General features: G+C 64.7%; 398 protein-coding genes and 1 pseudogene (2 of these 399 only partly in view). 158 read left to right on the top strand and 241 right to left on the bottom strand.

Features of this window, described 5'->3' with window-relative positions; genetic code table 11:
* Positions 1 to 293, top strand: partial view of a cob(I)yrinic acid a,c-diamide adenosyltransferase gene (gene cobO / locus CO675_RS04770; RefSeq protein ID WP_097670804.1) — the 3' end only. It extends 361 nt beyond the left edge of the window; only the last 293 of its 654 coding nucleotides appear in the window; its start codon lies beyond the left edge, outside the window; it ends in the stop codon at positions 291 to 293.
* 14 nt (positions 294 to 307) lie between these two features.
* On the top strand, positions 308 to 1756 hold the full coding sequence (locus CO675_RS04765) for a cobyric acid synthase (protein WP_097670803.1): 1449 nt from the start codon (positions 308 to 310) through the stop codon (positions 1754 to 1756).
* Between the two features lie 265 nt (positions 1757 to 2021).
* Here the strand turns inward: CO675_RS04765 and cobD are convergent, their stop codons facing one another.
* Positions 2022 to 2990 (bottom strand): threonine-phosphate decarboxylase CobD, encoded by a 969-nt coding sequence (gene cobD, locus CO675_RS04760; protein ID WP_198964474.1) that lies wholly within the window; start codon positions 2988 to 2990, stop codon positions 2022 to 2024.
* Positions 2991 to 3001: 11 nt separating this feature from the next.
* Positions 3002 to 3925, bottom strand: coding sequence for an adenosylcobinamide-phosphate synthase CbiB (cbiB, locus tag CO675_RS04755; RefSeq protein ID WP_097670801.1), 924 nt, complete (start codon positions 3923 to 3925; stop codon positions 3002 to 3004).
* Between the two features lie 167 nt (positions 3926 to 4092).
* On the opposite strand from cbiB, the gene cobU reads away from it, so the two are divergent.
* Genes cobU through CO675_RS04730 form a run of 5 tightly spaced genes read left to right on the top strand, consistent with a single transcriptional unit; the run spans position 4093 to position 6540 of the window.
* Positions 4093 to 4596 carry a bifunctional adenosylcobinamide kinase/adenosylcobinamide-phosphate guanylyltransferase gene (gene cobU, locus CO675_RS04750; RefSeq protein WP_097670800.1) on the top strand — a complete coding sequence of 168 codons (504 nt, stop codon included), beginning with the start codon at positions 4093 to 4095 and terminating at the stop codon, positions 4594 to 4596.
* On the top strand, positions 4593 to 5261 hold the full coding sequence (gene bluB, locus CO675_RS04745; protein WP_097670799.1) for a 5,6-dimethylbenzimidazole synthase: 669 nt from the start codon (positions 4593 to 4595) through the stop codon (positions 5259 to 5261). The genes cobU and bluB overlap by 4 nt, the downstream gene beginning before the upstream one ends.
* Entirely contained in the window at positions 5239 to 5583 is a 345-nt protein-coding gene (locus CO675_RS04740) for a hypothetical protein (protein ID WP_097670798.1), read from the top strand. The genes bluB and CO675_RS04740 overlap by 23 nt, the downstream gene beginning before the upstream one ends.
* Complete coding sequence (locus CO675_RS04735) at positions 5580 to 5792, top strand: CbtB domain-containing protein (protein WP_198964473.1); 213 nt, start codon at positions 5580 to 5582, stop codon at positions 5790 to 5792. Before CO675_RS04740 ends, CO675_RS04735 begins: the two co-directional genes overlap by 4 nt.
* A gap of 10 nt (positions 5793 to 5802) precedes the next feature.
* Positions 5803 to 6540: a CbtA family protein gene (locus tag CO675_RS04730; protein ID WP_097670796.1), complete on the top strand. Its 738-nt coding sequence runs from the start codon at positions 5803 to 5805 to the stop codon at positions 6538 to 6540.
* Positions 6541 to 6565: 25 nt separating this feature from the next.
* Here CO675_RS04730 and CO675_RS04725 read toward each other — a convergent pair whose 3' ends face one another.
* From CO675_RS04725 to CO675_RS04705, 5 genes are read right to left on the bottom strand one after another with little or no spacing between them, the layout of a single operon-like run.
* Positions 6566 to 7837 carry a CaiB/BaiF CoA transferase family protein gene (locus CO675_RS04725; RefSeq protein WP_097670795.1) on the bottom strand — a complete coding sequence of 424 codons (1272 nt, stop codon included), beginning with the start codon at positions 7835 to 7837 and terminating at the stop codon, positions 6566 to 6568.
* A 1-nt stretch (position 7838) separates the two neighbouring features.
* The gene (locus CO675_RS04720) at positions 7839 to 8573 is read right to left on the bottom strand and encodes a glutathione S-transferase N-terminal domain-containing protein (RefSeq protein WP_097670794.1); all 735 of its coding nucleotides are present in this window, start codon (positions 8571 to 8573) and stop codon (positions 7839 to 7841) included.
* Positions 8574 to 8591: 18 nt separating this feature from the next.
* On the bottom strand, positions 8592 to 9209 hold the full coding sequence (locus CO675_RS04715) for a DsbA family protein (RefSeq protein ID WP_158231186.1): 618 nt from the start codon (positions 9207 to 9209) through the stop codon (positions 8592 to 8594).
* Between the two features lie 20 nt (positions 9210 to 9229).
* The gene (locus CO675_RS04710) at positions 9230 to 10453 is read right to left on the bottom strand and encodes an ABC transporter substrate-binding protein (RefSeq protein ID WP_158231185.1); all 1224 of its coding nucleotides are present in this window, start codon (positions 10451 to 10453) and stop codon (positions 9230 to 9232) included.
* Positions 10454 to 10509: 56 nt separating this feature from the next.
* Positions 10510 to 11748 (bottom strand): CaiB/BaiF CoA transferase family protein, encoded by a 1239-nt coding sequence (locus CO675_RS04705; protein WP_158231184.1) that lies wholly within the window; start codon positions 11746 to 11748, stop codon positions 10510 to 10512.
* Between the two features lie 131 nt (positions 11749 to 11879).
* Here CO675_RS04705 and CO675_RS04700 point away from each other — a divergent pair, with 131 nt between their 5' ends.
* Both CO675_RS04700 and CO675_RS04695 read left to right on the top strand, forming a co-directional pair.
* Positions 11880 to 12806: a LysR family transcriptional regulator gene (locus tag CO675_RS04700; protein WP_158231183.1), complete on the top strand. Its 927-nt coding sequence runs from the start codon at positions 11880 to 11882 to the stop codon at positions 12804 to 12806.
* Positions 12807 to 12933: 127 nt separating this feature from the next.
* A complete protein-coding gene (locus CO675_RS04695; protein WP_158231182.1) occupies positions 12934 to 13980 on the top strand; it encodes a LacI family DNA-binding transcriptional regulator in 1047 nt (348 codons plus the stop codon).
* An 11-nt stretch (positions 13981 to 13991) separates the two neighbouring features.
* Here CO675_RS04695 and CO675_RS04690 read toward each other — a convergent pair whose 3' ends face one another.
* Positions 13992 to 14402, bottom strand: a complete 411-nt coding sequence (locus CO675_RS04690; RefSeq protein WP_097670788.1) for a (R)-mandelonitrile lyase — start codon at positions 14400 to 14402, stop codon at positions 13992 to 13994.
* Between the two features lie 104 nt (positions 14403 to 14506).
* Positions 14507 to 16138, bottom strand: a complete 1632-nt coding sequence (locus CO675_RS04685) for a flavin-containing monooxygenase (RefSeq protein WP_097670787.1) — start codon at positions 16136 to 16138, stop codon at positions 14507 to 14509.
* Positions 16139 to 16320: 182 nt separating this feature from the next.
* Between CO675_RS04685 and CO675_RS04680 the strand changes: the two genes are divergently transcribed.
* Positions 16321 to 17547 (top strand): ABC transporter substrate-binding protein, encoded by a 1227-nt coding sequence (locus CO675_RS04680; RefSeq protein WP_097670786.1) that lies wholly within the window; start codon positions 16321 to 16323, stop codon positions 17545 to 17547.
* A 269-nt stretch (positions 17548 to 17816) separates the two neighbouring features.
* Here CO675_RS04680 and CO675_RS04675 read toward each other — a convergent pair whose 3' ends face one another.
* The 12 genes from CO675_RS04675 to CO675_RS04620 all read right to left on the bottom strand — a co-directional run bounded on the left by CO675_RS04675 (position 17817) and on the right by CO675_RS04620 (position 31930).
* Positions 17817 to 18650, bottom strand: coding sequence for an inositol monophosphatase family protein (locus tag CO675_RS04675; RefSeq protein WP_245452628.1), 834 nt, complete (start codon positions 18648 to 18650; stop codon positions 17817 to 17819).
* Between the two features lie 57 nt (positions 18651 to 18707).
* Positions 18708 to 19898 carry a multiple monosaccharide ABC transporter permease gene (mmsB, locus tag CO675_RS04670; RefSeq protein WP_097670785.1) on the bottom strand — a complete coding sequence of 397 codons (1191 nt, stop codon included), beginning with the start codon at positions 19896 to 19898 and terminating at the stop codon, positions 18708 to 18710.
* Entirely contained in the window at positions 19895 to 21475 is a 1581-nt protein-coding gene (mmsA, locus tag CO675_RS04665; RefSeq protein ID WP_097670784.1) for a multiple monosaccharide ABC transporter ATP-binding protein, read from the bottom strand. The genes mmsB and mmsA overlap by 4 nt, the downstream gene beginning before the upstream one ends.
* A 57-nt stretch (positions 21476 to 21532) precedes the next feature.
* A complete protein-coding gene (gene chvE, locus CO675_RS04660) occupies positions 21533 to 22606 on the bottom strand; it encodes a multiple monosaccharide ABC transporter substrate-binding protein (RefSeq protein WP_097670783.1) in 1074 nt (357 codons plus the stop codon).
* A 611-nt stretch (positions 22607 to 23217) separates the two neighbouring features.
* Positions 23218 to 23898: an HAD family hydrolase gene (locus CO675_RS04655; RefSeq protein WP_502693357.1), complete on the bottom strand. Its 681-nt coding sequence runs from the start codon at positions 23896 to 23898 to the stop codon at positions 23218 to 23220.
* Between the two features lie 35 nt (positions 23899 to 23933).
* Positions 23934 to 24860 (bottom strand): CbbX protein, encoded by a 927-nt coding sequence (gene cbbX / locus CO675_RS04650; protein ID WP_097670933.1) that lies wholly within the window; start codon positions 24858 to 24860, stop codon positions 23934 to 23936.
* A gap of 110 nt (positions 24861 to 24970) precedes the next feature.
* Positions 24971 to 25396 (bottom strand): ribulose bisphosphate carboxylase small subunit, encoded by a 426-nt coding sequence (locus CO675_RS04645; protein ID WP_097670782.1) that lies wholly within the window; start codon positions 25394 to 25396, stop codon positions 24971 to 24973.
* Between the two features lie 12 nt (positions 25397 to 25408).
* Positions 25409 to 26872, bottom strand: coding sequence for a form I ribulose bisphosphate carboxylase large subunit (locus tag CO675_RS04640; RefSeq protein ID WP_097670781.1), 1464 nt, complete (start codon positions 26870 to 26872; stop codon positions 25409 to 25411).
* 36 nt (positions 26873 to 26908) lie between these two features.
* A complete protein-coding gene (fba, locus tag CO675_RS04635) occupies positions 26909 to 27991 on the bottom strand; it encodes a class II fructose-bisphosphate aldolase (protein ID WP_097670780.1) in 1083 nt (360 codons plus the stop codon).
* Between the two features lie 15 nt (positions 27992 to 28006).
* On the bottom strand, positions 28007 to 30028 hold the full coding sequence (tkt, locus tag CO675_RS04630) for a transketolase (protein WP_097670779.1): 2022 nt from the start codon (positions 30026 to 30028) through the stop codon (positions 28007 to 28009).
* Positions 30025 to 30900 (bottom strand): phosphoribulokinase, encoded by an 876-nt coding sequence (locus CO675_RS04625; RefSeq protein WP_097670778.1) that lies wholly within the window; start codon positions 30898 to 30900, stop codon positions 30025 to 30027. The genes tkt and CO675_RS04625 overlap by 4 nt, the downstream gene beginning before the upstream one ends.
* Before the next feature lie 10 nt (positions 30901 to 30910).
* Positions 30911 to 31930, bottom strand: a complete 1020-nt coding sequence (locus CO675_RS04620; RefSeq protein WP_097670777.1) for a class 1 fructose-bisphosphatase — start codon at positions 31928 to 31930, stop codon at positions 30911 to 30913.
* Between the two features lie 166 nt (positions 31931 to 32096).
* Here CO675_RS04620 and CO675_RS04615 point away from each other — a divergent pair, with 166 nt between their 5' ends.
* Positions 32097 to 33023 (top strand): LysR family transcriptional regulator, encoded by a 927-nt coding sequence (locus CO675_RS04615; protein WP_097670932.1) that lies wholly within the window; start codon positions 32097 to 32099, stop codon positions 33021 to 33023.
* Positions 33024 to 33166: 143 nt separating this feature from the next.
* On the top strand, positions 33167 to 34864 hold the full coding sequence (locus tag CO675_RS04610) for an ATP-binding protein (RefSeq protein WP_097670776.1): 1698 nt from the start codon (positions 33167 to 33169) through the stop codon (positions 34862 to 34864).
* A gap of 22 nt (positions 34865 to 34886) precedes the next feature.
* Here the strand turns inward: CO675_RS04610 and CO675_RS04605 are convergent, their stop codons facing one another.
* The gene (locus tag CO675_RS04605) at positions 34887 to 35309 is read right to left on the bottom strand and encodes a DUF6841 family protein (protein ID WP_097670775.1); all 423 of its coding nucleotides are present in this window, start codon (positions 35307 to 35309) and stop codon (positions 34887 to 34889) included.
* Positions 35309 to 36019: a TetR/AcrR family transcriptional regulator gene (locus CO675_RS04600; RefSeq protein WP_097670774.1), complete on the bottom strand. Its 711-nt coding sequence runs from the start codon at positions 36017 to 36019 to the stop codon at positions 35309 to 35311. The genes CO675_RS04605 and CO675_RS04600 overlap by 1 nt, the downstream gene beginning before the upstream one ends.
* Before the next feature lie 156 nt (positions 36020 to 36175).
* Between CO675_RS04600 and CO675_RS04595 the strand changes: the two genes are divergently transcribed.
* Entirely contained in the window at positions 36176 to 37363 is a 1188-nt protein-coding gene (locus tag CO675_RS04595; RefSeq protein WP_097670773.1) for an HlyD family secretion protein, read from the top strand.
* A gap of 86 nt (positions 37364 to 37449) precedes the next feature.
* A complete protein-coding gene (locus CO675_RS04590; RefSeq protein WP_198964488.1) occupies positions 37450 to 38985 on the top strand; it encodes a DHA2 family efflux MFS transporter permease subunit in 1536 nt (511 codons plus the stop codon).
* 35 nt (positions 38986 to 39020) lie between these two features.
* Here CO675_RS04590 and CO675_RS04585 read toward each other — a convergent pair whose 3' ends face one another.
* The 3 genes from CO675_RS04585 to CO675_RS04575 form a co-directional block, all read right to left on the bottom strand.
* Complete coding sequence (locus CO675_RS04585; RefSeq protein ID WP_097670772.1) at positions 39021 to 40664, bottom strand: benzoate-CoA ligase family protein; 1644 nt, start codon at positions 40662 to 40664, stop codon at positions 39021 to 39023.
* Between the two features lie 171 nt (positions 40665 to 40835).
* A complete protein-coding gene (locus CO675_RS04580; RefSeq protein ID WP_097670771.1) occupies positions 40836 to 41651 on the bottom strand; it encodes an alpha/beta hydrolase in 816 nt (271 codons plus the stop codon).
* A 3-nt stretch (positions 41652 to 41654) separates the two neighbouring features.
* Positions 41655 to 42149, bottom strand: a complete 495-nt coding sequence (locus CO675_RS04575; RefSeq protein ID WP_097670770.1) for a MarR family winged helix-turn-helix transcriptional regulator — start codon at positions 42147 to 42149, stop codon at positions 41655 to 41657.
* A 294-nt stretch (positions 42150 to 42443) separates the two neighbouring features.
* Here CO675_RS04575 and CO675_RS04570 point away from each other — a divergent pair, with 294 nt between their 5' ends.
* Together CO675_RS04570 and CO675_RS04565 are read left to right on the top strand one after the other, a co-directional pair.
* Entirely contained in the window at positions 42444 to 43610 is a 1167-nt protein-coding gene (locus tag CO675_RS04570) for an ABC transporter substrate-binding protein (RefSeq protein WP_097670769.1), read from the top strand.
* Positions 43611 to 43631: 21 nt separating this feature from the next.
* Positions 43632 to 44084 (top strand): cupin domain-containing protein, encoded by a 453-nt coding sequence (locus tag CO675_RS04565; protein ID WP_097670768.1) that lies wholly within the window; start codon positions 43632 to 43634, stop codon positions 44082 to 44084.
* Positions 44085 to 44397: 313 nt separating this feature from the next.
* Here the strand turns inward: CO675_RS04565 and CO675_RS04560 are convergent, their stop codons facing one another.
* The 10 genes from CO675_RS04560 to CO675_RS04515 all read right to left on the bottom strand — a co-directional run bounded on the left by CO675_RS04560 (position 44398) and on the right by CO675_RS04515 (position 57696).
* Positions 44398 to 45639 (bottom strand): flavin-dependent oxidoreductase, encoded by a 1242-nt coding sequence (locus CO675_RS04560; protein WP_097670767.1) that lies wholly within the window; start codon positions 45637 to 45639, stop codon positions 44398 to 44400.
* A 304-nt stretch (positions 45640 to 45943) separates the two neighbouring features.
* Positions 45944 to 46339 (bottom strand): RidA family protein, encoded by a 396-nt coding sequence (locus CO675_RS04555; RefSeq protein WP_097670766.1) that lies wholly within the window; start codon positions 46337 to 46339, stop codon positions 45944 to 45946.
* Position 46340: 1 nt separating this feature from the next.
* Positions 46341 to 47180, bottom strand: a complete 840-nt coding sequence (locus tag CO675_RS04550; RefSeq protein ID WP_097670765.1) for an enoyl-CoA hydratase family protein — start codon at positions 47178 to 47180, stop codon at positions 46341 to 46343.
* Between the two features lie 11 nt (positions 47181 to 47191).
* A complete protein-coding gene (locus CO675_RS04545; RefSeq protein ID WP_097670764.1) occupies positions 47192 to 47971 on the bottom strand; it encodes an SDR family NAD(P)-dependent oxidoreductase in 780 nt (259 codons plus the stop codon).
* On the bottom strand, positions 47968 to 50283 hold the full coding sequence (locus tag CO675_RS04540; protein ID WP_097670930.1) for a bifunctional salicylyl-CoA 5-hydroxylase/oxidoreductase: 2316 nt from the start codon (positions 50281 to 50283) through the stop codon (positions 47968 to 47970). The genes CO675_RS04545 and CO675_RS04540 overlap by 4 nt, the downstream gene beginning before the upstream one ends.
* Before the next feature lie 395 nt (positions 50284 to 50678).
* On the bottom strand, positions 50679 to 52217 hold the full coding sequence (locus tag CO675_RS04535; protein ID WP_097670763.1) for a sugar ABC transporter ATP-binding protein: 1539 nt from the start codon (positions 52215 to 52217) through the stop codon (positions 50679 to 50681).
* Entirely contained in the window at positions 52214 to 53335 is a 1122-nt protein-coding gene (locus CO675_RS04530; protein ID WP_097670762.1) for an SMP-30/gluconolactonase/LRE family protein, read from the bottom strand. The genes CO675_RS04535 and CO675_RS04530 overlap by 4 nt, the downstream gene beginning before the upstream one ends.
* Positions 53335 to 55473 (bottom strand): ABC transporter permease, encoded by a 2139-nt coding sequence (locus CO675_RS04525; protein WP_097670761.1) that lies wholly within the window; start codon positions 55471 to 55473, stop codon positions 53335 to 53337. Before CO675_RS04525 ends, CO675_RS04530 begins: the two co-directional genes overlap by 1 nt.
* 100 nt (positions 55474 to 55573) lie before the next feature.
* Complete coding sequence (locus tag CO675_RS04520) at positions 55574 to 56599, bottom strand: sugar ABC transporter substrate-binding protein (protein WP_097670760.1); 1026 nt, start codon at positions 56597 to 56599, stop codon at positions 55574 to 55576.
* Positions 56600 to 56670: 71 nt separating this feature from the next.
* Entirely contained in the window at positions 56671 to 57696 is a 1026-nt protein-coding gene (locus tag CO675_RS04515; RefSeq protein WP_245452627.1) for an ABC transporter permease, read from the bottom strand.
* A 91-nt stretch (positions 57697 to 57787) separates the two neighbouring features.
* Between CO675_RS04515 and CO675_RS04510 the strand changes: the two genes are divergently transcribed.
* Positions 57788 to 58783, top strand: coding sequence for a LysR family transcriptional regulator (locus CO675_RS04510; RefSeq protein ID WP_097670758.1), 996 nt, complete (start codon positions 57788 to 57790; stop codon positions 58781 to 58783).
* Between the two features lie 11 nt (positions 58784 to 58794).
* Here the strand turns inward: CO675_RS04510 and CO675_RS04505 are convergent, their stop codons facing one another.
* Entirely contained in the window at positions 58795 to 60018 is a 1224-nt protein-coding gene (locus tag CO675_RS04505; protein WP_349644014.1) for an ABC transporter substrate-binding protein, read from the bottom strand.
* Between the two features lie 59 nt (positions 60019 to 60077).
* On the bottom strand, positions 60078 to 62234 hold the full coding sequence (locus CO675_RS04500; protein WP_097670756.1) for an alpha/beta hydrolase fold domain-containing protein: 2157 nt from the start codon (positions 62232 to 62234) through the stop codon (positions 60078 to 60080).
* Between the two features lie 64 nt (positions 62235 to 62298).
* On the opposite strand from CO675_RS04500, the gene CO675_RS04495 reads away from it, so the two are divergent.
* Positions 62299 to 62982, top strand: coding sequence for a TetR/AcrR family transcriptional regulator (locus CO675_RS04495; RefSeq protein ID WP_097670755.1), 684 nt, complete (start codon positions 62299 to 62301; stop codon positions 62980 to 62982).
* Positions 62983 to 62992: 10 nt separating this feature from the next.
* On the opposite strand, the gene CO675_RS04490 is transcribed toward CO675_RS04495, so the two are convergent.
* From CO675_RS04490 to CO675_RS04480, 3 genes are read right to left on the bottom strand one after another with little or no spacing between them, the layout of a single operon-like run.
* Positions 62993 to 63856 (bottom strand): SDR family NAD(P)-dependent oxidoreductase, encoded by an 864-nt coding sequence (locus CO675_RS04490; protein WP_245452625.1) that lies wholly within the window; start codon positions 63854 to 63856, stop codon positions 62993 to 62995.
* Positions 63857 to 63860: 4 nt separating this feature from the next.
* Positions 63861 to 64418 carry a carboxymuconolactone decarboxylase family protein gene (locus CO675_RS04485; protein ID WP_097670753.1) on the bottom strand — a complete coding sequence of 186 codons (558 nt, stop codon included), beginning with the start codon at positions 64416 to 64418 and terminating at the stop codon, positions 63861 to 63863.
* Complete coding sequence (locus tag CO675_RS04480) at positions 64396 to 65097, bottom strand: TetR/AcrR family transcriptional regulator (protein ID WP_097670929.1); 702 nt, start codon at positions 65095 to 65097, stop codon at positions 64396 to 64398. Before CO675_RS04480 ends, CO675_RS04485 begins: the two co-directional genes overlap by 23 nt.
* Positions 65098 to 65258: 161 nt before the next feature.
* On the opposite strand from CO675_RS04480, the gene CO675_RS04475 reads away from it, so the two are divergent.
* The 3 genes from CO675_RS04475 (at position 65259) to ilvD (ending at position 69415) form a co-directional block, all read left to right on the top strand.
* On the top strand, positions 65259 to 66470 hold the full coding sequence (locus tag CO675_RS04475) for an ABC transporter substrate-binding protein (RefSeq protein WP_097670752.1): 1212 nt from the start codon (positions 65259 to 65261) through the stop codon (positions 66468 to 66470).
* A gap of 7 nt (positions 66471 to 66477) precedes the next feature.
* A complete protein-coding gene (locus CO675_RS04470; protein WP_097670751.1) occupies positions 66478 to 67377 on the top strand; it encodes an MBL fold metallo-hydrolase in 900 nt (299 codons plus the stop codon).
* A 193-nt stretch (positions 67378 to 67570) separates the two neighbouring features.
* Positions 67571 to 69415, top strand: a complete 1845-nt coding sequence (gene ilvD, locus CO675_RS04465; protein WP_097670750.1) for a dihydroxy-acid dehydratase — start codon at positions 67571 to 67573, stop codon at positions 69413 to 69415.
* 267 nt (positions 69416 to 69682) lie between these two features.
* On the opposite strand, the gene CO675_RS04460 is transcribed toward ilvD, so the two are convergent.
* The 5 genes from CO675_RS04460 to CO675_RS04440 form a co-directional block, all read right to left on the bottom strand.
* A complete protein-coding gene (locus tag CO675_RS04460) occupies positions 69683 to 69898 on the bottom strand; it encodes a hypothetical protein (RefSeq protein ID WP_097670749.1) in 216 nt (71 codons plus the stop codon).
* A 480-nt stretch (positions 69899 to 70378) separates the two neighbouring features.
* Positions 70379 to 73837, bottom strand: coding sequence for an autotransporter outer membrane beta-barrel domain-containing protein (locus CO675_RS04455; RefSeq protein ID WP_245452624.1), 3459 nt, complete (start codon positions 73835 to 73837; stop codon positions 70379 to 70381).
* A gap of 266 nt (positions 73838 to 74103) precedes the next feature.
* Complete coding sequence (locus CO675_RS04450; protein ID WP_097670748.1) at positions 74104 to 75153, bottom strand: hydroxyacid dehydrogenase; 1050 nt, start codon at positions 75151 to 75153, stop codon at positions 74104 to 74106.
* A gap of 15 nt (positions 75154 to 75168) precedes the next feature.
* On the bottom strand, positions 75169 to 76065 hold the full coding sequence (locus tag CO675_RS04445) for an amidohydrolase family protein (RefSeq protein ID WP_097670747.1): 897 nt from the start codon (positions 76063 to 76065) through the stop codon (positions 75169 to 75171).
* Positions 76066 to 76069: 4 nt separating this feature from the next.
* Positions 76070 to 77035 carry a Bug family tripartite tricarboxylate transporter substrate binding protein gene (locus tag CO675_RS04440; protein WP_097670746.1) on the bottom strand — a complete coding sequence of 322 codons (966 nt, stop codon included), beginning with the start codon at positions 77033 to 77035 and terminating at the stop codon, positions 76070 to 76072.
* Positions 77036 to 77222: 187 nt separating this feature from the next.
* On the opposite strand from CO675_RS04440, the gene CO675_RS04435 reads away from it, so the two are divergent.
* Together CO675_RS04435 and CO675_RS04430 are read left to right on the top strand one after the other, a co-directional pair.
* On the top strand, positions 77223 to 77774 hold the full coding sequence (locus tag CO675_RS04435) for a thiamine pyrophosphate-binding protein (RefSeq protein ID WP_097670927.1): 552 nt from the start codon (positions 77223 to 77225) through the stop codon (positions 77772 to 77774).
* Between the two features lie 8 nt (positions 77775 to 77782).
* Positions 77783 to 78385, top strand: coding sequence for a thiamine pyrophosphate-dependent enzyme (locus tag CO675_RS04430; protein WP_097670745.1), 603 nt, complete (start codon positions 77783 to 77785; stop codon positions 78383 to 78385).
* A gap of 167 nt (positions 78386 to 78552) precedes the next feature.
* Here the strand turns inward: CO675_RS04430 and CO675_RS04425 are convergent, their stop codons facing one another.
* From CO675_RS04425 to CO675_RS04410, 4 genes are all read right to left on the bottom strand, one after another.
* Positions 78553 to 79614, bottom strand: a complete 1062-nt coding sequence (locus CO675_RS04425) for a ketopantoate reductase family protein (RefSeq protein ID WP_097670744.1) — start codon at positions 79612 to 79614, stop codon at positions 78553 to 78555.
* A gap of 183 nt (positions 79615 to 79797) precedes the next feature.
* Positions 79798 to 80187, bottom strand: a complete 390-nt coding sequence (locus tag CO675_RS04420; protein ID WP_097670926.1) for a DUF1236 domain-containing protein — start codon at positions 80185 to 80187, stop codon at positions 79798 to 79800.
* Positions 80188 to 80404: 217 nt separating this feature from the next.
* Entirely contained in the window at positions 80405 to 81199 is a 795-nt protein-coding gene (locus CO675_RS04415; protein WP_097670743.1) for an NYN domain-containing protein, read from the bottom strand.
* A gap of 151 nt (positions 81200 to 81350) precedes the next feature.
* Entirely contained in the window at positions 81351 to 81758 is a 408-nt protein-coding gene (locus CO675_RS04410) for a hypothetical protein (protein WP_097670742.1), read from the bottom strand.
* Positions 81759 to 82123: 365 nt separating this feature from the next.
* Between CO675_RS04410 and CO675_RS04405 the strand changes: the two genes are divergently transcribed.
* Together CO675_RS04405 and CO675_RS04400 are read left to right on the top strand one after the other, a co-directional pair.
* On the top strand, positions 82124 to 83536 hold the full coding sequence (locus tag CO675_RS04405) for an MFS transporter (RefSeq protein WP_097670741.1): 1413 nt from the start codon (positions 82124 to 82126) through the stop codon (positions 83534 to 83536).
* Positions 83537 to 83651: 115 nt separating this feature from the next.
* Positions 83652 to 84410, top strand: coding sequence for a GntR family transcriptional regulator (locus CO675_RS04400; protein ID WP_097670740.1), 759 nt, complete (start codon positions 83652 to 83654; stop codon positions 84408 to 84410).
* Between the two features lie 6 nt (positions 84411 to 84416).
* On the opposite strand, the gene CO675_RS04395 is transcribed toward CO675_RS04400, so the two are convergent.
* The 6 genes from CO675_RS04395 to CO675_RS04370 all read right to left on the bottom strand — a co-directional run bounded on the left by CO675_RS04395 (position 84417) and on the right by CO675_RS04370 (position 89568).
* Positions 84417 to 85526, bottom strand: coding sequence for a Zn-dependent alcohol dehydrogenase (locus CO675_RS04395; RefSeq protein ID WP_097670739.1), 1110 nt, complete (start codon positions 85524 to 85526; stop codon positions 84417 to 84419).
* A 33-nt stretch (positions 85527 to 85559) separates the two neighbouring features.
* On the bottom strand, positions 85560 to 85868 hold the full coding sequence (locus tag CO675_RS04390; protein ID WP_198964487.1) for a DUF6166 domain-containing protein: 309 nt from the start codon (positions 85866 to 85868) through the stop codon (positions 85560 to 85562).
* A gap of 28 nt (positions 85869 to 85896) precedes the next feature.
* Complete coding sequence (locus tag CO675_RS04385) at positions 85897 to 86094, bottom strand: hypothetical protein (protein ID WP_097670737.1); 198 nt, start codon at positions 86092 to 86094, stop codon at positions 85897 to 85899.
* Positions 86095 to 86106: 12 nt separating this feature from the next.
* Positions 86107 to 86481, bottom strand: coding sequence for a hypothetical protein (locus CO675_RS04380; RefSeq protein ID WP_097670736.1), 375 nt, complete (start codon positions 86479 to 86481; stop codon positions 86107 to 86109).
* Positions 86468 to 87265 carry a sterol desaturase family protein gene (locus tag CO675_RS04375; protein WP_097670925.1) on the bottom strand — a complete coding sequence of 266 codons (798 nt, stop codon included), beginning with the start codon at positions 87263 to 87265 and terminating at the stop codon, positions 86468 to 86470. The genes CO675_RS04380 and CO675_RS04375 overlap by 14 nt, the downstream gene beginning before the upstream one ends.
* Before the next feature lie 173 nt (positions 87266 to 87438).
* Positions 87439 to 89568: an acetate--CoA ligase family protein gene (locus CO675_RS04370; RefSeq protein WP_097670735.1), complete on the bottom strand. Its 2130-nt coding sequence runs from the start codon at positions 89566 to 89568 to the stop codon at positions 87439 to 87441.
* Between the two features lie 217 nt (positions 89569 to 89785).
* On the opposite strand from CO675_RS04370, the gene CO675_RS04365 reads away from it, so the two are divergent.
* The 3 genes from CO675_RS04365 to frc all read left to right on the top strand — a co-directional run bounded on the left by CO675_RS04365 (position 89786) and on the right by frc (position 93643).
* Positions 89786 to 90481, top strand: coding sequence for a GntR family transcriptional regulator (locus CO675_RS04365; protein WP_097670734.1), 696 nt, complete (start codon positions 89786 to 89788; stop codon positions 90479 to 90481).
* A gap of 89 nt (positions 90482 to 90570) precedes the next feature.
* Positions 90571 to 92301 (top strand): oxalyl-CoA decarboxylase, encoded by a 1731-nt coding sequence (oxc, locus tag CO675_RS04360; RefSeq protein WP_097670924.1) that lies wholly within the window; start codon positions 90571 to 90573, stop codon positions 92299 to 92301.
* 64 nt (positions 92302 to 92365) lie between these two features.
* Positions 92366 to 93643, top strand: coding sequence for a formyl-CoA transferase (gene frc, locus CO675_RS04355; protein WP_097670733.1), 1278 nt, complete (start codon positions 92366 to 92368; stop codon positions 93641 to 93643).
* Positions 93644 to 93764: 121 nt separating this feature from the next.
* On the opposite strand, the gene CO675_RS04350 is transcribed toward frc, so the two are convergent.
* From CO675_RS04350 to CO675_RS04340, 3 genes are all read right to left on the bottom strand, one after another.
* The gene (locus CO675_RS04350; RefSeq protein WP_097670732.1) at positions 93765 to 96368 is read right to left on the bottom strand and encodes an MASE1 domain-containing protein; all 2604 of its coding nucleotides are present in this window, start codon (positions 96366 to 96368) and stop codon (positions 93765 to 93767) included.
* Between the two features lie 589 nt (positions 96369 to 96957).
* Positions 96958 to 97206 (bottom strand): helix-turn-helix domain-containing protein, encoded by a 249-nt coding sequence (locus CO675_RS04345; protein WP_097670731.1) that lies wholly within the window; start codon positions 97204 to 97206, stop codon positions 96958 to 96960.
* Between the two features lie 5 nt (positions 97207 to 97211).
* Positions 97212 to 97769, bottom strand: a complete 558-nt coding sequence (locus tag CO675_RS04340; RefSeq protein ID WP_158231181.1) for a DUF2975 domain-containing protein — start codon at positions 97767 to 97769, stop codon at positions 97212 to 97214.
* A gap of 134 nt (positions 97770 to 97903) precedes the next feature.
* On the opposite strand from CO675_RS04340, the gene CO675_RS04335 reads away from it, so the two are divergent.
* The 9 genes from CO675_RS04335 (at position 97904) to CO675_RS04300 (ending at position 109428) form a co-directional block, all read left to right on the top strand.
* Positions 97904 to 98410 carry a DUF2147 domain-containing protein gene (locus CO675_RS04335; protein ID WP_097670729.1) on the top strand — a complete coding sequence of 169 codons (507 nt, stop codon included), beginning with the start codon at positions 97904 to 97906 and terminating at the stop codon, positions 98408 to 98410.
* A complete protein-coding gene (locus tag CO675_RS04330) occupies positions 98383 to 98814 on the top strand; it encodes an autotransporter domain-containing protein (protein WP_143278874.1) in 432 nt (143 codons plus the stop codon). The genes CO675_RS04335 and CO675_RS04330 overlap by 28 nt, the downstream gene beginning before the upstream one ends.
* 323 nt (positions 98815 to 99137) lie before the next feature.
* Positions 99138 to 102854: an autotransporter domain-containing protein gene (locus tag CO675_RS04325; RefSeq protein ID WP_097670727.1), complete on the top strand. Its 3717-nt coding sequence runs from the start codon at positions 99138 to 99140 to the stop codon at positions 102852 to 102854.
* Positions 102855 to 103045: 191 nt separating this feature from the next.
* Positions 103046 to 103183, top strand: a complete 138-nt coding sequence (locus CO675_RS40870; RefSeq protein ID WP_198964472.1) for a hypothetical protein — start codon at positions 103046 to 103048, stop codon at positions 103181 to 103183.
* A gap of 256 nt (positions 103184 to 103439) precedes the next feature.
* The gene (gene oxlT / locus CO675_RS04320; protein ID WP_097670726.1) at positions 103440 to 104735 is read left to right on the top strand and encodes an oxalate/formate MFS antiporter; all 1296 of its coding nucleotides are present in this window, start codon (positions 103440 to 103442) and stop codon (positions 104733 to 104735) included.
* Positions 104736 to 104975: 240 nt separating this feature from the next.
* Entirely contained in the window at positions 104976 to 106295 is a 1320-nt protein-coding gene (gene oxlT / locus CO675_RS04315; protein WP_097670725.1) for an oxalate/formate MFS antiporter, read from the top strand.
* A gap of 307 nt (positions 106296 to 106602) precedes the next feature.
* On the top strand, positions 106603 to 107037 hold the full coding sequence (locus CO675_RS04310; RefSeq protein ID WP_097670724.1) for a CBS domain-containing protein: 435 nt from the start codon (positions 106603 to 106605) through the stop codon (positions 107035 to 107037).
* A gap of 248 nt (positions 107038 to 107285) precedes the next feature.
* A complete protein-coding gene (locus CO675_RS04305; protein ID WP_097670723.1) occupies positions 107286 to 108281 on the top strand; it encodes an NAD(P)H-dependent flavin oxidoreductase in 996 nt (331 codons plus the stop codon).
* Between the two features lie 178 nt (positions 108282 to 108459).
* Positions 108460 to 109428 (top strand): zinc-binding dehydrogenase, encoded by a 969-nt coding sequence (locus CO675_RS04300; protein ID WP_097670722.1) that lies wholly within the window; start codon positions 108460 to 108462, stop codon positions 109426 to 109428.
* Positions 109429 to 109604: 176 nt separating this feature from the next.
* Here the strand turns inward: CO675_RS04300 and CO675_RS04295 are convergent, their stop codons facing one another.
* From CO675_RS04295 to CO675_RS04285, 3 genes are all read right to left on the bottom strand, one after another.
* Positions 109605 to 110099 (bottom strand): septal ring lytic transglycosylase RlpA family protein, encoded by a 495-nt coding sequence (locus CO675_RS04295; RefSeq protein ID WP_198964471.1) that lies wholly within the window; start codon positions 110097 to 110099, stop codon positions 109605 to 109607.
* Between the two features lie 294 nt (positions 110100 to 110393).
* Positions 110394 to 111245 (bottom strand): DMT family transporter, encoded by an 852-nt coding sequence (locus tag CO675_RS04290; RefSeq protein ID WP_097670721.1) that lies wholly within the window; start codon positions 111243 to 111245, stop codon positions 110394 to 110396.
* 69 nt (positions 111246 to 111314) lie between these two features.
* Positions 111315 to 111911, bottom strand: a complete 597-nt coding sequence (locus CO675_RS04285) for a TetR/AcrR family transcriptional regulator (RefSeq protein WP_097670922.1) — start codon at positions 111909 to 111911, stop codon at positions 111315 to 111317.
* A gap of 453 nt (positions 111912 to 112364) precedes the next feature.
* Between CO675_RS04285 and CO675_RS04280 the strand changes: the two genes are divergently transcribed.
* On the top strand, positions 112365 to 113753 hold the full coding sequence (locus CO675_RS04280) for a cation-efflux pump (protein WP_097670720.1): 1389 nt from the start codon (positions 112365 to 112367) through the stop codon (positions 113751 to 113753).
* Positions 113754 to 113945: 192 nt separating this feature from the next.
* A complete protein-coding gene (locus CO675_RS04275) occupies positions 113946 to 116267 on the top strand; it encodes a sensor histidine kinase (RefSeq protein WP_097670719.1) in 2322 nt (773 codons plus the stop codon).
* 9 nt (positions 116268 to 116276) lie between these two features.
* Here the strand turns inward: CO675_RS04275 and mdoH are convergent, their stop codons facing one another.
* From mdoH to CO675_RS04260, 3 genes are all read right to left on the bottom strand, one after another.
* On the bottom strand, positions 116277 to 118397 hold the full coding sequence (mdoH, locus tag CO675_RS04270) for a glucans biosynthesis glucosyltransferase MdoH (RefSeq protein ID WP_097670718.1): 2121 nt from the start codon (positions 118395 to 118397) through the stop codon (positions 116277 to 116279).
* Positions 118385 to 119851 carry a glucan biosynthesis protein G gene (locus CO675_RS04265; RefSeq protein WP_097670921.1) on the bottom strand — a complete coding sequence of 489 codons (1467 nt, stop codon included), beginning with the start codon at positions 119849 to 119851 and terminating at the stop codon, positions 118385 to 118387. Before CO675_RS04265 ends, mdoH begins: the two co-directional genes overlap by 13 nt.
* A 205-nt stretch (positions 119852 to 120056) precedes the next feature.
* Positions 120057 to 120953, bottom strand: a complete 897-nt coding sequence (locus CO675_RS04260; RefSeq protein WP_097670717.1) for a LysR family transcriptional regulator — start codon at positions 120951 to 120953, stop codon at positions 120057 to 120059.
* Between the two features lie 255 nt (positions 120954 to 121208).
* Between CO675_RS04260 and CO675_RS04255 the strand changes: the two genes are divergently transcribed.
* Genes CO675_RS04255 through CO675_RS04235 form a run of 5 tightly spaced genes read left to right on the top strand, consistent with a single transcriptional unit; the run spans position 121209 to position 127184 of the window.
* Positions 121209 to 121685 (top strand): formate dehydrogenase subunit gamma, encoded by a 477-nt coding sequence (locus CO675_RS04255; RefSeq protein ID WP_097670716.1) that lies wholly within the window; start codon positions 121209 to 121211, stop codon positions 121683 to 121685.
* Positions 121682 to 123250 (top strand): NADH-ubiquinone oxidoreductase-F iron-sulfur binding region domain-containing protein, encoded by a 1569-nt coding sequence (locus CO675_RS04250; RefSeq protein WP_097670715.1) that lies wholly within the window; start codon positions 121682 to 121684, stop codon positions 123248 to 123250. Before CO675_RS04255 ends, CO675_RS04250 begins: the two co-directional genes overlap by 4 nt.
* A gap of 13 nt (positions 123251 to 123263) precedes the next feature.
* Positions 123264 to 126140, top strand: coding sequence for a formate dehydrogenase subunit alpha (gene fdhF, locus CO675_RS04245; RefSeq protein WP_097670714.1), 2877 nt, complete (start codon positions 123264 to 123266; stop codon positions 126138 to 126140).
* Positions 126141 to 126142: 2 nt separating this feature from the next.
* Positions 126143 to 126979, top strand: a complete 837-nt coding sequence (gene fdhD / locus CO675_RS04240; protein ID WP_097670713.1) for a formate dehydrogenase accessory sulfurtransferase FdhD — start codon at positions 126143 to 126145, stop codon at positions 126977 to 126979.
* Positions 126963 to 127184: a formate dehydrogenase subunit delta gene (locus tag CO675_RS04235; RefSeq protein ID WP_097670712.1), complete on the top strand. Its 222-nt coding sequence runs from the start codon at positions 126963 to 126965 to the stop codon at positions 127182 to 127184. The genes fdhD and CO675_RS04235 overlap by 17 nt, the downstream gene beginning before the upstream one ends.
* Positions 127185 to 127357: 173 nt before the next feature.
* Here CO675_RS04235 and CO675_RS04230 read toward each other — a convergent pair whose 3' ends face one another.
* The 9 genes from CO675_RS04230 to CO675_RS04190 all read right to left on the bottom strand — a co-directional run bounded on the left by CO675_RS04230 (position 127358) and on the right by CO675_RS04190 (position 140238).
* On the bottom strand, positions 127358 to 130321 hold the full coding sequence (locus CO675_RS04230; RefSeq protein ID WP_097670711.1) for a bifunctional [glutamine synthetase] adenylyltransferase/[glutamine synthetase]-adenylyl-L-tyrosine phosphorylase: 2964 nt from the start codon (positions 130319 to 130321) through the stop codon (positions 127358 to 127360).
* Entirely contained in the window at positions 130318 to 131772 is a 1455-nt protein-coding gene (locus CO675_RS04225; RefSeq protein WP_097670710.1) for a sensor histidine kinase, read from the bottom strand. Before CO675_RS04225 ends, CO675_RS04230 begins: the two co-directional genes overlap by 4 nt.
* Positions 131756 to 132436, bottom strand: a complete 681-nt coding sequence (locus CO675_RS04220; RefSeq protein ID WP_097670709.1) for a response regulator transcription factor — start codon at positions 132434 to 132436, stop codon at positions 131756 to 131758. The genes CO675_RS04225 and CO675_RS04220 overlap by 17 nt, the downstream gene beginning before the upstream one ends.
* Before the next feature lie 265 nt (positions 132437 to 132701).
* Positions 132702 to 134288 (bottom strand): Do family serine endopeptidase, encoded by a 1587-nt coding sequence (locus CO675_RS04215; RefSeq protein ID WP_097670708.1) that lies wholly within the window; start codon positions 134286 to 134288, stop codon positions 132702 to 132704.
* Positions 134289 to 134458: 170 nt separating this feature from the next.
* Entirely contained in the window at positions 134459 to 134965 is a 507-nt protein-coding gene (locus CO675_RS04210) for a cytochrome c-type biogenesis protein (RefSeq protein ID WP_097670707.1), read from the bottom strand.
* A complete protein-coding gene (locus CO675_RS04205) occupies positions 134965 to 136950 on the bottom strand; it encodes a heme lyase CcmF/NrfE family subunit (protein WP_097670706.1) in 1986 nt (661 codons plus the stop codon). The genes CO675_RS04210 and CO675_RS04205 overlap by 1 nt, the downstream gene beginning before the upstream one ends.
* On the bottom strand, positions 136947 to 137444 hold the full coding sequence (gene ccmE / locus CO675_RS04200) for a cytochrome c maturation protein CcmE (protein WP_097670705.1): 498 nt from the start codon (positions 137442 to 137444) through the stop codon (positions 136947 to 136949). The genes CO675_RS04205 and ccmE overlap by 4 nt, the downstream gene beginning before the upstream one ends.
* Positions 137445 to 137503: 59 nt before the next feature.
* Entirely contained in the window at positions 137504 to 138643 is a 1140-nt protein-coding gene (gene ccmI, locus CO675_RS04195) for a c-type cytochrome biogenesis protein CcmI (RefSeq protein WP_097670704.1), read from the bottom strand.
* Positions 138644 to 139257: 614 nt separating this feature from the next.
* Positions 139258 to 140238: a LysR family transcriptional regulator gene (locus tag CO675_RS04190; RefSeq protein ID WP_158231180.1), complete on the bottom strand. Its 981-nt coding sequence runs from the start codon at positions 140236 to 140238 to the stop codon at positions 139258 to 139260.
* Positions 140239 to 140395: 157 nt separating this feature from the next.
* Here CO675_RS04190 and CO675_RS39760 point away from each other — a divergent pair, with 157 nt between their 5' ends.
* Positions 140396 to 140872, top strand: coding sequence for an MOSC domain-containing protein (locus tag CO675_RS39760; protein WP_158231179.1), 477 nt, complete (start codon positions 140396 to 140398; stop codon positions 140870 to 140872).
* A gap of 185 nt (positions 140873 to 141057) precedes the next feature.
* Here the strand turns inward: CO675_RS39760 and CO675_RS04185 are convergent, their stop codons facing one another.
* Positions 141058 to 142452: a hypothetical protein gene (locus CO675_RS04185; RefSeq protein ID WP_097670702.1), complete on the bottom strand. Its 1395-nt coding sequence runs from the start codon at positions 142450 to 142452 to the stop codon at positions 141058 to 141060.
* Between the two features lie 1031 nt (positions 142453 to 143483).
* Positions 143484 to 143654, bottom strand: coding sequence for a hypothetical protein (locus CO675_RS40865; protein WP_198964470.1), 171 nt, complete (start codon positions 143652 to 143654; stop codon positions 143484 to 143486).
* Between the two features lie 615 nt (positions 143655 to 144269).
* On the opposite strand from CO675_RS40865, the gene CO675_RS40380 reads away from it, so the two are divergent.
* Positions 144270 to 144422 (top strand): zinc finger domain-containing protein, encoded by a 153-nt coding sequence (locus tag CO675_RS40380; protein WP_158231178.1) that lies wholly within the window; start codon positions 144270 to 144272, stop codon positions 144420 to 144422.
* Positions 144423 to 145399: 977 nt separating this feature from the next.
* Here CO675_RS40380 and CO675_RS39755 read toward each other — a convergent pair.
* The 3 genes from CO675_RS39755 to CO675_RS04160 form a co-directional block, all read right to left on the bottom strand.
* On the bottom strand, positions 145400 to 145582 hold the full coding sequence (locus CO675_RS39755; RefSeq protein ID WP_143278870.1) for a hypothetical protein: 183 nt from the start codon (positions 145580 to 145582) through the stop codon (positions 145400 to 145402).
* A gap of 897 nt (positions 145583 to 146479) precedes the next feature.
* Positions 146480 to 147856 carry an ATP-binding protein gene (locus CO675_RS04165; protein ID WP_097670698.1) on the bottom strand — a complete coding sequence of 459 codons (1377 nt, stop codon included), beginning with the start codon at positions 147854 to 147856 and terminating at the stop codon, positions 146480 to 146482.
* Positions 147857 to 148071: 215 nt separating this feature from the next.
* Positions 148072 to 148734, bottom strand: a complete 663-nt coding sequence (locus CO675_RS04160; protein WP_021082021.1) for a response regulator transcription factor — start codon at positions 148732 to 148734, stop codon at positions 148072 to 148074.
* A gap of 346 nt (positions 148735 to 149080) precedes the next feature.
* On the opposite strand from CO675_RS04160, the gene CO675_RS04155 reads away from it, so the two are divergent.
* Positions 149081 to 149464 (top strand): VanZ family protein, encoded by a 384-nt coding sequence (locus CO675_RS04155; RefSeq protein WP_245452622.1) that lies wholly within the window; start codon positions 149081 to 149083, stop codon positions 149462 to 149464.
* Between the two features lie 89 nt (positions 149465 to 149553).
* Here CO675_RS04155 and galE read toward each other — a convergent pair whose 3' ends face one another.
* The 3 genes from galE to CO675_RS04140 all read right to left on the bottom strand — a co-directional run bounded on the left by galE (position 149554) and on the right by CO675_RS04140 (position 152689).
* A complete protein-coding gene (galE, locus tag CO675_RS04150; RefSeq protein WP_097670697.1) occupies positions 149554 to 150549 on the bottom strand; it encodes a UDP-glucose 4-epimerase GalE in 996 nt (331 codons plus the stop codon).
* 226 nt (positions 150550 to 150775) lie between these two features.
* Positions 150776 to 151438: a nucleotide-binding protein gene (locus CO675_RS04145; RefSeq protein WP_097670696.1), complete on the bottom strand. Its 663-nt coding sequence runs from the start codon at positions 151436 to 151438 to the stop codon at positions 150776 to 150778.
* 15 nt (positions 151439 to 151453) lie between these two features.
* Positions 151454 to 152689, bottom strand: a complete 1236-nt coding sequence (locus CO675_RS04140; protein WP_097670919.1) for a glycosyltransferase family 4 protein — start codon at positions 152687 to 152689, stop codon at positions 151454 to 151456.
* Positions 152690 to 152886: 197 nt separating this feature from the next.
* Here CO675_RS04140 and CO675_RS04135 point away from each other — a divergent pair, with 197 nt between their 5' ends.
* Positions 152887 to 153822 carry a hypothetical protein gene (locus tag CO675_RS04135; protein WP_245452621.1) on the top strand — a complete coding sequence of 312 codons (936 nt, stop codon included), beginning with the start codon at positions 152887 to 152889 and terminating at the stop codon, positions 153820 to 153822.
* A gap of 25 nt (positions 153823 to 153847) precedes the next feature.
* On the top strand, positions 153848 to 156400 hold the full coding sequence (locus CO675_RS04130) for a glycosyltransferase (protein ID WP_143278869.1): 2553 nt from the start codon (positions 153848 to 153850) through the stop codon (positions 156398 to 156400).
* Here the strand turns inward: CO675_RS04130 and CO675_RS04125 are convergent.
* The gene (locus tag CO675_RS04125) at positions 156341 to 158512 is read right to left on the bottom strand and encodes a glycosyltransferase family 2 protein (RefSeq protein WP_245452620.1); all 2172 of its coding nucleotides are present in this window, start codon (positions 158510 to 158512) and stop codon (positions 156341 to 156343) included. The genes CO675_RS04130 and CO675_RS04125 overlap by 60 nt on opposite strands.
* Before the next feature lie 395 nt (positions 158513 to 158907).
* On the opposite strand from CO675_RS04125, the gene CO675_RS04120 reads away from it, so the two are divergent.
* Positions 158908 to 160215, top strand: coding sequence for a UDP-glucose dehydrogenase family protein (locus CO675_RS04120; protein ID WP_097670693.1), 1308 nt, complete (start codon positions 158908 to 158910; stop codon positions 160213 to 160215).
* Between the two features lie 137 nt (positions 160216 to 160352).
* Here the strand turns inward: CO675_RS04120 and rfbD are convergent, their stop codons facing one another.
* On the bottom strand, positions 160353 to 161264 hold the full coding sequence (rfbD, locus tag CO675_RS04115; RefSeq protein WP_097670692.1) for a dTDP-4-dehydrorhamnose reductase: 912 nt from the start codon (positions 161262 to 161264) through the stop codon (positions 160353 to 160355).
* On the bottom strand, positions 161264 to 161818 hold the full coding sequence (gene rfbC, locus CO675_RS04110; protein WP_097670691.1) for a dTDP-4-dehydrorhamnose 3,5-epimerase: 555 nt from the start codon (positions 161816 to 161818) through the stop codon (positions 161264 to 161266). The genes rfbD and rfbC overlap by 1 nt, the downstream gene beginning before the upstream one ends.
* 109 nt (positions 161819 to 161927) lie before the next feature.
* On the opposite strand from rfbC, the gene rfbA reads away from it, so the two are divergent.
* The 3 genes from rfbA to CO675_RS04095 all read left to right on the top strand — a co-directional run bounded on the left by rfbA (position 161928) and on the right by CO675_RS04095 (position 164629).
* Positions 161928 to 162839, top strand: a complete 912-nt coding sequence (gene rfbA / locus CO675_RS04105; protein ID WP_097670690.1) for a glucose-1-phosphate thymidylyltransferase RfbA — start codon at positions 161928 to 161930, stop codon at positions 162837 to 162839.
* The gene (gene rfbB / locus CO675_RS04100; RefSeq protein ID WP_097670689.1) at positions 162829 to 163896 is read left to right on the top strand and encodes a dTDP-glucose 4,6-dehydratase; all 1068 of its coding nucleotides are present in this window, start codon (positions 162829 to 162831) and stop codon (positions 163894 to 163896) included. Before rfbA ends, rfbB begins: the two co-directional genes overlap by 11 nt.
* Before the next feature lie 166 nt (positions 163897 to 164062).
* Positions 164063 to 164629, top strand: coding sequence for a hypothetical protein (locus tag CO675_RS04095; RefSeq protein WP_245452619.1), 567 nt, complete (start codon positions 164063 to 164065; stop codon positions 164627 to 164629).
* 116 nt (positions 164630 to 164745) lie between these two features.
* Here the strand turns inward: CO675_RS04095 and CO675_RS04090 are convergent, their stop codons facing one another.
* A complete protein-coding gene (locus CO675_RS04090; protein WP_097670688.1) occupies positions 164746 to 165990 on the bottom strand; it encodes a glycosyltransferase family 92 protein in 1245 nt (414 codons plus the stop codon).
* A gap of 226 nt (positions 165991 to 166216) precedes the next feature.
* Here CO675_RS04090 and CO675_RS04085 point away from each other — a divergent pair, with 226 nt between their 5' ends.
* Positions 166217 to 167413: a glycoside hydrolase family 71/99 protein gene (locus tag CO675_RS04085; RefSeq protein WP_097670687.1), complete on the top strand. Its 1197-nt coding sequence runs from the start codon at positions 166217 to 166219 to the stop codon at positions 167411 to 167413.
* Positions 167414 to 167518: 105 nt separating this feature from the next.
* Here the strand turns inward: CO675_RS04085 and CO675_RS04080 are convergent, their stop codons facing one another.
* The 12 genes from CO675_RS04080 to CO675_RS04025 form a co-directional block, all read right to left on the bottom strand.
* Positions 167519 to 168442, bottom strand: a complete 924-nt coding sequence (locus tag CO675_RS04080; RefSeq protein WP_097670686.1) for a glycosyltransferase family 2 protein — start codon at positions 168440 to 168442, stop codon at positions 167519 to 167521.
* A gap of 11 nt (positions 168443 to 168453) precedes the next feature.
* On the bottom strand, positions 168454 to 170661 hold the full coding sequence (locus tag CO675_RS04075; protein ID WP_097670685.1) for a glycosyltransferase WbsX family protein: 2208 nt from the start codon (positions 170659 to 170661) through the stop codon (positions 168454 to 168456).
* 333 nt (positions 170662 to 170994) lie between these two features.
* Positions 170995 to 173031, bottom strand: coding sequence for a tetratricopeptide repeat protein (locus CO675_RS04070; protein ID WP_097670684.1), 2037 nt, complete (start codon positions 173029 to 173031; stop codon positions 170995 to 170997).
* Complete coding sequence (locus tag CO675_RS04065) at positions 173028 to 174374, bottom strand: HlyD family type I secretion periplasmic adaptor subunit (protein ID WP_097670683.1); 1347 nt, start codon at positions 174372 to 174374, stop codon at positions 173028 to 173030. Before CO675_RS04065 ends, CO675_RS04070 begins: the two co-directional genes overlap by 4 nt.
* On the bottom strand, positions 174364 to 176598 hold the full coding sequence (locus CO675_RS04060; protein ID WP_097670682.1) for a peptidase domain-containing ABC transporter: 2235 nt from the start codon (positions 176596 to 176598) through the stop codon (positions 174364 to 174366). Before CO675_RS04060 ends, CO675_RS04065 begins: the two co-directional genes overlap by 11 nt.
* 196 nt (positions 176599 to 176794) lie before the next feature.
* Complete coding sequence (locus CO675_RS04055; protein ID WP_097670681.1) at positions 176795 to 177409, bottom strand: class I SAM-dependent methyltransferase; 615 nt, start codon at positions 177407 to 177409, stop codon at positions 176795 to 176797.
* Between the two features lie 334 nt (positions 177410 to 177743).
* Complete coding sequence (locus CO675_RS04050) at positions 177744 to 179459, bottom strand: calcium-binding protein (protein WP_097670680.1); 1716 nt, start codon at positions 179457 to 179459, stop codon at positions 177744 to 177746.
* A 214-nt stretch (positions 179460 to 179673) separates the two neighbouring features.
* A complete protein-coding gene (locus tag CO675_RS04045; protein ID WP_097670679.1) occupies positions 179674 to 181116 on the bottom strand; it encodes a calcium-binding protein in 1443 nt (480 codons plus the stop codon).
* 672 nt (positions 181117 to 181788) lie between these two features.
* Positions 181789 to 182943, bottom strand: coding sequence for a glycosyltransferase (locus CO675_RS04040; protein ID WP_097670678.1), 1155 nt, complete (start codon positions 182941 to 182943; stop codon positions 181789 to 181791).
* Positions 182940 to 184934, bottom strand: coding sequence for a heparinase II/III family protein (locus tag CO675_RS04035; protein WP_097670677.1), 1995 nt, complete (start codon positions 184932 to 184934; stop codon positions 182940 to 182942). The genes CO675_RS04040 and CO675_RS04035 overlap by 4 nt, the downstream gene beginning before the upstream one ends.
* Complete coding sequence (locus tag CO675_RS04030) at positions 184931 to 187117, bottom strand: bi-domain-containing oxidoreductase (RefSeq protein ID WP_097670676.1); 2187 nt, start codon at positions 187115 to 187117, stop codon at positions 184931 to 184933. Before CO675_RS04030 ends, CO675_RS04035 begins: the two co-directional genes overlap by 4 nt.
* Positions 187118 to 187230: 113 nt before the next feature.
* The gene (locus CO675_RS04025; RefSeq protein WP_245452618.1) at positions 187231 to 188472 is read right to left on the bottom strand and encodes a glycosyl hydrolase; all 1242 of its coding nucleotides are present in this window, start codon (positions 188470 to 188472) and stop codon (positions 187231 to 187233) included.
* A gap of 117 nt (positions 188473 to 188589) precedes the next feature.
* Here CO675_RS04025 and CO675_RS04020 point away from each other — a divergent pair, with 117 nt between their 5' ends.
* The 3 genes from CO675_RS04020 (at position 188590) to CO675_RS04010 (ending at position 192012) form a co-directional block, all read left to right on the top strand.
* Positions 188590 to 189900, top strand: coding sequence for a glycosyltransferase family 4 protein (locus tag CO675_RS04020; protein ID WP_097670675.1), 1311 nt, complete (start codon positions 188590 to 188592; stop codon positions 189898 to 189900).
* Positions 189901 to 189973: 73 nt separating this feature from the next.
* Positions 189974 to 191284 (top strand): nucleotide sugar dehydrogenase, encoded by a 1311-nt coding sequence (locus CO675_RS04015; protein WP_097670674.1) that lies wholly within the window; start codon positions 189974 to 189976, stop codon positions 191282 to 191284.
* Positions 191285 to 191292: 8 nt separating this feature from the next.
* Complete coding sequence (locus tag CO675_RS04010; RefSeq protein WP_097670673.1) at positions 191293 to 192012, top strand: class I SAM-dependent methyltransferase; 720 nt, start codon at positions 191293 to 191295, stop codon at positions 192010 to 192012.
* Here the strand turns inward: CO675_RS04010 and CO675_RS04005 are convergent, their stop codons facing one another.
* The 7 genes from CO675_RS04005 to CO675_RS03975 all read right to left on the bottom strand — a co-directional run bounded on the left by CO675_RS04005 (position 192013) and on the right by CO675_RS03975 (position 200221).
* Positions 192013 to 192684, bottom strand: coding sequence for a class I SAM-dependent methyltransferase (locus CO675_RS04005; RefSeq protein WP_097670672.1), 672 nt, complete (start codon positions 192682 to 192684; stop codon positions 192013 to 192015).
* Between the two features lie 85 nt (positions 192685 to 192769).
* Positions 192770 to 193396, bottom strand: a complete 627-nt coding sequence (locus CO675_RS04000; protein ID WP_097670671.1) for a class I SAM-dependent methyltransferase — start codon at positions 193394 to 193396, stop codon at positions 192770 to 192772.
* Entirely contained in the window at positions 193393 to 194682 is a 1290-nt protein-coding gene (locus CO675_RS03995; RefSeq protein ID WP_245452617.1) for an MATE family efflux transporter, read from the bottom strand. The genes CO675_RS04000 and CO675_RS03995 overlap by 4 nt, the downstream gene beginning before the upstream one ends.
* Before the next feature lie 26 nt (positions 194683 to 194708).
* Positions 194709 to 196001 carry an O-antigen ligase family protein gene (locus tag CO675_RS03990; RefSeq protein ID WP_097670669.1) on the bottom strand — a complete coding sequence of 431 codons (1293 nt, stop codon included), beginning with the start codon at positions 195999 to 196001 and terminating at the stop codon, positions 194709 to 194711.
* Positions 195998 to 197113 (bottom strand): glycosyltransferase family 4 protein, encoded by a 1116-nt coding sequence (locus CO675_RS03985; protein ID WP_097670668.1) that lies wholly within the window; start codon positions 197111 to 197113, stop codon positions 195998 to 196000. Before CO675_RS03985 ends, CO675_RS03990 begins: the two co-directional genes overlap by 4 nt.
* Before the next feature lie 3 nt (positions 197114 to 197116).
* A complete protein-coding gene (locus CO675_RS03980) occupies positions 197117 to 197875 on the bottom strand; it encodes a class I SAM-dependent methyltransferase (protein WP_097670667.1) in 759 nt (252 codons plus the stop codon).
* Positions 197876 to 197947: 72 nt separating this feature from the next.
* On the bottom strand, positions 197948 to 200221 hold the full coding sequence (locus tag CO675_RS03975; protein ID WP_097670666.1) for a polysaccharide biosynthesis tyrosine autokinase: 2274 nt from the start codon (positions 200219 to 200221) through the stop codon (positions 197948 to 197950).
* 337 nt (positions 200222 to 200558) lie between these two features.
* Between CO675_RS03975 and CO675_RS03970 the strand changes: the two genes are divergently transcribed.
* The 4 genes from CO675_RS03970 (at position 200559) to CO675_RS03955 (ending at position 203625) form a co-directional block, all read left to right on the top strand.
* Entirely contained in the window at positions 200559 to 200843 is a 285-nt protein-coding gene (locus CO675_RS03970) for a hypothetical protein (RefSeq protein WP_143278868.1), read from the top strand.
* A 179-nt stretch (positions 200844 to 201022) separates the two neighbouring features.
* Positions 201023 to 202264 carry a hypothetical protein gene (locus tag CO675_RS03965; RefSeq protein WP_143278867.1) on the top strand — a complete coding sequence of 414 codons (1242 nt, stop codon included), beginning with the start codon at positions 201023 to 201025 and terminating at the stop codon, positions 202262 to 202264.
* A 7-nt stretch (positions 202265 to 202271) separates the two neighbouring features.
* Complete coding sequence (locus CO675_RS03960; RefSeq protein ID WP_097670663.1) at positions 202272 to 203051, top strand: metallophosphoesterase family protein; 780 nt, start codon at positions 202272 to 202274, stop codon at positions 203049 to 203051.
* Positions 203044 to 203625, top strand: coding sequence for a hypothetical protein (locus CO675_RS03955; RefSeq protein WP_097670662.1), 582 nt, complete (start codon positions 203044 to 203046; stop codon positions 203623 to 203625). The genes CO675_RS03960 and CO675_RS03955 overlap by 8 nt, the downstream gene beginning before the upstream one ends.
* A 40-nt stretch (positions 203626 to 203665) precedes the next feature.
* Here CO675_RS03955 and CO675_RS03950 read toward each other — a convergent pair whose 3' ends face one another.
* Positions 203666 to 205108 (bottom strand): undecaprenyl-phosphate glucose phosphotransferase, encoded by a 1443-nt coding sequence (locus CO675_RS03950; protein WP_097670661.1) that lies wholly within the window; start codon positions 205106 to 205108, stop codon positions 203666 to 203668.
* Between the two features lie 95 nt (positions 205109 to 205203).
* On the opposite strand from CO675_RS03950, the gene CO675_RS03945 reads away from it, so the two are divergent.
* The gene (locus CO675_RS03945) at positions 205204 to 205509 is read left to right on the top strand and encodes a hypothetical protein (protein WP_097670660.1); all 306 of its coding nucleotides are present in this window, start codon (positions 205204 to 205206) and stop codon (positions 205507 to 205509) included.
* A gap of 13 nt (positions 205510 to 205522) precedes the next feature.
* On the opposite strand, the gene CO675_RS03940 is transcribed toward CO675_RS03945, so the two are convergent.
* Entirely contained in the window at positions 205523 to 205897 is a 375-nt protein-coding gene (locus tag CO675_RS03940; protein ID WP_097670659.1) for a helix-turn-helix domain-containing protein, read from the bottom strand.
* Between the two features lie 657 nt (positions 205898 to 206554).
* On the opposite strand from CO675_RS03940, the gene CO675_RS03935 reads away from it, so the two are divergent.
* Positions 206555 to 206740 (top strand): hypothetical protein, encoded by a 186-nt coding sequence (locus tag CO675_RS03935; RefSeq protein ID WP_097670658.1) that lies wholly within the window; start codon positions 206555 to 206557, stop codon positions 206738 to 206740.
* Positions 206741 to 206925: 185 nt separating this feature from the next.
* Here CO675_RS03935 and CO675_RS03930 read toward each other — a convergent pair whose 3' ends face one another.
* The 8 genes from CO675_RS03930 to CO675_RS40855 all read right to left on the bottom strand — a co-directional run bounded on the left by CO675_RS03930 (position 206926) and on the right by CO675_RS40855 (position 211342).
* On the bottom strand, positions 206926 to 207138 hold the full coding sequence (locus CO675_RS03930) for a hypothetical protein (RefSeq protein WP_097670657.1): 213 nt from the start codon (positions 207136 to 207138) through the stop codon (positions 206926 to 206928).
* Positions 207139 to 207563: 425 nt separating this feature from the next.
* On the bottom strand, positions 207564 to 207758 hold the full coding sequence (locus tag CO675_RS39750; RefSeq protein WP_143278866.1) for a hypothetical protein: 195 nt from the start codon (positions 207756 to 207758) through the stop codon (positions 207564 to 207566).
* A 525-nt stretch (positions 207759 to 208283) separates the two neighbouring features.
* Positions 208284 to 209312, bottom strand: coding sequence for an NAD-dependent epimerase (locus CO675_RS03925; RefSeq protein ID WP_502693356.1), 1029 nt, complete (start codon positions 209310 to 209312; stop codon positions 208284 to 208286).
* 97 nt (positions 209313 to 209409) lie between these two features.
* Positions 209410 to 209826: a hypothetical protein gene (locus CO675_RS03920; protein ID WP_050404969.1), complete on the bottom strand. Its 417-nt coding sequence runs from the start codon at positions 209824 to 209826 to the stop codon at positions 209410 to 209412.
* Between the two features lie 55 nt (positions 209827 to 209881).
* Positions 209882 to 210157 carry a hypothetical protein gene (locus CO675_RS03915; protein WP_097670656.1) on the bottom strand — a complete coding sequence of 92 codons (276 nt, stop codon included), beginning with the start codon at positions 210155 to 210157 and terminating at the stop codon, positions 209882 to 209884.
* 158 nt (positions 210158 to 210315) lie between these two features.
* The gene (locus CO675_RS03910) at positions 210316 to 210513 is read right to left on the bottom strand and encodes a hypothetical protein (RefSeq protein ID WP_143278865.1); all 198 of its coding nucleotides are present in this window, start codon (positions 210511 to 210513) and stop codon (positions 210316 to 210318) included.
* 163 nt (positions 210514 to 210676) lie between these two features.
* Complete coding sequence (locus CO675_RS40860) at positions 210677 to 210835, bottom strand: hypothetical protein (protein ID WP_198964469.1); 159 nt, start codon at positions 210833 to 210835, stop codon at positions 210677 to 210679.
* A 354-nt stretch (positions 210836 to 211189) separates the two neighbouring features.
* Positions 211190 to 211342 (bottom strand): hypothetical protein, encoded by a 153-nt coding sequence (locus CO675_RS40855; RefSeq protein WP_198964468.1) that lies wholly within the window; start codon positions 211340 to 211342, stop codon positions 211190 to 211192.
* Positions 211343 to 211593: 251 nt separating this feature from the next.
* Between CO675_RS40855 and ku the strand changes: the two genes are divergently transcribed.
* Complete coding sequence (gene ku, locus CO675_RS03905; protein WP_097670654.1) at positions 211594 to 212571, top strand: non-homologous end joining protein Ku; 978 nt, start codon at positions 211594 to 211596, stop codon at positions 212569 to 212571.
* Positions 212572 to 212731: 160 nt separating this feature from the next.
* Here the strand turns inward: ku and CO675_RS03900 are convergent, their stop codons facing one another.
* Positions 212732 to 212896: a Flp family type IVb pilin gene (locus CO675_RS03900; protein WP_097670914.1), complete on the bottom strand. Its 165-nt coding sequence runs from the start codon at positions 212894 to 212896 to the stop codon at positions 212732 to 212734.
* A 322-nt stretch (positions 212897 to 213218) separates the two neighbouring features.
* Here CO675_RS03900 and CO675_RS03895 point away from each other — a divergent pair, with 322 nt between their 5' ends.
* Positions 213219 to 214853: a thiamine pyrophosphate-requiring protein gene (locus CO675_RS03895; protein WP_097670653.1), complete on the top strand. Its 1635-nt coding sequence runs from the start codon at positions 213219 to 213221 to the stop codon at positions 214851 to 214853.
* Positions 214854 to 214935: 82 nt separating this feature from the next.
* Positions 214936 to 216150, top strand: coding sequence for an NAD(P)/FAD-dependent oxidoreductase (locus CO675_RS03890; protein WP_097670652.1), 1215 nt, complete (start codon positions 214936 to 214938; stop codon positions 216148 to 216150).
* Between the two features lie 57 nt (positions 216151 to 216207).
* Here CO675_RS03890 and CO675_RS03885 read toward each other — a convergent pair whose 3' ends face one another.
* The 7 genes from CO675_RS03885 to CO675_RS03855 form a co-directional block, all read right to left on the bottom strand.
* Positions 216208 to 217449, bottom strand: a complete 1242-nt coding sequence (locus CO675_RS03885; protein WP_097670651.1) for an ABC transporter substrate-binding protein — start codon at positions 217447 to 217449, stop codon at positions 216208 to 216210.
* 45 nt (positions 217450 to 217494) lie between these two features.
* A complete protein-coding gene (locus tag CO675_RS03880; RefSeq protein ID WP_097670650.1) occupies positions 217495 to 218976 on the bottom strand; it encodes an ATP-binding cassette domain-containing protein in 1482 nt (493 codons plus the stop codon).
* Complete coding sequence (locus CO675_RS03875; RefSeq protein WP_097670649.1) at positions 218977 to 219903, bottom strand: branched-chain amino acid ABC transporter permease; 927 nt, start codon at positions 219901 to 219903, stop codon at positions 218977 to 218979. It abuts the gene before it with no gap.
* 1 nt (position 219904) lies between these two features.
* Positions 219905 to 220780: a branched-chain amino acid ABC transporter permease gene (locus tag CO675_RS03870; protein ID WP_092125194.1), complete on the bottom strand. Its 876-nt coding sequence runs from the start codon at positions 220778 to 220780 to the stop codon at positions 219905 to 219907.
* Between the two features lie 94 nt (positions 220781 to 220874).
* On the bottom strand, positions 220875 to 222098 hold the full coding sequence (locus CO675_RS03865; protein WP_097670648.1) for an ABC transporter substrate-binding protein: 1224 nt from the start codon (positions 222096 to 222098) through the stop codon (positions 220875 to 220877).
* 481 nt (positions 222099 to 222579) lie between these two features.
* Complete coding sequence (locus CO675_RS03860; RefSeq protein ID WP_097670647.1) at positions 222580 to 224172, bottom strand: MDR family MFS transporter; 1593 nt, start codon at positions 224170 to 224172, stop codon at positions 222580 to 222582.
* A gap of 204 nt (positions 224173 to 224376) precedes the next feature.
* Positions 224377 to 224898 (bottom strand): YcgN family cysteine cluster protein, encoded by a 522-nt coding sequence (locus CO675_RS03855; RefSeq protein WP_097670646.1) that lies wholly within the window; start codon positions 224896 to 224898, stop codon positions 224377 to 224379.
* A gap of 287 nt (positions 224899 to 225185) precedes the next feature.
* On the opposite strand from CO675_RS03855, the gene CO675_RS03850 reads away from it, so the two are divergent.
* The 3 genes from CO675_RS03850 to CO675_RS03840 are packed head-to-tail and all read left to right on the top strand — an operon-like array spanning position 225186 to position 228659.
* Positions 225186 to 227459 (top strand): transglycosylase domain-containing protein, encoded by a 2274-nt coding sequence (locus tag CO675_RS03850; protein WP_097670913.1) that lies wholly within the window; start codon positions 225186 to 225188, stop codon positions 227457 to 227459.
* 1 nt (position 227460) lies between these two features.
* On the top strand, positions 227461 to 228039 hold the full coding sequence (locus CO675_RS03845; protein WP_050424324.1) for a DUF1214 domain-containing protein: 579 nt from the start codon (positions 227461 to 227463) through the stop codon (positions 228037 to 228039).
* Positions 228036 to 228659 (top strand): DUF1254 domain-containing protein, encoded by a 624-nt coding sequence (locus tag CO675_RS03840; protein WP_097670645.1) that lies wholly within the window; start codon positions 228036 to 228038, stop codon positions 228657 to 228659. Before CO675_RS03845 ends, CO675_RS03840 begins: the two co-directional genes overlap by 4 nt.
* Here the strand turns inward: CO675_RS03840 and CO675_RS03835 are convergent.
* The gene (locus CO675_RS03835) at positions 228656 to 229498 is read right to left on the bottom strand and encodes an MBL fold metallo-hydrolase (protein ID WP_097670644.1); all 843 of its coding nucleotides are present in this window, start codon (positions 229496 to 229498) and stop codon (positions 228656 to 228658) included. The genes CO675_RS03840 and CO675_RS03835 overlap by 4 nt on opposite strands.
* 91 nt (positions 229499 to 229589) lie before the next feature.
* Here CO675_RS03835 and CO675_RS03830 point away from each other — a divergent pair, with 91 nt between their 5' ends.
* Positions 229590 to 230450, top strand: a complete 861-nt coding sequence (locus tag CO675_RS03830; protein WP_097670643.1) for a LysR family transcriptional regulator — start codon at positions 229590 to 229592, stop codon at positions 230448 to 230450.
* Here CO675_RS03830 and CO675_RS03825 read toward each other — a convergent pair.
* A complete protein-coding gene (locus tag CO675_RS03825) occupies positions 230447 to 231214 on the bottom strand; it encodes a hypothetical protein (RefSeq protein ID WP_097670642.1) in 768 nt (255 codons plus the stop codon). The genes CO675_RS03830 and CO675_RS03825 overlap by 4 nt on opposite strands.
* A 4-nt stretch (positions 231215 to 231218) precedes the next feature.
* Complete coding sequence (locus tag CO675_RS03820; RefSeq protein ID WP_097670912.1) at positions 231219 to 231413, bottom strand: hypothetical protein; 195 nt, start codon at positions 231411 to 231413, stop codon at positions 231219 to 231221.
* Between the two features lie 295 nt (positions 231414 to 231708).
* On the opposite strand from CO675_RS03820, the gene CO675_RS03815 reads away from it, so the two are divergent.
* Positions 231709 to 232641, top strand: coding sequence for a DUF2336 domain-containing protein (locus CO675_RS03815; protein WP_097670641.1), 933 nt, complete (start codon positions 231709 to 231711; stop codon positions 232639 to 232641).
* Here the strand turns inward: CO675_RS03815 and CO675_RS03810 are convergent.
* Positions 232638 to 232982 (bottom strand): DUF1491 family protein, encoded by a 345-nt coding sequence (locus CO675_RS03810; protein ID WP_097670640.1) that lies wholly within the window; start codon positions 232980 to 232982, stop codon positions 232638 to 232640. The two genes, CO675_RS03815 and CO675_RS03810, sit on opposite strands and share 4 nt — an antisense overlap.
* A gap of 225 nt (positions 232983 to 233207) precedes the next feature.
* Here CO675_RS03810 and CO675_RS03805 point away from each other — a divergent pair, with 225 nt between their 5' ends.
* Positions 233208 to 234851 carry an ankyrin repeat domain-containing protein gene (locus CO675_RS03805; RefSeq protein WP_097670639.1) on the top strand — a complete coding sequence of 548 codons (1644 nt, stop codon included), beginning with the start codon at positions 233208 to 233210 and terminating at the stop codon, positions 234849 to 234851.
* Between the two features lie 59 nt (positions 234852 to 234910).
* Here CO675_RS03805 and CO675_RS03800 read toward each other — a convergent pair whose 3' ends face one another.
* Positions 234911 to 235672 (bottom strand): peptidoglycan-binding domain-containing protein, encoded by a 762-nt coding sequence (locus tag CO675_RS03800; RefSeq protein ID WP_245452616.1) that lies wholly within the window; start codon positions 235670 to 235672, stop codon positions 234911 to 234913.
* The gene (locus CO675_RS03795; protein WP_097670637.1) at positions 235665 to 237476 is read right to left on the bottom strand and encodes an ATP-binding protein; all 1812 of its coding nucleotides are present in this window, start codon (positions 237474 to 237476) and stop codon (positions 235665 to 235667) included. Before CO675_RS03795 ends, CO675_RS03800 begins: the two co-directional genes overlap by 8 nt.
* Positions 237477 to 237910: 434 nt before the next feature.
* Here CO675_RS03795 and CO675_RS03790 point away from each other — a divergent pair, with 434 nt between their 5' ends.
* Complete coding sequence (locus CO675_RS03790) at positions 237911 to 238288, top strand: DUF5330 domain-containing protein (RefSeq protein WP_097670911.1); 378 nt, start codon at positions 237911 to 237913, stop codon at positions 238286 to 238288.
* A gap of 146 nt (positions 238289 to 238434) precedes the next feature.
* Entirely contained in the window at positions 238435 to 238863 is a 429-nt protein-coding gene (locus CO675_RS03785) for a SufE family protein (protein ID WP_097670636.1), read from the top strand.
* A gap of 104 nt (positions 238864 to 238967) precedes the next feature.
* Here CO675_RS03785 and CO675_RS03780 read toward each other — a convergent pair whose 3' ends face one another.
* On the bottom strand, positions 238968 to 239381 hold the full coding sequence (locus CO675_RS03780) for a Ros/MucR family transcriptional regulator (protein WP_092125178.1): 414 nt from the start codon (positions 239379 to 239381) through the stop codon (positions 238968 to 238970).
* Between the two features lie 179 nt (positions 239382 to 239560).
* Positions 239561 to 240457 (bottom strand): hypothetical protein, encoded by an 897-nt coding sequence (locus CO675_RS03775; protein WP_097670635.1) that lies wholly within the window; start codon positions 240455 to 240457, stop codon positions 239561 to 239563.
* Positions 240458 to 240795: 338 nt separating this feature from the next.
* Here CO675_RS03775 and CO675_RS03770 point away from each other — a divergent pair, with 338 nt between their 5' ends.
* Positions 240796 to 242445, top strand: a complete 1650-nt coding sequence (locus CO675_RS03770) for a glycosyltransferase family 39 protein (RefSeq protein ID WP_097670634.1) — start codon at positions 240796 to 240798, stop codon at positions 242443 to 242445.
* A 226-nt stretch (positions 242446 to 242671) separates the two neighbouring features.
* A complete protein-coding gene (locus CO675_RS03765) occupies positions 242672 to 243451 on the top strand; it encodes a class II aldolase/adducin family protein (protein ID WP_097670633.1) in 780 nt (259 codons plus the stop codon).
* Positions 243452 to 243608: 157 nt separating this feature from the next.
* Here CO675_RS03765 and CO675_RS03760 read toward each other — a convergent pair whose 3' ends face one another.
* The 3 genes from CO675_RS03760 to CO675_RS03750 form a co-directional block, all read right to left on the bottom strand.
* Positions 243609 to 244145: an REP-associated tyrosine transposase gene (locus CO675_RS03760; RefSeq protein WP_097670632.1), complete on the bottom strand. Its 537-nt coding sequence runs from the start codon at positions 244143 to 244145 to the stop codon at positions 243609 to 243611.
* 109 nt (positions 244146 to 244254) lie between these two features.
* On the bottom strand, positions 244255 to 245655 hold the full coding sequence (locus CO675_RS03755; protein WP_097670631.1) for a M20/M25/M40 family metallo-hydrolase: 1401 nt from the start codon (positions 245653 to 245655) through the stop codon (positions 244255 to 244257).
* Between the two features lie 98 nt (positions 245656 to 245753).
* Entirely contained in the window at positions 245754 to 247373 is a 1620-nt protein-coding gene (locus CO675_RS03750; RefSeq protein ID WP_097670630.1) for a helicase HerA-like domain-containing protein, read from the bottom strand.
* Between the two features lie 356 nt (positions 247374 to 247729).
* Between CO675_RS03750 and CO675_RS03745 the strand changes: the two genes are divergently transcribed.
* From CO675_RS03745 to CO675_RS03705, 10 genes are all read left to right on the top strand, one after another.
* Positions 247730 to 248095, top strand: coding sequence for a hypothetical protein (locus CO675_RS03745; RefSeq protein ID WP_092127034.1), 366 nt, complete (start codon positions 247730 to 247732; stop codon positions 248093 to 248095).
* A gap of 62 nt (positions 248096 to 248157) precedes the next feature.
* Complete coding sequence (locus tag CO675_RS03740; RefSeq protein WP_097670629.1) at positions 248158 to 248565, top strand: DUF4332 domain-containing protein; 408 nt, start codon at positions 248158 to 248160, stop codon at positions 248563 to 248565.
* A gap of 88 nt (positions 248566 to 248653) precedes the next feature.
* Positions 248654 to 249514 (top strand): dihydropteroate synthase, encoded by an 861-nt coding sequence (gene folP, locus CO675_RS03735; RefSeq protein ID WP_143278864.1) that lies wholly within the window; start codon positions 248654 to 248656, stop codon positions 249512 to 249514.
* Positions 249511 to 249891: a dihydroneopterin aldolase gene (gene folB / locus CO675_RS03730; protein ID WP_097670628.1), complete on the top strand. Its 381-nt coding sequence runs from the start codon at positions 249511 to 249513 to the stop codon at positions 249889 to 249891. Before folP ends, folB begins: the two co-directional genes overlap by 4 nt.
* A gap of 4 nt (positions 249892 to 249895) precedes the next feature.
* Positions 249896 to 250387, top strand: coding sequence for a 2-amino-4-hydroxy-6-hydroxymethyldihydropteridine diphosphokinase (folK, locus tag CO675_RS03725; RefSeq protein WP_097670627.1), 492 nt, complete (start codon positions 249896 to 249898; stop codon positions 250385 to 250387).
* Positions 250388 to 250493: 106 nt separating this feature from the next.
* A complete protein-coding gene (locus CO675_RS03720; protein ID WP_097670626.1) occupies positions 250494 to 252368 on the top strand; it encodes a methylmalonyl-CoA mutase subunit beta in 1875 nt (624 codons plus the stop codon).
* Entirely contained in the window at positions 252365 to 252835 is a 471-nt protein-coding gene (locus tag CO675_RS03715) for a GFA family protein (protein ID WP_074131308.1), read from the top strand. The genes CO675_RS03720 and CO675_RS03715 overlap by 4 nt, the downstream gene beginning before the upstream one ends.
* 49 nt (positions 252836 to 252884) lie before the next feature.
* On the top strand, positions 252885 to 253034 hold the full coding sequence (locus CO675_RS40375) for a hypothetical protein (RefSeq protein WP_158231177.1): 150 nt from the start codon (positions 252885 to 252887) through the stop codon (positions 253032 to 253034).
* Positions 253031 to 255187, top strand: coding sequence for a methylmalonyl-CoA mutase (gene scpA, locus CO675_RS03710; protein WP_097670625.1), 2157 nt, complete (start codon positions 253031 to 253033; stop codon positions 255185 to 255187). Before CO675_RS40375 ends, scpA begins: the two co-directional genes overlap by 4 nt.
* Before the next feature lie 55 nt (positions 255188 to 255242).
* Positions 255243 to 256028: a DUF3298 and DUF4163 domain-containing protein gene (locus CO675_RS03705; RefSeq protein WP_502693363.1), complete on the top strand. Its 786-nt coding sequence runs from the start codon at positions 255243 to 255245 to the stop codon at positions 256026 to 256028.
* Positions 256029 to 256042: 14 nt separating this feature from the next.
* Here the strand turns inward: CO675_RS03705 and CO675_RS03700 are convergent, their stop codons facing one another.
* Positions 256043 to 256513 (bottom strand): SRPBCC family protein, encoded by a 471-nt coding sequence (locus CO675_RS03700; RefSeq protein WP_097670909.1) that lies wholly within the window; start codon positions 256511 to 256513, stop codon positions 256043 to 256045.
* Between the two features lie 158 nt (positions 256514 to 256671).
* On the opposite strand from CO675_RS03700, the gene meaB reads away from it, so the two are divergent.
* The 4 genes from meaB to CO675_RS03680 all read left to right on the top strand — a co-directional run bounded on the left by meaB (position 256672) and on the right by CO675_RS03680 (position 260007).
* Positions 256672 to 257664 (top strand): methylmalonyl Co-A mutase-associated GTPase MeaB, encoded by a 993-nt coding sequence (meaB, locus tag CO675_RS03695; RefSeq protein ID WP_097670623.1) that lies wholly within the window; start codon positions 256672 to 256674, stop codon positions 257662 to 257664.
* Positions 257661 to 258308 (top strand): pyroglutamyl-peptidase I, encoded by a 648-nt coding sequence (locus CO675_RS03690; protein ID WP_097670622.1) that lies wholly within the window; start codon positions 257661 to 257663, stop codon positions 258306 to 258308. Before meaB ends, CO675_RS03690 begins: the two co-directional genes overlap by 4 nt.
* A 143-nt stretch (positions 258309 to 258451) precedes the next feature.
* Entirely contained in the window at positions 258452 to 258778 is a 327-nt protein-coding gene (locus CO675_RS03685) for a hypothetical protein (RefSeq protein WP_245452615.1), read from the top strand.
* Between the two features lie 32 nt (positions 258779 to 258810).
* Entirely contained in the window at positions 258811 to 260007 is a 1197-nt protein-coding gene (locus CO675_RS03680; protein ID WP_097670621.1) for a tetratricopeptide repeat protein, read from the top strand.
* 108 nt (positions 260008 to 260115) lie between these two features.
* On the opposite strand, the gene CO675_RS03675 is transcribed toward CO675_RS03680, so the two are convergent.
* A complete protein-coding gene (locus CO675_RS03675) occupies positions 260116 to 260484 on the bottom strand; it encodes a hypothetical protein (protein ID WP_097670620.1) in 369 nt (122 codons plus the stop codon).
* Positions 260485 to 260975: 491 nt separating this feature from the next.
* Between CO675_RS03675 and CO675_RS03670 the strand changes: the two genes are divergently transcribed.
* Entirely contained in the window at positions 260976 to 262346 is a 1371-nt protein-coding gene (locus CO675_RS03670) for a TIGR03808 family TAT-translocated repetitive protein (RefSeq protein ID WP_097670619.1), read from the top strand.
* Positions 262347 to 262417: 71 nt separating this feature from the next.
* Here the strand turns inward: CO675_RS03670 and CO675_RS03665 are convergent, their stop codons facing one another.
* The 4 genes from CO675_RS03665 to CO675_RS03650 all read right to left on the bottom strand — a co-directional run bounded on the left by CO675_RS03665 (position 262418) and on the right by CO675_RS03650 (position 266468).
* Positions 262418 to 262912: a TIGR03809 family protein gene (locus tag CO675_RS03665; RefSeq protein WP_097670618.1), complete on the bottom strand. Its 495-nt coding sequence runs from the start codon at positions 262910 to 262912 to the stop codon at positions 262418 to 262420.
* 542 nt (positions 262913 to 263454) lie between these two features.
* Entirely contained in the window at positions 263455 to 265089 is a 1635-nt protein-coding gene (locus CO675_RS03660) for a S8 family serine peptidase (RefSeq protein ID WP_245452614.1), read from the bottom strand.
* Between the two features lie 63 nt (positions 265090 to 265152).
* Positions 265153 to 265899 (bottom strand): hypothetical protein, encoded by a 747-nt coding sequence (locus CO675_RS03655; RefSeq protein ID WP_097670616.1) that lies wholly within the window; start codon positions 265897 to 265899, stop codon positions 265153 to 265155.
* The gene (locus tag CO675_RS03650; RefSeq protein ID WP_035652535.1) at positions 265899 to 266468 is read right to left on the bottom strand and encodes a sigma-70 family RNA polymerase sigma factor; all 570 of its coding nucleotides are present in this window, start codon (positions 266466 to 266468) and stop codon (positions 265899 to 265901) included. Before CO675_RS03650 ends, CO675_RS03655 begins: the two co-directional genes overlap by 1 nt.
* A gap of 418 nt (positions 266469 to 266886) precedes the next feature.
* On the opposite strand from CO675_RS03650, the gene CO675_RS03645 reads away from it, so the two are divergent.
* Positions 266887 to 268035: a GGDEF domain-containing protein gene (locus CO675_RS03645; protein WP_097670615.1), complete on the top strand. Its 1149-nt coding sequence runs from the start codon at positions 266887 to 266889 to the stop codon at positions 268033 to 268035.
* 61 nt (positions 268036 to 268096) lie between these two features.
* A complete protein-coding gene (locus CO675_RS03640) occupies positions 268097 to 269203 on the top strand; it encodes a DUF2336 domain-containing protein (RefSeq protein WP_097670907.1) in 1107 nt (368 codons plus the stop codon).
* Here CO675_RS03640 and CO675_RS03635 read toward each other — a convergent pair.
* Both CO675_RS03635 and CO675_RS03630 read right to left on the bottom strand, forming a co-directional pair.
* Complete coding sequence (locus CO675_RS03635) at positions 269200 to 269838, bottom strand: NrsF family protein (protein WP_097670614.1); 639 nt, start codon at positions 269836 to 269838, stop codon at positions 269200 to 269202. The two genes, CO675_RS03640 and CO675_RS03635, sit on opposite strands and share 4 nt — an antisense overlap.
* 2 nt (positions 269839 to 269840) lie before the next feature.
* Complete coding sequence (locus CO675_RS03630; protein ID WP_097670613.1) at positions 269841 to 270386, bottom strand: sigma-70 family RNA polymerase sigma factor; 546 nt, start codon at positions 270384 to 270386, stop codon at positions 269841 to 269843.
* Between the two features lie 180 nt (positions 270387 to 270566).
* Between CO675_RS03630 and CO675_RS03625 the strand changes: the two genes are divergently transcribed.
* Positions 270567 to 271397: a hypothetical protein gene (locus CO675_RS03625; protein ID WP_245452613.1), complete on the top strand. Its 831-nt coding sequence runs from the start codon at positions 270567 to 270569 to the stop codon at positions 271395 to 271397.
* 126 nt (positions 271398 to 271523) lie between these two features.
* Positions 271524 to 272303 carry an enoyl-CoA hydratase gene (locus CO675_RS03620; protein ID WP_097670611.1) on the top strand — a complete coding sequence of 260 codons (780 nt, stop codon included), beginning with the start codon at positions 271524 to 271526 and terminating at the stop codon, positions 272301 to 272303.
* Here the strand turns inward: CO675_RS03620 and CO675_RS03615 are convergent.
* Positions 272300 to 274162, bottom strand: coding sequence for an acetyl-CoA hydrolase/transferase C-terminal domain-containing protein (locus CO675_RS03615; RefSeq protein ID WP_097670610.1), 1863 nt, complete (start codon positions 274160 to 274162; stop codon positions 272300 to 272302). The genes CO675_RS03620 and CO675_RS03615 overlap by 4 nt on opposite strands.
* A gap of 242 nt (positions 274163 to 274404) precedes the next feature.
* On the opposite strand from CO675_RS03615, the gene CO675_RS03610 reads away from it, so the two are divergent.
* A complete protein-coding gene (locus tag CO675_RS03610) occupies positions 274405 to 275823 on the top strand; it encodes a TolC family outer membrane protein (protein ID WP_245452612.1) in 1419 nt (472 codons plus the stop codon).
* Between the two features lie 138 nt (positions 275824 to 275961).
* Positions 275962 to 276930, top strand: coding sequence for an amidohydrolase family protein (locus CO675_RS03605; RefSeq protein ID WP_097670609.1), 969 nt, complete (start codon positions 275962 to 275964; stop codon positions 276928 to 276930).
* Here the strand turns inward: CO675_RS03605 and CO675_RS03600 are convergent.
* The 3 genes from CO675_RS03600 to CO675_RS03590 all read right to left on the bottom strand — a co-directional run bounded on the left by CO675_RS03600 (position 276923) and on the right by CO675_RS03590 (position 282952).
* Complete coding sequence (locus CO675_RS03600) at positions 276923 to 280057, bottom strand: efflux RND transporter permease subunit (protein WP_097670608.1); 3135 nt, start codon at positions 280055 to 280057, stop codon at positions 276923 to 276925. The two genes, CO675_RS03605 and CO675_RS03600, sit on opposite strands and share 8 nt — an antisense overlap.
* 89 nt (positions 280058 to 280146) lie before the next feature.
* Positions 280147 to 281394 (bottom strand): efflux RND transporter periplasmic adaptor subunit, encoded by a 1248-nt coding sequence (locus CO675_RS03595; protein WP_097670607.1) that lies wholly within the window; start codon positions 281392 to 281394, stop codon positions 280147 to 280149.
* A gap of 151 nt (positions 281395 to 281545) precedes the next feature.
* Positions 281546 to 282952: a CoA transferase gene (locus CO675_RS03590; protein ID WP_097670606.1), complete on the bottom strand. Its 1407-nt coding sequence runs from the start codon at positions 282950 to 282952 to the stop codon at positions 281546 to 281548.
* 207 nt (positions 282953 to 283159) lie between these two features.
* On the opposite strand from CO675_RS03590, the gene CO675_RS03585 reads away from it, so the two are divergent.
* A complete protein-coding gene (locus tag CO675_RS03585) occupies positions 283160 to 283447 on the top strand; it encodes a hypothetical protein (protein WP_050626238.1) in 288 nt (95 codons plus the stop codon).
* 776 nt (positions 283448 to 284223) lie between these two features.
* On the opposite strand, the gene CO675_RS03580 is transcribed toward CO675_RS03585, so the two are convergent.
* Positions 284224 to 284760 (bottom strand): GlcG/HbpS family heme-binding protein, encoded by a 537-nt coding sequence (locus CO675_RS03580; protein ID WP_097670605.1) that lies wholly within the window; start codon positions 284758 to 284760, stop codon positions 284224 to 284226.
* Positions 284761 to 284981: 221 nt separating this feature from the next.
* Between CO675_RS03580 and CO675_RS03575 the strand changes: the two genes are divergently transcribed.
* Positions 284982 to 285752 (top strand): SDR family NAD(P)-dependent oxidoreductase, encoded by a 771-nt coding sequence (locus tag CO675_RS03575; RefSeq protein ID WP_097670604.1) that lies wholly within the window; start codon positions 284982 to 284984, stop codon positions 285750 to 285752.
* Positions 285753 to 285952: 200 nt separating this feature from the next.
* Here CO675_RS03575 and CO675_RS03570 read toward each other — a convergent pair whose 3' ends face one another.
* Genes CO675_RS03570 through CO675_RS03560 form a run of 3 tightly spaced genes read right to left on the bottom strand, consistent with a single transcriptional unit; the run spans position 285953 to position 291913 of the window.
* The gene (locus CO675_RS03570) at positions 285953 to 289402 is read right to left on the bottom strand and encodes an error-prone DNA polymerase (RefSeq protein ID WP_097670603.1); all 3450 of its coding nucleotides are present in this window, start codon (positions 289400 to 289402) and stop codon (positions 285953 to 285955) included.
* Positions 289399 to 291228: a Y-family DNA polymerase gene (locus CO675_RS03565; protein WP_502693355.1), complete on the bottom strand. Its 1830-nt coding sequence runs from the start codon at positions 291226 to 291228 to the stop codon at positions 289399 to 289401. Before CO675_RS03565 ends, CO675_RS03570 begins: the two co-directional genes overlap by 4 nt.
* Positions 291119 to 291913, bottom strand: coding sequence for an ImuA family protein (locus tag CO675_RS03560; protein WP_097670601.1), 795 nt, complete (start codon positions 291911 to 291913; stop codon positions 291119 to 291121). The genes CO675_RS03565 and CO675_RS03560 overlap by 110 nt, the downstream gene beginning before the upstream one ends.
* A 256-nt stretch (positions 291914 to 292169) precedes the next feature.
* Between CO675_RS03560 and CO675_RS03555 the strand changes: the two genes are divergently transcribed.
* Both CO675_RS03555 and CO675_RS03550 read left to right on the top strand, forming a co-directional pair.
* A complete protein-coding gene (locus CO675_RS03555) occupies positions 292170 to 293603 on the top strand; it encodes a UdgX family uracil-DNA binding protein (protein ID WP_097670600.1) in 1434 nt (477 codons plus the stop codon).
* A gap of 607 nt (positions 293604 to 294210) precedes the next feature.
* Entirely contained in the window at positions 294211 to 295833 is a 1623-nt protein-coding gene (locus CO675_RS03550) for an inorganic phosphate transporter (protein ID WP_097670599.1), read from the top strand.
* Between the two features lie 78 nt (positions 295834 to 295911).
* Here the strand turns inward: CO675_RS03550 and CO675_RS03545 are convergent, their stop codons facing one another.
* On the bottom strand, positions 295912 to 296814 hold the full coding sequence (locus tag CO675_RS03545) for a LysR family transcriptional regulator (RefSeq protein WP_245452611.1): 903 nt from the start codon (positions 296812 to 296814) through the stop codon (positions 295912 to 295914).
* 139 nt (positions 296815 to 296953) lie between these two features.
* Between CO675_RS03545 and CO675_RS03540 the strand changes: the two genes are divergently transcribed.
* Complete coding sequence (locus CO675_RS03540; RefSeq protein ID WP_097670597.1) at positions 296954 to 298135, top strand: cytochrome P450; 1182 nt, start codon at positions 296954 to 296956, stop codon at positions 298133 to 298135.
* Between the two features lie 124 nt (positions 298136 to 298259).
* Here CO675_RS03540 and CO675_RS03535 read toward each other — a convergent pair whose 3' ends face one another.
* Positions 298260 to 299432: a M20 aminoacylase family protein gene (locus CO675_RS03535; protein WP_097670596.1), complete on the bottom strand. Its 1173-nt coding sequence runs from the start codon at positions 299430 to 299432 to the stop codon at positions 298260 to 298262.
* A gap of 278 nt (positions 299433 to 299710) precedes the next feature.
* On the opposite strand from CO675_RS03535, the gene CO675_RS03530 reads away from it, so the two are divergent.
* Positions 299711 to 300136 (top strand): hypothetical protein, encoded by a 426-nt coding sequence (locus CO675_RS03530; RefSeq protein WP_097670905.1) that lies wholly within the window; start codon positions 299711 to 299713, stop codon positions 300134 to 300136.
* 110 nt (positions 300137 to 300246) lie between these two features.
* On the opposite strand, the gene CO675_RS03525 is transcribed toward CO675_RS03530, so the two are convergent.
* From CO675_RS03525 to CO675_RS03515, 3 genes are all read right to left on the bottom strand, one after another.
* On the bottom strand, positions 300247 to 300873 hold the full coding sequence (locus tag CO675_RS03525; RefSeq protein ID WP_143278863.1) for a pyridoxamine 5'-phosphate oxidase family protein: 627 nt from the start codon (positions 300871 to 300873) through the stop codon (positions 300247 to 300249).
* A gap of 104 nt (positions 300874 to 300977) precedes the next feature.
* Positions 300978 to 302315, bottom strand: a complete 1338-nt coding sequence (locus CO675_RS03520; protein WP_097670594.1) for an amidohydrolase — start codon at positions 302313 to 302315, stop codon at positions 300978 to 300980.
* Positions 302316 to 302433: 118 nt separating this feature from the next.
* On the bottom strand, positions 302434 to 303204 hold the full coding sequence (locus tag CO675_RS03515) for an IclR family transcriptional regulator domain-containing protein (RefSeq protein WP_097670593.1): 771 nt from the start codon (positions 303202 to 303204) through the stop codon (positions 302434 to 302436).
* A gap of 170 nt (positions 303205 to 303374) precedes the next feature.
* Between CO675_RS03515 and CO675_RS03510 the strand changes: the two genes are divergently transcribed.
* From CO675_RS03510 to CO675_RS03490, 5 genes are all read left to right on the top strand, one after another.
* Positions 303375 to 303866, top strand: coding sequence for a MaoC family dehydratase (locus tag CO675_RS03510; RefSeq protein ID WP_097670592.1), 492 nt, complete (start codon positions 303375 to 303377; stop codon positions 303864 to 303866).
* A gap of 12 nt (positions 303867 to 303878) precedes the next feature.
* A complete protein-coding gene (locus CO675_RS03505; protein WP_097670591.1) occupies positions 303879 to 304328 on the top strand; it encodes a MaoC family dehydratase in 450 nt (149 codons plus the stop codon).
* Between the two features lie 246 nt (positions 304329 to 304574).
* Positions 304575 to 305882: an MFS transporter gene (locus CO675_RS03500; protein WP_097670590.1), complete on the top strand. Its 1308-nt coding sequence runs from the start codon at positions 304575 to 304577 to the stop codon at positions 305880 to 305882.
* A 99-nt stretch (positions 305883 to 305981) separates the two neighbouring features.
* Complete coding sequence (locus tag CO675_RS03495; RefSeq protein WP_097670589.1) at positions 305982 to 307601, top strand: GMC family oxidoreductase; 1620 nt, start codon at positions 305982 to 305984, stop codon at positions 307599 to 307601.
* A 7-nt stretch (positions 307602 to 307608) separates the two neighbouring features.
* Positions 307609 to 308511 (top strand): alpha/beta fold hydrolase, encoded by a 903-nt coding sequence (locus tag CO675_RS03490; protein ID WP_097670588.1) that lies wholly within the window; start codon positions 307609 to 307611, stop codon positions 308509 to 308511.
* Positions 308512 to 308553: 42 nt separating this feature from the next.
* On the opposite strand, the gene CO675_RS03485 is transcribed toward CO675_RS03490, so the two are convergent.
* On the bottom strand, positions 308554 to 308772 hold the full coding sequence (locus tag CO675_RS03485; RefSeq protein ID WP_097670587.1) for a hypothetical protein: 219 nt from the start codon (positions 308770 to 308772) through the stop codon (positions 308554 to 308556).
* Between the two features lie 501 nt (positions 308773 to 309273).
* Between CO675_RS03485 and CO675_RS03480 the strand changes: the two genes are divergently transcribed.
* Positions 309274 to 309750, top strand: a complete 477-nt coding sequence (locus CO675_RS03480) for a hypothetical protein (protein WP_097670586.1) — start codon at positions 309274 to 309276, stop codon at positions 309748 to 309750.
* 723 nt (positions 309751 to 310473) lie between these two features.
* Here CO675_RS03480 and cax read toward each other — a convergent pair.
* Entirely contained in the window at positions 310474 to 311577 is a 1104-nt protein-coding gene (gene cax, locus CO675_RS03470) for a calcium/proton exchanger (protein ID WP_097670585.1), read from the bottom strand.
* 216 nt (positions 311578 to 311793) lie between these two features.
* Between cax and CO675_RS03465 the strand changes: the two genes are divergently transcribed.
* The 3 genes from CO675_RS03465 (at position 311794) to CO675_RS40370 (ending at position 313341) form a co-directional block, all read left to right on the top strand.
* Positions 311794 to 312348: a Spy/CpxP family protein refolding chaperone gene (locus CO675_RS03465; RefSeq protein ID WP_245452610.1), complete on the top strand. Its 555-nt coding sequence runs from the start codon at positions 311794 to 311796 to the stop codon at positions 312346 to 312348.
* Between the two features lie 184 nt (positions 312349 to 312532).
* The gene (locus CO675_RS03460; protein WP_097670584.1) at positions 312533 to 312961 is read left to right on the top strand and encodes a universal stress protein; all 429 of its coding nucleotides are present in this window, start codon (positions 312533 to 312535) and stop codon (positions 312959 to 312961) included.
* Positions 312958 to 313341, top strand: a complete 384-nt coding sequence (locus CO675_RS40370) for a hypothetical protein (RefSeq protein ID WP_158231176.1) — start codon at positions 312958 to 312960, stop codon at positions 313339 to 313341. The genes CO675_RS03460 and CO675_RS40370 overlap by 4 nt, the downstream gene beginning before the upstream one ends.
* A 100-nt stretch (positions 313342 to 313441) precedes the next feature.
* Here CO675_RS40370 and CO675_RS03450 read toward each other — a convergent pair whose 3' ends face one another.
* On the bottom strand, positions 313442 to 313849 hold the full coding sequence (locus CO675_RS03450; RefSeq protein WP_097670582.1) for a GFA family protein: 408 nt from the start codon (positions 313847 to 313849) through the stop codon (positions 313442 to 313444).
* A gap of 250 nt (positions 313850 to 314099) precedes the next feature.
* Between CO675_RS03450 and CO675_RS03445 the strand changes: the two genes are divergently transcribed.
* The 4 genes from CO675_RS03445 (at position 314100) to CO675_RS03430 (ending at position 316802) form a co-directional block, all read left to right on the top strand.
* The gene (locus tag CO675_RS03445) at positions 314100 to 315053 is read left to right on the top strand and encodes a metallophosphoesterase family protein (protein WP_097670581.1); all 954 of its coding nucleotides are present in this window, start codon (positions 314100 to 314102) and stop codon (positions 315051 to 315053) included.
* Positions 315054 to 315065: 12 nt separating this feature from the next.
* A complete protein-coding gene (locus CO675_RS03440) occupies positions 315066 to 315389 on the top strand; it encodes a cupredoxin domain-containing protein (protein ID WP_097670580.1) in 324 nt (107 codons plus the stop codon).
* A gap of 94 nt (positions 315390 to 315483) precedes the next feature.
* Positions 315484 to 316041 (top strand): sigma-70 family RNA polymerase sigma factor, encoded by a 558-nt coding sequence (locus CO675_RS03435; protein ID WP_097670579.1) that lies wholly within the window; start codon positions 315484 to 315486, stop codon positions 316039 to 316041.
* Positions 316038 to 316802, top strand: coding sequence for an anti-sigma factor family protein (locus CO675_RS03430; protein ID WP_097670578.1), 765 nt, complete (start codon positions 316038 to 316040; stop codon positions 316800 to 316802). The genes CO675_RS03435 and CO675_RS03430 overlap by 4 nt, the downstream gene beginning before the upstream one ends.
* A 153-nt stretch (positions 316803 to 316955) precedes the next feature.
* On the opposite strand, the gene hpnO is transcribed toward CO675_RS03430, so the two are convergent.
* Positions 316956 to 318347 carry an aminobacteriohopanetriol synthase HpnO gene (hpnO, locus tag CO675_RS03425; RefSeq protein WP_097670577.1) on the bottom strand — a complete coding sequence of 464 codons (1392 nt, stop codon included), beginning with the start codon at positions 318345 to 318347 and terminating at the stop codon, positions 316956 to 316958.
* 102 nt (positions 318348 to 318449) lie between these two features.
* Between hpnO and CO675_RS03420 the strand changes: the two genes are divergently transcribed.
* Complete coding sequence (locus CO675_RS03420; protein WP_097670576.1) at positions 318450 to 319106, top strand: DUF2147 domain-containing protein; 657 nt, start codon at positions 318450 to 318452, stop codon at positions 319104 to 319106.
* A 126-nt stretch (positions 319107 to 319232) separates the two neighbouring features.
* Here CO675_RS03420 and hpnN read toward each other — a convergent pair whose 3' ends face one another.
* Positions 319233 to 321848 (bottom strand): hopanoid transporter HpnN, encoded by a 2616-nt coding sequence (hpnN, locus tag CO675_RS03415; protein WP_097670575.1) that lies wholly within the window; start codon positions 321846 to 321848, stop codon positions 319233 to 319235.
* Positions 321849 to 322300: 452 nt separating this feature from the next.
* On the opposite strand from hpnN, the gene ispH reads away from it, so the two are divergent.
* Both ispH and hpnH read left to right on the top strand, forming a co-directional pair.
* Positions 322301 to 323227: a 4-hydroxy-3-methylbut-2-enyl diphosphate reductase gene (ispH, locus tag CO675_RS03410; RefSeq protein WP_092125121.1), complete on the top strand. Its 927-nt coding sequence runs from the start codon at positions 322301 to 322303 to the stop codon at positions 323225 to 323227.
* A 46-nt stretch (positions 323228 to 323273) separates the two neighbouring features.
* Complete coding sequence (gene hpnH, locus CO675_RS03405; RefSeq protein ID WP_097670574.1) at positions 323274 to 324434, top strand: adenosyl-hopene transferase HpnH; 1161 nt, start codon at positions 323274 to 323276, stop codon at positions 324432 to 324434.
* Between the two features lie 71 nt (positions 324435 to 324505).
* Here hpnH and CO675_RS03400 read toward each other — a convergent pair whose 3' ends face one another.
* From CO675_RS03400 to CO675_RS03355, 10 genes are all read right to left on the bottom strand, one after another.
* Positions 324506 to 325456, bottom strand: coding sequence for a Rossmann-like and DUF2520 domain-containing protein (locus CO675_RS03400; RefSeq protein WP_245452609.1), 951 nt, complete (start codon positions 325454 to 325456; stop codon positions 324506 to 324508).
* Entirely contained in the window at positions 325402 to 326244 is an 843-nt protein-coding gene (locus CO675_RS03395; protein WP_097670572.1) for a class II aldolase/adducin family protein, read from the bottom strand. The genes CO675_RS03400 and CO675_RS03395 overlap by 55 nt, the downstream gene beginning before the upstream one ends.
* 13 nt (positions 326245 to 326257) lie before the next feature.
* On the bottom strand, positions 326258 to 327946 hold the full coding sequence (locus CO675_RS03390) for an acyl-CoA dehydrogenase family protein (RefSeq protein WP_097670571.1): 1689 nt from the start codon (positions 327944 to 327946) through the stop codon (positions 326258 to 326260).
* A complete protein-coding gene (locus tag CO675_RS03385; RefSeq protein ID WP_097670570.1) occupies positions 327943 to 328587 on the bottom strand; it encodes a TetR/AcrR family transcriptional regulator in 645 nt (214 codons plus the stop codon). The genes CO675_RS03390 and CO675_RS03385 overlap by 4 nt, the downstream gene beginning before the upstream one ends.
* A 359-nt stretch (positions 328588 to 328946) precedes the next feature.
* A complete protein-coding gene (locus CO675_RS03380; RefSeq protein ID WP_502693354.1) occupies positions 328947 to 329702 on the bottom strand; it encodes a phosphorylase in 756 nt (251 codons plus the stop codon).
* Positions 329699 to 331660: a squalene--hopene cyclase gene (shc, locus tag CO675_RS03375; RefSeq protein WP_097670569.1), complete on the bottom strand. Its 1962-nt coding sequence runs from the start codon at positions 331658 to 331660 to the stop codon at positions 329699 to 329701. The genes CO675_RS03380 and shc overlap by 4 nt, the downstream gene beginning before the upstream one ends.
* A 67-nt stretch (positions 331661 to 331727) precedes the next feature.
* On the bottom strand, positions 331728 to 332978 hold the full coding sequence (gene hpnE / locus CO675_RS03370; protein WP_097670568.1) for a hydroxysqualene dehydroxylase HpnE: 1251 nt from the start codon (positions 332976 to 332978) through the stop codon (positions 331728 to 331730).
* Positions 332978 to 333814: a presqualene diphosphate synthase HpnD gene (gene hpnD / locus CO675_RS03365; RefSeq protein WP_097670567.1), complete on the bottom strand. Its 837-nt coding sequence runs from the start codon at positions 333812 to 333814 to the stop codon at positions 332978 to 332980. The genes hpnE and hpnD overlap by 1 nt, the downstream gene beginning before the upstream one ends.
* Entirely contained in the window at positions 333811 to 334689 is an 879-nt protein-coding gene (hpnC, locus tag CO675_RS03360; RefSeq protein ID WP_097670566.1) for a squalene synthase HpnC, read from the bottom strand. Before hpnC ends, hpnD begins: the two co-directional genes overlap by 4 nt.
* Before the next feature lie 196 nt (positions 334690 to 334885).
* Positions 334886 to 335122: a hypothetical protein gene (locus CO675_RS03355; protein WP_097670565.1), complete on the bottom strand. Its 237-nt coding sequence runs from the start codon at positions 335120 to 335122 to the stop codon at positions 334886 to 334888.
* 405 nt (positions 335123 to 335527) lie between these two features.
* Here CO675_RS03355 and CO675_RS03350 point away from each other — a divergent pair, with 405 nt between their 5' ends.
* The gene (locus tag CO675_RS03350; RefSeq protein WP_097670902.1) at positions 335528 to 336031 is read left to right on the top strand and encodes a hypothetical protein; all 504 of its coding nucleotides are present in this window, start codon (positions 335528 to 335530) and stop codon (positions 336029 to 336031) included.
* Positions 336032 to 336109: 78 nt separating this feature from the next.
* Here the strand turns inward: CO675_RS03350 and CO675_RS03345 are convergent, their stop codons facing one another.
* The 4 genes from CO675_RS03345 to CO675_RS03330 all read right to left on the bottom strand — a co-directional run bounded on the left by CO675_RS03345 (position 336110) and on the right by CO675_RS03330 (position 342588).
* The gene (locus CO675_RS03345; RefSeq protein ID WP_097670564.1) at positions 336110 to 338494 is read right to left on the bottom strand and encodes an efflux RND transporter permease subunit; all 2385 of its coding nucleotides are present in this window, start codon (positions 338492 to 338494) and stop codon (positions 336110 to 336112) included.
* Between the two features lie 197 nt (positions 338495 to 338691).
* Positions 338692 to 339486 carry an ethanolamine ammonia-lyase subunit EutC gene (eutC, locus tag CO675_RS03340; RefSeq protein WP_097670563.1) on the bottom strand — a complete coding sequence of 265 codons (795 nt, stop codon included), beginning with the start codon at positions 339484 to 339486 and terminating at the stop codon, positions 338692 to 338694.
* 4 nt (positions 339487 to 339490) lie between these two features.
* Entirely contained in the window at positions 339491 to 341077 is a 1587-nt protein-coding gene (locus tag CO675_RS03335) for a B12-binding domain-containing radical SAM protein (RefSeq protein ID WP_097670562.1), read from the bottom strand.
* A 128-nt stretch (positions 341078 to 341205) separates the two neighbouring features.
* Complete coding sequence (locus CO675_RS03330) at positions 341206 to 342588, bottom strand: ethanolamine ammonia-lyase subunit EutB (RefSeq protein WP_097670561.1); 1383 nt, start codon at positions 342586 to 342588, stop codon at positions 341206 to 341208.
* A gap of 361 nt (positions 342589 to 342949) precedes the next feature.
* On the opposite strand from CO675_RS03330, the gene CO675_RS03325 reads away from it, so the two are divergent.
* Positions 342950 to 344656 carry a methyl-accepting chemotaxis protein gene (locus CO675_RS03325; RefSeq protein WP_097670560.1) on the top strand — a complete coding sequence of 569 codons (1707 nt, stop codon included), beginning with the start codon at positions 342950 to 342952 and terminating at the stop codon, positions 344654 to 344656.
* Between the two features lie 176 nt (positions 344657 to 344832).
* On the top strand, positions 344833 to 346335 hold the full coding sequence (locus CO675_RS03320) for a sensor domain-containing diguanylate cyclase (RefSeq protein WP_097670559.1): 1503 nt from the start codon (positions 344833 to 344835) through the stop codon (positions 346333 to 346335).
* A 45-nt stretch (positions 346336 to 346380) separates the two neighbouring features.
* On the opposite strand, the gene CO675_RS03315 is transcribed toward CO675_RS03320, so the two are convergent.
* The 11 genes from CO675_RS03315 to CO675_RS03260 form a co-directional block, all read right to left on the bottom strand.
* Complete coding sequence (locus CO675_RS03315) at positions 346381 to 347259, bottom strand: transglutaminase family protein (RefSeq protein WP_097670558.1); 879 nt, start codon at positions 347257 to 347259, stop codon at positions 346381 to 346383.
* Positions 347256 to 349724: a circularly permuted type 2 ATP-grasp protein gene (locus CO675_RS03310; RefSeq protein WP_245452608.1), complete on the bottom strand. Its 2469-nt coding sequence runs from the start codon at positions 349722 to 349724 to the stop codon at positions 347256 to 347258. The genes CO675_RS03315 and CO675_RS03310 overlap by 4 nt, the downstream gene beginning before the upstream one ends.
* A gap of 181 nt (positions 349725 to 349905) precedes the next feature.
* Positions 349906 to 353172, bottom strand: a complete 3267-nt coding sequence (locus CO675_RS03305) for a transglutaminase family protein (protein ID WP_097670556.1) — start codon at positions 353170 to 353172, stop codon at positions 349906 to 349908.
* 610 nt (positions 353173 to 353782) lie between these two features.
* Positions 353783 to 354280, bottom strand: a complete 498-nt coding sequence (locus tag CO675_RS03295; RefSeq protein ID WP_245452607.1) for a GDSL-type esterase/lipase family protein — start codon at positions 354278 to 354280, stop codon at positions 353783 to 353785.
* A 121-nt stretch (positions 354281 to 354401) separates the two neighbouring features.
* Positions 354402 to 355925, bottom strand: coding sequence for a UxaA family hydrolase (locus tag CO675_RS03290; protein ID WP_097670554.1), 1524 nt, complete (start codon positions 355923 to 355925; stop codon positions 354402 to 354404).
* A 204-nt stretch (positions 355926 to 356129) separates the two neighbouring features.
* Positions 356130 to 356906, bottom strand: a complete 777-nt coding sequence (locus tag CO675_RS03285; RefSeq protein WP_092125098.1) for an HpcH/HpaI aldolase family protein — start codon at positions 356904 to 356906, stop codon at positions 356130 to 356132.
* Positions 356907 to 356956: 50 nt separating this feature from the next.
* A complete protein-coding gene (locus CO675_RS03280) occupies positions 356957 to 358042 on the bottom strand; it encodes a malate/lactate/ureidoglycolate dehydrogenase (protein WP_097670553.1) in 1086 nt (361 codons plus the stop codon).
* 35 nt (positions 358043 to 358077) lie between these two features.
* The gene (locus CO675_RS03275; RefSeq protein ID WP_050406791.1) at positions 358078 to 358806 is read right to left on the bottom strand and encodes an ABC transporter ATP-binding protein; all 729 of its coding nucleotides are present in this window, start codon (positions 358804 to 358806) and stop codon (positions 358078 to 358080) included.
* Positions 358806 to 360578, bottom strand: a complete 1773-nt coding sequence (locus CO675_RS03270; protein ID WP_097670552.1) for a branched-chain amino acid ABC transporter ATP-binding protein/permease — start codon at positions 360576 to 360578, stop codon at positions 358806 to 358808. Before CO675_RS03270 ends, CO675_RS03275 begins: the two co-directional genes overlap by 1 nt.
* Positions 360575 to 361450 carry a branched-chain amino acid ABC transporter permease gene (locus CO675_RS03265; protein ID WP_097670551.1) on the bottom strand — a complete coding sequence of 292 codons (876 nt, stop codon included), beginning with the start codon at positions 361448 to 361450 and terminating at the stop codon, positions 360575 to 360577. Before CO675_RS03265 ends, CO675_RS03270 begins: the two co-directional genes overlap by 4 nt.
* 72 nt (positions 361451 to 361522) lie before the next feature.
* Entirely contained in the window at positions 361523 to 362668 is a 1146-nt protein-coding gene (locus CO675_RS03260; protein WP_097670550.1) for an ABC transporter substrate-binding protein, read from the bottom strand.
* 289 nt (positions 362669 to 362957) lie between these two features.
* Here CO675_RS03260 and CO675_RS03255 point away from each other — a divergent pair, with 289 nt between their 5' ends.
* On the top strand, positions 362958 to 363953 hold the full coding sequence (locus tag CO675_RS03255) for a GntR family transcriptional regulator (RefSeq protein WP_097670549.1): 996 nt from the start codon (positions 362958 to 362960) through the stop codon (positions 363951 to 363953).
* Positions 363954 to 363978: 25 nt separating this feature from the next.
* Here the strand turns inward: CO675_RS03255 and hpaR are convergent, their stop codons facing one another.
* Positions 363979 to 364515, bottom strand: a complete 537-nt coding sequence (hpaR, locus tag CO675_RS03250) for a homoprotocatechuate degradation operon regulator HpaR (RefSeq protein WP_198964465.1) — start codon at positions 364513 to 364515, stop codon at positions 363979 to 363981.
* Between the two features lie 109 nt (positions 364516 to 364624).
* Here hpaR and hpaH point away from each other — a divergent pair, with 109 nt between their 5' ends.
* The 6 genes from hpaH to CO675_RS03220 all read left to right on the top strand — a co-directional run bounded on the left by hpaH (position 364625) and on the right by CO675_RS03220 (position 371063).
* Positions 364625 to 365431 carry a 2-oxo-hept-4-ene-1,7-dioate hydratase gene (hpaH, locus tag CO675_RS03245; RefSeq protein ID WP_097670548.1) on the top strand — a complete coding sequence of 269 codons (807 nt, stop codon included), beginning with the start codon at positions 364625 to 364627 and terminating at the stop codon, positions 365429 to 365431.
* Between the two features lie 21 nt (positions 365432 to 365452).
* Positions 365453 to 365851: a 5-carboxymethyl-2-hydroxymuconate Delta-isomerase gene (locus tag CO675_RS03240; RefSeq protein ID WP_097670547.1), complete on the top strand. Its 399-nt coding sequence runs from the start codon at positions 365453 to 365455 to the stop codon at positions 365849 to 365851.
* A complete protein-coding gene (gene hpaE, locus CO675_RS03235; protein ID WP_097670546.1) occupies positions 365844 to 367388 on the top strand; it encodes a 5-carboxymethyl-2-hydroxymuconate semialdehyde dehydrogenase in 1545 nt (514 codons plus the stop codon). The genes CO675_RS03240 and hpaE overlap by 8 nt, the downstream gene beginning before the upstream one ends.
* 99 nt (positions 367389 to 367487) lie before the next feature.
* Complete coding sequence (gene hpaD / locus CO675_RS03230; RefSeq protein ID WP_097670545.1) at positions 367488 to 368471, top strand: 3,4-dihydroxyphenylacetate 2,3-dioxygenase; 984 nt, start codon at positions 367488 to 367490, stop codon at positions 368469 to 368471.
* A gap of 66 nt (positions 368472 to 368537) precedes the next feature.
* Positions 368538 to 369410 carry a fumarylacetoacetate hydrolase family protein gene (locus CO675_RS03225; protein WP_097670544.1) on the top strand — a complete coding sequence of 291 codons (873 nt, stop codon included), beginning with the start codon at positions 368538 to 368540 and terminating at the stop codon, positions 369408 to 369410.
* 24 nt (positions 369411 to 369434) lie between these two features.
* Positions 369435 to 371063 carry a thiamine pyrophosphate-dependent enzyme gene (locus CO675_RS03220; protein WP_097670543.1) on the top strand — a complete coding sequence of 543 codons (1629 nt, stop codon included), beginning with the start codon at positions 369435 to 369437 and terminating at the stop codon, positions 371061 to 371063.
* Here CO675_RS03220 and CO675_RS03215 read toward each other — a convergent pair.
* From CO675_RS03215 to CO675_RS03170, 10 genes are all read right to left on the bottom strand, one after another.
* A complete protein-coding gene (locus CO675_RS03215) occupies positions 371060 to 372274 on the bottom strand; it encodes an MFS transporter (RefSeq protein WP_097670542.1) in 1215 nt (404 codons plus the stop codon). The genes CO675_RS03220 and CO675_RS03215 overlap by 4 nt on opposite strands.
* A 26-nt stretch (positions 372275 to 372300) precedes the next feature.
* Complete coding sequence (gene alkB, locus CO675_RS03210; RefSeq protein ID WP_097670541.1) at positions 372301 to 372954, bottom strand: DNA oxidative demethylase AlkB; 654 nt, start codon at positions 372952 to 372954, stop codon at positions 372301 to 372303.
* 13 nt (positions 372955 to 372967) lie between these two features.
* Positions 372968 to 373714, bottom strand: a complete 747-nt coding sequence (locus CO675_RS03205; protein ID WP_097670540.1) for a 2OG-Fe(II) oxygenase — start codon at positions 373712 to 373714, stop codon at positions 372968 to 372970.
* A gap of 248 nt (positions 373715 to 373962) precedes the next feature.
* The gene (locus tag CO675_RS03200; protein WP_097670539.1) at positions 373963 to 374649 is read right to left on the bottom strand and encodes a DUF2848 domain-containing protein; all 687 of its coding nucleotides are present in this window, start codon (positions 374647 to 374649) and stop codon (positions 373963 to 373965) included.
* Positions 374642 to 375991 (bottom strand): amidase, encoded by a 1350-nt coding sequence (locus CO675_RS03195; RefSeq protein WP_097670899.1) that lies wholly within the window; start codon positions 375989 to 375991, stop codon positions 374642 to 374644. The genes CO675_RS03200 and CO675_RS03195 overlap by 8 nt, the downstream gene beginning before the upstream one ends.
* A gap of 111 nt (positions 375992 to 376102) precedes the next feature.
* The gene (locus CO675_RS03190; RefSeq protein ID WP_097670538.1) at positions 376103 to 376822 is read right to left on the bottom strand and encodes an ABC transporter ATP-binding protein; all 720 of its coding nucleotides are present in this window, start codon (positions 376820 to 376822) and stop codon (positions 376103 to 376105) included.
* Positions 376812 to 377543 carry an ABC transporter ATP-binding protein gene (locus CO675_RS03185; RefSeq protein WP_097670537.1) on the bottom strand — a complete coding sequence of 244 codons (732 nt, stop codon included), beginning with the start codon at positions 377541 to 377543 and terminating at the stop codon, positions 376812 to 376814. The genes CO675_RS03190 and CO675_RS03185 overlap by 11 nt, the downstream gene beginning before the upstream one ends.
* The gene (locus CO675_RS03180; RefSeq protein ID WP_097670536.1) at positions 377533 to 378453 is read right to left on the bottom strand and encodes a branched-chain amino acid ABC transporter permease; all 921 of its coding nucleotides are present in this window, start codon (positions 378451 to 378453) and stop codon (positions 377533 to 377535) included. Before CO675_RS03180 ends, CO675_RS03185 begins: the two co-directional genes overlap by 11 nt.
* Positions 378446 to 379369 carry a branched-chain amino acid ABC transporter permease gene (locus CO675_RS03175; protein WP_097670535.1) on the bottom strand — a complete coding sequence of 308 codons (924 nt, stop codon included), beginning with the start codon at positions 379367 to 379369 and terminating at the stop codon, positions 378446 to 378448. Before CO675_RS03175 ends, CO675_RS03180 begins: the two co-directional genes overlap by 8 nt.
* Positions 379370 to 379414: 45 nt before the next feature.
* Positions 379415 to 380662, bottom strand: coding sequence for an amino acid ABC transporter substrate-binding protein (locus tag CO675_RS03170; protein ID WP_097670534.1), 1248 nt, complete (start codon positions 380660 to 380662; stop codon positions 379415 to 379417).
* A 255-nt stretch (positions 380663 to 380917) separates the two neighbouring features.
* Here CO675_RS03170 and CO675_RS03165 point away from each other — a divergent pair, with 255 nt between their 5' ends.
* The 4 genes from CO675_RS03165 to CO675_RS03150 all read left to right on the top strand — a co-directional run bounded on the left by CO675_RS03165 (position 380918) and on the right by CO675_RS03150 (position 384774).
* Positions 380918 to 381331: a Zn-ribbon domain-containing OB-fold protein gene (locus CO675_RS03165; RefSeq protein WP_097670533.1), complete on the top strand. Its 414-nt coding sequence runs from the start codon at positions 380918 to 380920 to the stop codon at positions 381329 to 381331.
* 4 nt (positions 381332 to 381335) lie between these two features.
* Positions 381336 to 382475 (top strand): thiolase C-terminal domain-containing protein, encoded by a 1140-nt coding sequence (locus CO675_RS03160; protein ID WP_097670898.1) that lies wholly within the window; start codon positions 381336 to 381338, stop codon positions 382473 to 382475.
* A gap of 108 nt (positions 382476 to 382583) precedes the next feature.
* Positions 382584 to 383498, top strand: a complete 915-nt coding sequence (locus CO675_RS03155; protein ID WP_028338734.1) for an SDR family oxidoreductase — start codon at positions 382584 to 382586, stop codon at positions 383496 to 383498.
* 163 nt (positions 383499 to 383661) lie between these two features.
* Positions 383662 to 384774: an SMP-30/gluconolactonase/LRE family protein gene (locus CO675_RS03150; RefSeq protein WP_097670532.1), complete on the top strand. Its 1113-nt coding sequence runs from the start codon at positions 383662 to 383664 to the stop codon at positions 384772 to 384774.
* A gap of 129 nt (positions 384775 to 384903) precedes the next feature.
* Here CO675_RS03150 and ppc read toward each other — a convergent pair whose 3' ends face one another.
* The 3 genes from ppc to CO675_RS03135 form a co-directional block, all read right to left on the bottom strand.
* Positions 384904 to 387696: a phosphoenolpyruvate carboxylase gene (ppc, locus tag CO675_RS03145; protein ID WP_097670531.1), complete on the bottom strand. Its 2793-nt coding sequence runs from the start codon at positions 387694 to 387696 to the stop codon at positions 384904 to 384906.
* Between the two features lie 148 nt (positions 387697 to 387844).
* A complete protein-coding gene (locus CO675_RS03140; RefSeq protein WP_097670530.1) occupies positions 387845 to 389389 on the bottom strand; it encodes an acyl-CoA synthetase in 1545 nt (514 codons plus the stop codon).
* A gap of 141 nt (positions 389390 to 389530) precedes the next feature.
* The gene (locus CO675_RS03135) at positions 389531 to 390343 is read right to left on the bottom strand and encodes a crotonase/enoyl-CoA hydratase family protein (protein WP_097670897.1); all 813 of its coding nucleotides are present in this window, start codon (positions 390341 to 390343) and stop codon (positions 389531 to 389533) included.
* A 100-nt stretch (positions 390344 to 390443) separates the two neighbouring features.
* On the opposite strand from CO675_RS03135, the gene CO675_RS03130 reads away from it, so the two are divergent.
* Entirely contained in the window at positions 390444 to 391319 is an 876-nt protein-coding gene (locus CO675_RS03130) for an SDR family oxidoreductase (protein ID WP_097670529.1), read from the top strand.
* A 240-nt stretch (positions 391320 to 391559) separates the two neighbouring features.
* Positions 391560 to 393140, top strand: a complete 1581-nt coding sequence (locus tag CO675_RS03125) for a fatty acid--CoA ligase (RefSeq protein WP_097670528.1) — start codon at positions 391560 to 391562, stop codon at positions 393138 to 393140.
* Positions 393141 to 393281: 141 nt separating this feature from the next.
* Here CO675_RS03125 and CO675_RS03120 read toward each other — a convergent pair whose 3' ends face one another.
* On the bottom strand, positions 393282 to 393755 hold the full coding sequence (locus CO675_RS03120; protein WP_097670527.1) for a GFA family protein: 474 nt from the start codon (positions 393753 to 393755) through the stop codon (positions 393282 to 393284).
* 82 nt (positions 393756 to 393837) lie between these two features.
* Complete coding sequence (locus tag CO675_RS03115; RefSeq protein WP_097670896.1) at positions 393838 to 395112, bottom strand: acyl-CoA dehydrogenase family protein; 1275 nt, start codon at positions 395110 to 395112, stop codon at positions 393838 to 393840.
* 220 nt (positions 395113 to 395332) lie between these two features.
* Between CO675_RS03115 and CO675_RS03110 the strand changes: the two genes are divergently transcribed.
* Positions 395333 to 396112 carry an enoyl-CoA hydratase-related protein gene (locus CO675_RS03110; protein WP_097670526.1) on the top strand — a complete coding sequence of 260 codons (780 nt, stop codon included), beginning with the start codon at positions 395333 to 395335 and terminating at the stop codon, positions 396110 to 396112.
* 94 nt (positions 396113 to 396206) lie between these two features.
* Here the strand turns inward: CO675_RS03110 and CO675_RS03105 are convergent, their stop codons facing one another.
* From CO675_RS03105 to CO675_RS03095, 3 genes are read right to left on the bottom strand one after another with little or no spacing between them, the layout of a single operon-like run.
* The gene (locus CO675_RS03105) at positions 396207 to 396578 is read right to left on the bottom strand and encodes a DUF6285 domain-containing protein (RefSeq protein WP_097670525.1); all 372 of its coding nucleotides are present in this window, start codon (positions 396576 to 396578) and stop codon (positions 396207 to 396209) included.
* A gap of 1 nt (position 396579) precedes the next feature.
* Entirely contained in the window at positions 396580 to 397566 is a 987-nt protein-coding gene (locus CO675_RS03100) for a phosphotransferase family protein (protein ID WP_097670524.1), read from the bottom strand.
* Positions 397563 to 398357, bottom strand: a complete 795-nt coding sequence (locus tag CO675_RS03095; RefSeq protein WP_097670523.1) for an enoyl-CoA hydratase/isomerase — start codon at positions 398355 to 398357, stop codon at positions 397563 to 397565. Before CO675_RS03095 ends, CO675_RS03100 begins: the two co-directional genes overlap by 4 nt.
* A 163-nt stretch (positions 398358 to 398520) precedes the next feature.
* Between CO675_RS03095 and CO675_RS03090 the strand changes: the two genes are divergently transcribed.
* The 5 genes from CO675_RS03090 (at position 398521) to CO675_RS03070 (ending at position 402828) form a co-directional block, all read left to right on the top strand.
* Positions 398521 to 399303, top strand: coding sequence for an SDR family NAD(P)-dependent oxidoreductase (locus CO675_RS03090; RefSeq protein ID WP_050406764.1), 783 nt, complete (start codon positions 398521 to 398523; stop codon positions 399301 to 399303).
* Positions 399304 to 399657: 354 nt separating this feature from the next.
* Positions 399658 to 400035: a VOC family protein gene (locus tag CO675_RS03085; protein ID WP_097670522.1), complete on the top strand. Its 378-nt coding sequence runs from the start codon at positions 399658 to 399660 to the stop codon at positions 400033 to 400035.
* 174 nt (positions 400036 to 400209) lie between these two features.
* Positions 400210 to 401484 (top strand): acyl-CoA dehydrogenase family protein, encoded by a 1275-nt coding sequence (locus tag CO675_RS03080; RefSeq protein WP_097670521.1) that lies wholly within the window; start codon positions 400210 to 400212, stop codon positions 401482 to 401484.
* Positions 401485 to 401624: 140 nt separating this feature from the next.
* A complete protein-coding gene (locus tag CO675_RS03075; RefSeq protein ID WP_097670520.1) occupies positions 401625 to 402251 on the top strand; it encodes a flavin reductase family protein in 627 nt (208 codons plus the stop codon).
* Between the two features lie 301 nt (positions 402252 to 402552).
* Positions 402553 to 402828: a GNAT family N-acetyltransferase gene (locus tag CO675_RS03070; RefSeq protein ID WP_097670519.1), complete on the top strand. Its 276-nt coding sequence runs from the start codon at positions 402553 to 402555 to the stop codon at positions 402826 to 402828.
* Positions 402829 to 402923: 95 nt separating this feature from the next.
* On the opposite strand, the gene yghU is transcribed toward CO675_RS03070, so the two are convergent.
* The gene (yghU, locus tag CO675_RS03065) at positions 402924 to 403802 is read right to left on the bottom strand and encodes a glutathione-dependent disulfide-bond oxidoreductase (RefSeq protein WP_097670895.1); all 879 of its coding nucleotides are present in this window, start codon (positions 403800 to 403802) and stop codon (positions 402924 to 402926) included.
* A gap of 275 nt (positions 403803 to 404077) precedes the next feature.
* On the opposite strand from yghU, the gene CO675_RS03060 reads away from it, so the two are divergent.
* Both CO675_RS03060 and CO675_RS03055 read left to right on the top strand, forming a co-directional pair.
* Positions 404078 to 405211, top strand: a complete 1134-nt coding sequence (locus CO675_RS03060) for a nitronate monooxygenase (RefSeq protein WP_097670518.1) — start codon at positions 404078 to 404080, stop codon at positions 405209 to 405211.
* A gap of 146 nt (positions 405212 to 405357) precedes the next feature.
* The gene (locus CO675_RS03055; RefSeq protein WP_097670517.1) at positions 405358 to 406869 is read left to right on the top strand and encodes an acetyl-CoA acetyltransferase; all 1512 of its coding nucleotides are present in this window, start codon (positions 405358 to 405360) and stop codon (positions 406867 to 406869) included.
* Between the two features lie 131 nt (positions 406870 to 407000).
* Here CO675_RS03055 and CO675_RS03050 read toward each other — a convergent pair whose 3' ends face one another.
* The 7 genes from CO675_RS03050 to ltnD form a co-directional block, all read right to left on the bottom strand.
* Positions 407001 to 408203, bottom strand: coding sequence for an efflux RND transporter periplasmic adaptor subunit (locus CO675_RS03050; RefSeq protein WP_097670516.1), 1203 nt, complete (start codon positions 408201 to 408203; stop codon positions 407001 to 407003).
* A complete protein-coding gene (locus CO675_RS03045) occupies positions 408190 to 411369 on the bottom strand; it encodes an efflux RND transporter permease subunit (RefSeq protein ID WP_097670515.1) in 3180 nt (1059 codons plus the stop codon). The genes CO675_RS03050 and CO675_RS03045 overlap by 14 nt, the downstream gene beginning before the upstream one ends.
* Positions 411370 to 411755: 386 nt before the next feature.
* A complete protein-coding gene (locus tag CO675_RS03040) occupies positions 411756 to 413462 on the bottom strand; it encodes a methyl-accepting chemotaxis protein (RefSeq protein WP_097670514.1) in 1707 nt (568 codons plus the stop codon).
* 183 nt (positions 413463 to 413645) lie between these two features.
* Positions 413646 to 415337: a methyl-accepting chemotaxis protein gene (locus tag CO675_RS03035; RefSeq protein WP_097670513.1), complete on the bottom strand. Its 1692-nt coding sequence runs from the start codon at positions 415335 to 415337 to the stop codon at positions 413646 to 413648.
* A 178-nt stretch (positions 415338 to 415515) separates the two neighbouring features.
* The gene (gene otnK, locus CO675_RS03030) at positions 415516 to 416793 is read right to left on the bottom strand and encodes a 3-oxo-tetronate kinase (RefSeq protein ID WP_097670512.1); all 1278 of its coding nucleotides are present in this window, start codon (positions 416791 to 416793) and stop codon (positions 415516 to 415518) included.
* The gene (gene otnI / locus CO675_RS03025) at positions 416790 to 417572 is read right to left on the bottom strand and encodes a 2-oxo-tetronate isomerase (protein WP_097670511.1); all 783 of its coding nucleotides are present in this window, start codon (positions 417570 to 417572) and stop codon (positions 416790 to 416792) included. The genes otnK and otnI overlap by 4 nt, the downstream gene beginning before the upstream one ends.
* Positions 417573 to 417584: 12 nt before the next feature.
* Positions 417585 to 418496 carry an L-threonate dehydrogenase gene (ltnD, locus tag CO675_RS03020; protein ID WP_097670510.1) on the bottom strand — a complete coding sequence of 304 codons (912 nt, stop codon included), beginning with the start codon at positions 418494 to 418496 and terminating at the stop codon, positions 417585 to 417587.
* Between the two features lie 205 nt (positions 418497 to 418701).
* Between ltnD and otnC the strand changes: the two genes are divergently transcribed.
* From otnC to CO675_RS03005, 3 genes are read left to right on the top strand one after another with little or no spacing between them, the layout of a single operon-like run.
* Positions 418702 to 419358, top strand: a complete 657-nt coding sequence (otnC, locus tag CO675_RS03015) for a 3-oxo-tetronate 4-phosphate decarboxylase (RefSeq protein ID WP_097670509.1) — start codon at positions 418702 to 418704, stop codon at positions 419356 to 419358.
* Positions 419359 to 419391: 33 nt separating this feature from the next.
* Positions 419392 to 419667, top strand: coding sequence for a hypothetical protein (locus CO675_RS03010; protein WP_097670508.1), 276 nt, complete (start codon positions 419392 to 419394; stop codon positions 419665 to 419667).
* 5 nt (positions 419668 to 419672) lie between these two features.
* Positions 419673 to 420236 (top strand): hypothetical protein, encoded by a 564-nt coding sequence (locus tag CO675_RS03005; protein ID WP_097670507.1) that lies wholly within the window; start codon positions 419673 to 419675, stop codon positions 420234 to 420236.
* Positions 420237 to 420342: 106 nt separating this feature from the next.
* Here CO675_RS03005 and CO675_RS03000 read toward each other — a convergent pair whose 3' ends face one another.
* The 6 genes from CO675_RS03000 to CO675_RS02975 all read right to left on the bottom strand — a co-directional run bounded on the left by CO675_RS03000 (position 420343) and on the right by CO675_RS02975 (position 425952).
* Positions 420343 to 421047 carry an ABC transporter ATP-binding protein gene (locus tag CO675_RS03000; RefSeq protein ID WP_092125049.1) on the bottom strand — a complete coding sequence of 235 codons (705 nt, stop codon included), beginning with the start codon at positions 421045 to 421047 and terminating at the stop codon, positions 420343 to 420345.
* Positions 421031 to 421762: an ABC transporter ATP-binding protein gene (locus tag CO675_RS02995; protein WP_097670506.1), complete on the bottom strand. Its 732-nt coding sequence runs from the start codon at positions 421760 to 421762 to the stop codon at positions 421031 to 421033. The genes CO675_RS03000 and CO675_RS02995 overlap by 17 nt, the downstream gene beginning before the upstream one ends.
* Positions 421759 to 422745, bottom strand: coding sequence for a branched-chain amino acid ABC transporter permease (locus CO675_RS02990; RefSeq protein WP_097670505.1), 987 nt, complete (start codon positions 422743 to 422745; stop codon positions 421759 to 421761). The genes CO675_RS02995 and CO675_RS02990 overlap by 4 nt, the downstream gene beginning before the upstream one ends.
* Complete coding sequence (locus tag CO675_RS02985) at positions 422745 to 423623, bottom strand: branched-chain amino acid ABC transporter permease (protein ID WP_097670504.1); 879 nt, start codon at positions 423621 to 423623, stop codon at positions 422745 to 422747. The genes CO675_RS02990 and CO675_RS02985 overlap by 1 nt, the downstream gene beginning before the upstream one ends.
* A gap of 176 nt (positions 423624 to 423799) precedes the next feature.
* Entirely contained in the window at positions 423800 to 425047 is a 1248-nt protein-coding gene (locus CO675_RS02980; protein ID WP_097670503.1) for an ABC transporter substrate-binding protein, read from the bottom strand.
* An 86-nt stretch (positions 425048 to 425133) separates the two neighbouring features.
* A complete protein-coding gene (locus CO675_RS02975; protein ID WP_097670502.1) occupies positions 425134 to 425952 on the bottom strand; it encodes a putative hydro-lyase in 819 nt (272 codons plus the stop codon).
* A 120-nt stretch (positions 425953 to 426072) separates the two neighbouring features.
* On the opposite strand from CO675_RS02975, the gene CO675_RS02970 reads away from it, so the two are divergent.
* Genes CO675_RS02970 through CO675_RS02960 form a run of 3 tightly spaced genes read left to right on the top strand, consistent with a single transcriptional unit; the run spans position 426073 to position 429213 of the window.
* A complete protein-coding gene (locus CO675_RS02970) occupies positions 426073 to 427005 on the top strand; it encodes a LysR family transcriptional regulator (protein WP_097670501.1) in 933 nt (310 codons plus the stop codon).
* 14 nt (positions 427006 to 427019) lie between these two features.
* Positions 427020 to 428270 carry a Zn-dependent hydrolase gene (locus tag CO675_RS02965; protein WP_097670500.1) on the top strand — a complete coding sequence of 417 codons (1251 nt, stop codon included), beginning with the start codon at positions 427020 to 427022 and terminating at the stop codon, positions 428268 to 428270.
* Between the two features lie 31 nt (positions 428271 to 428301).
* A complete protein-coding gene (locus CO675_RS02960; protein WP_097670894.1) occupies positions 428302 to 429213 on the top strand; it encodes an NAD(P)-dependent oxidoreductase in 912 nt (303 codons plus the stop codon).
* A gap of 304 nt (positions 429214 to 429517) precedes the next feature.
* Here the strand turns inward: CO675_RS02960 and CO675_RS02955 are convergent, their stop codons facing one another.
* Positions 429518 to 430594 (bottom strand): tartrate dehydrogenase, encoded by a 1077-nt coding sequence (locus tag CO675_RS02955; protein ID WP_097670499.1) that lies wholly within the window; start codon positions 430592 to 430594, stop codon positions 429518 to 429520.
* Positions 430595 to 430764: 170 nt separating this feature from the next.
* On the opposite strand from CO675_RS02955, the gene CO675_RS02950 reads away from it, so the two are divergent.
* Positions 430765 to 431541: an SDR family oxidoreductase gene (locus tag CO675_RS02950; protein ID WP_097670498.1), complete on the top strand. Its 777-nt coding sequence runs from the start codon at positions 430765 to 430767 to the stop codon at positions 431539 to 431541.
* Between the two features lie 99 nt (positions 431542 to 431640).
* Here the strand turns inward: CO675_RS02950 and CO675_RS02945 are convergent, their stop codons facing one another.
* Positions 431641 to 432492: an alpha/beta hydrolase gene (locus CO675_RS02945; RefSeq protein ID WP_097670497.1), complete on the bottom strand. Its 852-nt coding sequence runs from the start codon at positions 432490 to 432492 to the stop codon at positions 431641 to 431643.
* Positions 432493 to 432580: 88 nt separating this feature from the next.
* On the opposite strand from CO675_RS02945, the gene CO675_RS02940 reads away from it, so the two are divergent.
* Positions 432581 to 434005, top strand: a complete 1425-nt coding sequence (locus tag CO675_RS02940) for an amidase (protein ID WP_097670496.1) — start codon at positions 432581 to 432583, stop codon at positions 434003 to 434005.
* 61 nt (positions 434006 to 434066) lie between these two features.
* On the opposite strand, the gene CO675_RS02935 is transcribed toward CO675_RS02940, so the two are convergent.
* Both CO675_RS02935 and CO675_RS02930 read right to left on the bottom strand, forming a co-directional pair.
* A complete protein-coding gene (locus CO675_RS02935; protein WP_097670893.1) occupies positions 434067 to 434699 on the bottom strand; it encodes a TetR/AcrR family transcriptional regulator in 633 nt (210 codons plus the stop codon).
* Between the two features lie 348 nt (positions 434700 to 435047).
* A complete protein-coding gene (locus CO675_RS02930; protein WP_097670495.1) occupies positions 435048 to 435794 on the bottom strand; it encodes an SDR family NAD(P)-dependent oxidoreductase in 747 nt (248 codons plus the stop codon).
* Here CO675_RS02930 and CO675_RS02925 point away from each other — a divergent pair.
* Positions 435793 to 436527 carry a TetR/AcrR family transcriptional regulator gene (locus CO675_RS02925; RefSeq protein WP_245452606.1) on the top strand — a complete coding sequence of 245 codons (735 nt, stop codon included), beginning with the start codon at positions 435793 to 435795 and terminating at the stop codon, positions 436525 to 436527. The two genes, CO675_RS02930 and CO675_RS02925, sit on opposite strands and share 2 nt — an antisense overlap.
* 45 nt (positions 436528 to 436572) lie before the next feature.
* On the opposite strand, the gene CO675_RS02920 is transcribed toward CO675_RS02925, so the two are convergent.
* A complete protein-coding gene (locus tag CO675_RS02920) occupies positions 436573 to 437274 on the bottom strand; it encodes a haloacid dehalogenase type II (protein WP_097670493.1) in 702 nt (233 codons plus the stop codon).
* Between the two features lie 265 nt (positions 437275 to 437539).
* Here CO675_RS02920 and CO675_RS02915 point away from each other — a divergent pair, with 265 nt between their 5' ends.
* From CO675_RS02915 to CO675_RS02895, 5 genes are all read left to right on the top strand, one after another.
* Positions 437540 to 437746: a ferredoxin gene (locus tag CO675_RS02915; protein ID WP_038387982.1), complete on the top strand. Its 207-nt coding sequence runs from the start codon at positions 437540 to 437542 to the stop codon at positions 437744 to 437746.
* A 74-nt stretch (positions 437747 to 437820) separates the two neighbouring features.
* The gene (locus tag CO675_RS02910) at positions 437821 to 439047 is read left to right on the top strand and encodes a cytochrome P450 (protein WP_097670492.1); all 1227 of its coding nucleotides are present in this window, start codon (positions 437821 to 437823) and stop codon (positions 439045 to 439047) included.
* A gap of 85 nt (positions 439048 to 439132) precedes the next feature.
* A complete protein-coding gene (locus tag CO675_RS02905; RefSeq protein WP_097670491.1) occupies positions 439133 to 440455 on the top strand; it encodes an MFS transporter in 1323 nt (440 codons plus the stop codon).
* Positions 440456 to 440468: 13 nt separating this feature from the next.
* Positions 440469 to 441131, top strand: coding sequence for a sulfite oxidase-like oxidoreductase (locus CO675_RS02900; RefSeq protein ID WP_097670490.1), 663 nt, complete (start codon positions 440469 to 440471; stop codon positions 441129 to 441131).
* A gap of 28 nt (positions 441132 to 441159) precedes the next feature.
* Positions 441160 to 442380 carry a bifunctional alpha/beta hydrolase/OsmC family protein gene (locus tag CO675_RS02895; protein ID WP_097670489.1) on the top strand — a complete coding sequence of 407 codons (1221 nt, stop codon included), beginning with the start codon at positions 441160 to 441162 and terminating at the stop codon, positions 442378 to 442380.
* Positions 442381 to 442536: 156 nt separating this feature from the next.
* Here CO675_RS02895 and pdxR read toward each other — a convergent pair whose 3' ends face one another.
* Entirely contained in the window at positions 442537 to 443994 is a 1458-nt protein-coding gene (gene pdxR / locus CO675_RS02890) for a MocR-like pyridoxine biosynthesis transcription factor PdxR (RefSeq protein ID WP_097670488.1), read from the bottom strand.
* 89 nt (positions 443995 to 444083) lie between these two features.
* Here pdxR and CO675_RS02885 point away from each other — a divergent pair, with 89 nt between their 5' ends.
* Positions 444084 to 444983 carry a DMT family transporter gene (locus CO675_RS02885; protein ID WP_097670487.1) on the top strand — a complete coding sequence of 300 codons (900 nt, stop codon included), beginning with the start codon at positions 444084 to 444086 and terminating at the stop codon, positions 444981 to 444983.
* A 33-nt stretch (positions 444984 to 445016) separates the two neighbouring features.
* Here CO675_RS02885 and CO675_RS02880 read toward each other — a convergent pair whose 3' ends face one another.
* The 17 genes and pseudogenes from CO675_RS02880 to CO675_RS02790 form a co-directional block, all read right to left on the bottom strand.
* Positions 445017 to 445529 (bottom strand): hypothetical protein, encoded by a 513-nt coding sequence (locus tag CO675_RS02880; RefSeq protein ID WP_097670486.1) that lies wholly within the window; start codon positions 445527 to 445529, stop codon positions 445017 to 445019.
* 319 nt (positions 445530 to 445848) lie between these two features.
* Positions 445849 to 445977 (bottom strand): annotated as a pseudogene (locus CO675_RS02875) (YeeE/YedE family protein); the annotation flags it as partial.
* A gap of 1690 nt (positions 445978 to 447667) precedes the next feature.
* Positions 447668 to 448723 carry a YeeE/YedE family protein gene (locus tag CO675_RS02860; protein ID WP_097670484.1) on the bottom strand — a complete coding sequence of 352 codons (1056 nt, stop codon included), beginning with the start codon at positions 448721 to 448723 and terminating at the stop codon, positions 447668 to 447670.
* 140 nt (positions 448724 to 448863) lie between these two features.
* Positions 448864 to 450294 carry an indoleacetamide hydrolase gene (gene iaaH, locus CO675_RS02855; protein WP_097670483.1) on the bottom strand — a complete coding sequence of 477 codons (1431 nt, stop codon included), beginning with the start codon at positions 450292 to 450294 and terminating at the stop codon, positions 448864 to 448866.
* A gap of 36 nt (positions 450295 to 450330) precedes the next feature.
* The gene (paaK, locus tag CO675_RS02850) at positions 450331 to 451656 is read right to left on the bottom strand and encodes a phenylacetate--CoA ligase PaaK (RefSeq protein WP_097670482.1); all 1326 of its coding nucleotides are present in this window, start codon (positions 451654 to 451656) and stop codon (positions 450331 to 450333) included.
* 18 nt (positions 451657 to 451674) lie between these two features.
* Positions 451675 to 452130 (bottom strand): hydroxyphenylacetyl-CoA thioesterase PaaI, encoded by a 456-nt coding sequence (paaI, locus tag CO675_RS02845; protein WP_097670481.1) that lies wholly within the window; start codon positions 452128 to 452130, stop codon positions 451675 to 451677.
* A gap of 90 nt (positions 452131 to 452220) precedes the next feature.
* Positions 452221 to 453297, bottom strand: a complete 1077-nt coding sequence (gene paaE / locus CO675_RS02840; RefSeq protein WP_097670480.1) for a 1,2-phenylacetyl-CoA epoxidase subunit PaaE — start codon at positions 453295 to 453297, stop codon at positions 452221 to 452223.
* Positions 453298 to 453299: 2 nt separating this feature from the next.
* The gene (gene paaD / locus CO675_RS02835) at positions 453300 to 453803 is read right to left on the bottom strand and encodes a 1,2-phenylacetyl-CoA epoxidase subunit PaaD (protein WP_097670479.1); all 504 of its coding nucleotides are present in this window, start codon (positions 453801 to 453803) and stop codon (positions 453300 to 453302) included.
* Positions 453797 to 454573, bottom strand: coding sequence for a 1,2-phenylacetyl-CoA epoxidase subunit PaaC (gene paaC / locus CO675_RS02830; protein WP_097670478.1), 777 nt, complete (start codon positions 454571 to 454573; stop codon positions 453797 to 453799). The genes paaD and paaC overlap by 7 nt, the downstream gene beginning before the upstream one ends.
* A 146-nt stretch (positions 454574 to 454719) precedes the next feature.
* Positions 454720 to 455007 (bottom strand): 1,2-phenylacetyl-CoA epoxidase subunit PaaB, encoded by a 288-nt coding sequence (paaB, locus tag CO675_RS02825; protein WP_097670477.1) that lies wholly within the window; start codon positions 455005 to 455007, stop codon positions 454720 to 454722.
* A gap of 11 nt (positions 455008 to 455018) precedes the next feature.
* Positions 455019 to 456011, bottom strand: coding sequence for a 1,2-phenylacetyl-CoA epoxidase subunit PaaA (gene paaA, locus CO675_RS02820; RefSeq protein WP_097670476.1), 993 nt, complete (start codon positions 456009 to 456011; stop codon positions 455019 to 455021).
* Between the two features lie 76 nt (positions 456012 to 456087).
* Positions 456088 to 456957, bottom strand: a complete 870-nt coding sequence (paaX, locus tag CO675_RS02815) for a phenylacetic acid degradation operon negative regulatory protein PaaX (protein WP_097670475.1) — start codon at positions 456955 to 456957, stop codon at positions 456088 to 456090.
* Between the two features lie 92 nt (positions 456958 to 457049).
* Complete coding sequence (locus CO675_RS02810; RefSeq protein ID WP_097670474.1) at positions 457050 to 457820, bottom strand: esterase/lipase family protein; 771 nt, start codon at positions 457818 to 457820, stop codon at positions 457050 to 457052.
* A gap of 196 nt (positions 457821 to 458016) precedes the next feature.
* The gene (locus CO675_RS02805; protein ID WP_097670473.1) at positions 458017 to 459300 is read right to left on the bottom strand and encodes a DUF445 domain-containing protein; all 1284 of its coding nucleotides are present in this window, start codon (positions 459298 to 459300) and stop codon (positions 458017 to 458019) included.
* 222 nt (positions 459301 to 459522) lie between these two features.
* Complete coding sequence (locus CO675_RS02800; RefSeq protein WP_050404030.1) at positions 459523 to 459999, bottom strand: phasin; 477 nt, start codon at positions 459997 to 459999, stop codon at positions 459523 to 459525.
* 181 nt (positions 460000 to 460180) lie between these two features.
* Positions 460181 to 460777: a GNAT family N-acetyltransferase gene (locus CO675_RS02795; protein ID WP_097670472.1), complete on the bottom strand. Its 597-nt coding sequence runs from the start codon at positions 460775 to 460777 to the stop codon at positions 460181 to 460183.
* Between the two features lie 26 nt (positions 460778 to 460803).
* Positions 460804 to 461373, bottom strand: the 3' portion of a protein-coding gene (locus CO675_RS02790) for a PHA/PHB synthase family protein (RefSeq protein WP_097670471.1). The gene runs 519 nt beyond the window's last position; 570 of the gene's 1089 nt are visible here — the last part of the coding sequence; its start codon lies off the right edge, out of view; its stop codon occupies positions 460804 to 460806.

Here is a 461373-nt window from a genome sequence, read left to right as displayed (position 1 = left end):
ACATCGCGGCAGCGCAGGCCGGCTGGGAAAAGGCCAAGCAGCTGATCGCGGATCCGAGCCTGCGCATGGTCGTGCTCGACGAGATCAACATCGCACTTCGCTACGACTATCTGGCGATCGCCGATGTCGTCGACTTCCTGACCAATTCGAAGCCGCCGATGACACATGTCGTGCTCACCGGGCGCAACGCCAAGGACGAATTGATCGAGATTGCCGACCTCGTCACCGAGATGACATTGGTGAAGCACCCCTTCCGCTCCGGCATCAAGGCCCAGCCGGGCGTTGAGTTTTGATGCGATAGTCGATCATGGCGCGCGCATTGATGATCCAGGGAGCCGGCTCGGACGTGGGCAAATCGCTCATCGTCGCCGGCCTCGCGCGTGCCGCGCGACGACGTGGGGTGCGCGTGCTGCCCTTCAAGCCGCAGAACATGTCCAATAATGCCGCCGTAACCATCGATGGCGGTGAGATCGGACGCGCGCAGGCCTTGCAGGCGCTCGCCGCCGGCGTCGAGCCGCACACCGACATGAACCCGGTGCTGCTGAAACCGGAAACCGATGTCGGCGCGCAGGTCATCGTGCACGGCAAGCGGATCGCGACCGCCCGCGCGCGCGAATATGCCACCATGAAACCATCGCTGATGGGCGCGGTGCTGGAGAGTTTTGGACGCCTGAAGCAGCGCGCCGACCTGGTGCTGGTCGAAGGCGCCGGCAGCCCGGCCGAGGTCAATCTGCGCAAGTCCGATATCGCCAATATGGGCTTTGCACGCAGGGCCGACGTGCCCGTGGTGTTGGTCGGCGACATCGACCGTGGCGGCGTGATCGCGCAGCTCGTCGGCATCAAGACAGTGATCGACCCCGAGGATGCCGCGATGATCCAGGGTTTTGTCATCAACAAGTTCCGCGGCGATCCGACGCTGTTCGACGACGGCTACCGCCTCATCGAAGCCCGGACCGCGTGGCGCGGTTTTGGCGTGCTGCCCTGGTTTGCTCGCGCCGGCGAGCTGCCGGCCGAAGACGCGCTCGGGCTCGGCGAGGCGCGCAAGCCCGGCCAGTGCAAGATCGCGTTTCTGGCGCTGTCGCGGATCGCCAATTTCGACGATCTCGATCCGCTGAAGCTCGAGCCTAGTGTCGATCTCGTGATGGTGCGGCCGGGCGAAGCCATTCCGGGCGACGCGCGCCTCGTCATCCTGCCCGGCTCGAAATCGACCCGCGGCGATCTCGCTTTCCTGCGCGCGCAAGGCTGGGACATCGACCTGCTGGCGCATCATCGCCGCGGCGGCCACATCCTCGGCCTGTGCGGCGGATACCAGATGCTTGGGCGAAGCGTCGCCGATCCCGACGGGATCGAAGGTCTCGCCGGCGAAACGCGCGGGCTCGGGCTGCTCGATGTCACGACCGTCATGACCGAACAGAAGACGCTGACCCGCGTCAGTGCGGTGCATGCTGCGACCCATCAGCCGATCAGCGCCTACGAAATCCACATCGGGCGCACCGACGGCCCGGATCGCGCGCGGCCTTTCTCAATGCTCGACGGCTCGCCGGAAGGCGCCATGTCGCGTGACGGGCGCGTTCACGGCAGCTATCTGCACGGCCTGTTCACCTCGGACGAATTTCGCAAGGCGTTCCTTGCGCAGCTCGATATCCCCGCGGCGGATCAGCCGTACGGCGCCAGGGTCGAGAGCGCGCTCGATGCGCTTGCCGAGCACATCGAGACCCATCTCGATGTCGGGGGCCTGCTCGCGCTGGCGCGCTAGCGCTGAATGAAATCAGCTCGAATAGCGACGGCGCTGTGCTCCCTCTCCCGTCTTCAGAGGGATCGAGACGAGCGAAGCTCGCTTTCGGGCAGGCGTACGTGCGCCTGATTTCGGAATCTTGGAAGAATATCCGTGAGTTGCCTCAAGTCGCCCGGTCGAATGCCGGCCTTTGCCGGCTACTGTGCATGGGGTTGTTTTCGATATTTTGGCGAGCGACTGCCCCGCAAGTGACCGTACGCGGGGTGAGGTGACGCCGCGTTCGCCGCTAGACCGAAGACAGCACGGCGGAAAGGCGCGACCATTCGGTCCCGTCGCCGGGCAAGCCGAGACGCAGCCATCCCGGCTTCTGGCGGAAGACCCGCGACCAGATCAGCCCACGCGCAAGTCTCTCCTGCGCAGCCAGCGCGTTGCCGGTCTCATAGAGACGGAACAACGGCGTGCCGCCGAGCAGCGTCCAGCCCAGCGAGTGCGCCGCCGTATCGAGCCTGGCACAGTCGTCCGCCAGCCGCCCGATCGTCGCAATTGCCCAGCCGCGATCGAGCAAGGCGCGCCGCCCGATCGCAATCGCCGGACCCGAGACCGCCCATGGTCCTGCCATTGCCGCAAGCACTGCGATATCCGGCTCGCTGCCGATGGCGAAGCCGAGCCGCAAGCCGGCAAGTCCGTAGAACTTTCCGAACGAGCGCAGGATCAGGAGGCCTGGCTGCCCTGCTTCTGGCGCAAGCGAGATGCCGGGTACGGCGTCCGCAAAACTCTCGTCAATCACGAGCCGGCCAACGCGTGGCAACAGCGCAAGCAATTCGTCCCGATCATGTTGTCGACCATCCGGATTGTTCGGATTGACCACGACGGCAAGATCAGCTCCCGCAAGCGCGCCGAGCTCGGACACCTCATCGACGTCCCAACCGGCGGCCGACAACATCCCGGCGTACTCATTGTAGGTCGGCGCGAGAATCCGCGCTCGCCCGCGCGGCACCAGATGCGGCAGCAACTGAATGGCGGCCTGCGCACCGCCCATCGCCACGATCGGCGCTTCGGTTCGGTAGGCCTGCCGTGCGGCGTTGTGCAGCGACTCGATCTCGGATCGCGACGGCAACGCGCGCCACTGCCGCGGCTCGACATCCGCGTCAGGATACGGCACCCGATTGATCCCGGTCGACAGATCGATCCAGTCGTCCGCGGCGCCGCCGAAGCGCTGCTGGGCGACATCGAGATTCCCGCCGTGCTCACGCATGCGCCGCTCCTTCACGCCAGCGCCAGGGCCACGAACGCCGCGGCCAGCAGCATCATGGCGTAACGATAGAGTTTCAGCCCGGTGAGGATATCAGCGGCAGCCGGATCGCGCGCGCCGTCGTTGAGCCAGGGCTCATCGGCAATGTGACCATGATAGATGCGGGGCCCGCTGAGCCGCACGCCGAGCGCGCCCGCCATCGCCGCTTCCGGCCATCCGGCGTTCGGCGAGCGATGGCGCCGCGCATCGCGCAGCATGCACGACCAGGCCTGCGAACGATGCGGGGCAAGCAGCACGAACAAGAGGCCGCTCAGCCGCGCCGGAATCAGATTGGCGAGATCGTCGATCCGGGCGGCGGCCCAGCCGAAGGCCTCGTGCCGCTCGGTGCGATGGCCGATCATCGAGTCCAGCGTATTGATCGCCTTGTAGCCGAGGATTCCCGGCAGGCCGAACAGCGCGCCCCAGAACACCGGCGCCACGATGCCGTCGGAGGCATTCTCGGCAAGGCTCTCGATGGTCGCACGCGCGATGCCGGCGTCGTCGAGCGTTGCCGGATCACGGCCGACGATCTGTGCGACCGCCGCACGCGCAGCCGCGATATCACAGGACGCAAGCGGATGAGCCACCGCCGCGACATGATCATGCAGTGAGCGCAAGGCAACCAGCGGCCAGGCCAGCACACCGACCAGGACGACGCGAACCCATCCGGATGGGAGCAGAGACTGCACGGCCCAACCGAGCGCCGTCGCCAGCGCGATCACCAGGATGGCGGCCGCGACACCTGCGATGCGCCGAAACGCCGGCGGATCGGCGGCCCGGTTCCAGGCAGTATCGACGAGATGGATCAGCCGGCCGAGCCAGGTCACGGGATGGCCGATGCGGGCAAACAGCCAAGTCGGCCAGCCGATCAAGGCGTCCACAGCCATCGCCACCGCCATCGCTCCCGCAAAACCCACGCACCTCTCCTCACCGCGATCCCCCTGATGCGCAAGACGCCGGCCGAGTGCAAGCCCTCCGCGGCGGATTTCGGCTTTGTGTTTTGCCGCGATTGGTGGTTAGAGCGTTTTCGAGGCGAAGCGGATACCGGTTCGCAACGGGAGACCATATGGCCGTCATTCTGATCACCGGCGGAGCCCGGTCCGGAAAAAGCCGCCGCGCCGAATTGCGCGCGCGCAGCTTTCCAGGTCAGCCGGTCTATGTCGCGACCGCCGAGGCGCTCGACGCGGAGATGGATGAGCGTATCGCCAAGCATCGCGCACGCCGCGGCAGCGACTGGATCGAACGCGAGGTGCCGCTCGACCTCGTCGACGCGCTGGCCGAGACCGACGGGGGCGGCGCAAGGCTGGTCGATTGCCTGACGTTGTGGCTGTCCAACCTGCTGCATGCGGAGCGCGACTGGTCGCGAGAAGTCGCGCGGCTGGCGGACGCGTTGTCGCGCCAGCGCAGCCCGGTCATCATGGTCACCAACGAGGTTGGCCTCGGCATCGTGCCCGATAACGCGCTGGCGCGGAGCTTCCGCGACGCCGCAGGTCTCATGAACCAGAGCATTGCCGGCGCGGCGGACGAGGTCGAGTTCGTCGTTGCGGGCCTGCCGATGAAGCTGAAATGAGCAACACGATCGATCCCGGCAAAGGCCCCGCGACGGTCGCATTCGACGATGCGTTTCGCCGCCAACTGCACGAACTGTTCGTGTGGCGGCGCGACGTGCGCCGTTTCCGGACCGATCCACTGCCTGACGGTACGATCGAGCGGCTGATCGAGATCGCCTGCCTGTCGCCTTCGGTCGGGTTGAGCCAGCCTTGGCGGTTCGTCATTGTCGACGATGCGGCGCGGCGCCGCGCTGTCATCGAGGACTTCAAGACCTGTAACGCCGACGCGCTGCGATCCTATTCCGGCGAGCGTGCAGCAAAATATGCCGCATTGAAACTATCCGGCCTCGAAGAGGCGCCCGGCCATCTCGCCGTGTTCGCCGAGAAGAGCGACCAGATCGGCTCGGGTCTCGGGCGCGCGACGATGCCGGAGACGACAGAATATTCGGTGGTCGCCGCGATCTGCGCGATGTGGCTCGCCGCGCGTGCGGAAGGCATCGGGCTCGGTTGGGTCTCGATCCTCAATCCAGGCCGCGTTCAAGAGATCCTCGAGATACCCGATACGTGGAAATTCATCGGCTACCTCTGCATCGGCTACCCCCAGGTGGAATGCGACCGCCCGGAGCTCGAGCAAGCCAAGTGGGAATCGCGGCGAGGTCCGGATGAATTCACCATCCGGCGCTGAGCAATCCCCGACCGGCAGCGACGCCGAGAACGGCGCTGCCCACTGGCGTGCCGACATCGCCTCGCTCGTTTTTCCGCTCCGGGAGCACAACGCCATCTGCGCAGTGCATCGGGGCGCGTTTCGGACGTTACTCGGCGCCGACCCGACGCCGGAAGGCTGCATCGGTTATTTCGTACGGTTCGAAGACGCGTTCAGGGCCGCAGCAAGTGCCAAGATCCTGCGCAAGCGCATCCCTGTTGGAACAAATCTGCATCTTACCAGTCGCGACATCGCTCGAAAGCTGCTAGAAGCCGACCAAATCGAATGTGGAGAACAACCATGAGCCAGTCCCAGTCCGCGCAAGCCCAGGTCGCGCAAGCTGAAGTGACGCATCTGCCGGTCGCCGCCCGGCAGGTCGGACGGCTTGCCCAGTCCCTGATGGCGATGACGCTCGGCCTGTTCATCGTTGGCGTGGTCGGCTTCTCGCACATCGACGTGATCCACAATGCCGCGCACGACGTGCGCCATTCCAACGCGTTCCCCTGCCACTGATCCCCTCGGCATGAGCACGTTTCGCTCGATCGTCTTCTCCTCGGTCATTGCCGGATTCATCGTTGGCCTGATCGTCACCGCAGTCCAGCAGTTCGGCACCGTCCCGCTGATCCTCAAGGCTGAGGTCTACGAGAAGGCGGCCGAGCACAAGCACGAAGCCGGCGCGCAACCGCAGGTCGTCCTCGTCCATGATCATGCGGATCATGACCATGGCGCCGGGGCGTGGGAGCCGCGTGACGGGCTGGAGCGCAACCTCTATACCGCGGGCGCGAACATCCTGACTGCGATCGGCTTTGCCCTCCTGCTGTGCGGCTTCTTCTCGATTCGCAGCGGCGCGACCGGCGAGCCGATCTCGTGGCACGAAGGCCTGATGTGGGGCCTCGCAGGGTTTGCCGTTTTCACCATTGCGCCGGGCCTTGGGCTACCGCCTGAACTGCCGGGCGTCCCCGCCGCACCACTGCTCTCGCGTCAGATCTGGTGGACCACAGCGGTGCTGGCAACATCGGCCGGACTCGGGCTGATCGTGTTCCGGCGCTCGATGCCGGCCGCGATCGCCGGCGTTGTCTTGATCATGCTGCCGCATCTGATCGGCGCGCCCGAGCTGGAGCATGTCGCGACCAATGTGCCCTCGTCATTGTCGCATCAGTTCGTCGTCGCGGTCACGCTGACGAGCCTGGTGTTCTGGTCGCTGCTGGGCGGCCTGACCAGCGCCGCGTTCGCCTATTTCGACCGGCCGGCATCCGCGTAACGCCGCTGCCTGACAGCGTGGCCGCTCAGCTCGCCTGCCTGAGCGGCTTGCCGGCCCGCAACTCCCTGTCCTGCACCAAGACCTTCTCCGCGTAGAGCTGGTCGATCTCCTGCCCGGACAGCCCGAGTTCGCCCAGGATCTCCTCATTGTGTTCGCCGAGCAGGTCGGCCCTCAGCCAGGTACGCTGCGGCCATTCCGAGAAGCGCATCGGCGCGCCTGGAATCGCAAACTCTCCGATCCGAGGATCGCTGACTTGGCGGACCGTGCCGCGCTCGATCAGATGCGGCTGGGCCATGGCGTCATTTAGGGTCAGCACCGGCGCGCAGGGAATCCGCTCCTGCTCCAACGCCGCGATCGCCGCATCGCGTGATGGAAAAGTCTTGAGCCAGGCTTCGACGATCTCCCCGACCAGCACCCTGTTGTCGGCCCGGGCGCGCGCGGACTCGAACCGCGGATCCTTCTCGAGCTCCGGCCGCCCCAGCGCACGGACCATTTGCGGCCATTGATGCGCCAGTGCGCAGATCACGAGAAACTCACCCCGGCCACAATCGAACACGCCGACCGGGCCGCCATTCGGGTGCAGCGAGCCTTCCCGCTGCGGCACGAAGCTGTCCCCGCGTAGCGAGACCTTCGGCACATTTGCCTCATGCATGTGAAAGTAGGTGTCCAGCAGCGTCGATTCGATGAACTGGCCCTCTCCGGTCCGCTCGCGGTGCAGCAGCGCAAAGCCGACGGCCATCGCTGCGGCAACGCCGGTCGAGGCGTCTCCGATCGCGACCGGCACCTGCGCCGGCTTCCCATCGGGTTCACCGATCACGCCCGTGATGCCGGCGAAGGCCTGGGCGATGTAGTCGAAGCCCGGCTTGTCGCTCAGGGGACCGGTCTGTCCCGCGAACGAGATCGAGCACATGATCAGCCGCGGATTGATTTTCCTGAGCGTCTCGTAACCAAGTCCGGCGCGCTCCATCACACCGGGCGTAAAGTTCTCCACCAGAACGTCAGCCTTGGCGGCGAGCCGGGTCAGGATCTGGCGGCTCTTCTCATGCTTGAAGTCGAGCGCCAGGCTGCGTTTCGAATGGTTCTGCTGGAAGAAATACGTGCTCTGCGACGTGTTCTTGTGCGTGGGATCGCGCGGTTTCAGGCCCTGGAAGCGCGATCGGTCCCCAAATGGCGCGAGCTCGATCTTGATGACGTCAGCGCCGGCTTCGGCCAGCAGACGCGTGCAGGTCGGGCCTGCGACGAACTGGGTGATATCGAGCACGCGATACCCGGTCAGCATTTTCGGAGGCAAGGTCATCTCAATTGTCCAGTTGTTGTGATTGAAGAGCACTGGCGGAGGCGTCTCCGCTCGCCCGCCTCGTTCCGAACAGATTGCTGCGGGCCTGCGCGTCGAGCGTCTTGCGCACCGCACGCCGGCCGACCGCGAGCCCCTTCTGGAGCTGCGGTCGCGCGCGCAGCTCAGTGAACCAGCGCTTGACATGCGGAAAGTCATCGAGCGTGAGGCCTTGCGCCTTGTGGGTCATCACCCAGGGAAAGCAGGCGATGTCCGCGATCGAATAGTTGTCGTCAGCGACACAGGTGCTTTCGCCGAACCGATCGTTGAGCACGCCGTAGAGACGGTGCGCCTCGTTGCCGTAGCGCTCAACCGCATAGGGAATCTTGTCCGGCGCATAGAGCGAGAAGTGCCCGTTCTGACCCAGCATCGGCCCGAGCGCGCTCATCTGCCACATCAGCCATTGCTGCACGCGGCTGCGGCCATGCAGATCGCGTGGAAAGAACCGGCCGGTCTTTTCCGCGAGGTACAGCAGGATCGCTCCGGACTCGAAGATCGTCAGCGGCCCGCCTCCGCCGGGCGGATCCCTGTCGACCATGACAGGGATGCGCCCATTGGGATTGAGCTTGCGGAATTCGGGCCTGAACTGGTCGCCGCGCGTGATGTTGACGGGCACGACGGTATACGGCAGCCCGCATTCCTCGAGCATGATCGAGATCTTCCAGCCATTCGGCGTCGGTGCGAAGTGAAGATCGATCATCGGAGCCTCCGGCACGGCTCAGGCCAGTTGCTTTTCGCGCGACAGCGACAGTCCGGCCTCCTGCAGCCGCCGCTCGAGCATCGGCACCCGGTCGTTGCCCCAGAACTGCTCGCCACGAAAGACGCAGATCGGCACGCCGAAGATGTGATCCCCCTGGCTCTCCTGCTGCGCCTCCTCATATTCGCGCCGGCCGTCGCCCTCGAAATAGCTGCGGAATTCAGCGCCGGACATGCCGAGCGACTCGATGAAGCGCTCCACCGCGTCGACCTCGTCGACCGCGAGCTCGCGGCGGAAGAACAGCTCGTAGACCAGCCGGCTGTACTCGATCAGACGTCCCTGCTTTTCCGCGAACAGCCCGCCGATCAGCGCCGGCGCGGTATCGAAGATTTTCAGCGGGCCGCGGATGATCTTCTTGTCGCCGCGCTCGTTCGCGCTCCGCCGCGCATCCATGTAGGAATACTTGACCTTGTATTCCGAATAGACGCTGCGCTGGCCGGAACCCTTGATCCGGAGCTGGAACGGCCGCCACTGCACCTTGATGTCGAACTTCTTCTCCAGCTCGAACACCGGATCGAATGCCAGCCAGGCATAGGGGCTCTTGTAGTCCGAATACATCTTGAGAACTTCGCGGGACATTGTCTCTCCTTTGTCGATTGTCATTGCGATTGAGCGACGAGCGGGCACTGGCTCTCCGACAGCGGCTGCGCCGCCTCGGAGGCCGGAATGACCTTCTCGATGGTGTAGTAATCCCAGGGCTTCCTGACCTCGCCGGAGGCCTTGATGCTCGCCATGTAGAACGGATGCATCAGCCAGCCATCGGCGCGCACAAAACCGTTCTCGACATACATGTCGTTGACCGGCAGTTTTCGGATCTCGTCGGCGACCTTCAGACCATCGAGCGTCCTGGCGGCAGCGACGGCCTGGAGATAATGCAGCGTTCCCGAGTAAACCGCGGCCTGGTCCATGGTCGGCATCGCGTGATGCTGCACGAAGAAGCGCTCCGACCAGGCGCGCGTCTTGTCGGTGCGGTCCCAGTAGAACGGGGTTGCGAAGGTCAGGCCCTGCACATTGGCAATGCCGAGTGCGTGCACATTGGTGATGTAGGTCAGCGGCACCACGATGTGCTGGCCGCCTTCGGCGACGCCGAACTCCTTGGCCTGCTTCAGGGCGTTGGTGGTGTCCTCGGCCGCGGAGATCAGCCAGATCACCTTGGCCTTTGACGCCACCGCCTGCAGCAGGAACGAGCTGAAGTCAGGATTGTTCTGCGGGAAGCGCACCGAGCCGAGCACCTTGCCCCCGGCCGCCTTGATCGCACCCGCCGCCGCATCCTCCATCGCCTTGCCGAAGGAATAGTCGGCCGAAAGAAAGAAGAACGTATCGAGCCCGCGCTCGATCAGCGGCTTCGGCAGCGGCGCCGAAATCGCGTAGGCGTTGAGCGACCATGAGAAAGCCGTCGCCGCGCAGGCCTGCTGCGTGATTGCCGGGCTTCCGGTCACGCCGTGGATGACGATCTTGTTGCGCGTCCGTGCCAGCTCCTGCACGGCGAGCGCCACGGCGGATTGCGCGACATCGACGACGACGTCGGCTCCGCCATTGTCGAACCAGTTGCGGGCGATCGCCGCGCCGACATCGGCTTTCGCCTGATGATCGCCGGAGATCACCTCGATCGGACGGTCCAGCACCCTGCCGCCGAAATCCTCGACCGCCATCCTGGCGGCGAGCACCGAGCCCGGCCCCATGATGTCGCGGTACATCCCCGACATGTCGGTCAGCACGCCGATCCTGACCGGCTGCACATCCGCCGCCCGGATCGGCGTCGGCATCGCGCCGGCGGCGAGCAACGCGATCGCCGCAGCTGTGATTGTTCGTTTCCTCGCCATGACTATCCTCGACGCTCCCGCTTGGGACGGCATGCATGTGCCGGCCTTCTTTGCTTTCAGATGATCCGCCTCGACGTCAGATCGTCGATCCGTTGCCCCGTGAGGCCGAGCAGACCGCCATAGATCTCCTGATTGTTCTGACCGAGCGTCGGCGCCGGCGCGGTATATCCCTTGTGCGTCCGTCCCATCTTGATCGGGAACCCGGCGCCGATGACGCGCTGCTCGAGCGGCTCGGTCGGATGCACGACCGGCTGCAGCATGTCGCGCGCGCGGAGATGCTCCCAGGCGAGGATGTCGTCGATGTCGCGGATCTGGCTCGCGGCGACATCGCCGCGATTGAGCGCCTCGATCGCCTCGAGCGTGGTGCGGCCCAGCGTCCATTCGCTGACGATCGCATCGACGATGGTGTTGTTGGCGACGCGCCAGCCGGTGTTCATGAACTTCGCGTCCGCGGCGAGGTCGAGCCGGTCCATCACTCCCAGCAGCGCCAGCCAGTCCTCATTCGTGGCGGCACCGAGCGCGATCGCGCCGTCGCGCGTGGCATAGGTGTTGAAGGGCGAGAACCGCATGATGCGATTGCCCTGCCGTGGCGCCATCCCCATCTGCTCGTAGCAATCCAAGGGCTCGTCGAGCACCAGCGACAGCAGGCAGTCGGCCATCGCGACGTCGACGAACTGGCCTCGTCCCGACATGCGCTGCTCGGTCAGCGCAGCGAGGATGCCGGAGACCGCGAAGGCGCCGGTGATGCCGTCGGCGAGCGCGGTGCCGGCCTTGCTTGGGTTGCCGTCAGGCGCACCGGTGATCGACATCAGACCGGACGCCGCCTGGATCATCAGATCGTAGGCCTTGAGACGCCGGTCCGCGCCGGTCGAGCCGTAGCCGGTCAACGCGCAATGCACGATCGCGGGGTTGACCTGGCGGTTTGCCTCGTAGTCGATCCCGAGCCGCTCGGCCGCGCCGGGACGCAGGTTCTCGACCAGGATGTCCGACTTGCGCAGCAGCGCATGGAACAGCTCCATGCCCTCAGGCGAACGCATGTTCAGTGTGATCGACTTCTTGTCGCGGCAGCGCTTCAGATAGGCGAGGCCAAGATCGCTGTCATGCTTGCGGTCGAGCGAGACGCCGTCTCTGCCGAGGAACGGCGGCCCGGTCATGCTGGGATCGCCCTGCTCCGGGGTATCGATGCGAATGACCTCGGCGCCGAAGCCCGCCAGCATCAAGGTCGCAAACGGACCTGAATAAAATCTCGTCAGATCGAGAACGCGGACACCGTGCAGCGCGCCTTGCCTCGTCATCGTCGGGCTCGCCGTCATCCGCAATTTCCCTTCCCGCTTGCTGCCCTGTCGTTGTCTTCATCGTTGACGCGGCGGGCATATAGGTCAAATATTTTCCGATCCGGATTATTGATGCGAAAATGGAATGAATGATGCGCGAGCGACGCCCACGCCGGTTCGAGGTCAGCCTCAAACATCTTCGCGCGGCCAACTCGGTCGCGGTGTATGGCAGCTTCACCGCGGCCGCCGCCGACCTCGGCATTACGCAGTCGGCGGTGAGCCGCCTGGTGCTTCAGCTCGAACGGCAGCTCGGCGTCTCGCTGTTCCTCAGATCGACGCGCAACGTCATCCTGACCGCACCGGGCCGCGAATTCACGGCATCGACGCAGCGCCTGCTCGCCGATCTCGGTGCCCAGGTCGACAATGCCCGCGCGCTCGGCGAGCAAATCAAGGGACGCCTGATCATCTCCTGCCTGTTGTCACTCACACATCACGTGGTGCCGGAGGCGGTGCTGAAATACAGGAAGGCGCATCCCGGTGTCGAAATCCACCTGCGCGAGGGCCTCGGCAGCGAGGTCTATGAGGATGTCCGCAGCGGCCTCGCCGACTTCGGCGTCGGCAACGTCACCGCGCTCGGCCGGGAGGTCGTCAGCGACGACGCGGTGCAGGAGTCCTGCTTCGCGATCCTGCCCTCGCGCCATCCGCTGCGAAACAAGGCGACGCTGAGCCTCCGCGAGCTGCGCAACGAAACCTTTGTCTCGCTTCCGACCGGCTCCGGCCTGCGCAAGCAGATCGACAGCGTCGCGACCGCGAGCGGCATCGTGCTCAATCACAGCACCATCGTCGAGCAGTTCGGCACGCTCTACGACTTCGTCGCAGCCAATGTCGGCATCTCGATCGTTCCCGCCTCGGCGGTGCCGCCGCGCGCCCCGCGCGGCGTGATCGTCAAGCGGCTGGTCTCGCCGCCGCTGGTTCGCAAGATCGGGATCCTGCGGTTGAAGAACCGCCCGCTGACGCCGGCCGCGACCGGATTTCTGGATATCTTCCGGCCGCTGTTCCTGAGTGCGTCACGGAGATAACCCAAGACTCCCAAGAATCGTTTGAGATTCACGGCGGAGCCTGATTAGGTTCGGCGATGCCGTCTGCTGCACGCCACATCTGGCGCGCTTGACGGCGGCAATGCCGAACCGACAGGGCCGACCACCGATGACCAAAGCGCGACGGACACGACCGACGATTCGTGACGTCGCGGCCGAGGCCGGTGTCTCCGTCTCTAGCGTCAGCCGAACGCTCAATGGCGGCATCTATACCAGCGCCGAGCTGCATGCCCGCATCATGCGCGCGGTGAAGCGCCTCGGGTTCGAGCCCGACCAGGCGGCACAGGCGCTGCGCTCGCGGGCGTCGAATACAATCGGCTGCATGGTGGCCGATTTCTCCAATCCGCACTACACCGGCATGGTGAGCGCGGCGGAGGAGGAGTTCCAGCGCGCCGGATTCCTGCTGATGCTGGCAGCGACCAAGCACGAGGAGGCGCGTGAGGCGGCGTTCCTGTCGGCGGTGCGGCGGCGCCAGATGGACGGATTGCTGCTGTTCGCCGGCGACAATTCGCACAAGGATTTCATGAAGGGACTGGCGACGCTCGACCTGCCGTGCGTCACCGTCGACCGCGAGGTGCCCGATAGCGTCATGGTTCGCGTCGATCACCGCGGCGGCGCGCTGGAGGCGACGCGCTACCTGATCGGCCTCGGCCATCGCCGGATCGCGTTGCTCACCGGCAGCGCCGCGGTGTTGCCGAGCACGGAGCGGCTTGCGGGCTACCGGCAGGCGCATCAGGAAGCCAAGATCGAGGTCGATCCCAGCCTGATCCGCCCGCACATGCAGGGCGCCAACACTGCCTTCAGCTCGGTGTGCCAGTTGCTGCAATCGACAAAACCGCCGACCGCGATCATCTCGCTCGGCACCAGCATGCTGGCCGAGGTGCTGGAGGCGATCACCAGCAACGGCCTGCGCTATCCGCAGGACGTATCGATCGTGTGCAGCGGCGACACCGACCTCGCCCGCCATGCGACGCCGGCGATCTCGGCCTTGAGCTGGGACATGAACGAGGTCGGCCGCACCGCTGCGCGGCTGTTGCTGGAACAGATCCGCGAGCCCGACAAGGCCGGCAGCGGCGCCCCCGTGTTCCTGCCGACGCGGCTCATCCTGCGCCATTCCTGCGCCGCACCGGCGACACCCGCGCGCGGACGGAAGTAGCGCCGCGCCGATCAGTCAGCCTGCGGCGCGGCCGCGTATTGCGCGTCGGAGACGTGCTCCATCCAGGTCGCGTAGTCGCCGTCGAGCGCTTCGTGAATCGCGATATGGCTCATCCCCGTGGTTGGCGCCGCGCCGTGCCAATGCTTCTCGCCCGGCGGAATCCACACCACATCGCCCGATCGGATCAGGCGGATCGGGCCGTCCCAGCTCTGCACATATCCGACCCCGGCGGTGACGTAGAGCGTCTGGCCGAGCGGATGGGTGTGCCACGCCGTACGCGCCCCCGGCTCGAACGTGACGCGTGCGGCCTGCACCCGGGCCGGCGCGGGCGCATTGACGATCGCGTCCGCCCATACCGTGCCGCTGAACCAGTCGGCGCTGCCGCGCCGGCTTGCGATCGATCCTGCGCGCTTGATGTCCATCTGCGATCCTCTCAATCCATCCGAACTGGAAACGGTTCCAGCAATTCGTCGTTGCGGGCTATCGCCCCTCTCGATGACGGAGCGAAACCGCAGTCGCACCACTCTCAGCGGAGTACAAACCCTTCATACCCGCGCTGCGCGATCTGCGCGATGCGGTGGCGGTAACCCTGGCCGACATAGGGCATGAACACCCGCGGCTTGCCCGCGATGTTGGCGCCCTGGTACCAGGAATTGGCCTTCGGATAGAGCGTGCGGCTGGCGGCGTCGGCGACATGCGCCATCCAGGCGCGCTCGGCGTCACGTTCCGGCTCGATCCGCGTCAATCCGTTGGCGCGCATGCTGCCGAGACAGGCAGCGATCCACTCGACATGATTCTCACAAGCATGGATCACATTGCCGATGACAGAGGGACTACCCGGCCCGGTCACGACGAACAGGTTCGGAAAGCCCGACACCATCAGGCCGAGATAGGCGCTGGGGCCGTCGGCCCAGGCCTCCTTCAACGTCGCGCCGTCCCGCCCCCGGATCTGCATCGCGGCAAGCGCCCCGGTCATCGCGTCATAGCCCGTTGCCAGCACCAGCGCGTCGAGCGCGAACGACCGCGTCGCGGTCTCGACGCCTGTCTCGGTGACGGACTCTAGCGGCTCCATGCGCAAATCGACCAGCTCGACATGCGGCAGATTGTAGGTCGCGAAGTAACCGGTATCGATGCAGATGCGCTTGACGCCGAGCGGATAATCCTTTGGCGACAGCGCCTCCGCCGTCGCCCGGTCATTCACGATGCTGCGGATCTTGTCGCGCACGAAATCGCAGGCGACGTCGTTGACGGCCTCGTCGGTCAGGATGTTCGGGAACGCGGTCAGGATGCCGCCGCCGCCCTGCTCCCAAAGCTGTTCATAGCGCGCCCACTGCACGTCCCGCTCGGGCACCGGTGCCTCGAAGGCATTGGCAGGGACCCGCCCGAACTCCGGCGTCTCGAGGCTTTCGCGATACTTCGCGATCACGGGCTCGGCGGCGGCGATGTCGGCATCGGACAGCGGCGCATTGCGCGCCGGCACCGAGTAGTTCGGCGTGCGCTGGAATACGGTCAGGCGGCTCGCAGCCTTTGCGACCATCGGGATCGTCTGCACACCCGAGGAGCCGGTGCCGATCACGGCAACGCGCAAGCCGGAAAAGTCGACCTCCTGATGCGGCCACTGCCCGGTGTGATAGATCGGTCCGCGAAAACGCTCGAGGCCCGCGAGCTTCGGCTTGTTGGGGACCGAGAGATTGCCGGTCGCCATCACGCAAGTCGATGCGACGATGCAATCGCCGCGATCGGTGCGCAGCGTCCAGCTCTCGCCGGCCTCGTCCCAGTCGGCGCTCGTCACGCGGGTGTCGAAGCGGATCAGCGAGCGCAGACCGAACCGGTCGGCGACGCGCTGCGCGTAGCGCAGGATCTCCGGCTGGGCGGCGTATTTCTCGCTCCAGCGCCATTCCTGCCGCAGCTCCTCCGACCAGCTATAGGAATAGAACAGGCTCGGTATGTCGCAGCGCGCGCCCGGATAGCGATTCCAGTACCAGGTGCCGCCGACGTCGGACGCCGCCTCGATGCCGATCACCTTGAGCCCGAGCTCGCGCAACCGGTAGATCGCATACAGCCCGCCGAAGCCGGCACCGACCACGACCGCATCGCATTCGGCGACCAGCGGCGGCCTCGCGCCATGGTCGGGGCTCGTCTGCTCCAGTCTGCTCATTTGTCACATCTCTCCGGCCGCAGGAATATTGCCATCGGTGGGAACGCGCGCTAGTCTGGAAACGTTTCCAGACAGGAAGCGCATACGATAATTGTCGCCGGGCGTCAACGCGCCGGCCCCGACAAGGGCAGCCGCGGGTACGTCACAAGGCGAGCAGCGGATCATCAGGGAGTAACTGAGGGATGTTGGACGGATTTTGTCTTCGCGCGTGCCTGGCGGCCGCGGTAACGATCGGCGCGCTGTCACCGGCGCTCGCGCAGAAAAATTACGGCCCCGGGGTCTCGGATACCGAGATCAAGATCGGCAACATCATGCCCTATAGCGGTCCTGCCTCCGCCTACGGCGCGATCGGCCGGACCGAAGCGGCCTATTTCAAGATGATCAACGACCAGGGTGGCATCAACGGACGCAAGATCAACTTCATCAGCTATGACGACGGCTTCTCGCCTCCGAAATCGGTCGAGCAGGCGCGCAAGCTGGTCGAAGGCGACGAGGTGCTGCTGGTGTTCCAGCCGCTCGGCACCGCGCCCAATGTCGCGATCCAGAAATATCTCAACGGCAAGAAGGTCCCTCACCTCTTCATCGCATCGGGCGCGACGCGCTTCGGCGATCCGCAAGGCTTTCCCTGGACGATGGGCTGGCAGCCGAACTACCAGAGCGAAGGACGGATCTACGCCAGGTACATTCTCGACAAATTCCCGAACGGCAAGATCGCGGTGCTCTGGCAGAACGACGATGCCGGCAAGGATGCGCTCAAGGGGCTGCGCGACGGCCTCGGCGACAAGGCGAGCAGCATGATCGTCGCCGACAAGTCCTACGAGCTGACTGATCCGACGCTGGATTCGCAGATCGTGGCGCTGCGCGCCTCGGGCGCCGACATCCTGTTCACCTGGGCGGCGCCGAAGGGCGCGGCGCAGACCATCAAGAAGGTCGCCGAGCTCGGCTGGAAGCCGACCTTCTTCCTGACCTCGACGGCGACGTCAGTCGCCTCTGTCATGCGCGCCGCCGGCATCGAGCATTCCCAGGGCATCATCTCGGTCGCCTACCTCAAGGATCCGACCGACACGATCTGGAACGACGATGCCGAAACCAGGGAATGGCGGGCGTTCATGGACAAGTACATGCCCGACGGCGACAAGACCAACGGCAATCACGTCTATGGCTACGCCGCCGCGCAAACGCTCGCGCAGGTGCTCAAGCAGTGCGGCGACGATCTCACACGCGAGAACGTGATGAAGCAGGCCGCCGGCCTGAAGGACTTCGCGCCGAAGATGATCCTGCCCGGGATCAAGATCAACACCGGCGCGAACGACTTCCGTCCGATCGAGCAGTCCCAGCTGATGCGGTTCGAGGGCGAGAGCTGGAAGCTGTTCGGCAACATCATCACCGGCGAGGTCGGCAGCGAATAGTGCCCTGCGCGCTCTGCTCAATGAGATGGTGGGACGAGGCGCAAAGCTGAGGCAATTCGCGTCGCGAGAGCGCGCAAGTATGACTCACAGGCCCTACAACAAATTCGGTGTCGTCCCGGCCTTGAGCCGGGACCCATAACCACGAATGCGGATTGGCTTGCAGGGCTGGAGCCACGGCTCATTTCAACAACATGGTCCTGTGGTTATGGGTCCCTGCTTTCGCAGGGACGACTCCGAAACAGTCGAATCAGAACTCGCACATCTCCGCCCTACCCGGCCGGCGTCAGGATCGCCTGCTGTGCCGCGTGCCAGCTCTCCTCGTCGGGCGCGCAGAGCAGGCCGCCGGTCAGATTGACCGGCTTGTAGGGCGATCCGTCGAAATGTGCGCTGTAGCCGCCGGCCTCGTGATGCAACAGCCAGCCCGCGGCATGGTCCCACGGCATCAGCTTGTTGTAGAACAAGAGGTGGCAATGGCCGGATGCCGCCATGCGGTATTCATGCGCGGCACATCTGAGCCAGGCGCTGGCGCCCAGCCTGGAGAGATTGCCGGCGACAGTTGTCCGCAACGGCTCGGGCAGGAAGTTGACGCCGACCACCGCGTCCATCTGCTTGACCGGCACGGCCGGGGCCACCTTCAGATCATGCCGCCTGCCATCGGGCATCTCGAGCCAGGCGCCCTCGCCGCGCAGCGCGAACGCGGTGTCGATGCTGACCGGATCATGGATCGCGCCGAATACGATCTCGCCGCGCATGGTAGCGGCCACCATGGAGCCGAACAGCGGCAGGCTCGAGGTGAAATTCCTCGTACCGTCGATCGGATCGATGATGAAGGCGAGCTCCGCTGTGCCGAGCAAATCGAGCGCGGCCGGATCGCGCGCTGTGCCCTCCTCGCCGATCACGACCGCGTTCGGAAACGCCCGGAGCAGCGCCGCCGAGATCGCCTGCTCGGCAAGTTCATCGGCCTCGGTCACCACGTCGAATGCCGACGTCTTGGTCCGGACCTCGATCTCCCGGACGCGGCGAAACCGCGGCATGATCTCGGTACGGCCGACTTCGGCGAGGATGTTTCCGATAATCTGCGCATCGGCATGGGACAGTTTCACGTGGCATTCTCCTGCGTTGCACCGCCATCCTATCGCAGGATCATGCCTGCGCGGCAATCACCGGCGCTGGTTGTAGACATCGATGCAGACGGCGCCGAGCAGGACGAGGCCCTTGATCACTTGCTGATAGTCGATGCCGATGCCGAGGATCGACATGCCGTTGTTCATCACGCCCATGATCATGGCGCCGACCACCGCGCCGCCGACCCGGCCGACGCCGCCATAGGCCGAGGCGCCGCCGATGAAGCAGGCGGCGATCACGTCGAGCTCGAAGCCGAGGCCGGCCTTCGGCGTCGCGGTGTTGAGCCGGGCAGCGAACACCAGCCCGGCAAGCGCCGCCAGCACACCCATGTTGACGAAGGTGAAGAAGGTCAGCCGCTCGGTCTTGACGCCCGACAGCTTCGCGGCCTTGGCGTTGCCGCCGACGGCATAGATCTGCCGGCCGATCACGGTCCGCCGCGTGACAAACCCGTACAGTGCGATCAGCACCGTCATGATGACGAGTACGTTGGGCAGGCCGCGATGCGAGGCGATCAGATAGGTGAAGTAAAGCACCGCGCCCGCCAGCGCGATGCTCTTGGCGATGAAGAACGCGTAGGGCTCGACCTCGATGCCGTGCGACTGCTCGCGCGCCCGGCTCCTGGCGCTCGCCAGCACCAGCGCGAACGCCAGCACGACGCCGATCAGGAGCGACGTCGGATACAGCGTGCCGGCGCTCGGAAACAGCTCGGGGATGAAGCCCGACGACAGCTTCTGGAAGGTCGGCGGAAACGGCCCGACCGAGCGGCCCTGCAGCACCGCGAGCGCAAGGCCCTTGAACACCAGCATGCCCGCCAGCGTTACGATGAAGGACGGGATCTTGAAATAGGCGACCCAGTAGCCCTGCGCCGCGCCGATCGCGGCACCGACCAGCAGACAGACGATGAAGGCGGTCGGGTAGTCGACATGGTAGGTCACCATCAGCACCGCCGCGACCGCGCCGACGAAGCCCGCGACCGAGCCGACCGAAAGGTCGATATGCCCGGTGACGATCACCAGCAGCATGCCGAGCGCCATGATCACGATGTAGCTGTTCTGCAGCACGAGGTTGGTGAGATTGACCGGCTGCAGCAGCGTGCCGTCGGTCACGATCTCGAAGAACAGCATGATCGCGAGCAGCGACAGCAGCATGCCGTAATTGCGCAGATTGTTCTTGATGAAGCCGGAATGCTTGGGGGTCTCGGGAAGTGACACTGTCTTGTCGGTCATTGTGCTCTGCCTCCCGCCCGCGCCTCACTGGCAGGGGCACCGCTTCCGGACATCCTGACATTGCGCATGATGGCGCGCATGATCTTCTCCTGCGTCGCCTCGCCCTTGGCGAACTCGCCGACGAAGGCGCCGTCATTCATCACACAGATCCGGTCACAGATGCCGAGCAGTTCCGGCATTTCCGACGAGATCACCACGACGCCCTTGCCGGCCTCCGCGAGCTCGTTGATGATACAATAAATCTCGTATTTTGCCCCGACGTCGATGCCGCGGGTCGGCTCGTCCAGCAGCAGCACCTGCGGATCAGTCATCAGCCATTTCGACAGCACCACCTTCTGCTGGTTGCCGCCGGAGAGTTGTCCGGCCTCCTGATAGACGTCGGAACAGCGGATCCGCATCCGGTTGCGATAATCGCTCGCGGCCTTCAGCTCGACGACATCGTCGATCACGCCGCGATCAGCTACCTGGCGCAGGCTCGCCAGCGTGACGTTCTTGCGGACGTCGTCGGCGAGGATCAATCCGAGCTGCTTGCGGTCCTCGGTGACATAAGCGAGGCCGGCATGGATCGCGGCCGGCACGCTGGCAAGGTTGGCCTCACGTCCGTCAAGGCTGATCGTGCCGGAGATATTGTAGCCCCAGGCCCGGCCGAACAGGCTCATTGCGAACTCGGTGCGGCCAGCGCCCATCAGGCCGGCGATGCCGACCACCTCGCCGCGGCGCACCCTGAAATCGACATTCTTGATCACCTGCCGGGCGGTGTGCAGCGGGTGATAGACCGACCAGTTCTCCACCGTCATCACGGGCTCGCCGATCGCAACGTTTCGCTCCGGGAAGCGATGCGCGAGATCGCGGTTGACCATGCTGCGGATGATGCGGTCCTCGTCGACCTGCTCGGTCCGGCAATCGATGCTGTCGACGGTGCGGCCGTCGCGCAGCACCGTGATCCGGTCGGCGACGCGCGCGACCTCGTTCAGCTTGTGCGAGATCAGGATCGAGGCGATGCCCTGCTCGCGGAATACCAGCAGCCGGTCCAGCAGCGCGGCACTGTCGGCCTCGTTGAGGCTCGCGGTCGGCTCGTCCAGGATCAGGAGGCGCACCTTCTTCGACAGCGCCTTGGCGATCTCGACCAGTTGCTGCTTGCCGACGCCGAGATCGGTGACCAGGGTGTCCGGCGATTCCCGCAGGCCGACCTGCGCCAGCAGCTCTGCCGTCCGCCGGTACACCGCATTGCGGTCGACCACGCCGAACCGCGACGGCGCGCGCGACAGAAAGATATTCTCGGCGATCGACATCAGCGGGATCAGCGCCAGCTCCTGGTGGATGATGATGATCCCGAGCGCCTCGGAGTCGTTGATGTCGCGGAACCGGCGCTCCTCGCCGTCGAACAGGATCGACCCTTCATAGCTGCCGGCGGGATAGACCCCGCTCAGCACCTTCATCAGGGTCGACTTGCCCGCGCCATTCTCGCCGACCAGCGCATGGATCTGCCCGGCCTCCACGGTGAAACTGACGTCGCGCAACGCCTGCACGCCGGCAAAGCTCTTGCTGACGTTACGCATCTCAAGCATCGCCGTCATCGGATCACATCCCGCAACGTCACTCGGCCTCGGCGCGATCAGCCCTACTCGCCTGCCCTAGTCGAATTGCGAGCGCTTGTAGTAGCCGCTGTCAATCAGGACTTTCTCCCAATTGGTCTTATCCACCACGACCGGCTTGAGCAGATAGGACGGAACCACCTTGACCCCGTTGTTGTAGGTCTTCGTGTCGTTGACGGTGACCTCCTTCTTGCTCAGCACTGCATCGACCATGTCCGCTGTGACCTTGGCGAGATCGCGGGTGTCCTTGAAGATGGTCGAGTATTGCTCGCCGCGCAGCATTGCCTTGATCGAGGGCACCTCGGCGTCCTGGCCGCTGATGAACGGCATCGGCTGGTCCTTGCTGCCGTAGCCGACACCCTTCAGCGAGGAGATGATGCCGATCGACAGGCCGTCATAGGGCGACAACACCGCATCGACGCGCTTCTTGCCGTAGAAGGCGCTGAGCAGATTGTCCATCCGCGCCTGCGCGGTGGCGCCGTCCCAGCGCAAGGTCGCAACCTTGCCCATGCCCGTCTGGCCGCTGGCGACGACGAGCTTGCCGCTGTCGATATAGGGCTTCAGCACCGACATCGCGCCGTCGTAGAAGAAATAAGCGTTGTTGTCGTCCGGCGAGCCGCCGAACAGCTCGATGTTGAAGGGCCCCTTGCCGTCCTTCAGCCCGAGCGCATTCACGAGCGACCCTGCCTGCAGCACGCCGACCTGGAAATTGTCGAAGGTCGCGTAATAGTCGACGTTCGGCGTGTCCCGGATCAGGCGGTCATAGGCGATCACCGTGATGCCCTGGGCCTTGGCCTGCTTCAACGCATCGGACAGCGTGGTGCCGTCGATCGCCGCGATGACCAGGACCTTGGCGCCCTTGGTCACCATGTTCTCGACCTGGGAGAGCTGGTTCGGGATGTCGTCGTCGGCATATTGCAGGTCGGTGCCGTAACCGCGTTCCTTCAGTACCTTGACGATGTTGTTGCCGTCGTCGATCCAGCGCGCCGAGGATTTGGTCGGCATCGCGATTCCAACGGTCGGCTTGGCCTGGGCCATCGCGTCGCGGTCGGACACCGTCGCAGCAACGCCGGCCAGCGCGAGCGCGAACAAGGCGGTCTTCAATTTGAACATGCTTCACTCCCTTGGTTTTTTGAGTTGGGGTACCGTTGCCGCGGACAGCGTCAATCGATGGCTATCATCCGTGGGCCGGCCGCAGATCCACGGCAATGTCGGATCGGCGCCGGGGCCGTCACGAACCGAAATTGCGGAATGTCGATTGAACCCGTCAACAGCGCCAATGCTCACTCCGCACGATCAGTCGATCCTGCAATGCCGGGTTCATCCGCGAGTGATGTGGGGCGACGAACGAGGCGCAGGAATGATGTGGAGGATCATGAAGCGCCTGTCTCTCGGAATCGTTGGCGAGCGCTGGCCTCCGCCAGGACTTCTGGCGGTGCGGCACTTTGCTTCCGGCAACCTTTGGTGGACCTTGTCCCCACCGTATGGATGCAAGCGCCAACTGGTCATTTATTTAAGTATCCGAATAAATTGACCGGAGAGCGGCGGATCATAGGACGTTATCTCCCGAAATTGTTGGCAAGCCCCATAGGCCGCTGGGATGCGGTAGGGCTTCCTGCAACCTTTGGTGAGATTGTGCCTCTACTGTGCGATGGACGCAAGTACCATTTATTTCACTGCATGAATAAATTAATCAAGCCGCCGCGCGACTACGGCAGCGGCCTTCAGGCGCCGATCTCGGAGAGATCGTCAACAACCAGCAGGGCTCCGGCGAAATCGTCGTCGCTGAAATAGGTGCTGCGGGTGATGACCACGGGGATGCCGGCCTGCCCGGCCGCGGCAAGGCCGTTGCCGGAATCCTCGACCGCGATGCAATCCGCCGGTCCGAGCCCGAGCCGCGCCAGGACCTCGAGATAGACGTCTGGGGCCGGCTTCTTCCGCGGCACGTCGTCGCCGGCAACGATCGCCTCGAACAGATCGGCCCACTCGAGCCCGAGCGCGACCGACAACAACGCCTCGATATTGCCATGCGACGTCGTCGTGGCGATCGCCAGGCGCTGGCCGCGGCTGCGGGCGCCGGCGAGCCAGGCCCTCACGCCCGGCCGCAACGGGCAGCCGCCTGCCGCGATCAGCGCGGCGTAGCGCGCGGTTTTGATCGCGTGCAGGTCGGCAATGTCAGCGAATGTCAGCGACGGAACCGCGTTGCGTTGGTCGAAGGCGCGGATGCGCTCCTTGCCGCCGGCGACCCGAAGTAGCCGCGTGTAGGTGACCTGGTCCCAGAACCAATCGAAGCCGGCCTCGGCGAACGCCTCATTGAAGGCGCGGCGATGTACCTCCTCGGTCTCGGCAAGCGTGCCGTCGATATCGAAGATCAAGGCGCGCGCGCCCGCAATGATGTCACGCATTCCTGCGGTCCGGATCGCTGCGAGCGCCTGGTTCATCATCCCTCGCCCGCCGCGCCAGTTCCCTTCGCGAACACGCGGCTGGCAAGCACGTCGCCGGCCTCGATCGCCATCACATCGTCGGCGGTGAGCGTGCGGTCGAGCTTGGCCACGATCCGGTTGGCCTGGCGCAGCCGGATGCGGTCGAGCGCGTTGCGGATCGAGCGCGCATTGGAAAACAGCGGCTGTTCCTTGCGGATGCCGATGTACCGGGTGAAGGCCTCGCGCGCTTCCGGCGAGAAACGATAATTCTGCTGCTGCAGCATCAGCTCGGCGATCCAGAGCAGCTCGCCGTCGGAATAGTCGGGGAAGTCGATGTGATGGGCGATGCGGGAGCGGAACCCCGGATTGCTCTGGAAGAACTTCTCCATGCGGTCGCCATAGCCGGCCAGGATCACCACCAGATCCTCGCGCTGCGCTTCCATGATCTGCAACAGGATCTCGATCGCCTCCTGGCCGTAGTCGCGCTCGTTCTCGGGGCGGTAGAGGTAGTAGGCCTCGTCGATGAACAGCACGCCGCCCATCGCCTTCTTCAGTATTTCCTTCGTCTTCGGCGCGGTGTGGCCGATGTATTGCCCAACCAGATCATCGCGCGTGACGCTGATGACATGGCCGCGGCGCACGAAGCCGAGCTTGTGCAGGATCCCGGCCATCCGCAGCGCGACCGTGGTCTTGCCGGTGCCGGGATTGCCGGTGAACGACATGTGCAGGGTCGGAAACGTCGTCGCCAGCGCCATCTTCTGCCTGATGCGTTCGACCAGCAGCAGCGAAGCGATCTCCCGGATACGGGTCTTCACGGGCTTGAGGCCGATCAGTTCGGAATCGAGTTGATCGAGCACGTCGCCGATGCCGAGATCGGCAAACTCGTGCCTGAGGTCGATGGTCTCGGGCGGCGTCTCGCGGATTTGTTCTTGCGCTTGGGTCATCATCCTCTCGCTTCGAGAAAAGCTCCGTCGCCGCGGCGGCGACGACGGAGAAGTGCATCCGGACCAGACGGTCGAGGGAGCAACCCGCCTGGCTTTTCAGCCGGACGCGGTCAACGATCGGTGTAGCGTTCGCCCTCGGGGCGGCTCGCCGCATAGGAATGCGTCGCGTAATGCAGGTTACGTCCGGCAGCCTCCTGGCGGTCGAGCCGGAAGCCGGGTTCCTCGCGCGGCCGGTTGACGATGAAGGACAGCCGCACCGACTCCCAGCCGTGGCCGGAATCGAAGCCGGAGATCCGGATGTAGCGGTCGCCATAGACCCGCCGGCAATCGGCGAGCTCCTTCATGATCCCTGCCGCATCGCGCAGGTCGAACATCGGCAGGCCCCACATGTCCCAATAGGTGTTGCGCGGATGCGGATCGTCGGTGAACTCGATGTTCACCGCCCAGCCCTTGTCGAGGCAGTATTGCACCTGCGCGGCGATCTGCTCATCGGTGAGATCGGGCAGGAATGAGAAACAACCTTGGGTCACGCGCATAAGAGACTCCTGTCAAACCGCCATGCTCGGCGTGGGAACGAAATCGGGGGCGTCAGTCGACTCGTAGTTGAAGGTGACGTCCTTCCAGACGTCGAGCGCCTCGCGCAGAGGCGTGCAGGTCTGCGCCGCCTTCGCCAGGATCTCCGGCCCTTCATGGACGTAGTCGCGCCCCTCGTTGCGGGCGAGGATCATCGCTTCCAGCGCGACGCGGTTGGCGGTGGCGCCGGCCTGGATGCCGCGGGGATGGCCGATCGTGCCGCCGCCGAACTGCAGCACGACGTCCTCGCCGAGCAGGTCGAGCAGCTGGTGCATCTGGCCGGCATGAATGCCGCCGGAGGCCACCGGCATCAGCTTGTTGAGGCTTGCCCAGTTCTGGTCGAAGAACACGCCGTGCTCGAGCTGCATCGGGTTGAAGTCCTCGCGGCAGATGTCGTAGTAGCCGCGCGTGGTGTTGGGATCGCCCTCGAGCTTGCCGACCACCGTGCCGGCATGGATGTGGTCGACACCGGCGAGCCGCATCCATTTCGCGATCACGCGGAACGAGACGCCATGGCTGCGCTGCCGGGTGTAGGTCGAATGGCCCGCCCGATGCAGATGCAGGATCATGTTGTTCCTGCGTGCCCACTTCGCCATCGACTGGATCGCGGTGTAGCCGATCACGAGGTCGATCATGACGATGTTGGAGCCGAGCTCGTGGGCGAACTCGGCGCGCTCGTACATGTCCTCCATGGTCGCCGCGGTGACGTTGAGATAGGTGCCCTTGATCTCGCCGGTCGCGGCCTGCGCGCGGTTGACCGCCTCCATGCAGTACAAGAAGCGCTCGCGCCAGTGCATGAAGGGCTGCGAGTTGATGTTCTCGTCGTCCTTGGTGAAGTCGAGCCCGCCTTTCAGCGCCTCATAGACAACGCGGCCATAGTTGCGGCCGGACAGGCCGAGCTTCGGCTTCACGGTGGCGCCGAGCAAGGGACGGCCGAACTTGTCGAGCCGCTCGCGCTCCACCACGATGCCGGTCGCCGGGCCCTGGAACGTCTTCACGTAGGCGGTTGGCAGCCGCATGTCCTCGAGGCGCAGCGCCTTCAGCGGCTTGAAGCCGAACACGTTGCCGATGATCGAGGCGGTCAGGTTCGAGATCGAGCCCGGCTCGAACAGGTCGAGATCATAGGCGATATAGGCGAAGTAGCTGCCCGGCGAATTTGGCACCGGATCGACGCGATAGCACTTTGCCCGGTATTTCTCCGCGGCGGTCAGCCGGTCGGTCCACACCACGGTCCAGGTCGCGGTCGAGGATTCGCCTGCCACCGCCGCGCAGGCTTCGGTCGGATCGACGCCGTCCTGCGGCGTGACGCGGAATAGGGCAATGACGTCGGTGTCCTTGGGCTCGTAGTTCGGCTCCCAATAGCCCATCCGCTTGTATTCCATCACGCCGGACTTGTAGCGATCCTTGCCGCGCACCGTGATCGACTGCTGTATGTTCATCTCAATCTCCTGTCGTCGTTCGTCGTCGCCGTCTGCTCAGGCGGCCTGGGTGATCTTTCCAATCTGCGGATCGAGCGCGCCGGCGCGGTAGCGTCGGGCCATCTCCGGCAGTGCAACCACCTTGATCCGGGCGGCATTGCCGGCCGTGCCGAACTGCTCGAAGCGGTCACGGCAGAGTTCGCGCAGCGCATCCATCGCCGGCTTGAGGAACTTGCGCGGATCGAACTCGCTCTTCGACTGTACCGCGACCTTGCGGAAGGCGGCCGCCATCGCCAGGCGACAGTCGGTGTCGATGTTGACCTTGCGCACGCCGTGCTTGATGCCGCGGACGATCTCTTCGACCGGCACGCCCCAGGTCTGCGGCATCTCGCCGCCGAACTGGTTGAACATGTCCTGCAGCGGCTGCGGCACCGAGGACGAGCCGTGCATCACCAGATGCGTGTTGGGCAGGCGCGCGTGGATCTCCTCAACCACGCGCATCGCCAGGATCTCGCCGTCGGGCCGCCGTGTGAACTTGTAGGCGCCGTGCGAGGTGCCCATCGCGATCGCGAGCGCATCGACCCTGGTGGCGCGGACGAAATCGACCGCCTGGTCCGGGTCGGTGAGCAGCTGGTCATGGCTGAGCTTGCCCTCGACGCCGTGACCGTCCTCCTGCTCGCCGCCGCCATGCTCGAGCGAGCCGAGCACGCCGAGCTCGCCTTCGACCGACGCGCCGACCCAGTGCGCCATGTCGACCACCCGCCGGGTGATATCGACATTGTAGTCGTAGTCGGCCGCGGTCTTGGCGTCGGCCTCGAGCGAACCGTCCATCATGACCGAGGTGAAGCCGTAGCGGATCGCGGTGGCGCAGGTCGCCTCCTCGTTGCCGTGATCGAGATGCAGGCAGAGCGGGATCTGCGGATACATCTCCTCCAACGCATCGATCATCTTCGCCAGCATGATGTCGTTAGCGTAGGACCGCGCGCCGCGCGAAGCCTGGATGATCACAGGCGCATCGCAGGAAGCCGCTGCCTCCATGATGGCGAGGCCCTGCTCCATATTGTTGATGTTGAAAGCCGGCACGCCGTAGCCGCGTTCGGCGGCGTGGTCCAGCAACTGCCTCAAGGTTATCCGCGCCATGGTGGCGTCCTCCTTTCAATCCGCTCGTTGCGTGAGCTGTTTTGCTGCGGCGGCGATGGCCGCCGGCGTAATGCCGAATTCGCGGTAGAGCACGTCGGCCGGCGCGGACGCGCCGAAGCCGGTCATGCCGACGAATACGCCGTCGCTGCCGAGCCAGCGGGCCCAATCGCCCTCGACGGCGGCTTCGACGCCGACGCGCGGCGCGCTGCCCAGCACCTGGGCGCGATAATCGCGCGGCTGCTGGCGGAACAGGTCGAAGCACGGGGCCGAGACCACCGCGGCCTTCACCCCTGCTTCCGCCAGCAGCTTTGCGGCTTCGAGCGCGATCGACACCTCCGAACCCGTTGCAATCAGGGTGACGTCACGCCCGAAGGCCGGCTCGACGAGAACGTAGGCGCCGAGCGCGACCTGGTTGTCCTTGCTGCCGTCGCGCACCGTCGGCAGCGCCTGCCGCGACAGGCAGAGGATTGACGGCGAGGTCTCGGCCTTCAGCGCACAGTCCCAGGCTTCCGCCGTCTCGACCGCATCGGCCGGACGGAACACCAGCAGGTTCGGGATCGCCCGCAGCGCCGCCAGATGCTCGACCGGCTGGTGCGTCGGCCCGTCCTCGCCGAGCCCGATCGAATCGTGGGTCATCACATGGATGACGCGGATCCCCATCAGCGCCGCCAGGCGGATCGCCGGCCGGCTGTAATCGGCGAAGCTGAGGAAGGTGCCGCCATAGGGAATGAACCCGCCATGCAGCGCGATTCCGTTCATCGCCGCCGCCATGCCGTGCTCGCGGATGCCGTAATGGATATAGCCGCCGTCGAGCGTTTCCGGCCGCACCGAAACCTGCGACTTCGCCAGCGTCAGATTGGAGTGCGTGAGGTCGGCCGAGCCACCCAGGAGATTCGGCAAAGCCTCGGCGATCACGTCGATGACCTGCTGCGATGCCTGCCGCGTGGCGAGCTTCGGCCGCTCGGTCGCGAACCGTTCCACGAGCTTCGCCATCGCCTCGGCATAGGCGCAGGGCAACTTCCGGTTCAGCGCGTCGTGGAATGCAGACCGCTCGCCCTTATCCGCCTTGCAGGCGCTGCGCGAGCGCTCTATCCAGGCCCGTCGTGCGTCGCGGCCGCGACCGCCGAGCTCGCGCCACTCGGCCAGCACGGCATCGGGGACATCGAAGGCCGGATACGGCCAGCCCAGTGCGGCGCGGGTCTTCGCCGTCTCGTCAGCACCGAGCGGCGCGCCATGCACCTTCTCGCTGCCCTGCCGGTTCGGCGCGCCGAACCCGATCACCGTCCGGCAGGCGATCAACGACGGACGGTCGCTCGCGCGTGCCTGCCTGATCGCGGCAGAGATTGCCTGCGGATCGTGGCCGTCGATGCGGCAGACGTTCCAGCCGCTGGCCGCAAACCGCGCCGTCTGGTCATCCGAACAGGACAGCGAGGTGGCGCCGTCGATCGAGATCCGGTTGTCGTCGAACAGCACGATCAGCCGGTTCAGCCGCAGATGGCCGGCGAGCGAGATCGCCTCGTGGCTGAGGCCTTCCATCAGGCAGCCATCGCCGGCGATCACATAGGTGTAGTGATCGACCAGGTCGTCACCGAAGCGGGCGTTCATCAAGCGCTCGGCGAGCGCCATGCCGACCGCGGTCGCGATCCCCTGCCCGAGCGGCCCGGTCGTGGTCTCGACACCCGGCGTATGCCCGTACTCCGGATGACCAGGGGTTTGCGATCCCCATTGCCTGAAGGCCTTGAGCTGATCGAGCGTCATGCGCTCGTAGCCCGTCAGATAGAGCAGCGCATAGAGCAGCATCGAGCCGTGGCCCGCCGACAGCACGAAGCGGTCGCGGTCGGGCCAGGCCGGATCGGCCGGATCGAACTTCAGGAAGTCGGTGAACAGCACGGTCGCGACATCGGCCATGCCCATCGGCATGCCGGGATGGCCGGACTTCGCCTGCTCCACCGCGTCGATGGCGAGGAAGCGGATGGCGTTGGCCATCTCGTCATGGCTGATTTCGGGCCGGCTGGCAACGGACGCAAGTGCGGTCATATCGTTCGCCTCTTTCGTTCGATCAGTTGCAGGATCAGCGGGGTCAGGATGAGCTGCATCGCGAGATCGAGCTTGGCGCCATGAATCACGATCGAATTGGCGCGCGACATGAAGCTGTTGGGGATCATCGAGAGCAGATAGGGAAAGTCGATGCCGCGCGGGTTCTTCAGCCGGATCACGACCATCGATTCATCCGGGGTCGGGATCCAGCGCGCGATGAACGGGTTCGACGTGTCGACCGTCGGCACGCGCTGGAAGTTGATGTCGGTCTCGCTGAATTGCGGGCAGATATAGTTCACATAGTCTGGCATGCGGCGCAGGATGGTGTCGGTCACCGCCTCGGTGGAGTAGCCGCGATGGCTGCGGTCGCGATGCAGCTTCTGGATCCATTCTAGGTTGATGACAGGCACGACGCCGATCTTGAGGTCGGCGTGTTGCGCGACGTTCACCTTGTCGGTCACCACGGCGCCGTGCAGGCCCTCGTAGAACAGCAGGTCGGAATTCTCCGGGAGCGCTTCCCAGGCGGTGAAGGTGCCGGGCTTGGCGCCGTAGAGCCGCGACTCCTCCTCGTCATGCACATAGTGCCGCGTCGCTCCGGTGCCGGTCTCGGCATAGTCGCTGAACAGCTTCTCCAGCTCCTCGAACAGATTGGTCTCGGGGCTGAAATGGCTGAAATGCTTGTCGCCGCGCTCGGCCTTTTCCAACATCTGGCTGCGCATCTCGGCGCGGTCGTAGCGATGGAACGCGTCGCCCTCGATGTAGGCCGCGACAACATTCTCGCGGCGGAAGATGTTCTCGAACGTCTTCTTTACCGAGGTGGTGCCGGCGCCGGACGAGCCGGTGATCGAGATGATGGGATGTCGACGGGACATGCGCTCCCCCTCAGCGGAACAGGCCGCGCCGCGCGAACAGCGGGGCATCGCTGCTCTCGAACAACGGCTCGACGGTCAGGTGGATCGCATCGACGTCGCGCACGGCGCGCGCCGATCCCATGATCAGCGGCACGCGCTGATGCGGCGTACGTGCCGAAAGCTCGAGAATGCGCGAACGGCCGCTGGACGCGGCGCCGCCCGCCCATTCCATGATCAGCGCGATCGGATGCGCCTCGTAGAGCAGGCGCAGCCGGCCTTCGCGGTAGCCCTGCCGCGCATCCGCCGGATACAGGAACACGCCGCCGCGCATCAGGATGCGGTAGGCCTCGGCCACCAGCGAGCCGATCCAGCGCATGTTGAAATCCTGGCCGCGCTCGCCGTTCACGCCGGCAAGGCACTCGTCGATGTAGTTGCGCACCGGGCCGCTCCAGTGCCGCCGGTTCGAGGCGTTGATCGCAAATTCCGTCGCGTTCTGCGGCACCCGCAGGTCGCGCGCGGTCAGGACGAACTCACCGGTTCGCGGGTCGAGCGTGAAACAGTCGACGCACCGGTCGAGCGCCAGCACCAGCACGGTCTGCGGACCGTAGATGAAGCAGCCTGCAGCACATTGCGCCGTTCCGGGCTCGAAGAAGGTCGAGAGGATGTCGTTTCCCTTCGGCCGGATCGAGAAGATCGTGCCGATCGAGATGTTGTTTTCGAGATTGGCCGATCCATCCAGCGGATCGATCGCGACACAGAGCGGGGCATCGGGATCGAGCGTCTCCGGCAGCTCGACTTCCTCCGAGAGCACCGCGGCAACCGGCGCGGCGCGCAACGCCTCGCGCATCAGGCTGTCGGCGACGATGTCGATGGTCTTCTGACGATCGCCGTCGGGATTGGTGCCGCCGCTCTCGCCGCCGATGCCGGCGAGCGGGCCGGCGGCGATGATGCGCGACAGCTCGATCGCGGCGCCGGCAAGGGCTTCGATCACCGCAACGGTCGCGGCGCGCAACGGGTTGTGCTGCGTCGGCCACTCCAGATGGGCATGCAATGCAGGACGAATCTCCACCGGCCTCTCCCGTTGATCGCGCCCTCTGTCCCGAGGGGTCGAGAGGCGACCGCAGGGAGTCGCCTTGGCTGTATCAACGCGCGATTTGCCGAATTAGGGAAATTTCATTATCTTTGGTCTGGGCAAAGTATTTCTTATGGAGCTTGTGATGGCCGGGAACTTCTCGCGGGACCTCACCATCCGCCAACTGCGCGCGCTGTCGGCGGTGCACGCGGCGCGCTCGATCACGTCGGCGGCGAACCAGCTGAACCTGACGCAGCCGGCGGTGACGCTGCAGGTCCGCAACCTGCAGGCGCTCGCGGGATTGCCGCTGATCCAGCGCACCGGCGACGGCATGGCGCTGACCGATGCCGGCGCGCATGTGCTGGCGCTCATCGAGCGGATCGAGGCGGCGCTGAAGGACTGCGAGCAGTCGCTCGACATGATCGCAGGCCGCAGCGGCGGCCGCGTCGCGATGGGCGCGGTCTCGACAGCGAAATACTTCGTGCCGTTCGCGATCGCGGCGTTCTCGCGCCGCTTTCCCAAGATCGAGGTCACGCTCAGGATCGGCAACCGTGAAGAGATCCGCGACGCGCTGCGCGGCTACGATCTCGACATCGCGGTGATGGGCCGGCCGCCGGCCGATGTCGAAGTCGAGATGAAGCCGCTCGGTCGGCATCCGCACTTCATCATCGCCGCCCCCGATCATCGGCTGGCACGGCGACGGCATGTCGCGACATCGGAGCTCGCCAATGAAACCTTCATCACCCGTGAGCAGGGATCAGGCACGCGGATGCTGATGCAGCAATATTTCGAGCGGGTCGGATTGGAGCCGAAGCTCGGCATGGCGATGGACAGCAATGAGACCATCAAGCAGGCGGTCATGGCCGGGCTCGGCATCGCCTTCATTTCCCAGCACACGGTATTTCACGAACTGGAGGATGGCCGGCTGGTGGTGCTCAAGGTGAAGGGCCTGCCGATCGTCCGGCAGTGGCACGCAATCAGGCGCACCGACAAGATCCTGCTGCCGCCCGCGCAGGCCATGCTGGACTTCCTCGGCAAGGAGGGCTGGCGCTACCTGCCGAATTCGCGCTAGCCGCGCTGTCTCGATCGAGAAAATCGAGTTAACGCCGTATGTTAACCATTGAAGTTCCTGCGAACGCGTGCCACATCTTGATCGCGGTCACAGGGGGACGTATCCCTGCGAGGGAGGATGAACTGCAAAACCAGTCCCCGCCGATGCCTGACTTCAAGGCGTTATTCGAGGCGGCGCCCGGCCTCTATCTGGTGCTGACGCAGCCTGACTTCCGCATCGTGGCCGTAAGCGACGCCTATCTGCGCGCCACCAAGACCGAGCGCGCCGCGATCCTTGGGCGTGGGCTGTTCGAGGTATTTCCCGATAATCCGGACGATCCGGCCGCCGACGGGGTGCGCAACCTGCGCGCCTCGCTGGAACGCGTGGTCCAGTTCCGCCGCCCCGACACCATGTCGGTGCAGAAATACGATATCCGAAAGCCCGAGTCGGAGGGCGGCGGATTCGAGGAGCGCTACTGGAGCCCGCGCAATACGCCGGTGTTCGGGCCGAGCGGACAATTCAGCTACATCATCCATCGGGTGGAAGACGTCACCGGCTTTATTCAGCTGAAGCAGCGCGGCGCCGAGCAGGACAAGCTGACCGACCTGCTGCGCGAGCGCACCGAGCAGATGGAAGCTGAAATCTTCATGCGCGCGCGCGAGGTCGAGGCTGCCCGCGAGCAGCTCGAAGCCGAGCAGAAGCTGCGCCAGGTGCAGAAGATGGAGGCCGTCGGGCACCTCACCGGCGGCATCGCCCATGACTTCAACAACATCCTGACCGTCATCACCGGCCTGATCGACATCCTCGCCGAGGCCGTGGAACACGACGCCGCGCTGTCGTCGGTGACAAAGATGATCAGCGACGCCGCCTTTCGCGGCGCCGAGGTCACCAAGCATCTGCTGGCCTTCTCGCGCCAGCAGCCGCTGCAACCGCGTGAAGCCGACCTCAACACGCTGGTGCAGGACACCGCGCGGCTGCTGCGCCCGTCGCTCGGCGAGCAGATCGAGATCGATACCGCGCTCGAAGCAGACGCCTGGCCGGCCTTCATCGACCCCAACCACATGTCGACGGCACTGCTCAATCTCGCCCTCAATGCCCGCGATGCGATGCCCGACGGCGGCAAGCTGATGCTGGAGACCAGCAACGTCATCCTCGACGAAGTTTATGCCGCCGCCAATCTCGACGTGCGGGCGGGTGAATATGTGATGGTCGCGGTCAGCGACACCGGCGGCGGAATCCCGGAGGGAATCCGCGAAAAGGTGTTCGAGCCGTTCTTCACCACCAAGGACACCGGCAAGGGCACCGGCCTCGGGCTCAGCATGGTGTACGGCTTCATCAAGCAGTCCGACGGGCATCTCAAGATCTATTCCGAAGAGGGCCACGGCACGTCGATCAAGCTCTATCTGCCGCGCAGCATGGGCGACATGGTCGACGTCGAGCCGCCTGCTCCGGTCGACACGCGCGGTGGCCACGAATCCATCCTGGTCGTCGAGGACGATCCGCTGGTCCGCAACTATGTCAGCGCCCAGCTCGAGCAGCTTGGCTACCACACCATGGTCACCGCCAACGGCCCGGAAGCATTGGCTGCGGTCGAGAACGGTTTCGTCTGCGACGTGCTGTTCACCGACGTCATAATGTCCGGCGGCATGAACGGCCGGCAGGTGGCTGATGCCGTGATCGCCAAGCTGCCCTCGGTGCGCGTGCTCTTCACCTCCGGCTATACCGAGGACGCCATCATTCATCACGGCCGTCTCGACCCGGACGTCACGCTCTTGCCAAAACCCTACCGCAAGGCCGATCTCGCCCGCATGATCCGCCAAGTGCTGACCCAGCCTCCCGCTTCAGTGGTGGCGGCCAAGTGACGCGACCTGTAACGCGGCTTGCTCAGGGACCAAAGCTCGAGCGGCTCTGGATTTTCCAGGCGCCGCCGAGCAGGCTCAGCACATAGAGGGAATCGTAGACGCCGATCACCGAACCGTCCTCGCGGTAGCGCGTATAGCGGACGGCGTAGTGCGCCTTGGCCGGTGAGGACTGCACGAGCATGGTCTCGTTCCAGGCGCTGTGATGCCAGCGGTCCTGTTTGCGCAGCCGCTCGAACAGTTCCATCGGATTGTTGCCGGGCTGCTGATAGACCGTGACCACGCCGCCGGCGATCCGCACATGCGGGAAGTGCATCAGTGCGTCCATGGCCGCGGCGTCATAGCGGTTGAGCGCGGTCATCCAGCGCGTCAGCACATCCTCGCATGTCGCCTGGTCGTCGCGCGCAATCTGCGCCTCGACGGTGTAGGTCGCGGCCGGCTCCGGCATCACGCGCCTCCACTTTGTTTGTTGATCTGGTCGGCCGGCACGGCGCATCCGGACAGGAACAGCTTAGCACAGGCCTTGGCGCGCGCTTCGATCTCGCTGCGCGTCAGCACCGGCTTGTGCCCAAACATCACGTCGCGCTGCGGCTTGAACACGAGCATGCCGAGCAGCATGCCGGCTGCGGCTTCGGTGTCATCGAGCACGATCCGCTCTCGCCGCTGCTGGACGCCCAGCCAATTCGCCAGCGCGGCGATCGAGCGCTGCATGGCCTTTTCGTAGAACGTCTCGGCGATATCAGGGAATTTGTCGCTCTCGGCCAGGATGATCCGTTGCAGCGCGATCACCTCGGCATCGAGAATGAGCTCGGCGCAAGTCAGCAGCGCCGCCTCCAGCGCCGCCGCAACATTGCGGCCATCGCAGGCGCCGAGGTTCACGATGGACACGAACCGCTCCACCCGGTCGGTCACCATACCCTCGAACAGCGCCAGCTTGGTCGGGATCAAACGATAGAGCGTCTTGGTGGAGACGCCGGCGCGGCAGGCCACATCGGCGATGCTGGCCGCGGCGAAGCCGCGCTCCGAGAACTCACGCCGCGCGGCGTCGTAGATCAGTGCGCGTGTTTCGTCGTCGGAGCGAAGCTGCGGCCGCCCGCGGCCGCGCCGTTCCGGCGCCGGTGCGCTTTGCCCTGTCTCGTCCTTGTCGCTTCGGTTCATCCGCGAGCCATGCTTTTAGATGATGACTGTCATTCTATTGACAGTCCAAATATGGGCCTTATTTTGGAAAACATCAAGTTTCCTAATTATCCAGGGACGCTGAAATCGAAATTCCTACGGTTTCCCAGCGAGATAGAAGGATCAGGAGCACCTGCCATGAGCCAGCACGAAACGTCCTTCAAGGCCGAGAGCCAGGTTCCGGCCGAGACCGCCAAGCAGTTGATCGCGAATCCGGAGGCGGCCAAACCGCCCGCAGCCAAGGGCAAGCTTCGGCGCCTGCTGATGACCGGCGCGGCCCTCGCCCTGCTCGCGGGCGGCGCCTGGTACGGCTGGGATTACTGGACGGTCGGCCGCTTTCAGGTCTCGACCGACGACGCCTATGTGAAGGCCGACAACACCACGATCGCACCGAAGGTGTCGGGCTATCTCAGCGCGGTGCTGGTGGGCGACAACGAACATGTGCGCGCCGGCCAGATCCTGGCGCGGATCGACGAGCGCGATTTCAAGGTCGCGCTGGATCAGTCGAAGGCTGACGTCGCCGCCGCTGAAGCTGCGATCACCAGCAAACGCGCCCAGCTCGACGTGCAGCACTCGGTGATCGAGGCGGCGCGCGCGACGCTCGCGGTGGACACCGCGACGCAGACCTTCGCCGAGCAGGAGAACAAGCGCTACACCGACCTCGCCGGAACCGGCTACGGCAGCGTACAGAACGCGCAGCAGGCGCAGTCGCGCTACGCCAGCGCGCAGGCCGCCATCGCCCGCGACACCGCAAACCTTGCCTCCGCAGAGCGCCAGGTGGAGCTGCTCAAGGCCGAGATCGCCCAGGCGGTTGCGGCGTTGGGACGAGCCACAGCCCTGCAAAATCAAGCCGAGCTCAATCTCGGCTACACCACGATCACCGCGCCGATCGATGGCGTCGTCGGCAACCGCACCCTGCGCACCGGCCAGTTCGTCCAGGCCGGCACGCAACTGATGTCGCTGGTGCCGGCCACCGGCGCCTATGTGATCGCGAACTACAAGGAAACGCAGCTCACCAATGTCCGCAAGGGCCAGCCGGTCCAGATCGAAGTCGACATGTTCCCGGGACAGGTGGTGCGCGGCCACGTCGACAGCCTCGCGCCCGCCAGCGGCCAGGAATTCGCGCTGCTGCCGCCGGACAACGCCACCGGCAACTTCACCAAGGTGGTGCAGCGCATCCCGGTGAAGATCGTGCTCGACGCAACCAATGTCGACCTGCGGCCGGGCATGTCGGTGATTCCGTCCATCGCGACGCTGTCGCATCCCGCCGGGGACAATCCGCGTTCCAGCGCCTCGCCCAAGCTCGCTGTCGCCTCTTTCAAATAGGTGATGTCATGTCCGACCTCGCGCTCTCCTCCCCGGCTGCTGCGCCCCGCGCGGCAGCCGCAGCGGTCGATCCCAACCGCGCCAGCATGGCCGTCTGGATTTCCATCGTCGCCGCGATGATCGGCGCCTTCATGGCGATCCTCAATATCCAGATCACCAACGCCTCGCTTCTCAACATCGAGGGCGGCATCGGCACCGGCGTCGACAACGGCTCCTGGATCTCGACGTCCTATCTGATCGGCGAGATCGTGGTGATCCCGCTGACCGACTTTCTCAGCCGGGTGTTCTCGTTCCGCAAGATCATCATTGGCTTCGCCACCCTGTTTGCGATCTTCTCGGTCGCCTGTGCCTTCACCAACGACCTCCCCTCGATGATCGCGATGCGCGGCCTGCAGGGCTTCTTCGGCGGCGTGCTGATCCCGATGGCCTTCACGCTTGTCTTCACCAAGCTGCCGAAGGTGCAGCAACCGATCGGCCTTGCGATGTTCGCGCTCGCCGTGACGTTTGCCCCGGCGATCGGCCCGACCATCGGCGGCTACCTGACCGAGAATTACGGCTGGCAGACCATCTTCTTCGTCAACGTGATTCCGACCGCGGTGATGGTCATTACCCTTTCTCTCACCCTGGAACGCCAGCCGATGCAGCTCAATCTGCTGCGCGAGGGCGACTGGCTCGGCATCGCCACGATGGCGATTGGCCTCGCATCGCTGCAGGCCGTGCTCGAGGAAGGCAACAAGGACGACTGGTTCGGCTCGCCCTTCATCGTCAAGCTTGCGGTGATCGCCGCCGTCAGCCTGACCTTGTTCGTCTGGATCGAGCTCGTGGTCGAGAAGCCGTTGCTCCGGCTGCGGCTGTTGACTCAGCGCAGCTTCGGCTTTGGCACCATCTCGGCCGTGTTCGTCGGCTTTGCGCTGTTCGGCTCGGTCTATCTGCTGCCGGCCTATCTCGGCCAGGTGCAGCGCTACAATGCCGAGCAGATCGGCCAGGTGCTGGCCTGGACCGGCCTGCCGCAGCTGATCCTGATCCCGCTGGTACCGAAGCTGATGCAGCGTTTCGACGCGCGCTTCATCGCCTTCACCGGCATGATCCTGTTCGCGGTCTCATCCTTCATGAACATACAGATGTCACTCGATTACTCCGGCGACCAGTTCTTCGTCCCGAATATCGTCCGTGCCGTCGGCCAGGCGATCATGCTGGCGCCGCTGTCGGCCGTCAGCCTCGGCAGCGTTGCGCCGCAGGATGCGCCGGCTGCCTCCGGCATCTCCAACATGATGCGGAACCTCGGCGGCGCAATCGGCACGGCGTTGCTCGGGACCATCGTCACCAAGCGCGAGCAGTTCCACTCCAACATCATCGGCCAGTCCGTGCATCTGGGCCGCGAGGAGGTGCGCACCCGGATCGCCGAGGTCACCAACTACTTCCTCAGCCACGGCATCTCGGACCCCGCCACCGCACACAACCAGGCGATCGTGGCGATCGGCAATATCGTGAAGCGCCAGGCGCTGGTGCTCGGCTTCAGCGACGCCTTCGCGGTGATCGGCGTCGTGCTGGTGCTCGCCGCGATCGCGATCGTGCTGACCGGCAAGCCGAAGAATGTCGCCGGCGGCGGCGCGGCGCATTGATATCTCGGGCGGCGGCCGCAGGCCGTCGCCCTCCCCTAACTTGCCTCGCGCAGCTTGAAGCGTTGGATCTTCCCGGTCTGGGTCTTCGGCAGCGCGTCGACAAAAGAGATCGCGCGGGGATATTTGTACGGCGCGATCGTTGCCTTGACGTGATCCTGCAACGCCTTGACCTCGGCATCGTCGCTGCGCGCGCCCTGCTTCAGCACGATGAAGGCCGAGACGATCTGTCCGCGCTCCTCGTCGGGTGCGCCGATGACAGCGCATTCCGCGACATCGGGATGTCCGAGCAGCGCCGCCTCGACCTCGGGACCGGCGATGTTGTAACCGGCCGAGATGATCATGTCGTCGGCGCGCGCCACGAACGACAGCCGGCCGTTCTCGTCGCTGACAAAGGCATCGCCGGTGATGTTCCAGCCATCGCGGACATATTTGGTTTGCCGGGAGTCGGCGAGATAACGGCAGCCGGTCGGGCCGCGCACCGCCAGCTTGCCGACCTGGCCCGGCGGCAATTCGTTCATGTCTTCGTCGACGATCTTCGCCTGGTAGCCGGCCACAGGCGTGCCCGTGGTGCCGGCGACGGCGCTGCCGGTGCGGTTGGTGATGAAGATGTGCAGCAGCTCCGTGCTGCCGATGCCGTCGAGGATCGGCTTGCCGGTCTTCCTGGTCCAGCTCTCGAACACCGGCGCCGGCAGCGTCTCGCCGGCCGAGACGGCGAGCCGGAGCGACGACAGATCGGCGCCCTTGTCCATCGCGGCCATCATCGCCCGATAGGCGGTCGGCGCGGTGAAGCAGATCGTGGCCTTGTAGGTCTCGATGATCCGGATCATCTCGCTCGGCGCCGCGTTCTCCAGCAATGTCGCGGTGGCGCCGAAGCGCAGCGGGAAGATCGCGAGCCCGCCAAGGCCAAATGTAAATGCAAGCGGCGGCGAGCCGACGAACACGTCGTCCGGCGTCACCTTGAGCACTTCCCTGGCATAGCCGTCCGCGACAATCAGGAGATCGCGATGGAAATGCATCGTCGCCTTGGGTTCGCCCGTGGTGCCCGACGTGAAGCCGAGCAGCGCGACATCGTCGCGGCCGGTCTTCACCGCATCGAACTTGACCGGCTTGTTCAGCGCGATCCGGTCGAGCTCGGCATCGTGGTTTTGCGTGCCGTCGAAATTGACGACCTGCTTGAGGAATTTGCTGGTCTTGGCGCAAGCCACCAGTTCGTCCGCGATGCGGCTGTCGGTCAGCGCCAGCGCAATCTCGGCCTTGTCGACGATCTTGGCGAGCTCACCGGCGCGCAGCATCGGCATCGTGTTGACGACGACGGCGCCAGCCTTGGTGGCGGCGAGCCACGCCGCGACCAGCGCCGGATTGTTGCCCGAGCGGATCAGGACGCGATTGCCGGGCTTGACGCCGTAGTTCTCCACCAACGCATGAGCCAGGCGGTTCGACCAGTCGGTCAATTCCTTGTAGGTGCGCTGGCGGCCGTTGCCGATCAGCGCGATGCGATCGCCCATCCCCTGCTCGACGATGCGGTCGGTCAGTTCGACCGCGGCGTTGAGATAATCGGGATATTGGAATTCGGGCCGGTCGAGCAGCAGCTGCGGCCACTGCGCTGATGGCGGCAGGTTGCGCCGCGCGAAATCGTCGACATGCCCGGATGGGCCGAGCCCGGGAAATTCACCTGACATTCGATTGCCCCTCGCTTTCCGTCCAGAAAGGCCAAGACCAACATCGAGATCAACATCGAGAAGACCAGTATCGAGGACGCCCGGCAGCGTCCCGATCGCCAATCATTTTATACTTAAAATAATTTGGCGCAAGGGTAGATATCGCGTGGAAACTGCGTCGCCCCGCAAACCTCAGATTTGTGTGAGCTGCTTCAGCCGCGCGACCATCTCCGACTCCGGGTCGGCGAGCGGTGCGATCGCGGTGAAATGATTGGCATTGGGCACGGTGCCGAACCGTGTCGCCACACCCGCGCTGCCCCAGACATCGGCGATGGTCCGGCTCTGCCGGTGATATTCGGCGCTCTCGGCGCCGCCAACCACCGCATCGAGCGTCGCACCGCTGGGCGCTTTCCAGAGCAGCGGGCTCACCGCCCTTGCTGCGTCGCGGTCGAGGCCAAGTGCCTTGTTGATGGAGGTGCCGACCAGCGGCTCGAGCTCGAACAGGCCGGAGATCGCGTAAGCAGCCCTGACCAGATCCGTCGGCAGCGACGCATCGTAGGCCTGCCAATCGGTGGCAAGCATGCATGCGGCAAGATGCCCGCCCGCGGAGTGCCCTGACATGACCAGCGGCCGGCCGAACTTGGCCAGCTCGCACGACGCCGCGCGCATCTCGCAGATGATGTCGGCAATCGTGACATTGGGACAAAGGTCGTAACTCGGCACCGCGACGCTGATGCCGTGGCCATTGAGGCCCCGCGCGCAGTGGCTCGACGACGAGCCGTCAAGCGCCTGCCAATAGCCGCCGTGGATGAACACGACGAGCGGCCCGTCGCTGCTCCCCTCAAAGAGATCGATGACGTTGCGGCCGCCCGGCCCATAGGTCAGGCGCCGCGGCGGATGTTGCTCGCGATAGGCCGCGGAGTCCCTCGCCCAACCGGCCATCAACGCGGGATTCTCCGGCACCCTTGCCCGGTTGTTGTATTCCACCTCGTAGTCGATCTCGCTCACGGCTTAAGCGGTCCTCGCCTTGGCGGAGCGCTGGGCCGACCCCTTGGCCTTGGCAAGCAGCCGCATCAGTTCGCGAATATCCTTCGGCGACAGGTCGCCGAAGATATCGGCGATCCATTTCTCGTGCTCGGCCGCCATCTTGCGGAACTCGGCGCGGCCGAGCTTGGTCAGCCGGATGAACTGCACGCGGCGATCGGTCTCCGAGGTGCGGCGATCGAGATGGCCGGACTCGACCAGTCGCTCGACCAGCCCGGTGACGTTGCCGTTCGACACCATCATCCGCTTCGACAGGTCCGACAGCGTCATGCCGTCAGACACCTTGTCGAGCTGGGCCATCAGGTCGAAGCGCGGCAGCGTGACATCGAACTTCTCACGCAATTGGCTGCGTACCTCGCCTTCGATCAGCGTGGTGCAGGTCAAGAGCCGCAGCCACAGCCTGAGCTCGGTGCCGTGATCGTCGGGGAGTTCGACGGCTTTGGTTTCGGAATCGAGGTTCATGCAGCGATCGTGCCTCCGCGCCGGGTTTCGGTCGGACCGATTGCTTTGAGCTTCAAGCAATTCGCGCCGCCCCGCAAGGACAAATGCGAATCCCGCCCGATACGCGCGCGGCCGATCCTGCAATTTCTTTAAACTTCAAGCAATTGGCGCGGTGCTTGCATGTGCAGCGCCTGCATGATGCGCGGCGATCGCCCTGACGCAATGCCACATCGCTTGCAGCGGTCGCGCGCGTCAGACTAAGCTGAGGTCAATGAGGCCGAGACAGGGCAACAAGCCGGTGGTTGGGGGAGAGACATGAAACGATTGACGAAGCTCGCGGGATTGGCGGCGCTGCTGGGTATCGCGGTGACCCCGGCGACCGCGCAGGAGAAGATCAAGATCGGCGTGCTGGTGACGACCTCGGGACCAGCCGCGGCGCTTGGCCAGCAGGTTCGCGACGGTTTTGCGCTCGCGGTCAAGGACCTCGGCGGCAAGATGGCCGGCCGCGAGGTCGAGATCGTCAACGCCGACGATGAGCTGAAGCCCGACGCTGCCGTGGTCAAGGTGCGCGGCCTGCTCGAGCGCGACAAGGTCGATTTCGTGGTCGGTCCGATCTTCTCCAACATCCTGCAGGCGATCCACCGCCCGGTCACCGACAGCAAGACCTTCCTGATCAGCCCGAATGCCGGCCCCTCCAGCTACGCCGGCAAGGAGTGCAACCCGTTCTTCTACGTGACGTCGTACCAGAACGACCAGGTGCACGAGGTCCTCGGCAAGGTGGCGCAGGACCGCAGCTACAAGCGCGTCTATCTGCTGGTGCCGAACTATCAGGCCGGCCGCGATTCCGTCGCCGGCTTCAAGCTCGACTACAAGGGCGAGATCGTCGAGGAATCCTACACGCCGATGAACACGCTGGATTTCCAGCCCGAACTCTCCAAGATCGCCTCGCTGAAGCCCGACGCGCTGTTCACCTTCATGCCAGGCGGCATGGGCGTGAACCTCGTGAAGCAGTACAAGCAGGCCGGCGCGACCGTGCCGGTGCTCTCCGCCTTCACCGTCGACGAATCCACCCTGCCCGCGCAGCAGGACGCCGCCGTCGGCATGTTCGGCGGCGCGAACTGGGCACCCGATCTCGACAATCCCCAGAGCAAGAAGTTCGTCACGGCCTATGAGGCGGCCTACAAGGGCGTGCCCGGCACTTACGCCATGCAGGCCTATGACGCAGCGCTGTTGATCGATAGCGCGGTCAAGGCCGTGAAGGGCGACCTCTCCAACAAGGACGCGGTTGCAGCGGCGCTGAAGAAGGCCGATTTCACCTCGCTGCGCGGTAACTTCAAGTTCAACAACAACGGCTATCCGATCCAGGATTTCTACCTCACCAAGGTCGCTAAGCGACCGGACGGCAAGTTCCAGACCGAGATCGTCGAGAAGGTGTTCTCGAACTATGGCGACCGCTACGCCAAGGACTGCGCGGCCAAGTAACTCAGAAGAGGACGTACAAACATGAAAGACGAGATCGCCGGCATCACCCGCGCCAACGAAGGCATGCAAGGGATTTCCTGGAGCATCCTCGGCCAGACCTATGTGCCGAAGAGCCGTACCGAGCATTCGTTCTCCTGGCACGCCACCTTCCCGCCCGGCACCTTCGTCCCGCCGCACATCCATCCCGACCAGGACGAGTATCTCTACATCCTCGAGGGCAAGCTCGACTTCATGCTCGACGGCGCCGATGAATCAGCCACGCCCGGCGACCTGGTGCGCCTGCCGGCGGGCAAGCCGCACGGCATCTTCAACAAGTCACAGCAGCCGGCGAAGACATTGTTCTGGGTATCGCCGACGCGCAGGCTCTACGACCTGTTCTGGGCGATCCACAACATGAAGGAGCAGAACCCGGACGACGTGGTGCGGCTCGCCGCCGAGCACAACATCCACTTCCTGCCGCCGCCTCCGGCGTAAGCTCGGCGGCGACCTCGCTCCCGTCATCCTGAGGAGCGGCCACTTGGCCTCGTCTCGAAGGATGAATCGGCCCGGCTGGTGGCCGTCGACCCATCGAGACGGCCGCGCTGCGACCTCCTCCAGCGACAACGGCGAAGCCGTTGCGCGGGGGTGACGGAGACGCAGCGCAATCTCTCCCCTCGTCGTCCCGGCTTTCGCCGGGACGACATCGAGTATGTTGCGTCATCGAGAGAGATACATTCACGGTCTCTCGGGGTGACGGATGGGACGTTATCCCCTAACCGTGAGGGGCCAAAGTCTCCCGGTGTGTCTTTTACTGCCGCGCCACCACACGCGCGGCGAAGCCGGCCTTCGCGGCATAGCCGCGCACGATCGCCTCGCGTGCCTCGTAGTTGAGAATGGTGTCGACGTCGGTAAAGCCCTGCGGCGCGAGCTGCTCGACGGCGTCGATCACGCCCTCCGGCCCGCCGCGGCGGTTGGAGGCGACGATGTCGGCGGTCATCGGCAACCGCTGCCGCTCATAGGCCGCCAGCGCCTGGCGCGGATGCTCGGCCCGCGCCAGCATGTCGGCGAGGCACCGCGCATCGAGAATGGCCTGCGACGCGCCGTTCGAGCCGACCGGATACATCGGATGCGCGGCATCGCCGAGCAGCGTGACGCGGCCGCTCGACCAATAGGGCAGCGGATCGCGGTCGCAGCACGGATACTCCCAGAATTCCGGCGTCGCGTTGATCAGGCCGGCGAAGTCGACCTGCGGGATGGTGAAACCAGTGACATAGGGCATCATCTCGTCGCGCCGGCCGAGATTGGACCAGCCCTCGCGCCGCGGCGGCGGCGAGGAGCCATCGCCGATCCGCACCAGCACCGCCCAATTGGTGAGGCGGCTTGCCGGGCTCGAGCCGGGCGCGATCGGATAGATCACGGCCTTGGCGTTCAGCCCACCGGCGATGATCATCGAGCGCCCCGTCAGGAAGGCCGGCCAATCGGTCGCGCCGCGCCACAGCATCAGCCCGTTCCAGCACGGGCCGCCTTCATCCGGAAACAGCGTCTGCCGCACCTTGGAATGGATGCCGTCGGCGCCGATCAGGATGTCGCCACGCGCGGTGTGCACATGGCTGCCGCTGCGATCGAAGAAGTAGGCGGACACGCCGCCCTCGTCCTGCGTGAAGGAACCGAGCCGGCAGCCGGTGCGGATCGCATCCGCGCCGAGCCGGTCGATCACCGCCTGATGGATCACGCCCTGCAGGCGGCCGCGATGAACAGAGAATTGCGGCACGTCGTGGCCGGCATCGAGCCCGCGCTTCTCGTGCCAGACCTGTTGGCCATGCCGCGTCAAATAGAACAGCTCAAAGGTGCGGATCGCGACCTCGTCGAGTCTGTCGAGCAGACCGAGCCCCGCCAGCTCGCGGATCGCATGCGGCAGTGTGTTGATGCCGACGCCGAGCTCACGGATCGTCTCCGATTGCTCGTACAGCTCGCAACTGATACCGCGCGAGCGCAGCATCAGCGCAGTGGTGAGGCCTCCGATTCCGCCTCCGACGATAATCGCCTTCATCGTCCCTTACTCCACTCACAACAGGACGCTTTTACGCTTTCGGCTAGGGTCGCACGCCCCGTTGTCCGGCCGCAAGCGGGTTTGTTGCCCGGGACTTGGGCCGGCCCGCGATGATTGGGCTTAGGCTTAACATTGCTTCAGCATATTCCCATCCATGCCCGTCACCCTGAGGAACGCGCGTCTCGAAGGGTCGACGGCCACCAGCCGGGCCGCGCATCCTTCGAGACGCCGCTTCGCGGCTCCTCCAGCGACAAAGGCGGAGCCTTTGCGCGGGGATGACGGGTTTGACACTCCGGCATCGTCGTTAATCCGGCACCACCGCGATGGCCTGGATTTCCACCTTGGCGCGGTCCTCGATCAGGCCGGCAACCTGGATCGCGGTCATTGCCGGAAAGCGGCGGCCGATCACGTCGCGATAGACCCCACCGATCTCCTTCAGCCGCGCGGAATATTCCTTGCGGTCGAGCAAGAACCAGGTCATCGACACGATGTGCTCTGGCCCGGCCCCGCCGGCTGCGGCAACCGCGACGATATTGCGCAGCGTCTGGCCAATTTGCGCCACGAGATCGTCGCTCTCGAACACGCATTGACCGTTCCAGCCGATCTGGCCGGCGATGAAGATCTGTTTGCCGCGCGCGGCCATGCCGTTGGCGTAGCCGATCGGCTTGGCCCATCCGTCCGGTTGCAGGATCTCGATCATCTCAATTGCCCTCGAAGGCGGGTTTCTGCTTGGCGGCGAAGGCATCGAAGGCGCGGCGGAAGTCGCCCGTCACCATGCAGATCGCCTGCGCCTGCGCTTCGGACTCGATCATCTCGTCGACGCCCATCGCCCATTCCTGATTGAACATCGTCTTCGTCACGCCATGCGCGAACCATGGTCCGTCCGCGAGCAAGCGCGCCAACTCTTGCGCGGCGGCGGCGAGCTCCGCCGGCGGCACCAGGCGGTTGTGGAAGCCCCACGCAAAGCCTTCGTCGGCGCTCATCGCGCGGCCGGTGTAGAGCAGATCGGCGGCACGGCCCTGCCCGATCACACGCGGCAACAAGCCGCACGCGCCCATGTCGGCGCCGGCAAGGCCGACGCGGGTAAACAGGAACGCGGTCTTGGCCTGCGGCGTCGCCAGCCGCAGGTCGGATGCCAGCGCCAGCATCGCGCCTGCACCGGCACAGATGCCGTCGATCGCAGCGACGATGATCTGCGGGCATTTGCGCATCGCGCGCACCACCTCGCCGGTCATCCGCGTGAAGGCGAGCAGGTCCGGCATCGCCATCCGCGTCAACGGCTCGATGATCTCGAACACGTCGCCGCCGGAGCAGAAATTGCCGTCGGCGCCGGTCAGCACGATGGCGCGGACATCGGAGGCGTATTTGAGGTTGGTGAAGAGATCACGCAGCTCCTCATAGGACTCGAAGGTCAGCGGGTTCTTCTTGTCCGGCCGGTTCAGCGTGATGGTCGCGACACGGCCGCTGGCATCGGTCTGCCACCGGAAGTGCTTTGCGGGATAATCCTTGAACGGACGGAGCTTTGCTTTCATGTCGGACATGAGTTGTTCCTTTACCCGGTAAAGACTTCGCCGCCGGCGACCGCGACGGCTTGTCCGTTGATTGACGATGCACCCTCGGACGCGAGCCAGAGGATGGTATCGGCGACCTCCTCCGGCGTGACCAGCCGCTGCATCGGATTGACCTTGGCGAGCGTGGCTCGCGCCTCCTGCTCGCTGCGCCCGGTTTTGGCGACGATGTTCGCAGCCGCATCCGCCACCAGCGGCGTGTCGGTGTAGCCGGGACACACCGCATTCACGGTGACGCCGCGCCGCGCGTATTCCAGCGCCAGCGAGCGCGTCAGGCCGACGACGCCGTGCTTTGCCGCGACATAGGCCGAGACATAGGCGTAGCCGGTAAGACCCGCGGTCGAGGCCACGTTGATCACGCGCCCCCGGGCACGCTGCGCCATCCCAGGCAGCACCGCCTTCGTCACCAGGAACACGCTGGAGAGATTGCTCGCCAGCATGTCCGCCCACAGCGCCACGCTCGTCTTGTCGAACGGCGCGCTGCCGGCTTTGCCCGCATTGTTGACGAGGATATCGATCGGGCCCGCCTCGGCCTCGATCTGCGCGATACCCTTGGCCACCGCAGCTTCATCGGTCACATCGATCGCGACAACAGCGCCAGCGCGCTCGCCGAGCAACGCCGTCGTCGTCTTCAGCGCGTCGATCCGGCGCCCGGCGACGCTGACGCGCACGCCGGCAGCCGCGAGTGCGATCGCCGTCGCAGCGCCGATGCCGGAGCCTGCACCAGTGACGAGCGCATGGGCGTTGGGCCAGAACCCTGTCATGCCTTCACTCCCGCGGCTACGCGTTCGAGATTGGCCTCGTATTGCGACTTGCTCGACAGATACTGCTTCGGCCAGGCGATCTGCTTGACGCCGATCTTCGCGGCCTCATGCAGCGTCCACGCGGGATCGGCAAGATGCGGCCGCGCGATGGCACAGAGATCGGCGCGTCCGGCGGCGATGATCGAATTGGCGTGGTCGGCCTCCGAGATCGCGCCGACCGCGATAGTGGCGATGCCGACCTCGTTGCGGATCTTGTCGGCGAACGGGGTCTGGTAAAGCCGGCCATAGATCGGATGATCGTCGGCCCAGACCTGGCCCGAGGAGCAATCGATCAGGTCGGCACCGGCCGCCTTGAACAGTTTTGCGAAGGCCAGCGCCTCCTCGGGTGTGTTGCCGCCCTCGGCCCAATCGTGACAGGACAGGCGGACCGACATCGGCTTGTCCTCCGGCCACACCGCGCGAACGGCGCGGAACACTTCCAGCGGATAACGCGCCCGGTTCTCGATCGATCCGCCATACTCGTCGGTGCGGCGGTTGGTCAGCGGCGAGAGGAAGCTCGACAGCAGATAGCCATGGGCGCAATGCAGCTCCAGAATATCGAAGCCGGCGCTAGCGGCGCGCCGGGCGGCGGCAACGAACTGGTCGCGCACATCGTCCATCTCGGCGCGGCTCATCGGCTCCGGGACCTGGCCGTCGGGCAGATAAGGCACCGCCGAGGCCGACACCAACGGCCAGTTATGGTCCGGCAGCGGTTCGTCCATGCCTTCCCAGGCGACGCGGGTCGAACCCTTGCGGCCGGCATGGCCGAGCTGGATGCCGATCCTGGCCTGCGAATTGCGATGCACGAACTCGACGATGCGCTTGTAGGCCGCGGCCTGTTCGTCGTTCCACAGGCCGCAGCAGCCGGGCGTGATCCGCGCCTCCGGCGAGACGCAGGTCATCTCGGTGAACAACAGGCCGGCGCCGCCGAGCGCGCGGGAGCCGAAATGCACCAGGTGGAAGTCGTTCGGCACTCCCTCCTCCGCCGAGTACGTCGCCATCGGCGAGACGATGATCCGGTTGTGCAGCGACAGGCCGCGGATGTGGAACGGCGTCAGCATCGGCGGGGTGACGCGGTCGTTGGTCGCCGGCACCCCGCTGCGCTCGGCGAACCAGCGCTCATAGCCTTCGAGCCAGGTCTTGTCGCGCAGCCGCAAATTCTCGTGGCTGATTCGCTGCGAGCGGGTCAGCAGCGAGTACATGAACTGCTCGGGCTCCAGCGTATCGGCATAGCGCGAGCCGACCACCTCGAACCACTCCATCGCATTGCGCGCGGCATTCTGGATCCGCGCCACATCGACCCGGCGCAGTTCCTCGTAAGCCTTGAGCACGGCGGGGATGCTGTCCTTGGTCGCGCCGTGGATCTTGAACTGGTTGGTCAGCTCGATCGCATCTTCCAGCGCGAGCTTGGTGCCCGAGCCGATCGCGAAATGCGCGGTGTGGGCGGCATCGCCCATCAACACGACATGGCTGTTGCCGTTGAACGCGGTCCACTTGCCGCAGATCAGCCGCGGAAACGACAGCCAGGCCGAGCCGCGCAGATGCCGCGCGTTGGAGACCAGATGATGCCCCTCGAGGATTTCCGCGAACACCTTCTCGCAGAACGCGATGGATTCTCCCTGCTCCATCTTGTCGAGGCCGTGGGCGAGATATGCTTCCTCGGTGGTCTCGACGATGAAGGTCGCCGCGCCCTCCTCGAACTTGTAGATGTGCGACTGGAACCAGCCGTGCTCGGTCTTGCGGAAGTCGAAGGTGAAGGCATCGAACGGCCGGTTGGTGCCGAGCCAGATATAGCGGTTCGGCCGCATCAGCATGTCGGGCTGGAAGGTCTCGGCATATTTGGCGCGGACCTTCGAGTTGACGCCGTCGCACGCCACGATCAGGTCGGCATCGGGGAACTCGATATCGGAATTGACCTCGCGCTCGAAGATCAATTCGACGCCGAGCTCCTCGGCGCGCGCCTGCAGGATGTTGAGCAGCCGCTTGCGGCCGATGCCGACGAAGCCGTGGCCGGTGGTGCGCATGCGGCGGCCCTTGATCAGGACCTCGATGTCATCCCAGTGGTTGAAGGCCTGCTCGATCGTGTCGGCGGTGACCGGGTCCCATTTGCGCATGTTGTCCATGGTCGCATCGGAGAACACCACGCCGAAGCCGAACGTATCATAGGGCCGATTGCGTTCGACCACGGAGATCCGGTGCGCGGGATCGAGCATCTTCATCAGGATGCCGAAGTAGAGCCCGGCCGGCCCGCCTCCAATGCAAACGATGCGCATGGCGTTCTCGCCTTTCCGTTTGAGCATGATCGCGTCGGAAAACCGGGTGCCACTTTTCCGAACCATGCTCTGGCTTCGGCCGGGGTCGGTTTTCCCGCCAGCCGATACCGCATATTATTTTATACTTAAAATAATTGTCAAGAGTAGTTGGCGCCCACCCACAACCGTCGTCCCGGCGCAGGCCGGGACCCATACGCCGCAGCAGATGTTGCCGGCGGGACTCGTCGTTCCGGCGACGCGCAACAATGACAAATTGTGGTTATGGGTCCCGGCCTGCGCCGGGACGACATCGAATATGAGGCGCTGCCGCAAGCCTGCATCGACATTCTTGCGACGCGCTTCGTCGCAAGCGTTCCCCGCAATGACGACAGCGGAGAGACGTCGCACCCGCGCCCTCAATGCACCGCGGCGTACAGGATCTTGTCCTGGGTCGCGTCCGCCGCGTCGAACTCGGCGACGATGCGGCCGGTGCGGGCGACCAGGATGCGGTCGGAGACGGCGAGGATCTCCGGCAGATAGGACGAAATCACCACCACCGCCTTGCCCTCGTCGGCGAGGCGGCGGATTTCGCCGTGGATGTGCGGGATGGTGCCGACGTCAACGCCGCGCGTCGGCTCGTCGAAGAAGATGATCGACGGCTCCTGCACCAACGTCTTGGCCAGCACCACCTTCTGCTGGTTGCCGCCGGACAGCTCAATGATCCTGGCCTTGCGCTGCAACGCGCTGATCTTGAGCCGGTCGACCCAGTAACTGGCGAGCTTGCTGCGCTTGGCGCGCGACAGTAGCAAGCTCCAGCCCTTCCGCGTCGCGAGGCTGCCGATGTAAACGTTGTCGTCGACCACCATGGTCTCGAAAAAGCCGTTGGCCTTGCGGTCCTCGGTGATGTAGGCGATGCCGTCATTGATCGCCTGCCGCGGCACGCGATAGCGGATCGGCTTTCCCCGCAACCGGATGGTGCCGCCATTGACCAGATTGCGCTTCAGCGCGCCGTAGACGATCTTGGCGATCTCGGTGCGGCCGGAGCCGATCAGGCCGGCGATGCCGACCACCTCGCCGGCATAGACCGAGAACGACATGTTCTTGACCGCCATGCCCATCGTGACGTTCTCGACCGTCAGCACCTTCTCACGACGCTGATGGGTCTTCGCCTTGCCGCCGTAGACCGCCTGCGCGACCTCGCGCCCGACCATGTGCTGCACCAGCGCGTCGCGGGTGAGCTGCTTGGCGGGCGCCGTGATCACCAGCTTGCCGTCGCGCAGCACGGTGATGCGGTCGGCGATCTGCAGCGATTCCTCCAGCGCATGGGAGATGTAGATGATCGAGACGCCGCGGGCGCGCAGGTCGCGTACCAGATGGAAGAAGTGGACGATCTCCTCCGGCGTCAGCGATGCGGTCGGCTCGTCGAAGATGATGATGCGCGCCTTGTTGTAGATCGCGCGCGCGATCTCCACCATCTGCTTCTTGGCGGTGCCGAGCAGCGCCACCGGCGTCGCCGGGTCGACATGGAAGTTCAGCGACTGCAACAGCTGCTGGGCCTGGATGTTCAGCGTGCGGAAGCGCGTCAGCAGCTTTTCGTTGCCGAGCTCGATGTTCTGCGCCGCGGTCATGGTCGGCACCAGGCTGGTCTCCTGATAGACCATGCAGATGCCGGCATCGAGCGCGTCGCGCGGCTGCTCGAAATTGGCAGGCTTGCCGTCCAGCAGATAGTCGCCGGAGGTGAGATTGATCGCGCCCGCGATCGCCTTGCACAGCGTCGACTTGCCGGCGCCGTTCTCGCCGACCAGTGCATGCACCTCGCCGGGATAGAGATCGAAATTGACCCCCTCGATGGCGTGGACACCGCCATAGATCTTGGAGCCGTTGCTGATCCGCAGCACCGGCTCGCGGGGTGCCGACTGAGTGGCGGGTGCCGCCTGCGTCACGCCGTCATTCATCGCAGCTCTCCCGTATAGCGCAGCAGCCGTCCGGCGCCGCGCGCCGCGATCACGATGCCCGAGGGCGTCGCACACGCGGCGGTAATGCCGTGGAAGCGGCCGCCGGCGCGGCTGTGCAGGCTGTCGCTGGCCTCGCCCTCGGCGTCGAGATGCACGAGCAGGCCATAGGAGCGCGGCGGCGCCCATGGCTTCTGGATACCGAGCGCCTTGACGCTGCCGATCTGCATCGGCTCCAGACAATCGCTGCCGCCGACCAGCGCCGGCGCGACCCAGTACTCGGGCGGCATCGTCGCCATCATCTCCTCGCGGAAATCGTCTTCCTTGAGCACGAACTCGATCAGATGGGTGCGGCGCGCGAACATGCCGAGCAGCAGCCCGCCATGGCCGTCCGGATGCAGCCGCGCCGGATAGCCCGGCATGTTGGCGGCGATGGTCTCGCGCGGACCAAGCGCGTTGCCGGCGAGCGCGAAGCGGCTGAGGCGATGCGCCCAGCTCTCGGTGAGCCACAGGCTGTTGCCGTCGGCGGAGACCATCACGCCATAGGGATATGGCAGATCGCGCAGCAACACCTGCGGATCGTCGAGGCCGGCGCCGCAGCTAATCAGGCGGCCGCCGGCGCGCTTTTCCATCAGATCGTGCCGCCACTCGCTCGGGCGGCGACCGGCGCTGCCCTCGACGGCATAAATGCGGCCATCGGGCGCCGCCGTAACCGATAACAACCCGGCGAGCGCGCCGCCGCCGGCGGCCTCCAGCCAGCGCGGCGCGGGCTTTGCAGGATCGATTGCGGCAAGTCCCCTGCCCGCGACACAGACCAAAAGGCGGCCGTCCGGATGCAGCGCGAGCCCGCCGGCATCATCCTCGAACTCGGTGACGACCGTACGGGTCGAGAAATCACCGCCGCTGAGTTTCAGCACCTGGCGACCGGCAGAGACATAGATCGCGCCGTCGCCCGCGGCGATCACATCGTCGACGCCCGGGAGCGGCTCGCCAATCGGCACGGCGGTGTCGAGCCGATCATTGGGGCTCATCGCACCATCGAGCGGCGGGATCGCGTTCTGGCCGCCATCGCGGTCGATGACGCTGCGGATATCCCGCAGCAGATGATCGAAAAATCCCATTACTTCGCCACCCTGCTTTTGGCGCCCCAATAGGCATCGTAGCCGGTCCAGCTGTCGTCGACGCCGTCGAGCTTGATGCGACCGATCCGGTTGTTCTCGAGCCCGCCGAGATAGAGATAGCCCTGGTGTTCGCGCATCGAGGTCAGCGTGGAGTGCGAGATGCCGGTCGGATCCCACCACGACTCCAGCGCCTCGCCCCGCTCGTTGAACTTCAGCACGCAGCCATGGTTCAGCGCGGGCGCCAGCCACTCGTCGGTCGGCACCTGCTTGACCATGCGCAGGCGGAAGCCGGGCTTTCGCGCGGCAAGGTCGAAGGTCGGCGTGCGGATGCCGACCAGCGCCAGCCAGTAGGTGCCGTCGGAAGCGCGGTTGATGTTGTCGGGGTTGCCCGGCAGCTCGTCCATCAGCACTTCGGTCTTGCCCTTGTTCGGGCCGTCGATCCAGTGGCGGAACACTTTGCACAGCGAGGTCGACGCGATCAGGATCGACTTGCCGTCGTGCGAGACGCAGATCCCATTCGGGAAATAGAAGTGGTTGATCACCGTGCGCGTGGTCTTGGTCGCCGGATCGTAGCAGACCACGCGGCCGTTCGGCCGGCCCTCGAGGATGTCGAGGGTGTTGGTGGTCATCTCGTAGCGCGTGGTGCAGTCGCTGAAATAGATCTTACCGTCGGGCGCGATGTCGAGGTCGTCGGCCATGCGCAGGCGGCTGTCGTCATTCAGCTTGTACCAGGTGCGGTTGGTCTCGTCGGTGACCTTGAAGATGCGGCCGTCGGGCGCGATGCCGTAGACGCCCATGCCGGCAACCGCGACGATCAGATTCTCGTCGCGATCGAACTGCATGCCGAGCGGCCGGCCGCCGATATGGGCGAACACCTCGCGGGTCTTGAAGTCCGGCCCGGAGAAGCGGATCACGTTGCCGTCACGGGTCGAGCCGTAGAGCCGCCCCTGACGATCGAGAATGACGTCTTCGGGGCCCTCGACCTGGTCGACGCCGATCGCCTGCGCGTTGATCAGGCGGTCGTTCTGCGCGTAGGGCGACGCCGCGCCCGGCTGCACTGCCGGCGCCGAGGCGAGCGGCACGAAGGCCGGATTGACATAGATCTTCTGGATCGCCTTGCCGCGGTTCTTCGACCATTTGACGTCGATGCCGACCGCGGCGAGCAGGATCATGCCTGTTACCGCCGAGGTGACGTAGCCCGGAATGCCCATGCGCACGAGGCCGTTGATCAACAGGAAGATGATCAGCGCGCCGATCATCGCCCGCCACACGGTGCCCTTGCCGCCGGCCAGCGACACGCCGCCGAGCACCACGGCGGTCAGCGCCTGGAATTCCCAGCCCACACCCGTGGTGGAATCCGTCGAGGCCTGGCGTGCCGCATAGAAGATGCCGCTCGCCGCACACAGCGTGCCCGACAGCACATAGGTCATGAACAGCATCAGGCGGACGCGGATGCCGGCGTGGCGCGCCGCCTTGCGGCTGGCGCCGATCGCGGTGAGATGCCAGCCATAGCGCGAGCGCGACAGGAAGATGTGGCAGATCAATAGCACCACGAACAGCGTCGCGGCATTGACGGGAATGCCGAGCACGCTGCCGCCGCCGATGAAGTCCCAGGCGTCGCTCTCGACCGAATTGGTCGCGAACACCTGGGCATAGCTGGTGTTGAGCAGATTGACCGAGGCGCGCAGGATGATCAGCGTCACCAGCGTGGTCAGGAACGGCCGCGTCTTCAGGAAGCCGATCAAAAAGCCGTTGATGCTGCCGAGCAGCGCGCCGACCAGAAGCGTCGCCGGCACCGCGAGGCCGACCGGCCATTCGCGCACCAAGAGGAAATAGAGCGCGGCGAAATTGCACAGCGCGAAGATCGCACCAACCGAAAGGTCGATGCCGCCGGTGACGAGGCAGAAGCCCATCGCGAGCGCGACGAAGCCGAATTCGGCGAACAGCCGCAGCAGCGACACCGAGTTCTGCACCGAGGCATAGTCGGGAATGGTGAGCGCGAAATACGCCCACAGCCCGATCATCACGGTGAAGGGAACGACCGGCTCGAACCACTGTTTCAGCAACAGCTCCGAGAGCAGGAGCCGGGGTGAGAACCGCCGCACCGATGCGGAAAAGGAATCAACTGCCATCGACATCGCCAAAGCACTCCTGATCCGGTTTCAGCGTTTTCCGGATTCTGACCCGTGATACAGCCGGCGCGGGGAATGCCCCCCGCGCCGGCTGTCTCGCGCCTTGTTAGTTTTTCTTGGGTAGCGCGAAGCAGGTGCCGCCGAGCGAGGCGTTCGACTTATCAATCCAGATCGGCCGCGTGTAATAGGACAGGTTCTTCGTGCCGGGCTTGTCGCCGGACATCAGCAGCGTCTCGGCTGCGAACATCAGGTCGTGCCCCTGCTCGGTCGCCTTGTAGCTGAGGAACTTGCTGAAATTGCCTGACGTGACCTGGTCGCAATCGAGCTGCGAGCCCTCGCCCGAGGCGAACACCTTCACATCGTCGATCTTGCCGGCATTGCGGATCGCCTGCGCGGCGCCCGATTCCATGATGCCCCAGAAGCCGATCGACGCGCAGAGATCGGGATGTTGCTGGATCACGGTGGCGGTGATGTTGAGCGCGGTGTTGGCATCCCAGTTCGCGGCCTGGTTCGACACCACCTTGATGTTGGGATCCTTGTTCAGGACATCCATGATGGCGCCGACCTGATCGACGCTGGCGGCTGCGGTCAATTCGCCCTGCACGATCTGCACCTTGCCCGATTTGCCGGAGCCGGTGCCGCAGGCTTTGACGGCTTCGTTCGCGAGCATCCTGCCGATCTCGCGCCAGTCGACGCCGACAAAGGCGCCGGACTTGTAGTTCGAGGCCATATTGACCTGGATCACATGGGTGCCCTGGGCCTCGGCGCGCTTCAGATCCTTCATCAGCAGCGTCACGCTCGGATTCTGCACGATCAGGACGTCGGGCTTCTGGTCGACCAGCGCAGTCAGCGCCTGCTGCATGGCCGACGGGTTGTTGTTGGGGTCGCGCACGATGTACTTCATGCCGCGCCACTCGGCCTCTTCCTGCACCACACGGCCCCATTCGTCGGACAGCGGCACGCCGAGCGCGATCGGCAGGTAGGCGACGGTCTTGCCCTGCAGCGACTTGTCGTAGGCGGCGCGCAGCTCGCGCCCGGCCTTGGTACCTTCCTCCTGCGCCGATGCCGCGAACGGCATCGCGGCGAGCGTCACCCCGGCGAGCAGGATCGTCCAGAACTTGGTCGTCTTCATCGTCTCCTCCACACAAAATTCTTTTGATTGATTGGATTTGTTTTTTGATTGGCGCGGCGCGTCGCCTTGTTTCAGTCTCCTTGCCGCGCGGTCTCCTCGTCGCGGGGATGCAGCCAGTTGTCGAGCACGATCGCGGCCAGCAGCACCACGCCCTTGATGATGTTCTGCACCTCGCTGTTGACGTCCATGATGGTGAAGGCGTTGAGCAGCGTGCCGATCAGGACGCAGCCGACCACCACGCTGAACACGCTGCCGCGGCCGCCGATCAGGCTGATGCCGCCGATCACGACGACCAGCACGACGTCGAAGATCATGGTGCCCTGGGTGATCGCCATCTGCATGCTGCCGGTGGTACCGACCCAGACCAGGCCAGCAATCCAGGCGAGCAGCGCAACCAACACGTGCTCCAGCACAATCAGCGGACGCAGCGGAATGCCGGTCAGCCGCGCGGCCTCCGGATTGTCGCCCTGCGAATAGATGAAGCGGCCGATCGAGGTCCGTGACAGGAACAGGTGCATGGCGATTGCGCAGACCGCGAACACCAGGATCGGAACCGGGATGCCGAACAGCCGTCCGGCGCCGAGATACATCAGGCCTGGCGCATCCTTCGGCGCGTAGACCACCCAGGCCGGCGCGATCCAGAACGCGAGGCCATAGATCACGAAGCCGGCAGCCAGCGTCACGAACAGCGCCGGCGCCTCGACGAAGGCGACCATGACGCCGTTGACGACGCCGATCAGCACCGCAATGGCCAGCGCCAGCAGCACTGCCGTGAAAACGGGCATGCCGTTCTGCATGTAGATCAGCGCGATCGCCCAGGAACCCGCCATGATCGCGACCTCGGAGAGGTCGATGCCGCGGCTGATCACGATCAGCCCCATGCCGAGGCCGAGCACGCCGAGGATGGAAATACTGCGCAGCAGATTCAGCAGATTGGAGACGGTGGCGAAGCCGTTCAGGGTCAGGCCAAACACGACAAGAAGCGCGATCGTGATCAGGAGCACGATCTGCTCCTGGCTCGGCTTTGCGAACATTGAGCCCGAGCGAGATGATGCCGCAGGGACAGCAACGCCGCGCGATGGCGACTGCACGCTCATCGTTTCCTCCAGGTATTATTTTGCTTGAGACTTTAAGAGTGCCAACTCATATTCGTCAAATGCATTCGACGGATACGGATTGATTATTTCCATGCATGTACGCGATATCGATCTGAACCTGTTCGTCGTGTTCGACGCGATTTACACCGAGGGCGGCGTCAGCCGCGCCTGCTTCCGCCTCAATCTGACCCAGCCCGCAGTGAGCCATGCGCTGAGCCGGCTGCGCGCAATGTTCAACGATCCGCTGTTCGTGCGCCGCCATCACGTGATGACGCCGACCCCGCTGGCGCGTCAGATCATCACCACGGTACGCCAGGCGCTCAATGGCCTGGAGACGACGCTGACCCACACCAATCGGTTCGATCCAGCCAAGACGCCGAAGCGGTTCGTGATCGGCCTGCGCAACAATCTGGAAGCGCCGATGCTGAGCGCGCTGATCAACCGGATCAGCACCGTCGCGCCGCTGGTCGAGATCGCGACCGTCCGCAGCGAGCGCAACAATCTGGAGCGCGAGCTTGCCGCCGGCACGCTGGACGTCGCGATCGATACGCTGCTGCCGCTCTCGACCGAGGTGCGGCGCGAGCAGATCCTGACCGAGCATATCGCGGTTTTCGCCCGGCGCGGCCATCCCGAGCTCGGCGCGCGGCTCGACAAGAAGGCGTACCTGCGCCTGGAACACGTCTGCGTGACGTCGCGGCGCAGCGGCCTGTCGTTCGAAGACTTCCAGTTCCAGCGGCTCGGCCTGACGCGCACCGTGCGCCTGACTTGCCAGAACTTCGCGACCGCCTGCCATGTCGTGAGCCGCAGCAACATGCTGCTCACGGCATCTGAGAGCGCCGCCTCCGTGCTGGAGGATCCCGGTCTGTTGCAGTGCTTCCCCTGCCCGTTCCCGATCAGCCCGCACGTCAATTATCTCTATTGGCACGCCACCGCCGAGGGCGACACCACCAACCAATGGCTGCGTGAGCAGCTGCGCGCCGCTGCGGCGCTGCTCGCCGGCAGTCGCTTCAGCAAGAAGAACCGCCGTACGGCCAGGACGCGCCCCAAGGTGGGCATCCCAGTCCCGACCAGCCTCGCCGCCGAATAGCAGCGGTATTCCTATTGATTCACCAGCCGGCACTTGGACGTGGACAATGGCTGAAAGGCTTCAGCCGCTGGGATGGTCTCCTTCACCGTATAATAGTCCCATTTCTGCTTGACGTCGGCCGGCGTCTTCACCTGGACGAGATACATGTCGTGGATCATGCGGCCGTCCGCGCGGATCCTGCCATTGCGCGCGAACATATCGTCGATCGGCATCGACTTGAGTCGCTGCATCACAGCCGCCGCGTCGTCGGTCTTAGCCGCCTGCACGGCCTTCAGGTAATTGGTCACGGCGGAATAGGCACCGGCCTGCACGAAGTTTGGCATCTTCCCGACCTTGGCAAAGAAGCGCCGGCTCCATTGCCTCGAGCGGTCGTCGAGGTCCCAGTAGAACGGTTCGACCAGAAGCATACCCTGCGTTGCCGCCGCGCCGAGCGCGTTGACCTCGGTGATCGTACCGACCAACGGCACGATGGTCTGACCCGGCGTGATGTTGAAATCCCTCGCAGCCGTGATGGAGTTCAGGAGATCGGCGCCGGCGTTGGCGAACCCGATCACCTTGGCCTTCGAGGCTTGTGCCTGCAGCAGGAAGGACGACAGGTCGGTGGTGCTGATCGGGTGATAGACCGTGCCGAGCACCGTGCCGCCGGAGCGCGCAATGGCTTCCGAAGCTTCCGCCACCAAGGATTTACCCAGTGCGTAGTCGACGGCGACGAAATACCAGGTCCCCAGGCCCAGCGACTTCACCAACCGGGCCTGACCGTTGGTGAACGAATAAGTGTCCCAGGTATAGCTGATCGTGTTGGGCGAGCACTGCTCATTGGTGAGCCGCATTGAGCCGGAGCCGGTGACGATCAGCATCCGTTTTTTGGTTTCCGCGACGCTCGACACCGCCAGCGCGACACCGGAATTGATGACATCGGTGATCAGGTCGACGCCGCCAGTATCGTACCATTGCCGCGCAATGCCGGTGGCGACATCCGGCTTGTTCTGGTGATCCGCGGAGATCAGCTCCACCTTGAACGGCGGCTTCTCCTGCTCGACGAAATCGTCGATCGCCATCTGCGCGGCCGCAACTGCACCCGCACCGGCAAGGTCGGAAAACACGCCGCCCATGTCGGTGAGAACGCCGATCTTGACGGTGTCGTCGGAAATCCCCGTCGTCTCCGCCAACGCACCCGTGGATCCCGCGGCCAGCATTGCGGCAACCAACCTTCCAATTAGATTCCGAATCCTCATGACAACCTCCCCGTTTTGACGCGGCTTCGGCGCGCCTTTCTTGTGTGTGGCGACGCGAACTATTCGGCGGCCGTCGGCTTCATGTCATTGCGACGCAGATTGCGCCGGGCCCAGACGGCGACCTCCTGCATCGTCGTCTGCGTTTCCGGGAGGAACGGGAAGATCGGATAGACGTGGACCGAATCCTCGACGATCCGCAACGTCACATCGACGCCGGCCTTCTCGGCGCGCTCGGCCAGCCGCGTGGCATCGCTGAGCAGCACCTCGCCATGGCTTGCGGTGACGAACAGCGGCGGCAGCCCAGTCAGATCGCCGAACAGCGGCGACACCAGCGGGTCGGTTGGCTCGTGTCCCTGGAAATACGACGCACCCATAAAGGTGAGCAGGTCGCGGTTGGCGGCGGGATCGTCGCCGTTGAAAGCACGAATCGTCGGGCCTGACAGGGTCAGGTCGGCGAATGGCGCCACCGAGAGGATCGCCGCCGGCAACGGATCGCCCGCGTTCCGGAGCGCCAGGACGAGCGCAACGGCCATGCCGCCGCCCGCGGATTCGCCGGAGACCAAAATCGAGCTTGCAATGACGCCACGCGCCAGCAATCCGCGATAGGCCGCCACCGCATCGTCGATCGCGGCGGGATACGGATGCTCTGGCGCGAGTCGGTAGTCCACCGTGTAACAGACACCATCTACCGCCGCGGCAAGGCGGCTTGCGTATTCCAGCGAGCCCTTGGCAGAACCGATCAAATAACCCCCGCCGTGGAAATGCAGCACGACATTGCCGCGTGGCGCATTCGGCGCCGCGACGCGCCAGGCCTTGACGTCGCCCAGTTCGTCCTCCACCGCGGTGGTGTCCGTGGGCAGCGGGAAGTTCGTGGTGAGGAAGCGGTCGTAGGCCTCGCGCAATCCGTCATGTCCGCGCGCCACATCTTCGGGCCGAAAGGCGAATTTCCAGAGATCGAAGGCGCGCTGTCCCTCGGGACGGCGCAAGCGCTTGCCTTCCCGCAAGCCCGTGACATTGAGCACCTCGCCGGGCGCTTCCTCCGTGGCTTTCACGACATCATAATCCCACGCGAGACCCCAACTGGTCTCGGCGAGCGGATCGATGCGCGCCATGCCCTTCCATCGGCCGTTGCGATCCCGTATGCGGTTGGCCTCGGTCTCATGCATCAGCTTGACCACGGCGCGCGCGCCGGCCTGGATGCGCGTGGTGCGCGGCAGCCGCCGCTGCTCGTATTCCTTCAGCGCGCCCGGCACATCGTCCTGCCGACGCGACAGCACGCGCGCAAGCGTCCAGGCGTCCTCGATGCTCTGGCCGGCGCCCGCTGCTAGAAACGGCACCATCGGATGGGCTGCATCGCCAAGCAGAGTGATACGGCCGGAGCTCCAGCTGTCGATCGGATCGCGATAATACATGCCGGTGATGAAGGCGCTCCGGCACTGCTCGAGCATCTTGCGTGCGCGCGGCTCGGCGTCCTCGAAGGAGCGCAGCATCTCGGAAGTGTCGCCGCTCTCGTCCCAGGATTCGCGCGTCACCTCTTGCGCGGGTACCGAGGCGAGGATGCTGTAGAGATTTTTCGGCCGCACCCAATAGGTGATCAAAGTCCGGCCGGGGCCGAACCAGTAATTGCCGCGCTCCTCCAGATCGAGCCCTTCGAGACGCTCTGCTGGAATCAGCGAACGCCACATCAGGATGTTGGCAAAGTGTTTCTGCTCCTGTCCCCGCAAATGCTGGCGTACCACCGAATGGATGCCGTCGCAGCCGACCAGCACGTCGCCGCGCACGGTCTCGCCATTAGCAAGCTTCGCCTCGACGCCGCCCGCGTCCTGTGACACCGCCACGCAGCGGGCGCCGAGCCGCTTGGACTCCGCCGGCACCGCATCGGACAGAATCTGCACCAAATCCGCGCGATGGATGTTGTACATCGGCGCCCCGTAGCGCCTGGCGGCCTCGTCGCCCAGCGGAGCCTGGTACATCATCTTGCCGGAGCGCAGGTCGCGATAGTCATAAGACTGCGGCTTCACGCCGACGCTGCGGATCGCGGTCTCGAGCCCAAGCTCGCGTAGCACGATCGCTGCGTTGGCAGCGATCTGGATGCCGGCCCCGATCTCGCTCAGCCCTTTGGCCTGCTCCAGCACAAGCGCGTCAACGCCTTGATGACGCAGCGCAATCGCAGTAGTCAATCCGCCGATACCGCCACCCGCAATGAGCACCCGCATGGTTTGTCTCCGCCCTATGGTCAAATTAAGTGATTTAGCTTAAATTAGGTCAGGATCAGTTCGCATGTCAAGCAGGCGAAGAACCACGCGCGCAAGTTCGGAAGAAACGCGGAACCAGATCAAGGTCGCGGCACAATTGCTGTTTGCCCGGTACGGCGTCGACGCGGTCACCGTGCAGCAGATCGTGGATGCCGGAGGGCAGCGCAACAACGCAGCCCTGCACTACCATTTCGGCTCCAAGGAGGAATTGATCCGCCAGATGGTGGTCGACGGCGCCACCGTGCTCGACGGGCGTCGACGCGAGATGCTGGACGAGATCGAGGCGCGCGGGGGCCCCAAGAGCATCCGGGAGGTGCTGCTGGTGCTGGTCATGCCCGTCATCGAACTCGGCGACGACGAACGTTGGCGCGGATATATCCGCTTCACCACGAACCTGCAGGCCTCGGATCCGAAGGCGCTGCGTGACGCGCTCAACGGCCGTTGGAATGCGAGCTATGTCGCGTGCTTCAACTACCTGAAGACGATGCTTCGTCTGCCCGCGCCGATCGTGGAACAGCGCCTTTCAATTTTCGCAATCTACGCCAACGCGATCCTGTCGGCGCACGAAGCCGCCGTCGAGTCGCGCAACACCAAGAGCAGCCGTCTTTGGGGGCAACCGTTCACGATCGAGAATATCCTCGATACGCTCGAGGCTACGCTCACCTGCCCGCTCTCGCAGATCACCTCGTCGAAGCTGCCGGCAGGTTAAGGCGCTTCACTCACATTCCGCTCAAGCCGCTATCCACCGCGAGCGTCTGCGCGGTGACGTAGACGCTTTCATCCGACATGAAGAACAGCACCGCATAGGCGATCTCCCACGCCGTCGCCTGGCGGCCGAACGGCACGTGGCCCTTGCCGCGCGACGGCCGGCCCGCACCGGCCTCGCGGCCGTTCGGGGTGTCGACCAGCCCGGGATAGACCAGGTTGGCGCGGATGCCGCGCCGCGCGCCGGTATGCGCGATGTTGCGCATCAGGCCACCGAGTGCGGCCTTGGAGGAATCATAAACCGCCATCTGCGATCCCGCCTTCAGCGCCGCGATCGAAGAGATGAAGACGATCGAACCGCCATCAGCGAACTTCGGCAAGGCGGCGCGGCAGCACAGCATCGGACCGCGGACGTTGACATCGTAGATCCTGTTCCATTGCTCGGCGCTGACATTGTCGAGCCCGGTCTTGCCGAAGGTACCGATGTTCAGCACCATGCCGTCGAGCCCGCCCATCGTGAGGTGCGCCTCGGCGATCATCCTGATGACGTCGGCCTCCTTGGTGACGTCGGCAGCGATCGCGAAGGCTCGGCCGCCGTCGGCCGCGATGCGCGCGACCGTGTCCTCGGCAGAGGCGCGGTTGAGGTCGGCGACCGCGACATGGGCGCCCTCGCGCGCGAACAGCAGGCTCATCGCGCGGCCGTTGCCGACCGGGTCGGTCGCGGCATCGAACACGCGCTGGCCGCCACCGACCACCAGGATGCGGCGGCCAGTGAGCCGCCCCCTGCCCGGCGCGGTACCCGACGATTCCGCACTCAGCGGGCGGACATAGCGCTCCGGCTTGGAGTCTTGCGAGCTCCCTTGCGAAGTCTCCGACATCCCATCAACCCCGCTTCTTGCCGCCCTCATACACGGCCATGCCGGCGGCCGGATCAAGATCGGTCTCGGTCGCCTCCGTCAGCCGTGCCATCATCATGTAGAAGCCGAGCGTGACGATCGCCTCGACGACCTCCTGATCGCTGAAATGCTTGCGCATGCCGGCGAAAGCCGCCTCGCCGACGCGGACCTTCTCGACCACCTCGCGGCCGAAGCCGAGCAGCGCCCGCTCGGCCGCATTGAGCGCGGCATCGGTGTAATTGGCGCGCTCAACGGCATCGATCTGCGCCTGGGTGACGCCGACGCCGAGCGCGATCGGCACATGCTGGCGCCACTCATAGGCGCCGCCCTCGAGTTGCGCGGCCTGCAGGATCAGCAGCTCGCGGTGGACCGCCGACAGCTTCTGCTTGTGCAGGATCGAATTGCCCAGCCGCATCAGTGGCATCGCATTGGCCTCGGCATGGGCCATCATGCGGAAGATGTTGAGCTTGACCGGCATGCGGTCGAACGCGGCGCGGATGTCGCCGCTCGCGGTGTCCGGATCAATCAAAGGCAGCCTTGCCACGCGTCTCTCCCTTTTTTCGTTGCTTCTTGTCCGATGTGCCTGCGTCCTTTGCCGCAATCAGCGACAGGAAAAACGCGAGATAGCGGTCGATCGCCTCGATCACCTTCGGTCGTGGCGAGGCCTGCGCGCCCATCACATAATGTTCGAGCCTGACATAGATCAGGCCCGCCGCGAACAGCCGCGCCGCCTCGCGCGGGTCCGTGGTCGAGATCAGTCCGGCGAGCGCGAAGCCGCGGAAATAGTCCGTCATCAGATTTTGTTCGCGCGCATAGAAATGGTCGGCGAACTTGGCGCGGATACCGGGCACACGGTTGCGCTCGGCGGTGATGACCTTCTGGAACTGATGCTCGCGCGGATCCGACCATTGTTCAACGAGGTCGAGCGCGAACTGGCGGCAGAACGCCGCCGGCTGCCGCGCGAGCTGCCGGTAGCGCGGCGCCTCGAGCCGGTCGGCCGAACTCGCCGGACCGTGCTCGCTGACGATCGCCTCGAGGATCGCGGCCTTGCCCGGAAAATGATTGTAGAGGCTGCTCTCGCGGATGCCGACGCGACGCGCAAGCTCGCGCATCGACGCGCCGCCATAGCCGCTTTGCGCGAACAGGCTGAGCGCCTCGCTGAGGATGCGCTCGCGGGTGGAGGTCACGACCGCCTCGGCCGCGCTGGATGTGGAAGCCGCCATGGCGCCTTGACTAGCGAACGATCGTTCGTTAGTCAACGTACGAACGATCGTTCGCCTGTACGGCGGCAGTCACGGCCCGTACGCCGCGCAGGCGGCGGGCGAAGTATTCGCGTTTCAACTCCGCTCCGAAGAGGCGGAGAGCAATCTGGGGAGATTCCGTCATGGCGCGCCTCGACCGCTCTCATTTGCGCGCGGCGTTTTTGCTGCTGCCGCTGATCGCCGCCGGCGCCGCACAGGCCGAGAGCCCGAAATACGATCCAGGCGCCGACGACAAGACGATCAAGATCGGTACCACCGCGCCGCTGTCCGGCCCCGTCTCGGCCTTTGCGCAGATCGCGAAATCGGCGGAGGCCTATTTCCGCAAGGTGAATGACGAGGGCGGCATCAACGGCCGGCGGATCCAGATGATGATCGCCGACGACGCCTATAGCCCGCCGAAAACGGTGGAGCAGACGCGTCGCCTGGTCGAAAGCGACGAGGTGCTGTTGATCTTCGGCGGCGTCGGTACGCCGACCAACAGCGCCGTGCACAAATATCTCAACGACAGGAAGGTGCCGCAGCTCTTCCTCGGCTCGGGCGCGGCGAAGTGGGACGATCCGAAGAACTTTCCGTGGACCGTCGGCTGGCAGCCGACCTATCGCGACGAGGCAATCGCCTACGCCAAATACATCAAGGCGAGCCACCCGAACGCCAAGGTCGGTGTGCTCTATCAGAATGACGACCTCGGCAAGGACTATCTGAAGGCGCTGGAGGAAGGCCTCGGCAGCACCGAGGCGATCGTGGCGCGCGCGGCTTACGAGACCACCGCCCCCACCGTCGATACGCAGATCCTGCTGCTCAAGAGCAGCGGCGCCGACGTCGTGCTGGTCGCGGCGACGCCGAAATTTGCAGCGCAGGCGATCCGCAAGATCGGCGAGATCGGGTGGAAGCCCACCACCATCATCTCCAACGTCTCGGCCTCGATCAGCGGCGTGCTCGAACCCGCCGGAAAGGACAATTCCGCCGGCGTGATCTCGAGCCAGTACCTGAAGGACTCCACCGACCCGGCGCTGAAGGACGACGCCGGCTACAAGGAATGGCTCGCCTTCATGGACAAATATCTGCCCGACGCCAACAAGAGCGACTGGCTCAATGTCTACGGCTACACCATCGCGCAGACGCTGGCGGCGGTGCTGAAAGCCGCCGGCAACGACCTTACCCGCGCCAATGTGATGAAGCAGGCGACCGGCATCAGGGATCTGCATCTGCCGATGCTGATCAACGGCACGGCAGTCAGCAATTCGCCGGAGCGGTATACGCCGATGACCAGCCTGCAACTGATCCGCTACGACGGCACGCGCTGGGTGCCGTTCGGCGACCTCATTAAGAACTGAGCACCGTATGCACCAGATCACGATCGGCAGCATGCGGATCGATCGGCTGGTCGAGATCCCATCGCTCGCCTTCGACAAGACATGGCTGTTCGCCAATGTCACCGACGAGGTAATCGCCGCGAACCGAAGCTGGCTCGATCACCGCTATATCGAGCCGGAGACCGGTCGCTTCATCCTGAGCCACCACTCCTATCTGGTGCGGACGCCGCGCTGGACCGCGGTCGTCGACACCTGCTGCGGCAATCACAAGCCGCGACCGCGCGTGCCGGCCTGGAATAATCTCAACCAGCCCTATCTGGAAAACCTGGCCGCGCTCGGCGTACGGCCTGAGCAGGTCGACTTCGTGATGTGTACGCATCTGCACGTCGACCACGTCGGCTGGAACACGCGGCTGATCAACGGGCGCTGGGTACCGACCTTTCCGAAGGCGCGCTATCTGATGGGGCGCGCCGAGTTCCGGCATTGGCAGGCCGCGCACCGGGCGACCCCGCCGACGCCGGTCAATCACGGCTCGTTCGAGGATTCGGTGCTGCCCGTTGTCGCGGCCGGTCAGGCCGAATTCGTCGAGACCGATCACCTGCTGTTCGACGACCGCGACGCGGGCCTGCGCTTTGCGCCGGCGCCGGGCCACACCGCCGGCAACATGCAGATCCATCTCGACGGCGGCGGCGATCATGCCGTGATGTCGGGCGATGTGATCCATCATCCGATCCAGTGCGCGGAGCCGTGGCTGTCGAATGCCGCCGATGTCGATCCCGCGGCAGCGCTCGCCACCCGCGTGACGCTGCTGGAGCAATTGGCGGATACGCCGAGCTACCTCTTGACTGGGCACTTCCCTGCCCCGACCGCGGGCCGCGTGGTCCGGCATGGCGAGGCCTTCAGGTTCAGGTTCAGGTTCGAGGATTGAGCGGATCAAGAAGGCGCCGCGAAACGAGCCGCGACCGGTCTACCGCGTGCCGTCGGCACGGGGCCGGGATCGAAGTCGGATAGCGGGGTTCAGCCATGCGGTTCCGCGCTTGAATCCGCCTCCACGGGCGGGCATAAGGGCTGCCATCTCCCTAAAAAATGGCCATAGCCCAAGGATTTGAGAAGGATTTACGATGCCCGCCTATCGCTCCCGCACAACCACCCACGGCCGCAACATGGCGGGTGCCCGCGGCCTCTGGCGCGCCACCGGCATGAAGAACGAGGATTTCGGCAAGCCGATCATCGCGGTGGTCAACTCCTTCACCCAGTTCGTGCCCGGACATGTGCATTTGCAGAATCTCGGCCAACTCGTGGCGCGGGAAATCGAGAAGGCCGGCGGCGTCGCCAAGGAATTCAACACCATTGCGGTCGATGACGGCATCGCGATGGGCCATGACGGCATGCTCTACAGCCTGCCCTCGCGCGAACTGATCGCCGACAGCGTCGAATACATGGTCAATGCGCATTGCGCCGACGCGATGGTCTGCATCTCCAACTGCGACAAGATCACCCCCGGCATGCTGATGGCGACGCTGCGCCTCAACATCCCGACCGTGTTCGTCTCGGGTGGCCCGATGGAATCCGGCAAGATCCTGCTCAAGGGCAAGAAGCGCGCGGTCGACCTGATCGACGCGATGGTTGCCGCGGCCGACTCCAACGTTTCGGACGAAGAGGTCGAGGTGATCGAGCGCTCGGCCTGCCCGACCTGCGGCTCCTGCTCCGGCATGTTCACCGCGAATTCGATGAACTGCCTGACCGAGGCGCTTGGCCTTGCGCTGCCCGGCAACGGCTCGGTGCTGGCGACGCATGCCGACCGCAAGAGCCTGTTCGTCGAGGCCGGCCATCTGATCGTCGATCTCGCCCGCCGCTATTACGAGCAGGACGACGCCAAGGTGCTGCCGCGCAACATCGCGAACTTCAAGTCGTTCGAGAATGCGATGACGCTCGACATCGCGATGGGCGGCTCGACCAACACCGTGCTGCATCTGCTCGCCGCAGCGCGCGAGGGCGAAGTGCCGTTCACGATGGCCGATATCGACCGGCTGTCGCGCAAGGTGCCGGTGCTGTGCAAGGTCGCGCCCTCGGTGCAGGACGTCCACATGGAGGACGTGCATCACGCCGGCGGCATCATGGCGATCCTCGGCGAGCTCGACCGCGCCAAACTGCTCGCGACCGACGGACCGACCGTGCACGCCGCGACGCTGGACGACGCGCTCAACCGCTGGGACGTGGTGCGGACCACGAGCGACAAGGTGCGCAACTTCTACCGCGCCGCGCCGGGCGGCGTGCCGACCCAGGAAGCCTTCAGCCAGGACTGCCGCTTCGACGACGTCGACGTCGATCGCGCCGGGGGCGTCATCCGCAACGCCGAGCACGCCTACTCCAAAGACGGCGGCCTCGCCGTGCTGTTCGGCAACCTCGCCGAGGACGGCTGCATCGTGAAGACCGCCGGCGTCGATCAGAGCATTTTGAAGTTCTCGGGCCCGGCCCGCATCTTCGAGAGCCAGGACGCCTCGGTCGACGCCATCCTCACCAACAAGGTGAAGGCCGGCGATGTCGTGCTGATCCGCTATGAAGGTCCGCGCGGCGGCCCGGGCATGCAGGAGATGCTCTATCCGACCAGTTATCTGAAGTCGAAGGGGCTCGGAAAGGCCTGCGCGCTGATCACCGACGGCCGCTTCTCCGGCGGATCATCCGGCCTGTCGATCGGCCACGTCTCGCCGGAAGCCGCCGAAGGCGGCCTGATCGGTCTCGTCGAAGAAGGCGACATCATCGAGTTCGACATCCCGAACCGCAAGGTCAACCTCAAGGTCGACGATGCCGAGCTCAAGCGCCGCCGCGCTGCGATGGAGGCCAAGGGCAATGCGGCGTGGAAGCCGGCGGCGCCGCGCAAGCGCGCCGTCTCGACCGCGCTGAAGGCCTATGCGGCGTTCGCAAGCAGCGCGGCAAAGGGTGCCGTGCGCATCCTGCCCGAGTAAAAAGCGACGAGCTTGGCCGCGTTTGGCTCCGGTCTTGCGGCAGACCAGCTGCACCTCTCCCGCTTGCGGGGGAGGTCGTCGCGGGGGTACGCTGCCAAAATATCGAAAACAACCCCATGCAAAGTAGCCGGCGGCCGCCGGTGGACACGGCAACTTGACACGTCGGGCAACTCAGGGGTATTCTTCGATTATCCAGAAATCGTGCAGACGCCCGTCGCCCCGCCCGCAAGCGGAGAAAGAGCGCATGCCGCTGCTCTCGACCTGGTGTCAGGTCACCTGCAAGTCGGCCGCCTCGATCCGAATGCGGTCGGCATGCAATGACCAGTCGCAGAGCGACTGTTCCTGACAGAATATGAGCTTGGCCATTTCGGTGGCCTGGCCTTCGCTCGAGGCGTCGACCTCGAGTTCGCCCTGGCAAACTTCGCGCTGGCGGCCGTTGCCGCCGAGCACGTCCTTCATGAATTGAACGACGAAACGCGACATGGAACCCTCCCTGCTGCGCCGGCAGAGCCCGGGGGTACCACGTTAGCACTAACACGAAATGGGGGTGAGTTAATTCGGCGCGCGCCGCTGCGGCGCTTCGCTGCGGTGGAAAACTACGCGCCTGCCTGGGGCAGACTGGCAGCGGCGATCGCGACGATCTGCGCAAGACGGCGGCCGATTTTCGCGGGCGCGTTGCGGAGCAATGACTGGACCTGTCGCATGATACTTCTTCCTTCCGTGCCCGGATTGGTCGGGCACAAAGGGAAAATGGCGATTTTGGGCTAAGCCGTCGATATCTCAGGGAAAATAGCAACGGACGCGTTGCCGGACGCCGTTTTGACAGTGGGTTTATTGCCTCGATCGAGGCTCCAGCGAAACAGATATTCTCCGGCGATCTGGGACGCACCACGGTTGACGAAGATAACCCCGTTTTCTTGGCGATGCCGCTCCGATGCCAGAGTCGGCCAGACACGCTGACATTCACCAAGTGTACCGCACCACACCCTTGCCGGCGTAAGACGAGGTGACGCCGGAGAATTCGCCCTCGAAAGTGGCCGCGGCCGACCAGCCGTTGCGCCATTTCATGTCGATCGACGCTGTGGTCAGCGCCGAGTCGGAGGCTTGCGCGGCGCCGTTGACCACGAAGCTCGCGCCGGGCAGCGCCTGGAAGGTCGCGGCGATCGACCGGTCCGGATCATAATCATGCGCCCAGGCGAACCGGGTGCGCAGCGTCAGCAAGCCATCGGCCATCGCAAAGGACTTGTCGGTGCGAAGGCCCAGTTCGCTACGGACATCGGTCACGCTCTTCGGGGCATAGGCGAGCGCGAAGGTGGAAGAACCGACGACGGCCTGCTCGGCATAGTCAGGCAGATCGAAGGTCGTGAACTGGCCCGCGGCATAGGGCGTGATGCCGATGCCGCCGGTCCATGGCGCAATGATGCGATAGCCGCCTTCAACCCTGCCGGAATATGTGTTGGCATTGAACTCGGCGCGGAGCTGGTCGAAGCCGGCCGCCGTGACGATGCGGTTGGTAGTGACCTCCTGCCAGCCATAGGCCAGCGCGGCGGTAATGTAGGCCGGTCCTTCGCTGTGGCGAACATAGGCGCCGGCCTGGAACAGATCCGACCGGCCGCTACCGCTGCCCGCGACGGAGAAGTTGGTGCCGCCGCCAGCCAATGCGAAGCCCGCGATGGTGTTCGGCGAGAACAGATAGTCGGCGCCGACAGCGGTGCCGTAAACGCTGCTGATGGTATCGTTCGATCCGACAATGGCGTTGCCGCTGGTCGATCGCGAGCCGCCATAGCCCGCCGCCCAGACGTTCCAGCGCTGCACGAACGGCACCGGCGCTGCCTTGGTGAACATCGCAAATGCGCTGGTCTTCGACACTGCGGCATGGGCGCTTGGATCGCCCTCCTCTGCATAGCTTGATGAGTCCGGCACCGAAGCCGCGCCGCCGTTCCGGTTCATGAAGGGATCGGTCAGCAGCCCCAGGAACAGGTTCATGGCATCGAACGTCGTCTGCTGCGAGCCGGTTGCCAGTTTACCCGAGGCCTGCGTCAGGCCCGCCGGCGTCAGCGTGCCGTAGACCATCGGAATGCCGCCTGTCGTGTTGAAATAGCTGACCAGCGTGTTCGCGATAGCCTGCTGATTGAGGTTCAGGCCACTGCCGAAGTTCGGCGCGGTCGGGCCTGGCTGTGGCGGCATGAAGTTCAGCGCCAGGTTGAGATAGGCGTGAGTCGCGTCGTAGCTCAGCGTGTCGGTGAAATTTGCCGGCAGATTGGTGTTGGTGAGCGCGCCGAAAGTGCCGCTGACGCTGCCCGCGCTCAGGATGGTATATTGCTTAGAGATATAACTGCCGTTGGCGAACGCCGCATTGACGGCGGCGCCGCCGAGCGTCGCGCTGCCCGTGACATTGGCCGAGGATGCGGTCGAAGGATTGACCGCCACGACATAGAGCGCGCCGGATTGGAACGCGAGATTGCCGTTCACCGTCATCGACGTGCCCGGCGTGCCGGAGCCTGGCGCGAAGGTGCCGCCGCTCTGGATCGTCGTGTCGCCGACCGAGCCGGTGCCGTTGAGCAGGCCGCCGGCCCCGATGATGGGATCGCTGAGCGAGCCGTTCACCGTCAGCGTCGCATTGCTCACCGTCGTGCCGCCGGTATAGGTGTTGGCACCGAGCACGAGGGTCGTGCCGGCGGTCGCGTTGAGGCTCGCGGCGCCGCCGAGGCCGTCGATCGTGCCGCCTGTCGAGGTGATGGCGCCGTTGAGCGAGCCGTTCTGCAAGGTGCCGCCGGCAAGCTTCAGCGCCGCCTGCGTCTGCGTGGTGCCGCCGAGATCGAGCGTATCGCCGCTATTGACGGTCGTCGTTCCGCTCGCCGCGCCCAGCGTGCCGGCGCCGAACAGCTGCAGCACGCCCGCATTGATGATGCTGCCGCCGCTGTAGGTGTTGTTCCCTGACAGCACCAGTGTGCCGTTGCCGGTCTTGGTGACGGCACCCGTTGCGCCGCCCAAGTCCGCGATCACGCCGGATAGTGTGAGCAAGCCGCCGTCGGCCTGCACCGTCCCGCCATTGCTCCCGATCTGGACCGCACGGGACGAGGTGAAACCGGCGCCGCTGACCTCCAGCGTGCCGCCATCGAAAATCAATCGTCCGAATCGATCCCCGAGATTGGCATCCGCCGAAACAGAGAGCGTGCCTGATGAAAAGGTCGTTCCGCCCGTATACGTGTTGATTCCGCTCAGCGTCAGCGTGCCGGTGCCGACCTTGATCAGCCCGCCGTTTCCGCTGAAGACGCCGGCAATCGGGGTGATAACGCCGGAAAATGTCGTCGAGAGGTCATTGCCGCCGACCGTCAGGGTATTCGCGCCGAGCTGGACGGTGCCGTCCCCTTCGATCGACCCGGCGGTGGTGCCGCCCGTCCTGAGGCCCGTAAGGTCGAGCGCACCGGTCCCGTTCAGGATGAAGCGCGCGGTGCCGCCGCTGGCGGTGTCCTGAATAACAGTCGTGCCACCGCTGTTGGTTGTGATGGTGGCGTTGCCGGCCGTGCTCGAATTCACGAAAGCCAAATCGAAATTGTTGATGATCGTCGCATTGCCGGCCGTGCTGCTATCCTGGAACCTCATTCCGCTGCCGCCAATATTGGTAATGGTGGCGTTGCCGGCCGTGCTGGTGTCGTGGAAGATCAGAAAACCGTTCTCGATAATTCTGGCGTTGCCCGCCGTGCTCGCGTTGAAAAAATCCATGAAGAAGTTGTTGCGGATGCCGGCATTGCCGGCCGTGCTGTTGTCTCCGAACTGGAGAATCCCATTATTGGTGATGGCGGCGTTGCCAGCCGTGCTCGTGTTGGCGAACCCTATTGTGCTGCCGGTAAAGCCGGCGTTGACGATGGTGGCGCTGCCGGCCGAGCTGCTGTCGGCGAACGACAGCATGCCGCTGTTGTTGATCGTGGCGCTGCCGGCCGTGCTCGCGTTGAGGAAATGAATTTCGGACGCCGCGTGGTCGGTAATGCTGTTGATGGTTGCACTGCCACCGTTGATGACGATGCCGGCGCCATTGAACGTAAGTACCTGACCGAAGAATACTGAGCCAAGGGTAAACGTATAGGCGGAAGCCCCGGCATTGAAAGTCCAGCCACCGACGCTGGTGGTGGCGCCCAGCAACGAGAATGACAGGCTCGAGTTGTTCGTCACTCCGAATGTGGCAGTGCCGGTCGGGACGATTGCCGGCGTCCAGTTGGCGACGTTACTGTAATCGGCCGTCCCAAGGATGGGTCCACTTTCCGTGGGGTTGAGATTCCAGGTCGCGTCCTGAGCCGCAGCCGGCAACGCGACCAGCAATAGCGCCACCATCGCGAGCAGCCCGGCACGCAAGCACGACAGCGTGCGTCGCGCGTACAATCCCGACACGCCGTGCTGGTCGGGCACCACAAAAGTTCCCACTGCATTCCCCTGGAGTCACCGCGAAGCGCCCCCGGCGCTCAAGGTGCAGGAGTCTGGGTCGTCGAGCAATGAAACTGCGCCGCCCCGTGCTGTTTGCTTTCGTGCGTTGCGAATAGATCACAGCTTGAGGTTTAGTCGGTTGCACGGCGCGCCGAACACACTTCAACTGTTCCAATTGTGGTTATGACCGGCACGTGACTTGATGGAACCGTCACAATGCCGATACGCCGACGTCCCAGGCACACGATGTTCCACACTGCCGTCTGCTATTGCGGCACAAACCCGAACGCCTTCTCGAACCGCTTCGCGTAGACCGGCCAGACCTCGGGGTTGATGATGCGCGGCGGGCGCTTGCCGTCGAGCGTATCGAGGATTTGTTCAGCGGCGATCCGGCCCATGTTGATGCGGGCCTCCCGCGTCACGCCGGCGGTGTGCGGGCTCGCCAGCACGTTGTCGAATTGCAGCAGCGGATGATCCGGCGGCGGCGGTTCCTTGGCCCAGACGTCGAGGCCCGCGCCGGCGATGCGCTTTTCGCGCAATGCGTCTTCCAATGCTTTCTCGTCATGGATGAAGCCGCGCGCGGTGGTGACGAAATAGGCATGCGGCTGCATCAGCGCGAACTGGCGCGCGCCGATCATGCCGCGGCTGTTGTTGTCCAGCGGGCACGAAATCGAGACGAAGTCGGCGCGGCGCAGGAGATCGTCGAGCTCGACCTTCTCCCCGCCCCGCTTGGCCATCTCGTCCGCAGTGAGATACGGATCGTAGGCGATCACCTTCATGTACAAGAGGCCCTTGCACAGCTCGGCGATGCGGCGGCCGACATTGCCGAGGCCGACGATGCCGACGGTCTTCTCGTTCAGCTCGTTGCCGATCAGGTCGTTGCGGTTGACGTTGGCCTCGCGCCGCAGCCTGCGGTCGGACTGGATGATCCGCTTCGACAGCGTCAGCATCATGCCGAGCGCGTGCTCGGCAACCGAATTGGCGTTGCCGCCGGACTGGTTGACGACCAGCACGCCGGCCGCGGTGCAGGCATCGACATCGACCGGATCGAACCCGGCGCCGTTCGAGGAAACGATCAACAGGTTCGGCGCGCGTTTCAGCAGCTCGGCATGGGCATGGAAATGCGGCGCCAGCTCGTCGCGGGCGGCGCCGATCTGATAGGCGTGCGCGTCGGCGAGGACAGGCGCGAAGGTCGCCTCCGGCGTCTCGTTCTCCAGACGGTCGAGCCGGACATCCGGCCGCTTCTTCAGGATGTCGACATAGATCTCATGGGCGAGGTATTTGACGTAGAACACGCGCTTGTTGTTGACGGTCATGTCGTGCAGCAGCTTTCAGTTTGGGAAGCCATAGAGTCGTGCGGGATTGTCGATGAGGATGCGGTGGCGTGTCGCGGCATCCGGCGTCCACGCCTGGAACAGCGTCAGCAGATGACCGGCGTCGGGCATCTCGCCCTCGACGCGCGGATGCGGCCAGTCGCCGCCCCACACCAGCCTTTCAGGGTTGGCTGATACCAGCGCCTCGTGGAACGGCCGCGCATCCGGATAATCCGGCGCGCGCTGGCTCAGGCGATGCGCGCCGGACAGCTTCGCCCAGCACCAGCCCTCCCCGATCGCGCGCAGCAGGCTCTGGAAACCCGTGGTGTTGATGCCGGCGGCCGCATCGGTGCGGCCCATATGGTCGACCACGACAGGCAGGCCCAGTGCTTTCAGCCTCGGAACCGTGTCGGGCAGATCCTTGACGTCGATCCAGAGCTGCAGATGCCAGCCGAGCTCGGCCATCACGGGTGCGTGCGTCTCGGCGACATCGAGGGGGATGCCGCCGCGATAGTGCAACTGGCCGCCGCGGAAGAAATGGTTGAAGCGCAAGCCGCGCACGCCGAGCACATGCCATTGCCGCAACGTGCCGGCCGCCACATCGGCATCGGCCACCGCGACGCCGCGCAGCCGCGCCGGCTCGCGCTGCAACGCGTCCAGCATCGCCGAATTGTCGCGGCCATGCGCGCTGCCCTGCACCAGCACGCCGCGGGTGAAACCGAGTGCATCGAGCATGCCGAGATAGGTCGCGAGCGGCGCGTCGGGCGGCGTGTAGCTGCGATCGGCAGCATAGGGAAAGCGGTCCACTGGGCCGAACACATGCGCATGGGTATCGCAGGCCTTTGGCGGCAACTTCTCTCTCGGCGGCGTCACCGGACGCGGCGGCAGGCAGGCGGGAATCTCTGATACAGCCATCTTCCTACTCCGCCTTCATGCCGGCGGCCTTGATGATCGGCCCCCATTTGTCGTAGTCGGCCTTGATCTTGGCGGCGAATTTGTCAGGCGTGGAGCCGATCGCAATCGCGCCGAGCTTGCCGAGACGCTCCTTCACGGCATCCGTATTCACCGCCGCGACGAAATCGTGCGAGATATTTGCCACCAGATCGGCGGGCATGTTGCCGGGTCCGAGCAGGCCCCACCACACTTCGGTGTCGTAACCTGGCACGGTCTCCGACATGCTGGGCACATCGGGCAGGAACGGCGCGCGCGAGCCCGTCGTCACCGCCAGCGCGCGGACCGTGCCGGCCTGCAACTGCCCGACCGATTCCGGCCCATTGTTGAACGACATCGGAATCTGTCCGCCAAGCAGATCGTTGATCGCGGGTGCGCCCCCTTTGTAGGGGATGGCGTTGAGATCGATCTTCGCAAGGCTGTTGAGCAGCTCGCCGGCCAGATGGGTCGAGGTGCCGTTGCCCGCATGGGCGAACGACAGGCTGCCCGGCTTGGCCTTCGCAGCAGCGATGACGTCGCCGACCGACTTGAACGGGGAGTCCACGCGGACCAGCAGGACGTTGGGCGACGATGCCAACAGCGAGATCGGCGAGAAATCCTTGAAGGTGTCGTAAGGCAGTTTTGGATAGAGGAACGGATTGGTGGCGTGGCCGCTCGCCACCATGATCAGATTGTAGCCATCGGGCGCGGAGCTCGCGATCGCCTGCGAGGCGATCACCCCACCGGCGCCCGGCCGGTTCTCGACCACGATCGACTGGGTCCAGGTCTTCGACACGGCTTCGGCGAGCGTCCGCGTCAGCACGTCGACGCCGCCGCCGGGCGGATATGGCACGAGGATGTGAACGGCCTTTGCCGGGTACGGCTGCGCGGACGCAAGGCCGGCCATCACCATGGCCGCTGCTGCGATGGCGGTCCGCCAGACCCATCCGGTCATCGACGCCTCCCGTCCCGTGATCGTTCCGTCCCTTGATCGTTACGGTCTGTATCGCACGCCGGTTCGGCGCTGCGATGACCGAATTCCGCAGATCGCGATGCGGTCGGGACATGTTGACAATCGCAGGCACCGCGTCAAGTTTTGGATCGCAAGCGAACATCAGCGTCGCGTGACAAGGGAGAACCGGATGGCGGCCGCGGAACAAGCCTCGTCCCAGAAGACGGCGATCACCTGGCACGGCATCGTGCTGCAGACGCTGAAGCGGAACGAGATCAAGCTGGTGCCTTATGTGCCCGACCGGGTGCTGACCACGCTGATCAAGGACCTGCACGCCGATCCCTATTTCACGACATTTCCGACCGCGCGCGAGGAAGAGGCCGTCGGCATTGTCTCCGGCGCCTGGATGGCCGGCACGCGCGGCGCCGTGCTGATGCAGACCTCGGGCTTCGCCACGCTCGCCAACGTACTGGCCTCGCTCGCGGTGCCCTACCAGATCCCGCTGATCATGTTCGTCTCCGAGCGCGGCACGCTCGGCGAGTTCAACTACGGCCAGGCTCTGGTCTGCCGCACCATGCGCCCGGTGCTGGATTCGCTGGCGATGGAACATCACACCGTCACCCGGCTCGACGAGCTCGAATTCATCGCCGACCGCTCGATCAAGCAGGCCGTCACCACCCAGGCGCCGGTGGCGCTGATCCTCTCGCCGCTGCTGACCGGCGGCAAGACCTTCGACAAGTGAGATCAGCCATGACCAGCACACCAGCGCGCAACACCAAGGTGATGAACCGCTTCGAGCTCACCCGGCGCCTCGTCGCCGGGTTGAAGGACGAGGCCGTGATCGGCGGCATCGGCAACACCAACTTCGACCTTTGGGCCGCCGGCCATCGGCCCGAGAATTTCTACATGCTGGGCAGCATGGGACTGGCGTTTCCGATCGCGCTTGGCGTTGCGCTGGCGCAGCCGAAGCGGCGCGTGTTCGCGCTCGAGGGCGACGGCTCGCTGTTGATGCAGCTCGGCTGCCTCTCGACCATTGCGACCCTCGCGCCGAAGAATCTCACCATGGTGGTGATGGACAACGGCATCTACCAGATCACGGGCGCGCAGCCGACGCCGGCGGCCGGCCATACCGACATCGTCGCGGTCGCGCTCGCCAGCGGGATTGCGAACAGCGCCTGGGCCGCCGACGAGGACGATTTCGAGCGGCTGATCGAACAGTCGAAGCAGGCCTCCGGCCCGTCCCTGATCGGCGTCCGCATCGACGACAAGCCCGGTACCGGCACCACCCGCCGCGACCCCGTGCAGATCCGCGAGCGCTTCATGCACGGGATGGGGGTCAGGCAGTTGCTGTGAGGCTAGGGTCCCGGCAATTCTTGTCCGTCATTGCGAGCGAAGCGAAGCAATCCATCTGTCCGCAGACGCGGAGCGATGGATTGCTTCGTCGCTTCAGCGCAAAATTGCCCTGCAATTTTGTCGCGAGCTCCTCGCAATGACGGCAATCAACCCTAAAGCGTTCGCCCTCAATTCAACCGCAACTCCGTGATGTGTCGCGGATCAGGCTTGAGCTCGCCGCGTTCGACGCGCTTGACGATATCGGTCAGCGCGGCATTTGCATTGCAGGCGGGGCCGAGCTTCTCCCCCTCGCGCACCACAAAGCCGTTGAGGAACTCGATCTCGGTGCGGCGGCCCTTCTGCATGTCCTGGCCCATCGAGGGGCGCTGCGCCGATGAGGTGCGCTTACCATCCTTGAAGCGCTGCTCGTCGCAGGCGCGCGTTGCGGCCTCGTCGCCCTCGCCCGCCCGTGCGATGGTCTCGGGCGGCAGATGCAGGATCTCTTCAAGCTGATAGCCCTGCGCCTGGCCGACCCGGATCGCCTCGCTGCCGAGCCGCATCGAGAAACGGCGCAGCGGATCGCTTTGCGGCACCTCGCCGCCCGCTAGACCTGTGCAGGCTGACAGCCCGTTGCCCATCACGTTGGCGACGAGCTTGGACCAGCGTTCGCCCCAGAGATTGGAGGTTACCTTGGCGCTGTCGGAGTACCCGACCAGCCGGCAAACTTCCTCCGCCCGCGCGGTGATGCGGCCATGCACCTCGCCGGCGCGAAACACTGTGTGCGCAGCGCCGCCCTTGCCGGCGCCGCGATGGATATGGCCGGGCTCGGGCAGGTTGACGGTGATGCTGCTCGCGATGCAGCCGAGCGTCTTGCCCCAGCCGACGACGCCGGCGATGGTTTCCTCGTTCATGCAGTTCTGCAGCGACACGACGTAACCGTCAGCGGCCAGATACTGCCGGATCAGCATGGTTGCCCAGGCGGTGTCGTAGGACTTCATGCAGACGAAGGCGACATCGATCGGCTTCTCCTTCGCCAGCTGCTGCGCGTCGGTAACGTGGAGCGCGCGCACTGGCACCGAGAACTCCGCAACGTCCATCGCATGCGTCACGCGCAGTCCGTGCTTGCGCATGTGTTCGACATGCTCGGGCCAGGGATCGATGAAAGAGACGTCCTCACCTGCCTGCACCATATGCGCACCGGCATAGCCGCCGACCGCACCCGCGCCGACGATCGCGATCTTCCGACCCATGTTTCCATCCCCTGTTCTTGATATGGGCGGCCGCTGGCTGCGTCCGCTGATTGCCGACCAGTCTAGGGGATCGGGCCGTCAGGCCAACCAGGCGCCTCATGAAAAACGCGGGCCTGTGCCATGCGAAAATCCCCGCGGGCGACAAGCCCACGAGGATCTTCGCAATCGGAAATATCGGCGCGATCAGTCGATGATCTTGACGATCCGACGGGTGCGCGACTCCACGATCACGCGGCGATTATTGACAACAGCGTAGCGATATTCGGTGTAGCGCGGCACCGGGTGCAGCACGACGGTGTCGGGCAGCGGCTCGCCGACCACAACGCGTTCGCGCACCACGACCGACGGCTCGTCGCGCGGGATCGACGTGATCACCGCATTCGGAATCTCGAGGCCGGCGCCGACCGCAGCACCAACCGTGCCGCCGACGATCTCGCCAACCGGGCCTGCGATCTCGCCGCCGGTCCGCGCACCGTTTGCAGCGCCCGCCGCAGTCGTGGACTGTGCAAACGCCGAGCCGGACGCGAGCAGCGACGCAGCAGCAACAAGGGACACAGCAAATCGCTTGTTCATCATTCTCCTCCTCCGAGCTATGAGACGCCCCTTCAACATCGCAGGGAATGAGACGTTCCAGTTCCAACGCGGCAAGTTGCGCGCAAATCCCAGTTCCGCAGCAACTCGCTTCGGTTCCAGCACATACGAAAATGCTGCGCCGGATATTGTCCGAAGCAGCATTCATCGTTGGTTCAGATTCAGAGAGGGTTCAGAGCAGAAGCGCGCTGCGCGCCGTTCATTCCGGCGGCTTTTGATCGGCTCGCCGTCTTGGCGTTCGCCGTCTTGGGGATGCTTTCGCAGGGGTGTCAGCTGAAGGCTTGATGCGGATTCGCGTCGTCCCGCCCTTGGGCTGCTCGATCTCGAAGGCATTAGTCCTGCGCACCAGTTCGCTCAGGGTGCGGAAGCCGTAAGTCCTTTGATCGAAATCCGACGCCAGATTGGCCAGCTGCCGTCCAACCTCGCCGAGCGTCACCCAGCCGTCCTCGCTGGCCATCTGGCCGATCACCTTCTTGAGGATGGGCGTGGCAGCGTCCGGCGGCTGCAATGGCTGGGCGCGCACCGCCGTATCCTGGTTGCTCGTGGCGCCGCCGCGCAAATTCTCGGTATAGACGAATCTGCGGCAGGCCTGCCGAAAACTCTCCGGCGTCTTCTGCTCGCCGAACCCGAACACGTCGATGCCGTGCTCGCGGATGCGGGCGGCAAGCCGGGTGAAATCGCTGTCCGACGACACCAGGCAGAAGCCATCGAACCGGCCGCTGTGCAGCAGATCCATCGCATCGATCACCAGGGTGATGTCGGATGCATTCTTGCCGGTCGTATAGGCGAATTGCTGCTGCGGGATGATGGCGTGCTTGGACAGGATGTCGGCCCAGCCCTTCGACCTCGGATTGGAGAAGTCGCCATAGATGCGGCGCACGCTGGCCTCGCCGATCTTGGCAATCTCCTCGAACAGTCCATCTGCGATCTTGGCAGATGCATTGTCGGCATCGATCAGGACGGCAAGACGGGGCGAGCGGAGTTCGGAAGGCATGGCGTCTCTCTGCTGGGATACGATGGATCAAGATGCGCGGACAGTTCCGGAACCGGCGCAGCCGCCGCATCGGAGCACATCGTGCGTCCCAAGCATAGGGTCGGTCGCATCGCCGGGACATTCACGGCGAATGCACCCTCGGGCGGTGTGGTCAGAGCACCTCGCCCATATCGATCGCCCGCCTGGCGAACTCGATGGCCTTCTCGGCGGTGATCGCATCCGCCGTCGTCGTCGCCTCGTCGCGCACCGACGGCGGAGACGCGATCCGGATCTTCTTGCCGTTCGAACGGCGGATCGTCGCGCGCCAGCGATCGACATCGCGCCGGTAGGCATCGATGACAAAATCCCGATAGGTGACGCCGCTCATGAGCGGCTGAAGGGACGCCGTTTCAAAACCGGCCGGCCGGCTTGCGACATCGCGCACCATCTCGACAATCATCTCGACCGCATGCTCGCGCGCGGCGCCGGTCGCGTCCCTGAGCAGGTAGCTCACCGCCGCGCCGATCTGCGCCCGTGCGCGATCGTCGCTCGCAAAATCCAGATCGACCTGAACTGACATGATGGGAAAACGCCTCCTCCGGACCCAACACCGGATACCCCCAAGGCGTCCGGCGCATTGCAACCACGAGACCTTTAGTCGGCTCCCCATTAAGGCCGGATTATCGGACAGCCCCCGATTTCTCGAATGCCGTTAACCGGGCTTTGATGCCGCTTCGGAAGATGTCCGAAGCGGCATTGAACGCCGGTCAGGTCACTGGAGGCTCGCCCCATGCGCCGATCTGTCCTCGCCTTCGTCTGGGGCCACGGGCCGGTTCGCGCCGCCAATTCGCGCGTGATCGCCAATTGACATATCACTGCTATCCGTGTGACATTTTATGCAGCGGGCCGACAAGAGCCCGGCAACGTCCACCCGGGGAGGACAGCATGACCGTTTCCGACGTCACCGCATCGGCCGGAAGCCGGGCTCCGGCCGCGGTCGCGCGCACCGCGCGGGCGCAGCAGGTCGCCGACATCGCGGCACGCCTCGAACGGCTGCCGCTGACCTCCTATCAGCGCTGGATCTTCGGCATCATCGCAACCGCATGGTTCTTCGACAGCATGGACCTGGCCGCGCTGACCTTCGTGCTCGGCTCGATCCGCCAGACCTTCGGCCTGTCGACGGCGGAAACCGGGCTGCTGTCCAGCATGAGCTTTCTCGGCATGTTCGCCGGCGCCGCGTCCGCCGGCCTGCTGGCCGACCGCTTCGGCCGCGCCCGCGTCTTCCAGGTCAGCATGATCTTCTGGGGCTTGGGCAGCCTGTGCTGCGGCCTCTCGACGACGGCGACCGCACTCGGCGCATCCCGCCTGCTGCTCGGCTTCGGCATGGGCATGGAGTTTCCGGTCGCGCAGTCAATGGTCTCGGAGATCATGCCGGCCCGCAACCGCGGCCGCTACATCGCATTCCTCGAAGGGTTTTGGCCGCTCGGCTTCATCGCATCCGGCCTGTTGACCTACTTCGTGCTGCAGGTCGCCGACTGGCGCTGGGTCTTCATCCTGCAGGCGATCCCGGCCGTCTTCGTGCTCGTGGTACGGCGCTACGTTCCGGAATCGCCGCGCTGGCTCGCGTCCCACGGCTATTCCGAGCGCGCCGAAGCGACGGTGCGCGACATCGAGAGCAGGGTTCGCGACCGTCTCGGCAGCAAGGAGCTGCCGCCGGTGGTGCGCCAGGCGACTGCACCCACCTCCGAAGTAACCGGCCTGAGGACGCTGTTTTCGGGCATCTACGCCAGGCGAACCACGATGTTGTGGACCTTGTGGTTCTTCGCGCTGCTCGGCTTCTACGGGCTGACCACGTGGCTCGGCGCGCTGCTGCAGGCCAAGGGATTCCCGATCACCAAATCGGTGTTCTACACCATCCTGATCTCGCTCGCGGGCATCCCCGGCTTCCTGGTCTCCGCCTGGCTCGTCGAGTCCTGGGGCCGCAAGGCGACGCTGGTGATGAACCTGCTCTGCGGTGCGATCGCCTGCCACTTCTACGGCTCGGCGGCGGACCAGACCCAGCTCATCATTGCCGGCCTCTGCATGCAGTTCTTCCTGTTCGGCATGTGGTCGGCGCTCTACGCCTATACGCCTGAACTGTACCCGACCCATGTCCGTGCCACCGGAACCGGTTTTGCCTCCGCGGTCGGCCGGATAGGTTCGCTGATCGGCCCCTATGTGATCGGCGTGATCCTGCCCGCGGCGGGACAGAGCGGCGTGTTCGCACTGGGCGCCGGCGCATTCGTGGTCGCGGCGCTGGCGGTGCTGTTGCTCGGCGAGGAAACCCGCGGCCGGACGCTGGAGAGCATTTCGCACTGATGACGCGCCGCTGCTGCTGCATGCGACTGGATTCGGTGTAGCGCCGGCCGAGCGGCCTTGTCAGTGCCGGCGGGGCGTGTGAGATATCTGCTGTTCAGCAGCGCCCAAGATTCCGATGGCAGATTCGAGCAAACGATCCAGCACGGTGCGCGCCCGCGCAGCAGGAAGCCGCCGGCCGGTGCGGCAATCGTCCGCTGCTGCCGGCAAGGCGCGCGCTGCCGCGCAGGCGCTTGTCCCGCAAGGCGATGTCACCCTCACCGATCGCGCCTATGCCGAGCTGGAAGAGCTGATCGTGACGCTGCAACTGCCGCCCGGTACCGCGCTCTCCGAGCTCGTGCTCGCCAAGCGGCTCGACATCGGCCGCACCCCGATCCGCGAGGCGTTGCAGCGGCTGTCGCGTGACGGCCTCGTCAACATCCTGGCCCGCCGCGGCGTGCTGGTGTCCGAGATCGACCTGCGCGCCCAGCTCCGCCTGCTCGAGGTGCGGCGCGAGCTGGAACGGCTGATGGCGCGCGGCGCCGCCGAGCGCGCCACCGCCGAGCAGCGCAAGCAATTCTCCGAGATCGCCGCCGGCATGCGCCGCGCGTCGGAAAAATCCGACGATCTGCTGTTCATGCGGCTGGATCACCAGTTCAACACGCTGATCTCGGCGGCGTCACGCAACGAGTTCGCCTCCCGCGCCATGGGCCTGATGCACGGCCTGTCGCGCCGCTTCTGGTATCAGCACTACAAGGAAGCGGCCGACCTGCCGCTTGCGGCGCGGCTGCATGCCGACGTCGCCGAAGCCGTCGCGGAGCGCCGCGTCGATGCCGCCGGCGCGGCCTCCGACAGCCTGATCGACTACATCGAGAGTTTTGCACGCTCGACGCTGTGAGAGCTTTCAGAGTTCCACGACCGTGCGGATCGAGCGGCCGCGCCGCAGCGCCTCAAAACCATCATTGATGCCGTCGAGGTTGCAGCGGCCGGTGATCAGTTCGTCGAGCTTGAGCCGGCCGTCGAGATAGGCCTGCGCCAGCCAGGGGAAGTCGCGCCGCGGCCGCGCGCCGCCGTAGCTCGAGCGGCGAAACCGCTTCTCGCCCATCAACGCCCCCCAGCGGAAACTCACGTCTTGCGTGACGTCGATCTTGCCGAGCCAGATCACCTGACCGCCCGGCCGCACCGCCTCCGCGGTCTGCCGGAACGCCTGTGGATGTCCCGCCGCCTCGAGAATGACGTCGGCCCCTCGCCCGTGCGTCGCCTCCTTGGCGAACTGCACCGGATCCTCGCGCGCTGCGTTGACGGCGTGCGTGGCGCCGAGCTGCCGCGCCAGCGCAAGCTTTGCATCATCGAGGTCGACCGCGATAACGGCACCGGCGCCGGCGAGCCGGGCGCCCTGCACCGCTGCCAGCCCGACCGCGCCGCAGCCGGCGACCATCACGGTATCGCCGTAGCCGATATCGGCGACGTTGAGCGCGGCGCCAACGCCGGTCATGACGCCGCAGCCGATCAGGCAGGCACGATCGAACGGGATGTCCTTGGGCACGACGATCGCCTGCTGCGCCGGCAGCACGACATATTCCGAGAAGGCGCCGAGGAACATCAGATGCGCCAGGCTGCCGCCGCCCGCAAGCTGCGCCTTCGACGCGCCGTCGAAATGCACGCCTTCCGCGCCCCTGGCGAGATAGGTCTCGCACAGGATCGGCTGCGCGCGGTCGCAGTGAAAGCAGTGCCCGCAATGCGGATTCCAGGACAGGATGACGTGATCGCCAACACGCACGCCGTGGACCGCGCTGCCGACCTCCTCGACCATGCCGGCGGCCTCGTGCCCGAGGATCATCGGCAAGGGATAGCGCAGCGATCCGTCGATCACCTCCAGATCGGTGTGACAGAGCCCCGCGGCACGCACCTTCACCACGACATCGGTCGGCGTGGGCGGTACAAGCGAAACGCGCTCGATGGAGAGCGGCGTTCCGCTTTGATGCAGCACCGCCGCGCGACAGGTCAGGGTCATCTCATATTCTTTCGCCCGGAAATCAGCGTAGGGTTACACCGTGCGTCCGGACCGCAGCGCCGCGACCGCCTCGTCGAGATCGGCCGAGGAGAGCTCCCATTCATTACCGAAATTGGCGACGACGCGCTGCATGAAGCTCTCATGCAGCGCCTTCGCCGCAGCCGCGTCGTGCAGATGGTCATAGAGCAGCGCGAAGGCCAGCTGTGCCGGCTCGGGCCCCTCGTAGCTCCATTCGAAGCCGTGTTCGGTGAGCCGAAGCTGGTCGTAGTGCGGTGACAGCGGCTCGCCGTCGACCAGCACGGCAATGCCGTCGATGGTACGGTCCCCGGCATAGCGCGCCATCGGCGTCTCCCTGTGCTGCAGCATCATGTCAGGATCCCGGCGGACGCATCTTGAGGTCCTTCTTGACGACCTCGGGGAAGATCCACATCGCGACCGTGGCGAATACGCCAAGGAAGGCGACCGCGTAGCTCGGTCCCTGCTGTCCCAGATGGACCATGAAGACGTATCCGCAGGCCGCCGTGGCAAGGCACGCCAGCGACAGCATGAGCTTGATGTGGCTTGGCATCGAGACCTCTCCTCAGGTCCACATGTGGAACGACGGTGCCGCCACGCCGGCGAGCAACGCAAGTGCCGCGATCATGGCGCAGCAGGACAGCCGCAGTCCCGCGCGTCCGTCACGCCACCATAGCGGCAGCGCCTGAAACAGGGCGGGCAGGAACAGGAACAGCACGCCGCCTACGACGACGATTGTGGTCCAGCGCAGTTCGACCAAAGCAAATGCCAGCGTGCCGGCGAGCAATATCGCCCACAACGCGGTCGCCATGGTCACCGGAAGGACGGTGCGTCCGCGCAGCGGATACATCCCGGCCAGCTGCAGGAAGCCGATGCAGCACACGCTCCAGAGCGGGCCGAACCAGGCAAGGCCGGCGAGATTGGGTTCAAGCTGCGGCATGGGGCACCGATTGCTCCTTCACCACGACCCGCGGCGTCCGCGCGGTGCGCCGCATGTCGGTCTTCACGTAGCGGGTGCTGTAGCCGTTGAAGACGTGGCCAAGCAGGCCGCGATTGAGATCGGAAGTGCCGAACACATAATCCATCACCGGGAAGGTCAGGTTCATGTTCCGCTCCATCATGATCGACTGGTTGTGATGGGCGGTATGATGCCGGCGGATGGTGTTGACGAATGGCATGTTGCGCACGAAGGCATTTTCCTCGACGTGGCAGCAGAAATGCATGAATTCGTAGATCAGGTACATCGACGTGGTGGTGGTGATCAGCAGCCAGCCGGTATTGGCCGAGATCACGAGACCTGCGACGATCGCCGGCGGGATCGACATCAGGGTGAATACCACGAGCGCATAGGGCGGGAAGAAGGTGACGCGCCAGTCGTGATGATCGGCGAACCGCATTTCCTCCTCGGTGAAGAACTGATGGTGCATCAGGGTGTGGCGGCTGTAGATCGCGCGCAGCAGCGGCACGTTCGAGGGCCTGTGCATGACGAAGCGATGCACCGCCCATTCGAAGAAGTTAGCAATCAGGAACACCGCCGGAATGGTGAGGTATTCCCACCATTTCACGTCGTGCACATTGGCCAGATAGACGTACAGCGCCGTGAACCCGATCGTGTAGATCAGCACGACATGCAGCCAGCCATTGTACCAGCCCACCACGCGCTCGCGGTAGGTCGCGCGATATTTGCGCTGGCGGTCGGTCATCCCTGTTGCAGCCAACTCCATCGCGGCGTCCTCCATCATTCTTATCTGACATATCAGTAGCACATCAGTCGTCAAAGGCAAGCCACCTTGCGCCCCTTCCCGCCCCTCGGCGGCAAGGCTCAGACGACGGCCCAATAAAAAAGCCGCCCCGGACGATGTCCGAGGCGGCCTCTGCTGTTCGACAGTTCAGATGATCAGAGCAGTCCCGCGCCGCGGGCCCACTTGTACTTGGCGCCCAGCACCTCGACCGGCAGCTCGGTCGAATAGGCGTAGGCCGGAATGCCGTTCTGGTAGAGATATTCGGCGGCTTCCTCGACCTCGACGTCGCCGGCGAGCGAGGCGACGATCGGCTTCACGAAGCCCTTGGCCTCCATCTCCTTCTTCACCTCGACCATGTTGCGCGCGAACACCATCGGCGGCGTCACGATGGTGTGCCAGTAGCCGAGGATCAGCGCGTGGATGCGCTCATCCGACAGACCGAGCTTCACGGTGTTGACATAGGTGATCGGCGGCTCGCCGCCGGTGATATCCACAGGATTTCCAGCCGCGCCGAACGGCGGGATGAACTTGCGGAATGCCGCATCGAGGTCCGGCGGCATCTGCATCAGCGACAGGCCGTTGTCGACGACGGAGTCGGAGAGCAGCACGCCGGAACCGCCCGCGCCGGTGATGATCAGGACGTTCTCGCCCTTCGGCGTCGGCAGCACCGGCACGCCGCGGGCGAATTCGAGCAGCTGCCGGAGCGAGCGTGCGCGGATCACGCCGGACTGCTTGAACACGTCCTCGTAGATCTTGTCGTTGCCGGCGAGCGCGCCGGTGTGCGACGACGCCGCCTTCGCACCTGCCGAGGTGCGGCCGGCTTTCAGCACGACCACCGGCTTCTTCTTGGAGACGCGCTTGGCGGCCTCCGCGAAGGCGCGACCGTCCTTCAGGTCTTCGCAGTGTTGCGCGATGAGATTGGTGTTGGGGTCCTGCTCGAAGAAGGCGAGCAGATCGTCCTCGTCGATGTCGGACTTGTTGCCGAGGCCGACGATCGCCGACACGCCCATCTTGGCCGAGCGCGAGAAGCCGATGATCGCCATGCCGATGCCGCCCGACTGCGACGACAGCGCGGCGTGCCCCTTGACGTCATAGGCGGTGCAGAACGTGGCGCAGAGATTGGCCGGCGTATAGTAGAAGCCGTAGATGTTCGGCCCCATCAGGCGGATGTTGTACTTCTTGCCGACCTCGACGATCTCGGCCTGCAATTCGGGCGCGCCAGCTTCGGCAAAGCCCGAGGGAATCAGCACCGCGCCGGGGATTTTCTTCTCGCCGCACTCGACGAGCGCGCCGGCGACGAATTTCGCGGGGATCGCGAACACCGCCGTGTCGATCACGCCGGGCACGTCCTTGACGCTCTTGTAGGCCTTGTAGCCGAGAATCTCCGCGGCCTTCGGGTGGATCGGATAGATCTCGCCCTTGTAGCCGCCGTTGATGAGATTCTTCATCACGGAGTTGCCGATCTTGCCGTCTTCGGCGGAGGCGCCGATCACGGCGACGCCCTTCGGCTGCATGATGCGGCTCATCGCCGCGACGATCTCCTCGGTCGGGCGCGGCGCCGGACGCGGCTTGTAGTCGAAGTCGACGACGATGCGCACGTCGGCGGCGATCGCGTTCTTGCTGGTGGCGAACACCGGATTGAGGTCGAGCTCGACGATCTCGGGGAAATCGCTGACCAGCTGCGACACCTTGACGATGACGTCGGCGAGCGCCTCGCGGTTGACCGGCTCGCCGCCGCGCACGCCCTTCAGCATCTCATGCGCCTGGATGCCGTCGAGCATCGACAGCGCATCGTCCTTGGTCGCGGGCGCGAGGCGGAAGGTGATGTCCTTGAGGATTTCGACCAGCACGCCGCCGAGGCCGAAGGCGACCAGCTTGCCGAACGAACCGTCGGTGATCGAGCCGACGATCACCTCGGTGCCGCCGCCCAGCATCTGCTGGACCTGAATGCCCTCGATCTTGGCATCGGCCTTGTATTTCTTGGCGTTGGCCAGAATCGTCTCGTAGCTCTTCTCGGCGTCCGCGGCGCTCTTGACGCCGACCACCACGCCGCCGGCCTCGGTCTTATGCAGGATGTCGGGCGAGACGATCTTCATCACGACAGGGAAGCCCATGTCGGAGGCGATCCGCGCAGCCTCGGCGGCAGACTTGGCGACGCCTTCCTTCGGCACCGGAATGCCGTAAGCGTCGCAGACCACCTTGCCTTCGGGCGCGGTGAGGCTCGTGCGCTTATCGGCCCTGACCGCATCGAGAATTTTGCGGACCGCATCCTTCGAATTTGACATTGGCTTCCTCCTGGGACAGATTTCGTGGCATTTGGTATGCCAAAAACGTAATTGTCAAGGTCGGTCGATGTCCAAAAATACCGAAAAATATGGGCAGCTTGACATTCTGGTATTTGGCATGCCAAAAATCTAAGGTAATTTCTTCTGCTAAGAAGACGTCTCCAAGAGGAGGAGACGAGTCGTGCCAGAACCGAAACAGACCAAGGCGTCGCCCACCATGGCTGACACAGATATCGCCATCGTCCGGATCGCCCCGGAGACGAGCTTCAAGAACAAGGCCTATGAGGCCTTGAAGGAAGCGATCCTGAAGATGGACATCTACGCGACGCCGGAGCCCGTGATGCTCGACGAGCGCGCACTGTCCGAGCGCCTCGGCGTCAGCCGCACGCCGATCCGCGAAGCGATCGCGATGCTCGAGCAGGACGGATTCGTGAAGACCGTGCCGCGCCGCGGCATCGTCGTGGTCCGCCGCACCAAGGCGGAGATCGTCGACATGATCCGCGCCTGGGCTGCGCTGGAAAGCATGGCGGCGCGCCTGATCACGACCACCGCGCGCAAGAAGGACATCACGGCGCTGCGCGACTTCTTCAAGGACTTCAGCGACGACCGCCTGCCGCAGGATCACGTCGAGGAATACTCCAAGGCCAACATCGCGTTCCACCAGGCACTGATCTCGCTGTCGGAATCGCCGGTTCTGGTCGACCTCACCAATGACCTGCTGCTGCATGTGCGCGGCTATCGCCAGCTCACGATCGGCCGCAAGGACCGCACCGCGACCTCGCTGCCGGAGCATCTCGGGATCATCGAGGCACTGGAAGCGCGCGACACCGAGCTCGCCGAAAAGCGCGCCCGCGATCACACGCTTGGCCTTGCCGCCTATGTCGAGGCGCATGGCCAAGAATTATTCACGTAGAGAACCGTTCACGTAAGTTTGAGAGTCCACACCCGCTTCAGACGACAATCAGATCGTCCGAACCAAGAACGATCAGGGAGACGATGCCGATGCTGAATACCGCTACGAAGTCCGAGGCACCGGGCACCGAGCAAGAATTGACCGATGGCTTTCATCTCGTCATCGATGCGCTCAAGCTCAACGGCATCGACACCGTCTATGGTGTGCCGGGTATCCCGATCACGGACCTGGGCCGCATGGCCCAGGCGGCGGGCATTCGCGTGCTCTCGTTCCGCCACGAGCAGAATGCCGGCTATGCGGCCTCGATCGCCGGCTTCCTGACCAAGCGTCCCGGCGTCTGCCTCACGGTGTCGGCGCCCGGCTTCCTCAACGGCCTCACGGCCCTTGCCCACGCCACCACCAACTGCTTCCCGATGATCCTGATCTCGGGCTCGTCCGAGCGCGAGATCGTCGACCTGCAGCAGGGCGACTATGAGGAGATGGACCAGCTCGCGATCGCCAAGCCGCTGTGCAAGGCGGCGTTCCGCGTGCTGCATGCCCAAGACATCGGCATCGGCCTTGCGCGCGCGATCCGCGCCGCGGTGTCGGGCCGTCCCGGCGGCGTCTATCTCGATCTGCCGGCAAAGCTGTTCGGCCAAGTCATGGACGCGGCGGCCGGCGAGAAGTCGCTGGTCAAGGTGATCGACGCAGCGCCAGCGCAGCTCCCTGCCCCGTCATCCGTCAAGCGCGCGCTCGACGTGCTGAAGAGCGCAAAGCGTCCGCTGATCATCCTCGGCAAGGGCGCGGCCTATGCGCAGGCCGACGAGGCGATCAAGAATTTCGTCGAGAAGAGCGGCGTGCCGTTCCTGCCGATGAGCATGGCCAAGGGCCTGCTGCCCGATCTGCATCCGCAATGCGCGGGTGCCGCGCGCTCGACCGTGCTGAAGGAAGCCGACGTCGTGATGCTGATCGGCGCCCGCCTCAACTGGCTGCTGTCGCACGGCAAGGGCAAGACCTGGGGCGAGGCCCCGAAGAAGTTCATCCAGGTCGACATCGAGCCGAAGGAAATGGATTCCAACGTCGAGATCGTCGCCCCCGTGGTCGGCGATATCGGCTCCTGCGTGTCCGCGTTCCTCGACGCCATGGGCGCCAACTGGTCGGCCGCACCGAGCGACTGGCTCGCCACGGTGGCGAAGAAGCGTGACGACAACGTCGCCAAGATGGCGCCGAAGCTGATGAGCAACGCCTCGCCGATGGACTATCACGGTGCGCTCGGCGCGCTGCGCACGATCATCGCGGAACGTCCCGACACCATCTTCGTCAACGAAGGCGCCAACACGCTCGACCTCGCCCGCGGCGTCGTCGACATGCACAAGCCGCGCAAGCGGCTCGACGTCGGCACCTGGGGCGTGATGGGCATCGGCATGGGCTATTCGATCGCGGCTGCGATCGAGACCGGCCTGCCCGTGCTCGCGGTCGAAGGCGACAGCGCGTTCGGCTTCTCCGGCATGGAGGTCGAGACCATCTGCCGCTACAAGCTGCCGATCTGCGTCGTGATCTTCAACAATGACGGCATCTATCGCGGCACCGACGTCAACAGCGCCGGCGACGATCCGGCGACCACCGTGTTCGTCAAGGGCTCGCGCTACGACAAGATGATGGAAGCCTTCGGCGGCGTCGGCGTCAACGCCACCTCGCCCGACGAGCTGAAGCGTGCGGTCAATGCGGCGCTGGACAGCGGCAAGCCGACCCTGATCAACGCGGTGATCGATCCGGCGGCGGGCTCGGAGAGCGGCCGCATCGGCAACCTCAATCCGCAGAGCGTTCTGAAGAAAAAGTAAGCAATCCCCTTCAACCCATTTTCCCTGCGGGTGCAGGGGCAGACCAGAGTACGGAGCATACGATATGACCAAGGCGCTCAAGGGCGTTCGCATTCTCGATTTCACCCACGTCCAGTCGGGTCCGACCTGCACGCAATTGCTGGCCTGGTTCGGCGCCGACGTGATCAAGGTCGAGCGTCCCGGCGTCGGCGACATCACCCGTGGCCAGTTGCAGGACATCCCGAACGTGGACAGCCTGTATTTCACCATGCTGAACCACAACAAGCGCTCGATCACGCTGGACACCAAGAACCCGAAGGGCAAGGAAGTGTTGACCGCGCTGATCAAGCAGTGCGACGTGCTGGTCGAGAATTTCGGCCCCGGCGTGCTCGATCGCATGGGTTTCCCCTGGGAGAAGATCCACAGCATCAACCCGAAGATGATCGTTGCCTCGATCAAGGGTTTCGGCCCCGGCCCGTATGAGGATTGCAAGGTCTACGAGAACGTCGCGCAGTGCACCGGCGGCGCTGCCTCAACCACCGGCTTCCGCGACGGCCTGCCGCTGGTCACCGGCGCGCAGATCGGCGACAGCGGCACCGGCTTGCACCTCGCGCTCGGCATCGTCACCGCGCTCTACCAGCGCACCCACTCGGGCAAGGGCCAGCGCGTCACCGCGGCGATGCAGGACGGCGTGCTCAACCTCGCCCGCGTCAAGCTGCGCGACCAGCAGCGCCTCGCCCACGGCCCGCTGAAGGAATACAGCCAGTTCGGCGAAGGCATCCCGTTCGGCGATGCCGTGCCGCGCGCCGGCAACGATTCCGGCGGCGGCCAGCCCGGCCGCATCCTGAAGTGCAAGGGCTGGGAGACCGACCCGAACGCCTACATCTACTTCATCACCCAGGCCCCGGTCTGGGAGAAGATCTGCGACGTGATCGGCGAGCCGACCTGGAAGACCGATCCGAACTACGCCAAGCCGCCGGCCCGCCTGCCGCGCCTCAACGAGATCTTCGCCCGCATCGAGCAGTGGACGATGACGAAGACCAAGTTCGAAGCGATGGAAATCCTCAACAAGGACGACATCCCCTGCGGCCCGATCCTGTCGATGAAGGAGATCGCCGAAGACCAGTCGCTGCGCGCGACCGGTACCGTGGTCGAGGTCGATCACCCGACCCGCGGCAAGTACGTCTCGGTCGGCAACCCGATCAAGCTGTCGGATTCGCCGAGCGAAGTCGCCCGCTCGCCGCTGCTCGGCGAGCACACCGACGAGATCCTGCGCGAGGTGCTCGGCTTCAGCGATCACCAGGTCGCCGAGATCCACGACTCCGGCGCGCTCGACCCGCCGCGCAAGCAGGCGGCCGAGTAACGGCTGCGCTCGATCAAGACACGAATGGCCGCGGGCAACCGCGGCCATTTTTGTTTGAGCCGGCCGTCTGCGCTCCGCAATCAATTGCGGAGATCAGGGCCCTCATCGATGGTGCGAGCGGTCAACTTCTGCGCGCCACGTCGCCAGTGCCTGACGCCAACGGCAGGCCGGATGCGCGGGTCGATCTCGGCGGCGCAAGGTCCTGGATAAAGTCTCTGAGCGCCTCGGTATCGAACGGCTTGCGGAGTATTTTCAGGCTTGGCGGGGCTGCCTTTGCGGCATCGCTGTATCCGGTTGTGAGGGCTATCGGCAAACCGGGATACCGCGACCGAACTTCTCTCGCGAGCCCGACGCCATCGATGGTCCCAGGCATGACGATATCGCTGAAGACGAGATCGATCCTCGTACCGCTATCGAGCAGCTTCAACGCCGCTTCGGCCGAGTCCCGGTAGATGGTTTCATAACCAAGATGCTCGAACAGCGATGATGTCACATCCGCTACTTCCGGGCTGTCGTCGACAACGAGAACCGTCTGCCGCGGCGGCTGCCTTGGCCTTGCCCGGGCAGCGGCGAGCTCCTTGCTGGCGATCTGCTCGTCCGCACAGGACGGCAGATAGATCGTGATCGTTGTTCCCTGTCCAACCTTGCTGTCTGCCGTCACCGTTCCGCCCGCCTGGTGCGCAAAACCATAAACCTGGGACAAACCGAGCCCGGTCCCCTTGCCGACCTCCTTGGTCGTGAAGAACGGATCGAACATCTTGGACAGAAGATGTGGCGGAATGCCGGTGCCGGTATCGCCAAGTGTGATCGCAAAGAAGGCCTTGCCACGGCGATCGCCGCCGGTGTCCTGATTAGCGGTGACCGCGTGGACGGACAACGTGAATGTGCCGCCGCTTGGCATCGCATCTCGCGCGTTGACGGCGATGTTGACGATCGCAAGTTCAAGTTCGGCGAGGTCGACCTTGACCGGCGAAACACTGTCGCCAACGTTCTCGTTGTACACGATGTTCCCACGCAGCGAGCTCTCGATCATGGTCCGCATGTTCTTGATGGACGCATTCAGATCAACGACCGTCGGGCTGAGGTGCTGGTGACGAGAGAATGTCAACAATTGGCGCGTGAGGCTCTCGCCGCGTTTGGCCGCGGTTTGTATGGCTTCGATGGCTTTCGGCAGTTTTGGATCGAGCAGGCGTTGGAATATCTGGGCACTGCCTCCGATGATCATCAACAGATTGTTGAAGTCGTGCGCGATGCCGCCGGTCAGCTTGCCGATTGCCTCCATCTTCTGGGACATCGCGAGCTGTTCGCGCGCCTGGACCAACTTCTCCTCGGCGTCGCGGCGCTCCGTCGCGTCGCGCAGGATACTGATGAAGCCGATCAGATTTCCTGCGTCATCATGGCTCGATGAGACCGAGCCCGTGATGAAAAACGGCGTACCATTCTTCCTGATACGCCACCCCTCTACGTCGTACTTGCCGCTTTCGATTGCCGACTCCAGCGCGTGTGTCGGCGAACCGGCGCGGCGTTCATCCGGCCGATAGAATATCCCGAAATGCTTGCCTATGATTTCTTCCGAGCTGTAGCCGATGATCTTTTGAGCGGTGCTATTCCAGCTCGTCACGTGTCCTTCTCGATCAAGCGCAAAAATCGCGTAGTCGACAACGCCCTCGATAAGGGTCTGGAAGTGCCGTCTGATGCTGTCGAGCGCCAAAGCTTTCCGTTCAAGCTGACCGTTCAGCTGGTCCTGGACCGAAAGCAAATGGGCTTCCCTGGCCTGGCGCGTCGCGCTTGCCGCGGCCAGGGCAAGAGGCGGCGCCGACGCGATGATCGAAAGCACGAACAGGGATAACAGCGCTCCGTTCGGATCGATTTTCGGAAAGGGATCATTCGCCACCGAGAACCCCCACACGGCAGTTCCGATGAAGATCAACGCGGCCGTCGCCACGGTGCAGCGATCGCCGCGCAGACCGGTCCAGATCAAGGGCAGCAGAACCAGAAAGCCCAGAAGGCTGCGATGCGGCAGCAACACGTCGAGGCCGCTGCTGACGAGGTCGCTGCCGATCAGCGGGCTGTAGGCAGCGAGCCCGATGATACCGGCGAGCGCAGCGGCTGCGATCGATTGCAGCAGCGTCCATCTGGAAGCAACGCGGAAGGGCATGGTCGCCCAGAGCACGATGACCGGAGCGATCGCCAGCGCCCCAGCAGCGTCCGCAAGCCACCAGGTCAACCCGGCGACGACGGAATCGGAAAAGTTCGATTCGTTGGCGAGCGTGAAGCCGGCCAAGGCGATGGCTGAACTGATCATCGTAGTCGGCGCAAAGCAAATGATTGCAAACTTTCCGACACCGGACGGTGTGGCAAACGTCTGGCGGCCGTTCGACCAGCGGCCGATCAGCCATGTCCCGGCACATGCGGCAAGGAGGCTGCCGATCCCGGCGGCGCCGATCTCGAGGAGCGGTCGGTCGGCCAAGAGGTACGGCGAGATGGCTCCCACCAGGATCGCGGGCCAGATCCGGTAGCCGCGCAGCAGGACCAGCGCAAGCGCGAGCCCGGTTGGTGGCCATAGCGGTGTCGCGGCTGGATTGAGTGCGGGAAGCAATCGCGCGGATTCGGCCAGGCCACCGTAGATCGCGGCAGCTACCAGGATTTCCGCCGCGTAGGTCGCAACACTCCGAGCGTCGCCAAAAGCGAAAATCCTGGCCTTGTCGAATCTTGCCCCTTCCATCGCAAGCCTTTGCAGTGGGCATCTCAAGGATGCGAATGCAGTTTTGACCAAAGCATGGCCGCACGATCGTGAGAAGAGAGGCGCCGGACAACTTCGGAACGGGCCATCGGGCAGCACCATTGACCTAACGGCGGCGATACGCAAGCCGCAGCGGCATCCGGACTACGAATCGGTCCGATCCCGCCACCTTTCGATGAGATCATGAGCAATCATTTTCCTTGCTGGCGCAAGAACTCTCGCTGTCCTTGGCGAAGGAGCTTCAGGCCGGTACGACCGCCCATGCGGCGCTGTCAAAGCAGATCACCGCGGTTCTCGATCTTTGAAGCGGATATTGATCCTTCATTTCCGGGGCAACGGTGGCCTATCAGCCCAGCCCTCGTCACGGATATGGTCAATCAAGTCGAAAAAGTCGCGCACGCAATCCATCAAGTCTCGAAACAGGATGAACACGCGCAAGTCGATTTAGCCGCCGGCGCGGTAGCGGCACGTCTCGCGCCCAAGCTCTTCCACTCCCATCGCACTGTGAAGCCTTGCGAGCTATCTGATGTTGCGCGAACCATCGCTGAGGCGCAGCCGATCACGAACCTGATCAACCGCCCGCACCGCTCTTCGCGTCGTCCCCCTCATCGCCCGGCACATATTCCAGAATGTCCCCGGGCCGGCAGTCCAGTTCGCGGCAGATCGCCGACAGCGTGGAGAAGCGCATCGCCTTGGCCTTGCCGGTCTTCAGGATCGACAGGTTCTGAATCGAGATGCCTATCGCGTCCGCGAGGTCTCCGAGGCGGCGCTTGCGCTTTGCGAGCATGACATCGAGGTTGACCACGATGGGCACGAACATCACCCTCAGATCGTCAGATCGTTTTCGGACTGCAGCAGGATGGCGTGCTCGAGCACGAACTTCAGCGCCATCAGGAACACACCGCCTGCGATGGTGCCGACATCGAGGTTGTAGTTCAGCAGCAGGAACTTGATGTCGCCGATCCGATACAAGACATAGATCACCGCGTTGGTCGTGATCGTATCGACGAACGGCCAGACCACCAGAAAGATCCCCATCCACCAGATACCCTGCAGTGTCTCGGACACAAAAATCCGGCCGTTCGCGAATCGATTCACCATCCGATGAAGCATGCCGATCAGCACGGCGTAAAACGATACCCCAAGCGCAAACAGCGACCAGAACAGCAGCCGGCCCATGGTCGACATGGTGAGCGGGTTGGCGACGATGCTGGCGCACTTCGCCTGCTCGCCGCTCAGGCTTTCCGCGATCGTGACCGGCGCGGTCGTGGTGCGGTAATAGGCCAGCCACAGCACCACCGGGAGGGCGGCCCAGATCGCCCAGAACGCCCAATCGAGCCGGCGAAACCAAAGCTGGCGCTGCTCGCGAACCGATTTCCTCATCACATCCATCCGAATAATTTTTTGCCCGTGCCGGCCATACGGCCTGAAAGCATCATGCTGCGGTAATGTTGTTGACTCAACCTTAAACGTGATTTATTTCATGTTTATCATGAAATTTTTCATGAAGAAGGTGGATGATGACGTTACCCCCAGATAATGACGGCCTCCGAAGGGCCCTGAAACAGCTGATTCACGCGCACCTGGCGCGCCGCCTGATCGTGGCAGCGTTCTACATTCCACTGCTCGGCAGCGCCGCCGATGCCGCCAAAGCCACCGACAAGGCCAACGATCCGGCCGGCGTCTGGCTGACCCAATCCGGTGACGCCAGGATCAAGGTCCAGCGCTGCGGCAGCGCGCTGTGCGGCCGCGTCGTCTGGCTGAAGGAGCCGACCGACAAGGCCACCGGCAAGCCGCAGCGCGACGACAAGAATGCCGATCCCGCGCAGCGGACCCGGCCGGTGATGGGCATCTCGCTCTTCATCAACATGCAGCCCGCAGGCCCGAACAAATGGGCCGGCAGGATCTACAACGCCGATGACGGCAAGACCTATGAGAGCTCGGTGACGCTGGTGTCGTCGGGCACGCTGAACGTTCGCGGCTGCATGGGAACGCTGTGCGCGGGCGAAGACTGGACGCGGTGAAGGGATCTGGCCCCGACCCTTCATCGGCCAAGAAGAAAAGCAAACCCAGTCACTCAAGGCCGCCGCATTCGGCGGCCTTTCTTTTTTGCAGCGATGTCGCCAGCGTCTCAGCCCTCGAGGCCGAGCTTCCACAGCGGCGGCAGCCGGCGGGCCGCGATCGTGATCGCGCACACCACGCCGCCGTTCGCCGACCTGTCTCGCCGACCGCGGCGCTCGCGTTCCAGAGCACCGGCGCAAGCTTCACGGTGAAAGGCGTGCCGCTCGCCCGCAATGCGGCACTGGTGGAAGGCGGGCTCGATCTGCGTATCACCGCGCAGGCAAGCTTCGGCATCCCCTATGTCGGACAGCTTGCCGATCGGGTGCAGGATCATTCGGTGAAGGGCAACTTCAGCCGGAAGTTCTGACGACGGTTTTGAGTTCGTCGTCGAGGCCGAGCAGCTGCAATCATCATGCTATTCCCGCTAGCGGGAAGAACGACAGCTTTGATTCGATTTTGCGCGCAATTCGCGGCGATTGCGGAACCGGTCTGTTGCAGCAAAGCCTCGCCCGCCGGCTGATCGTACGCGCGCACGTTGATGTACCCTTTTGGGTGGTGGCAAGATTGTGGTCCATTGCGGAATCTGTCGACGGTGTCGACTCCCGACACGTCGCGCGACATCATCAGGGCTCGGCAAGCGCTGGCCCGATGAAAGCCGCCACATCTACAGGCTGCCAGGGCTGAAATGCGGTGACTACACGGGAATACGCGGCGAAGGAATTCGCTGTAGGACAGTTCGGTGGCGCGCAGGCCGCCCGTCTCGATGCGAAGTCGCGCGCGAGATATTTTCGTACCCTTGCCACGGTCTCGCCGCTTGCGCTGATTCTCGGCACGACCGGCCTGACGTTGCCGGCTCACGCCCAGGCGGCCTGCACGGCTGACACCACGGCGTGCAGCGCTGCCGGTGGTCCCAACCCCGGTGGCGGGCTTGGGCGTGGCGGCAACGGCGGCAACGGCAATGGCGTCGGCGGCAACAGCACCATCCTGGTGGGCCCCGACACCGTGCAAGTGCCCGGCAGCCCCAGAAGCGGCGGCGCCGGAGGAATCGGCGGCGCGGGCGAGAACGCTGGAGGAAACGGCGGCGCGCCGGGCTCCGCACCATCCGGAACGGCTGTCGTGACAACACCAACCACCGGCGTGACCGGCGACACCGGACCGGACGGATTTCATTTTGGGTCCGGCGGCGGTGGTGGCGGCACCGGGGTGTATTTTTCGGGCACATCACTGACCGTCAATAGTGGAGTGACAGTCAACGCCGGTAACGGCGGTGCTGGCGGAAGTTCTAGCGGCGCCGGCGGCGGTGGCGGTGGCGGCGGCGGTGGCGCGGGCGTGATCTCCACCGCAGCTGGTGCCTTCATTTCGAATGCGGGGACGACTGCGGGAGGACAAGGCGGCGCCGGCGGCGGCGGCAACGGATTGGGCGGCGGCGGCGGTGGTGGCGGCGACGGTTTGCTGGTGCTCGGCGATGGAACGTCGATCAGCAACGCAGGCAGCATTACTGGAGGCGCCGGCGGCAGCGGCGGGATCGGCTCCCTTGGCGGAGCAGCCGGCGCCGGCGGCAGCGGCGCCGGCGTCAATCTGGTCAGCAGCAACAATACGCTGGGCAACACCGGCACCATCACGGGCGGTGCCGCGACCGGCACAGGTGCCGCCGGCGTCGGCATCATGACCAATGGAAATAGCACCATCAACAATACCGGCACGATCAGCGGCGGCCTCAACAGTGATGGCGTGACTCACACGGCCGCGATCCGCTTCGGTGGAATCGGCAACAGCCTGAACCTGTTCGGGGGCTCGACGATCGTTGGCGACATCCAGTTGATCGGCGGTGCCGGAGCAACGATTGCCGCACAAGACAACGGCCTGTCGCTCGGCAACAACGTTGCGCTCGGCTCCACCTCCAGTGTCACGTTCAATTCGGCCGCATCAGGTCTCTCCGTCACCGGCGTGGTATCCGGCGCGGGCAGCGTGGCGATCACGGGTACAGGCACAATCGTCCTCTCCGGCGCCAACACCTACACCGGCGGCACGATGCTCGCAGCCGGCACGCTGTCGGTGTCAGCCGAGACCAATCTCGGCGCCACCTCCGGCGCGCTCACCTTCAACGGCGGCACCCTGCAGGTGACCGGCACGAGTTTCACCGGAACGTCGCGGACCATCAACTGGAACGGCGGCGGCTTCGACATTGCTGCTGCAGGCAACAATTTCGTCGTCGGCAACGGATTTATGGGCAACGGTGCACTGACCAAGTCCGGCGCCGGCACCCTGACCTTTGCGGGCACCAACAGCTACACCGGCGGCACCACCATCGCCGCCGGCACGCTGCAGCTCGGTAACGGCGGCACCACCGGCTCCATCACCGGCGACGTGACCAACAACGGCATCCTCGCGGTGAACCGCGCCGGCAGCTATACGCTCAGCGGCAACATCTCGGGCAGCGGTGCGTTCGTTCAGCGCGGCCCCGGCGCGACGATCCTGACCGGCACCAACACCTACACCGGCGGCACCACGATCACCCAGGGGTTGCTGCAGCTCGGTGACGGCGGCACCACCGGTGCGATCACCGGCGACGTCGTCAACAATGGCACGCTCGCCTTCAATCGCGCGGACGCTGTCGGTTTCACCGGTGCGATCAGCGGTACGGGCACTGTCGTCAAGCTCGGCCTCGGCACGCTGACGCTGAACGGCCAGTCGACTTATACGGGCGCGACCAGCGTCGATGCCGGCAAGCTCGTGGTCGGCGATGACAGCCACGCCGGCGCGAGCCTCGCCAGCGCCGTGACCGTCTACAATGGCGGCACGCTCGGCGGCATCGGCACTGTTGGCGGTATCACGGCCTATACCGGCGGCATCGTCGCGCCGGGCAATTCGATCGGCACGCTGAATGTCGCCGGCAACGTTTCCTTCGCAACCGGCTCGATCTACCAGGTCGAAGCCAATGCGGCCGGCCAATCCGACAAGATCGCGGCCACCGGCACCGCGACGCTTGCCGGCGGCAATGTGCTGGCGCTGGCGCAGACCGGCACCTATGCGCCGCAGACCGTCTACACCATCCTCACCGCGAATGGCGGCGTGAACGGCACGTTCAGCGACGTCACGAGCAGCCTGATTTTCCTCACCCCGACGCTGAGCTATGACGCCAACGACGTTTTCCTGACGCTCGCCCGCAACACCACGTCGCTGACGAGCGTCGCGAACACGCCGAACCAGATCGCTGTCGCCGGCGCACTCGACGCGAGCGGACAGCAGCGCGATCCGCTGATGATCGCCGTGCTGAACCAGGGCGCCGCCGGTGCGCGGCAGGCGTTCGATGCGCTCTCCGGCGAAGTCCACGCCAGCGCGCAGACCGCGATGCTGGATGACTCGCGCTACCTGCGCGACGCTGTGCTCGGCCGGCTGCGGCAATCCTCGTTCGCCGACAGTGCGGGGCCGATGGCCGCGCTCGGCACCGGTGGTCCGCAACTCGCTGCGATGGACTCGATGGCGGCCTCCTCCGCGCTCGCCTATGCCAGCACCAGCCGTCCTGGCTTTCCGATCAAGGCGCCGCCGCTCGCCCGTCCTGCGCCGCTACCGGACACGACATTCTGGGCGCAGGGCGTAGGCGCCTGGGGCCGGCTGAACGGCGACGGCAATGCGGCGGGCATGACGCGCGACCTCGCCGGCTTCTTCAGCGGCGTCGATCGGCGCTTCGCGCCGAACTGGATCGCCGGCATCGCCGGCGGCTACACCAGCTCGTCCCTGCGCATCGGTGACCGCTCGAGTTCGGCCGATATCGAAACCGCGCACCTCGCCGGCTATGTCGGCGCGAGCTACGGTGCGCTCAATCTGCGCGGCGGTGCCGGCGCAAGCTTCAGCACGCTCGACACCAGCCGCTCGATCATCTTCCCGGGCTTCTTCGACGCGGCGCGTGCGCGCTACAACGCGACCACCGCACAGGCGTTCGGCGAGATCGGCTACGGCTTCAACCTCGGCAAGGTCGCGGTCGAGCCGTTCGCGGGCCTCGCCTGGGCTCATCTCGACACCGATGGTTTTGCCGAGACCGGCGGCAGCGGCGCTGCTGCGCTGCGCGGGGCCGGCAGCAACCAGGATGTCGGTTATTCCTCGCTCGGCGCCCGCATCGCCACGAGCTTCGCCCTGACGGGCGGCATGCAGCTGACGCCGCGGGCCTCGGTGGCCTGGCAATACGCCTTCGGTGACGTGACGCCGACCGCGGCGCTTGCGTTCCAGAATCTCGGAACCAGTTCCACGGTGGCCGGCGTGCCGCTGGCGCGCAACGCGGCGCTGGTCGAGGGCGGGCTCGACCTGCGGGTCACGCCCCAGGCCAGCGTCGGCATCGCCTATGTCGGCCAGCTCGCCGACCGGGTGCAGGATCACTCGGTAAAGGCCAGTTTTAGCTGGAAATTCTGACCCACAGGCCCTGTCGGTTCCGCCTGCCTCTTTGCACCGGTCTGGGATGCCAACCGGCCCATCTTGCTGCATTGCACCATCGTCCATGCTGCTATGCAAACAAACTCGTTGTCTCTGGCATCTGGTATACATAATTTGACTGCAGATGATGAGCCGGCCCGTTGCTGGCCCTGCAGCCAAAGGGGACACCAATGTCCAAGACCACCGCACTCACGCTCGCGCCCTCCTCCACCCTGTTCGGCCGCCTGATGGCCACGATCGACCGCCTGCTGATGAAGAGCGCGGAGATCTCCAACCGCAATGGCGACCTGCCGCGCTTCGGCCTCTGAGGCCTGCGATTCCTCGCGCGCTGCACCGAGACGTTCGGCGCCAGATGCGACCTGACATTGAACCTTCAACCAATGGCCCCGATTTTCGGGGCCATTTTTTTGCGCGCTGAATTACTCTCGCTGCGGTGACCGCCTTCAGTGCTCTGCGGCATATGCGCACGCGACCTCTGCGACAGCTTGAACCTTGGCATATCAAATACCAAGATGACTGAGCCGCGCCACAAGCAGAATGACAAAGCGCGCACTGGGAGGATCAATGTCGGACATGGTTCAGGCAACAGCGGCCCCCGCGGCCGCGCGTGTCAGCGATACCTATCGCTGGACGCAACTTGCGATCGGCGTCGCCGCGATGGTGATGATCGCAAACTATCAATACGGGTGGACGTTCTTCGTCCCCGACATCCAGAAGAAGTTTGGATGGGATCGCGCATCGATCCAGTGGGCCTTCACGCTGTTTGTGCTGTTCGAGACCTGGCTGGTGCCGGTCGAAGGCTGGTTCGTCGATAAATACGGTCCGCGCCTCGTCGTGCTGATCGGCGGCATCCTCTGCGCGATCGGGTGGGCGATCAACGCGCAGGCGACCTCGCTGAACGGCTACTATCTCGGCATGATCATCGCCGGCATCGGCGCCGGCGGCGTCTATGGCACCTGCGTCGGCAACGCGCTGAAATGGTTTCCCGACAAGCGCGGGCTTGCGGCGGGCATCACCGCAGCCGGCTTCGGCGCAGGCTCCGCACTCACGGTCGCGCCGATCCAGGCGATGATCAAGGACTCCGGCTTCCAGACCACCTTCCTGTATTTCGGTCTCGGCCAGGGCATCATCATCGTGCTGCTCGCCTTCTTCCTGCTCGCGCCGAAGGCTGGACAGGTGCCGGCCGTCGTGGCGAATGCCAACATCATCCAGACCCGGCGTAATTATCAGCCGACCGAAGTGCTGCGGCAGCCGATCTTCTGGCTGATGTACTTCATGTTCGTGATCGTCGGTGCCGGCGGCCTGATGGTGACGGCGAACCTGAAGCCGATCGCGGTCGACTGGAAGGTCGACAGCGTGCCGGTCACGCTGATGGCGGTGACGATGACGGCGGTGACCTTCGCGGCGACCATCGACCGCGTCCTCAACGGTCTGACGCGTCCGTTCTTCGGCTGGATCTCCGACATGATCGGCCGCGAGAACACGATGTTCATCGCCTTTGGCATGGAAGGCTTCGGCATCTGGATGCTCTACCTCTGGGGCCACGACCCGGTGTGGTTCGTGCTGCTCTCGGGCTTCGTGTTCTTTGCCTGGGGCGAGATCTATTCGCTGTTCCCCTCGACCTGCACCGACACCTTCGGCGCCAAATTCGCGACCACGAATGCCGGCCTGCTCTACACCGCGAAAGGCACCGCAGCGCTGCTGGTGCCGATCGCCAACTACATGCAGCAGTCGTCGGGCCATTGGGACAACGTGTTCATCATCGCAGCCGGCGCCAACATCCTTGCCTCGCTGCTCGCGATCGCCGTGCTGAAACCGTGGCGGAAAATCGTGGTCGAGAAATCGGCGGCGATGGCTTAAGCAACGCGCGGCTCATCTGCTGACGAACGCCCGGCCAACGCCGGGCGTTTTCATTTTCCGGCATCCCGTCGTGAGCCCCGATCAGCCCAAAGTATGCCAGTTTTGCTGCGTCGCAGCAGAAAGATAGGCTTGCTTTCTGGAATATAGTATACCAACCTCCGACCAAGCGCTTGCGACGATACGCCACAAGAATTGCGACACTGGGTCACAACAAAGACCAGGCGCGCTCGGGAGGATTTGATGGTTTCCAGCAATGCTGCCGTAACACAAGCACAACCTTCGTCCAGTGGCTTTCGCTGGCTTCAGCTCGTGATGGGCATCGTCTGCATGGCGATGATCGCGAACCTGCAATACGGCTGGACGCTGTTCGTCGATCCGATCGACGGCGCGCATCACTGGGGCCGCGCGGCGATCCAGTTCGCTTTCACGATCTTCGTGGTGACGGAGACCTGGCTGGTGCCGGTCGAAGCGTGGTTCGTCGACAAATACGGCCCGCGGATCGTCATCATGTTCGGCGGCGTCATGATCACGCTATCCTGGGTGCTGAACTCCTACGCTGATTCACTCACTTTGCTCTACGCCGCGGCTGTGATCGGCGGCATCGGCGCCGGCTCGGTGTACGGCACCTGCGTCGGCAATGCGCTGAAATGGTTTCCCGATCGCCGTGGCCTCGCCGCCGGCGCAACCGCCGCGGGCTTCGGCGCCGGCGCGGCGCTGACCGTGGTGCCGATCGCCAACATGATCGCCTCGAGCGGCTATCAGACTGCGTTCTTCGATTTCGGCATCGGACAAGGCCTGATCGTGTTCCTGCTCGCCTTCTTCATCCAGAAGCCCGCGGTGACGATCCCGCCGAAGAAGAAGCAGCTCAACCTGCCGCAGACCAAGATCGACTTCACGCCGCCGCAGGTGCTGCGCAGCCCGATCTTCTGGGTGATGTATCTGGTGTTCGTGATGGTCGCCTCCGGCGGCCTGATGGCGGCGGCGCAGATCGCGCCGATCGCGCACGACTACAAGATCGCCACCACGCCGGTCTCGCTCGCCGGCTTCCAGATGGCGGCGCTGACCTTTGCGATCTCGCTCGACCGCATCTTCGACGGCTTCGGTCGGCCGTTCTTCGGCTGGGTCTCCGACAATATCGGCCGCGAGCACACCATGTTCATCGCGTTCGGCACCGGCGCGCTGATGCTGCTGACGCTGTCGACCTGGGGCCACAACCCGCTGGTGTTCGTGCTGGCAACCGCGGTCTATTTCGGCGTGTTCGGCGAGATCTACTCGTTGTTCCCGGCGACCTCCGGCGACACGTTCGGCTCGAAGTTCGCGACCACCAACAACGGCATGCTCTACACCGCGAAGGGCACCGCTGCGCTGTTGGTGCCGGCCGCCAGCATCGTTGCCGCCAGCTACGGCTGGCAGGCGGTGTTCGTGATCGCGGTCGCGCTCAATGCCACCGCGGCGCTGATGGCGCTGTTCGTGATCAAGCCGATGCGCCGTGCCTTCATCAACGGCAACGAGGCTGCAGCCGCCGCAGCCGAGACCGCAACGAATGCCAAGACGGCTTGATATGTCGGCTTGATATGTCGGCTTGATATGTCGGCCTGAAATGACGGCCTGATTTCGGGACTTCCTGCCGAGCTGATGGAGGCGCACTTCGGTGCGCCTCTTTCGTTTGGCCCAACAGGGATGCCAGATGCCAGAGGCGCGCGGAGGGTGTGGTGGCCTACCCGCTCACACCAGGTCACAATCGTCTGAAACGTCAGCGACTCTGCCTATTTCGGCAGTTTCAGGGTGGTAGATTTCTCCAACGGCCACGTTGACAATTGGCATTTTGTATACCAGAATCCTGCCAACGATAACCAAGGAGGTTGCCATGCAAGTCGGAGATATCCTGCGCAAGAAGACCCCTCGCGTTGCCACGGTTCGCATGAACGAGACGGTGGCGATCGCCGCGCAATTGATGCGCGCCAGCAATATCAGCGCGCTGGTGGTCAAGGATGTCGTTCGCACCGAGGGCAACACCGCCGTCGGCATGTTCACCGAGCGCGACGTGGTGCGCGCGATTGCCGAGCACGGCGCGGCCGGCGCCAGCATGAAGGTGTCGCAGCTGGTCTCGGTGCAGCAGTTGGTGTCGTGCACCTCGAGCGACACGCTCGAGCACATCCGTCATCTCATGACCAAGCACCACATTCGCCACGTGCCCGTGATCGACAATTACAGCTTGATCGGCGTCGTCAGCATGCGCGACATCGCGGCCGCGTTCGACGAGGAAACCTCCGCGTTGAACAAGCAGGCCGTGCCGGCGTAACAAGTATCTCGATTGCCCTAGCTCTCCGCCAGGCGCCGTGTGTTTGGTTCAACGGCGCCTGAGCAATTGACGGAAGCTTTCGGCCCCACCCTCGCCTGACCTGCGCGCCCCGTCATTTCCGCATGGGCACGCCGCAGGTCGCCGGTAGACATTTGCCGGACAGGACTGCATCCTTCCCTCGACATCCAAAAACAACACCGTGCGCGGCCGTCCGCGTCGCGGAAAATTCTGACGGAAACGAGGGCAGAATGATCAAGACACGCTTCACCGAGATGTTCGGCGTCGACCACCCGATCGTGCAGGGCGGCATGCAATGGGTCGGGCGCGCCGAGCTGGTCGCCGCCGTCGCCAATGCCGGCGCGCTCGGCATGATCACCGCGCTGACGCAGCCGACGCCGGACGATCTGCGCAAGGAAATCGCGCGCTGCCGCGAGCTGACCGACAAGCCGTTCGGCGTCAACCTGACCATCCTGCCCGCGATCAAGCCGCCGCCTTACGCCGAGTATCGCCAGGCCATCATCGAGAGCGGCATCAAGATCGTCGAGACCGCCGGCAACAAGCCGCAGGAACATGTCGACGAGTTCAAGAAGCACGGCGTCAAGGTGCTGCACAAATGCACCAGCGTGCGCCACGCGCTGTCCGCCGAGCGGATGGGCGCCGACGCAATCTCGATCGACGGCTTTGAATGCGCCGGACACCCCGGCGAGGACGACACCCCCGGTCTGATCCTGATTCCGGCCGCCGCAGACAAGGTGAAGATCCCGATGATCGCCTCGGGCGGCTTCGGCGATGCCCGCGGCCTCGTCGCAGCACTGGCGCTCGGCGCCGAAGGCATCAACATGGGCACGCGCTTCATGTGCACCAAGGAGAGCCCGATCCATCAGCTGGTCAAGGAACGCATCGTCGCCAATGACGAGCGCGAGACCGAGCTGATCTTCCGCACCATGCGCAACACCTCGCGCGTCGCCAGGAATGCGATCTCGACCAAGGTCGTGCAGATGGAGAAGGAAGGTGCCAAGTTCGAGGACGTCCGCGAGCTCGTCGCCGGCGCCCGCGGCAAGATGGTCTACGCGACCGGCGATGCCGACGAAGGAATCTGGTCGGCCGGCCAGGTGCAGGGACTGATCCACGACATTCCGTCCTGCGCCGAACTGGTGTCGCGCATCGTCCACGAGGCGGAAGCGATCATCCGCGAGCGGCTGGACCGCATGACATCGGTGGGCAAGCGCCAGGCCGCGGAGTAAGGCCTGGGGCGGTGTGATCCGTCACCCTGAGGTGGCCGCTCCTTCAGCGGCCCTCGAAGGGTCGACGGCCACCGGCCGGGCCGCGCATCTTCGAGGCTCGCAAGAGCTCGCACCTCAGGATGATGGAAGATCTATTCGAGTTCATCTCGCATCAAAAAACACAAACGAGAAGAAGCCCATGAAAGCCTATGTCTACGGCGCCAATGGCCCTGAGATCACCGACGTCGCCAAGCCCGTGCCGAAGGGCACCCAGGTGCTGGTCAAGGTTCATGCCTGCGGGCTGAACCGCGCCGATCTCGGCATGACCAAGGGCCACGCCCACGGTGCCGCCGGCGGCGTCGGCACCGTGCTCGGCATGGAATGGGCCGGCGAGGTCGCCGAGCTCGGCCCCGACGCCAGGGGCGTCAAGGTCGGCGACAAGATCATGGGCTCCGGCGGCGCGGCGTTCGCCGAATACACGCTAGCCGATCACGGCAGGCTGTTCCGCAGCCCCTCGAACATGAACTTCGACGAGGCCGCCACCCTGCCCGTCGCGCTCGCCACCATGCACAATGCGGTCGTCACCAATGGCGCGCTGCGGGCGGGCCAAACCGTGCTGATCCAGGGCGCGAGCTCCGGTGTCGGGCTGATGGCGATGCAGATCGCGAAGCTCAAGGGCGCCAAGCTCGTGGCGGGATCCTCGACCGATGCGATGCGCCGCGGGCGCCTAAAGGAATTCGGCGCCGATCTCGCGGTGGATTCCAAGGATCCCGGCTGGGTCGATCAGGTGTTGCAGGCAACGGGTGGCGAAGGCGTCGATCTGATCGTCGATCAGGTCTCGGGACCGGTCGCGAACCAGAACCTCAAGGCGACCAAGGTCAAGGGCCGTATCGTCAATGTCGGCCGACTCGGCGGCACCCATGGCGACTTCAATTTCGACCTGCATGCGGCGCGCCGCATCCAGTATATCGGCGTCACCTTCCGCACCCGCTCGATCGAGGAGGTCAGAGAAATCTTCGACGAGGTACGCAAGGATATCTGGCCCGCGGTCGAGGCGCGCAAGCTGCAGCTGCCGATCGACCAGGTCTACAAATTCGCCGACATCGGCAAGGCGTTCGAACACATGGAAGCCAACAAGCACCTCGGCAAGATCGTGGTGACGCTGTAACTGTTGGGCACGAAACGTGGGGAGCGCGTAGGGCGAATGGCAGCTCACCTCTCCGTCGTCATTCCCGGCCTCGCGAAGCGAGCGCCCGGAATCCATTCGACCACTTGTACTGCAGCTCGATGGATTCCGGGCCCAGCCCTTCAGGCTGCCCTCAGGTGCGCAAGTGCGTGCGATATTCATCCGACCGGTCCTGGACTCCAATAATCCCCTGCAAGCGGGCTAACCTTTACATCGCGAATAACCCCGAGCTCCAGGCTTGGATCGAAATAGCGCATCGCCCGCTCGTTGAGGTCAATGATGCGGCCGGGCCGTAGTGGCCCCACGTCATTTATCTTGACGATGACCTTCTTGCCTACAGCCTCGACCAGGGCATATTTCGGCCTCGCGCCGAATTGGACCCCACCAAACTTCTGACGCAAGCTCGTTTTGATGGCGGCCGCCCAGGCCGAACGATCATAGCGCTCGCCGGAAGCTGTGCTCGGGCCGCCCTCCTCCCTACCGGGCTTGAACGGATCGTACATGGATGCAGCGCCCACGATCGCATCCTCACAAGCGGCATTGACGACGGCGCTTGAATGAACCGAATTGTTTTCACTTCGAGCAGCGGTGCCAGACATGGCGAGCGCAACCAGGGCGCCGCAAGTTGCGGCGCTCAAGCCGAACAGCATCATAACTCCTTGATTGAATTTTCTCGATTGTTCGGTTCCAGTTCCCGCAAGAGATGTCGAGCCAACGCGACGGCGTTCACTCGTGCCATTTCCCTGCGGATTCGCGCCAATTCCGGCGACGGAACCATTGTGGAAACTAGGCAGTCCCACACAGTGTTTTTAGTTCTCGCCGACTAAGACAGAGAATGCGTCAGCAGCATGACTGAATGGAACTTCTTCGACAGCGCGGGATGGCATCCTGGCGCTACTTGATGATGAGTTTCGCTGCGCTCTACCTATCCTACGCGCCCAACCGCCTTACGCGCTCGGTCTGACTTGCGTGATGGCAACGCCGGAGATTGCAAGCAATCCTCCGACAATCAGCTTCGGCGTCACGCTGTCGCCAAGGAACATCACGCTGAAGATCAAGGCGAACACCGGAAGCAGCAGCCCGAAGGGGGCAACACGCCCCATCGAGCAACGCGCGATCAGCCAGAACCAGAGGCCGAACCCGACAATGCCGCCGATAAAGACGGTGTAGGCCAGCGCCAGCCAGCCACGCTGATCCGCCGTGACAAGGCTCGCCGCTTGTCCATATTCCAGCAGCAGCGACATCAGCATCACCTGCGGCACCGTGAACAGCGACGACCACCCCATCAACATCAGGGGATCGAACGGGCCGTAGCGCTTGGTCAGGACGGTGGAGACCGCGAATGCGAACGCTGCCCCGACCACAAGCAGCAGCGGCAGCACATTTGCCGACAGTCCCGGCCCCGCCGCCAGCACGACCACGCCGACGAATGCCAGCACCACGCCGACGGATGTGACGAGGGACGGCCGCTCCGCGAGCAGCGGCCAGGCGAGCAGCACGGTGAAGGGCGGGGCGAGTTGATAGGCGACGGCCGACAGGCTTCCCGAGCCGAGCCCAAGGCCGACATAGAACAGCCCGAAGTTCAGTCCGCCGAGGAAAACCGAAATTGCCGCGACAGGGCCGAACTGTTGGCGCTTCGGCCTTCTGACGAACGGCACAAGCAGCAGCGCGATGGCCAGGAAGCGCAGTCCGAGGAAGAAGAGCGGCGGAAACTCGGTGACGCCGACCTTGATGACCACGAACTGATAACCCCAGAGCAAGGGAACGGCCACCGCGCAGACGATCTGGATGGCAGACATGGCATCTTCCTTTCAAGACCGATTGGTCCATATATCGGCACGCCAAGAGCGGAGGCGTGCACGGGTTCCTTACTTGAGGAAGCGATCGAGCAGCGCGTCAGCGGTGGCTTGCGACGTGGTGCGCGCCGGAGCCGTTTTGGCGACCACGCGCAGCCCCCACAGGAAACAGATCAGAATTCGGGCGGCACTCGAAGGCTCGACGCCGGCGGCCAGCTTGCCCGCGGTCTCCGCACGGGAAAATGCGTCCGCCACCCTGGCCTCCATGGTTCTGAAGAAGCTCGCGAAGCGACGGGCAACCTCGGGATCCTGGCCAGCCAGCTCCATCGCCGTCGCCACCAACAGGCAACCGCGCCGGCCATGGGCACCGCACGCGCGCTCGACGTACCCGGCAAGGTAGGCCCGCAGGCCATCGACCGGATCTCTGCGCGGATCGAGTTCGTCATCCATCCGGGTCAGGGCGTCGGCAATGTAGCGATCGAGTGCGCGCAGGAACAGCGTGTGCTTGTCGCCGAAAGCGGCGTAAAGGCTGCCGCGCGAGAGTTTTGTCGCACGCAGCAGGTCCGGCAGTGCCGTGGCGTGATAGCCGCGCGACCAGAACACATTCATCGCGCGTTCGACGGCGGCGTCGATGTCGAAGCTTCGCGGGCGGCCACGGGGCGCCTGCATGGTGGTCTGGCGGCTCATGGTCGATATATAAACCGATCGGTCCATATATCGCAAGTGATCGTTTCAGGTGATTTTCGACTGCCGCTTAGGATGGGACGCGCAGAGTGCGGCGGACCAGTTTCCTTTCGTCATTCCGGGGCTCGCTAGGCGGAGAGCCCGGAATCCATTCCACCACTTCTGCAAAATTCGGAGGAAACGCGCCGCGAGAACGAGGATGTATGGCTGACACGTCGCATAACAATTGCGCGCGAGACAGGACTACCCCGAATGCGGGTCATGACGCGATGCAGTTGCGCCAACTCGCTTCAACAACGCAACCTGTGGTTATGGGTCCTGGCATCCGCCAGGACGCGGCGTGATGTTGGGGGCGCAAAGATGCAATTGCAAGTGAGTGGCGATTGCGCGTGACGACTGACACTTGATGTTCACGGTTGGCCTGCTACACCGCCGCCCATGAGCTCTTCCAGCACCAGCGCACCCAACACCAAGACAACCGTCGCCGCGATCTCGATTCTTGCCAGCGGCAGCATGGCCGCGGCGAAGTTCGTCGTCGGCATCGCCATCGGATCGCTGGCGCTGATCTCCGAGGCGCTGCACTCTTCGATCGACCTCGTCGCCACCATCATCACCTGGGCGGTGGTGCGGGTATCGGACCAGCCCGCCGACGCCGAGCATCATTACGGCCACGGCAAGTTCGAGAGCGTCTCGGCGCTCTTCGTCATCGCCCTGCTCTATGTGCTGGCCGGCGGCATCCTGGTGCAGGCCTACAGCCATCTGCGCGAGGGCGCGCCGCCGCCGTCGATCTCGGCCATTCCGTTCATCGTTCTCGTCATCGATATCGGCGTCAATCTATGGCGTGCCCGCGCGCTGCACCGCGCGGCGCGCGACACCAAGAGCCAGGCGCTCGCCGCCGACGCGCTGCATTTCGCCTCCGACGTGATGGGATCCGCGGCGGTCATCGTCGGCCTGGTGCTGGCAGGCTTCGGCTTCTGGTGGGGCGATGCCGCAGCCGCCATCGCGGTTGCCGTGATGATCGCCCTGCTCGGCCTGCGCATGGCGCGGGAGACGGTCGAGACCCTGCTCGACCGCGCGCCCGAAGGCGCGCTGGAAAAGGCCACCGCGGCCATCAAGGCCGTGCCCGGCGTCGTCGATGTCGAGCGGCTGCGAGTCCGCATGGTCGGCGCCACGCATTTTATCGACGCCATCGCCGCCGTGCCGCGCACCTACCCGATCGACCGCGTCGAGGACATCAAGCGGCGGGCGCAAGAGGCGATGACCAAGGCGTTCGGCGACGCAGATCTCACTTTCACCGCGGTGCCGGTGGCGCGCGACAATGAGAGCGTGCGCGAGCGCATCATGGTGATCGCGCGCAATTCCGGCCTCGCCATCCACCACGTCACCGTGCACGACATCGGCGGCAAGCTGATCGTCGGCATCGACCTCGAGGTCGACAGCGGCATGGCGCTGGACGCCGCTCACGACATCGCCCACGAGCTCGAGCGCGCGATCCGCGAGGACTTCGGCGAGGACGTCGAGGTCGACACCCATATCGAGCCGCTCGAGCCGGAACTGCCGTGGGGAACCGACGCCGCGCCCGACCGCGTCGAAGCCATCAAGACCGCACTGACCGGATTTGCCGATGGCGGCGCGATCCATGACATCCATAATGTGCGGGTCCGCAACACCGACGCCGGCGAGATCGTCAACTTCCATTGCCGCGCCGAGCCCTCGATGAGTGTGATCAAGGTGCACGAAAACGTCGACGAGATCGAACGCAAGCTGCGTCGCACGTTCCCCACCGTGAAGCGTGTAATCAGTCACGCAGAACCGACGCGCGCGTAATTCTACGGAGCCGTTCCTGTTTCGGACTCACTTTGCGCCCGATGATTCTCTCTTGGACAAGAATTTTTTCGCATTAACGAATCGTTGACTCTCGACAGCCCGGGAAATCTGGATTCAAATCATCATGATTCGGATGCGACGTGGGGAGCATCCGATCCGGGTAAATCATCAGCTTAGATGGGGGTCTAAGGCATGGCGCGCGCGCATGCAGCGAACGCTTGTGTCCAATCCGATTCGATCAAGGGATTGGCGCAGTCGATCGCGAAACCGGCCTATCACAGGCTCTTGACGGCCGAGCCTGCACTGCGCCGCGCTGTCCCGACGCTGATCATCGCCTTCCTCATCACGATCTGCCTCGGCGCCTTCGTCCAGGTGATCGACCAGAACCGGCAGAAGCGCGGCGCAATGAAGCGCGACCTCGCCGCGCTCTCCGACATCCTCGCCGAGCGGCTCGACCGCCTGACCTCGGTGCGGCGCGACCGGCTCGCCAATATCGATCGGATGCAGGAGCTGCTGCCGGATCTCATTCCGTCCTGGGGCATCGCCAATGGCCGCCACGTCATCATCACCAGCGCCGACCATCGGGTGCTGGCGCGCGTGCCGATCGACGGCGCCGGCGAGAACGACCGCGTCCTCGACATCGTCTCCACTGCGCAGCTCCTGATCGCACCGGGCCAGCAGGGCGCGGTCAGCGACATGACGCTGCCGGGCGGCACCGGCGCGCTGGCGATCTCGCAGCTCGTCAAGTCGCTGCCCGGCCAGGTCGTCGTCATCCAGGAGATGAACGAACCGATCTGGGGATCGGACGCCGCGCTCTCGGTGACGCTGTCGGCGACCACGAGCTTCGTGGTGCTGATCCTCGGCTTCGCCTTCCACTGGCAATCGACCCGCGCCCGCGAGGGCGACCTGATCAACGACGCCGTGCGCGGCCGGATCGACACCGCGCTTAATCGCGGCCGCTGCGGATTGTGGGACTGGGACCTGTCGCGCGGCCGGATCTTCTGGTCGCAGTCGATGTTCACCCTGCTCGGCCTCGATAGCCGCAACGACCTCCTCACCTTCGGCGAGGTCAACGCGCTGGTGAACTCCGACGACATCAATCTGTTCGACATCGCCGAGCAGCTGATCTCGGGCAAGATCGATCACATCGACCAGAGCTTCCGCATGCGCCATGTCGGCGGCCACTGGATCTGGCTGCGCGTGCGCTGCGAGCTCAGCCACGCCGCGGCCGACAGCGGCCTGCACCTGATCGGCATCGCCGTCGACATCACCGAACAGAAGAGCCTCGCCGAGAAGTCGGTGGAAGCCGACCTCCGGCTGCGCGACGCCATCGAAACGATTCCGGAGGCCTTCGTGCTCTGGGATGCCGAGGACCGCCTGGTGCTCTGCAACTCGCACTTCCAGCGGCTGCACAAGCTGCCGGATAGCGCCGTCAGCCCCGGCACATCCTATGAGACGGTGATCGAGGTCGGCAGCATGCCCGAGGTGCGCACCCGCCTGCACGAGAGCGGCGTGCCGGCGCCCGGCGCCCGCACCTTCGAGGCGCAGCTCGACGACGGCAGCTGGCTGCACATCAGCGAGCGCCGCACCAAGGACGGCGGCTACGTCTCGGTCGGCACCGACATCACCCGCATCAAGGCGCACGAGCAGAAGCTGGTCGACAACGATCTGCGCCTGCGCGCCAGCGTGATCGACCTGCAACGCTCGCAATCCGAGCTGGAGCGGCAGGCCGTCGAGCTCGCCGACCTCGCCGAGAAGTACTCGCAGGAAAAGACCCGCGCCGAGGACGCCAACGCCGCGAAGTCGAAATTCCTCGCCAATATGAGCCACGAGCTGCGCACGCCGCTCAACGCCATCATCGGCTTCTCCGAGATCATGGGCTCTGGCCTGTTCGGAACGCTCGGCTCGGACAAATACGCGGAGTATTGCCACGACATCCTGACCTCGGGGAAATACCTGCTCGAGGTCATCAACGACATCCTCGACATGTCGAAGATCGAAGCCGGCCGGATGAAGTTCGACATGGAGCCGCTCGACCTCTCCGGCATCCTCGCGGAGTCGCTGCGGGTGGTCTCCGGCCGCGCCGAGCACAAGGGCCTGTCGCTGGAATCGGATATCGAAAGCACGATCTCGGTCGTCGCCGACCGCCGCGCGGTCAAGCAGATCATCGTCAACCTGCTCTCCAACGCCGTGAAGTTCACGCCCGACCACGGCCGCGTGCTGGTGCGCGGCGAGATGCTGGATGACTCGATCGTGCTGCTGATCGCCGACAGCGGCATCGGCATCGCGCCGGAATCGCTGCGGCGACTCGGCAAGCCGTTCGAGCAGGTCGAGAGCCAGCTCACCAAGAGCTACCAGGGCTCGGGCCTGGGCCTGGCGATCGCGCGCTCGCTCACCAACCTGCACGGCGGCTCGATGAAGCTGCGCTCCAAGCTCGGCGTCGGCACCGTCGTCCGCGTCACCCTACCGCGCGATCCGCGCTCCCTGCAGACCAGACTGCCCGAAGCGGCCTGAGCCCCCACGCTACTTCGCGAGTACCGCTTCCAGCAACGCCGGATCACCGAGAACGGCCAGCGTCTCTCGCGGCGTGAGATGGCGGGCCGCCTCGTCGAAGCTGTCGCTTGCCTCGATCCGCGCGCGGGCCACAGCGAGGTCAAGGTCGATGTCGCCCGGACCGCCACGTCGCGCCGCCGGAAGCGATGCGAGATGACGATGCAGCAGCCCGGAATCCTGCCGCAACGTCGCCAGCGCGGGCGCCGATGCGTGAGCCGGCGACGCCGCCAGTTCGTTGGCACGGACCAGCACGCTCGGCGGCCTCACCTCCTCCGGTGTCATGAACAGCGCACGCATCGCCGGCTTCGCCGTCCAGGCCCCGATCGGGATCGCGAACAGCAGGCCAATGATCACCGGCGACATCCACAACAGCAGCGGCATTGCCACCGCCCAGGCGCTGATCGCCATCGCGACACCGCAGGCGGTCGGGACGCCGTACTTCCGATAGAGCTCCCGCCGCTCGACCTCGCCATCGTCGCGCCGCTGCGTCTGCCAGCCGGCATCGCGGCCGAGCAGGATCTCGACCACGGCGATCGACTGGAACACCATCATGACCGGAGCGACCATCGCCGAGATCAGCACCTCGGCGAACACGCCCGCAAGCGCCCGGAAGCCGCCGCCGAATTGCCGGCGCGTGTCCGACCGCGTCAGCAACAGGATGAAGCCGAGCAGCTTCGGAACGATCAGAAGCGCCATCGTGAGGCCGAACACCCACGCGGCGAGCACGGGATCCTGCGCCGGCCAGTTCGGGAACAGCGAGAAGCCCTTCGGGAAATATTCGGGGCGAATGAAGCGCGCCTGCAACGAGATCAGGATTCCGAGCAGCAGGAACGCAAGCCAAAGCGGCGCGGTGATGTAAGAGCCGATCCCGGTCATGAAATGCAGCCGCGAGATCCAGTGCAGGCGGCGCGTGGTCAGCACCGCGAGATGCTGCAGATTGCCCTGGCACCAGCGCCGGTCGCGCGCGGCAAAATCCAGCAGCGACGGCGGCACCTCCTCGAAGCTGCCGCCGAGCATCGGGGCCATGTAGATGCCCCAGCCGGCGCGCCGCATCAGTGCCGCTTCGACGAAATCGTGGCTCAGGATATGCCCGCCGAACGGCTTGCGCCCGGAGAGTTCCGGCAGCCCCGCCTGCTCCGCAAATGCCTGGATCCTGATGATGGCGTTGTGCCCCCAGTAATTGCCCTCGGAGCCGTGCCACCATGCGACGCCGGCCGCGACCATCGGCCCGTAGAGCCGGCCGGCAAACTGCTGCAGGCGGCTGAACAGGCTGCGCGCGTTGACGATGACAGGCAGCGTCTGCAGCAGCGCCGCCTGCGGATTGGTCTCCATGGCATGGACCATCCGCACGATGGTGTCGCCCGACATCAGGCTGTCGGCGTCGAGCACGATCATGAACTGGTAGGCGCCGCCAAATCGCGTGATCCACTCGCCGACATTGCCGGACTTCCGCGCGGTGTTGTCGGCGCGATGCCGGTAATAGAGCCGCCCACCGCCGCAAGCATCGCTGAGCGCAATGAACGCCTGTTCTTCGGCGATCCAGATATCTGGATCGCGGGTATCGCTCAGCACGAACCAGTCGAAGCTGTCCGCTTGTCCAGTCGCTTCGATGGACTCGTAGATGGCCTGCAGGCGCGCCATCAATTGATACGGATTCTCGTTGTAGGTCGGGAGCAGCACTGCGGTCCGGCTCGCAAGCTGTGGCAACGGACCGTCGTCGCGGATCGGCAGGGCATTCCCGTTGCGCCGAAGCAGCGCGAAGAAGCCGGCCAGCGCCGAGGCGAACGAGAACGCGATCCAGGCGAGCAGCGCGACGAACAGCACCAGTACCATGCCTTCCATGATCGTCACGCCGCCGACCTGGACCACCATGTACATCTCGTAGGCGCCTGCGCCAGTCAGTGCGACGGTCAGCATCATCACGAACGCGCGGCGCATGAACATGCCCGCACCGACCGACACCGGCTTGCTCACCGCGCGCGGCGGCTGGCCGAGGTCGGCCGCCGCCATCGCAAGCGGGCTCTCTCGTGGCAGGAAGCCTCGGGCCGCTGCCGCGACCTCGGGACGAGGCGACGTGACTATGGCGCCCATCGATAGACCCAGATCTCCGAAAGCGGCTTGTCATCCTGCGCCAAATGGGCGCGCAGCTCGATCGGCTCCTTCTTGACGGCGCACTGGAAGCTGAGCCGCCATCCGCCCGTATTCGGGTTCGGCTGCGTGACGACGTTCGTGATCTCGGCCTTCTCGGCCGACACGACGCCCTTGATACTCTTGGGATCGACACCCTTCAGATTGTCGCCGAACAGATCGAGCACGAACAGCTTGCTGTTCTCGCCATGGGCGCCGATGCCGCTGCGCGTAAAGCGCGCGAGCGAGTGCGGTTTCGGCGCGTCAGGTCCCCAGTGCAGGCGATAGGTGAGATTGGTCTCGCTCTTGGCCTTGAGCGGCGCCTTCGGCCGCCAGAACGCGGCAATGTTGTCGTGGATCTCCTCCTTGGTCGGAATCTCGAACAGGATGACCGCGCCCTCGCCCCAATCGCCGATCGGCTCGACCCACAGGCTCGGGCGCTTCTCGAAGCTCGATTCGATGTCCTGATAGGCGAAGAAATTCTTCTCCCGCTGCATCAGCCCGAAGCCGTGCGGATTGATATCCTGGAACGTGCTGATCTGGAGGTCGCGCGGATTGCTCAGCGGGCGCCATAGGCTCTCGCCTCTGCCGTTGTAGATCGCAAGCCCGTCGGAATCGTGCACCGACGGCCTGAAGTCATCGACCTCGTTGCGGTCGTTCGGCCCGAAGAAGAACATGCTGGTCATCGGCGCAACGCCGGCATGCTCGAGATCGGCACGCGGGTACAGCGATGCCTCGACATCGAACACCGTGGTCTTCCCCGGCCTGATCGTGAAGCGATAGCTCGCGGCACAGCTCTTGCTGTCGAGCAACGCGTGAATCACAAGGGATGTCGCGTTGGGCACGGGCCGCTCGAGCCAGAAAGCCTTGAAGAACGGAAACTCCTCGCCCTTCGCCTCGCCGGTATCGATCGACAGGCCGCGCGCCGAAAGGCCATAGGTCTCGTCCTTCGCGACGGCGCGGAAATAGCTCGCGCCGAGGAAGACGCAGACCTCGTCGTAATAGTCCGGCTTGTTGATCGGCGCGTGGATACGAAATCCGGCGAAGCCGAGATCGGTCTCGGTGAACGCGGGCACGGTCTCGCCGAACGAGAACATGTCCTTGCCGTAGCTGACTTCGCTGACCTTGCCGTCCGCGACCTCGAAGATCTTGACCTTGTTCTTGTAGAAGAAGCCGCGGTGGAAGAACTGCGCCTCGAATGGCAGCCTCGCGCCGCGCCACAACGCGCGCTCCGGCACGAAACGGATCGAGCGGTACTGATCGTAGTTCAGGTCGGTCAGGCCATTCGGCAACTTCTCGTCCGGCGCCTCGAACGACTTGCTGGCGAGATTGCGGGCAAGCTCCCTCACCATCGACGGGTTGAAGGGTGCATCAGCCGTGTTCCCTGCCGCAGCGGCCTCCCGCTGCGGTAAGAGCATCAGTGCCGGCAACATGGCCGATCGGTGGAGTAACTGGCGACGATTCAAATCGGCTCCTGCTTGCTGACCGGGACGCCGCAATGAAACCGCTCAGCTGTCGCTGAGTTCCATTATTGCCGGGCGCGCAGGACGATTGCTTCGCCGCGCGCCGAGGCGCGGCGATCGTCTGAAGGGAACCGTCGTGGAAGCGCCTCGATTGCCGCGCTTACGCACTCTCCAGCTTCGGCGCGACCTCGCGCGCGACCTGGACCAGGGCCGCGATCAAGGGCGTCATCGGATCGCGCTGCGGGATCACGAGGCCGACGCTGTAGTCCACCACCGGATCGACGATCGGAATGCTGCGCACGGCATCGGCGAGGCCGAGCGTCTCGGCGAGCTTGGCGGGCATCACGCTGGCCCAGCGTCCGGTCTTCACGTGGGTGTAGAGCACGAGTAGCGAGTTCGACGTCAGCGACGGTGTCGCCTCCGCGCCGACCGAGGTCAGCGCGCGATCGATGATGCGACGGTTCTGCATGTCGGGCGTGAGCAGGCACAGCGGCACGGTGCCGACTTCCTTCCACGTCACCTGCTTGCGGTCGCCGAACATCGCATCCGGCGCCGTCAGCAGGCGATAGCTCTCGTTGTAGAGCGGGATGGTGCGGACCTTGCCGATCGGCTCGTTCTCGATGTAGGTCAGCCCGGCATCGACCTCGAGATTTTCAAGCAGGCCGAGCACGTCGGCGGACGTGCAGGACTGGATGCGAAACCGCACGTCCGGATGGCGCGCCCGGAACGGCGTCGTGAGCGAGGCCACCATGCCGAGCGCGGTCGGGATCGCGGCGATCCGGATCTCGCCCGACAGCTTGTCCTTGAGGCTGTTGATCTCCTGCTTCATCGCGCGCGTGTCGCCGACGATGCGCCGCGCCCAGTCCAGCGTCCGTTCGCCCTCCGGCGTGAAACCCTGGAAGCGGGATCCGCGCTGCACCAGCATGACGCCGAGGATTTCCTCGAGCTGCTTGAGGCTGGTCGACATCGTCGGCTGGGTGACCCCGCAGGCCTCCGCAGCCCGGCCGAAATGCCGTTCCTTGGCCAGCGCCAGCAGAAGTTCCAGCTTGTCGATCAAGGTTCAAACCCCTTCGGAAAATGGCGCCCCAGATGGCTGCCCGACGCGTCCATAGGTAGCACGATCGGGGTGCGATCCCGAAATCCAAAGCGCCCCGGAAGTGCGTGATTCCAGACCTTTATTGCAATCCCGGATCGGTCCATTCGGCAACGCTATTAATCGCGTTTCGCAATCGCCGCATGAGACAGCTTTATTGATGTTTCGAAGGATTCCAATTCTGATGTGCAGAGCAAAAATCGATCGTGAGAAGCGCTGATGACGGTGGGATACGAACCTTGGGACAAGGCGCGCGGCGCGGAAATCATCGCCGAGCATGCCGGGCTTGAAGGCGCCACGCTGGTGATCCTGCACGCGCTGCAGGAAGCCTTCGGCTACGTGCCGGAGCCCGCGATCCCGATCGTCGCCGAAGCGCTCAATCTGTCGCGCGCCGAAGTGCACGGCGTGTTCACCTTCTACCACGACTTCCGCAAGCAACCGGCCGGACGCCACGTCCTCAAGCTCTGCCGCGCCGAGGCCTGCCAGGCTGCCGGCGGCGATCGGCTTGCGGCACGGGCGGAGGCCAGGCTCGGCGTGTCGCTCGGGAATACCACGGCGGACGAGCGCGTGACGCTGGAGCCGATCTACTGCCTCGGGCTCTGCGCCACCGCACCCTCGGCGATGCTGGACGGCCGGCTGATTGGCCGGCTCGATGAAGCGCGCATCGACGCGCTGGTCGCGGAGGCACAGCGATGACGATGCGAGTCTACGTCCCCCGCGATGCCGCGGCGGTCGCCGTCGGCGCCGACGATGTCGCCCTCGCCTTCGCACAGGCCGCAGCCGCGCGTGGCGCGGCGATCGAGATCATCAGGAACGGCTCGCGCGGGCTGTGCTGGCTGGAGCCGATGGTCGAGCTTTCGACCGCGCAGGGCCGCATCGCGTTCGGCCCCGTGACGCCGGCGGACGTGCCGTCGCTGCTCGATGCGATGGCCGGCAACGGCCAGCACGCCCTGCGGCTTGGTGGCACGGACGAGATCCCCTGGCTGAAGCGCCAGACCAGACTGACCTTCGTACGCTGCGGCGTGGTCGATCCGCGTTCGGTCGACGACTACCGCGCCCATGGCGGCTACAAGGGCCTGGAGCGGGCGCTGACGCTGAGCTCCGACCAGATCCTTGCCGACGTCACCACGTCGGGCCTGCGCGGCCGCGGCGGCGCCGGCTTCCCGACCGGCATCAAGTGGAAGACGGTGGCGCAGGCCTGCGCCGACCGCAAATACATCGTCTGCAACGCCGACGAAGGCGACAGCGGCACCTTCGCCGACCGCATGATCATGGAAGGCGACCCCTTCGTCGTGATCGAGGGCATGACGATCGCGGGTATCACGGTAGGCGCCACCAAGGGCTACATCTACATTCGCTCGGAATATCCGCACGCGGTCGAGGCGATGAACGCGGCGATCATTGCCGCCCGCCGCGCCGGCTTCCTCGGCAAGCGCATCGGCGGCACCAAGCACGAGTTCGATCTCGAGGTCCGGGTCGGCGCCGGCGCCTATGTCTGCGGCGAAGAGACCTCACTGCTGGAAAGCCTCGAGGGCCGCCGCGGCATCGTGCGGGCCAAGCCGCCGCTGCCGGCGCACAAGGGCCTGTTCGGTCGCCCCAGCGTGATCAACAACGTGCTGTCGTTCGCGGCGATCCCCTTCATCCTCGACAACGGCGCCAAGGCCTATGCCGATTTCGGCATGGGCCGCTCGCGCGGCACGATGCCGATCCAGCTCGCCGGCAACATCAGATATGGCGGGCTCTTCGAGACTGCGTTCGGCGTCACGCTCGGCGAGCTCGTCGACGAGATCGGCGGCGGCACCTTCACCGGGCGAGAGGTGCGCGCGGTGCAGGTCGGCGGTCCGCTCGGAGCCTACTTCCCGCGCGCGCTGTTCGACACGCCGTTCGACTACGAGGCATTCGCCGCGCGCGACGGCCTGATCGGCCATGGCGGCATCGTGGTGTTCGACGACACCGTCGACATGGTCAAGCAAGCGCGCTTTGCGATGGAATTCTGCGCTGTCGAATCCTGCGGCAAGTGCACGCCGTGCCGGATCGGCTCGACCCGCGGGGTCGAGACCATCAACAAGATCATCAATGGCGAGCGCGTGGCGGAAAACCTCGCCGTGATCGAAGACCTCTGCAACACGATGAAGTTCGGCTCGCTCTGCGCGCTCGGCGGCTTCACGCCCTACCCGGTGATGAGCGCACTGAAACACTTCCGGGAAGATTTCGGCGGAGATCTAGGTCCCGCACTGGCCCGGCTGCAGGCCGCAGAATAGCAAGGAGATCACGATGTCGCTGATCCAGGAAATCGATTTCGGCACGCCCAAATCCAAATCCGAGGCGATGGTCACGCTGACCATCGACGGCAATCAGATCACCGTGCCCGAGGGCACCTCGATCATGCGCGCGGCAATGGAAGCCGGCACCCAGATTCCAAAGCTCTGCGCGACCGACATGGTCGACGCCTTCGGCTCCTGCCGGCTCTGCCTCGTCGAGATCGAAGGCCGCGCCGGCACGCCCGCCTCCTGTACCACGCCGGTGATGCCGGGCCTCGTCGTGCACACCCAGAGCGATCGGCTGAAGAAGCTGCGCAAGGGCGTGATGGAGCTCTACATCTCCGACCACCCGCTGGACTGCCTGACCTGCGCGGCGAACGGCGACTGCGAGTTGCAGGACATGGCGGGCGCCGTCGGCCTGCGCGACGTGCGCTACGGCTATGAGGGCGAGAACCACGTCTTCGCCAAATCGCACGGCTGCGAAAACGACAGCTGGATGCCGAAGGACGAATCCAATCCGTACTTCACCTACGATCCCTCGAAGTGCATCGTCTGCTCGCGCTGCGTCCGGGCCTGCGAGGAGGTGCAAGGCACCTTCGCGCTGACGATCTCCGGCCGCGGCTTCGAGAGCCGCGTCTCGCCCGGCATGAGCGAGAGCTTCCTCGGCTCCGAATGCGTGTCCTGCGGCGCCTGCGTGCAGGCCTGCCCGACCGCGACGCTGACCGAAAAATCCGTGATCGAGATCGGCCAGCCCGAACACTCGGTCGTCACCACCTGCGCCTATTGCGGCGTCGGCTGCGCCTTCAAGGCCGAGATGCGCGGCGAGGAAGTGGTGCGCATGGTGCCGTGGAAGGACGGCAAGGCCAATCGCGGCCATTCCTGCGTCAAGGGCCGCTTCGCCTGGGGCTACACCACCCACAAGGAGCGCATCCTGAAGCCGATGATCCGCGAGCGGATCGAGGACCCCTGGCAGGAAGTGTCGTGGGACGAGGCGCTGAATTTCGCCGCCGCGAAGTTCAAGGGCATCCAGCAGAAATACGGCCGCGACGCGGTCGGCGGCATCACCTCGTCACGCTGCACCAATGAAGAGACCTACCTGGTGCAGAAGCTGATCCGCGCCGGCTTCGGCAACAACAATGTCGACACCTGCGCCCGCGTCTGCCATTCGCCGACCGGCTACGGCCTGTCGCAGACCTTCGGCACCTCGGCCGGCACGCAGGATTTCGATTCGGTGGAGGACACCGACGTCGTGCTGATCATCGGCGCCAACCCTGCCTCGGCGCACCCGGTGTTCGCCTCGCGGCTGAAGAAGCGGCTGCGCCAGGGCGCCAAGCTGATCGTGATCGATCCGCGCCGCACCGAGATGGTGGAATCGCCACATGTGAAGGCGCTGCATCTGCCGCTGATGCCTGGCACCAACGTCGCCGTGCTCACCGCCCTCGCCCATGTCATCGTGACCGAAGGGCTGGTCGACGAGGCCTTCGTGCGCGAGCGCTGCGACTGGAGCGAGTTCGCGGATTGGGCCGCCTTCGTCGCGGAGCTGAAGCACAGCCCTGAAGCGACCGCGATCATGACCGGCGTCGATCCGCAGGCTCTGCGCGAGGCGGCGCGGATCTATGCCACCGGCGGCAACGGCGCGATCTATTACGGGCTCGGCGTCACCGAGCACAGCCAGGGCTCGACCACGGTGATCGCGATCGCCAACCTTGCGATGGTGACCGGCAATATCGGCCGGCCCGGCGTCGGCGTGAACCCGCTGCGCGGCCAGAACAACGTGCAGGGCTCCTGCGACATGGGCTCGTTCCCGCACGAGCTGCCCGGCTACCGCCATATCTCCGGCGATGCCGTGCGCGAGCAGTTCGAGGCGATGTGGAACGTCAAGCTCAACAACGAGCCGGGCCTGCGCATCCCCAACATGTTCGATGCCGCGATCGAGGGCACCTTCATGGGGCTCTACGTGCAGGGCGAGGATATCCTGCAGTCCGACCCGAACACCAAGCACGTGGTGGCGGCGCTGTCGGCGATGGAATGCGTCATCGTGCACGATCTCTTCCTGAACGAGACCGCGAACTACGCTCACGTCTTCCTTCCCGGCTCGACCTTCCTCGAGAAAGACGGTACCTTCACCAACGCCGAACGCCGCATCCAGCGTGTCCGCAAGGTGATGACGCCGCTCAACGGCTATGCCGACTGGGAAGTGACGATCCTGCTCGCCAAGGCGATGGGTTTCGAGATGAAATACAATCATCCGTCTGAGATCATGGACGAGATCGCGGCGCTGACGCCGACCTTCACCGGCGTCTCCTACGCCAGGCTCGACGAACTCGGCTCGGTGCAGTGGCCCTGCAACGAGAAGGCGCCGGAAGGAACGCCGGTGATGCATATCGACGGCTTCGTGCGCGGCAAGGGCAAGTTCATCATCACCGAATATATCGCGACCGACGAGCGCACCGGCCCGCGCTACCCGCTGCTGCTCACGACGGGGCGTATCCTCAGCCAGTACAATGTCGGCGCGCAGACCCGCCGCACCGAGAACGTGGTGTGGCACGCCGAGGACCGGCTGGAGATCCATCCGCACGACGCCGAGCAGCGCGGCGTGCGCGACGGCGACTGGGTACGATTGGCGAGCCGTGCCGGCGAGACGACGCTGCGCGCCGAGATCACCGACCGCGTGGCGCCGGGCGTGGTCTACACCACGTTCCACCACCCGGACACCCAGGCCAACGTCATCACGACCGATTTCTCGGACTGGGCGACCAACTGTCCGGAGTACAAGGTCACCGCCGTGCAGATCTCGCCGTCGAACGGTCCGTCCGACTGGCAGAAAGCCTATGACGAGCAGGCCCGCCACTCCCGCCGCATCGCGCCGGTGGTGGAAGCCGCGGAGTAGCGATGCGCGAACCGGTCCACAAGGCGATCCGGAAGGTCTGGCGCGACGGCGTCTTCAGCGACGGCGCGCGCCTGATCCCGGAAGAGACGCCGCTGGCGCTGACCTATAATGGCGGCACCTACGCCGTGATGATGGGTTCGCCCGAGGACCTCGGCGACTTCGCGGTCGGATTCAGCCTGAGCGAAGGCATCGTGCAATCGGCCGACGAGATCGAGACCCTCGACATCGTCGAGCTTGATGACGGCATCGAGCTTCGGATGTGGCTCAAGCCCGACAAGGCCGCGCGGATCGCCGAGCGGCGGCGCAACATCGCCGGCCCGACCGGCTGCGGCCTGTGCGGGTTAGATTCCATCAGCGAGGCGGTCCGGCCGGCCGCGGTAGTGCCCGCGGGCCGCGTCTTCGCACCACGCGAGATCATGGCCGCGGTGGCGGCGGTGCCGCCGCTGCAGGAGATCAACCACCAGACCCGCGCGGTGCACGCCGCCGCGTTCTGGACCGCGGCGCGCGGCATCGTCGCGCTGCGCGAGGATGTCGGCCGCCACAATGCGCTCGACAAGCTGGCCGGCGCGCTGGCCCGCGACAAGGTCGTCGCAAGCGACGGCATGGTGCTGGTGACCAGCCGCGTCTCGGTCGAAATGGTGCAGAAGACCGCCGCGATCGGCGCGCCGCTGATTGCTGCGGTGTCGGCGCCGACCGCGCTTGCGGTGCGGATGGCGGACGCAGCCGGCATCACGCTTGCAGCGATCGCGCGCGCCGATGGATTTGAGATCTTTACGCATCCGGAACGCGTCACAGGCGCGGTGGCCGGCAAGGAGTCCGCCTATGTCGTCGTCGCCTGACAAACTGGTCTATATGGCGAACCAGATCGGAAAGTTCTTCCACAGCCAAGGGCATGACCGCGCCGTGCAGGGCATATCCGAGCACATCTGGAAGTTCTGGGATCCGCGGATGCGCAAGCAGATCTTCGCCCATCTCGACACCGGCGGCGCCGGCCTCGATCCCGACGTGCTCGACGCGCTGCAGAAGCTGAAGCAGCAGGCGTAGCAAGGGGCTGCACCCAACTCTATCACCATCACCTCCGCGCAAAGGCTTCGCCTTGGTCGCTGGAGGAGCCGCGCAGCGGCGTCTCGAAGGGTCGACGGCCCGGCTGTGGCCGTGCATCCTTCGAGACGCGCTACGCGCTCCTCAGGATGACGGATCAAGTACGGTAGTGGGCGCTATCCCCCGCCCACAATCGCGTTGAAGACGCGGCGTACCTCGCTTTGGGTCTCGCGCAGGCGGGCTTCCAGCGCGGAGAAATCCGGCGCGTCGCCGGCCCGCGCCATCACGCGCCGCAGGTCTTCGCCCGCGGTCTCCGGATTGAACTTGCCGGTGACGCAGAGCCGCAGGATCTGCGTCAGGTCATGATAGAGCCGCGCCGCCGAGCGCAGGATTTCTGCCTCGGACTGGCCGAGCAGGCCGAGCTTGGCGGCATGGTCGAGCACCTGCAGCGTCGAGACGCTGAGGATCTCGGGCTTCACTGATGCGTGCGCGAGCTGGAGATATTGCGCGATGAAATCGATGTCGACGAGCCCGCCGGCGGCAAGCTTCAGATCCCAGACATCGTCCTCGCCCTTCTCCAGCGCGATCGCGCGCCGCATGTCGGCAACGTCGGCCGCGGTCGAGGCCGCATCGCGCGGCCGGGTCAGCACGCTGCGGATGATCGCCTCGATCTTCTCGCGGAATTCCGCTGACGACGAGATCACGCGGGCACGCGTCAGCGCCATGTGCTCCCAGGTCCAGGCCTCGCGCTCCTGGTAGTCGGAAAATGAGTCGATCCGCGAGGCGACCGGGCCGGCGCGGCCGGACGGCCGCAGCCGCATGTCGACCTCATAGAGCACGCCGTAATTGGTCCGGGTCGTGAACGCGCTGATCAGGCGCTGGGTGAACCGGGCAAAATACTGCGCGCCGTGCAGCGAGCGCTCGCCGTCGGAGTCCGGCGCCTCGCTGTCGAAATCGTAGAGCAAGATCAAATCGAGGTCGGAGGACGCCGTCATCTCGCGGCTGCCGAGCCGGCCCATCGCGACGATCGCGGTCTCCTGCCCCTTGATCCGGCCATACTGCGCAGCGAACTGATCGGTGACGAGGCCGTGCACGGTGTGCACGATGCCTTCGGCCACATCGGCAAACGCCGTGCTGGCGTGCTGCGCCGACACCGTGCCCGACAGGATCCGCGTGCCGATCAGGAACAGGCTCTCCTGGCCGAACAGCCTCAGACGATCGAGGAAATCCTCATAGGACGACGCATCCTGCAGCGTGGCGGCGAGCCGCTCCGACAGTTCCTTCTTGTCCGGCATCGCGCCGAAGAAGCGTGGATCGACCAGGCCGTCCATGATCTGCGGCTGCCGCGCCAGCATGTCGCCGAGCCGCGGCGCAGCACCAAGGATCAGCGCCACCAGCGCAACGAAATCGCGGTTCTGGCTGAGCAGCGAGATCAGCCGCCCGCCCCGCTGCAGCGCGCCCAGGAAACGGTCGAACGCCGCGACCGCATCGTCCGGCTCCTCGGCATCCGCGAGACCATCGATCAGGCCGGGAATGAACTCCAGGAACGCTGCCCGCGTCGCTTCCACGCGCAGCGCGCGATAATCGCCCTCGATCCATTGCTGCACGGTGCCGGCGACCATCACCGGCTTCTTGAAGCCGAGACTGGCCAGATGCTCGATCAGGCGGCCGTCTTCGGGGCCTGCCCCGTAGTCGACATCCGGCAGCTTCGCGCTCCCGGTTGGATCGTCGCCCTCGAACAGCTTGCCGTAATGGTTCTGCACGATCTTGAGCTGGCCGAGCAGATCGCTGGCGAAGGCCTCGCGGTTCTCGTAGCCGAAGAAGTGCGCGAAGCGCTCGACGTCCTCAGGTGCTTCGGGCAGCGAGTGGGTCTGCTCGTCGGCGATCATCTGCAGCCGGTGCTCGACCCGGCGCAGGAATTCGTAGGCCGTGGTCAGTTCGTCGCGCGCCTCAAAGGTGATCCAGTTGCTGTCGGCGAGCACGTTGAGCGCCTCGAGCGTCGGCCGCACCCGCAACTCCGGATGGCGGCCGCCGGCGATCAGCTGCTGGGTCTGGGCGAAGAACTCGATCTCGCGGATGCCGCCGCGGCCGACCTTGACGTTGTGGCCTTCGACCGAGATCTCGCTCTGGCCGCGGTAGGTCTGCATCTGCCGCTTCATGTCGTGGACGTCGGCAAGCGCGGCAAAATCCAGATGCTTGCGCCAGACGAACGGCGCGAGCTCGCCGATCAGCGCCTCGCCGGCCCTGGGATCGCCGGCGCAGGGCCGCGCCTTGATCATCGCGGCGCGCTCCCAGGTCCGTCCCTCGCGCTCGTAATAATGCAAGGCCGCGTCGGTCGAGATCGCGACCTGTGTCGAGGCCGGGTCCGGGCGCAGCCTGAGATCGACCCGGAACACATAGCCCTCGCCCGAGCGCTGCTGCAGCATCCGCGCCATCGCCTGGGTGACGCGGACGAAAAACGGCTGCGGCTCGATGTCCTCGGCGAGCGAGGTCGCCGTGCGATCGAAGAACACGATCAGGTCGATGTCGCTGGAATAGTTCAGCTCGCCCGCACCCATCTTGCCCATGGCAAGCACGATCAGGCCAGAGCCCACTTCCGGATGCTCGGGATCGACGGCAATCATGCGGTCGCGAGCGATTTCCTGCCGGAGCAGATATCGTAGCGCAGACTGCACCGAATTCACCGCGATGTCAGTCAGCGCCGCCGTCACCCGCATCACCGGCCAGACGCCGCCGATGTCGCACAGCGCAATCATCAGCGCGGCCTCCGCCTTCATGCGGCGAAGCAGCACCATCACGTCGGCCTCGCTGCCGGCGGCGAGCACGTCGCGCGAGGTGGTCTCGATCAGGTTGGCCAGATGCGACTCCGGGTCGCATGACAGTATCCGGATCAGCCGCGCGGCATCGGCCCGCGCGAGCTCGAACAGATAGGGCGAGAACTCGGCAATGCCGCGCAGGATGTCCCGTGCGAACGGGGGCTCCAGCAGGGCCGCGAGCGCAGCCGATTGCGCCGGTTCGAGCTCGGCGAACCAGTCGGTCAGGCGCTGATCGGCAGATACGGAAGCGGCGACACGCGGTCCGTCCGCGAACCGCGCGGCCAGATGGTGTCGACCCGCGTTTCCCGGCGCGGCGGCATTCATGCCGCCTTCTGTGGCACATCCTGCGTTTGAGCCGCAAGCCTGTCACTGCCGCCCGCCCGCGCCGGCAGCACCAGGGTGGCCACCAGTCCCGGATGGGCATCGCCGAGCCGCAGCTCGCCGCCATGGAGCGTGGCAACCGCCGAGGCGAGGCTGAGGCCGAGACCGGACCCGGGTAAGGTGCGGCTCGCCTCCAGCCGGACGAAGCGCTCCACCGCATGCTTGCGGTCGCCCTCGGGGATGCCTGGACCGTGGTCGGTGACGCTGAGCAGGACCTGATCACCCTCGCGCCGGGCCTCGATCAGGATCTCCCGCGCATCGGCCTTCATCGGCTCCACGCCCGGTTCGGGCTTGCCATATTTGATGGCGTTCTCGACCAGGTTGGCGACCGCCTGGCTGATCAATTCGCGGTTGCCGTGAATCGGCGCCGGCGCGGTCTTGACCTGCAGCGTCATGCCGTCGTCCTCGGCCAACGGCTCGTACAGTTCGTGGATGCCGTTGGCGACGTCGGCGCCGTCGAAATCGTCCATGTTGCCGCGCGCCTGGCCGGACTCGGCGCGCGCGATCATCAGCAGCGCGTTGAAGGTGCGGATCAAGCCGTCGGATTCCTCGATCGTCCGCTCCAGCGCCGCGCGATAATCGGCCTCGCCGCCCGATCGCGCCAGCGCCTCCTCGGCGCGGTTGCGCAGCCGCGTCAGCGGAGTCTTGAGGTCGTGGGCGATGTTGTCGGAGACCTCCTTCAACCCCGTCATCAGCGCCTCGATGCGCTCCAGCATGACATTGAGATTTTCCGCGAGGCGGTCGAGCTCGTCGCCGCTGCGGCCGACCGGCAGCCGGCCGGACAAATCACCCGCCATGATCCGCTTGGTGGTGCCGGTCATGGCGTCGATCCGGCGCAGCACGCGGCGCGCAACGAAGATGCCGCCACCGATGCCGAGCACGACGACGACGAGGATCGACCATTGCGCCGCCTTGGCGACGATGCCGAACAGCCGCCGCCGCTCCTCGAGGTCGCGCCCGACCAGCAGGCGGAAACCGTTGTCCATCTCGGTGACCCGCACCAGCGCGCGGTGATCGGTCTTGTCCTGGTCGTCGAACCGGCGATAGGCGGTCTCGCTCCAGCCCTGCACGCTCATCACGCCCGGCGCCAGCGAGCCGACATTGCCGGCCAGCGCCTGCCCGTTCGGTGCCGTCAAGAGATAGAGGTTGGCGCCCGGCCGCAGCGCACGATTGCCCATGGTGGTCAGCAGGCCGTGCAGGCCGCGCCGGTTATAGATGGAGGTGATCTCGCCGATCTCGACGTTGACGGTCGTCGTGATCTGCTCGGTGATCAGCCGCCGCGTGTTCCACGCGAAGTAAGCCAGCAGCGAGGCGGCAAACAGCGCGAACAGGAACAGGTAGACCAGCGTCAGCCGAAACGCCGTGGTCCGGATCAGTTTACCGAATGCCGTCACGGATCATATACCCCGCGCCGCGGATCGTATGCAGCAGCGGCCGCTCGAAGCCCTTGTCGATCTTGGAGCGCAGCCGCGAGATGTGGACGTCGATGACGTTGGTCTGCGGATCGAAATGATAATCCCAGACGTTCTCGAGCAGCATGGTGCGCGTCACCACCTGCCCTGCATGCTTCATCAGATATTCGAGCAGGCGGAATTCGCGCGGCTGCAAGGTCAGCTCATCCTTGCCGCGGGCGACGCGATGCGACAGCCGGTCGAGTTCGAGATCGCCGACCCGGTAGGTCGTCTCCTCGGCCGGCCCGACATTGCGCCGCGACAGCACCTCGACGCGTGCGAGCAGCTCGGCGAAGGAATAGGGCTTCGGCAGATAGTCGTCGCCGCCGGCGCGCAGGCCCTTGATGCGGTCATCGACCTGGCCGAGCGCCGAGAGGATCAGCACCGGCGTCCGGTTGCCCTTGTCGCGCAGAATGCCGATCAGCGACAGGCCGTCCCGCTTCGGCAGCATGCGATCCACCACCATCACGTCGTAATCGCCGGTCTCCGCCATCGACAGGCCTTCCTCGCCGTCGGAGGCGAGATCGGCGATATAGCCGACTTCACGGAATGCCTTGACCAGATAGTCGGCTGACTCGCGGTCGTCTTCGATGATCAGGATGCGCATTTGCGGAGCGGTTGCGGTCACGGGAATGGGCCCTCTGTCAGCATGACGCGGCCGGCCTGCACATGCAAGACGACCGCGAATATTCCAGATTGTTTGAAAAAAGTGGGCGGTGAAGCTGGGGGACCTCACCGCCCTGAGACCTTCCGACAGAGGGGGGCATATTCCATCGAAAGGCAACATAGGGAGCGAGCAAGGGGCCCGCCCCCCGGAACGCGCCGTCGGCGGGGGCGACGAATGCCGGCGACGCGTTCCAACTCATAGATAGTTATCCCTTGGCCAGCGGCACAGCCACAAAGCGCGACGAACCGCCGCTCTTCACGCGCATGAGAACGCTGTTCTTGTTGTCACTGCGCGCCGCGGTGATCGCATCACGCACCTCACCGGCGGTGCCGACGGACTTGCCGGCGACCTCGAGGATCACGTCGCCTTCCTTGAAGCCCCGCTCAGCGGCAGCACTCTTGGGATCGACTTCGGTCACGACCACGCCTTCCTTGCCGGCGCCGGCCACGCTGTTGGCAGGCGCCACAGTGAGGCCCAGTTTCGGCACGTCGGTGCCGCGGGAGGAGTTGCCCTTGTCGCTGTTGTCGGTGTCAGCCTTGGCCTCCAGGGTGTTCGGCAACTGGCCGAGCGTGAGGTTGACGGTCTTGTCCTGACCCTTGTGCAGCACGTTCAGCTTCACGGCATTGCCGGGCGCGAGGCCGCCGATGGTGCGGGCGAGTTCGCGCGCATCCTTCACCGGCTCGCCATTGACGGCGGTGATGACGTCACCGGACTCGATGCCGGCCTTGGCCGCGGGGCCGTTGGCCTGCGGTTCGGCAACCAGCGCGCCTTCGGCCTTCTTCATGCCGAGGCTGTCGGCGATGTCTGATGTCACCGGCTGGATCTGGACGCCGATCCAGCCGCGGCTGACCGAGCCCTTGTCCTTCAGCTGGGCAACGACGCTCTTGACGGTCTGGGCCGGGATCGAGAACGCGATGCCGACGCTGCCGCCGGACGGCGAGTAGATCGCGGTGTTGACGCCCATCACCTCACCGGACACGTCGAACGCCGGGCCACCCGAATTGCCCTTGTTCACGGGCGCATCGATCTGGATGAAATCGTCATACGGGCCGTTGCCGATGTCGCGGCCGGAGGCCGAGACGATGCCGGCGGTCACGGTGCCGCCGAGGCCGAACGGATTGCCGACCGCCAGCACCCAGTCGCCGATGCGCGGCTTGGTGTCGGAGAGCTTGGCGAACTGGAAGTTGGAGCCGCCCTCAACCTTGATCAGCGCAAGATCGGTGCGCGGATCGGTGCCGATCACCTTGGCGGAAAAGGTCTTGCCGTCGTCGGTCGTGACCTCGACCTTGTCGGCGCCGTCGACGACGTGATTGTTGGTCACGGCGTAGCCGTCAGCCGAGATGAAGAAGCCGGAGCCCTGGCCCGTCACCACGCCACCGCCACGCGGTCCGCCGCGCAGGCCCGGGGGCAAGCCATCCGGACCGCCGAAGCGGCGGAAGAAGCGCTCCATCGGCGAACCCGGCTGGAACGGCGAATCGTCATTATTGCCGCTGTCGTCCTTCGCGACCTTCTCGCGAATGTTGACCTTGACCGAGATCACCGACGGCTTCACCCGCTCGACGATGTCGGCAAACCCGACCGGCTGCTGAACCTTCTTGACCTCGTTATTGACCTGCGCGTGCGCAGGCGTCGTGAACAGGTCGGCCGGGTTGTGGGTGGGGCTGAAGCCGTAGGTGGCGGCACCGAGGCCGGCCACGACCGACGCCATCAGCGCGAGTTTGCGGGCAGAGAACAGCGAGCGCTTCGGCGCCTTGTAGGACGGAAGGGTCGAGAGGTCGGGACGGTCGGTCATGTCTTGAGATCTCCAGGGCCAGAATCATTCGGTGCGGGGCAAGCACCTGATGCGTCTGAACATGGGGTCATCAGCCTTACGGCGCGCTGGCTGCGGAATTAAACTTTGGTAATTGAGCAAATCTGCGCTGCGGCAGAATAGCGCATGCAAATTAAGGGCTTAGAAAGGAACTAAAGCGGCTTGTCCGGCGCGGATTCGGCGGCCAGCAGCCGCTCAAGGCGCGCTTGCTCGTCGGACGTCAATCCGGGAGCGGAATCGCCCCCACCGGCAGCCGGATTTGGCTTGCGCCGGCCAAGCCGCCAGAGCGCGAAACCGCCCAGCAGAAGCGCCAGCGGCGGGGTCAGCCACAGCACCAGCGTATGCTCGTTGAGGCGCGGCTTCAGCAGCACGAATTCGCCGTAGCGGGCCACCAGGAAATCGATCACCTGGCGGTCGCTGTCGCCGGCCGAGATCCTTTCACGCACCAGCAGGCGGAGGTCGCGCGCCAGCGGCGCCTCGGAATCGTCGATCGACTGGTTCTGACAAACCATGCAGCGCAGCTCTTTCGAAAGCTCGCGCGCCCTCGCCTCCTTCGCCGGGTCCGCCATGATCTCGTCGGGCAGCACCGCCCGCGCCGGCATCGCACCAAACATCAGGGTCGCGGCAAGCGCGGCGGCTGCGAGGGCGCGCGACCGCATCACTCGGCCGCCTGCAATGCGCGCGCCGCGGCTTTCGCCGGCTTCGGGGCCCCGACCCGCAGTCGGCGATCCGACAGCGACAGCAAGCCGCCGAACGCCATCAGCACCGGCCCCCACCAGATCATCAGCACCAGCGGCTTGTGATAGATCCGCACCGCGATCGCGCCGTCGGCCGAGGTATCGCCGAGCGAGATATAGAGCTGGCTGGCGCCACGCGTCAGCAGCGCGGCCTCCGTCGTCGAGGCGCCGCGGGTCGTGAAGTTGCGCTTCGACGGCGTCATGACGCTGACCTTCTCGCCATCACGGGTCACGGTGAATTGCGCGACCATCTCGCGGAAGTTCGGCCCCTGCCGCGGATTCAGGCCGTCGAGCCGCAGCTCGTAGCCGGCGACCCTGGCAACGTCGTCCGGCTTCATCGAGCCGATATATTCGCTGTTCCAGGTGGTCTCGCAGACGATCCCGATCAGTGCGACGCCGAGGCCGGCATGCGCGAAGGCCGTGCCCCAGGTCGCGCGCGGCAGGCCACGCGCGCGGCGCAGCGAGAGCGACAGCGGAATCCGGAACAGCGCGATGCGTTCGGCGAGATCGCACAGCGCGCCCATGATCACGAAGGCGGCAAGCCCGATCGCGAGCGGCGCCAAGGTCGCGCCGCCATAGGTCCACGCAAGCACCAGCGCGATCGCAACCAGCGCGACGATGCCGGCGACCAGCAGGCGCTGCGCCGCGCCGAGCAGGTCGCCGCGTTTCCAGGCCAGCAGCGGCCCGAACGGCACGGCGAGCAGCAGCGGCACGAACAGCGGCGCGAAGGTGAAATTGAAGAACGGCGCACCGACCGAGATCTTCTCGCCGGTCAGGACCTCGAGCGCCAGCGGGTACAGCGTGCCGATGAACACCGTCGCGCAGGCGGTGGTGAGCAGGAGGTTGTTGAGCACCAGCGCGCCTTCGCGCGAGATCGGCGCGAACAGTCCGCCCTGCTTCAGCGCCGGCGCGCGCCAGGCATAGAGCGACAGGCTGCCGCCGATGAAGACGAACAGGATCAGCAGGATGAACACGCCGCGGGTCGGATCGGTGGCGAAGGCGTGGACCGAGGTCAGTACGCCGGAGCGCACTAGGAAGGTGCCGAGCAGCGACAGCGAGAAGGTCAGGATCGACAGCAGCACGGTCCAGACCTTCAGCGCGTTGCGCTTCTCCATCACCAGCGCCGAATGCAGCAGCGCGGTGCCGGCAAGCCAGGGCATCAGCGACGCGTTCTCGACCGGGTCCCAGAACCACCAGCCGCCCCAGCCGAGCTCGTAATAGGCCCAGTAGGAGCCCATCGCGATGCCGAGCGTCAGGAAGATCCACGCCATCAGCGTCCACGGCCGCACCCAGCGCGCCCAGGCGGCGTCGATCCGCCCTTCCAGCAGCGCCGCCACCGCGAACGAGAACGAGATCGAGAAGCCGACATAGCCGAGATAGAGCATCGGCGGATGCACGGCGAGGCCGATATCCTGCAGCACCGGATTGAGGTCCCGTCCCTCGATCGGCGGGTTGGCGATGCGCAGAAACGGGTTCGAGGTGATCAGAATGAACAGATAGAAGGCGCTGGCGACCCAGGCCTGCACCGCCAGCACATGCGCGCGCAGCGACAGCGGCAGGTTGTTGCCGAAGGCCGCAACGAGGCCGCCGAACAGCGCCAGGATCGACACCCACAGCAGCATCGAGCCTTCATGGTTTCCCCACACGCCGGTGATCTTGTAGAGCAGCGGCTTCAGCGAATGCGAATTCTCGAAGACATTGGCGACCGAGAAATCCGAGGTGACGTGCAAGGTCACCAGCGCCGCGAACGATGCCGCGACGAACAGCAATTGGGCGAGCGCGGTCGAGCGCGCGACGTTCATCAGCGCCGCATCGCGCCAGCGCGCCCCGACGATCGGCACGATCGACTGGATCAACGCCAGCGCGAGCGCCAGCACCAGGGCATAATGTCCGCTTTCGGCGATCACCGCATCGCTCCCTGGGTCGGCGCCGCGGAGGCGCTCGGCATGCTGTTCGGCTTGGCGCCGTAGTCGTCCTTCCAGTGGCCCTGCTTCTTCAGGGCGTCGGCGACGTCCTTCGGCATGTAGGTCTCGTCATGCTTGGCGAGCACGGTGTCGGCGCGGAACACGCCGTTCGCATCGAGCGCGCCTTCGGCCACGACACCCTGCCCCTCGCGGAACAAATCCGGCAGGATGCCCTTGTAGGCGACCGGCAGCGTCGCGCCGCCGTCGCCGACGGTGAAGGTCACGGCGAGATTGTCGCCGCGCTTGAGCGAGCCCTGCTCCACCAGCCCGCCGAGGCGGAAACGCTTGCCGGGACCGAGATGCTTTTCGGCGACCATCGACGGCGTCGAGAAGAACACGATGGAATCGCGCAGCGCGTTCAGCACCAGGCCCGCGGCGATCGCGAGCACGACGAGCGCGCAGCCGATCAGTGTCAAACGCCGTTGCTTCCTGGTCATGGTGCTTCCTTGCGCATGACATCAGCCGAAAACCGCTGCACATGTTTCGGCATCATGCGTTATCCATCCAATCCGAGATTCTTCAGCCCCTCATTGAGCTGCCGCAACCGGTCCGCATCATTGGCCACCGCCTGACGGGCATCCGCAAGCGCGCTCATCGCCTTGTCGCGCTCGCCCATCACGAGATAGGCGCGGACCAGCCGGAGCCAGCCCTCGACATCGTCGCCATTGGTCTTCAGCCGCGTCGCCAACCGATCGACCATACCCTTGATCATGGTGCTGCGATCGGCCTCGCTCATGTCCTTGGCCGCCGCCATCGCACTGTCCGGCAGCGCCGGTGCGCTGGCGCCACCGGGTGCACTCCCACCGGCGGGCACAGTGCCGCCGACCCGGACCAGCGCGGCCTGCACCAGCGGCCGCCACGGTGCATCGGACGGCCCCTTCGCCAGCATCTTCTGCCAGAGCGCAGCGGCATCGGCCTTGCGGCCGTCCTGCTCGGCGGCGAGGCCGAGGAAATAGCTCGCCTTGGCGTCATCGCCGTTCAGCGCGACCGCGCGCTCGAACTCGGCCTTGGCATCCGCGGTGACGACGCCGCCGGCGCTCCCCATCAACGCCTCGCCGAGATCGGCGCGGCGGTCGGCGCTGTCGCCGGCATAGGTGATGGCATTGCGATAGGCGCGGACCGCGTCATCGTAGCGGCCGAGGCGCGACAGCACCGGCGCCAGCACCGTCCAGCCGCGGCCGTCGGTCGGGTTCTTCTCCAGATGGGCCTCGACCTGCGCGACCAGGTTGGCGAGCGGCTGGTTGGCATCGGCGACCCGGCTGCGCTCGGCGAGCGGAAAGTCGCCAAGGCGCGGCGAGCCGAGCGCGAGATAGAAGCTGGAGGCAATCACCGGCAGCCCGACCAGGGCAACGATCGCGGCGGCACGCCGCAGGCTGAGACTGCCGGTCACCGGAGCGTCACGTCCGTTCTGGTCGGCGGCGGCCAGCAGCCGGCGGCTGATCTCGATCCGCGCCGCATCAGCTTCGGCGGCGCCGATGATGCCTGAGGCCATGTCGCGGTCGATTTCGGCGAGCTGGTCCCGGTAGACCACGACCTCGCTGCCCCCGCTATCCGCCCGTCCGCGGCGGCTGAGCGGCCACAGCACGGCGAAGATCGCCGCGACCGTCATCAGCGCGAACACAAACCACAGCGTCATCAAGCGGTTCCCGGATGGAACGGCGGCTTCCGGCAAGCCGCCTTAGAATCGCTTTACACTACCGGCGGCGAGCCCGGCAATTGACAATTGCTGGATCGACCGAAGGTCGAAATCAGCCGGTTTCCGGTGCCGTTCCGGCGGTATTGCAATGGCGTTACCTGGCGAAGGCGCGCGCGACCAAAATATCGAAAACAACCCCATGCACAGTAGCTGGCGGCCGCTGCCGCCACTCAAATGACAGCTTGACACGTCGGGCAACTCAGCGCCACACTTCCATTATTCCGAAATTACGCAAATGCTGGTCGTCCCGCCTTGGCGGGGGCGACGGTTTGCCGCCGAACATGCTCAGAAATTACGTTGACCTATTAGATTGTCCGGCGGTGCTTCCCGTCAGGGCGCGACTTTGCAATTAAATGCACTCTCACCGTAATCCCCATTCATAATCGGCGAGTTCGTAGCGCATGATTCAAGCCCCCAGTTTGGGAGTTTGAAACACGGGGGTCTGGCCGAGCGCAACACTCCCGGCCCCGCTGCTGCGCTTACGGGCGGAAGCGGACATCAAGCAACCGACAATCCGCGCCGAAATCGTCGAAAATGACCCGAGCGGTCATGGGCTAAGACGACTTCCGCGAGCGCGGTCGGGCGTCCATCCCGTTGGCGACATCCTCGGCGCATCGGATGAAGCGTTGCACGATCGGACTCAGCGAGCGGTGCTTCAGCGTGATGATTGACACCGGCCACGGTCGAGCGGGCAAGTCTACCGGAAGCGCTTTCAGAGAGAACCGTTCGGCATAGAGGCGCAATACTGAGCGCGGCAATGTCGTAATGAAATCCCCTGTCGCGATCAGTTGGGTCCGCATATGCACCGAGAGTGTTCGCATGCTGACGTTCGGCATCTCAAGCCCATGTGCCGCGAAAGCCTCCGCGACCACTAAGTGATTCCATATCCCCGGCTCGGTCAGGATCCAGCGTTCGTGGACGATATCGGCAAGTTCGATTTTGCGTCGATTGAACCAGCGGCTGTTTGGCCCCGCAGCCACAACGAGTTCGTCCTCGAATAGCGTCCTGACATCGACTTCATCTGGAATCTCCTGCCCGCCGAAACCGCGGCCGCCTCGGGCGATGACCAGGTCGATTTTGCGGTCGAGGAGAGGCGACAGCTGACCTAGATTAACGTGGTCGACATCGAGAACGGCGCTCGGATGTTGCCGGAAGAATAAGTTGGCAATCGGCGGCAACACTGCGGACGAAATGGACTCGGGACAACCGACGCGCACCTGGCCGGTCGTTTGATCGCAGAGGAATGAAATCTCCTCCACTCCATGACGCAGTTCGTCGAGGGCGGCGCGGCCGCGTCGGAGGAGAACCTCCCCGAACACCGTGGATGCGGCCCCGCGGGCGCTGCGGTCGAGCAGTCGAACTCCCAGGGTGGCTTCGAGATCCGCAACCATCTGCGATATGGCCGATTGGGTGACGCCGAGCTTCACTGCCGCCTTGGAAATGCTTCCCGACTGTATCACGGTCGCGAACGCGTGCAGATCGTGCAGCCGTATGCGGCGCCCGATGCGAGTTTCCCAACTGGATGCCTTGGCCATCAGCATTCCTAATGCGGTCAGTAGCAAATTCCATCTTCTGCTTATAGCTGCCTTAAGGCAGTTTCAATGCTGAAAGCGCGGCATATGGCCAGCATGAGACCCCGATGGTCCGTGGTTGACATTGGCAATAATGGCAAAAGCGATAGGAGGATCAGCCATGGCGAGCGTTGTTAGTCTTTTTATCTCCCCTGGCGTTGGGCTGCCCATGCAGACGCGCACCTCGGTGCGGGCTCTTGCTGGTCTGGGATTGGAAGGAGATCGATACGAACGCGGTGAGGGATCTTACTCGAAATTGGCGCGCTTGGCAGCGCGGCATGTTTCCCTGATCGCCCGCGAAGCGATTGAGGCCTCCAATGAAGAATTAGTCCAGCGCGGGTTGATCCCCTTCGAGCCAAGTGAAACACGACGGAATATCGTCGTCGAAGGCGTCGACGTCTATGCATTGCTGGGTAAAGAATTTCGCATAGGCGCCGTGCGCCTACGCGGCTCCGAACCAACCAGGCCGTGCCACATCCCGTCCGCAGTCGCTGGCAAACCCGGATTTGCGGAAGCTTATCGCGATCGGGGCGGCGTGCGGGCCGAGATCCTTTCGGATGGAACTATTTCGATCAGCGATCTCGTTCAACCCAATTAGTGTCCTGTGAAATTAGCGGAGCAACAAAGCGCCCCACCGGCCTTTGGGCTGGCGGGGCGCTTTGGTGTGCGGAAGCTTCTTGGGTCGAAGTATGTCCCTTGTGATTCCTTTGGTATCCTGATTGCCTTCCGCGACTGTCCTAACCAGTGCAGCGCCGAAAATAGGCCGGTCTCGGCCCGGTCTCGCTACCCCGCGCGCGACGACTTCCTCTCGCCGGTCACCGCATTCTCCGCCGCCCGGTTCATCAGCGAGGCGTAGTCGTGGCCGAACAGCACTTCGCAGAAGCGGATCGCGGCCTTGACCTGTTGCTGGCGGAAGGCGCGGACGCGGGCGTCGCCGCCGCGCAGCGACTGCACCAGCCCCTCGGTCGACTGCTCGACATAATGCTGCAGGTCCGAGAAGGTCCGCAGCGTCACCTCGTTGATGGCGAGCTCGCTGGCATAGGTGCGGCACACCGCGACGAAATCGATCAGGGCGGCGGCATCCTCGACCTCGGATTGATCGATCTTGGCGCCGGCCGTGATGTCCTTGTCGGCGCGTTGGCGCAGGATGCGGCGGACCCGGCCCGGCACGCTGTCGATCTCCGATTGCAGCGCGTTGGAGGTGTCGGCGCGCACCGAGGTGAGCTGGCGGCCCCAGGTGGAATCGTTGCGCAGGTCGAGCTCGGTGCGCAGGCCGCGGACGCCATCATGCAGGGTCTTGAGCTGCTCGCCGACATAATCGAAATGCCCGCGCTTGATGTCGGTGCGCAGGCAGGCCGCGACGAAGGACAGGTCATGCAGCGCGATGGTGACGGCAATGCCGTACGGCGTTGCCGCGACCCGCAGCTCGTCGTCGGAAGCAGCCATTTTGACCGCGAGGCGGATGATCTGCCATGGCGCGGCGAGCCGCTGCGTAATCAATGACAGCGCGAACGGCAGCAGTTGCGGCGTCTGCAGCGACGGCAGCTTGAGCGCCTCCATCGCGGAGGCGATCTGGGAATCGGAAAACACCCTGATCTGGCTCGGCAGCCGGCTGCCCAGGGTTTCCAGGGCTTCACGGGCCTGCAACACGAGACCGATCGGCAGCAGGTCCTCGACGACGTTCGGCGGGCCCACGCGTGCCAGCGCGCGCTGACGGTCGTCCTGCGTCGGCCCCGCGACCTTGATGATGGCTTCAGCGGCCGCAAGCTGGAACTTGCGCGCGGCGATCTCGATCGGACCGCTCTCGGTCGCAGCCGCCAGCGTCGCCTCGAATTCGCGGGCGGCCTCGGGCGCGCCCTCGCGGGCCAGCCACTGCCAGATCGGCAGCAGTGAGGCACGCCGGAGCTGGCCGGGTCGGGTCGGGAAATTGGTCTCGGCAAGGAACGGCTCGAGCGGCCGGAACAGCAGCCGCGCCGGGTCGTCGCTGCGTGGCTGGATCTGTTCGGCCTCCTCGGCCCCACGCACGATCTTGCGGAGCTGCTCCAGCACCAGATTGGCGACCGCGACGTCATCGCCGCGTTCGACGGCGCGCTCCAGCTCGCGCATCAGCAGCGCCTGCGATTGCGGCGGAAGCTGCGCGAGATAATCCCTCAGCCGCTCGGTCGATTTCTGGCTCATGCCCGGTCGTGAAAGCTCAAGTGCCCGGCAAACGCCGCAGCCCGTCCGCCCGCGATGATAGAGGTCGGCGCGTTAAGAACGCGTTTAGGAATAATAACGGCGGCGGCGCACAAAAGGCTGCGCCGTGCCCGTGCGGCAAATCGGATACGATGTCTGCGAAGATTGTCCGCGAGCTCTCATCGCCTCCGAGGAACCAGGACACTTGTCAAACACCCGGGAAAAAGCGGAATTTATTTACCTTCGATTCACACAGGTGATTTCTGGAACAGCCCGCTGATTCGATCCTTTCGGGACTGGGCAGGGCGTTTTCATTAAGATCAAATTACAAGCCCAGAAGGGCCGTCAATTATCGACAACCGGCGGTTCGGCGTGAGAATGGGAATAAAGAACGGCTCCGGCATTACCTCCAAGGGTGCTGGGGCCGTTTCTTTGCGCGCCACAAGAACGAGGCGTGTCGGCTGGCGGTTGGTTTATGTCCGGCGTCCCCGCCGGCTACGTCGGATGACGTATGTAAACTCGGTCCCGGCTTGCGCCCCCTCGCTGGGGCTGCTTCTTTTTTCACGGTTAGGAACGGCCCCCGTCACGTTCCGTTGTCGCGTGGTCCCGGTGCTCAAGACGGACAGCACCTGGACACGGCCTCAGCGTTTCCCCGGCGCTGGGGCCGTTTCCGAAGCGCCTCATGCAGCCGGCAAAGATTGTAGCCACGTAAAGGCTGACAGCAGCGGCGTGGTGATTGATGGTGACGTCGGCAAAGAGCTTTCAGGTCGCGGATGATTGAAGCCCAGCGCGCAGCCATTCGGTCATGCCGGCGCCGGCCTCAGCTTGCCGGGCGAGCTTCAGGAGCGCTTCTCTCTCGATCCCCGGGGCGAGCGCTGCGGCCTGTTCGCGTAGCTCTCTGGCTCTCTCAACAAGGCGCGCTTCAAGTGAATTGGTGTGCCTGACCCGACGTCGAATTTGGCCCATGTGACCTTTTTCCTCGCTCAGTTCCTTACGGGAACGGGGCTGTAAATCCACACGGAAACGCAAAGTTCCTATCGGACTTCCTTCATGGTCCGCTCGACTTCATCGGCTAGCGTCCGATGATGTGCGGCCAACTTGGCGAACAGTTCTTTCTTGGCCTTATTGGTCGCCAGCCTGCTGATTAGTTCGCACTCTTCCGCCTCGACACGAAGCTTCTCCAAGTGCGCCTGCATGTCCTTCATGGGCAGTCTCCCGAAAATCGGGGGATGATTGCACGCAAAATACGACTTCTGGAACTCCGTTCACCCACGGAGAACCCCGGGTTGGATCTAGATCCTTTGATCTAGATCAGGGGTCCTGGCCGAAATAGGCCACTCGTCAAATCGAAACCGGCCACCGATTAGGAACGCTTGATGCCCGGGAAAATTAGGCAATTGGCGACGGCGCGATCCTGCCCCCAAAGTCTGCCGCCGCCATCAGTCCCAGCGCCAACCTTCCCCGGGGCGCTGGGACTTATTCTTTAGGCCATTCGTAGATGCGAAATAGGCCACTCTAAAGGTCCGCCGAGCAGTATCAAAAGCGACTTGCGTGTCTTGCCAGCATGATCTGACGAAGAGGCCGCCAATCACCCCGCGGAGAACTCCGGTGACACTTCTCCTCCGTGGATGGAGAACATGTTCCGATAGCGAAACACCGTAGTTTATCGGAATCCTAAAGGTCTGTTGAAAACTCTAACGTAAGTCTTGCCGAGCCTTAGATTTTCATCCCGAGCAGATTTCGAAACTTTCCCGGCGGGGGCCGCGCGCGGAGCGGCCCCTTTCGATTCGTCCAACTGAAGCGGCCAGAAGGGCTCAAACATGCAGCCGAAGATCAAAGAGCGTATCTGCCCGGCCTGCAATGGAACGGGCGTCCAGTCGATTGCGCAGGCGGCCCAACCAGGTCACAGAATCTATCCGGTCAAATGCGCGGCCTGCGAAGGTAAAGGCAAGGTCAGGGACAACGCCAACTGAGGCGGCTTCTATGCGAGAACGATCGCGATGATAGCCGCGACGCTGAGAGCTATCACAGCATAGCCTGTCAACTGATAGGTCCAGAATTGCCGGCTTGATGGATCCATTTTGCTGCAACCGTCAAAAAGACGGCCTCAGCACGGTGCATGCCGAGGCTGAAAAGTATCGATGTATCTAAACATTTCTAGCTGACAGCATCCTTACGCCGCGCTTGATTCACCCACGGAGAACCACGGAAGGCCGGGAGGCCTTGCGGCGAGAGAGGCCGCCAATCGAGGCGGCCTAAACAAAGCTATGCCGCCCGTTTGAAAATCTTACAGGCGGCATAGCCTTCCAGCCCGAGAGGGAACTAACAAAATCCCGGATACTGCACTTTTCGAACGCGATCACCTCTTTACTTACGGAGCCTGTCCTTCTGTATGGCTGCGGAGCTTCTGTCGGTTTGTCTGCTCCAGAAGTAATTCAGGACCGCTTTGATTGCCGTATCGCTCTTAATTGCCCACCGTCTACGAAAATTGACTATCCTGCGCGCGCCGCTTTGCACATGGGAATGGTATCGGCCCCTCATGTCGGCGCTCGTAACCCCGGCGACTGCAGCCATTCGCTTAACTGTGAGCCGGTTTCAGCCAGACGAGCCTTGCGGATTAGGATTTGACGCTCGATGCCTGGAGGAGTTCCTCGCGCCTCCTTGCGGAGCCGTTCTGCGTGGATGGCAAGACGTTGTTCAAGTGATTGAGTGTGTATGAGATGTCGCTTCATGGACATGACGCCATTCCGTTAGAGGAAGGCGGGAGCGCTATCGGGCGTTCTCGTCACCGATATAAGCCACGGGTTCGGGCGGTGATGGATTTACTGTGTGCCTATCTGAGGCGAATAGCGAGTTGTTTATTTCAGGCCTATTGTCGCAACTCGCGGAATTATTGGCGCCCCAGAGGAATTGAGGGGCCGGAACGGGGGCTGCTCAACCGAGGCGGGCCTCACTTATCCTCATACCAAGTCAGTTTCTCGCAGCTCAAGCACCTTCTGAGGCTGTAGGTCTTGCCCTCGCGGCTATCGAGGATCGACATCGCAAATGTCGCTCCGCCGCAGCTGTGGCAGGCATGAAAATTTATGGGCTGCGGCTTTTGCTCGCCAGCACCGGCATCCAGTAAATTGCTCATTGTCCACTTTCACGGAGGGTGGACTCATAAGTTACAAAGTGAACACTAGTTCCTAGAGCGACGGGCAGAATCCTCAAATGGCATGGAACGTTTTTCAGAAAACGACCTGGAACCAGCGTTCATCCGAGAAAGAGCCAAACCACGCTAGCGATCAGCGCCACAAACGATACAGCCGCTGTGCAAACAAAGGCGGTCTCGACGCCGTCGAATTCATATGGGCTTGTTGACACCGTCGTGCTCCTAAATTGGAGCGCGTGGCCCGGGAGACATTAGCCACTCGGCTAAATGAGCGGTGGTCTCGTTGTGCCGGGCCTTTCTCAGCAATGCTTCCCGCTCTCGACATGGGGGAAGTTTTTTAGCTCGCTGGCGCAGCTCTCGGGCTTCCAGGGTGAGGCGTTCTTCAAGGGGGGTAATCTGAACGGCCCGGCGGCGTCGTCGCTTCATGACACCTACCTCGTCTTACGGGTCCTAACCGTTGGGCGTGAGTTCCACGAATCTTAATATGCAGATGATCGGCGTTCAGTTCCAAAGGGACATCGGCGGGTTGCGATTCTTAGGAACTCTGTTCACCCACGGAGAAACCCCCGATAATCCATGTGTTCTGTGGATCAGGAACGGATGGAGGCATATCCAAATCTATGTGCTCAGAACAGTGAATAGCCCGCTCGGTCGTTCTACCGAGAACAACGGCTAGCCCATGGTTCCGACGGGGCTAATGGCAAACTAGGCCACTCCAAAAATCAAAGCAGGCCACTGGGGACGGAAACAGGCCAGCGTCAGATCATGGACAAGAACAGATGGCGTACCGCACGAGGGCTCAAATGCGGACAGCACGTGCAAGCGGGAGCGGGAGTGCACCGCCTTCGCGACCGCATGCAACCGAACTCCATCATGCCGCTACACCGCCGGCAGCGTAAGCTCGGCCCGCAGTCCGCCGATCGGCGCGTCATTGAGGGCGAGCTTGCCGCCATAGAGGCCGGCGAGATCGGTCACGATCGAGAGGCCGAGCCCCGAACCGGGTTTCGATTCGTCGAGCCGCTGGCCGCGCCGCGACACCTGGGCGCGCTCGGCCTCCGACAGGCCGCGCCCGTCGTCGTCGACCACGATGCGGAGCCTCGGACCCGCGCCCGACGCCTCCGGCGGGACCACGCTGACCTCGATGAACACCTGAGACGCCGCCCATTTGCAGGCGTTGTCGACGAGATTTCCGACCATCTCCTCGAGGTCCTGCCGTTCGCCGCGAAACCGCGCCGCCGGATCGGCCTTCGCCTCGATCGAAAGATCGCGATCGCGATGGATCTTCTCCATGGTCCGGCGCAGCGCCTCGATCACAGGGGCGACGTCGGTAATGGTGCTGACGATGGTGGCCCGGGCGGCGATCCGCGCGCGCTCGAGGTGGTGCGCGACCTGGTCACGCATCACGTCGGCCTGCTCCAGCACCTTGCTGGCGAAGGGATCGCCGGCATGCGCGCCGGCTTCGTTCACGATCACCGACAGCGGCGTCTTGATCGCATGGGCGAGATTGCCGACATGGGTGCGCGAGCGCTCGACGATCTCCCGGTTGGCATCGATCAGCGCGTTGGTCTCGCGCGCCAACGGGGCGATCTCGACCGGAAACCGGCCCTCCAGCCGCTCGGCGCGGCCGGAGCGGATATCGGCAATCGAATCCGAAATGCGCTTGAGCGGCGCGAGGCCGTAGCGCACCTGGAAGATCGTGGTCAGCAGCAGCACGATGCCGAGGGCGGCGAAGGTGCCGCCGAGGTAATAGTCGAAGCTGCGCGTCTCATCGAAGATCTCGGTGGCATCGCCGGCGACGCTGACCAGGAACTTGCCGTCGGCGCCGAGATCGACCGGCCGCTCGACGACGCGCAGGCTCTGGCCTTCCGGTCCATCGACATAACCGAGGCGGACGCCGGCGGCGGTCAGCTCGGCGCCGTGCTCCTCGAGCTTGGGCAGCTTCTTGTCCCACAGCGAGCGCGAGGCGCGGGTCTCGCCCTTCTCGGTGTCGGTGCGGGTGATCTGCCAGTACCAGCCCGACAGCGGCAGGTCGAACAGCGGCTCGCCGAGCGACTGGAACTGGCGGTCTGCCGGCTCATCCGGCGTCGCCACCTCGGCGATCAGGGTGCGCAGATAGAGATTGAGCCGCCGGTCAAAGGCGCGCTCGGTGGCGTCGCGATAGACCGACGACAGGATGACGCCGGTGATCGCCAGGATCACCACCACCCAGGCGGTCGCCGAGACGAACAGGCGGGTCGCAAGCGAGCTGCCGCCCATCAGAGCGGCTCGAACAGCGTGTCAGCGGCAGCAGACATCGGGGATTCAAACATCGGCGAATCCAGTTCTCCCGGCGCGGATCATGCCAATGCCCGTGTCCGCCGATCAAGCGCTTCAAGAGCATGATCCGATTGAACAGGATATGCTCGCATCCTTTTGTTTAGTCGCATTTTCTTCACGCGAGCGAACCGGCAGCCACTTCGCTCGAAAATGGTTTAGGTCGGCGCGGACAGCATGTAGCCGAGGCCCCGAACAGTCTGGATGATATCGACTTCCAGCTTCTTGCGGATGCGGCCGACGAACACCTCGATGGTGTTGGAGTCGCGGTCGAAGTCCTGGTCGTAGAGATGCTCGACCAGCTCGGTGCGCGAGACCACCCGCCCGGTATGGTGCATCAGATAATCGAGCAGATTGTACTCGTGCGAGGTCAGCTTGATCGGGTTGCCGTTGACGGTGACCCGCTTGGTGCGGGTGTTGAGCGCCACCGGCCCGCAGACCAGCTCGACCTGGGCATGCCCGGTCGCGCGGCGCAGCAGCGCGCGGATCCGCGCCAGCACCTCCTCCAGATGGAAGGGCTTTGCGACATAGTCGTCGGCACCGGCATCGAACCCCTGAACCTTGTCGCTCCAGCGGTCGCGCGCGGTGAGAATCAGCACCGGCATCACCCGCTTGTTCCGGCGCCAGGCCTCGAGCACCGAGATACCGTCCATCTTCGGCAGGCCGATATCCAGCACCACCGCGTCGTAGGGCTCGCTGTCGCCGAGGAAATGCCCCTCCTCGCCGTCGAACGCGCGATCGACCACATAGCCGGCGTCCGTGAGCGCGGTGGTGAGCTGGCGGTTCAGATCCGGGTCATCCTCAACGACGAGCAGACGCACTTTAGCCTCCGAGAGTGAGCATTGCGATATTCCGGCATCAAATGAGGCTTCCGGCCGTGAACGGCCTATGAATGGAGCCGCAGGCGAAACCTTATTTTTTCGTCAGGTGCACCATCCCGGGAACCCGCGCAAGCGCGATGGGTTCCCGCTGGGAGATGCGCACCAAGTGGAATTGAGTTTCAGCATTAGGTATTTTGATACCTATCATTTGGCAACAGGACGACGCGCCGGGTCTGTCACAGTCGGCGCTTAAGTTAACCTTCGGCGACCATTTCCATGTCGCTGACACCAGTGATGCGCTAATCCAGCCGGGGGTCGTCTGCGGTACAGGACCGGGAATACTTTGTTGCAAATTTCGAAGATACGGAGGTTCGGTGTGATTGCGGGCTGGCTTGCGCTTGCCTTTATCGCCTTCGTGACGCTGTCGCCGATCCAGGATCGTCCGTCGTTCTTCCATCCTCAGACCGAGCGCTTCGCCGCGTTTGCAGTGATGGCAATGGCCTTTGTGCTGGGTTACCCGCGGCGTACCGCGCTGATCATGCTCTTTGTCGTCTTCAGCTCGTTCACACTCGAAGCAATGCAATTGCTGACACCGGACCGTCACGGCCGACTGCTCGACGCGATGGTCAAGGTGGCGGGAGGTTTTGCCGGCATCGGCGCGGGTCACCTCATCCTGCTTATGCTGCGCAGCCAGTTCGGCCGGCTGGGGTCGGGCGCGGACGCGGCTTAGCCTTCCGGCATTTTGGGCACGATCTCCGCGCAAACGTGTTCCGCGTTTGCCGCGACGGACAACCGCCTCGCGCGCTTCCGGATCATGCCCTATCGCCGGCGCGGATGCGCCTTCTGGTGCCACGCCCAGGCCGAGCGGATGATGTGGCCGAGATCCGACCGGCTCGCCTTGAAGCCGAGGCCGCTCTCCGATTTCGAGGGATCGGCGACCAGGATCGGCGGATCGCCGGCCCTGCGTTCGCGCACCACGCTCGGCACCGCTTCACCGGTCTCGGCGCGGATCGCGTCGAGCACCTCGCGCACCGAATAGCCAGTGCCGGTGCCGAGGTTGAACACGCCGCCGGCGCTCCCCTTCAACAGCAATTCGAGCGCCGCGATATGGGCGGCGGCGAGATCGTCGACATGGATGTAGTCGCGCACCGCGGTGCCGTCGGGCGTCTCATAGTCTTCGCCGAAGATCGCGAAATCCGGCACGTGCCCCAGCAGCGCCATCAGCGCGCGCGGAATCAAATGCGTCTCGGGATCGCGAAGCTCGCCGATGGTGCCGGAGGCATCGGCGCCGCAGGCGTTGAAATAACGCAGGCAGACCGATTTGAACTGATAGGCGGCGCGATAGTCAGCGAGGATCTGCTCGATCATGAACTTGGAGCGGCCGTAGGGATTGACGGTCGGCCCTGCGGCGCTCTCGGGAATGGGATCGCGTCCGGCATTGCCGTAGACCGCGCCGGTGGAGGAAAACACCAGGCGGTCGCAGCCCGCCTCGCGCATGCCGCGCAGCAGGCCGAGCGTGCCGTCAACATTGTTGGTGTAGTATTTCTGCGGATCCGCGACGGACTCGCCGACCGCGCTGAACGCGGCGAAGTGCATCACGGCAAGCGCATTGTGCTCGCGGATGGTGGCGGCGATCCTGTCGTGATCGGCGACGTCGCCGGTCACGAGCGGTCCCCATTGCACGAAATTGCGATGGCCGGTGGACAGGTTGTCATAGACGACCGGAACAAACCCGGCCTCGGCGACCGCCTTGGCGCAATGGGATCCGATGTATCCCGCGCCGCCCGTGATGAGGATCGAACCCCTGCTCGCCATTGAAAATGCCGCCCCTGCGCGGACCGATCCCGCGCCTCAACGAACGCAATGATCGCATGGGTACGACATTCCGTCCGGCGCAGCAAAACGACGATGAGAACAGCGTTAAGACTGCGCGAGCACTCCGTTAACCAAGCGAGGTTCGCGCACCGGCAAGCCTTTCGGCTGGCGAGTGATAACGCACGTGCAGGTCGACGGATCGAAGCGGCCGGATCGCCTTGCCAATCTAGACCGTCACGCGCTGCCTCGGTGCGATCCCGCACCAGCTCATGACGAGATCGGCGAGCGTCTTGATCTCGAGATCGGCCGGCGTACCGCTGGCGAAATCGGCGACCGATTGTCCCAGCGCGACGGCGCGAACATAGGCCGAGCGGCTTCCGATCATCGGCCCGATCTCTTCGTCGAGCGTATCCAGCTCCTCGATCAGTTGCTGGCCTTCGAGTGTGCGCTGGTCGACGCGGTTCGGCACGATCATGGCGCGGAGCGCGGTTCGCCGCGCTGCACGCACTTCCCGGACGATGTCGATCGTCCGCGCGGTGGCCTCGATGTCGAGGCCCGACGGCGTACACGGCATCAGCACGATATTGGCGACCGCGAGCACGGCGCCCAGCACCCGGTCGTTGGGCGCGGAATCCACGACGATGATCTGATGCGGAATCTGGCGCATCAGCTTGGCCCATTCGGCCACGGGGCGGGTTTCCGGATCTAGCTGGTAGACGGGAAACGACAAATTGCCGGGCTCGGCCCAATGGCAGGCGGACGCCTGCGAGTCGGCGTCGACCAGTCCCACCAGGCCCGTACGCCGATCCAGTTCTGCAGCCAGCAGGACCGCGAGAGTCGTCTTTCCGACCCCGCCCTTGCGCTGGGCAACCGAGATGACAAGCGGCATCGCTAGCTCCTGGCGTTATCCGCCGTACGTGCGCGGGAGGACACCTTCATCGACGAGCGTCAGCATCCGGGGCAGACAGACCCGCTTTGCGTCGTAATTGTCTCGCACGAAGCTCCTCGCCTTCATCCGCATCTTCTTGAAGGCTTTCGGCCGTGACAGCACCGAGACGACCTGATCGGACAGCGCATCAATATCGAAGAACGGCGCCAGCAGGCCGTTGCCGTCCGAGATGATATCGCGAAGCGGGGCGGTGTCGGATGCCACCACCGCACATCCGGCACTCATGGCCTCGAGCAGCGACCATGACAGCACGAAGGGATAGGTCAGATAGACGTGCACCGAGGAGATCTGCAGCAGCGCGAGATACTGGTCCCGGGGAATCCGGCCGAGGATATGCACGCGGCGCAGGTCGATGTCCGACCTGATCTCGTCCAGGAACATCGACTTCCAGCTCGAGCCCTTGGGCGGATTGGCGCCGTAGGACGTTCCGCTGCCGCCGACGATCACCACCTGCGCATTCGGCCGCGCAGCCAATATCCTCGGCAGCGATCGCATGAAGACATGGAATCCGCGCACCGGCTCCAGATTGCGCGAGACGTAGGTGATCACCTCGTCGTCCGCCGACAGCGTCGCGCCGTTCGGCAGCTGAAACCTGGCGACCGGATTGGGCTTGACCTCGTCGGTGTCGACGCCCTCGTGGATGACGTCGATCTTGCCTTGAAACTCGCGGGGAAAGGTCGACCGCTGCCATGGCGTCGGCGAAACGCCGGAATCGCATTCGGTGAGCGCCAGCAGCGTCGTCGCGTTCTTCAGATGGAGCGCGACATTGCCGTCGAGGCCCGTCATTGGAAACTCGGGATCGAAGCCGACGTCCCGGCCTTCGGCGCCGTAGTAGAATTCGCAATAGAGGATGATCCGCGCTTTCGGAAACATCGTGCGCAGCGGCAGCGTCTCCCCCCAACCGGGATGCGCGAAGATCAGGTCGGGCACGAAGCCCTGCCCCGACAGCGACGACAGCGCGTACAGGACCTCCTCGGCACGCCGCGCCTCGACGTCGAAGCGGCGGGCAAAGGGATGCACCATCGCGGAGTCCGACTTGGTCGTCGAATATTTCAGCAGCCGGATATCCCGCGTCGTGCTCGCGGTCGATGAACCGACCGCAACGACCTTGTTTCCTGGCCGCTCCGCGAGCGCACGCGCAATGTGGCGGTACTGGGCTGGAAAGTTGTTGTGGACGAAGAGGACGTTCATTGGCGGGCGGGCGCGCCCCCCGGCCGCGCGGTCGTCGATTGGGGTCAGATTCGAGATCATGACCGGCAGGGTGTCTTCGATATGCACGTGCGAACTATCTCACCGGATTAACATTAAGCCCCCTTCTATCACACCAATTTTTGGGGCACACTGTGTGAGAGATATATCGATCCATTCCGTTAGGCTCGCAGGCGACCATGAACGAACAGATTCAGCAGAAAACCATTGACCTGGCACGGGGTCTTTTCCTGGTTCGCTACAATGGCGCGGAAGACAAGACATCACCTCCGGTGGTGCGCGTCTACGCCGATCGCGCCAGTCTTAACAATTGTAACATTATTACCGGACCCGATGCGGCCAATGGAACCCTGTTTGCGCCCGAGACCGCGCTGGTCGTGTCGGTGGCCCGGCCAAGCCGCCTGATCGTCGAGGTCACGGCGGGGCGCGCCGGCGGCTCGACCGCCGCCAACATCAAGATCGAACCGCTGACCCAGGGCCAACCGGCCGTGCAGCCGATCGGTCAGCCGGCCGGCCAGCCGTTCGACACCTACGAGCCCGAGACCGGCCCCGAGGAACTGAACGCCCTCAAGCTGCTCGCGCATGTCGCGGGTCTGGGTGACGTGACGGTCGGCCCGAATACATGGATCGCAGGGCCGGCCGCGCCGGCCCGTATCGAGGGAATTTCGCTCGAATGGCCGAACAAGCCGCGCGATCTCAACCTGCAATACGCGGTCAAGTTCGCCCGGCCGCAGCGCGGCGACAACCAGTTCGTTCCGCTGGGAACCTTTGCCGGAACCCGGGGGCGCGCGCTGGCCATCACGGGGTTCTCGCTGGAAGCCACCGGCCCCGGCGCGGATCGCTACGCCATCGCGGCCGAAACCATCTTCCTCGGGGCTCCCGCCTTGCGCGTCACCGGGAACCGGATCGAGGTGTCGGGCCCGTCAGGCCGGGAACCCCTGGTGGGCCTCAAGCTCAGTCTCGAAGAGCACCGGGTGCAGGCAGCGCCGCTCGCGCCCCGGCAGCCGACGCGCGCTGAGCCCACCCCAGTCATTCCGCGTCAGGAGGCACCGCGCCTCGATGGACGGGTACGCGTGTTCCGGAGCCGGCAGAACGCCGTCAAGACGGCGGGCTGACCATGCGGGCAGACAAGGGCGACATTTGACCGCCGACGCGCGCAGGATCGCCTTTACCTCCAGAACGCTCCACCACGTCGATCTCGAGCGGGCCGCTGTCGGGGCGCTTGAGGCTCGTGATTTTCGTCGCGCATTCGCGCTCGCCGATCGCCGTTGCCGGATCCTGCCGCATCCGGGCGCCCGCGCCTACCTGCTGCGCGCCGAAGCGCTGTTTCGCCTCGATCTCATGGATGCGGCGGTCGCCAGCGTCGCCAAAGCGCGCGAACTCGAACCGGACGATCTAGCCGCCGCGCGGCGAATGATGGCTTGGGGCGACGGCCTAGCGCAGATCGAAGCCGCACGAAGCGTCGCGCGGCGCGATGACGATCCGGATTCCGTCCGGAGCGCGCTCCTGCTGCTCGAGCAGAGCGGTCAGGACAACTGCGCCCGTATCGACTTCCTCGATGAGGAGGTGAAGGGATGGGTGACGTGGCGAGGCGCCGATGACCCGCGCCTTTCGCTGGCGCAGGCGGATCAATCCAGCACGGTCCAGCTTCCCGCCGATCCCCGTCACAGGTTTGCGCTCAATGGGCGACGCGCCGCGAGCTTCCGTCTGATGCGGCCGGCGTCCGCGACCTCGCAACGCCTCGAGATCGCGCAGGCGGGCCGCGTCGTCGCGAGCATCCAACTGCCGGCCAACCGCGCACCGGATCGCCGCGACGCGCCGCAGCGGCGACCTCCCGCCCGAAACGGCGAAACTCCCTCGCTTACCATCATCATCCCGGTCTACCGGGATCTGGACGCGACGCGTGCCTGCATCGAGAGCGCATTGACGGCCGTCGCCTGCACGCCGGGTGCGACCATCGTCGCCGTCGATGATGCCTCGCCCGAGCCCGACATCAAGCGCCTGCTCGGCGAGCTGGCGTCCGGGCAGCGCATCCGGCTGCTGACCAACGCGCACAATCTCGGCTTTGTCGGCGCGGTCAACCGGGCGCTCGCCGAGACCGATAGCGGCGACGTCGTGCTGCTGAACTCGGATGCGACGGTGCCGAAGCACGCGCTGCAACGCTTGCGGAGCGCCGTGCAAGCGACGCCGGGCGTGGGCACGGCGACCCCGCTCTCGAACAACGGCGAATATACCAGCTTTCCCATCCCGAACCGGTTGAATCCCCTGCCCTCGCCCAATGAGCTGGAATTGCTGGACGAGCTTGCCGGCGCGGCAAATTCCGGAATGGCGATCGACATTCCCAACGGCATCGGGTTCTGCCTCTACATCACCCGCGAATGCCTCGACGCCGTGCATGCGCTCTCCGACGACTTCTATCGCGGCTATCTTGAAGACGTCGACTTCTGCCTGCGCGCCGCGGAGGCCGGCTTCCGCAATGTGTGCATCCCGTCGGTCTTTGTCGGACACGAAGGTTCGCGCTCGTTTCTGGGCGAGAAGCGTTCGCTGGTGCTGCGCAATCTTCGCGTGCTCGAGCACCGTTACCGGCGCTATGCGACGGAGTGCGCGGCGTTCCTGCTTGCCGATCCGCTGCGCGATTGCCGCGCGGCGCTCGAGCTCAAGCTGCTGTGCAACGAACCGCGCGCCGCCGGCCCGCAAATCATCCTCTGCAGTTCCGCCGTTGGCCGCGAGATTGCGATCAGGCGGTGCCGGCAGCTCGCGGCGGACGACAGGCGCGGTCTGATCGTGCACTTCCGCGCCGAGGGACGACGCCAGCTCGCCGCGATCTTCGCGCCGGATGGCGGCGCCCCGCAATCGATCGCGCTCGACGTTGCGGCGCCCGAGGGTCGCGACGCCCTTCTGAAGCTTCTGGCCGATCTCCAGGTGCGCTCGCTCGAGATCGCGGAACCGAGCCGCATCCCCGGCGCATGTCTCGCGCAGCTCACGCAACACTTCGCCTACGAGCTGCTGATCACCGACACCAGCCTTGCCGCGCGCGCCGCGATTGGATCGGGCCTCCATCCGGACTGGACCAGTCTCGTCGAAGGCGCCCGAGGCGTGATTGCGATCGGCGACGGGGCAGCCTTTGCGGTGTCGGTTCTCGGCCTGGAAGTGGTCAGGCCGAGCACCCCGCCGGCGCGGCCGGCGCGGCATCCTGCCATGAGCGGCCCGGCGCGCCTCGGCGTGCTTGCCCTGCACGGCAGCGCGGCGGAATTCCGCTTCGTCAGAGCGCTCAGCGACCAAATCGCCGACGCCAACGCAGACGCCGAGATCATCGTGCTCGGCGCCACCCTCGACGATCTCAAGCTGATGCAGCGGGCCAATGTGATGGTCACCGGCGACATCGCCGTCGACGACGTCGCCACGCTCATCGAAGGTCACGGCATCACGAAACTGGTTCTCGACATCGGCGAACCGGCATTCGGGCATCCGCTGGTCGATGCGCTGCTGGCGAGCGGATTGCCGGCCGCTGCGACGGAATGGCTTCCGGCAACACCAGGACGTGGCCGCAAGACCGATCTAAAACTGCAGCCAGGTTTTGATGCCAATGATGTGGTTGCCGCCGTCCTCGACTGGGTGGTCGAGGACGTACAGCTACATCCCGATCGGAGGATCAGTCGGCACCGGCTTGAGGTTGGCGCGCGGCTTCCATGACCGCGGCGGCCATGCCAACGACGAGAACGGCGTCGAATCCAGCCCCAGCAGCGGGCTGTAATAGGGATCATCGAGCAGCACCTCGCCCCACTTCGCGCGCAGCATCGCCAGTTCGCGCCCGAAGCGGGCCTTGCGGTCCGGTGCGGAATCGCGGCCCCGGCTCGCCGATTCCAAATGAATGAGTTTCGCGTCCGGCGTGAATACGATCCGCTTTCCGAGCTGGCGCAGCTTCAGGCACAGATCGATATCGTTGAAACTGATCGGAAAGCGGATCTCGTCCATGCCGCCGACGGCGACGAAATCGCGCTTGCGCATCAAGAGGCACGCGGCCGTCACCGCCGAACATTCGTGCGCCACCTGGAGCAGATCGCCGTAGCCGGGATCACCATCCATCCGATCGTTGAAGGCGTGCGCGGCGGAGAAATTGGCCCCCAGCACCACCCCGCCATGCTGCACGACGCTGCTCGGCCAGAGCAGCTTTGCGCCGACGGCTCCGACATCGGGCGCGGACAGCCGCCACAGCATCTCCGCCAGCCAGCCGTCGTCGAGCGCCTGGATGTCGTTGTTGAGGAAGCAGATATTCTCCGTGTCGACGCAATCGACCGCGGCGTTGTTGATGGCTGCGAAGTTGAAGGGACCCTCGACCGAAATGACGTCGATCTCGTCCGCTGAGAGACCCTCGAGATAGTCCAGCGCTTCCGGCTCGCTCGAGCTGTTGTCGACGACGAGAATCCGGGCGTTGGTCTCATGTGCGGCAGGCAGGACCGTCTCGATGCAGCGCTTGAGCAGTTCGGCGCGGTTTCTGGTCGGAATGATGATGGTGGTCCGCTCGTTCCAATCGACCGCGCGCTTGATCCGCACGGCTGGAAGAAGCCCTGCTTTCCGCGGCTCGACATTCGCCTCGACGCCAGTCCTGGCGAAATACGCTTTGCTGGCGGCGACCAGCTCGCCAGTTGCGGCGGGCGCATCGATCCGCGGCAACGCCGCAACCGATCCCGGCAGATGATAGGTTCGCTCGCGCTCCACGCAGCCAATGAAGATGTCGTAGAGCGACGCCGCCGATCGCAGCGCTTCCACGGCACGCTCCCGGCGCACCGCAAAGCAATACGCGCCATAGCCCTGCTCGAACGCACGCTCGAGATCGAATGCCGAGAACAGCAGCGGCCAGACCGCGCCGGCGCCGGCCGTGACCTCGACATCGCCATAGACGAGATCGCAGCCGGGCTCGGACGCGAACACATCGGCGAAGCGCTGCAAGGCATCTTCCGCAAGGATCGTGCCGCTCAGGCAGAACACGAAGAACGCGCTGCTGGCGGCATCGCCGTCGACGAACTCGCGCGCAGCGCCGGGATCGAACTGACTGAACCCGCGCGCCGGCAGGCACACCGCCGACCACGCCGCGTGCCGCTGGGCCTCCAGGCTCTCGATGCTCTCGTCCACCCTGGCCTCGCCGATCAGAACGACTGCGGCCTCGGACAGAACATCGGACGGTGCTGTCGGCGAGAAGCGCTCCTTCCAGCTGCGGTAGGCGTGAAACGGCACCGAGGCCGGCAGGAGCTGATCGAACAATTGCCCGCGCAGCCGTTCGCTATCCCAGCGTCCGAGGTCCGCGATGGTCTGCTCCAGGCCGCGCTCGAAAGCGACGAATGCGACCGGCTCGGAGATCAGGCTCCGTCCCGAAATGGTCCGCGCGGACAGCCCGCGCACGCGACCGTCGGCAAAATGCTCGGGCAGATGAAAATCAATCCGGCGACCGACGCCGAACTCACTGCCCCGCGCGACATTGGTCCACCCGGTCGGCTTCACGGTCATCACCGGCCGTTGCGCGATCAGGATCTCGATGTCTTCGTCGATGTCCTGCGAGAGCCAGCCCTCGAAGCGCAAGCCTCCGGCCCATTTGATCTCGCCGATTCGGTGCCACTGCGCTTCCGGTGCAGCGACATCGCAGCGAATCGGAGCACCGACGGGACTGCCGATATTTGCCAGTCTTGCCTCGATGATCGCAGCGTTCGAGCTGACCTCGTCCTGCACGTTGAAGGTAAAACCAAATCGACCATCGCCGATTCCGGCATCGGCAAGCTCTGTTACAAACTCGTCACACAATGATGACATGTATGGCTCGCCGTCGACCAGCAGTTCGACGGCGTAGCGTCGGGTCGGATCGGCGCGGTCATAGACAAATCCAGAAAACGTTGTGCGATCGTATCTGGAGAATTGCGTTCGCAACGACGCGTATTCAGCTCCTGAGGGCCTCTGCTTGCCAATCGTCTTCGTGCTCATGTCCACCCCTCAAACGGCGGCTCGATTGTCGGTCGATTTCAAGTTGAGAATGTGTCCATGGCGCGCCCAAGGTGATTAGCGAGCACTCAACTGCACTGAGGCAATCACCGTTTGCACAAAAAGCCGCCGAGCTCCAACACAAACGATACATTATAAAACTTGGCGTTATCGGCGCCAATTGTGCTAGTGCTAACTCCTCCTCTCCACACTGATCGACGAGCGGATTCATGAAGATTGCAATGGTTGGAACGGGATATGTAGGTCTCGTGTCCGGAGCGTGTTTTGCCGATTTCGGCCATCAGGTCGTTTGTGTCGACAAGGACGCCGGCAAGATCGAAGCCCTGAAGCGCGGCAAGATCCCGATCTACGAAACCGACCTCGATAAGCTCGTCGAGACCAACGCCGCCGCCGGACGGCTGACCTTCACGACGGAGCTCGCGGGCGCCGTCGGCGACGCCGATGCCGTCTTCATCGCGGTGGGAACACCATCGCGGCGCGGCGATGGCCATGCGGATCTGAGCTACGTCTATGCTGCCGCCAAGGAGATCGGCGCAGCACTGAAGAAGTTCACCGTGGTGGTGACGAAGTCGACCGTGCCCGTCGGCACCGGCGACGAGGTCGAACGCCTGATCCGTGAGACCCGCCCCGACGCCGATTTCGCGGTTGCTTCGAACCCCGAATTCCTGCGCGAAGGCGCCGCGATCCAGGATTTTCGCCATCCCGACCGGATCGTCGTCGGCACCGAGGACGATCGGGCCAAGAGGGTGATGGGCGAAGTCTATCGCCCGCTCTATTTGAACCAGGCGCCGATCCTCTATACCGCACGACGCACGGCGGAATTGATCAAATACGCTGCAAATGCCTTCCTCGCCACCAAGATCACCTTCATCAACGAGATCGCCGATCTCTCCGAGAAGGTCGGAGCGAACGTGCAGGAGGTCGCGCGCGGCATCGGGCTCGACAACCGGATCGGAACCAAGTTCCTGCATGCCGGCGCAGGCTATGGCGGCTCGTGCTTCCCGAAGGATACCCGCGCCTTGTTCAAGACGGCGCTCGATCACGACGTCCAGCTGAAGATCGTCGAAGCCACGCTGACGGCGAACGACAACCGCAAGCGCGCGATGGCGCGCAAGGTCGCCAACGTGCTCGGCGGAGAGCTGCGCGGCAAGACGATCGGCGTGCTCGGCCTGACCTTCAAACCCGATACCGACGACATGCGCGAGGCACCGTCGATCCCGCTGATCAACGGCCTGATCGACTTCGGCGCCAAGGTACGCGCCTACGATCCGATCGGCATGGAGCAGGCCCGCAAGGAACTGCCCGAGATCGAGTACAGCAAGGACGCCTATGAATGCGCCCGTCAGGCGGATGCGCTTGTCATCGTGACCGAATGGCGCCAGTTCCGCGCACTCGATCTGAAGCGCATCAAGCAGGAAATGAAGCATCCGGTCGTCGTCGACCTGCGCAACATCTACCGTCCGGACGAGATGGCCGCGCACGGCTTCACCTACGACAGCATCGGCCGGCCGCGCTAAGCGGCCGCGCCGGCGGCGCCTAATCCCAAAGCGCGGTGAGGTTGAATCCTCATCGCGCTTTTTGCTTGTTGTCTTACGATCAACTCAGCGCAAACGCCTGGCATTTGCCGCAGGAAACCCGTTCCGCACTTTGAGCTCTAGGCGTGGGCGGGCGCGCCGAGTTGGACATAGGCGTCCAGCTCGCGTGCGAGCGCTTCCTGCCACGTCGGCATCGCGACCCCGAACTGCGTCTTGAGCCGCGTCAGATCCAGCCGTGAATTGCCCGGACGTACCGCCTTGGTGGGGAAATCGACTGTTGCGATCGGCACGATGTTGTCGACGGCGAGCGTGACGCCACGCGACCTCAGCCCGCCGACAATGGCGGTCGCAAAGCCGTGCCAGCTGGTTTCGCCGGCGCAAACGAGATTGACGACACCGCCCCTGCGCGCGAGCTGATCGTGCAGCGTGGTGATGTTCGGCAGGACGATGCCGGCGACCGCGCTCGCGATCGCCTGTGCCGTCGTCGGCGCGCCGATTTGATCGGCCACGATCCGCAGCTCCTTACGCTCGCCGGCGAGCCGCGCGATGGTTCGCAGGAAATTCGTGCCCGTCGCGCCATAGACCCAGGAGGTGCGCGCGATCAGATGCGCTCCGCCGGCCGCCTGGATAGCGAGATCGCCGGCAAGCTTGCTCGCGCCGTAGGCCGACAATGGTTCGGTCGGGCTGTCCTCGCGCCACGACCGGTCGCCTGAACCGTTGAAAACGTAGTCCGTGGAGAAATGCACCAGCGGCACACGGTTTGCCGCCGCCCATTTCGCCAGCACCTCGGGTCCCCTGGCGTTGACCAGGAACGCCAGGTCGCGCTCGTCCTCGGCACGATCGACGGCCGTATAGGCCGCGGGATTAATGATGAGATCGGGCTTCAGTCTCTCGAGCTCGCCCGTCAACATCTCCGGCTTCGCGAGATCGAACTCCGCGGTCGGCGGCGCGATGATGGTGCCGTGGCCTTCCAGCAGAGGCTTCAGCGCACTGCCGACCTGGCCGCGCGTTCCCGTCAAAAGAATCCGCATCAGATTTGTCCATAGGTCGGGAGATTGCTGGCGTCGGCGAGCAGCGGCGCATCCGTATCCTTGGCCGACAGCTGTGGCTTGTCGACGCCCCATTTGATCCCGATCGCCGGATCGTTCCACCGGATCGAGAGCTCGTCCTTGGGGCTGTAGAAGTCATCGCATTTGTAGAAGAAGTCGGCGGTTTCCGAGAGCACCACGAAGCCGTGGGCAAAGCCGCGCGGCACCCATAGCTGACGGCGGTTGTCCTCGCTCAATTCCACCGCGACATGCCTGCCGAAGTTCGGGCTGCCGACCCGCACGTCGACGGCAACGTCCAGCACCTTGCCGCGCAGCACGGTCACGAGCTTGCCCTGGGTGAGCGGGTTTTGCAGATGCAGCCCGCGCAGCACGCCGTAGGCCGAGCGGGACATGTTGTCCTGCACGAAGGGGCGCGTGATGCCGTGCTCCACATAACGGGGCGACTGGTAGGTCTCGAGGAAGAAGCCGCGCTGGTCGCCGAACAGCTTCGGCTCGACGATGAGAACTTCAGGAAGCTCGGTCTTGATGACGTTCATTTAACATTTGTTCCAGTTTGACGCGCCCGAAATGTTAATTTCCCCCTCATAACAAACTTGTGCAGCGCACGCTATATGTTATGTTCTGATAATCAAATTGTGAGGGACCATGAAAGGCATTATCCTTGCCGGTGGCACCGGCTCGCGCCTCTACCCCGTGACCACCGTCGTCTCCAAGCAGCTACTGCCCGTCTTCGACAAGCCGATGATCTACTATCCGCTGTCGACGCTGATGCTCGGCGGAATCCGCGATATCCTGATCATCTCCACGCCGCAGGACAAGCCGCTGTTCCAGCGCCTGCTCGGCGACGGCAGCGAGATGGGCGTCCGGTTCGCCTATGCCACGCAGGAGACCCCGCGGGGCCTCGCCGACGCCTTCATCGTCGGACGCGAGTTCATCGGTGATGACTCCGTCGCCCTTGTGTTAGGCGATAACATTTTCTACGGCCACGGCCTGCCCAGCATGCTGTCGGCCGCCTCGATCCGCAAGAAGGGCGCCACCGTGTTCGGCTACGTCGTCAACGCGCCCGAACAGTACGGCGTGATCGAGCTGGATGGCACCGGACGGGCGCTGTCGATCGAGGAGAAGCCGAAGCGGCCGAAGTCCAATGTCGCCGTCACCGGCCTCTACTTCTACGACAATGACGTGGTCGATATCGCTGCCCGCATCAAGCCGTCGCCGCGCGGCGAGATCGAGATCACCGACGTCAACAAGGCCTATCTCGAGCGCGGCGATCTCTATGTCGAGGTGCTCGGCCGCGGCTTCGCCTGGCTCGACACCGGCACCCATTCCTCGCTGGTCGAGGCCAGCCATTTCGTCCAGATCCTGGAGCAGCGCCAGGGCCTGCGCATCGCCTGCCCCGAGGAGATTGCGCTGCGCCAGGGCTACATCTCGCTCGAAGCCTTCGCGCGGGTGGCGCAGAAGACCGCCAAGAGCAGCTACGGCGAGTACCTGCTGTCGGTCTACCGCTCGTTCCAGGGTCAGCCCCGCCCAGCCGAGGTATTCAAACATGCGGTTTAAGGGATCGACGATTTTCGTCACCGGCGGCGCGGGTTTCATCGGCTCCGCCGTGGTCCGGCACCTGCTGCGAGATACTCACGCCCGCGTCGTCAACATCGACAAGCTGACCTATGCGGCGAACCTGGCCTCCCTGCCCGGCTCGACCGAGAGCCTGAATTACACCTTCGAAAAGGCCTGCATCTGCGAGGCACAAGTGCTGCGCCGGCTGTTCGAGAAGTATCAGCCCGATGCGGTGATGAATCTCGCGGCGGAAAGCCATGTCGACCGCTCGATCGACGGCCCCGGCGAATTCATCCAGACCAACATCGTCGGCACCTTCACGATCCTGCAGGAGACGCTGCGCCACTGGCGTACGCTCTCGCCCGAGAAGCGCGACCAGTTCCGCTTCCTGCACATCTCGACCGACGAGGTGTTCGGGTCGCTCGGCGACGAAGGCCTGTTCACCGAGACCACGGCCTATGCGCCGAACTCGCCCTATTCGGCCAGCAAGGCGTCGTCAGATCATCTGGTGCGCGCCTGGCGCGAGACCTATGAGTTGCCGACCCTGGTGACCAACTGCTCCAACAATTACGGCCCCTATCATTTCCCGGAAAAGCTGATCCCGCACATGATCATCAAGGGGCTCGCCGGCGAGCCCCTGCCGGTCTATGGCGACGGCCAGAACGTCCGCGACTGGCTGTTCGTCGAGGATCACGCCAAGGCACTGACCTTGGTGCTGGAGCGTGGCGAGGTCGGCGAGACCTACAATGTCGGCGGCCGCAACGAGCGCACCAACCTGCACGTCGTGGAAAGCATCTGCGACCTGCTCGACGAGGTGATGCCGGCTGCGGATGGGCCGCGGCGCCAGCTGATCAATTTCGTCGCCGACCGCCCCGGCCACGACCGCCGCTACGCCATCGACGCCACCAAGCTCGAAACCGAGCTCGGCTGGCGCGCCGAGGAGAATTTCGAGACCGGCATCGCCAAGACGGTGCGCTGGTATGTCGACGAGCAACCCTGGTGGCGCGCGATCCTGGAGCGCGGCTACAAGGTGGAGCGCGTCGGGCTGAACCAGTAATCGTCGCTCTCTCCAAGCCGTCGGCGTGGACAGCGAACATGAAGCCGGCAAGCGCGATGAGGCTTCAACCGGATCTCATCGCGGCTTGACGAGCCGCGACCGCCTTCCGACGGTGGATTGGCAACCGCCGGCCAGACAACCAATCGAGAAACCAAGGGATCCCGCCATGAATATCGCAATGGACGGTCAGGAACAGACGTTGTTCAAAAGCTTCGTGGATCTCTCGACCCGCTACCTGGAATTCGGGTCGGGCGGCAGCACCTGGCTCGCCTGCCAGAAAAAAAAGGACTGGGTCATCTCGATCGATTCCTCGTCGGAATGGCTCTCCAAGGTCGCCGACGCCACGCGCGATGCGAGCACCCAGCCGCTGCTGCTGCACGTCGATATCGGCAAGCTGCGCGAGTGGGGCTACCCGGTGGAGAAGGAGAAAGAGAGCTCCTGGCCCGATTATCACGAACGCATCTGGGAGCGTCCCGAAAGCAAGACGGCGGACTTGTATTTCGTCGACGGCCGGTTTCGCGTGGCTTGCTTCGTGCAGTGTGTGCTGCACGCAGCGCCAGGCGCTTTCATCGCAATTCACGACTTCGAGAACCGTCCCCACTACCATTCGGTGCGGACGGTCGCGCGGGAAATCGCACGGGCCAACAACATGTCCGTCTTCCAAAGGCCGCCAAGGATCGACGTCGATGCCGCACAGGCCCTGCTCGCGAAATACCGCCTGGAGCCGCTATAGCCGACCAGAGCCTCTGTAGCCGGCCGCTACGGTCGACGATCAGTTCAGCGCACGAAACAAAGGGCGCGCCAATTGGCGCGCCCTTCTTGTTTTTCCCCCGGATTCAGCCGTGGATTTTAGCCTTGGACCAGCTTCTTCAGGTCCGGCAGAAACCGCTGGATCGTCGCGTCTTCGATATCGTTGCGATCTCGCAACGTGAAGAACTCCATCGCGCGGATCTTCTCAGGATCTCCGTCGGCGAGCGGCCTGCCACGCTCACGCTTCTTCAGCAATTGCTGCCGCGACTTGGTGTAGTAGTGATTGATGACCAGCTTGTCCCGCTTGGGAGCCGTGCAGCGGCCGCCGATCGGGAAAACAGGCGTGCCGTCTTCGGCGACGTAGCAGCCCAGAACGAGCGATTGATGGGGATGCAGGTACGACACGATGGTGTCCGGCCGAATGATCGACTTCATGATGAAATGATCCGGAAAGTCGTCCGGCGCGCGGCGCGTGAAGGACTCGATGCACAGGCCGGCCGGCCTCGCGTCGTGGCCGTTCGATCCGAAGTTCAGCCAATGCACCGCCACCGCCGGCGCTGATCCGACCTCCGCCAGGACGTCCTTGATGTTGCCGGCCTTCGTTGGAAACAGGTACTCATCGGCATCGATGAAGGCGCACCATTCCGAGCAATTGCGATAGCTGTCGATCGCATGAGAGAACGCGCGCATCTGGCCGAATTCTCCCTCCACGAAATGATAGGTGATCATTTCGGGCCACGGGAAGGCTTCGATCACGTCGCGCGTGTTGTCGGTGCTGCCGTTGTCGTAGAGGTAGAAGTGGTCGACTCCGACCAGTCTGTGAAAGTGCAGCCATTCCAAGAGGTCGTCGCCCTCGTTCTTGATGGCGCACACGACGGCCAGGCCGTGCTTCTTCCGATCGACCCCGACATAGAGCTTCTTCGCCTCCATCACGCGCAGGAGGCCGGCAAACTCTCGCCGCAGGTTTTCGCTTTTCGGGGCCGCAGCGAGCGCGGAAAGATAAACATCCTGCGCTTCGTGGGCCGAGCCCATGTTGAGATCCGCGATCGCAAGGCGATGCAACACCCGCGAGTCGGATGGCAGCTGCTTGACGAGGTCGAGAAGGATTGCGCGCGCTCCAGCGAAATCACATGCCTGCACAAGCGCTGCCGCCTTTGCAAACTGGAATTCCTTGTAGTGGCCGTATTGCTGCTCCAACTGCTCGACCGATTGGATGAGGTCGTCGGGCTTCGGATTTGCGATCCGCCCGGAAAAGAAATCTCGAAGCCTCGTCTCGATCTCACTTGCTGGAAGCGCATCGAGATTCACGCCTGAGCTGAAACTAGACAATGCAGGAATTTCCATGTCCAACCTGAGCCGCTCCCCACGAGATCAACAAGCAATTACCATTGGTTCGCACCACGAATTCCCTATTAGCGCACTTATCCTACAAGAATAAGGCTATAACACGTAGCACTCACATTTAACTGTTGTAAGGTTATTTCGAGGAAAATCAATACAGTAGACGCAGAGGGCTCGCTGTCATTTGCACGAAACCGTCGCACGCGACGGGAACGATCGGAGGTCGCCAATGGACAATGGGAATGCAGCAGTCCGTAAGCCGTTCGCGCTTACAAGACGGATGTTCCTGACATCGTTATCCGCAAGCCTGCTGCCCGGCTCGCTCAGCTTGCTGGGTTCCGGCCATCCTGCGGCCGCCGCGGCGGCTTCCCGGCCGCTGGTCGGAGCGATCCGATGGGACGCCTGGTATTCGCCGGGCTCGCAGCCGACGGAGGCCATGAAACAATCGCTCGGCCCGGAAAAATATCGTTGGCGGACGCCCTTCTTCGGAACGCAGATGAACCGCGATCCCAACGCACTCGATTTCTCGGCTTCGATCGAGGCCGAGATGGACAAGGAGATCGATCAGGCCATCTTCGCAGGACTGGACTATTGGGCATTCGCCGCCTACGGCGCAAACCACCCGATGTCGAAGGCTCTGTACACGTTCAGAGCGCGGCCAAAGGCAGCCGAGCTGAGATATTGCATGTTCACCGAGCTCGGGCGATGGGGATCGGCAGCCAAGCTGTCCTCGCTGCCCCGGGAACATATCGGCCTGATGGCGGACAAGAATTATCTGAGGGTGGAAAACGACCGGCCGCTGTACTTCCTCGGCTTCATCAAGGGGGCGGACGTGCAGCGGAGCTGGGGCGGCGTGCAGGGTCTGCGCGCCCAGCTGAGCAAGTTCAAATCCGACGCCAACGGCGCCGGGCTTGGCGACCCCTACATCGTGCTGGCAGGAGACGCGAAATTCCTGAGCCAGGAGGCCGCCAATCTGGGCGCCGACGCGGTCGGGTCATATGCGATCACGACCGGCAACGGCCGCGGCAGCTTTGCTGACCTCGCAAAGTATGCGGAGAAGGGCTGGAACGATCTTTCCGCGAGCCAGGTCCCGGTCGTGCCCACGGTGATGACCGGATGGGACCGCCGCCCGCGCATCGAACGTCCGGTGCCCTGGGAAAAGTCGCAGCGTCCCGGCGATGGCGTCACCAATTTCTATACCGCGCCGACCAAGAAGGAATTGGCCGGCCATCTGGCGCAATCGATCAGCTGGGTGAACAGCCGTGCGCCCGATCGCCGGGCCCCCGCGGTGCTGATCTATGCCTGGAACGAAAATGACGAAGGTGGCTGGCTGGTCCCCACCGTGCCCTGCCAGACCGATCGCCTGGAAGCGCTGCGCGAAGTTCTCAAGACGACCGCAAAGACGGCGTCGAAAAACCTCTGCTAGGCCAGCTTCAGAGACGTGCGTCGCGGTTTGCGTGAAGCCGCGGCGCGCGCTCAATCAAGGCTCCGTTCCGACTGCATCGGAACGGACAAGGCAGGCCTTCCCCAATCAGCGCCAGCGAAGCGGCCTGGTCCGATCGTTCGATTCCACCGTCCGGTGCTCCGGATGATAGGGCGCGTAGATCTGCTTGACCCAGTAGTTGAAGTTCGGGTGCAGCTTGACGAAGTCATAGAACGAATCGCCGAAATTGGACGGACTGAGGCAGGTCTTGTTCTGCGGCCGCGACGAGATCGCATTCAGGCAATACGACTCCATGCAGGCCTTCGTCTCGCTCTCCGCCACCTTGCTCAGACTCCGGAAGCTGTTGGTGGAGTGAAGCCGATACAAATAGCGGTCGGTCTCGAGATAGGTCGGCTCGACCTTGGTGACGGCGCGCAGGGCGAAGTCCCAGTCGTGACAGTATTTGAGGTCGGCGAGCCAACCCACCTGCCGCAACAATTCACGGCTGAAGACGAAGTTTCCGGTCGACGCGGCGATCTGGGAATCCAGGAATGTCCATGACAGCGGCGCACCCGCAATCTGGGCCCGATCGATTGCATAGCGCAGGCGTGTCGGAAACTGGTAGTTGCTGATCGACCTGCCGTACTCGTCGATCGGCTCGACGGCCGAGAAGCCGAAAAACAGCCGCTGATCGGCATATTGATCCGCGAACAGCCGCACGCGCTCCTTCGAAAAGGCATCGTCCGAATTCAAAAGGAAGATCATGTCGCCGCTCGTCAGCGACAATGCCCTGTTCCAGGTGTAGTGGGCGCCGAGGTTTTGCGGGTTCTTGAGCAGCTTGCAGGACACAAAGCGCTTTCCGAACGACCGCTTCTTGATCACCTTCTGCGCGACTTCAAAACTCTTGTCCGGCGAATGGTCGTCGACGATGACGAGCTCGATGTCGGAAAACGTCTGCTGGTAGACAGTCTCGAGGCATTCCTCGAGATACTGCTCGTGCTTGTAACACGCGATGACGACACTTGCGAGCATCGGCTGTGACCTCAACGTCTCACGATGATCGAATGGCGGGACCGCACCAGCGCGCTGGCGCCGTCGCCGACCTCCAGCACCGCGAGCTGATATTCACCATCCGGCAAATCCCGGATCGAGAACGACAGCTGGAAGCCGAAATAGCATTCCTTGCTTTCGGCCTTCATATATTCCTTCACGTCGACGCGCTCGTGCCAATCGACGATCAGGCAGTACCCGCTGTTGGCCGCGCCATCCGGCCCAAGCCCCGACAGCACCAGGAATCCGGTTCGTTGCCGGCTTGCCTCGAACGTATTGCCCGCGCAGATCCATCCCCGCACCAAGATCTCGAAGCGCGGATCGACGATCACCCGCTCGCCGGTCTGAGAATTGATGTTCTCGATGACCAGCAACGATCCTGCCGGATTGTCGGACGCACTTTCCGCCTCGACCGGCGTGCCGCTTCTGACGCGCTGTATGCCCGAATGCGTGAGACCCGACCGGTGCAGGCTTGCCAGCACCTCGACGTGCGTCGACGCCTCCTTCACCGCCCACTCGAGCTCCTGCCGGCTCAGGCAATCCAGCAGATCCGGGCTGTTCCGGATCTGCGCCGAAATCGGCTCAGCCGAAGCCACCCTTCGCACCACGTCCAGGAATGCGCGTCCGTGGCGCGAATCCGGCTCGAGATGAGCGCCCTCCGCCCACTCGTTCCAGGAATTGATGAACACGAGCGACTCGGAGAAGCTGTTGCCCTTGGCGCGCAGGGTCGCGTCGCGCAGCCAGACCTCGAACGCCTCCGGACTGGACCGGGTGAAGACGTGACCGCGCGCGCCCTTGCGCGGCGTATTGTCCCAACGCGGCATCACGGCAGGAAAGAACGGGAAATCGTAGGTCTTGCCGATCGACGATCGCATCGCATCGACATAGTCGTACACCTTTCCGGCGAAGGTCGGCGGCGCATCGACGTCGGCCGGCGGCACCTCCCGCGTCGAGACCGTGTGCGGGGGAAACTCGATCGCCGCATCGCAGTTGACGTCACGCGGATCGAACTCCCCGAAGGTCATCGCATTGCAGATCAAAAGCTCGCCGATCCCGAGTTCCCTCGCCCGCTCGCGCCAGATCTCGAACAGACGCTGCTTGTCCGGCAGCAATGACGGCCTGTAGACGACGATGATCTTGCGACCATCGACGGTGATGTAGCGCTCATCGAGCAGCAGGTCGGCCATGTCGTCGATGAAGCGGACGTCGTCGTCGAGCGAGTGATTTTGTCCCAGCAGGAGCTCGGCATCCGAGCCGTCCCACCGGCGCGACCAGTTCTCGTTTGCCCAGCAGATGCAGAACGGCAGGTTCGGCTCGCCGTCCTCGAGCATGAGCTGAAGCGGCTTTTCCAGCAGCCGCCGCCCCTGAAACCAGTAGACGTAGTAGCAAAATCCATCGATGCCGTATTTGCGCGCGAGGTCGCCCTGCTGACGACGCGTCTCCGGCAGGCGGACGTCATAGAAGCCGAGATCGGCCGGCAACCACGGCGATTCGTGAGCCGGAAACTGCGCACGCATGCGCGCGACGTTGGTCCACTCGGTGAACCCTGGTCCCCACCACCTGTCATTTTCTTCAAATGAATGGAATTGCGGCAGGTAGAAGCAAATGTAGCGCACCTCTTTGGTGGCTGTGTCCGCGAGCCCGGCAACTGTCCTGCTATCGTTGTTCGGAAACAGCAGATCGTCGTAGTCTTCGATCGAGAAGCCCAGCGCAACGACCACTTCGCTCGGCGTAAAGTTCTCGAACAGCGGTATCTCGTAATATTCACCATCGCTCAGGCTGATGCGCAGATAGATCTGTGCATGCTTGGGCTCCACCAGCGTGTTTCGCAAGGCGCGCGCCAGCCGACGGCGCACACCCGGCGTGGACAGATCGATCCGAAATCCGGGACGTCCGATCACGCTCCGAGGGCCGATGCGGGCCGGCATCGATCGGCCGGTGCGTCCCTCTTCGACACAGTGGGACGAGACGAAGAGCGCCAGCGAAACGGTTGAAGCGGGCGACTGGGCATCGACGATCCATCCCGAGATTCCGCGCCCCGAATATTCGAGGATCGCGCCGCGCAACCGCGATCCCGACTGGAGATCGCTGATATCGGGATCCAGGAACAGGCTCTGCGGATGGTCTTCCTGCTGAACCGGACTGGCAACGGGCAACATATCCTTCGTATCCCTGACGCTCCGTTCGACCATCTTGTTCATTGCCACTCGATCTCCTGCCAACGTTTAACGCCGGCTCCGGTTTCTTTCCCGGTCACGCGGACGTTCGATCCCGGGATCACATTGCCTGACACGCTCCGGATCGTGACCGCTCGGTTCTTATCGATCATCTTCACACAACCAGAGGTGCAATGAGCATTTATTCCGCGAACCCACATTAACGCAATCTCTCTATCGTCGATATGAAAGCCATTGTTAGTTCTGCCCAGATTGTCACACGGAGGTGCACGCTTCCGTGCCTTCGCGCCCAAAAACAAAGCCGTTCACCGTCTCTGCCATTGCTTGCGCGCGACGTGATGTCCGCCTCCAGCAATCTCAGCTGACGCTCTCGCCCATCGCCTGCAGGCGACGTAGCGCACCTTCGTTGTTCTGTTGCGCCGCCTGTCGATACCAGCGCAGCGCCTGGTCGTGGTCCTGCGCGATGCCGTTGCCGGCGCGCAGTGCGTCACCGATGGCGAGCTGCGCTTCGGCCATGCCCTGCTCCGCCGCCGCCGCAAACCACTCGGCCGCCTTCGCCGGATCGGCGTCGCGCCCCTGACCGCGCCCGAGCATCACGGCAAGGTTGTATTGCGCTGTCGTGTGGCCCTGGCGCGCCGCGGCTTCGTACCATTTCACGCCCTGGGCAAGATTCTGCTCGATGCCCTGCCCGGTGCAATACATCACCGCGAGCTTGAACTGCGCTGCGGCGCTGCCGCCTTCGGCAGCCTTGACGATCCAGCCGGCGGCCGCCTGCGGATCCTTGAGGGCGCTCTTGGGATCGGAATACAGCAACGCCAATGTGTGCTGGGCCTCGACATGGCCGGCACTCGCCGCGCGCTTGAACCATTGCGCCGCGGCCGGAAGATCGACGGCGCCACCGGACCTTCCCATGTGAAGCCCGCCGAGTTGGAACGCCGCGGCGGAATGCCCCACCTCGGCGGCATCGGTGAGCAGCGTGCGTGCCTGCGCAAGACCCGCTTCGGACGGCTCCTGCTGGATGAGAAACAGGGCATAGGCCGTCTTTGCATCGGCGTCGCCGCCCTTGGCCGCCTTGCTGAGCCATTCGGCAGCGCGCACCTGGTCGCGCGGCACACCGTTGCCCGCCGCGTAGAGCCGGCCGAGTTGCACGCCGGCGGCGCTGATGCCTCCCTCGGACGCGCGCTCGAACCACTTGACCGCGGCCGCGACATCGCGCGTCACGCCGTTGCCGTTGAGATAGAACACCGCGATGTTGTGGGCCGACGTGGCATGGCCGCTCTCGGCGGCGCGTTCGAACCATTTCGCAGCCTGACGGATGCTGGGCGGAACGCCGGTACCGGTGGCGTAGAAGCGCCCGGTGAAGAACTGCGCCTGCGCGTCACCACGCTCGGCCGCCTTCTCGTACCAGTACGCCGCCTCGCGCAGATCCGGTTCGGCGGCGGTGCCGAGCGCATAGAACTCGGCCAGCGCCTGGATCGCCGGCAGGTAATCCTTCCGTGCCGCCTTGCGCAGCGCGGTCTCGGCCTTGTCGACGTCCTTGGCCACCCCTTTGCCGCTCAGCCGCAACAGCGCAATGTTGTAGAGCGCGATGGTATCGTCATGAGCGGCGGCACTCTGAAACAACCGCGCCGCCTCTTCGACATTTTCGGGCAGCCCGGTGCCCTTGAGGCACATGAAAGCGAGCGCCACCTGCGCGCGCACATGGCCCTGCTCCGCGGCCTTGTGGTACCAGATCGCGGCCTGCGCATAGTCGACGGCAACGCCGCGTCCCTGATAATGCACGTCGCCGAGCGCGAATTCGCCGGCCGCCGCCTTCTGCTCGGCTGCGGCCTCGTACCAGCGCAGGGCCACGGCGTGATCCTTGGTGCAGCCTTGCCCGTTGGCGTACATGTCGCCCAGGAGCGCTTGCGCGTCCGCCTTGCCGGCCTCCGCAGCCACCGACATCCACAGGAAGGCGGCGTCGAGATCCCTGGGCACGCCGATCCCGTTCGGGAACACCAGATCGTGGAGGTTGGTCGCCTTGTCACCCAGCCGCGCCGCCGTGGATTGCCGCCACATCTCGGGCCGGTTCGGTCCGAGCGCGGCCTGAAAGCCGTGGAAGTAGATCAAGCCGAGCTGGAATTGCGCCTCGACATGTCCATGCAGCGCGGCGCGCTCATACCACGCGACCGCGTCCGGAATATTGCCGATGACGCCCTCGTTCCGCGCATAGAGCAGCCCGATCCGGTAATCCGCCTCAGGGTTGCCCGCCCGCGACGCATGTCGCCACAGACGCAGCGCCTCGAGATATTGCCGGTTCTCGTAAGCCTCCAGCCCCCGTTCAAACTGCGATGAGTCTGAACGGGACGAACCGGGGCGGAGCAGGTCGAGAAGGGATCGCGCCGATACCGTCATGGCTCGCGCATTGCTTCTTTTGCACTGCGCAGCATGCCACCGAGCAGATACATCGCCACCGATCGGGTGCCGACATTGACATCACCCTGCAACGTCATGCCGGGGATGAGGCGGAAATTATTAGGAACATCCTTGAAGTTGGTCTCGTCGATCGAGCATCGCGCCTTGTAGTAGGCATCGACCGGCTTTCCGTCATCATCGGTGGTGAAGGCGCCTTCGCTGATCCAGCGAATCTTGCCCTGCGCCGTACCGTGCTCCGCTGCGTTGAAGGCATCGACCTTCATCGTGCAGGGATCGTTCGGCCGGACGAAGCCGACGTCGCGCGACAGGATCTGGATCTCGGCCTCGAGCCGGGTCTTGAGCGGCATCAGCGTGATAAAGGGATCGCCGGGCTTCAGCACCGATCCGACCGAGAGCTTGGCAAGGGTCAGGACGACCGACGGCTCGGCTGCCGTCCAGCGGACCAGGTCCTGATGCTTGATTGCCTTGTCATACTGCGAGCGTGCCGTATCCAGGCTGTTGCGCGTCGTCACCAGATCCTGGCTCAGCTGCGCGTTCCATTGCTCGGTGAAGGCGTTGCGATCCGCCTTCAGCGAATCCAGCTGATGCTGCGCCTCCAGCAGGGTGTTGTGCGTGTTGTCGATCTGACGCAACAGCTCCAGGCGATTATCCTGGGACAGATACAGGTTCAGCTTGGATCCGCTGCCGCTTTCGGCGAGCGTCGAGCGCATGTCCTCGATCTTGCCGGCGATCTCGGCACGCTGACTGTAGCGCTCGTCGTCCTTCTTCGACTTCTGGATCGTCGCCTCGGTCTGACTGATCTTGGAATCGTAACTGTTCACTTGCGCGTGGTACTGCGCAACCCGCTGGTCGTAGAGCGCCTTTTGCAGGGCGTTGTACCTGGTCGCGTCCTGATCGTTGGATTGGCCGAACGACAACGGCTTTCCGGACAATTCGGCCTCATCGCGAGCGACCTGCGCCTCGAGGCTCGCAATCTGCAGCTTGTACTGCGTGACGTCGGCCGCGGTGAAGGTGGAGTCGAGGGTCGCGAGCAGTTGCCCGGTCTCGACCTGCTGGCCTTCCCGAACATCGATCGTCTTGATGATCGACGCATCCAGGGCCTGCAACACGTTGATCTGGTCCACGGGAACGATCCGGCCGCCGACGCTGGTGATGACCCGATCGACGCGCGTGAGGCACATGATCGCCACGACACAGACCATGAATGCCGACAGCACGAACAGCGTCGCGCGGGCCAGCAACGGCTCGGCCGCCTCGCGGATGGCATCGGTTTCGGACTGGAACTGGCGAACGGTCGCGAGCGAAGCCTGATTAGGAGACAAGGGTCGGACTCCTGAAGTTCTTCTCGTTGCGGCCCGCCGGCACCAGATGCGTATTCTGCTGGTACCAGAGCGAGCTATAGATGTCGTTTCGTTCCAGAAGCTCGTCGTGGCGGCCGATATCGTTGACCACGCCGCGATTGAGCACGAGGATGGCGTCGGCCTTGGTCAGCGACGACAGGCGATGCGAGATGATGATCAGCGTGCGCCCCTGCGCGATCCGCGAAATGTTAGCGTTCACGATCGTCTCGCTCTCTGCGTCGAGCGCACTGGTCGCCTCGTCCAGGATCAGGATCGGCGGGTCGACGATCAGTGCGCGCGCGATCGCGAGGCGCTGACGCTGGCCGCCGGAGAGATTGGTGGATCCCTCGTAGATATAGGTCTCGTAGCCTCGCGGCAGCTTGTCGATGAACTCCTCGGCGCCGGCCAGTCGCGCCGCCCTGACGACATCGTCGAAGGTCGCATCGGGCTTGGCGGCAGCGATATTCTCGCGGATCGTGCCGCTGAACAGGAAGTTCTCCTGCAGCACCACGCCCACATTGCGTCGGAGATGATCGACATCGTATTCGCGAACATCGACACCGTCGACCTTGATCAGACCGCCGTAGTCGGAGTGCAGGCGCTGCAACAACCGCGTGATCGTGGTCTTGCCGGAGCCGCTCTTGCCCATCACGCCCAGCGTCGTGCCGAGCGGAATCTCGAAGGAGATATTGTTCAGCGCCGGCGACACCGCGCCCTTGTACTTGAAGGTGACGCCGGAGAATTCGATGTGCCCCTTCAGCGGGACCCGTACGCCATGGCCGGAACGTCCCTCCTCGGGCGGCTGATTGACCAGCCTGCCGACGATCGTGACCGCGGTGCGCGCTTCGTCATACTGGTTGATGAGCTGGGCCATCTGCATCAGCGGGCCGGCGACTCGTTGCGACAGCATCAGAAACGCAAACAGCGCGCCGACATAAACCGGATCGCCGCTCGACACGGCGAGGTAAACACCGAACGCATAGGGCGCACTCACCGCCAGCCGCTCCAGCGGCTTCACGACCGTCTGAATGGCGGTTCCGGTCAGGCCTTCCGCAAGGCGCGCCTTGGCGACGCGCGCCACAAGGACATCCCACATGTGGCGCTGCCGGGTGTCGAGCGCCAGCGACTTGATGGTCCGCATGCCGTTCAGGCTCTGGATCAGAAACGCGCCCTGCACGCCTTCAGCAGCCAGAGTCGCCGAGGATTTCTTCCGGTAGGCGGGCAGCATCAGGATCAGCCAGGTGACGATCATTCCGGCAAAGGCGAGCACCATCAGCGTCATGATCGGGCTGAAGAAAAACATGACGGGCAGGAAGAAGAACAGCGTCGTCGAATCGAGGATGGTCCCGAACAACTGTCCGGTCAGAAAGCCGCGAATTCGGAACACTTCGCGAATATCCCGGGAAATCAGGCCGACAGGGTTCTGCTCGAAGTAATCGATCGGCAGATTGAGCACCTTCTCGAACACGTAGGTCGACAGCTTGACGTCGAGTCGCGCCGTCAGGCGCTGCACCAGATACTGCCGCAGGAACGTGAACGCCGCCTCGAACAGGATCAGTACGAGCATGGCGATGCACAGCACGTAGAACGTGTTGTAAGCCTTGTAGAAGATGACCTTGTCCGAGAGCAGCCGCCAGAACATGATCGGTCCGAGGCCCATGAAGCCCAGGATCAGCGCCGCGATCGCGACATCGCGCAGGATCCGCCGCTCGCGGAACAGCAAGGCGGTGACAAAGCCGAAGCTGAACGGCTGGGTCTCGTCCGAGATTTCGTAGTCGCGCTTGGCCATGACGACGTCGCCCGACCAGATGTCCTCAAAGCGCGGTTGGTCGATGACGAGCAGCGCATCCTCGCTCGCGTTCGGATCCTGCAAGACCACCCGGGTGCTGTTTTCATCGCCTTCGAGGCGCAGCAAGACCATATGGCTGCCATCGCGCAGGCGAACGATGACCGGCAGCGCCCGCTTGAGATGGCTCAACCCGTTCCAGTCCAGCGAGACGGCCTTTGCCGTCATGCCCGAGGAATTGGCGCACTTCAAAAGCTCGGCAAGTGTGACTTCCTGGTCGCCGAGGAGATTGTCATGGATGAGCTGGGACGGGGTCAGATGCAGGCCATGCTGTCTTGCCACGATGACGAGACAGGCGAGCCCCGAGGGCGGCAGCGCCTCTACCGAAGGTGCGCCGACGAGCGAGAGGTGTTTGGTCATGGAAGCCTCGAGGTTTCGACTGCGCAAGATCCGGTCCCTAGCGAGATATAACTTATCACTGTTAGTTCGCTAACGCAGCATTTTCAGCGCACGGTTCCGAAAAGATATGTGTCGCAACAAGCACAGAAGCCAGTTCTGGCCATTGCTACCGGTGGTTTAACCACGGAACCCTTATAACATTATTTAACATCTGCAATCATGGGGCGGCGGTCTCCGTCTCCCGGAAGTCGAAGCCGCAAGCCTCGAGCTGCGGCCGGATCCGCCTCTCCTCGGCCTGCGGCATCAGCGCCAAGGCGCAGACCTCGAAGTTCCCGCTGCGAACAGACACCGTCGGAAACCCGGCGCTCAGCAGCAGGTTTCCCATCCGGTCGCACGAAAAGCCGGTCTTGTGCGCCATGTGGTGGCGCCCCTGCTCGATCGCACCGGAATGCCCGTAGATCATATCAAGTGGCCGGATCGGACCGGCCGGCGAGACATAGGCGACCGCACCGAGACCCTGGGTCAGCATGTGCTGAGCCACCGCCTCCAGGTCGGGCGACATGATCAGCGCGAATCCGTCCGGCTTGAGAACCTCGCGGAACTGGACGAATGTGGGGTGGATCTCATGGGCATAGAGATGCTCCATCAGATGGGAGCACCAGATCGCGTCGAACGACGCGGGCCGGCACAGTTTGGCGAGATCGGTAATCGAGCCGACGATATCCGGATTCACGCTGCCGTCGACATCGAGGCGAACCTCGTCCCACTCATGCGACGTCAGGAGCGGCTGGATCCGCTTGGCAACCGTCGATCCAGCGCCGGCGTTCAGCATTTTCTTCTTGGCCAATTCGAGAGCTCCGCGGTTCGCACATTAAGCGGCTGATTTCTGCAGCGATCGCTCGTCTCGACCGAAGTTGCCGGTGCCGCTGGAAAGCCATCGGCCGCGGCACCGTCCCGTCAAGCGAGCTACACGCCTTTACAAAAGCTACGTGGTCCGAATGTGACGAACTAACTTTCTAACGTCCGTTCACGCCTTGATGTGGGAACCTGAGACGGAACTGGTCGTATCCGACGGCGATCGACCGACAAGTTCCGATCACCGTGTTCAAGAAAAAGCCGCGCAACCGAGGTCGAGGCGGCACCTCGCTATGTGAAAATCTGGAACCTTACAGCCGGGTCGAGTGACCATCGTTGAAGATCAGGTATTCGATGTTGCTGATCTGGGTCACCTGGCCATTGCTGAAGTTGATGTCCAGAGAACCGCCCTTTCCGGTCGTGATGTCGGTCACGTCGGTCGAGGCGTGATCCAGGAAGGTCAGTGAGTCCTTGCTGCCGCCGCCACCGTCAATGGTGTCCTTGCTGGTCGCGTTGGACAGGTAGAAATAGTCCTGACCGGAGCCGCCGACCATCGAGGCCGTGCCGGTGTCGAAGCCGACGAACGACGAACCATCATCGCCACCGATCAACGTTTGCGTACCCGAGCCGGCAACCATCGTATCGTGGCCGGAGCCGCCATGCAGCGTGTCGTTGCCGGCACCGCCGTAGAGCGAATCATTGCCGTCACCGCCATAGAGCGAGGTCGCGTGCGCCGCATCGCTGCCCGAGTAGAGGATGTCGTTGCCGCTGCCGCCATACTCGGCGACGGTGCCGGTGCCGCCGACCAGCAGGTCATTGCCGCTGCCTCCTTTCAGCGTGTCGGCTCCCGCACCGCCATACAGCGAGTCGTTGCCTGCGCCGCCGTCGAGGATCGTGCCGTGCGATGTATCCGAGTGCGAGTAGATCGCGTCGTTGCCACTGCCACCATACTCCGCAACAGTCCCGGCAGCGCCGATCAGCAGGTCGTTGCCGGCACCGCCGTCCAGCGTGTCGGCACCGATATCCTTAGGGTTATACCCCGCACCGGCAACCAGCGTGTCGTCGCCTGCACCGCCGTCGAGCAGTGTCCCGAACGTCGCACCGGAGCCCGAATAAAGAATGTCGTTACCGCTGCCGCCGTACTCCGCAGCAGTCCTGACGCCGCCCTTCAGCAGGTCGTCACCGGCGCCGCCATCCAGCGTGTCGGCAACGCCACTGGCACCACCGTCCAGCGTGTCGTTGCCGTCACCGCCCGACAGAAACGAGCCGTACCACGCGAACAAATTCGCGTAGAGCAGGTCGTCGCCGGCGCCGCCGTAGAGCTGATCGCTGTATACGCCGGCGACTAGCGTGTCGTTGCCCGCGCCGCCGTCGAGAGTCTCGTTGTAGAAACCCCCGCTCAACCAGTCGTCACCGGCGCCACCATACAGGCGATCATTGCCCCAGCCACCGAACAGCACGTCGTTGCCGCTACCGCCGTCCAGCGTGTTGATCCGGTCCAGTGAGTCCAGCGAGCTACCGGACAGCAAGGTATCGTTACCGCTACCGCCATGCAGGTCCGACCAGTCACTGCCATAAAGCCAATCGTTGCCGGCGTCGCCGTAAATCTGGGTGTGGCCCACGCCGCCACCGTACACCGTGTCGTTGCCGGCCCCGGCAAGAACCGTCGTACCGCGGTTGTTGTTGATGGTGATATCGTCGTTGCCGGCGCTGGTCGCGACCACCACCGGGGCGGCGCCGTTCACGGTCAGCGTCACGTCGCTCTTGGTGGCTTCGATGATCGCCTTCAGCTTGGGATCAAGCTTGATGGTATTGTCGGCGTTGGTTTCGATCAGAACATTGGCGTTCGGATCCGGGTTGCTGATCCCGGCCCCCTCCTGCACCGGGATCGTCGCCCCGTCATCCGGGCTGGTGTAACCGATCCCCGCGCTGATCAGATAGTCGAGAATCTGTTGCCGGCTTGCGTGATCGATCGTGGAGCTGAGCGCTGCCTTGAGCTGCGTCTGGTTCAGGTCTTGCGTCACCATCGATCAAGCCCCTGCTTCGATGCGCTACATCATCGCTAGGCAAATACTCGAATGATCTCGGTGGTTCACAATTGGAGCAGGCATCAACACTGCGACATTATCAGACAGCGCTTCATGACACCACCTGTAATAGCAAAAAAGCGCCGCCTCAACTATCGTTGAGGCGGCGCCTTCACTTAGTGCAGACCTGAGATCTTAGTTCAGGCTTGGGATCTTACAGCTTGGTCGAGTGACCATCGTTGAAGATCAGGTATTCGATGTTGCTGATCTGCGTCACCTGGCCGTTGCTGAAGTTGACGTCCAGAGAACCGTCCTTGCCAGCGGTGATACCGGTCACATCGGTCGAGGCGTGATCCAGGAAGGTCAGCGAGTCCTTGTTGCCGGCACCGCCGTCAATGGTGTCGCTGCTGTGGAGGTTGGACAGGTAGAAGTAGTCCTGACCAGAGCCGCCGACCATCGAGGCGGTACCGGTGGCGGAACCAACGAACGAGTCGTTGCCGCCGCCGCCGAGCAGCGTCTGGTTGCCCGAGCCGGCGACCAACGTGTCGCTGCCGGAGCCACCATACAGCGTGTCGTTGCCGGCACCGCCGTAGAGCGAGTCGTTGCCGTCACCGCCGTAGAGCGAGGTCGCGTGCGACGCATCGCTGCCCGAGTAGAGCACGTCCTTGCCGGCGCCGCCGTACTCGGCAACGGTGCCCGTACCGCCGACCAGCAGGTCGTTGCCCGCGCCGCCATACAGCGTGTCGGCACCCGCACCGCCATACAGCGAGTCGTTGCCGGCACCGCCGTCCAGGATCGAGCCGTGCGACGCATCCGAGTTCGAGTAGAGCGCGTCGTTGCCTGCACCGCCGTAGAGCTGGTTGTTGCCTGCGCCGCCGATCAGGACGTCATTGCCCTTGCCGCCGTCGAGAACCTGGTTGCCCGAACCGCCGGTCAGCGTGTCGTTGCCGTCGCCGCCGAACAGGCGATCGTTGCCGGCACCGCCGTACAGCGCATCGTTGCCTTTGCCGCCATCCAGCGTGCTGGAATTGCCAGCGGTGCTGCCGGACACCAGCACGTCATTGCCGGTGCCGCCATTCAGCTCGGACGAGCTGCCGCCGTAGAGCGTGTCGTTGCCGGAGCCACCGTTCAAGGTGTCGGCACCGGTGCCGAACAGCAGATCGTTACCCTTGCCGCCATCGAGCGTGCTGTGACCGGAGACGTTGTCGATCAGGACGTCGTTGCCGTTGCCGCCGTCGATCGAGTCGTGACCCGCACCACCGAAGACCGTGTCGTTGCCGTTGCCGGCAAAAACCGTGGTGTCACCGGTGTTGTTGAGGAAGATCTGGTCGTTGCCGTTGCCGGTCGCGACCAGCACCGGGGTGCTGCCGTTCACCGTCAGCGTCACGTCCTTGTTGGTGGCCTCGATGATCGCCTTCAGGCTGGCGTCGGTGGTAACGGTGTTATTCGGGTTGGTTTCGATGAGAACGTTGGCGTTCGGGTCGGGGTTGCTGATGCCGGCGCCCACCTGCACCGGGATCGAGCTGCCGTCATCCGGGCTGGTGTACCCGATGCCTGCGTTGATCAGATAATCAAGGATCTGTTGTTGGGTCGCGTGATCGATCGTGCCGTTGATCGCATGTTTGAGGTCGGTTTGGTCTAGATTGTAAGTCGCCATCGATGTAGCCCCTGCTTGGGATACGAGGATTCAAGCCGCTCGCCCGCACGTAAGCTGTTGATCCACCACTGGTTTGTTGCGGCGCAGCTCAAATGTGGACACACGTTACGAACTTGTTAAGTCCATTGTTAAGTCCGCAATACCGGAGTGTCAATCGACAATGCGCCATTAACGTCCGGTTCCATGAGACTTATGTGAGACTTAGCGCGACTCCGGGCGCGAGCTAACATTCAGCGCAGGCCACTCACAAATGTTAGCCGCGGCGCAAAAAAGGGTAGTGATTATACGGGGTTTCATCCGGTACCCCGGTGGCGCCAGAGCGCAGAATTTCGCAGCCTTTGCGCGCGCTTCGATGCGATTTTCCGATCTGAAAAATATTTCCGCGTCGCGTGAGAGCTTTTTCAGAAAAGCGTCAAACTTCACAACCCGCCGGCAAGCTAGCGGCGTCACGCCGGGCTCCGATCGCAGGCTGCGCGCGCCAAGCGGGCCAAAACCTAGGGAATCGATCGCAGAATCGGGGCAATCGGAGCCGCCCGGCCAAGACCTGACGAGGCGAGATCGAGCGCGCGATATAACAAATTAACATCAGATTCGTCGCATCCCGTTAGGGACATGAGCGCGGCAAACAGCAAGACAGCGCCCGATCACGGGCGAAGCGACCGTCTGCGGCACTCATCCGGCGGCGGCGCGCGCGTAGATCGCCTCGAGCAGCCGCAGATTCTCGTCCGGCGCGTAGCGTTCGAGAAAGGCGGTCCGCGCCGCCTGCCCCCATGCCGTCGCGAGATCGGGAGCACCCAGAAGCTGAGCAATCCGCTGCCTGAGCGCGGCGGCATCGCCCGGCGGTACCAATGCGCCGGTCTTGCCGGCGCTCACCACCTCGGCAAGTCCGCCAATCTCGGACGCAATGACGGGCGTCTGCTGTGCGAAGGCCTCGACCACGACCATCGGAAATCCCTCGTACCAGAGCGACGGCACGACCAACGCCCGCGCACTCGCCATTTCCCGAAGCACCTCAGCGCGCGAGAGCGCGCCGAGGAACCTGACATTGGCGGACGCGCGAGCCTCTAGCGCAACGCGCTCCGGTCCCTCGCCCACGATCCGCAACGGTACGCTGGTCCCCGCAACAGCGTCGAGCAACACGCCGACGCCCTTCTCCCGGCTCAGCCGTCCAACATAGAGCAGCCCGGCGCGTGGCGTGGCCGGATCTGGCGCCCCCGGATCGGCCATGAAGTTCGGCTTCACGTCGATCCGGCCGACATCGAAGCCTGCCTGCGTGAACACCGTTCGGGCAAACTGCGTCAGCGCGATCAGGCGCAGGCCGGGTCGCGTCCAGGTGCCGCGGCGCTGATGCTGCGCAATCATGCAGGCCGAAGCCAGCGAGCCCGGCAGCGATCCGCGGTAGCAGCGATGCACCGCGCCCCAGAGATGGCCGCGGTCCAGGCATTTGTGGCAGATGCGGCCGTCGCGCAGCAGCATGCCGCCGGTGCAGATGCTGCGATAATTGTGCAGCGTCACCACCGCAGGCACCTGCTGTTGCCGGCAGACATCGAACACGGCGGGCGAGAGCAGCGGGAAGAAATTGTGGACATGGACGATGTCGGGGCGAAAGCGGTCGATCGCCTTCGCCATGGCGCGCTTTCCCTCTGCATTATCGGCGATCGACAGCGTCGTCGCGATCCGCGCGGCAAGCGAATTGATCGCCTCGTTGCAGACCGTGAGCGTCTCGACACTGTGTCCCGCGCCGCGCAACAGGTCGACTTCCGCTTCGAACACGACGTCTTCGCCGCCGCGTCCCTGATACCTGTTGTGAGCGACCAGGATCTTCATGATCGGCGTGCCGGGTCGGGAAACCAGCGCAGTTCCGTCGCCAGGCTTTGGCCGGCAGCCAACGTTCCGGAGCCGATCAGCGTCGTCGCCGGCACCTTGAGATCGAAGCACGGCGAGTACCAGCCGGCCGGCAAAGTCTCGTCACCGCGATATGCCGTCCAGCTGAGAGCGTCAGGCAGATCGAGTTCGCCGCGTCCGCCGGGCCATGCGAGCTGTGCGCTATGCCCTTCGAGCTTGCACTCGACGTCGGGACCAAGATGCCAGCTGAGGCTCGCCGGCACCGCAAGCCCTTCATCGGCAATGACAATATCCGTGACGACGAGCCGCGCCGACGGACGCTGCAACTGCACCGAGCGGCGATGCACGAGACGACCTGCTTCGTCCTGATATCCCGTGTGCTCCGCAACCCAGCTTGCGTCTGCATCACGATTGTCCAGCCCGCTCGATGCGATCAACCGGCTCTGCGCATGCCGCGTCCAGAGAAACGGTCCGCCCGACACCGACTGGTCGCGCCCGAACAGGCAGAGCGTGTTGTGCGCCAGGGTGGAACGGAAGTAGGCGCGCCATCGCGGATCGCCGTGATAGCAATAGGTGCCGGGGTCGGCGAGGATATCGACGCCGCCGATCCTGCATTCGAGCGACAGCGCATCCGCATGGGCATGCGCCGCGATGCGGCCGAAGCCATGCGGGCCGTGATCGCAGCGGCACCATACCGCCCGGTCGGCATCGACGAGAAAGGTCTGTCCGGCCTCGTCAAGCAAATGCGGGCGGCGCGCGGGGCGCGCGGGGATCGTACGCGACTTGATGCCGTCAATCAGGAAAAACGTGCGCAGATCGGGCTCCGGCAGCTTGGGCCACCACGGCTGCTCGCCGAACAGACGCGCGCCGGTGGCGAGCAGGCCGAGCCAGCGATTGCAGGCCGGATCGTCGAGCAACAGGCCGATGCCTTCGTCGCCATCGCCTTGACGTGGAGGATGACCGCGATCGTCGAGCATCGCGGCAATGACGTCGCTCATGCGGCACATCGTGGTCCAGACCACGTCGCCGAGCTGGTGCCCGCACGCTTCGCCCTGCACCGCCGCGGCCAGCAGCAATTCGAAGACAAAGCCGTGATAATCGGTCGCGAGCTCACGGTTACTGCCGCAAGCGAAGGTCTGCGCAACAGCTTCGCCGGCCAGCGTCCTGGCGGAATTCTGGCGCCACAGCGCGCTGTCGTGGAAGAAGGGAAACACGCAGGCCGCCACGAACTGCCCGGCTGCCTCCGCGATGACGTGGTTGTTGGCGGAGGAGCCCCGGCTTGGGAACTGCGACAACCAGTATTGATGCGCGTAGAGCTGCGTCACGAACAGGTGGTTGTCCTCGAACAATGCTGGCGCGCCTGGCCAGTTCTGCAGCAGCTGGCGCACCCAGGCCCACGAGACGAGCCGCACGCCGAGCTCGATGCCGCTGATCCAGTGCGGGCCGCGCGGAAACGGATTCTCTTGCCACCAGCTTGTGAGATGCGCGGCCACGCGCCTGGCGTAGCGTTCGTCCGAGGTCAGGTCATACGCGCCCGCGAGCACCGTGAGATGGTGGTGACGCGACGGCTCCCAGATGTATTTGATATCCCCGACCGCGGCTTCGTCGCGATAGGGCACCGCAAACGCATACATGTCAGCGGGCGCCCGCTTGCCGCTTCTGATATCGACGAACCAGTCCGGCCGCTCGCCCAAAGCATCATGATCTCTGGCAAAGACCCGCCAATGTCCGGCGAGAACCCGGTCGGCGCACCGGATCAGCCGCTCGGCGGCCTGCGGCGGCGCGTGCGCCGGCGAAGGCAACGGCTTCAGCCGCGGCTGCCGTGGGCCCGGGACCAGCCTGGCGCCGGCGTGTCGTGCGATATCGGGCGGCGTGATGCGCCAGAGCAGGCGCAATGCCTGATCGTTCACCCGTCCCGCAAGCTCGGACGGCTCCATGCGCTGCAGCCTGCGCAGATACCAGGCCGGATTCATCTCAGCGCAGTCGCGGCGCGTGCGACGCCCTGCTCGGCTGCGCCGATCGTCAGATCGACCGGTATCCCGGCGGCCGCGCTCTCCTGCACCGCGATCGTTGCGCGGGTGGTCGCAAACAGCGATTCGAGCCCGATCGGCATCGCGGCCCCCGATGCCACCACTGCGATGAAGGCATCCAGCATCGGCCGTTGCCCCTTGTCGAGCCGCGCTTTCTTCGCCGTCCGCTGTCCGGCGTGCCAGACCTCAAAGCCTGCGAAATTGTCGAAGGCGGCAAAGCCGGTGCTTGCCGATATTTCGAGCGCCTCCTTCGGCACGCGCGGATCGCCGCCGGTGAGATAGCTAAGGCTCGCGACCGAACCGTCGGCAAAGTCGAACGTAGCGATGAGATTGTCGACATCCTTGCCGGCAGCGCTCGCGGAGACGCGCACCGGCTCGGCGTCGAGCCACCAGGACAATACGTCGATGAAATGTCCGCCCTCGCCGACGAACCGGCTGCCTTCGCTCCCGGCCTGCAGATACCAGGATGATTTCTCCAGCGGGCCCGCGATGACGCGGTATTGCAGGGTTTGCGGCCCCGCCGACGCGAATGCCGCGCGCATGCCCTGCAGCAGCGGCGAGAAGCGGCGGTTGAAGCCGACCATCAGCCTGTCGTTGCCGGTCTCGCGGATCACCTGCGCCAATCGATCGAGCGATTCTGCATCGATCGCCAGGGGCTTCTCGACGAATACCGCCTTGCCGGCACGCAGCGCTTGGGCCGCGAGGTCGGCGTGGGAGGCATGGCGTGTTGCGATCAGCACGGCGTCGACGTCGTCGGCCTCGAGCACCGATGCCGCATCGGTCGAGGCACGCGCGAAGCCGAACTTGCGCACCGCGGTGGCGCCGCTCAGGCCGGTATTGGTGGCGACCTCGACAAGATCGACGCGCGTGTCGCTTGCAAGGTGCGGCAACAACATGCTGGAGGCATAATTGCCCGCGCCGATGACGCCGAGCCGCACCCGGCCGCTGCGCAACGCAACGGCCGGACGATAAATCATCTGCATGGCGCGCGAAGCGGCGTCTGGATAGGCGAACACCATGCCGAGGCCGACCTCACCCCGGCTCATGCGCTCGAATGCCGATGTCGCCTGCTCCAGCGGCACCGTTTCGGAAATCAGCGACGAAAAATCGAGCCGCCCGTCGGCGAGCAGCGCGACGATCGCCTCCATGTTGCGTTTCTCGGTCCAGCGCACATGGCCGATCGGATAGTCGATGCCGCCTTCCTCGTAGAGCGGATCGTAGCGGCCGGGGCCGTAGGAGCGCGAGAATCGAACGTCGAGCTCCTTGTCGTAGAATTCGTTCCACGGCAGGTTCAGGGTGCATTTGCCGATGTCGACGATGCGGCCGCGGTCGCGCAGCAACGCGGCGGAGCGCGACGCAAGATCGGGATCGTCGCTGCCCGCCGTGATGAACACGCAATCGACGCCGTTGCCTGCGGTCATCCGGTCGATCCGCGCGCGAAACCCGGCCGCGGCCTCATCCGATGCGACCGCACAGATCGCGGCACCCGCCGCCTCCGCCTGGCGGCAGCGCAGCTCCAGCCTGTCGAGCCCGACGACCGCGACACCGGCGCTGCGCAGCAGGCGCACCATGATCTGTCCGATCAGGCCAAGGCCGATCACGCAAGCGGTCTCACCGAAACCGATTTCCGACTGGCGCATCGCCTGCAGTGCGATCGAGGCGATCGTCGTGAACGCGGCCTGATCGAGCGCGGCGCCGTCAGGCAGCGGCACGCAGAGGTTCACCGGCACCCAATTGTATTCAGCATGGGTTGCATACTGATTGCCGCCGCAGCAGACCCGCTGTCCGATCGAGAAGCCGCCGACGCCCTCGCCGACCTCCACGACGGTGCCCGACAGCGAATAACCGAGCGGCGTGTAGGAATCGAGGCGGTTGATCACCTTCTGATAGGTCGCAACCAATCCCTGCTGGCGGACCGAGCGCACCACCTTGGCAACCTGGTCGGGGCGCGCACGCGCCTTGCCGAGCAGCGACAGGCGGCCCTCGGTGAACTTCATCATCTCGGTGCCGGTCGACACCGCCGAGAACGCCGTGCGCACCAGCACGCCGCCGGGGCGGCAGCGCGGCGCCGGCACATCGATCAGCCTGAGCTCGCCACTCTTATAGTTCTGCGCGATCTGCTTCACAGTCGGTCAATCGCCTCGAGTTAACAGTGCCCGTTGTATCGCGCCCGCCGCCCGCAATGAAGATAAGAACATCGTGATCGTTATCCCATGGCGCGGGGGGTTTAACATCGTTATCATTCCAGCAACAGGACCGGTTTGGGCGAGATCTCGACCTCACCGTTGGCGACAGCTCCTTCTCCGCCGTCCAGCCCCTGGTAGCGGCTATAACGCGGGTCGACCCGATAGATGGACCGCCCGCTGGTGGTCCAGAGGATCAGACCGCTGCTGCCATCCTTCATGCGGAGATCGACGCGCCAGGTCGACGGCGACGTCCTGGCCGCGGCCACGACGCTGGCGCCGACCAACCAAGACTGGACGGTGCGATAGGCGATTCCGCTCGGAAGCAGCCCGCGCGCCCGGTCCCATAATTTGCCGAAGTCGCTGCCGCCGCCGGCGAACTCGTACCAATAGAACCGGTCGACACCGCTGATCCATTTCAGGATATAGGCGCGCGCCAGACAGCCATCCGGATTGTCCTCGTGGGACGGCCAGCCGGCCTCGGTGTCCCAGATCGGCCGTGCGGACAGATCGTGCGCGGCGAGCATCTGCTTGAAGCGCGCGATGACCCCGAGCACCGCTTCGGGTTCGCTCGTATAGCCGTGGAAGGCGAACACATCGGCATATTGTCCGCCGCCTTGCGCCATGAAGGCCTGTTGCCAGCGATAGCCGTCCGGCGTGCCGTTGGACGACGGCGTCAGCACCGTCAGAGTGGAATCGCTGGCCTTGATGATCTCGTAGGCCCGTTTCTGCATCTGGACCATGGTCGCGATATCGCCCGAGTAATATTTGGGATCCTCGGGCTCGTTCCAGATTTCCCAGTATTTGATGCGGCCGGCGGCGCGCGCCACGGCCGCGCGCACCCATTCATCCCATGACGCCAGATCGGCGGGCGGCGAGCTGGCGCCGGGCGTGAACGCCGGCGGCGCATCCTTTACGGACGCGGCCCAGCGCGGCGTGAAGGCGAGATTGAGCACGATATCGACGTGCTCGCGCTCCGCCGCCGCTAGGATCGCGTCGAAGCGCGCCCAATTGTAGATGCCGGGCGCCGGGTTGACCTGCGCCCAGTAGATCGCGCCCCAGAGCCGAACGCCGTCAAACTTGAGCTCGGGCCATGGTTGCTGCGACTGCCCGATCGCATTGATCGTCATGCCGAAAAGCGTCGGCGGGATCACCACGTTCACACGGCTCACATTGAGTGCATCGTTTGCCGCCGCACCGGCCCACTGCAGCGGCCATTTGTGAGCCAGCGGCGCCAGCGCACTCAAAGCCAGTGCAATCAGCCCCGTTTGTGCCCAATCCCTCACCTTGCCTGCCATGTCCGTGTCTCGCCGCCGTCACATCCGCGCCGGGATTGCATAATGAAAGTCGCTCATGTTAATGCCGATGTTAGTCGGATTGTGATGTTGTTAGGTCAATGGTATAGATCATCGCAGATGTCGAGAGCTGAACCATCACCGCGGCGGATCCTGGTCATCGTCGAGAACCTTCCGGTTCCTTTCGATCGCAGGGTGTGGTGCGAGGCCACCTCACTGCGCAAGGCGGGCTATGAAGTTTCGGTGATCTGTCCGAAGGGCCGCGGCCATGACGAAGCTTACGAATGCCTCGACGGCATTCACATTTACCGTCATCCGATGCCGCTGGAAGCGCGCGGGATCGCCGCCTACCTCATCGAGTATCCGGTCGCGCTGTTCTGGGAGACGTGGCTTGCGATCAAGGTGGCGTGGAAGCACGGCTTCGACGTGATCCATGGCTGCAATCCGCCCGACCTGATCTTCCTGATCGGCCTGTTGTTCAAGCTCGGCGGCAAGCGCTTCGTGTTCGATCATCACGACGTCAATCCCGAGCTCTATGAAGCAAAATTCGGCCGCAGGGACTTTTTCTGGCATCTGCTGCGGCTGGTCGAATATCTCACCTTCAAGACCGCAAGCATCTCGATCGCGACCAACGAATCCTATCGCGAGATCGCGATTGCCCGCGGCAGGATGCCGGCCAACCGGGTCTTCGTGGTGCGCTCCGGCCCCAATCTGGAACGGGTGCGCTCCCGCCCCGCCGATCCAGCCTGGCGCCGTGGCCGGCGCTACAGCGTCGGCTATGTCGGCGTGATCGGCCAGTCGGAAGGCATCGATCTCCTGCTGCAGTCGATCGGCCACATCGTGCACGATCTCGGCCGCACCGACATCCAGTTCAACATCGCCGGCACCGGGCCGGAGTGGAATGCGGTGGTCAGGCTCTGTGCGGAGATGCAGCTCTCCGATTACGTGCATTTCACCGGCGCGATCGCCGATGAGGCGCTGTTCACGATGCTCTCGACCGCGGACGTCTGCGTCAATCCGGATCGCGTCACGCCGATGAACGACATCTCCACCATGAACAAGATCATGGAATACATGGCGCTCGGACGGCCGATCGTTCAGTTCGACGTCCGCGAAGGCCGCCGCTCGGCGCTCGACGCCTCGCTCTATGCGGCGAAAAACGATCCGCAGGATTTCGCCGGCAAGATCGTCACGCTGATCGACGATCCGTCGTTGCGGCAGACAATGGGGGCATTCGGCCGCAGCCGCGTCGAGCGAGAATTGTCCTGGACACACGAGGAGCCGAAGCTGCTCGCCGCCTATGAGGCGTTGTTCGCCAGGAAGCTTCCCTGGCAGAGCCGCGCCCGACGCGCGAACGCCCCCGCGGAGCGGCCGACCTCGCAGGCGTCTGGTGTCAACGCCAATGCAGCCGCCGGGCGGGCATCGCGTTGAACGCCCTGCCGCCTCCCTCACGCGAAACGCGACGCGGCCACCCGCACGTCGCTGGATTGTCGAAGGTCGAAGCATGAACGTCAGCATTTTCGGCCTCGGCTATGTCGGAACGGTCTGCGCCGCCTGCTTCACCGAGCTCGGCCACCAGATTATCGGCGTCGACAAGAGCGTCGAGAAGGTCGACCTGATCCGCAAGGGCCGATCGCCGGTCATCGAGCCGGGCATCTCGGACAAGGTGGCACACGCGGTTGCGACGGGTCAGTTGACTGCAACCACCGACGCCACCGAGGCGATCGTCAACAGCGATATATCGATGGTCTGCGTCGGCACGCCGTCGTCCAGCAACGGCAACCTCGACCTGACCGCGATCCGGCAGGTCGCCATCGAGATCGGTCTCGGTCTGCGGGCGAAGAACGCGCCGCATACTGTGACGATCCGCTCCACCGTGCTGCCCGGCACCACCCGCGGCGCCGTCGGACCGCTGATCGAGGAAGCCTCCGGCAACAAGATCGGACGCGATTTCGACCTCGCCTTCAATCCGGAGTTCCTGCGCGAAGGCAGCGCCATTGCCGATTTCAACGCGCCATCCAAGACGGTTGTCGGCGCCTTCAACCAGGAAACCGCCGACCGCGTCATGGCGCTCTACAAGGACCTGCCGGGCGCCAAGATCACCCCGCCGGTCGAGACCGCCGAGCTGGTCAAATATGTCGACAACAGCTGGCACGCGCTGAAGGTCAGCTTCGCCAACGAGATCGGCACCATCGCGAAGACGCTGGGCATTGACGGCCGCGACGTCATAAACATCTTCCTGCAGGACACAAGGCTCAACATCTCTCCGGCCTATCTGCGGCCGGGTTTTGCCTTCGGCGGCTCCTGCCTGCCCAAGGATGTCAAGGCGCTGAAACACCTCGCGCACAGCCGCGGCCTGTCGACGCCAGTGCTCGAAAGCATCCTGCCGAGCAACGACATGATCATGTCGCGCGGCGCCGACTGGATCCTGTCGCATGACGGCCGCCGCATTGCGTTTCTCGGCATCAGCTTCAAGGCCGGCACCGACGATGTCCGCGACAGCCCGTTCGTCGAGCTGGTGAAAAGCCTGCGCGGCGAGCAGCGCGACATCCGGATCTACGACCCCAACGTGCGGCTGTCTCAACTGATCGGCGCCAACCGGGACTTCTTGATGCGCAACCCGGAGCTGGTCGGTCTCCTGCATGACGATGTGACGGCGACAGTCGAATGGGCCGACATCATCGTGCTGACGACAGCCGATCCGCGCTTCGTTGCGGCGCTGAAGGCAACCCGGCCCGATCAGGTTGTGCTCGAACTGTCCGATATCGGATTGCCCGACGAGGTGCGCGCCAGAGTGAGCGGCTTCCACTGGTAGGAAACACCATGGCTGCCATGGCCCAGGCCCGTGACCGACCCGAAATCCGCTTTCACGACGAGATCTCGTCGGAGTGGGAGACGCTGCATCAAAGCCGCACCTTCAAGGCACGCACGGCCGCGATGTTCGATCTGCTCGGGAACGCGGACCTCGCCGGCCAGCGCTGGCTGGATGCAGGTTGCGGCACCGGAACGCTCTCCCGCCTGCTCGCTACGCGCGGCTGCGACGTCACCGGCGTCGACGCCTCGTCGGAGATGATTGCGGCAGCCCGCGGCCGCCCGGCCGACGGCCTGCCAGCCGAACGGCTCACATTCCGGCAGATTCCGACCATCGCAAACCTGCCGTTTGCGGATCGGTCCTTCGACGGCGTGCTCTGCGCGAGCGTGCTGGAATATGTCCCCGACGTGGCGCAGTGCCTCGCCCAGATCCATCGCGTGCTGAGGCCCGGCGGACTGTTGCTGGTCTCGATCCCCAATCGCGGATCGCTGCTGCGCCGGGGCTACAAGCTCGCGCATTCGGCTTCGTCGCGCGTGTCTTCGCGGCCGCTGTTCCGCTACCTCGCTTTTTCCAGGTTCGACACCACGCCCGCGATCATGCGGGGCCTGCTGCGGCAACATGGTCTCACGATGCTCGGTGCCAGCTTTGCCGGCTCCCCGCTCCCGCCGGCGCTCGATCGGCGGCCCGCGGTCGGCACACTGATCAATATCCTTGCCCAGCGCGACGACTGATCAGGCCTTGATCGCCATCAGCGACTTGGTCATGCCGAGATATCGTTCGCGATAGATCTTCGCGTCCGGAAACGTTTCGCTCATCTCCCGCCAGTCGAACAGATGCCAGTCGGGCGCGGTCCGCTTGAACCAGAAGCGGTTGAATCTTTCGATCAGTGAGATTTGCAGCCGCCTCGGCAACAGGACGATGATGCCGGGCAGCCAGGTATGGCTCTCGATCGGAAAGTACCGGTACGGCGTCTGCACGTAGAAGGATTTTGCGACCCGCGAGATCTCACCGGCAAAGCGGTTCTGGTGCTCGCGCGCGATGCTCCGGAATGCCGTGTCGTTCTCGATCGTCACGACGTCCTGCTTCGGCCCGGTGACATGCTCGATCACCGACGAGCAGAAGCAGAAGTCGAACACCTGGTTCTTGAACGGCAGGCGTTCGGTCTCCTGCAGCAGGACCGTCTTGAACCCGAAGCGCTCGCGCGCGACCTTCAAATCGTCGGCCGAGATATCGCAGATTGTGATGTCGGTATGGTGGGGCAGGATCGCGCGAATGTGCCGGCCGGTGCCGCCGCCGAGATCGAGGATCTTTGCGTCGAGCGGCAGGTTCACGGTGCGGACGAGGAACTCGCCGCGCCGCTTGCGCGCTGCACCGGAAAATCGGGCTTGAATTGCGCCCAGCAATGTCAGTCTCCTGCTACTCGTCGGTTCGATCTAGCACCGCACGCGCGATCCTTCGTGCAACCGCGCATCGATTTGCCGATCTCGCTCACTTGATCGCCTCGAAGAAAATCGACTCGTCCGGCCGGTTGTCGAGCCGGTCGATATCGGGACAAATGCCTTCACGATAGGCCCGGATGTGGGTCTCGGAACAGCCCGCGTCGCGGAACAGCGCCGCGAGGGAGGCGCGCGTAAAGCCCCAGTGATGCGCAAAGGCGGCGTCCCTGCGGCGCTCGATCTCGAACACACCCTTGAGGAAGGCCTGCGGCGCTGCCGGATCGTAGAGCGCGACGATCCGTTCCATGTCGGGGACGACGATGCGGCATACCCCGCCTGGCGCCAGCACCCGCGCAATCTCGCGCGCCAGCCGCTCGACCTCGTCAGGAAACAGATGCTCGAAGACATGCGCACTGAACACCGCCGAGAGGCTGCCATCCGCGAACGGCAGCGGCTTGGTGAGGTCCATGTAGCGGAGCCCGGCAAACTTGCCCTGGCGGTGCTCGGCATAGCGGACGTCGTTCAGCAGGCCGGCGAGACGCAACGCTTTCGCCGCGAGCGGCAGGCGCGCGATCCACAGATGCACCGTGATATCGGTGTTGATCCAGCCCGCGATGCCGCAATTGAAGGCGCCGATATGCAGCTTCGAGGGCGAGTGGCCTGAGGCGTCGTCGGTCATGTCTGTTCCCGCATCGAATTCGTCAGCACGACCACGATCACGGACGCCGCGCTGGAGGCCACCATCGCCGCGACCGCCCCCATCACCTGCCAGGCCTCCGCCGCAAACGGTAGAACGCAGCACAACGCAACGAGGCCGGCGATCCGGCTCAGCATGAACCGCTGCGGCCTGCCGGTCGCAAACAGCGGCAGCGCGAGGCCGAGCCACACGGCGTCGAGCGCCATCGCGGCCCCCATCAAGGCGATGCTGCCGGTGCCGACCTCGTAACTCTGGCCGTGGATGACAAGGGCAAGAATGCGCTGGCCGAACAACACCACCACCGCACCATAGGCGGCCGCGATCGAACCGAGCAGCACGGCATTTTCGCGCGCAGCAGCGGCGACCGCGCTGCGCCGGCCGGCGCGCAGCTCGGCGGCGATCTCCGGCAGGCGAACCGAGAACATCGTCGCGCAGACCTGGCTGAGCGGTGCGAACACCAGGAGCAGGATCCGCAGCGACGCGCTCGCGTCCAGCCCGATCAGGACGCCGCAAACCGGGATCAGCCCGATACTGCCGATCCAGTAGGTGAGCGAGGTCGCGACGAACCAGCGGCCGTTCCGGAACAGCCGCCGCAGCGAGCCGCGAAAGATCCTGGTCTGCGGCCAGGCCAGTTCGCTGGTGTGCGCGAGCAGCAGGCTGCCGGCGAGCGCCGCCGAGATCGCGATACACGCCATCGCCGCCGCCGCGCCGGTCAGCCTGAGCGCGATCATCAGCCCTGCCGTGGCGACGAGCGTCACGCAATAGGTCAGCGACGATCCCACCGCACGCGACAGCCGCCCATCGAGATAGCAGATGCGGCGGAACATGCTTTGCAGCCGAACCGCCGGGATCGCGAGCCCGGTTGCGATCATGAGCCCGCCCGCGGCACCGCCGACAGCACCAATCACGAGGCCGGCAATCACCAGCGAGAGGCCAAGCGCCGACGAGACCAGCAGCGACGACAGATAGAGGCCGAGCCGCAGCTGCGGCCACAGCGATTTCGGGATGCGGTGCGCGGTCGCCGGCAGCCCGTCGTCGAACACCCCGCGCAGAAACACCGCCTCGATCAGGATCGAGAACGACCAGGCGACGCTGAACCGGCCGAATGAATTGATATCGAGCACATTGGCCAGCACGATCGTCAGCACGAAGGCGGAGCCGCTGAGCAGCGCTTGATCGATCAGGCCGAGCGCGACATTGCCCCCGGCGCGACGCAGTCGGCCGAGCGCTCCGCGCGCAGCACCGGCGACCCGGGTCGGGGCCGCCATTCGATCCAGCCTTTCGCTCAATGCGCTCACGCCTCACTCACACGCAATCTGGTAAACGCCCGCCGCGGCGCCGCTTGCAGCCTGGCCTCCGGGCCGAAATAGCACCAGAACACCAGCACGCAGCCGAAATAATTATGCAGCAGCTGGCTGGAATCGTTGGCTGACGCGATCACGACGAACAACAGCATCGCGAACGGCGCCAGCCAGTACATCCCGCGCCGCTCGAAAGTGAAGACGATGGTGTTCCAGAGCGCCCGCGCCAGCAGCAGCATATATAACGTGCCGCCGAGCAGGCCGAACTGGAGGAAGGCATCGAGATAGGAATTCTCGAACGAGCCGAACTCGGTGTTCCATGGCGCCATGCTGGTCAGCTCGTTCACGGGCGAGTTCGGCAGTTCGTTGAAGAACCCGGAGAAGCCGTAGCCGAGCCAGGGATGTTGCCAGAAGAAGTGCGGCCAGACCGCCCAGAGGAACGAGCGGCCGGTCAGGTTTCCACTGCGGCCGACCAAGCCATACAACTCGTCGCTCGGCACGGTGAACATGACAAGCGCAACAAAGGCGAGGCCGAGCCAGTAGATCGAGGCCGCTCCCCTGTGCCCAAGCACCAGCAGCAGCAGCCCGAAAGTCACCGCGAGTGCCGTGAGCATGCTGATCAGCGGTCCTGCGGCGCCGGCCGCCGCGAGCGCAAGAAGATGACATCCCATCAGCAACAGCGACCAGCCGAATTGCCGCCGCGGCCCCGCGAGCACGCGCACGAAACAGATCAGCACCATGAGACCGAAGAAGGCGCCCGCGAGGTTCTTGTGGCCGAACACGCCGGCATAGGCCTGGGTCCCGAGCACGGTCGGACGATGCAGCGGGTCGTAGTCCCATTGCGAGCCGATCACAGGAAACAGCAGGACATGAACGATCAGCACCACGATCCCGATCCGGAACAGAGTGTCGACGAGCCGATCGACGGGGTAACTGATCACGACCCAGGCCGAGAACAGCGTGGTCAGGAGATACATCGCGAACTTGACCGACGCGCCCGCGGGGTCGGCGCTGAGCGTAAGCGACAGCAGCGCGAAGGCAACGAATGTCAGGTAGAGATGCGATTGCAGCATCAAGAGGCCGAAGCGCTTCCGATCGACTGCAATGTGCAGCATCAGCAGGATATAGAGCAGCAGCCACGCGCCGCGGAACAGCGTGGACTCCCCGGCCCGTTCCGCGAACGAGATGCCCTCGACGAAATTGAACAGGAAATAGATGCAGCCGAGCACCATCACCAGATAGGCGTGCAGAAAGACCTCGGTTCGAAACCACCATCTGCCGATCATTGCGCGGCTTCCTGCCGGGCCGGCGGCCTCAAGAGATGATCGACCGCGGCGGTGAAGCGCGCCGCGGCGTCCGCAAGCGCATCCTTTCGCACGCTCTGCCGGGCGCGCCGCGACATCGCCTCCCAGCGCGCGGGATGTTCGAGCAAGCCGCGCGCCGCGTCGACCCATGCCTGCTCGTCGAGCGCGCAGACATGACCATTGTCCTGGTCGCGCACCAACTCGCCGCCCGCTCCGACATGGGGCGACACCAGGCAGGGAACCCCGCACTGCAGAGCCTCGTTGCACACCAGGCCCCACGGTTCCAGCAGCGAGGGCAGCAGCAACAGCCGTGACTGCAGATAGACCTCCGATATCGTCTGCCACGGAACATAGCTGTCGTGCTTGACGTCGATGCCGGCGCCGCCGAGCCGCGCCAGCATGCGCTGCTCGGCGGCACCAGACCCGACCACGCGAACCCGTAAGCCCGGCAAGACTCGGCCGAGCGCGATGGCGACGTCCTCGAAGAAGATCGCGTTCTTGGCGCTGTCGTTGATGCGCGCGCACCACAGCAGGTGAAAGGGACGGTCGTGGAAACCCGGGACGGTGTCCGGCGGATCCCATGCCGGCACCAGCGGCACCACGAACAGATCGTCGTCGCCTACACCCTCGCCGCGGAAATAAGCCCTGCCCTTGTCGCTGCAGCACACGACTGCCCCGCACTGACGCAGCAGCCATGGCCGCGCCAGGCGATGATAGGCCGTGTTGGGCATCGTCTCGCGCCAGCCGTCGATCGTCAACGCAAGTGCCCTGCCGTTGGCGCGCGCCCATGCCGCGCCGGCCAGCATCGAGGGATAGAGGCCGTTGACGAACAGCAGGTCGGGCGCGAGCGCGTTCAACGCGCGCCCGATCCCGATATTGAGATGGGTGTGACGCGACCGCGACAGCGGGATCGAGACACCGGGCACCGTGCGCGTCGCATAACGCGGCGTGAACGATCCCGCCCAGGAGCGATCGGCCTCCTGCGCGGTACAGGACAGCACGGCGAGGTCCAGCCCACGGCCAACCAGCTCGTTGTAGAGCCGATTGGTGTAGGGTGTGATCATGTTGTTGAAGACGACCACGCGCGGCGCCATAGCTTAGCCGTCCCGCGGCGGCGCCGCGGCCCCGGCGCGCCGGCAGAGCGCCCCGCAATGATAGGTCGCAAGCCGAGTGGCGAACGCCGGGCTGACCGACAACAGCGACTTCCGCACGAGGCTCTTGGCAAGCCCCTTCAGGCGCGACGAATGAAAGGCGTGCACCGACAGGCTGTGATCATAGGTGCCGAAGCCGGCAACATGAAGCCCCGCGGTCTCCAGCACCAGGCGGAACGTGTCCGGCGTGTAGAAATTGATGTGGCCGATGTCGAGCGTCGATTGCAGCGCCCGGCGGTTGGTCCGGGCATGCAGCTCGCACGGCACTTCGAGATAGATGAAATTCCGCGCCACCCTGGCCAGCTCGTGCAGGAACGCGCGCGGTTCGGGCACGTGCTCGAGCACGTGGCTGGCATAGACGAGGTCGAACGATCCGTCGGCGAGCGGGATCGTTGCACCGTCATAGCTCGACCAGCGGAACGGGACTGAAGCGGCGCCGTCGGTCTCCAGATTGGTTGCGGGATCGATGACGTCGATGCCGGTGAAGTCGCGGCCGATCCCGATCGCGGACAGCCGTGCCAGCACGGCGCCGGTGCCGCAACCGACCTCGAGCACATTGCCGACACCGGCGGCGGACGCGCCCAGCAAGCCGGCGATATGATCGGCCTTGTCGACCGCGCAGACGCGGCGCCAGTCGCGCTCCTGCGCCGAATAGACGCCCTCATAATGCGCGTTGTGCTGTCCGATGCTGAATTCCATCGTCATGGTCTAGCCATCGCTCCGGGCGGCATGCGGGCAAGCCAGTCGGCGGCGCGCCGGGGCATCCCGCCTCGCGTCTCACTCGGTGTAGCCATATCGCCCATAGTGCGAGTTGTAATAGTAGTTCTTGCCGCCATAGCCGCTATAGCGGCTCATCGCGGCGATATCGGCTTTGTTGAGCACGACGCCGAGCAGGTTCTCATTGACTGCGCGCGCGCTGCGCAGCGCCCGCTCGACCACCTGCACCTGGGTCTTGCCCCATTCCACGATGAAGACGAAGGAATCGACGAAGTGCGCGGTGATGCGGACATCGACCACCGGCGTGAGTGGCGGGAAGTCGACGATCACGTAATCATAATGGCCGCGGACGGCGTCGATGAAATCCTTCATCTGGTCGGAGGCCAGCACCTCGTGCGAATGCGCGATGCGCGACCGTGTGGCGCCCGGCAGGAAGACAAGGCCGGTCTCGGGATCGCGCCACAGCGTGTCCTGCAGTGTCGCGTTGTTCGACAAGACGTCCAGAATGCCGCGCTCGGCGTTGGCGGCGATCTTGCGGCTCAGCGAGGGATTGCGCAAGTCGCAATCGACCAGGAGCACGCGCGCCCCGCTCTGCGCAACCAATTGCGCGAACACGAAGGCCAGCGTCGACTTACCCTCGTTGGGCAGCGCCGAGGTCAGGCCGAGGATCTTCGACGGCTTGGTGACATTGAGGTCCGCATTGACCTTGATCGAGCGGATCGCTTCCGAGAACCGCGAGAACGGCGAATCGATCGCGGCCCACAGCACCGGCTCATCGCCGCGCTGGATCATGCGCGCGCCGACCGGCAGGTTCGGACGACCCGCCACCGGCGCCTTGAACTGGCTTGGCGAGAGGCGGGGAACGATCGCGACGCAATCGGCGTCGAGGATGGTCTCGACCATTTCAGCGGTGCGGAACACCCGGTCATAGAGGTCGCGCAACACGCCGAGCGCGAGCCCGGCGATCAGGCCGCCGAGCGCCGAGAGCGCGAGCACGACGAAGGTCTGCGGGTGGCTGTTGCTGAGCGGACGCGAGGCACGGGTGATCACCCGCGCCTCGCTGGCCGGAAACGACTGCTGCTGCACATTCTCCATGTAGCGCTGCAGGAAATTATCATAGAGCGAGCGGTAGGTTTGGGCCGAGCTCTCGAGCTCGCGCAGCGTGACCTGCGCCTGGTTGGTGGACTGCGACTGCGACACCGAATCGTTGACGGCGCGCTCGATCTCGGTCTGGCGCTGCAGGGCGATCGCATAGTCGCTCTTGTAGCTCTCGGCGAGTCGCTTCAATTCGTCGATGATCGACGACTGGATCTCGCGCATCTGGTTGCGCAGATTGACGGCGGCCAGGTGATTGTAGCCATAGCGCGCCGACCAGTCGGCTTCGCGGTTGGACAGCTCGAGATACTGCGAGCGCAGCTTGGTGATGACCTGGTTGTTCAGGGTATCGGCAACCGTCGCATCGGGGACGCCGCCCTTCACCACCGCCTCGATGCGGTCGAGCTTGGCCTTGGCATCTGTGACCTGCGACTTCACCTGGAGCAGCTGGGTGTTGAGCTCGCCGAGTTGCTGTTCGTTGAGCAGCTTGCCGCTGGACGTGACGATGTTGTTGGTCTTCTTGTAGTCGAGCACCGCGCGCTCGGCATTGGATGCCTGGGTGCGCAGCTCCTGGATCCGGTCCTGCAGCCAGACGCTGGCGCGGCGGGTCGCCTGATACTTGGAATCGAGCTGCTCGACGATATAGGCGTCCGCGACGGCGTTGGCGATCTGCGCCGCACGCTCGGGATCGAGCGAGCGGAAGCTGACCTCGATCACATAGGTCATGCCGCGGCGGCGGACGTCGAGCTGCTTCTCGAAGGTGCGGACCGCGCGCCGCGTCCGGTAGAACTCGTTGGGCGGCGCGCTGCGGGTAAACAAGCCGGACACGAAGTCCAGCACCGCTCCCGCCGCGCCGGCCCTGGCGCCGATGAATTCCGGATCCTCGTTGAGCTTGAGGTCGCGGATCACCGCGAGCGCCACGTTCTCCGACTTCAGGATTTCGACCTGGCTCTCGACCGCGGAAGAATCGACCGGGACGTCATTCACCGGCGACTGCTGCTGGCCGCCCTGGAGCTTGCGCGTGTCGATGATCATCGTGGCAAGCGCGGTATAGCTCGGCGCTGCCGCCATCAGGTAGCAGATGCCGCCGAACAGGCAGAGCCCGGCGGTCCCGAGGATCACCCAGTACTGCCGCAGCAGATAGGTGACGAAGGCGTCGAAGGTTTCCGCCAGCGACGGCAGTTCGGCCGGACGATTTCGCAAGTCGACAGGCGTCGAAATCTGGTTGCGCTGAAGCATCTCGTCCTATCGCCGCAGGATGCATCCTGCCGGGCGCGCCAATACCGCCAGGCGCGCAGCCGAAAGACCGCCGGATCGCTCAAATGTGAACAATGCCATCTCCCTAACGAATGATAACAGTTCGTTAGCATAGCCAAGGTTATCGCGCCAATTAAAACCCCTGCCCGACCGCGCGCCCCGGCTGACCGCGCCGGCCTTAACATTCCGCCGCCACAGCCGCGGAATTGGGCGTTTCCACTGCACCGCCTTGCGTGCCGCTTGATGGCGCCTGTGGACCGCATCGCCGACAGATTTGCGACGACCGGATTAATCCCGGCTTAGGACCCTGCCCGGTAAGATGCAGGCACAGGGTTGTGTTATGTTATTTGTTTTGCTTGGCAATTTGATCGGCGGCGCCGTGCTTGGGCTGCGCCAGCACTGTCTGGTGCTGGTGCCGGTGATGCTTGTGGAACACATGCTGCTGGCCGCCATCGGCGTAGCGCGCCTCTCGTGGTCCGAGACTGCGCTGCTCATGATCATCGCCATGGTATCGCTGCAGGTCGGATATCTCGCGAGCACCTTCGCGCCGTTGCTCCGGTCCCGCGCCTCGACCCCACTCATCGCGCTGCGCCGTCCGCAGTAGCGCGCGCTACGCGGTTGCGCGATCCGGCCGCGCCTGATTTCCATTGACCTCGCGACGAGCCCGGGGCATCCCGCTGCCTTGCGTTCTCTTGGTCCGCAGGACCTGCTTCCCAAGGATTTGTCCCTCCCGTGTGGAACGTCACGGCTTTCATCCGCATCTTGGTCGGGGCGTCGATTCCGGTGGGTCTCATCGACGCGTCGCTCGCCATCGGCCTGGTCGGCGCCGCGACGTCGCTTGGGCTGCTGGCGAGCCTGACGGCGATTCGTCCAGGTGAATTGTCTTTCCTGAAGCGGGTCGCCGGGCCCGCCGTTGCGGCGGCGCTGGTGCCGATGCTCTGGATCATCCTGCAGATGCTTCCGCTGACGTTCTGGGCGCATCCGGTGTGGAAGTTCACCGGCGAAACACTGGGGGCGTCGCTCAGCGGCAGCATCACGATCGATACCGGTGCAAGCCTTGGCGCATTGCTGCTCTGGCTGTCGCTGCTCTCGGTCATGATATCAGCCGCGGCGGTCGCGATCGATGCCCGCCGCGCCGACATGGTGGCGCGCAGCATTGCAGCGACCGCGGCCGTCGCAGCGCTGATCCTGCTGTCGTATAGCGATCCGATCAAAGCCTGGCTTGGCGCGGCCGACACCGCGCGCGACGGGACGGCAAACGGATTCCTCGTCGTCGTTCTCATTGGCGTCCCGCTCAGCCTTGCGCGCGCGCTCGATGTCGGCGGACATATTGGCGGCCGCACGGCGGCCCAGTCGGCCCGATTGCGCCGGCTGCTCGCCGCCGGCGTGCTGTTTTGCGCCGCCAGCGCCTGCTGGTACGGACGACGCGGCGCCGCGATCGCGATCGCAGCGGGCGTCGCGCTCGTCCTGATGACCTTCGCCGCGCGAAAACTTCATCTGCCTCGCCGGAGCAGCGCCGCTGCTGCGGCTGCGATCGCGTTGATTGCGCTGGTAACGGCGATCGCCAACCGCCATCCCGATGTGGCGCTTGCCATCGCCTTCGCCCATGCGCCGGACGAGCTCGTGCAGTCGACCCAAAATCTGCTCGCCGACCTGCCCGCGCTCGGCAGCGGCGCCGGCACCACCGCTACGCTGGCATCGACCTACATGGACTGGCAAGGCGCGACCGCGAAGCCCGTGGCGGCAACCAGCGCCGCCGCCTTGATCGCGCAATTCGGTTCCGCCATGTTCTGGACTTCAATCGCAGTCACGATCGCGGGCATCGCGGCGTTCACGGCCGGTGCACGCAATCGCGGCCGTGACTGGTCCCATCCCGCGGCGGCGGCAGCCGCGTTGCTGACGCTGCTGCTCGCCGCCTTCACCTTGCCGGAATTGCCGGCGCTGCCCGGAGTGATCGTGTTGGGAGCCGTGATCGGAACAGGACTGGCACAGCGGATCAGCCGTCCGCGGCTGCAGGCGGGCTAGACCACAGATGCGCAGCCTCCTCCGGCGGATGGTCGGCCAGACCGGCGATCTCGAGCATGACGAGAGCGACGAGGCCTGCATCTATGCGGTCGGCGACATCCACGGACACGCCAACCTGCTGCACGAGATCTGCGCGCGGATCGATGCCGATATCCGCAAGTCCCGTCCGGCGCGGCCGATCCAGGTCTTCCTTGGCGACTACATCGATCGCGGACCGGATTCACGCGATGTGATCGCGATACTCGACCAGCGCCGCCGCACCCACAGCATGGTCTGCCTGCTCGGCAATCACGAGGCCTGCCTGCTGGAGTTTCTCGTCAATCCCGACATGCTGGCGCAATGGCGGCAGTTCGGCGGCCTGCAGACGCTGATGTCCTATGGCCTGACGCCCTCGCTCAATCCCGACGCCGCGGAACGGCGTGCGCTCGCGCAGGCATTGGTCCGCCAGATGCCGCCTGCCCATCTCGCCTTCCTGCGCTCGCTGCCGATCAGCTATTCCCGCGGCCGCTATTTCTTCGTGCATGCCGGCGTCAGGCCCGGCGTCGCGCTGAAGCAACAGCGCAAGGAGGACCTGCTCTGGATCCGCGACGACTTCCTGGTGTCGGAAGATGATTTCGGCAAGGTCGTGGTCCACGGCCACACGCCGATGCAGGAAGCCGAGCTGCTGCGCAACCGCATCAATGTCGACACCGGCGCCTATGCGACGGGCCGCCTGACCTGCGTCAAGCTGGAGGGCGCGCAGCGTACCCTGCTGATGACCGGCAACCGGGCAGCGCGCCATGGCTAGCGCGAAGGCAGACGCGCGGCGGCTGTCGCCGGCCTTCGTGCCGGCAGCAATCCTGATCGGCGCCGCGACGCTGGCCCTGTCGGCCTGGTGGCTCGCCGCCGATGCATTGCGCGGCAAGCCTTCGCTCGCGGCCGGCCTCGGCGTGGTCAGGAGCGAGCTGTGGCTCGCCGACGGCTGGAGCGAATTGCAGACCTCGCCCGAGGCGGCCGAAGCCGCCTTCACCCGCGCGCTTCGGCTCTCGCCGATGGACGCCGGCGGCTGGCTCGGCCTCGCCTCGGCGACCGGGCGGTTCGACTGGCTGAACCCGACCGCATCGAAGGCGCTGAAGATGTCCTACTACACCGGCTTCAACCGCAGCGACCTGATCGCGCCGCGCCTGATCCTGCTGGCGCAGGTCGATACCACGCGCGATGTGGAGCTGGTCGATCTGTTGCAGCGGCAAATCCGTCTGATCCTCACCCGCGCGCCGGAGCTGAAGGGTGCGATCGGCCAGGCCTATCGCGTGGCGAGCGATGCCAACCGGCGCATCATCGAGGCGGAATTCAAGGACGCCAACCAGAGCATCCCCGAGTAAGGCGCAATCGGCCCGCGAACGGCCATCGTGTACCCGACCATCAGACACCCTTGTGCCGCAGCACCGCGCCGACCGTGCGCAGCAGGATGCGCAGGTCGAGCACGAAGCTCCAGCTCTTGATGTAGATGAGGTCGTGCTGGACGCGCAGCTGCATATCCTCGATCGCCGGCGTCGCGCCGCGCAGTCCCTGTACTTGTGCGAGACCGGTGATGCCCGGCTTGACGTGCTGGCGCTGCGCATAGCTTGCGATCAGCTTCGAGTATTTGTCGTCATGCGCCAGCGCATGCGGCCGCGGCCCGACCAGCGACATGTCGCCGCGCAGCACGTTCACCAGCTGCGGCAGCTCGTCGATGCTGCGGCGGCGCAGCGTCGCGCCAATCCCGGTCAGCCGCGGATCGTTCGCGCGAGCCTGGGTGATGACATCGCCATCCTCGAGCACATGCATGGAACGGAATTTGAGGATGGTGAATTGCCTGCCGTCGAACCCGTTGCGGCGCTGCCTGAACAGGACCGGCCCCCTGGAGTCGAGCTTGATCGCAATCGCCGTCCCGATCAGAAGCGGCGCGAACAGCACCAGCAGGCCGCTCGATGCCACGATGTCGAACAGCCGCTTGCCGGCGCGCTCGACCGAGGTCAGCGGCGAGCGCTGCATTTCCAGTGTCGGAATCGGGCCAGACGCCACCATCCGGAGCGCGAGGAATCGCTCCGCCGTCCGATCCGGCAGCAGCCGCACCGGCAGCGGTGACGCCCGCAGCTGATCGCACACGAACTGGATGCGCGGTTCCTGCTGCCAGGGCATCGCCAGAATGATCTCGTCGGCACCGCACTCCCGTGCCGCGCGAATCGCCGACGCGACGGCGGCGCGATCGCTCGCGTCATCGGACAGGCCGGACAATTGGATCCGTCGCACCTCGCTGAGGCCGAAATCGCGCAGCAGGCTCGATTGCCGCACCCGGGACAATTCATCCGCCGTCCCGACCACGACCGCACGGCGCGTTGCCAGCATGCCGCGGTCGATCGCGCGTTGCAGCGGCGCCTGCAGCAGCGTCCGTCCCGTCACGAGCCCAAGACCGCCGATCAAGCCAAACGACATCACCGACCCACGCGAGACGCCGGAGCCGACCTTCAGAAGGAAGATGATCAGGGTCATCAGCAGGACAACCAGAAACCACCCGCCGAGCAGGCTGCTCCAGCGCCGGTCGAGACCGGCCAGCACCTGCGCATGGTAGAGGCCCTGCGACTTCGCCACGAACATGTGAAGGATGGCGGCGAGAACCCCGATCCCTAGAAAGCCCTCGAAGCTGTTGCTATAGATCGTGTGGTAGTAAAACAAATGATAGGCCGCGCCACCAATGATGCTGGACAACACGACAATGATCATCTCGGAGGCGACGGCGAACGCCTCGAGCGAGGCAAATGCGGACGAGAAGGCGCCGAAGTAGACCGGCACCTTCGCCAATCGAGCGTCCGAAAGGTCGGCCATCGGGAATTAACATTCGTGTTAACAATTCACATGTGTAATATCAGGCAGGTCGTGAGCTCGCAAGGCCTGCCGGCAATGTCAGGCAGGGAGCATCCATGAGTTCATCGGCTGGCGAAACCGAGGCCGCGCTGGTGGCGCTGCTTCACTTGATACGCCTGATGGGCGCCGAGCTCGTCGCGGGCCAGCACCGCGACGATGTCGAAGTGCTGGTCAAGGCGGTTGAAACCAAGCTGCGATCGGCCCGGTTTCCGGCTGAAATGCCGAATCAGGACATCGTCAAGGGTCTGGACCTCGCACAGGCCAGGCTGCGCCCGATCCTTGAAGATCTGCGCGCGAGATCAGAGAAGGCGCATCTGAGCGACCAGCTGCTGCTGGCGCCCCGGCCCCCACGTATCCACTAACGGATGAGCTTCGTCAGCTCTGGACTTCACCGCGGCGAGGCAACCCGCTCCCGCCGCTGGACCTGAGCGCAAGCTTCTCCTCGATCTTCATTTTCTCGAGTAGCAGGTCGGTCACGATGCGACGCAGCCGTTCATTTTCCAGCCGCAATTCATCAATACGACTGGGGGCAGGCGGGGTCCCATCTCGATCTTCGGTGTGAGCGGCGAACTCGGCGACAGTACCATTCGCCGGACGACCGCGTGCAGCCTCCTGCTTACGCCAGCGATGAAATGTCATCACGCTAACGCCCAGCACCTTGCACGCCTGGGCCTGTGACTGCCCGCGCGCCATGAGTTCCTCGGCCTGTTTGACCTTGGAAGTTATCTCGTCAGTGGAATGACGCCTCATTGGTCATCTCATTGCCCCCTAGATTGGCAAACATCGCATGGCCTATAAGCTATATAAATGCAACAGGAAATTCAAATTGAGGATTTCCGCGGGGGCGTTTCGGGAGCCTCGAACTTGCCGTCGGCAGCGCCACATTGCGCGAAGAAATGTCGAAGCTGCAAGCTAGTTACCGAAATATGTGAGCGTTTATTCCCGCGCAGAAGGCCCTGACAGAAAAAGTTATACGACTTTTTGCGTATGAGAAGTTAGTCCTCACAACTGGCGCACCCTTTGCATCGGCAAATGAGAACACCCAATCAGTTCTCCGACGGATTGCGAGTGCGCCATGACAGTCGACGACAACTACACCGCAAATCAAGCAAATATTTCGCAAAATTCGAGCGAATTAATCCCGCACCCCATGCAACCGGCGGCTTGCGGGCGCGGCTTTGCAGCGGTAGTTACACATACGTTAAACCTCGTAAGACCCCCCGCATACTCGAAGACCACCCCCGTTCCGCATAACGTTCATAGCTCGATCCTAAAGTTGTTAATTAAGCGCTTTGCTACCGGTAGTTATCAGGCGGAAGCACACCCGCCCGATCATCCACGAACTATCCAGCGCTGACGCCGTTCAGAGCCCACCTCTGATCAACACTTTTTGCGAGGATCGAAACTATGGCGCATCTCAAGGTCTTCGAGGGGAACCAGTCAGCGTGTAGCGAGGCGACCGATGCCCTGGAACGCCTTGTCGCCGAGAATTTCGAGCTGCGAAATACGGCCATCGAGCTCGTGTTGCAGACCTGGATCCTGCGCGAACGTCTTTCTGACGTCGTGACGCGCAGGGCCATGCGCCAACACTGACTGCTCGGCCGCGCCAGTGCCGAATTGTACGAAGGGCCGCGGACAATCTGATCGTGCCGGGACTCTTGCTCGATCAGATTTTCAATTTAAAATTGAATTGTCCGCAACGGCAAGCACCGCCCCCTCGCCAATTGGCTTGGATGTGGGCGGCAATTTCTGCTCGGTAAGAAACAGGCTGACGGACTTTAGCTGTGGTGAACCCGGCGCAATGCGACGCGTGCGCCGTTCTGCTCACGCGACACGCCGAACGAACGAGACGCGGCTGGACGCTCATGGATTTCACGCAACGCGGCGATATCAAGCATCAACGCCACGACTTCGTTGCGCAGTGATTGATTGGTCGCGAGCAACGCCTCTTCGATTGGCTGATGCGAATGTTGAACTTTATGCTGCTTCATGGCGCGCCCTCGCTCTGCGGTTAAGGGTATGAGCGATGTGATTGAAGTTTCGATGACAGAGTTAGATCGCGCATATGGAATGCGGCTAATGGGGCAGGTTTGCGACGAACGTGGCTCCGCGTTAAATTTTCTCGATCAGGTTCCACAACCTGATCGCGAAATGTTCGAACGATGGCCTTTTATGTGTCGTCACGATGGGATGTTCGCGGCAGCGACGAAGCTCGCGGCCTGAGAGCGCAGCTGGAACGGACCATGAGGCGCGAGCAAGAGCATGAAATCATTTGACGATCGTTGATCGCAGCGATCGCCGTCGAAGCCGGCGACAGACCTGCGGGCGATCACAATGTCGCCGCGTCAAAGGCTCGGGACCTGATGAATTGTTCCGGGTTCGAACCAGATATTCCACCAGACACAGCGTGCACACACTAAATCTGCTGCCATCGATCAATCGGCTTTTTCGCCATGCATGACAGGTTGAACCGAGCAGCATGGATCAGCGCGTCTTCTGCATTGATCGTCGAATGTTTCGATCCGTTTCGAACATCAAGGATGCGGACCTGAGCGCTCTGATCCGCCCCTGACGACACGGCGGAACGAATCAATGCCGTACACTCGATCATGCAAGATATTCACCTCGACCTCGGCCGAACGCGACAATGCTATTCTAATTCAAAATAGGCAGTGCTGACGCGTTTCGGCTTCGGCAGAAGCAGTGAACTGCCTCCGCGTTCTCACATGCACTTGCACGGTTGCCACGCGGACAGCAGCGGATTCGACCGACCGCCATAAGCATCACTAATTCGCAATGCGCCTCGCGCTCGCGCGCTATTTCGATTTTGGGAAGCGTGCTGTCGCCTATCTTGCCGCCATTGGCGACGCATGAGTTGAAATCGTTGCGCAGATCCTTCGGCGCGCCGCTCGTGCTGCCGGAAGCAAGGATTGCCCGGCCGTCACGGTGGAAACGCCCGCGCGACCAAAGCATTCAGGCGCATTCGACCTCAGCGTCCATTGCGTGCGCCCGAACGATTGCGCTGGACATGATGATCGCAGCTGACGCGAACGCAAAACCATTGATAACTCTCGTTGCCGCACTCCGTTCCGTCCCGAGCCAGGTTTTTCTCGAGCCGGAATTCGCAAGCAGCGCACTACGTCCGATCGACGTTGTGGTAAGCCCGATACCAGGCGACAAATTCGGCAATGCCGTCCTCGATCCGCGTCCGCGGCCGAAAGCCGATCTCACGCTCCAGATCGGAAACGTCGGCTGAGGTCTCCGGGACATCTCCAGGTTGCATTGGCAACAACTGCTTTTCGGCCTGCCGGCCGAAGCCCTGCTCGAGCAGCGCCACCACATGCATCAATTCTTCCGGCCTGGAGTTGCCGATGTTGTAGACGCGCCACGGCGCCTTGCTCGAACCCGGATCGGGATGCACGCCCGACCAGTTGACGTCGCCTTCGGGCGCGCGGCCGATCAGCCGCACCATCGCCTCGACCACGTCATCGACATAGGTGAAATCGCGCCGCATGTTGCCGTTGTTAAACAGCTGGATCGGTTTCCCGCTGGTGATCGCATCCGCGAACGCATAGAGCGCCATGTCCGGCCGATACCAGGTCCCGTACACGGTGAAGAACCGCAGCCCTGTCGTCGGGATGCGATAGAGGTGGCTATAGGAGTGAGCGAGCAGCTCGTTGGCCTTCTTCGTAGCGGCATACAGGCTGATCGGATGATCGACGTTGTCGTGGACCGAGAACGGCAGCTTGGTGTTGGCGCCGTAGACCGACGATGACGACGCAAACAGCAGATGCCGGCACGCGGTGTGCCGGCAGCCCTCGAGGACGTTGAGGAAGCCCTCCAGATTGGAATCCATGTAGGCGTGCGGATTCTGCAGGGAGTAGCGCACGCCGGCCTGGGCAGCGAGATGCACCACGACCTCGAAGCGATAGCGCTCGAACAGCGCTTTCATCCCGGCGCGGTCGGCGAGGTCGAGCTCCAGGAAGGTGAAGCCACGGTGCTGCTTGAGCAGATCGAGCCGCGCGCGCTTGAGCGCCGGATCATAATACTGGTTCAGGTTATCGATGCCGATGACCGGCTGCCCCGCCCGCAGCAAATGCTCCGCCAGATGGAAGCCGATAAAGCCGGCGCAGCCCGTGACGAGTAGATTGCCTGCGATCACCACGTTTCGCCTGTGCCTTTCGCCTTGCGCCGGACCGGGCCGCACACGCCGTCAGGCGCGGGCCGCAGCATCTGGCTTCGCGTTGCGGCCGCGGGGCGCGTCAGTTGCTGGCGGCCGGAGGTTTGTAGTCCGGAAAGCGGCTCAGGACCGCGGCCTTCATGAACTTGAAGTGCGCAATCTCGGTCGCCAATTCCTTCAGCCGACGCTGGCCGTTGGAGATCTCGGCGTCAAACAGGTCTTGATGATAGTTGTCAAGCGCCTCGCGTTCCAGATACTCGTCGGTGCCGTTGCCCAGTGTCACCGCGGCGCGGGCCAGAACATCGTCGACACGGCGGCCAAGACCGGATTGCTCGCTTTCGGCTGCCTGCAACGCGGCCTCGATCGCGGCCATGATCGATCCGATCCGGGCGCGATCGGTCTCGGCATCGCGCTCGGCGGAACGTGCCTTGAAACCTTCCTCGCCACGCCGCGACCTGATCAGGTCATGCGCGCGAGCCCGCAAAAACAGCTGAAACATCTGTCAGTATCCGGTTCGGGCCCACTCAGGCAGTATCGCTCAAAATCGCCCGGTCTTAGTTAAAAAACGGTGAATTGCCCGCCTGCCCGGCCCTCAGGTCGGCCTTCCACTGGATCCAGGCCTTGTCGTGCTTGTCATAGAGCTCGAGCCAGCGTCCCTCGACGGCTGACGGCACCAGTTCCGCACCCTGGGCTTCACCGCCCCGCACCGGTAGCGAGGTGTCCAGTCCTTCGAATTCCGAGGTCTCTTCAAGCGTGAGACCGACCAGCACGCGCCGTCCACTGACATCGACGACATACCGCCTTGGCGAATGCCCCCTGAGATCACTCATGCTGTGCAAGTTCCCTCACGATGTGCAGGCCAACGGAGACATCCCGCCGGCACGCAAACCCGGTCCGGCTGCTGCAATGAAGGCAAAATGACCGATTGCATGTCGCCCGCCAACCCCAACTCACGACACTGTCGCGCTACCTCGGTCGAGCTAGCCCGCTAGAACGCGCGCCGCATGTGGCCGAATGCAGTGACCGGCTGTTCCCGCCGCGGCGATTTGGCGGCCGGCGGCGCCACATACGGCGCGTAGATCCGATATTGCGCACGGCGCTTGCGCGATCGCCACGCGCGGGTGGCGAAACCGGAGCAGAAGCCGGCGACGAACGCCGCCGCAAGGATGAGCACAGGAGAAACCATCACATTCGTCCACGTTAGACCCGATGTTATTAACATTCGGAGTTGTGACGACATCATGATTGCGCGCGCCGAAAGAATGTTCAGCCGCTGGAATTTTTTGTGCAATCGAACGGCGCAACAATGGCCAGGCGCCCACATCGGTTGTCCTCGAGAGTAAGGCGCCTCAGGACAACCACCACAGCATGAATTTCAGGAACATCGAACTGAGCAGATAAATCCACCCGACCATCGCCAGCAGCGTCAGGCCGACGAACGCACCTGAAGCGCTTTTCTCCTTGAGGCGCGCCAACAGCGAGTTTTTCTCTTCTTGCGGATAGAACATCTCTAGCTCAAGACGCATCTGATTCAAATCAGCTAGCAGCCAATTTCGATGATCTCATGACGCGTCGCGGCAGCGATTCGTCTCGCGCATCACAGTTCTCCGCTGCAGGATCTCGTGAACGCGCGGGCCCTCGCTCAAGACAGAGTCGCGGCTCAAGAAAATTCCGCGCAACGTGGACAGGGATCGGCTCCCGCGAGCGCAGCGGCCCGTGCGCCGGAAGTTTCAGCCGGAGAATGCCATGCGACGGCCGTGGCGAGATGCCGGCGTGATCGACCGCAAGTGCATGGTGGCCGCTCTGCCTGCATCTCCGTCTAACAATCAAGACTTCACATGGGGGAGACCGTGATCGCAGCGTCACACCCGGAAAAAGGCGAACCAGACAATTCCGAGGATCAAGACTGTAAGCCCGGTCGAGGCCGTGAGCAGCGCGAGAACCGAAGGTCCGGGCTCGGCTTGGCGCGCCTCGGTCGGGGTTTCGATGATCTGGCCGTGTCGTTCCGTTGCCATGGCGACCTCTTTGCTTAAGTACCTGTAATTCCGGCGATTGCCGCTCCCCTTCGGAGGGCCAACGCGTGATCCGAAGTGATGTTCCGAGCTGCTTCACCGTGTTCCGGCGGCTGTCGCCGCCGCGTCAAACGGGCGCAGGCTTGGGCCACGGTTAACGCCGTTCCGAGATTCGGCGGGGCGCGTTGTTTCAAACTGGGGCCCCCGGTGTTATCCTTGACCGTTCCGTCGGTTGCGTAATCGGAGTTTTCCCTATGGCCCCCCGCGCCAACTGGAAGGGCTTTTTGCGCCTTTCGCTCGTGACTTGCCCGGTTGCCCTGTATCCGGCGACGTCGGATACCGAGAAGGTCTCGTTCAACCAGATCAACCGCAAGACCGGCCACCGGATCAAATACGCCAAGGTCGATGCGGAGACTGGCGAGGAAGTCGCCACCGACGACATCATGAAGGGCTACAAGGTCGACACCGACACCTATATCGAGGTCACCAAGGAAGAGCTCGACGACATCGCGCTGGATTCCACCCGCACCATCGAGATCGACGAATTCGTGCCGCGCAGCGAGATCGACAGCCGCTATTTGATCCGCCCCTATTATCTCGTCCCCGACGGCAAGGTGGGCCACGACGCCTTCGCGGTGATCCGCGAGACCATCCGCAGCATGGACAAGGTCGCGATCGGCCGCGTGGTGCTGACCAACCGCGAGCACATCATCGCGCTCGAGCCGCTCGACAACGGGCTGATGGGCACGCTGCTCCGCTACCCCTATGAGGTGCGCAGCGAGAAGGAATATTTCGACGACATCCAGGATGTGAAGATCACCAAGGATATGCTCGATCTCGCCAAGCACATCGTCGAGCAGAAATCCGGCGAGTTCGATCCGGAGGAGTTCGAGGATCGCTACGAGCAGGCGCTGATCGACCTGATCAACCAGAAGCGCAACGGCATCAAGATCGCCAAGCCCGCAGCCAAGGCCGGCGGCAACGTCATCAACCTGATGGACGCGCTGAAGAAGAGCCTCGCCAACGAGAAGCAGGCCGCTCCCGCCAAGGCCGAGGCAAAGGCGGCGAAGGGCAAGAAGCCGAAGAAGCGCATCGAGGGCCAGCGCGAGATGCTGCTGCCGATCTCGGGCAGCGGCAAGCGCGAGCCCAAGGAGGCCGTCAAGCCCGAGCCGAAGAAGGCCGAGAAGCCCGCGCGTGCACAGGGCACCGCGGCGCGGAAGAAGGCGGGCTGAGGTCGCGGCGCTGCCGCAGGCCGACGACTACATCATGAAGCTATCAGCGCGAGAGAAGACGGCGGCTGGCTGATGTTCGCGCGCATCGCGATGCTTCACGCGCTGAATGGAGACGGCGGGGGCGACTGAATCCGAACGTGTGGAGCGTATCCGGCAGCGACTACTTGAATGCCGAATTGACGGCAGTGAACTGTCCGCTCACGCTGGTGCCGATGCCTCTGACGCCGGCAACGATCACGATGCTGATGCCGCCGGCAATGATGGCGTATTCGATCGCCGTGGCGCCGACGTCATCACGCAGAAATCTTGCAAGCAACGCGCGCATGAAAAGCTCCTGTCCGACGCCCGCGGCTTTTTCTCCCGCGCCGTAGTAATATGCCAGCAAAACTAGGCCACATTGGTTGACGGCCCATTGATGGACACGATGAACGATCGCTTAAAGGTTGCAGAGAAAGTCGCTGCCAGTTCTGCCTGTCCCCTGACCTCGCCCCGCGAGGCGGCAAGCCGCGATTGGGCGTAAACGCATATCAGGACTACCTGATCCGGCCCCGGCCACGCTTTACCGCTCGGCGGAATCCTGTTCCTTTATCGGACAGGACGACAACGAGGCCGGAACGAACCGGCCGCATCCAAAGGGAGTGACCGTCATGAAGCTCGGCACCGCGATCGCGGAAATCATGAAGCGCGAGGGCATCGAGATCCTCACGGGCTACCCGGTCAACCATCTGATCGAATACGCCGCCAGCGCCGACATCCGCCCCGTGATGGTGCGCCAGGAGCGCATCGGCGTGCACATGGCGGACGCGATCTCCCGCGTCACCTCGGGCGAAAAGATCGGCGCGTTCTGCATGCAGCACGGACCCGGCGCCGAGAACGCGATGGGCGGCGTCGCGCAGTGCTATGGCGAGTCCGTACCCGTGCTGGTGCTGCCGATGGGTTACGCGCGCCGGCTTGCCAACATCGATCCGAACTTCAATTCCAGCCAGGCGATGAAGGCGTTCTCGAAATCCTCCGAGCCGATCAACATCGCCGCGGAAGTCTGCAACATCTTTCGCCGCGCCTTCACCAAATTGAAGAACGGCCGCGGCGGGCCTGTGATCGTCGAGATCCCCGCCGACATGTGGAACGAGGAGGTGCCGGAGCCGCTGAACTACACGCCGGTGCTGCGCACCCGCTACGGCGCCGACCCCGTTCATGTGAAGGAAGCCGCCGCCCTCCTCGTTGGCGCCAAGCGACCGGTGATCTATGCCGGCCAGGGCGTGCACTACGCAAAGGCCTGGCCGCAGCTGAAGCGGCTCGCCGAGCGGCTCGCGATCCCCGTCACCACGAGCCTCGGCGGCAAGTCGTCATTCCCCGAGACGCATCCGCTGTCGCTCGGCTCGGGCGGTCTTGCCGTGCCGCGCGCGGTGCCGAAATTCCTCGCTGAGGCCGACGTGATCTTCGGCATCGGCTGCTCCTTCACCGAAACCTCGTTCGGCATCGCGATGCCGAAGGGCAAGACCATCATCCATTCGACGCTCGACCCGAACCACATCAACAAGGATGTCGAGGCCAGGATCGGCCTGGTCGGCGACGCCGGCCTGGTGCTCGACGCGCTGCTGGAGGAGATCGGCAAGACCGTGACTTCGGACCGCAACGCCGGCGCGGTCGCGGAAGAGATCGCCGCCTCCCACAAGGAATGGCTCGCCAAGTGGATGCCGAAGCTGACCCACAACGATGCGCCGCTCAATCCCTACCGCGTGCTGTGGGATCTGCAGCACACCGTCGATATCCACAACACCATCATCACCCACGACGCCGGCAGCCCGCGCGACCAGCTGTCGCCGTTCTGGAAATCGGTCGAGCCGCTGTCCTATATCGGCTGGGGCAAGACCACGCAGCTCGGCTATGGTCTCGGCCTCGCGATGGGCGCCAAGCTGGCAAAGCCGGACAAGCTCTGCATCAATGTGTGGGGCGACGCTGCGATCGGCTTCACGGGGATGGATTTCGAGACCGCGGTGCGCGAGCGGATTCCGATCATGTCGATCCTGCTTAACAATTTCTCGATGGCGATCGAATTGAAGGTGATGCCGATCTCGACGGAGAAGTACCGTTCGACCGACATCTCCGGCGATTACGCCGCGATGGCCCGTGCCTTCGGCGGCTATGGCGAGCGGGTGACCAAGCCTGAGGACATCATCCCCGCGATCAAGCGCGGCATCCAGAAGACCAAGGAAGGCGTGCCGGTGCTGCTGGAATTCATCACCAGCAAGGAGACCGAGGTGTCGCGGCCGGGGACGTGAGGGCACCTCACACGCCCTCGCCCACTTGATTTGACGTCGCCTGCGCAGGCAAGCTCCCTCCGCGAGCGGATCGGAGGGAGAGATGAAGCGCATCCTGGTGCTGGGTGCCGGCTTTGCCGGTCTGTGGGCCGCGCTCGGTGCGGCTCGCAAGCGCGACGAGATCGGTGCGCGGGCTGCGGACACCGAGATTCTCGTCGTCGATCGCAACGCCTATCACAACATCCGGGTGCGCAATTACGAGGTCGATCTCGCCGACGTCGCGCTGCCGCTCAAGGACCTGCTCGATCCGGTCGGCGTCAGGCACAGGGTGGCTGACGTCGCGGCGATCGATCCGGCGAAGCGCGAGGTCGTCGTCAAGACAGGCTCCGGCGCGGAGACACTGAGCTATGACCGGCTGGTGCTGACGACTGGCAGCGAGTTGGTCCGCCCCGCGATATCGGGCCTTGCCGCACATGGCTTCGATGTCGACACCTTCGAAGCAGCCACGCGCCTCAACACGCACCTGGCGGAGCTCGGCAGGCAGCCGCCCTCGCCGGCCCGCGCGACGGTGGCGGTGGTCGGGGCAGGGTTCACCGGGATTGAGGTCGCGGCCGAGATGCCGGCCAAGCTCGCCCGCGCCGGCATCAGCGGCGATCACCGCGTCATCCTGATCGATCCCAATCCGGTGGTCGGCGCGACATTCGGCGCGCATGGCCGTCCGGTCATCAACGAAGCGCTGGCCGCGCTCGGGGTCGAGACGCGGCTCAAGGTCAGGGTCAGCGCCGTCGGCGCCGACAGCATCACGCTGGACAGCGGCGAGATCATTCCGGCCGCCACCGTGGTGTGGTGCGGCGGCATGCGCGCGAGCCCGCTCGCCGCGATGCTGCCGCTCAAGCGGGACGCGCTCGGCCGCATCGCCGTGGATCATTACATGCGCGCCGAGGGCCTCAATGGCGTGTTCGCCGCGGGCGACGTTGCGACCTGCCTGATCGATGGCGAGCATCCGACGGTGATGTCGTGCCAGTTCGCACGGCCGATGGGCCGCTTTGCCGGACACAATGTGGTCGCGGATCTGTTCGGCGAGCCGCTGCTGTCGCTCGATATCGATTGGTACGTGACGGTGCTCGATCTCGGCGCCTGGGGCGCGCTCTACACCACCGGCTGGGACCGACAGGTGCACACGTCAGGCGCCGCGGCCAAACTCACCAAGCAGACCATCAACCGGCAGCGCATCTATCCGCCGCAGAACGGTGATCGCACCGCACTGCTTGCGGCCGCCGCGCCGACGATCCAGACGGCGCCGCCGACGCGCAAATAGCAAGAGGGGCGGACACCGCGTGACCGCCCCTCGTCGCCCTTAACGCTCGCGCCGCAATTACTGCGACAGCTTCACGAAATCGGGAAACTTCAGCTTCCCTTCCGCGATCGCCTTCGGCCAGACCGTGATCTGCTTGCCGCCCTGCCACTGGAACACGAGGCCGGTGACGGCGCCCGGACCGGACTTGATGCCGTGGGTGAACTCGTCGTCCTTGCCGTAGAACTGGATCTTGCCGATCGTGCCGTCGAAATCGGTCTTCTCGAGCTCGGTGACCATCTTGTCCGGATCGGTCGAGCCGGCACGCTGGATCGCCTCGGCGATGATGTAGACCTCGTCATAGGCGGTGTATCCGGTATAGGCCGGCGGCGTGCCGAACTTGGCCTTGAACGCTGCGGCGAACGGTTTTGTCTTCGGCGTCACCGCGACATCGGGCGTCGCCACCGCGAGCGACGGCACGCCTTCGGCGGCGCCGTTGGTATCGCCCCAGAAGGTCGGGCTCAGTGCCTGCGCGCTGATGCCGAACATCGGGATCGGCACCTGCTGGTTCTTCCACTGCACCGTCGGCTGCACGCCGACATGGGAGATGCCGGTGACGATCACGTCGGGCTTGGCGGCTTCCATCTTGTTGAAGATCGGTGTGAAGTCGGTGGTGTCGGGCGAGAAGCGGATGTGCTCGACGACCTTCAAGCCGGCCTTGGGCAGGCAGGCCTCGTAGCCGATGTCGAGCGGCTTGGTCCAGGCCGCATCCTCGCTCATGATCGCCACCGACTTGAACTTGAGCTGATCGACCAAGAGCTCCTTGGCCGCATCGCAGACCAGCTGCGCCTGCGCGGCCGAGGTCAGGTAGCCGTGGAAGGTGTATTTGTTCTTCTCGTAGTCGTTGTGAACCGCCTTGGTGATCTCGTTCGAGGCGGCGCCTGGCGTGATCAGCGGCATCTTCAAACGCGAGGCCCAAGGCTCAAGCGCCAGCACGACCTCGCTGATGTAGCTCGCGATCACGGCGGAGACCTTGTCCTCGCTCACCGCGCGCTGGAACGCGCGCACGGAATCGGCCGACGAGCTCTTGTTGTCGTAGGTGACGATCTCGATCTTGCGGCCCATCACGCCGCCCTTGGCGTTGATCTCGTCGGCCGCGATCTGCGCGCCGCCCGGCGTCGCCGCACCCGCGATCGACTGCACCTCGGCGATGACGCCGATCTTGATCGGGTCCTTGGACTGCGCGTAGGCCGGCGCCGCGAGGCACAGCGCCAGCGCCGAGGCCAACAGGCTCACGCGGGTGGCGGTTGAATATGCTGACATCGTGATCTCCCTTGCTTTGTTTTGTTATTCTTCAAACTTCGAACGTCAGAGAAAGTCCTTGCCGGCCTCCGCGGCGAACCGGCCCGGGTCGCCCTCCCAGACGATCCGCGCGTGCTCCAGCACATAGACGCGGTCGGCATGCGGAAGCGCGAAGGTCACGTTCTGCTCGCCGAGCAGCACCGTGATCTTGGTGGTCTGGCGCAGCTTCTCCAGCGCCTTCGACAACAGTTCGAGGATGACCGGCGCAAGGCCCAGCGTCGGCTCGTCGAGGATCAGGATCTGCGGCTGCATCATCAGCGCGCGGCCGATCGCCAACATTTGCTGCTCGCCGCCAGACAGCGTCTGCGCCATCTGGCCCTGACGCTCCTTCAGGATCGGGAACAGTTCGAACAGCCAGGCGAGCTGTTTTGCTCGCGCCGCGTCGTCGAGATGCTGGCCGCCGAGGTCGAGGTTTTCCCGCACCGTCATCTCGCCGAACAATTCGCGCGATTCCGGACATTGCACGAGGCCGGAGCGCGCGATCTTGGCAGGTCCCGTTCCGCGCAGTGGCTGCCCGCCGCGCAGGATTTCGCCGGTATAGGGCAGGAAGCCCGAAATGGTGTTGAACAGCGTGGTCTTGCCGGCGCCGTTGAGGCCGACGATCGAAACGAACTCGCCCTCGTGGACGTGGATCGAGACGTTCTCCAGCGCCTGTGCCTTGCCGTAGTGCACACTGACATTCTCGACCTGCAGCAGCGGCACCTTGTCCTTGAATGAGGTCTCGGGCCGCGCATGGGTCTCGATCGCGCCGCCGAGATAGACCCGCCGCACGGTCTCGTTCTTCATCACGTCCTCGGCGCGGCCGGTCGTGATCTCCTCGCCGAGATACATCGCAAGCACGCGATCGACCAATGCGGCGACGCTCTTGACGTTGTGGTCGACCAGCATCACCGCGCGGCCCTCGTCGCGGAAGCTGCGGATCAATTGCGAGAACACGCCGACCTCGGTGCTGGTCAGCCCGGCAAAGGGCTCATCGACCAGCACCACTTTTGGATCACGCGCGATTGCCTTCGCCAGCTCCAGCCGGCGCAGGTCGGCGAATGGCAATGTCGGCGGACGGCGGTCCATCACCGCCCCCAGGCCGACGCGGTCGGCGATCCACTTGGCGCGTTCGGTCAGCGCCTTGTCGGGAAACAGCATGAACAGGCTGTCGGGCAGCAGCGCGACCATGATGTTCTCGAGCACGGTCTGCCGGTTGAGCGGCCGCGAGTGCTGGAACACCATGCCAAAGCCCTTGCGCGCGATCTTGTGCGCCGGCAGCCCGGCGACGTTCTCGCCGTCGAACAGCACCTCGCCCGCGGTCGGGCGCTCGATGCCCATCACACTCTTCATCGCGGTTGACTTTCCCGAGCCGTTCGGCCCGATCAGGCCAAGGATCTCACCGGGGCGCAGCTCGAAGCTCAGATTCTTCACCGCGGTCAGGCCGCCGAACCGCTTGGTCAGGCCGCGAACTGCAAGTGTCGGAGTAGTGGTCACAGTCTGATCCATTTAGGAGCGCGCCTCGCGTGACAAGGCCGCTCCGAGGAAACCGCCGGGGAAGAACAGCACGACGAGCAGCGCCACCGCCGAGACGATGAAGGTCGCAAGCTCGCCGGTCGGACGCAGGAATTCGCCGGCCACGATCAGGAAGATCGCGCCTAACGCTGCACCCAGCACCGTGCGCCGGCCGCCGAGCACGGCGGATACGATGACGTTCACGCCGACCGCGACGTCCACCACCGTGCCGACCGAGGCGGTGCCGAAGTAGAACACCAGCAGCGCCCCCGACAGTCCCGAGAAGAAGGCGCTAACGATGAAGGCCGCGAGCTTGTGCTTGACGATGTTGAAGCCGAGCGCGCCGGCCTGCACCGGGTCCTGCCCGCTCGCCTGAAGGACGAGTCCAACCGGCGATTGCGACAATCCGTACAGGATCGCGGCGCTCACGGTCATGAAGCCGAGCGCGATCCAGTAATTGGCGCCGGCATTGATGGTGATGACATCAGGGATGGTGAGCCCGATCTCGCCGCCGGTCAGGTCGGCGAACACCACGACGAAGTTCTGCAGCATCAGCACCGCGACCAGCGTGGTGAGGCCGAAATACGGTCCCCTCACCCGCAGCGCCGGCAGCGCCAGCACGAAGCCCGCGACCACCGAGGCCAGCGCGCCGAGCAGGATGCAGACATAGACCGACCAGCCGTACTGGTTGTTGAGGATGCCTGCGGTGTAGGCGCCGGTGCCGATCAGGAAGGTCGGTCCGAAATTGACCTCGCCGGCGAAGCCGAACAAGAGGTCCCAGGCCATCGCGAACACGCCGAAATAGAACGCGACGGTGAGCAGCCCGAGGATGTAGCCGGAGACATAGAGCGGCAGCGTCGCGGCAACCACGACGCAAACCAGCGAGATGAAGAACAGGCGCGAGGTGAAGAAGTTGGCCATCTCAGCGCCTCCCCAAGAGGCCTTGAGGCCGGATATACATCACGAACACCAAAAGCAGCAGCGCCGGAATGGTGCGGTAGGCCGGCGAGATCATGTAGGCGGTGATGGTCTCGAGATAGCCGACCACGAAGGCCGCGATCAGCGAGCCGGAGACGCTGCCGAGGCCGCCGAGCACCACGATCGAAAACGCGCTCGCGGTCAACGGCCCGACGCTGTAGGAGCTGACGCCGAGGAACATGCCGAGCAGCACGCCGGCGATGCCGGCCAGGATGCCGTAGATGCCCCACACCACGATGTAGATCTGGGTGAGTTCGAGCCCGAGCAAGGTGACGCCGCGCGGGTTCATCGAGGCCGCCAGCACGGCCTTGCCGGTCCTGGTGCGGTTCACCAGTAGCCACAGCAGGCCGATCACGAGGCAGCACACCAGCGCGGTGAAGATGTTGTTGCGCGGCGTGCGGTTGCCGAAGATATCGACGACGCCCTCGACGATCGGCAGCACCGTCTTGGCATTGTTGGTGAAGAAATAGGCGATCAGCTCCTGGATCATGATGCCCCACAGCAAAGTGCCGGTGAGCACGAAGATTTCCTTCTCCTCGTTGGGGATCCGCCGCGAGTTCTGGATCGGCTTCACGACCGCGAAATAGGTTGCGAACGCCATGATCAGCGCGACGCCGACACCGAACAGCGCGCCGGAGTAGATGTCGAGGTGCAGCACGCTGGCCGCGGCCCAGGCCGCGACCGCTGCGGCCACCATGATGGCACCGTGGGAGAGGTTGAGAACGCCGGAGACACCGAAAATCAGGGTGAAGCCGGTGGCGCCGAGCGCATAAAGCGCACTGATGGCGAAGCCATCGATCAGGATTTGTAAGGCAAGCATCTCAAATCGGCCGCGGCAGCAAGGCTGCCTGTTGTGGAGGACGCGGAACTGAATATTGATGCTCCCGGGACCGGCCCGGGAGCATGATCATCAGTCAGTTGGTGGTGAGCTTGATGAAGCTCGGGAACTTGAGATCGCTCTTGGCGACCTCCTTCGGCCACACCGCGACCTGCTTGCCGCCCTGCCACTGCAGCATCAGTCCGGTGATCAGGCCCTTGCCGTACTTGATCGAATGGGTGAAGGGATCGTCCTTGCCGTAGAACTGGACGCGTCCGATGGTGCCTTCCCAATCGGTCTTCTCCAGCGCATCGACCATCTTGTCGGCCTCGACCGAGCCGGCGCGCTTCACCGCATCCGCGATGTAATAGACCTCGTCATAGGCGGTGTAGCCCGCATAGGACGGATAGTTGCCGAAGCGCTTCTTGAAATCTTCCGCGAACGGCACCGACTTCGGCGTCACCGCGACGTTCGGGCCCGACACGCCCTGATACAGCACGCCTTCCGCCGCATCATTGGTGTCCTTGCCGAAGGTCTCGTTGGTCGCCTGCGAAGAAATGCCGAACATCGGGATCGGCACCTGCTGGTTCTTCCACTGCACCGTCGGCTGCACGCCGACATGCGAGATGCCGGTGATGATCACGTCGGGCTTGGCGGCTTCGACCTTGTTGAAGATCGGCGTGAAGTCGGTGGTGTCGGGCGAGAAGCGGATATGGTCGACGACCTTGAGCCCGATCTTCGGCAGGCACTCCTCGTAGCCGACGTCGAGCGGCTTGGTCCAGGCCGCATCCTCGCTCATGATGACCGCGGTCTTCATGTGCTTCTGATCGACCAGCAGCTCCTTGGCCGCGTCGCAAACCGATAGCGCCAGCGCCGCCGAGGTCAGATAGCCGTGGAAGGTGTACTTGTTCTTCTCGTAGTCAGCGTGAACGCTCTTGCTGATCTCGTTGGAGGCCGCACCGGGCGTGACGAACGGCGTCTTCAGGCGCGACGCCCAGGGCTCGAGCGCCAGCACCACTTCGCTGATGTAGCTCGAGATGACGACGTTGACCTTGTCTTCGTTGACCGCGCGCTGGAATGCCCGCACCGAGTCCGCCGAGGACGAGTGATTGTCGTAGGAGACGATTTCGATCTTGCGGCCGTCGATGCCGCCCTTGGCGTTGATCTCGTCGGCGGCGAGTTGCGCCGCCTGCGGGATCGACGCGCCGGCGATCGCCTGCGCTTCGGCAATCACGCCGATCTTGAGGGTGTCAGCCGCCAGCGCGCCGCTGGGGCTGGCTGCCAAAAGGCCCAACACGGCCGCTCCGGCAAGTTGCTGCATCGCATGAACAGGCAGTCGCGATGTTCTTTTCACCCTGTTTCTCTCCTCTTTTTGTTCGGCTGCTTCGAGCTCTTGGGGCCGGACTATAGCTGCGGCAAAACGCGCAGCAAGTGAAACTGCGCGCAGATCGCCATGCGTGGACGACAACTAAAGTAGTGGGTGGGCGCTTTGCGGCTGAATAAATATGAGGCAGCGCGGGAATAAAGTCGCGGGCCCGCGCCCCCTTCCACATCGGCGGGCGGACGAGACGCAAGACTCGGACAAATCATGTCGCGAGAACGCCGAAGCATGAATCACAAATGGTCCAACACATTCGGTGTCGTCCTGGCCTAGTGCGCGATTGCGCACGGGGAGCCAGGACCCATTACCCCAAATGAGAATTGTTGCGCGATGCCGGGGCCGCGATCCCATCTATCATCAAATGCGGTGGTTATGGGTCCCGGCCTTCGCCGGGACGACAGCGGTGAGCTTGGCCGCTGCCCTACTCCGCCATCTCAACCGGCTGCGCGGCGGGACCCGCGAGCGGGCGCTCTTCCATCGTGATCATGCAGATGGACGCCGTGGTCAGCAGCACAGCGGCGGCGCCGAACACGTAGCGGAACGCGGTGATCATGTCGGCCATCGGGATCGCGCCGACGGTGCCGGCGGACGCGGCATGATGCTCGCCGGCGAGCGAGATGTCGGTGCCGAGCGTCATAAGCAGGATGGTGGTGAAGGCGGCGACCGTGAAGGAGGCCATCATGGCGCGGAAGAAGTTCATCGCGCCGGTCACGGTGCCGACCTGCGGACGCGCCACCGCGTTCTGCAGCGACACCACGCTGATCGGGAACGTGGTGCCGAGCCCGAGCGCGAACACGCTCATCAACAGCAGCAATCCCCACAGCGGCAGCGTCGTCACGGCCATGCCGACGGCGCAGATCGCGGCGACCGAAGTGCCGACGATGGCGACACGCTTGTAGTGCTTGGCCTTCGCCATGGTCCGGCCGGCGATCGCCGCACCGAAGGTCGAGATCGCCGCGAGCGGGATCAGCGCCAGGCCGGCCTCGCTGGCGGTGAGGTGATAGACCACCTCGTAATAGAGCGGCAGGTGCACGGTGAGCCCGACCATGGCGCCGAGCGCGCAGCCGCCCGCGCCCATCGCGAACGGCACCACCGAACCGCCAAGCAGCGACAACGGCAGGAACGGCTCGTCGGCGCGGCGCGCGTGCCAGACGAAGGCGCCGGCGAGCGCGATCGAGGCGCCCACCATCGCGGTAATGGTCGGCGACAGCCACGACAGACGCGTGCCACCCCAGGTCAGCACCAGCATCAGCACGACGGCCGAGGCCATCAGCAGCACGCCGCCGAGCCAGTCGACCTTGCGCTTGCGGTGGAACACCGGGATCTTGCTCATCTTCGGCAGCAGCAGCGCCAGCGCCGCCGCCGCGAGCGGCAGGTTGATCCAGAAGATCATCGACCAGTGCAGGTGCTCGGCGAACACGCCGCCGACCACCGGGCCGAGAATGCCGCCGGCCATCCAGACGCTGGAGAAATAGGCCTGGTAGCGACCACGCTCGCGCGGGGTCACCACGTCGGAGATCACAGTCTGGACCACCGGCATGATGCCGCCGCCGCCGAGACCCTGCAGGCCGCGGGCAATGATCAGCATGGTCATGCTGGGCGCAATCGCGCACAGCACCGAGCCGACCACGAACAGGCTGAGCGAGGTGATGATCATGACGCGGCGGCCATAGATGTCGCTCAGCGTGCCGAACACCGGCGCCACCGCGGTGGAGGCGAGCAGATAGGCCGTGATCACCCAGGACAGGTTGGTGACGTCGTGAAACTGGCGCCCGATCGTCGGCAGCGCGGTCGCGACGATGGTCTGGTCGAGCGCGGCCAGGAACATCGTCAGCATCAGGCTGATCACGATGGTGCGGACTTCGTCCGGATTGAGCGGAGCCGGCGGCGCCAGCGGCGGCGCGTCGCTGAGTTCGATCACCTCACTCGGGAGGTGAGACAGCTCTGCTGCAATGTCGTCAGGCAATGTCTCTTGGTCGGCAGGAAAACGGCTCTGCCGTTCATACTTGTTCATTTGGGGCGTAATGCTGCTGCGCGGGCGCGGGCCGCGATGGAATCATTCTCTGATCTTCAATTTATGCAGCAATTCACTGCTGAGGCAGGCACCCCAGCGCATGGGTGCATCCCACCGCACTGTTCTCGCGATGACGTGATTGCAGAACAGCCGGCACCGGCTCGCGCGCCGTTAGCGTTACGTCTTGAAAATCTACTTGAAAACTTACTTGGAGACCTTGGGCCGCTTCTTCAATTGTGCCCGCTTCGGCAGCAGGGCCGGCCAGCGCACGATGTGATCCTCGAGATCGGCGTCGTTGACGTCGAGCTCGGTGCCTTCCACCCGCCCGCGTACCGAGACGCCGGCTTCATGCACCGTGTTGGGGTCGCCCGAGATCAGGGGATGCCACCAGTAAAGGTCCCGCCCCTCGGCCACCAGCCGGTACCCGCAGCTCGGCGGCAGCCAGTTCAGCGTCCGAACGTTTTCCGGCGTCAGGCGGACGCAATCCGGAACCTGGTCGGAGCGGTTCGCATAGTCCTTGCAGGTGCACAGGCCGGAATCGAGCAGCTTGCAGGAGATATGGGTGAAATAGATCTTGCCGGTGTCCTCGTCCTCGAGCTTCTCCAGGCAGCAACGTGCGCAGCCGTCACACAGGCTTTCCCATTCGGCGTTGGACATCTCTTCCAACGTCTTGGTTTTCCAGAAGAATCCTTCCTGGTCCGACGGGCGCTTGGGCGGTGCGGTCATGATATCCCTGACATGGCGGTGAAGCCCTTCTTGGGACGCCGGAGCTCCCTCCGCAAGGGGGTGATATTGCGGGGTCGAAAAAGCCGGTGGGCAGCGTTAGGGCTTTCATTAAATTCACCAGCCGCGCCATTGGTTTATGGCGGCCGCTCGGATAGAACAACGAACGAGTCCCCAACGACGCAAAAGCGCCTTGGGATTGCCGCAACATCGAAGCAAGACGCTGGCCTGTGCCCATTTCGGGCGCCCGCAGCGCTGTCGAACTGATCAAGGGTCCGGTCCTTCAGATCATGCCGTCGCATTGGAAACAGAAGGTCCGGAATTTCTTCCTGGACCTCGATGCGCGTATCGACTCGACGCTGTTCTCGTCGGGCAAGGGCCTGCGCGAACTCTACGAGCGCTATTCCACCTTCATGGACCGCTTCTACGTCGGCCGCTGGAAGCGCTGGGTGTTCATCGAGCCGCTGTCGGAGGCCGCGACGCTTGGGCTCGGCGGCATGATCCTGATGCTGACGCTCGCGATCCCCGCCTTCCGCGAGACCGCCGACGAGGATTGGCTGAAGAAATCCGACCTCGCAGTGACCTTCCTCGACCGTTACGGCAACCCGATCGGCAGCCGCGGCATCAAGCATAATGACTCGATCCCGCTGGAAGACTTTCCGGACAATCTGATCAAGGCGACACTCGCGACCGAAGACCGCCGCTTCTACGACCATTTCGGCATCGACGTTCCGGGCCTGGCCCGCGCCCTCGTCACCAACGCCCAGGCCGGCGGCGTCCGCCAGGGCGGCTCGTCGATCACCCAGCAGCTCGCCAAGAACCTGTTCCTGAACAACGAGCGCACCATCGAGCGCAAGGTGAAGGAAGCCTTCCTTGCGATCTGGCTGGAGACGCGGCTGACCAAGAACGAGATCCTGAAGCTCTATCTCGACCGCGCCTACATGGGCGGCGGCACTTTCGGCGTCGACGGCGCCGCGCACTTCTATTTCAACAAGTCGGTGCGCGACGTGAACCTCGCGGAAGCCGCGATGCTCGCCGGCCTGTTCAAGGCGCCGACCAAATACGCCCCGCACATCAACCTGCCTGCGGCGCGTGCCCGCGCCAACGTCGTGCTCGACAACCTGGTGGATGCCGGCTTCATGACCGAGGGCCAGGTGTTCGGCGCCCGCCGCAATCCGGCGGTCGCGGTCGACCGGCGCGACGAGAATTCGCCGAACTACTATCTCGACTACGCCTTCGACGAGATGCGCAAGCTGGTCGACACCTTCCCGAAATCCTACACCGAGCGCGTCTTCGTGGTCCGCACCGCGATCGACATGAACGTGCAGAAGGCAGCCGAGGAAGCGATCGAGAACCAGCTCCGCCAGTTCGGGCGCGATTATCACGCGACGCAGGCCGCGACCGTGGTGTCCGATCTCGACGGCGGAATCCGCGCCATGGTCGGCGGCCGCGACTACGGCGCGAGCCAGTTCAACCGCGCCACCGACGCCTACCGGCAGCCGGGCTCGTCGTTCAAGCCGTACGTCTACACCACGGCGCTGCTGAACGGCTTCACGCCGAACTCGAAGGTGGTCGACGGCCCGGTCTGCATCGGCAACTGGTGCCCGCAGAACTATGGCCATTCCTATTCGGGTCAGGTGACGCTGACCCAGGCGATCACCCGTTCGATCAACGTGGTGCCGGTCAAGCTCTCGATCATGCTGGGCGGCAAGGAAGGCCCGAAGGCCGGCCGCGCCAAGATCGTCGAGGTCGCGCGCCGCTTCGGCCTCAAGGCGCCGCTACCCGACACGCCGTCTCTGCCGATCGGCTCCGACGAGGTCACGGTGATCGAGCACGCAGTGGCGTATGCGACCTTCCCGAACCGCGGCAAGGCGGTGACGCCGCATTCGGTGCTCGAGGTGCGCACCGGCGCCGGCGACCTGGTTTGGCGCTGGGACCGCGACGGCCCGAAGCCGCGGCAAGCCATTCCGCCGAACATCGCCGCCGACATGGCCGGCATGATGAGCCACGTGGTCAGCGAAGGCACCGCGCGCCGCGCCGCGCTCGACGGCATTCCGACCGCGGGCAAGACCGGCACCACCAACGCCTATCGCGACGCCTGGTTCGTCGGCTACACCGGCAACTTCACCTGCGCGGTCTGGTACGGCAATGACGACTATTCGCCGACCAACCGCATGACCGGTGGCTCGCTGCCGGCGCAGACCTGGCACGACATCATGGTGACCGCGCACCAGGGAGTGGAAGTCAAAGAACTCGTCGGCGTCGGCATGGGCCAGAAGCTGCCGCCGCAGCCGGCGCAAGCCAATGCCCAGGCCAACGCGGCACCGCGCGTGCTGGAGACCAAGCCGGGTCCGCCGCCGGTTCTGACCAAGCGCGGCGCGGATATCCTGGTGCGGGTCGAGAAGCTGCTCGACGACGCCGCCAAGACGACCAACAAGACCACGCTCAACGAGCCCTCGAAGACCGGCAAGCCGGAATCATCGAGCGCGCTGGCGTTCCCCGAAAACTACGTTGCCGCGGCCGGACCGGACGGCACGACAGCCCCTGCGCCACGCAAGAACTGACGTGCGGCTCCTCCTCACCACCTTGCTGGCACTCGTCATCGCCACGGCCGTCGGCCTCGGCCTGACCTACGCGACGGCGACGCGCGGCACCGATCTCGGCACGCTGAAGATCGGCGCCTGGACCGCGCGGCCGAAAAACGGCACCTCCGACGTCGACCCCTATTCGCGCGCCACCATCGCGCGCAGCGGCGAGCTGCCGATCGGTACCGGCGACGGCATCGCGTTCTCGGCAACCACCGACGACAAGAACAAGCCGCTCGACGGCCGCTGCGACATCGTGGTCAGCGGCGTGACGCCGGCGGCGCGGTTCTGGACGCTGACGCTGTTCGACCGCAAGGGCCACCTCGTCGCCAACTCGTTGCAGCGCTATGGCTTCACCAGCCAGGAGATCATGCGCGCCTCCGACGGCACGTTCGAGATCCACATCGCCTCGCGCTCGCGCGCCGGCAACTGGCTGCCGACCGGCGGCATCGAGCGCTACGCGCTGATGCTGCGGCTCTACGACACGCCGGTCGGAGTCGCGACCCGAACCCAGCGCGACGCGCCGATGCCCTCGATCGCAACGACGGGCTGCCCATGATCCGCGTGCTGTTCACCATCCTCGCAGGCGTGCTGCTCGGCGGCGTGGTGCATCTCGTCAGCGTGCTGGCGCTGCCGCGGATCGCTTCGCAGGACGCCTATTCGCGGCTGACCCCGATGACCAAGCTCAACGAGGTGACGCAGCTGCCATTGGCCGACCCGAGCAACTCGCCGATGCCGCTGATGGATCCGGCCTTCGCGGTGGCGATCTGCCGCTACGATCTCTCGAGCGGGCCGCTCAAGCTCACCGTACCGGTCAGCCAGGCCTATACGTCGGTGTCGTTCTACACCCGCAACGAGGTCGCCTACTACGCGATCAACGATCGCTCCGCCGGCAAGAAGGTGATCGAGCTCGATCTGATGACGGAAGCGCAGCACAACGAGCTGCCCGAGGACGAGGAAGTCACCGCCGCCGACCGGCTGATCATCGACTCGCCAACCTCGACCGGCCTGATCCTGCTGAAGGCGCTGGCGCCGGAGCCCGGCCTGATGCCGCAGGCGCAGGCCTCGCTTGCGGCCTCCTCCTGCAAGCTACAGACCGAGCCGGTCGCGGCCAAGCAGGAAGCGCCGCCCCCGCTGCCGGCCCCTGCTCCGCCGCCTGCGGCACGCAACAAGCGCTAGCTCGCAGCCAGCGCGTGGCGGCCGCAACGGCAGGTCTCGTAATCGACGGGATCGTGGCTGTTGACGATCGTGACGCTGTCGTTATGCACCGCCTTCAACTGGCGCAGCCGCTCCTGGTTCTGGATGCGCGTCGCGCGATCCATGTCGGCCCGGCGCTGGAACATGCCGAGTACCAGCGGAATCCGCGGCCGGGCATCGAGCTGCGCATGGTGGAAATAGGCATCGCCGGCGTGCAGCAGCCATCTGTCCTTGTCGCGCACCGCAATCCCGCAATGGCCGAGCGTGTGGCCGGGCAGCGGGATCATCAGAATGTCCGGCTCGCGATCGCCGAGCGCGCGCACGCCCGTGAAGCCGAACCAGTCCTCGCCGCCGGCGCCGTAGAACGCCCAGTCCGGCCCGTGCTTCCACTGCGCCGTGATGTAGCGGCCTTGCGGCGGCGCGACCTGATGCGTCACCGCCATGTCGTACTCCTTGCGATGAAGGTGCACCTTGGCCTTCGGAAAGTCCGGCACGCCGCCGGCATGGTCGCGGTCGAGATGCGTCAGCAGCAGATGCCGCACATCATCGGGCGAGAAGCCGAGCGCCTTCACCTGACGGACGGCGGTCTCGGCCGGATCGAGCCTCGGCGTGGTCTGCCGCACCCATTTGCGCCCCAGCCGCGGCGGGTCGCCGATGTCGTCGAGCCCAATGCCGGTGTCGACCAGCACGAGGCCGTCATTGCTCTCGACCAGCAGGCAGTGACAGACCATCCGCGCGCGCTGGAAGAGGCTGCCGCTGCCGTTCACGAGCCGCTTGCCGATCGGGCACATGGTGCCGGTGTTGAGATGGTGGATGCGCATGACCAGTCCTCCGCTGAATTCAGCGCAGGCTTGCCACCAGCCTTTCCATAGGTAAAATATTGTCTCTCTATCTATGCGATAGGACAGGCCTATGGATATCCGCGAACTCCGCTATTTCGCCGCGGTCTACCGCGAGCGCAACCTGACCGCCGCGGCGAAACGCTGCTTCATCTCGCAGCCGTCGATCTCCGCGGCGATCACCCATCTTGAGGCCGAGCTCGGCACCACGCTGTTCATCCGGCACAAGAAGGGTATGGCGCCGACGGAGTCCGCCGCGCAGTTTCACGGCGTCGCCCGCAGGATCATCGACGAGGCAGATGCGGCACGAAACCTGTTTCGCAAACCCGCGACAAGGCAGCCGCTGACGCTCGGCCTGTTGCGTACGCTCGATCAGGCGCGGACGATCGCGCTGCTGAAGCCGCTGACGGCGAATGCCGATCTCGCGCTCCGACTGGTCGGCGCCAATGAGAAGGCCGACGCGCGGATCGTCGCAAAGACCATGATCGGCGCCGGCGAGCACTTCATCCCGCTGTGGAGCGAGCGCTACGTCGCGGCGCTGCCGCCGTCGCATCCACTCACCCTGAAGGAGACGCTGCGGACCACCGACTTCGCAGGCGTTCCGATGATCGATCGCTGCCATTGCGAGCAGCAGGAATTCTTCAAACGCACCGCGCCGCCGCGCAAGCCGGTTGCGATCGCGGAATCGGAGGAATGGGCGATGGCGCTGGTCGCGGCCGGGGTCGGCGTTGCGATCGTCCCCGAAGGCGTGGCGCGCGGCAATCCGGATGTGGCGGTGCGTACGATCGAGATCGACGTCACGCGCCAGGTCGGCCTCGCCTATCCCGTAGGCAACCCGCCTTCCGATGTGCTGAAGGAGTTCATTGCGAGCCTGCCCCGGCAGGCGAACAGCCGCCGCGTCAGACCCACAACAAGGAAGATGAAACGGGCCTAGCCCTTCGACACCACGGCCTGGCCCGAGACGGGTCCAGAGATCAGCGGTGCATTGGCAGTGAGCCGGGCGAGCTCGTTGATCTGGCGTTCGGCGTCGGCGGCCATGCCGTCGGGCGCCTGGATCACCAGCCGCTCCAGCGCCCAGCGATAGGACGAGATCCGCCGCTCCAGGCTCTGCTGGACCCATTGCACGATCAGCGTGTTCTCTTCCATCCGCGCCACCGCGTCGGCCTTCTCGCGCGGCGACACGTCAGCGATCATCTTCAGGCTGGCGCTGCGCTTGCGATCCAGCTCGATCACCTGGATCGCGGTGGCGAAGAATGGCTCGAAGCGCGTGATGTCGTCGCGGACCTGATCGATCAGCAGCGAATAGCGCGAGGCGAACGAGCGATGTGGCTCGTCGATCAGATTGCGGCCGTACGCAGTGCGATCGAACACGACCTTCTGCCGCCACGGCGAAGGCAGCGGCTGGTAGTCGCCGTACACGCTCTTCCACGCCGGGCGCGACAGCGGCGGCTCGATGAACTGATAGGCCAGATCGCGCAGCTGACGCTCGTGTTCGGTGAGCTGGAATTGCGAGGCGCTCTTGCCGACGCTGCCGGTGACTTCGGCGCCCATCCAGCGATGCATGTCGTCGTTGCGGAAATCGGCCCGGGTGCGGCCGAAATCGCCGCCGCTGCAGCCCGCGAGCGCCGAGCCCGCCAGCAGCAGGATCAGCGCCGGGAGTGACCGCCGAGCGGCGGTCTGCTGCGCAAGTTCCGGCATTGGATCAGGAGCGGCGTCGGCGACGACGGCCCTGCGCAGTGCCCTGCTCCGGTCCGCGACCTCCGCCGGTCTCCTCCGTCGTTCGTTCGATACGCACGACGGGAAGGATCAGCACGGTCCCCATGCCTTCGCCGGCAGCACCGACAGCGCTCGGCCGCCGTGCAGCCGCATCCGCCGGAAACTCAACGATGGTGCCCATGTTCCGTTCTCTCTGGCCCCGCACGGACATGATTTGCCCCGCGCCCGCCGAGTTAAGAACGCGCATGGTTAACGACATCTTAAGCTGCCGATACGGGCGGTTACGGATGTGGCGCTGTGCCTTAATAGACACGCGCAAATTCGAGCGTCCGCCTTCACGGCTTGTTTTCCTTAACTGCGTCTTAAAACAGCCTGCGTAGGCTCGCTCTCACAAGGTTTTCAAACCGAGTCTTATTGGCAAGTCGCGTACGCCCGAGATGAGCGCAGCTCCGCTATTTCCTGGTTTCGATGGGCTGATGACGCTCTCCCGCCGCGAGGGAGTCGACATCCGCCCCACCTTGCTGCGCGTCCTGACCGACCTGTATGTGCAGGCGAGCGCGCATTCCGCCGATGAAGAGCGCCAGTTCGTCGAGCTGACGTCGCGCCTGATCGACGAGGTCGACGACGCGACCCGCGCCGCCGTCCGCGCCCGGCTTGCGATCTATCCGGCAACGCCCGCCAGGATCATGGACAAGCTCGGGCTGCGCCGCACCGGTCCGGAGCAGCCGATGCCGGCTGCCGCGCCAATTTCCGCGCCCGCACCGTCCGCGCTGCCCGCCAAGGTCCCGACCGAGGCAGAGCTGCGGATGGCCGCAAGCCTTGCGATGCGGCCGAACGATGCCGCCGAAATCTCCGACATGTTCTTTGCCGCCAGCGCAAAGGAGCGCGCCCAGATCCTGCACAATCTGCAGGAGACGCCGCTGAAGGCTGCGGCGCGGATTCCGGCGGCTCGCGCCGCGCGCGCGATCCATATCCTGGAGATGGCGGCGTTTGCCGAGGACCTCGATAACTTCACGCTCGAACTCGGCGAGGCGCTGATCCTGCCGTCGCGGATCGCCGCCGACGTCGTCAACGATCCCGGCGGCGAGCCGCTTGCCTGCGCGATGCGGGCACTCGACGTCTCGAGCGCCGCGTTCCAGCGGATCCTGATGTTCCTCAATCCGGAAGCCGGCTCGTCGGTCAACTACGTCTATCGGCTGTCGCGGCTCTACGATCGCCTCAGCGAGCGCTCCGCGCTGGTGATGCTGGCGGCGTGGCGCGGCTCGACCATGGCGGTGGCGCGCGCCAAGTATCGCTCGTCGCTCTATGACGACGAGCGTCATCGCGTACGCGTAACATCCTCACAGACACGACCTGCGGTGCAGCCCGGCAGCGCGCCCGGCATCCGCAATCAGAAGTCGGGAAGCTAGCCCTTCGCCAGATCGAGAAAGTGCCGCCCGGCGCGATCTTCGGTCTCGACGATCCAGGCATCGGGATCGAAGCGGAGCTCCTTGGTCAATCGCTCCTCGACTGAAGGCTCGGACACCGGCTGTTGTGCGGTCGGCACGAACAGCCGCTCGGCCGGACGGCTGTCGTCATAGACCGTCTGCGGCGCCGGCGCATACAGCATCGCGTTGCCGTCCATCAGCGCTACCTTGACGAACACGGCGCCGGCTTCCTCCGCGCCCTTCTTGCGGATCGCGCCGAACACGCCTTCGGTCTGGCAGCGGCGCAGATATGCCGCGACCCATATGCTGGTTTTCAATCGCATGCGCCGACCTATAGGCCAGCGCCGCGGCCACGTCCAATCGTCACAGATGACATCACGCACCGGCGGGTTGACCGAGACAAGCCTCGCTCATATCCTTGCATTTGCGGTGCAAGCCGCACCCGGGTCCACGGGAAGGGTTGAACCCACTTGCACCTGATACGCGGCCAACCAAGCCTTTGTGCAGCCGGTTTTGTGGACCATCGGCGATGATGCACGGAGGTTTCCATGAACCGATCGCCCGCGCGATTGAATCTCGAACATCTGAAGAAGCAGGCCAAGGAGCTCATTCGCCTTTACCGGCGACAGGTCCCGGAGGCTTGCGCCCGTTTCCGGCAGGCGCTTCCGGCTGCGGCCGGGCGCAGCGACGCGCAGATCGCCGCACTCGGTCTGCGGCTCCACGACGCTCAGTCCTGCGTGGCGCGCGATCTCGGCTTCGCCTCTTGGCCGGACCTGCGGCGCTATGTCGAAGCCCAATCGCCGCCCGGCAAAAGCAAGGCCGACCGGGTGCGGCGATGGCTGCAGCTGGTCTATGCCGCTGATGTCGACGGCACAACCGATCGCGCTCATCCGCGCGTCGCGGTGCGGATGCTCACCGAGGATCCCGATCTTGTGGCCGGCGATCCCTATCTCGCCTGCGCCGTCGGCGACGAGGAGACGATACGGCGCACCGCAGCCAGCGATCCCGCATGGGTCGACCGTCCCGGCGGTCCGTTGAAACTCCCGCCGCTGATCGCGGTGACGCATTCCAGCCTGCTGCAGATTCCGGAATTTCAGGCGCGGCTGCATCGCTGCGCGCGCCTGCTGCTTGAGGCCGGCGCCGATCCCGACCAGCACATCAGCAGCCGCTGGCCACCCGGATCGCTCGACGCGCCCGATCACAGCAATCCGCTGTCGGCGCTGTATGGCGCCGCCGGGCGCAATCACGACCTCGCCCTGACCAAACTGTTGCTCGAGGCCGGCGCCAATCCGAACGACAATGAATCGCTGTACCATTCGCTCGAAGGCTCCGTGACGACAGGGCTGCTGCTCGAGCACGGCGCGCGGATCGCCGGCACCAACGCGATGTACAAGGTGCTGGACGACGAGAATGTGGTGGCGCTCGCATTGCTGCTGCGGCACGGCGGAGATCCAAATGAACCCGCCGGCAGCGCGCCGCTGACGGATTGCGGATCACCGCTGATGTGGGCGATCCGGCGGCGACGATCGCGAACCTGCATCGCGACCTTGCTCGACGCCGGCGCAGATCCACGCATCACGACACCGGACGGCCTTTCCGCCTACCGCTACGCACTGCAGTTCGGCTTGACCGAGGTTGCCGAGCTGCTGCGGCAGCGCACCGGCGACGAGACGCTGGCGGATGAGGAGCGGTTCGTCGCGGCGTGCAGCAGCGACGACGAGGACGAAGCACGGCGGATCCAGGCCGGTCGGCCCGATCTTCCGGGATCGCTTTCACCACAGCAGCTGCGGCTGCTTCCCGAGCTCGCCGCGGCCGGCGGCGACGATGCGGTGCGGCTGATGGTCAGGCTCGGCTGGCCCATCGCGGTGCGCGGCGGCGACTGGGACGCCTCGGCGCTCAATCACGCGGTGTTCCGCGGCAATGCCGGACTGACACGCTTCCTGCTCGAGCACGGTGCGGAATGGACCGAACAGCACGGCTTTGGCGACAACGCGTCCGGGACCTTGTCGTGGGCGTCCTGCAATGAACCGGTCAGCCGCGGCGATTGGGCCGGCTGCGCGCAAGCCCTGCTCGATCACGGCATGCCGCGCGGCACTTCGGATCGCGACGATCCAGAATCAGTGCTGGTGGCCGGTCGCAAGAAGCCGTTCTCCGACGAGGTCAGGGACGTCCTGCTCGGCGAAGCGGTCTGACGTCAGTCGGGAAGAACCGTCATGGCCGGATGACGCCCGGCCATGACGAGAGGACGAGCCTAGTCGATCGAATGTCCGATCATCGCGCTGAGCTCGTGCACGAGACGATCGGACATCTGCCCGGTCACCGGCAGCTTGCGCGCGCGCTCGAACTTCGCGATCGCGTGCTGGGTATCGGCGCCGATCGTACCGGTCGGCTTGAGCTGGCCGTAGCCATATTCGGTCAGCGTCCGCTGGACCGCTGCGATGCGCTTGCCGGCCGGGCTCAGATGCTGTGTCGGGATCGGCGCGGGCGGACGAATGACGCTGGACGGCGCGGCAGCCGCGGACGGTGCGGCGGCCGGCGGCGCGGCGGTCGATTTCAGCACCAGATTGGCCATCGGATCGACCGGCTTCGCCTCAGCCGGTTTGGACTCCACCGGCTTGGCTTCGACGGACCTGGTCTCGGCCGGCTTGGTCTCCACCGGCTTCACGTCGACCGGCCTGGTCGGCTCCGTGACGGCGGGCTCGACCGATCGGGCGGCGGCCTCGGCCGGACGCGGGCGCGGCAGCGGGCTGGTGGCCGCGGCAACCGGGGCCGGTAGCGTCACCACCGAACCGCCGAACATCGGCGACGGATGACGGCCAGCCTGCAGGAACAGCGCATTGATCAGGATCGCAACGATGGCAGACGTTGCCAGCACGCCCGCAACCAGGTCCTTCGGACTGTGCAGCAGCAGGCGCAGGACGAGGCCACGTTCCTCCTCGGCCGCGATGGCTACTGCCTTGGCGCCGCGGCGACGGCGCGGCGTTTCATCGTCATCCAAAGTCTGTCTAGGCACTCTTCTTCACCTGTTGGGTTTGCTCTTGCAGTCCGGACCGCAGCGCGGGCTTCAGGGTCGAGACATTGCTGGACGGCTCGACCGCGGCCGGCGGGATGAATGACAGCGGCAGCGCGACCGACACGACGGTGCCCTCGCCCACCTTGCTCTCGACGTTGATTTCGCCGTTGTGCAGGCCGACCAGCCCCTTGACGATGGACAGGCCGAGGCCGGTGCCTTCGTGGCGGCGCTGATAGGTCTTGCCGGCCTGGAAGAACGGATCGCCGATCCGCTTGAGATCGTCGGCGGCGATGCCGACGCCGGTGTCCGAGACCCGCAGCAACAGCCGCGATCCCTCGACGCCGGCCGACACGGTCACCTTGCCGCCGCGCTCGGTGAACTTGATCGCGTTGGAAACCAGATTGAGGACGATCTGCTTGAACGCGCGCGAGTCGCCGTTCACGATCGGCAGGTCGTCAGGCACCCGGGTGACGAGGTCGACACCGCTCTCGCGCGCCTTCAGCGCCACCAGATTGCAGCAATTGAGCAGCGCCGGCCGCGGCGCAAACGGCTCCGGCGAAATCTCGAAATTGCCCGACTCCATCTTCGACATGTCGAGGATGCCGTTGACGACCGACAGCAGATGCTGGCCGGAATCGTTGATGAGCTGCGCGTATTCCTTGCGGCGGGCCGCGTCGAGCCCGAGCACGTCTTCCTGCGCGATCATCTCGGAGAAGCCGATGATGGCGTTGAGCGGGGTCCGCAGTTCGTGGCTCATGGTGGCCAGGAAGCGCGTCTTCGACGCATCGGCCTGCTCGGCGGCATGGCGGGCCTGTTCGAGCGCCTGTTCCTGCACCTTGCGATCGGTCACGTCGCGGATCACGGCGACCACCTCGGCATCGGCGGAGGCCTGCTCGAGCGCACGGCAGCGCATCTCGACCCAGATGAATTCGGCGGCAGCCTCGCCGCGCGCACCGTCGCGGCGCACGCGGAACTCGACGCTGCGGGATTCGCCGCGCGCGGCATCAGACAGCGCGGTGAGATAGGCCGGACGATCGGCGACATGAACGCGGTCGAACAGGCCGTGGCCGGACAGCCGCGATGCCGGCACGCCGAGCATGACCTCGACCGCGGGCGAAATGAAGCGCACCGCGCCGTTGCGGCTGTGCCGCGACAACACGTCGCTCATGTTATGGGCGAGCAGGCGGTAGCGCTCTTCCTCGACGTAAAGCAGCGCCACGCTGGTGCGCGCCAGCGACTCCGCGCCGAAGGCAAGCCCGGCCGCGTAGAAGATCGCCGACACGACGCCGAAGCCGACCAGCGAGCTGTTCGAGACAACCGCAGGATCGACCACCGGCAGCACGTGGTAATGGCCAAGCACGCTGAGCAGCGCGGCGCAGATCATCGCCAGCGCGAACGCAAACGCCACCACACGCCGCGACGCCGACAGCGCCGCCTCGATCGGAATCACGACGAGCCACACCGCGGCGAACGACGCGATGCCGCCGGTCGACGCCGCGATCATCATCACGAGACCGGCGAGCGCCAGCGACGACAGCACATGCGCGCCTTCGTAGCGGCCGGTGCGCGACAGGAACCAGGACAACAGGATCGGCGCGATCAGCCAGGCGAAGGCGATGACCTCGATCGCCGTCGGCGCCCCGCGCATCGCCAGAAAGGCAGGGAAAGAGGCCAGCGCCGCCAGACTGCCGAGCAGCCGCGGCGCCATGAAGGCACGGTGGCGCGCACGCGTCAGCGCATCATATTGCGCCGACGGATGCAGCAGCGCATCCAGGCAATCGCGGATCAAACTCAAACTACTCACAGCACTCGCGCTTCGGCTTCATCGTCGAACAGACGCGCCGGAACGCCTCCTTTGTGATTGCAGGCCAACGTGTCAGAGCGAACTTAAGCGAACGCTAAGGCGGGGCGGCCTGCTGCCAAACACCGTGCATTGGCGAGGCTGCGGCGCTGTCATTCACCGGTCATTTGTCGGGGATGGTGAACGGCTGGTTTCCGGGTGCGACAAACTATGGTTTCGAAATGGTGGATGCGCCGCATCTTGCGGATTTGGCACCCGTCAGCCGCCATCAATCGAAAATTTACGGCGAATCGATTCAGGCGAATTTTCCGCGATTTTTCGGCGGATTTACTTCAATGCAGATACTTCCGATTTATCGACCGATGCTATCCGTGAGGGCAATAGCGGCATCGACCGCGCAAGAAGCAAAAGACAAGATAGACGACCGGGATCGCGCCATGTTCTTCCTGCTGCGTTTGGCATTCTGGCTCGGGCTTGTGCTCGTGCTGCTGCCGAGAGACAAAACACCCGAAGCGGACAAGACGCCGCAGATCAGCGCATCGGACGCGGTGTCGGCTGCGACGGCAACGATCAACGACATGGGCCAGTTCTGCAAGCGCCAGCCTTCCGCCTGCGAAGTCGGCGGCCAGGCCGCGACCGCGATCGGCCAGCGCGCGACCGATGGCGCGCGCAAGCTCTATCAGATCATCACCGACAAGAAGCCGCCCGACCACACCGGCTCGATCGGCAAGGACGATACCGATCCGGCCGCATCCCGCGACACGCTGACGGCGGACGATCAGATGATTGACTTCCGCCTGCCGCCGACGCCGTAAGCGCCAGCCAATAAAGCGCTTTCGCGTGAGACGGATGCCGGCTCGCGCAAAGAAACCGGTCGAAACAGCCGGGAACCGGTTCCATTTTCGTCGCTTTCGCGGCCCGCCTTCCTATATAAGCCGTTGAGAATAGGACGCGGGCCACGATGACGACGATCGACGAAATCAGAGACAATTTTGCGCTGCTCGACGAGTGGGACGACCGTTACCGCTATGTCATCGAGCTCGGCCGCACGCTAGAGCCGTTGTCAGAGGCGGAGCACTCGGCCGAGAACAAGGTGCAGGGTTGCGTCAGCCAGGTCTGGCTGTCGAAGCGGATCGATCGCGATGCCAATGGCGAACCGCGCCTGATCTATGTCGGTGACAGCGATGCCCACATCGTGCGCGGGCTGGTCGCGATCGTGCTGACGCTGTTTTCCGGGCATACGCCGAAGGAAATCCTCACCACCGATGCGCTTGCGCTGTTCGACGAGTTCGGCTTCCGCGACCATCTGACGCCGCAGCGCTCCAATGGCCTCCGCTCGATGGTCGATCGGATCCGCAACGACGCGCGCGAGGCGCTGGCGTCCGCCTAGAGCCTTTCCGTTCCGATCGAATCGGAACGGGGCTCTAGATTCGTGTTTGACGCATTTTCTTCATGCGAAGGCGTATCCACTTCGCTCGAAAATGCTCTGAGCCCCTACTTCCGCTTCCGCGCCTGCTGGCCAAGTCCCATCTTCTTGGCGAGCTGAGAGCGCGCTACCGCATAGTTCGGCGCCACCATCGGATAGTCGGCCGGCAAGCCCCATTTGTCGCGATATTGCTCCGGCGTCATGTTGTACTGCGTGCGCAGATGGCGCTTGAGCGACTTGAAGCGCTTGCCGTCCTCGAGACACACCAGATATTCCGGCGTGATCGACTTCTTCATCGACACCGCCGGCTTGGCCGGCTCGCTTGGCGTGTCGGCGCGGCCGCTCGACACCCGCAGCAGCGCCGCGTGGACCTGGCTGATCAGGCTCGGAATGTCCGAGGCCGGCGTCGGATTGTTGCTGAGATAGGCCGAAACGATGTTTGCGGTCAGCTCGACCGGCGTTTTACCTGACGTATCGGACATGACTCAATCTTCCCCGTGCTGTCGACCGCCCGGCGCCCACCGGACAGTATCCACGTGCAGCAATACATTAATGGAATCGCGTACTACTTCGCGAATATGAGCGGATTGCAGCAAACCTGACAAGAACGGCCGTATTTTTCCGGCTTCGAAGCGGCCGCTCGCAAGTATTGGTGCCGACCTTAAGGCCGCTGCTCCAGATGCGACCTGAGCTCGTCGATCGAGGCAAACCGCATCATGCCCTCCGGCATCTGCGCCTCGATCGATCCGTCCGAATACAGCGAATAGGCCATGCCGTCGACGACGCCCGATTTGAGCACGGTCACCGGCGGCTGCTCCTGCGGCGGCGGCGGGTGGCCTGATGACGACGGCGCCGCGCCGGCCGACTGGGTCTCGCCGAACGTCGACGGCCGGGGCGTGCGCCGGGGGGCAACGTCGACCGACCGTGGCCGTTCGGCCTTCGGCCAGGCATCGTCGAACGTTGCCGGTGCGGGCTCGGCGGCCGCGGCCGGACCAGGGCGCAGCTCCGGCGACAGCAGGTCCGGCGTCAGCGGCTCGGCCGTACGGCCCTGGGCCCGCTCGCGTTCCTTCCGCGAGGACGAGAACAACAGGTTGCGCCGCTTGGGCGTGGCTTCGCCCTCCGGGGGCGCGCCACCCGGCACAGGCGGCGGCGCCTCGCCCGGCGCGCCACGCTGGCCGATTTCGTCGTGCCAGGGCGGCGGCGACGCGGAGGCGGATGGCGAAACGGGCGGTGCCAGCGGCGGAGGCGCGGCAACCTTGGGCTCACGCGGTGGCGGGAAGACAGGATCCTCGGGGGCATTGCGCGGGGAAGTTGCAGGCGCCGACGGAGCCTCCAGCCGGGCGCCCGCGGCACCAGGCTCCAGCCGCCGGGCGATGACCTGAAGTTCCCGAAGGATGGCGGCGAGCGCCAGCACGATCGCGCCGGTGCATGCGCCGGTCACGCCCGTCGTGATCAAGGCGCTGCCGACGCTGAATTCCTTGTAGGGGATTCCCAAGCCGATCGCCGCCAAGCCCGCCACAACCAGGCCCACGCCGACGACCAACAGACCAACCATCATCGAACTAACCCCCGGGAGACCCGACCGAAAATCGGCGTGGGCCACCAACGCCACGATACCGTCATATTGCCCACACCGCCAACCGCCAATTGTAGACGGAGTTCCCTAAAATCCCGCTTAACCGGGCCTGATGCGCTTCCTGATCGCGGCTGCGGCCACGTCCAGGACCCTGCCTCCCGTAGATCTACTGGCTACGAATTGCTGCCAATTTATTGCAACGCATCTGGGAAATTACGCCACAATTACCAATTACTCGGAAACGGAACTGCGCTATGGATGCCGGGGAATGAGGCCCTAAAGCGCCAAACTGGGCCACAGGCACGCCGGTATCACTAGCTATGTCATCGATTACGACGTCTGCCCTCGAGGCGCCTGCGCGGCGCTCGGTGGAGAAGACCTGCGACGATCTCGCATTCCTCGTCCTCGGCGTGGTCGCCGTGGTCGCCGGCCTTACATTCCGCGACTACGGTCTGGGCTGGGACGATTACACCCACGCTGAATACGCCGACCTCCTGCTGCGCATGTACGGGTCCGGGTTCAAGGACACCGGCGCGCTCTCGTTCGCCAATCTCTATATGTACGGCGGCGGCTTCGATATGGCCGCGGCGCTGCTGCACAAGGTCATCCCGCTCGAATTGTTCGAGACGCGCCGCCTGCTCGGGGCGATCGTCGGCGTGATCGGGCTTGCTGTGACCTGGCGTCTGGCGCGCCGCGTCGGCGGCCCGCTGGCGGGACTGGCGGCCCTGCTGCTGCTCGCGCTGTGCCCGACCTTCTACGGTCACATGTTCATGAATCCGAAGGATGCGCCGTTCGCCGTCGCGATGGTGGTCCTGATCATGGGCCTCGTGCGCCTGATCGAGGAATATCCGGCGCCCTCGCCGCGCACGATCCTGATCGTGGGCCTCGGGGCCGGCCTGTCGATCGGCTGCCGCGTGCTTGGCGGCCTCGCTTTGATCTACGCCGTGGTCGGCTTCATCCCGCTGTGGATCGAGGAATTCCGCACGCAGGGCCCGCGCGAGGCGACCCATCGTTTTGCCCATGTCATCTATGTGCTGCTGCCGGGGCTCGTGCTGGGCTATCTGGTGATGGGCCTGATCTGGCCGTGGTCGATCATGGAGCCCGGCCATCCGCTGGAGGCGGTGACCTATTTCTCGCACTTCTTCGAGAAGCCGTGGAAAGAGATGTTCGACGGCGCGCTGGTGTCCGTGCCGGACATGCCGTGGTCCTATCTGCCGACGCTGTTCGCGCTGCAGCTTCCCGAAGTCCTGCTGGTGCTGCTGACCGCGGCCGTCGTCACCGCCTTCATGTCGCTGTCGCGGAGCGATGTCGCGGCGAAGCGCAAGACGATCATGCTGATGCTGACGCTGGCGGCGACGCTGCCGCTGGTGATCGCCATGGTGAAACGGCCGGCGCTCTACAACGGCATCCGCCACTTCATCTTCGTGATCCCGCCGATGGCGGTGCTTGGCGGCGTCGCCTTCGCCCGCGGCATGGATTGGCTCGGCGAGCACCGCCGCGCCTGGCAGCCCGCGGCGCTGGCGGTGTTCGCGTTCGGCCTGCTGCTGCCGCTCAGCGAAATGATCCGCCTGCATCCGTATCAGTACACGCACTTTAATCACATCGCCGGCACGGTGCGGACCGCCGACAATTTCTTCATGCTGGACTATTGGGGACTGGCGCTGAAGCAGGCATCCGACGGGCTGCGCGAGCAGCTGGCGGAGCGGCAGGAAGCGCCGCCGCAGCATCGCAAGTGGAAGGTCGCGGTGTGCGGACCGCAGCGCCCCGCGCAGGTCGCGCTCGGGCCCGACTTCACGATCGGCTGGGACAGCCATGCCGCCGACTTCGCGATGACGCTCGGCGAGTTCTACTGCAAGGGCCTCGCCGCCCCGGTGATGGTCGAGATCAAGCGCGACGACGTCGTGTTTGCCCGCGTCTACGACATCCGCGGCCGCAGCATCTCGAGCCTGCTCGCGATCCCGGCGCCGTAAAGCATTTTCGAACGAAGTCGGCGCCGGTTCGCGTCAATCAGAGCCGAAAATGCGCTCGCCGATCGCGGCCTTGGAAGATCGACCCTCGCGCCTGCCCACCGACCGTCGTCGTTCGGATCGTGGGCCGCATGCCGGCATGACTGTCACGCCGGTATGCCGCCTTGCTGCGCTCCGGCGGCGGCGCTAGGCTTAGCTCAAGCAACAGCCATCAATGGAGCAATCGGCCATGTCGCCAGCAGAAGCGCGCCTGAAGGAAGTGCCGTCGGATATCAGTGCGGCGGAATGGGAGCAGCGGATCAATCTGGCCGCCTGCTATCGCCTGGTGGCGCTCTACGGCTGGGACGATCTGGTCGACACCCACATCTCGGCGCGCGTGCCGGGGCCCGAGCATCACTTCCTGATCAATCCGTACGGGTTGATGTTCGACGAGATCACCGCCTCGAGCCTGGTCAAGGTCGACCTCGACGGCAACCAGCTGTCGAAGAGCGACTACAGCATCAACCCGGCCGGCTTCACCATCCACTCGGCGATCCACGAGGTGCGCGAGGACGCCGGCTGCGTGCTCCATCTGCACACGGTCGACGGCACCGCGGTGTCGAGCGGCCCCGATGGGTTGCTGCCGCTGAACCAGACCGCGCAGCTCGTCACCCACGACCTCGCCTACCACGACTATGAAGGCATCGCGCTCGATCACGACGAGCGCCCGCGCCTACAGCGCGATCTCGGCACCAAGAACCACATGCTGCTGCGCAATCACGGCACGCTGACGGTCGGCCGCTCGGTCGCAGCCGCCTTCGAGCGGATGTATCATCTGGAACGCGCCTGCTCGATGCAGGTGGCGACCCGCGCGCTCGGCGGCAGCGTCTATCCGGTCGACCAGCACGCGATTGACAAGAACACCGAGCTGCTCTCCAACCCCGATCGCGCCGAGCTGCGCTCGACGCAGCTGGTCTGGCCGCCGCTGCTGCGCAAGCTCGACCGGGTCAATCCCGGCTACCGTGATTGAAATTTCACAATCTTCGGGTAAGCTTGCCGCCAACACCCTCTACACGACCAGAATCAAAACGCCGCCCAATTCCGGGCGGCGTTTTTGCACGCCGGGACCTACCTGGCGGAAAACCGTAGGATGGGTAGAGCGCAGCGAAACCCATCATGGACCCGCATCAAGACCGCTCGCCGTACACCCCGTCCACGCTCTCCCCGTCGCCGGCCCAATCCCCGGGGTATAGGCCGAGGTTGACCATGCGCTGAAACGACGAATACGGCCAATCCATCACTCGCTTCACTAACCCGTGTTTGAGGGGGTTGATGTGCACGTAATCGACATGACGAGCGAAATCATCCTCGTCCCGGATCGTGTGCTCCCAATAGCGGCGCTGCCAAATCCCGCGCTCTCGTTTGGCAGCGCGACTGATCGAAACAATCTCGCCAGCCGGAAGGCTTCGCGAGAACGCCGACTTTATTTGCCGCCACCGTGTCGCATAGTCGGTGTCACCTTCCGGCAAGCTCCAGACCGCATGGAGGTGGTCGGGCAGAACGACGATCGCCTCGGTCGTGAACGGATGCCGTTCGCGCGTTTCGCGAAAGGCGGCGCGTAGGTGATCGATGTGCTCCGTCAGCAATCGAAGGCGCCGGTCCTCCAGGTTGACCGTGAAGAAGAAGCTGCCTCCAGCGATGAAGTTACGACGATAAGAGACCATGAACGATCCCGATGAAGAAGCGATGGGTTTCGCTGCGCTCTACCCATCCTACCTGCAAATCAAAACGCCGCCCAATTCCGGGCGGCGTTTTTGCGTTCGGCCCGTAGCGCTACTTGGCGTCGGCGAAGGCCGCCAGGATCCGCGCCCAGGAGCGGATGCCCTTGTGGTAGCTCTTGAGGTCGTACTTCTCGTTCGGCGAATGGATGTTGTCGTCGTCGAGCCCGAAGCCGACCAGCACGCTGTCGAGGCCGAGCGTGCGCTTGAAGTCGGCGACGATCGGGATCGAGGCGCCGGAGCCGACCAGGAGCGCCTCCTTGCCCCATTCGTCGGTCAGCGCGCGACGGGCCGCAGCCAGTGGCTTCATGTTCCAGTCGAGCGCGATCGCCGGCGCAGAGGAATGGTCGATGAACTCGGCCTTGCAATCCGCCGGCACGCGCGCCGTCACATAGTCGCGGAACGCCTGGCGGATCTTCTCAGGGTCCTGCCCCTCGACCAGGCGGAACGAGACCTTCGCCGACGCCTCCGCCGGGATCACCGTCTTCGAGCCCTCGCCGGTATAGCCGCCGACGATGCCGTTGATGTCGCAGGTCGGCCGCGAGGAGACCTGCTCGATGAGGAGCCGATCCTTCTCGCCGGCCGGCACCGACAGCCCGATCGGCTTGAGGAAGCTGTCCGCGGTCAGATTGAGCTGTTTCCACTGCGCCAGGATGTCCGACGGCAGATCCTTCACGCCGTCGTAGAAACCGGGAATGGTGATGTGGCCGTTCTCGTCATGCAGGCCGCCGAGGATCCGCGTCAGCACGCGGATCGGATTCTGCGCGCCGCCGCCGAACACGCCGGAATGCAGGTCGCGATTGGCGGCCTTGATCTTGACCTCGTCATAGACCAGGCCGCGCAGCGAGGTCGTGATCGCGGGCGTGTTCGGATCCCACATGCCGGTATCGCAGACCAGCGCGAAGTCCGCCTTGAGCTCGGCCTTGTTCGCTTCGAGGAACGGCACGAAATTCTTCGAGCCGATCTCCTCCTCGCCCTCGACGATGATGGTGATGTCGATCGGCAGCGATCCCGTCACCGCCTTCCAGGCCCGGCACGCCTCGACGAAGGTCATCAGCTGTCCCTTGTCGTCCTCGGCGCCGCGCGCGACGATGATCTTGCGCCCGTCGGCGTGGTCGGTCACCACGGGCTCGAACGGCGGACGGTGCCAGAGATTCAGCGGATCGACCGGCTGCACATCATAGTGACCGTAGAACAGCACATGCGGGCGCCCGTCGGTCGCGCCGTTCAGCTTGCCGACCACGGCCGGATGGCCGGCGGTCGGGCGCACCTCGGTCTTGAAGCCGAGGGTTGCGATATCCTTGGCGAGGTGATCGGCAGCCGCCTTGCAGTCATTGGCGAAGGCCGGATCGGCCGAGATCGATTTGATCCGCAGCAGCGTGAACAGCCGCTCGAGACTGTTGTCGAAATCGGCGTCGATACGGTCGAGGACGGGCTGCAGCTTGGCGTTGGACATCGCTGATATCCCTTTTTTGCTTGGAGATTGCCGACGTTGTAGCGCGCCGGCCGCCGAAGGCAAAGCCGGTCGCCCGTTCCGGCCGGATGATCGCGATGCTACCTGCGCAGGATTCCGCCGAGCGCGCCGCGCACCAATGCGCGACCGATCGAGCCGCCGACCGAGCCACCGACCGATTTGCCGAGATCTGCGACCACGCCGCCGACCACCTTGTCGGTCACCGAGCGCGTGACGTTGCGCGCGATCACCTGTCCGGTCGAGAGCCGGCCGCGCTTGACATTGGTGCCGAAGATCGTGGCGGCAATGGCCCCGATCTGGCCGAGGATACCGCCGCCTTCGCCGCCCGTGCCGCCTGCCGGCGTCGCCGTGTCGGCGAGACGCTTCTGGATGATCTCGTAGGCGGATTCGGCGTCGATCGCGGTATCGTATTTGCCCTTCACCGGGCTCGCATCCATGATCGCCTTGCGTTCCTCCGGCGTGATCGGCCCGATCCGCGCCGACGGCGGCCGCACCATCACGCGCTCGACCATCGACGGCGTACCGCCGCCCTCGAGGAACGAGACCAGCGCCTCGCCCTTGGCGAGCTCCATGATCACCCGCGCGGTATCGAGCTTCGGATTGGGCCGGAAGGTCTGCGCGGCGGCGGCAACCGCCTTCTGGTCGCGCGGCGTGAAGGCACGCAACGCGTGCTGCACGCGGTTGCCGAGCTGCGCCAGCACCTTGTCCGGCACGTCGATCGGATTCTGCGTGACGAAATAGACGCCGACGCCCTTGGAGCGGATCAGCCGCACCACCTGCTCGATCTTGTCCATCAGCGCCTTCGGCGCGTCGGTGAACAGCAGATGCGCCTCGTCGAAGAAGAACACCAGCTTCGGCTTCGGCAGGTCGCCGGCCTCCGGCAATTCCTCGAACAGTTCCGACAGCATCCAGAGCAGGAACGTGGCGTAAAGCCGCGGGCTCTGCATCAACTTGTCGGCGACGAGAATATTAACCATGCCGCGGCCGTCGCGGTCGGTCCGCATGAAATCCTTCAGCGTCAGTGCGGGCTCGCCGAAGAACTTCGCGCCGCCCTGGTTCTCGAGCACCAGCAGCTGGCGCTGGATCGTTCCGACCGTCGCCTTGGACACATTGCCGTAGCTCTGCGCAGCCTTGCGGATCGACGCCAGCGGATCTTCGCCGTCGTCGGCGCCCTTCTTGCTGCTGTCGGGCGCGATCGCATCGAGCAGGGCGCGCAGATCCTTCATGTCGATCAGCGCGAGGCCATTCTCGTCGGCGACCCGGAAGGCGACGTTGAGCACACCCTCCTGCACGTCGTTCAGATCGAGCATTCGCGACAGCAACAGCGGCCCCATCTCGGTGACGGTGGCGCGCACCGGATGGCCCTGCTCGCCGAATACGTCCCAGAACACCGTCGAGAATTGATCGGGCTGGAAGGTCAAGCCCATTTGCTGGGCGCGCTTCACGATAAAGTCCTTGGCCTCGCCGACCTCGGAGATACCGGAGAGATCGCCCTTGATGTCGGCTGCGAAAACCGGAACGCCGGCGCGCGCAAATCCTTCAGCCATGACTTGAAGCGAGACGGTCTTGCCGGTTCCGGTTGCACCGGTGACGAGGCCATGCCGGTTGGCCAGCGCCAGCGTCAGCCAGGCTGGCTCCTCACCCTTGCCGATAAAAATCTTCTCGTCGGTATCGGCCGACTTGTTGTCGGAGGTCGCCATCGCTTCGCCTCTTCGCGCAGATTTTAGATCGTTTCGATCATCGCACCCGGTGCGACACTCGAACCAGTGCCATCATATTGCATCTTGCCGGTCGATTGAAACCGTCACCGCAAGCTGACGTATATTGTCGCGCCACTGGTTCCTCATATTTTATTCCCGGCGAAGTGACGAAAGGCATTGCGCATTGCGACAAGATGGTGTGAATCCGCCGCTCACTCTTGCAGCGAGGCCACAGTCACGACGCGATCGAAAAAGAAAACCAACTGAAATGCGCGGATCGCTTGTATTTCGTGACACAGGCGCTCAAGATAAATTCCGAAGAACGACCCGGCAAAGTCCGGTTGAGGCGGGGCAAGATGGATGAACTGGTTGGACAGCTGGCCGCGAAGGCCGGCATTGATGGCGCTGTCGCTGAAAAAACCATCGGCATCGTTCTGGGTTTCCTCCGTAACGAGGGACCTTCCGACAAAGTCCAGGCTCTGATCGACCAAATCCCCGGCGCCGAAGCGGCAATCGCCGCCTCCAACAACAGCGGTGGTCTATCGCGGTTGATGGGCGGCGGCCTGATGGCTGTCGGCACCCGGCTGATGGCGCTTGGCCTGAGCATGGGTGAAATTCAGAACGTCGCGCGTGAACTTTTCAGGTTCGGCCGCGACAAAATCGGAGCGGATCAAATGGGCGAGATCATCTCGGGGACACCGGGCCTCAGCCAGTTTGCCTGAAGCACCTTCCCAACGCCCCTGCGCGCGCGCTCCCTTCTACCTGTTACCTGCATACGAGTATCATGACATACCCCCTCTCCGAGATCGAAGGCCTGTCCGCTTATTGCGCCACCAAACTGAAATCGCAGGGTATCCGCACGACCGACGCGCTGCTTGAAGCCGCCCGCACCGTCAAGGGACGCAAGGCGCTCTCCGCCAAGACCGGGATCAGCGAACAACAATTGCTCGAATGGGCCAACATCTCCGACTACATGCGGATTCCCGGCATGGGCAAGGCGAAGGTCGGGCTGGTGCGCGCCGCCGGCGTCACCACCGTGCGGGAGCTCGCGCAGCGCAACCCGTCGCGGCTGGCGCAGAGCATGAAGGACGCCAATGTGCGCCGTAAGCTCGTCCGTGTAATGCCGTCAGAAAAATCGGTCGAGTTGCTGATCGAACAGGCACGCAAGCTGCCGCTCAAGATCACCTATTAGCATCACTATTAGCCTGCCTTAACCGCACCGGCGCCGCGCATCGCCGCGGCACCTTGACTTGCCGCTGCGGTCAGCGCAAAGCCACCGCATGATGGCAACCAGGCCCATAGCATCGGCGGTGACCGGCCCGGCCGCATCAGCGGTGCTGCCGGCGCTGCTGTCGCGGCCCTATCCGGCGGTGATGGGCATCCTGAACGTGACGCCGGACTCGTTCTCCGACGGCGGCCAGTTCATCGCGCCCGAACAGGCGCTGGCGCAGGCCCGCAGGCTGATCGCCGAGGGCGCCGACATCATCGACATCGGCGCGGAGTCGACCCGCCCCTACGGCTCGCAGCAGCCGGTCACCGCCGAGGCCGAAATGGCGCGGCTGGAGCCGGTGCTGGCCGAGGTGGTCGCGCTCGGCGTGCCGGTCTCGATCGACAGCATGAAATCGGAGGTCGTGGCCTGGGCGCTCGACCAGGGTGCGGCGATCGCCAATGACGTCTGGGGCCTGCAGCGCGATGCCGGCATGGCGCCGCTCGTCGCCGCGCGCGGCGTGCCCGTGATCGTCATGCACAATCGCGAGCAGGTCGATCCGGCGATCGACATCATGCAGGACATCACGGCCTTCTTCGAACGCTCGCTCGAGATCGCGGCGCGCGCCGGTATTGCGTCCGACCGGATCGTGCTCGATCCCGGCATCGGCTTCGGCAAGACCCAGGAGCAGAGCATGCTGGCGCTGGCGCGGCTCGCCGAGCTCAACGCGTTCCGCCTGCCGGTGCTGGTCGGCGCATCGCGCAAGCGCTTCATCAGCACGGTCGTGGCCTCGGAGCCGCAACAGCGGATCGGCGGCTCGATCGCGGCACATCTGATCGCTGCGCAGCATGGCGCCCGCATCATCCGTGCGCACGACGTCGCGGAAACCGTTCAGGCGCTGCGGGTGGCCGCGGCAATCGAGGGACAGCAATGACCGACACGATCTTCATCACCGGGATCGTCATCCATGCCCGTCATGGCGTGATGGAACATGAGACCGAGGTCGGGCAGCGCTTCGTCATCGACCTCGAGCTCTACACCGACCTCTCGGAATCCTCGCGCACCGACCGCCTCTCCGACACGGTATCCTATTCCAACGTGGTGGCGACCGCGACGTCGGCGTTCAAGAACACCAACTACAAGCTGCTGGAGCGCGCCGCCGGCGCGGTGGCCGAGGACATCCTGGCGAGCTTCCCGCGTGTCAGGGCGGTCAAGGTCACCGTGCACAAGCCGCATGCGCCGATCGCCGCGATCTTCGACGATGTCGGCGTGGTACTGACCCGCTCGCGGCATCCGCCGCCGCACGGTTGAACCGATGGCCGACGTCCTGATCGCACTCGGCGGTAATGTCGGCGACGTCCGCACGACGTTTCGCAAGGCGATCGCCAACATCTGCGGCATGACGCAGGCGGCGCTCCTGGCGCGCTCGTCGGACTATTCGACGCCGCCCTGGGGCGAAGCGCAGCAGGACAGCTTCATCAATGCCTGCATCGAGATCGACACCAGCCTCGATCCGCACGCGCTGCTGTTCACGCTGCACAAGATCGAAAGCAAATTCGGCCGCGACCGCAAGAACGAGCAGCGCTGGGGACCCCGCACCCTCGACCTCGACCTGATCGCCTATGACGACATCACACTCGACAAGCCGGAACTGACGCTGCCGCACCCGCGTCTGTTCGAGCGCGCTTTCGTGCTGGTGCCGCTGGCCGAGATCGTTCCCGACCGCGTCATCGCCGGGCGCCGCGTCGCGGATGCGCTGGCGGGGGTCTCGACGGACGGTATTTTCCGTCTAGCGGACCTCGATTAAAAGCCCGACGGCCGCAAACAAAAGTTTGGCTTGGCCGCCCGCCCGTGGCAATTTCCGGCCAAATCAAGGGCGCCCTCGCGGGGCCGGTGAAGGACGATTTGGGCGGATGGCGACCTCGACTGACAATTTGGCTCTGGCTTCGGATTTTGCACCGGCGACCTATGACGACTGGCGCAAGCTGGTCGACGGCGTGCTGAAGGGCGCGCCGTTCGAGAAGCTGGTCGGCAAGACCTATGATGGCTTGAGGATCGATCCGATCTATCGCCGCGCCACCAATTCAAGCCCGCTTCCGGGCCGCGCCGCCGCCGCTCCCTGGCAGATCCTGCAGCGGGTCGATCATCCCGACGCCGCAGCGGCCAATGCGCAGGCCTTGCAGGATCTCGAGAACGGAGCGACGGGCCTCGAATTCGAGTTCGCCGGCGGTCCCGGCGCGCGCGGCTTCGGTCTTTCCGATGCCAGCAAGAAGACGCTGGCGCGGGCCTGCGGCGGCGTCCATCTCGATGCCGGGATCATGATCGCGCTCAACCCGGTGATCGGACGCGAGAACGCCGGCGAGACGTTTGCCGACATGGTCGAGGCCCGCAAGCTCGATCCGGCCAAGCTCGACCTGCATTTCAATTACCAGGCGCTCGGCACGATTGCGGTACGCGGTGCAGCGGCCATCGCCTGGCCCAATTACGAGAAGTCGTTCGGCCAGGTCGTCAACGGCCTGATCAAGCGCGGCTTCAAGGGGCCGTTCGTGCTGGCCGACGGCCGGCCGGTGCACGATGCCGGCGGCTCCGAGGTGCAGGAACTCGCCTTCACGCTCGCAACCGCGCTCGCCTATCTGCGCATGCTGGAAGCCGCAGGGCTCGATCTCGACGCGGCGCGCGCAGCCGTGTCGTTTCGGCTCAGCGCCGATGCCGACCAGTTCCTGACCATGGCGAAATTCCGCGCGCTCCGGCTGCTGTGGGCGCGGGTTGAGCAGGCCTGCGGCCTCACGCCGAAGCCGATCTTCGTCAATGCGCAGACCGCCTGGCGGATGCTGACCCAGCGCGATCCCAACGTGAACATGCTGCGCGCGACGATCGCGACCTTTGCCGCCGGGCTCGGCGGCGCCAATGCGATCACCGTGCTGCCGCACACGCTGGCGCTCGGCCTGCCGGACGATTTCGCCCGCCGCGTGGCGCGCAACACGCAGCTCGTGCTGCTCGATGAATCCAATCTTGCCAAGGTCTCCGATCCCGCGGCCGGCGCCGGCGGCATCGAGACTTTGACCTCACAGCTCTGCGAGGCGGCGTGGACGCTGTTCCAGGAGATCGAGAAGGCCGGCGGCGTCTTCGCCGCGCTCGAGCAAGGGCTGCTGCAACAGAAGGTCGCCGCGACGCGGGCCCAGCGCGAAGCGAACGTGGCGAAGCGGCGCGACGTGCTGACCGGCGCCAGCGAATTCCCGAACCTGCACGAGGCCAACCTCGCGGTCCTGGATGTGAAGCCGACAGCGCCGGTGTCCGCCGCCGGCGCCAAGGTCACTTTCGATGCCCTCGCGCCGATGCGGCTCGCCGACCCGTTCGAGGCGCTGCGCGACAAGTCCGACGCCGCGCTGAAGGCCCATGGCACGCGGCCGAAAATCTTCCTCGCCAACCTGGGCACGCCGGCGGATTTCACGGCCCGCGCCACATTTGCAAAAAGCTTCTTCGAGACCGGCGGGATCGAAGCCATCGACAACGAGGGCTGTGCCGACGCGGCGGCGGTCGCCGCGGCCTTCAAGGCCTCCGGCGCCGCGATGGCATGCATTTGTTCCTCGGATAAGGTCTATGCCGCCAGCGCCATTGAGGCCGCCAAGGCCCTTCACGGCGCCGGAGCAAGGCATATCTATCTGGCAGGGCGGCCCGGCGACCAGGAAGCCGCGCTCCGGGCGGCCGGCATCGGTGAGTTCGTCTTCGCCGGCGGTGACGCGCTGGCGACATTGCGCGACGCCTATCGGCGGATGGAGCAGGCATGACGGCAGAGGCACCAGCGAAACCCGTTCTGACCGGCGGTTGCCAGTGCGGCGCCGTGCGCTTTGCGGTGTCCGCGGCACCGAACCGCGTCAGCATCTGTCACTGCCGGATGTGCCAAAAGGCCTCCGGCGCGCCGTTCGCCTCTTTCGCCGACATCAACAAGGAGGATTTCGCCTGGACCCGGGGCAAGCCGGCGGCGTTCAAATCCTCCTCGATCGCCGAGCGCGACTTCTGCGCCGCCTGTGGCACGCCGCTCAGCTTCCGGCGGATCGACGGTCCCCGCATCGAGATCATGACCGGCGCCTTCGACCGGCCCGACCGGGTGATCCCGACGCAGCAATTCGGAACCGAGTCCCGCCACGGCTGGGTGGTCGGGATCGCTAACCTGCCGAGCCAGACCACGATGCAAAATTACGGACCGGAGAAGATGGCGACCATCGTCAGCCATCAGCATCCGGACCATGACTGACAATGTTACGCCCGCTTATCATCGACTCCGGTCATGTTAGGATTGGCCCATGTTGCAAGTTCTCTTCGAATTCGTTCTTCAGATGTTCGTCGAGGTATTGATGCATGTTCTCGTGGGCGGCCGCCGGCGCAATGCCGCCGAGAAGAATCTACAGCGATTGATCGAACGCAATCGCCAGTTTGAGGAAGCCAAGGAATGACCCGCATTCCCAATTTCGCCGATGTCGCCTTCCAGCCCGTTGCTACGGCCATGCCGGGCGCGAGCGCCGAGCCGTGGCTGACGCCCGAGGGCATCCCGGTGAAGTCCGTCTACGGCGAGGCCGATCTCGAAGGCATCGACTTCCTCGAGACCTGGCCCGGCATCGCACCCTATCTGCGCGGCCCCTACCCGACCATGTATGTCAACCAGCCCTGGACCATCCGGCAGTATGCCGGCTTCTCCACGGCGGAGGATTCCAACGCCTTCTACCGTCGCAACCTTGCCGCCGGACAGAAGGGCCTGTCGGTCGCGTTCGACCTCGCCACCCACCGCGGCTATGACTCGGATCATCCGCGCGTCTCCGGTGACGTCGGCATGGCCGGTGTCGCGATCGATTCCATCTACGACATGCGCACGCTGTTCGCGGGCATTCCGCTCGACCAGATGAGCGTGTCGATGACCATGAACGGCGCGGTGCTGCCGATCCTCGCGCTGTTCGTCGCCGCCGCCGAGGAGCAGGGTGTGCCGCCGGAAAAACTGTCGGGCACCATTCAGAACGACATTCTGAAAGAATTCATGGTGCGCAACACCTACATCTATCCGCCGACGCCCTCGATGCGGATCATCTCGGACATCTTCGCCTACACCTCGCAGCGGATGCCGAAATACAATTCGATTTCGATCTCCGGCTACCACATGCAGGAAGCCGGCGCGACGCAGGACCTCGAGCTCGCCTATACGCTGGCCGACGGCGTCGAATATCTGCGCGCCGGGCTTGCCGCGGGCCTCGACGTCGACCGTTTTGCCCCTCGCCTTTCCTTCTTCTGGGCGATCGGCATGAACTTCTTCATGGAAGTCGCCAAGATGCGCGCCGCGCGGCTGTTGTGGGCCAAGCTGCTCAAGCAGTTCAACCCGAAGGACCCGCGCTCGCTCAGCCTGCGCACGCATTGCCAGACCTCGGGCTGGTCGCTCACCGCGCAGGACGTGTTCAACAACGTGATGCGCACCACGATCGAGGCGATGGCGGCAACGCAGGGCCACACCCAGTCGCTGCACACCAACGCACTCGACGAGGCCCTGGCGCTGCCGACCGATTTTTCGGCGCGCATCGCCCGCAACACGCAGCTGTTCCTGCAGCAGGAGAGCGGCACCAACCGCATCATCGATCCCTGGGGCGGCTCCTATTATGTCGAGCGGCTGACCCGCGATCTCGCGGCCAAGGCCTGGGGTCACATCCAGGAGGTCGAGGAACTCGGCGGCATGGCCAAGGCGATCGAGGCCGGCGTGCCGAAGCTCAGAATCGAGGAAGCCTCCGCGAAAACCCAAGCGCGGATCGATGCCGGCCGCCAGGCGGTGATCGGCGTCAACAAGTTCAAGCCGGAGAACGAGCGGCCGATCGACGTCTTGAAGGTGGAAAACTCCACCGTGCGGCGGCTGCAGATCGACAAGCTGGCGCGGCTCAAGAAGGAGCGCAACCAGAAGGACGTCGATGCGGCGCTGGCCGCGCTCACCCGCTCGGCGGGCGAAGGCAACGGCAATCTGCTGGCACTGGCGATCGACGCCGCGCGCGCGAAAGCCACCGTCGGCGAGATTTCGGACGCCATGGAAAAGGTGTTCGGCCGCCACCGTGCCGAGATCAAATCCATCACCGGCGTCTACAAGCGAGAGGCAGCGGCCATGTCCAACAAGGTCGAAAAGGTGCAGGCGCTGATCGACGCCTTCGAGGAGGCCGAGGGCCGCCGCCCGCGCATTCTGGTCGCCAAGATCGGCCAGGACGGCCATGACCGCGGCCAGAAGGTGATCGCATCCGCCTTCGCCGATGTCGGCTTCGACGTCGACATCGGGCCGCTGTTCGCAACCGCCGACGAAGCCGCGCGGCAGGCGGTCGAGAACGACGTCCACATTCTCGGCGTCTCCTCGCTCGCCGCAGCCCATCTCACCGCGGTGCCGGAACTGAAGGCCGCGCTGAAGAAGCACGGCCGCGAGGACATCATGATCATCATCGGCGGCGTGGTGCCGCCGCAGGATTACGATGCGCTCTATGCCGCCGGCGCCGAGGCGATCTTCCCGCCCGGCACCGTGATCTCTGATGCCGCCGAGGAGCTGATCCGCAAGCTCAACACGCGGCTCGGCCATAGCGAGGCGGCGGAGTAACGCTGCCGCATTCGCCCTCCCTCACTCGGAGTTTTCAATGCGCGCCGCTTGCTCGATGACGCCTGCCCGCATCATGGGTCTTGCCGGCCTGCTGGCATGTCTCTGGCTTCCTGCTCACGCCGCCGACCCCAAGCCAGACGCCACGATCAAGAATGCGAGCATCGAGGCCAACGTCTACCTCGACGACAAGATCAAGGCAGACAGCGCGCTGGCGGCCGATTGCCTCGCCGAGGGCCGGAAGTGGATCGACAAGAACGCCGTGGAGGCTGCGGCCGACCGCAAGCAAGAGCCTGATCTCTTCAAGGACCGCGGCGGCTATTCATTCGAGCGCAAATATTCGGTGCGCTCGATCGTCGACGACCGCTATGTCAGCGTGCTGCGCGACGACTACATGAACACGCTCGGCGCGCATCCGAACACCGACGTCAACACCATCCTGTGGGATACGACGGCAAGAAAGCGCATCAGCGTCCGTCCGTTCTTCACTGAAACCGCCGACAACGGGGCGACCCTGACGGCGATGCGCAAGGCGATCGTCTCAGCGCTGAATGCCGAGAAGAAGCGGCGCGGCGCCGGCGAGACCGCAACCGCCGAATGGTACAAGGAGCTGAAGCCGACCCTGCTCAAGATCGGCGCCGTGACGCTCGCGCCGTCGACAGAAGCCGGCAAGAGCTCCGGCCTCACCTTCCACTACCCGCCCTATGCTGTCGGCCCCTACGCCGAAGGCCAGTATGTGATCTTCGTACCGTGGGAGACACTGAAGCCGTATCTGACGCCGGAAGGCGCCAGGATCTTCGGCGGCACACGGCCGAAGGCCGACGCGGACGATCAGCCGCAATAGCCGCTTCAGCAGGCTCAGCCTGGCTGACGCGCCAGCGCTCTGACCAGGGAACCGGTCCAGTCCGGAATCCAGGCCTGGAACTGGCTGTGCCAGCGATCGGCGTCAGCAGGCGCCGTGTCGAGCTTGACCGACCATTCGATGAAGGTGCGGTTGCCTTCGACGACCGGCAGCAGATGCATCGTGCCCTCGTAATGGGTCGGCTGCGGCGCGACCGAACCGGCATCCGACAGAAACGGCAGCGGCTCGATGCTGGCATAGGTCAGCGAGTGCTGCGTGTCCGAGTGACCGGCAAGGCGTTGCCTGACCCAAAGCCCGAGATAGCAGAAGCGCCTGACAGCACCGACCTGGTCGCCGCGCTTGTCGTCCTCGATCACGCTTTCGCTGACGCCGTCGATATAGGCGGGGTAATTGTTGAAGTCGCGGATCAGCGACCACACGGTATCGAGCGGATGGTCGAGAACGGTGCTGTAATAGGCTCGGGTCATGGCAGGCTCCGGAATGTCGGTCCGCGGTGATGCGGAACGCGCCCTGATCAACCGCATGGCATCGGGCGCGCCCACCCGATTTCCGATCCCGCGATTGACCTGGGATGAGCGCGGACTCCGCCCTCGCCTGCAACCGGTAGCCGTTGTAAACCAAGGCCATGACCTCGCCGAAGCCCGCCTCTCCCGACATCCACGCCCTCGCCAAGCAGCTCCGCGCCGGCCACCGTGCCGCGCTGGCGCGGGCGATCACGCTGGTCGAGAGTAGGCGCAGCGACCACCAGGCGGCGGCGCGCGAGCTGGTGCAGGCGCTGTTGCCCGACACCGGCAAGGCGGTGCGGGTCGGCATCACCGGCTCGCCCGGCGTCGGCAAGTCGACCACCATCGATGCGCTCGGCATGTTCCTGATCGAGCGCGGTCACAAGGTCGCAGTGCTGGCGGTCGATCCCTCCTCGGCGCGCACCGGCGGCTCGATCCTCGGCGACAAGACGCGGATGGCGCGGCTCGCCGTCTCCGACCAGGCCTTCATCCGCCCCTCGCCGTCCTCCGGCACGCTCGGCGGCGTCGCGGCGAAGACCCGCGAGGCGATGCTGTTGTGCGAGGCCGCCGGCTTCGACGTGGTGCTGGTCGAGACCGTCGGCATCGGGCAGTCCGAGACTGCGGTCTGTGACATGACCGACTTCTTCCTGGCGCTGATGCTGCCGGGCGCTGGTGACGAATTGCAGGGCATCAAGAAGGGCCTCGTCGAGCTCGCCGACATGATCGCGATCAACAAGGCCGACGGCGACAACCTCAAGCGCGCCAACCTCGCCGCCGCCGACTATCGCAGCGCGCTGCACATCCTGGCGCCGCGCTCCGAGCACTGGCATCCGCCGGTCGAGACTTATTCCGCGCTGACGGGTGCCGGGCTCGACCGGCTGTGGCAGAAGATCCTCGATCACCGCACCGCGATGAACGCCTCGGGTGAATTCGAGGCTCGCCGCAGGGAGCAGCAGGTGAAGTGGATGTGGTCGATGCTGGAAGGCCGGATGATGGCGCGGCTGCGCAGCGACGCTGCGATCCGCGCCAGGGTGAAGAAGATGGAGGCCGAGGTCGCCGGCGGCCGCATCTCGCCCGCGGTCGCCGCCGAGCAGATCGCGGAGATGCTGCATTGAGCGGCAGACTGCGCATCCTCGTCACCGGCTTCGGGCCGTTCCCGGGTGCGCCGTTCAACCCGACCATGCCACTGGTGAAGCGGCTGATCGCCCTGCGCCGCCCGGCTTTCGACAACGTCGCGCTGACCAGCCACATCTTCGACGTCACTTATGCTGCCGTCGATCGCGACTTGCCTGAGCTGATCGCACGGCATCGCCCGCAGGCGCTGTTGATGTTCGGCCTCGCCGGCCGCACCAAATATCTTCGGATCGAAAGCCGCGCCCGCAATGCGGTGACGACGCGCTTCCCCGATGCCGGCCGCCAGCATGCGCGCAAGGGATCGATCGCAGGCGGCGCCGATGCGAAGCTGTTCGGGCCGCACGGCGAAAAGCTGCGGCGTGCCGCGCTGGCGACCGGCATCGATGCGCGGATGTCGCGCGACGCGGGCAGTTATCTCTGCAACTATCTGAGCTGGCGCGCGATCGAGGCGGTGAACAGGAACAACGGCCTGCACCTCGCGCAATTCATCCACGTTCCGCCGCTCGCCCATGACGGCACGGCCGCATCAGGCAAATCATCCATCACGCTGGAGCAGCTCGTCGATGCCGGCGAAGCCATGCTGCTGGAGCTGGTGAAACTGACCCGGCAGGCCGCACGCGCGTGAGCGCGGACAGACCTCGAACAGCTTTTCATCGATCTTGCAACGAACGGCTAACCACACGGCAACGGCTGCCCGCGCCTGGCATGGGAAACGTCTATCAACCAGTGATAGCATGCGCCTCGTTGAACCTATCAAAGGGAACTGCCGTGGCCGGAACGACCAAAACCCGCTCTTGGATTCTGTTGGTTGCGATCTGGGTCGCGCTCGTCGGTGCTCTCCTCGTATGGTTCACGTTCATGAATAAGCCGGGCGGCGGTTCGCCGTCTTCGGCGATCGGTCTGATTGTGTCCTGGTTGCCATTCTTGGCGCTGATGAGCGTCTGGATTTGGCTCACGCGCAGGAATTCCCGCACATCATCCGGAACAAGTTGGGTCGATCTCTATGAGCAGCATGTCGTTGAATCCCGGCGCACGAATGCATTGCTGGAGAGGATCGCAGCGGCTCTGGAAAAGTGCTCGCCGTCTCCGGGTTAGCTCGAACATTAGCGTATCGGCGGAGGAAAGGCATGCGCTCCGGGACGTCCGCGCCTCTCTGGATAGTTGCTCTGGCATTCGCCGCAGCCGTCAGCCGGCCAGCGGCGGCTGACGATCGACAGGAGTGCCTGAAAGGATCGAAGGAGACCGCTGCCGCGACGATCGCCGCCTGCACACGGGCGATCGAAAGCGGAGACTACAGCGAGGGGAACCTGTCCAGGCTGTATTATCAACGCGGTTGCTCCTGGTCATGGACAAACGCCGCCGATGGTGTCGACCACGCCTTCAAGGACTACACTGAGGCGATCCGGATTAATCCGAAAGATGCCGACTCGCTGCTCAACCGATCGCATATCTACAACCAACGGCACGACTACGACCGCGCGATAGCCGACGCTAACCAAGCGTTCGAAAGCGGTCTGTCACGCTATGGAAAGCAGGTCGGATACGGCGAGCGCGGCGACGCCTATCAAGCCAAGGGTGACCACGACCGTGCCATCGCGGACTATACCAGCAGCCTCCAACTGAATGCGAATAACACCGCTGCCCTCATCGCGCGGGGCAACACCTACTGGGCCAAAGGCGACCTTGATCGTGCCATCGCCGACTACGACCAGGCGATCGTGCTCGATCCGAAATATGCGCTCGCCTACTACAATCGCGCCACTGCATACCGGGCGAAGGGTGATCTCGATCGCGCCATCGCAGACTCGACTGAGGCGATCGCTCTCTATCCGAAATACGCGCTCGCCTACTATAACCGCGCTTCTGCATTTCAAGCGAAAGGTGATCTCGATCGCGCCATTGCCGACCTGAGCCAGGCGATCACTCTTTATCCGCGATACAGGGACGCTTACTTCAGCCGCGCCTACGCTTACCAAACCAAGGGCGACTACGATCGCGCCATCGCCGACTACGATCAGATGATCGCGCTTGATCCGAACGACCGGGACGCCTACGGCAATCGCGCCGGTGCGTACCTGTTGAAAGGCGATTTCCGTCGCGCCCTCACGGACTCCGGCCTGGGTCAGGCGCTGCTATGGCTTGTTGCTGCCGCCTTCCTGGCAACCGGGGTTTGGCGTTATTGCCGAACGGGCACGCATGCAGGCGGGTGGTTGTCCGGCCCGAGAACGATTGGAATTCTAGATCGGGAGCTCGCCGAAATGCGGAGCAAGAACGCCGCCCTGGAGAAGATCGCGGTGGCTCTGGAGAAGCGCTCGCTGGGTTAGCTCGGAGTTCCCGGCACGACGGTCAGGCGCGCGACCATTGTGGTTATTGGTAACCGGCGTCCCCCTTGCGAAGTGCCGAAGTGACAGGGCCATAAGCGCCTACGCGGCTCAAGCTGTTGTTGCCCACTGCTCTCTAAACGCCTCGCAAAATGCGTCCGCATCCCTCGGCGTCACAATGACTTTCCGAAAAATGCCCCGGTCGCGATGAAGGAGAACATACGGCCCAAACGGACGGTTCACGAGATTAATGGCCCAGGTGAAAGCTGCCTCCCAAAAAGAGAGCTTTTCAAATCTCATGATCTCATCGCGCGGGATCGCCCAAACAACAAATCTTTTGAGGATCACAAATTCGACGGCCGCGGTTCCTAGCCTGACATCGCAGAGGTAATGGGAAAAGAGCTGCAAGCCTCCAAACAAAACCACGCCCATGGGGATCATAGCGAGGAATATGAGCAGTGCCGGGTTCGAGTGGTTCATGGGGCTGCGGACTTAGGACAGTTGAAAACGCACGACTACACAGACCGCAATGGGAGCTCAACACGACGCTGGCGCTGCTTTGCCCACCCTACGAACTGCGCATCCTCGTCAACGCATGGCGGAACCTCCACGCACGACCTGTCGCGCGTGAGGAGCGTGCATGATTTCGGAATATTGGAATAATGCCCCTGAGTTGCCCGACGTGTCAAGTTGCCTTGTCGAACGCCGGCAGCCGCAGCCTACTTTGCATGGGGTTGTTTTCGATATTTTGGCAGCGCACGCCTGCGGCCGGGAATTCCTTCGCCATCACCCGTAGTTGCGAGGCAGGTCACCTCTCGTTAGCGACGCGCGCTGACCTGCTGCACCCGAGATTAACCCTACCGCCAACAAACAGCCGGCTGCGGCGGCATGTTCACCAGGCAGCGGCGCATTTCGCGTTACCTAATCGGCAACGAAGGTCACCGCTCGCGCCTTCAGCGAGGGCCACGCCCATGGACGTCAACCGCCGCCACCTGATCGGAGCCTCCGCCGCCGGCGTCGCCGGCGCGCTTGCGATGTCGCCGGATGCGGCGCGCGCCGCGCAATCGGCCGGCTCGCTCGGCCGCGACGTCACGCAATATGGCGTCCGTCCGGGCAGCCCCGACGACCAGACCCGCAATCTGCAGCGCGCGATCGATGACGCCGCGCGCGCGCAGGTGCCGCTGGCGTTCCCGCCCGGCGTCTACCGCACCGGCCTGTTGCGGCTTGCGCCCGGCAGCCAGCTGATCGGCGTCCGCGGCGCCAGCCGGCTGGTGTTCAACGGCGGCGCCTCGCTGCTGGAAGGCGAAGGCGCCGGCGGCATCGTCCTGATGGGCCTTGCCTTCGACGGCGGAAACGTCCCGCTGCCGGCCCGCCGCGGCCTCGTCCATTGCCTGTCCGGCCGCGACATCCGCATCACCGATTGCCAGTTCACCGGCAGCGGCGGCGCCGGCATCTGGTTCGAGCAGATGTCGGGCGACGTCAGCAACAACATCTTCACCGGCATCGCGAGCACAGCTCTGGTGTCGTTCGACGCGCTCGGTCTGATGGTCGCGCGCAACACCATCAAGGGCACCAGCGACAACGGCATCGAGATCCTGCGCACCGCGATCGGCGATGACGGCTCGATCGTCGCCGACAACCGCATCGAGGACATCAAGGCCGGTCCCGGCGGCTCCGGACAGTACGGCAACGCCATCAACGCCTTCCGCGCCGGCAACGTGATCGTGCGCGGTAACCGCATCAGCAACTGCGACTTCTCGGCGGTGCGCGGCAATTCGGCCTCCAACATCCACATCACGGACAACAGCGTCAGCAATGTCCGCGAGGTCGCGCTCTACTCGGAGTTCGCGTTCGAGGCCGCCGTCATCGCCAACAACACGGTCGACGGCGCCGCGATCGGCGTCTCCGTGTGCAACTTCAACGAAGGCGGCCGCATCGCGGTGGTCCAGGGCAACATCATCCGCAATCTGCTGCCGAAACGCCCTGTCGGCACCGACCCGAACGACGGCGCCGGCATCGGCATCTATGTCGAGGCCGACAGCGCCGTCACCGGCAATGTGATCGAGAACGCGCCGACCTTCGGCATCGTCGCCGGCTGGGGCCAGTATCTGCGCGACGTCGCGATATCGGGCAACGTCGTGCGCAAGGCTCTCGTCGGCATCGGCGTCTCGGTGGTGCCGGGCGCAGGCTCCGCGCTGATCAACAACAACATGATCTCGGAGACCCCGCGCGGCGCAGTGGTCGGACTCGACCACGCCCGCCCGATCACGACGGATCTGTCAGTGGGCGGCGCCCAGCAATATGCGCAGCTGGTGGTCGGCGCCAACGCGGTGCGGCGCTGACAGATTGTTGTTCGGACGCGTTTTCTTCACGCGAACCGGAGGCCACTTCGCTTGAAAACGCTCTGGTCGGCCTACAGCGCGTTGCGCAGCAACGGATAGCGCCGCTGGATGGTGTCGAGATCGAGCACCGGCGGCGGCATGACCGGAGGCGGCATCTCCAGCGGCGGCGCGTCGGCTACAACGGGCGGCTGCTCCAGGACCTCGGCCACCGTTTCCATCGCGGCCGCGACCGCGGTCATTGCGGCCTCGGCCAGTATCGCCGTCTCCGAGCGGCGCTGCGAGACCGGCGCGAGATCGGGCGGCGGCAGCTTCGACTTGCCGCGGCCGAGCCAGGACAGATCGATCGGCGAATTGTCGAGCGAGGCCTCGCGGGTCAGCAGTTCCCGCCAGATGTCGACCGCGGCCCGTGCTTCCCTGATGTTTTCGAGAAAGGCCTGCTCGCTGTGATAGCGGCGCCAGCGTCCGGTTTCGAACAGCTCGTTGAGGTGCTCCAGCCTTTGCTCGGCGAGGTTGCACCAGCGTGCAACGATCTCCTGGCCTCTGGCCACGTCGGTCCGATGTGTCATTCAACTTGCCCGCAGGGAAAGAAACGGACGCAGACGCAACCGAACCGAATCAACTGGACGTGACACTGATATTCTGTGGAAAAGGTAAATAAAGTCTAACTAAATTCTTAATCGCGGACGGGCGATGAAAGAAGTCCGCTCAACTACGGAGTTTGTTGCCCGAACCATCGTCAAGTCATCGACTTGCATGGTGACGATGCGCGTCGCCGCTGAACGCCGCGCAGCCGAACGATCCACAGCAAACCGCCGCCGCCGTCGCGCGCATCCCATCGCGATCATGTAGCGCGATCGCGTCGGGCCGGTGCGTCATGCAAGGGTGCCCCCAAAATGAAAGACCCGTCCGGGGGGACAACCGGACGGGTCAAAGCCATATGGGCGCTTGGGGTGGATGGGCGCTCGCGCCTGATATAGCCGGGGAGGGATAAACCGCTCCCACACACATAAGTCGTGAGAGGACGGCGGACGTTCAAATCGCCGGCGTTTTTTTTAACCTTTTCGCCGCCCGGTTCCATCGCACCGCTGACGGCATCCGGCACGAGAAATCACTGCGCAGCACGGTGATTTGCCGCGGAATCGTCCGATGCGACCGATGGCGCGGCTTCATTCAACGCACGGCTCACGGAAGTGTTATTGCCGTCCGCTGCCTGTGCAGGCTGCGACGGTTTGTCCGCGCTCACCGCGACGTGCGCATTGGTCGCCGCCATCACCGCGGCAAGCGCGTCCGCCTCGCCTGCCCCGAACAGATCGTCACGTCCGGGTGTCCCGAGATCGCGGGCCGTGCCGGTCAGGACCTTGCGCACCTCGGCGGGCTTCAATGCCGGACTGCGCTCCAGCACCAGTGCCGCGATGCCGCTGACGAACGCGGCCGAAAATGAGGTGCCCGACATCAGCTGGTACTTGCCGTCCGGCACCGGCACGAGGAGATCGGCGCCCGGCGCCGCCAACGCGATGTAGCTGCCGCGGTTCGAGGCCGCCATCAACCGCTCGCCGGCATCGATGCCACCGACCGCGATCACGTCGGGATTGGCGGCCGGATACAGCGGCGGCGATTTCGGGCCGGCATTGCCGGCCGCGGCAACCAGCACGACGTCCTTCGCCGCGGCTGCGGCCACAGCGCGCGCGATCAGGGCATCCTGCGGTCCGGCAAAGCTCATGTTCACGATCTGCGCGCCGTGCGCCACCGCGTAATCGAGGCTTTTGAGGATCACATAGGATGTGCTCTCGGCGCCGCCGGCGGCCGTGCCGAAGGCGCGGATCGCCAGAATCCGCACTTCCGGCGCGCTCCCCGTCAGCCTGACGCGCGCCGCGATCACGCCGGCGACGGCGGTGCCGTGGGCATGCGGGCCATCCTTGCTGCCGAGCGCATCGAAGGTATCCGCGACCGTGTTGGCCAGTTCCGGATGCGCGGCATCAATGCCGGAGTCGATGACGGCGATGGTGACGTTCATGCCACGCGCCAGCCGGTGCGCCTCGGGCAGATGCAGCTGCGTCTGGGCATATTGCGCCGGGTCACTGCCGCCGGCCGCGGGCTTTTGGTCTTGCAGCGCGTAACGATAGTTCGGCTGCACGGAGCGGACGCGGCTATCGCTCGCGAGCTCGCGCGCCACCGCATCGACGGAGCGATTGCCGGCGGTGCGGAACAGGCCGATCGTCGCGCCCAGCAGCGGAATGTTCTGCGAGGCGATCCGTCTCAGGCCATGGCGCCCCGCCAGCGCGTCGGTCAGGGTCTCGCTCAATGTGCCATCGATCTCCGCCACCAGTTCGTTCGGCACGGTTCGCGTGGCCGCCACGTCCTGCGCGCGGCTGCTGCCGCCGCCGGCTTTACCCTTCCTCGCTGCGCCCTTGCCGCCACCGTTGACGGCGACCGGCCGGCCAGCGCATTGGCGCGTGCCGTCGTCGCAATCGGCAGAGAAACGGGGGGCGTCGCGCGCACGGGGCAGCGGCAGGCTCGATCGCGGCCCATCGCCGGTCCACGACGTCGCCGGGCCGTGGAGCGGCGTGCGGTCGGCCGTGCCGTCCAACCCGCCTCCGGCCCTGCCGATGCCGGGATTGACCCGCGGCCCGATCGAGAGCTGCGGACGGCCGCCGATCGGTGATCGCATGAAATTCTGGGCGTAGGCCGAGCCGGCAACAGACACCAGCAACAACACCGCGGCCGCAATGGCCGCTCTGTTCATCGATTGGGTCCGGCGGTTGGCGGTCATGGTGACCTCAACTCGGCGCAGACCGTCAGCCGTCCTTTACGGCGTCTCGACCGCGAGGCTGACGATCTTCTCTTTCTGCAAGCGGGCAATCAGCGCCGCGACGCTGTCCTTGTCCATCGCACGGAACTGCAACCGGAACATGCCGGCCTTACCGTCGATGATCGAGCCCTGGTAGTTGTCGAGCAGCGACGTGATGTCGGCGATCCTGGCATCCGGCGTGAAACGCACCAACAGCCGCGTCGGCGCCGCCGCCACGCTGGCGCCGAGGTCGCGGGTGATCGGCGCACTGGGCGCGATGGCCGCGCTCGGCGCGCTGGGGACACTGCGTTGTTCGGCGGCATCAAGCGAGGCGGTCTGGAACGAGGCGGGCTCGCTGCGCATCAGCACCGCACCAATCACGCCCGCCTGGAGCAGCACCACGAGCGCACCGAGGCTGGACGACCAGGCCAGCGTCCGCGGCGACAATTTCGAAAAGAACTCCGAGACGGAGGCCGACACGCGCGCACCCGCCGACGGCTTGCGCTCCGGCTCGGCATCGATCGCGGCAAACAGCTTCTGCATGGCGCGCGCCGAGGGCGCACCGAGGCTCTCGTTGAGCCCGATGGTCTCGGCATATTCCTCGCGGATGACGGCATACTGCCTGGCCAGCTCCGGATCGGAAGCGAGCGCGTCCTCGACACGGCGCGCGTCACGCGCGTTCAGCGTGCCGGCTGCGTGCCAGGGCAGCAGCATCTCGACATCGTCAGGATCTTGACCCTGCACCTTCTTGTTGCTCGCAGCCATCATGGCCAACCTCGCTCGACACCGGCTGCCTTCAGCAACTCGGCAAGTTTCTTGCGCGCATAGAACAGGCGCGTCTTCACGGTGTTCTCCGGAATCCCGACGATCTCAGCGACGTCTTCCACGGATTTCTCGTGATAGTAGACAAGATCGACGATTTCCCGGTGTTCCGCCGATAGTCCCGTCAGGCACTTACGCAGCGTGGCACCCGTGTCCTTCTTCTGCACCACCGTTTCCGGATCGTCGGACGTGTCCTCGATCGCGTTCGCGGCCTCATCGTCCAGTTCGGCGTCCTTCCTTCGCCGCAGCGAAGACAACGCCTTGAACCGGGTAATCGCCAGAAGCCAGGTTGAAACGGCGGATCGTCCCTCGAATTTGCCCGCCTGACGCCACACGTCCAGAAAGACCTCGCTAATGAGATCCTCCGCCACCTGTTCGTCCCGCACGAGCCGAAGCCCGAAGCGGTACACCCTGACATGATGCCGTCCGTACAGCACCTGCATGGCGAGCCGGTCGCCTTGAGCGATCCGAGCGATCAGAACCTCGTCTGAAGCCGCCTGTGTCGCGCTCAATGGCCGTCTCGCAAAGTTGGTCTGAGGGGGGTGGTGCGTGGTTCGACGCGAGAGGCAAGATTCTTCACATTACGGCAATGTGCGCACCGCATGTGTGATCTATGACACAGTCGACGATCCCGATGAGGGAAAATCGCCGGAGACTCGATAAGCGGTATCATAATAGTGAAAACTCTCGCGGACTCGCACCATCCGGCGCGACCATACCAAGGCTTTGCCGGCAAGCCAGCGCTGTCGCAAAGCGGGCGCCGCCGCAAGCCCCCGCCCCGATCGCTCCCGGCCCGCCTCAGCGAACGGATTCCCCTTACGAAACAAGGGTGATGACCGGGTTTCACCGGAGCAGATTCGGTTCCGAAAGATACCAAACCTAAAGGCTTTCCCACTTAGATTTTCGCCGGATTTCAGCAATGGCGAGACCATGGGCAGCGCTGCGTCGTCACTTCCCAGCCCGATCGCGGGTGCATCGGAAAGCGGCCGTCCCAGGCTGACGCGCGAGCGCCTGGCTCGCCGGGCCAAGCAGCGCCGCCAGATCCAGTCGATGATCGCCGCCTGCTTCGTGCTCGATGCCGTCGTGCTGCTCATCTACGCGCATGCCGGCACCACGTCGGTCCTGGTGGCGGCCGGCTACGCCCTGACCGGCCTCTCCCTCGTCGCCATCTATGTGCTGCTCTCGGAGCGCGGCTTTCACGAGCGCTTCCGTGACCACTATTTGGTCGCGCCGCAATCGGCCGTCAACATGGTGAACCTGCTGGTGTTCACCTACATCGCGCCGGAAGTCGGCGTGCTGTTCCTCTGCAACCTGTTCGTGGTGTTCGGCTTCGGCGCGCTGCGTACCTCGGCGCGCCAGACCGCTATCGTCTGGACCATCATGGTGCTGGGCCTCGCCGCGCTGTTCCTCGGCTCCGACAAGGCGATCGGGATGCCGACCGGCACCAGGATCGACCGCCTCGCCACCATGCTGGTGTTCGCGCTGACGATCGGGCGCTGCATGTATCTCGGCATCTTCTCGAGCTCGATGCAGCAATCGTTGTATCAGAGCGGGGTGAAGCTGAAGGAGGCCTACCGGCGCATCGAGGAGCTCGCCGAGCTCGACGAATTGACCGGCACCTCCAACCGCCGCAGCATCATGCGCACGCTCGAGGAGGAGATCGCACGCTGCGCCCGCAACGGCAGCTCCTGTGCGGTGGCGCTGATCGACCTCGACCATTTCAAGCGCATCAACGACGTCTACGGTCATCCGATCGGCGACGAGGCGCTGCGCACCTTCGCCATCGGCATGTTCGCCAATCTCCGCAGCATCGATCGCTTCGGCCGGTACGGCGGCGAGGAATTCCTGCTGGTGCTGCCCGACCTGTCGCAGGATCAGGCGATGCGCGCGCTCGAGCGGCTGCGCGCGATCATAGCCGGTCTCGACTGGAGCGCATTCTCGCCCGGCATGCAGGTGACGATCTCCGCCGGCGTCACGACGCTCAAGCCGCACGAAAACTCCGACACGCTACTCGCCCGCGCCGATGGCGCGCTTTACGCAGCCAAGGCGAGGGGACGCAACCGCATCGCCAGTGCCTAACCTCCTTTCGTTTCCCTATTTGGCGCCGGAGAAGCCGTCGCCACCGCTCCAGGACAGAGTCATGAGTTCGAAGCCCGAGACCGCCCCCGAAAGTCTGCTCGACGAGCTGCAGACGACGCTCGCGCACGGCACCGTCGCACGCCGTGTCGAGACGCTGCGCCGCGTGACCGACCTCTTCATCAACGGCTCGGTCAACTATTCGGACCAGCAGATCGTGCTGTTCGACGATGTCTTCCAATGCCTGCTCGAGCACATCGAAAATTCGGCCAAGGCGCTGCTCGCCAACCGCCTCGCCCCGATCGACACCGCGCCGCCGCAGACCATCCGTACCCTTGCATTCGACGACCTGATCGAAGTCGCGGGCCCCGTGCTGACATTGTCGCCGCGGCTCGACGACGACACGCTGATCGAGACCGCGCGCAGCAAGAGCCAGGCGCACCTGCTCGCAATCTCCAACCGCAAGACGCTGAGCGGCGCCGTCACCGACGTGCTGGTGCTGCGCGGCAACGACGAGGTGATTCAAAGCGCGGTCAACAATCCCGGCGCGGAATTCACCGAGCGCGGCTTCACCCGGCTGGTCAGCCGCGCCGAGGGCGACGACAATCTGTCGACCTGCGTCGGCCTGCGCCCGAACATCCCGCGGCATCTCTATCTCAAACTGGTGGCCAAAGCCTCGGACACGGTCAGGCAGCGGCTCGAGGCTGCCAACCCGCAGCAGGCCAAGGAAATTCCGATCGCGGTCAAGGAGGCGACGCGACGCGCGCGCTCGGCGCCCGCCGCCGTGACGCCGGACACCACGATCGCGCATGCGCTGGTCAAGTCGCTGTACCAGGACGGCCGGCTCGACGAATTCCAACTCGCAGCCTTCGCCGAGGCCGGCAAGTTCGACGAGACCAATGCCTCGCTTGCCGCGCTCGCCAACGTTTCGGTCAGCATCGCCGAGAACATGATGATCGAAACCCGCGCCGAGGGCGTGATGATCCTGGCCAAGGTCTCGGGCCTGTCATGGTCGACGGTGCGGTCGATCATCAATCTGCGCGACGACATCTCGGGCGGTGAGCCGACCGATTTGCAGGCCTGCAAGGACACCTATGAGCGGCTGCGGCCATCGACCGCGCAGCAGGTGCTGCGCTTCCATCGCATGCAGCAGTCCGCGCCCGCGGCCTAATATCTTAGCGCCCTCGCTCCCATCAGCGCGCCAACGCTTGCGACGATCGCGGTCGCCAGCGTGTACCAGGTCGCAACGAACAGCGGCGAGTCATCGGTGCAGTGCGACGCGTAGACCGTGGCCGCGAGCCCTGCCGAGAGCAGGCCCGCCACCGCGCCGGCGACCGCAGGCCGCGCCGGCGCGCCCTGCCTGAGCCCGTACAGCGCGCCGACCAGCAGCGGCAGCGACATCGCGGGGATCGCGGTCATGCACGCCACCGAGTTCTTGCCGATCAGGCGCGTCATCATCGGCGTGCGCTGCGGCATCATCATCTCGCCGCTGATCGCGGCAACGAGGATGCCGGCGGGGATCAGCAGCCACCAGCCGAAGCTGCGCAGCGAGGCTTCCGGCCGCGACAGATGCAAGCTGACCGCGATCGCCGAGGCGGCGAGCGCCAGCGTCACCGCGAACTTCAGGTCGAAGAACGGATTATGCATCGCGGTCATCACGTCGGGCCGCACGCCGAGCTCGGCGAAGAAGATCAGCAGCGAAACCGGCGCCGCCGCCAGCAGCGCCAACATCAGCGCCAGGCCGATAGGACGCGCGCGATAGGCATTGTCGGCGGTCAGGGTTCGAATGAGTTGATCGGTGTCCATGCTCATCGGTCCCGTAATTTCGCGGTCAGACTCGCAAGCCCACGATGCAGCGCAACCCGCACCGCGCCTTCGGTCATCGCGAATTTCGCAGCGGTGTCCTTGATCGAGGTGCTGTCGACCGCGATCGATTGCAGCACATCGCGCTGCCGCGCGGGCAAACCCTGCAACTGGGCGGTCACCTCGCCGGGCGACGCCGTCGGCTCCGGTGTTTCTCCCGGCAGCGTCTCGGCGAAATCATCGATATTGACGAAGATGCGCCTGCCGCGGCGGCGCAGCGCGTCGATCAGCTTGTTGCGGGCGATCGCGAACAGCCACGGCGCGAACGGCGCGCTGGTGTCCCAGGTCTGTCGCTTCAAATGCACCGCCAACAAGATGTCCTGCACGATGTCCTCGGACTGATCGACCGGTTGTCCCGCGCGCGCCAAGCCACGTCGCGCCGCGGCACGGAGTACCGGCGTGATGGCCTTGAGCAGGCGATGATACGCCGCGTCATCGCCTGAAATGGCCGACCGCATCAGGTCAGTCCATTCATCCTCACGTTCGCGCACGCAGGCTCCTGAATTGCAATTCGGCCGATCTTTCAGTTTGTTACGCGGCAAGCCAAGGATATCACGAAGTCGTGATAGATGTCCCCAAGCAGGGCCGCGCCGAGGATCAGCCTCAAAGAATCGCTCCGGCGGGTTTGCAGACGGAAGGGCTCATAACACCGATCGGTCCGACACGCATCGGTGCAGCTGCTGCCGCCGATCCACCGGGACGAAATTGCCCAGCTTTTGCCCTCTGATGCCCGAAGATTCCCTTTTTTTGCCCCGGTGTGGACACGCAGCGGGGTCTCTTTTCGCGTTCGGGACGGGCGAAATGGGGAGATCATCAGAATGAAGATCAAAGCCAGCGGGCGCTTGGCCTTGATGGTTGCGACAGGGCTGACAGGGTTTTTCGTGGGTCTCGCCGGACCGTTGCCGGCGCATGCAGCCGGTTCGGATCCCGGCACGGCGAAATCCGACAATGCTTCGACCGACAAATCCGCGGACCAGAGTTCGCGGCGTGGCCGGCGCCATGCGCGCCACCAGTCTTCCAAGCCGGCTGGCAAGACCGCCGACAAATCGGAGAGCAAGAAGGCCGCCAGCGATGCCGGCAGCGTGACGTCGGCGGGCATGCCCGCAACGGTCGCCAATGCCAATGCGGAACTGACGTCCGGCGACGGCAATGCGAGCGCTGCGCCCGCCAGTGCCAATCCGGTGATGGCCGCCTCCGACAAGCCCGGCGACGCGCAATCCGACGGCAGCGTGGTCGCATCCGATCAGCTCAACGACCTCGACCGGGCCCTGCAGCAGGAGCAGCCGGCGGAACAATCGCAGCCGGTTCAACCGCAGACCGCCCAGCAGGAGGCGCCCCCGACGCAGCCGCCGCCTGTCGCCGTAGCGGCACCCAAGCCGGCCCCGGTTCTGGCGAGCAGCGACAGCGCGAGCCTGGACCAGACCTCGCTGATCGGGAAGATCTTCATCGGCTTCGGCGCGCTGCTCACGGTGGCCTCCGCGGCGCGCATGTTCATGGCCTAAGGCGAGGTCCCGCGGCTTGCGGCGCGAGATAGCGCCGCACCGTGGCCCAAAGCCTCGTTTCAGCCACTTGAAGCGCATCCCGCCAGCGGGCACATTGCACCGCAAATCAGGCACGGGGTTTGCGTCATGGCTACGTTCGAATTCATCATCGTCGAAAGCAAGGGACCGGTCGGCGTCATCACGCTGAACCGGCCCAAAATGCTGAATGCGCTGTCGTTCGGCGTGTTCCGCGAGATCGCCGCGGCGGTCGACGATCTCGAGGCCGACGACGAGATCGGCTGCATCCTGATCACCGGCAGCGAGAAGGCCTTCGCGGCCGGCGCCGACATCAAGGAGATGCAGCCGAAGGGCTTCATCGACATGTTCAACAGCGACTTCACCGCGATCGGCGGCGACCGCGTCGCCAATTGCCGCAAGCCGACCATTGCCGCGGTCGCGGGCTATGCGCTCGGCGGTGGCTGCGAGCTTGCGATGATGTGCGACATCATCATCGCCGCCGACACCGCCAAGTTCGGCCAGCCGGAAATCACCCTCGGCACCATCCCGGGCATCGGCGGCACGCAGCGGCTGACCCGCGCGATCGGCAAGTCGAAGGCGATGGATCTCTGCCTCACCGGCCGGATGATGGATGCGGCGGAAGCTGAACGCTCGGGTCTCGTGTCGCGGATCGTTCCGGCCGACAAGCTGCTGGAAGAGGCGCTCGCCGCGGCAGAGAAGATCGCCTCGATGTCGCGTCCGGCCGCCGCGATGGCCAAGGAAGCCATCAACCGCGCGTTCGAGACGCCGCTTTCGGAAGGCATGAATGTGGAGCGCAACCTGTTCCACTCGACCTTCGCGCTCGAGGACCGCTCCGAGGGCATGGCGGCCTTCATCGAGAAGCGCAAGCCAGTCAACAAGAACCGCTAATTCACGCGGCTTCGTTGCAACGCCGCGGTGACGAGCGCGCGATAGGCGCGCTCGGCGAAATGCGTCGGCTTGTCGAGACCGAGCCGCGCCAGGCATTCGCGGTCGGCGGCGTCAGGCGGATGCCGCATCCCCTGCCACAGCAGGCCGGCGAGTTGCAGCGGGGTCTGCCGCGCCTGCTGCAAGATCTGCAGGGCCGGAATCAGCCGTTGCTCGACGTCGGTGAAATCGCTGCCGAACGGGAATGACGGCAACAGGCCTGCCTCACGCGCGGGCTTCAGCGCCGTGCTGATGCGCTCGGGATAATTTTCGCGGTGAGCGGCCGGGATTTCGTGATCGCGCGGTAGCTTGCCGGCATCCTTCGCCTGCCGCATCAACTCACCCTGGAAACGCGAGTCCGAGACCTGCAACATCGCGGCGATCACGTCGGCATCAGATTTCCCCCTGACGTCGGCGACGCCGTATTCGGTGACGAAGACATCGCGCAAATGGCGCGGAATGGTCTCGTGACCGTAGGACCAGCGGATGTTCGACTGCGTTTGCTTGCCGGACTGATGGGTCGCCTCCAGCGCCAGCACCGAGCGCGCACTCTCGAGTGCGAACGCCTGCGCCACGAAATTGTACTGGCCGCCGACGCCGCTGACGACCTGGCCGTTCTCGAGCCCGTCGGAGATCGCAGCGCCGAGCAGCGTCGCCATCATCGCGTTGTTGACGAAGCGCGCATCGACGCGGGCGCGGCGCTTGCCGTCCTCGTCGCCGAAAATCTCGTTGGTGAAGGACACCGGCATCATCTGGATTCGCGCCAGCTGCTCGCCCGTCATCTCGCGCAGCGCCCGGTAGAAGGATTGCGGCCCGAGGAAGAATGCGCCGTGCAGCACTACGCCATCAACGTCGCGCTTGAGAATGCCGGCGTCGATCAACCCGAGGAACGCCTCGAACAGCATCTCGCTGACGCCATAGAGGCCCTTCTCGAACGGCCCGGTCTCGGCCGCCGCGAGCTGTGCGCTACCGGGTGCAAGGCGCTGCAAGATGCCGTGGAATTGGGCGTTGTCGCGATGCCGCACCACGAGCCCCTGCGCCAGCGCATCGCCGACCTGCCCGATCCCGATCTGCAGCGTGCCGCCGTCGCGGACCAGACCCGCAGCATGCAATCCGATCGCATATTTGGTGTCGCTGATCGGCTCCGACGGCGGCGCGAACAGCGGGAAATCGGTGTCGGGACTGTCGAGAACCGCATCGAATTCATCCGCCGGCAGATCGCCGGGCCCAGGCATGAACGGCAGTTCGGAATTGACCTGGCCGATCAGCTTGAATGACGCCCGCCCCTGCGCGCGGGCGCGCAGCACGTCGAGCGTCGTGTCGGTGTTGCAGCTCAAACTATAGCGCGGCACGCCATCGACCACGCGCTTTGCGACCAGCTGGGGCACGACATTCAGTCCGCGCGACAGCAGGTACGACGCCGCGTGGGTGTAATTGGCGGAGATGTAGTGCTGCTGGGCGAACGGCTGATGCAGCCACTGCCCCGCGAGGAAGAAGAACTCGATCACCTTGATGTTGGGCGGAAGCGCGCCGCGATGCAGCGCCTCCGCATAGGCGAGATCCGGATAACCGCCGAACAGGCGATCGATCACCGGGCCGATGAAGCGCTGTTCGAGCAGGCTCTTCGGCTTCGGCTTTTCCAGCGTCAGCGCCGAGAACAGCGTCAGATTGATCGAGTGGTCGGCGACCGCCCGCGCATACAGCGCGTTGACGATGTGGTTGGCCTTGCCGAGGCCGAGCGGCAGCCCCACCACAAGTTCGGTTCCGACGTCCCGGACGATGTGCTCTGCGATCATCTCGGGGTCAGTGAAGATTTTTGGCATCTGCGATGAACCCGGGCAAGGCAGTGGATGACCAGCATCGCTGAATCGGCGGCCGGCGGTTCGAACTTATACTTCATATGACGGTGGCGCTCGCCTGTGACGAACCGGCAACAGACAACAGCCGAAATGATGTGCAGATGTCGCGTGGCGGTTTGCCTGTGGCGGCGCCGCCCCGTAAACAGGTAGATGTGTCGAACGGCATCGGCGAGAGCGGATTGCCGGGGTTTGGTTTGCGGGATCACATGGTTGGGCGTGCCGCTGATATTGGCGACGTAGCGAGGCGCGTGCTTTTGTCGGGCATCGGCCTTGGCGCGCTGGCCTGCGCGCTGCTGACTGACACCGCGGCCCGCGCCGAGAGCCTGCCGGAAGCCCTGGTCAAGGCGTATCAGACCAATCCACAGCTCAATGCTGAACGGGCGCGCCAGCGCGCCACCGACGAGAACGTGCCGCAGGCGCTGGCCGGTTACCGGCCCCAGATCATCGCCGGCCTCTCGGTCGGCCTGCAGGCGGTGCGCGACCAGCTGCCCGGCAACGTGATCCAGGGCGCGACGCTGAAGCCCTGGCAGATCGGGGTCACCGTGACCCAGACCCTGTTCAACGGCTTCAAGACCGCCAACAGCGTCCGCGTCGCCGAATTGCAGGTGCAGTCCGGCCGCGAGGCCCTGCGCAATGTCGGCCAGGGCGTGCTGCTCGACGCCGTCACCGCCTATACCAACGTGCTGGCCAACCAGACCCTGGTCGAGGCGCAGCGCGCCAATGTCGCCTTCCTGAAGGAGACCCAGGCGATCACTCAGCGCCGCCTCAATGCCGGCGACGTCACGCCGACCGATACCGCCCAGGCTGAGGCCCGCCTCAACCGCGGCCTGTCCGATCTCAACGCCGCCGAGGTCAACTTCGCGATCAGCCAGGCGACCTATTCGCAGGTGATCGGCAGCGCGCCATCGCAATTGCGTCCGGCCGAGACCATCGACCGGCTGCTGCCGCGCAGCCGCGAGGATTCGATCGCGCTCGCGGTGCGCGAGCATCCGGCGGTGATGGCGGCGGGCTACGACGTCGACGTCGCCTCGACCTCGATCCGCGTCGCCGAGAGCAGCCTGATGCCCAACGTCACCCTGCAAGGCAGCGTCAGCCGCAGCCGCGACAGCGACTCCACGCTGGGTACTTTCGGGACCGACCAGGCCTCGGTGATCGGCCAGGTCACGCAGCCGATCTATGACGGCGGCACCGCGGCCTCGCAGACCCGGCAGGCCAAGGAAGTCGCGGCGCAGAGCCGGCTCGTGCTGGACCAGGTCCGCAACCAGGCCAAGACCGCCGTGGTCAGCGCCTGGGTCGCCAATGAGGGCGCCAAGATCGCGGTGTCGGCCTCCGAGTCCGAGGTGAAGGCCGCGGAGGTTGCGCTCGCCGGCGTCCAGAAGGAAGCCGCCGGTGGCCAGCGCACCACGGTCGACGTGCTCAACGCCCAACAGGATCTGATCACCGCGCGGGCCCGGCTGATCGGCGCGCAGCGCGACCGCGTGATCGCGTCCTACACGCTGCTCAGCGCGACCGGCCGCCTCGACGTCAAGACGCTCAACCTCAAGACGCCCGACTACCTGCCCGAGGTGCATTACCATCAGGTGCGCGACGCCTGGCATGGCCTGCGCACGCCGTCGGGACAATAGGCTTTGCGGAACCGTTCGCAGCGCGAACCGGCCCTTTCCGCCCGCTCCCTCCGCCGATAACCTCCGCCCTCGCCGGCCATCAACGATGCCGGTGCGCGGAGTGCGCGCATAACAGCCGAGCACGCAGGGAGACGTCCAATGCTGACGCGACGCAGTATGATGCTGGCTTCCATCGCAGCGGGAGTGACCATGACCAGCAGCAACGCATTTTCCAAGGCATCGCAACCATCCACCCCGGTGAACTTCGACGTGCCTGCCGGCGCCTGCGACTGCCACACCCACATCCATGGCGACCCTGCGAAATTCCCGTTCTTCGCCGGCCGCGTCTACACGCCGGAACCGGCCTCTCCGGACGAGATGAGCGCGCTGCACAAGGCGCTGCATGTCGAGCGCCTGGTGATCGTGACGCCGAGTGTCTACGGCCCCGACAATTCGTCGACGCTGTTCGGCATGACGGCGCGCGGTCCCACGGCGCGCGGCGTCGCCGTGATCGACGACAAGACCAGCGAGAGCGATCTCGACACGATGCAGAAGGCCGGCTTCCGCGGCATCCGCCTCAACCTCGCGACAGGCGGCGTCAATGATCCCAATGTCGGCCAGCAGCGCTTCTCGGCCGCGGTTGAGCGGATGAAGGCGCGCGGCTGGCACGTGCAACTGTTCACCAGCCTCGCCATGATCTCCGCGATCAAGGACCTGGTTGCGGCCGCGCCGGTGCCCGTGGTGTTCGACCATTTCGGCGGCGCCGAGGCCGCGCTCGGCACGGGCCAGCCGGGATTTGCCGACCTGCTCGCGCTGGTCAAATCCGGCAAGGCGTATGTCAAGATTTCCGGCGCCTACCGCGCCTCCAGGCTCGCGCCCGACTACGCCGACGCCGCGCCGCTGGCCCAGGCGCTGATCGCGGCCAATGCCGAGCGCATCGTCTGGGGTACCGACTGGCCGCACCCGGATTCGGTGACACCCCAAGGCAAGAAGGTCACCGACGTGACGCCGCTGTACCAGATCGACGACGGCCGCCTGCTCAACCAGCTTCCGGTCTGGGCGCCGGATGCCGCAACCCGCAAGACCATCCTGGTCGACAATCCCGCACGGCTCTACGGCTTCACCTGACGTTGTCCTTCGGCCGGCGCGAGAAGTAGGAGATCAGCACCGGCAGCGTGATCAGGATCACCAGCGGCGCCAGCATCATGCCGGTGACGACGACGATGGCGAGCGGCTTCTGCACCTGCGAGCCGATGCCCTCCGACACCGCCGCCGGCAACAGGCCAATGCCGGCGACGACGCAGGTCATCAGCACCGGACGAAGCTGCAATTCGCCGGTGCGGATCACCGCGCGCATCCGGTCATAGCCCTCGTCGATCAGCTGGTTGAACTGCGACAGGATGATGATGCCGTCCATCACGGCGATGCCGAACAGCGCGATGAAGCCGATCGCCGCCGACACGCTGAACGGAATGCCCGAGATCAGCAGCCCGAGCACGCCGCCGAAGATCGCCATCGGGATCACGCTCATCGCGAGCATGGTGTCGACCATCGAGCCGAAATTGAAGAACAGCAGCACCGCGATCAACACGAGGCTGATCGGCACCACGATCGACAGCCGCTTGATCGCGTCCTGCAGATTGCCGAACTCGCCGACCCATTCGAGACGGGAGCCGGGCGGCAACTGGACCTGCTCGTTGACCTTCTGCTGCGCTTCCAGGATCGCACTGCCGAGGTCGCGGTCACGCACCGAGAACTTGATCGGCAGATAGCGCTCCTGCTGCTCGCGATAGATGTAGGCCGCGCCGGAGATCAGCTTGATCGAGGCCACTTCAGAGAGCGGGATCTGCGTGACCCCGCCATTCGGATTCGTTGCCCCGATCCGCAGATTCTGGATCGCCTCCGCGCTCTTGCGGTATTCCGGCGCAAGGCGAACGATGATCGGGAAGTGCCGGTCGCTGCCGGGTTCATAGAGATCGCCCGCGGTGTCGCCACCGACGGCGACCTTGATGGTGGCGTTGATGTCGCCCGGGGACAGGCCGTAGCGCGCCGCCCGCGCCCGGTCGACGTCGATCTGGACGGTTGGCTGGCCGAGCGAGGTGAACACCGCGAGGTCGGTGATGCCCTGCACTGTCGACAGCACGGATTTGATCTTGTTGGCGGTGTCGGTCAGCGCCTGCAAATCGTTGCCGTAGAGCTTGATCGAGTTCTCGCCCTTCACGCCGGACACCGCCTCCGACACGTTGTCCTGCAGGTATTGCGAGAAGTTGAATTCGACACCAGGGAACTTGTCCTGCAACTGCGCCAGCAATTGCGCGGTGAGCACGTCCTTGTCGTGTGTATCGGGCCATTCACCGGCCGGCTTCAGCGGCGCGAAGAATTCGGCATTGAAGAATCCGGCGGCGTCCGTGCCGTCGTCGGGACGGCCGTGCTGCGACACCACCGACACCACCTCGGGACGGCTGCTGATCAGCTTGCGCATCTCGTTGACATAGGCGTTGCCTTCCTGCAGCGAGATCGTCGGCGGCAGCGTGGCGCGGATCCACAGATTGCCCTCTTCCAGCTTGGGGAGGAATTCGAGGCCGAGGAACCGCACGAAGATGATGGTCGTGACCACGAGGCCGGCCGCCCCGGCCATCACGATCTTGCGGTTGCCGATCGCCCAGTTCAGCGCCGGCAGGTAGATCGCGTCGAGCTTCTTGACGATCCAGGTTTCGGTCTCGTGAATATGCGCCGGCAGGATGATCGCGCTCAGCGCCGGCGTGATCGTGAACGTCGCCAGCAATCCGCCCGCCAGCGCATAGGCATAGGTTCGCGCCATCGGCCCGAAGATGTTGCCTTCGACGCCGCCGAGCGTGAACAGCGGCAGGAACGCGGCGACGATGATGGTCGCGGCGAAGAAGATCGAGCGCGACACGTCGGCGGCGGCCGACAGGATCGCATGGCTCTTCATCCCCATCACCGTGTCGTCGGAGATGTGCGCGCGCTCGGCTTCCGACAGCGCGGTGGTCTGCGACAGCCGGCGGAAGATCGCCTCCACCATGATCACGGTGGCATCGACGATCAGGCCGAAATCGATCGCGCCGACCGAGAGCAGATTGGCGGATTCGCCGCGCAGCACCAGGATGATCACGGCGAAGAACAACGCGAACGGGATCGTCGCGCCAACGATCAGCGCGCTGCGAAGATCGCCGAGGAAGATCCACTGCAGCAGCACGATCAGCAGGATGCCGACCACCATGTTGTGCAGCACGGTGTGGGTGGTGAGCTCGATCAGATCCTTGCGATCGTAAATGCGCTCGATCTTGACGCCCGGCGGCAGGATCGAGGAGTTGTTGATCTGGTTGACCAGTTGCTCGACGCGGGAAATGGTCGGCGAGCTCTGCTCGCCGCGCCGCATCAGCACGATGCCCTGCACGATGTCGTCGTCATTGTCGATGCCGGCGATGCCGAGCCGCGGCTTCTCGCCGATCGTCACAGTGCCGACGTCCCTGACCAGCACCGGATTGCCGCCCGATTGCGAGATCATGGTGTTGGCGAGATCGTCGATCGAGCGGATCAGGCCGACGCCGCGCACCACGGCCGATTGCGAGCCGATGTTCACGGTGTTGCCGCCGACATTGATGTTGGCGTTGGAAACCGCCTGCAGCACCTGCGGCAACGTCAGGCCGTTGGCGACCAGCTTGTTGAAGTCGACCTGGATCTCGTAGGTCTTGGTCTTGCCGCCCCAGCCGGTGACGTCGATCACGCCGGGCACCGCGCGGAAGCGACGTTGCAGCACCCAGTCCTGCAACGTCTTGAGGTCGAGCACACTGTAGTTCGGCGGTCCCTTCAGCCGGTAGCGGAAGATTTCGCCGATCGGGCTTGTCGGGGAGATACCGGGCTGCACGTTTCCGGGCAGCGGCGCGAGCTGCGACAGGCGGTTGAGCACCTGCTGCAGCGCCTCGTCATAGGTGTAGTCGAAGGAGAACTGCAGCTTGACGTCGGAAAGGCCGTACAGCGAGATGGTGCGGATGGTCTTGAGGTTCTTGATGCCGGCGACCTGGGTCTCGATCGGGATTGTGATGTAGCGCTCGATCTCCTCGGCCGAGAGGCCCGGGCTCTGCGTCACGATGTCGACCATCGGCGGGGTCGGATCGGGATAGGCCTCGATATTGAGCTGCTTGAACGCAAGCAGGCCGCCGATGAAGACGGCGACGAACATGGCCACCATCAAGTAGCGGCGATTGACGGCGAGGGCGACGAGGCGATCCATTCAGATCGGCACTTTCAACGGTGAGGATTTTTCTTGGGTGGGCATGGTCGGTCCGGAAGGCCGGTTCCTCCTCTTCCGGATCGTGCGTCTTAAGTGCCGGACGCGGCGCGGTCGATGAAGAGGCTTCCCTTCGTCACGATCTGCTCGCCCGGCTTGAGATTGCCGGCGACCTCGACCAGGTCGCCGTTGATGAGGCCGGGCTTGATCTGGCGCAGCTCGATGGTCTTGTCGTCGGCCTTCGCGACCCAGACGCGAACCTGATCGCCCTCGTAGATCAGCGCCTGTTTCGGCACGCCGACCGCCGGGTGGTCGCCCTTCGAATACAGCGTCACATTGGCGAACATCTCGGGCTTCAGCCGATTGTCGGCGTTGTCGATGGTGGCGCGGACCAGCAGCCGGCGCGAGGTCGCGTCGATCGCGGCGGCGACATAGTTGACCCGGGCGTTCAGCACCTTGCCCGGCAGCGCCATCACGCTGAAGCTGAGCTCCTGCCCGACCGCGACATTGTCGGCGTCGGATTCGCGGACGAAGGCGATCAGCCAGACTGTCGAGAGATCGCCGATCACATAGACCGGGTCGCTGGCGCCGGTCGAGACATACTGGCCGGGGCCGGCCTTGCGCTGGACCACGGTGCCGCCGATCGGCGCGAACACCGTCGTCTCCGGATTGAGACGGCCCTTCTGCTGCAAGGTCGTGATGGCTTCGTCGCCGAAGCCGAGGATGTGCAGCTTGTTCTGCGCGGCTTCCAGCAGCGTCTGCGCCGAGCGCGCATCGTTCTGCGCCTGCACCAGCGCGGCCTGCGCAGTCTGATAATCCTTCAGCGGGATCGCCTTGCCCTCGGACAGGTCCTTGGCGCGCTTCTCCTGGATCTGGGCCAGGTCGAGCGCCGACTGGGCCTTGTTGAGGCCGGTCATCGCGGCGACGTAGTCGTTCTGCGCCTGCACGGTGTCGGCCGCTTCGATCACGAACAGCGGCTGCCCCTTCACCACGGTATCGCCCGGCCGCACCAGCAGGCGGGTCACCCGCCCGGTATAGGGCGAGTAGACCGGGGTGGAGCGGTCCTCATCGATCCCGATCTTGCCCTCGGTCACCAGCTCGGAGCGGAAAGTGTGCTCCGTGACGGCCTGGAAGGTCAGGCTGGCCCACTCGGCCGGCGACGGCGCATAGCGCGTGCCCCCCTTGCGGGACTGGCTGGAGACTTCCGACGGCTTCTGCTTTTCTGTGCCGAACCGCGTGTAGCCATAAGCACCCGCGCAGGCGGCCACCAGCACCGCCGCAGCCACGAGCAGGCGCGGGCGGCTAAAGCTCTGCATTCGCTTGGTAAACTCTTTCAGCATGCGGTCCGCTAGGTCGATCGTTGCAGCTTCCGGCGGGACGACCCCAGCGGTGCGCTAATAGTGCCGAATTGGCGTTGCAAACAACCTAAAAATCGCACTTCGGCGGTGCGCGCCGTTAAAGTTCGGATAGCCTGAACGGCGACTGAATGTCTCATCCGGGAAACTCCGGGGCAGGAAACTCCGGCGGGTGACTGCCGAGCGGCATCGCCGGGCGAGACCAATGGGCCGGGGTGCGCGACAGGACGGCTGCATGCCGGACCGAGCTCAGCGTGCCAAAGCCGGACGAAAGCCGCTCAATGAACGGTTGCACCGCATCCGCCTTCAGGTCCTCGGTGGCAAGGCCGCCTTCGAGGCGGCCGAGATTCCACAGCCAGCGCCCGGTCTGCGCCAGCGATACCCGGACATGCCAGCTGCCGCCCTCGCGCGCCTGGCGGGCCCTCGCCATCATGGCGCCGAACGCCATGAAGTATCCGGTGGCGTGGTCGAGCATCTGGGCCGGCAGTTCCTTCGGTCCATCGACGCCGGCGGCCTGCCCCTCGGCGTGATTGAAGCCGGTCGTGGTCTGCACCAGCGAGTCGAAGCCGCGGCGCTCCGCCCACGGACCGGCGTGGCCATAGGCCGAGAGTGTCACATAGACGATCCCGGGATTGATGCGGGCCGCTTCCTCCGGCGAGAAGCCGAGCCGCGCAATCGCCTGTGGACGATAGCCCTGCGAGAGAATATCGGCCTGCGCGACGAGGCCGCGCATCACGGCCCGCCCCTCCTCGCTGCGCAGCTCGAGAAAGCTCGTCAGCTTGCCGCGGCCGGTGTCGATGGTGAGCCAGAGAATCGCCGGCAGATCAGGACCGGAGATCAGCAGCACGTCGGCACCATGCGCGGCGAGCGTGCGGCCGGCGACGGGACCGGCGATCACGCGCGACAGGTCGAGCACCCGGATGCCGGCAAGCGGCCGCTTTCCCGCGGGCCACGACTTTGGCGCGGCCTCGCCGACCTTCTCGATCGAGATCAGCGGCAGCCTTGCAAGTTCGCCTGCATGCGGCGTCGCCGACCACTCGTCATATGAGCGCATCAAGGCGACGACACCGCCGGCCGCATAGGCCGCGGTCTCGAACGTCTCACCGTCCCATTGCAGCAGCGCGGCCTGGACCTCCTCGCGCTCGGCGTTGCAGCCGAGCACCTTGCAGACGGCGTCGCGGTGGTGCGGGAAATTGGTGTGCAGGCGGACGAAGCGGTTGTCACGGACACGGTAGACGCCGGCGATCTTGTCCCAGGCCGGCGGCGGCGGCTTGTCGTCGACCCGCAGATAACGCTCGCTGCGGCATTCGACGACGGCATGGCGCATGTCGACCGCGACGTGCTGTCGCTCGCCGCTGCGGGCTTTCCAGATCTCGGCCGCCGCAAGGCCCGCCGCTGCGATCGGCACCTGCGCCGCGGCTGCGACCCGAAACGACGACGGCAATTGCGGCTCGTTGCCGGTCAGCGCGACCGTATCGAGCGCGGACGGCGCGCCACCGGCGCCAGTCCAGACATCGGAAAGGATTTCACGGATGTCCTGCATGCGTATTCCTGTTTGCGATTATTCTATGCCCGAGCATGATGACAAAATGGCAATGCCCGATCTCACCCCGTATTTGGCATCATCTCACCGGAAAACCGTTTCACACTTTTCCGGATCATGCCTTGTTTGGGCATGATCTTATCGGAAAACCGTTTCACACTTTTCCGGATCATGCCCTAGCTCTGCCCGACCCGAACAGGAGTTGCAATGGCTGCCATCGATCCCCTCACCGCCGGCGGCGTCTTCCTCGCGACCGCGGCGACCGACGCGGTCTACGTCATGTTCACCTCGGCAGTCGTCGCGCGCAAGCGCGTGCCGGCTGCGACCTGGAGCAGCGTCTGGTACGTGCTCTCCTCCTATGCGGTGATCAGCTACACCGAGAACTGGCTCTACGTCGCCTTCGCGGCAGCCGGCTCCTGGGTCGGCGCCTATGCGTCGATCACCTTCCTGCACCGCCCACCGGGCGGACCGCCGGTCGGGGCCGCGGTGGAATAGTATGCAGTCGCGCAAGGATTGAACAATCGCTGGGACTGGCGACGAGGAGTACTGCGCGCGAGACCATCTCCCATCGTCGTCCCGACCTGGTGCGCAATTGCGCACCAGGCCGGGACGACAGGAAGTGTCTGTCTGGCGCGGCCTGTGAGTCATACGTCAGCATTCTCGCGACATGAATTGCCCGAGCCTTGATCTTGGTTTCGCCGCTCTTAAACAGAGGGCGCAGGGAAAGCCGGGTGCCGATCGCACCCATGGGCCCCGAGCAAAAGGTAGAAAAGCTCGGGGGTAGGACCACAGGTGTAACCGGAGCAATCCGGCTTTCCCTGCGCGATGGCTTACGGCTTATTTCGTGCTCTCCCCGGCGAGACTGGGCTTGCTTGTCACCGCCTTCGCAAAACGCTTTTGCGCGTCTTGCGAGAGGACACCTGCCGTTAGGGCGTCAGGACCACACGACTTCACCGTCCGCTTCATGCGTACTCGTCAGTTGCGCATTCCGCGTCCACCGCATCTCGACCCGCGTTCGTGACGACCGCGAAGCGCCCCTCGTGCCGGGTGAGACGGGCGCATTGAACATCTGAGTTGGGTGCGGCGTCAAGTTAAATGCTGAAAATCCGAACAAAAGATTGATGCTGCGCAGGATGGATAGAGCGAAACGAGATCCATCATTGGCGCAGCGGAAGGGAATTGATGGGTTTCGCTGCGCTCTACCCATCCTACAATCCTCGTGAAGGACTTCTGCCGGACTGAAACTCCGGCAGAAGCGTCACGCGACTAGCTCACTTCAACGCGGCCTGGCCCGCGAGCGAGATCACGTTGTCCTGCGCGCCGGAGCCCCCGCTGACACCGATCGCGCCGACGATCTTGCCGTTGACCATCAGCAGATTGCCGCCACGCGAGGCGACGACGTCGTCGAGGGTTGCGAGATAAGAGAAGTAGGGTCCCTTGCCCATCAGGGTTTCGAACACCAGCGTGGGGCGGCGATAGCGGGTTGCGGTGCGCGCCTTGTGCTGGGAGACCCCGACCGAGGCATACTGGCAATTGTCCTGCCTCTCGAAATAGACGAGATCGCCGCTCGGATTGACGATCGCGATGCAGAACGCGTTCCAGTTTCGCTTTTGCGTCTCGGCAACGGCTGCGGCGGCGACCTTCTTGGCGGTCTCCAAATTGATCGGTTCGCCGTAGGGCGGCGGCGTCAAGGCATCGGCGACCACGTCGTTCGGATTGTCGGGATTGGGCGGTACCTGGGCCAACGCGCCGGTGGCGGTAGCGAGCACGACCCATGCCGCGCCGATGAGCGCAGTGAAATAACGCATGTCATTGTCTCCCAGTTTGATTGTTGTTTTCAGACGCCCCAATGCGATTACCGGGCGGCGGGACGATAGCAATTGATCCGCGGCGCACAAGGCGAGATCGGATTGGGTGCACCGCGATATTCGCTTGGCTACAATGAAAATCGCGTGACGCGAGGGAATATCGAGGTCGCGCAATGCTGCGAGGGTCGCTACAGTCCGCGCGCATCAGAAAGGACATCCGAATGGATCTGGGTTTGAAGGGACGAAACGCCATCGTGCTCGGCGGCACGCGCGGCATCGGGCGGGCCATTGCGGCGACGCTGGCGGGCGAAGGCGTCGGCGTCGCGGTCTGTGCGCGCAATGCCGAGCAGGTTGCTTCCAGCGTTGCCGAACTGAAGGCTGCCGGCGTGCGCGTCACCGGCGCGGCCGTCGACATCACCGACGCCGCGGCGCTGACATCGTGGATAAGCGGTGTCGCAACCGAATTGGGCAGCATCGACATGATGTTCTCCAATGCGGGCGCGATGGCGCAAGGCGGCGATCCGGCGTCGTGGGAGCAGAATTTCCGGCTCGACGTGCTCGGCGCGGTGAACGCGTTCGAGGCAGCGCGCCCGTTCCTGGAGGCGAGCGGCGAGACGACTGGCGACGCAGCCTTCATCATCATCTCGTCGATCTCGGCAGCGCAGGCGGATCGCGCCGGCTCCTACGGCCCGATCAAGGCGGCGCTGGTGCACATGGCGAAGGGACTGGCGCGGCAATACGCGGCGAAGAAAATCCGCGTCAACGTGGTGTCGCCGGGCACCGTATATTTCAAGGGCGGCGTCTGGAACATGGTCGAGCAGAACACGCCGAAGATCTATCAGGACGCGCTGGCCCGCAACCCGACCGGCCGCATGGCAACGCCGCAGGAGATCGCCAACGCCGCGGTGTTCCTGGCGAGCCCGGCCTCCTCGTTCACGACCGGCTCGAACCTCGTCGTCGACGGCGCGATCTCGAACCGGGTGAATTTTTAGAGGGAACACTTCGCCGTCGTCCTGGCGAAAGCCAGGACCCATTACCCCAACTGCCAAGTGCTGCACGACGCCGGGGCCACAATCCCTGCGACAACAAAGTTCGGTGGTTATGGGTCCTGGCTCCCGTGCGCAATTGCGCACTAGGCCAGGACGACGTTGGGGAGATAGCCGGCTCAACAGCCGCCGTCATCGCGCGACGACTAATGAAAATCCCGTGACGGCGGCAGGATGCGGACGTTGCGGGGGTGGCGGATCCTTTGCGGCGAGTTGTCGCCGTGATCGCGGCTGATGTCGTTGAGTGGCTCGATCAGCGCCGGGCCCGCCGGCACGGGGTGCTTGCCGAGAGGGGATTCGTTGGCGAGGCCGATCAGATCGTGGGAGCGGTCGGTCATGCGCTGCGCCACCAGATGCGTCACGCCCTCGGGGCTGCTCTGGATATAACCTTCGACCAGGATCAGGCGCGCACCCATCACTTCTTTCCGATACTGCTCCATCACCTTCGGCCACACCACGATGTTGGCGATGCCGGTCTCGTCCTCCAGCGTCATGAACACGACGCCCTTGGCGCTGCCCGGCCGCTGCCGCACCAGCACGACGCCGGCGCAACTGACGCGGCGGCGGTCGTTGCTGCGGTTGATGGTATGGCAGGCGACGACGCGCTCTCTGGTGAACATCTCGCGCAAGAATTCCATCGGATGGCCCTTCAGCGACAGGCGGATGGTCTGATAGTCGGCGACCACTTGTTCGGGGCGCGGCATTTCCGGCAACGGTTTTGCGCCCTCATCCGGCTGCTCGCGCGCGATGGCGGCCTCGAACAGCGGCAGCGGCACATCGTCAGGCAGCCGCCGCACCGCCCATAGCGCTTCGCGGCGATCGAGCCCGAGCGAGCGGAACGCATCGGCGTCGGCGAGCAGGATCAGCGCACGCTTGGGGAGAGCGGTGTCGCGGGCGAAGTCTTCCAGCGAGGTGAAGGGCCTGCGGTTGCGCGCGGCGACGATGCGGTCGGCCCAGTCCACTCCGTCATTCCGGGGCTCGCGAAGCGAGAGCCCGGAATCCATACTCACGTTGGTGGTTATGGATTCCGGGCTCGCGCCAAAAGGCGCGCTCCGGAATGACGACTGGAGAGCTTTCAGCCGCTCCTCGTCCTCATCCAGCCAGTGAAAGCCGTCGATCTGGCGGAAGCCGAGCCGCACCGCGCAATGATCGCCGACCTTCTCCTCCAGCGTGTTCTGCGCAAAGCTGAAGGAGACATCGACCTCGCGCACCGTGACGCCGTTGTTGCGGGCGTCGCCGACGATCTGCGCAGGGGCATAGAAGCCCATCGGCTGCGAGTTGAGCAGGCCGCAGCAGAACGCGTCGGGATGATGGTGCTTCAGCCATGAGGAGATGTAGACGAGCTGGGCAAAGCTCGCGGCATGGCTTTCCGGGAAGCCGTAACTGCCAAAACCCTTGATCTGGTCGAAGCAGCTGCGGGCGAAATCCGGATCGTAGCCGCGCGCCACCATGTTGCCGACCAGCTTCTCTTCATAGCTGCCGATGGTGCCGACGTTGCGGAAGGTCGCCATCGAACGGCGCAGGCCGTTGGCCTCCTCCGAGGTGAAATGCGCCGCCTCGATCGCGATCCGCATCGCCTGCTCCTGAAACAGCGGCACGCCGAGCGTCTTGTGCAGCACGTTGTAGAGCTCGTCCTTGTCGCCCTGGTCCGGCGCCGGCGATGGATAGCTGACCTTTTCCTGGCCGTTCCGGCGCCTGAGATAGGGATGCACCATGTCGCCCTGGATCGGGCCGGGGCGGACGATCGCGACCTCGATGACGAGGTCGTAGAAGGTGCGTGGCTTCAAGCGCGGCAGCATGTTCATCTGGGCGCGGCTCTCGACCTGGAACACGCCGAGCGACTCGCCGCGGCACAGCATGTCGTAGACTTCCTTTTCGTCCTGCGGGACCGAGGCGAGCTCCCAGCGCTTGCCTTTGTGGTCATCGATCAGGTCGAAGCATTTGCGGATGCAGGTCAGCATGCCCAGCGCCAGCACGTCGACCTTCATCATGCTCAGCGCGTCGACATCGTCCTTGTCCCATTCGATGAAGGTGCGGTCGTCCATCGCGGCATTGCCGATCGGCACATAGGTATCGAGCCGGTCCTGGGTCAGCACATAGCCGCCGACATGCTGCGAGAGATGGCGCGGAAACTCGATCAGCTCGGTGGCGAGTTCGACCGCGAGGTTGATCATCGCATTTTTGGGATCGAGCCCGGCCTGTCGCACCTGCATGTCGTTGAGGCCCTTGCCCCAGCTGCCCCACACGGTATCGGCGAGCGCCGCGGTGACGTCCTCGGTCAGCCCGAGCGCCTTGCCGACATCGCGGATCGCGCTGCGCGGGCGATAATGGATGATGGTGGCAATGATCGCCGCGCGGTGCCGGCCGTAGCGGCGATAGACATATTGCATCACCTCCTCGCGCCGCGAATGCTCGAAATCGACGTCGATGTCGGGCGGCTCCAGCCGCTCCTTGGAGATGAAGCGCTCGAACAACAGATCGACCTTGGTCGGATCGACCGAGGTGACGCCGAGCACGTAGCAGACCGCGGAATTGGCCGCCGAGCCCCGGCCCTGGCACAGGATGTTCTGGCTGCGCGCATAATGGACGATGTCGTGCACGGTGAGGAAGTAATGCGCGTATTTCAGCTCGGCGATCAGCGCGAGTTCCTTGTTCAGGGTGGCGCGAAGTTTTTCGTCGATCTCGCCGCCGAAATATTTGTCGACGCCGGCCCAGGTCAAATCCTCCAGATGCTGCTGCGCGGTCTTGCCCGGCGGCACCGGTTCATCCGGATACTGGTATTTGAGCTGATCGAGCGAGAACGAGATGCGTTCGGCGAAGCGCATGGTCTCCGCGATCGCATCCGGCAGATCGCGGAACAGCCTCGCCATCTCATGCGCCGGCTTGAGATGCCGCTCGGCATTGGCCTCGAGCCTGCGGCCGACAGCCTCGATCGTGGTCTTTTCGCGGATGCAGGTCAGCACGTCCTGCAACGGGCGGCGCGCGGGATGGTGATAGAGCACCTCGTTGGTGGCGAGCAGCGGCACACCGGCGTCAGCGGCGAGGCCATGCAACCGCGCCAGGCGGCGCCTGTCGTCGCCGCGATAGAGCAGGCTTGCGGCAAGCCAGACGCCGTCGGCGGCGCTGGCTTTCAGTTGCGCGAGCAGATCGAACGCTTTCTCCGCTTCGAAACGATGCGGCAGCGCCAGCACCAGCAGCTGGCCTTCGGCGAAATCGACGAGATCGGACAAGCTAAGACGGCAGTCGCCCTTCTCAATCCGCTCGATGCCGCCGCCGCGCTTGCCGCGGGTGAGCAGCTGGCACAACCGGCCATAAGCGGCACGGTCGCGCGGATAGACCAGGATGTCGGGCGTGCCGTCGATGAAGACGATGCGGGCGCCGATCAGTAGTTTTGGCGGATGGGCGACCTTGTCGCTGTCGAGTTCCTTCCAGGCGCGCACCACGCCGGCCAGCGTGTTGTGATCGGCAAGCCCGATCACGGGAATCCCGAGTTCGCTCGCCTGATGCACATAGGCGCGCGGATCGGAGCCGCCGCGCAGGAAGGAGAAATTGCTGGTGATGCCGATCTCGGCATATGTTGGCCTGGGTGTCGTCATGCGAACAGCCCGTGCACATACCAGTTGGCCGGGAGCGGCCGGCCCTCCTCGTCGCGCAGCTCGCTCTCGTAGAGGCCGTCGCGAAAGATCCAGAAGCGCTGGCCCTCGGCGTCCTCGACGCGGAAGTAGTCGCGCGTCAGTGCGGCGCCGTCCTGCTTCCACCATTCCATCGCGATGCGCTCGGGGCCCTCGACCCGCACCACCGCGTGCAAGGCGCGCCGCCAGGTGAACTGGTGCGGCGGACCGTCGGGCACACTCGCGAACGGCACCTTGATCGGCTCGGGCCGCTCGAACAGCCGCAAGGGCCGCAGCGGTGGCTCGCCGGCGACGCGCTCCGGCCAGGCAGCGGCGCTGGCAGCAGTCAGATGATACTGCGCCGGCAGCGCGAGCGCTGATCGTTCGGGGATGTGGCTCTCGAGCGGCAGATGCACGACGACGCGTTTGCCCCCGATGCGGGCGGCAATGCGGTCGATCAGCGCCGATATCTCGTCATTGTCGTGCACTGTGCTGTCGAGGTCGCGCTGCTGCTGCACCACGATCTCGGTACGCCCGGCGGCGAGGCGGATGAGATCGAAGCCGAAGCCGGGATCGAGCGGATCATTGAGCGCATCGAGCCGCTCGCGGAACAGGCGGTCGATCATCTCCGGCCGCGTCACCGGCCGCCCGGTCTCGACCATGATCGCGCGCACCGCGCCGTCGGTGCGGAAGAAGCTCGCTTCCAGCTGCCGCGCGCCTTTGCCCTGCTTGTCCATCGCCGCAACCAGCGTCTTGGCGAGGCTCGAGAGCGTCAGAGCGATCACGGTGTCGGTCGCGATCGGCTCGGGGAAACGCTTCTCGACGATGTAATCGGGCAGCGGCTTGCGCGGGCTGATCGGGGCATCGCCCTGCCCGAGCGCGTGGCCGAGCAAGGTGGTGAAGGCCGAGCCGAACCGCGCCGAGATCTCATGCGGCGCGCGCGAGGCGACATCGCCGACGGTCTTCAACCCGGCGCGGCGCAGGCCGGTGGTGACGGCAGGATCGGCGCCGAGCGCCGACACCGGCAGCGGGCCGACCGCCTCCGCTTCCGCGCCATCGGCGATGATCTGCCCCGAGGCAGTGCGCGTCAGCGTGCGCGCCGCGATCGAGGTGCCCGCAATCGCCGCACTGACGGCGAAGCCGCGCCGGCTCAGCGCATTGATGACGATCTGCAGCAGCGCGCGCTCGCCGCCGAACAGATGCGCGCAGCCGGTGATGTCGAGGAACAGGCCGTAAGGCGGATCGAGCGCGACCAGCGGCGTGAAGCGGTCGCACCAGTCGGCGATGTCGTTCAGCGTCTTCAGGTCGGCCGCGGGGTCGGCGTCGTAGACCGTCAGCTCCGGGCAGATCGCCCGCGCATTGGCGAGCGGCAGCCCGATCGACAACCCGGCCCGCACCGCCGCCTCGTCGACGGCATGCAGCAGGATCGCGTTGTGGTCTTTTGCGACCACGACGCTGGGGAGTTCTCGTGAGAGCTCTTTCTTCGCTTCTCCCGCTTGCGGGGGCCGAGACGAGCGAAGCTCGCTCTTAGGCCGGATCGCATCGCGAGATGCGATCCGGGTGGGGGCTCTCTCCTCAGCGGGACTCGTGGCGAGACCCCCACCCCAACCTCGAGAGCGAGCTTCGCTCGCCTCGGACCCCGCAAGCGGGAGAGGGAGCCCGACCACCGCCCGTGTGTCGGTTGGCACAACGGCATGCGCATCAGCTTGCGAGGCGATGTCCTGCGCGAGCTTGCGCTTGATGCGGTCGATGGGCAGGCGCGGCAGCCACAGGCTGAGGATACGCCGACGGTTCACTGAATTGGCACTCATGACACTTCCATTCCATGATCCATCGCCCGACCGGGCCATGACGATTGCGCACGAGTTCGGCCTCGAAGCGCGGCGCGCCCCAGCCGCTGGCCGCATTGCCCGGCGGCGAATGCGCCGCGCGCACGATCCAGCGCGTCTCCGCGGTCGAGGGGATCGGAGTCGCCGCGATCCGCAGCAGCAGCGCGGTGACGCCGGAGGCTTGCGCGGCCAAGGTCAATTTGCGGCTGGCGACGAGATCGAGCTGGCGCGCATGGCCCCAGATCTCGAGCACGACAGCGCCGAGCGCATCGCAGGCGAGCGCGTCGGCCGCGGTGCGCAGGCCGCTGTCGACATCGGCGGCACGCACGGTGACCAAGAGGCGCGGATCGAGGCCGAGCTCGGCAAGCCCGCACATCGACAGCGCACCGTTTTCGCGATCGGAAAAATCCTGCCGCACCCAGACCAGCGGCTTGCGCGCTGATATCCGTCCGGCGAGCCCCGCGATGAAGCCGGTCGCCGCGCCGCCTTGATGGCCGGCCGCGAACACCTCGTGCAGCGCGGCCGGTGCAAGCCCGCCGCGCAGCATCGCGTCCGCGCTGGTGTGTCCAAGCGCGATGCGGTTCGGCATCGCCGCCTCCGATGGCGCCTCGATGCGCGCGATGCTGCCGCGCAGAGACGCAAGCGTACCCGTGCGTGCGCCGTTCATATGCGCCGCTCCTTCCCAACCAAAATTTGAGGCCGTCACTGACCAGAACAGAGAACCAGGGACTGGCTCATTTGTTCATGATATGTTCTAATATAAAGCTAACAGGGCCCGCGGAGTCAATCGGATTGGTGAGGTCGTCGATTCATGAGTGGAATCAAAGGGATTCAGCAACCACCGAACCGGATGGACCCTGATCTTCCGCAAGTCAGGCGCGCCGGCCCCGAAAATGGCGGCGTGACGGAAACGGAGCAATCGCATGCGTATCATCGTGCTCGACAACGACACCGATTTCGAGGGCTGGCGCAAGGCTGCGCGGCGATTGGCGATCAATGACGTGAAGCCTGCCGAGGTCACATGGACCGTCCGCCGCGACGACGAACTGCCGCCCGCATCCTGCGTGAATGACTTGCCCGACGTGCCGCAGGCGCGGTTCAACGTGACAGCCATATTCGTCGAGCTCGCGAAGACCGCGATCCTGCATCGCAATGACACGCGCTTCGCCCTGCTCTATCGCCTGCTGTGGCGGCTGCGCGGCCATCACGATCTGCTCAGCGCGACTGGTGATCCCGACGTCGCCGAGGTCCACGCGATGGCGCGCGCGGTCTATGGCGATATCGACAGGATGCACGCGCAGCTCCGCTTCCGCGAGATCGGCCGCGAACGGACGGCGCATTACGTCGCCTGGTTCGAGCCTGAGCATCGCATCGTCGAGTTCGCCGCACCTTTCTTCGCTGGCCGCTTTGCCGACATGCCGTGGTCGATCCTGACCCCCGACGTCTGCGCGCATTGGGACGGGCACGCGATCTCGATCTCGCCGGGCATTGCCAGATCCGAGGTGCCGAGCGAGGATCGGCTCGAGGAGGTCTGGCGGCGTCATGACAACGGCCTCTTCAATCCCGCGCGGCTGAAAGTGATGGAGATGCCGCAAGCCTATTGGAGGAACCTGCCCGAGGACTCGATCATTAAGCCGCTGATCGAAGACGCCATGCGCATGACCAGCGGCCCCTTCATCGCACGCAAGATGACCGAGCCGCGGAAGCCGCAGGATGAGCCGATGGCCCGCAAGCAAACTCACGACATGCAAGCTCGCGACACGATCGCTGCCTTGCGCGACGAGGCCGCCGACTGCCGCGCCTGCCCGCTATGGAAGGACGCCACCCAGACCGTGTTCGGCGAAGGACCACAAGGCGCGACGCTGATGCTGGTCGGCGAGCAGCCCGGCGACAAGGAAGATCTCACAGGCCATCCCTTTGTCGGACCGGCCGGACAGATGCTCGATCGCGCGCTTGAGGACGCCGGCATCGCGCGCGCCACGGTCTACATCACCAACGCGGTGAAGCACTTCAAATTCGTGCCGCGCGGCAAGATCCGGCTGCACCAGAAGCCGGGCACGCCGGAGATCCGCGCCTGCCGTCAGTGGTACGCGCGCGAGCTCGCCGCCATCAGGCCGGAACTCGTGGTGGCGCTCGGCGCCACCGCAGCGCAGAGCGTGCTCGGCAAGATCACCCCGATCAACAAGAACCGCGGCCGCCTGATCGATCACGACGGAACCAAGGTGCTCGTCACCGTGCACCCGTCCTACCTGTTGAGGCTGCCCGACGAGAAAGCCAAAGCGCTGGAATATCAGCGTTTTATCGACGACCTGAAAATTGCCGCAGATCAGCTGCGCAATTCGGCCCGCGCGGCCTGAGTTGCGCCAAACCGGCGGAACCTGGGAACCACACTTCAACGTGAAATTGCTTGTGGGCGCGGACAAAAACCTACAACCTTTAATTGATCCGTGGTACGGTGACGTGTTCCGCAGGTATCGGGCGTCATGTTCACGCCATGGCGTACCCTGAGGCGGGCGCGCTGCGCGGTTTGCTAGCCCCAATCGTGCGGCGCGCCACCTCGTCTCGCAATCCTCCCTCCTCACGATCCTCGCCTCCTCACTCGTCCGCAGCACACGCTGGATTTCTGGTTATCTAAATTCCTGTGTCACCGGGATTCCTGGTGAGGTGGATTGCCGGTGACCTGGCCTCGCGGGCCCGACCTCTCGCCGCCGGCGTCCTCGCCTTTCACATGTCTCGCTCCGCGAAACCCGAACGGTGACTTCAGTCACGATCACTGCGTGATCGGGATCGCCTGTTGCTGAAGATTGCCACCAGGCCGAGAAGGCTCGTGGACCTTCAATGTGTTGCACAACAATTCGGCGCGATGTCCACCGTCATGGATGGCCACCTCATTTCACAGGGCGGATTTCAATTGCCTGTCATATGCATCGATCAAAATCGGAGGCATTGGGACAGGAGTTTACCATGAGCGATATGGCGTTACCCGGCTCGATCGAGCCCGCCCTGAAAAAGGGTCCGGACCTCGACAAGGGCTTTCATCCTCTGACCGGCGTTATCTATTTGGGCGTGGTCGCGGCCGCGCTGCTGTTTGTTGCCTACAGCATCTATGCAGACGTCGACGCCACCGGCACCCGCATCACGTCGTTTCTGCCTTATATCCTGCTGTTCGTCGCGCTGCTGATCGCGCTCGGCTTCGAATTCGTCAACGGTTTCCACGACACCGCCAACGCGGTCGCGACCGTGATCTACACCCGCTCGCTGCCGGCGCATGTCGCCGTGGTCTGGTCGGGCATGTTCAACCTGATCGGCGTGCTGCTCTCGAGCGGCGCCGTCGCGTTCGGCATCGTGTCGCTGCTGCCGGTCGAACTGATCCTGCAGGTCGGCTCCAGCGCCGGCTTCGCAATGGTGTTCGCGCTCCTGATCGCCGCGATCATCTGGAATCTCGGCACCTGGTGGCTCGGCCTGCCGGCCTCGAGCTCGCACACCCTGATCGGCTCGATCATGGGCGTCGGCATCACCAACGCGCTGCTGCGCGGCCGCGACGGCACCTCGGGCGTGGACTGGTCGCAGGCGGGCAATATCGCCAAGGCGCTGCTGTTGTCGCCGCTGTTCGGCTTCGTGCTCGCCGCCGGTCTGCTCTACATCCTCAAGGCCGTGCTGGCGCGTGCGACGCCGGCGCTGTTCGGCGAGCCGGTCGGCAACCAGCCGCCGCCGTGGTGGATCCGGGGCATCCTGATCCTGACCTGCACGCTGGTCAGCTTCTTCCACGGCTCGAACGACGGTCAGAAGGGCATGGGCCTGATCATGCTGATCCTGATCGGCACCGTGCCGACCGCCTATGCGCTGAACCGCGCGCTGCCCGCGAACCAGATCGAGCAGTTCGCCGCGCACTCGATCGCGGCCAGCAAGGTCATCGAAGGCAAGGCCGCCGGCTACAACGTGATCGGCAATCCGCGCCCGGCCGTGACCAACTATGTCGCGCAGCACCAGATCAACGAAGGCACCTATCCGTCGCTCGCGGTGCTGGTGCGCGACATCGGCCAGCAGGTTGCCCAGTATGGTTCGCTGGCCAAGTTCCCGGCTGACGCGGTCGGCAACACCCGTAACGACATGTACCTGGCGTCCGAGGCGATCCGCTTCCTGATGAAAGACAAGGAGGCCGAACTGACTGCGGCCGACGTCGCCACGCTGACCGAGTATAAGGGCTCGCTCGACGGCGCGACCAAGTTCATCCCGAGCTGGGTGAAGTTCGCCGTCGCCATCGCGCTCGGCCTCGGCACCATGGTCGGCTGGAAGCGGATCGTCGTCACGGTCGGCGAGAAGATCGGCAAGACCCACCTGACCTACGCGCAGGGCGCCTGCGCCGAGATCACGGCGGCCGCGACGATCGCGGCGGCCGACGGCTACGGCCTGCCGGTTTCGACCACGCATGTGCTGTCGTCAGGCATCGCAGGCACCATGGCCGCCAACGGCTCCGGCCTGCAATGGTCGACGATCCGCAACATCGCGATGGCCTGGGTGCTGACCCTGCCGGCCGCGATGATCATCTCGGGCTGTCTGTACTACGTGTTCTACCACGTGTTCTGATGCCGCATGCTTTCGGCGCGGCAACGCGCCGGATAAAGGCCCGCACCTCACGTGCGGGCCTTTTCTTTTAACGGAGTGTCAGGCGTACACTTTCGCGATCTCGGCCAGCAGCCCGCGCGCCCATTTGTGCAGGCCGGATTTGGCCGTCCGGGCGCTCCAGTACATGTCGATCGAGATCGGCACACGGAACGGCAGCGCCGCGACGTGCAGGCCGCCGCGCATCGCCCGCGCCAGATGATGCGGGATGGTCGCAATCAGCCTCGTGCCGGCGACAATGCGCTCCAGACTGTCGTGGTTCGGCAGGCTGACCGCCGGCTCGATCTCGATCTCCCGCGCCTTGAGCGCCTCGAGATAGAGCGGCTGCCACTCGCCGCTGTGGGTGATGAAGACATGCTCGGCCTTCGCATAGGCCGACAATCCGATCCTGCCGCGCGCCAGCGGATTGGCCGAGTCCATCACGCAGACATAGTGATCGGTGAGGACATGGCGCCGAAAGAAGCTTTCGCCGACGACCCCGACCGGACCGAGCACGATGTCGCACTGGTTCTGCTTGAGATGGACGTCGCCATGGCCCGCGGCGTCGAGCAAGACGAGACGGACTCCTGGTGCGCCGGCACGCAGCCGCGCACTGAACTGCGGCATCAGGGTCTGCCGTTCATGATAGTTGCAGGAGATCGTCACGCTGCCCTGCGCCGTCGCCGGATCGAATTCGACCGGTGAGGCGAGCCCGTCGATCTCGCCGATCATGTCCCGCGCCCAGGCGACCAGCGCCGCGCAGCGTTCGGTCGCCGTCACGCCATTGCCGTTGCGGACGAACAGCGGATCGCCGAGCGCACCGCGCAGCCGCTCGACCGCGTAGCTGATGGTGGACTGGTTGACGTCGAGCCGCCTGGCGGCCGCCGAGAACGACTGCAAATCGTAGACCAGCACCAGCGTCCGCAAGGTCCCGATGTCGATCGGATCGATCGAGGAATTGGCCACCAGGTTGCACCTCCCGCCTTGCCGGCGGCCAGCCTACCACAAGGTCATGCAATATTTCGATGGTCTATATCGATCTCATCGAATTGAACGATTGCGCCCCCCGGCGCTAGGTTTTGCAAAAAGCGCCCCGGGAGGACCAATGACCAGCACCGTGCCTGTCGTCACTGACATCGCGTATCAGGATCTGCTCGACGACCCCTATCCGATCTTCAGCCGCCTGCGCGAGCTGGCGCCGGCGGTGTTCGTCGAGGCCGCCAAGCTGACGCTGGTGACGCGCTTCGACGACATCACGCGGATCGAGCGCGATCCGGCGACCTACTCGGCCGACAATCCGACTTCGCTGGTCAACAAGGTGATGGGGCCGACCTTCATGCGCAAGGACGGCACCGAGCACGCGATCGGCCGCAAGACGATCGAGCCCTCGTTCCGCCCGGCCACGATCAAGGAGTATTGGGCGCCGAAATTCACCGCGATCGCGCAAGCGCTGATCGATGATCTCTCGGCGGCTGGTGAAGCTGATCTGTTCTGCGCGCTCGCCGCGCCAATGGCCTCGCTCAGCCTGATGGCGATGATCGGCTTTCGCGCGATGCCGTGGCAGACGCTGGCCGACTGGTCGCAGGCGCTGATCGACGGCGCCGGCAATTACGCCGCCGATTCCGAAATCGAGCGCAAGGCGATGCAGGCCAGCGCTGATGTCGACGCCGCGATCGACGCGGTGCTCGACGACCACCGCCGCCACCCCACCCCCTCGATCCTGTCCTCGATGGTCAATGCCGATCCGCCGATGCCGATCGAGGACATCCGCGCCAACATCAAGGTGATCATCGGCGGCGGACTGAATGAGCCGCGCGATGCGATCCTGACCCTCGTGCTCGGTCTGCTGCAAGACCCGGCGCAGAAGGACAGCGTGTTGGCGAAGCCGGAGCTATGGCCCGCCGCGCTCGAGGAAGCGGTGCGCTGGATCTCGCCGATCGGCATGTATCCGCGGCGCGTCACCCGCGATGTCGATCTTTCCGGCATCGCGCTGCCCGAGGGCCTTCAGATCGGGCTCTGCGTCGGCGCGGCCAACCGCGACGGCAATCGCTTCGCCGAGCCCGATCGATTCGACGTGACGCGGCCGAAGCAATCGCATCTGGCGTTCGGCGCCGGACCGCATTTCTGCGCCGGCACCTGGGTGTCGCGGCTCACGGTCGGCAAGATCGTGGTGCCGATGCTGTTCGCGCGCTTGCGCAATTTGCGCCTCCGCGCGGCGGCGCCGCCTGTCGTCCGCGGCTGGGTGTTCCGCGGACCGGTGACGCTGCCGGTGCGATGGGATGCGTGAAGTAGTCTATTTCGTCATTGCGAGCGACGCGAAGCAATCCATCGCCCGATTCGCTGAGCCATGGATTGCTTCGTCGCTTCGCCCCTCGCCATGACGGTTGACAGCGCGCCGCAGACAGCGAGCCTTACGCCGCCAGCGCGTCCTCCACGATCTTCACGAAGTACGACGTCCCGAACACGATCGCCTCGTCGTTGAAATTGTAGGCGGGGTGATGCAGGCCGGCGCTGTCGCCGTTGCCGCAGAAGATGAAGGCGCCGGGCCGCGCTTCCAGCATGTACGAAAAATCCTCGCCGCCCATCAGCGGCGGCATCGCATGCACGTTGCCGTCGCCGGCGACTTCCTTGGCGATGCGGGTCGCGAATTCGGTCTGCGAGGCGTGGTTGACGGTGACGGGATAGCCGCGCTTGTAGTCGAGATCGATCCGCGCGCCGGTCAGTTGGGCCACGCCCTTGACCACTTCGCCGATGCGCTTCTCGATCAGTTGCCGGACCTCCGGGGTCAGGGTGCGGACGGTGCCGCGCAGGACCGCGGTCTGCGGAATCACGTTACGGGCATTGCCGGCGTGGAATTCGCAGATCGAGATCACGGCGGAATCGAGCGGATCGACGCTGCGCGACACGATCGACTGCAGCGCGGTGATCAGTTGCGCGCCGACCATCACCGAATCGATGCATTTATGCGGCCGCGCGGCGTGGCCGCCGAGCCCTTCGATGTTGATATTGACCTCGTCGGTGGACGCCATGATCGGGCCGGAGCGGATCGCGAACGAGCCGATCGGAATCCCAGGACCATTGTGCATGCCATAAACCTGCTGGACGCCGAAGCGGTCCATCAGGCCGTCCTTGATCATGGCGGCAGCCCCAGCGCCACCCTCCTCGGCCGGCTGGAAGATCACGACCGCATCGCCGGCGAAATTGCGCGTCTCGGCGAGGTAGCGCGCCGCGCCGAGCAGCATCGCGGTGTGGCCGTCATGGCCGCAGGCGTGCATCTTGCCCGGCGTCTTCGAGGCGTAAGGCAGGTTGGTTTCCTCGTGGATCGGCAGTGCATCCATGTCGGCGCGCAGGCCGATCACCTTGACCTCGCCCTTGGCCGCGCCCTTCTTGCCCTTGATGACCCCGACCACACCGGTCTTGCCGAGCCCGGTCACGACCTCGTCGCAGCCGAATTCCCGCAGCCGGTCCGCCACGAATGATGCAGTGCGGTGCACGTCGTAGAGCAGTTCGGGGTGTTCATGGATGTTGCGGCGCCAGGCCTGGATATCGGGTTGCAGATCGGCGACGCGGTTGACGATGGGCATGAGAATTCTGGCCTCAGAGGTTGGACGTAAGTCTTCTCTAGCATGCAAGAGGCGGTCCACCCAACAGATGTGGCATGCCTCCGGCCCAGGCCCTGCATTCGCAAATGGGATGCCGAATGCTCCGGGGACGTAGGGTCGAATGGCCGAGCGTCCGTTTGCCAATGCCTGGCCTGACGGGATCGTCATCCGACCAAAGCCTAATAGTGCCGGGGATATCTCATGCGGATACTATCTGAGGTTTGCGCACCGAAATCCTCCTCAAAGAAGGGCGCGGCTGCATGACGCCGGATCAAGCGGTCTTGTTCTCCACCATCATCCTGCTGGTGCCGATGGGCTACTTCCTGCTCGCGGCGCCCGCGTTCCTGCTCGTGAAGCTCGACATTCCGCCCGTCACCCGCCTGCTGCGCGGGATGTTCAATGCCTACTTCCTGGTGCTGACGGTCTCGGGCGTGATCGGGACGCTCGCCTTTGCCGCGTCGGGCCGGCCGGCTGCCGCGCTTGGCATCGCCTTGATCGCGGCGTTCGCGGTGCTGGCGCGCCGATGGTTCCTGCGGCGGCTCGACGCCGAGGCCGACGCGCGAGACTCAGGTGATCCGACCGCCGTGCGGCGGCTGCGCCAGCTGCATTGGGGCGGCATGCTGTGCAATGCGGTGCAGGTGTTCGCGCTGGTCGGCAGCATTCCCTATATGGCGCCGCTGCCGTGACCGGATTTTGCGCCGCCGATCCCATATCCGCTTCAGGTACCTGAAGCCACATCCTCTGCCCTCGAAGCGCGGCGCCAAACAATCCGTTCGCGTCACGGCGGAAGGGCCCGCTATGCCTCACCTTTCCGATGCGGGTCGTATTTCGAAAGCACGTCCTTGAGGTAATCCCGGCTCTTCCATTCCGGTGCGGGCGGCGCGTAGCCGGGCCGAGGAACGAACGGATTCGCCGGGACATCCGCTGACGCGCCCATCAGGTCCGGAATGTAGCGCGGGCAATTCGGAAAAATCTCGCATTTGACGCGCACCACAACCTTCGCACCATGGTGGCGGGCAAGCGTTTCCGCGCTGTCGTCGATCGTTGCCTTGCCTCGGATGCGCGCGCGAAACGTCTTGCCGTCGAGGCGTACAAACAGCAACCCGACGTTCGGGTTGCGGTGAATGTTGCCGAGCGTGCGGTACATGTTGTTGCCGTCATATTCGGGGTATTCAAGCGTGTCGGGCCCGGTGATCTTCACGAAGCCGGGATCGCCACATCGCATCGAACAATCGACGCTGTCCTGATAGCTCGTCGCAATGAAAAAGAATCGCGTCTCCTCGATCAGCTTGCGCTCCTGGTCCCAGAATTCGAAGTGCAGGCGATGCTTTTCGAGACCGTCGGCGACGCGACGGCCGTCGAAGCGGTCCTGCAACTCGCGCATTCCGTCGTGGTAGAAAGGGGCGCGCACCGGGTCTGCCACGGGACTTCTCCAACAAGTTGATCAAGCTATCTGCGAGTCTTGGCACGGCCGGATTGTTCGGCAGCGCGGCAGCGAATTTTCTGGGCCTGCCCGGCCACAGACGGCTAGTTTCCCTTCGCCTGCCGATCGAACGCGCTCAGCACGGCCAGCGTCATGGCCTCGACACCGGTCTTGATGGTGGGCTCCGGCACTGGCGCGAACAGCGGCGAGTGATTGCTCGGTAATGGCGGGCCGTTGCCCGCTCGGGCTGCGGCGACGCGCTCCGGCTCATAGATACCGATGTTGAAGAACATCGACGGCACTCCGGCGCTGACGAATTCCGAATAATCCTCGCTGGGCGTGCCCGGCGGCGAGGTTGCGAACTTGTCGCCAAACGCCGCCTTCAGCACCTTTTCCGCGGTGCCGACCACGTCCGGATCGTTCATCACGGCTTTAGTCCCTTCGGCCAGGTTGATCTCAGGCTCCGGCGCATTCGACATGGCGGCGACCGCCTTTGCCGTCCGCTCGATGCCTGCAAGCATCTTGGCGCGCACTTCGGGCTTGAAGGTGCGAATGGTGCCGAGCAGCACCACATCATCTGGAATGATGTTTGAGGCGGTGCCGCCGTGAATTGCGCCGATGCTGACCACGCCGAATTCGGTCGGGTCCTTTTCGCGGCTGATCACGCTCTGAACATCGACGACAAAGCGCGCGGCCATCATCACGGGATCGATCGTCGCCTGTGGCACCGCTCCGTGTCCGCCGCGACCATGAAATTTGATGTAGAGGCCATCGGCGGCAGATGAGCCGATCCCGACGCGATAGCGCACCGTTCCGTAGGCGAACGGGCCGTCGTGCAGGGCGAAGCCGAAATTCGGCTTTGGAAATCTCGTGAACAGACCGTCCGCCAGCATCGCCTTGGCGCCCGACACGATCTCTTCAGCCGGCTGGGCGATGAACATCAGCGTGCCGTGCCATTGGCCTTTGAGGCCGACCAGCGTCTTGGCCGTCCCCACCCAGCTCGCCATGTGGATGTCGTGGCCGCAGCTGTGAGCGACGAAGGTTTCCCGTCCCTGCCATGTGGTCTTGTCGTGGCTGGCATAGGGAAGTCCGGTCTTCTCTTCCATCGGCAGCGCATCGAGCTCGGTGCGCACCATGATGGTGGGGCCCTCGCCGTTCCTGTAGATCGCGACCAGCCCGGTCTTGCCGACGTGCTCCGTCACCTCGAAGCCCAACGCCCGCATTTCGGCAGCGAGCTTGGCTGCGGTCTTCTCCTCCTGAAAGGCGATCTCGGGGTGGGCGTGAATATCCTTGTAGAGCGCGTCGAGTTTTGGATAGTCCGCCTCGACCGATTTCTCGATGGCGCCCTTCAGCGCGGCGACATCGAGTTCAGCATTGGCGCGGTGCGGCAGTGAAGCGCAGAGCGCGGCGGACGCAAGCAGCGTGAGAACAATCCTGTTCATGGCAATCGCTCCAACCGAAACCCGGATACTGCCCCCCGAACGCCAGGCCGGGCCCTGCTGCGCGATTTAAGCAGGCGCGCTGACGGGAAACAATGACTGATCGAGAGCGTGTGCGGTCCTAGCCCGAAGTGAGCATCTGGCTGCGGATCTCCTGTGCGGTGCGGCGCAGCGGCAGCAGAAACTTCTTGCGCGCGCCGGCCTCGCTGACCGTCCCCGAGATCGTGTTGACGCTGAGTGCCGCGACCACCGCACCGGCCGGATCGCGCAAGGGCACCGCGATGCCGCAGATCGCAGGATCAAGCTCGCCATCGACCCAGGCGTAGCCGTCGCTCTCGACCCGCGCGAGCAGTTCGCCGAGACGCTCTGGATCGGTCACGGTGCGCGGCGTGATCTGCTTGAAGCCGCCGGTCGCAAGATAGGCCTCGCGGGTGCCGGGCGGCAGCGCCGCGAGCATGACGCGGCCGAGCGACACCAGATGCGCGGGCAGCCGGCTGCCGACGCCGAGATTGGCCGACAGGATCCGCCGCGCCGGCAGACGCAGCGCATAGACGATCTCGTCTTCGTCGAGCACCGCCATCGCGCAGGACTCGCCGATCTCGTTGCGCAAATTCTCCAGCGCGCGCTGCGCATGCGCCCAATAAGGCAATGCATTGAGATAGGACAGGCCGAGCCCGAGCGCGCGCGGCCGCAAGCTGAAATAGCGCCCATCCGAGGCGCAGTATTTCAACGCCACCAGGGTCGCGAGGATGCGGCGGGCGGTGGCGCGGTTGAGATCGGCAGTGTCGGCGGCCTCTGCCAGCGTATGCCGGCCCGGCGGCTTGCCGAGCGCCTCGATGATCGAGAAACCGCGCGCGATCGCGCGCACGAAGCCGTCACTCTCTTTGCTCATCGCACCGTTCTGCTGCAGCCGTCGCGTTGCTCGTCACGTCGCAGCCCGCATGGCTGCCTGCACATGACGCGGCGCTGCGCCGCTTGTCAGGGGCTCCCGACCGCGCTAGCGTCAATTCACACAGCGAATGAACTGTTCGCCTGGCGAACTGAATAGCAGGAGGATCCTCGATGGTGCAAGCAGAAAGTTCTGCGGCCACCCCGTTCGAAACCGATTTCTGGAAGGATGCGAAGCTGCGCAAGGTGTGGGACGACATCGTCCCCGGCGCGCCGCGCAACACGCTGCCCTACCTGCTCACGCAGGACGCGATCGCGCTGTACTGCCGTGCGGTCGGCGAGACCAATCCGCTCTATCTGGATGAGGCGGCCGCGAAGGCCGGCCCCTATGGCGGACTGATCGCGCCGCCCGCGATCCACATCCTCTTGATGTTCGCCTGCACGCCGGCCGACGACTGGATGCGCTCGCCCGGCACCGTCAATGCCGGACAGTCCTGGAGCTACAACATCCCCGCCCGCCCCGGCGACACCATCACCCTGCAGGCCCGCGCGCTCGACAAGTTCATCAAGCGCGAGCGGCTGTTCGTGGTGCACGACAACGTCTTCTTCAACCAGCATGGCGACGTGATCTGCTCGGGTCGCGGCCAGACCATCCGTCCGATGTAAGGGAGCATCACGATGACCACAGCGAATTTCGATGCTCTCAAGGCCGGCGACACCATCGACGGCCCCGCCTTCGCGGTCTCGCGCGAATCGATCCGCCTGTTCTGCGATGCGTCGCTCGACTACAACCCGCTGCATCTCGACGACAACTACATGAAGGGCGATTTCGGCAAGACCAATTTCGGCGGCATCATCATGCATGGCATGAACAATTTCGGCCTGATCTCGCGCATGCTGACCGACTGGGCGCTTCCCGCCGGCGCGATCCACCGCAGGCTGGAGACGCGCTGGCTGAAGCCGGTGAAGCCCGGCGACACCATTCGCCCCGCCGGCACCATCAAGGCCAAGCAGACCACCGCGAAGTCGCGCTGGGTGCTGGTCGATGTCGCCGTGCAGAACCAGCGCGGCGAGACGGTCGCGGCCGGCGAAGCCATGCTGGAGTTTCCCACCGCGAAGGCGGGCTAGCCACACGAGCCGAAGCCAAGAGCGCAGGCTCTCCTTCGCCTCGCCCCGCGTGCGGGGAGAGGCCGGAACGCATCATCAGATGCGTTCCGGGTGAGGGGGAGCCTCCGCGGACCCAGCTAACGCCGCATTACGCGGAGACGGCCCCTCACCCCAGCCCTCTCCCCGTAAGAACGGGGCGAGGGAGCGCGGCGCCCATGCGGCGCCAATACACCTAACGACCAAAACAAAATCACGGAGGAGACTTCCATGCAGGATGCGGCCCAATCGCGGCTCTATCGACGGATCGCCTGGCGCCTGATCCCGTTCCTGCTGGCGTGCTACACGGTTGCGATCATCGATCGCTTCAACATCGGCTTCGCCAAGCTGCAGTTCCTGCACGATTTGAACATCGACGACGCGGTGTTCGGGCTTGCCGCCGGCATCTTCTCGGTCGGCTATGTCGCGCTCGAAGTGCCGAGCAATCTGCTGCTGGTCAGGATCGGCGTCAGCAAGACGCTGCTGCGGATCATGCTGCTGTGGGGCACCGTCACCGTGTTGCTCGCGCTGGTGCAGAACCAGTATCACCTCTATCTGCTGCGCTTCCTGCTCGGCGCGGCCGAAGGCGGCTTCTTCCCCGGCATCCTGTATTACCTGACGCTGTGGTTTCCGGATCGCGTGCGTGGCCGCATGACCAGCCTGTTCGTGATGGCGGTGCCGCTCGGCGGCGTCATCGCGGGGCCGTTGTCGGGCCTGATCATGGACCGCATGCAGGGCGTCCATGGCCTGCATGGCTGGCAATGGCTGTTCGTCCTCGAGGGCGTTCCCGCCGTGCTGCTCGGCATCGCCGCGTATCTCTATCTCGCCGACGGACCACAGGCCGCGAGCTGGCTCAGCGCCGACGAGCGACGGCAGGTCGCAAGCGATCTCGCCCGCGATCGCGCGGCCGCTCCTGACACGACGAGCAGCTTCGCGGCGGCTCTGCGCGAGCCGCGCGTCTATCTGCTTGCCTTCATCTATTTCGCGTTCTTCTGCTCGCTCAACACCATCCTGTTGTGGACGCCGACGCTGCTCAAGCGCGTCGGCGTCGCGACCACCACCGAGATCGGCTGGCTGAGCGGCGCAATCTCGGTGGCATCGGCGATCGGCATGGTCGCGATCGGCTACAGTTCCGATCGCACCAGGGAGCGGCGCTGGCACGTGGTCGCTTGCGGCCTCGTCGCGGCTGCGTGCTTCATCGCCTTGCAGGCCGCGCAGGGCAGCATCCTCCTGACCGTGACGCTGCTCGCGGTCGCATCGATCGGCATCTTCGCGATTCTCTCGCTGTTCTGGACCATTCCGAATGCGATGCTGGAGGGCAGCGCCGCGGCCGGCGGTATCGCCCTGATCAGCGCGATCGGCTCGTTCGGCGGCGCGGTGTGCCCTGCCCTGATCGGCTGGATGAATGTCGCGACCGGGAGCATCTACGCACCGCTCACCCTTGTCGGCGCGCTGCTCGCGATCGGTATGCTGACGCTGATTCTCTGTGTGCCGCGGTCCGGACCCGAGGTCACATTCGCGGAGCCCAGCCGTCCCTGATCATCCAACGCACGCCCGGTGCCGTCGGCCGGGCTTGTCTCGACCGGCTGCGTCTGACTAATAGGAGCCCAACAGAAGACGCTTGCCGGGAACGAGGACATGCCGCGAAGGCTCGAGGGTGATTTCGACTACATTATCGTCGGCGCAGGCACGGCTGGCTGCATCATGGCCAACCGCCTGTCGGCCGATCCGAGGAAGCGCGTGCTGCTGCTGGAAGCCGGCGGCAAGGACAACTGGATCTGGTTTCACATCCCGGTCGGCTATCTCTTCGCGATCGGCAATCCGCGCTCGGACTGGATGTTCAAGACCGAGGCCGAGCCCGGCCTCAACGGCCGCGCGCTCGCCTATCCACGCGGCAAGGTGATCGGCGGCTCGTCGGCGATCAACGCCATGATCTCGATGCGCGGCCAAGCCGCGGACTACGATCACTGGCGGCAGCTTGGCCTCACCGGTTGGAGCTACAGCGACGTGCTGCCGGCATTCAAGCGGCTGGAAGATCACTTCCTCGGTGCGAGCGAGCATCACGGGGTCGGCGGAGGCTGGCGCATCGAGGCGCCGCGGCTGTCGTGGCAGATCCTCGACGCGGTCGGCGATGCCGCCGAGGAGATGGGCATCAAGCGCATTCCAGATTTCAACACCGGCGACAATGAAGGCACCAGCTATTTCCACGTCAACCAGAAGCGCGGGCGGCGCTGGTCGTCGGCGCGCGGTTTCCTCAAGCCGGTGCTGAACCGCAGCAATCTCAGGCTCGAGACCGACGTGCTGGTCGACCGCCTGATCATCGAGAGCGGCCGCGCCGCCGGCGTTGAGTTCCGCCAGGGCAACGAGACGGTGGAGGCGCGCGCCAAGGGCGAGGTGATTCTCTGCGCCGGCTCGATCGGCACCACCCAGGTGCTGCACCGTTCCGGCATCGGCCCGTCTGAATGGCTGTCGCCGCTCGGCATCGACATCGTGGCTGACGTGCAGGGCATCGGCCATAATCTGCAGGACCATCTGCAGCAGCGCGCGATCTACAAGGTTTCCGGCGTGCGCACGCTGAACGAGACCTACTACAACCTCGTGCGCCGCGGCCTGATGGGCCTCGATTACGCGTTCCGCCGCCGCGGCCCGCTGACCATGGCGCCGTCGCAGCTCGGCATCTTCACGCGCTCGGACGAGACGCGCTCGCGTGCCAACATCCAGTTCCATGTGCAGCCACTGTCGCTCGACAAGTTCGGCGATCCCTTGCATCGCTTCCCCGCGATCACGGTGAGCGCCTGCAATCTGCAGCCGAGCTCGCGCGGCACGGTGCGCATCCGCTCGACCGCGCCCGACGACAAGCCGTCGATCGCGCCGAACTACCTGTCGACCGAGGACGACCGCCAGGTCGCAGCCGACGCGATCCGCACCACGCGCAGGCTGATGAAGCAGAAGGCGCTGGCGAAATATCATCCCGAGGAGTTCCTGCCTGGTCCTTCGGTCGGCGATGACGACGCCTCGCTTGCCAAGGCCGCCGGCGACATCGGCACCACGATCTTCCACCCCGTCGGCACCGCGAAGATGGGAACGGCCAACGATCCGATGGCCGTGGTCGACGAGCGTCTGCGCTTCTACGGCCTCCACGGCTTGCGCATCGCGGATGCCTCCGTCATGCCGACCATCACCTCCGGCAACACCAACACGCCGACCGCGATGATCGCCGAGAAGGCGGCTGCGATGATCCTGCAGGATGCGCGATAGATCGCCAATGACGCTGCCGCAACGCATTCTCGTTGGCGATGCCGGCGCGCAGATCGCGCTGGCACGATGGGGTGAGCCGGCCTCCGGCAAGCCGCCGGCGCTGCTGCTGCACGGCACCGGCTTTGTCGCCGAAGTGTGGGCCGAAGTCGCGGAATCGTTGGCCGCCGACTACACCGTCTATGCGCTCGACCGCCGCGGCCACGGCCTGAGCCACAAGCCGCCCGCCGAGCGCTATCAGTTCCGGGATTTCGCCGAAGATGTCTGCATGGTGGTCGAACGCCTCGACCTCCGTGATATCTACGGCATCGGCCACAGCGCCGGCGCGACCGACCTGATGCTCGCCACGAAGCTGGTGCCGGACCGCTTCGCGCGGCTGTTCGTGACGGAGCCGACCGTGATGGATCCGCGCACGCCGCGGAGCGGCGGCCTGAGCGAGATCGCGAACGCATCGGTGCAAGGCGTGCTGCGTCGCCGCGCCGAATTCGACAACGCCGACGATTTGTTCCGGCGATTGCGCGAAGCGCCGGCGTTCGCGCCGTGGACCGAGCCTTCGCTGTGGGCCTATGTCCATCACGGCTTTGCGCGGCTCGACGACGGCCGCATGCGGCTGCGCTGCACGCCCGAGATCGAGTCGGCCCTGCTCGGGCCGATCTTCCAGGCGATGGAGCAGGTCTACACCGGCGATGCGCGCGGCAATCCGTTCCCGTGGTTCGCCGAGATCGCCTGCCCGGTCCGCATCGCCACGGCCGAACAGTCATGGCCGATCTACAAGGAGATGGCCGATCGCGCAGCAGCCCTGATCCCACACGCCAGCCGCCGGACTTTCGCGAATGTCGGGCATTGCGTCGCGCAGGAAGCGCCGGCGTTGATGGTTGCTGCTCTCCGAACGTTCGCCGAGCGCGCGGCTTAGAACGGCTGCTCATCGGCAAATAGCGCCGATGGCAATTGCTCGTCACGATCGTCGATCGTCGAACTGCTTCACCGAATAGACCGGTGCGCGCACCGGCTGGATCGTGAGCCGATAGACGACCAGGTTAGTGCCATCAAATGCTTCAAGCAGGTAGTCGCAAACCGGACAGTGATACTCGCCCTTGACGCCGGGTTCGGACCATAGCTCCAACCGCCGGAAACCCGCGCCACAGCACGCGCACGTCACATCCGCTTTCCGCACGTTCGTTCTCTCCCTGCGGCGACGCCACTGTGCATGAACACGGCCAAGGCGATGGAGATTGGAGAGAAGCTCAGCGGAATGTCGCCTGCGAGGCCAATATCTCCGCACCCGTCCTCATCATCGCCGCTGCAAATCGTGGGGTTCTGCTGCAGCAGAACGCCTCGGATCAAGGTTGGTTCAACAATTCCGGCTGCGCACGGCAGCAAGCGAAAAACGTTGGTGAAGCTCGGCAATGGATGAGGCTGTCGCCTGATTGAGAGGTGACACGACAAGTCGCGGAACCTCCCAAGTCTCGTATTCTAGGCAGGGCCGCTTCGACAGCAAAGTGCAGATTGTGCCTAAGGAGATTTTGAAAGCAGGCGCCTTCGTGGTTGCGCGAAAGCGCCCGCGGAACCCGGCGCCTTGAACGCGATTGCGTTCCGTTGATCTACATCAACCCGGCGCCCCGGGAGTGACGCAGTTTCAGAGTTCGCAACCTCGTCCGCTAGGGAGGAGACGCCCATGCTTCGTTGTATCCTCGCCGCTCTGGCAGTTCTGGTTCTCGTTGGTGTCTGTCTGGTTCCCGATGACGCCTATGCCCGCCGTGGAGGAGGCGGCGGCTTCCGTGGCGGCGGAGGCGGCGGATTTCATCGCGGCGGCGGCATGCATGCCGGCGCCGGCAGGATGCATGCCGGTGCCGGAAGGATCCATGGCGGAGGCTATCGCGCTGCCGGCCGCCCGCGCCCGTCACACCCGATCGCGGGTCGTCCCGGCTATCCGGGCCGTCCGATTGCAGGACGCCCCGGCCGCCCCGTCGCCGGCTATCCCGGTTATGGCGGCGGCTATTATCGACCCGGTTGGGGCTATGGTGCTGCGGCGGCCGGTGCCGCGGCCGCGGCTGGCGCGTACTACGGCAGCTATGGCTACTACGGCAACCAGGGCTGCTCTTACAATCAATACGGTCAAATGATCTGTCCGCAGCAACCGTATCGGTATTGAGCCAGCTGAGCAGTCGTGGATGGATCATTCTTGTCGTCGCGCCGCAAGGTCGTGGCGTCGGGCATCGGTATGGCCCGCTTGAAGGGGCGCGAGCGACGCGACGGTGCCCATCGCGGCGCCCCTCTGCGTCCGCGTCCCCTCTCCGCTCCTCGACAGGCCTGTGCTGCGCGCCGGCATTGTCCGCACGTAGCAGCTAAACGGTTCTGGAAAAGCTTGATCCAGATCAACGGTTCCCTGGGCGCATGGTTTTCAAACCGGACCGGGTAAGACCGAAGGCATGGAGGAAGAGCGATGAAGACCAATTCGAAGACGATGACGCTGGCGGCGCCCATCTTCGCGTGTGCCATGCTGCTATCCTTTGACTACTCGAAACAGAGCTTCGTCTCGATTTCTCTCCAGAGCGCGCAAGCGCGCGTCGGCCGGCCCTTGACACCCGTGAGCGTCGCCGGTGTCGCCCGTCGCCATACACGAAGGCGGTGTACGGAACTGCTGCTGTGGGAGCCGCGGCGGCAGCCGGCGCTTATGGCTACTATCACTATCCTTCCAACGGTCAGGGTTTTGTCTGCACACCAGGCACGTACTTTCGCGGCGAGGATGGCCGCCAACACCTCTGCCAGTAGTCAGCGGTCATGAACGTTCTCGACGACGAGCCGAGCGCATGATCGCGCAGAGCCCGCGCCTGCATCCGTCCAGCACAATCTCGATCAAATATCTCGCTGCTGATCAAACCGGAGCGTGCGATCCCGGCGGCACCATGTACAGCGTCATGGCAAAAATCGCATAGATCAGCACGAGCAAGGCGCCAATGAACCATGCCGACCGTCCGCTGTTGGTGATGAAGCAGGATGTCACGGAAGCGATCATCACCATCGTCACGGCGCCCGGCCAGAACTGCAAGTCCATCGGCTTCGGACCGATGACATAGCTTAGAAGCACCAGTGCCGGCGCGACGAACAAGGCGATCTGCGAAGCGCTTCCGAGCGCGATGCTGACGCTCATGTCGAGCCGGTTCTTGCGCGCCGCGGAGAATGCCACCGCCATTTCCGCTGCGGCCCCGACCAGCGCGACGATAATGAAACCGACGAACGCCGGGCTCAATCCCAGCGTTTCGCCCGCTTTCTGCACCGAACTCACGAATATCTCGCTGACCAGGGCAACCAGCACGGTGACGGCGAGAAGCGTACCCAATGCAAGTCCGATCGGCCAGCCCGCGCCGCCGGCCTCGCCATGCTCCTCGCTTGCGAACAGCTCCTTGTGTGTCTTGAGCGAGAACAGCAGGCCCAGCCCGTAGGCACTTATCAGCAGCAGGGCGAGCCCCGTGCTGAGAGTCAGCGCCATGGCTTGGCCGCGTGCCGGATCAAGGTCGGCGATGGCCGAGGGGGCAAGCAGCGCAATCGTGGCCATCAGCAGCAACGCCGCGTACATCCTCCCGCCGGCCCGGTTATACTCCTGAACGTGATGGCGGAGCCCACCAAGCAGGAACGATGCGCCGAGCATGAAGAGCGAGTTGGTGACGATGGCACCGGCGATCGATGCCTTGACCAGCATGTATTCTCCCGCATGGAGCGCCGCAATCGCAATAATGAGCTCGGTCAGATTGCCCAAGGTTGCGTTGAGCAAGCCTCCGATCGCATCACCCGTTTTCTCCGCGACGCTCTCTGTCGCGTGGCTGAGAAGCGCGGCCAACGGCACGATGGCCAGGACAGCGAGCACGAACAGGGGTGTGTGGGCTGACGGAGCCGCCGCCTCGACCGCCAGCACGATCGGCACGAAAACCAGCATCCAGAGCAGCGGGTTATGTCGAATTTCCTTGAGCAGAAGGTGCATGGCGCCACCCGGTCGAAACGAGTTGGACAGCAACTTCTGATTACCGCGGGCCGCTCGATCTTGATCTAGCTCAATGCCACTCCACGGTCTCGCCGGCCAGGGCTTGCGCCACGGCGGCCTGCCCGAAGTCCCGGGCCATTTTCCGAACGTCAGAAGCGCGTCCCTCTCTCCGGCTCCTTGCCCCTTTGACCTAGATCAACTCGCGCCAGATCAGCAATGCGTTTCTTCTCTGGGACATCCACGATAGCAGCCCAGGAGTTCGCTATGACGAGGAACGCAGCCGCCGCAGCGATTGCACTTTTGATGACAACCTCGTCTCTCGCCTTCGCAGCGGAGACATCCCCGACTGTCGGCGCCGCGTCACCCAGCGCCGCCGACCTCAAGAGCCTGACCGACATGCGTATCGGCATCGTCAAGGCCGCCTTGCAGCTAACGCCCGATCAGGAGAAATACTGGCCGGCCATCGAGGATGCGATCCGTACGCGGGCGAAAAATCGGCAGGCCCGGCTGGAGCGGATTGCCGAATTGCACGAAAACGGCGCGATGGACGGCCTTAATGACGGCAATCCAGTCGAGATGATGCAACGCAGGGCGGACCGGCTGATTCAGCGTGGGACCGACCTCAAGAAGCTCTCCGACGCCTGGGAGCCGCTCTACAAAACATTGAGTGATGACCAGAAGCGAAGGATGGCCTTCGTGTCGTTCGCCGTCATGCGCGGCATGCGAAATGCGATCGAGCAGCACGGCGGTCCGGAAGACGAGGACGAATAGGGCTGGATGGCGCAGCGCCATTCGGACGACATTCCGCAGCGCCGGGTTTGCCTTGCCGAGGCTTCTCGAGCGTCGGGCCACGGCGTGACGTCTTCCCGCCTCGTTCAAACGAGCTTCAAGTGTCGCCTTCCATCCTGCGTCGCTCTTCGGTTGCGAATTCCTGAAACACCCCGGGAGTTGAAGCATGTACCGGCATATTCTCATCCCGACCGATGGGTCGGAACTGGCGAAGCGTGGCATCACCCAAGGGATGGCGCTCGCAAAATCCATCGGAGCCAAGGTCTCCGTGATTTTCGTCGTGGAGCCGATTTCAGAACTGACGGGGCATTTCCGTGAAACAGTCGCCAACTTTGCTGAGATGCGCAAAGAGCAGGCCACGAAGGTGCTGAACGACGCGGCGAAGGCGGCCAGCCAAGCCGGCGTTCCCTGCGAGACGGTGCTGGCGGAGAACGGGCAACCCCATCAAGCGATCATCGCGGCGACCGCGGACAGGGGTTGCGATCTCATCGTCATGTCGTCGCATGGACGCAGTGGACTCTCCGTGCTTCTGATCGGCAGTGTGACAAACAAGGTGCTGGCGCAGGCAAAAACCCCCGTGCTGGTTTGTCCGTGAATGATCAAACGCTTGACGAACAAGAGCGTCAACGCGCGCCGCCCGCCTCAAGAAAAACGCCGTCCCCTTGCGGGGACGGCGAAGCCACTCACGCAGTACTGGAACGTTTATTAGTGTTCGCCGTGGTGCTCGGCGTGGTGCCGGCTCGCTTCGGTGTGGTGATGCTGGGCATGGCTGGCGTGACCATGGGCGCTGTGCGCGTGGTGGGCCGCCTTGTGGTGATCGCCGGCTTCGTGGTGCCTGGCGGCTTCGCGGTGATGACGCGCCGCGTGTTCGTGATGCTCGGCTGCCTTGTGATGATGCTCAACGCCTGCGTGATCGCTCATGAAGATCTCCCGGTGTGGCGAATGAAGTCCGCCATTCTTATGCAGGAGCGCTGACATTATGCTGACGGCTGCAAGACAGCTTTGTTGCGGCCGTTGATCTACCTTGCGGGCCCTCGCCATGTTGCAGTGCGCACGCCGCTGCGCCGGCCGCCGGTCATTCCGGCGGCGGGAAGCGCTCGAATGTCGGCAGCTCATGCGCGGTTTCCATCCAGCGCAGCCGCTCCGCGACCTGGATATGCATGGTGGCCGGCATCGCAGCAGGATCGTCATAGGTCCCGCTCTGGATGTCGATGAATCCGGGCAGCATGTTGCCGTTGGTGTAGAACAGCCCAGTGCCGCAGTTCGCGCAAAAATGCCGCCGGCCATGCTCGGAGGACCGGTAGATGCTGGGCCGGCCGCTGGTCACCTTGACCATGCCTTCCGCGACCATGACCCAACCGACCATCGGCGCGCCGGCATGACGTCGGCAATCGGTGCAGTGACACAGCGCATGGACGACCGGTTCCCCGCTCACCTCGTAACGAATTTCGCCGCAGTGACAGCCGCCGGTGACCTCAGACATATTTTCCTCCGACCGATCAGTGGTTTGCCGGGTCGATAGCGTTGCAGACCCCAAGCCTTCAATGGCGCATCTTGCCCTTGCGTCCACCTGTCGCGCCGGCCGTATGGCTGCCCATGACGCGGACGGCTTTCCAGCTCTCACGAAATCGTCATCCCGGCCATCAACCCCCTCCAAAGCCGCGGGAATAAACCCTTGGGCCCGCCGATCACCTCCCCGGAAACCCAATCCCTGGGCCCATGGGAGACTTGTCATGAGCGGACACGATCACGATCACCACGATGAAGAGAAAGGCGTCAGCCGACGCAAGGTGCTGGAATGCATGACCTGGGCCGGCACCGGCGTACTCTGGACGGTTACCGGCGGCGTGCCGCATTCGCTCGGCATCGTCGGCTCGGCGGCCGCAGCCGAAGCTGCAACCGGCATGACCTTCATGCAGATCAGCGACAGCCATGTCGGCTTCGACAAGCCGGCCAACCCGAACGCCATCGGCACGCTTGAAGAGGCCATCAACAAGGTCCGGGCGATGCAGGTCAAGCCGTCGTTCATGATCCACACCGGCGACATCACGCATCTGTCGAAGGCGTCCGAATTCGACGACGCCGATCGCATCATCTCGCAGGCCAAGCTCGACGTGCATTACGTGCCGGGCGAGCACGACTTCATCGACGAGGAGGTCAAGCTCTACAAGGAGCGTTACGGCAAGGGCACCAAGGGCCCGGGTTACTACTCCTTCGACGCCGGCGGCGTGCACTTCGTCGGCCTCGTCAACGTCGTCGACCTCAAGGGCGGCGGCCTCGGCAATCTCGGCAACGAGCAGTTGGAATGGCTCGAGAACGACCTCAAGGGCCGCTCGAAGTCGACGCCGATCGTGCTGTTCGCCCATATCCCACTGTGGACGGTCTATCCGCAATGGGGCTGGGGCACCGAGGACGGCGCCCGCGCGCTGGAGTACGTCAAGGGCTTCGGCTCGGTCACCGTGCTCAACGGCCACATCCACCAGGTGATGCAGAAGGTCGAAGGCAACGTCACCTTCCACACCGCACGTTCGACGGCCTTCCCGCAGCCGGCGCCGGGTGCCGCCCCCTCGCCCGGCCCGATGAAGGTCGAGGATGCCAAGCTGCGCAGCATGCTCGGCGTCGCCAGCATCAACTTCAAGCAGAACAGCCAGCCGCTGGCGATCATCGACACGCCGTTGCAGGGCTAAGGGACAAGACCGATGAGTTCGATCAACCGACGCGACTTCGGTATAGCCGTGGTCGCAACCATGCTGCTTCCGGTCACGGCGGCCCGCGCCGAAGATACCGCGGTCCACATCGACAACTTCTCGTTCGCGCCGAACCCGCTCGACGTGAAGGTCGGCACCACCGTGACCTGGACCAACCGCGACGATATCCCGCACACCGTGGTATGCGCGGGCAAGTTCCGCTCCAAAACCATGGATACCGACGGCACCTTCTCGTTCACCTTCACGGAGCCCGGCGAGTACAAGTATTTCTGCTCGCTGCATCCGCACATGACAGGCAGTATCAAGGTTGGGTAACGTGACCACCCATACAATCACAGCCATGCCCGGCCGGTGGCCCTCCGCCCCCGGCCGGGCACAAGCCGTCTCTCGACATGCCGGGCAGGACACGATGGTTGTCAAAGCGTCGCAGGACGATCCCGAAAAGGCGCGGCGCTTTCGCGAAGCTGCGCTGCCGTACCTTGACGACGCCTACACCCTGGCACGCTATTTGTTGCGCGATGCCGCCGACGCCGAAGATGCGGTGCAGGAGTGCTATCTGCGCGCCTTCAAGCATTTCGACAGCTATCGTGGACCCGCGATGAAGCCGTGGCTGTTTGCGATCCTGCGCAATGTCTGCCGCGCCGAATATGCCCGCCGCAAGACCGCCCCCACCGCGGTCGAGGAGCTGCCCGAAGGCGGCGATCAGACCCCGTTGTGGAATGAAGCCCCGGAGACGCCGGAAAGGCAGCTGCTGCGCCGTTTCGACGGCGACACCGTGCGCAAGCTGGTTGCGGCGCTCGCCGAGCCGTTCCGCGAGACCTTTGTGCTCAGGGAAATCCAGAATCTTTCTTACCGCGAGATCGCCGATGTCGCCGCCGTGCCTGTCGGCACCGTGATGTCTCGCCTCGCACGCGCCCGCGCCATGCTGCGATCGGCCTGGCTCGCGGAACAGGAGCAAGTGAAATGAACTGCGAGGAAGCCGAAGTGCTGGTCCACGCGCTGATCGACGGCGAACTCGACGCCGGCCACGCACGCGAAGTGGAAGCCCATATCGAGGGTTGCGCGCATTGCGCCGCCCTGATGAAGGAGTATCAGGAGATCCGCCAGGCGATCGCCGAGAGCGACGTACGCTACAAGGCGCCGCTCGAGCTGCGCCGCAAGATCGAGAAGGCGTTGCCGCAGCCGCAGGCGGCGCCGACCCGGCGCTCGGTGCTGCGCGGCTTCGCGATGGGCTCCGCCGTGTCGGCGATGGCCGCGACCGGCCTCGTCGCGATCGTGCTGCGCAATGACGACGAGCAGCGCGTCGAGAACGAGGTGGTGTCTGCGCATCTGCGCTCGCTGCAGGCCGGCCACCTCATCGACGTGGTCTCGACCGATCAGCATACGGTCAAGCCGTGGTTCAACGGCAAGCTCGACGTCTCGCCGCCGGTGATCGATCTCACTGCGCAGGGCTTTACACTGATCGGCGGCCGGCTCGACTACGTCAACGCCCGCGAGATCGGCGCGGTGGTCTACAAGCGGCGCCAGCACGTCATCAACCTGTTCGTGGCGCAGACCGCGAATACCGAACGGAAGTCGGCGAAGATCTCGACCTTGCAGGGCTTCAACATCCGGCGCTGGAGCGACCGTGGCCTGAATTACTGGGCGGTCAGCGATCTCGGCGCGGATGAGCTGACCGAGTTCGGCGACAAGTTCGAGAGCGCGATGCACGCCAACAAGGAAGGGTGATTGTGGACCTGTAGGGCGGGTTAGCGCAGCGTAACCCGCCACAAGTCTCTCGCCGGCCGCAACTGCCGGCGGATTGCGCCGGAGCCCGTCATCGGGCCGCGCTTCGCGCGGACCCGTTGGGCTAATCCGCCCTACGCGGCTACGGGTTCGAGCTTACGCCGACTTGCGCACCGCGTTGTCGACCAGCGTCTTGCCGAGCGACCAGATCGCGCCGGGCACCTTGTGGCTGCCGGCGATCACGTCGTCGAACGACTTCTCGATCCAGCTGCAGTCCTCTTCGGTGATCATGAGCGGCGGCAGCAGCTTGATGGTGTGGAGGCCGTGGCCGGCGACCTGGGTCAGGATCTTGTGATCCTTGAATAGCGGCACCGTGATCAGCTGGCAGAACAGGCCCTTGTTGGCGGTCTCCAGCAGATTCCACGACGCCTTCAGCCGCAGCGATTTCGGCGGACCGAACTCGACGCCGATCATCAGGCCCTTGCCGCGGACTTCCTTCATCAGCTCATAGCCCGGCACCATGCGGGTCAGCGCAAGGCGGAGCTCGGCGCCGCGTTTGGCGGCGTTCTCGACGAGCTTCTCGTTCTTGATGACATCGAGCGTAGCGATACCGGCAGCCATCGCCAGATCGTTCTTGGCGAAGGTCGAACCGTGCACGACGGCGCGATCCATCTGGTTGAAGATCTTGTCGAAGATGTTCTTGCGCGTCAGCAGCGCGCCGATCGGCACGTGGCCGCCGGACAGCGCCTTCGCCAGCAGCACCATGTCGGGCTCGATGCCCCAATGCTCGATCGCGAGGAACTTGCCGGTGCGGCCGATGCCGGTCTGGATCTCGTCGGCGATGAACAGCGTGCCGTATTTGCGGCACAGCGCCAGCGCGCCGGGCAGGAACTCGTCGGTGGGCATGTTGACGCCCTTGCCCTGGATCGGCTCGACGATGAATGCGCCGACCTGGCGCGACGACAGCGCCTTCTCCAGCGCCTCGAGATCGTTGAAGGGGATCGGGGTGCAGCCCGGCAGCAGCGGCTCGAAGCCGCTGCGAAAATTCGAATCATCGGTCAGCGACAGCGCGCCGTAGGACAGGCCGTGGAACGAATGCCCGCAATAGACGATACCGGGACGGCCGGTCGCGCCGCGCGCGAACTTGATCGCCGCTTCGACGGTTTCGGCACCGGAATTGGCGAAAAACACCTTGTCCAGATATGGGACATACTCCAGAAGCCGTTCTGCGAGCACGCCGGCGAGCGTCGAGACGTCGAGTTGCACCAGATTCGGCAAATCGGCGTCGAGCACGCTCTTCAGCGCCTTGCGGAGGTCCGGATGATTGCGGCCAATCGCAAAAACGCCAAATCCACTCAGTAGATCGAGGTAACGAGCCCCCTGACGATCGAAGAGGTATTGGCCTTGCCCCTTCTGGAAGCCGACGTCATAGCCGATAGTCTTGAGGACGCGAACGAGCTGCTCGTTGAGGTGACGCGTGTGCATGGCACCGCGCTGCCCCTCGCGCTCCACAAAAATCTCGGAAACGTCTAAATTGGAACTTACCATTCGTTACATACGTCGGTTGATGGCCATCTCGTCAACTTAAAACGCTCGCTAGCGGCGTTTTGACCCCCGCTCGGATCGTCTAGTTAAGCACAGGTTTGGACCATGTTGCACTGCCCAAGAACTTTCGCGCGTACAATAGCCTTTTCAGGTTTATTTTTGGCCACCGTATTATCACCGGCACTTGCAGCGGACCCGACCGGCGACTGGAAGGTCGCAGACGGTGTCGCCACAATCCGCGTCGCCCAGTGTAATGGCAACATGTGGGGTGCGGTGTCTTGGGAAAAAACCCCCGGCGGCAAGGATAAGAACAATCCTGATCCGGCGAAGCAAACCAGGCCGACGCTCGGCATGCCGATCCTGATCGACATGAAGAAGAAGGCCGGCACTGATGCGTGGGAAGGCCAAGTCTACAACGCGAAGGACGGCCAACTCTACAGCTCGACCATCAAGCCTGTCGGCACCGATCAGCTCGAGATCCAGGGCTGCGTGCTCGGCTTTCTGTGCGGCGGCGAGACCTGGACCCGCGTCGGTCCGCCGATCCCGGTCAGCGTCGCCGGCAACCCACCTGCCGCAGGCAGTCCCGCTGCGAAGGGCGCCCTGCCCAAATCGGCAGCACCGCAGAAGACCACTGGCGCCGTGGCGCCTGCCACCAAGCCGGGTCAAAAGCAGGCGGCCAATCCCCCAGGCAACGCCAATGCGTCTGCTGACACCGTGGGCGATATCTGCCTGCTCCCGGACATCGCGCGACCGACGCATTGACGGAGGGCAGCTGGCGACGTCGCACGTGGCCGCGCGCGCGCCCGCTGGCTGCCTCGTTGGCGTGTACCTGAAATCACGGCTCGGCGGCGCCTGCCGCCAAGCCAGACCGAGCAGATCGCCTGCGCGTCAGGTGACGTCGTTGGCGATATCTTCCTCCTTGAGGGCCTCGCGCGGCTTGCCCATCAGCGCCGGCTGGAACAGCAACACTGCCGCAAGCGTGGTGACGAGCGAGAGCGCAAGCAGCTTGCCCATGCTCGCGGTGCCGGGATGACTGGACAGCCACAGGCTGCCGAATGCCGTCGCCGTGGTCAGCGCGCTGAAAAAGATCGCACGCGTCAGGCTCGACTGCAGCAGGTTCGTCCTGCCCTGCCGCCATGCTGTGACATAATAAATCTTGAACGCGACGCCGACGCCAAGCAGCAACGGCAGCGCGACGATGTTGGCGAAGTTGAGCGGCAGTCCGATCAGCACGCAGATCTCCAGCGTGACGATGCCGGCGACCAGCAGCGGCACCAGCGTCATCAGCACGTCGACGACGCGGCGCAGCGTCAGCCACAGCAACAGGCCGATCGTGACCAGCGCCAGGACGCCTGCGTGGATGAACGCGTTCACGATGACATCGCCCGACTTCAGGATCGAGACCGGCCCGCCGATCGCGGTCGGCTCGGCGGCGAGCACGGCGTCGGCAAAGCGGCGCAGATTGTCGTTGTCGTTCGGATCGCCCTTCGGTTCGACCTCGACCCGCATCAGGCCGTCCTTGGTCTTCCAGCTCTCGACCAGTTCCGGCGGCAGGTTCTGCAGCGTGACGGTCTGGGCCTGCAGCGTGTTGCGGAGCTGATCGAACACGATCTTCATCGGCGCGACGAAGACGTCCTGCGCCTTGTCACGGATGGTCTGGTTCGAATCGGCCAGCTTCTGCAGGGCGTCGGCGAGCCTGCGCGCGGCGACCGCACCCTGGCCCTTGCCGTCGCCAGCAGCCCTGCGCAGGCTGTCGACCGAACTCTTCAGCGACTCGACATTCTCCTGATCCGACGGCGCCGGATCGACCGAGTCGGGGTTGAGCGCGGGTCCGAGCGTCTTGGCGGCCTGCCCGATCAGCTTCAGCTTGGCCGGCTGGTCATCGGGCACGAAGCTGTCGAGCGACATCACGCGCGACACTTCCGGCAGCTTCTCGAGCTTGGCCTCGATCTTCTTGGCGTCGGCGTCCGAGCGCGTCATCACGTTGATGGCGTTGGCGCCGGTGTTCGGATCGTTCCGCAGGTCGAGGAAGGTCGCGATCGATTCCGCCTGCTTGTTGCGCAGATTGATCGGGTTGAAGTCGAACTTCATGTAGTGCAGCAGCGGCAGGCCCGCGACCGTGACCAGGATCGTGCCGACGATGATCGGGACGCGATGCTTCTCCAGGAAGTGATCGAGCGGCGCCAGGAAGGCGTAGCCGACCGGCTCCTTTTCGCCGGGCGGATTGAGCAGGTCGAGCAGCGCCGGCAGCACGGTGATGCTGGTGATGAAGGCCACCAGCATGCCGGCGCCGGCGATCTTGCCGAGCTCGGAGATGCCCTTGTAGTCGGTCGGCAGGAAGCACAGGAAGCCGGCGGCGGTCGCCATCGCCGCGAGCGACAGCGGCACCGCCGAGCGGCGCGCCGCATTCTCCAGCGCGAGCGTCAGATTGTCGTTCTTGTAACGCTCGGAGCGGTAGCGGACGCTGAACTGAATGCCGAAGTCGACGCCGAGGCCGACGAACAGCACCGCGAAGGCGATCGAAAGCAGGTTCAGCGACCCGACCATCATCAGACCGACCGCGGTGGTGAGCGCAAGACCGATGAACAGGTTCACGAACACCGCGAAGATGATCTTGCCGGAATGCAGCGCCAGCCAGAGGATGATCAGCACGATCACAACGGTGCCGATGCCGTTGCGGATCGCGCCGTCCTGCACGGTGGCGTATTCCTCGTTGGCGATCGGCACGGGTCCGGTCAGGCGGACGCGCGCGTGATACTCGGTCGGGAATTTCAGGTCGGCTGCCGCCTGCCGGATCGCATCGGTAGCATCCTTGCCCGGCTCCAGCGCCGAATAGTCGATGATCGGCTTGATCTCGATGAAGGCGCGCTTGTCCGAATCGGTCAGCGGCTTGTCGCTGGTCAGCTCGCGCCAGGAGAACGTCGCATTGCCCTTGGCGAGGACGGTCTCGACGGTCTCGGAGATAAGGTTGAAGGGCGGCGCGGCATTGTCGAGCTTGACCTGTCCGCGCTTGACGCCGGCAAGGCCGGTCTCCAGCGCACCGGTCAGCCCGCGAATCGAGGGGTCGCCGGCCATGATCTCGATCAGTGGCGCGGCCGATTCGAGCTGGCCGGTGACCTTGCCGACCTCTTCGGTCGGCAGGAACAGCAAGCCGTTCTTCTCGAAGAATTCGCCGGAGCCGAGCGCGGTGATCGCCTCGAAGTTCTTCTTGTCGGCCTGCAGCTTCGCCGTCAGCGCCTTCGCGGCCGAGCTGGTGAGCTCGGGTGTCGCGGCCTCGACGACAGCCAGGATCAGCCGCTCGCGATCAAAGGCTTCCTCGAACTGGTTGTCGCGCTTGCGCCAATCCAGATCCGGCGAAATCAGCTTGTTGATGTCGGTGTTGATCGAGAAGTTGCGGGCCGTATAGAAGCCGGCGCCGATCGACAGCAGCACCGAGAGAATGACAACCGGAAGGGCAAAACGCGTACAGGTCCTAACAACGGAGACGACAATATTTGTCAGCACTTCGTTTCTTTCTAATCTCGGGGAAGCATGGCCGAAAACGCCCGCTCTGTAGCGGAGTTCCCGGGACCGATCTAATGTTGTTTTGGTTACCTTCCTCGACGGGATGGTGAGGAGGTTCCAAAGCACAGGAACGGCCACGAGTCGCCGGTATAGACCGCAGGAGTGGGCGATAAAGTGACGAACAAGTGAGGGAGACGGACGGTCGCAGAGCCCGAAATCCACACCATATTACCTCAAACTTTCCACGTCGCTGACCACTCACCCGCTCGAAGCGCTACCTTTTTGCCACAAATCCCTGTATTTCCATGCCCTTGAGGGCGCGGATCACGTGCAGGACCTGAGATGGTGCGGACATTGCAACTGAAGTTGCTCGTCCGACCGGGCGGAGTGCGTTGCCGAAATGGCCGCGGGCATTGAAATGAGATTGGTGCAATTTGCGTAACGGACGACCTATGGAAGTGTTTCTTGCTCAGCCGCGCGGCTTCTGCGCGGGCGTTGTGCGCGCGATCGAAATCGTCGAGCGCGCGCTGCAGAAGTATGGCCCGCCGGTCTATGTCCGCCACGAGATCGTTCACAACAAATACGTGGTCGAAAGCCTGAAGAAGAAGGGCGCGATCTTCGTCGAGGACCTGTCGGAAGTACCGGCCAAGGCGGTCACCGTCTTCAGTGCCCATGGCGTCGCCCGGAGCGTCGAGGAGGAAGCGGAGGCCCGCGACCTGCCCGTGCTCAATGCCACCTGCCCGCTCGTCACCAAGGTCCACAACCAGGGCAAGCGCTACATCTCGAGGGGCCGCGCCCTGATCCTGATCGGGCATGCCGGCCATCCCGAGGTCGAGGGAACCATGGGCCAGGTTCCGGGGCCGGTCCTGCTGGTCCAGAGCGTTCAGGATGTGGCGGAATTGCGGCTGCCGACCGACGCCCCGGTCGCCTACATCACCCAGACCACCCTGTCCGTGGACGACACAAGGGACATCATCGCGGCCCTTCAGGCAAAATTTACAGATATTCAAGGCCCGGACATCAGGGATATCTGCTATGCGACACAGAACCGCCAATCTGCGGTAAGGGACCTGAGTAAGCTGGTGGACGTCATTTTGGTGGTGGGGGCCGCCAATAGTTCCAACTCGAACAGGCTTCGTGAGATCGGCACCGAGGTTGGTGTCGCGAGTTATCTCATTGCCGATGGGAGCGAGCTCAACCCGGATTGGCTGAAGGATGCGAAGGCCGTCGGCATTACGGCGGGTGCATCGGCACCTGAGGTTTTGGTCGACGATGTCATCGAGGCCCTGCGGCGCATCGGACCGGTGTCGGTCTCGGTCGTTCCGGGCCGAGAAGAAAATATCGAATTCCGGCTGCCGGCCGAACTGACTGCGGGCTGATCTGAACCCACTTCCCTTTGAATAAGTGCAGAAAGAAAATCGTCTAATGGCTATACCGTTCTTCAAGGAAATGCGTATCGGCGGTTATCTGATCAAGCAGAAGCTGCTTGGCCGCAAACGCTATCCGCTCGTGCTGATGCTGGAACCCCTGTTCCGTTGCAACCTCGCCTGCGTTGGCTGCGGCAAGATCGATTATCCCGATGCGATCCTCAACCGCCGCATGACTGCGCAGGAGTGCTGGGACGCGGCCGATGAATGCGGCGCACCGATGGTGGCGATCCCCGGCGGCGAGCCGCTGATCCACAAGGAGATCGGCGAGATCGTGCGCGGCCTCGTGGCGCGCAAGAAATTCGTCTCGCTGTGCACCAATGCGCTGCTGCTCGAGAAGAAGCTCGATCTGTTCGAGCCGTCGCCCTATTTGTTCTTCTCGGTGCATCTCGACGGCCTGAAGGACCATCACGACAAGGCGGTGTCGCAGAAGGGCGTGTTCGATCGCGCCGTCTCCGCGATCAAGGCGGCGAAGGCACGCGGCTTCACGGTCAACGTCAACGCCACCATCTTCGACGGCCATCCGGCTGAGGAGATCGCAAAATTCCTCGACTTCACCACCGAGCTCGGCGTCGGCGTCTCGATGTCGCCGGGTTATGCCTATGAGCGTGCGCCCGACCAGGAGCACTTCCTCAACCGCACCAAGACCAAGAAGCTGTTCCGCGACGTCTTTGCGCTCGGCAAGGGCAAGAAGTGGAATTTCATGCATTCCGGCCTGTTCCTCGACTTCCTCGCCGGCAACCAGGAATACGAGTGCACGCCCTGGGGCATGCCGGCGCGCAACATCTTCGGCTGGCAGAAGCCCTGCTATCTGCTCGGTGAAGGCTACGCCAAGACCTTCAAGGAGCTGATGGACACCACCGATTGGGAGACCTACGGCACCGGCAAGTACGAGAAGTGCGCCGACTGCATGGCCCATTGCGGTTACGAGCCGACCGCGGCGACCGCTGCGATCAACAATCCGCTGAAGGCGATGTGGGTCGCGCTGCGCGGCATCAAGACCACGGGTCCGATGGCGCCCGAGATCGACATGTCGAAGCAGCGTCCGGCGCAGTACATCTTCGCCGAGCAGGTCCAGAAGAAGCTCTCGGAGATCCGCCGCGACGAGGCGACCGCCGCCGCTGCCAAGCAGCAAGCGAAGGCGTCCACCGCCGCCTGATGCTCCATGTGAGCGGGGAGCAAAAGATTGAAGGGCCTCGGTTCAGCGAACCGGGGCCCTTTGTTCTTGGATCAGGATGCGGCCTGCGTTTGCCGGGTTCGGAGTAGCAGCTGTTCGATCTCGGCGGCGCGCGCAGCGCTGAGCGTGCCGCGCTCGATCCCGAGCGGGACATTGCGCAGCGCCAGTTCGCGATAGAGCGCGCCCGAGGCGGGAAAGCGCTCGTCCAGGGCCCGCAGGTGCTTGACGATCGTCCCAACGTCGCCGCGCGCCACGCAGCCACCCATGCCGTTGGCGAGGCCACCGTCGAGAACGGCCGCGACCGTGCCCCGCAGCAGCGGCATCATGGCGCGCAGCGCGTCGGCCTCGCTGGCGCCAAAGCTCCTCCAGAGCTCGACGCCTTCCTTGAGCAGCGAGATCAGGAACGGACCGACGTAGTAGGCCGAGGCATGATAGAGCGCCCGCACGCCGGCCGGCAGCGCCAACGGCTCGCAGCCGATGCTGGTGGCGAGCCGTTCAAGGTCGTGCCGGAAGTCGCCTTCTGCCTCGATGCCGACGGTGCATCCGCGCAGCCCTTCAAGCGCGACGTCGGGATTGGCAAACATCTGCATTGGGTGAAATCCGCCGGTTGCGGCGCCCGCGGAGCGCGCATGATCGAGCGCCGCCAGTTCGGTCGCGCCACTGCAATGGACCACGCGGTGATGCGGCTTCCAGCGCAGACCGCGGCAGACCGGCAGGATCGCGTCATCGCTCACCGTCAGGAAGACCATGTCGCAGCTGTCCACGACCTGTTGCGCGCCGGCCAACGGCCGCGCCGATGGGATGCGGGATCCGAGACGCTGCGCGGCATCGGGACCACGGTTGTAGAAGGCTGCGACGTTCAGATCCGCGCGGGCGAACGCCGGCGCGAGCGTCTGCGCCACGCGGCCGGCGCCGATGAAGCCAATCCGCAGCGAGGCCTGCGACATGCTCATTGCGCGTAGCTCGCGTCGATGCGGTCGAGCCTGCGCCGCAGCGCCGGCCATTCCAGCAGCCCGTAACCGGCTTGCAGATTTTGCGCCGCTTCATTCAGCACCGGATTGGTGTCGCGCTCATTATCGAGCGTGATCTCGGTGCCGGCAAAGCAGGTCACCGTGTTGCCGATCGCCAGTTCGCTCGGCGCGTGCAGCGGCCGGCCGCAGCCGAGTGCATCGACCTGGATCCGGCAAGCCTGCTCCAGCCAGTAGATCGCATTGAACGCCTGCGGAATCGTGTTGCCGCAGACCAGGAGGCCATGATTGCGCAACACCAGCACGTTGTTGCGGCCGAGATCGGCGACGACGCGGTCGCATTCGTCGCGATCGATCGCCGGCCCCTCGAAGTCGTGATAGCCGATCCGCCCGTGAAACCGCATCGCCGTCTGCGACAGCGGCAGCAGCCCTTCGGCAAGCGTGCTGACCGCGGTGCCGGCCCTGGTGTGGGTATGCAGGACGCACTTCACGTCGGGCCGTGCGCGATGGATCGGGGCATGCAGGTAGAAGCCGGCCACGTTGACGTTGTAGCCGTGGTCGGGCTGCAGCAAGGTCCGGCCCTCGATGTCGATCTTGACGAGGCTCGACGCCGTGATCTCCTCGTAGAGCATGCCGTACGGATTGATCAGATACCGGTCGTCATGCCCCGGGACCTGCGCGCTGATGTGGTTGTAGATCAGGTCGGTCATTCCGTAGAGCGCGACCAGGCGGTAGCACGCCGCGAGATCGACCCGCGTCGCCCACTCCTCTTCTCCAACGAGGGTCCTGACATCGTTGACGGCACAAACTTCGGTCTGACGCATATGACTGAGACCCCTAGTGACGGATGACGGAGGCGCGCGCAACGATCTCGCCAAGGCCCTCCGACGACGGAAGCGCGCCGAACACATGCATTCCGTCCGCACCAAGCCTGGATTGCACGAAGAGATCGGCGGCGGCAGCATCGCCATGCCGCAACATCTCGGCGGCCTGCAACGCATGCGCCATGCGGGTGACCAGCGCCCGTGCATGCCCGTCGTCCGGATAACGTGCCCGCAAGCGATCCGCGAGGTCGTCCGTGCTCCGGTCATAGACCGCATTGAGGCCACTGCTCGCACGCAGTTCGTCGACGAACGCGTCCCGGCAATTTGCATCCCGTTGCATGGCGCGCAGCACGTCCATGCACATCATGTTGGAGGTACCTTCCCAGATCGAGTTCAGCGGCGCCTCGCGGTAGAGCCGCGCCATCGCATTCTCCATGATGAAGCCGTTGCCGCCATGCACCTGCAGACACTCGTAGGTGAAGGCCGGCGCGCGCTGGCAATTCCAGAACTTCACCACAGGGGTCGCGACCCGCGCCAGCAGCCGCTCATGGTCGCTGGTCTGCAGGCCGTCGGTCGCACGCGCGACGCGAAATGCGCCCAGCATCGCCGCCTCGCTCTCGAGTGCGAGATCGGCGAGCACGTTGCGCTGCATCGGGAGCTCGGCCATCGGCTTACCGAACGCGGTTCGCGTTTGCGCGTGGTTCAGGGCCAGGCTCAACGCCTGCCGCATCAGACCGGCGGAGCCGACCGCGAAATCCAGCCGCGTCAAATGCGCATGCGAAAGAATCTCCGCGATGCCGCGGCCTTCCTCGCCGACCAGGATCGACCAGGTGTCGTGATACTCGATCTCGCTCGACGCGTTCGAACGGTTGCCGCACTTGTCCTTCAGGCGCTGAATGTGGATGCGGTTGGCGCTGCCGTCCGGCAACAGGCGCGGCACGAACAGGCAGCTGACGCCGGATTGGGTCCGTGCCAGCGTGTAGAACCCATCGGCGACCGGCACCGAGAAAAACCATTTGTGGCCGGTGATCGCATAGATCTCGCCATGCGCGCCGCGCTCGACGAAGCGCGCGGTGGTCTGGGTCTCACGCAGATCGGAGCCGCCCTGCTTCTCGGTCATCGCGTAGCCGATCACCGCCGCACGCTTGGCCTCGATCGGAAGCCGGCGCGGATCGTAATCCGCCGCCAGCGTTCGCTCCCGCCACAGGCTGAATTGCGGCTTGCCGGAAAACCCGGCGATCGCGGCGTACGCCATGCCGGTCGGACAACCGACGCCGTTCTCGATCTGATTCCAGAGATAGCTCAGCGCCGCGCGCGCCAGATGGCCATGCGGCTCGTGCGTCGACCAAGCGAGGCCATGGACCTCGCTCTGGAACGCCAGCGCCATCAATTGATGCCATGCCGGATGAAACTCGACCCAATCGTTGCGGTTGCCATACCGGTCATGGGTCACGAGCTTCGGTTCGTACTCGTTGGCAAGCCGCGCGGCGTCCTGCACGGCTTCGCTGCCGGCCTGCGCGCCGAGCGCGGAAAGCTTGTCTCTTGCCCACGGCACGGTCCTTGCGATCAGGGCGCTCAATGCGCGGTCGTCATCGAACGCGTTGAAGCCTGTGGCCGGCCGCGCCTGATTGCGGACTTCATGGGTCGCAAATGGAGCGGCTTTCGCCTCCGCGGCGGCAACCGGCTGGACACGCGCATTCATGCGGAGACTCTCGACACGGGGGTCAATTCAGGCGCGGGATGGCGAAACAGCATGCGCGCGGAAAGCCCCGCGATCGATTGTGCGATCGCCCTTGCCGCGTCGGAGTCCGGCGCTGCTTCGGGCGCCAGCGGACCGACCAGCGCCTCCATGAAAGCGCCAGCCACGCAGGATGCCGCGACATTCGCATCGATCTCGACGAACTCGCCGTCGGCGATGCCGCGCCGGACCAGCCTTGCGATCTGATCGGCCAGGGCCGCCCGGTATTTCAGCCGCGCCGCATCGATCTCAGGCTCACAGGGTTCGGCGATCAGCGCGTAGGCCAGACGGCGGCCGCGCATCGCCCGCACCGCGAAGGTGTAGATCGCGTCCACCAGACACTGGGACGCGGATCCCTCCGCCTCGACGATCGCGGCGACAACCGCCACCTCGCGCTCGGAAACCAGGGCGAGCACCTGCGCATACAGGTCCGCCTTCGAGTCGAAGTAGCGATACACGCTGCCCGTGGCCACGCCGGCCCGTGAGGCGATCAGGGCGATCTGGGCGTCCTTCCAGCCACTCAGCGCCACCGCCTCCCTGGCGGCATCCAGAATGCGGGCCTTGGTCTCGACGAGCTGGTTGAGGCGAACCGCAGCGATTGCCATAATGAACCTTAATTCATGAATAGAGGATCATAATTCATATTCGATTGAATTGCGATCTCTGTCAAGCAGCCACAGGCGGCCCAAGGCCGCAGGACGGCACACCGCCCGCGGACGCCGTGGCTGTGCTTGCAGAAACAGTGATCGTCGGAGACATGCAGTGATCCGCGCAGGCAGGAACCGGCCTCGAGGGTCACCTGCCCGCAAGCCGGCGAACGCGCGCCCGGTAAATTTGAATGCACCGAACCCGGACCGGCGTGGCGTCAAAGCAAAAGGCCCGATCGCGGTGCGATCGGGCCTTTTTTGAGCTTGAGTGTTTGAGCCTGCTACAGCGAGCAACGCCGTCCCGGACCGGGACTGGATCAGGCCGCCTTTGCCACCAGCACGTCTTCCACCGGCATCAGCACGTCGTTGCCGAGCAGGAAGCCGCGGCAGCTGCGCAGCGAGCGCAGCGCGCGATTGAAATCTATACCGGTCGACACCAGCGCCCGCAGCGTCCGCGGATTGCGCACGATGCCGCGCAACACCTTGCGCAGGTCGATGTCGCCGTTCGGCTTCACCGCAGATTTCGCAAGCTCGGGTAGCGCCCGGTGCGCTGGATCGCTGATCACGCGCAGCGCGGCGAACGGAACGCCCGCCTTGGCGGCATAGGCTGCAGCGATGTGGCTTTCCATGTCGACTGCGGCCGCGCCCGTCATCGAGCGCAGCGCGGCCTTGCAGGCCTTCGCCGCGATCACCTCTTCGACGCCGGCAAGTCCGCCGCGGACGATCCGGCGACGCTTCAGCGCGGCGCTGGCGATCATCTCTTCGTTCAGGGCGGATGCTGCCAGGAAACGGGTATCGCCGGACATCACCTCGGTCGCGACCACGACGTCGCCCGACTTCAGCGACGGATCGAGACCGCCGGCCACGCCGAACGAAATCACGCCACGGAAGCTCGTCGAATCCAGCGTCGCCAGCAATTCACGCAGCTGCTGCGGATCGCTCGAGCTGCAAATCACGATCATGCCGGGACCGGCCGCGATGCGGGCCTCCTGCACCAATCCAGTCACAATCAATACCGGCCGAGGATCAATTCTACTGCCCACGGTCTCGGCGGCCCCCGCCTCAACAATCACATCCCGACCCCTACCACCCTGCTATTGGTGCTTCTCAAATTCCGATACCGCGCCAGCGCCCAGAGCGGAAAGAACTTCGAGTAGCCATGATATCGCAAGTAAAATACCCGCGGAAACCCCGTAGCTGTGTATCGCTGCTCGTCCCACAGCCCTTTTTCCGTCTGTGTTGCCTTTAGGTACTCCACCCCCCGCGCCACGGCGGGATTTTCGACCTCTCCGGCCGCCATCAATCCAAGCAAGGCCCATGCCGTTTGTGAGGAGGTCGACGGCGCAACTTCATAACCTTTGTAATCCAGCCGGTAGCTGACGGCGTCCTCGCCCCAGCCGCCGTCGTGATTCTGGACGGACGCCAGCCAATCGACCGCTTTCCGAATCATCGGGTCGTTGCGATCGACCCCTGCGACATTCAGCGCGGAGAGCACCGACCAGGTGCCGTAGACGTAATTCAGGCCCCAGCGGCCGTACCAGGAGCCCTCGGCGAGCTGGGTGCGGCGGAGATAGGCAATACCGTCGGCCATCGCCTTGCTGCTCTCGGCGGTCTCGCCGAGCTGGCCCAGCATCGAGATGCAGCGCGCCGTGACATCCTCGGTCGGTGGATCGAGCAATGCGCCGTGATCGGAGAACGGGATGTTGTTGAGGTAATATTCGAGGTTGTTGGCGTCGAACGCCGCCCAGCCGCCGTCGCGGCTCTGCAGCCCCTCGATCCACTCGCGGCCGCGCGCGATCGCCTCGTCATATTCCCTGGTTCCGCTGTGACGCCGCACGCGGTCCATCGCCATCACGACCACGGCGGTATCGTCGAGATCGGGATAGTGGTCGTTGTTGTACTGGAACGCCCAGCCACCGGGACGGACGCCCGGCGCCTTGACCGCCCAGTCGCCCTTCAGCTCCAGCACCTGGCGCGGCTTCAGCCAGTCGAGGCCCTGCTTGGCCTTGGCCAGCGTATCCTCGCCGCCCGCTTCCTGCAGCGCATGACAGGTCAGCGCGGTGTCCCACACTGGCGAGACGCAAGGCTGGCAATAGGCCTCGTGCTCGCCGACCACCAGCAGCTTGTCGATGCCGCGGCGGGTGACCGCGCGCGGCGGGAAATTCTCGTCCTTGCCGAGCGCCTCATACATCATGACGATGTTGGCCATCGGCGGATAGATCGCGCCCATGCCGTCTTCGCCGTTCAACCGCTCTTCGGTGAAGGCGAGCGCGGCGTCGATTGCGCGTTGACGCAGGCGCTTCGGAAACATCGGCTCGATCACGCGCAGCACGGCGTCGAGCGAGCGGAACAGATAGAACCAGCTCGCGCTCTGATGGGGCGCCTTCGGCGCCATGCGGACCGATTTCGGATCCTCCAGGAACAATTCGTCGATGCCGACGCCCTTCGGATTCTTCGCGCGCGGCTTCAGCGCGGCGAGCACCATCAGCGGCACCATGGTGGTGCGAGCCCAGTAGGAGATCTTGTTGATGTGGAACGGCGACCACATCGGCAGCAGCATGATCTCGATCGGCAGCACCGGCGTCGCGCGCCAGGTCACGACGCCATAGAGCGCGAGCAGGAAGCGCGTGAACACGTTGCTGCCCGAAGCTCCGCCGCGCGAACGGATCGCCTCGCGCGCCCGCACCATGTGCGGCGCGTCGACGGAATCGCCGATCATCTTCAGCGCGAAGTACGACTTCACGCTGGCGCTCATGTCGAACGGGCCGTCATGCACCAGCGGCCAGCCGCCATGCGCGCCCTGGACGCGGCGCAGATAGTTGCCGATCTTGGCCTCGAGCGCGGCATCGACCGGCTCGGCCAGATAATGACGCAGCAGGATGTACTCGGCCGGAATGGTGCTGTCGGCCTCGAGCTCGAACACCCAATGCCCGTCGGACTGACGGTAGCCGAGCAGCGCTTCGGTTGCCTTGGAGATGCTCTTCTCCAGCGCGACCGGATCGACTGCGACGCCGTGATCTCTCGAAAGCATTTCGCTCGATATCCTCTTCATTGCGGACCGGGCTGATCGAAAGCCGCGGCCGCTTAACAGGTCGAATCTAACGCCGGGCCAGAACCAGATCTGCGGCGCGATCACCCGACCGCACCGACCCCTCGATGGTTGCCGGCAACCCGGTAGCAGTCCAGTCGCCGGCAAGGAACAGGTTTTTTTGCGCTGTCGCGGGCCCCGGACGCAGGGCGTTCTGTTCCGGCGTCGCCTCAAATGTGGCGCGGCGCTCGCGCACGATCTGCCACGGCGGCAGGTCGCCGGAAATGCCGGACGCCTTGCAGATATCCCGCCAGATCGCCTGCGCGAGCTCCTCGCGCGGCATGTCGACCAGGCGGTCGCCGTTGCTGATCGTCACCGACAGACGCTGCGGGAACGCAAACAGCCACTCCACGAGGCCGCCGACCACGCCGAGAATGGGCGCGGCGTCGCGCGGCGGATCGACGCGGAAATGTGCATTGACGATGGCGCGGAATTTGGTCGGGGTCTTCAGGCCGGGCAGCAGGGTTGCCGCAGCGCGCGGCGGCACCGCGAGCACGACGGCATCGTCGGCCGCCAGCGTGATCTTGTCGCCACCGCCGAAGTCGAGCTCGCTGATGCGATCACCCGACATGCCAAGCGTACGCAATTCGTGACTGAACTGGACACTGTGGCCTCGCTCCTGCAGCAGCTTCACGGCCGGCTCGATCAGCACCGAGCTCAGGCCGTCGCGCGCGATCAGTGGACGGCAGGCCTGCCCGCCGGCAAGCAGCGTCTCGCGCACGATGGCGCCGGCAAGCCCGGCCGAGCCTTCCGGCGGATCGACGTTCAATGCCGCGAGCAGCAGCGGCTGCACCAGGCGGTCATACAGCGTTCCCTTGCAGGGAATCGTGTTGCCGACCAGCGCCTCGGCGCCGGCCCAGGCCAGCGGCGCCAATGCGAGATAATCGCGCAGACCGGTGTCGGGGACGCGGCGCGCCTCGTCGAACACCCACAGCGGCAGGCGGGAATCGCCGAGGTCGAGCTGCCAGCGTTGGCCGGACGCCAGATCGACGAACGGAAACTGCGCGCGCGCAGGTCCCACGAGGCCGGCCTCGGTGCCGATCGAGCGCGCGTAGCTCAGCGCGTGGCGGTTGCCCGACAGCAGCAGATGGTTGCCGTTGTCGATGGTGAGATTGGTGGCGGCGTCGAAATAGGAACGGCAGCGGCCACCGGCCTGCTGCGTCGCCTCGTGAACGGCAACCTTGTAGCCGCCATTGGCGAGCCGCACGGCCGCGGAGAGGCCGGAAATACCGGCACCGATGATATGAACGGTCTTTTGCATCAGATGATCGCGTAACGAAGAAGAATGCCGATCTTGGCGGCCTTGGACACACGCACCGGCTCACGCGGAGCGGCGAAGCCGCGCGCGATCAGGAGATCGAGGATCGCGCGGTAGTATTTCGACATGATCCGCGGCGCGCGCACGGCACGGCGCGAATTGCGATTCATGATCTCGTCGGACTTCTGGAAGTGCATCTTGGCGCGCTCGGCAAGCGGCGCGCACACTTTCGGCAGCGCGCGGTCGGCAGTGACGCGGGCCGGGTCGTTGTTGGTGATGCCGGCGTGCCAGAGCCATTCGCGCGGCAAATAGAGCCGGCCAAGACCGGCATCCTCGTCGATGTCGCGCAGGATGTTGGTGAGCTGCAGCGCGCGGCCGAGATGGTAGGCGAGCTGGATGCCGTCTTCCTCGGGCAGGCCGAACACGCGCACCGACAGCCGGCCGACCGCACTAGCGACGCGATCGCAATACAGATCGAGCGTCGCAAGATCGGGCGCGCGGATGTCCTGCGGCACGTCCATCTCCATGCCGTCGACGATCGCGACGAAATCCTCGCGCTTCAGGCCGAAGGCCTTCACCGACGCAACATAGTCCTTCAGCCGCGCCGGCGGATGCCCCGCATACAGCGCATCGATATCGTCGCGCCATTGCTGCAAGGCGGCCAGGCGCTCCGGCCGCGGACCGTCGGAATCGGCGATGTCGTCGACCTGCCGACAGAAGCTGTAGATCTGGAACATCGCCTCGCGCTGCGCGTGCGGCAGGATGCGCATCGCGGCATAGAACGAGCTGCCCGACGCGGTGCTTCCGTAATTTGCGTTGGCCGCCGCCTCAGCACTCATGCCCCTGCCGCCGTCTTGGAGACCGCACGCCGTCCGATCGTGCGCCGCGCAGTCTCGCCGGCGACGCCGCCAAGGCTCTGCAGCAGCAATTCGACCGGGCCCAGATGCACGCGTTCGCTGAGCGGGTCGCGCACCTTCAGCATGTTGACGATCTTGTCGGCGAATGCCTGGATCACCGAGATCTCGAGCCCGAGCCGGAAATCCTTCACTTCGGCGGCGAGCGGCTTGCTCTGGTCGAGCAGCGCCTCGGTGCGCACCGCGAGCGCCTGCAGGCATTTGAGCAGGGCCGGCTGCGACTTCGCCTCGCCGAGCATCTCGACGGTCGCACCCACAGCGGCCAGCGCATCGCGCGGCAGATAGACGCGGTTCAGGTTCCGGTAGTCCTTGCCGCAGTCCTGCAGGTGATTGTTGATCTGCAATCCGGCGCAGAGCGCGTCCGACGCCGCCCAGGTCGAAATATCCTCGCCATGCACGTCGAGCATGAAGCGCCCGACCGGCATCGCCGAGTAGCGGCAATAGTCGATCACGTCGTCCCAGTTTTCGTAGCGCAGCTTGGTGACGTCGAGGCGGAACGCCACCAGCACGTCGAGCGCATGCCGCGGCGGCATGCCGCGCTCGGCAAAGGCGCGGCGCAGGCTGACCGCTTCCTTCTGGCTATCGCCATTGCCGAGCAGCTCGGCCTCCATGAGGTCGAGATAGCGCAGCTTCTCCTCAGGCGGCAGCGTGGCGTGATCGGCGATATCGTCGGCGGTGCGGACGAAATTATAGAAGGCCAGGATCAGGGCACGATGCCGCGGATGAATGATCCACGACGCGACCGGAAAATTCTCGTCGCGGTGGGTCTTTCCGGATCGCAGGTCGCTCGCGGTGGTCATGGGAAATTTGGGCTACACTGGTCATGGCACGACGCAGGCGCGGACGGTCAGGCGCATGCGGGGGATTTGCGAGCCCCATATAGGGGAATACGCCACCAAAACCAATGCTATCTGTGACCGCCAGCATATGTGGCCGCAGCCGGCATGGCTGCCAGCCGCGGTGTCGATAGCGGTCCCTTGAGACCTGAATCCGGTCTTATTGGCCGTGGGTCTTCAGCACCTGGTCGCAGGCGGCGCTGATCTTGCTGCGGTTCTGCTGCAGGCAGGCGAGAATGGTGAAATCGCCCTGATCGATGACGGAGCGGCAGTGACGCTGCACGTCGCGCGTGCAGGCCTTCTGCTCATCGGGCGTGCCGCGCCCTTGCTGCTGGGCGAAGGCGCTGGACGAGAGCGGGATCGACAACACGGCAACAGCCAGGAGAAATTTACGCATCGTATTCCTTCATTTCCGACAGCAGAAAATCTGTTCCCGAAGCGCGTTTCGGCATGGCCGGGACGGATTTTGGGGATTGCAGACGCCACGTAACGCGGCAACGGATTGACGACAAGCACTGCTAAATGCGGCTAAATTTGCGGCGCTGTAAACCCCCGCCTAAGCCATTGATTGATAACAACGATTCATGCCATCACTTTGTCGCGTTTGGGTATTGCGGAGCGCACTTGTGCAAAGCTAGATGCCATCATGAGGCCAATGGTTTCTGATTCTGTTCAATGACGACAGGGCTCGCGCACGCCGCTTCTGTCGTTTGAACCTAACATTCCTGGGTGACACTAAACCTTCGATGCGGCGAGACGCTTTCTTGCGAAAGAGGCGTTGATTTTGATGGGAAAATTCAAAATGAAACTGTTTGGTTCCAGCCTTTATGGTCAGGCCCTCAGGGCTGTGGGCGTCAGCGCCGCACTGATGCTGTCTGCCTCCGCAGTCCATGCCCAGGCGAACGGTCCGTTTGCCGGTTTTGCCGGCTCGTGGACCGGAACGGGCACGGTGGCGTTGTCCAACGGCACGACCGAACGGATTCGTTGCAAGGCAGACTACAAGGTCGCGCCATCGGGCATGAACCTGAAGCAGTCGCTGCATTGCGCCAGCGACAGCTACAAGTTCGACCTCTCCAGCGACGTCACCAGCCAGGGCGACCGGATCTCCGGCAACTGGAGCGAGGCGAGCCGCAACATCTTTGGCAATTTGCAGGGCACCGCCGGTGGCGGCCGGATCGACGTGTTCGTCGAGGCCTCCGGCTTTGCCGCAAACCTGAACCTGCAGACCAACGGCTCCAAGCAGGTGGTGCAGATCGACTCGAAGGGCGAAATCCGCGGCGTCACTATCACGATGACGAAGACCTGACGCTTCAGAACGATCTCACTGGCCAACAAAAAGGCCCGGTTCCGATCACTCGGAACCGGGCCTTTTTGTTTCGGCCGATCAGGCCTTTTCGATCGGCGCCGGTTGCCCGCCCCTGCCGCGGAGTTTTTGCGACAGGTTGATCAGGAACATCGAGGTCGGCCGCAGGATGAAGAGGTCTGCGACCAGGGCCGCAACCATCGAGAACGCGCTGAGCCAGCCGAACAGCCGCAGCGACGGCAGGTCGGAGAACACGGTGACGACGAGGCCGCAGGCCAGCACCACCGTGGTCAGGATCAGCGCCGGGCCGACCAGCACGGTGGCGCGCTCCACCGCAAGCTCCGGCGTGACACCGGGCTTGGTCTCGAGCCGCAGCCGATTGAGGAAGTGGATGGTGGCGCTCAGCCCGAGGCCGAACGACACGGTCAACGCCACGACGCTGGCGAATTGCAGCCCCTCCCCGAGCAGCCACAGCACCGTGCCTGACAGCACCACCGGGAAGATGCCGGGCAGGATGCAGGAGAACATCACCACGACCGAGCGGAACGCCAGCCCGATGAAGATCGCGACCAGCGCGAACTCGACGGTGAGGCCGCGGTTGAGCTTCTCGATCATGTTGGCGCTGTTGCGCGCGGCAATCACCGACAGGCCGGTGACCGCGATCTCGTAGCCGGGATGCTCGGCGCGCACCTTGTCCAGCGAGTGATCGAGCTTGTTCACCACCGGAAGCAGCTGGCTCGAGTCGAGATCCGGGACGCGGCCCGACACCACGACCGCATCCTGGTCCTTCGAGATGAAGCGGCGCACGAGATGTTCGGGAATCACGCTGACATATTCCTTCAGCGTGGCGACATCGTTGCTGCCGGCCTTCTCGGCGAGCCAGCGCCGCAGGGTCTCCAGCGACCAGACGTTGCCGACGCCGGCGCTGTCTTCGACCATCGCATGAACGTCGGCGATCGTCTTCAGCGTCTCCGGCGAATAGAGCGATTGGCCCTTGGGGAATTCGATCAGCACGTCGACGGGATTGGCGCCCGTCAGCTTGGCGTCGAGCCGGCTCGACGCCTCCACCGCCTGCCGCTTGTCCGGCACCTGGTCGGCGAGCCGGTAGCGCGGCTCCAGATTGGCGTAGATGATGCCGAGCCCGCCGACGACGATCAGCGCGAGCAAGCTGAACAGCCCGGGACGGCCGACCATGCGCACCGCGATCCAGTAGCAGAAATTGCGCAGCGCCTGCACGCCGGCATCGGCGCTCTGGAACTTGACCGCAAAGACCTTCTCGTTGCGCACCAGCAGGATACCGAACACCGGCACCAGCGACAGCACCGCGACCAGCGCGATGATGGTCGCCGCAAGCCCGGCCTCGCCGAACTTGCGGATCAGGTCGGAATCCGAGAACTGCAGCGCGATGAAGGAAATGCCCGCGGTGCCGTGCGTCAGCACGCAGGCCGGGCCGACCACCAGCACCGCGTTCTTGAACGCGGTGAACTTGTCCTGCCCCGCGATCAGCCGGTCGCGTGCCGCGAATGTCAGCTGCATCGAGTCGGAGAAGCTGATCACCATGATGAGCGGCGTCATCACGTTGAGGAACATGTTGAGATTGAAATTGGCCCAGCCGAGACCGCCGAGCGCGAGCAGGATCGCGATCATCGGCGGGAACGCCGCCGCCACCATGAAGGATATCTTGCGGAAGAAGATGATGGCGATGACGCAGCCGGCGAGGATGCCGAGAATGTTGTAGGTCAGGCCGTCGCGCTCGACCGCATTGCGGATCTCAAGCTGCATGACCGGCACGCCGGACAGCTGGGCATTGAGCCCGCTGCCGCCGAGATCGTCGGCCATGATCTTCCTGATGTCCCCGACCACCTTGCCGAGCTTGTTGCTGCCGACCACTTCGGGCTCGAGCGACAGCACGACCAGCGCGAGCGTGCCGTCCTCCGACAGCAGCTTGCCGCGGATGATCTCGTTGCTTTTGACGGTCTCGACGAACTTGTCGTAGGCCGCGCCCTCGGGAAGTTCATTCGGGAACAGTGCCGCCGGCAGCTTGCCGGGCTCCGGCGCCTGGCGCGCGGAGAACAGCGACACCAGGCCGCGCACGCCCTCGACGAGCTGCAGGTCTGTGACCATGTCACGGAGCTTGCCGAGGTTGTCACGTGAAAGCAGCGTCTTGCCTTCGACCACGACGAGGACGTCGAATTCGGTCGCCGGGAAACGCTTGGTCACCGCCTCATATTGCTTGTAGTCCTTGGATTCGGAACGGAACAGCTGCGACAGCGAGTCGTCGATCTTGATCCGATGTACGCCGAACACCGCGCCGATCAGCAACAGGACGAGCACGATGCAGGACAGGATCGGCGCCCGCATCGGGATCAGGCCGAGACGCTCGATCCCGAACGCGATGCTGGGGCCCGTCCGCGGTTCTTCGACTTTCTCGACGTGGACCTGACTTTCGGAGTTCTTTTCGAGCATGCCCTGTCCAGTTCTGAAAACGGCTCAATCTGTCTAGCTTGGGTCTAGGGGCGCGAATGAGGCGGGTGAGCGCGGCTGATCGGCGCTAGTCCTTGAAAACACGCGAATATTGACCGGCGCCGGTTTTACCTGTCCGCCCCTTTGCTCGCAAGCGCGAGGGTACAACCAAATGCGCGGGGAACCGCTCATCCCCACTATTAAGTATCTGATTTGTCACACCCCGGTAGCGCATTCCGTGACGATCCACCGCCGCTTTCATCCTTCAACGCGACCCCGGTGATCTGGCGTGCCAGCCCCTCGCGCACAAGCCACGCGATCCTGACTGCGGCTTCCGGATAGCTCAGCCCGGCTCGGTGGATGTTGGAGATGCAGTTGCGGTCGGCATCGGTGAGGCCGATCCGCGGCGCGAAGGTGAGATAGGCGCCAAGGCTGTCGGGCGCGGACAGACCGGGGCGCTCGCCGATCAGCATCACCAGCATGCGCGCGCCGATGATGGCGCCGATCTCGTCGCCGAGCGCGACGCGCGCGCCTGACGCGACGACCACCGCACCGGTGTCGATGCTGTCGGCCGCAAGGTGCGGCACGAGGTGCCGGATCAATTCGACGGCATGCACATTGACCGCTGTCGGTGACAGGCCGTCCCCGACCACGACCGCGCAGGAGCATGCGGTGATGCCGAGACCTTCCAGCGACCGCCGCGATACGGAATCCAGCATGCGCCCGAGATCGGGCCGCCGTAGATAATCACGCCGGCCGGGCGCCTGGCTCGACACCTGGTGCGTCGTGATGCCGAGGCCGGCAAGGCCGGCCGTAATGCCGCTGGCGTCGAAGGCCGCGTGAACGGCATCGCGGGCGCGGGCGTGGTCGAGCGTGAACGAGAGCAGCGCCTCGGTCGGCAGGCTGGCTCCCGACCGCCCGAGACCGACGCGCGCCGGCGTGAGTTCGCGCAAATCGGGAAGCGACGGGGACGATGGCGCCGGCGGTGTCGTCATGCTGTCATTCGGCGGGAACGGAAGCCTCGCGCAGCCGGATCGAGTAGTTCGAGGCGTTCTGCCGGCCGCTGGAGGCTGCGCGCGCAAACGTGATCAGATGATGCGCAACCAGCGTCGCCGAGATCAGCCCCTCGATGTCGCCGTGCTTGAGCCGGCCGAGCGCAAACTTCCAGAACACGCGCCTGTAGTCACCGAGCACGCCGACCTTCCAGAAGATGTTGCGCAGCATGATCAGGCCGCGCCGGATGTTGGCCCAGCTCTTCATCTCCGGACTGACCGGCACCTTGATGCGGTTGGCGTAAGTATAGTTGCATTGATGCAGATAGCGCTCGAACAGCTTCTCGGGCTGGTACGCGATCTCCATGCATTTGCGCCAGGAGCTGACCACATCCTCATAGGGCAGCAGGAATTCGACATTGGAGTCGCGGCCCTCGTCATCGACCAGCCTTCCTGCCTTTTCGAGCCGATCCCACAGCGGCGTCTTCGGCAGCGCCTGCAGCAGGTTGATGGTCAGGAGTGGAATCCGGGACTCCTCGACGAAGGAGATCAGTGCGTCGCCGGTCTGGGGCTTGTCGGTGTCGAGCCCCATGATGATGCCGGAGACGACCTCCATGCCGAACGAATTGATGGTGCGCACGCCATCCAGGATCGGAACCATCATGTTCTGATCCTTGTGCATCGCCTTCAGCGCGTCGGGATCGGGCGTCTCGATGCCGACGAAGATCGTCACGAAGAAGGCCTCGCGCATCTTCTCCAGGATCTCGGGACGCTTGGCAATGTTGAGCGTCGCCTCGCAGGCGAGCCGCGTGACATAGCCGGTCCGCTTCTGCCACTCGATCAGGTGCGGCAGCAGCTCGGCCGCCGCTTTACGGTTGCCGATGAAATTGTCGTCGACGAAATAGACGGTGTCGGTCGCGCCGCAGGCGCGCAGCTTGTCGAGCTCGGCAATGATCTGCTGCGGCGACTTCAGCCGCGGATTGCGGCCATAGAGCCCGGGGATGTCGCAAAACTCGCACTGATAGGGACAGCCCGACGAGAACTGAATGCTGCCGAGGAAGTACTTCTTGGTTTCAGCGAGCTCATAGGCCGGTAGCGGGAATTCCGTCATCGGCAGGCGGTCGACGGTCTTCAGCACCACCTGCTCGTCGGGGCGACGGGTGTCCTGCTCCAGACGTTTGATCAGCTCATTGGTCGCATCGCCGAGCTCGCCGACATGAAGGTAGTCGAATGCGGGATAGTAGTCCGGACAGGCACTGACCGACGGGCCGCCGATCGCGACCACCAGCCCATGATCATGCGCGCGATGGCAGATGTCATTCATTTGCTGGCGCTGGATGTGCATACCGCTGACGAACACTGCGTCCGCCCACTCGAAATCTTCCGTCGTCGCCGGACGTAGATTCTCGTCGACGAAACGGACCGGCCAATTCTCGGGGAGGTATGCGGCGATCAGCAGCAGGCCCTGCGGCGGCATGAACGCCTTGACGCCGTCGGTCAGGGGATAGGAGTGCTCGAAGGTCCCAAAGGATGACGTATAGCGCGGAAAGACGCAGAGGATACGCCGTACCGTCTTTATGCCCTCAGCTCTCATCAAACGACCCCGAAGCACCTGCAAATCTAACCATAGCGTGGAACGCTGGGCCAGAAATTCTTCAACATTGTGGCGCTTACCAACGTCACAACGGGGAGATAGTTGCTCTGCAGAATTTCGCTATCCCGTCAGGTCAAGAGCCTTGCGGCGAGGTCGGGCAGCTGCCCCGCATCGGCAACGAGGCGGAAGTCCTGCCCGGCAAGTCCGACGCGCGCGAGCCAGTCGTCGAATTCGGGCGCCCGCTTCAGGCCGAACAGGTCGCGGATGTAGAGCGCATCGTGAAACGATGTCGACTGATAGTTCAGCATCACGTCATCGGCGCCCGGCACGCCCATGATGAAGTTCACGCCGGCCGCCGCCAGCAGCGTCAGGAGATTGTCCATGTCGTCCTGATCGGCCTCGGCGTGGTTGGTGTAGCAAACGTCGATCCCGAGCGGCAGGCCGAGCAGCTTGCCGCAGAAATGATCCTCGAGCCCGGCGCGGATGATTTCCTTGCCGTCATAGAGGTATTCCGGACCGATGAAGCCGACCACGCTGTTGACGAGCAGCGGATCGAACGCCCGTGCCACCGCATAGGCCCGCGCCTCGCAGGTCTGCTGGTCGACCTGGTGATGGGCGTTGGCCGACAGTGCCGAGCCCTGCCCGGTCTCGAAATACATCACATTGTCGCCGACCGTGCCGCGGCGAAGCGACAGCCCGGCTTCCCGCGCCTCCCGTAGCAACGAGAGATCGACGCCGAAACTGCGGTTGGCCGCCTCGGTGCCCGCGATCGACTGGAACACGAGATCGACCGGCAGCCCCTGCCCGATCAGTCCGAGCGTGGTCGTAACATGGGTCAGCACGCAGCCCTGCGTCGGAATCCCGAGCCGCGTGATGACGTCGTCCAGCAGCCGCAGCAGGGTGCCGATGACGTTCGGATCGTCGCTCGCCGGATTGATGCCGATACATGCATCGCCCGACCCGAGCAGCAGCCCGTCGAGGATCGAGGCGGTGATCCCCTTGGCATCGTCGAAGGGATGGTTCGGCTGCAGCCGCGTGCTCATTCGCCCGCGCAAGCCGATGGTGTTGCGGAAGCGGGTTGTCACCGCGCATTTCTTCGCGACCAGGATCAAATCCTGGTTGCGCATCAGCTTCGACACCGCCGCCACCATCTCCGGCGTGATGCCGCGCGAGATCCTGTTGATCGCGTCTCCAGTGGCGGCATCCGACAGCAGCCAGTCGCGGAAGCCGCCGACGGTGAGCGACGACACCGGCAGGAAGCCGGCAACGTCGTGGCTGTCGAGGATCAGGCGGGTGACTTCATCGTCCTCATAGGGGATGACCGGCTCGTCGAGGAATTGTTTGAGTGGAACGTTGGCGAGCGTGAGCCGCGCGGCGATCATCTCGGCGGCGCTGTCGGCCGCGATGCCGGCCAGGCGGTCGCCGGACCGCGGCGGCGAGGCCTTGGCAAGCAGGATGCGCAGATCGTCGAATGCATAATTGGTGGCGTCGATGGTGTGACGATAGAGCATGGGAATTCGCGTCGAGGCTGGGGACGGCGCAACAGCACCTCTTACCTATCACCTCTTTGCGAAAGTCGTGCCATCAGCTTCGCCCTGTGCGCCGGGAGGATGTTGATGAATGACGATGATGGCGGCCCGTCATTCAACACGGCGGTACGCCGCTGGAACCCGACCGACCCGGAGCCGCCTCATAAGACATTGGTATTATTTAGAGATTTTAACGGTTGCGGCGGCGGGGAACGCACGCGTTAAGAAATTGTCCATGAAGATTTTGCATAAGCTTTAATTGGCCGAAGGTACTCCCCGGCCTCTTGGAGTGCCCTCAATGCCGACCCCCGCCACATCCCCCATCTCCACATCCCGGCCTCCAATGGCATCCCGATTCTCGCTTGCTGCCAGGCTGTACTCGACGTTTGCGCTGATTGCGGCGCTGACCGCGGCCATCACCGTCCTGTCCGACTACAACGCGCGGCACAATGCCGAGCTGACCGCGGCCGTCGACCTCGCAAGCCGCGCCGCGCTCAATGTCGAGCGGGTCAACTCGCTGGTTTACGCGGTGGTGATGGAATCCCGCGGCATCTACATGTCGACCGACCCTGCGGCGGTGAAGAAATACGGCGACGGGCTGCTGGCGTTCAACGACCGCATCCTCGGCGTGGTGAGGAACTGGGAAACCCTGGTGCAGGCCGATGACGCCGCGCAGTTCGCGGTGTTCAAGAAGCGCATCGAGCAATTCATCGAGTTCCGGAAAGAGCTGGTCCGCCGCGGCATCGAAATCGGCGCTGCTGCCGGGCGTGAGTGGGGCGACAACGACGCCAACCGCAACGTGCGCACCGCGCTGAACAAGGATCTCGAGGCCCTGTCCAAGGTCTATGCCGAGCGCAGCAAGAAGCTGGCGCAGCAGACCGATACCAACCGCGAGCTGGCGCTGCTGCTGACCGGGCTCGGTGCGGCGGCCCTGATCGTGGTGGTGCTCGGCGTGCTGATCATCGCCCGCTCGGTGGCCCGGCCACTGTCGCAGATCACCACGACCATCAAGCACGTCGCCGAGGGCGCCGACCATGTCGACGTGCCGCATGTCGGGCGCAGCGATGAAATCGGCGCACTGGCACGCGCCATCAAGGTCTTCCAGGAGGCGATGGACCGCAATCGCAGCCTGAACGCGCAAGTCGTGCAGGACTCCGAGGCCCGCGACGCCCGCGGCCGGCATATCGAGAGCTTCGTCGAGACGTTCCGCGGCACGATCGGCGAGGTGCTCCGCGCAGTGCACGACAACGCTGCCACGATGCGTCAAACCGCGCAGACCATCGCGACCGTCGCGGCGGACGCCAGCGGCCGGACGGTTGCGGCGGCCGGCGCAACCGAACAGGCCTCGAGCAACGTGTCTGCGGTGGCGAGTGCAGCCGAAGAGCTCTCCGCCTCGGTCGAGGAGATCGGCCGCCAGGTCAAGCAGTCCTCCGGCGCGGTCGATCAGGCCGGTGCGCGCACCGACCGGTCGATTACCGAGATCGAGAGCCTTGCCGCCACGACGCAGCGCATCGACGGTGTGCTGAACCTGATCCAGGCGATCGCCGAGCAGACCAACCTGCTCGCGCTCAACGCCACCATCGAAGCTGCCCGCGCCGGCGATGCCGGCCGCGGCTTCGCGGTCGTTGCGCACGAGGTCAAGGCGCTGGCCGGGCAGACCGCCAAGGCAACCGCGGAGATCAGCGAGAATGTCGGCCTGATCCAGGCCTCGACCCGCAACTCGGTGGCTGCCGTGCGCGAGATCGGCCAGGCCGTGCGCGAGATCAGCAACGTCACCGCCAACATCGCAAGCGCGATCGGCCAGCAGGACGCAGCCACGCGCGAAATCTCCGCCAACGCGCAGATGGCCGCCCAGGGCAACGAAACCCTGGTGACGAATGTCGGCTCGCTCCGCGACGACATGGACCAGACCAGCAAGGCGGCGGAATCGGTGCTCTCGGCATCGAACGATCTGACCGCAACCGCCGAGACGCTGTCGCGCGAGGTCGAGCAGTTCTTCCGCAACCTGCGCAGCGACGCCGCCGAAGACCTGCGACGGACCGGAACCTGAACCGATCGGGCGATCCGTCCGGGCCCTGCAGCGACAGGTTCCGACCACCCCTGGAATGGTTAAGACTATCGCAACGCACGGGCGCAAATTGCCTGTGCTTGAGGTCGCCTTTCTCAATTTGATGCCCCTATAGAAAATCACAGAGCGCGGGGGCGCCGGGGAAGTGGAAGCGAGCAATGAACGGGCTGTTGCCAAAGCCGAAGGCGGTGCCGACGAAACGGCTCCTCGCGCTCGGGATCGGTCTCGTCCTGTGCTTTTCGGCGATCTGCGCGTCCATTCTCTGGGAGATGGCCGGCAAGGACTATCAGCATGCGAAGGAAGGCGCGACCAACCTCGTCGCCTCCATCGCCAGCGAGATCGACCGCAACATCGAGCTCTATGATCTGTCGCTGCAGGCCGTCGCCGACGGCGTCAAGCTGCCGGAGCTCGGCAAGATCAGCCCGGAGCTTCGCCAGGTCGTACTGTTCGACCGTGCCGCCACTGCCAAGGATCTCGGCTCGATCCTCGTACTGAATACCGCGGGAGACGTCACGCTCGATTCCCGGACATTGACGCCGCGGGCCGCAAATTACGCCGATCGGGACTTCTTCCGGGTGCATCGGGCGCGGGCGGACGGCGGACTGTTCATCAGCCCTCCCTGGGTGACTTCAGACGGCGAATATCTGATCAGCCTGAGCCGCCGCATCAGCAATGACGACGGCTCCTTTGCCGGCGTCGTCGCGGGCAGCATGCGGCTCAGCTATTTCCACAATCTGTTTCGCAAGCTGAGCTTCGGCCTCGGCGACAGCATGGCGCTGTTCAACACCGATGGCGTCATGCTGATGCGGGCACCGTTTGACATCGGCAAGATCGGGCAGAGCATCAGGGACTCACAGGTCTTCAAGCAGTTCCCGGCGCGGCAATCCGGCTCCTACATGACGAAATCGCTCGTCGATCATGTCAGCCGGCTCTATGTTTTTCAGGCGGTCGGACACCATCCCCTGCTGATCGCCGAGGGCCTCGCGCTCGACGGCATCTATGCCGACTGGTGGCAACAGCTCTGGCTGATCGGAAGCGTGGTGGCGGCGCTCTGCGGCTTCTCGATCGTCCTGATGTTCTACCTGCTGGCCGCGCTCAAACGGAGGGCCGCAGCCGAAGGCCGGCTCGCGCACCTCGCGAACACCGATGCGCTGACCGGCCTCGCCAACCGCCGCCGGCTCGACGATACGCTTGACGTCGAATGGCGGCGTGGCCTGCGCGCAAAGTCGCCGGTATCGCTTCTTATGATCGACGTCGATCATTTCAAGACCTTCAACGACACCTACGGCCATCAGGCCGGCGACGCCGTACTCGCCACCGTGGGACGGTGCATTGCAGCCAGCACCAAGCGCGCAACCGACCTCGGCGCGCGCTATGGTGGCGAGGAGTTTTCGGTGCTGCTGCCCGGCATCGGCAAGGCAGGCGCATTGGAGGTTGCCGAGCAGATTCGCGCCAAGCTGACGGCTGCGCGCGAATCCGAGCATGGGTTGCCGACCATCAGCATCGGATTGTCTTGCCTCGTCCCGGATCACGAGCGCACATCGCGCGATCTGCTCAAGGCCGCCGACCTCGCGCTCTATCAGGCCAAGCATGAAGGCCGCGACCGCGTCATCATCAGCCCGATCGGGTGGGACAAATCGGGCAAGCGGCAGGTCGCCTGATCGAGATCGCGACACCACGGTCGAACGCGCGGCCGCCCCCTCGGCTCACTCCACCGGCAACACGTCGACGGCGACGCTGAGCTTCTGCTTGCGGGCGCCGACGATGACGCCGTCGACCGGCGAGACGTCGGCGAAGTCGCGGCCGATGGCGAGAATGATGTGATCGTTGGCGACCATGAGATCGTTGGTCGGATCAAACCCGACCCAGCCGAGCTCGCTGCCGCACCAGACCGACACCCAGGCGTGGGTTGCGTCCGCGCCCTGCAGCCGCGGCTGGCCCGGCGGCGGAATGGTGCGCAGATAACCGCTGACATAGGCGGCCGGCAGACCGAGGCCACGCAGTCCGGCGATCATCACATGGGCAAAATCCTGGCAGACGCCGTGGCGCTTCTCGAACACGTCGCGAAGCGGCGTCGAGATCACAGTCGCCTTGGGATCGTATTTGAAGTCGCCGCGGATGCGGCGCATCAGGTCGGCCGCACCGGCGAGGATACCGCCGCCCGGCGAAAAACTCGCGGAAGCGTAGGCCGTCACCGGCCGCAGCACCGGCACCAGCGCGCTGGCGAAGACGTAGCCGACCGGCGAGGTTGCATCGAGGCTCAATGCCTCGAATGCGTTGTCGCGCACGTCCTCCCAGGGCGGGCTGGCGGCGTCACGCGCGGGCGGCTGCCGCGCTACGGAGACCCGCGAGCGCGAATCGATCCGAAGACTGCGATGCGCGGTCTCGATCAGGACGCTTTCGGTCAGCGTACCGAAGAAGTCGCGCCGCGCGGTGCGCTCCGCGGGCTTGGGGCGAATCTCGACCGAATGGGAAACCAGCTGCTGCCCGTCGCCGGTGATCGGCTCCAGCCGCAGCGAGCAGCGCGCGAAGCTGACCTGGGTCTCGTAGCTGTAGGTCGTGACGTGACGGATGTCGTAGATCACGCCAGCCCCGTGAGCTTCTCCGGCCGGCTGGCGTTCGGTCCGTGCGGGAAATAGTGCAGCCCGACCGAGTCGGCGAGGTTGAGCAGGTCCTGCTCCAGCGCAAACAGCGTCTTGACGTCGAGGCTGCCGGCTTCGGCCGTCGTCAACATCGCCTCGAGCGCGACGGCGAGCCGCTGCGGCCGCTCGATCAGGCCGTGCTCCTTCAGGCTCGGCAGCGCGGCGATATGCTCGTTCAGCGCCGCGACCTGGAATGCGACCGAACGCGGATTGTAGGGATCGAGCACGGCGAGATCGCGCACCGGCGTCAGCAGCGGCTGCACCAGATAGCGCGAGCGGTAGGTGATCTGGCAATCGACCAGCGTCAGCAGGACGTCGAGATCCTCGTCACCGGCTTCGTCATAGGCGAACTGGCGGGCAAAGCGCGTGGTGTTGATGGCACGTTCGGCACGGCGGCCCATTTCGAGGAAACGCCAGCCGGCGGCGCGGTTCATGTTCTCCTGCGCGAGCCCCGCGAAGCTCGCGAGCTCCTGCAAGGTCAGCTCGGCGGCGCTGACGACGCCGTCATCATCGTGAACCTCGATCGCGAGGCGATCCGCCATCTCGGTGATGACCTGCCAGGCATCCGGCGACAGCCGCTCGCGCAGCGAAGTGGCCGTGCGCTGCGCCGATCGCACCAGCGACAGCGCCGAGCCGAACTTCTCCTCGCTCTGCAACGCTTCGAGCGCGACCTTGGCGGGATTGGCGCGCGCGGTCTGCGATGCCGCGCCCCAGGTCACCAGCATGCGCTGGATGCGCTCGGCCGAATGCATCGCCGGCGTCGAGCCGGTCGCATTCGCCCGCGCGGGATCGCGCAGCGGCGTGCACAGCGCGCGGATCAGGCGAATGGTGGCTTCGGCGCGCTCGAGATAGCGGCCGAGCCAGAACAGATTGTCGGCCGCACGGCTCGGCAGCACGCCGGCGATGCGGCGGATGCGGACGGTGTCGACCGCCGGCAGCAAGGTCGAGGTCGCGACCGCCTTGTCCGAGACCACCCAGACGTCGGCGGACACCGCACCATCGCCCATCGACACCGCGCGCGCGTCCGCCCGATCGGCAATCCGGCAGAAGCCGCCGGGCAGCACGGTCCAGCCGTTCGGCGTCGCCGCCGCGAACACCCGCAGCACAAATGGGCGCGGCGCGATGCGGCCGTTCTCCCACACTGGCGTGGTCGACAGCCGCACCAGTTCCTGTCCGACATAATCGATGCCGCGATGGCTGATGGCATCCTTCAGGCGGTCGCGGTCCGCCGCCGACAGTTCGCCCGGCAGCACCGGCCCGTGGCCGGGAAAATCCGCAACGCCGCGGCCATAGGCGCCTTCGATGGCGAATTCGTCGAGCCGCGACAGCACTTGCTCGCGGGCGGACTTCTGGCCGCACCACCAGGTCGCGATATGCGGCATCATCAGGTCTTCAGAGAGCAGACGCCGGCACAGATTGGGAAGGAAGCCGAGCAGCGCCCTCGCCTCCATCACGCCCGAGCCCGGCATGTTGGCGACCACGACGCCGCTCTTGCGCAGCACCTCGACGAGCCCGGGCACGCCGAGATAGGAGGAGGCATCGAGCTCGAGCGGATCGAGCATGTTGGAATCAACCCGCCGCAGCAGCACGTCGAGCCGCTTCAGCCCGGCGACGGTGCGGATGTGGATGCGATCGCCGGAGACCGCGAGGTCGTCACCCTCGACCAGCAGGAAGCCGAGATAGCGCGCGAGCGTGGCGTGCTCGAAATAGGTCTCGCTGAACGCGCCGGGCGTCAGCAGGCCGATCCGCGGCTCGTCGCGGTCGGCGCTGGCGCGAAGCGAATCGCGGAACGCTTCGAAGAACGGCGCGACGCGCTCGACATTCATCGATTTGTAGAGATTGGAAAATGCGCGCGACAGCACCAGGCGATTTTCCAACGCATAGCCCGCGCCAGACGGCGCCTGCGTGCGATCGCCGAGCACCCACCAGCGGCCGTCAGGCCCGCGGCCGATGTCGGCGGCATAGAGATGCAGATAGCGGCCGCCGGGCGGCTTGATGCCGCTGACCGCACGCAGATACTCGCCGCTGCCGGCGATGGCCGCGGCGGGAATCGCGCCTTCTGCAACGAGACGGCCATCGCCGTAGAGATCGGCCAACACCATTTCCAGGAGCTGCGCGCGCTGCGCGACGCCGGCGGCGAGTTGCCGCCAGTCGGCCGCGTCGATGATCAGCGGCAGGTGGCTGAGCGGCCAGATCCGGTCGGAGGTATCGCCGGGCGCGCGGTAGGTGACGCCGGCCTCGCGCAGATGACGGTCGGCGTTGGCGAAGCGGCGCTCGATGTCGGCCGGCGACAGCCCGGCAAAGGCATCGAAGAAGCGGGCCCAGACCGGCCGCGGCGCGCCGTTCTCGGCGATGTATTCATCGGGAATGCCCGGAAGCCGGACATAGTCGCGGGTCCATTGCGCCATCCGGCGCTGACCGGGACGGGCCCTGCTCTCTTGACTGCTTCCTTGGCCACCCGATGCGGTCATTGCACTTCCCCTGCACCCCAGAGCATGATCCGATTGCATCGGATCATGCTCCCGTCCTTTTGTCTGGTCGCGTTTTCTTCACGCGAACCGGCCTCCACTTCGCTCGAAAACGCTCCAATTAGTGCAGGAGCGGCGTCCGCAAGTCGAGGGTCAAGGGAAACTCAATTGTGCGTTCCTCCGGCGGCGATTCTATCTTGCCGGGGGTATGACCGTGCTCCTGGAAGCGCGCCAGCCGCCGCGCCTCGGCCTCGTAGGAATTGACCGGCTTGGTCTCGTAGTTGCGGCCACCGGGATGGGCGACGTGATACACGCAGCCGCCGAGCGAGCGGCCGTTCCAGCTATCGATCAGGTCGAACGTCAGCGGCGCATGCACGGGAATGGTCGGATGCAGGCCGGAGGCGGGCTGCCAGGCCTTGAAGCGCACGCCGGCGACGGCCTCACCGGCGCGGCCGGTCTCGGTCATCGGCATCCGCCTGCCGTTGCAGGTGATGACGTGGCGGCCCTCGACGAAACCGGTCGCCTTCACCTGCAACCGCTCGACCGAGGAATCGACGTAGCGCACGGTGCCGCCGGCGGTGCCCTCCTCGCCCAGCACATGCCAGGGCTCGAGCGCTTGCCGCAGCTCGAGGCCGACGCCACCGTGGTGGATGCGGCCGAAGGCGGGGAAGCGGAATTCGAGCTGGGCCTGATACCACTCCGGCTCGACGTCGTAGCCGGACTGCTTGAGTTCGGCGAGCACGCCGAGAAAATCCTCCCAGAGGAAATGCGGCAGCATGAAGCGATCATGCAGCGCCGTGCCCCAGCGCACGAACTTGCCCTGCTGTGGCTCGCGCCACAGCTTGGCGATCAGCGCGCGGATCAAGAGCTGCTGCGCCAGCGACATCCGCGGGTCGGGCGGCATTTCGAGCGCGCGGAATTCGACCAGGCCGAGCCGGCCGGTCGGGCTGTCGGGCGAGTAGAGCTTGTCGATGCAGATTTCGGCGCGATGGGTGTTGCCGGTGATGTCGACCAGGATGTGCCGGAACAACCGATCGACCAGCCACAGCGGCGCCTCCATGCCCGGCGGCGGCACGTGCGACAGCGCGATCTCGAGTTCATAGAGCCCGTCATGGCGCGCCTCGTCGATGCGCGGCGCCTGGCTGGTCGGGCCGATGAACATGCCGGAGAACAGATAGGACAGCGACGGATGGCGCTGCCAATACAGCACCAGGCTCTTCAACAGATCGGGCCGGCGCAGGAACGGCGAATCGTCCGGCTTGCTGCCGCCGACCACGATGTGGTTGCCGCCGCCGGTGCCGGTGTGGCGGCCGTCGATCAGGAAGCGGTTGGCCCCGAGCCGCGTCTTCGCGGAGTCCTCATAGAGGCCGAGCGTGATGTCGACGGCCTCGCGCCAGCTTTGCGCCGGCTGCACGTTGATCTCGATCACGCCGGGGTCCGGCGTCACCTTGATCACCTCGATCCGCGGATCGAACGGCGGCGCGTAGCCTTCGACATGGACCTGCAGTTGCAGCTCTTCGGCGGCGGCTTCGATCGCAGCTATCAGTTCGAGATAGTCGTCGACCTTCTCGACCGGCGGCATAAAGGCGCACAGCACGCCGTCGCGCACCTCGATCGACATCGCGGTACGCACCGGTAGCGGCTCTTCAATGTCCTTGAGCGCCCGCGTCAGCTCCGGATCGATCTCCCCCAGCGCATCGCGCGGCGCCATCGGATCCTGCTCGATGATGTAGGGAAAGTCGTCCGGCGGGACGTGTTCGAGCGAAGAGATCGGAAGCCGCAAGCCCAGCGGGGAATCGCCAGGGAACAGGAACAGATGGCTGCGCCGGATCTTCCAGCGCTCGCTGCGCCAGCGCGCCGGCACGCGGTCACCCAGCGGGCTCCAGCGCTGGATCGGCAGCACGTAACCCTTAGGCGTCGTCAGCCCCTCATCGAAAACCCGCGCCAGCCGTGCGCGCTCTTCTGGATCGGTCAGTTTGGAATTCGCGGGGCTGACATTGGCCGGCAGGCCGGCTTCGCGCTCGAGCCAGAACGCCGTGTCCTCAAAGGCCGGCATGACGTAGTCAGCCTTCAGGCCAAGCCGCGCGGCGATGCCGATTGCGATGCGCTCCGCATCGGCGATCTCAGCCTTACGCGGATTTTCGACTGAAGCGATCAGGTCGGCATTGTTCCAGATCGGCTTGCCGTCCTTGCGCCAATAGAGGCCGAACGCCCAGCGCGGCAGGCTCTCGCCGGGATACCATTTGCCCTGGCCGTAATGCAGCAGGCCGCCGGGCGCGAATCGCGTACGCAGCTTGCGGATCAGTTCGTCAGCGAGCCCGCGCTTGGTCGGACCGACCGCGGCGACGTTCCACTCCGGCGATTCCAGATCGTCGATCGAGACGAAGGTCGGCTCGCCGCCCATCGTCAGCCGCACGTCGTCCTTCGCTAGGTCTACATCGACCTGCTCGCCGAGCCGGTCGAGCCGCGCCCATGATTGATCGGAGAACGGCCTGGTGATCCGCGGCGCCTCGCGGATCCGCTTGACGCTCATCTCGAAGCCGAACTCGGTGTTGGCGATACCAGCGGTGCCGGTGACCGGCGCAGCCGACCGGTAGTGCGGCGTGGCGCAGACCGGGATGTGTCCCTCACCCGTCAGCATCCCGGAGGTGACGTCGAAACCGATCCAGCCCGCGCCCGGCAGATAGACCTCGGCCCAGGCATGCAGGTCGGTGAAATCGCTCTCGACCTCGCGGGGCCCCTCGAGCGGATCAATGTCGGGCCGCAGCTGAATGAGATATCCGGAGACGAAACGCGTGGCGAGCCCGAGATGGCGCAGTGCCTGGATCAAGAGCCACGCCGAGTCGCGGCAGGAGCCGGAGCCCGCGGCCAACGTCTCCTCCGGCGTCTGGATGCCGGCCTCCATGCGGATCACGTAGCCGATCTTCTTCTGCAACTGCGCGTTCAGCTCGACCAGGAAATTGACGGTCGAGTCGGCCTGGCGCGGAATCTCCTTCAGGTAAGCCGAGAGCAATGGCCCAGGGACCTCGGTCTCGAGATAAGGCGCGAGCTCGGTCTTGAGATCGCCGGGATATTCGAACGGAAAGCTGTTGGCGTAGGGCTCGACGAAGAAGTCGAACGGATTGACCACCGTCATCTGCGCGGTGAAGTCGACCTCGACCTTGAGCTCGGTGGTCTTTTCCGGAAACACGTAGCGCGCCAGCCAGTTGCCCTGCGGATCCTGCTGCCAATTCACGAAGTGATTTGATGGCGTGACCTTGAGCGAATAGCTCAGGATCGGCGTGCGGGTATGCGGCGCGGGCCGGAGCCGAATGGTCTGAGGCCCGAGATCGATCGGCCGGTCGTATTTATAGTGCGTGACGTGATGCAGTGCGACGAAGATCGACACGGACCGAGGACTCCAGCAGCTTTTTTGAGCAGAACACTGCTGCCGGTCGACATCAAGCACTAACAACGGGCACGGGGTGCCTACGAGAGGAGCGGCTCGGACCCTTCCTCGCCAAGAACGGCGGCTCCGATCGAACCGCCGCCGTCTAGGCTCGTCGTATCTCAACTTGAGTCCCGCACGCCGCGCAGAATTTCGCTCGTGGGGTTCGCAATAGCTTGCCGCACGATGAACATGGCGGCCCGAACAAACTCAGCCGGTGGTGCCAGATCGCATTAACGTTCGTTTCCCGGAATCCCGTAATTTCGAAATACCGTCGTAAGGCGCCCTCTCCGTAGACCCGGATCTTCGCCTCATAGAGGCCAACTCCGTGAGTCTGACGGATGTTCTGTATTTGCTCGATCCCAGCCTGGAGATGAGGCAAAACCTGCTCCCATTCTGACTCGTCGAGCATGGGCACGTCGATTTTGCAGCGCCAACAATAGGTCGTCTTCGCCATGGATGCCGCCCTCCCCAGAGATCCGTAGCCCGAATGGAGCGAAGCGCAATCCGGGGTCCCCATCCGCGGTAAGAGTTCCGGATTGCGCTTCGCTTCATCAGGGCTACGCGAAAGCTAGCGGCCGATCGCGCCGGATACCTGCGACGCAAGCTGCTCGGCGAGCATATGATAGCCCTCGGGGGTCAAATGCACACCATCGAGCTGATGGGGCAGCCCGTGCAGCATCCCGTTGGAGAGCATGATCACCGCGATGCCACGGGCGCTGAGGCGACTTTGAATATCCGCGGTCCGGTCGGGGCTGCCCTTGCGCCGATCGTTGCCGCCCGGCTGTAGAATCACCGCGCGGGTCCCGTTCGGGACGGCGCGGTCCACGCGCTGCAGCATTCCTTCCGTGGTGTCGCCGTTGATGCCGGCGTTCACGACACGGACGTTCAAACCCTTCGCCCGCAAGATCGCTTCGAGCTGCGCGGGATAGGCCTGGTTGCGCGCCACGCCCTTGCCGTAGGTGTTGCTCGCGCCAAGCGCCACGATGGTTGCCGCGTCAGCTGAGGCGACGCCGAGACTCAAAGCGGCCAGAACTGCGAGGCATCCAGTCAACCGGCGCGCGTACATGCTTCCTCCGTCCAGATCGAAACACCAGCATGTAGCCCGGATGGAGCGAAGCGCGACCCGGGATGTTCATCCGCGGTGAGAGTCCCGGATTTCGCTGCGCTTCATCCGGGCTGCGCTAATGCTACATCGTCGCGCCAAGCACCCACGGCGCGAACTCCGCGCCGCCGAAATCGAAGCTCTCGCTCTTGGTCGGCTGACCCGACGCGGTCTTGAGGATGAGGTCGAAGATGCGCTGGCCGCATTCCTGCACGCTCTCCTCGCCGTCGAGGATGGTGCCGCAATTGACGTCCATGTCGTCTTGCATCCGCTTGTACATCGGCGTGTTGGTCGCGAGCTTGATCGACGGCGCGGGCTTGCAGCCGAACACGCTGCCACGGCCGGTGGTGAAGCAGACGAGGTTGGCACCACCGGCGACCTGCCCGGTGGCGGCGACCGGGTCGTAACCGGGCGTGTCCATGAACACGAAACCCTTCTTGGTGACGGGCTCGGCGTAGTGCAGGACGTCGACCAGGTTGGTGCTGCCGGCCTTGGCCATCGCACCGAGCGACTTCTCCAGAATGGTGGTGAGACCGCCGGCCTTGTTGCCGGGGCTCGGATTGGCATTCATCTCGGCGCCTTCGCGCTGGGTGTATTCCTCCCACCAGCGCATCAGGCCGACCAGCTTCTCGCCGACCTCGCGGCTGACGGCGCGGCGGGTCAACAGATGCTCGGCACCGTAGGTCTCGGGTGTTTCGGAGAGGATCACCGTGCCGCCGTGGCGGACCAGCAGATCGCTCGCCGCGCCGAGCGCCGGATTGGCCGACACGCCGGAGTAACCATCCGAGCCGCCGCATTGCAGCGCTACGGTGAGTTCGCTGGCCGGCACCGCCTCGCGCTTGACCTTGTTGGCGTCAGCGAGCGCCTCCTTGACGAAGGCGACGCCGGCTTCCACGGTCTTGCGCGTGCCGCCGACCTCCTGGATGTCCATCGCGCGCAGCCGGCCGGCGAGCTTCTGCTCCTGCATCAGACCGCCGATCTGGTTCACCTCGCAGCCGAGGCCGAGCACGATGACGTTGGAGAAATTGACGTGCCGCGCATAGCCGCCGAGCGTGCGGCGGAGCAGCGCCAAGGGCTCGTCCTGGGTCATGCCGCAGCCGGTCTTGTGGGTCAGCGCGACGACGCCATCGACATTCGGGAAATCGGCCAGCGGGTTGTCGCCGGTGAACGGATTCTTCTTGAACATGTCGGCGACGATGCCGGCGACATGCGCGCTGCAATTCACCGAGGTGAGGATGCCAATATAGTTGCGCGTCGCGACGCGGCCGTCGGCGCGGCGGATGCCCTCGAACGTCGCCGGCAGATCGAAGTTCGGCACCGGCTTGACGTCGACGCCATAGGCATAGTCCTTGGCGAAATCGCCCATGCCGCAGTTTTGCGTATGCACGTGCTGGCCGGGCGCAATTGCCTGCGTCGCAAAGCCGATGATCTGGCCATAGCGCCGGATCGGCTCGCCTTGCGCGATCGGCTTGATCGCCACCTTGTGGCCGGCCGGAATGCGATCGACCGTGGTGACGCCGTCGGTCACCTCCAGCCCCGGCGGCAGACTCGCGCGCGCGATCAGGACGCTGTCGTCGGCGTGCAGGCGGATCGTTTGAGCCGAAGCCATGGGAGTTCTCCTTGGTTCTTCTTCACCTCTCCCCGTCCTTTACGGGGAGAGGTCGGATCGCATCAGCGATCCGGGTGAGGGGCAAGGCACGCAGGCAATCACGAAAACACTGCTCGCCGGATAGAGGCCCCTCACCCCAACCCTCTAAGAGCTAGCTTCGCTGGTCTCGACCCCGCGAAGAGCGGGGCGAGGGGGAGGATAGATTTACGCCTTGCCGCCGGACTTCTCGCGGGTCTGGTTGACCTGCATCCTGGCGTAGACCTGCATCAGGCCGACTTCGTTCGACAGCGTCACGAGCTTGAAGCCCATGTTGATCGCGCGCACCGCGCCCTCGGCGCCGGAGCAGTGGATGCCAGGGTTGAGGCCGCGCTTGCCGCATTCCTTGATGATCTTCTCGTAGATCTTGAGGATCTCCGGCTCATCGCGATCGAGCTTCGGCACCAGGCCGTAGGAGAAGCCGAGATCGGACGGACCGATATAGACGCCGTCGATGCCTTCGACATCGAGGATCGCTTCCATGTTCTCGACCGCGGTCTTGGTTTCCATCATCGGTAGCAGCACGATCTCGTCGTTGGCGGTCTGCTGATAGGTGCCGGCCGAGCCGTACATGCCGGCGCGGATCGGGCCGTTGGAGCGCACGCCCTTCGGCGGGTACTTGGCATAGGAAACGAGGTTCTTGGCTTCTTGCGGCGTGTTGACCATCGGGCAGATCACGCCATAGGCGCCGCCGTCGAGCACCTTGCCGATGATGCCGGGCTCATTCCACGGCACGCGGACCATCGGCGTCACCGGATGGGCATGCATCGACTGGAAACACTGCACCATCGACTGATAATCCTGCACGCCATGCTGCATATCGACGGTGACGCTGTCGAAGCCGCATTGCGCGATCACTTCGGCCGAGAACCCGGAGGGGATCGCGAGCCACGCGTTCACCACCGCCTTGCCCGATGCCCAGACTTGCTTGACCTTGTTTGCCATTGATCGCGTTTCCTTTTGTGTTTCTTGAAGGCTTTCTTGGGGGACGAGCCTCAGCTGGTCGCCCGCTGGATCGAGACTTCGCTGACGCCGACTTCGCGCGCGGTATTCACTATCGCCGCCCAGGTGTCGTCAGGCAAGGGGATGCCATTCCTGGTGCGATCGGCACGGGTTTTCCGCTCGGGATCGCCCGGAACCAGCACGGACTCGGTACCCGCGATCGGCTTGGTGGCGCGGATGAAATCGGTGTAGCGGGTGATCTCGCCGTCGAAGAAGTTGCTGGTGTCGATCACCTTGGGATCGATGTAGAACGCCATCATGCCGTTGGCGAAGCGCCGGTCCGACGACGTCGCGCCGGTGCCGGTCAGCGCGCCGCCGAGCAGCTCACAAATGAAGGCAAGGCCCGACCCCTTGTGATCACCGAAGGCCCGGATCGCGCCGGTTCCCTTGGTATGGTCGCGGGGCCCGTCGGGCGTGTACGGGCCATACAGCACGTGCGGATCCTCGCTCAGCGTGCCGTCGGCATCGACCAGCGCGCCGATCGGCAGCTTCTTGCCGCCGCGGCTTGCGACCAGGCACTTGCCCTCGGCGACAACGGAGGTCGCGAAATCGAGCACGATCGGGTCCTGCCCCTGGCGCGGAATGCCGACGCAATATGGCGCCGTCGACAGCCGCTTCTCGACGCCGCCATAGGGCGCGACCAGCAACGAGCCCGCTGCGGTTACGAAATGAACAGACACAAGGCCTTCGGCGGCGGCCATTTCGGCCCAGTCGCCGACGCGGCCGAGATGGCCGGAATTGCGCAGTGCGACGGCGGCAAGCCCTGCCTTCTTGCACTTCTCGATGCCGAGCCTGACTGCGATTGGCGTGACGGTCTGGCCATAGCCGAACTTGCCGTCGACCACCGCGAGCGACGGCGTGTCGACCACGACCTCGGGGGTCTGGTTCGGCACGATCGAACCCATCTTCTTCCACCGGACATAAACCGGCACGCGGATCACGCCGTGGCTGTCATGCCCGGTGAGGTTCGCGGTGGTCAGGTAGGTCGCGATGCGCTTCGCCTCTTCCGGAGACGACTCCGAATGGGAAAACACGTCGGACACGAAGTTGACGAGATTATCGACCTTGATGGTGACCATGAAAAACTAGCTCGCTCGATGCAGCACGGTGAATTCTACGCGTGGGTTTTGGCGTGACCGCCGAGATAGGCCGCGGCGATGGCTTCATTGCCCCACAATTCGTCAGGCTTGCCGCCCAGCACGATCCGCCCGGTTTCGAGGACGAAGCCGTGATCCGCGACCGAAAGTCCCATGCGCGCATTTTGCTCGACGAGCAAGACCGTGGTGTCCTTCCTGATCTGCGAAATGATGCGGAACACTGCCTGCACGATGACGGGCGCCAGCCCGAGCGACGGCTCGTCGAGCAGCAGCAGCCGCGGCTTGGCCATCAGGCCGCGCGCCACCGCCACCATCTGCAGCTGGCCGCCGGACAGCGTCCAGCCGAGCGCGTTCGAGAAGGCGCGAATATCCGGAAACAAATCGAACATCGCGTCGGCCTCGCGCGAGATCTGCGACGCCCCGACCTTCCGGTTCGACGCGCCGAGCATGATGTTCTCTTTCACGGTGAGGCCCGGAAACACGCGGCGGCCTTCCGGCACATGCGAGATGCCGAGCCGCACGATCGCTTCCGGCCCGAGGCCGGCGATCGAATGACCGTCGAACAGGATGTCGCCGGAGGCGGGCTTGGCGAGGCCTGAGATCGCGCGCAGCGTGGTCGACTTGCCGGCACCGTTGGCACCGAGCAGCGTGACCACCTGGCCCTGCTCCACGGCGATGGTGACGCCGCGCAGCGCCTCGATCTCGCCGTAGCGGACCACGAGATTGCGGATTTCGAGCAGCGGCATCATTCGCTCCCGAGATAGGCGGATACGACGTCGGGATGACGCAGCACCGCCATGGACTCGCCGTCGGCGATACGGCGTCCGAAGTTCAGCACGGTGATGTGCTGGGCGGCTTCCGAGACCAGCGTCATGTCGTGATCGATGATCAGGATGGTGAGGCCCTGCGCTGCGATGCGCTTGAGCAGCTCATGCAGCTCGAGCTTCTCGGTCGAGTTGAGGCCGGCTGCCGGCTCGTCGAGCAGCAGCAAGGTCGGGTTCGACGCCAGCGCCCGCGCGATCTCGATCAGGCGCTGATGGCCGTAGGAGAAGCTCGAGATCAGCTCGTTGGCGCGGTTGCCGAGGCCGACGAAGGTCAGCGCCTCCATCGCACGCTCGGTCAGCGCATCGTCGCCCTTCCCGATCATGGTATTGCCGGGTCGTTCGGCGCCGATCTCGACGTTCTCGAGCGCCGTCATCGAGCGGAACAGGCGGATGTTCTGGAAGGTACGCCCGAGCCCCGCCGCAGTGCGCTGATGCGGCGCCATGCTGGTGATGTCGGTGCCGTCGAGCACGATCTTGCCCGCTGTCGCCTTGTAGAGACCGGACAGCACGTTCAGCGTCGTGGTCTTGCCGGAGCCGTTAGGTCCGATCAGCGCGTGCACGCTGCCGCGCTTCACCGCGATATCGACGCCGTCGACCGCTTTGAGGCCGCCGAAATGCTTCGAGAGCCCGGTGACTTCGAGCACGATGTCGCCGCCAGTCGTCGCTGGCCTGAGCAGGAGCGCGCCAGCAACAGGCGGGGCATTGGTGTGCGCGCGCCAGCGTGTGAACGCGTCGGACACGAAGCCCCAGATTCCGTCCGGCATGAAGCGGATGATCAGGATTACCGACAGGCCGTAGATGGCAAGGTAGAGGCCGGGCACGCTCTTCAGGAAGCGCAGCCACTCCGGGATCAGGATCAGGAGGCCGGTGCCGATCACCGAGCCGATCGGCGAGGCCACGCCGCCGAGCAGCGACATGGTCAGGAACTGGATCGACTCCGCAAACGAGAACTGGTCGGGGCTGACATAGGCGAAGCCGCCGGCAAACAGGCCGCCCGCGAGGCCGCCGAGCAACGCGCACAGCCCGAACGCGGAGACCTTGGTGCGGAACACGTCGATGCCGTTGACGCCGGCTGCGAGCTCATTGTCGCGCACCGCGCGCATGGCGCGGCCGAGCTTGGTGTCAGGCAGATGCCAGACGAGATAGCCGACGATCGCGAGCATCGCGACGCAGAAGGCGAGATAGCTCTGCGAGGACTGGAACAGCTCGGGCCGGCGGATGTTGGCGACGCCGTCCGGCCCGTGGGTCAGCCAGATCGCGTTGATCATCACCAGCGTCACGATCTGCTGGAACGAGATCGTCACCATGGCAAGGTAGTGCCCGCCGAGCCGCAGCGTCGACATGCCCAGGACCGCACCGGCGACCAGCGTGATCGCGCAGCCGCCAACCAGGCAGAGCCAGAAGTTCAGATGCAGGTCGGCGGTCCCGAGGCCGACGGCATAAGCCCCGAAGCCGAAGAACGCGGCCTGCGCCAAATTGATCTGGCCGCACAGGCCGAGCACGACCGACAACCCGAACACCGCGATCGAGAACGTCGTGGCCTGCAGCAGGATGTTGAGGATGTAGCCGTCGAACTGCATGCCGGCGGCGAGCGCCACCAGCGCGGCCGCGCCGATGAAATACGGCAAATGCCGGATGATCAGCGGCTTCGAACGCACGGCTGGCGCGGGAATCATGTTGTCGCTGGCGCTCATGCTTTCTCCGCGACGCGTTCGCCGAAGATGCCCTGCGGCCGGAACACCAGGAAAGCGATCAGCACCAGGAAGGCAAAGCCGTCCTTGTACGGCACCGAGATGTAGGCGGCACCGAACGTCTCGATCACGCCGAGCGCCAGCCCGCCGACGATGGCGCCGGCAACATCGCCGAAGCCGCCGATGATGGTCGCGGCAAACGCCTTCAGCGCAATGGTCGAGCCCATCTGGATCGAGACGAACAGCACGGGCGCCACGAGGATGCCGGCAAGACCGCCGAGCACCGCCGAATAGATGAAGGTGATCATGATCATGGTGGAGACGGAAATGCCAAGCAACGAGGCCATCTCCTTGTCCTGCGAGGTCGCCTGCAGCTTCTTGCCGAGCAGCGTCCTCTCGAAGAACCAGAAGTTGAACAGCACCAGCAGGATGGTGACGCCGATGATCAGGAGATACTGGCTGTCGAGATAGACTGGGCCGAGCTGGATGCCGGGCGTATCGAACCAACCCTGCAGCACCTGCGGCTGCGGGCCGTAGATCGCCAGCACCGAGTTCGACAGCAGGATCGAGGCGCCGATCGTGGCGATGATGACAGGCAGATAGGTGCGGTGGCGCAGCGGATAGTAGACGCCGAGATTGAAGATCACGCCGAACAGCGCCATGCCGGCGAGCGCGATCAGGAACGACAGCCAGTACGGCCAGCCGAGATCGACCGAGAACACCACCATCAGATAGGCAGCCACCATCGAGAATTCGCCTTGCGCGAAGTTCACCACGTTGGTGGCGCGGAAGATCAGCACGAAACCGAGCGCCACCAGCGCGTAGACCGCGCCGATGCCGATGCCGGTAAACAGCAATTGTAGAACCAGATCCATGACAGCGCTCGATCAGAACAGTGTGCGCAGAAGATCAACCTCGCCGGTTTCGCCGGCGAGGCTGAGCCGCGATCAATCGTTGAAGTCGATATGCTTGTCGTAGACGATCTTGCCCTTGTCGTTCTTCACGACATTGTAGCCGTGCAGGCCGTCGCCATTCTTGTCGAAGTTATATTCGCCCTCGGCACCGGCGAATTTCTGTGTCGCCAGGATGGCGTCGCGGATCTTGTTCGGGTCGGTCGAGCCGGCCTTGTTGATCGCGGCCGACAGGATGGTGATCGCATCGTACGGCCAAGCGCTCTGGTTGTCGGGCGCGGTCTTGTAGGCGTCGCGATAGGACTTGCCGAACGCCTTCGCGGTATCGCTCGAGTCCTCGGCGAAGTCGGCGACCCCGTAGGTGCCGAACAGGGCCGGACCGGCGAGCTTGGTCGAGGAGACCGCCACCACCGAGGGCGAGCCGACCCACGGGATGTTGACGCCGAGTTGGCGCAGCTGCCGGGCGAAGATGCCGAGATCGTTCTCGAAGGTGAAGTAGGTGCCCAGCACGTCGGCGCCGGACTGCTTCACGGCCAGCACGACCGGGGTGAAGTCTTGGCTCTGGTTGGCGTAGCCCTGGTCGAGCACCGGCGGCGCGCCGAGCTTGGTCAGCGCCTCGGTGAGCGCCTTGCCGCCCGCGGTGCCGAAGGCATCCGTGGAGTGCACGATCGCCCATTTCTTCTTGCCGAGCGTGTTGACGCCGAAGTCGGCGATCACGCGGCCCGAATAATTGTCGTTCGGGCGGAAGCGGAACAGCCAGGGATTGCCGGAATGGGTGAGATCGGGATTGGTGCCGCCGATCATCACGGGCTTGCCGACCTTGATCACGTCGGGCGCCATCGCCTGCACCTGGGTGGAGCGGATCGAGCCGAGGAAGGCAACGATGTCGGATTGCGCGGCGAGCTTGGAGAACGCCAGCACGATGCCCGGATTGGTGGTCTGGTCGTCCTCGATGACGAGCTCGACCTGCTTGCCGAGCACGCCGCCGGCCTTATTGACCGCGGCCAGCGCCAGCTTGGCGCCGTTCTGGGCCCACAGGCCCTGCTCCGCTGCCGGCCCGGTCACCGGCACGCACATGCCGATCTTGATGGTCGCCCCTTGCGCCCAGGCGCTGCGCATCAGCGCAGGAGCAGCGAGACCTGCCGCCAAGCCGGCGGAAAACTCACGCCTCGTCAGTTTCATTCAATCCTCCCTTTGGTGCGCCGAACTTGCATGTCGGCTGCGTTGAGACGAGCTGGCGCGTCGATCGGTTGCCCTACCCGCAGCCGTCAATCGGCGCGACGAGCAAACGTGAGCGCCGCTGCAGCGCACAAGACGCGCAACGGCGGCTATCGATCTGGCGTTTGACATAGCTAAACATGATTGCACATTGCACGCAATAGTCAAAAGTTCGCTGGCAACGGTGCGTAAATGCCTGCTACCAGCGACCATGACGGGATCACGTGATAGTGTGACCGGCGGGCAGCCATCGATGTCGATTCCAAGAGCGAAATCGCAGACCAGACGGAAACAGCCGGCCTACGCGCTGATCAAGACCGCATTGGCGAAGCACATCCGGACCGGCGACGTGCCGCCCGGCACGGTGCTCTCCGAATCGGCGATCGCGACCTTGTTCGGCTCCAGCCGCTCGCCGGTGCGGCAAGCCTTCGAACAGCTCGAGCACATCGGCCTGGTGCGCCGGTTCGACGGCCGCGGCGTCATCGCCGGCAAGCGCAAGGCCGAACCGCGGCGCGTCCCGATCACGCCGGCGATGTTCGGGCTGACCGACGGCCCCGTCGAGGCGGTGCGCAGCGATGCCTGGGACGAGCTCTATTACAAGCTCGAACGCGAGATCATCTACCGCTCGCTGTTCGGCCGCTTCCGCGTCAGCGAGCTCGCATTGGCAAGGCACTTCCGTGTTGGGCGCACGGTTGCGCGCAATCTGCTGCTACGTGCGCAGGCGATCGGAATCCTGGAGAAGGGCGCCAAGGCACACTGGTATGTGGTGCCGCTGGACGAGGATCGCCTCCGCGACATCTTCGAGGTGCGCGCAACCCTCGAGCCGCTGCTGCTCAAATCCGCTGCGGCGAGAATTCCTGCCGCGCTGCTCGACCGGATGGCGGAGCGGCTGCGCGAGGGGATCCAATTCCGCAGCCGTGTCGGCGTCGGCGAGCTCGATGAGATCGAGGGCGACCTCCATATCCGTTGCCTGGGCTACGGCGTCAATCGCGAGATGATCGAAGCGCTCAAGCGTACCCACTGCGCCTTCGTGATCGGCAAGCACATCCAGGTCGCGCTGACCGCGCCGCAGATCGATTCCTTCATGGACGAGCATCTGGTGATCATCGAAGCCTTGCGCGCCCGCGACGGCGATACGGCCGCAGCGACCTTGCGCCGCCATATCGAGTGGTCGCACTCCAAGGTCGCCGGCTGGATTGCCGAATTCCGCGCCATCAACGTGATCTCGCGCGTGCCCTACATGGCCTGAGCGGCATGGCCGCGCAAATTCCCGGCTACTCGTCAGCCTCGACTGCGGCATCATCGGCCGAACCCATTCCGGCGAGACTTGCTTCCAGCACACCCAGCATTTCGTGCAACTCCGCAAGCTTGCGCGCGCCATATCGCCGTGTGATCTCGGCGTAGATCGCCTCCGACGTCGGCGCCACGGCCTCGATCAGCTTCAACCCCTTGGCGGAGATCGAGACCACCGCGCGCCGGCCGTCGTTCTCCGCCGCCTTGCGCTCGATCAACGCGCGGGCCTCGAGATCGCGCAGGATGCGCGACAGGCTCGGGCCGAGCAGAAACGCCACGCGGGCGAGTTCGGTGACCTCGATCTCGTCGACCGCTGTGAGCGCGCGCAGGATCCGCCACTGCTGCTCGGTCAGCCCATGACTGCGCAGCGACGGACGGAATTGCCGCATCACTGCCTCGCGCGCACGGAGCAGCGACATCGGCAGCGAGCGCGAGAACTCTCGCATCGGGGTCCGTCGCGACGATGCATCGTCGCCCTGCCCCGGCCTGACCTCATCCATCGATTTCTTGCGTGCCATGCTCAATCCACAGCAACAAAATTTTGCGTTGCAACATGCCCTGATTCAGTTTGCGGGAATTCACTTAACATGTTAATCATCTCCCGACATCCACTTTTGTGTAGCACGCATGGCCCTCTCCAAGGACGATATCCGCGCTGCAGCCGAACGGCTCGACAGTGCGGAAAAGACCCGCAAGCAAATCCGCCAGCTGTCGCTGGAATACCCCCGCATTACCCTCGAAGACGCCTACGCGATTCAGAAGGCCTGGGTCGAGATGAAGGTGGCGCAGGGGCGCGTCGTCAAGGGCCACAAGATCGGCCTGACCTCGAAGGCGATGCAGAGCGCGCTCAATATCGACGAGCCCGATTCCGGCATCCTGCTCGACGACATGTTCTTTGCCGATGGCGGCCTGGTGCCGACCGACCGCTTCATCGCGACCCGCGTCGAGGCCGAGCTCGCCTTCGTGATGAAGCATCGCCTCGCAGGGCCGAACTGCACGCTGTTCGACGTGCTCAACGCCACCGACTTCGTGGTGCCGGCGCTGGAGATCCTGGATACCAGGGTCGAGCGCGTCGACCCCGGGACCAAGGCGACGCGCAAGATATTCGACACCATCGCCGATAACGCCGCCAATGCCGGCATCGTGCTCGGCGGCCGGCCGATCCGCCCATTGGAGGCTGATCTGCGCTGGATCGGCGCGCTCTGCTTCCGAAACGGCCAGCTCGAGGAAACCGGTCTGGCTGCCGGCGTGTTGAATCATCCGGCGACCGCGGTGGCATGGCTCGCCAACAAGATCGCGCCGAACGGGCTGGCGCTGGAGGCCGGACAGATTGTGCTGGCAGGCTCATTCATCCGCCCGATCGAGACCCGCAAGGGCGACACCATCCAGGCCGACTACGGACCTTACGGGTCCGTGAGCTGCTACTTCGCCTGACGCACTCAGCAGGAGCGCTGCATGCCGCATTTCACGATTGAATACTCCGCCAATCTCGACGGCCTCGTCGACATGGGCGCGACCGTCGAGCTGGTCCGCAAGGCCGCGGTCGAGACCGGCATCTTCCCGCTCGGCGGCATCCGGGTCCGCGCCGTCAGGTGCGAGCACTACGCGATTGCCGACGGCCGCAAGACTTACGGCTTCCTCGACATGGTGCTGCGGTTGGGCGAAGGCCGCGACCTCGCCACCCGCAAGAAGGCCGGCGAGCACATCTTCAAGGCGCTGTCGGTCCATCTCGATCCGGTCTTCGCCAAAGCCAAGTTCGCGTTGTCGTTCGACATGCAGATCAACGACAAGGAAACCAGCTGGAAACGCAACAACATCCACGACGCACTAAAGGTGGAGCCGGTCAATGGATAAAGCCGCCCCGAAATCCACAGCCGACGTGTTCCAGGCCAATCGCGACCGCGCCGGGCCTCTGCTTGCGAAACTGAAGGCCGAAGGTATCGGCCATGTGATCGACGGCAAGGTGGTGCCCGCGGCCTCCGGCCAGACCTTCGAGACGAAATCGCCGATCGACGGCACGGTGCTTGCGACCGTCGCGCGCGGCAATGCCGAGGATATCGACCGTGCCGCAACCGCCGCGTCCAAGGCCTTCAAGGCCTGGCGCGATATGCCGGCAGCGCAGCGGCGCAAGCTGCTGCATCGCGTCGCTGACGCGATCGAGGAGCGCGCCGACGACATCGCCGTGCTCGAATGCATCGACACCGGCCAGGCGCACCGCTTCATGGCCAAGGCTGCGATCCGCGCCGCCGAGAATTTCCGCTTCTTCGCCGACAAATGCGGCGAGGCGCGCGACGGGCTTAGCACGCCCTCGGACGAGCACTGGAACATCTCGACCCGCGTGCCGATCGGCCCGGTCGGCGTGATCACGCCGTGGAATACGCCGTTCATGCTCTCGACCTGGAAGATCGCGCCGGCGCTCGCCGCCGGCTGCACGGTCGTGCACAAGCCGGCGGAATGGTCGCCGGTGACCGCCGATCTGCTGGTCAAACTCGCAAAGCAGGCCGGTCTGCCCGACGGCGTGTTCAACACCGTGCACGGCTTCGGCGAGGACGCCGGCAAGGCGCTGACCGAGCACCCCGCCATCAAGGCGATCGGCTTTGTCGGCGAGAGCGCGACGGGCTCTGCGATCATGGCGCAGGGCGCGCCGACCCTGAAGCGGGTGCATTTCGAGCTCGGCGGCAAGAACCCGGTGATCGTGTTCGACGATGCCGATCTCGACCGCGCGCTCGATGCCGTCGTGTTCATGATCTACTCGCTCAACGGCGAGCGCTGCACCTCGTCGAGCCGGCTGCTGGTCCAGGAGAGCATCGCCGAAAAATTCATCGCGAAGCTGACGGCGCGCGTGAAGGCGCTCAAGGTCGGCCACCCCCTCGATCCGGCGACCGAGATCGGCCCGCTGATCCACGAACGGCACTACGCCAAGGTCTGCAGCTATTTCGACGTCGCCAGGCAGGACGGCGCGACGATCGCGGTCGGCGGCAAGCCGCATGACGGTCCGGGCGGCGGGCACTATGTGCAGCCAACCCTCGTCACCGGCGCCAACGCCAAGATGCGCGTCGCACAGCAGGAGGTATTCGGTCCGTTCCTGACCGTGATCCCGTTCCGCGACGAGGCGGACGCCATCGAGATCGCCAACGGCGTGCAGTACGGCCTCGCCGGCTATGTCTGGACCGGCGACGTGGGCCGCGCGCTCCGCGTCGCGGACGCGCTCGAAGCCGGCATGATCTGGCTCAACTCGGAAAACGTCCGCCATCTGCCGACCCCGTTCGGCGGCATGAAAGCGTCCGGCATCGGCCGCGACGGCGGCGACTACTCGTTCGACTTCTACATGGAAACCAAGCACGTCTCGCTCGCGCGCGGGACGCACAAGATTCAGAGACTGGGAATTTAAACCCATCGTTCCGGGGCACGAAGCGAACCCGGAACCTCGAGATTCCGGGTTCGATGCTGCGCATCGCCCCGGAATGACGAGCTAAATTAGGAAACCGCGATGCCCGCACCAACACACGTCTTCGATCCGCCGTTCAACATCATCCGCTGCAGCCATGCCGTGCTCGACGTCACGGATTTGGAGAAGAGCGCCGCCTTCTACGAGAAGACGGTCGGTCTCCACATCGAGGACCGCGACGACAAATCGGTGTATTTGCGCGCCAGCGAGGAGCACCAGCATCACTCGGTGGTGCTGCGCAAGGCGGCGAAAGCCGCCTGCAACCGGCTCGGCTTCAAGGTCGGCAATGATCGCGATCTCGACAAGGCGGCGTCCTTCTTCTCAGAGAACGGCATTGCCTACACTTTCGTCGACCAGCCGTTCCAGGGCCGCACGCTGCAATTCACCGACCCGTTCGGATTCCAGATCGAACTTTACGCCACGATGGAGAAGCGCCCGCATCTGTTGCGGCGTTACGATCTCTACAAAGGCTGCCATCCGCAGCGGCTCGACCATTTCAACGTATTCGCCGCCGAAGTGCAGGACACCGTCGACTTCTACGCCCGGCTCGGCTTCCGCCTCACCGAATATGCCGAGGAAGATGGCGACAACGGCCGTATCGCCGCCGCCTGGATGCACCGCAAGGGCAATGTCCACGACTTCGCCATCACCAACGGCCGTGGCCCGCGCCTGCACCACATCGCCTATTGGGTGCCGACCGCGATGAACATCGTGCACCTCTGCGACGTGATGGCCTCCTCCGGATTCCTCGCGAACATCGAGCGCGGCCCGGGCCGGCACGGCATCTCCAACGCCTTCTTCCTCTACATCCGCGATCCCGACGGCCACCGCATCGAGCTCTACACCAGCGACTATTTCACCGGCGATCACGACCACGAGCCGCTGCGCTGGTCGCTGCGCGATCCGCGCCGCCAGACGCTGTGGGGCGCACCGGCGCCGCGCTCCTGGTTCGAGGAAGGTTCGACCTTCGCGGGCCAGGCGGTGCGCGAGCCGCGCTTCGTCGCCGACGTGCTGGTTGCGGATTAGTGAACAAGACTCCATCCCCTCGTCGTCCCGGCGAAGGCCGGGACGACACCATTTATGGGACTACCAATGCCCTCTCCTCGCCTCGCCACCTACTCCGTCAACGGCGCCACGCAGTATGGCGCCGTCACCGACGCCGGTATCGTCGACCTCTCGTCGCGCTTCGCCAAGGACTATCCGACGCTGCGCGAGGCGATCGCCGCCGGCGCGCTGACCAGGCTCGTTGAGGACGCCGCCAAGCGCGCGCCCGACCACGCGCTGGACGCGGTCACCTGGCAGCCGCCGATCCCGGCACCGGACAAGATCATCTGCATCGGCGTCAACTATCCCGACCGCAATGCCGAGTACAAGGATGGCTCGGACGCGCCGAAATATCCCAGCATGTTCCTACGCGTGCCGCGCTCCTTCGTCGGTCACAACACGCCGGTGGTGCGGCCGCGCGTCTCGCCGCAGCTCGACTATGAGGGCGAGCTGGTGCTGGTGATCGGCAAGGCCGGCCGGCATATCCCCGAGAGCGCCGCGCTCGATCACATCGCCGCGATCACTCTCTGCAATGAAGGCACCATCCGCGACTGGGTGCGTCACGCCAAGTTCAACGTCACCCAAGGCAAGAACTTCGATTCCACCGGCAGTCTCGGCCCGTGGATCGTGCCCTACACCAGCGAAGCGCAGATCGCCGATGTCCGGCTGACCACGCGGATCAATGGCGAAGTCAGGCAGGACGACCGCACCTCGCGCTTGATCTTCGGCTTCCGCTACCTCATCAACTACATCTCGACCTTCACGACGCTGGTTCCCGGCGACATCATCGTCACGGGCACTCCGACCGGCGCAGGTGCGCGGTTCGATCCGCCGCGCTATCTGAAGCCCGGCGATGTCGTCGAGGTCGAGGCCGAAGGCGTCGGTATCCTGCGCAACGGTGTCGTCGACGAAGCCACCTAACCTCACAAGCGAGTGGACAGTACCATGACCTCAACATCCGGCGGCGAAGCGATCGTCAACGGCCTCGTCGCCCACGGCGTCGACACCGTGTTCGGCCTGCCCGGCGCGCAGATCTATGGCCTGTTCGATGCGTTCCACCAGGCGCAGCTCAAGGTGATCGGCGCCCGCCACGAGCAGGCCTGCGGCTACATGGCGTTCGGCTATGCCCGCTCCTCGGGCAGGCCCGGCGTGTTCAGCGTGGTGCCCGGCCCCGGCGTGCTCAACGCCTCGGCGGCGCTGCTCACTGCCTTCGGCTGCAACGAGCCGGTGCTGTGCCTGACCGGCCAGGTGCCGACGCAATTCCTCGGCAAGGGCCGCGGCCACCTGCACGAGATGCCGGACCAGCTCGCGACGCTGCGTACCTTCGTCAAATGGGCCGAGCGGATCGAATACCCCGACAACGCGCCCGCGATGGTGTCGCGCGCGTTTCAGGAGATGCTGTCGGGCCGGCGCGGCCCCGCCTCGCTGGAAATGCCGTGGGACGTGTTCACCCAGCGCACCCAGGTCGTAGCCGTCAAGCCGTTCGATCCGCTGCCCGCGCCGCAGCCCGATCCGGATCGCATCAAGGCTGCCGCCGACCTGATCGCCGGCAGCAAGGCGCCGATGATCTTCGTCGGCAGCGGCGCGATCGAGGCGCGCGAGGAAATCCTCGAGCTGGCCGAGATGATCGACGCGCCTGTCGTCGCCTTCCGCAGCGGCCGCGGCATCGTCTCCAACGCGCATGAGCTCGGGCTCACCATGGCCTCCGCCTACAAACTATGGCCGAAGACCGATTTGATGATCGGCATCGGCACCCGCATGGAGCTGCCGACGATGTCGCGCTGGCCCTATCAGCCGGCCGGCCTGAAATGCGTGCGCATCGACATCGATCCGGTCGAGCTACGGCGCTGGCCGGCCGACGCCGGCGTGATCGCGGATGCCAAGACCGGCACCGCCGAGCTCGTCTCGGCCGTGCGCAAGGTTGGCTACAGCAAGACCTCAGGCCGCCGCGCCACCATCCGCGAGGCGACCGCGGCCACCGAGCATGAGATCCAGCGCGTCCAGCCGCAGATGGCGTACCTTAAGATCCTGCGCGAGGTGCTGCCGTCGAACGCCATCGTCACCGACGAGCTGTCGCAGGTCGGCTTCGCCTCCTGGTACGGCTTTCCGATCTACGAACCGCGCACCTTCATCACCTCGGGCTATCAGGGCACGCTCGGCTCGGGCTTCCCGACCGCGCTCGGCGCCAAGGTCGCCAACCCCAACAAGCCGGTGGTCGCGATCACCGGCGACGGCGGCTTCATGTTCGGCGTGCAGGAGCTCGCCACCGCCGTGCAGTTCAAGATCGGCGTGGTGACGCTGGTGTTCAACAACAACGCCTATGGCAATGTCCGCCGCGACCAGCGCGAGCGCTTCGACGGCCGCGTCGTCGCATCGGACCTCGTCAATCCCGATTTCGTCAAGCTCGCGGAGTCCTTCGGCGTCGGAGCCGCGCGCGTCACCTCGCCCGATCATTTCCGCCCCGTGCTGGAGAAGGCGCTGGCCGACGGCGGGCCCTACGTGATCTCGGTGGAAGTGCCGACCGATTCGGAAGTCAGCCCCTGGGCGTTCATTCATCCGGCAAGAAACAACTAAGCGCTCTTCACCCCGCGTTGCAGCCGCGACGCGGCGATCACAAGCAGGCCGGCTCCGGCGACCGACCAGCAGGCCACCGGCGCCCAGTGCACCAGCGGCGCATAGTCCGGTATCTTCTGCAGGCCGCCGGCGACCGCGGCCATCCGCGCAAAGGTCGCGAGCGCCAGCGCCGAGAACACCAGGCCGGTGACCTTACCCTCGGCGCCGGTCTCCCCGATCGCAAGCGCCGCGGACACCGCGCTCATCAGCATGCAGCCCCAGGCCGCACCCGCCATGAACTGCGCCACGATCAGCACGTTGAGGCTTCCGGCGACCTCTGCGGCGACGATCGCGAAGGCACCGAGCAATCCCGCCGCGCCCATCACGATCAAGCCGCCGCGATGCTTGACGACAATGCTCGCCGGAAACATCGCGATGTTGAAACCGATCCAGAACACCGGCATCAGCCATTGCAGCTCACTCGATTTGGCAAAGCGCAAATAGAACGGGGCGCTGTTGACGTTGAAGTGCAGCTGATATCCGAGCGAGAGCAGCACCATCGATCCGATCAGGAACATCGGCACCGCCCCGAGCCGCCTGGCCGGCGGCGCAAGCCGCTCCGGCTGCGCCTCCGCGGCGACGCGGCGCTCGATCCCGGAGAACGCCAGTGCCGTCAGCAGCAGCACGGTACCTGACAGCACGAACGGCAGCCGCGCATCATGATCGCGCAGCACGACGCCAAGATAGGGCGAGACCGCGCCAGCGATGCCGTAGCCCAGCATTGCCAGCGCGGCGAGGAATGGGACGGAAGGTTGCGCGCGATACTTGCCGAGCAGCGTCAGCGGCGGCGCGCGCAAGGCCGACGATGTGACCGACCAGATCATGATCAATACGATCAGCCAGAATTTCGCGCCTGGCCCGGTCCCGGCGATGTTAGGCAGCGCGACGAAGGCGGCGCAGGAGATCGCGGCGAGAACGCCGACAAACGCGCCGAGCCGGCCGACCAGGCTCGCAATCCTGTCGGCTGCCATGCCCATCGCGGTGTCGGTGACCGTGAAGATGCCCTGATCCATCATCAGGATCAGGATGACGGTCGACGGCGCGATGCCGACATCGGCGCACAGCTTGGGCAGGTAGATCAGGTAGGTGGTCCAGCCCAGCGTAAACACGAGCTGCAGCACGGCGAGATAGACGCCGGTGCGGTTGACCGCGCGGTCGGCCTTGGTGGTCATCCGCCAAGTCTAGACCACCCGGCGCTTCAGCGCACCTTGCGGAAGGTCAAATTGATGCGCTGGCGGCCGAGCACGCTGTGCTCGCCATCAGCGAGCGCCGCGACACCGTGATAAAATAGCCGTGACGGCCCGCCCCACACCGCAACATCGCCATGTTCGAGCCGATAGCGGCGCGGCGTATCGCTACGCTTCAGGCCGCCGAACAGGAAGACCGCCGGAAGCCCGAGCGAGATCGAGACGATCGGCGCCCCATAGTCGAGCTCGTCCTTGTCCTGATGCAGCGACAGCTTCGCACCGGGCACATAGCGATTGATCAGGCAGGCCTGCGGCGCGAAGCCGTTGAAGCCGGCCGCGGTGGCGGCGTCGGCGGCGAGCCGGCGCAACACCTCCGGCATTTCAGGCCAGGGCTGTCCCGAGTCAGGATCGATCGGATCATAGCGATAGCCGCTGGGATCGGAGACCCAGCCGACGCTGCCGCAATTGGTCATCGCCACCGACATGCGGTGGCCGCCCGGCGTGATCAGGTGCCGGAACGGTGCCTGCTTGACGATGATGCGCAAGGCCGGGATCAGCTCGGCCTCGAACGGCCGCACAAAACCACGCAACAGCACCGCGCCGTCCGCGATCGTCTCGCGCGGCGGCCGGGCATCGCCAACGGTCTCGAACAGATCAGCGGCCACGCCTCTCTCGCACTCACTTTGCGTCGTGGAAGATCACACCAACGGTGTGGCGATGGCCGGATCTGATCCGGCTGACGCCATGGCGTAGATTGACACGATACGGCCCGCGCGTCCCCTGCACCGGGCGATGATGCACGGCAAACGCCACCGCATCGCCCTTGGCCAGCGGCACCACCTCGGGCCGCGACTGCATCCGCGGCCGCTGCTCGGTCAGCACGAACTCGCCGCCGGTGAAATCGCGCCCCGGCTCCGACAGCAGGATCGCGACCTGGATCGGAAACACGTGCTCGCCGTAGAGATCCTGGTGCAGGCAATTGTAATCGCCCTCGCCATATTGGAGCAGCAGCGGCGTCGGCCGCGTCTGCCCGGCGTCATGGCAGCGCTTCAGGAACGCCACATGCGACGGCGGATAGCTGATCTCGATCCCCATCGTCTCGTTCCAGCGATTGGCGGTCGCGGTCAGCCGCGCATACAGCGCCGGCCGCAGCTCCGCGATCAAGTCCGGCAGCGGATAGGAGAAATATTTGTACTCGCCGCGGCCGAAGCCGTGGCGGCCCATCACGACCCTGCTGCGGAAGCGGCTGTCGTCGGGATAGAGCGCGGCGACGACGTCGCATTCCTCTGGCGTGAGCAGGCCGCCAAGGACGGCGCAGCCCTGCCCGTCGAGGTCGGTCGTGATGTGATCCCAGTCAAGCGCGGCGACACGGGCCGGGATGCCGGTGGCTGGGGTGCGGGTGAGGGTCTTGGCTGTGGCTGTCATGAGGTGGAATCTGGCCGATGATTGCGCCTCGCGCCACCCGATTTCCGATCCGGATTTGCCGAGAGCGCCGCTCCGATCACGGTGCCGTCCCTGCGAAAGCGGGGCCCATAACCACAGGTGCCGGTTGTTGGAAAGCCATCTGGCCGCGTGCCCTTTGCGAAAGCCGCGGCGTATGGGTCCCTGCTTTTGCAGGGACGACTGGTGGAGAGGTCCCGGTCACCTCTACGCAACGGACGTGCAGAAGGAAATCAGCCCCTGACCGGCAGCGTGATCACGTCGTAGCCGTGGCTGATCTTCCGCTTCAGCACGGGGTCTTCCAGCTCGAACTCGAAGCGGCTGGCCGGGCGGATGCCGCCCTTGGCGGCGAAAGTGCCGCCGAACATCGCGCAGCCGTCGGGCAGCGCGCCGTTGTCGAAGCCGCGCGCGATCAGGTCCTTGACCGGCAGCATGTGATCAAGCGTGCCTTCCTGGTAGAGCACACGCTGGCCGCCGATCGTGGCCCAGGAGCGCAGGATCAGTTGGTCCCAATGGCCAATGACGTCCTCGAGCTCCCACAATTCAGACGCCATCGGCTTGTCGCACATCTGCTTCGACACCGTGACGCTGTAGCTCTCGACCTTGCGATCGGTATGGTCGGAGCCGCAGCTGACGAAGATGCGTCCCTGCCAGCCGATCAGCACGAACTCGACCTCGCCGCTGGACTCCTCGCCGCAGACCTCGATCGCGTCGGCGAAAGTGATCCGGCGCGCCGAGCAGCGGTAATAGATCGGTGTCGTCGCGGGCCGTGCGATGCCGAGCGCCTCGAGCTCGGCGATATGCTTGTCGCGCGCGACCGGATCGCGGCCGGTCCAGCCGGCGATCACCGCTTGCTTGATTTCGAGCGTGAGCGGCGTCGCAACGCCCTTGTCGTCAACGTTGAAGGTGAGATCAAACACGGATGACGGTCTCCATTCCGGCCGCAAGCTCGAAGATGCGGCGGTCCGAACCACCCGCGGCGGCGAGCATCAGGCCGACCGGCGCCTCGCCCTCGCGATGCGCGGGCAGCGAGATGGCGCAGCCGTCGAGCACGTTGATCAGCGAGGGATTGCGCAGCGCGCGCAGATTCTCCGTGGCGAACGCCTTGTCATCGGCGAGCGCGGCGATGGTCGGCGGCAGGTTCGCGGTGGTCGGCAGCACCAGCGCATCGTAGGACGCGATGCGGGCCTCGGTCCGGGCGATGAACGACCGCCGCGCGTTGAGGAGGTCGATATAGTCGGCCGCCAGAAAACCCTCGCCGCGCTGGATGCGGACCGCGACGCGCGGATCGTAGATGTCGCCCTTGCTGGCCAGCAGGAAGCGATGCCAGGCATAGCTCTCGGCCGCCGAGAACCCGCCCTTGGCGTTCATCACGCCGACGTCGAGAAATTCGGGCACCTCGATGCGCTCGACCAATGCGCCGGCGCGCGACAATGACGCCAGGGCGCGGTCGAAGGTCTTTGCCACGGCATCATCGAGATCATCGAGCGCGACCGTAGTCGGCACCGCGAGCCGCATGCCCTTGACCGGGCGCGGGGCGAGCGGCGTCACCGGCACATCGGCGAGCACCGCATCGAGCACGGCGCAGCAGGCCACCGAATTGGCCAGCGGGCCGTAGCTGTCGAGCGTGAACGACAGCGGCACGCCGCCGTCGAGCGGAATCCGGCGCTGCGTCGGCTTGTAGCCGACGATGCCGTTGAAGGCGGCCGGGATCCGGCAGGAGCCGCCGGTGTCGGTGCCGAGCGCGCCGAACGCCATGCCGTCAGCGATCGAGACCGCCGCGCCCGAGGACGAGCCGCCGGGCACATGGCCGACGCTCCGGTTCCAGGCGCTCTTCGGGGTCCCGTAATGCGGGTTGATGCCGATGCCCGAATAGGCGAACTCGGTCATGTTGGTGCGGCCGATCACGATGAAGCCGGCGCGCTTGAGCCGCGCCACCACCGGCGCATCGGCATCCGCCGGCGCGGAATCCTCCAGCGCACGGGAGCCGGCGCGGCTCACCTGCCCTTTGATGTCGAACAGGTCCTTGATCGAAACCGGAATGCCGGCAAACGGTGACGGCGCGGCATTGGCCTTGCGCAGCCGGTCCATGGCATCCGCGGCTTCCAGGGCGGCGTCGCGGTCGACATGGATGAAGGTGCGCTGGCCCTCGCCTGCCGGATCGGCAATCCTGGCGATGCACTGCTCGACGAGCTTACGGGCGGAGGTCGCGCCGCTGGCGAGGTCGGCGGCAAGGGAGGCGAGTGTCGGATTTTTCGGCATGGCTTTCACTTCACGGCTTGCACTTTACGGCGTGCGCTTAACGGCTTGCAGCTGATTGTCGCGCGAACCGGGGCCGATTTCCAGTGCGTCGGCCCCCGCCTCGCATCACTATCATTTCAGCCCGAAATAAGCGCGGTGCAGCTCTTCATTGCCGCTCATCTCGGCAACCGTGCCGGAGAAGCGGATCCGCCCGCCTTCCAGCACGAAGACGCGGGTGGCAATCTCGAGGAAACCGATATTCTGCTCGGCGATCAGGAGCGCCAGTCCGCGGCCTTGCAGGCTCGACAGCGCGCGCAACACCTCCTTGACGAACAGCGGCGACAGCCCGGCCGAGGGCTCGTCCATGACCAGCAATTTTGGTTCGGCCGACAGCGCCTTGGCGATGCCGAGCATCTTGCGCTGGCCACCGGACAGGCTGGAGGCCGGATCGCGGCGCTTGTCGCGCAGCACCGGAAACAGGCCGTACAATTCGTCGACCCGCGCGCCCGGATTGGCATGGCCCAGCGCCTGCGCGCCGACCCGGATGTTCTCCTCGATCGACAGATCGGGGAATACCGCAAGCTCCGACATGTAGGTCATGCCGCGCTTCATGCGATCCGAAGATCGCATTTTCGTGATGTCTTCGCCTCCGAGCCTGATGTGGCCATTGCGGGCCTCAATCAGGCCGACCAGCGATTTCAGGAACGTGGTCTTGCCCGCGCCATTGGCGCCGAGCAACAGCACGGTCTCGCCGGGGCGGACGTCGAGATCGACGCCCCACAGCACCTGCATGGTGCCGTAGCCGGCGTCGACGCCCTTGGCGTCCAGAAGTGACGCTGCATCAGTGGGCATGCTCGCCTCCCAGGAACACCTCGATCACTTGCGGCTCGCGCACCGCGGTGGCGAGCGTGCCTTCGAAAATCTCCTTGCCCGCATTGAGCACGATGACGCGGTCGGTAATCTGCTCGATGAAGCCCATCAGATGCTCGACCACGATGATCGCCATGCCGGTCGCGGCGAGCGCCTTGATGCGGCCGGCAATCCAGTCAAGCTCCGCCGGGTTGAGGCCGGCCGCGAGCTCGTCGAGCAGCAGCAGCCGCGGACGCGTGGCGAGCGCGCGGGTCAGATCGAGCATCTTCTGCTGCGCACTGTTGAGATCGGCGGCGGGGCGGTCCGCGACCTCCTTCAGCCGGTACTCCTCCAGCAGCTCCGCAATCGACGGCGGCGCGCCGGTCGCGCCGCCATAGGCCAGCGCCACCTGGATATTCTCGCGCACCGTGAGCGACAGGAACGGCTTCGGCACCTGGAAGGTGCGGTTGATGCCGCGGTGAACGAGCTTGTGCGAGGCGACGCCGCCGGAGGACGCGCCGTCGAACACGACCTCGCCGCCGTCAGGCGCATAAAGACCCGAGATCACGTTGATCGCCGTGGTCTTGCCGGAGCCGTTCGGGCCGACCAGGCCGAGGATCTCGCCCGGCACAACGTGGAAGCTGAGGCCATCGAGCGCATGGAAGCCGCCGAAGCGTTTGACCAGCTTCGAGACCTTGAGGATGGAGTTCTGCTCAGGGGACATGCCACCCCCTGCGCGTTGCCAGCGACACCAGCCCGGCGGGCAGGAACAGCACCAGTCCCATGATCAGCAGGCCATAGATCAGCTGGAAATATTGAGGCGTGGTGAAGCCGATCAGATTGTAGATGCCGTACAGGATAAGCACGCCTACGATCGGTCCGGTGATAGTGGCAACTCCTCCGAACAGCGCGAACACGATCGCGAAGATCGAGAACTCGCCGGAGAACACGTTGTCCGGATAGAACACCGAGACGTACCAGGCGTAGATGCCGCCGGCGAGGCCGGCGACCAGCGCCGAGGCGAGCCAGGCAATCACCCGCATCTTGATGATGTTGACGCCGGCCATCGAGGCCGACACCGCATCCTCGCGCACGGCCTGCAGCGCCAGGCCGAACGGCGAGTTCTTGAGATAGATCACCGCGCCAACCGTCAGCGCCATCACCACGACCGCGGCGTAATAGGCGTGGGTCGGGTTGAACGTGCCGGTCAGCGAGACGCCGTAGGGCCCCTTGGTGATGCCCTCCAGCGCCGGATTGGCGACGAAGTGCAGCACCGCGAGCGAGGCCGCGAGATTGGCGATCGCAAAATACGCGCCCGACAGCCGCAGCAGCGGAGTCAGCAACAGGCCGAGCGCCAACGCGACGACGCCACCGACCAGCACGGCCAGCGGCGCCGGCGTCTGCAGATGCATCACCATGATGGCAAAGCCGTAGGCGCCGGCGCCGAAGAAGCCGACATAGCCGAACGGCAGATAACCGGTGAAGCCATAGATGATGTTCACGCCCTGCGCGAGGATCAGAAAGATCACGAAGTTGAACAGCAGCAGATGGTTTTGATAGACGCCGGGCAGCAGTGCGAACACCACCACCAGCGGCGCCAGGATGAACAGCAGGTGTTTGGAGGCGTTATGCAACGCGCACCCGCCTTCCGAGCAGACCGCTCGGGCGCAGCAACAGGATCACGATCAACAACACATAGGGCAAGAGGTCGGCCCAGGAACTGAGATAGGTCTGCACCAGCATGTAGCAGAGGCCATAGACGACGCCGCCGAGTGCGGTGCCCAAGGGATTGCCCAGCGAGCCCAGCACGACGATCGCGAACGACGTCACGGTCGCATCGGCGCCGAAGGCCGGCGTCACCGAGCCGAACATGAAGGGTGCGAACACGCCGGCAACCGCCGCGATGCCGAGCCCGATGCCGAACGCCGCCGCCGAGACGCGATCGACATCGATGCCGGTCGCCAACGCCTCGTCACGGCGCGACATCACCGCGCGGGTCAAGGTGCCGAGCCGCGTGTGGTAGAGATAAAGATAGACAAGCCCAATCGCGATCAGGCTGGTGATGGCCGCGATCACCCAGGGCGCGGGAAAGCCCTGGCCGAAGATCTGGATCGGCCCTGCCCCGCCGGCCCTGCCGCCGAACCACTTGACCTTGATGGTCGTGAACACGGTGCCGAGCAGCCGGCTCTGGATCGAGCGCTCGCTGGTGCCGGCGAAGATCGTGGTGACGGCTTCGATCACCTGCGACAGGCCGAAGAACAGGATGATCGACAGCATTTCCGGGTTGGCTGAGCCCTGCAGCCGAGGCACCAGCACCCAGTACAGCAGCACACCGGCCAGCACAAAGACCATGAAGGCCAGCGGCACCGCGAACAGCGGGTCGATGCCGGCGATGCCGACCACGCCGAGCGCGATGAAGGCGCCCAGCATCAGGATGTCGCCATGCGCAAGGTTGACGATGCGCATGACGCCGAACACGAGATTGAGGCCGATGCCGACCAGGCTGAAATACAGCCCGAACAGCACGCCGGCAACGAGCGCATAGGTCATGCTACCGCTCGCCGCCGAAGATTACGTCTGGTGTACCCACCTGCATCACGGCGCCGGATAGATCGGCTTGCCGGTGGCGGTCTCGTGCGGATAGATCGAGACGAACTTGATGTGATCGTGCTCGTCGACCGTGAGCTGGCCGAGCGGCGTCAGCTCGCCGATCTGGCCGCCAGTCTCATCCAGCGCGAAGGTGCCATCCAGGGTCTTGAGCTGGCCTGAGAGCGAGAACACCGCGCGGCGCAGCTCCATCTGGTCGAGGCTGGTCGCAACCGACAGCGTCTTCTCGATCACCAGCGCGGTGGTGTAGCCGGCGACCGCGTTGAAGCCGAACTCCATCTTGCCGTCGTTGTACTTCTTGGTCCAGGCGGCGCGGAAATCCTTCATGTTCATCCCGAAATTGACGGGATAGTCCAGCTCGGACGGCGGCACGTAGGTCCAGATGTGCTCGAGGCCCTTGGCGCCGACGTTCTTCTCCAGCAGCTCGGTCTCAAGACCGGCATAGATCGCGAAAAGCATCTTGAACTTGGTGCCGACGTCCTGGACGTTGCGCAGGAAGGCGATGTCGTTCGGCGCGTAGCCGAAATGGATCACCGCGTCGGGATTGGTGTTGCTGATGTTGTTGATGATGACGTTGTAGTTGGTGGTCTCGGTCGGAACGCCCTGGTCGTAGACGATCTCGATCGGCGCGCCGGACTCCTTGACGAACTTGCGGAACGCGTTGGCCTGGGTGCCCGTGAACTCGTTGGTCGCGTAAAGGATGGCGATCTTCTTGATGCCGAGGCCAGGGCCGTCATGGCTGATGAAGTCAGCCACCGGCTTCGGCCAGACCGTCGACACCGGGTCGGCCATCAGCGCGATGTAGGGATTGTCCTTGGAGAAGAAGCTCGCGCCGGTGCCGGTCTGGTCGAACAGGAACATCTTGTGGTCGCGCGCGATCGCGACCGCAGGCGCGGTCAGCACCGATCCGGAATCGGCGACCAGCAGATCGACCTTATCCTGGGTGACGAGCTGATTATAAAGCGTCGAGGCGGTCGCGGTGTTGCTCTGGTCGTCATAGGACACGAGCTTGATCGGGATCTTCTTGTCGAATGCCTTCACGAACACGCCACCTTCGGCGTTCTTCTGCTCGACCCACAATTTGAGCGAGCTGTAGACCGGCATCGAGATCGAGGCGTAGCGCCCCGAGGACGCGTAGAGCGTGCCGATCTTGATCTCCGACGGTGCGTCGGCGGCGATTGCCTGCGTGGCAAATGCGAGGCTGGCAGCGAGTGCCGCGCCGATGATCCTCAGCATGATGTTAATCCTCCCGGGTGTCTTGGACGTCTCGTGGACCTAGCTTCGACGTATCTTGGACGTATCTTGGACCGCGGCCCTTCTACGCGCCGGACCGGAGCGACACAAGCATCGCGGCCTTAGCAATTGTGCGAGGGGCGGAATATGCGGCATGCGCGGGACACAGGCCGCTGCGCGGGGCGTGGATGGACCGTTGACGGCCGTTGGTCCAATGGCGCATCAAGACCGTAACGATTTCGGGAGGAGACATCAGACATGGCCGAGCCCGCGCGCGCGAAACCAAAGCCGACACCTGAGACCCAGCATTTCTGGGACGGCACCAAGGCCGGCGAGCTGCGCCTACAGCGCTGCGACGCCTGCGCCAATGTCTACTTCCCCCCGCGGCCGTTCTGCCCCTCCTGCACCTCGCGCAAGGTCTCGATCTTCAAGGCCACCGGCAAGGGCAAGCTGTACAGCTACGTCATCAATCATCGCCCCGCCGCGCCCGGCTTCACGCCGCCCTATGCGATCGCCATCGTCGAGCTCGACGAAGGTCCGCGCATGATGAGCAATATCATCGATTGTCCGCAGACGCCGGAAGCGCTCGAACTGGACATGCCGCTCGAGGTCGCTTTCGAGGCACTCGACGACAAGATCACCCTTCCCCTCTTCCGCCCGGCGAAGGGGTGATGTGATGCGCAGGAACCAGGTTGCTGTCGTCGGTGCGGCCGAAACCACCGAACTCGGGGTCATCCCGAACATGTCGCAGATCCAGCTGCACGCGGACGCGGCGCTGAACGCGATCGCGGATGCCGGCCTCAAGCTGTCCGACATTGACGGATTCGCTACCGCGGTCGAAACTCCGCAGCAGATGGCGCATTATCTCGGCATCACGCCGACCTGGGTCGACGGCACCTCGGTCGGCGGCTGCTCGTTCATGCTGCATGTCCGCCACGCCGCCGCCGCGATCGAGGCCGGCCTCTGCAAGACCGTGCTGATCACGCATGCCGAGAGCGGCAAGTCGATGATCGGCAAGCAGCCGCGCTTCACCGCACCCGACAGTCTCAACGGCCAGTTCGAGTCACCGTTCGGCGTCTACGGGCCGCCGAGCATGTTCCCGATTCCGGTGCTGCGCTTCATGAAGACGCACGGCATCACGCATGAGCAGCTGGCGATGGTCGCCGTCGTGCAGCGCGAATGGGCGGCGAAGAACCCCCGCGCGACCATGAAGGACCCGATCACGGTCGCCGACGTCTTGAACTCGCGGATGATCGCCTATCCGTTCCGGCTGCTGCAGTGCTGCCTCGTCACCGACGGCGGCGGCGCGCTGATTCTCACCTCGGCCGATCGCGCCAAGGACTTCCCGCAAAAGCCGGTCTACATCCTCGGCACCGGCGAGAGCGTGGAAACGCCGATGGTTAGCCAGATGAAGACCTTTGACTCATCGCGCGCCTTCAAGGTGGCAGGTCCCTTGGCGTTCAAGGAGGCCGGCATCGCCCACAAGGACGTCGATCATCTGATGATCTACGACGCCTTCGCGCATTTGCCGCTCTACGGCCTTGGCGACCTCGGCTTCATGCCGCATGAGGAAACCGGCAAGTTCATCGCCGACGGCAACACCCGCCCCGGCGGCAAGCTGCCGCTCAACACCAACGGCGGCGGCCTGAGCTACATGCACTCCGGGATGTACGGCATGTACGCGTTGCAGGAGAGCGTGCGGCAGATGCGCGGCATCGCGCCGGCACAGGTGCCGAACGCGAAGATCTCGGTCTGCCACGGCGTCGGCGGCATGTTCGCTGCAAGTGGCACGATCATCTTTACGAACGAGAAGTAACGCCCGTCGTTCCGGGGCGCGCGAAGCGCGAACCCGGAACCTCGAGATTCCCGGTTCGAGGCTGACGCATCGCCTCGGAATGACGGACAGCAACAAAGGAGAACCCACATGGCAAAATCACTGCAGGATAAAGTCATCATCGTCACCGGCGCAGGCCGCGGCATCGGCCGCGAGATCGCGCTGCTCTGCGCGGCGGAAGGCGCCAAGGTCGTGGTCAACGATCCCGGTGGCGCGGCCGACGGCGGCGGCTCGAGCGCGGCGCCCGCCGAGGAAGTGGTCGAGGAGATCAAGAAGCGCGGCGGAACGGCCGTTGCAAATTTCGAGTCGGTGGCGGAAGCCATCCCCGCCAGCAAGATCGTGAAGACCGCAACCGATCATTTCGGCCGGCTCGACGGTGTCGTCAACAATGCCGGCATCCTGCGCGACATGATCTTCCACAAGATGAGCGTGGAAGCCTTCGAGGCCGTCATCAAGGTGCATCTGATGGGCTCGTTCTATGTCAGCCACGCCGCCGCGCGCATCTACCGCGAGCAGGAATCAGGCTCGTTCGTGCACTTCACCTCGACCTCCGGCCTGATCGGTAATTACGGCCAGGCCAACTACGCCGCCGCCAAGCTCGGCATCGTCGGCTTGTCGAAGTCGATCGCACTCGACATGGGCCGCTTCAACGTGCGCTCGAACTGCGTGTCGCCGTTCGCCTGGACCCGCATGATCGGCACCATCCCGACCGAGACCGACGCGGAGAAGGCCCGCGTCGAGAAGATCAAGCAGATGGGCCCGGAGAAAATCGCGCCGGTCTGCGCCTATCTGCTCTCGGATGCCGCCAAGGACGTCACCGGCCAGATCTTCGGCGTGCGCATGAACGAGATCTTCCTGTTCGGCCAGCATCGTCCGGTGCGCTCGGTGCATCGCGGCGAAGGCTGGACGCCGGAGACCATTGCCGAGCACGGCATGCCGGCGCTGAAGGGATCGTTCGCCAAGCTCGACCGCTCGGCCGACGTCTTCACGTGGGATCCGATCTGATCCTGCGATCTGATCCGATCTGACAGTTTTATGAAAAAGTCGCCTCCGCGAAGCCACGGAGGCGACACACTCTTTGGTTGTTTCTTCATGGCGTGCCCGCATTGTGCCAGAATTGCGGGCGCATGATCGTCCTCCCCATAACAAAAAAGCCTGGGAGGACTTCGTGACAAATCCAAACAACACAGAGCAACACGAGGCCGACGGAACGAAGGCGTTCGACCGTCGAACCATTTTGCGCGGCGCAACCGCGCTTGCTGCAACCGCGATAGCGGCGTCAGATGCATCCGCTCGCGACTACGGCCGCAATGCGGAGCCGCAGCGTTATCCCGATCCTGACATCGTCGTGATCGACGACAAGCGCTTCAAGGCCAAGGTCGGCAACACCGCGATCAAGCGGCTCTACACCGGCTGCCTCTGGGCGGAAGGCCCGGCCTGGAACGCGCAGGGCCAGTATCTGGTGTGGAGCGATATCCCGGCCAACCGGCAGTTGCGCTATCTCGACGATGACGGCCACATCTCCGAGCAGTTCCACAAGCCGTCGAACGAGGCCAACGGCTCGACCTTCGATTTCGAAGGCCGCCAGATCACGGCCGAGCGCACGCGGCTGGTGCGCTACGAGCACGACGGAACCGTCACCTCATTGGCCGAGCAAGCCAATGGCAAGCAGCTCAACGGGCCGAACGACATGGTCGTGCATCCCAACGACAAGTCGATCTGGTTCACCGATCCCGGCTACGGCGCGGTCTCGATCTACGAGGGCCAGCGCGCCAACACCGGTTCGGTTCAGCCCTACCAGAAGGAAGCCGTCTACCGCATCGACGCTGCGACCGGACAAATCACCAAGGTCGCGGACGAACCGTTCAAGCCGAACGGCATCGCCTTCAGCCACGACTACAAGAAGGTCTATGTCTGCGACACCGGCATCACGCACTATCCCAATGCGAAGAACATCGTCTGGCAGTACGACCTCAACGGCGACAAGCTCTCCAACCCGCGCACGCTGATCGACATGACGCTGGACGGCAAGTCAGGCTTCCCTGACGGCATGCGTGTCGACATCGACGGCAACATCTGGGTCGGCGCCGGTTGGGTCGGCCCGGGTTATGACGGCGTGCAGGTGTTCGCGCCCGACGGTCAGCGCATCGGGCAGATCCTGCTGCCGGAGACATGCGCCAACCTCACCTTCGGCGGCAAGAAGCGCAACCGCCTGTTCATGACCGCAAGCCAGTCATTGTATGCGGTGTATGTGGAGACCAGGGGCGCACATAACTGTTAATACTCGTCGTCCCGGCGTAGGCCGGGACCCATAACCACCGCCGTCAATTGTTGAAAGAAGCTGGAGCTCCAGCATACCAAAAAAACAACTGGTCGTGGTTATGGGTCCCGGCTTTCGCCGGGACGACAATCAGCCGCTGTTTCTCAAGCCAGCCGAGATCCCGTTGATCGTGATCTGAATCCCGCGCAGCACCTGCTCGTCCGGGTTCTGCGCGCGGTGTTCCTTCAGCAACTCCACCTGCACGTGATTGAGCGGGTCGAGATAGGGGAAGCGGTTGCGGATGCCGCGCTCCAACAGCGGGTTGCCTTGCAGCAGCCGGTCGTGGCCCATGATGTCGAGCAGCGTCTCGATCGAAAGATGCCATTCGCGGCGGATCTGGCCAAAGATCTTCTCACGCAGCGCAACGTCGGGCACGAGCTCCGCGTAGCGCGAGGCGATTGCGATCGAGCTCTTCGCCAACACCATGTCCATGTTGGAGAGCAACGTGCGGAAGAACGGCCATTCCCTGTAGAGCTCCTGCAGGAACTGCATGCCCTGCTCGGGGTGCTCGGCAATCCAGGTCTCGACCGCGCTGCCGAAGCCGTACCAGCCCGGCAGCATCAGCCGGCATTGCGCCCAAGAGAACACCCAGGGAATGGCGCGCAGGTCCTCGATCTCGCGGGTCTTCTTGCGCGAAGCCGGACGGCTGCCGATGTTCAACGTCGCGATCTCGTTGATCACGGTCGAGCCCCAGAAATAGTCGGCGAAGCCCTCGGTCTCATAGACGAGACCCCGATAGGCCTTGAACGCGAGCGCGGAGATCTCCTCCATCGCCTTGAGATATTCCGGGCGCGGCGCGCTCTGCCGCGGCTGCAGCAGGCTGGTTTCCAGCGTGGCGGCGGCGAGGATTTCCAGGTTGCTGCGGCCGACCTCGGCATTGGAATATTTCGAGGAGATGATCTCGCCCTGCTCGGTGATGCGGATCTGGCCGTTCACCGCGCCGCCGGGCTGCGCGATGATTGCATCATAGCTCGGGCCGCCGCCGCGGCCGACCGAGCCGCCGCGGCCGTGGAACAGCCGCAACCGCACGCCGTGGCGCTCGAACACCTCGACGAGGCCGATCTCGGCCTTGTAGAGCTCCCAGCCCGAGGTGACGAAACCGCCGTCCTTGTTACTGTCGGAATAGCCGAGCATTACCTCCTGCACGCTGCCGAGGCTGTCGACCAGCTTGCGATAATCGTGCAGCACCAGCATGCGGTCCATGATGCCGCTGGAAGCCTGCAGGTCCTCGATGGTCTCGAACAGCGGCACGATGTTGATGGCGCTGCGGCCAGACGGATTGACCAGCCCGACCTCCTTCAGCAGCACCGCGACCTCGAGCATGTCGGACATGCCCTTGCACATCGAGATGATGCATTGGGGGATCACCTCGTGGCCGAACCTGGCGTGCGCCTCTGCCGCGGCCCGGAACACAGCAAGCTCGCCCTGCGTCTCCTCGGAATATTTGACGAAGGGCGAAGCCAGCGGCCGCGCGTTGCGCAATTCACCGAGCAGCAGGCCGACGCGCGCATCCTCGCCGAGCGCCAGATACGACGTGCCGGGATTGGCGGTGTCGAGCAGCTCGGCGACGGTACGCTCGTGCACCGCCGAGTTCTGGCGAATGTCGAGCCGCGCCAGATGGAATCCGAAGCAATCCACCGCCCGCCGCAACTGCCGCAGCCGGCCGCGTGCGATCACGCCGGAATTGTTCGCGATCAGCGAGCGATTGAGCACGTCGAGATCGGCCTGGAACTCCTCGACGCTCGCATAGGGCTCGGCCTTGCCGACCGGCGGCCGCGTGGTTTCGACCTCGAGCCGCATGGCAGTGGCCGCGAGCCGCGCATAGATGCCCGATACCGCCAGACGATACGGCTCGCCGCTCCGATGCGGTGAGGTGTCGGGCGAGCGTTCGGCCAGGATGCGCAACTCGTCAGAGACGTCGGCAAGGTGCGCCGCCAGCGACAGCTCGGCGCCAAGCGCGTGCAGCTCCTCGAGATAGAAGCTGAGCACCCGGCTCGACTGCAGCCGCAGCGTGCCGCGCATCACCTCCGCCGTGACGAACGGATTGCCGTCGCGGTCGCCGCCGATCCAGCTGCCCATCCGGAGGAACGAGGCCAGCTCGCCCGCTTCGCCGCCCTCCTTGTTCAGACGATCCTCCAGCGCGCAGTGCACGCGCGGGACTTCCTGCAGGAAGGTGTAATCGTAGAACGACAGGCCGTTGGCGACCTCGTCGAGCACGGTCAGCTTGGTCCGGCGCAACAGGTTGGTCTGCCACAACGTCACGACCGCGCGGCGCAACTGCTCGTCGCTGGCTTCGCTCTCCTCCGGCGTCATCTCTAGCCGCTCGCGGCGATCGAGCAGCTCCGCGATCTCCATCTCGCGGTCCATCGTGCTCTTGCGGCGGACCTCGGTCGGATGTGCGGTCAGGACCGGGCTGACCAGCGCGCTCTTGAAGAAGCTGCGCAAATCGGCCGGGCTGATGCCGGCCTGGCGAGCGTGGACCAGCGTCTGCTCCAGCGTGCTCGGCCGCGGCGCCCCGCTGGGACCGCGGCTGCGCATCTGGCGGATGTTGTTCTGGTCCTCGGCGATGTTGGCGAGATGTGAGAAATAGCTGAAGGCGCGGACGATCCGCAGCGTCTCGGCGATCGACATGCCGTCGAGGATGCCTTCCAACTCCCGCCGCGCCAGCTTGTCCTCGTCGCGGTGGAACCGGACCGAGGTCTGGCGGATGCGCTCGACCAGGTCGAACACGCCGGCCCCTTCCTGGTCGCGCACGGTATCGCCCAGCACGCGCCCCAGGAGCCGGATGTCGTTCCGGAGCCGTGCATCCTCCTCTTGTGCCGCCTTTTCTGCGGCACTCCTGGCACCGAGGTCGGTCTCGGAAGGCATGGTCTGGGGTGACATGGCGGGCTACTCCAGAGGCTGCCGGGTTCCTCCGGAGTGTGCGCTTTTTTTGCCGCAGCGCAAGATGAACTTGGAAGCGGTGCACACTCCCGTCGTCCCGGCCTAGCGCGCGATTGCGCGCGAGGGCCGGGACGACAGCGGGTGTGGCCTAAATCCGCCGTCCCGCCCGCTCCCAATAGGGATCACGCAGCCGACGCTTGAAGATTTTCCCGGAATCCTCGCGCGGCAGGTTGGACTGGATCTCGATGTGCTTGGGCACCTTGTAGTCGGCCAGTGCGGTCTTGAGCTGGGCGCGGACCGAGGCGATGTCGAGCGTGACGCCGGGCTGCGGTTCGACCACCGCCATCAGCGCCTCACCGAACTCGGCGTCGGGAATGCCGAACACCGCACAATCGTGCACGCCGCGCACCGCATGCAGCACCGCCTCGATCTCGGCCGGATAGATGTTGACGCCGCCCGAGATCACCATGTCGCGCTTGCGGTCGCAGATGAAGACGTAGCCGTCCGCGTCGATATAGCCGACGTCGCCCGAGGTGATGAATCCCTGCCGGTCGATCTCGGCGCGCTTCTCGGACTTGTTGTGATAGGTGAAATCGGGATTGCCCGCGATCCGCGAATAGATCTCCCCGATCTGGCCCGGCGCGACGTCCTTGCCGTCGTCGCCGATGAAGCGCAGCTCGGCGCCGGGCGAAATCTTTCCGACCGTGCCGGGCTTCTTCAGCGCGTCCTCGGAATTGGCAAACGTCACCGCACCAGACTCGGTCGAGCCGTAAAATTCGTAGATCACCGGCCCCCACCATTCGATCATGGCGCGCTTGACGTCGGGCGGACAGGGCGCGGCGGCATGGATGATGTGCCGCAGCGACGACATGTCGTACTTCCTGCGCACCTCTTCCGGCAGCTTCATCAGACGGATGAACATCGTCGGCACCATGAAGATGGTGTCGATCTTCTCGCGCTCGATCAGCTGCAGAAACTCCTCCGCGTCGAAGCGCGGCATCAGCACCAGCGCGCCGCCGAGCCTGCCCGAACGCAGCCCGAAGGAATTCGGCGCCGAATGGTAGAGCGGTCCCGGCAGGATCGCACGTGCCCCCGGCTTCAGGCCGTAGATCATCCCGCGCATCGCTTCCGCATTGGCGGTCTGCTCCGGCGTCGGCGCGAAGCGGCGCACGCCCTTCGGATGGCCCGTCGTGCCCGAGGTGTAGATCATGTTCTGCGGCTGCGGCACCACAGGGCCGTCATAGCGCGGGAACTGAGCCAGCCAGGATTCGAAATCGATCGCGAAGTCGGGTGTCGCGAGATGATCGGGATTGACCTTGTAGTTGGCGAGGATTTCCGGCGGCGTCGGCACGCTGAGCACGGTGACGTCATCAGGGATCGCGCCGCGCAGCGGATGCAGCATGTCGGCATGGCCGATCAGGACCCGCGTGCCGGAATCCGTCAGCACGTAATTGATTTCCTCCGGCTTGAAATGCCAGTTGACCGGCACGCCATAGGCGCCGAGCCGCATCGCGGCGTAGGCAGCCTCGATGAAGGCGATATCGTTGCGCATCAGCATGCAGACGCTGTCGCCCGGCTTGACGCCGAGCTTGTTCAGGCCGCTCGCGATACGGTCGGTGCGCTCGGCGACCGCCGCATGATCGCGCCGGCGACCACCGCTGATAATGCCGAGGAAGGGCTTTGACGTTTCCATTATCGTGGTCCGATCTTTCGTCGGGTTTAGCTGTCATTCGGGGGCGCGCGAAGCGCGAACCCGGAATCTCGAGATTCTCTGGTGCGCAATTGCGCACCATAGTTCGATGCTACGCATCGCCCTGGAATGACGCGGCGGTCGCTACCCAACATCCGCGAACCTTGGCGCGCGCTTCTCCAGATTGGCGCGCACGGATTCGGTCTGGTTCGGGCCGCCGAGCAACTTCTGCTGCTCGACGGATTCCGCAAGCAACGCGGCCGCCGGATCGACCGACAGATTGTTCAGCATGCGCTTGGCGGCACGGATCGCATCCGGGCTCTTGCCGGCGATCTCGCGTGCGACTTCGAGCGCCGCGGCACGCGGATCGTCGCAGACGCGGGTGGCGAGGCCATAACCTTGGGCCTCCTGCGCCGAGAAGATGCGGCCGGTGTAGGTGAGCTCGCGCAGGATATCGTCGCGCACGAGGCTAGCGAGGATCGGCGTGCCGGCCATGTCGGGGACGAGGCCCCACTTGATCTCCATGATCGACATCCGCGCGTCCGGCGACAGGAAGCGCATGTCGGCGCCGAGCGCGAGCTGGAAGCCGCCGCCGAAGGCGACGCCGTGGACCGCGGCGATCACCGGCACCGGAAGCTGGCGCCAGCCCCAGACTGCCTGCTGCGGAAAATTCGCCTTGCCATGGGTGCGGATCGTGAGATCGCGCTTCTCGCCGCCCGGCACTCCGTTACCGCCATCCTTCATGGCGGCGAAACGGCCCATGTCGAGGCCAGCGCAGAACGCACGGCCCTCGCCGGAGAGCACGACGACCCGAACGCCTTTTTCCTTGGAAAGACGGTCGGTTGCGGCCACCAGCGCCTCGAACATCGCCGCATCGAGCGCGTTCATCTTGTCTGCCCGCACCAGGCGGACATCGGCGATACCGTCCGAAATCGATATCGAAACGCGATCTTCCATCATTCCCTCCGCTTTGTCCTTGAGTTGGCGCTTTACACAAAGGCCGTTGTCCGCTTTTAGTCAATCGACCAATTAACTGACAACCCCCGTGGAGGAAACGATGTTCTCTGACCAGCTTCTTGCCGGGCGGCGCATACTGGTAACCGGTGGTGGCACGGGCCTTGGCAAGGCCATGGCCTCGCGGTTCCTGCAGCTCGGAGCCGAGGTGCATATCTGCGGCCGCCGCAAGAGCGTCTGCGACGAGACCGCCACCGAACTGATGGCCGAATATGGCGGACGCGTGGTCAGCCACGGCGTCGATATCCGCAATGCGATGGCGGTCGACGAGATGATCGAGTCGATCTGGACCACCAGCGGTCCCCTCACCGATCTCATCAACAACGCCGCCGGCAACTTCATCTCGCGCTCCGAAGAGCTGTCGCCGCGCGGCTTCGACGCGGTCGCCAACATCGTGATGCACGGCACCTTTTATGTGACGCATGCGGTGGGCCGGCGCTGGATCGCCGGCGGCCATCGCGGCAATGTGGTGTCAATCACCGTGACCTGGGTGCGCAACGGGTCGCCCTACGTGGTGCCGTCGGCGATGAGCAAGTCGGCGATCCACGCCATGACCATGTCGCTCGCGATCGAATGGGGCCGTCACGGCATCCGCCTCAACACCATCGCGCCCGGCGAGATCCCGACCGAGGGCATGAGCAAGCGCATCAAGCCCGGCGACGAGGCTGGCGCACGGACCAAGGCGATGAACCCGATGGGCCGCGTCGGCACCATGGAGGAGCTGCAGAACCTCGCGGTGTTCCTGATCTCCGGCGGCTGCGACTGGATCAACGGCGAGACCATCGCCATGGACGGCGCGCAGGCGCTGGCAATGGGCGGCAATTTCTACCAGCTCCGCGACTGGAGCGACGACGACTGGACCAAGGCACGCGAGTCGATCAAGGCCCAGAACGAGAAGGATCGCGCGGCGCGGGGGTAAGGCCCGCGCTGGCGCCTCACCCTCCGCCGTCGTCCTGGCGAAAGCCAGGACCCATAACCACCACTGTGCGCGATTGCGCACGTTGTGGCCGTAGCGTCGCGCCTCATTTGCACTGGTGGTAATGGGTCCTGGCTTTCGCCAGGACGACGTTGAGAGATCGCAGCCACCAACCCCGTATTGTTTTTCCCGCGCGATGCCGCCACACTCCGCGCAAACAAAACAAGACGTCACGGGGGAAACATGTCCGACGCGCCGAAACTGAGCAACCTTGCCGACATGGTGCGCGACCGCGCCACGAGCCGCGGCGCTGCGCTGGCCTATGAGTTCGAGGGCCGGCAGACCTCCTTCGCCGAATTCGACACCAACACCAACCGCGTCGCCAATGCGCTGATCGCGATGGGCATCAGGAAGGGCGAGCGCATCGCCTATCTCGGCAAGAACAGCGACTTCTATTTCGAATTGCTGATGGGGGCGATGAAGGCCGGCGTGGTGATGGCGCCAGTGAACTGGCGCCTCGCAGGTCCCGAGGTCGCCTTCATCGTCGACGACTGCAAGGCGCCGGCGCTGTTCGTCGGCCCCGAGTTCATCGCCCAGGCGCGCAACATCAGCGACAAGCTGCCGAGCGTTCGCACCACCATCACGACCGAGGGCGGCGCGCCGGAATGGCCCGACTATCTCGCCTGGCGCGATGCACAGAGCGGCAATGATCCGCGCGTTGCGATCGAGCCCAAGGACATCGCGATCCAGCTCTACACCTCGGGCACCACAGGCAAGCCGAAGGGCGCGATGCTGTCGCACGCCAACTTCCTCAACCTGGTGCAGAGCGGCAACGAGGCCGAGAAGCCGGAATGGAACCGGTGGACCACCGACGACGTCTCGCTGGTCGCGATGCCGATCTTCCACATCGGCGGCTCCGGCTGGGGCGTCATGGGGCTCTATCACGGCGCCCGCGGCGTGATCGCCCGCGAATTCGATCCGACCAAGGTGCTCGACTTCTTCGAGCAGTCCGGCATCACCAAGCTGTTCATGGTGCCGGCCGCGATGCAATTCGTGGTGCGGCAACCGCGCGCGCGGCAGGTCGACTTTTCCCGTTTGAAGTACATGCTGTATGGCGCCTCGCCGATCCCGGCGGCGCTGCTGAAGGAGTGCATCGAGGTCTTCAAGTGCGGCTTCGTGCAGATGTACGGCATGACCGAGACCACCGGCACCATCGTCGCGCTGCCGCCGGAGGATCACATCGAGGGGCTCGACCGCATGCGCTCCGCCGGCAAGGCGCTGCCCGGCATCGAGCTCGCGATCCTCGACCCGGATGGCAAGCCGCTGCCGCCCGGCGAAGTCGGCGAGATCGCCACCCGCTCCGGCTCCAACATGGCCGGCTACTGGAATCTGCCCGAGGCCACCGCGCGCACCATCGATAGCGACGGCTGGCTGCGCACCGGCGATGCCGGCTACATGGACCGCGACGACTATCTCTACATCCACGATCGCATCAAGGACATGATCATCTCCGGCGGCGAGAACATCTATCCCGCCGAAGTCGAGAGCGCGCTGTGCGACCACCCCGACGTCGCGGAAGCCGCCGTGATCGGCATCCCCGACGACAAATGGGGCGAGGCGGTCAAAGCGGTGGTGGTGATGAAGCCGGGCAAGAGCGCGACCGCCACCGACATCATCAACTTCACCCGTGAGCGGATCGCCGGTTACAAGACACCGAAATCGGTCGACTTCATCCCGGCGCTGCCGCGCAACCCGTCAGGCAAGATTTTGCGGCGGAATTTGCGCGATCCGTACTGGGTGGGGAAGGATCGGCAGGTGAACTAACTTCCGTCGTCCCGGCGCAGGCCGGGACCCATTGTCACAAAAAGCAGTTGGCCGAGACGAATGCGGCCCCAGCGTGGTTCAGCAACAAACGGCGGTGGTTATGGGTCCCGGCGTTCGCCGGGACGACGGTGGAGAGAGCCGTCAGGTCTTCTTCATCCTCTCCCGCAGCACGCGCCAGCGCTCCTGCGCCTCCACGGGCCACACCTCTCGCCGATCGTAATACTCGGCGAACACCTTGGCACCGGGCGGGAACATCACCCACGGCTGTTTGGATGACGTGAAGATGTGGACGTCGGGCGGGCACCAGCTCGGATCATCCATCGTGCCGACGCGGACGAAGCGCACCGCCGGTCCCGCGCCCGGATAATTGCTCCACACCGCGACCTTGCAGCGCGGGCAGCGGGCGATCTTCTGCCCCTTGCCGCTCGCCGATGGCGTGTCCACGATCTCGGGCTCGGCCGCGATGTGCTCGACCCGCTCGGCCTCGTACATCGCGTTGAGCGCATGCACGGTGCCGGTCTCGCGCTGGCACCAGGTGCAGTGGCAGGCGTGCACGATCATCGGCCTGCCGTTGAGGCGGTAGCGGACGTTTCTGCAGGTGCATCCGCCTTCCATGTCGTGCCGCCTCTAGATCCTTGTTTGACGCGTTTTCTTCACGCGAACCGGTATCCACTTCGCTCGAAAACGCTCTGGTGCCTCAGTGCTTGCCGGCCCCCATGTAGCCGAATAAGAAGCCAGCCACCTTGCGCTTCTGGATTTCCTCGCTGCCTTCGGTGATGCGATAGCGGCGATGGTGGCGGTAGATGTGCTCGAACGGCTTGTGGCGCGAATAGCCCATGCCGCCATGCACCTGCATCGCGCGGTCGGCGGCCTCGCAGCACAGCCGGTTTGCCCAGAAGTTGCACATCGAGACCCGGTCCGACAGCGTGTGCTCGACCTGCGCCTGGGTCAGTTGATCCATCTCCCAGGCGGTCTTGCGGATCAACAGCCGCAGCATCTCGGCCTGGGTCGCGAGCTCGACAAGCGGCCACTGGATCGCCTGGTTCTCGGCCAGCGCCTTGCCGAACGGTTTTCGCTCCCGCGCGTACTTCACGCTTTCGTTGATGCAATACACGGCCGCGCCGAGCGAGCTCGCGGCCTGGCGGATGCGGTTCTCATGGACAAAACATTGCGCCAGCGACAGGCCGCGGCCGACCTCGCCGAACTGCGCATCCTCTGGCACGAACACGTCGGTGAAGCTGACCCGCGGGTGATCGGTCGGCATGTTGAAGGTCCACATATACTCCTCGACCTTCACGCCCGCCGAGTTCGCCGGCACCAGGAAGCAGCTGATGCCGCGCGCGTCGCCGTCATTGCCCGAGGTGCGGGCAAACAGCGCGCAGTGCGTCGCGACATGCATGCCTGTGGTCCACATCTTCTCGCCGTTGATGATCCAGCCCTTGACGTTGTCACGGGTGGCCTGCACGGCCTTGGTCTCCATATGCGTGGCGTCGGAACCATGCTCGGGCTCGGTCAGGCCGAACGTGATGCGGTACTTGCCGGTGATCGAGCCGTCGATCATCTCCTTCTGCTCGTCGGTTCCGTAGCGGTCGAGCATGGTGACGATCGGCAGATTGCCGACGATCGAGTGCTCGTTCTGCAGATCGTTGTGCAGGCCGAGCCCCTTCGAGGCAAAATGCTCGCGGATCACGGCCATCCAGAGGTTGGAGCCGTCCTTGCCGCCGTAACGCTTCGGGATCGCAAAGCGCAGATGGCCGGCGGCATCGGCGAGGTTCTTGACCTTGCGCAGCAAGAGCTCCCATTCACGGCGCGGCAGGCCGCCCTTGTCGAAATCGGTGCGCGCCCATTCGCGGCGATGATCGAAGAAGCGGATGTTGTCGTCAGCCGCTTCCAGCGGCTTGACCTCGCGTTCGATGAAGCGATCGAGCTCGGCGAGATAGGCTGTCAGGTCAGCCGGCAGATTGAAATCCAAGGCGGTCACTCCCGAAGAACTTGTTGATTCTGGTTTTGCGTTTAGACGCTATCGCGCAGCCGCGTTCGGAGCGATTAAGGTGAGAAGCACGCCGCCAAGTCAAGCAGGCCGATGAGGCTTGCGCGCGCGGTCGCGTTGCGTAATTGGATGGCGCGGAACGAGGCGCAGGCGCTAGGATAGCGGCCATATTCTTCGCCGCAGAAAATCGACGGGAGCAAACATGGATCTGAAATTCTCCAAGGTGACGCGCAAGGGTCCCATCACCATCGTGACGCTGTCGCGGCCCGAGGTCTACAACGCGCTGCATATCGACGCGCATTTCGAGCTCAACAAGGTGTTCGACGACTTCTCCGCCGATCCCGAGCAGTGGGTCGCGATCGTCACCGGCGCCGGCGACAAGGCGTTCTGCGCCGGCAACGACCTGAAATGGCAGGCGGCGGGCGGCAAGCGTGGCTGGGACAAGGGCGGCTTCGCCGGCCTGACCAGCCGCTTCGACTGCGACAAGCCGATCATCGCCGCCGTCAATGGCGTCGCAATGGGCGGCGGGTTCGAGATCGCGCTGGCCTGCGACCTGATCATCGCCTCCGAGAATGCGACCTTCGCTTTGCCCGAGCCGCGCGTGGGCCTTGCGGCACTCGCTGGCGGCGTCCACCGCTTGCCGCGCCAGATCGGGCTGAAGCGCGCCATGGGCATGATCCTGACCGCGCGCCATGTCAGCGCCAAGGAAGGCCTCGAGCTCGGCTTCGTCAATGAGGTCGTGCCGCAGGGCGAGGCGCTGGCCGCCGCCGAGCGCTGGGCCGAGACCATCGCCAAGAACTCGCCAATGTCGATCCGCGCCTCCAAGCAGGCGATCCAGAAGGGCCTCGAAGTCTCGCTGGAACAGGCGCTGGCCGAGCAGCGCGAGTATCCGGCGGTGAAGGCGATGGCCGCGTCGCAGGATTACATCGAGGGTCCGAAGGCGTTTTCGGAGAAGCGTCCGCCGAAGTGGTTGGGGCGGTAGCAACAAACTCACTCCACCCGTCATTCCGGGCTCGCCGCTTTGCCGCGCCCGGAATGGCCGTTGCTAGAGTGGGCAGAGCGCAGCGAAACCCATCCTACTTTCCGAATTCCCTCTTGTACGACGCGTAGTTCGGCTGGTCGACGGCGAGCTTGTCCATCGTGGTCTGCCACAGATGCTCCGGCAGCCCCGGCGTCTTCAAATCGACCTCGCCGCTCGCGATCTTCTCCGACAGCGCGCGATTCAGCTCCATCAGCGTGCCGTCTGCGCCGAGCAGCACCTTCAGCCGCGCGGCCTCGGTCGCATCGCCGGCCTCGGCGAGCGCAAGCTGCCGCGTCACCAGATCGAGCGCGTTGATGCCGACGCGCAGCTTGAAGCTGTTGTGCCCCTTGATGACAGGCGCGATCTCGGTGCGCAGGAAATCGGCGACGGCCTTGATCAGTTCGGTGGGTGTCGGTTCGTCCTGCATCTTACTTTCCTCGCGGAGCAAGCAGCCTAAGCAGATCGATCTCGGTCTCCGACGCGCGGCGCCCGATCATCGCGCGCTCCATCGAATGATCGGGGCCCAGGCGGAAGCGCTGCATCATGCCGCAGCACATCACGCCCCAGCGCAGCGTCCCCATCACTTCCCAGAACATCACGCGGTCGGGGTCGGCCTTGCGGCCGGCTTCTTCATAGCCGGCGAACAGATCCTCGCGGGAGCCGAAGCCGCCGACCGGCTTGTCGATCTCGCCGAAGCGCCAGGAGTTGACGCAGATCCAGCCGAGATCCTCCATGGGATCGCCGGTGTGCGCGAGCTCCCAGTCGAGTACGGCGCGCACCCCGTCGGGGCCGATGATCAGATTGCCGTGACGGAAATCACCATGCACCAGCGTCACCTCGGACGACGGACCGGGATCGTGATCGCGCAGCCAGCGCAGCGCCAATTCGAATACCGGCCGCGGCCAGTTGAAGCTGTGATACTCGCGGCCGAGATCCTCGATCTCCTTGGTTGCCGTCAGGCCGCGCAGCTTCGGCAGCTTTGCTTGCGGCAGGCCATGGATGCCGGCGATGACACGGCCGAGCTGGCGCGCCAGCATCGGCCGCGCTTTGGCAAATTCCTCGTCGCGCAAAATTTTCCGCGCGATGGTCTCGCCTTCGACCCGCGCCATGATGAAGCCGCGGCCGAGGCCGTCTTCCGGCCTCAGGACATGCATCACCTTCGGCGACGGCAGGCCCGCGTCATGCGCGAGCTGCATCAGCGTCGCCTCGGCCTCGAGGCCGGCGGCGCGGCCTGGCGCGGCACCGTAGCCCGGCGGCGCGCGGCGCAGGATCGCGCCGACATTGCCATCAGGGTGCACGATGTCGAACGTCCAGGTCTCCTGGCTGGCGCCGCCGGAAAGCTTTGCCGCGCCGGTGACGCCCGTCGCGCCCGGATGAAACGAGGCGACGCAGCGGGTGAGCTCGGTCTCGATCATTTGCCCGTGAACTTCGCCGGCCGCTTCTCAAGGAACGCGGTGACGCCTTCCTTGAAATCCTCGGCGCGGCCCGCGATCCGCTGCGACTCGAATTCCAGATTGAGCTGATCCTCGAGGGTGTTTTCCGGGCTGTCCCAATAAAGCTTGCGGATCAGCGACAGCGCCACCGTCGGGCCGCTGGCAAGATCATGCGCGAGCTTCATGGTCTCCTCCATCAGCGCGCCGTCGTCATAGACGCGGTTGACGAGACCCCATTCCAGCGCCTTCTCGGCCGGCAGCCGCTCGCCGAGCAGCGACAGCTCGACCGAGCGCGCCTTGCCGATCAGCCGCGGCAGCAGCCAGGTCGAGCCACAATCCGGCACCAGGCCGATGCGGCGGAACGCCTGCAGGAAATACGACGAGCGCGCGCACAGGATGAGGTCGCCCATCAAGGCGAAGCTCATGCCGGCGCCGGCGGCCGGACCGTTCACCGCGGTCACGATCGGACAGTGCAGCTTACGCAATCGGCGGAGGAACGGGTGGAACGCGGTTTCCAGCGCCGCGCCGGCGTTGCTCCTGCCGGGCTTCTGCTGCTGGTTGCGGCCTTGCAGATTGGCGCCGGTGCAGAAGGCGCGGCCGGCGCCCGTGATGACCAGGCAGCGCACCTCGTCGCGCTTGTCGTCGATCGCATCAAGCGCCTCGGCGAGGCCGCCCAGCATGTCGATCGAGACCGCGTTCATGACTTCCTGATGGTCGAGTTTGAGGATCGCGACCGATCCGTCGAAGTCGAGCGTGACGTGCTTGAACTGCATGGTTTCCTCTTTACGTTGCTTCGGCGGTTGGTACCGCGGTAGGTCGATGGGTCGACCTATGTTTGGACCCATATTTGATTTTTGTGCCGGGCTTGTCCATGGTCGGCGGCAAGCCCATCCGTGAACGCGTGATTAGCGCGCACCAAACCAAATGGAAACCCCAATGAGTGGCATCTTCGATCTCACCGGCCGCGTCGCTGTCATCACCGGCGGCAATGGCGGCATCGGCCTCGGCATCGCGCAGGCGCTCAACGCCGCCGGCTGCAACGTCGCGATCTGGGGCCGCAACGCGGAAAAAAACGCCAACGCCGCGGCCTCGATGAAGGCCGGCCCCGGCAAGGTCGCCACCCAATTCTGCGACGTCAGCGATCCCGGCTCGGTCAAGACCGCGATGAAGGCGACGCTCGACACCTTCGGCCGCGTCGACGGCTGCTTCGCCAATGCCGGCATCGGGGGCGGCGGACGCCGCTCCTTCATCGACCGCACCGAGGAAGAGTGGCGCAAGATGTTCGCGACCAATCTCGACGGCGTCTTCCATGTATTCCAGGCTGCGGCACGCCACATGACCGAGCGCTCCGAGGCCGGCGACAAGTTCGGCCGGCTGGTCGCGACCTCGAGCCTCGCCTCGCTGTTCGGCACCGCGCGCAACGAGCACTATGCCGGCACCAAGGCCGCGCTGAATGCGCTGTGCCGCGCGCTCGGCGTCGAACTCGCCCGCCATGGCGTCACCGCGAATGCGATCCTGCCCGGCTGGATCAAGAGCGACATGACCGCCGGCATCATGGCCAACGACAAGTTCGTCGCCAACGTAATGCCCCGCATCCCGGTGCGCCGCTTCGGCGAGCCCAGTGATTTCGGCGGCATCGCCGTCTACCTCATGAGCAAGGCGTCGTCCTATCACACGGCGGACTGCTTTGTGATCGACGGCGGGTACACGGCGTTCTGAGTGGGCCGCAGCGGCCGCCGCATTCACCGCCGTCGTCCCGGCCTAGTGCGCAATTGCGCACTAGGCCGGGACGACGCTGAATGTGTTGCGCGGTCTGTGGATGATCATCCGCGTCCTCCTGGCGCTACCGCGCCCGAGTCTTGCGTTAACTTGCTCCGCTGATTGAACAGACGCGCAGAGAAAGCTCGGTGCCGATCGCACCCACGCGAGCCTCGGAATGGCGATCGGAGATGGCGTCGCATCAGAACAACGCGCGACGCCGCGTCGCTTCCGTCGAAACAAAACTGCTGCTAGCGTTCGCGTTGCGAGGGCGCACAAAGCGGCTTTCGTCAACAAGCAGGGAGGATATTTCAGATGTTTTCACACGTGATGGTTGGCACCAACGATCTGGACAAGGCCAAGGCGTTCTATGATGCGCTGCTCGGCACGCTCGATGTCCGGCCGGCCCGGGTCGACGGTCACCGCATTATGTACCTCACCAAGGCCGGCATTTTCATGGTTTCCAAGCCGATCAACGGCGAATCGGCCACGCACGCAAATGGCGGCACGATCGGCTTTGCCTGCTCTTCGCCGGAACAGGTCCACGCCTGGCACGCGGCCGGCGTTGCCAATGGCGGCAAGCCCTGCGAGGACCCGCCGGGCGTGCGCGAGGGAGGCGGCATCAAGCTCTACCTCGCCTATCTGCGTGACCTCGACGGCAACAAGATCTGCGCGATGCATCGGATGACCTAACCGGCGTCCGCCGGGCCTTTTCACGCTGTACGCGACGGCGTTCAAACAACGTTTGAAACGCCGTCGCGAAATTCCGCGATGCGGTAGAGACATCAGGAAAATCGGTACTCGCGCTTCGCGCCGCACGCGTTTATTGTCCGCCGCGAACGCGCCTTCGCGACGGGAGAAACGACAATGAAGCATGCCTATGTGCCGCGCACCACGAACTACACGCTCAATCCGGGCGACGAGCTCAACGACCTCCGCATGTCGGACAAGGTCCGCCCGCTTTACGACCATGTGAAGCAGTTCATCCGCGACACCGTCGACCCGATGTCGGTCGAGTTCTATCGCGCCGGCGAGAAGAAGACCAACCGCTGGAGCTTCACGGACGAGCAGCTCGCGATCCTGCAGAAGGCCAAGGACAAGGCGAAGGAAGTCGGCCTCTGGAACTTCTTCCTGCCCGACGCCGAAACCGGCGACGGCCTCAACAACCTCGACTACGCCTACATCGCCGCCGAGCTCGGCAAGAGCCCGCTGGCCTCCGAGACGATGAACTGCTCGGCGCCCGACACCGGCAACATGGAGGTTCTGGAGCGCGTCGGCACCAAGGCGCAGAAGGAGAAGTGGCTGAAGCCGCTGCTCAACGGCGAGATCCGCTCGGCCTATGCGATGACCGAGCCGAACGTCGCCTCCTCCGACGCCAAGAACATCTCGACCACCGCAAAGCTGGTCGGCGACGAGTGGGTGATCAACGGCGAGAAGTATTACATCTCCGGCGCCGGCGATCCGCGCTGCAAGATCATGATCGTGATGGTGAAGACCAATCCCGACGCAGCGCCGAGCAAGCAGCAGTCGCAGATTCTGGTGCCGATCGACACCCCCGGCGTCGAGATCCTTGGGCCCATGCACGTGTTCGGCCATGACCACGCGCCGCGCGGCCACATGCATCTGCGCTTCAACAATGTGAAGGTGCCGAAGGAGAACATGCTGCTCGGCGAAGGCCGCGGCTTCGAGATCTCGCAGGTCCGCCTTGGTCCCGGCCGCATCCATCACTGCATGCGCACCATCGGCAAGGCCGAGAAGGCGCTCGACATGATGGTGCAGCGCGGCCTCACCCGCGAAGCGTTCGGCAAGAAGATCGCCCATCTCGGTGGCAACATGCAGATCATCGCCCAGGCGCGCTGCGAGATCGAGGCGATGCGGCTGATGGTGTTGAAGGCCGCCAAGGCGATGGACGTGCTCGGCAACAAGGAAGCCCGCGTCTGGGTCTCGATGGTCAAGGCCATGGTGCCCGAACGCGCCTGCAAGGTGATCGACCAGGCGATCCAGATGCACGGCGCCACCGGCATCTCGCAATGGTCGCCGCTCGGCGAAATGTACCAGGACGTCCGCCATCTGCGCTTCGCCGACGGTCCGGACGAGGTGCACTGGATGGTGGTCGGCCGCCACGAACTGAGCATGACGTAGTCTTCCCTCTCCCCGCGCATGGGGAGACGAGCAAGCAGAAGCATGGGGCGGGTTAGCGTCAGCGTAACCCGCCTTTTGCTTTCCGAACGGCTGACGGCGGGTTACGCTTCGCTAACCCGCCCTACGTTTTCGGACATCCCATGGAATATTCCCCGAGCGACCTCAGCCAACGCGAACGCTACAAGGTGCTAACCTCCTTCGTGCTGCCGCGGCCGATCGCCTGGGTGACGAGCCTCGGCGCGGACGGCGTGGTCAATGCGGCGCCGTTCTCGTTCTTCAACGTGTTCTGCGAGGACCCACCGCTCTGCATGTTCGCGGTCAACCGCAGGCCCGACGGCCGCGAGAAGGACACGCTGGTTAATATCCAGCGCTTGGGCGAGTTCGTTGTCAATCTGACCGACGAGCCATTGGCGCGCGCGATGCACGAGACCTCGGGCGACTTCCCGCCCGAGATCGGCGAGCCCGACTATCTCGGCCTCAAGCTCGCGCCCGCGCGCAAGATCGCGGTGCCCCGGCTCGCCGACGCGCCGTTCGCGATGGAATGCAAGACCTGGAAGCTGATCGATGTCAATGGCGACCGCCAGCTGGTCATGGGCGAAGGCATTCACTTCCACATCCGCGACGAATTGTGGGACCGTGATGCGATGCGCGTCCACATGGAGCGTTACCATCCGATCGGCCGCATGTTTGCGGATCGCTACTGCCGCACCGACGACCGCGTGGTGTTTCCCGCGGCTGAAGGGGCAAAAAGCAAATCGGCAAGTTGAGGTTCGAGTCGTGCTGCAGCCGAACGCACAGGCGTCTGTAGGTCTAGTCCTGCTTCGGACTATCGTATCGATCGTTGTCGTTGGAGCTTTCTACGCCGCCTATCTGAGAATATCAGGCGACGGCATTCGCCTGATATTTGTCCTGATCATTATTGCAGTTCCCTCGGCTCTCGCCATTGTCAGGTTACTGCGACGCTAGTCAGGGTTACATTCTGGGACTTCATCGAGCCGATCATCCGATTTGGCCGCAAGTGTCGGTCAGACGGCCAGGCGCGTGCAAAGGAAATAGCGAGGGACGAGCATGAGCGAAGCATTCCGCGACAACCCGGCACAGAGCCGGTTCGAACTCTCGGTCGATGGCACCGTCGCCTTCGTGGTCTATCGCAAGACCCCGGATACGATCACGCTGGTTCATACCGAAGTGCCGCCGGAGCTCGGCGGCCGCGGCATCGGCTCAAAGATCGCGCGTGCCACGCTGGATGCGGTGCGCGCCCAGGGCATCAGACTCGTGGTGAAGTGCGAATTCATCCAGGGCTTCATGAAGAAGCATCCGGAGTATGACGATTTGCTGGGATAAGCATGGCCCGTAGGACGGGTTAGCCGAAGGCGTAACCCGCCGCCCAACAAACGATGGCGGATTACGCTTCGCTAATCCGCCCTACAAAGACAAAGCTACGACGCCGCCTGCTCGCCGATCTTGTCCTGCGTCCTGGTCTCGAAATCGCCGGCGTCATGGCGCTCGTGGAGCTGGCTCGACGGCTCGCCCCAGGTGCGGTTGACCATTCGGCCGCGCTTCACCGCGGGCCGTGCCGCGATCGCATCGGTCCAGCGCTGCACGTTCTTGTAGTCCTGCACCGAGAGGAATTCGCCGCCGCCGTAGAGCAGGCCCTTGGCGAGGCTGCCGTACCACGGCCACACCGCCATGTCGGCGATGGTGTAGACGTCGCCCGCGAGATATTCGTTGTCGGCGAGCCGGCGGTCGAGCACGTCGAGCTGGCGCTTCACCTCCATCGCGAAGCGATCGATGGCATATTCGATTTTGGTCGGCGCATAGGCATAGAAATGTCCGAAGCCGCCGCCGAGATAGGGCGCTGAGCCCATTTGCCAGAACAGCCAGGAGAAGGTTTCGGCGCGGGTCTTGACGTCGGTCGGCAGGAACGCGCCGAACTTTTCCGCGAGGTACACCAGGATCGAACCCGACTCGAACACCCGGATCGGCTCCTTCCCGCTGCGGTCCATCAGCGCCGGAATCTTGGAATTCGGATTGACCGCGACGAAGCCGCTGCCGAACTGGTTGCCGTCGATCTTGATCAGCCAGGCATCGTACTCCGCGCCCTTGTGGCCCGCCGCCAGCAGCTCTTCCAGCATCACGGTGACCTTGACGCCGTTCGGCGTCGCCAGCGAGTAGAGTTGCAGCGGATGACGGCCGACCGGCAGCTCCTTGTCATGGGTCGGACCGGCAATCGGCCGATTGATGCTGGCGAAGCGCCCGCCGCTCTCCTTGTTCCAGGTCCAGACTTTCGGCGGCTCGTAGGCTGAGGTGTCAGTCACGTCGTTGGCTCCCGGTTCACGTTTCCAAGGTGGCGCGGCGGCCGCCGGGCCCATCCCATGTCCGCACTAGATGGTGCGCACGCTGCGCTTTGCCCACCCCGCCCGATCGCATTTTCTATCCAGCGGAATGCGCTGCGAGCGATGCAGCCAGGCAGCGCCTGCACGCAAGATCGCCACAGCCGAAACCCGCTTGGCTTCGCCGACCGTGATGCGCTAGCGTTGCAGGGGCTGACGCCAACAAGCACAAGAAGCAGCCGCCGGGAGAAAACCAGTCCATGAAATCACCGATCTGCGACATGCTGGGAATTGAATTCCCCCTGCTCGCTTTCAGCCATTGCCGCGACGTGGTGGCGGCGGTCAGCCGCGCCGGCGGCTTCGGCGTATTCGGCGCGACCCGGTATCTGCCGGAGACGCTGGAGCAGGAGCTGAAATGGATCGACGATCACGTCGACGGCAAGCCCTACGGCATCGACGTGCTGATCCCCGAGAACATCTCGACCGCGGGTGAAAAGAACGTCACCTGGAAGAGCCTTGAAAAACGCGTTTCCCAAGAGCATCGCGATTTCACCCGCAATCTCCTGAAGAAATACAACATCGAGCTCACGACGCAGAGCGTCGCCGACAACCAGCCGCAGCCGTTCGATGCCGAGACCGCGCTGCAATTGCTCGAAGTCTCGTTCCGCCATCCGATCCGGCTGATCGCCAACGCGCTCGGCGTACCACCGAGAGCGATGATCGAGATGGGCCGCAAGCACGGCGTGCCGGTGGCGGCGCTGGTCGGCTCCAAGGAACACGCGTTGCGCCAGGTTGCGGCCGGCGTCGACATCCTCGTTGCGCAGGGCACCGAGGCCGGCGGCCATTGCGGCGAGGTCTCGACCATGGTGCTGGTGCCCGAGGTGATCAAGGCGGTCAGGAAAATCCGCGACGTGCCGGTGCTCGCCGCCGGCGGCATCATGACCGGCAGCCAGATGGCGGCCTGCATGGCGATGGGCGCGGCCGGCGCCTGGACCGGTTCGATTTGGCTTGCCACGGTGGAGTCGGAGACGTCCGAGATCTTCCGCGAGAAGATGATCGCGGCGTCCTCGCGCGACGCGATCCGCTCGAAGGGCCGCACCGGCAAGCCGGCGCGGCAGCTCCGCTCGGTGTGGACCGACGCCTGGGACCGCTCGCCGGACAGCCCCGGCGCGCTGCCGATGCCGCTGCAAAGCATCATCAGCCGCGATGCCTTCAACGCAATCGACCGCGCCGCTGAGGCCGGCAACGAGAAGGCGCGCGACCTGGTCAGCTATTTCGTCGGCCAAGGTGTCGGCCTGGTCGACAGCGTGAAGTCGGCAGGCGCCGTGGTGCAGGAATTCAAGGAAGATTTCGTCGAGGCCGTCGAGCACATGAACGCGCTGGTGGCGGAGTGATCGAATACGTGGCCCCTCCCCGTCATTGCGAGGAGCAAAGCGACGCAGCAATCCACCTATGCCGTGTAGAGATGTGGATTGCTTCGCTTTGCTCGCAATGACGCCCATAACAATCGAGTCCAATACCGCAGAGTGAAGCAACAAGAATGTCGAACAGCATCCCCGAAGACCGCATTCCCGTCATCGTCGGCGTCGGCGAGGTCGTCGATCGTCCGAAGGACATCGCCGCCGGCCTCGAGCCGCTCACCTTGCTGGAAGAGGCGCTGAAGCGCGCCGAGGCCGACAGCGGCGCAAAATTGCTTTCCGACGTGCAGTCGCTCGACGTCGTCAACTTCCTGAGCTGGCGCTACCGCGATCCGGAGAAGCAGCTCGCGCAGCGGCTCGGCATCGCGCCCGCGCATCTCTATTACGGCCCGGTCGGCGGCGAGAGCCCGATCCGCTATCTGCACGAGGCGGCGCAGCGCATCGCGCGCGGCGAATGCAGTGTTGCCGCGGTCTGCGGCGCAGAGGCGCAATCGACCGCGACCAAGGCGCAGCGCGCCGGCGTCGAGTTGCCGTGGACGCCGTTCGCCCATGACGTGGAGGAGCCGAAGCGCGGCGCCGCATTCCAGAAGCCGCTTGCGGTTGCGCTCGGCGTGTTCCGCCCGATCACGGTCTACCCGCTCTATGAGTCCGCCACCTCGGCGCATTGGGGCCAGACGCCGCGCGAGGCGCTGAAGGAGTCCGGCGACCTTTGGTCGACCTATGCGCGGGTTGCCGCCGACAATCCGAACGCGTGGCTGAAGAAGCGCTTCAGCGGCGAGGAGATCACGACCGCGACGCCGGACAACCGGATGATCGCCTGGCCCTACACCAAGCTGATGGTGGCGAACCCGACGGTGAACATGGGCGGAGCACTAATCCTGACCAGCCTGGCGAAAGCGCGCGCCGCGGGCGTGCCCGAGGACAAACTGATCTATCCGCTCGGCGGCGCCTCCGCGGAAGAGCCGCGCGACTATCTGATCCGTGACCAGTTCGTCGAGAGCCACGCGCAGAATGCGGTGCTGAAGGCGGTGATGGACCTCGTCGGCGGCGACGGCAGGAAGTTCGACGCGATCGAGCTCTATAGCTGCTTCCCCTGCGTGCCGAAGATGGCGCGCCGCACGCTCGGCCTAGGCAGCGACGTGCAGCCGACCGTGACCGGTGGCCTGACGTTTTTCGGCGCGCCGCTCAACACCTACATGACGCATTCGGCCTGCGCGATGGTGCGCAAGCTGCGCAACGGCGGCACGCTCGGCCTGCTCTACGGCCAGGGCGGCTTCGTCACCAAGCATCATGGCCTCGTGCTGTCACGCGCGGCGCCGGCGGCGGCACTCAAGCAGGAGACCAGCGTGCAGGCGGAGGCCGATCGCAACAGGCGCAACGTGCCCGATTTCACCGCCGAAGCGACAGGGAAAGGCAAGGTCGAGGCCTTCACCGTGATCTATCGCGCCAATGGCGAGGTCGAGCACGGCGTCACCATGCTGCGCACCGAAGACGGCCGCCGCACGCTCGGCCGCATCCCGGCGAGCGACACGGCGACATTGACCTATCTGCAGAACCTCGACCGCACGCCGATCGGCAGCACGGGTGACATCGTCACTGCGAGTGACGGCGTGAGGGAATGGCGAGTGGGATAAGACCTCTGGCCCCGGACGCGGTATAGGACTCCCTCACCCCGCTCTTGCGGGGAGAGGTAAGGGCCGCCCGCCCCACGCATCAGCTGAAAACAGAAATGCCCGGGACAAGCCCGGGCATGACGAAGGGGGAGCTACCCCTTCGCATCTTGCTTTTCCGACGCCGTCGTCGGCTTGCCCTTGGCGCCGCCGCCGGTGACGCGGACATGGTCGCCGTCGGCGAGTCCATCAGGCGGGGCGGTGATGATGCGGTCGTCGGGTGCGAGGCCCGAGGCGATCTCGATCTCCTTGCCGAGGTCGCGGCCGATCTTCACGGTCTTGAACAGCACCTTGTCATCAGGGCTGACGGTTGCGACCCGCAGGCCGTTGCTGTTGAAGATCAACGCGCTGGCGGGAATGCTGAGCGGTGCGGCCTCGCGCTGCAAATTGAGCTTCACGCTGGCATAGCTACCCGGCATCAGCTCGCCGGAGGAATTGTCGAGCCCGAGCTGCATCCGCGTGGTGCCGGAGGCGACATCGACGGCCTGCGAGGAGGCTTCCACCGTCGCCTGGAAGCTGCGGTTCGGGTAATCCGGTAATACCAGGGAGGCCTTGGCGCCGATCTTGATCGCCGGAACGTAATTCTGCGGCACGTTGACGTAGACGCGCAGCTTGGTGATGTCCGAGACCGTGAACATCGCGGGACCCGAATTACCACCAGCGTTGATCAGCGCGCCGACGTCGGTGTCGCGCGAGGTGACCACGCCGTCGAACGGCGCCGTGATCTTCTTGTAGCCGGCGAGCGCTTCCAGCCGCTCGACATTGGCCTGGCCGGCCTTGACCGCACCGTTCTTGTTGGAGAGGTCGGCGGTGCGCTCGTCGATTTCCTGGGCGGAGACGAAGTTCGAGGCAACCAGCGTCTTGCGCCGGGTCAGCGTCGCCTCAGAGAGCTTGGCCGAGGCCTGGGCGCTGGCAAGATCGGCGCGCGCCTGCAGCAATTGCTGGTCGAGGTCGGGCGCCTCGATCTCGGCGATCACTTGGCCGGCCTTGACGCGGGCCCCGATGTCGGCGTCCCAATTCTTGAGATAGCCCGACACCCGGGCGAAGATCGGTGCGCGGGAATAGGCCTCGAGCCGGCCCGGCAGATCGATCGTGGGGCTCAGCGCCTTGGCGTTCGGCAGCGCCACCGCGACGGTCGGAACGGCCTGGTCATCGGTCCATTCCTTCAGCCGGTTGTCCTGCTCCTCACGGGCGCGGATGCCGGTGCCGACGATCAGCCCCGCGCCGACCAGTGCAACCACGCCGAATATGCCCAATCTCCGGCGGGACACCGGTGGGCGCTGTTCAGTGGGCTGCATGCGGAATCTCCGATGAGGCGGCGGCTTTGGCGCCTTGCTTCTTGTGTACCATACTGAATACCACGGGAACAAACATCAGCGTCGCGAAGGTTGCAAAGATCAGGCCGCCGATCACGGCGCGGCCCAGCGGGGCGTTCTGCTCGCCGCCCTCACCAAGCCCCAGCGCCATTGGCGCCATGCCGATGATCATGGCGAGCGCGGTCATCAGCACCGGGCGGAACCGGACGAAGCCGGCTTCCAGCGCCGCCGCGACGGGATCGCCGAGCTCCTCATAACGCTCGCGGGCGAAGCTGATAACGAGCACGCTGTTGGCGGTCGCAACGCCCATGCACATGATGGCGCCGGTGAGCGCCGGAACCGACAGCGTGGTCTGGGTGGTGAACAGCATCCAGACGATGCCGGCGAGCGCCGCGGGCAGCGCCGTGATGATCACGAACGGATCCGACCAGGACTGGAAGTTCACCACGATCAGGAAGTAGATCAGGACGACCGCGCCAAGCAGGCCGAACAAGAGGCCGGTGAAGGCCGAGTTCATGGTCTGCACCTGGCCGAGCAGCACCACCGAAGACCCCTTCGGCACCTCCTTGGCGGTGTCGGCAATGAGCTGGCGCACGTCGGTTGCGACGCCGCCGAGATCGCGGCCCTGCGTCGTGGCATAGATCTGCACCAGCGACTGGATGTCGTATTGCGACACCACCGCGCTCGAGGTCGCGCGCTTGATGTCGGCGATGCCGCCGAGGATCGGCGCCTGGGTATTGCCGGTCGCCGTGATCGGCAGCGTCTGCAGCGCGCTCAGCGAGTCGATCTGGTATTGCGGCGTTTGCATCACGATCGAGTAGGACACGCCGTTGTCGGGATTGAGATAGTAGGTCGGCGCGACCTGCGAGGAGCCGGCGAGGTTGACGACCAGCGAGTTGGTGACGTCGCGCTCGGTCAGGCCGACATATTGCGCGCGGGTGCGATCGACGTCGATGTTGAAGGTCGGATTGTTCGGCGATTGCTGGATCCGCGCGTCGGCGATGCCGGGGATGCGCTTGATCTTGGCCAGCAGCTTGTTGGCGTAGGCAAAGTTGGCGTCGAGGTTGGCGCCGCGGATCTGCAGGTCGATCGGCGCCGGCGCGCCGAAGTTCAGAATCTGGCTGACGATGTCGGCAGGCAGGAACGCGAAGCTGGTGCCCGGGAACAGCCGCGGCAATTGCTCACGCAGCGTGCGGACATGCTGCTCGGTCGGCTTGTGGCCTTCCTTCAAGCGGATCTGGATGTCGCCGTCCTGCGGACCGATCACGCCGGTGTTGTTGTAGGTCATGTTGATGCCGGAGATCGGCATGCCGATGTTGTCGGTCATGGTCTCGATCTCGCCGGGCACCAGCTTGCGGATTGCCTTCTGGATGTCGGCGAGCTGGTTGGCGGTCTCCTCGACGCGGGTGCCGACCTGGGTGCGGACGTGCATCAGGATGTTGCCGGCATCGACCGACGGGAAGAAGTTGCGCCCCAGGAACGGCACCAGCAGGAACGACGCGGCAACCACCGCGAGGAAGCCGCCGACGAACACCTTGCGGTGACCGAGCGCCATTTCGAGCAAGCCGTGATAGCCGCCGCGGATGCGCTCGAACCGCGCCTCGAAGCCGCGCTGGAACCAGACCAGGGGATTGCGCGACTTCGGCGGCGCGCTCTCGTGATGGACGTGCGCCTGCAACAGATAGTTCGCCATCGTCGGCACCAAGGTGCGCGACAGGATGAACGACCAGATCATCGCGAACATCACAGCTTCGGCCATCGGCACGAACAGGAAGCGCGCGACGCCGGTCAGGAAGAACATCGGCACGAACACGATGCAGATACAGAGCAGCGAGACGAACGCCGGCGTCACGATCTGGTTGGCGCCGTCGAGGATCGACTGCTCGACCGGCTTGCCTTGCTCCAGGTGGTAGTTGATGTTCTCGATCGTCACCGTGGCGTCGTCGACCAGGATGCCGACCGCGAGCGCCAGGCCGCCGAGCGTCATGATGTTCAGCGTCTCGCCGATCAGGGACAACATGATGATGGCCCCGAGCACCGACAGCGGGATCGACACCGCGATGATGACGGTCGAGCGCCAGCTGCCGAGGAACAGCAGGATCATAACGCTGGTCAGCAGCGCGGCAATCACGCCCTCGAAGGCGACGCCGGTGATCGCGCCGCGGACGAACACCGACTGGTCGCCGATGAAGCCGATCTTCAGCGCGTCCGGCATCTGGTCCTTGACGTCGATCACCTTCTGCTTGATGCCGGAGATGATATCGAGCGTCGAGGTGGCGCCGGCCTTCAGCACCATCATCAGCACCGAGCGGTTGCCGTCGACATGGACGATGTTGGTCTGCGGCGGGTTGCCGTCGCGGACGGTGGCGACATCACGTACATAGACCATCGCGCCGTTGACCTGCTTGATCGGCAGATCGCCGAGTTCCTCCATCCGGAGCGGCGAGTTGTTCAGGTTCACGGTGTATTCGAAATTGCCGATCTTCTGCGTGCCGACCGGCGTGATCAGGTTCTGCGCGGCGAGCGTGTTGGCGACATCCTGGCCGGACAGGCCGCGCGCCTGCAGCGCGGTCGAATTGAGATCGATCTGGACCTGGCGCTGCTTGCCGCCGAACGGATACGGGATCGCGGCGCCGGGCACCGTGACCAGCGGCGTGCGCAGCTGGTTGATGCCGATGTCGGCGAGGTTCTGCTCGGTCAGGCCGTCGCCGGAGAGCGCGACCTGGATGATCGGAACCGTCGAGGCGCTGTAGTTCAGGATCAGCGGCGGCGTCGCGCCCGGCGGCATCTGCTTGAGCAAGGTCTGCGAAATCGCGGTGACCTGCGCGTTGGCGGTGCGGATGTCGACATTGGGCTGGAAGAAGATCTTGATGATGCCGAACCCGTTATACGAGTTGGCGGTGATGTGCTCGATGTCGTTGACCGTGGTGGTCAGCGCTCGCTGGAACGGCGATGTAATGCGGCCGGCCATCTGGTCGGGCGGCAGACCGGTGTACTGCCAGACCACGCCAATCACCGGGATGCGGATGTCCGGAAAGATGTCGGTCGGCGTGCGCAGCGCTGCCAGGGGTCCGATGATCAAGAGCAGGATCGCGAGCACGACGAAAGTATATGGCCTGCTCAGCGCGATACGGACCAGTGCGATCATAAAAGCAGCATTCCCGAAATGAAGCCCGCCCCGGGCAGAGGAATCGACATTGCAAAAGCCGTTCCGCAGCGGCGGATTTACCCGATGACGGGCAAAACGCCAACCTGCAGAGCCGCGGCGACCTTCACTTCCTTGGCATAGTACGGTGAAGCCGTGCGCTCCGATCGGGTACGCCGGACGCAGTCTGCCGAGCGCGCTCGTCTCAGCGTCAAAAAAGAGACGGCTCTGCTGCGAATATGCGCCGGCCGAGCACGCCGTTTCGGCCGTCAGGAGGCTAACGCATCGCTGCTCTGCGAAAATGTAGAGCGTGGTGAGCCTGCCGGCTCACCACGACGGGATCGGTTGCCCCGACAACGATGTCTCTAGGGCCGCCCGGCGGCGCCGGATCAGGCGGCGCGAACCGCGTTGAGGAACTTGCCGACTTCGAGCTTGAGGCGGCTGCTGTCACCCGAAAGCGACTGTGCCGCCGACAGCACCTGGGTCGACGCCGAGCCGGTCTCGTTGGCGCCGTGCTGCACATCGGTAATGTCGGCCGAGACCTGCTGGGTGCCCTGCGCCGCCTGTTGCACGTTTCGGGATATTTCCTGGGTCGCCGCGCCCTGCTCCTCGATCGCAGCGGCAATGGCGGACGAGATTTCCGACAGCCGCTCGATGGTGGAGCCGATCGCGCGGATGGCAGCCACGGAGTCCTCGGTCGCAGCCTGGATGCCGGAAACCTGCTGGCCGATCTCCCCGGTCGCCTTTGCGGTCTGCTCAGCCAGCGCCTTCACTTCCGATGCCACGACCGCGAAGCCGCGTCCGGCATCGCCGGCGCGCGCCGCCTCGATGGTCGCGTTCAGCGCCAGCAGATTGGTCTGACCGGCGATGGTGTTGATCAACTCGACCACGTCGCCGATCCGGGCGGCAGCCTTCGACAGCTCCCCGACCCTGTCATTGGTCGCACGGGCCTGGCCGACGGCATCGCCCGCCATCCGCGCCGATTCCTGCACCTGCCGGCTGATCTCGTTGACCGAGGATGACAGTTCTTCGGTAGCCGACGCCACCGACTGGACGTTGGTGGTGGCTTCCTCCGACGCAGCGGCGACGGTGGTGGCAAGGTTTTGCGAACGCTCGGCGGTCGAGGTCAGCGTGGTCGCCGACGCTTCGAGCTCGGTCGAGGCGGATGCGACGGTTTCGACGATCTCACCGACCGCGCGCTCAAACCCATCGGCCAGCTGGAGCATGTCGGTGCGGCGTTGTGCGGCGGCGCGCGCCTCGATTTCCTTCTGCTCGCGCTCCATCCGGACCTTGGCAAGGCCGTTGTCCTTGAACACGAGCGCGGTCTTGGCGACGTCGCCGACCTCGTCGCGGCGATCGATGCCGTGCACCGCGATATCATATTGGCCATCGGCCAGCTGCTGCAGCATCGCGACGACGGCACGGATCGGCTTCGCGACGCCGTATTGTCCGACGACGAAGCCGAACAGCAACCCGAGCAGGACCCCCGAAGCGGCAAGCAGGATCAACAGCTCCGAGGTCGATACGTACTCCTGCTCGCTGGCCTTGACGTTGTCCCTGACCCGCTCGTCCTGTCGCTCAGCGACGGCCCGAACCCTGGCTTGAAGCTCTTCCGCCGCTGCGCGGCTCTTCATCGCGACATCGCGCAGCTTCTCGGCGGACTGGGTCAGGTCGACGGCCTTCGCGCTCTCGACCGCGTCGAGCGTCTGCTTAAGCTGGGCCTGATAGGCCGACAGCGCCGTTCGCACGCCGGGCAGCAGCGCGATGGTCTGCGGATCCTGCGTCTTGCTGATCGTGGCGAGGCGCTCCTCGAGCGACTTGAACTGCGCGTCGATCAGCGATCGTGCCGCAAGCCTGTTCTCGTCGCGCGGATCGAGCGCGCTGCGGAATTCGGCGCGATTGATCGCGAGCACGTTCTGATTGGCCTCAGCGGACAGCAACGCGCGTTCCGCGGCGCGCGCGGTGATGACGCCGCGTTCGCTGAGCGATTTCAACGACGAGATCCCGAGATAGGCGAGCATCCCGGCGATGATCGAGAGACCGCCCACAATCGCCAGTATCTTCGTGAGAATGCGGAATCTCGCCAGGAACATCATCCGGTGCCTCGTTTGGAATGGATCTTGCGATTCTTGCGGGTGGCCGTGCGGCAAGTTACCGCGCGTTGAACTACGGTTCGTTAATGGCGCCTCCAGTGCAACGACCGAGCACCGCATCCGGTCAAAGAAAAATGCCCGGCCTTTCGACCGGGCATTGTTCGATGGTCAGAGCTCCGGCCGGCGTCAGGCCGCGCGGACGGCGTCGAGGAATCTGCCGACCTCGAGCTTGAGGCGGTTGCTGTCACCCGAGAGCGACTGCGCCGCCGACAGCACCTGGCTCGAGGCCGAGCCGGTTTCGTTGGCGCCCTGCTGCACGTCGGTGATGTTGGCCGAGACCTGCTGGGTGCCCTGCGCCGCCTGCTGCACGTTGCGGGAAATCTCCTGCGTCGCCGCGCCTTGCTCCTCGACCGCGGCGGCAATGGTGGAGGAAATCTCCGACAGCCGCTCGATGGTCGACGAGATCTCCTTGATGGCGCCGACCGACTCCTGGGTCGCGGTCTGGATACCGGCGATCTGCTGGCCGATCTCGCCGGTCGCCTTCGCGGTCTGCTCGGCCAGCGCCTTCACCTCGGACGCGACGACAGCGAAGCCGCGGCCGGCTTCACCGGCGCGCGCCGCCTCGATGGTGGCGTTCAGCGCCAGCAGATTGGTCTGGCCGGCAATCGTGTTGATCAGTTCGACGACGTCGCCGATCCGTGCCGCGGCCTTCGACAGCTCGCTGACGCGATCATTGGTGGTGCGCGCCTGGCCGACGGCGTCGCCGGCCATCCGCGCCGACTCCTGGACCTGGCGGCTGATCTCGGTCACCGACGACGACAGCTCTTCGGTCGCCGACGCCACCGACTGCACGTTGGTCGAAGCCTCCTCGGACGCGGCCGCAACCGACGTGGTCAGTTCCTGCGAGCGTCTTGCGGTCGACGACAGCGTCGAGGCCGAGGCTTCGAGCTGGGTCGAGGCCGACGACACGGTCTGCACGATCTCACCGATCATCTGCTCGAAATTGCGGGTAATGGTATCGACCCGGCGGCCGCGCTCGATCTTGGCTTCGGCGTCGGCGGCGGCGGCCTCATCGGCCGCCTTCTTGGCGACCAGGGCTTCCTTGAACACCTGCAACGTGTCGGCCATGGCGCCGATCTCGGTCTTCTCGCCCTGGTGCGGCACGTCCGCGGTCAGATCGCCGCGGCCCAGCGCCTGCATCGGCGCGACGATCGAGGCAATGCCCGACGAGATGTCGCGAACCGTGTAGAAGCTGACGCCGACACTGATCAGGATGGCAATGCCGAGCAAGATGGCGACCATCATCAGTGCCGAGCTGTAATTGTTGGCAGAATCCTGCGCGGCCTTGTCCGCACCGGTGTTGTTGAGCTCGATGTCCTTGTTCAGGATCTCGTCCGCTTCGAGACCGATCTTGTTCACCACCTTGGTATTGAGCTCATGCGCCTCATGCGGAAGCTTGCCGGCCTCCTTGCGCGAGATAGCCATCACTTCTTCAGTGCCCTTGCGGTACTTGTCCCAGGTGTCGGACCACTGCCGGTAGAGCGCCCGCTCTTCGGGTGAAGTGATCATCGGCTCGTACTTGGCGCGGGCCTTTGTGTTCATCTCGACGACGCTGGCGAGGGTCTTTTCGGCGGCCAGCTTCTCTTCCAGCGTTTCCGAGAGCATGTGTTCGCGGATCACGTTGCGGTAGGTGATGACCCCGGCGCGCAGCTCGCCGAGCACGCGCACGCTCGGCAACCAGTTGGCCGTGATGTCGACGGTGCTGGCGTTGATCGCCCGCATATTCCAGACTGCAAGCAGGCCCATGCCCGTCAACGCGACAAGCAGGAACGCAACCGCGGCAATGATCTTGGCGCGGATCGAGAATTTGGCGAACATCGTGGGGTCTCTTGGGTGCCGGGCTCGCTAGACCCGTTCGTGCGGAAAGAAGGCTGATGGCGCGGCGGTGCGCCGCAGATATCAAAGCCAGCCCCCCTCCTTAAGTAGGGTTAATTTGGTTCACCGTTGAACTACGGAGATATCAGTCATCAGCCCGACATGATGCGCGACAGGCGCATCAAGGCATCAATGCCAGCGCATCCGAGAAGAACTCCGGGCCGCCGAAATTGCCTGATTTCAGGGCAAGCACCATCTCGCCTTGTCCAGCACCGACCGCGCGCAGAACCGGCACGCCCGCAGCGATTTCCGCCCCGACCAGGAATCCCGGGATACAAAGGCGATCGACCACGGCGCCTGACGTTTCACCACCGGCGACCACCAGCCTGTGCACACCCGACCGCACCAGCTCCTCCGCGAGGTCGGCCATCGCCTGCTCGATCGCATGTCCGGCTGCATCACGGCCATGACGGGATTGCAGAGCAGCCACCTCCTCCGGAGTCGAACTGCTGGCGATCAGGACTGGACCCGTGCCGAGCCGCTCCTTGGCCCAGGCGAGCGCGCGCTCGGCCTCGTCCCTGCCGGCGATCACCCGCTCGGGGTCGAGGTGCAGGACCGGCATCACCTTCTCGGCGCTGGCGATCTGGCGCAGCGTCGCCTGTGAGCAACTGCCGGCGAGACAGGCGGCCGGCCCGCCGATCGCAGCGCCGGTCACGGCATTCACGGCAGCCGATCTGGCCTTGCCTGTGGCGACCAGCGTCCGCGCCAATCCAAGCCCGATGCCGGAGGCGCCGACCGAGAGACCGTGATCCAGCGCGACTTGCCCGATGGTCTCGAGGTCGCGGTCGAATACCGCGTCGACAACAGCAGCGCCGATGCCCGCGCGCGCGAGCTCGGCGAGCTTCGCCCGAACCGCCTCGGTGCCGCGGCTCAGCGTCGCCAGATCGACCAGGCCGACCTTTGTCTTGCTCTGGCGCGCCAGCACGCGGACCAGATTGGAATCATGCATCGGGTTGAGCGGATGGTCCTTCAGCGGGCTCTCATTCAGCGGCACCGAGCCGACGAACAGATTGGCCTGGTAGACGGTGCGGCCGGTTTCCGGGAAGGCCGGCGTCACCAGCACGATATTGTCTTTGGAGTCGGCGCGCAGCGCGTCCATCACCGGACCGATATTGCCGGCGTCGGTGGAATCGAAGGTCGAGCAGATCTTGAACAGGATATGCCCGGCGCCGCGGTCGCGGAGCCAGGCCTCCGCGGCACGCGAGCGCGTCACGGCAAGGCCGGCCTCGATCGAGCGGCTCTTCAGCGACACCACGACGGCGTCGACCTCCGGCAGCGCGAGATCGTCGGCGGGCACGCCGATGGTCTGCACCGTGCGCAAGCCGGCGCGGGTCAGCGTGTTGGCAAGGTCGGAGGCGCCGGTATAGTCGTCGGCTATGCAACCGAGTGCGAGTGTCACGGCTTCACTCCGGCATAGGGCTTGAACCAGGCGAGACCATCGGTGGTCTTGCCGCGCGGATTGTATTCGCAGCCGACGAAGCCGGCGTAGCCGAGCCGGTCGAGTTCACCGAACAGGAACGGATAGTTCAGCTCCTCGCCGTCGGGCTCGTTGCGCGAGGGGATCGAGGCGATCTGGATGTGGCCGATCACAGGCATCATCTCACGCAGCCGCATCGTGACGTCGCCATGGATGATCTGGCAGTGATAGATGTCGAACTGCAATTTCAGGTTCGGGATCTTCAGCTCGCTGATCAGGTCGTACGCGAAGTTGAAGTCATTGAGGAAGTAGCCGGGCACATTGCGCGGATTGATCGGCTCGATCACGACGTCGAGGTCGTGCGGCGCGAAGAACTCCGCGGCGGTCGCGATGGATTTGTAGAAGGCTTCCACTGCGCGTCGATCACTGCGGTCGGCGATCCCGGCCATCAGATGCACGCGCTTGACGCCGGTCGCCTGCGCGTAAGGCAGCGCGGTCTTCAGACTCGCTAGCAGATCGGCGAAGCGATCCGGCAGCGCCGCAAATCCCTTCTCGCCGGCGTTCCAGTCGCCCGGCGGCAGGTTGAACAGCGCCTGCGTAAGTCCCGCACCTTTCAGCCGCTTGCCGACCTCGTCAGCCGGATGATCGTACGGAAACAGGAACTCGACCGCGGTGAAGCCCGCTTTCGCCGCCGCCTCGAAGCGGTCGAGGAACGGGACCTCGTTGAACATCATGGTGAGGTTGGCGGCAAAGTGGGGCATTGCAGGATCCTGTTATTTCGCGCCGGGAAGCTTGGTGCCGGTGACCTGCGCATACATCCGCGCCACCGACGCATCGTCGTCGCGGCCCATGCCGGCCGCCGATGTCATCAGGAACATCTGCAGTGCCGCTGCCGAGACCGGCACCGGGAAGCGCGCAGTGCGCGCCATGTCCTGGATGATGCCGAGATCCTTGACGAAGATCTCCACCGCGCTGCGCGGCGCATAGTCGCCGTCGAGCACATGCGGCATGCGGTTCTCGAACATCCACGAATTGCCTGCGGAGGCCGTGATCACCTCATAGACCTTCCGGATGTCGAGGCCCTGCTTGGCGGCAAAGGCGATCGCCTCCGAGGCGGCCGCGATATGCACACCGGCCAGCAGCTGGTTGATCATCTTGAACGCGGCGCCCTGCCCTGCGGCATCGCCGAGCTCGTAGAGCTTTGCCGCCATCGCATCCAGCGCCGGCCGCGCCTTGGCGAACGCCGGCGCGCTGCCGGAGGCGAGAATCGTCAATTCACCTTGTGCGGCGCGCTGCGCGCCGCCAGAGATCGGCGCATCGAGGTAATGCCGCCCGGTCGCCTCGAGCTGCTTGGCCAGCCGCCGCGCGATATCGGGATCCATGGTCGCCGAGGAGACGAAGACCGCATCCTTGGCCAAGGTCTCGGCGGCGCCGTCCTTGCCGAACAGGATGGCTTCGGTCTGCGCCGCATTGACGACGACGCTGACGACGATGTCGGCATCCCTGGCCGCTTCGGCCGGGGTTTTCGCGCCCTTGCCGCCGTCCGCCACGAAGCGCGCGACGGCATCGGCCGACACGTCGTAGCCGGTCACCGTCAAGCCGGCGCGCCTGAGCGAGGTCGCCATGCCGTATCCCATCGAGCCCAGCCCGATGACGGCGACGCGTGGTGTTGCGGAACTGGACATGCGGCGATCCCCGAACATTTTTAGTTGTTTGAGCATTTTCGGAAAACCGGCTTTGTCTTCACTGGCGCGGCCCGCTTCTCGCTGGCGCGGCCTGCCGGGTCCGGATCATGCTCGTTGCTGCTTGCCTATCACGGCTTGGCCGTGCTGCCAAAGCATGAGACAAAGCGGAAACGGATAGCGCCAAGAACCAGACGAACGAAACCGGATGAGCGAAACAAAGCTTCGTGAGGACATCTGCCGCTTCGGCCGCTCGCTGTTCGAGCGCGGGCTGACGCCGGGCTCCTCGGGCAATATCAGCGTCCGGCTCGACGACGGCGGCTGGCTGGTGACGCCGACCAACGCCTCGCTCGGGTTCCTCGATCCGGCGAAAATGTCGCGGCTCGACGGCAACGGCCGGCTGGTCTCCGGCGATGCCCCGACCAAGGAGGTGCCGCTGCACACTGCGCTCTACCAGACGCGCAGCAGCGCCGGCGCCGTGGTGCATCTGCACTCGACCCATTCGGTCGCACTCTCGATGCTGCCCGAGATCGACCCGCGCGCGGCGCTGCCGCCGATGACGGCCTATTACGTCATGAAATGCGGCCAGACCGCCCTGGTGCCGTATTATCGCCCCGGCGATCCCGCCGTTGCCGACGCGATCCGGGGGCTGGCGGGAAAATATTCATCGGTGCTGCTCGCCAATCACGGCCCCGTCGTCTCCGGCGACACGCTGGAAGCGGCGGTGTTCGCGACCGAGGAGCTGGAGGAAACCGCCAAACTCTATCTGCTGCTGCGCGGGCTGAACCCGCGGTATCTGTCGCCGGAACAGGTGGCGGATTTGACCAGGACGTTCGGGCTCGTGCTGCCGGATCACCCTCACTAGATCAAGCAAAGGTGAGATATGCGGAGAACGGTCATGATGAGATTCACGGGATTGGCATTCACTGCGCTGCTGGTCGGCGGCATGGTGGGATCGACGGCACAGGCCGAGCAGACCTTGCCCGACCTGTTGGCGGTGCAGCTGCGCGCGCAAGGCTATGCCTGCGACAAGCCGCTCAAGGCCGAACGGGACGACAAGCTCTCGAAGCCCGACAATGAGGCCTGGACGCTGACTTGCAGCAACGCAACCTATCGCGTCAGCCGCGTCCCGGATCTAGCCGCGAAGATCGAGAAGGTCGAGGAGGGTAAGTAGGCTCAATGACCTACGAACTCGTGAGACCTCCCTTTACACAGTCATTTCAAGAGATGGCAGAAGGGGAGCTCAATCGCTACCTCGAATGGTTTGGCGGCGTGCTTCCCGAGCGTTTGAACATGCTAGCGAACGCTGTCCGGAGCGCGCCTAGCTATGAAGATTGGCAACCGGATGGGATGCCTAATTCTCTCAACTTACTAGGGCAGTGGTTCGCGACCCAGATTGCGGTGCGTCCGCGTTCAAAGATTGAAATGAGAAGCATCGACGCGAAGTTCCCGATCGACGTTCCCGGCGAGGAGCTGACCGACCGCACCCTGTCTCTCGCCATGGATATCGGAATGTATTTGAGTCAGGTCTTTCTAAAAAATCATCCATCGTTGAAGTGGGAGCAGCCGCTCGCGAACAAGAAGTTTATAGACTACGGCCAGCCTGTTCTTGTGGCGTTCAAGCCTGGCCCGTTCAACCCGGTTCGCATGGTTGTAACTTTCGCATATGGGGTAGTCAGTCATCAGAGGGCCGGTGACGGTCTTAGGAATATCTATGAAACGTGGTCCAAGCTGGTTGCTTAGGAGGGCCGATCAAGCGGCTCCCCTTATGTACTGGACTACTTTCGGAGGCCTGCTGGTTGGTGTTTGACCACCAGAGGACGCCGGGCTATTGCGAGCGCAGATATGACTACAGCCCCAGATACGCCTTGCGGACATCGGGATTGCCGGTGATCTCGGCGGCGGTGCCCTGCATCAGCACGCGGCCGGTTTGCAGGATGTAGGCGCGGTCGGCGATCTCCAGGCACTCGGCCATGCGCTGCTCGACGATCAGGACCGTCATGCCGGCGTCGCGGATGCGCTTCACGGCCTGGAAGATCTCGTCGACCAGCTTCGGCATGATGCCCTGCGACGGCTCGTCGAGCATCAAAAGGCGCGGCCGCGTCATCAGCGCGCGGCCGATCGCGAGCATCTGCTGCTCGCCGCCGGACAAGGTCTCTGCGCGCTGCTCCAGCCGCTCGCCGAGCCGCGGGAACAGATTGAACACCAGATCGAGCGGCGCATCGCGGTCGGATTGACTGCGATAGAGGTAGCTGCCGAGCCGCAGATTGTCGCGCACCGAGAGCCGCGGAAACAGCCGGCGGTTCTCCGGCACGAAGGCGATGCCGCCGGCGGTGATGACGTGCTGCGGCTGGCCGTCGATGCGCTTGCCATCGAAGGTGACGGTGCCGGCGCGCGGCCGCTCGGCGCCGGCGATCGATTTGAGCAGCGTCGACTTTCCCGCGCCGTTGGCGCCGGCGACGCAGACGATCTCGCCCTTGGTGACGTCGATCGACACCGAGGAGATCGCAACCAGGCCCTGATAGGCGGTGGTGACTTCACGCACCGACAGCATGACGATCCCCGAGATAGGCAGAAATGACTTCCGGATTGCGGACGACCTCGGTCGGCTTGCCCTCGACCAGCACCTTGCCGAGATTGAGTACGATGGCCCGGTCGACCAGCGGCATCACGATTTCCATCACATGCTCGACCATCAGCACGGTGACTCCGGTGGCGCGCACCTTGCGCACCAGTTCGACCCCGGTCTGTGCCTCGACCGGCGTCAATCCGGTCAGCACCTCGTCGAGCAGCAGCAGCTTCGGTTCGGTGGCCAGCGCGCGGGCGACTTCGAGCCTGCGCTTCTCCGACGGGACGAGATCGGCGGCAAGCTTGTCGGCGCGCGCCGCAAGGCCGCAGAACTCCAGCACCTCATAGGCCTTCTGGCGCGCGATCCGCATCTTGGTGTTGCGGATCAGCGCGCCGACGATGACGTTGTCGATCACGGTCATGGTCTCGAAGCTCTTGACCACCTGGAAGGTGCGGCCGACGCCGCGCTGGCAGCGTTCCGCCGCCGGCAGCTTGGTCACGTCTTCGCCGTCGAACATGATCGAGCCCTGGGTCGGCGGCAGCACGCCCGCGATCAGATTGAACAGCGTGGATTTGCCGGCGCCGTTCGGGCCGATCAGGCCGACGATCTCGCCACGCCCGACCGAGATCGAGACGTCGCTGTTGGCGACGAGGCCGCCGAAGCGCTGCCAGACGCCGCGAGTCTCCAGGAGTGCCGTCATCGCGCGGCCTCCTTGCGCCCGGAGAGCATGCTGAACACGCTGACCAGCCCCTTCGGCAGCGCCAGCGAGATCGCGACGATCAGCGCGCCGTAGACGATGAGGTCGACGCCGCGGCCGGAGCCGCCGACGTAAGCGCGCGTCAGCTCGGTGAGCGGAATCAGGATGACCGCGCCGAGCACCGGCCCCCACAATGTGCCGATTCCTCCGAGCACCGCGGGCAGCGCCATCAACAGCGAGAACTGGAAGCCCATCACGCTCTCGGGATCGATATAGGAGACGAACTGGGCGTAGAAGCTGCCGCCGACCGCGACCAGGAAAGCCGAGACCGCCGCGGCACCCATCTTGGAATTGAACACGACGACACCGAGGCTCTCGGCAGCATCCGGATTATCCTTCACCGCGCGCCACCAATAGCCCCATTTGGAATCTTCCAGCCACCAGGTGACGAGCCAGGCAATGCAAGCCAGCGTCAGCGCGAAATAGAAGTACGGCAGCTTGGAGCGGGCGAACTGGAATTTCAGCCAGCTGTCGCCGCGCATCGGGATGTCGATGCCGAGCGCGGCACCCGCCCAATCCCAGTTCTGGATCAAGAGCAGCGCGATCTCGGCGATCACGATGGTCGCGATCACGAAATAATGCCCGCGCAGGCGGAAGCAGGGATAGCCGAGCGCCATCGCGATCACCGCGGAGATCGCTCCGCCCGCCAGCATGCCGAACCATGGCAGCACGCCGAACTTGGTGAACAAGAGCGCGGTGGTGTAAGCGCCGAGTCCGAAATACAGCGCATGGCCGAGCGAGATCTGTCCGCAATAGCCGGACAGGATGTTCCAGCTCTGCGAGAGCGCGGCATACATCAGGGTCAGGACCATGATGTTCTGGACGTAGACGTCCTTGACGAACAGCGGCACCAGCGCTGCGATCGCCGCAAGGCAGGCCGCCACGATCAGGTCACGCCTGCGGCGTTGGGCGAACTGGGTGTCCATCACATCGATCCGAACAGGCCACGCGGGCGGATGAAGACGACCAGGAGATACACGGCATAGATGCCGACCGATTTCAGCGACGGCGGCAGGATCAGCGCGGTGGTCGCCTCGACCAGGCCGACGATGATGCCGCCGGCAAAGGCGCCGAACACGCTGCCGAAGCCGCCGAGCGCCACGGTGACGTAGGCGATCAGCGCAAACGACGCGCCGACGTCGGGATAGATATAGAAGAAGATCGCCATGATGGCGCCGGCAAGTCCGACCAGCGCCGCACCGAGGCCCCAGCCGAGCGCGAACACCCGGTTCTTGTCGATGCCGACCAGCGCGACCGCGCCGGCATCCTCGCGCGTCGCCTCGAGCGCGCGGCCGAAATCGGTGCGATTGATGAAGAAGTAGAGCGCGACAAAGGCCGCGATCGACAGCATCGCGCCGATCAGCTGCGGCTCCGGCAGATAGATGCCGGCGATCGAGATCGTCTTGCCGCCGACCCAGGAGTTGGTCACGCTGCGGTAGTCGGGCGTGAAGAAGAACTGGGCGAGGCCCCGCATCACGATCGCAAGGCCGAAGGTGGAGAAGATCTGCACCATGCCGGCATTGGCCTTGGCGCGCATCGCGAAGCGGACCACCAACAGATAGACCACCGCGCCGAACACGAACAAGGCCGCGGCGACCAGCGGCGCCGCCAGCAAGGGATCGATCGCGAAGAACGCGAACAGGAAGAAGGTCGCGTACATCGCGATCATCAGGAACTCGCCGTGCGCGAAGTTCACGACGTCCATCAATCCGAAGATCAATGCGAGGCCGGCGGCGATCAGTCCGTAGAGCAGCCCCATCAGGAGGCCGCTCGCCAAACTCTGGATAATGGTCTCGGCTGTCACCGCTGCGCCCCGGTCAACGTATGGCCCCAACGTCGTCCTGGCGAAAGCCAGGACCCATTGCCACAAATGCATCGGTAGGAGAGACAACAACCAATCATCGCAAAAATGCCTGCCTGGGGTAATGGGTCCCGGGTCGCGCTTCGCTTGCCCGGGACGACGAGAACGCGTCCGACCGATCAGCTGTTCATCGGCCAGATCGCCTCGGAGACGGCGGCCTGTTCCGGGAAGATCGTCACGAAGTTCTTCGCGGTATATTGCAGCAGCACCGGATCGGCGAAGTTGTTCTGCCCCATCTCGTCGAACTTGACGCGCCGCCACGGCATGATGGTCACGTCGCCCGGCATGTCGGTCGCGACCAGCGCCTCACGGATCTTCTCGCCGTCGGTCGATTTGGCGCGGTTGACGGCGTCGGCCATCACGATCAGGCCCATGAACTGGCGCGAGGTGTAATCGTTGAAGTCCTTGCCGGACTTGGCGCGGTACATCTCGTTGATGAGACCGACCATCGGCCGCTTCTGCGCCAGGTCGAGCGAGAAGCTGCCGCGCGAGATCACGCCCTCGAGCTTGTCGCCGACCGCGTCATAGGTCGCCTTCTCCGAAAAGCCGGCATCCTGCGCCATGATGTTCTTCGGCTTGTAGCCGAGCTCCGCCATGGTCTTGACCAGCAGGATCGAGTCGGTGGTGTAGCTCGACGGCATCAGGACGTCGGCATTCGCCGCCTTGAGCTGCTGCACCTCGGCGGTCAGCGACGGCGAATTGGCGCGATACTTGATGTCGGCCACGATCTTGTAGCCGCGCTCGCCGGCGAGCTTGGTCTGGGCGTTCGCCGAATCGGTGCCGAAGATCGTGTCCTCGTGGAACAGCGCCAGCGTCTCGATCTTCTGACCCTTTTTCTTCATCGCATCGAAGAAGTCGAACATCGCGGCCGAGAACATCTCGTCATGTGGCGAGGCGCGGAAGTAATACTTCAGGCCGCGGCGATGCAGGCTCGGCGAAGAGTTGTCGGCCGAGATGAACGGGACGCCGTAGCGCTCGCAGGTCTGGCTGACGGTGACCGCAACCGCGCTCTGATAGGTGCCGACGACGGCGCAGACCTTCTCCTGGGTGATCAGCCGCTCGGTCTCGGCGCGGCCCTTCTGCGGGTCGGCCTGGTGGTCGGCGAACACGAGCTTGACCTTCGCTCCGCCGAGGCCGGACAGGCCCTCGCCCTTGGCGAGCGGCAGCGCGAAATCATAGTTCTTGTTGATGATGTCGGCGGCGGTGTTGAAGGCATGCTGCGCGTCGACGCCGATCGCGGCGCTGGAGCCGGACAGCGGATAGATCACGCCGATTGCAACTTCGCTTGTCTGCGCGCGCGCGGCCATCGGACCGAGCGCAGCGGCGGCAGTGGCACCCAGCAACACGTTACGGCGAGAGATCGTCATCGAAAGTCCCCTTGGTCAGCTTGTTATTATCGATGTGACGCTTGTAGCGCGCAGTAAAGCCTCAATGAATTGCACGAATTGCCTATTCAGAGCACAGCGAGCTGCCTGTTCCTGAGATCGGTCACCAGCATCAGGCCGGGCGAATGCGTGATCGCGAACGGCAGCTTCGCACTTGCGATCACCGATTGCGGCGTCACGCCACAGGCCCAGAACACCGGGATCTCGTCATCGGCCACCGGCACCGCGTCGCCATAGTCGGGCTTGGCAATGTCCTTGATGCCGATCGCATGCGGGTGACCGAGATGAACCGGGGCGCCATGCACCGACGGGAAGCGCGAAGTGATCTGTACCGCGCGGATCGCATCCGCCGGCTTGAACGGGCGCATCGACACCACCATCGGCCCCGCGAACGGCCCCGACGGCTGGCAGGCGATGTTGGTCCGGTACATTGGCACACGCAGGTTGCGTTCGATGTGACGGATCGGCAGCCCGTCCTCCAGCAGCGCCTCCTCGAACGAATAGGAGCAGCCGAGCACGAAGGTGACGAGATCGTCGCGCCAGTATTTGGTGATGTCGGTCGGCTCGTCCGCCACCTCGCCGTCGCGCCAGACCCGGTAGCGCGGCACGTCGGTGCGGATGTCGAGGTCGAGGCCGAGCGCGGGGATCCGGGGATCGCCCACATCCGACATGCCGATGATCGGGCACGGCTTGGGATTGAGCTGGCAGAAGCGGTGGAACGCGCCGGCGAGCTTCTCCGGCAGGATCGCCAGATTGCCCTGGACGAAACCGTTGGCGAGACCGGCCGTGGTGGCCGAGGCCATGCCGTTGCGACAGGCGCGCCGCGCCTCGACACTCGCCAGCACCGGCTCCCCCTGAGATCGCTGCACTGCCGCAAAAACAGTCATGGGATTCTCCTGCCCATAATCTCGACAAGGACAAACCAACACCAAGCGTGATATAATGTCTAATCGTCCTTTCTAATCAAAATCGATAAATAAGATTTATCGATCGAGGATTTGCTTCCAATGACGGACTTCCGCTCGATCGAAACGTTCCTTTGGGTCGTCAAGCTCGGCAGCTTCCGCGGCGCCGCCCAGCGGCTCAACACCACCCAGCCGGCGATCTCCCAGCGCATTGCCCAGCTCGAGCGCGAGATGGGCGTCAAACTGTTGAACCGGGATCACCGGGTGGCCTCGCCGACGCCGAGCGGACGGCTGATGATGACCTACGCCGAGAAGCTGATCGGCCTGCGCTCGGAGATGATGGCGGAGGTCGGCGACCGTTCGGCAATGCGCGGCGCGCTGCGGCTCGGTGTCGCGGAAACCATCGTGCACACCTGGCTGCCGCGGCTGGTCAAGAGCGTCAACGAGATCTACCCGAACCTGTCGCTGGAGATCGAGGTCGACATCACGCCGAACCTGACCCCGCGGCTGCTGGCGCAGGAGATCGAGCTCGCCTTCGTGCTCGGACCGGTCTCGGCGTCCGGCGCGCACAATCATGTGCTGTGCGATTACCCGATCGGTTTCCTGGCGAGCCCATCGCTCGGCCTCGGCCCCGGCCCGGTGGCGCGGCGGGACCTGGCGCGGTTTCCGATCATCACGTTTCCGCGCAAGACCCAGCCCTATGAGACCGTGCGCGCGCTGTTCAACGCCCCCGATCTGCCGCCGATCCGCCTGCACGCTTCGACGTCGCTTGCGACCGTGATCCACATGGCCAATGAAGGTCTTGGCATTGCAGTGATTCCGTCGGCGATCGTCGAGAACGAGCTCGCCGACGGCCGCTTGCAATTGCTCGATACCGATCTCAAACTGCCGCCCCTCACCTTCACCGCGAGCTGGCTCGCCTCCCCCGATGCGGTCGCCATCGAGCGTGTCGCCCATCTCGCCAGGCAGATCGCGCAGGCGAGCGTGGCGGTTGACGCGATGGACGCGGCGCGTCATGAAAAAACGGTCGCGTAAAGGGAAGAGCCGCAATGAGCCGAGCCGCCACCAACCTGCAGATCGATTCCGCCCGCCTCTGGGGCACCATCCACGAAACCGCGCAGTTCGGTGCAACGCCAAAGGGCGGCGTGCGGCGGCTGACCCTCAGCGTCGAAGACAAGCAGGTGCGCGACTGGTTCCGCAAGGCATGCGAAAGCGCCGGCCTCGAAGTGCAGGTCGATGCACTCGGTTCGATGTTCGGGTTGCGGAAGGGGCGGGATATGTCGAAGCCGCCGATCGGCGTCGGCTCGCATCTCGACACCCAGCCGACCGGCGGCAAATATGACGGCATCCTCGGCACGCTGGCCGGGCTCGAACTGGTGCGCACGCTCAACGATGCAGGGATCGAGACCGAGCTGCCGATCTGCATCTGCAACTGGACCAACGAGGAAGGCTCGCGCTTCGCGCCGGCGATGATGGCCTCGGCCGCCTATGTCGGGGATTTCACCACCGACGACATTCTGTCGCGCAAGGATGCCGAGGGCGTCACGGTGGCGCAGGCGCTGGATTCGATCGGTTACCGCGGCGATGCCCCGGTCGGCCGCCAGAAGTTCACCAGCTTCGTCGAGCTGCATATCGAGCAGGGCCCGATCCTGGAGGCCGAAGGCAAGACCATCGGCGTGGTCGATTCCGGCCAGGGCGTGTTGTGGTACGACGGCAAGATCACAGGCTTCGAGAGCCATGCCGGCTCGACCCCGATGCCGCTGCGCCGCGACGCGCTGGCGACGCTGTCCGAGATCGTGCTGGCGATGGAAAGCATCGCCAGGAAGCATGGGCCGAAGGCGGTCGGCACCATCGGCGAGGCCGTGATCGCAGCGCCCTCGCGCAACGTCATTCCCGGCGAGATCGCCTTCACCGTGGATTGCCGCAGCGCCGATGCAGGAATCATGGACGCGCTGGATGGTGATCTCCGTGCTGCGGTCACCGAGATCGCAGCAAGGCGCAAGGTCGAGGTGCAGCTTGATCTCGTCTGGCGCAAGGCGCCGACCCATTTCGACCCGAAGCTGGTCGACGCGGTGGAGAACGCGGCCCAGCAGCTCGGCTATTCGCACCGCCGCATCACGTCCGGCGCCGGCCACGACGCCTGCAACCTCAATACGGTGATGCCGGCGGCGATGGTGTTCGTGCCCTGCAAGGACGGCATCAGCCACAACGAGCTGGAAGACGCCACGCAGACCGATTGCGCCGCCGGCGCCAATGTCCTGATGCATACGGTGCTGGCGCTCGCCGGCGTCGCATCCTGATCATCCACGTCTCCCTTTGATGGAGGTTTTCGTGCGCGCAGTGTTTGTCGACGCCAATGAATCGCTCGCTGTCATCACGGAGCGATTGGAAAAGCCCGGCGATCCCAAGATGCGGATCAACCGCAATCCCGACATCAAGCCGGAGGACTACCCGGCGGTGCTGGATGGCGCCGAGATCGCGGTCGTCGATCACACCGCGCTGCCGACCGACGTGGCAAAGAAGTGTGCCGGCCTGAAGCACGTCGTGTTCCTCGGCACCGGCGCGCGCAGCTACATGAATCCGGAAGAGCTCGCCGGGCTCGGCATCTCCGTGCACCTGATCAAGGGCTATGGCGACACCGCGGTCGCGGAATCCGCGATCGCGCTGATGTGGTCGTCGGCGCGAGTGATCGCGCAGATGGACCGCGAGATGCGCGCCGGCAACTGGCTGCGCGAGGACGGCATGCAGCTCACCGGCAAGATGCTCGGCCTGGTCGGCTTCGGCGGCATCGCCGCTGAGGTCGCCCGCATCGCGCTCGGCAGCGGCATGAAGGTGATCGCCTGGAACCGGTCGCCCAAGGGCCATCCGGGCGTCGAATTCACCGAGCTCGACACCGTGCTGGCGAACAGCGACGTGGTCTCGCTGCATCTGCTCTTGAACGACGAGACCCGCGGCATGATCACGCGCGAGAAGATCGCGAAGATGAAGAAGGGCGTGGTGCTGATCAACACCGCGCGCGGCGCCATCGTCGACGAGCAGGCGATGATCGATGCGCTCAACTCCGGCCACATTCGTCATGCCGGCCTCGACGTCTACAACATCGAGCCGCTGCCGAAGGATCATCCGCTGACCAAGATCCCGAACGTGACGCTGTCAGCTCACTCCGCGTTCCGCACGCCCGAAGCGAGCGAGAACCTGATCCACGCTGCGTGGGAGCATTGCCGACGGATCGTGAAGGGGTAGACCGTAGGGCGGGTTAGCGAAGCGTCACCCACCGACTTTGTCGCCGCAAGGATGGTGGGTTACGCCTTCCGCCTTCGCTCGTAGAGCTACGGCGGACGTAGTCGGCTAACCCACCCTACGCAGACTGCGAAGCAATCAATATCGACGTCGTCCTGGACAAGTGAGCGTAGCGAGCGCGATCCAGGACCCATGACCACCGGCCTGCGTCATCGCGCTGGCGGTGGTCAGACCTATCAAGCCAACAAGCACTCGGGGTAATGGGTCCTGGCTTTCGCCAGGACGATCCCGTGGTTGACGGCGCAGCTTACTCCACCATCTCCGCGACGGCCTTGCCGCACGCCGTGGTGTCGGCATTACCGCCGAGGTCGCGGGTGCGCAGCGTGCGTTCGCCGAGCGTGCGCTCGATCGCGCCGACGATGGCGGCTGCCGCCTGCTTCTCGCCGAGGTGCTCCAGCATCATTGCGCCCGACCAGATCATGCCGATCGGGTTGGCGATGCCCTGTCCGGCGATGTCAGGCGCCGAGCCGTGCACCGGCTCGAACACCGAGGGGAAATTGCCTTCCGGATTGATGTTGCCCGACGGCGCGATGCCGATCGTGCCGGTGCAGGCCGGACCGAGGTCGGACAGAATGTCCCCGAACAAATTGGAGCCGACCACGACGTCGAACCAGTCCGGATGCAGCACGAAGTTCGCGGTGAGAATGTCGATGTGGTACTTGTCCCACTTCACGCCGGGATACTTCTTGGCCATCGCCTCCACGCGCTCGTCCCAATAGGGCATGGTGATGGAGATGCCGTTCGACTTGGTCGCCGAGGTCAGATGCTTCTTCGGCCGCGACTGCGCGAGGTCGAACGCGAATTTCAGGATGCGGTCGACGCCAATACGGGTCATCACGGTCTGCTGCGTGACGAATTCGCGATCGGTATCCGGGAACATGCGGCCGCCGACCGAGGAGTATTCACCCTCGGTGTTCTCGCGCACTACCCAGAAATCGATGTCGCCGGGCTTGCGGTTCGCCAGCGGCGACGGCACGCCGGGCATCAGGCGCACCGGACGCAAATTGACGTACTGGTCGAACTCGCGGCGGAACTTGATCAGCGAGCCCCACAGCGAGATGTGATCCGGGATCTTGGCCGGCCAACCGACAGCGCCGAAATAGATCGCGTCATGCTTGCCGATCTGGTCCTTCCAGTCGGCCGGCATCATCTCGCCGTGCTTCTCGTAATAGTCGTAGGAGGCGAAGTCGAAATGGTCGAACTTCACGTCGACGCCGTGTTTCTTCGCCGCCGCCTCGATGACGCGCAGGCCCTCCGGCATCACTTCCTTGCCGATGCCGTCACCGGGAATGACCGCAATCCGATACTGCTTTTTGCTGCTCATCGAGAACACCCTTGTGATTTGCCCGGCCGGCAATGCCGCCTATCCTGATGGACCTGCAATGGACCAAACTTCGCGCGAGCGCAACGCTGCAGTGCAGTGTTGACCGCGGCGCGACCCTGCCCCACCAATTTCGCCGACACCTCACTCCTCATACCCAAGCGAGACATCCCATGGATCTGTATCTGCGCGGCAAACGTGTCCTGATCACCGGCGCCTCCAAGGGCATTGGCGCGGCCGCCGCCGAAGCCTTTGCCGAGGAAGGCGCCAATTTGCTGCTCGCCGCCCGCAACGGCGAGCAATTGAGGGCGCTGGCCGAGCGGCTGCGCTCGGCGCACCAGATCGATGCCGCAGTCAGCGTCGTCGACCTGCGCAAATCCGAAGATCTGGCGCGCTTGGCCAAGGAGGCCGCCGACATCGACATCCTCGTCAATAATGCCGGCGACATCCCGGGCGGCTCGATCGACAAGATCGACGAGGCGACCTGGCGGCACGCCTGGGAGCTCAAGGTGTTCGGCTATGTCAATTTGACGCGCGCGATCTATGCCCAGATGAAGGCGCGCGGCGGTGGTGTGATCGTCAACGACATCGGCGCGGCCGGCGAGAAGTTCGACGCCAATTACATCTGCGGCAGCGCCGGCAATGCAGCACTGATGTCGTTCACCCGGGCGCTCGGCGGCAAGAGCCTCGCCGACAACATCCGCGTCGTCGGCATCAACCCCGGCCCTGTGGGCACCGACCGCCACGTCACGCTCCTCAAGACCCGCGCCAAGAACCAGTTCGGCGACGAGAGCCGCTACAAGGAATTCCAGAAGGGCCTGCCGCTCGGCCGCCCCGCGCATGCGCGCGAGATCGGCGACCTGATGGCATTCCTGGCCTCCGATCGCGCAGGCTATACATCGGGCGTGATCTACACGGTGGATGGCGGTCTGACGTCGGGATGGGGCTAACGCCCTCTCCACGTCATTGCGAGCGAAGCGAAGCAATCCATGCTTCGGCATATGCGGAGCGATGGATTGCTTCGTCGCTTCGCTCCTCGCAATGACGGCTTAGGTCGCCGTTCGCTCGAACAATTGCCGGATCAGCGTCGTGATCCGGCCTTGCGGCACCAGCATCTGGTTCATGATCGAGAAATGATCGGCGCCTTCGATCTCCTCATAGGTCACCGGCAAGCCGTAGCGGGCGCGATGGCCGGCGAAATCGGCGGTCTGCTTGCGCAGCAACGGCAGCTCGGCACTGCCGACCACCAGCGACAGCGGCTTTGCCGTGCCGCCCTCCTGCATCATCGGCGAATTGCGCCGCGAGGCGGCCTCGTCGAGCCTCAGCTTCTCGTTGAGGTAGGAATGCCTGATCGGCTCGAGGTCGTAGATGCCCGAGATCGCCATGCCGGCCCGGACATGAGCGTTCGACAGCGCCATCGACGTCAAATGGCCGCCGGCCGACCAGCCCGACACGACAATGCCGTCGGCAGCGGCGCCGAGCGCGGGCAACTGCCCAGCCAGAAAATCGATGCCGGAGTGAATCTCGGCGACGATGTCATCGAGCGTCGCATCCGGCGCCAGCGTGTAGCCGATCAAGGCAACATTGATGCCGTGCGCCATCGGCCCCTCGGCGAAGATCGTGAACACCTCCTTGGCGCGGGTCTGCCAATAGCCGCCGTGGATGAACAAGAGCGTCGGCGCGCCGTCGCGGGCTTTAAGGAAATCGATCCGGTTGCGTTCACGCGGACCATACCGCAGGTCGAGATGGTCGAGATGTTTCTGCCGCATCGCCGCGGAGCGCTGCTCCCAGCCTGCGGCGATCTCGGCGCTGCCCTTGACGGCAACGCCATTGTTCAAGCCGAGGTCCCGCTCCTGCTGGCTCATCGCGCGCCAGTCCAGCGCGGAAAACAACGCTGCCATCCCTGCCTCATCGGTTCTCGTCGCATTGCCACGACGGCAGGAAATGTTCTACAGCACAAGGAAACAGAAGACATAGGAGCAACGGCGCATGGCTGATCAGGGCTTGGTGAAGGAAACGGCATGTACCGTCGTCGAGAAACTGAAAGCCGGCGACGTCACGCCGCTCGATCTGCTCGATGTGCTGGAAAAGCGCATCGCCGAGGTCGACGGCAAGGTCAACGCGCTGCCGACGCTCTGCTTCGACCGCGCCCGCAGCCATGCCAAGGCCCTGATGCAGAAGCCGGCCGGCGAGCGCGGTCTGCTCGCGGGCCTTCCCGTTCCGATCAAGGACCTCACCGCCGTCTCCGGCGTGCTCACCACGCAGGGCTCGCCGATCTTCAAGGACAATGTCCCCGCGAAGTCGGACATCCTGGTCGAGCGCCTCGAGCAGAACGGCGGCGTGATCTACGCCAAGTCGAACACGCCGGAATTCGGCGCCGGCGCCAACACCTTCAACGAGGTGTTCGGTCCGACCCGCAATCCCTGGGACACATCGCGCTCGGCCGCCGGCTCCTCGGGCGGCGCCGCGGCAGCGCTGGCCAGCGGCACCGCGTGGCTCGCCCACGGTTCCGACATGGGCGGCAGCTTGCGCAACCCGGCGAGCTTCTGCGGCGTCGTAGGCCTGCGGCCGTCGATCGGCCGAGTCGCGCAGACCCCGAAATTCGGCGTCGACCGCACGCTCGGCCAGCAGGGACCGATGGCACGCAATGTCGAGGACCTCGCGCTGCTGCTCGACGCGATGAGCGGCGAGCATGCGGCCGACCCGCTGTCGCTGCCGGCGCTGCCGACATCATTCCTGTCGGCGACGCGGTCGGGCAGCAAGCCGAAGCGCATCGCCTATTCGCCCGATCTCGGCATCACGCCGGTTGATCCCGAGGTCAAGGCGGTGACCCGCAAGGCCGCGGAGCGGTTCGCGGAAGCCGGCGCGATCGTCGAGGAGGCGCATCCCGACTTCCGCGAGGCCCATGAATGCTTCCACGTGCTGCGTGCGTTCGATTTCGCGATCAGCAAGGCCGAATTGCTGCGCACCAAGCGCGACCTGCTCAAGCCCGAGGTGATCTGGAACATCGAGGAAGGACTGAAGCTCACCGTCGAGAAGCTCGAGCGCGCCGAGGCGCAGCGCGTCGCGATCACCGCGCGTGCGCTCGAGTTCTTCGAAAAATACGACCTGCTGCTGGCGCCCGCGACCATCGTGCCGCCGTTCCCGGTCGAGAACCGCTATGTCGCCGAATGCGACGGCAAGAAGTTCGACAATTACGTCGAATGGCTCGGCATCGTCTACGCGATCACGCTGGCCTGCTGCCCGGCGCTGTCGCTGCCGTGCGGCTTCACCGCGTCTGGCCTGCCGGTCGGCCTGCAGATGATCGCCAAGCCCCGCGCCGAGGCGCAGCTTCTGGCCGGCGCGAAAGTGCTCGAGGATATTCTGGGCGTGCGCGGCACCACCCCGATCGATCCGCGACCGCCGAAGGCATGATCCGAAAAAGTGCGGAGCGGTTTTTCGAAAAGATCATGCCCCAGGAATAGGCTAAGGCGTCCTACGCCTTCTCTTCCGTCGCATGCAGCGCGGCGGTGAGTGCGAGCTTGGTCTGCTCGACGATCTCGTCCATCAGCTCCTCGCGGCTGATCTGGCCGACCTCGCCGGTGAGCAGGCCCTGCTCGGCAAGCATCACGATGCCGTGCAGCCCGGCCCAGATCTTCAGCGCCTGCCGCTCGCGCAACAGCCCGACGGCCGGTGCCTCGAACGACTCGATCAGCAGCGCCAGCGTTTCCATCGCCGCGACGTGCAACTCGCTGCCGACAGGCGCGCAGGCCATGGTTCGGGACGCGAACATCAACCGGTAGATGCCGTGGCGCTCGAGCCCGAAGGCCAGCGCAGCCTGGGCAAAGCGCGACAGTTTCGAGCCCTTGCCGGGCTGCGCGATCGCCTCGCGCATGATCACGTTGAACTGCCGGAACGCTTCCGCGGTCACCGCCTCCAGCAGCGCTTCGCGGTCGGCGAAATGCCGGTACGGCGCCGGCTGCGAGACGCCGAGCTGCTTGGCCAGCGCCTTGATGCTGATCGCTTCGGGACCACCGAGCTCGACCTCGCGCAGCGCGGCCTGGATTAGCGCCTCCCGGAGGTCGCCATGGTGGTAGGTTTTGAACGACTTACGAACGATTTGTCCCATCGAGATGCTGATCACCGGTCGGCCAAGCTATAGCGGATACGCCACAATAGCGACATCGGGCGTTCAGGTCACTTCCATCCGCGGACGAGACGTCCATTGGCAATTAACCGCGAAACCGGCAAGCGCGTCCATTAGAAAGTCTATCAAGATCACCCGGGGACTCTGACTTGCTTAACGGGTTCCCACCCGGGGGCCAAACGGCCGAAGGGCCCGGGATTCCGCACGCGAGACGACCATCATGCCCGGCCGCCTGCGACGATGCGGATTGTAACCGCAGGGGATCGCGGGGCCAGCACGGGCACCGGGCCGAGGAGCGCGCTGGATAGCGCGCTCCTCGCTCCGACGTCGTCAAGCGTTGGCGCCGCCGTCGACGGTGAGACCGGCGCCATTGATCGAGCCGGCTTCGGGACCGGCGACAAACGCGACCAGGGCAGCAACGTCATCGGCCTTGCCGTAGCGCTTGATCGCCATGCGTGCGCGCTGCGCCTCGGCCTGCTCGCCATCGGCCGGGTTCATGTCGGTGTTGGTGGAGCCGGGATGGACGATATTGACCGTGATGCCACGGCCGCCGAGGTCGCGGGCCAGGCCCTGGGTCCAGGCGATCAACGCCGACTTGCTCATCGAATAGAGGCTCATGCCGGCATCGGGCACCCGGCTGGCGAGGTTGCTGCCGATATTGATGATGCGGCCGCCCTCGCCCATGTGGGCGACCGCGGCCTGCGATGCGACCACCACCGCCCGCACGTTCACCGCCAGCGTGGCGTCGATATCCTCAAGCGTGACGGCATCGATCGAACCACCGCCGCGGAAGATGCCGGCATTGTTGACCAGGATATCCAGACCGCCGAACGCCTTGGCGGCTGCGTTGACCGCACCTCGCACGGCGCTGGCGTCCGCGCTGTCCGCCTGCAGCGCCAGTGCACGGCGGCCCTGTTTCCTGATCTCGGCGCCAATGGCTTCGGCGCGATCGGCCGAGCGTTCATAGGTGATGGCGACGTCGGCGCCTTCGGCGGCAAGACGTCTTGCGATGGCTGCACCGATGCCGCGGCTGCCGCCGGTGACGAGGGCGCGTTTTCCCTGCAGGGACTGGGTCATGTTCGGCTCATTCGTTGGTGACGATATCTGTAACGATCGACACAGAATTAGGAAGCTTGCGCCGGCGCGTCAAGTGAATTATTTAGTGATCGACACAGAAATGGACAGACCGATGGCTGAACGTGGCCGCCCCCGGAATTTCGATAAGGACGCCGCTCTGGCGCGCGCGATGGAGGTGTTCTGGCTGAGGGGCTATGAGGGCGCTTCGATGGCTGACCTCACCTCGGCGATGGGTATTGCCTCGCCCAGCCTGTACGCTGCCTTCGGCAGCAAGGAGGACCTGTTCCGCAAGGCGCTCGACTATTACGTGGCGAGCGAAGGTGGACTGATCTGGGGTGCCGTGACCGAGACGCACACCGCCTATCAGGCCGTGGAAACCTTCCTCATGCAAACCGCGCGCGTCTTCACCCGCCGCTCACGCCCGCCCGGTTGCCTGGTGGTATTGTCGGCGCTGCATCCGAATGAACATTCCGAGACCGTGCGGCGCGAACTCGTGCAGCGGCGCGCGCAGGCGGTGACAGAGCTGCGCGAACGTCTGCGCCAGGGCGTCGAGCGTCGCGAGATCTCACCTGAAGCCGACCTCGACGCGATCGCCCAATACTACATCACGGTGCAGCAGGGCATGTCGATCCAGGCACGCGACGGCGCCACCCGCAAGCAGCTCGAGCAGATCGCAGCCGCCGCCCTCGCCGCCTGGGGCCCGCTCACCGCGCCGACGGCGCGCAAGCATTAAGGGACTGCATCGGCTCGTTCAACGCCCATTCGGGTCTCTCGCGAGCTACATCCAGCCGGCTTCGGAAAGAAAACCCGGAACCTGATCGAGTGTGGCAGCAACCTTGTTCGGGGAGTAGTCGGGCAACGGCTGACGGCCCGTGCCGCGATCGATCCAGATCGCCCGGAAGCCGAGATCGCGGGCCGCGGCGAGGTCGAGATGCGGGCTGGCGCAGATATGGACGAGTTGCGGCTTGTCGATTCCGAGCGACGCCCAGGCATATTCGAATGTTTCGCGGGATGGCTTGTAGGCTTGGGCCTGCTGCGCGGTGATGACCCGATCAATGTGCCCGCCAAGCTGCGCGACGTTTCCGGCGATGATCGCATCGTCGGTGTTCGAGATGATCGCCAGCTTGAAGCCCGCGGCCTTTAGGCGGCCGAGCGTGGCGACGACTTCCGGAAAGGGCGGCATCTTGCCGATCGACGAGGTCAGGATCTCCGCATAGTTCGGGTCCGAGGGCAGTGACAGCTCGGTCATGGCGGCTTCGAGCGCCCTCGCCGTCACGTCCCTGAACGACAGATGCGGGCGGCTCCGCTCGAGGGCATGTTCGTGGCGATCAAACACCGCGATGAACGCGCGCGGTTCGATCCGCGATCCGGAGCGGGCCAGAATTCGACTAGTCGCCGCGATCAGACCTTCATCCCATTGGATCAACGTCCCATAGCAATCGAACGTCAGCCAGTCCGGACGCGAGCCAGTGAGTGTCATCCCCTCCACCCTTGCGGCGAGGTTGACGCTTCCTCACGTCATTTGGAAATTGAATTCCCCAATGACTTCGATCGAATATCCAAATGACGAGACCCGGCGGTGGGACGCGCGCAGTTTTCGCTTGACGCGCAAGCGCGACGATAATGTAATATGCTATAACTTGGTGAGCCGGTAGAGCCGCCCAAGCAAGCTGGAACTTGCATAAGCTACAATGAGGAACCCGGCGCGCTCCACCTGTGCGCCAGAGCCGAGGGAGAGTGCTTGCATGTCCAAGCTCAAAATCCGCGTCGACCAGGACAAGTGCCAGGGTCACGCCCGCTGCAAATCGCTCGCCCCCGAACTGTTCGAGCTCGACGAATACGGCAACGCCCATGAAGTCGGCGACGGGACCGTGCCGGCCGGGCTCGAGGACAAGGCCTGGCTCGCACAGACCAACTGCCCGGAAATCGCGATCGAAGTCACCGAGGAATAGCGGCCAGCAGGGATGGCCGCGTGCCTCCCGTTGAGCCGGCCAGCATTTTGATCGAACGAGAAGGATACGAGCCGATGTCCGATTCCCCGTCCGCGAGCTATCTGCCCGAACATCCCCCGGTCACCGACTGGGTCCATGATTTCGACCATACCGATCCGGTCTGGACCGACGACCCGTTCCCGATCTGGGAGACGCTGCGCGCGGCCTCGCCGGTCGTGCATACCGAGCGCTTCCTCGGCTGCTACATGCCGACCACCTATCAGGCGGTGAAGGAGATCGCCTACGACACCGAGCACTTCTCCTCGCGCCGCGTCATCGTGCGCGACGTCCGCCCCGAGATCTCCGCCCGTGCGCCGCCGATCACCTCCGATCCGCCGGAGCACAAGCCCGCCAAGCAGGTGCTGCTGCCGCCGTTCACGCCGGATGCGATGAAGCGGCTCGAGCCGCGGGTGCGCGCGATCTGCAACGAGCTGATCGACGCATTCATCGCCGACGGCCATTGCGACGCCGCGGCGCGCTACACCAAGCACATCCCGGTGCGCGCCATCGCGCACATGCTCGGCATCCCCGAGAAGGACGGCGACCTCTTCATCAAGTGGATCCACCAGATCCTCGAGCTCGGCATCAAGGACGAGAACGAGATGATGAGCGGCGTGCGCGAGATGACCGGCTACTTCATGGCCCATCTCGAGCAGCGCAAGCTTGAGCCGGGTGACGATCTGATCTCGCAGCTGCTGCGGGCCAAGGGCCCGGGCGGCCAGCCGCTGACCGACGAGCACGTGCTCGGCTCGCTGCGGCTGCTGCTGATCGCCGGCATCGACACCACCTGGAGCGCGCTCGGCTCATCGCTCTGGCACCTCGCCAAAACGCCCGCCGATCGCGAGCGCCTGGTCGCGGAGCCTGCCCTGATCCCGACCGCGATCGAGGAATTCCTGCGCGCCTATTCGCCGGTGACGATGGCGCGCGAGGTGATGAAGGAGACCACGATCTCCGGCTGCCCGGTCAAGGCCGGCAACATGGTGCTGCTGTCGTTCCCCGCAGCCAACCGCGACCCCGCCATGTTCCCCGATGCGGACAAGGTGGTGATCGACCGCAAGGAAAACCGCCACGCCGCTTTCGGCCTCGGCATCCACCGCTGCGTCGGTTCCAACCTGGCGCGGATGGAGATGCAGGTGGCGATCGAGGAATGGCTGAAGCGGATTCCGGATTTCCGCCTCGACCCGGCCGGTAAGGTCACCTGGTCGGAAGGCACCGTGCGCGGCCCGCGTCAACTGCCCGTCCTGTTCGGCAAGAACGCCTGAAGGAACAGGACAGCAGTTACATCGCACCACGCAAATGAGCTAGGTTGCCCCGGAATCGCGCCAGAGAATCCGGGGAGGCCTGCCAATGTCCGAACAAACCGCTCAATCCGCGAGCGACCATCTCGACATCCATGACGTCGAGCGGCGGGTCAAGGCGATCTTCATCGGCTCGGTCGGCAATCTCGTCGAATGGTACGATTTCTACGCCTACACCGCGTTCGCCCTGTATTTCGCGCCGGCGTTCTTCCCGCACAGCGATCCGGTGGTGCAGCAGCTCAATGCCGCGGTGCTGTTTGCCGCGACCTTCCTGATGCGCCCGCTGGGCGGCTGGCTGTTCGGCTACATCGCCGACCGCTATGGCCGGCGGCTGTCGCTGACGCTGTCGGTGGTCTGCATGTGCTTCGGCTCGCTGATCATCGCGGTGACGCCGACCTATGCCACCATCGGCATTGCCGCACCGGCGATCCTGGCGCTCGCCCGCATCATCGAGGGCTTGAGCCTCGGCGGCGAGTATGGCGCCAGCGCCACCTATCTCAGCGAGGTCGCCGACGCCAAGCATCGCGGCTTCTATTCGAGCTTCCAATACGTCACGCTGATCGGCGGCCAGCTCACCGCGATCATCGTGCTGCTGTTGCTGCAGAAGGTGTTCCTGACGCCGGACGAGCTGAAGGCCTGGGGCTGGCGGATTCCGTTCGTGATCGGCGCCTTGCTTGCGATCTTCGCGGCGGTGATGCGGCGCGGCCTGCACGAGACCGAGGCGTTTGAGGAGGCCAAGAAGGTTTCCAAGCCGACCGGCTCGATCGTCGGCCTGTTGAACTATCCGCGCGAATTGCTGCTGGTGGTCGGCCTCACCGCCGGCGGCACCGCGGCGTTCTATACTTTCACGACCTACATGCAGACCTTCGTGAAACTGTCGATCGGCCTCACCGAGGACCAGACCACCTTCGTGATCTTCGGCTCGTTGATCTTCGCGACCTTCCTGCAGCCGATCTACGGCGCGCTGTCCGATCGTATCGGCCGCAAGCCGCTCTTGATCTTCTTTGGCGTCGTCGGCACGCTGGCGACGATCCCGATCCTGACCGCACTGAAGGAGACCAAGTCGCCCTTCATCGCTTTCCTGTTAATCTGCGGCGCCTGGATCTTCGTCGCCGGCTACACCTCGATCAATGCGATCGTGAAGGCCGAGCTGTTCCCGACCAATGTCCGCGCGCTCGGCGTCGGCCTGCCCTACGCCATCACGGTGTCGATCTTCGGCGGCACTGCGCCTGCGGTCGCGCTCTATTTCAAGAGCATCGGGCACGAGGACTGGTTCTACTATTATCTCAGCGGCATGATCTTCCTGTCGCTCCTGATCTACTCCACCATGCGCGACACCAAGCACGACTCCGCGATGCATCGCCACGAATGATGGCGCAACGCCGATGACCGACGACGCCGAGCCACCCGAGAGCAAGCTGACGCGCAGCAAGCAGCGCTGGGCGCGCGAGGGCAAATTCCTCACCGGCAAGATCACCCGGCCGGACGAGCAGCGCCTGCCGCCGGGACAGCATCTGACCGCGGACTGGCCGGTGCTCGATCTCGGACTGATGCCGAACGTCACGCGGGAGCGTTGGCGGCTCGACGTCTACGGCGCGGTGGAGCAGACGATCTACTGGAACTGGCCGCAATTCGCGGCGCAGCCGCAGACCCAATTCGTCTCCGACATCCACTGCGTCACCACCTGGTCGCGCTACGACAATCAGTGGGAGGGGCTCGCCACAAGCGACCTGCTCGCCGCCTGCCAGCCGCGCGAGGATGCGCGGTTTGTGGCACTGCATTCGTATGACGGCTACACGACAAATTTGTCGCTCGAGGATTTCGCCGCCGAGGATGCTCTGCTCGCCCATAGCGGGTCGGGCAAGCCGCTGGAGCAGGAGCATGGCGGCCCGGTGCGGCTGGTGGTGCCGCATCTGTATTTCTGGAAGAGCGCCAAATGGCTGCAGCGCATCGAATTCCTGACCGAAGATGCACCGGGCTTCTGGGAGGTGCGCGGCTATCACAATCGCGGTGATCCCTGGACCGAACAGCGCTATTCTGGCGACTGACAACCACCAACGATGATGGAGCCTGCCCGTGCCGCATGAACGCTTTCAATTCACCGGTGTCGGCGGCCATCAGCTCGCCGCCGCGCTTGATACGCCGGACGGACCAATCAAGGCCTATGCGCTGTTCGCGCACTGCTTCACTTGCGGCAAGGACGTGCTGGCGGCCAAGCGCATCGCGGTTGCCCTTGCTGCGAAGGGTATTGCCACATTGCGCTTCGACTTCACCGGCCTCGGCTCCAGCGAAGGCGATTTCGCCAATTCGACCTTCTCGTCGAACGTCGCCGATCTGGTCCGCGCCGCCGACCATCTGCGCGAGACCCGCAAGGCGCCCGCGATCCTGATCGGCCATAGCCTCGGCGGCGCTGCGATCCTCGCGGCCGCGGGTCAGATCCCGGAAGCGAAGGCGGTCGCCACCATCGCCGCGCCGTCCGATCCCGTCCATGTCACGCATTTCTTCAAGGACCGGATCGAGGATATCCGAGCGCAGGGTGAAGGCGAAGTCTCGCTCGCCGGCCGCCCGTTCCGCATCAAGCGCGAATTCCTCGACGACGTCGCCGAGCAGAACCTGATGGCGCAGGTCAAGCAGCTGCACAGAGCGCTGCTGGTGATGCACTCGCCGACCGACGACACCGTCGGCATCGACAACGCCACCAACATCTTCATCTCGGCCAAACACCCCAAGAGCTTCGTCTCGCTTGCGGGCGCCGATCATCTGCTGAGCGGCAAGCAGGATGCCGCCTATGTCGCCGACGTGATCGGCGCCTGGGCCGAGCGCTACGTCGACCTCGCGCCGCAGCCGGCCGCCGACACCGGCAACGCGCCCCGCAACGTCGTGGTGCAGGAAACCCGCAACGGCAAATTCCAGCAGATCGTCACCACGGGTCCGCACCGGTTGATCGCCGACGAACCGGTGGCCGTCGGTGGCGATGACACCGGCCCCGGGCCCTACGATTTCCTGCTCACGGGTCTCGGTGCCTGCACCTCGATGACGATGCGGATGTATGCCGACCGCAAGTCGCTGCCGGTCGATCGCATCACCGTGACGCTGCAGCACAACAAGATCTATGCGAAGGATTGCGAGGAGTGCGAGACGCGCGAGGGCATGCTCGACCAGATCGACCGCGTCATCAGGATCGAGGGCGAGCTCGACGCCGACCAGCGCAAGCGGCTGATGGAGATCGCCGACAAATGCCCGGTGCACAAGACGCTGACGTCGGAGGTACGGATCGTCACCAAGGCGGCGGAGTGAGCCTGCGACGCGGCCCGTCGCAGGGGTGCGCTGAAAAATATCGAAAACAACCCCATGCAAAGTAGCCGGCGGCCGCCGGCGTTCGACAAGGCGACTTGACACGTCGGGCAACTCAGCGTTACCCTTCTAATATTCCGAAATCGTGCAAGCGCCCATCTACCCACGCGCGGCGCGCTTGCCGGTCAGGCAGTTCGCCATGATCCGCACCGCGGCTCCGATCTCGTTCTCGCGCCAGGCGGCGAAGCCGAGCAACAGGCCGTGGTCGTGCGGCCGCTCCAGCGCGAGGCTCGACAGCGCGCGCACCTCGACCCCGGCTGCGACCAGCCGCGTCACGGCGCTCTGGTCCGCAGCGCCATCCCTGAAACGCGCGATCAGCTGCATGCCGCCCGGCGGCACCTCGGCCGCAAGCACGGGCCCGAGGTGCCGCGCGAGCGCTGCGGCAAGAGAGTCCCGGCGTGACCGGTAGATGCGCCGCATCCGCCTGATATGCGCCAGGAAATGTCCGTCGGCCATGAAGCCGGCCAGCGCCTCCTGGACGTGCACGGAGGCGATCAGCCCGAGATGGCGCTGCGCGATCTCCATCGTCCGCGCCAGTTGTGGCGGCACCACCAGATAGCCGATGCGGATATCGGCGGTCGTCGCCTTGGCGAAGGTGCCGAGATAGAGCACGCGTCCCTCGCGATCGAGCCCCTGCAGCGCCGGCATCGGGCGGCTGTCATAGTGAAACTCGCCGTCGTAATCGTCCTCGACGATCCAGGTCTTGCCGGGCTCGGCCGCCGCCAGCAGCTCGGTGCGGCGTGCCACCGGCATCACCCGCCCGGTCGGGTGCTGATGCGACGGTGTCGTGAAGATCAGCTTCGGCGTGCGCGCCGCGCGCGTCCGCATCATGCCCCATTGATCGAGCCTGATACCGACGACGTCGGCGCCGGCCGCGCGAAATGCCGCCGCGGCGCCGGGATAGCCTGGATCCTCGGTCCACACCGCATCGCCGGCGACGATGGTGGTCGCGGCGATCAGCGTCAGCGCCGCCTGCGCCGTCGGCAGGATCAGGATTTGATCGGCCTCGGCACGCACGCCGCGGCTGATCTCGAGATAGTCACGCAAGGCCTCGCGCAGGCTCGGCCGGTTGATCACGGTCTGGTCGTTGAAGCGACGCCGCAACGCGCTACGGCGCAGGCAACGCGCCCAGATCTCATGCGGAAACTCGCGCGCATCCGCGAGCCCGGGACGAAGCGGCCGGAAACCGGCCTGGTAGGACAGCGGCCAATCCGAGCCCGAGAGCTGCAAGGCCCAGGGCGACAGCTGCGGCTTGCGGGGGGCATCGCGCCGAGGTGCAGGCGCAGGTTTGGCAAAGCGCTGCTCGATATCGTCGGCCACGACCGGACGCCGCCGTGGGGCGAGACGCAGATAGCCTTCGGCTGCCAGTTGCTCATAGGCGTGGATGACCGTATTCCGCGCCACGTCGAGCTCGGCCGAAAGCGTGCGGCTCGACGGCAGCATCGCGCCGCTCCTGATCTGACCGCCAGACATCAGCGCGCGAAGCTGGTGCGTCAGCTGCGCGGCCAGCCCGGCCTCATCCGAGCGCTTCAAGGTGAGCAATTCGGCGAGGATCAATCTGGTTCCTTTATTCTATATAATCTGGCCCTTTCGATAGAACCAGCGCGATCCTATTCACGGGGAGTGTCGCCTGCAAGGATTCTGTCGTGAACCAATCCCTATCCCCCGCCAAAGCCGCCGCCTTGTTCATCGTCGTGGTGCTGGCCTGGGGCATCAACTGGTCGGTGACGAAATCGCTGGTCGAGGCGGTGCCGCCGCTGTGGACCGCATCGATCCGCAGCTGGGTCGCCCTGATCGCCCTGCTGGTGATCCTGCGCGCCAGCGGCAATCTGATCATTCCGCGGATCGCCGATGTCCCGGTCGTGCTCAGCGTCGCGCTGCTGCACATGACCTTCTTCTCGACACTGGTCGCCGCTGGCTTGCGCTATCTGCCGGCCAGCAAGGGCGTCGTGCTCGGCTACACCACGCCGCTGTGGGTGGCGCTCGCGGCCGGCGCCGCACGGACCGAGCGGCTCGGGACGCTGAAGCTGGTCGGCGTCGCGTTGGGGCTCGCCGGCCTCTGCGTGATCCTCAACCCGGCATCGCTGGACTGGAGCAATCTGCACGTCATCGCCGGCGCCGGCATGATCATCATCGCCGCGATCTGCTGGGCCGCCAACATCATCTACATCCGCTCGCACCGCTGGATCGCGACGCCGCTGCAGCTCCTGCTGTGGCAGGTGCTGGTCGCGACGGTGGTGCTGACCATGACCGCGCTGGTCACCGAGGGCCTGCCCACGGTGAGATGGTCGCCGCACCTCGTGCTGCTGTTCCTCTATTCCGGCTTCATCGGCACGGCGCTGGCCTATTGGGCGATGTCCATGGTCAACAAGAGCCTGCCGGCGCTGACGACTTCGCTCGGCACGACAGCGACGCCGATCGTCGGCATCGTGACCGCAGCATTGCTGCTCGGCGAGCCGATCGATCTGTCGCTCGCGATCGCCGCGGCGCTGATCGTCGGCGGCATTGCGTTGAGTTCGCTCGCGGACGCGCCGTCGCGTGCCTAGTCGTGGCGTGTCGCCATAGAGCAAAGTGTGCAGCTACTTCTCGAACCAGTATTCGAACTCGGTCCGGTTCTGGTTGAACGCCTTGTAGTCGGCAACCGTTTCAGCCCGCACGACGCCGCGAATGCCGCGGAATTTACCAGTGCCGCCCGTGATATCCAACTCCGTAAGGTTTTTCAGGCGCTCGCTACTTGGCAGCTTGTGGTTAAGGAAGAATCCGCGTGCAAAAATCTTGTCGCCGTTCTCCATCCTATATTCGACATAGCTGCGGCCGAGCCCATTCAAATCGGTCAGATCGCTGGTGCCACGGATAACGGCCTCCTTGAGGACGACGTTCTCAATTGTCTGGTCTTTGCTGCCGTAACTGCGCACCAACTCGAACAGCCGCAGCTTGTGCTCAGGCACGTCGCCTACCTCGAGAATGTGCTGCTGCGTGTACTTGTTGCCGCTCGCTGGTGCATCGAACGCAACGATATGCTTCTCCTGCGCAAATGCGACCGTCGAAGCGAGAAGAGCGCCACAGAGCGCCGCAGGCGTGATGAACTGCACGGTAATCCCCCTGCGAGGTTGGGAACCTTACTCACCCTAGTGAGACCGCAGAGATAATGCAAGAACACCAGTCGGCCCCGCCGAAGAGACAAGCCCGCTCCTGACCCATCGCGGCATACTGCGCTGCCGCACGAACTTGGTCGCTAGAGCATGATCCGAAAGAGCGTGAAGCTGTTTTTTCGAAAAGATCATGCTCGAACAAGGAGCTAAAGCGCGATGACGATTCAACCCAATCTCATCGCGCTTTAAAGGAAGCAGTTTTCGCGCGCGACAAACGCGGAACGCGTTTGCGCGGAGATCATGCTCGAACAAGAACACTTCAAGCCGTCGCGAGCGGCCTGACCCGCAGCGCACCACGCAGACCGGCGCCGGTGCCGAGCATGATGCCGGCGATGGCGATGAAGGACGACAGCGACAATGTCGACAATCCGGTCAGCCCCTGCCCGAGCTCGCTCGCGTACGCGCCCTCGCGTGCATAATTAGGTCCTGTACTCACAGATTCGTCACGTCCGCTTCGGTCTGGGAAGCAGACGTCGAAACCGACGTCGCTGCATGTCGGCCTTGGGCCAATACGCGACACGGCGTCGCGTCAATAAATGAAAGAGGCCGCCAACTGAGGCACAACGGAAGACGACGACCCGACGCGATTCCGAGACAACACTGCGGCGGCCCAGACAAAGTTACGCCGCCCGTTTGAAATAAATACGGACGGCGTTTCCTCTAGCCCCGAGAGGGTACGAACAAAATCTCGGATATTGCACTTTTCGAGTTCGAAGACCTCTTTACTTGCGGAGCCTGTCCTTCTGTATGGCAGCGGAACTTCTGTCGGTCTGTCTACGCCAGAAGTAATTCAGGACCGCCTTGATTGCCGTATCGGTCTTGTTTGCGCATCGCCTACGAAAATTGACTATTCTGCTCGCGCCGCTTTCCGCATGGAAACGGTAGCGGCCCCTCATGTCGGCGCTCGCAAACCCGGCGACCGCAGCCAGTCGCTCAATTGTGAGCCGGTTTCGGCCAGCCTAGCCCTGCGGATTAGGCGCTGACGCTCGACGCCGGGGGGAGTTCCCCGGGCCTGCTTACGGAGCCGCTCTGCCTGGATACCAAGACGCTGTTCAAGTGATTGAGTGGGTATGAGATGTCGCTTCATGGACATGGCGCACTCCATTCCGCTAGAGGAAGGCGGGAGCGCGATCCGGCGTTCTCATCACCGATATAAGCCGCGGTTCGGGCGGTGATGGGGTTTACTGTCTGCCTGTCTGAAGGGAATAGCGAGCTGTTTATTTCAGGCCTTTTGTCGCGGGGCGCGGGACGAATGGCGCCCAAAGGACCTGATGGGATCGCAAAATTGGCTGGGGGCTCTACGGTAGGACGCCAACTGAGGCGGCTTTACTTCGTGAGGCGGTAAATGTCGCCCGGTTTGAGGCGGAGGCCGTCGAGTTTCCGCTGTTCCTTCTCGGTCAGTTTCATGTCCACAAGCTCCGCCGTCCAGCCTTCTGGCACCGCCGTAAGTACCAGCGTCAGGGCCTGATCTGGCTTAGCTCGCGCGATCCAATACTGCTTCGTTGGTCCCTCCAACGACAAGTCGTCTGCGGTGACCTCCACGACGGTAAGCGAGTTTCCGAACGACTCTGCCATAGCAATTGAATACGATAGCAGCCGCTTTTGTTTCTAGCTCGCTGGGCCGTTAGGCCGTCGCACGGGACCGGCCAAAAACTTATAGCTCGGGACCCAAGCAGAGTTCCAGGTTTCCAGCGTTACGCCGCACAGCGAGCATTCAAAGCTGCTGATCTCCCGTGTCGGGGCGATGGACTCGGTGCGGTTGTAGACTGCACCGCATTGGCAAGTCCGGTGATGGGTGTCCATCCCCGCTTATGAACCTGAAAACCATAACAGGCCAATAACTCTAACGAGATCGTTCACGAGCGATTTAGACTGGGACACTGTCGAATTCAGCTTAGGACACTGAGGCTTAAATACGGACAGCACCTACCGTCCTATGGGAACGTATGGTGACACTGGACCAATTCGGGAACCCGGTAGCTGGCGATAACTCCGCTTCGGGTCATGAGCCGCCGACAACTACCGAACTGGGCAACTTCCGCTTCAGGACTGGAAGCCGACGGTTATGAGTACATGTCCTAGGCCGTCGCAAGCGGCCTCACTCGCAGCGCGCCGCGCAGGCCGGCGCCGGTGCCGAGCGTGATGCCGGCGATGGCGATGAATGACGACAGCGACAGCGTCGACAAACCAGTGAGCCCCTGCCCGACCGAGCAGCCGAACGCCATCACGCCGCCCGCGCCCATCAGCGCGGCGCCGCTTGCCGAGCGCAGCATGTGCTGTGGCGAGCGGTAGCCTTCGAGTTGGAAACGCCCGGTGGCAAGCGCCGTGACCAGGCTGCCGGCGAACACGCCGAACACGGTGACGATGCCGAAATTGAGCGTCGAGCCGGTCGACAGCATCACATATTGCAGGGCGTCGGCGATCGGCGCGATGAAGGTGAGCGACGTCACCGGCACCGGGTTGAAATCATCGGCGCCGAGATAGCCGGTCGCGTACCAGCCGCCCGCCACCAGCAAGCCGACGATCAGGCCGGCCGCGACCTGGCCCGGCGACTTGCGGAACGGCGCATGGGCAAAGGCGAAAATGATCAGGACGGCTGATAGCACCGAGGCCGCCACCATGCGCGCCGGCACCGCGCCGAGGCCGCTGCTAGCGAGCAGCGCCGGCACCGAACTGGCCGACACCGTGGCCTGCGACGCCTGCACCATCGCGATCCGCAGCGGCGCGATCAGGCCCTTCAGCGTCATCTCGGCGACAATGCCGAGCACGATCACGACCACGAAGGAGCGCAGATTGCCGCGCCCGAGCAGCACCAGCGCCCGCGAGCCGCAGCCGTTCGACAGCACCATGCCGTAGCCAAACAGCAGCCCGCCGAGGAACATCACCGGCGCCGAGAAGGACGGCTGCAGATAGATCGACTTGCCGAGATCGACGAGGCCGGCCGCCGCCAGCAGCTGCGAGGCCGCGATCGCAACCCCCATCGCCAGCGCGTAGGTGCGCACCAGCCGACCGTCACCATCGGCCCACCAGCCGCGCAGGCCGCTCATCATGCAGAAACCGCTGACGAGGCCGACCGAGCCATAGATCAGGCCGATGATCAGGGCGGCGAGGATGACGATCGTGGCGGGGTCCATAACAATCCTTCAATTGCCTTCGTCGTTGCGGGCGAAGCGAAGAGCGCACCGCAGGGCGCGCGGATCGTGGCGGCCAGGCGGCCCAAACCATGACTAATCGACTGACCGATCAATTCAAGGGGCTTGTTGCCGCCGGCGAGTCAGAGCTTCGGTGGCGGGGCCGTGCCCAGGATCGCCTCGATCGACAGGCCGAGCCCGAGCAATCTGGCATCGCTGCCGACCGGACCGTCGAGCTCGAGCCCAACCGGCAGGCCGTCAGGCGTCATGCCGGCATAGAGCGACAGCCCGGGAAGGCCGGCATTGCTGCCGGGGTCGGTGTTGCGGATCATGGTGCCGAAGGTCGGCACCGGCTCGCCGCCATTGACCGACATCTCGCCGGACCCGGTCTTCTCATCGATCACGGGTGCAGGCGCGATCGTGGTCGGAAACAGGATGGCGTCCAGTTTGTTGTCGCTGAGATAAGCGGCATAGATCGCCTGCAGCGCCGGCCGCTGCACCTTGATCGCATCATCATAGGCCGCGCCGAAGGCATCCGCCGTGATGGCGCCGAACGCCCCGACCACGTCGGGACTGGCGACGCCGGCCGCGATATCGGACAGCGTGATCCCAGCGATCCCGGAGGCGGCGAGCCAGGCCGGGATATCGGCGATCGGTTCATGCAGCGCGAGCACGAACGAGACCTTGCCGTTCTGTTCGAACAGGTCGGGCATATCGACATCGACCAGTACCGCGCCGGCCGCCGTGAACCGCGCGCAGGCCGCGCGGGCAACGACCTCGACGTCGCGATCGAGACCGCTCCAGAAACAGGCGGGAATGCCGAGGCGCACGCCGCGGAGCGGAACGGCTGCGGCCGGCGGCGTGCCCGTGATCACGGCATCGAGCAGCGCGACATCGGCGACCGTGCGTCCCATCGGGCCGACGGTGTCGCGGGTATGGCTGATCGGAACCACCTGGTTGTCGTCGTGATAACGGCGCTCGGCGCCGCCATTGCCGACCGACGGGCGGAGACCGACGGTCCCGGTCAGCGCCGCGGGCACGCGGGTCGAGCCGCCGGTGTCCGATCCGAGGCCACAGGTGGCGATCCGCGCGGCGATCGCCGCCGACGTTCCGCCGGACGACCCGCCCGGGATCCGGCTCGTGTCATAGGGATTGCGCACCGGTCCCGCAAACGGCGCGAGATTGGTGCTGGTGATGCCGAAGGCGAGCTCGTGCAGATTGGTCTTGCCGATGACGACGGCGCCGGCATCGAGCAGCTTTTGCAGCGACGGCGCATTGCGCGCGGGCCGCGCGTGTTGCAGCGCCGGCGTGCCGCCCGATGTCGCCAGGTCCGACGTGTTGATGTTGTCCTTCACGACGATCGGAAGCCCGGCCAGCACACCGGTCCGCTCTCCCGCATCGACCTCGCGCGCCGCTGCCAGCGCACCGTCGCGGTTCAGCACGATGAAGGCGTTGAGGTGCTTCAGCCGCTCCGCACGATCGAGCGCCGCCTCGGCGACACTGACCGCCGTCACCTTCCGGTCGCGGATGTCAGCCACGATCTGCGCAGCGGTTGCTTCATTCGTGTCTGCCATGGAAACCCCGCACCCTCTTGCATTGCGGGCGAGAGGCTATTCTTTCGGCCGCTTGTCGTAAACACGTTTCGCCTTGCCGAGCGAACGCTCCAGCGTCTCCGGAGCGACGACGCGAACGCGGGTGGAGATGCCGATGGTGTTCTTGATGAAGGCGGAGACCTTCTCGGCGTGCGCGGTCAGCCCTTCGCCGTCCCAAGCTTCAGGCCGGGCTTCGGCGAGCACCGTCATCTCGTCCATGCGGCCCTCGCGGGTCAGCTCGATGACAAAATGGCCGCCGCACCAGTCGGTCGCCAACAGCGCCTCCTCGATCTGGGTCGGGAACACGTTGACGCCGCGCAGGATGATCATGTCGTCGGAGCGGCCGGTCACCTTCTCCATCCGCCGCATGCCCGGCCGCGCCGTGCCTGATAACAGCCGCGTCAGGTCGCGGGTGCGGTAGCGGATGATCGGGAACGCCTCCTTGGTCAGCGAGGTGAACACCAGTTCGCCCTTCTCGCCGTCGGGCAGCACCTTGCCGGTCAGAGGATCGATCACCTCCGGGTAGAAGTGATCTTCCCAGATATGCAGGCCGTCCTTGGTCTCCACGCATTCCTGCGCGACGCCGGGGCCGATCACTTCCGACAGGCCGTAGATGTCCGTCGCGTCCATGTCGAAGGCCTGTTCGATCTCGACCCGCATCGCATTGGTCCAGGGCTCGGCGCCGAAGATGCCGAACTTCAGCGACGATTTGCGCGGGTCGAGCCCCTGCCGCTTGAACTCGTCGAGGATCGCCAGCATGTAGCTCGGCGTCACCGTGATGATGTCGGGCCGGAAGTCGTTGATGATCTGCACCTGCCGCTCGGTCATGCCGCCGGAGATCGGGATCACGGTGCAGCCGAGCCGCTCGGCGCCGTAATGCGCCCCGAGGCCGCCGGTGAACAGGCCATAGCCATAGGCATTGTGCATCAGCATGCCCTTGCGGCCGCCGGCAGCGCGGATCGAGCGCGCCATGACATCCGCCCAGGTGTCGATATCGGCCCTGGTGTAGCCGGCCACGATCGGCTTGCCGGTCGTGCCGGAAGACGCATGGACGCGAACGAGCTGTTCGCGCGGCACCGCGAACATGTTGAAGGGATAATTTTCGCGCAGATCGGTCTTCACCGTGAACGGAAATTTGGCGAGATCGGAAAGCTGCTTGAAGTCTGTGGGGTGCACGCCCGCCGCGTCGAAACTCTTCTTGTAATGCGCGACATTGTCATAGGCGTGCTTGAGCGACCAGGCCAGCCGCCTGGTCTGCAGCGCCATGATCTCGTCGCGCGAGGCGCGTTCGGCCGCATCGAGCTCGGCGCGATAGCCGCTATCCTTAAGTCTTGCCGTTGCCATCGACGTTTCCCCTGAAGCCTATGCCTTGATGTCCGCATCCGGCAGCCAGGTGCCGGGTATCACGCGCGAATGTCCGCGGAATTCGGCGATCACGCTGTCGCCGGCGGTGACGCGCACGTCGTAGATTCCCGACCGGCCGCTGCGCGAGATCTCGCGCGCGGCCGCGACCAGACGGTCGCCGAGCTTGCCGGGCCGGATGAAGGTGACATTGCCCTGCGCCGCCACCGCGCGATCGTTGCGGCTGTTGCAGGCAAAGGCGAAGGCTGAATCGGCCAGCGTGAAGATGTAACCGCCATGGCAGATGCGCTGGCCGTTGACCATGTGCGGCAGCACCGTCATCGCCATCGTCGCCTGCCCCGGCTTAATCTCGACCAGCTCCATGCCGAGACCCTTGCTGGCGTCGTCTTCCTTCCACATCGCATCCGCGCAGGCGCGGGCGATGTCCTCGGGCGATAGCGTGGCCTTCACGTTCACATCGAACTCCCTGTGCGTGGGCCCGTTTGCAGCAGGCCTCTTGGCGTCAGTGTTGGGCGCGACACCTTGGGTGTCAACACACGCGTAGAACTAGACGTGGTCGTAATCGACCACGACCTTGCCCGAGCACGGCTTGGCCTGGCAGGTGAGGATGAACCCCGCCTTCAGCTCCCACGGCTCCAGCGAATAGTTCAGATCCATCGGCGCATCGCCTTCGACCAGCTTGGCGCGGCAGGTCGAGCACATGCCGCCCTTGCAGGCGAACGGCAGGTCCATGCCGGCGCGCAGCGCGGCGTCGAGAATCGACTCGCCGTCGGCCACCGGCACCTCGCGGCGCTTGCCGTCGATGATCAGTCCGGCGATCGCCTTCGGCGGCGCACCGGCAGGGACGACGACTTTCGGTCGCGGCTTGCCGCCGAACTCCGAGACGAAGCGCTCGACATGGATGCGCTCGTCGGCGATGCCGATCTCGCGGCAGGTCGCCTCGATGGTCTCGCTCATCGCGGCCGGGCCGCAGACGAAGACATGATCGACCGTTGAGGCCGGCACCAGCGAGCGCAGCAGCACGCGTACTTTCTCGCCGTCGAGCCGGCCGTGCAGGATCGGGATGTCCTGCTCCTCGCCCGAGATGACGTGAAACACCGACAGCCGCTGCATGAAGCGGTCCTTCAGCTCCTCCAGCGCCTCGCGGAACATGACGCCTTCGGTCGAGCGGTTGCCGTAGAACAGGAAGAAGCGGCTGTCCGGCTCGCGCGCCAGCACGCCCTTGATGATCGAGAGGATCGGCGTGATGCCGCTGCCGGCAGCGAAGCCGACATAGGTCCGTGCCTCGCCGGGCGCATGGGCGACGCCGAAACGGCCGGTCGGCGTCATCACGTCGAGCTCGTCGCCGGCCTTCAGCTCGTCGGCGGCCCAGTTCGAGAAGGCGCCGCCGTCGACCTTCTTCACCGCGATGCGCAATTCGCCGTCATCGGGGCCGGAGCAGATCGAATAAGAGCGGCGGACTTCCTCGCCGTCCATCGTGGTGCGCAAGGTCAGATACTGGCCCGGCGTGAAACGGTAGTCGCCTTGCAGATCGTCGGGGATCGCAAAGGTCATCGAGACGGCGTCCGACGCCTCGCGGCGCAGATCGCTGACGGACAGACGGTGAAATCGTGGTGTCGACATGGTCAATGACACTTGAAGTAATCGAAGGGTTCACGGCAGCTCTTGCAACGCCACAGCGCCTTGCAGGAGGTCGAGCCGAATTCGGACAGCAGTTCGGTCTCGCCCGAGCCGCATTGCGGGCACGCGACCTGTTGCTCGCCGAACAGCGCGCGGCGGGAGGAGCCCGGCAGCGGCGGCGCGATGCCGTATTCCTTGAGCTTGCGGCGGCCGTCCTCGCTCATCCAGTCGGTGGTCCAGGCCGGCGACAGCACGGTGCGGACCTTGGGCCGATGAATGCCCTCGCGCTCCAGCGCGAGCTCGATCTCGAGCGCGATCATGTTCATTGCGGGACAGCCGGAATAGGTCGGCGTGATCGCGACCTCGACATGACCGTCATGGACCGCGACATCGCGCAGCACGCCGAGATCGGCGATGGTCAGAACGGGGATTTCGGGATCGACCACCTGCGCGGCCGCGCTCCAGGCGCGCCGGCGCAGATCGGCATCGCTGAGTGCAACCGTCACCATGTTGCCCCCGGGAAGGTGCGCTGCAGGGACTGCAATTCGCTGAGGAGATGACCGAGATGCTCGCTGTGGCTGCCGCTGCGGCCGCCCTGCTGCATCCAGTCGCTCTTCGGCAACGCCAGCGTCGCCTCGTTGACGATGCCGGTGATGGTCTTCAGCCAGCGCGGCTTCAGCGCCGCAGGATCGATCGCGATGCCGGCCTCGATCAGGCTGCGCTCGCCGTCATCGACCGCAAACATCTCGCCGGTATAGGCCCAGAGATCGTCGATCGCATTCTGCGCGCGGCGGTGGCTTTCCTCGGTGCCGTCGCCGAGGCGGACGATCCATTCCGACGAATGCCTGACATGATAGGCGCTCTCCTTCTCCGACTTCGCTGCGATCGCAGCAAAGGTCGGATCGGAGGATGCCATCATCGCGCGCCAGTAGAGATCGGCGAATGCCGCGTAGAAGAACTGCCGCACCATGGTGCGGGCAAAGTCGCCGTTCGGCTGCTCGACCAGCAGCAGATTGCGGTACTGCCTGACGTCGCGCAGATACGCGAACTTGTCTTCGTCGTTGCCGCGGCCCTCGACCTTGGCCGCGTAGCTGTAGAGCTCGCGGGCCTGGCCGAGCAGGTCGAGACCCATATTGGCGAGCGCCATGTCCTCTTCCATCGCGGGCGCATGGCCGCACCATTCGGACAGCCGATGGCCGAGGATCAGCGCATCGTCGGCGCGGCGCAGCGCGTAGAGCACCAGCGGCGTTTCGGAGACTTCGATGTTGGCGGTTGCCATGTTCTCTATTCCACCTGCATCCACTTGCTCGACGTCATCCTGAGGAGCCTGCGCAGCAGGCGTCTCGAAGGATGGCCGCGGTTACGATCGGGGCGTCATGGTTCTCCTGGCGATGCGCAGCATCGTCCAGCCATGACGGGTGAAATTCACATATGCCCGACTTCGTCGGGAACGTCGTAGAAGGTCGGGTGGCGGTAGATCTTGGTTTCCGCCGGCTCGAACATCATGCCCTTCTCGGCCGGATCGGACGCGGTGATCGCGTTCGAGGGCACCACCCAGATCGACAGCCCCTCGCCGCGACGGGTGTAGATGTCCCGCGCGGCTTGCAGGGCGAGCGTCGCGTCCGCCGCATGCAGCGAGCCGACATGCTTGTGCGCAAGACCGTTGCGGCTGCGAATGAAGACTTCCCAGAGCGGGGTGTTCGGCGTGGCCATCTCGGGCTCCCTTATTCTGCGGCTTGCGCGAGCTGGCGGCTCTTGCGCTTCTCGGCATAGGCCATCGCGGCCTCGCGCACCCAGGCGCCCTCCTCATGCGCCTTGCGGCGCGCGGCGAGGCGATCGCGGTTGCAGGGGCCGTTGCCGGCCAGCACCTGCTTGAACTCGTCCCAGTCGATCGGGCTGTGCACCCAATTGCCGTTCTCGTTCTGCTTCATGCCGGGATCGGGAATCGTGAGCCCGAGGAACTCGGCCTGCGGCACGGTGGCGTCGATGAATTTCTGGCGCAGCTCGTCGTTGGAGAAGCGCTTGATCTTCCACTTGGTCGAGGTGTCGCTGTGCTGGCTGACCTGGTCCGGCGGGCCGAACATCATCAGCACCGGCCACCACCAGCGATCGAGCGCGTTCTGCGCCATCGCCTTCTGCTCGGCGGTGCCGCGGCACAGCGTCACCATGATCTCGAAACCCTGGCGCTGGTGGAACGACTCTTCCTTGCAGACGCGGATCATCGCGCGCGCATAGGGGCCGTAGGAGCAGCGGCACAGCGGGATCTGGTTCATGATCGCGGCGCCGTCGACCAGCCAGCCGATGGTGCCGATGTCGGCCCAGGTCAGGGTGGGGTAATTGAAGATCGAGGAATATTTCGCCTTGCCCGAGAGCATGCCGTCGACCAGCTCTTCGCGCGAGGTGCCGAGCGTTTCGGCGGCGGCGTAGAGATAGAGCCCGTGCCCGCATTCGTCCTGCACCTTGGCGAGCAGCGCGGCCTTGCGGCGCAGCGACGGCGCGCGGGTGATCCAATTGCCCTCGGGCAGCATGCCGACGATTTCGGAATGGGCGTGCTGGGAAATCTGCCGGGTCAGTGTCTTGCGGTAGGCCGCAGGCATCCAGTCGTTCGGCTCGATGCGCTCGTCGGCATCGATGCGGGCCTGGAACTGACTGGCACGGGCGACATCCTCGACGCCGCGATCGTCGCCGTCGGATGAGTTGAGCGCCTGCGTATACATGGCCGACCTCCCAGTGTGTTGTTAGGTGGAAATATATAACACAAATTTCAGAATGCAATATGTTTTTGTAATATATTCAGATGCCTTCAAAACGACGCGCCACGGCCCCGTTGGGCTTCGGCAGCGGTCCGTCCTCGTTGGTTGCGTGGTCGTCAAGCCATTGTTCCGACGGCGGAAGCAGCCCGCGATAGATCTCGCCGCAGAGTTTGCGGGCTGCCCTGCCCGGCCAGTCCTTCGGCAGCAGCTGATACGGCAGCAGCGGATCGCGCAGCACGACCCGGCGATAATGATGGATCAGCAGGATGCGCGCGGTGAAGGCGTCGGCATCGCTCAGCTTCTCGCCCCTGACGATCCAGCCGTGCAGCGGCTCGAACGTCTTCATGAACTTCAGATAGGCGTCCGACGTGCGGTCGAGCGGCCAGCTCTCGCTGAGCAGCCGGCGCCCGCTGTCATCTTCCGCCGACACTTCGAGACGGATCGCGCGCGACGCCTCAGCGGGGATCGGCGCGCCCGACGGCGCGACCCACACGCCCGGCAGCGGGCTGCCGAAGCCGGCATTCTTCAGCGCCTCGCGCGCGGCATCGCGATCCTCGGCATTGCCGATCAGCAGCAACTCGAAGCGGCCGGTCCAGTCCGACGGCGGCGGATCGTAGATGTGCCGCGTTGCGGTGTCGAAGGTCTGCCGGCCCTTGGCATTCAAGCGATAGAAACTGTTGCGGCCGACCTTGCTGCGCTCGAGCCAGCCGTCGGCGGCCAGCCGCGACATCGCGGTGCGCACCACGTTGCCGTCGATATCAAGCGACTTGAAGAATTCCAGCAGCGTGCCGAGCCACACCGAGCCGCCGCGCGGCACGATGGAATCGCCGAACACGGTGATGATGATCGAGCCGGTGCGCGACGGCTCGCGCTTCAGCTGATCGACGATGCGGGCAAGCGGCTGTGGCATGCCCAACGCATAGCGCGTTTTGTCGATTCACGACAATGCAGCCGCTTGAGCTTCTGCCTCGCCCCGCAAGCGGAGCGAGGCAAGAAGAAGCGTCAGCGATTGGGATCCGGATAGACCAGGCTGCGCCAGCCGCTGCGATCGAACGGCGCCCACTCACCGTCCTTCTGCGCGAGGCGATCGGCGACCGCGTAGACCACCGCCGGATGATGACCCATGCCGCAATGGCTGCTCTCGACCTCGATGCTGTCGGTCATCGACGAAGCCTGCTCGCGGCAGCCCTGCCAGGCGCAGACGCCGTCGGTGCGGCTGAAGATCGCGGTGGTCGGCACCGGCGGTGCACTGGCGAGCGCGCCGCCGAAACGGGAATCCTCCTCATCGGCCCGGCGGCCGCTGGCCATCTCGTAGACGCGCCAGGCGTTGGTCGACTTCGGACCGGCGGCAAACGGGCTGCCGAGGGTGATCACCTGGCGCACGCGCTCCGGCATCATCTTGGCGAGCTGGCGCGCATAGAGGCCGCCTAAGCTCCAGCCGATCACCGAGACCTTGCGACCACTGGTCTCATTCATCTCCTGCAGCAGATCGACCATCCCGTCCTGCACGCCGGCGCGCAGCCCGAGGTTGCGGCCCTGGCGCCAGCCGCTGACGCCGTAACCCTTGCTCTTGAGGAAGTCGCGCAGCGGGCGCGTCGACATGTCGGAGGCAATCAGTCCGGGCAGCACCAACACCGGATGCCCATCGCCGCGCGGCGCGAGGCTCAGCAGCGGCAATGCACCAAGAAAGGCACCGAGCTCGTGAATGGCGCGGCCTTCCAGAAACATCAGCGTCCTGGACGGCGGGCGTAGCGTCTGCGCAGCAACGGACATTTCAACTCCTCTTCCGGCACTGTCTTGGCGGCCGGCAATGGGAATATCAGGAATGGGTCAACAGGATTGACGCAAACCCGGCGGAATCGTTCCGCAACGCAACAAGCAACCTTGAAAAGCTAGGGAACCGATCACTTTCGTGCAAGCGGGCCAGGTCACACTTGCCACAACTATTGTGACGTCCGTGCCCAATCGGTCACAGCAGCCGCAGCACGTATTCCAGCGTGTAAAGCGCGAGCCCGGCAAGTCCGCCGATCAGCGAACCGTTGAAGCGGATGTATTGCAGGTCCTTGCCGACATTGACTTCGATCAGCGAGATCAATTGCTCCATGTCCCAGCTCTTCATCTGGTCGGCGATGAAACTCGAGACGCCGCTCTTCTGCTCGGCAACGACCGTGCGCAGGATCGCGACCAGACCCTGATTGATCTCACCGCGCAGCTCGGCATCGCCATCGAGCGCATCGCCGGCCTCGACGAACATTCGGGCCAGCTGATGCTGCAGCACCTGCGACTCGCCCGAGGCGCTGCGCTCGATGAAGTCCTTGACGTTGGCCCAGATGGTGCGGCCGAGATTGGCAAGCTCCGGCCGCGCCAGCAGGTCGCGCTTCAGGCCGTCGATGCGATCTGCGAACGCCTTGTCGCTGCCGAGCCGGTCGACGAACGACAGCAGCATGCGGTCGAACTCGCCGCGGAACGGATGCTGCGGATCGTTGCGCACTTCCTCGAAGAATTTCGTGGCCGAGGCGATGATCCGGTTCACCACGAACTTGTCGGCACGGTAGAGTCTCAGCAGCGTCGGCATCTCCGCGCGGACCTTGTCGCGGATCACGGCCATGGTCTCCTGCTGCGTCAGCGTCTGGTGCAGTGCGCGCAAGAGGTCGTCGAGCAGCCCCTCATGCTTGCCCTCCTGCACGAAGCCGCGCAGCGCGCCGGCCGCAAGCGGCGCAAGATCGACCGAGAGCACCTGCGTCGTGACGCGGCGGCTGATGAATTGCATCAAGCCTGAGCTTTCGGTCGCCGCAAACGCTTCGGGCAGCATCCGCAGCACGAAGCGGGCGAGATCCTCCGACCGCTTGCGGTCGCGCAACCAGTCGGCGATGAACGTGGCGAAATCGATCTCGCGCAGCTTGGCCTCGACCGGCCCGGATTCCAGGAAATTGTTCTCGATGAACTCGCCGAGCTTCTCGGCGATGCGTTCCTGGTTGCTCTGGATGATCGCGGTGTGCGGGATCGGCAGCCCCAGCGGCCGCTTGAACAGCGCGACGACCGCATACCAGTCGGCGAGCCCGCCGATGGTCGCGGCCTCGGCAAAGGCCGCGATGAAGCCGAAGGCGGGATGCACCGGCAGCAGCGCCTTCGCTGCAATGAAGATGATCAGGGTTGCCGCCAACACGCCGGTCGCAAGCCACTTCACGCGGCGCAGTTCGGCTGCGCGTTCGGCATCGACGGGCGTTGCGATGAGGGCTGCAGGAAGGGTCATGGGGATCGAAGGGGCTCTCGCACTGGCGGGACACTAACCGTCATTGCGGGCGGAGCGAAGCAATCCATTTCACCGCTTGCGGAGAAATGGATTGCTTCGTCGCTGTCGCTCCTCGCAATGACGGCAGCTGCGACATCAACGATGTATGAGAAGCACCGGCAAAAAAGAAGGCCCGCAAAATGGCGGGCCTTCGAAAAGGGCAGTCGGTCAGTGCCAGCGCGATCAGGCGGTCTTGCTGTAGACCTTCGAGAAGTTGTCCTGCGCGGTCTTCGCACCGTCGGTGACGAGCTTGCCGAGATACTCGGTGGTGGCCTTCGCCCGCGAGACGAACAGTTCGCCACGCGCACGGACCAGGTCCGACTGGATCTGGGCAGCTTCGCTCAGCGACTTGGCGGAGGCGAGCTTGTCGATGCCGGCGAAGAACGCCTCGGCGTCCTGGTAGAGCGCCTGCTGGATGTTGCGGCTGATCTTGGCGGCCTCGGTCACCGAACCGGCAACGGCGGTCTCGATCACGTTGGTCACCTTCTCGGAGCCGGCATACGCGTCGGCAGCGCGGGTCTTGGCGGCCTCGGCCTGCTTCTTCACGAACTCACGGGCGGCTTCCGGAACTTCCAAGTTCTGGAGCTTGGTGAACGCCTCGGTGACGGGCGCGAAGGCTTCCTTGACGCTGTTCAGCACGGAATTGGTTTCGGTGGTCATTGGGGTCTCTCCATCCTCAGGTTTGAGCTATGGGCTCACCCCGTCCGGTTTGGCCCGGGGCAACGGTGTTATGACACACCCCATGGTGCGTCGCAACATCGATGTTGCAGCGCGATATCACGAACCTGTGAACAGCGTGAGAAACCGGCAGGTTGCCTAAGGTGCCGGCAGAAAACGGTCTCTAATTACCGCCAACTGCATCCGAGACGCCGTACGCCTCCATTTGCGCCCGGACTTGCGCCACGTTGTGCCCGAGCACGACGATGTCGTGGGTCTTGCCCTCGACGTCGCGGACATGGTCGCGCAGCAGGGCCTCCGCCTTGAAGCCGAGGCTTTCGAACAGCGCGATCGCCGCCCGCTGGTCGACCGTCATCTGCACCGAGAACTTCTCCAGCCCGGCGCCAAGGGCAATCGCGAACGTCTCCTGCGACAGCGCCCGGCCGACGCCCTGCCCGCGCACGTCGAGCGACACCACCATCCGGATCTCGCCGACATGCGGCGACCAGGAATGCGGATCGCGCACCAGGGTGCCGCAACCGACCACTCTGCCGTCCTTGATCGCGAGCAGGCTCGTGATGTCGCCGCGCTCGATCTCGTTGATCCAGGCCGACAGCACCTTCGGCTGGCTGATGTTGCGCGGCAGGAACAGCAGATCATGCGTCGGCAGTTTTTGCGCGAATGCCAGCACAGCGGCCTCGTCGGCCCGCTTCATCAGGCGGAACTCGATGTCGCCGGCCTCGGTTTTGACGTGGCGCGGATAGAAACGTTGTTCAGTCATGTCGATCTCTCTCAAGTCGACCCTTCTCAGGTCGATCTCTTGCCCAACCAGGAGTCCAGTTTCGGCCACAGCCGCTTGATTGCATTGGCGCCGGCGACCAGCGAGACGTGACCGCCTTTCAGCATCACCTCCTCCTTGTCCGCGGAGCCGATCTTGGTGATCAGGTGCTTTGCCGCATCATACGGCACGATGTGGTCGTGCTCGGCGACCGCGTGCAGGATCGGCACCTTGATGTCGGCGAGCCTGGCGGCGCGGCCGCCGACCGTCATGGTGTCGTTGAAGAGCTTGTTGTCCCACATCAGGTCCTTGGTGATGGTGCGGAAATATTCGCCGGCCAGCGGCAGCGTGTCGGTCGCCCAGCGGTCGAACATCCGGTACGACTTGACGAACTCGTCGTTCCAGATGTTGTCCCAGAGCTGGATCTGGCCGACGACGCGCGCGGCCGGCCGCAACATGTCGAACGATTGCAGGATCAGCTCGGGCGGCATGTTGCCGGTGCTGTCGATCAGGCGGTCGACGTCGAAGTAGCGGCGGTCGGCGAAATTCGAGAACAGCTTCATCTCGCGGAAATCGATCGGTGTGGTGAAGCAGATCAG

Source organism: Bradyrhizobium sp. C9, assembly GCF_002532045.1.
GTDB lineage: Bacteria > Pseudomonadota > Alphaproteobacteria > Rhizobiales > Xanthobacteraceae > Bradyrhizobium.
This window is presented reverse-complemented; position numbering and strand designations above follow the sequence as displayed.

Coding starts and splice junctions, on each gene's coding strand:
- CO675_RS03090 (WP_050406764.1), top strand. CDS start 398,521: ATGAGTGGCATCTTCGATCTCACCGGCCGCGTCGCTGTCATCACCGGC.
- CO675_RS03955 (WP_097670662.1), top strand. CDS start 203,044: ATGGCTAGCGCGAAGGCAGACGCGCGGCGGCTGTCGCCGGCCTTCGTG.
- cbiB (WP_097670801.1), bottom strand. CDS start 3,925: ATGGCGGTGGCGATGGCTGTGGACGCCTTGATCGGCTGGCCGACTTGG.
- CO675_RS03060 (WP_097670518.1), top strand. CDS start 404,078: ATGAAATCACCGATCTGCGACATGCTGGGAATTGAATTCCCCCTGCTC.
- CO675_RS02800 (WP_050404030.1), bottom strand. CDS start 459,999: ATGACCACCGAAACCAATTCCGTGCTGAACAGCGTCAAGGAAGCCTTC.
- CO675_RS04480 (WP_097670929.1), bottom strand. CDS start 65,097: ATGGCGGCTTCCACATCCAGCGCGGCCGAGGCGGTCGTGACCTCCACC.
- CO675_RS04220 (WP_097670709.1), bottom strand. CDS start 132,436: ATGCGCATCCTGATCATCGAAGACGACCGCGAGTCAGCCGACTATCTG.
- cobD (WP_198964474.1), bottom strand. CDS start 2,990: ATGCGTGAGCACGGCGGGAATCTCGATGTCGCCCAGCAGCGCTTCGGC.
- CO675_RS03755 (WP_097670631.1), bottom strand. CDS start 245,655: ATGTCCAACGCCAAGCTGCAGCCCGTCCTCGACCGTATCGACGCCGAT.
- hpaH (WP_097670548.1), top strand. CDS start 364,625: ATGGCCCTCTCCAAGGACGATATCCGCGCTGCAGCCGAACGGCTCGAC.
- CO675_RS04390 (WP_198964487.1), bottom strand. CDS start 85,868: ATGGCGCGCTATGCCGGGGACCGTACCATCGACGGCATTGCCGTGCTG.
- CO675_RS03465 (WP_245452610.1), top strand. CDS start 311,794: ATGCGTTTCTTCTCTGGGACATCCACGATAGCAGCCCAGGAGTTCGCT.
- CO675_RS40870 (WP_198964472.1), top strand. CDS start 103,046: ATGTCCAAGACCACCGCACTCACGCTCGCGCCCTCCTCCACCCTGTTC.
- CO675_RS03130 (WP_097670529.1), top strand. CDS start 390,444: ATGTTCTCTGACCAGCTTCTTGCCGGGCGGCGCATACTGGTAACCGGT.
- cobU (WP_097670800.1), top strand. CDS start 4,093: ATGGCCGTCATTCTGATCACCGGCGGAGCCCGGTCCGGAAAAAGCCGC.
- hpaE (WP_097670546.1), top strand. CDS start 365,844: ATGGATAAAGCCGCCCCGAAATCCACAGCCGACGTGTTCCAGGCCAAT.
- CO675_RS04585 (WP_097670772.1), bottom strand. CDS start 40,664: ATGTCAGGTGAATTTCCCGGGCTCGGCCCATCCGGGCATGTCGACGAT.
- CO675_RS04235 (WP_097670712.1), top strand. CDS start 126,963: ATGTCGTCGTCGCCTGACAAACTGGTCTATATGGCGAACCAGATCGGA.
- CO675_RS04715 (WP_158231186.1), bottom strand. CDS start 9,209: ATGTCCCGCGAAGTTCTCAAGATGTATTCGGACTACAAGAGCCCCTAT.
- CO675_RS03350 (WP_097670902.1), top strand. CDS start 335,528: ATGAAACTGTTTGGTTCCAGCCTTTATGGTCAGGCCCTCAGGGCTGTG.
- ilvD (WP_097670750.1), top strand. CDS start 67,571: ATGCCCGCCTATCGCTCCCGCACAACCACCCACGGCCGCAACATGGCG.
- CO675_RS03125 (WP_097670528.1), top strand. CDS start 391,560: ATGTCCGACGCGCCGAAACTGAGCAACCTTGCCGACATGGTGCGCGAC.
- CO675_RS03325 (WP_097670560.1), top strand. CDS start 342,950: ATGGCATCCCGATTCTCGCTTGCTGCCAGGCTGTACTCGACGTTTGCG.
- CO675_RS04475 (WP_097670752.1), top strand. CDS start 65,259: ATGGCGCGCCTCGACCGCTCTCATTTGCGCGCGGCGTTTTTGCTGCTG.
- CO675_RS03645 (WP_097670615.1), top strand. CDS start 266,887: ATGGGCAGCGCTGCGTCGTCACTTCCCAGCCCGATCGCGGGTGCATCG.
- CO675_RS04305 (WP_097670723.1), top strand. CDS start 107,286: ATGATCAAGACACGCTTCACCGAGATGTTCGGCGTCGACCACCCGATC.
- eutC (WP_097670563.1), bottom strand. CDS start 339,486: ATGACGACACCGCCGGCGCCATCGTCCCCGTCGCTTCCCGATTTGCGC.
- CO675_RS03095 (WP_097670523.1), bottom strand. CDS start 398,357: ATGCAGTTCAAGCACGTCACGCTCGACTTCGACGGATCGGTCGCGATC.
- CO675_RS03850 (WP_097670913.1), top strand. CDS start 225,186: ATGCCGTCGCATTGGAAACAGAAGGTCCGGAATTTCTTCCTGGACCTC.
- CO675_RS04420 (WP_097670926.1), bottom strand. CDS start 80,187: ATGAACAAGCGATTTGCTGTGTCCCTTGTTGCTGCTGCGTCGCTGCTC.
- CO675_RS04080 (WP_097670686.1), bottom strand. CDS start 168,442: ATGCTCGCAAGTGTCGTCATCGCGTGTTACAAGCACGAGCAGTATCTC.
- shc (WP_097670569.1), bottom strand. CDS start 331,660: ATGCTTTCGAGAGATCACGGCGTCGCAGTCGATCCGGTCGCGCTGGAG.
- CO675_RS04560 (WP_097670767.1), bottom strand. CDS start 45,639: ATGAAGGCGATTATCGTCGGAGGCGGAATCGGAGGCCTCACCACTGCG.
- mmsB (WP_097670785.1), bottom strand. CDS start 19,898: ATGACCGACAAGACAGTGTCACTTCCCGAGACCCCCAAGCATTCCGGC.
- fdhF (WP_097670714.1), top strand. CDS start 123,264: ATGTCGCTGATCCAGGAAATCGATTTCGGCACGCCCAAATCCAAATCC.
- CO675_RS04265 (WP_097670921.1), bottom strand. CDS start 119,851: ATGCTCTTACCGCAGCGGGAGGCCGCTGCGGCAGGGAACACGGCTGAT.
- CO675_RS03480 (WP_097670586.1), top strand. CDS start 309,274: ATGCTTCGTTGTATCCTCGCCGCTCTGGCAGTTCTGGTTCTCGTTGGT.
- CO675_RS03620 (WP_097670611.1), top strand. CDS start 271,524: ATGGCTACGTTCGAATTCATCATCGTCGAAAGCAAGGGACCGGTCGGC.
- CO675_RS03750 (WP_097670630.1), bottom strand. CDS start 247,373: ATGGCGACCTCCGACAACAAGTCGGCCGATACCGACGAGAAGATTTTT.
- CO675_RS03560 (WP_097670601.1), bottom strand. CDS start 291,913: ATGAACGGCGCACGCACGGGTACGCTTGCGTCTCTGCGCGGCAGCATC.
- CO675_RS03050 (WP_097670516.1), bottom strand. CDS start 408,203: ATGCAGCCCACTGAACAGCGCCCACCGGTGTCCCGCCGGAGATTGGGC.
- CO675_RS03440 (WP_097670580.1), top strand. CDS start 315,066: ATGAGTTCGATCAACCGACGCGACTTCGGTATAGCCGTGGTCGCAACC.
- CO675_RS03385 (WP_097670570.1), bottom strand. CDS start 328,587: ATGGCAATCGCTGCGGTTCGCCTCAACCAGCTCGTCGAGACCAAGGCC.
- CO675_RS03535 (WP_097670596.1), bottom strand. CDS start 299,432: ATGCCCATCGTCAACCGCGTCGCCGATCTGCAACCCGATATCCAGGCC.
- CO675_RS02805 (WP_097670473.1), bottom strand. CDS start 459,300: ATGACCCTTCCTGCAGCCCTCATCGCAACGCCCGTCGATGCCGAACGC.
- CO675_RS03590 (WP_097670606.1), bottom strand. CDS start 282,952: ATGCAGGACATCCGTGAAATCCTTTCCGATGTCTGGACTGGCGCCGGT.
- CO675_RS04460 (WP_097670749.1), bottom strand. CDS start 69,898: ATGTCGCGTTTCGTCGTTCAATTCATGAAGGACGTGCTCGGCGGCAAC.
- chvE (WP_097670783.1), bottom strand. CDS start 22,606: ATGTTCAAATTGAAGACCGCCTTGTTCGCGCTCGCGCTGGCCGGCGTT.
- CO675_RS02810 (WP_097670474.1), bottom strand. CDS start 457,820: ATGTCCGTTGCTGCGCAGACGCTACGCCCGCCGTCCAGGACGCTGATG.
- CO675_RS04400 (WP_097670740.1), top strand. CDS start 83,652: ATGGCAGATTCGAGCAAACGATCCAGCACGGTGCGCGCCCGCGCAGCA.
- CO675_RS04550 (WP_097670765.1), bottom strand. CDS start 47,180: ATGTCCGACATGAAAGCAAAGCTCCGTCCGTTCAAGGATTATCCCGCA.
- CO675_RS03680 (WP_097670621.1), top strand. CDS start 258,811: ATGCGCTCCGGGACGTCCGCGCCTCTCTGGATAGTTGCTCTGGCATTC.
- CO675_RS04190 (WP_158231180.1), bottom strand. CDS start 140,238: ATGGCCAAGGCATCCAGTTGGGAAACTCGCATCGGGCGCCGCATACGG.
- CO675_RS02965 (WP_097670500.1), top strand. CDS start 427,020: ATGAGCCGAGCCGCCACCAACCTGCAGATCGATTCCGCCCGCCTCTGG.
- CO675_RS03950 (WP_097670661.1), bottom strand. CDS start 205,108: ATGGCCGACCTTTCGGACGCTCGATTGGCGAAGGTGCCGGTCTACTTC.
- CO675_RS03715 (WP_074131308.1), top strand. CDS start 252,365: ATGACGGCAGAGGCACCAGCGAAACCCGTTCTGACCGGCGGTTGCCAG.
- ccmI (WP_097670704.1), bottom strand. CDS start 138,643: ATGACGCTGTGGTTTGTGTTCGCGCTGATGACGGTCGCGGCGATCTTC.
- paaE (WP_097670480.1), bottom strand. CDS start 453,297: ATGTCGACACCACGATTTCACCGTCTGTCCGTCAGCGATCTGCGCCGC.
- CO675_RS03170 (WP_097670534.1), bottom strand. CDS start 380,662: ATGCTGAGGATCATCGGCGCGGCACTCGCTGCCAGCCTCGCATTTGCC.
- CO675_RS04370 (WP_097670735.1), bottom strand. CDS start 89,568: ATGTCAAATTCGAAGGATGCGGTCCGCAAAATTCTCGATGCGGTCAGG.
- CO675_RS03615 (WP_097670610.1), bottom strand. CDS start 274,162: ATGCCAAAAATCTTCACTGACCCCGAGATGATCGCAGAGCACATCGTC.
- cbbX (WP_097670933.1), bottom strand. CDS start 24,860: ATGACCCAAGCGCAAGAACAAATCCGCGAGACGCCGCCCGAGACCATC.
- hpaR (WP_198964465.1), bottom strand. CDS start 364,515: ATGGCACGCAAGAAATCGATGGATGAGGTCAGGCCGGGGCAGGGCGAC.
- CO675_RS03665 (WP_097670618.1), bottom strand. CDS start 262,912: ATGACACATCGGACCGACGTGGCCAGAGGCCAGGAGATCGTTGCACGC.
- ispH (WP_092125121.1), top strand. CDS start 322,301: ATGGAAGTGTTTCTTGCTCAGCCGCGCGGCTTCTGCGCGGGCGTTGTG.
- CO675_RS03580 (WP_097670605.1), bottom strand. CDS start 284,760: ATGCGTTATTTCACTGCGCTCATCGGCGCGGCATGGGTCGTGCTCGCT.
- CO675_RS04070 (WP_097670684.1), bottom strand. CDS start 173,031: ATGACGGTATCGGCGCGATCCCTTCTCGACCTGCTCCGCCCCGGTTCG.
- CO675_RS03185 (WP_097670537.1), bottom strand. CDS start 377,543: ATGTCCCCTGAGCAGAACTCCATCCTCAAGGTCTCGAAGCTGGTCAAA.
- CO675_RS03205 (WP_097670540.1), bottom strand. CDS start 373,714: ATGACAGCCACAGCCAAGACCCTCACCCGCACCCCAGCCACCGGCATC.
- tkt (WP_097670779.1), bottom strand. CDS start 30,028: ATGACCGCACTTGCGTCCGTTGCCAGCCGGCCCGAAATCAGCCATGAC.
- CO675_RS04020 (WP_097670675.1), top strand. CDS start 188,590: ATGTCGAGAGCTGAACCATCACCGCGGCGGATCCTGGTCATCGTCGAG.
- CO675_RS03675 (WP_097670620.1), bottom strand. CDS start 260,484: ATGAACCACTCGAACCCGGCACTGCTCATATTCCTCGCTATGATCCCC.
- otnI (WP_097670511.1), bottom strand. CDS start 417,572: ATGCCCCACTTTGCCGCCAACCTCACCATGATGTTCAACGAGGTCCCG.
- CO675_RS04365 (WP_097670734.1), top strand. CDS start 89,786: ATGGCTGACACAGATATCGCCATCGTCCGGATCGCCCCGGAGACGAGC.
- CO675_RS03500 (WP_097670590.1), top strand. CDS start 304,575: ATGCAGGATGCGGCCCAATCGCGGCTCTATCGACGGATCGCCTGGCGC.
- paaD (WP_097670479.1), bottom strand. CDS start 453,803: ATGGTGACGGTTGCACTCAGCGATGCCGATCTGCGCCGGCGCGCCTGG.
- CO675_RS02990 (WP_097670505.1), bottom strand. CDS start 422,745: ATGGACACCCAGTTCGCCCAACGCCGCAGGCGTGACCTGATCGTGGCG.
- CO675_RS04280 (WP_097670720.1), top strand. CDS start 112,365: ATGAGCTCTTCCAGCACCAGCGCACCCAACACCAAGACAACCGTCGCC.
- CO675_RS04490 (WP_245452625.1), bottom strand. CDS start 63,856: ATGTCGGAGACTTCGCAAGGGAGCTCGCAAGACTCCAAGCCGGAGCGC.
- CO675_RS04450 (WP_097670748.1), bottom strand. CDS start 75,153: ATGACCGTCAACAACAAGCGCGTGTTCTACGTCAAATACCTCGCCCAT.
- paaA (WP_097670476.1), bottom strand. CDS start 456,011: ATGTATACGCAGGCGCTCAACTCATCCGACGGCGACGATCGCGGCGTC.
- CO675_RS04570 (WP_097670769.1), top strand. CDS start 42,444: ATGAAACGATTGACGAAGCTCGCGGGATTGGCGGCGCTGCTGGGTATC.
- CO675_RS03280 (WP_097670553.1), bottom strand. CDS start 358,042: ATGGTCACCATCAAGGTCGATAATCTCGTCAACTTCGTGTCCGACGTG.
- CO675_RS02860 (WP_097670484.1), bottom strand. CDS start 448,723: ATGGACCCCGCCACGATCGTCATCCTCGCCGCCCTGATCATCGGCCTG.
- CO675_RS03570 (WP_097670603.1), bottom strand. CDS start 289,402: ATGACGACACCCAGGCCAACATATGCCGAGATCGGCATCACCAGCAAT.
- CO675_RS04735 (WP_198964473.1), top strand. CDS start 5,580: ATGAGCCAGTCCCAGTCCGCGCAAGCCCAGGTCGCGCAAGCTGAAGTG.
- CO675_RS03870 (WP_092125194.1), bottom strand. CDS start 220,780: ATGCTTGCCTTACAAATCCTGATCGATGGCTTCGCCATCAGTGCGCTT.
- CO675_RS04405 (WP_097670741.1), top strand. CDS start 82,124: ATGACCGTTTCCGACGTCACCGCATCGGCCGGAAGCCGGGCTCCGGCC.
- CO675_RS03655 (WP_097670616.1), bottom strand. CDS start 265,899: ATGGCTGCGAGCAACAAGAAGGTGCAGGGTCAAGATCCTGACGATGTC.
- CO675_RS03920 (WP_050404969.1), bottom strand. CDS start 209,826: ATGTTTCAGCTGTTTTTGCGGGCTCGCGCGCATGACCTGATCAGGTCG.
- CO675_RS03770 (WP_097670634.1), top strand. CDS start 240,796: ATGTCATCGATTACGACGTCTGCCCTCGAGGCGCCTGCGCGGCGCTCG.
- CO675_RS03355 (WP_097670565.1), bottom strand. CDS start 335,122: ATGCGTAAATTTCTCCTGGCTGTTGCCGTGTTGTCGATCCCGCTCTCG.
- CO675_RS40860 (WP_198964469.1), bottom strand. CDS start 210,835: ATGTTCTATCCGCAAGAAGAGAAAAACTCGCTGTTGGCGCGCCTCAAG.
- CO675_RS03445 (WP_097670581.1), top strand. CDS start 314,100: ATGAGCGGACACGATCACGATCACCACGATGAAGAGAAAGGCGTCAGC.
- CO675_RS04395 (WP_097670739.1), bottom strand. CDS start 85,526: ATGACCCTGACCTGTCGCGCGGCGGTGCTGCATCAAAGCGGAACGCCG.
- CO675_RS03255 (WP_097670549.1), top strand. CDS start 362,958: ATGTCGATTCCAAGAGCGAAATCGCAGACCAGACGGAAACAGCCGGCC.
- hpnH (WP_097670574.1), top strand. CDS start 323,274: ATGGCTATACCGTTCTTCAAGGAAATGCGTATCGGCGGTTATCTGATC.
- CO675_RS02940 (WP_097670496.1), top strand. CDS start 432,581: ATGGCTGATCAGGGCTTGGTGAAGGAAACGGCATGTACCGTCGTCGAG.
- rfbA (WP_097670690.1), top strand. CDS start 161,928: ATGAAAGGCATTATCCTTGCCGGTGGCACCGGCTCGCGCCTCTACCCC.
- CO675_RS03080 (WP_097670521.1), top strand. CDS start 400,210: ATGAAGCATGCCTATGTGCCGCGCACCACGAACTACACGCTCAATCCG.
- CO675_RS03785 (WP_097670636.1), top strand. CDS start 238,435: ATGACGACGATCGACGAAATCAGAGACAATTTTGCGCTGCTCGACGAG.
- mmsA (WP_097670784.1), bottom strand. CDS start 21,475: ATGACGGCGATGCTTGAGATGCGTAACGTCAGCAAGAGCTTTGCCGGC.
- CO675_RS03045 (WP_097670515.1), bottom strand. CDS start 411,369: ATGATCGCACTGGTCCGTATCGCGCTGAGCAGGCCATATACTTTCGTC.
- CO675_RS04595 (WP_097670773.1), top strand. CDS start 36,176: ATGAGCCAGCACGAAACGTCCTTCAAGGCCGAGAGCCAGGTTCCGGCC.
- CO675_RS04335 (WP_097670729.1), top strand. CDS start 97,904: ATGATGACGTTACCCCCAGATAATGACGGCCTCCGAAGGGCCCTGAAA.
- CO675_RS03805 (WP_097670639.1), top strand. CDS start 233,208: ATGAACCGATCGCCCGCGCGATTGAATCTCGAACATCTGAAGAAGCAG.
- CO675_RS03120 (WP_097670527.1), bottom strand. CDS start 393,755: ATGGAAGGCGGATGCACCTGCAGAAACGTCCGCTACCGCCTCAACGGC.
- CO675_RS03860 (WP_097670647.1), bottom strand. CDS start 224,172: ATGAACAAGTATGAACGGCAGAGCCGTTTTCCTGCCGACCAAGAGACA.
- CO675_RS03260 (WP_097670550.1), bottom strand. CDS start 362,668: ATGAAACTGACGAGGCGTGAGTTTTCCGCCGGCTTGGCGGCAGGTCTC.
- CO675_RS03195 (WP_097670899.1), bottom strand. CDS start 375,991: ATGCCGAAAAATCCGACACTCGCCTCCCTTGCCGCCGACCTCGCCAGC.
- CO675_RS03635 (WP_097670614.1), bottom strand. CDS start 269,838: ATGGACACCGATCAACTCATTCGAACCCTGACCGCCGACAATGCCTAT.
- CO675_RS39760 (WP_158231179.1), top strand. CDS start 140,396: ATGGCGAGCGTTGTTAGTCTTTTTATCTCCCCTGGCGTTGGGCTGCCC.
- CO675_RS03610 (WP_245452612.1), top strand. CDS start 274,405: ATGGTTGGGCGTGCCGCTGATATTGGCGACGTAGCGAGGCGCGTGCTT.
- paaB (WP_097670477.1), bottom strand. CDS start 455,007: ATGGCCACGCCGAACACCCCGCTCTGGGAAGTCTTCATTCGCAGCCGC.
- CO675_RS03495 (WP_097670589.1), top strand. CDS start 305,982: ATGCCGCGAAGGCTCGAGGGTGATTTCGACTACATTATCGTCGGCGCA.
- CO675_RS03100 (WP_097670524.1), bottom strand. CDS start 397,566: ATGATCGAGACCGAGCTCACCCGCTGCGTCGCCTCGTTTCATCCGGGC.
- CO675_RS04430 (WP_097670745.1), top strand. CDS start 77,783: ATGACCAGCACACCAGCGCGCAACACCAAGGTGATGAACCGCTTCGAG.
- CO675_RS03550 (WP_097670599.1), top strand. CDS start 294,211: ATGAGCGATATGGCGTTACCCGGCTCGATCGAGCCCGCCCTGAAAAAG.
- CO675_RS03915 (WP_097670656.1), bottom strand. CDS start 210,157: ATGAGTGATCTCAGGGGGCATTCGCCAAGGCGGTATGTCGTCGATGTC.
- CO675_RS39750 (WP_143278866.1), bottom strand. CDS start 207,758: ATGATCGAGTGTACGGCATTGATTCGTTCCGCCGTGTCGTCAGGGGCG.
- CO675_RS04605 (WP_097670775.1), bottom strand. CDS start 35,309: ATGCCGGAGCCGGCCGCGACCTACACCGTCGAGGCGCAGATTGCGCGC.
- paaC (WP_097670478.1), bottom strand. CDS start 454,573: ATGGCAACCGCCAACATCGAAGTCTCCGAAACGCCGCTGGTGCTCTAC.
- CO675_RS04035 (WP_097670677.1), bottom strand. CDS start 184,934: ATGAATCCGGCCTGGTATCTGCGCAGGCTGCAGCGCATGGAGCCGTCC.
- CO675_RS04520 (WP_097670760.1), bottom strand. CDS start 56,599: ATGAAGACGACCAAGTTCTGGACGATCCTGCTCGCCGGGGTGACGCTC.
- CO675_RS04410 (WP_097670742.1), bottom strand. CDS start 81,758: ATGTCAGTTCAGGTCGATCTGGATTTTGCGAGCGACGATCGCGCACGG.
- CO675_RS03510 (WP_097670592.1), top strand. CDS start 303,375: ATGGTGCAAGCAGAAAGTTCTGCGGCCACCCCGTTCGAAACCGATTTC.
- CO675_RS02905 (WP_097670491.1), top strand. CDS start 439,133: ATGTCCGAACAAACCGCTCAATCCGCGAGCGACCATCTCGACATCCAT.
- CO675_RS04500 (WP_097670756.1), bottom strand. CDS start 62,234: ATGCGGGTGCTCATTGCGGGTGGCGGTATCGGCGGATTGACTACTGCG.
- CO675_RS04300 (WP_097670722.1), top strand. CDS start 108,460: ATGAAAGCCTATGTCTACGGCGCCAATGGCCCTGAGATCACCGACGTC.
- CO675_RS04090 (WP_097670688.1), bottom strand. CDS start 165,990: ATGGAAATTCCTGCATTGTCTAGTTTCAGCTCAGGCGTGAATCTCGAT.
- CO675_RS03310 (WP_245452608.1), bottom strand. CDS start 349,724: ATGGCGCAATGGACCCGCGACTATGTCCGGCTTCCGGGCATTCCCGAT.
- CO675_RS40855 (WP_198964468.1), bottom strand. CDS start 211,342: ATGGCAACGGAACGACACGGCCAGATCATCGAAACCCCGACCGAGGCG.
- CO675_RS03970 (WP_143278868.1), top strand. CDS start 200,559: ATGCAGGCACAGGGTTGTGTTATGTTATTTGTTTTGCTTGGCAATTTG.
- CO675_RS03105 (WP_097670525.1), bottom strand. CDS start 396,578: ATGCAGGACGAACCGACACCCACCGAACTGATCAAGGCCGTCGCCGAT.
- CO675_RS03780 (WP_092125178.1), bottom strand. CDS start 239,381: ATGTCCGATACGTCAGGTAAAACGCCGGTCGAGCTGACCGCAAACATC.
- CO675_RS03530 (WP_097670905.1), top strand. CDS start 299,711: ATGACGCCGGATCAAGCGGTCTTGTTCTCCACCATCATCCTGCTGGTG.
- CO675_RS03760 (WP_097670632.1), bottom strand. CDS start 244,145: ATGGTCTCTTATCGTCGTAACTTCATCGCTGGAGGCAGCTTCTTCTTC.
- CO675_RS04290 (WP_097670721.1), bottom strand. CDS start 111,245: ATGTCTGCCATCCAGATCGTCTGCGCGGTGGCCGTTCCCTTGCTCTGG.
- oxlT (WP_097670726.1), top strand. CDS start 103,440: ATGTCGGACATGGTTCAGGCAACAGCGGCCCCCGCGGCCGCGCGTGTC.
- CO675_RS04050 (WP_097670680.1), bottom strand. CDS start 179,459: ATGGTGACGCAAGACCTGAACCAGACGCAGCTCAAGGCAGCGCTCAGC.
- CO675_RS04440 (WP_097670746.1), bottom strand. CDS start 77,035: ATGACCGGATGGGTCTGGCGGACCGCCATCGCAGCAGCGGCCATGGTG.
- CO675_RS04275 (WP_097670719.1), top strand. CDS start 113,946: ATGGCGCGCGCGCATGCAGCGAACGCTTGTGTCCAATCCGATTCGATC.
- CO675_RS03085 (WP_097670522.1), top strand. CDS start 399,658: ATGTTTTCACACGTGATGGTTGGCACCAACGATCTGGACAAGGCCAAG.
- CO675_RS04250 (WP_097670715.1), top strand. CDS start 121,682: ATGACGATGCGAGTCTACGTCCCCCGCGATGCCGCGGCGGTCGCCGTC.
- CO675_RS03835 (WP_097670644.1), bottom strand. CDS start 229,498: ATGCGCATCCACCATCTCAACACCGGCACCATGTGCCCGATCGGCAAG.
- CO675_RS04340 (WP_158231181.1), bottom strand. CDS start 97,769: ATGAGGAAATCGGTTCGCGAGCAGCGCCAGCTTTGGTTTCGCCGGCTC.
- CO675_RS04135 (WP_245452621.1), top strand. CDS start 152,887: ATGAACGAACAGATTCAGCAGAAAACCATTGACCTGGCACGGGGTCTT.
- CO675_RS02995 (WP_097670506.1), bottom strand. CDS start 421,762: ATGACGGCACTCCTGGAGACTCGCGGCGTCTGGCAGCGCTTCGGCGGC.
- CO675_RS03265 (WP_097670551.1), bottom strand. CDS start 361,450: ATGGATCTGGTTCTACAATTGCTGTTTACCGGCATCGGCATCGGCGCG.
- CO675_RS04140 (WP_097670919.1), bottom strand. CDS start 152,689: ATGAACGTCCTCTTCGTCCACAACAACTTTCCAGCCCAGTACCGCCAC.
- CO675_RS04415 (WP_097670743.1), bottom strand. CDS start 81,199: ATGCCTTCCGAACTCCGCTCGCCCCGTCTTGCCGTCCTGATCGATGCC.
- CO675_RS03880 (WP_097670650.1), bottom strand. CDS start 218,976: ATGGATCAGACTGTGACCACTACTCCGACACTTGCAGTTCGCGGCCTG.
- CO675_RS04230 (WP_097670711.1), bottom strand. CDS start 130,321: ATGAATGCCGCCGCGCCGGGAAACGCGGGTCGACACCATCTGGCCGCG.
- CO675_RS04545 (WP_097670764.1), bottom strand. CDS start 47,971: ATGACAGGGTTCTGGCCCAACGCCCATGCGCTCGTCACTGGTGCAGGC.
- CO675_RS03135 (WP_097670897.1), bottom strand. CDS start 390,343: ATGGAAGATCGCGTTTCGATATCGATTTCGGACGGTATCGCCGATGTC.
- CO675_RS03290 (WP_097670554.1), bottom strand. CDS start 355,925: ATGGCTTCGGCTCAAACGATCCGCCTGCACGCCGACGACAGCGTCCTG.
- CO675_RS03745 (WP_092127034.1), top strand. CDS start 247,730: ATGGATGAACTGGTTGGACAGCTGGCCGCGAAGGCCGGCATTGATGGC.
- CO675_RS04095 (WP_245452619.1), top strand. CDS start 164,063: ATGAATATCGCAATGGACGGTCAGGAACAGACGTTGTTCAAAAGCTTC.
- hpaD (WP_097670545.1), top strand. CDS start 367,488: ATGCCCGCACCAACACACGTCTTCGATCCGCCGTTCAACATCATCCGC.
- CO675_RS04165 (WP_097670698.1), bottom strand. CDS start 147,856: ATGGGCGGCAGCTCGCTTGCGACCCGCCTGTTCGTCTCGGCGACCGCC.
- CO675_RS03595 (WP_097670607.1), bottom strand. CDS start 281,394: ATGCTGAAAGAGTTTACCAAGCGAATGCAGAGCTTTAGCCGCCCGCGC.
- CO675_RS04470 (WP_097670751.1), top strand. CDS start 66,478: ATGCACCAGATCACGATCGGCAGCATGCGGATCGATCGGCTGGTCGAG.
- CO675_RS04295 (WP_198964471.1), bottom strand. CDS start 110,099: ATGATGCTGTTCGGCTTGAGCGCCGCAACTTGCGGCGCCCTGGTTGCG.
- CO675_RS03505 (WP_097670591.1), top strand. CDS start 303,879: ATGACCACAGCGAATTTCGATGCTCTCAAGGCCGGCGACACCATCGAC.
- CO675_RS03810 (WP_097670640.1), bottom strand. CDS start 232,982: ATGCGATTGAAAACCAGCATATGGGTCGCGGCATATCTGCGCCGCTGC.
- CO675_RS04055 (WP_097670681.1), bottom strand. CDS start 177,409: ATGCTGAACGCCGGCGCTGGATCGACGGTTGCCAAGCGGATCCAGCCG.
- CO675_RS03070 (WP_097670519.1), top strand. CDS start 402,553: ATGAGCGAAGCATTCCGCGACAACCCGGCACAGAGCCGGTTCGAACTC.
- CO675_RS03055 (WP_097670517.1), top strand. CDS start 405,358: ATGTCGAACAGCATCCCCGAAGACCGCATTCCCGTCATCGTCGGCGTC.
- CO675_RS40375 (WP_158231177.1), top strand. CDS start 252,885: ATGTTGCAAGTTCTCTTCGAATTCGTTCTTCAGATGTTCGTCGAGGTA.
- CO675_RS04700 (WP_158231183.1), top strand. CDS start 11,880: ATGCGCGAGCGACGCCCACGCCGGTTCGAGGTCAGCCTCAAACATCTT.
- CO675_RS03320 (WP_097670559.1), top strand. CDS start 344,833: ATGAACGGGCTGTTGCCAAAGCCGAAGGCGGTGCCGACGAAACGGCTC.
- CO675_RS03895 (WP_097670653.1), top strand. CDS start 213,219: ATGAAGCTCGGCACCGCGATCGCGGAAATCATGAAGCGCGAGGGCATC.
- CO675_RS04380 (WP_097670736.1), bottom strand. CDS start 86,481: ATGCCGCAGCTTGAACCCAATCTCGCCGGCCTTGCCTGGTTCGGCCCG.
- CO675_RS04185 (WP_097670702.1), bottom strand. CDS start 142,452: ATGAGCCAGAAATCGACCGAGCGGCTGAGGGATTATCTCGCGCAGCTT.
- CO675_RS04555 (WP_097670766.1), bottom strand. CDS start 46,339: ATGATCGAGATCCTGCAACCGGACGGATGGGCCAAGCCGATCGGCTAC.
- CO675_RS04425 (WP_097670744.1), bottom strand. CDS start 79,614: ATGGGTCGGAAGATCGCGATCGTCGGCGCGGGTGCGGTCGGCGGCTAT.
- rfbC (WP_097670691.1), bottom strand. CDS start 161,818: ATGAACGTCATCAAGACCGAGCTTCCTGAAGTTCTCATCGTCGAGCCG.
- CO675_RS04695 (WP_158231182.1), top strand. CDS start 12,934: ATGACCAAAGCGCGACGGACACGACCGACGATTCGTGACGTCGCGGCC.
- CO675_RS03940 (WP_097670659.1), bottom strand. CDS start 205,897: ATGAGGCGTCATTCCACTGACGAGATAACTTCCAAGGTCAAACAGGCC.
- ccmE (WP_097670705.1), bottom strand. CDS start 137,444: ATGACCAGGAAGCAACGGCGTTTGACACTGATCGGCTGCGCGCTCGTC.
- CO675_RS03165 (WP_097670533.1), top strand. CDS start 380,918: ATGGCCGAGCCCGCGCGCGCGAAACCAAAGCCGACACCTGAGACCCAG.
- CO675_RS03820 (WP_097670912.1), bottom strand. CDS start 231,413: ATGGGCACCATCGTTGAGTTTCCGGCGGATGCGGCTGCACGGCGGCCG.
- fba (WP_097670780.1), bottom strand. CDS start 27,991: ATGGCGCGGATAACCTTGAGGCAGTTGCTGGACCACGCCGCCGAACGC.
- CO675_RS03840 (WP_097670645.1), top strand. CDS start 228,036: ATGATCCGCGTGCTGTTCACCATCCTCGCAGGCGTGCTGCTCGGCGGC.
- CO675_RS03035 (WP_097670513.1), bottom strand. CDS start 415,337: ATGTTCGCCAAATTCTCGATCCGCGCCAAGATCATTGCCGCGGTTGCG.
- CO675_RS03220 (WP_097670543.1), top strand. CDS start 369,435: ATGACCTCAACATCCGGCGGCGAAGCGATCGTCAACGGCCTCGTCGCC.
- otnC (WP_097670509.1), top strand. CDS start 418,702: ATGAGCGAAACAAAGCTTCGTGAGGACATCTGCCGCTTCGGCCGCTCG.
- CO675_RS04640 (WP_097670781.1), bottom strand. CDS start 26,872: ATGAACATACAGCAGTCGATCACGGTGCGCGGCAAGGATCGCTACAAG.
- CO675_RS03040 (WP_097670514.1), bottom strand. CDS start 413,462: ATGATGTTCCTGGCGAGATTCCGCATTCTCACGAAGATACTGGCGATT.
- CO675_RS03450 (WP_097670582.1), bottom strand. CDS start 313,849: ATGTCTGAGGTCACCGGCGGCTGTCACTGCGGCGAAATTCGTTACGAG.
- CO675_RS04740 (WP_097670798.1), top strand. CDS start 5,239: ATGAATTCACCATCCGGCGCTGAGCAATCCCCGACCGGCAGCGACGCC.
- CO675_RS02920 (WP_097670493.1), bottom strand. CDS start 437,274: ATGACACTCACTGGCTCGCGTCCGGACTGGCTGACGTTCGATTGCTAT.
- CO675_RS02910 (WP_097670492.1), top strand. CDS start 437,821: ATGTCCGATTCCCCGTCCGCGAGCTATCTGCCCGAACATCCCCCGGTC.
- CO675_RS04565 (WP_097670768.1), top strand. CDS start 43,632: ATGAAAGACGAGATCGCCGGCATCACCCGCGCCAACGAAGGCATGCAA.
- CO675_RS04765 (WP_097670803.1), top strand. CDS start 308: ATGGCGCGCGCATTGATGATCCAGGGAGCCGGCTCGGACGTGGGCAAA.
- CO675_RS03295 (WP_245452607.1), bottom strand. CDS start 354,280: ATGTACGCGCGCCGGTTGACTGGATGCCTCGCAGTTCTGGCCGCTTTG.
- ppc (WP_097670531.1), bottom strand. CDS start 387,696: ATGTCACCCCAGACCATGCCTTCCGAGACCGACCTCGGTGCCAGGAGT.
- CO675_RS04655 (WP_502693357.1), bottom strand. CDS start 23,898: ATGCGTGACATCATTGCGGGCGCGCGCGCCTTGATCTTCGATATCGAC.
- CO675_RS04000 (WP_097670671.1), bottom strand. CDS start 193,396: ATGACCGACGACGCCTCAGGCCACTCGCCCTCGAAGCTGCATATCGGC.
- CO675_RS04125 (WP_245452620.1), bottom strand. CDS start 158,512: ATGTCATCATTGTGTGACGAGTTTGTAACAGAGCTTGCCGATGCCGGA.
- CO675_RS03175 (WP_097670535.1), bottom strand. CDS start 379,369: ATGACCTATGCGCTCGTTGCCGGCGTGCTGTTCGGGCTGTATTTCAGC.
- CO675_RS04015 (WP_097670674.1), top strand. CDS start 189,974: ATGAACGTCAGCATTTTCGGCCTCGGCTATGTCGGAACGGTCTGCGCC.
- folP (WP_143278864.1), top strand. CDS start 248,654: ATGATGGCAACCAGGCCCATAGCATCGGCGGTGACCGGCCCGGCCGCA.
- CO675_RS03490 (WP_097670588.1), top strand. CDS start 307,609: ATGACGCTGCCGCAACGCATTCTCGTTGGCGATGCCGGCGCGCAGATC.
- CO675_RS02795 (WP_097670472.1), bottom strand. CDS start 460,777: ATGACTGAACAACGTTTCTATCCGCGCCACGTCAAAACCGAGGCCGGC.
- CO675_RS02950 (WP_097670498.1), top strand. CDS start 430,765: ATGGATCTGTATCTGCGCGGCAAACGTGTCCTGATCACCGGCGCCTCC.
- CO675_RS04085 (WP_097670687.1), top strand. CDS start 166,217: ATGGACAATGGGAATGCAGCAGTCCGTAAGCCGTTCGCGCTTACAAGA.
- CO675_RS04025 (WP_245452618.1), bottom strand. CDS start 188,472: ATGGCAGGCAAGGTGAGGGATTGGGCACAAACGGGGCTGATTGCACTG.
- CO675_RS04705 (WP_158231184.1), bottom strand. CDS start 11,748: ATGACGAGGCAAGGCGCGCTGCACGGTGTCCGCGTTCTCGATCTGACG.
- CO675_RS02980 (WP_097670503.1), bottom strand. CDS start 425,047: ATGACGATCTCTCGCCGTAACGTGTTGCTGGGTGCCACTGCCGCCGCT.
- CO675_RS04120 (WP_097670693.1), top strand. CDS start 158,908: ATGAAGATTGCAATGGTTGGAACGGGATATGTAGGTCTCGTGTCCGGA.
- CO675_RS03540 (WP_097670597.1), top strand. CDS start 296,954: ATGACCAGCACCGTGCCTGTCGTCACTGACATCGCGTATCAGGATCTG.
- CO675_RS03005 (WP_097670507.1), top strand. CDS start 419,673: ATGACCTACGAACTCGTGAGACCTCCCTTTACACAGTCATTTCAAGAG.
- CO675_RS04710 (WP_158231185.1), bottom strand. CDS start 10,453: ATGGCGAGGAAACGAACAATCACAGCTGCGGCGATCGCGTTGCTCGCC.
- CO675_RS03640 (WP_097670907.1), top strand. CDS start 268,097: ATGAGTTCGAAGCCCGAGACCGCCCCCGAAAGTCTGCTCGACGAGCTG.
- CO675_RS03980 (WP_097670667.1), bottom strand. CDS start 197,875: ATGACGATGGAATTCAGCATCGGACAGCACAACGCGCATTATGAGGGC.
- CO675_RS04725 (WP_097670795.1), bottom strand. CDS start 7,837: ATGACCTTGCCTCCGAAAATGCTGACCGGGTATCGCGTGCTCGATATC.
- CO675_RS02935 (WP_097670893.1), bottom strand. CDS start 434,699: ATGGGACAAATCGTTCGTAAGTCGTTCAAAACCTACCACCATGGCGAC.
- CO675_RS03855 (WP_097670646.1), bottom strand. CDS start 224,898: ATGACCGCACCGCCCAAGCGCCCGTCGGACCAGGAAGGATTCTTCTGG.
- folK (WP_097670627.1), top strand. CDS start 249,896: ATGGCCGACGTCCTGATCGCACTCGGCGGTAATGTCGGCGACGTCCGC.
- paaK (WP_097670482.1), bottom strand. CDS start 451,656: ATGGCAACGGCAAGACTTAAGGATAGCGGCTATCGCGCCGAGCTCGAT.
- CO675_RS03945 (WP_097670660.1), top strand. CDS start 205,204: ATGAGTTCATCGGCTGGCGAAACCGAGGCCGCGCTGGTGGCGCTGCTT.
- hpnD (WP_097670567.1), bottom strand. CDS start 333,814: ATGAGTGCTGAGGCGGCGGCCAACGCAAATTACGGAAGCACCGCGTCG.
- CO675_RS04285 (WP_097670922.1), bottom strand. CDS start 111,911: ATGCAGGCGCCCCGTGGCCGCCCGCGAAGCTTCGACATCGACGCCGCC.
- CO675_RS04680 (WP_097670786.1), top strand. CDS start 16,321: ATGTTGGACGGATTTTGTCTTCGCGCGTGCCTGGCGGCCGCGGTAACG.
- CO675_RS04690 (WP_097670788.1), bottom strand. CDS start 14,402: ATGGACATCAAGCGCGCAGGATCGATCGCAAGCCGGCGCGGCAGCGCC.
- CO675_RS03890 (WP_097670652.1), top strand. CDS start 214,936: ATGAAGCGCATCCTGGTGCTGGGTGCCGGCTTTGCCGGTCTGTGGGCC.
- CO675_RS02945 (WP_097670497.1), bottom strand. CDS start 432,492: ATGGCAGCGTTGTTTTCCGCGCTGGACTGGCGCGCGATGAGCCAGCAG.
- CO675_RS03885 (WP_097670651.1), bottom strand. CDS start 217,449: ATGTCAGCATATTCAACCGCCACCCGCGTGAGCCTGTTGGCCTCGGCG.
- CO675_RS03825 (WP_097670642.1), bottom strand. CDS start 231,214: ATGCCGGAACTTGCGCAGCAGACCGCCGCTCGGCGGTCACTCCCGGCG.
- CO675_RS03960 (WP_097670663.1), top strand. CDS start 202,272: ATGCGCAGCCTCCTCCGGCGGATGGTCGGCCAGACCGGCGATCTCGAG.
- CO675_RS03155 (WP_028338734.1), top strand. CDS start 382,584: ATGGCAAAATCACTGCAGGATAAAGTCATCATCGTCACCGGCGCAGGC.
- fdhD (WP_097670713.1), top strand. CDS start 126,143: ATGCGCGAACCGGTCCACAAGGCGATCCGGAAGGTCTGGCGCGACGGC.
- CO675_RS03190 (WP_097670538.1), bottom strand. CDS start 376,822: ATGCCCACTGATGCAGCGTCACTTCTGGACGCCAAGGGCGTCGACGCC.
- CO675_RS04075 (WP_097670685.1), bottom strand. CDS start 170,661: ATGAACAAGATGGTCGAACGGAGCGTCAGGGATACGAAGGATATGTTG.
- iaaH (WP_097670483.1), bottom strand. CDS start 450,294: ATGGCAGACACGAATGAAGCAACCGCTGCGCAGATCGTGGCTGACATC.
- CO675_RS03985 (WP_097670668.1), bottom strand. CDS start 197,113: ATGGCGCCGCGCGTGGTCGTCTTCAACAACATGATCACACCCTACACC.
- CO675_RS04040 (WP_097670678.1), bottom strand. CDS start 182,943: ATGAAGATCCTGGTCGCTCACAACAGGTATCAGGGACGCGGCGGCGAA.
- CO675_RS04600 (WP_097670774.1), bottom strand. CDS start 36,019: ATGAACCGAAGCGACAAGGACGAGACAGGGCAAAGCGCACCGGCGCCG.
- CO675_RS03515 (WP_097670593.1), bottom strand. CDS start 303,204: ATGAGCAAAGAGAGTGACGGCTTCGTGCGCGCGATCGCGCGCGGTTTC.
- CO675_RS03605 (WP_097670609.1), top strand. CDS start 275,962: ATGCTGACGCGACGCAGTATGATGCTGGCTTCCATCGCAGCGGGAGTG.
- galE (WP_097670697.1), bottom strand. CDS start 150,549: ATGGCGAGCAGGGGTTCGATCCTCATCACGGGCGGCGCGGGATACATC.
- CO675_RS04375 (WP_097670925.1), bottom strand. CDS start 87,265: ATGGAGTTGGCTGCAACAGGGATGACCGACCGCCAGCGCAAATATCGC.
- CO675_RS04515 (WP_245452627.1), bottom strand. CDS start 57,696: ATGAGCGTGCAGTCGCCATCGCGCGGCGTTGCTGTCCCTGCGGCATCA.
- CO675_RS03995 (WP_245452617.1), bottom strand. CDS start 194,682: ATGGCGGCCCCGACCCGGGTCGCCGGTGCTGCGCGCGGAGCGCTCGGC.
- CO675_RS03335 (WP_097670562.1), bottom strand. CDS start 341,077: ATGAGAGCTGAGGGCATAAAGACGGTACGGCGTATCCTCTGCGTCTTT.
- CO675_RS03270 (WP_097670552.1), bottom strand. CDS start 360,578: ATGAGCGCCAGCGACAACATGATTCCCGCGCCAGCCGTGCGTTCGAAG.
- frc (WP_097670733.1), top strand. CDS start 92,366: ATGACCAAGGCGCTCAAGGGCGTTCGCATTCTCGATTTCACCCACGTC.
- CO675_RS40380 (WP_158231178.1), top strand. CDS start 144,270: ATGCAGCCGAAGATCAAAGAGCGTATCTGCCCGGCCTGCAATGGAACG.
- meaB (WP_097670623.1), top strand. CDS start 256,672: ATGACCTCGCCGAAGCCCGCCTCTCCCGACATCCACGCCCTCGCCAAG.
- CO675_RS04505 (WP_349644014.1), bottom strand. CDS start 60,018: ATGAGGATTCGGAATCTAATTGGAAGGTTGGTTGCCGCAATGCTGGCC.
- CO675_RS02930 (WP_097670495.1), bottom strand. CDS start 435,794: ATGACCCAGTCCCTGCAGGGAAAACGCGCCCTCGTCACCGGCGGCAGC.
- CO675_RS03670 (WP_097670619.1), top strand. CDS start 260,976: ATGGACGTCAACCGCCGCCACCTGATCGGAGCCTCCGCCGCCGGCGTC.
- CO675_RS03460 (WP_097670584.1), top strand. CDS start 312,533: ATGTACCGGCATATTCTCATCCCGACCGATGGGTCGGAACTGGCGAAG.
- CO675_RS03225 (WP_097670544.1), top strand. CDS start 368,538: ATGCCCTCTCCTCGCCTCGCCACCTACTCCGTCAACGGCGCCACGCAG.
- mdoH (WP_097670718.1), bottom strand. CDS start 118,397: ATGGGCGCCATAGTCACGTCGCCTCGTCCCGAGGTCGCGGCAGCGGCC.
- CO675_RS04045 (WP_097670679.1), bottom strand. CDS start 181,116: ATGGCGACTTACAATCTAGACCAAACCGACCTCAAACATGCGATCAAC.
- CO675_RS03330 (WP_097670561.1), bottom strand. CDS start 342,588: ATGCTCTATCGTCACACCATCGACGCCACCAATTATGCATTCGACGAT.
- CO675_RS04590 (WP_198964488.1), top strand. CDS start 37,450: ATGGCCGTCTGGATTTCCATCGTCGCCGCGATGATCGGCGCCTTCATG.
- CO675_RS03110 (WP_097670526.1), top strand. CDS start 395,333: ATGGATCTGAAATTCTCCAAGGTGACGCGCAAGGGTCCCATCACCATC.
- CO675_RS04525 (WP_097670761.1), bottom strand. CDS start 55,473: ATGTCGATGGCAGTTGATTCCTTTTCCGCATCGGTGCGGCGGTTCTCA.
- CO675_RS03160 (WP_097670898.1), top strand. CDS start 381,336: ATGCGCAGGAACCAGGTTGCTGTCGTCGGTGCGGCCGAAACCACCGAA.
- cax (WP_097670585.1), bottom strand. CDS start 311,577: ATGCACCTTCTGCTCAAGGAAATTCGACATAACCCGCTGCTCTGGATG.
- CO675_RS03345 (WP_097670564.1), bottom strand. CDS start 338,494: ATGCTCGAAAAGAACTCCGAAAGTCAGGTCCACGTCGAGAAAGTCGAA.
- CO675_RS03575 (WP_097670604.1), top strand. CDS start 284,982: ATGGATCTGGGTTTGAAGGGACGAAACGCCATCGTGCTCGGCGGCACG.
- CO675_RS04210 (WP_097670707.1), bottom strand. CDS start 134,965: ATGCGGTCGCGCGCCCTCGCAGCCGCCGCGCTTGCCGCGACCCTGATG.
- CO675_RS04345 (WP_097670731.1), bottom strand. CDS start 97,206: ATGTTCGTGCCCATCGTGGTCAACCTCGATGTCATGCTCGCAAAGCGC.
- oxc (WP_097670924.1), top strand. CDS start 90,571: ATGCTGAATACCGCTACGAAGTCCGAGGCACCGGGCACCGAGCAAGAA.
- CO675_RS03240 (WP_097670547.1), top strand. CDS start 365,453: ATGCCGCATTTCACGATTGAATACTCCGCCAATCTCGACGGCCTCGTC.
- CO675_RS03555 (WP_097670600.1), top strand. CDS start 292,170: ATGCGTATCATCGTGCTCGACAACGACACCGATTTCGAGGGCTGGCGC.
- CO675_RS03705 (WP_502693363.1), top strand. CDS start 255,243: ATGACGCCTGCCCGCATCATGGGTCTTGCCGGCCTGCTGGCATGTCTC.
- rfbD (WP_097670692.1), bottom strand. CDS start 161,264: ATGCGGATTCTTTTGACGGGAACGCGCGGCCAGGTCGGCAGTGCGCTG.
- CO675_RS04610 (WP_097670776.1), top strand. CDS start 33,167: ATGCCTGACTTCAAGGCGTTATTCGAGGCGGCGCCCGGCCTCTATCTG.
- CO675_RS03875 (WP_097670649.1), bottom strand. CDS start 219,903: ATGGCCAACTTCTTCACCTCGCGCCTGTTCTTCATCTCGCTGGTTTGC.
- CO675_RS04060 (WP_097670682.1), bottom strand. CDS start 176,598: ATGACCAAACACCTCTCGCTCGTCGGCGCACCTTCGGTAGAGGCGCTG.
- CO675_RS04445 (WP_097670747.1), bottom strand. CDS start 76,065: ATGGCTGTATCAGAGATTCCCGCCTGCCTGCCGCCGCGTCCGGTGACG.
- CO675_RS04255 (WP_097670716.1), top strand. CDS start 121,209: ATGACGGTGGGATACGAACCTTGGGACAAGGCGCGCGGCGCGGAAATC.
- CO675_RS03285 (WP_092125098.1), bottom strand. CDS start 356,906: ATGGCAAACAAGGTCAAGCAAGTCTGGGCATCGGGCAAGGCGGTGGTG.
- paaX (WP_097670475.1), bottom strand. CDS start 456,957: ATGCCACAGCCGCTTGCCCGCATCGTCGATCAGCTGAAGCGCGAGCCG.
- CO675_RS04625 (WP_097670778.1), bottom strand. CDS start 30,900: ATGTCCCGTCGACATCCCATCATCTCGATCACCGGCTCGTCCGGCGCC.
- CO675_RS04645 (WP_097670782.1), bottom strand. CDS start 25,396: ATGCGCGTGACCCAAGGTTGTTTCTCATTCCTGCCCGATCTCACCGAT.
- oxlT (WP_097670725.1), top strand. CDS start 104,976: ATGGTTTCCAGCAATGCTGCCGTAACACAAGCACAACCTTCGTCCAGT.
- CO675_RS04350 (WP_097670732.1), bottom strand. CDS start 96,368: ATGGAAGGGGCAAGATTCGACAAGGCCAGGATTTTCGCTTTTGGCGAC.
- CO675_RS03815 (WP_097670641.1), top strand. CDS start 231,709: ATGACGCTCTCCCGCCGCGAGGGAGTCGACATCCGCCCCACCTTGCTG.
- CO675_RS02975 (WP_097670502.1), bottom strand. CDS start 425,952: ATGACTGTTTTTGCGGCAGTGCAGCGATCTCAGGGGGAGCCGGTGCTG.
- ku (WP_097670654.1), top strand. CDS start 211,594: ATGGCCCCCCGCGCCAACTGGAAGGGCTTTTTGCGCCTTTCGCTCGTG.
- CO675_RS03790 (WP_097670911.1), top strand. CDS start 237,911: ATGTTCTTCCTGCTGCGTTTGGCATTCTGGCTCGGGCTTGTGCTCGTG.
- CO675_RS03400 (WP_245452609.1), bottom strand. CDS start 325,456: ATGGCCGGCGCTGCGGCGCAGGCTCGACCGCATCGACGCGAGCTACGC.
- CO675_RS02900 (WP_097670490.1), top strand. CDS start 440,469: ATGACCGACGACGCCGAGCCACCCGAGAGCAAGCTGACGCGCAGCAAG.
- CO675_RS04575 (WP_097670770.1), bottom strand. CDS start 42,149: ATGAACCTCGATTCCGAAACCAAAGCCGTCGAACTCCCCGACGATCAC.
- CO675_RS02915 (WP_038387982.1), top strand. CDS start 437,540: ATGTCCAAGCTCAAAATCCGCGTCGACCAGGACAAGTGCCAGGGTCAC.
- CO675_RS04540 (WP_097670930.1), bottom strand. CDS start 50,283: ATGCGCATCGTTTGCATTGGAGGCGGGCCGGCCGGGCTCTACTTCGGC.
- CO675_RS03740 (WP_097670629.1), top strand. CDS start 248,158: ATGACATACCCCCTCTCCGAGATCGAAGGCCTGTCCGCTTATTGCGCC.
- CO675_RS04720 (WP_097670794.1), bottom strand. CDS start 8,573: ATGATCGATCTTCACTTCGCACCGACGCCGAATGGCTGGAAGATCTCG.
- CO675_RS03700 (WP_097670909.1), bottom strand. CDS start 256,513: ATGACCCGAGCCTATTACAGCACCGTTCTCGACCATCCGCTCGATACC.
- CO675_RS04615 (WP_097670932.1), top strand. CDS start 32,097: ATGGCCGGGAACTTCTCGCGGGACCTCACCATCCGCCAACTGCGCGCG.
- CO675_RS03720 (WP_097670626.1), top strand. CDS start 250,494: ATGGCGACCTCGACTGACAATTTGGCTCTGGCTTCGGATTTTGCACCG.
- CO675_RS02955 (WP_097670499.1), bottom strand. CDS start 430,594: ATGAGCAGCAAAAAGCAGTATCGGATTGCGGTCATTCCCGGTGACGGC.
- CO675_RS04435 (WP_097670927.1), top strand. CDS start 77,223: ATGGCGGCCGCGGAACAAGCCTCGTCCCAGAAGACGGCGATCACCTGG.
- CO675_RS04685 (WP_097670787.1), bottom strand. CDS start 16,138: ATGAGCAGACTGGAGCAGACGAGCCCCGACCATGGCGCGAGGCCGCCG.
- CO675_RS03865 (WP_097670648.1), bottom strand. CDS start 222,098: ATGCAGCAACTTGCCGGAGCGGCCGTGTTGGGCCTTTTGGCAGCCAGC.
- bluB (WP_097670799.1), top strand. CDS start 4,593: ATGAGCAACACGATCGATCCCGGCAAAGGCCCCGCGACGGTCGCATTC.
- CO675_RS03430 (WP_097670578.1), top strand. CDS start 316,038: ATGAACTGCGAGGAAGCCGAAGTGCTGGTCCACGCGCTGATCGACGGC.
- CO675_RS03275 (WP_050406791.1), bottom strand. CDS start 358,806: ATGCCGCTGCTCGAAATCCGCAATCTCGTGGTCCGCTACGGCGAGATC.
- CO675_RS03435 (WP_097670579.1), top strand. CDS start 315,484: ATGGTTGTCAAAGCGTCGCAGGACGATCCCGAAAAGGCGCGGCGCTTT.
- CO675_RS03010 (WP_097670508.1), top strand. CDS start 419,392: ATGATGAGATTCACGGGATTGGCATTCACTGCGCTGCTGGTCGGCGGC.
- CO675_RS03565 (WP_502693355.1), bottom strand. CDS start 291,228: ATGAGTGCCAATTCAGTGAACCGTCGGCGTATCCTCAGCCTGTGGCTG.
- CO675_RS40865 (WP_198964470.1), bottom strand. CDS start 143,654: ATGAAGGACATGCAGGCGCACTTGGAGAAGCTTCGTGTCGAGGCGGAA.
- CO675_RS04535 (WP_097670763.1), bottom strand. CDS start 52,217: ATGAATGACGGCGTGACGCAGGCGGCACCCGCCACTCAGTCGGCACCC.
- CO675_RS04730 (WP_097670796.1), top strand. CDS start 5,803: ATGAGCACGTTTCGCTCGATCGTCTTCTCCTCGGTCATTGCCGGATTC.
- CO675_RS03215 (WP_097670542.1), bottom strand. CDS start 372,274: ATGACCACCAAGGCCGACCGCGCGGTCAACCGCACCGGCGTCTATCTC.
- CO675_RS04010 (WP_097670673.1), top strand. CDS start 191,293: ATGGCTGCCATGGCCCAGGCCCGTGACCGACCCGAAATCCGCTTTCAC.
- CO675_RS03520 (WP_097670594.1), bottom strand. CDS start 302,315: ATGAACAGGATTGTTCTCACGCTGCTTGCGTCCGCCGCGCTCTGCGCT.
- CO675_RS03900 (WP_097670914.1), bottom strand. CDS start 212,896: ATGCGCGCGTTGCTTGCAAGATTTCTGCGTGATGACGTCGGCGCCACG.
- CO675_RS03390 (WP_097670571.1), bottom strand. CDS start 327,946: ATGAATGCGCGTGTCCAGCCGGTTGCCGCCGCGGAGGCGAAAGCCGCT.
- hpnO (WP_097670577.1), bottom strand. CDS start 318,347: ATGGTAAGTTCCAATTTAGACGTTTCCGAGATTTTTGTGGAGCGCGAG.
- rfbB (WP_097670689.1), top strand. CDS start 162,829: ATGCGGTTTAAGGGATCGACGATTTTCGTCACCGGCGGCGCGGGTTTC.
- CO675_RS03420 (WP_097670576.1), top strand. CDS start 318,450: ATGTTGCACTGCCCAAGAACTTTCGCGCGTACAATAGCCTTTTCAGGT.
- CO675_RS04530 (WP_097670762.1), bottom strand. CDS start 53,335: ATGGGATTTTTCGATCATCTGCTGCGGGATATCCGCAGCGTCATCGAC.
- ltnD (WP_097670510.1), bottom strand. CDS start 418,496: ATGTCCAGTTCCGCAACACCACGCGTCGCCGTCATCGGGCTGGGCTCG.
- CO675_RS04145 (WP_097670696.1), bottom strand. CDS start 151,438: ATGCCGCTTGTCATCTCGGTTGCCCAGCGCAAGGGCGGGGTCGGAAAG.
- CO675_RS39755 (WP_143278870.1), bottom strand. CDS start 145,582: ATGAGCAATTTACTGGATGCCGGTGCTGGCGAGCAAAAGCCGCAGCCC.
- CO675_RS04215 (WP_097670708.1), bottom strand. CDS start 134,288: ATGACCGACCGTCCCGACCTCTCGACCCTTCCGTCCTACAAGGCGCCG.
- CO675_RS02970 (WP_097670501.1), top strand. CDS start 426,073: ATGACGGACTTCCGCTCGATCGAAACGTTCCTTTGGGTCGTCAAGCTC.
- CO675_RS03830 (WP_097670643.1), top strand. CDS start 229,590: ATGGATATCCGCGAACTCCGCTATTTCGCCGCGGTCTACCGCGAGCGC.
- CO675_RS03930 (WP_097670657.1), bottom strand. CDS start 207,138: ATGAAGCAGCATAAAGTTCAACATTCGCATCAGCCAATCGAAGAGGCG.
- hpnC (WP_097670566.1), bottom strand. CDS start 334,689: ATGACCACCGCGAGCGACCTGCGATCCGGAAAGACCCACCGCGACGAG.
- CO675_RS03395 (WP_097670572.1), bottom strand. CDS start 326,244: ATGCGTCAGACCGAAGTTTGTGCCGTCAACGATGTCAGGACCCTCGTT.
- CO675_RS03585 (WP_050626238.1), top strand. CDS start 283,160: ATGGCTGCCATCGATCCCCTCACCGCCGGCGGCGTCTTCCTCGCGACC.
- scpA (WP_097670625.1), top strand. CDS start 253,031: ATGACCCGCATTCCCAATTTCGCCGATGTCGCCTTCCAGCCCGTTGCT.
- CO675_RS03660 (WP_245452614.1), bottom strand. CDS start 265,089: ATGAACAGAGCGGCCATTGCGGCCGCGGTGTTGTTGCTGGTGTCTGTT.
- CO675_RS04495 (WP_097670755.1), top strand. CDS start 62,299: ATGTCAAGCAGGCGAAGAACCACGCGCGCAAGTTCGGAAGAAACGCGG.
- CO675_RS04310 (WP_097670724.1), top strand. CDS start 106,603: ATGCAAGTCGGAGATATCCTGCGCAAGAAGACCCCTCGCGTTGCCACG.
- CO675_RS02925 (WP_245452606.1), top strand. CDS start 435,793: ATGTTCGGCTCATTCGTTGGTGACGATATCTGTAACGATCGACACAGA.
- CO675_RS03600 (WP_097670608.1), bottom strand. CDS start 280,057: ATGGATCGCCTCGTCGCCCTCGCCGTCAATCGCCGCTACTTGATGGTG.
- hpnE (WP_097670568.1), bottom strand. CDS start 332,978: ATGCAAAAGACCGTTCATATCATCGGTGCCGGTATTTCCGGCCTCTCC.
- CO675_RS03075 (WP_097670520.1), top strand. CDS start 401,625: ATGGAATATTCCCCGAGCGACCTCAGCCAACGCGAACGCTACAAGGTG.
- CO675_RS03935 (WP_097670658.1), top strand. CDS start 206,555: ATGGCGCATCTCAAGGTCTTCGAGGGGAACCAGTCAGCGTGTAGCGAG.
- CO675_RS03775 (WP_097670635.1), bottom strand. CDS start 240,457: ATGATGGTTGGTCTGTTGGTCGTCGGCGTGGGCCTGGTTGTGGCGGGC.
- CO675_RS03975 (WP_097670666.1), bottom strand. CDS start 200,221: ATGCTTCAGCGCAACCAGATTTCGACGCCTGTCGACTTGCGAAATCGT.
- CO675_RS04385 (WP_097670737.1), bottom strand. CDS start 86,094: ATGCCAAGCCACATCAAGCTCATGCTGTCGCTGGCGTGCCTTGCCACG.
- CO675_RS04510 (WP_097670758.1), top strand. CDS start 57,788: ATGCATGTACGCGATATCGATCTGAACCTGTTCGTCGTGTTCGACGCG.
- folB (WP_097670628.1), top strand. CDS start 249,511: ATGACCGACACGATCTTCATCACCGGGATCGTCATCCATGCCCGTCAT.
- CO675_RS03910 (WP_143278865.1), bottom strand. CDS start 210,513: ATGGTTTCTCCTGTGCTCATCCTTGCGGCGGCGTTCGTCGCCGGCTTC.
- CO675_RS03765 (WP_097670633.1), top strand. CDS start 242,672: ATGTCGCCAGCAGAAGCGCGCCTGAAGGAAGTGCCGTCGGATATCAGT.
- CO675_RS03990 (WP_097670669.1), bottom strand. CDS start 196,001: ATGATCGGCAGATGGTGGTTTCGAACCGAGGTCTTTCTGCACGCCTAT.
- CO675_RS03000 (WP_092125049.1), bottom strand. CDS start 421,047: ATGCTGTCGGTGCGTGAAGTCACCACCGCCTATCAGGGCCTGGTTGCG.
- CO675_RS03140 (WP_097670530.1), bottom strand. CDS start 389,389: ATGGAAACGTCAAAGCCCTTCCTCGGCATTATCAGCGGTGGTCGCCGG.